A 461,373-nucleotide genomic window follows, 5' to 3' on the forward strand; every position below is an offset into this window, starting at 1 on the left:
CTCGCTGAGCACCATAACATGCCGGGAATTGCGAGTTCGGCTACTCCGCTCCTTATTGGGCATGTCGCAAACGGTACCGAGAAGATCCGAGTGGGGTCCGGCGGGGTAATGCTGCCCAATCACGCGCCGCTTGTCGTAGCGGAACAGTTCGGAACATTGGAATCTTTGTTCCCGGGACGCATTGACTTGGGCTTAGGTAGAGCCTCTGGCACGGATATGCGGACAACTCAAGCGCTACGTAGAACATTAGGAGCTAACGGAGCGGAATTTCCGGAGCTGCTGGACGAGTTGCGTACTTATCTGGATGCCGCATACCATCCGAATCATTCAGGTGTACGTGCAGTCCCTGGTGAAGGGTTGGACATTCCGATATGGCTGCTGGGTTCAAGCGATGTCAGCGCACAGTTGGCAGGACGCCTCGGCTTGCCGTTCGCATTCGCGAGCCATTTTGCCCCAGATGGATTGCATAAAGCGCTGAATGCGTATCGTAATTCCTTCATTCCATCAAAAACATTGGCAGATCCCTATGTCATGATAGGATTGACCGTCATGGCAGCTGACAACGTAGATGAAGCACGCTACCTTGCTACTTCAGAAGCGCAGCAGGTCTTAAGCCTACTGCACGGTCGACCGGATAAACTCCAGCCACCGGTAGAAAATATGGATGCATTATGGCAACCCCATGAGAAGGCGCTTATTTCCAAACAACTGGACTTTGGTATTATTGGTAATCAGACGACCATTCGAGAGAAGCTGCCTGCTATTTATGAAGCAACAGAAGCGGACGAATTCATTATTACGAGCCACATTTACGATCATCAGGCTCGTATGCGATCATTTGAGATAGTGGCTGAAACAGTGAAGGAAATCTGGTCATAAAAAAGAACGAAAATAATTATTGATCAATCGTTCCGGTAATGATATGATAATTCTAGATCAAATGGTCAACAATAAAAGGAGGTCGTAATCGAAGATGATTCGAGAAGCAAGTTTGACGCAGGAAGGTATTCGGGAAAGAGCGCAAGACACATTTCGCAACTATCTGAAGCATTTAGCTGGCGGCAATATAAAGGCTTGGGTAGAGTTGTGGCAGGAAGATGGCATTTTCGAATTTCCTTACGGTCTAGAAAGATCTCAGGAAAAGAAGATCGGCAAATCTGAGTTGTATGACTACATGAAGGATTTCCCGAAGCGATTTGACGTGAATTTTACAGAGCTGGTTTTTCATCCGATGACTGATCCGGAGCTTGTGATTGCGGAGTTCAAGGCAGTTGGATGGCATAGGGAGACAGGCAGTCCACATAACCAGACGTACATTAGCGTCGTGGAGACCAAAGACGGCTTCATTAAGCACTATCGGGATTTTTGGTTCAACTTTAGTTCACCGCTCCTAAAGCCTGCGATTCGCCTTAGAGAAGTTTAAGAAAATGAATAGGTAACCAATCGTTTTAAATGATTTTATCTAGAGTCGGATGTGCTGAAGCTTCAGAGTAGTAGAGACTATTTTTTTAAAGATTTTGGACTGAACGATCTATTTTTAAAACCAATTAACTGGAGGAATATAACCATGACAAACCAAATGATGACGCAAGAAGTAGAAATTGTACGTGAAAGAGCACAGCAAGCCTTCCGCAACCACCTGAAGCACCTGTCCGGCGGAGACATTAAGGCATGGGTCGATCTGTGGGAAGAGAATGGCGTGCTGGAGTTCCCGTATGGACCTGCCGGATTCCCGGATCTCAAGGAAGGCAAAGCGGAGCTGTACGACTACATGCAGAACTTCCCGAAACATTTTGAGGTCGAATTTACGGATCTTCAGTTTCATCTGACGATTGATCCGGAGCTGGTTGTGGCAGAATTTAAGTCGTCCGGCAAGCACCGGGAAACGGGCAACCCGTACAACCAGACCTATATCAGCGTCGTAGAGACCAAAGATGGGCTGATTACACGCTACCGGGATTTCTGGAATCCACTTGTGGCCATTGAGTCGGTCGGCAGCGTGAATGATGCCGTACGTTTTTCGGAGTAACCTAAGGCAGGGCGGCAGGAGGTCTTTCCGGGAAACCACCATTTGCCTCATCTTGACTGAACGATCTAATATCGTTAGCATAGAGGAGGAGAAAGGAGGCTTTCCATTTGGCTAGAAGCAAAGAATTTGATACGAATCTCGTGCTGCATAAGGCAATGGAGGTGTTTGGACATTATGGTTATGAAGGCACCTCCATGCACCTTCTGCTTGATGGGTTAGGTATTGCACGTCAAAGCTTGTACGATACGTATGGTACGAAGCGGGATCTGTTTTTGAAGGCAACGAAACATTACGTGGACGAGAAGTCCTCTGCAGTTGTCGCATATTTGGCAGAGACGACACCAGTGAAGCAAGCGATCACGGATATATTCAACGTCATTGGAGACACATTAAGAGATGAGCAGCGCCGCAAGGAATGCTTTATTCTCTATAGTGCGATTGACCAAGTGCCGCATGATCCAGAGATTGCTGAACTTTTCGAACAGGACAAAATTCGATTGGAAGAGGCTTTGTACGACGCGTTGATACGCGGCCAGCAGCAGGGAGAGTTCAGTCCGAATCAGGATATGCGTGCCATGGCGCGGTACTTGTACCATTCACGATATGGGCTAACGCAAGTCGCAAAATTAACGGACGATCCGCTCGTCATTGAGCAGATCACAACCATTACACTTTCGGTATTGGAACAAGGATGAAGCGTCGTACGGTGCTTCATTCCTTTTTCCTCAAAATAGATCAAATGGTCAAAAATTATTATAGGTTGCAGACCGTTGTCTGCAAGAAAGGAATTAAGAAGATGAATTCAACGCGATTTAAAGGTTTAGCCTTATTCATTCTAGCCATTTCACAGTTGGTTTTGGCACTGGATTACACGATTATATTTGTAGCCATGCCGTCCTTAGGTAATGAGCTTGGCTTCTCCGCCAATCACCTCCAGTGGGTGGTAAGTGCATATTCACTCGCATTCGGTGGTTTTTTACTCATCGGAGGAAGACTGTCGGACCTGATGGGCAGAAGACGCATGTTTATGATTGCTATCGGACTTTTCGGAGTAGGATCGCTGCTTGGCGGACTGGCAGAGTCCCAACTGATGTTGATCGTAGCCAGAGCCCTGCAAGGTTTGGGTGGAGCATTACTTTCGCCGGCAACGTTATCGCTAATCATGTCTAATTTCGAAGAAGGACCTGAACGAAACCGTGCCATGGGAATCTGGGCCGCGATGGGCGGAGTGGGGATGTCGCTCGGTTTGCTGCTAGGAGGGGTTCTGACAAGTTATATCGGATGGGAAGCGACCTTCCTGGTGAATGTGCCGATCGCACTTCTCGTCGTCATTCTTGCACCGTTTGTTTTGAAAGAAAGCAAGGTGTCCACTACCACTAAACACTATGATGCAGCCGGAACGATATCCGTTACTGCAGGTCTGCTACTTGTTGTCTATTATTTAATCCAAGCACCCGTTGAAGGCTGGGTAAGTGCTTCCACATTTCCAGTTGCCTTGATTGGGGTGCTGATGTTACTAGCTTTTGTCTTGATCGAGAAACGTACAAAAGAACCGCTGATCTCCTTCCGGATGTTTAGAAATCGTAATCTGACGGGAGCTGCACTTATCGCATTTCTCTTCTCGGCTTCATTTGGTTCATTATATTATTTCATGACTTTGTATACCCAAGGTGTGCTTGAATTTTCAGCCATTCAATCCGGATTTAGCTTCTTGCCTTTGACGCTTAGTGCATTTGTTGGGGCTAAGCTGATTAATGGGATGTTAAGCAAGGTCGGTGTAGCCGGTACCATTGCAACGGGGATGGGACTAGGTATGATCGGATTCCTAATGCTGACCGGGCTATCGGAAACCGGCTCGGCATGGGGAATCATCCCAGGTACAGTCGTCATTGGTATTGGTCAGGCTTTGGTGTTTACGACGATGTTTATCGCAGGCAGTGCAGGAATTGAGCCGAAAGAGCAGGGCGTTGCTTCGGCATTAATCTCAACGGGCCAGCAAATTGGTGGAGCGATCGGGCTTGCGGTGATTATGGCTATTATTTCAGCGAGTCTAGGAACAGGTGCGACATTGGAACACATGCTTCCGGCTGATTTAAATCATGCCATCCACACGGCGTTCTTTATCGCCGCTGCCACAACTTTACTAGGCATCGTAGTTGCCTTCCTGGCTTTGAAACAAGCTAAACCGTCGGCCGATAATCAAGTGAAAGTAGCACACTGATGAACAACACCTCAAGCTATATGGATTTGGAAAAAGTAAAAGACAGAGAATCGTTTCTCGGGGTCTTTTGCTTTTTTATTTGTAAGTAAGTACTGACATGATTTCCCATTCCTTAACCCCATGATATGGTAATAGAGATTTTTCCTATAAAAAGGATGTAAGGGAGTGCAGGCACATGGCTGAAGAACCGTTTATCTTTCTAGCGGGTATAATATGTTATTTTGCTCCAATCTACTTCAGAAGATCAATGATGTCTATTCAAATGATTGCAGGAGTTATTCTATTCTTCTGTATCCTAATTTTTCACGAAGATACCCAAGTTAAACTGATTTATCTACTAGCCTTTGTTTGGGTATTTGGTTCAATTAGTGCATTAAGTGTATCCACAGAGAAGATAACAAAGTAGTTATTCAGTTAGACTGCTGGTTCATCACCAACAGTCTTTTTTGTTGTCACCTATTCTTACTTATTAATTTGAGAAACTCCATAATTCCAGACCGATTCTTCTGAACAACTTTATTAATGAAAAAATATGGATTTTGAAGTCAACTTTATTGACACGTAATTTTGTTATTGTGCTACAATTGCTAAAAATAGTAACACGAATATGAACTGGAACGAATCTGGTTGGAAGAAATACTGCATCTACTAGAGGAGAGCAAGTTGTCAATTTCATAAGGGGGAAAAGGGAAACATGCACGGGATTTCATGGAAAAAACGTTCAAGTCAGGCAGGGCTTAGTCTTTTACTATTGTGTGCAGTTGGACTCGCAGGATGTACGCAAGGTGCTTCATCGGTTCAAGAGAGTCAGGCACTTGCTGCTTCTCACCCAAGGGATGAGCTGGTGCTTGCGGTAGGAACAGAGCCGGAAGGCGGGTTTGATCCGACAACAGGCTGGGGGCAGTATGGTTCGCCGCTTTTTCAGAGTACTCTGCTAAAAAGGGATGCCAAGCTGCAACTGGTCAATGACCTGGCAACAGATTATTCCGTTAGTGAAGACGGGCTCACATGGACCGTTTCGCTGCGGGATGACGTGAAGTTCTCGGATGGTGAACCGCTGACGGCGGAAGATGTGAAGTTCACATTTGAAACAGCGGCCAGCAGCGGATCGGTGATTGATTTGACAAATATGGCCGAAGTGCAGGCTCCCGATTCAACAACGGTTGTGTTTACATTGAAGTCTCCGCAATCCACGTTTATCAGTATCCTGACTACACTTGGAATTGTGCCTGAGCATGCCTATGGCTCCGATTATGCTGAGCATCCTGTCGGCTCCGGCCCGTACAAGCTGGTGCAGTGGGATAAGGGACAACAGGCCATTGTGGAAGCAAACGAGCAATACTACGGTCAAAAGTCTGCATTCCGCAAACTTACATTTCTCTATCTGGACGAGGATGCAGCCTTCGCAGCAGCCCAAGCGGGTTCAGTCGACATTGCAGCCATTCCCGCCGCATTCAGCAAGCAGGAGGTAAGCGGCATGACGCTGGAATCGGTCAAAACCGTGGATAACCGGGGAATCATGTTCCCCATGCAGCCTGCGGGCGGTACTTCTGCTGACGGTTTCCCTGCTGGGAACGATGTGACGTCCGACCTCGCCATCCGCCAAGCGGTGAACGTAGCCATTGACCGTAATGCGTTGGTTGAAGGCGTGCTGGAGGGTCATGGTCGTCCTGCATACTCAGTCAGTGATGATCTGCCATGGGGCAATCCGGACGCTGTATTCGCCGATGCGGATGTTCAAGAAGCGAAGCGGATACTGACGGCTGGCGGCTGGACAGATACAGACGGTGATGGCGTGGTGGAGAAAAACGGCATGGATGCCGAGTTCAACCTGCTCTATTTTGCAGGAGATCTGACCAGACAATCCATAGCCCTTGCTGCTGCGGATATGGCGGCCCAGGCTGGCATCAAAATCAATGTGGAAGGCAAGAGCCGTGAAGAGACGAAAAAGCAGGCTTACGCCAATGCCGTGTTATTCGGATGGGGAAGTCATGATCCGCTGGAAACCTACAATCTGTACAGCAGCACGCACAAGGGGGAGGGATATTACAATGTGGGGCTGTATTCCAACCCGGTGGTGGATGGCTGGATGCAGCAGGCTCTCCAAGCTACGAGTGAAGAGGAAGCCCTTCCGTTCTGGCAGAAGGCAGAGTGGGACGGGACGACAGGATTCAGTTATCAGGGCGACGCCCCTTGGGCATGGCTGGTCAATATTGATCACCTGTATCTGGTCAAGGATGGCCTGAACATTGGTGAACAACAGATTCATCCGCATGGACATGGCTGGCCGGTGACATCCAATCTGGAGGAATGGTCCTGGGATGAAAACTCGAAGTAGGCAATATAGTTCGAGTTCTGACCGACATTGAGGAGAGATGGTATGACAGGCATTCTTGAATGGGGAAGGTTTGTTGGGGTGAAGCTGCTGCGACTCCTATCGCTGCTGGCAGGAGTCAGCGTGGTGGCTTTTATATTGATGCAGTTCTCGCCTGTGGACCCGATCGAGGCCTACATCGGGGGAGACATGATCAGAGTGAGTGCCGAGCAGCGAAGTCTTATTGAAGAACGGTGGGGATTGAATGACCCGCCTGCCCAGCGTCTGTTCACCTGGGGACAGGCACTGCTCCAGGGTGATCTGGGAACGTCGATGATCTACAGACAGCCGGTTGCGGATATTATACAGGAACGCTTCCTGAATTCTGTTGCGCTTATGGCGGTGGCATGGATTTTATCCGGTCTGATTGGTTTCAGCTTGGGTGTAGTCGCAGCGATGAAACGGGAATCCATGCTGGATCGCTTGATCTGTTGGTATTGCTATACGCTGGCTTCCACTCCGGTATTCTGGATGGCCTTACTGCTGCTTATGGTGTTCGGCGTGTGGCTCGGCTGGCTTCCGGTTGGCTTGGGTGTTCCCGCAGGGATGGCAGCTGATCAGGTGACATGGACAGATCGAGCCATTCATATGGTTCTTCCTGCATTAACCCTGAGTCTGACTGGTGTAGCAGCCATTGCTCTACATACCCGCCAGAAGCTGCTGGATGTGCTGGACTCGGACTATATACTCTTCGCCAGAGCTAGGGGCGAACGAGGCGTGCAGCTGTTCCGCAGGCATGGGTTCAGACATGTCGTGCTGCCCGCGTTAACGCTGCAGTTTGCTTCATTCAGTGAACTGTTTGGAGGCGCTGTTCTTGCAGAACAGGTATTTTCTTATCCGGGCCTGGGACAGGCCACCGTTCAGGCTGGACTGCGAGGGGATGTGCCGCTGCTGCTAGGACTTGTACTGTGCAGTACGATCTTTGTTTTTACCGGTAATCTGCTGGCAGACATACTCTATCGATTCATTGATCCGCGGATGAAGGAGGAACTGTTAACATGAAGCAGGAAATGGAGCAGTCCTCCAGACCCATTCGTGCTGTGCCGCGGCTGCGGTCAGGTGGATCTGATGAAACGGAAAGACGGAATCACGGTAAACGGTGGAGGCATCAAGCTGGATTGTCTCCAGGGGTGTCTGGCTTCGAGAAGCATCCGCGCTATGCCAACCCGCGCAAACGAGCCTTGATCTGGGGGAGTTTGGCACTCAGCTGGATTGTTATCGTATGGCTGGCTGGGTTCGTGCTCCCCGCAGAATCCACGCTAACTTCGTTGAAAGACCGGAATTTGGCCCCGTTATGGGCACATCCCTTCGGCACGGACTGGTTGGGACGGGACATGTTCATGCGCACGCTGAAGGGATTGACGACCAGCATTCAGGTTGGTTTGCTTGCCGCGTGCGGAGGAGGAATCGTGGCACTCGTGCTGGGATTGATCGCTGCTTCAGGCAAGCTTGCCGACAGGGTGGTTTCATGGCTAATCGATCTGTTCCTGAGTGTGCCTCATCTGGTGTCGCTCGTGATGCTGGCCTTTGTCTTCGGTGGGGGTCTGCCTGGTGTGGCGGCTGCCATCGCACTGACTCACTGGCCGAATCTGGCCCGGATTGTTCGTGCGGAGATGATTCAGCTGAAATCTGCAGACTATATTCATATTTCCCGCAGGCTGGGCCAATCCCGGTTCAGGATTGCCTTACAGCACATGCTTCCTCACTTGGTTCCACAGTTGTTCGTGGGTACATTGCTGATCTTCCCTCATGCCATTCTGCATGAGGCCGCAATTACGTTTCTGGGGCTCGGGCTGTCGCCGCAGCAGCCGGCCATTGGGATTATTTTGTCAGAATCGATGAGATATCTGTCCGCAGGCATGTGGTGGCTTGCCTTTTTCCCCGGGCTGGCACTGTTATTGGTCGTTCGTGCCTTTGATGTGCTCGGAGGCAGCTTGAAGGTGTTAACAGGGACAGGTAGTTCAAGGGAGGGAGGATAACCATGGCTCTTCTTGAAGTAAAAGAGGTCTCCGTTTCATTCAGACGAGCTCGTGGCTGGTTTGCACATGAGGAGAGCGAGGTCATTCAGGATCTGGATCTGACCGTGAACGAAGGCGAGATTGTAGCTGTTGTAGGTGCAAGCGGATCGGGCAAAAGCGTACTGGCACAAGCGATCATGGGCATTCTTCCTGCCAGTGCCAGGCTTGAGGGGCAGATCTGTTATGCTGGGGAGCCGCTGACGAGAGAGCGGCAGCTTCGTCTGCGCGGAGATGAACTGGTGTACATCCCCCAATCCGTTACTCACCTGGATCCGCTGCTCAAGGTAGGTAAGCAGGTTCAGCCAGTTCACCAGAAGCCGGGTGAGCGCCGGGTATCCTCCAGATTGCAGATGCATAAGGCAGAGAGGGAACTTACGGATCGTTATCAATTGCCCAAGGGAACAAGCAAGAAGTATCCATACGAGCTCTCGGGAGGCATGGCTCGGCGGGTACTCATGGCAACGGCGACTTCCGGTGAGCCCAAGCTGATTATTGCTGATGAGCCAACACCGGGAATCCATCCCGAAGTGCTGGCAGACACGATGAAGCAATTTCGGGAAATGGCTGACCGGGGGTCAGGCATCCTGTGGATCACCCACGACATTTCCTCGGCGCTGACCGCAGCAGATCGTATTGCTGTATTCTATGCGGGTTCCTGTGTGGAGATCGCGCAGGTCATTGATTTTACGGGCACAGGAGATGGATTGAGACATCCTTATACACGTGCACTGTGGAATGCTTTGCCGCAAAATGGTTTCCAGCCCATCCCGGGCTCTCAGCCACTGGCGAATCAGCGGAAGGGAAGTGGTTGTTCGTTTGCCCCCCGCTGTACTGCTGCGACCCCTGCGTGTACAGATCAACATCCTGAATTGAGGAGGCTGCGAAACGGAGAAGTGAGGTGTATTCATGCCACTTGAAGCACGGAATGTCGGCTATGGATACGACAAAAACCATTGGATATTTCGGGAGTTGAACCTGAAGCTGGAGCAGGGAGAAGTTGTGGGATTGTGGGGACCCAGTGGATCTGGCAAAACGAGCTTGGGACGCATCCTGGCAGGATATGCAGAATCTATGGCAGGAGAAGTGCTGATGGACGGGCAGCCGCTTCCCCGAGCTGGAGTCTGTCCGGTTCAACTTGTATTTCAGCACCCGGAAAAAGCAGTCAACCCACGCTGGCGAATGCGACGTGTGTTACATGAAGCCGAGGTGGCGGAGCATCCCATTCTGAATGCTCTCGGCATTCAGCCTGAGTGGCTGGATCGCAGACCGGATGAATTGTCTGGTGGAGAGCTGCAGCGCTTCTGCGTAGCCCGCGCACTGGGCAAGGAAACGCGTTACCTGATTGCGGATGAGATGACAACGATGCTGGATGCCATCACGCAAGCCCAGATCTGGCATACCGTAATGACAACGGCGCGACAGCGTAATTTGGGGCTGCTTGTGATCAGTCATGACCTTGAGCTGCTGAACAGACTCTGTGACCGAATCATTCCCATGCCTGTATCCTAGCTGTAATGATAAGAAAAGCCATTTTCCTTCGACTTTATCGAGGAAGATGGCTTATTTTATAGGCATTAGTTTGGTTTGTTCAATTGATTCACCATCTGGGATAATCTGCGCATGGCTTCTTCAACCGTGGACCGCGGGCAGGCGACATTCATCCGCATGTATCCCGTGCCTTCCGATCCGAAGACGGTACCGTCGTTAAAGGCGAGACCTGCTTCGTTCAGGAGCAGCCGTACAAGTTCTTCCTGGGGAACACCCAGCTTGCTGAAGTCCATCCAGAGCAGATAAGTCGCTTCCGGCAAATCAATGCCTACATTAGGCATGTGCTTCGCCGCATACTCCTGAACGTATTCCATGTTTCCCCGAATATAGGCAAGGCAGTCGTCCAGCCATTGTTCAGCTCCGTTGTAAGCAGCCTCGGCTGCAATGGCGCCTAGTGTGCTGATGCTGGCGAGGCCCATCGTTCTGACGCCCTGGGCAAAGGATGCACGCAAGGAGGCGTTCGGAATGATGATATTGGAGGTGCATAGGCCGGGAATATTAAATGTTTTGCTTGGTGCCGTGCAGATGATGCTCAGGTCAGCGATGGCCTCCGAGATCTGGGGCAGTGGAGTATGCGTGCCGCGTTGGTGCACAAGATCGGCATGGATTTCATCCGACACCACAAGTACATTATATTGCACGCACAGGGCAGCAAGGCCTTCTAGCTCCTCGCGAGACCATACACGTCCAACAGGGTTATGAGGGCTGCAGAGGATCAGCATCTTCACCCGGCCTGTCTGCAGGCAGGATTCCAGATGTTCCAGATCCATGGAGTAATGGCCGTCTTCGAGGCGCAATGGATTAGTGATCAGCTCTCTGCCCTGACCACGTACCACCTCATAGAAGGGGGCGTAGACCGGAGTTTGAATCACAACAGCATCACCCGGTACCGTAAAACGTTGAACGGCAATGCTTAACGCAGGGACAATCCCTGGTGTAAATACAACCCAATCATCGTTGATTTTCCAGTTGTGGCGTCGTTCCATCCATCCTCTTAGTGCTTCGTGATATGCATCCGTACGCATGGTATAACCGAAAATGCCATGCTCCACCCGTGTCTGCAATGCCTCAATGACGGATGGTGGTGCGGCAAAGTCCATATCAGCCACCCACATTGGCAGCGCATCAGCCACGCCAAAGATTTCCTCAAGTGCGTCCCATTTTTCCGAACCGGTAGAGAGACGATTAATCGGCTCATCAAATGTGTTTTTTTTCATCATTAGGTTCCCCCTTCTAATCCGTTCATTCGACCACAATCGACAGATAATTATCTAATAAATTCGTTATTTTCGCAACTTTTTGACCTGCTTCTAAACTTCCTACGGTATGGTCCAAATTTCTCCGGTTTATTCACCCAAGCATTTATTCAATGCTGACCTATGTAGTCTTTTGATCTCTTTCAACTGTAACCGTTGTACAGAAGCTGCTGTCCGGCTAAAAGGTTTGGTTTACACAAATAAAAAAACCATCGCAGCGCCATCTTCCCGATGACTATCTTCCTGCGATGGTTGTATCTCTACTCGGCTTGTCCCATGGAAAAAATAATTATAAGTGCTCGTTGAACCATCCGGCAATGTGCTCCAGACGTCTCACTCTCAGATGCGGGTGACCGCCTCTGGAAAGTTCATGATTAGCTCCAGGGAAACGAACGAGGCGGGTCGTTTGTCTGCGGCGCTTCAGGGCGATATACAATTGCTCTGCTTGTTCAATCGGACAACGAAGGTCCTGTTCGCCATGCAGGATCAGCAGGGGCGTTTTTACATTCCCGACATAAGCCAGAGGGGAGTGTTTCCATAACAGTTCCGTATCCTCCCACGCATTGCCGCCAATCTGATCTTCGGTGAAAAAATATCCGATGTCGCTGACACCATAAAAAGAGAGCCAGTTGGAGATGGACCGCTGCGTGACGGCTGCCTTGAACCGGTCAGTATGTCCAACAATCCAGTTGGTCATGAAGCCTCCATAGCTGCCTCCGGTGACGCCCAAACGGGTTTCATCAATAAACTCATAGGTGGATAAGGCATAATCAACGGTCTCCATAAGGTCGCGGTAATCGCCACCGCCGTAGTCACCACGACAGGCATTCACAAATTGTTGTCCATAACCCAAACCACCACGCGGATTGGTATATACGACGGCGTAGCCCTGCGCAGCAAGCATTTGGAATTCATGCATAAAGGTAAAGCCATACATCATGTGAGGACCGCCATGAATCTCAAGAATGGTTGGGATTTTGACGCCTTCTACCATGCCGATGGGTTGCATGATCCATCCCTGCAGCTGAAGCCCATCCGTGGTATCAAACCAGAATGTTTCCGGTACGCTAAGCCGGATCTCTCCTTCCAGCTGGGGATTGCTGCGAGTCAGCTGAATGGACTCGGCTCCGTGATCATCCGGCTTGGGATACCAAAAGAGATCTCCTGGGCTTTGCGTGTCGGCAGCGGCGGCAACTATTTCACCATTCTCCAGTTCTGCAAACTGATAAAACTCTTTCTCCGCAGGCAATACATACTCTGCTTTACTGCCATCCAGAGCAACACGTGCGATTCGGACGCTGCCATGAACGGTAGCCAGACAGAGAATGGAAGTGCCATCACGAGCGAATAATGGCCCCGTTGTTGTCAGGTGGGCACGCATATCTCCAACGATACTATGATTCATCTGTACGTCCCAGTCACTGGTCAGGCACAGAGGTTGACCGCCCGAGATCGGGAGTGTATAGAGCTTCACCAGTGTGGCATTTCCGTAAGAGCGGTCACTGGCAAGAAGGGCGAGGGATTGTCCATCCGGTGCATAAGCCAATCGGCTGAAGGTGAACCCTTCGGGAGTCAGTTGCTGTATGTCAGACCCATCTGGTTTTGCACGATACACATGATTGGTCAGTGCATAATCATTATGCTCCTCGCCTGCTTCCGGCAGTTGGGCAATCCAGGCAATGGACGCTCCGTCAGGTGACCATGCATAATCACCGACGTCGAAATGACCCGAGGTAACTGGAGTGGCTTCACCGCCGTCAACCCAGATGCGGAAGAGGTGAGAGCGTCTGCCATTCCACATTCCTCCGCCGTCCGATTTCATGCGAATTCGGTCAACAACAAGTTCTTGTGGCAGTTTGTTGTCTGAATTGGATTCGTCTTCTGCTTCAATGTGCATATCCACAGGGGACTTCACAAGTAACGCCTGGCCATCCGGAGACCAGATGAGGGAACTTGCTCCGTGCTTCAACTGGCTGACTTGTCGTGCTTCTCCGCCATCTGCGGCAATAATCCAGACTTGTGTTTTTCCCTCATGCTCCCGTAAAAAGGCAAGCTGTGACCCGTCCGGCGACCAGGAGGGCGAGTGATCCTTGTCACCGGAGGTAAATATCCTGTCCTTCTGACTCTTTAGATGCAGGAGTCTCAGGTGAGAAGAGTAACCGTCCCGGTTGTCATTCGTCTTCCGACTTACATATACCAGCTGTTCGCCTCCAGGAGACGGGGTTGGATCATTCACCCATGTAATCTGATAAAGATCTTCCGATGTGATGCCACGCAGACTGTTCATTGATTATCCTCCCACCTTTTTTTACAAATGTAATTTCCTAACCTTTCCATTTATATTAAAGGAAAGCAGGGGGGAGGACAACATGCTTCTGCACGAATGGAGATTGCTGCTCTGCTGATATCGTACCCAGGAGGAATTGCAGAACGTATGGCGAATCCTAATGGTTGAATTGTCATGAATGCGATGGATCAGGGTCAAGATTGTCCTGTTTGAAGTTGGTTTGTTTTGGTTAATAACCTATGTATTTTTTGTCTGTTAACGTTTCTAATCTGATATAGAAGATATAATCATTGCCTATTTCGTTGAAATTAAAGGAGGAGCATGAGATTGTCGACATCCTATGAACAACAGCATGTGGAATATCCGAGCCGTAAACGGATGGGTTGGCTTGCGGCCGGAGCTGCACTTTTTGTGGCAGCTGGATTTTTTTTGATGTTCAGCGATTCTTCCGATACAGGGGATACTGTAATTTCCGCGGTTGTAGGCCTGGTTTCCGTCCTGTTTTTTGGACTCTGTCTTGGATACAGCTTGGTGAAGATCATCAAGAAGGAGCCTTCCTTTGTCGTCAATGAGCAAGGATTCGTGGACTCCTCCTCGTATACGTCGGGAGGCTTCATCCCCTGGGAAGATGTAGAGAACATTTTCATGTATGAGGTGATGGGGCAGTCCATGATCGGAGTTAAACTAAAGGATGAGCAAGCCTTCCTGGATCGTCAGACCGGAGTGAAGCGTAAGCTGATGACCGTGAATACACAGATGGTGGATGCTACGGTGAGCATAGCCCAGAGCAGTCTGTCGTTGCCGCTGGAACAGCTGTATATCATGATGGTGGGACGATGGAAGCGTGCGAGTGAAATATACAAGCCGGGCCAGCAAGACAAGCTATGATTTCGAAATATTCATAGGAATAGGAGGAATGCAAAATGGCAACTCATGGAGAGAAGAAGCGTACAGTTCTGCTTCCTGACGGTACATCCCTGCCTGCCATAGGACAAGGTACATGGTACATGGGAGAAGACCGTTCAGCCCGTGCACAGGAGGTAAGAGCATTGCGTAACGGGATTGAACTTGGCATGACAGTGATTGATACGGCAGAGATGTATGCTGAGGGCGGGGCGGAAGAAGTCACCGGAGAAGCGATAGCGGGTTGCCGGGATGATGTTTTTCTGGTCTCCAAGGTTTATCCGCATCATGCAGATCGCAAACAGATGGTTACAGCCTGTGAGAACAGTCTCCGGCGTCTGGGTACAGACCGATTGGATCTATATCTGCTGCATTGGCGGGGAAGCGTACCGCTGCAAGAGACGGTTCAAGCATTGGAAGAGCTGAAACAAGCGGGTAAAATCCTGCGCTGGGGCGTGTCCAATCTGGACACGGAGGATATGCAGGAGCTATGGGATATTCCGGCTGGCCAGCATTGTGCCGTGAATCAGGTATTGTATCATGCGGCATCGCGCGGTATTGAAAGGGATCTCCTGCCCTGGCTCCGGGAAAGGCACATTCCCGTAATGGCGTACTGCCCGCTCGCTCAGGGAGGTAGGCTGCGCACCGAGCTGCTGGATCATCCGGTCATGCGCAGCATTGCTGCTGAACGTGGAGTGACCACATCACAGATTGCATTGTCCTGGGTTATCCGGGATGGGGATGTGCTTGCGATTCCCAAAGCAGTACAGCTGTCTCATGTGGCAGAGAATGCCGCAGCCATGGATATTGTTTTAACAAACGAAGAAGTGGGACGGTTAAATGAAGCCTTCCCGGCACCAACAGGTAAAGTTCCTCTGGACATTGTATAAATGGGCGTAGTGGTGTACCAGGCTAATTCACTGATTAGCTTGGTTGAAGAGAGAGCAGATCGTATATGATCTGCTCTTTTTTTTATTTTGGCCCATAGTCATTGGACAGTCTTGTGGGATTTCTGCATAAGGTTAGAAATAAATAGGCTTTACAACAACATAGCACTAGTGTACTATTTAACTAACACACCAGTACAGAGAGGAGCGAGTGCTTTGTGGCTATGGAATTCGATAACAACTTACCTATATACCTGCAGATTATGCAGTACATCAAGAAGCAGATTGTGACAGGCACACTGAAGGCAGGCGATAAGATTCCTTCGGTCCGGGAATTGGCGGCTGAGCTGCAGATTAATCCCAACACGGTACAGCGGACATTTCAGGAATTGGAACGGGAAGAAGTGGTCGAAACGAGACGGGGGCTGGGCAGATATGTTACAAGTGAGGAGTCGAAAATAATGACGATCAAAAAAGAAATGGCGGGAGAACTGCTGGAGCGTTTTTTGACAGGCATGCAGGAACTCGGGATTGAAGAGCAGGATATTGTTACCATTGTTGCGGACGCGGTCGCTGGAGGTCAGTTATCACAGCACAGTCATGAACAGGCGAAGGGAGGGGCAGGGCATGAGTAACGTCCTTGAATTGAATCACATTAGTAAAATGTACGGCGGCAAGCGGGCACTAAGCGATGTCACCCTTACGGTTGCGCCAGGCAGGATTGTCGGACTGCTTGGCAGCAATGGTAGCGGCAAGAGTACCCTGATGAAGCTTGCTGCCGGATTGCTGCATCCTTCAAGCGGGACCATTCAGATCACGGGTAAACCGGTTGGGCTTGAGACCAAGTCGCTCGTTTCCTTCATGCCGGATCGCCCATTGACCGAGAAATGGATGAAGGTTCGTGATGCCATTGCATACTACCGGGATTTCTATGCGGATTTTGATGAGGAAAAGGCCAGGGAAATGCTTGATTTCATGAAGCTCGCCGAGGGTGACAAGGTAAGGCATTTATCCAAAGGCATGAATGAAAGACTTCAACTAACACTGGCACTTTCCCGCAAGGCTCGTCTGTATTTGCTGGATGAACCGATCGGCGGTGTTGACCCCGTTGCCCGCGGCAAAATTCTGGATGCCATCGTAAAATTCTATGACGAAGACAGCAGTCTGATGATCTCGACACATCTGGTGACCGATATTGAACGGATTTTTGATGAAGTCATTTTCATTCGTGAGGGCGAGAAAGTGATGCAGGAAGAGGTTGAGACGCTTCGTCTGAAGTACGGTAAGAGCGTGGATGAGATGTTCAAGGAGGTCTATGCGGAATGATGACATTGCTGAAATATGATTTTAGAAGAAACTGGAATACCTTGTTGGCAGGGCTGGTTGTATTGATCATCGTTCAGATCGGGCTGGCATTGTTCATGTCTGAGGTGACAGGGCTAATTATTGGTATTATTGCTTATACGGGGGCAGGTGTAGCCATCTATGTGAGAATGATTAAGACGTACTGGTCCAACATCCGTGCGTACAATCGTCGTCTCGTACCCGTAACAGGACTGTCTCACCTATTGTCCCCCCTAATATTTGGTACGCTATGTGGACTGGGGCTAACAGCAGTTGCCATCATTCATTACTTCCTCTATGTTGCCACGAATGCAAGAATGCACTTTCTCAGCTACATCCATCTTTCGGGTATCCATCTTTCGGATTGGCTTACTCTGCTGTTGTTTATTTGGTGGGTTGCCATCTTTATGACCATCATCATTTTTCTCTCCATATCCATTGGAGGCAGCTTCAGGTGGAAAGCAGGTCCGTGGATTAGTATCGTCTCATTCTTCGTGCTGACCAATTTAATCAGTTGGCTGGAGAATGTCATTCTTGCTGGTCGCTTCAACCCGAATGAGTTGTTCCAGTTTACTCAAGAGAGTACAGGGATCACACTCACAGCGAATGGAGTTTTGTGGTCAGATGGAAGGCTGGGGAGTATCATATTTGAGGTTATTGTGGCAGTAATTATGGTTGGATTGGCTGTATATCTGAATAATAAAAAAGTAGAGGTTTAGCAGCATACTATACTTCAGAGCGATATGAACCACACGGGCGATCACGATCGTCCGTTTTTTATGGTTTAAACACAAAGAATTCAACAAGCTATGAAGCCATTTCCAATTCGCATACGTAAATACATATATAGTATGGATTTTACCGGGCAGGTTTAATTTCAGCAAAAGGGGAGGATGTTATGGAACTATACTTCAGAGATAACTTTTTCAACGCAGGATACACCGAAATTATGGACGAGAATCAGGAGCAGGCAGGACATTTGGATCTGAAAAGTCTATTTGGTTCATCACTAGATGTGTTCGGCCCAACAGGGCTGATCTGCAGTGGTCGATTCGGGATGTTAAGCAATCGCTGGGATGTCACTTCAGCGGATGGAGGACACCTTGGGGTCCTCCGAGCCAGAATGAGCTTTTTTAGTAAACGATACGAATACGATGCTGGACCGCGAGGAATCTATGAAGTATCTGCACCGGCATTTTCTCAGGAATATGATGTCACGGGAATGGGCGGCAGAATTGTAGCTAGCTTCAGGCGCACGAGCGGCTGGTTCAGTTCAGGAGCTTTTGTATTGAATAACGAGTCCGAGCAGCTGGATACCTATGAGTTGATTGCTGTCGTTATGGGTGTGCATGCCATCAACAAAAGACGGAACTCCGCTGCCACATAGCGCCCAGATAGACAACCCGAACCACATGGTTCGGGTTGTTGTTTGTTATGTGGACACCTTGGCCTCAGAAGTCAGGTCTGGCTCACTTTGAGGTTCCGGATCTGCGTAGCGTGCAAGCACCTTGGCTGCTGTCTCGGACATGCGATTGCGCAGCATAACGTTGTCTACAATCCGCACCCGTTTGCCGAGAAAACGCATTTTGGACAACACATAATCCATCTCACTCCGGGGGATCGTCAGCTCAATCCGGTAGGTATGCTGAGCTTCCACATACGTTACCTGTTTCTCGAAGCAGGAGAAGGCATATAGAATGCGTGACAATTCCTGATTGAACTCCGGCAGTACTTCAATCGTGATGGTTGTCTTACGTTTCTCAGTCAAATAGCGGATTTGCTCCGTATAACGCGAGACGTTTTCCGGTTCAAGGTGCTCGGACTCTACAGTGATAATGCTGTGCAGCTTGGTCGACATCAGTTTCCCAAATCGGGGGGCGTACCAGAGCACGTACCACTCTTTTTTGACCATGGAATATTCGAGCTTGTACGGGAATCCAAATTGATCCTGAATGATTCGTCCATTGCGAACATGCCCCGTTAGTCGAAAAGCTTGATGGTTCATTATGATTTTGCGCAGTGGATGGAGCAGGGGATGGGAGACGCTGTGTTCTTCGCTTTTGGCTTTCTCGGTCAAGTACTCCTGCAGGTTCATGTCCGGCTCCGCATCCAGCATTTCTTGCAGTTTATGGTAAGTGGAAGGACTTAATGCTTCCTGGGCGGCAGCATGATTCAGCATCATCCGGAGCCAGGCCCGTTCCTGGGAAGTCCAGGTAAACAGTCCAGTCTCATTCAATCTCGTCATGATCTGATAGTTGAACATCTTCTCGAACAGATTCATAATATTGCGCAATCTCCTTCCATTCCTTAATCATCTCCTGGCGAAGCCTGTGAGGCGCAATGACCTCGCAGCTGGAGCCAAAGCTCCGAAGCCATGGTTTAATCTCCGTCGTACCGTTAACCCGGATCTCATACAGAAAGGTATGCTCGGTTTCGGGCGTAATCGTGCCCCACTGGCCCTGCAGACGTACCCGATCCAGAATGAAGTTGCGCTGACCGCTCTCGGGATGGAAAAAACGGGCTTGAACCGTAACCGTCTTCGCCGTATCCACCAGCCAGCTGAACCGGCTGACTTCTGCCCATTGCTGTTTGAGATCGTGCATATACTCTGGGCTTACCGCATCCAGTTCCTCCATCTGGGTGATACCCTCCATTCGAAACTTCACGAATCCCCGGCGTCCCTGATATCCAATGACATACCACCGGCCATACTGGTGATCGTAAACGACTTCGAGCGGCAGGATCTGGTTGGAGTGTCCGCTGGCTTCGCGTTCGAATCGCGGATTCGTATTCTGCGAGCTGTAGCTGGATGGCTTTTTGGGTGAAAAATAGACAAACTGGACTCGCTTGCACTGGCGAATGGCACTAAGCAGGGTGTACAGATGTGCCTCATCCAGAATGCGGGAATAATAATGGTACTTGTATATAAACGGTTCGGTTACTTCCTGCTCGGGATAGCTTGCGGCAATTGCCTTCTTCAGGCTGTCTCTTAGCAGATATCCCTGTACAGAGGGAACTTGGGTATTCGCCATGATGTCCACAAAATCATATAACTCCAGCTGTTCCTGGGCCGTTAGTTTGGTAAGGACGTCCTGCTGCAGCATATAGCGATAAGGCCTGCCACCCGGTTCTTTCCGGATTACACCGACTTCTTCCAAATACTTCAGATCGGTGCGGATCGTTTTTTCATCAGGCAGTGCGAGTTCCTCAGGCAGATCGGCACAGCAGGCATCCAGCAGTTCCATCGCGGTCAGCGCGCTACCTTGCAGCGTATGTAAAATGACGGAAAGCCGCTGAACCTCTGTTTCTTTCATCGACTTGGCCCGAAAAAGGAACAGAAGCAGGGGTTCCGCAGATTCCCCATATTGGAAACGGACGAGCTCCGTCATTTCTTTGCTCGGCTCTGAACCGTGGCGCTGATCTGCCACAGATTGCATGATTTCTTTTAACCTGCGCGTCGTTTTATCAAAGGTATGTACGGAGATGCCCAGTCGTTCGGCATACTGTTTGCGATTGTATGCACCGCTTGTCAGAGACAACATGCGAAGAAACTGAATTTCTTTGTCAAAGCTTTCTTTGGCCATGAATCATCACTCCTTGGTGGCCTGGAGTCAGGCAAATATGGATTAAGCAATATGCAGCTCCCCACTTCTCGTATCCCTTCATTGTAACAGGAAGCGTAGCTGGTTTCATTTTAAACTTACAAAGGTCGCCATACTTTCACCATGTTCTTCTGTGGATGGGTTAGACATAATGAGGGTATGAAAAGATACGGTGGCAAGCAGCAGAAGAATAAAGGAGGCAGGTAGACATGACTCACGTTCATGAAGAAATGAGAGAAACGATCCGGCAGCAGCTTGCACAGATTGAACAGGAGGAACAGATTCGCATTATCTATGCGTGCGAGTCGGGCAGCCGGGCTTGGGGATTTCCTTCACAGGATAGTGATTATGATGTGCGTTTTCTGTACGTGAGACCGCTGGATTGGTACTTGTCGATTGAAGATAAACGGGATGTGATTGAACGCCCGATCAGTGATCAGCTGGACATCAACGGCTGGGATCTGCAAAAGGCGCTGAAGTTATTTCGAAAATCAAATCCACCCCTGCTGGAGTGGCTGCAATCGCCCATTCGCTACGACGAGCGGTACAGTGTGGCAGAGCGCATTCGTGGATGGTCTCCGCTTACGTTCTCGCCCAAGTCCTGCATGTACCATTATCTGAATATGGCCAAAGGGAACTTCCGGGATTATCTGCAAGGCGAGCAGGTGAAGATCAAAAAGTATTTCTATGTGCTCCGTCCGCTGCTCGCCTGCGGTTGGATTGAACGATATGAGACCATGCCGCCCATGGAGTTTGATGAGTTAGTCAAGGACATTATCCCTGCGGGAACGCCGCTGTATGTGGAAATTCAAGACCTTTTGAGAAGGAAGAGAGCTGGAGAAGAACTGGATTTGGAGCCGAAGCTGCCAGCTATTCATTCCTATTTAGCAGAGAACATCAAGCATTTTGGACACATAGCTGTGGATATGACGAATGAGCAGGTTGTAGGGTACGAAGAATTGAATCGAATTTTCCGATCCGCGCTGGATGAAGTATGGGCGGATGAAGAGTAGGAGCATAGAAAGAAGGAGGAGTAATCCATGCATTTGATATTAAAAGCAACTGGAGAGGGAGCAGGCAATGTATCGCATCTGCTCTCGAAGAATCCCAATAATGTGTATGACCGGACGGACAAGGGTGTGCGCGTAAGAATGGTATACACGACGGCTACAGAACGTGAAACCGAAGTACTGATGCACGCCGAACCTGATCCCGTTGATCTGGTTAGAGGCACACCGGATGGTTATGATATTACGCAGTATATTAATGACCGTGAATTTGTGACCAGCAGCTTGTTCTGCTCTTACATACGATCGGCGCTGGGGACGGCGCTTAATGGCAAACCGAAGGAAGCCTATGTACAGTGGGTAGGGCATCCGTTCGATATGGAGCTCACGTTTGGACCGGTGGCATCGGATCTGCCCGATCGAGCCATTGAGGAGTTGTTCTCGCCGCTTGGTTACGCTGTGACGCTGGAGAGAGACGAGCTAGTCTATACGTTTGATCTGAAAAAGAAGAGTACTGTCCGCCGCATCATTCTTCGTGGTCAAGTCACCGTGCAAAATGCACTGCGCCAGTTATTCCTGCTCATTCCCGTGCTGGATAACTATAAACATTATTTCATCGGTGAGGATGAGATTGATAAAATCAAGCGTTACGGCGAAGGTTGGCTGGACAATCATCCGCTGAAGGAAATGATCATCAAGCGTACACTGCGGTTCGCCGAATTGATTAGGCAGCATGAGCGTCAGGAGGGGATACTATCTGCGCCTGTGGAGGCGGTGAATGCCGGGGACGATAACATGAGTGCCTATAAAAAAGGCGATGAGCCTGACGTTCCATCTCTGCAGAAGGAACCACCCGTCCGGTTAAATGAACTTCGCTATCGTGCGATTACAGATGTGGTCGCAGGTCTTCCGCTTAAGCGCCGCATTGTGGATATGGGTGCCGGTGAAGGCAAGTTATCTGCCAAACTGGCTTATATTTCAGGCGTGGAGTCCATTCTGGCTGTGGAACCTTCGGGACAGTCCCGCCTGCGGGCCATGGAACGATTCGCCAAGCTGGAAGGACGAAGCGGGATCGCGGCTGTGCCAGAGCCAGTCATCGGCTCACTGTTTTATTTTGATGAGCAGATGCAGCATCAGGATGTCATGATCCTGTGCGAGGTCATCGAGCACATCGAAGCTTACCGACTGAACGGTATCATGGATACGATCATGAACGAATACCAGCAGGAAGTACTGCTTGTGACCACTCCGAACAAGGAATACAACCAGGTATATGCAATGGAACAGGAGAGCCTCCGCCATCACGACCATCGCTTCGAATGGACCAGGGCGGAACTGGCAGCTCAGTGTGAGATGTGGACGAAGCAGGCAGAGTACACCTTTGAAATCAGGGGCATAGGGGAGTATGCAGAAGGTTTCGGGCAGCCGACTCAGCTCGTGATTTTCAGGAAGGAAAGGAGAGATTAACATGAGGGATAACCCGGGAGCTGGAGAAGAAAATGACACAGGCAGAACGCCTCATGATCCGATGGCAGGGAGGGATTATAAGAGACGCCGCAAAATACACCTGCCTCATGCAGGCATCGTCGTGCTTGTTGGTCCATCGGGTAGCGGCAAAAGCACATTGCTGGAACGACTCGTGGAAGAAGGAGTCATCAAACATACGGAAGCCGTCTCGTCGGATCAGTTCCGCATGCTGGTTGGAGATGACGAATATGTGGACTGGAAAAATCGTCCGCGAAGCGAAGCGGATGTGATCTATGCCGAATACCAGCAGGTATCGGCCAAGGCCTTTGAAGCCATGGAAGCCATGCTGGCGACTCGCTGTAGGTTGAACAAGCTGACTTGGGTCGATGCGACCCATCTGTATACGGAAGATCGCCAGCGTCTTATTCATCTCGCGAGAAAAGCCCATGTACCTGTCATTGCGATCGTACTTGATGTTCCGGAGAAGGAACTGCTGGAGAGGGATGCTCGTCGCGATTATCCACGCGGCCGTCAGCGGGTGAAGCAGCAGGTACAGCAGTTCAAACGCACGCTGCGCTCCATCCGTGAAGATGGCTTTGATGCCAATTATGTGCTGAAGCAGCCGGATGAACTTGAATTTGTCCACACGGCCAATCCACTGATGGTGGACATGGGCGTAGGGATTGATATCATTGGCGATATTCACGGCTGTTATGATGAAATGATCGAGTTAATTATTCGGTTGGGCTATGTGAAAGAGGGAGAAAACGGGTTGTACCGTCACCCTGAGGGAAGAAAGCTGGTCTCGGTTGGGGACGTATCCAGCCGTGGACCTGCATCGCTTCCATGTCTGCTGTTCTGGCAGCAGCATTGTGCCGCAGGGTTAGCCTACATGGTTGACAGCAACCATGGGTGGAAAATTGCCCGTTATCTGGACGGTCGCGATGTTACCCTTAGTCATGGAGATGAGTTTGTTGAGCAGGAGCTGAGCGAACTGGAACGGGAACATGGCACAGAGACAGCGCAGCAAATACGTACAGATCTAAGAGAGTTTCTGCTGAATGCCCCTTCCCATCTGGTATTCTCCCGGAACGGGGTACGTCAGGTAGTGGTGGCACACGCGGGTATTCGGGATCATTTTATCGGAAAACAATCCAAACGCATTCAGGATTACTGCCGCTATGGAGATGTGGATGGAACAGATGAGCATGGACGGCCAGTTCGGAAGGACTGGTACGTGGATCATACTTCAGGCGAATGTATCGTCTGGGGACATGACCCCCGTCCATATCCTACGATTATCAATGATACGGTCAATATTGATCAGGGTGTTGTATTTGGAGGTATGCTGACGGCCTGGCGTATGCCGGAACGGGAGTCCGTCAGCGTTGCGGCACTGCAGGATTATGCTGGAGACCCGGATAGCCCGCTCAAGCGCTGGGAACAGCGCCGGTTTGCACCGCCAAACCTTCGGAAATTCAAGGAAGGATTTACGGTGCAGACCGGATCCAGACTGGACGTATCCATCCAGGGCGAGGTAGCCCGGACGGCCATTGATACTTTTTCCCACTTTACGGTACCGCTCGAAGAATTGGTCTATATCCCGCCTACGATGAGCCCGCCGCCAGCAACTTCTTCGGTTGAAGGCTATCTGGAGCATCCGCGGGATGCATTCCACTATTACCGGTCGCAGGGGGTTACGCGCATGGTGGCTGAGAAGAAACATATGGGCAGTAGAGCCATTCTGCTCCTCTTCCGCGATCAAGAAGCTGCGAAGCAGCAAGTGGGAAGAGCGATGCTGGGGAACATCGTGACCCGGACAGGACGATCTTTTTTTGACCCCACAACAGAACAGAATGTACTGACCAGGTTGCATGCGGACCTGACTGCAGACGGTTATTTTGAACGCCATCAGACGGAGTTTGTATTGCTGGATGCTGAGATTGTCCCCTGGAACCTGAAGGCCCGGGAGCTGATTGCTTCACAATATGCACATGTGGCCGAGGCTTCCCTCATGGATCGCGGAACGGTGCTGGACAGATTGCGGGAAGCGGAAGCGGCCGGACGAGATGTGGGGGAGTGGCTGCAGGAGACCGAAGTCAAACTGGCGAATGCGACTACATTCCGTGACGTATTTCAGAACTACTGCTGGGATGTGAAGGAACTCGGGGATATCCGTATAGCACCGTTCCACACCCTGGCTCACAGCACGGGAACGTTCTGGGATCAGACACATGAATGGCATATGGAGCAGAACCGCGAGTTTGCCCGGATGTCCAGCTTCATGATGGAGACGGAATATCGGGTGATTATGAGTGAGGCGGATGAAGCGGAAGTTATTCGCTGGTGGGAGGAGATGACGGCAGCAGGACATGAGGGCATTGTTATCAAGCCAGAAACCTTCCGCACGTGGAATGGGAACAAAATGATCCAACCTGCGATTAAAGTACGAGGGCGTGCATATTTGCACATCATCTATGGGATGGATTACCTGGCACCCGAGAATTTGTCCCGGCTAAGCAAACGTAAAACATCCAAGAAGGAACGCCATGCCCTAATGGAAAGCGCTCTGGGTATGGAGGGAGTTGAGCGTTTTGTCCGCAGGGAGCCTGTGGAGCGGATTCATGAATGTGTGCTGGCAACGTTAGCCCTGGAGTCTGAGAAGGTCGATCCACGATTGTGATGGTCCATAAAATAGAGGAAAACACCTTGCATTAGACTGAGATGAAGGCAGGCTTGGACGAGATCCAGGCCTTTTTTTCATTTTATTGTAAAAACTTTACATTTAAGAACATTTGAATTAGGAGTCTTAACTTCAATATAAACGAACCAAAGCCCTATATCCTTCCATGGTTATCTGGGTAATAATGTTATATATAGCAAGTAGTCATTGGAATTTCATAACGTAACGATAGGGGGTAACCTGCATGGCATCCATGATTCTGCTGGTAAAACAGACGGAGGACGATGAAAAGGTTATTTATCGATTCGGACCCAATGAGCGGAAGATGGGACTGATTGAAATGAACAAGATCAAGGAAAGTGTGAAGGAACTGGAACCTGTTCAGGTCGAAGGGGTCAATCCCAGCTTTTATTTCAATCGGGCGGCGCAGCGGCTGGTCCGATGTTTATTCAGGGAAGGCGGCAAGTTTCCGGAACGGACGACGTTTGAATCCTAGTTTTTCTTTTTGGCTGTGCAAGTAGGGGTTACTCGCATAGATCGCATATGTCTTAACCAAAAAAAGTCCAAGCTCATCCGACTTGCGGAGCGCATGGACTTTTTTAGTTGCATCAAAACGTTTTGGCAAAAGAAATGAGTGCAGTAATCGTAATAATGTTCAAGAGTGTTGAGATGAGCACCGTTTGGGCGGCAAAGTCAGGTTCGTTATCATATTCTTCGGCTAGAATGGACGCATTCACTCCTGTAGGCATCCCAGAAGCGATGATCAGTGCCTGTGCGGCAATCCCTTCCAGACCCAGAAGCAGTACAATGGAGATCCCAATGGCCGGGCCAATCAGGAGACGCAGAAATGTGCTAATATACACATCAAGACGGTACAGCCGGATCGGATATTTGACAATTTGCGCGCCGAGGGTCAGCAGTGCCACAGCAACCATACTTTGCTGTGCATACGTCAGCGGCATGGACAGAAACGTTGGCAGCGGCACCTTCCACATATGGAACAGAATCCCCAGTAAGAGCGCATAAGGTACTGGCATTTTGAGAAATCCGATGATGACTGCACGGTAGTTCCCTTTCAGCTTCGCACCCTGGATGGATAATACGCCATACGTGAAGGTCAGCAACGACTGTAGGGACATCACGAGAGCCTGGATGGAAGATGCGAGTGGGTCTCCGCGAAACACAAGCGCATTGATCGGCAGGCCATAGTTGCCTGCGTTGTCCAGCATGACACTGTTGTTAAAGGCGGCCTTCATGCCTTTGTTCAATCGAAGTGTTCGTGCGAACACGGATCCTACGATATACAGAATAATGACATATATGGCGTAGAAGAGAGTGACAGTCCCGAGTAGTTCACCCGACATATCGGAATGGTACATGCTCATAAAGACGGCTGCGGGGGTAATGCAATAGAAATTGATTTTGGCGAGGGTGTACAAGTCCAGCTTGAACACCTTTTGCATCCAGGACCCGACTCCGATCAGGAGAAAGACGGGCAGGACGACTTCAAGCATGATGTCTGCTATCATTGGTTCAGCTTCCTTTTTCATGAAAATTTCAGTCCGATTTCGTAAACACTTCAACCATTATATCATTTTATACACTAGGGAGGTCATGTGAATATGATTCCAGATCATCTGGATGTTGGGTTATCGATTCTGTTTATCGGATTCAATCCCAGCATCACATCAGGCGAGACCGGCCATCATTATGCCTACAAAGGCAATCGGTTCTGGCGCATTCTTGAACGTTCCGGCTTAACTCCTCGTTTATATCATCCGGAAGAAGATCAGGATCTGCTCAAATTGGGGTATGGATTTACCAACATAGTAGCCCGGCCTACGAGAGGTGTGGAAGATATAACACGTGAAGAGTATGCGGAGGGACGTCAGATTCTGCGGCAAAAGCTGGAACAGTACCGACCGGACGTCGCCTGTTTTGTCGGGAAAGGGGTATACACCCAGTACAGCAAGCGTGCCAAAGTGGAATGGGGATTTCAGGATGATCCGGTTGTCCCGGAAATTCAGGAATTCGTTGCCCCTTCTTCAAGCGGACTGGTGCGTATGTCGATGGATGAGATTGTTGCTATTTACGCACAGCTTAGCGATTTTATTGCGCAGAAACGTTGAGCATTTTTATAAGTAAATGTGTAGATCGCATAAACAACAAGCATTAAAATAAGTTGCCTTTCTTTAAAAGCTTATAAACGGAAGAAAAGGACCTGCATATTATGCGGGCCCTTTTCGTTTGTGTTAGAACAGATGATGTGTCTTATCGATTAATACAAGCTAAGCCGATTCACGCGGAATAAGGGAAGTGGCGAGCATGACGGTCTCTTTCGGTGTCCCGGGACGTTCAATTCGTCTTTGCAAAGCTTCAATGGCCCGCTGCCCTAGTTCTTCCTTGCACAGGTTGACTGTTGTCAAAGGTGGGGAAGACGTTGCGGCAGAGTGGACGTTATCAATGCCAACCACAAGGCAATCTTGAGGTGTGGAGATTCCGATCTCCTGCAGTTTGTTCATCCATTGCAGGGCAATATCATCATTCACCCCAATCCAGGCATCGGGTCGTTCATGCTCCGGCATGTTTTTGATTTCGGCTGCGAGCTGGTCTACCCACTCCCCTTGCTCATAAGGAACATTCCATTCCCGGAATGTGGCAGCTTGACCGTGGCCGGTATGAAAATGATTCAATGCCAGTTCCATGCCGATCTTGCGCTGTGCGAAGCTGGCCGCACGGCCATCGTCCGTGATTAACCCGATTCTGCGGGATTGCAGGGACAGTAGATACTGCACAACGGTGATGCCTGCCTCCAGATTATCATGGCTGATCGTATCACAGTTCAGGAGCGGTTCCTGATGATCCACCAGCACGATGGGACGGCCGGTCTGAGCCAGCCGCTGCAGAACGGCATGAGGAAAGGCGCCCATAACAATGACACCCGCACATCGTTCCCAGTCCAGATGGGGAGCAATGGCCCGTTCCGGTGGCGTATGTTCGTCCCCCGTACCAAGTGAAGGAGATACAATTGCGTGATGCCATCCCCGTTCATTACAGCCTGAGATCATGCCGGACAGCACCCGCTGCCAGTAGTGAGGCTCCCCGCGGTTTAGCTGATTCATGCAGATGAGCGCGAATGGCGGTTCGGATTGGTCTGCAGCAGCGGAGACACCGGTGCTTCCGGGTGTATTTTGGCGATAACCCAGAGCTCTCGCGAGTTCAAGCACACGGGCGCGGGTAGACTCGCTGACTCCTGTCTTGCCACTGAGTGCACGGGAAACGGCATATTTTGATAATCCAAGCTGGTCAGCCAGCGTCTGAATGGATACTTTGCGGGACATGTTCATGACTCCTTCATATGTAAACAAAATATAAATTTAGAAATTGAATTCGTAACAATTATAGCAATTGCGAATTGACGACATTTACCAACTCACAGTACACTACATTTAATAACGTTATTATATATTATGATAACAAAAATAACAATAATCAAATATGCCTAAAAGGATATGCCGGATTTGGAGAGAAACAGATCAGCCATATCCAAACACCACAACCACACTTCATGTCGAAGGAGACTACATCCATGGAACAGTTCAGATTACCGAAGATTCCCATGCCGCATCTGGAATTGCCGCAGGCAGTGCAAGATATTCTGGCGGAGGCGGACAAGAAGCTGCAGCACAGACCGAGATTGCTCGCGCAGTTCCGTAACTGCTTCCCGAGTACGCTCGAGACGACGACCAAACTGCTTGATGACGGAACAACGTTTGTCATTACAGGTGATATCCCAGCCATGTGGCTGCGTGATTCTGTGGAGCAAGTCATGCATTATGTGCCACTTGCGAAGGACGATGCAGCATTACAACGAATTATCAGCGGTCTGATCAAGCGCCATATGTTCTATGCTGACATTGATGTGTATGCCAATGCATTCAACGAAACAGCCAACGGCTGGCACTGGGATGCCAATGATGAAACAGAGATGTCGCCATGGGTATGGGAACGTAAATTCGAACTGGATTCCCTCTGCTTCTCGATGAAGCTGGCCTATGCGTATTGGCGTGAGACGGAATTAACGGATATTTTTGATGAACGCTTCAAAAGGGTGATGGAGAGAGTAGTCCACCTCTGGCAAACGGAGCAGCACCATGCCGAGCAATCGCCATATCGGTTTATGCGCCGCAATTGTCCAGCCCATGATACGATGCGTAATGCGGGAATGGGAATGCCTGTGAACTACACAGGAATGATCTGGTCGGGTTTCCGTCCGAGCGATGATGCCTGTGATTTCCACTATAACATCCCAGCGAATATGTTCGCTGCGGTGACCTTACGCCAGATGGGGGAGATCGCCAAATGGGTATTCCGGGACGAACGATTGGTTAGCGAAATGGCGCGGCTTGAAGAAGAGATTCGCCATGGAATCTCTCTCTACGGCATATACAATCATCCGGTCTATGGACGAATCTATGCCTACGAAACAGACGGATACGGCAATCATTGCCTGATGGATGATGCGGGTACGCCTGGACTAATGTCTATTCCTTATTTGGAATATGCACCCGTGGAGGATACCGTGTACCAGAATACACGCAGGTTTATTCTGAGTAAGGAGAATCCGTTCTATTATGAAGGCCAAGCAGCCAAAGGTATCGGAAGCCCGCATACCCCGCCGGGATACATCTGGCATATGGCACTGTCCATGCAGGGACTGACCGCGGATAATGACGAGGAAATGCTGGAGATGATTGAACTTTTGGAAAAGACAGACGCAGGAACCGGGTTCATGCATGAAGGCTTTCATGCAGATGATCCCGATACATTTACAAGACCCTGGTTTGCCTGGTCCAACAGCCTGTTCTCGCAGCTCGTGTACAAAGCCATGCAAAAAGGAATTTTATAGAGGGGTATAAAAGGTTATACAGTTACACTCAAAAGCTCCGATTGCATTACCATTTTCCGATTGCTGCTATCCATGGATTTTCTTATCTCCTTTTTCATTCTGTAAAGATGCAGCAAAATACTAACCAAGCCAGCCTAACTCGCTCAGATTTACGGGTCAGGCTGGCTTGGCTGTTTATGAAGCGCTCTCTACGTAACTTTCATCAGATCAGCGATGAGCACTTTCTGTCCCGTGCGGGCACTCTCGAGGGAAGCGAGCACCATCGCCATGCTAAACTGGTTGTCGCTGCAATCCGTTTCGGGCAATCTCCCGGATTCCAGCGCAGCGAACATGTCTTCGAGGCAGCCGTGATGTCCGCTTTTCTCCATGACAGGCAGCTGTCCTTCGATTCGCTCTGAAGGCTGGAAGAAGGAAGGCTTGCCGCTCGAATCCAGGTGCTCTGCTGCAACGACATCTGCATAAATGTCATCATGACCATCCCAGATGGCCGTACCTTTTTCCCCGGTTACACGCCATGATGCTTCCCACGAGGTTGGGGCGCCTTCTGCGCACCAGGACCCGCGGTAATTGAATACGGAGCCGTCGGACATTTCGAAGATACATAGCGCCATCGCATTGCCTGTGTACCAGGAGCCTGGAGGGTTGAATTCGTGACAATAGACCGATACCGGATTGGCTCCAAGAATAAGTCTGGCCTGATCAAACGTATGAATCGCCATGTCCAGCAGCAGCGGACTGTCCATCATATCCCGGAATCCGCCAAAGTGGGGTCCGAGAAAGAAGTCTGCCCCAGCATAACCGACCTTACCAATGGTGCCTCCTTCAATGAGCTCCCGAAAGGCACGGATTCGAGGGTCGAAGCGGCGATTCTGCATCACGGCCTGGATGCGGCCTGTTTTGCGAGCAGTCTGGACGATATCCCCGCACTCCGCGAAGGTTTCTGCCAGCGGCTTTTCGCCGAATACATGGCAGCCCTGCTGCAAAGCTGTCATGGCAATGCCATAATGACTTGCGGGAATCGTGACATCGAATACGATGTTGGCTTCTGTAGCTTGGATGGCCTCAGCGATATCCGTATATGTAGGACAGGAGAGACCATGGCGTGCAGCCAGGGCCATAGCATTTTGTTCTTGCAGATCGACAAGCCCTACGATCTCCGTGTCCGGTCTTTGCATGGCGTAATCGACCCAGGTGTTGGCCATGGCACCGCAGCCGGCGACAAGCACTCGATGTTGCTGACTCACTTGATCATCTCCTTATTCCGGATTGGGCACAAAATCTCCGCCGCGGCATTGTTTCAGATAGCGCAGAGCATGTACCTGCCCTGTCATTTCCAGTTCATCTTTGTATACCGGATCATGCCAGCCTTCGATGTCGATCGTTCCCTGGTAACCGTTTTGCCGCAGAATGGTGATAATGTCGGACCAATTGGTATCTCCGAAGCCGGGCGTACGATGCCAGACATATTCATGCGGACCATGAACCCCATATTCCTTGACGATATCCCAGGCAATGGTTGCGTCTTTGCCATGCACGTGGAACACTTTATGCGCCCATTTGCGAAGCTGAGGAATCGGATCGATGAGGCTGGACATCTGATGGCAAGGCTCCCATTCCAGGCCGATGTTTTCTTCCGGAACAGCATTGAACATCATTTCCCAAGCTGTCGGATTATGTGCAATATTCCAGTCGCCCGTTTGCCAGGTTCCACCCATATCACAGTTTTCAAAAGCAATCCGTACTCCCCGGTCCGCCGCCCGGCGTGCCAGTTCCCCAAAGACCTCCTTGAACCGCGGGATGGACTCGTCAATGGGCTGATTCGTTAGTCGTCCCGTGAACCCCGAGACAATGTCTGCGCCGAACAGCTGGGCATGATCAATAACCCGTTCCCAGCTTGCCAGTGTGTCTGCGTTGTCTCCGGCCCCGGTGAGCGGGTTGCCGAAAACACTGAGTGCAGAAATTTTAATATCATGTTCGTCGACCAGCTCGCGTACGCGCTTGGCTGTTTCGGCAAGATCCAGTTCACCCGTGGTTTGCCAGAAGGTCAGATTGAATGACTCGAAACCGTGTTTCATGATCTGAGGGATCACGCGGACAGCATCCGCTCCACCCACGAGGGTCCCGATGCGTAATTGATTTTTCATGGTTGTATTTCACTCCAATATTGGCTTATAGTACTTCGTGACACACTCATTATAGCCGCGCATCTGCTGCATGGCTCTATACAATCTTGTGCAATATTAGTCCGATTTTGTGAGGAGGGGGAAGAGGTCGTGCTGGATCTGAAAGCGCTTCACGAAAATACCCGAATTGACCATAAATCACATCCATTTCAGCTGTTTCAGAATCGCTGCTCCGATATGAAAGCGGAGGAGTGTATCATGTATTTGCACTGGCATGAACACTTTGAACTGATTGCCATGCGCAAGGGTCACGCCGTATTTCATATCGACAGCAGACCATACACGGCCGGGCCTGGCGAGGTGCTTGTTATTCCGGGAGGGACGCTTCATGTGGGTTATGCCCTGGAAGAGGGGGATGTGGAGTATGATTCGGTTGTTGTCAATGCGGCGTTATTCCATGATTTCACACATGATCCGCTGCATCTGCAGTACGTGGCTCCTTATCTGGAGGGACGGATTCGCTTTCCGGTGAAGCCGGCGGAGCAGGACAAAATCTGCCTGGACTACTACTCCCTAATCTATGATGCGATTGAGGAGATGGTTAAGCAGCCACCTGCCTACCAGCTTGTGGCTAAGTCCAAGCTGCACGCCCTGTTTACCATGCTGGCTCGTACCTTTATGCCCCAGCAGCTGCCGGGAAAAACAACAGGTTCTTATTTCCCGAACCGTGAACGGTTCAAACAACTGATCGAGCAAATTGAAGCCAATGCGGCGGAGAAGATATCCGTGACCGAAGCGGCAAGTCAGGTGGGGCTGAATACATATCACTTTTGCAAAATGTTCAAGAAATTGACGGGCCGCACCTTCGTCGAATACGTGAACGGATGCCGGATGACCGAAGCCGAACACCTGCTGCGAAGCAGCAATCTGACCATTACCGAGATTGCTGCCAGAGTGGGGTGTGACAATGCCAATTATTTTACAAAACTGTATAAACAGTATAAGGGAATGACCCCTTCCGAAGGACGGTTGAACCGGAAAGGATGAAGGGAATGATTTTGGTCACAAAATAACGGCTCTAATCGTCATATGTGTATCCAATAGAAGGGATTGATATGACGTGAGACACAATGCTAATGATTTCATGTGGGACACTGTTATTATTGGAGCAGGTATCGCTGGATTAACTGCTTCTATATATCTGGCCCGGGCCGGACAAAAAGTGCTATTGCTGGAAAAAGGGGAAAATCCGGGAGGCCGTGCTGCTTCTACTGATCTGGCAGATGCCCAAGTTAACTTGGGTGCTCATGCGCTGAATAGAAGCGCACTCCCCATTTTGCGAGACATAGGTGTAATTCCTGATGGAATGGCACCCAAACCGCCGGGTAGCTTGGTTTTTGACGGAGAAAATAGTCTGGGTATGAACGTTTCATTGTTGCGTTTGTTGTTCGGTTCGCGCCTGAATAGTAGAGAAAAATATCAGCTGCTTGGCTTCTATTGGTCTCTGAATAGAGCGGATGTATCTTCTCTGAACAATGTCAGTTTGCAGGAGTATTTGGATAAAATAGTGCCTAGCCTGTGTGCGCAGCGTATTGTGCTTGCGCTTGTTCGGTTAAGCACGTATTGCGATGCCCCTGATCTGATAAGTGCTGGAGCTGTAATTAATCAGCTTAAACAGAGTCGGGTGTTGTATGTAAACGGAGGATGGCAGTCTCTTGTCAATCAATTGACTACGCGGGCTCAGCAAGCTGGCGTATCCGTCCGTAGCGGTGTCCCCGTACTAGAAGTCCATGGCACTAAGCCTCGGATTGAGATTAAACTTAAGGATGAATCCCGTCTAATTTCTCGCAATATTATCTCCACTACTGGGCCAAGGAGTACATTGGCTTTTTTGAATCCTACACTTACTACCACCGAAGAAGCAATTTACAGGCAGCTAGTTCCAGTTTACGCAGCGTGTCTGGATCTGGTTGTGACAGGGATGCCGAATCCCAAAACGACCTTTGTTCTGGGTGCCGACGCCCCTTGGTATTATTCTAATCATTCTGCTACGGCTTCATTATCCATTCACTCCGAACGTAACGTTGTACACGTCATGAAATATTTACCAGCAACAGGGCATTCCGATCCCAAAAGGGATGAATACGAGCTGACTAGATTTCTGGATTGCATTCAATCAGGCTGGCGAGAGCATGTTGTCCGGAAGCGGCTTCTGCCACGAATGCTGGTTACCCATGCCATTCCGGCCGCTGTAACGGGCGGTCTCCCGGGGAGGCCAGGCCCGAGGGTCAAGGGTCGCCCGGGAATTTATGTTGCTGGTGATTGGGTTGGGAGTGAGGGGATGCTGGTTCATGCTTCGCTGGCCAGTGCACGTGAAGCTGCTCGGATGATATTGGCAGATACAGACATCTAAACAGAGGAGGCACAGGATGGAACTTGATGAAGTATACAGTAGATACAGAGCTCTTCTGTTTTCTATCGCTTATCGTATGCTGGGATCGGTCACCCATGCCGAGGATTTGGTGCAGGACACTTTTGTGACCTTGCAGCAGAAGGCCATACATCAGGATGAAGGACACATTCGCGATCTGAAGGCTTACTTATGCAAAATCGTTACGAACCGCTGTCTTGATTATATGAAGTCAGCCGAGGCACAGAGAGAAGTGTACATCGGTCCCTGGTTGCCGGAGCCCTTGTTGCAAGAATATACGATCATCCCAGCATCAACCCGAGCAGAGGGAATGGATCCATTTCAGACGATTGAGCTGGAAGATACGATCTCTTACGCCTTTCTTGTTATGCTTGAACGGTTGACCCCTGTCGAGCGAGCGGTATTTATTTTGCGAGAGGCATTCGTATTTGAATACGATGTTATCGCAGACTTTCTTGGTAAAACCGAGACGGGATGTCGTAAAATTTTCAGTCGTCTCAAACAAAAAATGGAGAACGAATTCGAAATTGAATGGGTTCCCAATGCGAAAACCGAGCAGTTGACACGGCGTTTTCTTCAGGCTGCGTCGACTGGCGATATGGCTGAGCTTTTCCAGCTTCTCTCAGATGATGTTGCGCTGTATAGTGATGGTGGTGGCAAAATCACGGCAGCTGTGAAGCCGATTGTATCCAGTCAACGCGTCATTGCATTCATTGGAGGTCTTGTAGCCAAGGGAGACAGCCTGGGATCGGTACGGGTGGTTAGAATCAACGGACAACATGGTCTTCTGATACAGGTCCCCCATGAGGCTTCCCCAACGGTAGTCAGCCTAGCTATAAGAAATAACCTCGTTCAAGAAATTTATATGATCCGGAATCCGGATAAGCTGCGGCATATAAGACTCAGATGATAATTTCCTTTACAATGTTGTATATTACAAATAAAACCCGGTTCTCACCCTTCGTGAGGATGACCGGGTTTTATTATGGATACCGAAGAATATGTTCCGTGAAAGTACATTGTTGTGAGAGTAACCTTTTTTATTTCATAAACCTGGCGAATAGACGATTTGCTTTCTTGGATAGGTCGTCCATCTTGAGATTGGCCTGATCCAGCTGATTGTAGCCCCATTTGATCGTTTGCAGCATACGCGGGGAAATGGGCGTGCCTTTGATTCTTGGATAAATGTTGTGATACGCCCAGACGAGATGTTCCCATCGGTTGTCATTGCCTTCCTTAATGTACTCCGAGACATCCAGAACCTTCGCGCGTCCGTTCTGAAGAAGTACATTTTTGAGGTGAATATCTCGTGGGTTGAGGCCCCGGCTGCGTACAGCTGACCGCGCTTCGTCCACATCTGTCATCACCTGTTCGGGAACTGGAATTCCTTTTTCCAGACACTCCAGTAGTGTATCTCCCGGTTCATAACTGATGACCAGAATATTTCGACCACAGCCGTAATAGGTGGGGAAGTAGGGTAATCCACGCAGCTGTTCATAGACCCGCTTTTCGTTCTCCAGTTTCTCCAGGGCGTGATCCGAATACACTTTGAAGGCATATTGGGGCAAGCCATCGTACGTAAAAACAGCCGCATCCGTACCTGTTCCGATGCAATGGATTCCTTCTGCATGGCCGATGATATTCACCAGCTCATTCCGGTCGCTGCCAATGACCTGGATCTGTTGCAAAGCCATTTCCGCCTGGAACCAATCCGGTCGATTCATGGGTGGTGCCTCCTTTTAGGATATGCCTGTACATGATTTTCCATATAAGATGAATCGATTAGGTTACACAAGTCTACTCCGCGTTCAGAACAATCTTCCAATCGCTGTTATCCCCAGATTTATTCTGCCCTCTTCGTAATCGTGTGAATTTTTGATGCATCTTATATAACTGCAACATCCTGTCCTCTATTTAGTATATTATGCGTTTTGCTTCGCCATTTCATCTTTTGGTGATGATACTATATAAACGTTACGCTCCGAATCGGAAACGGTTGCGTTCAGTACAAAATACACAGGACAGCTTGCAGCATTTTCATCCCATCCTATATACTGTGAGCATCAAGGGATCTCATACAGATCCGGTATACAGAAAGGCAGAACAGCTTATGGCACAATACCCGCAGTGGTCGTATTCGCAGTCGCGGGCAAGCATGTTCGATGAGTGCCTGCGCAAATATTATTATCATTATTACGGAGCCCATAACGGCTGGAAGGCAGAATCGGCTGATGAGATGCAGGTCCGCCTGTACCGATTGAAACAGCTCAGCAATCTATACCTCGTTTTTGGTGACCTCGCACACCGGATGTGTGAGTCAGCAGTCCGCAGCAGGGAGGAAGGCAAAGACAAGCCGCGTGAATCTTTTCTGGAACAAACGATGCGCAAGCTGCTTAATCAGGCCTATGTGGAATCAATGGATCAGGATCAGTGGCGTCTGGACCCGAAGAATCGGGTGATGCTATCCGAGATCTACTACGGAGATGACACGCTGAATGATCGAATTGCAACGATTAAGGAGCGAGCTTCGGCGTGTGTAAACCATATGTATCAGACACTTACCTGGGAGGACCTGTCCCGGGCGAGTACGGATATTTTGGAGATTGAGAAATGGGACACCATGATTCTGCATGATACGCGAGTATACGTGAAGATGGACTTGTTGTATCGCCGCAGCAACGGCAACATTGTGATTGTGGACTGGAAGACAGGCAAGGAGGATGATTTCACGGACCAGCTCATGCTGTACGCAGCGTATGTCAGGGACCATTACCGAGTGCCGCTGGAGCAGATTGAGCTGCGAGTGGAATACCTGTTGACCGGGACACATCGCGAGTTTACGCCGACCGAAGAGGAACTGCAGAAGGTCGAAGACAATGTGGGAAGATACATTGAGGAGATGCGTTCCTGCGTGGCAGATGAGTATCATAATCGTCCGAAGGACATGTCGTACTTTACTCCGATGCCTTCACGTCGTGCGTGCAGGGATTGCAATTTTCGCGAGGTGTGCAGCGAGCGGGCCGTTTGAACGTTGGAATATCTCAGAAGCCGGAACTTATAACCCTAGTAGAACTTATTTCATGCAAAATAAACCGAGAAGCGCCAGTCCGGACTACCTATGCCCGGGCTGGCGCTTCTGTTCGTTCCACAGGCGAGAAAGGCAAGGCGCCCGGTGGAACGATCATCTACAGATTACTGGACAGCGGCGGGGTGCTCCAGCGCCTGTCCTGCAGGGACATAGGCATGCCCGAGATCCCGGGCCACCGCCTCATACGTGATATGTCCATTCAGCACGTTGACCGCGCTGCGAATGGATGCACTGCCGCGAATCGCGGAGGCTGCACCATGGTTGGCCAGCTGCAGCGCATAAGGCATGGTGGCGTTAGTCAGCGCCACCGTGGATGTGCGCGGCACCGCGCCAGGCATGTTCGCTACCGCGTAATGCACGACACCATGCTTCACGTAAGTCGGTTCATCGTGGGTCGTAATATGATCAATGGTCTCTACGATTCCACCCTGATCAATAGCGACATCCACAATGACCGAACCGGGTGCCATGGTCTTGACCATCTGTTCGCTGACGAGTTTCGGCGCCTTGGCGCCGGGAATCAGCACCGCGCAGATCAGCAGATCCGCTTCAGCGACCGCAGCCGCGATGTTGGATGCACTGGATACCAGCGTATGGATCTGGTTGCCGAATATGTCATCCAGCTGGCGCAGGCGATTCAGATTCAGGTCGAGGATGGTCACGTCCGCTCCGAGACCAATCGCAATCTTGGCCGCATTGGTACCGACCGTACCACCGCCGATGATGGCAACCTTGCCGCGGCTGACACCAGGCACGCCGGATAACAGAATGCCTTTGCCACCTTCGGTTTTCTCCAGCAGCTGTGCCCCGATCTGAGCCGACATTCGTCCTGCCACTTCACTCATTGGGGTTAGCAAAGGAAGGGTGCCGTTAACCTCCAGAGTCTCATATGCAATGGCAGTTACCCTGCTCTGAACAAGAGCCTTCGCCAGTTCCGGTTCTGCCGCCAGGTGCAGATAGGTGAAGAGAATCAGTCCGGGACGAAAATAGGCGTACTCACTGGCAAGCGGTTCTTTAACCTTGATAATCATGTCAGCTTCCGACCAAACGGATTGGGCCTGAGCCTGAATGACTGCCCCGGCGGCCTCATACTCGCTGTCTGTGAATCCGCTGCCTAATCCTGCGCCCTGCTCAATCATGACTTGATGCCCTGCTCTGACAAAATCAGCCGTTCCTGCAGGGGTTATGGCTACACGGTTTTCATTGTTTTTGATTTCTTTTGGGATACCGATTCTCATGCCCATGCACCTCGTCCATTTAATGGTTGTCAACTTATACTACAAGTTTATGACCTGAGTAACTGTTTTGCACCTTACTTAATGTCTATGTTTCAAGGAAATCAATCAACATTATGTCGAAAAGGGCTGTTCAGGACATTTGTCCATGAATTATAATGTAAGAAAAAATAACATTACGAGGGATCGATATTGAGAAATGATCGTGTGTTTACGATAAAGGATCTGTTGGCACGCCCTGTCTTTGCCAGAGCGCGTCTGGTTGCAGGAAGCGGGGGAACATCCCGTCAGGTTGGATGGGTTCATGTATTGGAGATTACCAATGTCTCTCCGTATGTCAGCCCCCATGATCTTATATTATCCACAGGGCTGTGGCTTCAATCGGAAGAGGGGCGTGAAGAATATTTGCTCCAGCTGATTCATAGTGACGCGGCAGGATTGTGTGTGGAGTTTGGCACCAGCATTCATGGCATTCCCGAACAATTAATTGAACTGGCGGATCAACATCAGTTTCCGCTGATTGTATTCGAACAGCCAGTAAGGTTCGTGGAGATTACGCAGGATATTCATGCTCTGCTCATTAATCATCAGCATCAGCTGCTGAAGAGTCTGGAGGCATACTCCCGTCAGCTTCAGCAGCGGACACTGCAGAGCACCGACATGTCTGCCGTACTCCATCTGCTTCATGAATACGCGGTCAAACCGGTTGTCTATATTTCGTCCATGGAGCCAGGCAGCTTTGTCCCAGGTCTTCCCCCGGAGATGGAGCAGGCCATCTATACCTGGTATGAACAGGAAGTAGAGCATTTGGATCTGAACGATTCGGATACCGAACTATGGTTTCGCATCGATGAGCAGCACATGCTGCTGTGTCATCCGGTGGTCTGCTTTGGTCAGGTGTTCTCAGCTGTAGGCATGGTGGTGCATCCCTCTGCACCAGTGGAATATCTCAAATTGCTGCTTGATTACACGGCGAAGGCGGCAGCCGCACTGACGCTTCGTTCCCAGTTTCTCGAAGAGAAGATGGTACGCAATCAGAATGAATTAATTCAGGATTTGATGAATGGGCATATCCATCAGGAAGAACAGGCACAGACCCGGATGGGACTCCGATTGCTGGTGAAGGGACAGTACTGGTTTGCAGGAGGAGTGATTGAGATTGAGCATCAGCTGAGGGGGACCGGACGTGAACGGATGGAGGCGAATCATCAGGATATTCTTGTTTTGCTAAGATCCTTGTTGAAGAAGAACAATCTGCAGAGCTTGATCATGCTGAAAAATAACCAGGTCTACCTGTGCTGTGCCAAGGAAGAGAGTGCTGCATCCACCTCCCATAAGCTGGTTAGGTCCCTCGAAAGCATTATTGGGGATGTAAAACGCTTTGCGAGCCGTAACCTGAAGCAGGTTGCGATATATGCCGGGTTTGGCAAAATTCGCAACCGCTTGACCGACATGCCGGACAGTCTTCAAGAAGCATATCAGGTTATCGAAGTTTCACGTTCATTGAGTCGGATGGAACATATCTACTTTTACGAACGTATGGGTATATATCAAATGTTGAAGGCGCTGCCCCAATCCTTCCTTCAGCCCTTCGTGCAAGACCATCTTGGTGTGTTGATTGAATACGACCGTGCACATCATCTTCAGCTTGTGGAGACGCTTGAAGCCTACTTGCGGAATTTTGGTTCCAAGCGTGACGCTGCTGCCCAATTATTTATACATCGACAGACGTTGTACAACAGATTGGAGAAGCTCGAAGAGCTTATGGGACCTGATTATATGGACCAGGGGAGAAGAATATGCCTGGAGATGGCCCTGCTTGCTTACGCGATGATGGAGGATAAACAGACGTATCAATCTTGATAGTGGGAAGCCTCGGAGTGTGGTTTAGCAGTTTTTGTCGATTCGGCGGGATGGACGTAGCTGCGGCAGTATCGAACGACCGGACATGGAACGCCTGCCGCGAAAGAGTTTGGGTTGACCTGTTGAGGGAGCGAGTGATAATGAGGTGGGGGGTGCCAATCGGTACGGAGATGACGTTTGATCATTGCGGCCCTGAGCCTCAGCCTCATGGGTTAGAAATCCGTGTTCCTTCAACCAATCAGCCAGCTTTTCATGTTGGATTCCGAGTTGTCCGCTCAGATTACAGATGTCGAGTTTTTTTCTCACACAAATCAGCCTTTCCTGGAATCATTATGGTTTTGGAAGGGAAGCAAGAAGTTTGAGATGGGTAGGTGCTTATGTACTTCAGCATCAGGTACAGACAAATGTGACTAGATGGTTTGCTTGATTGGCGGAACAGTTAAATAAGTTTGTGCAAAGGTAAGAGATTATAGAAAATGAAGCGTATGTATCCCGTGTTAAACGTTTGCATGATGCTGTTCGGAGCCATCAATAATGTGGCTTTTTTTAAAATTTTATCATTTCATAGGTTAGTGTGCGTCTCAATATAGTCTCAATTTTGCAAGGGAATGGCGTATATGGAGCATTTGGATAATGCTTAGCGTAAAAGTACCAGTATCTAGTACGGAGGGCTCAAATGGGAAACAGTAGTGAGGTGCAGAGCGATAGACACTATGACCGTGGCAAACGTTTTGTAGGACGAGTCAAGGAATTAATGATTCTGGATCGCTGGTTTAACCATCCGGAAGCACCTTTGACCATTTTTTCGGTAACGGGAATGGGAGGGATCGGGAAATCCTCCCTGCTCTCGGAGATGTTGTCGGTATCACGTAATCGGGGGGCTACGTCCATATGGATGGATGGCAGATCCTGTGGTTCAACCCCCTCGGTCTTTCTGGAGTATCTCTCCTCGACATTGGGACTGGAAACGCTGGGGAGTGAGGGCCATCTCCGCCCACTTAGCCGATTGAGTGAGACGTCGGTTCACAAGAGACTGGTCATTGCGGTGGATAACTATGAAGAACTTGCCTTGCTGGAAAGTTGGTTTATGGAGGTTTTCGTCAATAAACTCTCCTCCAGTGGAGTGCTGATCATACTGGCCTCACGATCCGAACCGGCTACGGCATGGCGCACGCATCCACGTTTGAGACAGCACTTGGTGCAGATGCCGCTTCAGCATTTCACAAATGAAGAAGTATCGGAGTACATTGCTGGTGCAGGACTCATAAATATTAGTATCGCAGGTACGATTGCACGAATGACGGACGGGCATCCGTTTGGACTTGCCCTAGCGGTGGAAGCTGCCGATCATCGGCGAAACGTACCTCTTGCGGAATGGGCCGAGCTATCCTATATGATCAGTGCACGCTTATTGCTCGAATTGACGCTTCCAAGTCTGCATCCCATGATTGAGGTGCTCACGCTGCTCGAAACCGCCAATCAGGAATTGTTATCCTCGGTTCTGCAAACGGAAGTGACGCTTGGCGAATATCTGGCGCTGAAGCGAATGTCATTCATCCGCTCCGTTCCGGATGGCCTGGCGCTGCATGATCTGGCCAGAGTACATCTGCTTCGGGACTTTCGTCAGCGTGAACCGCAGCGGCTGCAAGCGATGCGGGTACGGATCGCGAGCTTGTTGCTGCCCCTGCATGCACAGGCCGGACCACATGAGCAGCGGCAGATTGCCCGGAGAATGCTCCTGCTCTGTCAGGAATCCATGCTTCAGCATCGGAAATATGCGGATGTATCCACCGAGGTCCTCTTTTCACCGCTGGAGGTCATGCGCGAAGGGGACCTGCCCTTGCTGCACAGCTTAATGGAGGAATGGTGCGAATATAGTGTGGAGCCGTGGCAGGCTGAGCCATATCGCCCATTCCTGGATGAGCTGGCACAGCGTTACCCCGAGGGAATTGTGCTGATGCGTGATCATAACGGGGAGCCTATTGCTATGTTTATTACGGTGCTTGTCCACCGGGAGAGCAGTGAAATGCTGTTAAGATATTTTCCGGCGGAAATGGAGGAATGCTTTAGCCCGCAGGAACTTGCGTGTGATCCGGATCAGACGGATACTCATTATGCCGTACTGGTTGCTGCCCGTGATAACGTACCCGGATACAGACGTGAAGAGCTCGTGGGCTACATGTCGCTGGACAGGCTATCCCTTCTGGGTGATGGAGCAAGAGTTATGCTGGTGGCGACCAATCCGAATCTGAAGCTGTTTTTACAGAGCATCGGTTTTCGAATGAGAAGAACGCGTACACGTATCTGTGACCGATATCAGGATCAGGCTGATGTCATGGACCTGGATTTGCGCAATGGATTATTTGGAGAATGGGTTATGTCCTTGCTGGATCCCGAGAAACAAGGGAGCAGGTTGCCATATGAAGCAACGAGTGAGGGGGCGGATGGGGTCCCGTGGTCTGAGTCGGATTTGCGAAAAATGCTGGCGCATTTGCACTCCCCGGGTGAACTGCAAACGTATGCTGCGCGTGTGAGTGGTGTGAGAGACGGGATACAGCTGCAGATGCACGTGCTGGATCTTCTGGAGGGGCGCGCACACGGAATTTCCCAGCAGGATCAGATGCTCCTCTATGCAGCTTACTGGACTCATGCGGGTAACCCAACGGCCGCAGCTCAGGCCTGCTCCATGAGCCGGGCCACGTTTTACCGCCATTTGCGAACCGCACTGATTCGTCTTGCACGAGTGTTATAAACGATATGGATCATGAAATACAGAAGAGGCTGGTCATAGACCAAGCCTCTTCATTCGGTTATAGAGCGTGGCTCTGGAGATGCCTAGCTGCCTAGCGAGTGTACGCTTATTGCCACCTGCCGAGATCAGACACTGACGCAGGAGATTCGCTTCATATGAATCCAGCCTTTCCTGATAAGACAGGGGGCAGACTTCGAAGGACTCGCTCTCGTTTCCTTTGGCAATAGTATCCGGAGATTCGCTGGTTGATGAGAGCGTAGGTTGTACCGGTATGACATGCAGCAATGCAGTCTCATCCGCCGTGGAGGAGCGGGGCTGTACCAATGAGGTAAGGGATTCCGGCAAATATTCCGCCTTGACCTCACCATCCGTTGTAAGAATGGTAATGCGTTCTATCACATTGCGAAGCTCCCGCACATTACCTGGCCATTCGTAGCTGAACAGCAGCTTGAATACTTCGGGAGGAACGAGTTCAATGTGACGGTTATAGAGCAGGGAGAACTCCTGAAGGAACGTCTGGGTCAGTTCATATATATCTTCCTTGCGCATGCGCAGAGGAGGGATGATGAGATTGATGACATTCAGGCGATAGTATAGATCTTCCCGAAACTGGTTTTTGGCAATCATGCCCAGCAGATTCTGGTTGGTTGCCGCGATAATTCGGCAATTCGCCTGTTTCATACGTGTTCCGCCAACAGGGAAGTAGCTCTTTTCCTGAAGGACCCGCAGCAGCTTCACCTGCAATTCCAGCGGCATTTCGCCGATCTCATCCAGAAAGAGCGTACCGCCTTCGGCCAGTTCAATTTTCCCCTTTTTTCCTTTGGGATCAGCACCGGAAAAAGCCCCTTTTTCATAACCAAACAATTCACTTTCGAACAATGAAGCGGGAATCGCACCGCAGTTGATGGCGATAAAAGGCGCGGATGGCGACTCGCGCAGGTCATGAATGGCTTTGGCAAACAACTCCTTGCCTGTTCCGCTTTCACCCAGTATGAGCACGGTGGCTGAAGTAGTACTAATCTTGCGTATCGTCTCGAGACACTGTCTAATAACCGGACTACTCCCTTTGATTCCCGCGAACGGGTCGGAATCCGGACGCAGCCGCGCCACGGCCTTCTCCAGGTGCTGGACTTTCGATGTCATATGTAATAGTTCCTGATGCAGGCGGATTTCAGTTGTTATGTCCACTTCGGCAGCTACTGCACCCACGATACGTTCATCAAGAACCACTGGACGTGCATTGATGAGAGCGAACAGATCCGGACGGGGCTGGTGCTGTTTACGGTAGACCGTATCGCCGGTGTATAACGTTTTGAGCGATTGAAGCCGATCAGGCGGGAAGAAGTCTGCTGCCGGCTGTCCGATAATGTCTTCTTTGTTAATGGAGAAAACACGCTCTGCATCCGTAGTCCAGTAAGCCACCTTCGCTTCTTCATTAATTAGGGTAAGGGCTGTACCTGCCGTTTCAATGGTGGTTTCAAAATAAGCCTCCATGAGGCGATAGGCTTGCAGCATGTGCTGCAAAACATCAGTTACTTCAATATATCCAACAGGGGAGCCTTCATCCTGGATCAACAGGTGGGGGCTTTTGCTAAAATAGGGAATGGCTTCGGGCAGTGCAGTAGACGAAGAAATAACAGGCAAGTGCGTACTATCCTTTAACGTACTCAGGTCTGTCCGCAGCAGGGACATTACATCTGGGAGTAAATGCTTCATCCGTTTCACCTCGGGTTCGAGCATGATAATCAGAAACGACACTTGTGTGCCATTACCTGCAATGCGAATCGATGCGCAGCTATAAAGTGATCTTAACGATAAAGAATGGTTAGCCCTATTATAGCGGCACAAATAAGTTGTGTATATATTTTTTGACATGTGGTGTAGGTGTTATAAGGAGGATTAAATAATATATAAAGTAATTAGATTAGTATACGCTTACATACGGATATGTTGCTTCTCTACGCAACTGTTCCTAAATAGTCTGAGCATCTGAAGTCATAGGGAGGTAAAGTTATATGACACCAAGCTGGTGGTCACTATTTGTTGAACATTCATTAGTGTCTTAAATATTGGACATTTCAATTTGGGGTTTCTTATTTTTTAGACATTGTGGTGTAGAAGGGGGACATAAGAGAGAGAGGGATAAAAAAACCATGCGACCTGAGAAAACAGGGATCACATGGTTCCATATGAGTAGGGAAGTCGGTTATCTAAACATGTTTTTGACGACCATCCAGAGATTGGCCGGCTTCTCGGCAAGGCGGCGAGTGTAATACGGATACCACATCGTTCCATAGGGTACATAACAGCGAATGCGATAACCTTCCCGTGCAAGTCGTTCCTGTTCGCTCATGCGCAGCCCGTACAGCATCTGGAATTCAAACGCATCTGGGGATATGCCACGGTCCTTGGCATACTGTTTAGTCCACGAGATAATGTGGTCATCATGCGAAGCAACCGCTGTGTAAACACCCTGATCGAGATGCTGGCGGATCATGGATTTGAATTGATCAATGACTTCGGAAGCATTCTGATATGCTACGGCTGCGGGCTCTTTGTAAGCGCCTTTGACGAGGCGAAGTCGAATGCCTTCACGAATCATGTCCCGTGTATCCTGTTCGGTACGATGAAGATAGGCTTGCAGTACAGTTCCCGTGTTATCAAGTCCTTCTGCATGCAAGCGGCGGACAATATCCAGCGTAGCCTGGGTGAATGGGCTGTCCTCCATATCAATTCGGACAAACAGATCATGCAGCTTCGCCTGTGCCGCTACGGATCGGATATTCCGGTAACCCTCCTCCGGATCGAGCGCAAGGCCCATCTGGGTTGGCTTCAGGGATACGTTAGAATCTGCTCCTTGGCGAGCTATGCCTTCCACGAGTCTTATATATTCATCACGATAGAGGGCAGCTTCGTTCAACCTTGTGATGCCTTCCCCGAGATGATCCAGTGTGACCATAATGCCTTTGTTGTTAAGGACCCGAATCTCCTCCAGTGCCTCCTCCAGAGTGCTGCCAGCGATAAACTTGCCTGCCAGCTTTTTACCGTATTTGATGGACAGATTCTCCACAGCTTTATTGCCTGCAACAGTCAGCAGTGTTTTACGATACATTTCCGTTCCAATACTCACGCCAGTTTCCTCCTTAGGGATCAATGCTTCTTATAGCCGTTTAATAAAGCAAAAATCGTGCCAGATCATTTATTTTATTAAAATATTCATTCTTCATCGGAGTTGGCACGGATCTTGCTACATATATTGGCTGAGAGTGAAATAGCATGGTAAATCAGGCGAGCAGCCAGTGATTCCAACATCCTGAAGGAGGAATTATTCATGAATATCCCTTTTGTTAACGAACCATTTACGCCCTTTGCTGTACCAGCGAACAAGGAAGCCTTTGAGAGCGCACTTCGCAAGGTGGAATCTGAGCTCGGACAGGAATATTCCATTATTATCGGCGGGCAGAACATAACGAGCAGCCGCACGTTAACCTCCGTTAACCCGGCGGCTAAGAATCAGGTGATCGGAACGATTTTTCAGGCAGATCAGGAGCTGGCAGAGCAGGCGATTCAGACAGCAGCAGAAACATTCCGTACCTGGAAACATACAGATCCAAATGAACGCGCACGATATCTGTACAAAGCAGCTGCGCTTATGCGCCTGCGCAAGCATGAATTCTCTGCATGGATGGTGTATGAAGCAGGCAAAACTTGGCCGGAGGCAGATGCAGATACAGCGGAAGCTATTGATTTTATGGAGTTCTACGCAAGAGAAATGCAGCGTCTCAGTGAACCTCAGCCCCTGACCCGGATTGCAGGCGAGGATAATGAACTGACCTATATCCCGCTTGGCGTGGGGGTTGTCATTCCACCTTGGAACTTCCCGCTGGCCATTATGGCTGGCATGACTTCTGCCGCGCTCGTATCGGGTAATACAGTTGTCTTGAAGCCGGCCAGCACGACACCGGTGATCGCAGCCAAGTTCATGGAACTGCTCACTGAAGCAGGATTGCCGGATGGCGTAGTGAACTACTTGCCAGGCCCGGGCAGCGAAGTGGGCGATTATCTGGTGGATAATGCGCTGACTCGCTTTATCAGCTTCACCGGTTCGAGAGATGTGGGTCTGCGGATCAACGAACGGGCTGCTCGCACAGCTCCAGGGCAAAAGTGGATCAAACGGGTAATTGCAGAAATGGGCGGTAAAGATTCGATCGTTGTGGACAGCGAAAGTGATCTGGAACTGGCTGCGGACTCCATTACCGCTTCGGCATTCGGATTCTCTGGACAGAAATGTTCCGCGTGTTCCCGCGCCATTATTCATAAGGATGTTTATGATGAGGTATTACAAAAGGTCATTGAGCGCACGAAGAAGCTCACGATGGGCAGTCCGCTCGAGGTAAGCAGTCATGTAGGACCAGTTATTGATGACAAGGCTTATGCCAAGATTAATGAATATATCGAAGTGGGCAAGGGTGAAGGCAGGCTTGTGTTGGGCGGTGGTACAGGGGATGCCCAAGGCTATTTCATTGAACCGACGATTATCGCGGATGTTGACCCGCTGGCACGCATTGCACAGGAAGAGATTTTTGGACCTGTACTCGCGTTTATCAAGGCAGATACGTTTGAGGAAGCTCTTCATATTGCAAACAACACGGATTATGGCTTAACAGGTGCAGTCATTTCACGGAATCGTGCGCATCTGGAACTGGCGAGACGAGAGTTTTTTGCTGGCAATTTGTATTTTAACCGGAAATGCACAGGTGCTTTGGTTGGCACGCATCCGTTTGGCGGATTCAACATGTCAGGTACGGACTCCAAAGCGGGCGGAAGAGACTATCTGCTGCTCTTTACACAAGCGAAGCTGGTTTCCGAAAAGTATTGAGGCGTACAGCGGCTGATGCTTGTAGTAAAGCATTTACTTTTGTACTCTTTTTCCGGAAAATATAAATCAAATTCCAATCCGCGCAGAAGGAGGGAGAATCATGCTGGAGATGCAGCTGGTTCAGGAACAGCGTGTTCGGCTGTCCATGACGCCAGAGATGAAACAGTCCATTCATTTGCTGACGTTGTCCGGTCAGGACTTGAACCGTTATCTTCAGGAAGCAGCCGAAGAGAATCCGGTACTTGAAGTGGAGGAGCACGCTGCACCGCTGGTCCGCCTCCCGCGGAAAGGAAATCAGAGAACGTTCGCTTCCTACGACCCGTTGCTGCAGGTGAAAAGTGATGAGCCAACGCTTGAACAGCTGCTGTCTGCTCAGATTCGCTTGCTGGATCTCCCGCCTATGGTGAAGGGAACAGCTGAATATTTGGCGGGATGTGTCAATAGTGACGGTTATCTGACGATAGATTTCGCCGAATTGTCATCGATATCCGGCTTCTCTGTGGATGGGCTGCAAGCAGGATTGGATATTCTTCAGTCGCTGGATCCTGCAGGCGTTGGGGCACGCAGCTTGCATGAGTGCTTGCTGCTTCAGATCCGCCGGGATTCGTCAGCCGCTCTCCATGCTGAGCAAATGGTTCAGGCCGGACTGGGGGAACTCGTGCCCTTCCATCCGGGGAAAGCGGGAACCAGGCTAGGTATATCCTCACGTGAGGCACAGGCTGCGTATAATTACATTACGCAGCTCGACCCCAAACCCTGTCGTTCCATTGGGTGCCAAGAGCGTCCTCATTACATTATTCCGGATGGCATGGTGGAACTTCGGCATGGCGAGATTTATATCGGGCTCCATTCGGCAGGGAACCTTCGTGTATCCATGAATGAAGCATGTTCCCACTGGATCAGGCATGGAGCTCCAGACGAAGTCTGGTCGGCGCGGGCAGCGGAGGCGAGAGCCATTGTCCGCAGTGTGCAGCTGCGGCGCAGGACCTTGATGCGTGTTCTCACGGCAGTGATGAGTGAGCAGGTACATTTTTTGCATGAAGGACTCGCTGGTCTGAAACCGCTTAGTCTGGCTAACGTTGCCGAGAGGATTGACATGCATGAGTCCACGGTGAGCCGTGCCGTTAGCGGGAAATATATTCAGACACCCCATGGGGTATTCGAATTGAAGTCCTTTTTTACGACAGGCATTGAGACAGCAAGCGGAGATCCCGCTTCTGCATCAGTGGTTAAACTTCGATTGAAGGAACTCATTCGTTCGGAGCAGGTTAGCCGGCCGTATTCGGACAGTCAATTGGCAGCGCTGCTCGCCGGGGAGGGCATCAGGATCTCGCGCAGAACGGTGGCAAAGTACAGGGAGGAGCTGCAGATCCTGTCTTCGCTTGAGCGCAAGCGCTGGAGTTAAAATAAACCTTCATGCCTTAATGTCTTCATTTTTATAGCATCAGCGTTATAACACCATAAAGCCCCTGCTCACCCGAATTAACGGTGTGCAGGGGCCTTCTGTTTGGATTCATAATCATGATGAATTCGAGTCAGTCAAACCTCATTACATATTGTGCAGGAAACGCTCACCAGCAATACCTGGTGTAGTCATCTGTTCCGGATGCATGATTTCTTCGAGCTCCTCTATCGTGAGCAATCCACGTTCCAGAATGATCTCTTGGAGCGAAGCACCCGTTTTCAGAGCTTCCTTCACAATGGATGCTGCCACGTCATAACCCAGATGTGGGTTAAGGGCCGTAATAACGCTGAAGCTTTGCTTCATGATCAGTGCACAGCGTTCACGGTTGGCTTCCATTTCCTCCACAGCATAACGGGTGAACACGTCAATGCCGTTATTCATGATTTTCAGGGATTGCAGCAGGTTGAACGCGATGACAGGACCCATGACATTCAATTCAAATTGTCCGGCTTCACACGCCATGCAGATGGTATGATCGTTCCCCATGACCTGGAAGGAGACCTGGTTGATCACTTCGGCCATAACCGGATTGACCTTACCTGGCATGATGGAAGAACCGGGCTGACGGGCCGGAAGACGAAGCTCATTGAATCCTGCACGCGGTCCGGAAGCCATCATTCGAATATCGTTACAGATCTTGGACAGGTTGACCGCGCATACCTTGAGGGCAGCAGACAGCTCCATATAAGCATCCGTATTTTGAGTGGCATCAACTAGATCATCAGCTGTCTGCAGCTTCAGTCCGGTAACATCGGACAAATGTTCCGTGACCTTAACGATGTACTCCGGTTTGGCATTGAGCCCAGTTCCTACTGCCGTAGCTCCGAGGTTGATCGTCAGCAGGCGGCGATTCGCAAATTCAAGACGCTCCATGTCGCGTCCCAGCACCCGCGCATAGGCACCGAATTCTTGTCCCAAACGGATCGGCACGGCATCCTGGAGATGGGTGCGTCCTACTTTGACGACATCATTGAACTCCAGTTCTTTTTTTAGAAAAGCATCTTTCAGACGCTGCATGGTATCAAGGAGTGTTTCAGACAACCGATACGCCGCGATCCGCAGTGCCGTTGGAATGACATCATTGGTCGATTGGGACATATTCACATGGTTGTTGGGATTGCAATGGAAGTAGTCCCCTTTGTTTTGCAGCAGCAGTTCCAGTCCGCGATTGGCCAAAATTTCATTCATATTCATATTCATGGAGGTGCCTGCACCGCCCTGAATGGAGTCAACTATAAAATGATCCAGATGATGACCTTTCATCATTTCTTCAGCGGCCATCACGATGACATCGCCGATTTTCGGCGGCAGCATCTTCAGCTCCATATTCGTGATTGCGGCAGCCTTCTTCACGGCAGCGAGGGCTGTAATTAGCTCCCGGTGCACAGGTACGCCGGTAATCGGGAAGTTTTCCACGGCCCGCACCGTCTGTATACCGTAATAGGCATAAGCAGGAATTTCTTTTTCACCAATAAAATCTTTCTCCGTCCGTGTGGACATTGTAGACATTTCTTTCGCCTCCAGTGGCATCCAAAAATAGGTCAGCTCCGGCGATGCCGAAGCGCACTCAGTATATCATTTAAGCAAAATGGATGCCAGGCTAAATGATTTTTCCCAAGTTGCCGATAATAATTAAAATTAGGGGTATTAACCTAGCTTGGTACTGGGTGATTCGAAGTGTAACAAACTTATCTTATAAATTATGCACCACAAGGATGAAAAGGTATTCGTGCGGGACAAGATGGGTTCCTGATTCAGCGTTTTCAGTGATGTAGATCACATGTTTTTTGGTCGATGATTGGTAAAATAGGAAAAAAGGACTACGAGGTGTGAACATGAAATGGACTTTAGGCGCAAAGACAGTCGCAGGTCTGGTAATCATTTCGATTATTACATACGGGACTAGCGGCTTTTTTATATTCTTCCTCCAGGACTGGCTCTCTTTCTCCATGCCAAGCTGGTTGTATATCACCTTAGTACTCATACTAGGGGTGTGCTGGAACGGAATTCTGGGATGGTTTGCCTCACGCTGGCTGACACGCCCAATTGTTCACCTGTCCAAGGCAGCTCAGCAAGTTTCCTCAGGGGATTTAACAGCTGAAATTCCGGAGCGCCGTACACAGGACGAGCTTGCCGTTTTATATGACGCATTTCGCGCGATGGTCGTTAATCTAAGAAGTATTGTAAACGATATTTCGGATAGTACGCGTACCACCTCACAGAATGCGCAATCGCTGAGTGAAGCCATTACCCAGGCAGCCGAACAGATCGAAATGATGTCGGAAGCGGTGGATCACATTGCGGTAGGGGTAGAGGAACAAAAAGTGACCTCACAGCAATCACTGATTACCGCAGATGAGATGTTGAATGATTTTCAGCGCATGCATACCCAATCGATCGGAATGACAGAGATGTCAGGGCAGATGGAACGGTCGGTTGATCAAACGAAGCAGACTTTCTCGTATCTGATGAAAGGCATGGACGAGCTGACCGTATCGCATAATCGTTCCCGTGACATCATGGTGCTTCTGGAGAAGGAAGCTTCGGATATTGAAGCCATTACGCAATCGGTCAAAAACATCGCCGAGGAGACAGCGCTTCTTGCCCTTAATGCATCCATCGAGGCAGCGCGTGCAGGGGAAGAGGGAGCTGGTTTTGCTGTAGTTGCCCAGCAGATTCGCAAGCTTTCGGACGAGAGTACACAATCGGTTCACCGGATTAACGAATTGATCAGTCGTGTTCAGCAGCGTATCCGCGATACGGCACAGCTGATTCATGAGCAGCACGGGCTTGTCGTGAATGAGTCCCAGCGCACCACTAACGTCGATCAGACGCTGCAGGAGCTGACGGGAACGGTTGAGGTGTTCATGAAGGGCGCTCATGAGATTGGCTCCAAAATTGCAGAGCAGACCGTTCGGGTTGAACGGACGCATGGTCATGTGAAACAAATTCAAGGAAAAGCCGGCTCGTTCTCGGACGAGGCCAGACGGATTATGGATGCCGCTCATGAGGAGACGGCAATCATGGAGGAAATCTCCTCTTCCGCTGAAGAGTTGAGAGAATTAACGAATCGTTTAATGGATAAAACTAAAGCATTTCGGATGCAGCCATAAGCTGTGTCCGGAGTGTTTTTTTCTTTATATGGATAAACCCGAACATTCTTTCGCAAATTTTGAGGTTTGTAAAGTTTTTTTTATGAAACATTAACAAATTCGCAACGACTGGGCGATAAATGACGATATAATAGTTGTAGTATTCCATTTTTAAAAGAAGGAGCCCAGAATATTGAAAACTTGGACAGGTATCCTGCTGATGATCGTTTTGGCGGTTGTTACGATTAGTACAACTTCAGCTGCCAGAACATCCAATGAACAAAAACAGCTTAACATAGATGATCAATCCAGCCAGACTGATGGGGTCGTGGCATCCAATATAGAAACCGATGAAACATCCTTTGGTTCAATAGAGAGAGCTCCTGTAAAAAAAGAGAACGTTTCCGTTGCTCCGGAAAATGAAAAGGTCAGATTATACCCGATGCAAGTGGAGGGTTCGGGTTATATATATAACGGCATGTTTCTTGAAGTGAATGGACAGACACGTGAATTCAGCAAGTGGCAGGGAGAAGGCGGGTCTTACAAACCCGAAGTGCACGAACTGGATTTGAATGGAGATGGCAAAAAGGAAATTATCGTGCTTTTCACTGCCGGACACGGGACGGGTATTTATTTGGGTCAGGCACACATCATAGACCCGGATACGCTGGAAGAGATGAACATGCAGCCTTTGGATGAGATTGTGAAGCAGCACATGAAGTCCAAAGTAAACGTAACCCCTGGAAAAGTGACCATTGACGTAGCGGTGGATGGGGTGAAGTTAGAACCTTCTCAGATCGAGGAAGAAACGGATGGCATAGCTTATCATGATGAACTTCAATTCGGCGATGTCGTGTATTACAGTGTGGAGAACGGCAAGTTGGAAGTTACAGCGTCCGGTGCTTATGGACCGGCTGGGTACGACGGAGATCTGACTTTTGACTATGCATATCAGGATGGCGAATGGAAGGCCGAGAACGTGGAATACCGTACAGAAGCGTATGAAGATGAGTATTATGAATCGTTTGATTGAATTCTCGGAGTAGAAGAGTTATTAGGTCGATGCTTGTCATAAAAGAATAACTTATGTTTCTGCCTGATTAGGCAGAGGCAGGAATGGTGGGGCTGAAAAAAACGGGGATACTCAGCCTCACTTTGTGCTGCTCTTATACAGAATTATTCCCAAAATATTGAACTGGAATGTCTGGCATTGCCACATTAGTTGTTTAGGTATAAAGGAAAACTTGTTTGATATATATAACTGATGGGTTATAGAAAAAACGATTATTGACTTTGCGTTGGGCGGGTCAGTTGAACCACGGGCGCATGCAATAATCGTTTTTAGGTTTCTGAGAAATATCCTAAAGTTATGAGCTGCTTAACGAATTACGGTATCCAGTGGTTTGAGATTGGCTTCGATCTCTGCCCGGCGGCCTTCCAGGAATGGAGGCAAAGCGAGCGATTCACCCAGATGAGCAAGTTCCTCGTCCGTATCAAAACCAGGACCATCCGTTGCGAGTTCAAACAGGATACCATTCGCTTCACGGAAGTACAGGGACCGGAAGTAAAAGCGATCGACGAAGCCGGAATTAGGGAAGCTGAAGTTGCGAACACGTTCTACCCATTGTTTCAATTCTTCCTCATTATCCACCCGGAAGGCCACATGGTGTACGCTGCCACGTCCTGGTCTCTCAATTGGCAAGTCATTACGCTCCTCGACATGGACCTCGGAACCACTGCCTCCTTCACCGGATTCGAATACAAGTACATCCGGTTGTCCTGCAACAAAAGCAGGGTAGGTTCCTTTTTGACGGAATCCAAGCAGCTCCGTGAGAACAGCTGCCGTCAACGAGGCATCCTGAACGGTGAGGTGTACAGGACCAAGACCGACAATACCATATTCAGCCGGTACCGGGCTCTGATCCCATGGTTTGCCCCCAGGAACACCTGTGTTGTTCTCGTCAGACACCAAGATCAGACGCTGGTTCTCAAAATCAGTAAATGAGAGTGTTGCGCGGCCTCCACGATTCGTAATTTCACCATGAGGTACTTCGTATTCGTCAAAACGTTTGATCCAATACTGGAGAGCAGCATCACTCGGAACGCGCAGCGAAGTAGCAGAGATGCTGTTCACGCCTTCACGCGTCTGTCCGGCCATCGGAATTTCGAAGAAGGTTAGCTCGGTGCCAGGATTGCCTTTTTCATCTCCATAGAAAAGGTGGTACACGGAAACGTCATCCTGGTTTACTGTTTTTTTGATTAGGCGAAGGCCCATGACATCAGTATAAAAGCGATAGTTTTCAGCGGCATGTGCGGTCAGTGCGGATACGTGGTGAAGTCCTTTGATTTGCATTGTTAATTCCTCCTGAGTAATTGGGGTTGGTTATTCTTGATTATGTGTAAGTTGTTATTTAACTTTTATTAAGTGACTAACTTTTTGTTTGTTTTGTTCTGGATTTATCTTAACATAAAGATAATTATAAAGCAATACATATCTGCAAACAATCAATGGATAGACTTTCGCTTCGATTAATGCCAAAATGAAAAATAATACATTTCAAGGGATCACTGTTTGTGATGGGAAGGAGAAGAACATGGGATATCCCAAGTGGCTTGACCCTTATGATGAACGGCCTTTTATCATGTTTTCGAATCCACACATATGGGCGATAGCCTGCACGGCAATGGTGATTATCTTGCTGTACCTGTTTAGAAACCACTTGAGATCATGGCCGGAACGCACACGTAGGGTGCTGCGAATCACTTTAGCCATCTTTATGATAGGTTGTGAAGTGCTGCTTCAGTTATGGTATGTCTACGGCGGGGTGTGGAGTGTGAGGACATCGCTTCCGCTGGAGCTGTGCAGTTTGTCCCTGTTGTTGTCGGCCGTGCTGCTGATAACACGCAGTCGTATGCTGCATTCGGCATTATTATTTGCAGGGATTGCAGGTGCGCTGATGGCGATCGTAACTCCAAACCTGGGTTATACCGTTCCACATTTTCGTTTTATTCAATTTTTTACGGCTCATGCCTGTATTATACTTGCCTTGCTCTATATGACCTGGGTAGAACAGCTTCGTCCAAGCTGGAGATCAGTTGTGGGTTCGATGGTTTTTGTTAATGTGGCGGCGCTGATTGTATATGGGATGGATGTGCTTTTGGAAGCTAACTATATGTTTCTTCGTCATAAACCGGAGACGGCATCCGTGCTGGATCTTCTGGGACCGTACCCGTTATACATTTTGGGGGAAGAAGTACTGGCAGCCGTGTTGTTTTCGCTCATGTACGTGCTGTTCTTCGCCATTCCGGAGCGAGTGAAGAACCGGGTGAAGAAGGAGAGAAGTTCCGCAGTGTGATTGGCAAAACGAGAACAATGAAAATCCCGCAGTATCCTGAAGCTCAGGAGACATGCGGGATGATTGGTTTATTGAGCTCGATGCGATGGGGCGGATAACTTATCCTCGAAGGAGGGATTCTGCACCATCCACGTAGATTCGTGTACCCGTGACATGGGAAGATTCGTCGGAAGCCAGGAAAAGCACCAGGTTGGCTACCTGTTCTGATGTACCAGGTTCACCCTTGAGCGGATGCTCATGACCTTCCGGGAATTCCACGGGGATCTGTACATCCTTCAGATCATCTGATGGATAGGTGTTGTCATCGATATTGGTGTCGATGGCACCAGGACATACGGCGTTGACTCGAATCTTGTAACGGGCCAGTTCGAGTGCTGCCATCTTCGTAAAAGCGGTTTGCCCGGCTTTACTGGAAGCGTATGCAGAGAACCCGATACCTGAGAATACCCGGTTACCGTTAATCGAACTGGTGATGATGATGCTGCCTCCACGGTCTTTCAGATGGGGGATGGCGTATTTGACGGTTGCAAACGTGCCGCGCATATTAATCTCCATCGTTTGGTCCCAGTCTTCCGGTTCCATCGTTTCAATCGGAGCCATTGTGCCGTTGATCCCGGCATTGGCGAATACAATATCCAGTTTGCCGGCTTCAGCCGCAGCCTGATTAATCGCTTTTTGCACATGGTCCGGTTTGGAGATATCGCATTCAATCACATAAGCCTCGCCGCCAGCCTTCTCAATGGTCTGCTTTGTTTCTTCCGCTTTCTCTGGCGTACGGTCCAGCATATAGACTTTGGCTCCATGCTCTGCAAAACGAATCGCGGTAGCCTGCCCAATACCGGAGCCACCACCGGTCACAATTGCCACTTTTCCATTCAAACGCTGTTCACTCATCCTGATCCCTCCACGTCCATTAAATTTCACTGTTACTCTCTATCTCTACATACCCGGCACAAGGGAGGTGAATCAGAATCCTTCATACTTGCCCAACACAAAAAAACAGGACCGATAATCGGTCCTGCATCTACATCTGAAATGACGTCTAATATGCGAATCGCTTGCTGAAATGTTATTTATGCTTCTTCCAGTCGAGCGAGCTGTTATTCAATAAATACTCGAAGTCATTATCCCGACGCTTCTGTTCCGCTTTGCGAGCTTCTTCTGCCTGCTGGCGTTCCTCTTCCTTTCGCTGGGCTTCGGCAGCCTTGGCTTCATCAGCTTGAGCCTTCAGCTTCTCCAGCACGTCGCTGCTGAGCAGATCCTTCAGCGTCGTTGGTTTATCCTGAGCTGCTTTGGGGGCAGCAGGTTGTTTTTTGGATTTTGCCATGGAAAATTCTCCTCTCCAACGTAAATCAGGTTCCCTGTTTCGATCCGTAGTCATAGTATATCAGGTTCCCGGTATGCATTCCATGAAACGAGTCAAGAAAAGAAGGAAATCAGCTGTTCCGTGACGAATGAAAACGGGTATAAAATCATATAGTATTACCGATACTGCGACTATTCCCTGGAGAAAGGAGTCGTTGTTCGTGGAAGTTGACCGCAGCATGTTGAAAGGGCTTGCATGGGGGATTGCCTTCAGCTGCCCGCTATGGATTGCGATTATTGGCTGGTTCCGTTTGTTGGGGTGGATGTTGTGAGATCAGCGGGTTGCAGAGCTGCTGCATATATAATGCGTAGAGGGCTTTTTTTAAAGCCTCATATGTAAACGCTATCATTAAATAAAGCTCTGCCTTGCGTATTTATCGCAAGACAGAGCTTTTGTTTGTTTGGAATGTGCCTGAAGGCTTATTCCTCAGGCATTTTAACAGGTTCAGGATATTCCAGTCCATGCGTGTCCACAGTCACTTTTTTCATGACTTGATCGGTAACCGGTTTGTCATTCTGGCCCACTTCCTGAGCAGCAATCTCATCGACTACGTCCATTCCCTCTGTGACTTTGCCAAAGGAAGCGAACGCGTTGTCCAGATGGTCTGCATCTGCCAGCATAATGAAAAATTGTGACCCGGCAGAATCCAGGCTGTCTCCACGCGCCATGGAGATAACACCACGTGTGTGCTTCAGATTATTTTTGTGGCCGTTGGATGTGAATTCACCCTTAATTGCATATCCGGGGCCGCCTGTCCCATTACCATTTGGATCTCCACCTTGAATCATGAAGCCCGGAACAACGCGGTGAAAGATGAGGCCATCATAGAAACCCTGATTGGCCAGCGAGATGAAATTGTATACCGTGTTGGGCGCAATGTCCGGATAGAGCTCAATCACGATTTTTTGCCCGTCCTGCATTTCAATCGTGGCTACCGGATTTTGACCTTCAGGCGGTGCCGGAACGGGTTCCGTAGCGCTGCTCGAAGGGCGTCCGCAGCCGCTAATAACAATAAGCAGCAGCGCCATGATCAGCGATGCAGCAGTTGTTTTTTTCCATCGTAAAGACATGAGAATGTTCCCCCTTGCATCTCTGCTTAATGTATTTCAACGGAATTATTTTGGGATAATCCATCAACTATCATACCGTTTTTTGGGACAGGAAGGCAATCCAAGCTTTGCTTTTGCAGGTGCAGGGATGGTCTTCATGGCAGCATAGGTGTAAAATAAGGAAAATGCTTCCGCAGCAGGGACGTACGGGTCTGTTCCGTCCGCTCCAAACCACGGCAGTCCCGGGCGTCAGTAACGGAAAGGGCGTGTGGGTATATGGACTTCTCGTGGAAGCGTAATCTGGTGATTTTGTGGATTGGTGTATTTTTTTGCAGCACCGCGTATTCAATCTCCATCCCGTTTTTGCCCTTGTTTCTGAGCGGCGATCTTGGCGTTCGTGATCACCTGGAGTTTTGGTCAGGGCTAGCCTTTGGCATCACATTTCTGGCCAGTGCACTGGTGTCTCCGTTCTGGGGTTCCCTGGCAGACAAATACGGACGCAAGCCGATGCTGATCCGGTCGGGATACAGCCTTGCGGTTTTGTATTTGATCAACTACTTTGTACAGGACCCTTATTCACTCATCGTAGTCCGGCTGTTTCAGGGATTGCTGGCTGGTTTCGTTCCGGCTGCGATTGCCCTTGTAGGTACGAATACCCCGGAAGCGAAGACCGGATACGCACTCGGTATCATGTCCACCGCCGGAGCTACGGGCGGGATCATTGGTCCGCTGATTGGCGGTGTGGTAAGCCACTACTATGGCAATCGAAATGCTTTTTTATTCTCAGCCATTGTGGTGCTCGTCTCTGCGGTAATCGCGACCTTCTGGGTAAAAGAGGAGAATTTCAATCGCAATAAGCCGCGTTCCCATGTCATGGATGATATCCGTGAAGCCAGAGCGAATCGTCTGTTTATTACGGTGTTAGGCATGATGGGCATCTGTACCTTTTCCGTCATGATTCTTGAGCCGCTGCTTACGGTCTATGTCATGGAGATGGGGATTCAGCCGGACCGGGCTTCACTCAGCTCAGGTATTATTTTCTCAGCGGTAGGTATAGCTACCGTCATTATGGCACCGAGATGGGGGAAGATTGGTCAGCGCATCGGTTACGGCAAAGTGTTGATTATTGGACTCGTCGGTGGGGCAGTGGGGAATCTGCTGCAATTTTTTACGACAGGTTATATTGGTTTTGGTGTTTTGCGGTTTGTCTACGGGTTGTTCTTCGCGGCCGTGTTCCCGGCCATCAATGCCATGATTGTGCAGGCGACGGACCCGGGCTTCCGAGGAAGGGCCTTTAGCCTGAATCAGTCGGCGTCCCAGATCGGTACGATGGCAGGACCTATCATTGGTGGTATTCTCGGTGGATGGCTGCCTATTCGCTGGATTTTTATCATCAATGGACTGGCGCTGTTAATCACAGCGATTGTAGCCAAATGGTCTGGCTTGGAGCATAAGCTTCCGGGTTCAGGAAAATCAGCATCGAAGAAAGCGGTAACAGCAGATCGATAGATGGATATTACGGAGAGAGATGGCGCTGTAGCAATACAGCAGCCATCTTTTTGATGTGACTATATATGTGGGCAAGTAATATACATTAAAAAAGGGAAACCTCTTCATGAGAGATTTCCCTATTGTTCAGCCTGATTCATTTCATCGAAAAGGTGTATCATTCTTCAGAATCGGATTTCTCCTTCGGAATGGCATGCTCAACAGCATCACGCTGATCCTCTTTTTCCAGAGCGTCCGGAAATGAATCTTCCGTAAATAGTCCGAAATCAGGATCGATGTCCCGTTCGGTTACCAAATTATCCGGCGTCTCGACATGCTTATGGTGATCATCCTTCATTATGCTGCACCTCCTTATTCACGACGCAAGGGAGTTTGCCAATCTTAACCTCGTGGAAGAATGTCGTCCTGCGGTTTGGCACCTGCTCCTGCGCCATTGAGAAGATCAGTACCATGAAGGGCGTCCGGATCAGGTGCAGCCGGGTCAACCGGGCTATTTGGCTGGAGCAGATCAGCATCAGGTACAGATTCCAGTGCAGGCTCTGCCAAACGTGATTCGAGCTCCTCATCCTCTACTGTCGTTGCAGCTACAGGAGGCAGATCCGTCTCATCGGTTTCAATCCGTCTTCCGGACACTTCGTCAAATGTATCCATATCGCCCTCGGGTACTTCCGTTTCGGGCGGAATATCGCGGGACCTCTGATATCGGTCATAATAACGGTCGCTTTCGTCATTACTAATCGGTCTGTCTGTCATAAGTAGCAGCTCCTTTCAGGAATTAAATGTGATTGACAGCATGTATTATTGTGCTGATATTTTCTAAGGTTCTTACCCGGTAATTACCTGGTAGTTACCCAAACCCTAAACGTTGTAATCCTGCACGTGTTAGCATTCCCTGGGTTGACCCGAATATGAATGATTAAAATTTAGGGAATACATATTTGACGAGAAAGTACAGGAAGCCGAAAAAAATGAGTACATAAGCCGCATATTTAATAAAAGTGGAGGCGACCATGCTGGAATCCGATTTTTGCTGGATATCTTTCCGTTCTACTTCTACCGTTTTGTGTGGCTCGTTCATTTAAATCATCTCCTTAATAGGTGAATGGTTGCTTTGAGGAACCATTACACCCATAGAAGCGAATTGAATCGCAGAGCAGCTGGTACAGCTTTCGAGCAAGGCCTATGTTATGATGGAGCATGATGAAATAGGGAGGGATTCCAGTTGGAATGGTTTACACTTGGCAATATGATCACTCGAATCCGAATTGGACAAAAGGCATCTACGCCCGGCTTTTCGCGTACAGTCATTCGCAGACCAGACGGTTTGTTCTGGGTTGGTGGCATATGGGCCGGACAAGTTGTCCAGTTGCGTGATTTTCTTTTTTCGGATATATGGACGATTTATGAGGATGAGGAGACGGAGCAGTGGCTGAAGTTTCGGAATGCCTATGAACGAACGGAACGGGAAATGATTGAGAACCAGTTCGAAGATTTGCGCGGGTAAGACAAAGGATAACTGGATTCCCTCGTTATAAAATGGAAATAAATATATAGTTGGACTAAAATGTGATTTTTTTCGTTTGCCATTAGAAGGTGACACGTTAAATCATGGCGAATCATAAATGATAGAGTTAGGGGGATAGATGCAGCATTTTGCATCATTCGACTATTGCTAAATGCTCAAAATATGAACTTTGAGGTGCTGTGAATGAAAAATGTGCCCAAAGCTATCATCGTCCTATGGATCAGCCTGTTATTCATCATGTATTGGCCGCAGGGAGTAAGCGCGGCAGGTGTACAGGAAGATAACAGTCCTGTCCCCATTACGACATGGGAAGTAAAATGGGGAAATGAACACGATCAGGGGTTTATCAGCGAAGTGGGAAGACCTGATGAGGTCTGGGAGCGGCAAGGGCTGGAGAAGCCGGATTATTCTACGGTAAATCCTTCTACGGAGTCACTATGGACTCGCTTGACCATTCCGCAACTGAGTGAGGATAATTCTGCCATTCGTTTTGAAAATATTAAAGGTCAACATATTGTGATCTATCTTAAGGATCGCAAGGTGTATGAGAACTATCATTATAACTATGACAACAATGCGGCACTGCTGCCCCTATCTATCGAAAATTCAGGTGAGCAGCTGTATATATGGACTGAAAATACCAACGGCCGACTCGGGATCTTTGGGACGGTGGAGGTAGGCAGATACACCAATCTGCAGGAGAGATATATTCATAATGGCTTGTTGGATGTCATCTTAGGGGCAACCTTTCTGTTTACAGCCATGACCATGCTCAGCTGCACATTCTTCTTTGGCAAATTCCATAAGGGATTATGGATCTCGCTATGTGTTGTCATGGGATCCATCGGAACGATGATCATTACGTATTCACAATTTCTGTATACGTTCTACCAGATTTACGGGGATCTCTACTCCATATTGTTCGATATGGCGATGCTGGCGGGAATGCCTGCACTATGTTATTTTTTCGAACAGATTATTGGGGCGGGGCCTTATGGGATCTTCACGAAGTTAAGAAAATTCCAGCTCGTGTATTCCGGTATTGCAATCATCGCACTGCTCGTGTATTTCATCTCGAGCGGTCAATGGGACGTACTATATGTATTTCTGGTTCAAAAGGCAATCGGCGTCATTTTGGTAATCCTGCTGACATTACTGATGATAGGCACCATATCCCAGGCACTGAGGAGAAACAAGGAAGCAATACTGCTGGCTGCAGGATACAGTACGTTTGCGCTCATCAGTGTAGCGGAGTTGTTATGGTACTACCAGCGGAATGGCACGTATCATCTCATATGGTGGAAGTGGTCGATGGTTGCTTTTATCATCGCACTTATTGCCATTCTGGGCAGTCGTTTTGCGGAAAAGCATAGACAGGTCATTGAATACTCCAAGGAACTGGAGCTGTTCAACAATGAATTGCAGCGATCCGAGAAGATGGAGATTATTAGTGAGCTGGCCGCTTCAGTTGCGCATGAAGTTCGCAATCCTCTACAGGTGACCAGAGGTTTTCTACAGCTGATGACCGAACAGGAAGACAACAAAAACAAGGGGTATGTGCGAATTGCCCTTGAGGAGCTTGACCGAGCATCAGGGATCATTACGGACTTTCTGACGTTTGCCAAACCGGAGTTCGATCATATTGCTTCTCTGAATATTGCTGATGAGTTTACACATATAGAAGGGATTCTGGTGCCGATGGCCAATCTGGAGGGCGGCAAAATAACGACTGATATCCCGCCAGATCTCTGGATTCGAGGCAACTCTTCCAAGTTCAAACAAGCCTTTATTAATATTATTAAAAACAGTATCGAAGCTTTGCAGGGTCAAGGCCAGATTGATATATGGGCCTATGCCCAGGATGGAATGATTAAAGTTCATGTGAGGGATAATGGGGAAGGCATGGATGAGGAAGCTTTGGTCCGCCTGGGTGAACCCTACTTCTCCAACAAGATCAAGGGAACAGGGCTTGGCATGATGGTAACCTTCCGAATTGTGGAAGCGATGCATGGCGAAATCTCATTTACAAGCACAAAAGGGGTAGGAACGGAAGCTGTCGTATCTTTTGCCGAGTTCGTCGATTGACGGACTTGCAGAAGATAGACAGCTTTTCGGTTCTCTACCCCTTTACCTGTAATGTTGGCCCAGAGCCGTTAAGTTGGGTGTTTAGGTTCTCCAAGGTCCGCAATTTACGTCATAATTCACTTTGGAGGGATTGGGAGGAATGACAAGAACATAATCGTTCTGCTGTTCTTCTACTGTACGGATCTTGACGTTGTCCGGAATATCAATACCGAATGCATCGCGAAGTGCCTGTTTTGGATTGGAATGCAGCTGCTGTCTGAAATGTTCATCGGTCCAGGCCTTTTCAATAATATCCTCATGCATTGTTCTCTCAGATACCATCATCGTTCAACAATCCCTTCTTAATATAGAATGTGAACTGTCACAGTTTCATGACTTCCCTTGTGGGTTTAAGGCATGTTCACTGATCCAGTAATGAAACCCGCCTTGATGAAGCATTTTTTTGTGCTGCTTGATTGCCTCGACAGCTTGTACAAGTGTTTGGCATAAATGCGTATTAAAGGACAAAAGGTGCGGAATTCCTGAGTTAGACGATGCCAATATGTCGTGATATCGGTAAGCAATGTCTACATAAGAGTTCATGATTGATGTGCTGTACATATTATCCTGGATACGCTCGCTTAGCGGCTGTTCAGGATAAGTTAGTTGTAGAGCAGAAGAAATATGAGAAAGGAAACTATTATAATTTCCCTGCGCAGCATCTTGATCCATGTCATTGAAATCGTCTGTCATCTGGAGGGTCATGAGTGCGATGTTAACAGCAGAACATACAGCATTAATTCGGTCTTTTTGTTCAAGTAAAAGAAGAGCACCTGCAGCTCCAAGTTGAAGGGGGGCTGCCTTTTGGGCAATCAGAAGCGGGTTTTCTTTGAAATAATCCAGCGACTTCTCGCCGTTAACACTAACAGCCCAGTCCGTTACATATTGTCTGAAATACGTCCAAAACAGGGAAGACGGGCTAAATAAATCCGAGTAGTTACGTAAAGCATCCATGTAGTATAAATTACCCAAGGATAACTTCAATGTGCTGTCGTCAGGACGTTCATCCATCACTTCATCCTGATTGAAAAAATACAACATATGAATCAGACAGGCCGTGCTTAACTTGTGTGCAGTCTGTGGGGGGAGTCCGTCTGAAATCTGCATCCAGAGCGGAATAATGTAACCAATATAGCTGTGACCTGAATCGCGTAACAGGGGATTAATCAAATGAAGTTGTTTCAGTGCATGTTCTGACAGGGATTCAGGATAGTTCTGAACCAGCTGCTCGGCAGCAGCGAACACCACCTCCAAATCGGATCTAAACGGATCAAGCCATTCTCTCCGCATCGTTTGCTTACGCCCTTCCGCAATAAAATAATTAAGGACTATTCGACTAGATCATGGAGTTATACCCAGTATAGCGGATATGAATTGAAAAAAATAGGATCTTTTGTGATGAATTGTGAAATATTTGATGACTTTTTGTATTTTTATGGGATAAAAATGGGTGGATTAGGCTCAAACTAGGTGTAGACCACAGTATTTCGACATACGAAAGGCGGAAAACAAATATGAAGCACCTATGGAAAACATGGCTTGTAAGCAGTTTGGCAGCCATGCTCATATTAGCAGCAACGGGAAATGCTGCCTCAGCCAGTGCGGCAAAAAAGCCGGACAGCACCGGAATGACATCTCCGGCAGCTTCCCAGCGTGACAAACAACCATGTATGCAGGCAAGCCATGGATTATTTATGATTGGTGAAACAGCCGATCTGCTCGGCATTGGACTCCGAGATCTGAAGGAGCAGATGGAGCTAGGCAAGACATTGAGCCAGATTGCCAAGGAGCGCAAAGGTCTAAGTGAAGAGCAGCTGTTACAGAAGCTCAAACCATCCCTTGTGAAACGTCTGGATCAAGCTGCTGCAGAAGGTTGCCTAACCAAGGAGCAGGTCTCGGCAGCCAAGGCTGGCATGGATGAAAAGCTGAAAAAGGTGATCAATACTCCCCTCAGAGAGCTGCGTAGGGAGTTTGCAGGTCATGGTAGAAAACATGCTTCCTTGAACCACAATGCGATTGCTCAATTTATCGGCATTACGCCGGAACAGCTTCATGAGCAGTTGAAAAGTGGAAAGTCTCTTGCTGAAGTTGCTAAAGCACATGGAATTAGTGAAACACAGCTTATTGACAAGCTGAAGGAGCAATTAACGGGGGATTTGCAGCGGCTCGTGAACCATAAGGGCGGGGCACATTCTATTCCACGGGAGCATGCACCGGGGCACCCGGCTTCGACCGAGTCAGATTAATGTATGTATATGCAGGGCGCCTGGTCTTCTTCGGAAGACAGGCGCCCTGTTTCTCGTCAACATAGGTGTATAACGAGGTTGACTGAGTTTTACTTTTACTAGACTATGTTATGTGATCAGCTCTTCTATCTTGTTTCGGAAGAATGGCCTGCACTTGCACTCAGCGGTGTAACTGATCCGGCTTTAAGCCGAGGCTCTACAGGATCGGAGCTTTGAACAGACGAGTTCCGGCTCCGCTTACGCTGCAAACCAACCGTATACCGGGAACCTGGTAACCGGGATAGTCCATAGCTAATGGCCAGCGCTGTGGCAGTTGTCACCAGAAATGACAGCAAGGTTACGGGCAGATGCCAGCCGCCAAGCTGGAGTGGTCTGGTGAAGTAGGCGATCGCATAAATAATCAGAGCATGCACAAGATATCCCCCGAACGAATAGCGGCCGATCCAGGTGAGCGCGCCCAGAAACTTTGTTGTTTTACCTCGTAATAGGACAAGGAATCCATATAACATGAACATCTGCGCCATAATAATAATGAACGTTGTCGGTTTCAGATATGTCGATATATTAAGATTAACGATATCCCCAGACCCTCTGAGCACATCGTAACCCAGCCAGAAGTACATGCCAATGAAAAGACTAATCATCCATGGGAGTGCACGAATGGTCCAGTTTCTCCAAGTGTCTACAGCCCAAGCGCAAACTGCCCCAAGTAAAAAATAGAACCAGTACATTACCCAGGAATAGGAACGATACTCCAGCAATGTCGACCAGGGCTTCGTAAGTGCTGCTGTCCAGCTGGCCATGTCGTAATAGGACCACTTCATCAGCAAGCTATACATTCCCGCTGCAAGCAGAACAAGCAACAGAACGGAATGCATGCGCGTTATTCTGGTGATTTTGGTAAGCTGGCTGTTCACGAATTGAACCACGAGCCGGAACAAGGGAAATAACACATAAAACTGAAAAATCATAATGACAAACCAGAGATGATATCCTGTCTGAGGGATGAAAAGCTCGCGGATTAGGCTGCGTATATCAGGCGTGCCCGAGAGCCAAAATGCAGGTGTGAACATGCGAACAGACAGCCAGTAGATCAGTGTCCAGAGAACAAAAGGGACATAAATATCCCCAAATCGTTTTCGGATAAATGGACGGTATTCCGGCTTGACCTGACGATGATGATAAAAAAGCATCACACCGGACAAAAAGACAAAGGTCGGCGTTCCGAACCGGGTGAGATGATAGATCATGGTCAGCATGACGGAATCCGGCTGTTCAATATCTGAACGATAGATATATTCCGCAATATTATGCTGCATGACGATGGCGAGAAACGCGATCCCGCGCAGCTGCGTCCACTCTTCTATACGCGGTTTACCCAAGATGGCCCGCCTCCTTCCAATACACAACATCATTAAAGGGTACTATCTCAACATTAAGAGGAGATTAAATGGTGAAAAAAGGATAAAAAAACGGCGGCCCAAATGGCCGCCGCTTTTCTATTTATTGTTGCTTTGCCTGAGCATCTTCCTCAAACAGATTTTGAATGAATGCCTGGAGTTTATTTTTGTCCACGCCCAGAACCTGGGCAGAACCTGCAAGCTCGTTGGTTAACAATTTATTAGGTGGAATCTGCTGTTTGTCCACTTCATTGACATTAATATCAAACCCGAGCGAAGCCAGCTTCAGCATCTGCGTAGGGCTGAGGTCTGTTTCGATATAAGGGGCAACCGCCTCCAGGATCTCCGGAATTTTGAAGAGGGAGGTAGTGGTTTGCAGCTTCTTGGCAAGCTCGGTCATGAAAATTCGCTGCCGTTCGGTGCGCGTGAAGTCCGATGTGGCATCATGCCGAAAACGAACATATTGGAGGGCCGTTTTGCCGTCCATGTGCTGAAGTCCTTTTTTGAGATCAATGTCATACATATGTTTGTCAGCTTTGCTGGTGTAGTACATGTCTTTTTCCACATCAATATCAATGCCGCCTACGGCATCGACAAGAGCCATAAAGCCGATGAAGTCCGTGTATACGTAATGCTGAATCGGAATGCCCAGCAGATTGCTTACCGTTTGTTTGGTCAATTCAGCGCCTCCGTATGAAAAAGCTGCGTTAAGCCGGCTTTTGCCATGTCCGGGTATTTCCACATATGTATCTCGCAGGACAGAGAATAAATGCGCTCGTTTGGACACCGGATCAATGGAAGCCACCATGACCGAATCGGAGCGCCCTGCATCATCACCTCTGGAGTCACCCCCGAGAAGCAGGATGTTTACGCGTTCCTTGCCTTCCCACTTGGGAATTGGTGTTGTTGTAGTGTCCGTACCAAGGTCTGTCTGAGGATTGGATGTAGACGATGAGGAAGTACCTGAAGCGGTTGAGATACTATTGGCAAAATGTACAATGGAATATCCGTAATATACGAGGACACCTGTTACGGCAAGTGCCAGGGTTAGGGTTGTCCCCCATAACCATTTTTTAAGCATAATCTTCACCTTTCTATTGTTGAACTGATATGTAACCCAGACTATTTTAACAAAAAGTAAGGAAAATGTCCCCTTTGATTTCGAATATTCGGTCAGCTGGTGCATTGTTTGACAAATCGTTGGTGGGTATTATAGTGTAAAAACGAATCACGTTTTATGTCATGGAGGTATGAACGCAATTATGAATCAATCTGTTTTTAACTGGATCAACCAGTTTGCGGACCGGGCTCCGCTTCTGGACTGGTTTATGATCACTTCAGCAGAATATGCCGTGTGGATTATGATTGCCCTTCTGGTTATTGTCTGGTTCCTGGGTAATCCGCCCAAGCAGCGTATTGTCTTTTATGCATGTGTAGCATCTATTGTAGCTCTTGTTCTTGCCAAATGGGGCATTTCTCCAGCCGTTGGTCATCCAAGACCCTTTGTGGAAGGGAATGTACATCAGCTGGTGCCGCATGTACCGGATCCATCTTTTCCAAGCAAGCATGCTTCATTTGTCTTTGCCCTTGCTGCCGCTTCATTTTTCATCGGACGTCGTTTCGGATGGTGGATGCTGCTGCTTGCTGTGCTGACTGGGGTATCGCGTGTATATGTAGGTGTGCATTATCCGGGAGATATTCTTGGCGGATTTATTCTGGGCAGTCTGGTCAGTGTCATTCTGATCACAACGCGTAACTATACGAAGTCGGTTCCTGATTTCTTTATCCATATCCATCGGAGAGTTTTCCGTTAGAATAGCGTTTATGATGTGGGGACAAGGATTGGGGGATATATACATTGAAGTCTTGAGTTTTGGCTGTGCCAAAGACTTGAGGCTTTTTTGTTTTTAGGAAGTTACATGAAATTGATGAAAATTAAATTCGAATATCTACAATTCATGTCGATAGATGTCGATATACTATTCATACGTATTGGTTTATGGCCAAGTTGGGAGTGGGGAATATGAAAAGCACGCGGGAAAACGCGTTGGGGAAAATGGGATTGACCATTCGGATGAAGTTGTTGGCTGGGTTTCTGGTTGTAGTCGCACTGTTTGCCTTTGTAACTACATATGCCTTGACGCAGATTCAGGGGATGGCCGATACTTCTGAAGAGATCGATCAGACGTGGATGCCAAGCGTCAGGCTGCTTGGGATGATGAACGGCGATGTTTCAGACGTAGAGCGTCAGGCTCTTGCAGCCATTGTTGAGACGGATGAGAATTCAATCGCAGAGATAAGTGAATCTTTAGAGCAGCTCCAAGTCAAGATTGAGGATGAGCGAAAACAGCTGCTTGAGCTCATTAAGGGCAATGCCGAAGCGATGGCGCTATATGATACGTTCAGTACGAACTATGAGGCCTACTTGGCCAAAATGTCTGGATTTGTCGAACGAGGTATGGCTAACGACTTTGATGAAGCTAGCAGGCTACATTCAGAGGCATTTCCATTATGGGATACAGCCAATGATACTATTGCTCAGCTAATTACGATGAGTAATGAATTAGCGGGACAAGCTACAGCTGACTCGTTGGATGAAGCCAATAGTGCTTTTATTATCATTTTGGTAGTAACCATTATTGCCTTTCTGATTGCACTCTTTATCGCTTTCTTCATTGCAAGTATCATCTCGAGACCAATTCAGAAGATGAACGAATCGGCAATGCGTATTGCAAACGGTGATCTAACCGGTGAAGCGATTACGCTTAAAAATAAGGATGAGCTTGGCACGCTGGCTGCTTCCTTCAATACAATGACAGGCAACTTGCGTGCGATGATTCAGTCCGTTTCCATGACATCCGAGCAGGTAGCTGCTTCGTCGGAAGAACTGCTTGCGAGTGCAGAGCAAAATACGCAGGCATCCGAGCAAATTTCCGCAACTGTGGAGCAGCTTGCTGTGGGCACATCTGACCAGGTGAATATTGTGAAACGTTCTTCCCAGGCGATGAGCGAAATGGCCATCGGTTCAGAACAGATTGCAGAGCTTGCTCAGAGTGTATCTGTATCGGCTGTGGATGCTGCGAACCAATCGGCTGAAGGGAATATGATTATCCAGCAGGCTGTGGATCAAATGGGATCCGTGCGTACGTCCATTGCATCACTTACAGAGCTCGTAACCGGGCTTGGAGAACGTTCTGCAGAGATTGGCAGCATCACGGAGGTCATCAACAATATCGCCCGTCAAACCAACCTTCTTGCATTGAATGCTGCGATCGAGGCTGCACGTGCAGGGGAGCACGGAAGAGGTTTCGCTGTTGTTGCCGGAGAAGTTCGTAAATTGGCAGAAGAATCATCGGAATCCGCACAGAAAATTACGGACCTGGTGCAGCTCATTCAGAATGACACGAACCATGCGGTACAGGCCGTAAAAGTGAACAGCAGTGAAACAGAAGCCGGAATAGAGATGGTAACTGCGGCAGGACAAGCCTTCGAGCAAATCTCAGAAGCAGTGAACAAGGTCGCTGGTGAAATTCAGGAAGTATCTGCCGGATCCGAAGAAATGTCAGCAAGTACGGATGAAGTGGTTCGATATGTGGATCAAATCTCCAATATTGCTGAAGAAGCATCAGGCGGGGTACACAATGTATCTGCAGCAACTGAAGAACAGCTGGCTTCCATGGAAGAGATTGCGTCATCGGCTGGTTCTCTCTCCAAAATGGCAGAAGAATTGCAAGAACAGGTCAATAAATTCAAAGTATAGAAAATATCAGAGAAGGTTACTTCATGCGCGCAGACCTGCGTCATGAGTAACCGTCTTTTTTTGCTCTAAAGCAATATGGACCTATCTACTTTTCGAGAAGGGAAGGAATTCCTGAAGCAGCTTTTAGGAATTTGAATCAATAAAGCGGCAGTTTTTGCTGATTTTAGACGTAGTAATGTTTACCACTTATGGAATTTGCAAATGTGATGGTGGGTATATGGACCTATATACTGTTTTAGTTGAAATAACCTATCCGTAGCAGCTGGAAACGAAGTGGTATCAAATAGTTACAATATTTTAACCTTTAGAACATGCTTAATATTCATGTTGTTTTTCAAGTTGATGCCGGTTTAACTCCTGATCCTTAGTGCTCAATAAGCCTGAGTTGAATACAGGACTTTGGTCTGATGATCACGATGGACAGCCCGTTTACAATGGGGCAAGCCCGGAGAGAACGAAGCCAGGTTAAAATTCTGTAACATCAGGGGGAACACGACATCATGAACTGGAAAAGTAAAATCATTACCGCGAGTCTAACAGCAACGATGCTGATGGGAAGTCTGACGACAGGAGCACTAACGGCACCGGTATCCGCAGCAACGGCCGAAAACGCCAAACTGAAAGTGATCTGGGGAGTTAACATGCGTACTTCACCATCATCTTCTGCGAGTGTAGTTCGTATGGTGGGCAAAGGGGAAACCATTACCGTACTTCAACAATCCGGATCCGCATGGTATAAAGTAAAAGATTCCAGCAACCGGACAGGATACATATCCTCTTCTTCTAAATACACCAAAGCCGTTAGCGGCAGCACAACGACATCGGGTTCCAGCAGCACTTCTGTAACAGGCAGCGCAGCTGTGGAGAAAGTTATTGCTGCTGGGATGAAATATTGGGGAACGCCTTATGAGTTCGGAGCGAGCAGAAACAGTACGGCTACGTTCGACTGCTCCAGCTTTGTGCGCCAGGCATTTATTGATGCCCTTGGGATCAAGCTTCCTGCAGATTCACGTCAGCAGGGGACTTATGTAAAAGGCAAAGGTAACGTTCAGACGGATTGGAAAAAACTCAAGCGTGGGGATTTGATGTTCTTTATGTCGTATAAAGGCACGAAAGCTTCCTCTTATGCTGGGGTGAACAAGTCTACGGCAAGAATTACGCATGTCGGAATCTATCTTGGCGACGGAAAAATACTGCACACCTATTCCAATGCTGGTGGCGGAGTAACGACCAGTGACATCTCCGGCAAGCACTGGGAACATCGCTTCCTCTATGGCGGAAGTGCACTGTAAAGCTAGTTATTATTGATAGTTCCAGGCTCGCTTTGAATTCGAATGAACTGAGTGACGGAAAAAGGATACAGCAAAAAAGACCTTCCATCATCGCCGAACAGGCAGATGGAAGGTTTTTTGGTTTTTCTTTTCAAGCCTCTAATCCTGGTAGTAGAGACGGAACAGTATATCCTGATTATAGTTGCCGAATCCCTCACCGTATAAGGTAAGACCTCCTACATGCTGGGCATCTTCTTCTACCGACAATCGCAATGTCCATTGATTGCGCTCGACCGGAATATCCGAGAGTGTTACTTCAGAGACGCGCTGTCCATCAATAAACGTACCTTCCTGCGTGATCCGCAGCACTTTCAGCATGCCATACTGATTGACACTTTCACTCCACCAGTCAGGCGTGAATACGCCGCGGCCATTCCCTGAATCACCTGGGCTAGTCCATTCACCGACCTGTATTCCGTTGAGCATAAAGGTAATATCCGAGGGCCAATTGGGATTGACCGAAGGCGCTTCTGAACCGATCTCCAGCGATAATTCAATCGAGTTGATCTGCTGTCCCGGTAAGAGGTAGTTTGGAATTTTGTATTCCACAAATCCACGTCCGAACCAGAGAATATTGGCGTGCATCCGCTCGGGATCCAGGAAATATCGCGGGTCATCATATTGCCCGATCACATGATTGACTGTAGCCAGGCCGCAGGTGGGATAAACGTCAAAATGGGTATAATGCCCGACGGGTACAGCAACCTCATGCATCTTGTTCGACATACCGGTATCCTGCGGCATGGAGATGCCGATCCAGTCGATCGCAAGGCTGTTCATTTTGTGGGTACCGCCGTCCTTGCGGACCATCTTGGATTGAATGATTCCGACATCCTGCAGCTTGCGAACGTGCATCGTTACGATGGCGCTGCTTAGTCCAAGTGAGGCAGCAATATCTTTTACGTTCATTGGGTTCTCGGCAACAAGTCGTATAATCTGCAAGCGCACTTCACTGGCAAGTGCTTCGTATAAGGGCAGCCATTCGGCATCCGTATTTGCTCTAATCATGGGGTTCCTCCATTATTGGATATAGAATTAAGTTAAACATAAATCCATCAAAAAGAATAACATTTTTAAAAATTCAGGTTGAAATTAGGTTTATAATCGATTTTAATATAAATATGAACGTTGATCCATAGATTATCAATTAATTTTTTTATTAATCTTAAGGAGCTGAACTTCACGATGGTAAAAGCAAAAATGACGGTAGACAAGGATTTCACGATTGGTGCAGTCGATAAACGTTTATACGGTTCATTCATTGAGCATCTCGGACGCGCCGTATATGGCGGTATTTATGAGCCGGGGCATTCCTCTGCGAACGAAGCGGGATTCCGTACGGATGTGCTGGAGATGGTCAAGGAGCTGCAGGTGCCGATTGTACGCTATCCTGGGGGTAACTTTGTATCCGGTTACAATTGGGAAGACTCCGTAGGACCCGTTGCAGAACGCAAACGCAGACTTGAGCTGGCTTGGAGAACCATTGAGACCAATGAATTCGGTTTCAACGAGTTCGTGGATTGGTCCAAACTTGCGAATTCCGAAGTCATGATGGCCGTCAATTTGGGCACACGGGGCGTAGATGCAGCCCGGAACATCGTGGAGTACAGCAACCATCCGGAAGGTTCATATTATAGTGATCTGCGGATCAAGCATGGTTACAAGGAGCCGCATGCGGTCAAGACCTGGTGCTTGGGTAACGAGATGGACGGCCCATGGCAGATCGGTCACAAAACGGCAGAAGAATATGGACGGGTTGCGCTTGAAGCAGCGAAAGTCATGAAATGGACTGATCCAACGATTGAGCTGGTTGCCTGCGGAAGTTCTTCACTGGGCATGCCAACGTTCCCGGAATGGGAAGCAACTGTGCTGGATCATACCTATGATCATGTGGAATACTTGTCACTCCATCAGTATTATGGTAACGCGGATGATGATACGCCTACCTTCCTGGCGCGTTCGCTGGAAATGGATCGGTTTATTGAGACCGTCATGGCAACCTGTGATTACATCAAGGCGAAGAAGCGCAGCAAGAAAACGATGTATCTGTCTTTCGATGAGTGGAACGTGTGGTACCATTCCAATGAAAGTGACAGGAAGCTGGATCCGTGGCAGATTGCACCTCCGCAGCTGGAGGATGTATACAACCATGAAGATGCGCTGCTTGTGGGCTGTATGCTGATTAGCATGCTTAAGCATGCGGATCGCGTGAAGATGGCCTGCCTCGCACAATTGGTCAACGTTATCGCGCCGATCATGACGGACACAGGTGGTGCTGCCTGGAGACAGACCATTTTCTATCCGTTTATGCACGCTTCCGTCTTTGGACGTGGAACAGCACTTGTGCCATTGATTCAATCAGCGAAGTACGATACGAAACAAATTACGGATGTACCGTACCTGGAAGGGATTGCGGTGCATAATGAAGAGCAGGGTGAAGTAACTGTATTTGCCGTGAACCGTCACCTGGAAGATTCTCTTCAGCTTGAAGTCGATCTGCGCAGCTTCGGACAATGCAGCCTGCTGGAGCATATCGTACTGGAAAGTGACGACCTCAAAGCCGTGAATACGGCTGCACAGCCGAATCGGGTGGCTCCACATAACCGCGGCGGGGCAGAAGTGTCGGGCACGCTGGTTACTGCAAGTCTGGCGAAGGCTTCCTGGAACGTGATCCGTTTGAAGATTCAATAAAAATAAGTGTAATTGAAGAAAAGGATGTTTCCGTCATGACGTGACGGGAACATCCTTTTTACTATTCAATTTAACGGGTCTTTACCCAGCTCCGATTTTGAATCAAATACGAAACTTTCGCCATCCCGGGGAATGAGAACCTGCCCGTCCAGCTGTTCGGAAGCCAGATAACTGGCGAGATCCAACCGGGTCATCATGCAATGGTTAATGGCATCCATATGAACGGCGATAACATGTGCATCCGGTGCATGCCGCTTCACAGCAGCTACATCCGGTCCGTCCATGGTGATTGGATCACCCTGGGTAAAACGGGCACCTCCCGCGTTCACAACGATCACTTCCGGTTGGTATCGCTCTATGGCCTCGGCCGGTTCTTCGCACCAGATTGTGTCTCCGGCAATATACGATACGGGTTCGGCATCGGCCTCAAGCACAAAACCGGATACGTTGCCCATCCGCTCCGCGATTTCCCCTGTCCCATGCTGGCCTGATGTTCGTGCAAAACGCACGGAATGGAACTCATATTTCTCATCCACCGGTTGAACGCTCGTAAAACCGGCTTCGATAAATATGTTCTCATCACCAGGCTGACACAGTAAAGGCACATCCTTCCGAAGCCGTTCCGCTGCAACTGCATCCCAGTGATCGATGTGGGTATGGGTAACAATCACCAAGTCTGGATTGGTGTAATCGGTCTCTGTTTCTGGCAAGGCAGCTCTCGGATTACGTAGATCATTAGGTGTGTTGGGAAAGGCAGGCATCTCTTCAGGATCCATCAACATCGGATCAACCAGAATATTTAGACCGGCATATTCAAGCCACAGGGTGGCATGACGAATCAATTGAATTTTCATTGCAGCTGCACTCCTTCATGATAGGTATATATTCTCCTATATGGTATACAACCCGTTTTTGCGGTAAATAACACGCATAACCAAGATCTGAGTCGGAGAAGTAAGCTTCAAGTATCTCGTTGTTGCTTTTCGCGCAGGTTTAACTGAAGCAGAATCTCGGCACGGAGCAATTCTTTGGCGGTAAGTAAATGGCCGGTGCGGATGTAAAGCCGTTTACCGTCCTTCAGATGCAGGGCGAGTATGGGCGCGGCGGATAACATCCAACTGCTGGCCCCGGATGATGTAAGTTCTACATGACGTATTGTATGCCAAGGAACAGTCCTTCCCTGTGTAACAAGTGCTTCATCATTCCAAGAGAATAACACGGTGGATCGTCTGGTTAAGCCCGACAAAAACATGAAAAACAGTGGACCTACGATCCACATGCCAATAATGGCAGCAATCGTGTAGGGCAATTTCTCCCATTTTTCCGCGTATTCAACATCATTAATCCAGAGTAGAGCAGCACATAACAGTAAAAATATAAGACACAATGCGCTCCTCCAGAGCACAGTACTCCGGCGATAGCCTAAATGCTGATCACCAAACTCAGCTGTTTCATGTTGCAGAAGCCACTCCTCCTTATTATCTTTGCCCCATAAGCAAACTATGCCGCACTGCAGCGCAGGCGGCACAGATTGGCATTCATTACCCCGGAATTGCCGTGTCACCACCGGTCTCCCGTGCATGGGCGTATAGATCAGCGTAGATGCCTTCGGCTTCGATCAGATGCTGATGCGAGCCTTCCTCGACAATTTCGCCATGCTCCATGACCAGAATCCGGTCTGCGTGCATGACGGTAGACAGCCGATGTGCAATGACAATCGTCGTTCGACCCTGAGATACCGTTTCCAGTGCCTGCTGCACCAGCTGCTCGGTATGGGAATCCAGATTGGCGGTTGCCTCATCGAGAATGAGTATACGGGGCTGGAATACGACAATGCGGGCAAAAGAGATTAACTGACGTTCCCCGGCAGACAGACCGCTACCTCGTTCCGAGAGGCGGGTATCGTATCCTTGCGGCAGCCGTGAGATCATGGCGTGTGCCCCGACAAAACGGCAGGCTTCGATTGCCTGTTCTCTCGTAATATCCTCCCGAAACATGCGGACATTGTCAATAATGGAGCCTGAGAATAGAAAGGGTTCCTGCTGAATAAGCCCCACAATACGGTGCAGCTTGGCCTGAGGCAGCTGCCTGATATCCGTGCCGTCGATTTCAATGCTGCCCTGATCGACATCATAGAACCGATTGAGCAGGGAGATCAGTGTGCTCTTGCCAGCTCCCGTTGTACCCACAATGCCAACCATTTCTCCTGGATAGAGATGCAGATTCAGATGCTGAATGAGTGGGCGGTCTGCCCGGTAGCCGAATGACACATCGTTAAAATCAATTTGTCCCATCACGTCCCGGGGGTCCAGTGAGGAAGCGGTCTCTGCTTTTGGATCTGCGACCTCGGGTTTGGTATTCAGAATGTTCCAGATCCGATCCATGGATACGGTAGTGGACTGGAACGTATTCCATTGCATCGTAATCTGGTTGATCGGCTGGAAGAACTGGCGGATGTAGCTGATAAATGCATAAAGTACACCGACCTGCAGCGATTCGCCCAGCACGGCGCGTCCACCAAGCCATACCATCATCACCAGAGCGGCATTGCCCAGAATGTCAAACGTCCGGTTGAAGATGACATTGGAACGGGCCTGCGTAATGTTGGCCTTCAAGTGTAACTTGTTTTGCTCTGTGAAGCGTTTCTTCTGTTCCTCCTCCTGGTGAAAGGCCTGAATCAGAAACATGCCGGACAGGTTCTCCGCTGTAAAAGCAATCAGGCGGGAGAGACGGGTACGGGCATTTTGATAGGCCTGGCGCAGCTTGCTGCGAAACAGGATGGCCACAATGGCGATAACGGGCAGTACAATCAGCGAGTAACCTGCGAGCACCGGATCAAGCTGGAACATGAAGAAGATAATAAGCACCAGCATCATGCCATCCCGAATCAGGCTGAGCAGTACCTGGGTGAAGAAACTGCTGATTGTCTCCGTATCGCTGGACACATTCGTGACCAGACTTCCGATATGGAAGCGGTCGAAGAAGGACATGGACATTTTGGAAATGTGCCGAAAGAGATCTTTGCGAATGCGGGAGACGATGTTCTGACCGACATGCTGCAGCAGGTTGTTTTGTATATAGGTAAAAATAAAGCTGATTACAGCCAGTGCCAGATAGACGGCAGCCAGTTTTATAAGAAATCCCACGCTGGTCTGGCCAATTGCCAGATGATCATCAATGGCGATTTTGACCAGGTACGGTTGGAGCAGATCGGCGGAGATCCCGAGCAAGGAGCATAAAAAGATGCCCAAAAACGCAAATCGATGAGGTTTGGCGTAGCTCATCATCGCTTTAAACGATGAACGCTTGCTGAGTTCTTTCTCTGTGCCCGAACCCGTATGGTTCCCGGCTGAGGTATGAGGTACGGGGTTCGCTTCGGTATGGGCGCCAGTCTTATGATCCTTCATGATGCAATCCCTCCTCCTGCAAACGGTAGGTCGCAGCATAGAGGCCCTCTGCGGCCATCAATTGCGAGTGCGTGCCTTGTTCAGCGATGTGTCCCTCATCCAGCACAATAATTTCATCCGCATGACGGACGGCGCTGATGCGATGGGAGATAATCAGGGTAGTTTTTCCTTTGCCAATTTCCTTCAGGCTGCGCAGAATGCCACTTTCCGTTACTGCATCAACGGCACTCATACTGTCGTCGAGAATGAGGATCTGAGCCTTTTTGATCAACCCCCGTGCCAGGCTGGTTCGCTGGCGCTGACCGCCGGACAACGTTAGTCCACGTTCACCGAGCAGGGTGTCGAACTGATCCGGGAAGCGAATAATGTTGTCGTAGATCATGGCCTGCCTTGCACTGCGTTCCACGGTGTCCAGCGGTACCTCCCGGTCACTGAATGCGATATTGTCACGAATGGTGGTGCTGAACAGGAAACCATCCTGCGGGACATAGGCAATGCGGGAACGAAGACTTTCCAGCGACAGCTGCCGAATGTCTGTGCCATTCATACGAATCGTGCCTTCAGGCGGTTCATATGTACGAAGCAGCAGTTTGACCAGGGTGCTTTTGCCAGAGCCGGTCTTGCCCACAATGCCCACGGTCTGTCCTGCGGCAATCTTCAGACTGATGTGCTTAAGAGCAGAAGCTGAGCTCCCCGGGTAGGAGAAGGACAAGTCTTCAATGGTAATGTCATTCACGGCATTCAGGGTTTTGGCCCCGGAGACTTCCCGGACATCCGGTTTTTCTGTCAGCAGATCGTTCACCCGTTCAAGGGACGCTCCCGATCGCTGCATGGTATTGATCACATTGCCAATCTGCTGAAGTGGTCCCATAATGATCCGCAAATATAGTGTCAACGCAACAAAGCTTCCGAGTGTAATGGAATTTTGCATCGTCAGAATACCGCCGACAAGCAGGGAAACAACGAGTGAGATGGCCCCAAGCAGTGGCAGCAGCGCTTGAAACAGGGAAGAGAGGCGCACAAGTCGCAATTGCTTTTCCTTAATGGCATCTACAGTTGCGCCGAATCGTGCACGGGCACCATCTTCAATGGCGAACGTCTTCGTCACGCGAATTCCGCCGAGCTGCTCTTCCGCAGATTCGGTCATGTTCGCAAGGGCATCCTGCACATCGCGAGAACGCTTACGGATGCGGGGGCCAAAGAACACAACCAGAAAGGGTATGGCCAGCAAGGGAATGATACTGATCAGAATCAGGCTCATTGGAATGCCGCTAAGCAGCATCATGACGATACAGGAGATCAGCAGAAATGTAGCGTTTGTCATCATCGTCACCCCGTTGGAAATGGCTTCGCGCACGGAGGTAACGTCATTCATGACATAGCTGAGCAGTTTTCCGTTTCCCTGCTTGGAAAAGTAGTGCTCGCTCAATTCGGAAAACTTGCCGAAAATGCGTTCGCGTGTGATGAATTCGAAGCGGCGTCCAAGCCGCATAATCATGAACTGTCCTGTTCCGAAGAGAAGATTGTAGGCGATGGCTATGGCCAGAAGCCATAGGCTGTAACGGATGACCGTATTCATTTGAAGCGCATTCTGCATGAGCTGGTCTGTGAAACTGCCCAGAATACGGGGTAAAGAGGCCTGACCGACATTGGAGGCAATGATCAGCACAACGGCAGTCAGATACACGGGCCAGTTGGAGACGACATAGCTTCGAAGCAATCCTGTCTTGGACATATCTCGGGTTCTCCTTTGTTCAGGTGAAAGTTAGGTAAGGTACGGAGGCAAGAAAAGGGCCGACACCTATAATTAGCGCGTCGTGCCCTCTTACTTTATGCGATCCAGTTTGCTATTTATCCGTTAACGAATGATTTCTTCTTTTCTTATTTTTGCGCTAATTCGAATCATTGTCAACGAAGCCAGGAAGAAGAGCATGAAAGTGAAAATTCGCAGGCCATGCAGACATGTATATGTAGTTTTTTGCACAAGATTACCCTAATGTCGAATTCTCTGAAACATTTTCTGAGGGTGTCCCGTCTGTTTGATTGAAGAAGTCAAAAATAGGGTTTACTAAACTTAGGAGGTGCCAGGAAATGAAACATAAAAAAGGATTGGCTGCAACACTTGCGCTTTGCGTTTCTCTGACGGCTGGAGGTGCTTCTGTATTCGCTTTTTCGGACGTAACTGATGAAGGGCAAAAAAACATCGTGGATTCCCTGAAATCCAAAGGGGTTGTCAGTGGTGTAACGGCGGATCTGTTCCGTCCGGATCAGGCGTTGTCCGAGCCGCAGGGTGTTCAATTGATTGTAAAGGCATTTGGATTGAAGAATGAATATGCTGCGGCATCCGCGCAAAACAAAATTAGCCCGGATACCTGGTATGCAGATGCTGTACAGGCTGCAACCCAGAATGGTCTGTCGATTCCGGTAGAATTGAATCCACAAGGCAAAATGACACGCGAGCAATTTGTTATTTTGCTTCATGAAGGCATCAACACAACCGGGAATTATCCGGTTATTATGAAGTATAATTTTGTTAAGGACGAAAATAAAATTGGTAAGGACGCCATATCTGCAGTCCAGAACCTGCTGAACATGAACATCATTGAACTGGATAAGGACGGCAACTTCCGTCCAGATCAGTCGCTTACCCGTATGGAGGCTGCAAGCATGATCTTCAATGCACTTGAATTTGTGGATAAGCATGGCAATGGCGGCTCAGCTGAGCCAGCTCCAGAGACTCCGGGGGAAGGCCAGCAAGCCATCGTACCTGAAGTGACTACAACCAAGGTTGATGACAAAACAACCAAAGTGAAGCTCACTGCTGAAATGCCTCATCCTGGCTACGGCTTGAAGATTGATGACGTCAAACTGGAGAAGGATGGACGTGCGATCGTGCTGTATTCCATCGTTCAGCCGGATCCGGACATGATGTATCCGATGGTTATCACGGAAGTTACGGCAGAGACGGATATTCCAGCCGGGTATACTGCTGAAGTACAGCCTTCCGGCAAGTAAGACCCATTGTATTGGGAATGAACATTGTTAGATTGATGATGTAAGAAATAACTTCATCGCTAGAAGATACTTAAAACCCACCGCGGCCAGATCAACATGGACGGTGGGTTTTTTGGTGTGTTTGGATTAGCTTCTATCTATGATTAGTCCTGTGTTTCCTCTTGCGGTTCATAGTCGAACCAATCGAATTGAGCTGATGTACCAGTTGTAACCAGAATCCTTTTTCAACGTATACAATCCATAGCTGAAAGAATTAATCGAACATACAGGAGGATCACATATGGATTCACGTGAAACATTGGATCAGGAGCTTGAGCAGATCTTAAAGTGGGAAAAGGAACAGAAGGATTTGTTCATTTGGGATAAAATCGGGCGTTTGCCATTTGCGATGCTGGATAAAGTCATGCCAAAAGCAATCAAACAGAAAATTGGTGATGCACTGAACGAAGTTGGGCAGTATGTACAGAACGGCGGCAAATTTCTCGTTCAGAAAAAGAAGGTAGCCAAGCTGCTTCAGGAAGAAGCGGAGAGATCGGGTTACTCCATGAAGGACCATACCTATCGTCTGGAAGAGGATGCCCAAGCAGAAGGGACTGCAAAAATTCATAGTGTAGAAAATCTGCCGCTTGAAGTGTTGGACCGCGTTGCCGACAACATTACGGAGAGCAGAACCAAATTTGCCGCAGCACAAGGTGCCGCAACAGGAATTGGCGGTATCGTAACGATCGCAGCGGATATCCCGATGGTGATGGGGCTTTCCCTGAAGGTACTGCAAGAGATGGCGTTATGTTACGGATATGATCCCGACGATCCCCAGGAACGGATATTCATTGTGAAGTGCCTGCAGTTCTCCTCTGCCGACATCGTAGGCAAGAAGGCAATTATTGATGAACTGGCCGAGTATGACAATCCGGACAAGCAAGTACAGGTCGTTTCACAAATGCAGGGCTGGCGTGAGGTTTTCAATTCCTATAGTGAATCCTTTGGCTGGAAAAAGCTATTCCAGCTTATCCCGATTGCCGGCATGGTGTTTGGTTCGGTAAGCAACAAAAATACGATTAGCGATGTTGCCGAAGCAGGTAAAATGTTATACAAAAAAAGGCTGATTCTTCAGCGCTTGAAGTAATAAACGATGTAATAAATCAAAGGGCTCCCGTCAATCTGTATACCAGATCGACGGGAGCCCTTTTGGCGTTTATGAAGCTTATAGAAGTGTAGTAGTATCCTTGTTTATTCCTCACTGCCGTTTTCATCCGCCCAGCGTTTCAATACCTTATCCGAAGGCAGCAGGAAGGTGAATATGCCGATCAGCGGCAGGAAGCTGCACATCTGCATGACTGGAGATACACCGAACACATCGATCCAGTTTCCCAGGACAAGTGCACCGAGTCCTCCCATACCGAATGCGAGCCCAGTGATTAATCCGGAGACGGTTCCGATTTTGCCCGGAATGAGCATTTGGGCATAAACGACAGTCACCGAGAAGCTGGATAGCATGATGAATCCGATAATGGTCAGCAGTACCCCGGTCCAGAACAGATTGGCATAAGGCAGCAGCAGCGCAAGTGGAGCGGCTCCGGCCATCGACAGGAAAATCATGTTGCGTTTGCCGAAGCGATCTGCCAGTGGACCTCCGAAGAACGTGCCGAGTGCGCCAGCGGCCAGGAACAGGAAGATGTAGATCTGTGCATCCTCTGTGGAGAGGCTGAACAATTCCTTCAGATTAAACGCATAGAAGCTGCCGATGGAAGCGACATACCATGAACGAACAAAGACCAGCATAATCAGAATCGTGATGGCAGCCGCTATCTTTTTGCGAAGTGCGGGATTTGGAGCACGACGGGCAGCTGCCTGTTTGCGAAGATAACCTCCGGATTGCAGCATGCGGCCGTACCAGCGGGCAATATAGATCTGTACGGCAATCCCCATGGCTGCAATGCCGGTGAATCCGATGGCACCGAATAAACCGAACGGGATGAAGATCCATCTCGTCAAGAGTGGAGCAAGAGACTGTCCGGCGTTGCCACCCACCTGGAAGATGGATTGAGCGAGACCCCGACGAGGCCCTGCGGCCATATGGGATACCCGGGAACCTTCCGGGTGAAAAGCTGCCGAACCAAGCCCGACAAAGATAACGGAAATCAGGACAGCCATATAACTGTCAGCAAACGCCAGCAAAAGCATGCCGGTGAACGTGAAGCCCATGCCGATCGGCAATATCGAAGGCGTCGGCTTCTTATCTGCAAACCAGCCTACAACAGGCTGCATAATGGATGCGGTAAAGTTGATAGCGAAGGATATCCATCCGATCTGTGTATATGTAAGATGCATGGAGTCTTTCAGGATTGGAAAAATAGCCGGTATGACAGACTGGATCGAATCGTTAAACAAGTGAACCAGACTGATGGCAATCAAGATCCGGTAAACGGTGCTCTGGGCATCCAATCCGGGTTGGTTTTTCGAACGCATGGCAGCGTCCTTGGATAATGAAGTTTGCATGGACATGTACTTTTCTCCTTTGGTCGCGGTCACGAAGGATCAGCGCCTGATAATGTAGTGTGCCTAAGCATATTGTTACATAATAGGATAGATTGTTGGAAGCGACAAGGGGAACAGGTGAATTCTAGAAAATAAATAATATATTATATTAACCGTTCTTTATAAGTTCGATCTATGCATTGATCGATTCAGGTTTTACATAAATAAAAGCCGAACTTCTTCGGAATGAAGAGTTCGGCTTTTGAGTGTTCTATTATTTTTCATATAACTTCACAGGAAGACAGAAGTGCCTGGAAATTAACGGTTATCAATCGTTTCCGGATACATATCATGATTCATCATCCGATGCTCGGCCATCTGTTCATACTTGGTTCCTGGCTTGCCGTAGTTCGTATACGGATCAATGGAAATGCCGCCGCGCGGCGTAAATTTGCCCCAAACCTCAATAAAACGCGGATCCATCAGCTTGATCAGGTCGTTCATGATAATGTTCACACAATCCTCGTGGAAATCCCCATGGTTGCGGAAGCTGAACAGATACAGTTTAAGCGATTTGCTCTCTACCATTTTTACATCGGGAATATAACTGATATAAATGGTGGCAAAATCAGGCTGACCCGTGATTGGGCACAGACTCGTGAATTCCGGGCAGTTGAATTTTACAAAATAATCGCGGTAAGGATGCTTGTTATCAAAGCTTTCCAAAATGCCGGGATCATACTCGAACGTATACTTCACGCCCTGGTTACCCAGCAGCGTTACATCTTTCATTTCATCAGGTTGTCTTGTCAATGGGTTAACTCTCCTTGTTCCGTTCAAGCGCGAAGCGCTCCGGTATATATGATAGGGATTCCAAGTTATAAATATGAAGCCGCTGGTTGTTTACGAAAAATTACATCATGCCGCCCATTCCACGAAGCTGTCCATGGAGCCGATCAAACGCCGCGTTTGTTTCCCCACACCAAGGTGTGCAGCTGTGGTAGCACGCGAACATCGTTCAGGTCATCTGATGCACTTACCTGATCAATCAGCCACTCATAACGGGCGAGCAGCGACGAAGCCAGATCTGGCGTCTCGGTAGAAGTGACGTCGGGGTTTCCGGTCTGCAAAAACAAATCGGTAGCCGGATACCGTTCATGCACGCGACGGGCATAATCCAAGTCTGCTTCATCGAAGATGACAATTTTCAGGCTGTGGCTGCGTCCTGCAGGGCCTGTGGACAATCGCTTAATGAGGTCATCCAGCACGTCCCAGTTAGTGTCCATGCCCGAGCTAGGCGGCTTGGGAGAGACGGTGACTTCGTCAATGTCAGCCAGCCAAGACTGCCAGCGGGAGCCCTGCGTCTCCACCGCAGTGCGGATGCCATTCTGCCGGAGCAAAGAAACCAACCCGCCCAGCGAAGCCAGCAGGGCAGGGTTCCCACCAGAGATGGTGACATGGGAGAATCGCGAACCGCCAACACGGCGCAGTTCAGCCCATACTTCCTCTGGTGTATTCATCTGGATCTGGTCCTTGCCACTGCCGTCCCAGGTAAATGCAGAATCGCACCAGGAGCAGCGATAATCGCAGCCTGCGGTGCGAACAAACATGGTTTTCTGTCCGATGACCATGCCTTCGCCTTGAACGGTCGGACCGAAAATTTCCATAACCGGGATGCGAGCTTCTTTGCTTTGTACGGAGGAAGCAGCGCTCACGTTTTCTTGCACACTACTCATCGATCATCCACTCCCGTCTAGCCTCGGCGTAGCTGGTTGGTGTCTCGTAGAGACGCACAAATTCGGTTCGGCCGCCTTCCGTAAGTCCTGCATAGGGTTCAGTCTGAAGCGCGTGTTCCATTTGTTCGAACAACCAGACGACCATGTTTTCAGCCGTGGTATTCATGAGGGGGAGCGTCTCGTTCAGATACTGATGATCCAGATATCCTTCAATTTGTGTTTTCCATATATCCTTGATGTGTCCAAAATCAACTGTCAGTCCGGTCTCGCCCGGATAACCGCTGATGCCAAAAACGACTTTATACGTATGGCCGTGCAAGTTCTTGCACTTGCCTTCATAACAATGCAGGTGGTGCGCAGCATCGAAGGTGAACTCTTTGCTGACCAGCACACGTTTGCGGTGATAACGCAGCTGTGAAGGCAGAATATCCTCCCCAATCCGCTGCAAATGATCAACTATGCGGAATGTTCCTGGCTCTCTCATCGTCCATCTGCTCCTACAGATGCCCCAGCAGAGCGCTGCTCCACGTAGCGATCCAATCCTGCTTTGCGCAGTTTGCATGCAGGGCATTCACCGCATCCATCTCCAATAACCCCGTTATAGCAGGTCAGTGTCCGCTCGCGTACATAATCGAAGGCACCAAGGTCATCAGCCATCTTCCACGTTTGGGCCTTATCCAGCCACATTAGCGGAGTATGAATGACAAACGGGTAGTCCATCGACAGGTTTAGCGTCACATTCATGGATTTAACAAACGAATCCCGGCAATCCGGATATCCGCTGAAATCGGTCTCACATACGCCAGTGACCAGATGACGTGCTCCTTTTTGCTTGGCGAGAATGGCGGCAAAACTGAGGAAAAGCAGGTTGCGGCCATCTACAAATGTGCTGGGCAGCTCGCCTTCTTCATGCGTAATTTCCACATCTGTACGGGTCAATGCATTAGGTGCGAGCTGGTTAAGCAGACTCATGTCCAGCACGGTTTGCTGTACATTTAGATCGTGTGCAATCGCAGCGGCGCATTCGATCTCCAGCTTATGACGCTGTCCATAATCGAAGGTCACCACCTCAACTTCAGCAAATTGCTGTTTGGCCCAAAACAAACATGTGGTACTATCCTGACCGCCGCTAAATACGACGACCGCTTTTTCTTCGTTCAACATAAAAAAACCTCTCCATCTTCTTAAGATCAATCCATGCACCTAGGCACAGAGTGTCGGAAGAACAGAGAAGTTCATGAACTGGCATCCATCAAAAAACACACCTTTCCTTAGGCTGCTAAAAAAACAGCACGGTAAAAGTGTCCTTAGTTTTTTACGTACGTCATACACGGTGTACGCAAGACTTGTAATGACCTGCGAAAGGTCAAGTCTTATAGAGGGAGTTCGCGAACCTCTCCCATGCCAGGAGGCATGGATTTTCTTCTTCAATTGTCTGAACCATTATAACACGAAACCGCCCGGTGACTACCCCGCATGTGTAATAAATGCGGAGAGCACCGGGCGGCTCATTTAATGATTACATTACCGAAGGGAATGACTTCCTTAAGGATGCGTTTGAACAGTCCTTCATCATTCAGGTCCCGTTCGAGTCTGCTATTCTCCCGTCCTGCCTGGAAGAGCACCGAGCCCTGTCCCGTCATTTTCCAGTGGTAGTTCATATGCTGACTGGCGAGATTATTTCCATACACCGTGAGTTCCAGCTTGGCATTCTCGGGATAGGCTATGATACTGCCTGCATCTACGTAAAGCGGGGCAGTAGGATGTAATTCCTGCTGGCAGACCTGGCCTTGGGTTAACAGTCCAATCTTGCCTTTGCCTGAGAATTTCATTTTGACAGCATCCTGCGTGATCAGCATGTTCTTGATCTTCTGGATCTTGGTATGCATGCTGACTCCGTCTGAGTAAAAGAAGAGATGCCGAAAGTCGTACAGCAAATCACTCTCCTCGGTGAGCTCCACTTCCTTCATGGTAAAACCGGGAGGGAGTGCAGCCACAAATTGGCAGGGGCCAGTGATTTCGGATTTGATCAGCTTTTTTTTGCGGACCATGCCTGAGATGTTCATGAACTTGTCATTGCGACTGCCGCTCGATCCGCGAAAGGCTACGATTTGCTGCGGGTGCAAAATATGAAGCCGGTCATTCTGGACCAGCGAGAAGGTTACCACTTGTCCAGCTCCGCCGGCCTCGGCAGTGTTCAGGTGTATGTGCATGTGCTTGCTCCTGTTCTTTTAGGCTCGGCCCGAACGACGACGCATTCCCCAGCGCATCACGCGAATCAGAACAAAATAGCCTAATATGAGGACAATGACGGTAATAATCATCGTTTGAATTCGCTTGGTCGTGGCATTTTTGGCATCTTGATCTTCCTGCAGTTTCGTGACCATATCGGTCAGCTTCTGGTTCTGTTCTATTAACTGCTCATTCTGGGCCTTGAATGCTTCAACATTGGCCTGGGCTTGTCCCAGTTGAGCAGAGGTTTCATTCAGTTGGTTCAGCGTCTGCTGGTAGCTTTCCTGCAGGGCGTTCACTTCACCGGGGAGCTCGGAAACGCGTTCCCACCCGCTGTATATGTCAGAGAATATATTGGCACTAGCTGCACTTACTGTAGATGAAAGTGAAACGGTAAATAAAATGCATGTGGTGAATAACACCCGAATGAAATGACCCTTCATGGGTTGTGGCATCATTGGCACCTTCTTTCGGTGAGGTTTTTCGTCTGCCGAATTCGTCGTCATTTGTTGAAATACGGCTCTTACATTATACGCCAAAAGCGGCGTGTTGGGTTCAGTACATTGCAAATTTTCAGGAAGGATCATTTGTTTAATTCAATGTGCAACAGGGTAATATACGTTCAAGGCAGCGCGCGGACAGTTTAAACATAATATCATTACCCCGGTTCCGGGTGCTTCCATTCACAATGACGAAAATAATAAAAATAATAATATATCCGATTTTTAGAATAAGATCGTGAATAAAGGAGAAGAAATATATGTACACAACAGAGCAAACGACACCAACCAAAACGATTATGATTACCGTAAACGGAGAGCCAATCGGGCGTAAACTAATCATTGATAGTGTGACTTACGCGCCTGTGAGAGAACCGGAATGGGCAGCATCCATGACAGAGATGGGAATGAATCAGCCTACCGTGTAAGTTGGGACTTGTCATAAATATGAAGCGGGGAAGCTTGGCATAATGCCAAGCTTTTTCGTCGTTTTATGTCGGATTTAGGCGGATTTAGGGATGTGAAAACATTTTAATGTAAAAATATTACGGGAACATATGTTCCGTGACAATATAGTGTCCATTCACCCTGATAACTTATAAGATAATACACATAAATCGGGGGAGAGACTACCAGTGAACTCAGTCTTTGAAGTATGTTATTCGTGGAACAGAGAGGCCATACCGACAGGGGGGGCCGACCCCGTATATATGATGGTGGAATGGCGTTACGGGGCCCCTGCCAAAAGACTTAGGAAAGTAGCACCTAAAATTGTGTCAAGAGACATGGAACTTTTGCTCAAACCGGAATTTGGAATTGAACTCAAAGGGATTTATGGTTGCCGATCAAAGGAGACCGACATCGGCTGGATTCTGCGGCTCGGCGATGTATACAAAGGGGAGAGTAAACAAATTCTCCTCGAATTTGCCATGGGCCCTCGTGTGTCTGGAAAAGCAGCCATATGCTCTGCCTACTGGAGCACACGTAAAGTGAAGCAGAGTCAGAGAGTGCTGCTGCGCCGTGAGCAATTGTATATTCAATATACAAGCCACCTGGGGATGTTAAGGCAGCCGGAGGACCCGAAGGTGGAGAAGACGATTAAACTAAGCGAGACCGTGCCGTTGATTAAACAAGCCCTGCGGGCCTATGAAAGGGGTCGTGCACAAGAGGGAAGCAATCTGCTTCGCAGGCATGCAGATGCCTTGTTGATTGAGGCAGCACGAAAGCAGGATCTGGATTATTACCAAGAAGCCGAAATTGTGGAGAAGCTGCGTTACCACTACGGAATCACGTATGGTGGAGCGTATAATAGCCACGGAAAAACCATGTTATGTGAGTAGGGACAAAGGACTATTGAGAATGATATGAAAATGAATGTTTCTACATAGAATTTAAAGGTGAAAATAAAGAGTGAGTCGAATGTACTATATATCATGATTAACAATTGGATGGAGTTGTATCGATTTTTTTGACAACTTAGTGGAGGGTCCGGCAAAATGACAGACCGACTGATCCGATTAATGCGCATTATAACTCTCGTGCAGGCGAAACCGGGAATTCTGGCCCGGGAGCTGGCCGAGCGATGCGAGACAACGGAAAGGACGATATATCGCGACATGGAGGCCCTCAGCGCAATGCATATTCCGATCGCCAATATGGGACACGGGAGAGGTTACATGTTTATCAGCAACTTTGCCATGTATCCGCTCAACTGGTCTGATGAGGAGGCTCACGCTTTTGCTCATTTGGCGGAGGTTATGGATGATATTCGTCCTTATCTGAAGCCTGCCTTCGAGAGCGCCTATGAGAAAGTGGTTGCATCGAATCAGAAGAACAAAACGGAGCGGGTAGAGTGGTCAGAGCAGATTGGCGGTTTATTTAAAACAGGGCTGCCTGCTTGGCAGAATGACGGCGATGAATGGAAAAGCAGTTCACTGGTAACTTTACTTCAAGCTGGCATGTCACAAAACACAATTGAGGCAGAATATCTCACTCAAAACATGAAGAAAGTGGTGCGGCTCGATCCGTATTGCTTGATTCCACGTGAGTACCGTTTTGATTTGTTGGCATACTGTCATCTTACGGAGACGCTTAGGATTTTTGAAGTAGAGAATCTGCAAAAGGTAAGGATTCTGCCTCGTACATTCCGCAAAGACGACTTTCTTTTGCAATCCCATTTCCGCAAATCGGGAGCTTGTCAAGAACAAGAATGGATTGCGTTCAAGATCCGTTTCTCCCGCGATGCTGTTGAGCATGTGATGCAGCAAAAATTTTTGGTGCGTCCCATTCTCACGATGGAACCAGAAGGAACATTACTGCTGGAGACCATTTTGGCTGAAGATCAGGAATTTTTGAGATGGCTTAGTCAATACGGGCCGGAGGCAGAGATTCTTGAACCCGAGGGATACCGGAGCGTAATGAAAGAACGCCTGAGACGCTGGCAGCAGTTGTATAGCTAATGCCCAGCGTGGACAGGCGTTCTTTTGCATGATTAAGAGGAAAGATAACACAGCTTATTCATTGGTTTTGAACAGATGAGCCAGATTACCGAAGGGTGAATCCTTCACATCGTCTTCTGTGCTGCTGGAATAGACAACCTTGGAAGCAACGCCTTCATCATCCGCGGCACAGTTGGTTTCCAGATTGAAGCGGTCGAATTGATGCATGAATACTTTGGCAGTATTGATGGCGTCATCCAGTGCACGATGCTGGGTGCCATCGAACTCGATTCCGCATAGTTCGAGTGCTTGAGCTAGTCCAAGCTGACGGAATTTGCCTTCCTTGCGAACGGTTCGCGACCACTGCTGCTGCAGGTCATTATGATTCGTGATCCAGGCAACATCAAGCTGGTGTGTGCGACAATGGGAGATCAGCTTGCTGCGGTCATCAGGTCCCCAGGAACACATGTAATAAACTTCGCTTCCCATCCAGGCGATAAAGTTTTGGAGTGCTTCAGGAAAAAGAGGAGCAGCATCAATATCTTTTTGCGTAATTCCGGTAAATTGAATGGTGTCTGTGGACAGCACCGACTTATTCGAGGGACGAACATAAGTATGAAACGTGTCGGATACATATAATCCGTCAGGTCCTTCCGTAACTTTTACCGCACCGATATCGATAATTTCAGAAGAGTAACGAGCGTTACGGCTAACCGTAAATTCAAGATCATAGATAATATATGGCATAGGACAAGCTCCTTTATCAATAATACATGTTCTCTATCTCTCTATATTACAGGGAAGCCAGCGGGATGTCAGCATCACCCGCGGAATTCTTCCTGCCCGTTATCTGCATGTAACACAGTAGTTGACAATTGCTTGCAAATGCACTAATGTGATCAAAAATGATAACAGCGATTAGTGAGGACATAATTGCGCCAGCCAGCTTCAATCAGAGAGGGAACCGATTGGTGAGAGGTTTCTGCTGCTGCTTCGTCATTCCCACCTCACGAGCTGCGGAAGAGAATGCCAGCAGGCTGCAACCTCCGCCGGACTGGGCCCGTTACGCCTCAGAGGACTGTATGATTCCGTATTGCCTATTGGGGAAACGGGACGTTTGTTCAGCATGCCCGGGGGAACCCGAGACGTGTTAGTGAACGTAACCATGCAGTTAAATAAGGGTGGTACCACGACACATTCGTCCCTTGACGGATGTGTCTTTTTGCGGTTTATCCACTCATTTTGCAAAAATGATCAGGAAGATGAGGAGTGTGGAATGGATGCGTCAAAGTGAAATGCTTGTTCCAACATTACGTGAAGCGCCGGCAGAAGCGGATGCAGCTGGACATCGCTGGCTGCTTCGTTCAGGCATGATTCGCCAGCTGGCAGCAGGGATATACAGTTATTTGCCGCTGGGGCGGCGTATACTGCTTAATGTCGAGCGGATCGTTCGTGAAGAGATGGATCGTGCCGGTTGTCAGGAAGTACTGCTGCCTATTATGCAGCCGGCAGAGCTGTGGGAGGAATCGGGAAGATACAGCCAGTACGGCCCTGAGCTCATGCGTTTGCAGGATCGCCACGATCGAGAGTTCGCCCTTGGACCAACCCATGAGGAAGTGGTGACTGCTCTTGCGCGTGATGAGGTCAATTCCTACAGGAAATTGCCCTTCACGTTATATCAGATTGGAACCAAGTTCCGGGATGAACGGCGTCCAAGATTCGGCTTGCTGCGTGGCCGCGAGTTTATTATGAAGGATGCGTATTCTTTTGCTTCCGACTGGGAAGAGCTGGATCACACGTATCAGGCGATGAATAAGGCATATTCACGCATTTTGGAGCGCTGCGGTCTGGAATATATTCGTGTAGAAGCAGATGCAGGTACAATCGGTGGTCAGGGAGAAACACACGAATTCATGGCACTGGCTGATGTGGGAGAGGATACAATTGTATCCTGTAGGCAGTGTGGGTATGCTGCGAATATCGAGAAGGCAGGATACCAGACAAATGGAGCTGTAACCCAGCATACAGCTGAATTCCGGTCCAATGCCGCGGACCAATCGCTAATCCGAATCCATACACCCGCCATTCGTACCATTTCCGAGCTCAGTTCCTACGTCGGTGAGGGACCCGAGCACATCATCAAAACACTGCTCTATCAAGCGGATGGTCAACTGATTGCTGCACTTGTTCGCGGGGACCATGAAGTGAATGATATTGCGCTCAAGCATGTATTGGGTGCCGAGGAACTCATTTTGGCTGACGAAGAAGCGCTGGCAAAACGTTCGGATTTGAAGGTTGGTTTCCTGGGACCTGTTGGTCTGGATCTGCCACTTATCGTGGACACGGATGTGGCTGCAATGGGGAGTGCTATTACTGGCGGCAACGAAGTCGATATGCATTTGTCGGGTGTTCGCCCGGGGGTGGATTTTGCTTTTGACAAAGCACGGCAAATTCGCTTCGCGGCTGACGGGGATAACTGCCCTACATGTGGGGCCAAGCTTGTATTCACCAAAGGCATTGAAGTAGGCCACATTTTCAAACTGGGCACCAAATATAGTGATGCCATGAACGCTTCATTCTTGGACCGGAATGGTCGCCAGTGTGCCCCTGTGATGGGATGTTACGGTATTGGAGTGTCCCGTCTGATGGCTGCCATTGCCGAGCAATATGCTGGAGAGGACGGAATAAGGTGGCCGGCAGCTGTTGCGCCATATCAGATTCACCTGATCCCCGTAAACTGGAAAGATGAGCAGCAGCGTCAGCTTGTCCTGGAACTTGAACAGCTGCTAGGGGATGCGGGATACACGGTACTGACGGACGATCGGGATGAACGTCCCGGGGTGAAATTCAAGGATGCGGAACTCATTGGTTTGCCGGTGCAGATCGTGGTTGGCCGGGGCGCTGCAGAACGGAATGTCGAATTAGGGTCCCACACTCTTGCCCGCAAAGGGGAAACCAAGCGGATTAGCATGAGTGTGGAAGAGGCACTGACTCATGCCAAGGAAGTGCTCTAGTCCGTAGATAATCTAAGTTGTCCGAATGTCAGTGAACTGTAAATTCGTGTCATAAAGAGACATATTTATAGGTCCGCATATTATGAAACATTCCATTTTTGTGGGATATTTTGAAATAAAGCATCAAAACAAGGCCTATAGACATATGAATTAACAGAATCATATGCATGATGCCGTACAAAATGACTACTCTTTACTAATGTGTACGATGCATTTTAACTTTTTTGAAAAGTACACGTTCCGCTGATTGGATTGAAGTGTGGAAAGACGTGCAAATATGCAAAGTGTTTTTGTATATTTTATTCGTCTGGAACACGAACAAATCGCGCAACAGTGGCGATTATGCGCATATTTTCTATAGTTCACGATTAGGGACTCAGAGAGTGTGTGTACGATAGAGCAGGTTTGAGGATTTATTTTTGCCGCAAAGGTATTTCAATCGTTTTTGCCTGTAAAACTCATAAAGGAAAGACAAAGTGTTGCTTTCACATGAGAAGCAGAAAGGGTGCTCCTTCAGCCAGGTTGGCTTGAGGAACACCCTTTTTCTGTTACTGCTATCATCACGTCTGATTCAATCGATCTGTGGAGCAGGTCACACTATTCGAATATTGGTTTGCTGCTTAAGAAGCAGCAGGCAGCTTCAGTTGTTGACCAGGATAAATCCAGTGAGGATTTTTGATGCTGTTCAACTTTTGCAGCGCTTGCCAGGTTGTGTTGTATTTTTTGGAGATGGAGTACAGGGAGTCTCCGGATTTTACAACATATACTTTGGCAGGAGCTGGTTTGTTTGGTGTCGGTTTTGAAGGTTTTTCTGGTTTTGGTGTTACCGGTTTTGGTGTTTCTGGCTTCGGTGTAGCTGGAGCCGGTGTCTCTGTCTCTGGAGCTTCCGGTTCAACTACAGGTGTTTTTGCTTCCTTGATTCGGCCATCTGTTTTGATGTCCACAGCGCCAAGCTTCTGCATGTATTCAATCAGTGCTTCGTCCATTGCACCGTACATGCCGGAGATGGTGTATTTGTTGAACATGGTGTACTCGTCACCGCCAACGGCTGTGAAATCGTTTGTAGCCAGTGTATACGTGGCTTCCGGATCAAGAGCTTTGCCGCCAATCATCACGGAATGTACACGGCTGCCTTCAGCAGCTGAAGTATCGATACTGAACGTCATGCCAGATACTTGCGGGAAACCACCGCTTGGTTCCGGATAGGAGGCTACCCCGTTTTCAAGGGCTGCCAGAACATCAGAGCCTTTTACATCCAGCGTTACAACCTGATTACCAAAAGGAAGTACAGTGATAATGTCGCCTTTGGTTACGATACCTTTTTCAATGGAAGCACGGATACCGCCGCCGTTCGTAAGTGCAATATCTGCATTGCTGACATCACGAAGGGCATCTGCGAGCAGGTCACCCAGGTTTGTCTCGCCAGCACGGACTTGTTCGCGTTTACCATCAAGCAGGATCGCTGTATTGGCCACTTCTTCTTTAAGAATAGGTTCTTGTTCTTTTTGAATGGAGTTCACGAGTGCTGCTACTTTCTCATTCGGTTTAATATCTTTGGCTTCTGTTTCATCAATCAATGTAGCTTGTTTCTTCGTTACCTTGCCGCCGTCTACCCACAGATCGATGACACCTACGAAGTTGGTGTACTCTCCGGCACTCGCGATCAATGTTCCGTTGTCGGATACGAGACCATCCTGCAGAATGGTGTGGCTGTGTCCGTCGATGAATACGTCAATACCCGGAACTTCTTTTACCACTTTGAAGCTAGTGTCTGTACTGGAAGCATCTTGTCCAAGGTGTCCCAGAACAACAACGATATCCACTTTGCTGCGGATTTCGCTCACTAGAATTTTGGCTTCCGCAGCTGGGTCAGTAATTTCAAGACCTTCAACATTTTTTGGATTGGTTTTGTACATGGTTTCAGGTGTAGTCAAGGCGATGATTCCGATTTTGACACCGTCAACTTCTTTGATGAGGTAGGGATCAAAAAGACGAGTTCCGTCTTTTTTCTTCACGTTCGCACTAATCATTGGGAAATTCATCATGTCCGCAAGCTCAACAAGGTGCTTGGAACCGTAGTTAAATTCGTGGTTACCCGGAACCATGGCCTGGTAGCCCATTTCATTCATGACTTTGACGATACTCTCGCCATTCACGAGTGTTGCAAAGGTAGTACCATGCACAGCATCCCCTGCATCAAGCAAAAGGGTATTTGGATTCTCGCTGCGGTATTGGTCAGCAATCCCTGCCACTTTCGCATAGCCCATTTCAGGCGAAGCTTCAACTGCACGTGCATGTGTGTCATTCGTATGTAGAATCGTAATGTGTGTACCCGTGCCCGGAGTTGTATCCGTTGCAGCGGCCGCAATTCCTACACTGCCAAACAGTAAGCAAGCCGTTAGCAGAAGTGAAACGTAAGTCTTCCAGATTTTCATATGAATCTGTACCCTCCCAAAAATATGATCTGCCTGAGCTCTCGCACAGCTCAAATTGTATTTTAGCAGACTATGATTAGGAAATCTCGTGGTTTACGTAAAAATAGGTAACCTGAAAGTGACATCTGATCGACTGATTGGGAAATAAAGTTTAACACTCAGATTAATGAAACGTATGTTCTTATATCGAGTAAAAAAAATGCTGCGCTTCGCGCGGCAGTCCTGTACGTAAACAGAATTTCTCCAGGGATTCATCAGGTTCCGGCATGACTCCTGAGGTCAATAATTGAATGGCAAAACGATTGGCCTGTCTTTCGAGCTTGCCGGGAGCAAAATAGGAGTGTTCCTCCAAAAAGAAACGATTGATGCCTTTGTGCAATCGGTCGTGTCCAAGTTCATGAGCGCATACAAACCGCTGCCATTCCGGCGGAAGTTCACTGTGAATGACAATAAATCTGCGGCGGAGCTTGCGGAAATACAGCCCTTTGGTAGACTTGCCCAAATTGGTGAAACGGATCTGTATTCCAATGGCTCTGGCAATGCTGAAGGGGCAGTTGGTCCGGTGTTTTCGAATCAGCTTTGTTACCATCTCGTCCATATCATCTCACCTGCTGCTTCATTGTAATCAGCTTTCCATGCCTCATTGGCGGCTGTCCGGTTCATCGTTTTTCTTGCGTTTGTTCATCTGCTTGGCTTCCCAGAACAGTCCGGTGAGCACATCCTTGATACGTTTTTTGTCTTCGTCATCCAGGGGAATTCCGTCAAACATCAGATCGTCTTCGTCCTCGAGCATTTTCTTGAAATCACGCCGGTCTTTGTACGTTGCCCATTCGGGAATGTCCTGAGCTTCGCTTGCTGCATTTGCTGCTTCAATATACCCTGCCTGTTTCATCATGTCGGCATAGGGGACGGAGAGGGCATCTGCCAATTTGCGGATCGTGGCTGGTTTCGGAACACCGCGGACTCCATTTTCAATGCGTGAAATTTGTGAGTTGCTGATTCCTGCTGCTTCGGCGAGCTGATTGATGCTATAGCTCTGCTGTTCCCGCAGTTGTTTCAGATAAGGACCAAAAGCGTGCTCCACAATTCATGCCAACTCCTTCAATTCGTATAAGTAACTGAATGATAGATTAAGAAATCTATTTACACCGGGGCACTCCGCAGGCAGAACAACCTTCCGATCACTGTTATCCCCAGATTTCCTTATTCCCTTTTCTAAAGTGAGAAATCCGGTGATAAACGTGACCGCTAACGCTTCTTCAGGTTATTTCTGCCCTCTCCGTTAACGGTGAAATGGTAACCATCTTAAGCTATAAAAATTTACTCTCATACGAGGGATCTGTAATTATCTGTACTATAACGTATATATACCATTAGGTAAAGGGAATTGAAACAATTATGCCAAAAGGTATAGAAAATAGGAGCGAAGGTTTTATTTTATCGTCAAAATGACCCAAAATGAAGGTTTACTCTAATCTCCAATAAGTGGTATCCTCAAATAGAAATACGAACAAAATACGAACATAACCTTAAATTTGAACGATTTGTATGCACTGGAAACCGGAAGTCTTGAGGTATGAAGCTCATCGGAAGTGATTCCAGAAGGCAACGCAAGAGACCTGGACAATGGCCGTTATTTCTCTGAAAAGACTGTATAACACTCATAAAAGAAGTGAAGCTTAACGTGTTTCATTTTAGACCAAACCCTTAAGGAGGAGAATGAATATGGAATTATTGCTGCCTGAACTGGATCGACGCAAAACGCAAACGGCCGTGGAGGCTGCGCTGGAGAAATACCGAATTTATAAAACGATTGCCTTTGAAGAACGTGAGGTCATGGTCACGGCGAGTTACACGGAGCGTTTCCATGGGCCTACCAATGTCACAGGGGATTCAACTGCCAGAACGGCGATCTACAATGTGGATGTGCAGCGTGCACGTCAGGCGTACTGCGATACAATTGATTATATCGTGTCTCGTCTGAGTGAGAAGGAACGGATACTGGTTTGTGAACGGTACCTGAAAGATGATGACGTGTTTGATTACAAGGTGTACAACCATGTATTTGATCCGCCTGTGAGCAAGGATACGTATACCAAAATCAGAACCCGTGCCTTCTATAAAATGGCCCTCGCCTTATCCGATCGGGGACTGATCAATGTGGAGCCGCTGTCCATATCCCGCAAGAGCCGCCAAAAGCTCGGTTAAAACGATTGGAAGTTCGTCCTTTAAACTCCTGAAATGATTGTATACAATAATGAAACAACAACACTTCGATGGAACAAAGGAGAGAAATCCGCATGCCGCAAGATTCCGGAATGCAGGAAATGTACACGCTGAAAACCATTGCGGAGACGCTGAACACATCCAACGATCTGAGCCCGATGCTGGATACGGTAGTAGGCAAGCTGCTGGAGCTGACGGGGCTTACGACAGGCTGGGTGTTTCTCATTCGTGAGGGCGGAGAATATTCATGCGTATCGGACTACAACCTGCCGCCGGCTCTGCTTCATCAAGACAAGGAGCCCATGCGCTGTGGAACATGCTGGTGTGTAAACCGTTTCCGGGATGGTAGACTCGATAATGCCGTCAACATTATTAACTGCAAACGGCTTGAGGATGCCACGGAGCATCAGTGGGGAGATACGCGTGACATCACCCATCATGCAACGGTTCCGCTGCGATCGGGTGAGAAAATGATAGGATTGCTCAACGTTGCCGCACCAGGCAAAGAGCATTTTAGTGAAGGGGAGCTGGCGCTTCTGCAGGCCGTAGCCTATCAAATTGGAAGTGCCATGGAGCGCATGCGATTATATCGCGGCGAGCAGAGAAGAGCGGATCAGTATGCCAGGCTGGGGGAGTTCAGCAGAGCGCTGGGGCTGGAACTGAACGAGTGCAGCAATGCTGACGATATGGCCAGGACGGTGGTCAAGCTGCTTGGACAGCATTACGAATGGCCTTTTGTTGCTCTGATAGCTCAAAAAAATGGAGCTCTCAGCATACAAACGGCGTATGCCAGTGCCTTGGAAGACTCATTGCTAGTTAGCGAGATACCGCCGGAGACGGATCGCCTACTACAACGTGTGATTGAATCACATCGCGCCGAAATATTGTCAGCAGCCGAGATGGTAGAATTGTCTCAGGTTTGCGGCACAAGGCCTCTCGATTCTGTTATGTCTTCAGGTCTGGCTGCTTCCATACCACTCAGCCCTCCCGGGGAAACAGCCGTGCTGGTCGCCCAGCTTGGTTCGGAAGTGGATTCTCTTCTGTCAGACCGCGAGGTTATGGATGCGCTGGCAGAACATATTACAGCTTCTTGGGAAAGTCTGAGACTTGTCGAGAATCGCCGTGAATTAACCCGTCTGGAGGAGCGAAACCGATTGGCTCGGGATCTGCATGATTCGGTAAACCAAATATTGTTCTCGCTCTCGTTGACCGCCAAGGGAGCAGAGAGCATGTTGTCCGGTACAGCAGAGCTGCATCCGGCGGCTGAAGCGATGAGAGATATCCGTTCGTTATCCCAAGAAGCTCTGAAGGAAATGCGAGCACTGATCATGCAGCTTCGTCCCGCCGGACTCGAATCCGGTCTGCTAAGTGCACTGCAGGAGTATGGTACGAATCAGGGGCTGCAGGTTGTCGTCAACCGAACCGGCATGCGCAGCCTGCCTCGCAATATAGAAGAGGGTTTATGGCGAATTGGACAGGAAGCCCTGAATAATGTACGCAAACATGCGGAAGTTACAGCGGCAGATATTACTCTCCAGCTAGGGGATACCGAAGCCGTGTTTATTGTTAAGGATCGGGGAAAAGGTGGAGCCAAAAGAAAGCAACCCCTGCCTGCCCGTTCGCTCGGTCTGTCCATTATGAAAGAGCGGGCGCAGTCGCTGGGAGGCAAGCTTGATCTTATAAGTTCATCCCGTACGGGAACATCGGTAACGGTAGTTATTCCACTCCCGTCCGAATTGGGTTAATGTCAGGGGGAGACAGCATGCCGATTACGATTTTGCTCGCAGATGATCATGCCATGGTAAGACGTGGACTTCACGTGTTTTTGTCCACACAGACGGATATGAAAGTGGTGGGGGAAGCCTCCAATGGGCAGGAGGCGATTGAACAGGCAGAGAAGCTGCAGCCCGATGTGGTGCTCATGGATCTGCATATGCCTGTGCTGGACGGGATCGAAACCGCCAGACGCCTGCGTACGATTTTGCCTGGAATTCGAGTTATTGTGCTCACGTCGTTTTCGGATCAGGATCACGTTATTCCTGCCGTGCGGGCTGGGGTCAAAGGGTATCTGATGAAGGATATTGAACCCGAGGATCTTGCCGTTGCGATAAGGAATGTGCATGCAGGACAGGCCCAGCTTCATCCTGCCGCGGCCAGCCAGTTAATGCATGTGATGGCTTCATCTGACATACCATTAGAAGCGCAGGATACTGTACGCACAGATTCAGCAGCATACGGGCAAGTTCAGAATTATGAGAAGCTTAAGCAGCCTTTACCTTTACAAAGCGATGAAACTTCGCCGAGTCTGGATGCGCTGACCCGCCGCGAGCAAGAGGTATTGGCCCTTATTGCACGGGGACTCAGCAACAAGGAGATTGCGGTTCAGCTCGTAATAACAGAGAAAACGGTAAAAACACATGTCAGTCATCTGCTGGATAAATTGGGATTGGCCGATCGTACGCAAGCAGCCATCCATGCCGTGAAGAACGGCTGGGTCTGATTGATTCGAGCCCCTTCTCAGCCTAAAGTCGTAGAAACTCAACCGAAAGGTTGAGTTTTTTTGTGCTGCAAGTTAAGTCTATCTGCTGACGATTTGGAAGAAGAAGCAAGGTAAGATAGAGACAGAAGAGATGAAGTTTGATCATGGAATACCAACTAAAAACAGGCAGGAGCGTGACATAGATGAAGATCATCGTATTGGCAGGAAGCAACCGAAAGAATGCAACCAGTACACGTTTGGGGGAATATGCGGTCGAAGTCATGCGCAACCAGGGTCATGAGGCGAGCCTGTTTGATCTGTTTCAGACACCCGTTCCATTCTACGCACCGGATGAGAAGCAGGCAGAGGATCACAACTTGGCAGAACTCAACTCGCGCATGCTCGCGGCGGACGCCATTATTTTATCAACGCCAGAGTATCACGGTAGCATCAGCGGGGTGCTCAAAAATGCGCTGGATCATCTGAGCCAGGCTCACTTTAGCGGCAAACCGGTCTTGTCGATCAGCTCAGCGGGAGGAGCGGTGGGCGTTAGTTCTCTTTTGCAGCTGCAGGCCATCGTTCGCAATCTGCATGGGATTAATGCACAGGAATGGATCTCCATTGGGGGTGCGCAGCGCCGGCGGTTTGAAGCAACCTTTGACGGATATGAGGAATATGAAGGCAGCCAGGACATTGAGGACCGGATTCAGCGAGTGATTGGTTCGTTCCTGAGCCTGGCCCAGACATTAACATCTGCACGGAAATCATCCGAAAGCTGAGAAAGAGGGAATGAACATGATTAAAGGCATATTTGAAACACATTTGAATGTAACGAATCTGGAGAGATCACATCACTTTTATGAGCAGATTCTCGGTTTGCCGCATGCTTATGGGCAGAAGGATCGCGGTAACTCATTTTACTGGATTGGTGGAGCGGGGAATGCCATGCTGGGGCTGTGGGAAAAAGAACCGGAGCTGGTGCAGCGGCAGCATTTTGCCTTTCACGTATCGCTTGAGGACATGAAGCATGCTGTCACATATCTTGAGGGTAAAGGGATTACGACGCACAACTTCCTTGATGATGATATCGGTGAGCTGTATGTATTCGGCTGGATGCCGGCTGTATCGGTATATTTCATGGACCCGGATGGTCATTCTCTTGAATTCATATCCATGCTTCCGGATGAAGCGAAGCCGGAGCTGGGTATGGTGCCATGGAGTACATGGGAGAAGATGCACGGACGGGCGTGATCGAGAGGAGGCAGTCAGATGCTATTTGAAGAAGTGAAGCTGCACACATCTCGTTTGGCTGAGATTAAACATTTCTATAGGGATACGCTCGGACTGAAGGTGGCCGATGACTCCGATTCTTCATTCACATTGCAGATCGGATGCACAAAAATGATATTTTTACACAGCGAAATGGAGCACGAGCCCTTCTATCACTTTGCCTGGATGATTCCTAAGAATCGTTTTCAGGAGGCCAAAGCCTGGGCAGCGGCACGGGTAGAGCTCAATACGCAGGATGGAGAGGATGAAACCTTTTCAGAGAACTGGAATTCCCATTCGCTCTATTTCGAGGATCCCGCTGGTAACATTCTGGAGCTGATTGCTCATCACAATACCCATCATAAGAGTGAACGTCCTTTCTCGGCGGAGGATCTGCTGCAAGTGTGCGAGGTGGGGCTTGTATCAGAGGACGTATTGTCCACGGTGGGAGAATTGGGGAAAAGGGGCTTAAACCAATGGGGAGCGATAAGTGAAACCTTTGCCCCGGTAGGAGACGTGAATGGTCTGTTTATTGTGGTGAAAAAGGAACGGATCTGGTTCTTCTCGGAGCAAAAAGCACAACGATTCCCGCTCGAAGTTGTCGTACAAGGTGTCGGCAGACTACAGTTTGGGTAAATGATTGAATCTGGGGAAGCGAAACGGGCATATATGCACGATTTGATTCATTTTATAGAAGTAAGCACAATGTAAACATGGTGTAATAAATTTAAATTCGGTGAAGGAGTGATGACGTTATGGATCGACGTTTGTTGGAAGAGGGTCTGAGGGTCATCGTTTCGAGTCGGGAGCGTACAGGTGACCTCTGGCATGCCCACTATGGAGCAGGAGCAATAGCCGCTTATTTCTGGGTTCGGGAAAATCGTCTGTCTTCCCTTGCGGCGGGCAGCGTTACCGCAGAGGCGAAAGCCATGCTTCGCAAACACGGAGTAGATCAGGAGCCACAATCTGCCCGTGGTGAAATACTCGAACGGGAAGAAGCCGAGGCGCGGATCACAGAAGCGCTGGATCGTACGATTGGAGAACTTCACTGGGTTGGACACCAAGCAATCTATGGCGCCCTTACGCTGAAAGCCATTCGCGAGCTGGATGGTTGGGGCACAGAGCAGGATATTGAACGGATGGTGGAGCTGATCGATTCATTTGAGAAGACCATACCGGGCAGATCGTGGCTGAACACAACGGTTAAGGAAATCCGCAGTCTGAAGATAGATGATACGGATGAATTTCCTCGTATTGAAGGACCGGAGCAGCTGTCCCGGTTGATTCTGGATGAGCTGGGGGCTTTCCCGGCGATCTATCAGGCTGAGTCCCATCATGATCTGATCGGTCATATGCTGACCTACGGCCATGCACTCAATATCTTGCATGAGCTGGGTTATCCGGCATTGTTCCACAAAGGAATTCCACCGTTCCTGACGATGATAAAGGCCCTTCGATTGAGCCGGGAAGCGGTAAGTGAAGATGGACAGTGGACATTGCAATCTCCGGTTGACGTGCTGCCGCTCGTTCCTGCCGAACGTTCGACGGCTCTGCCGCACGAGCTGGAATACTGGCTCACCGACCGAAGATCCCGCGATTGGAACGCAGGCCATGTGTTCAAATTTCCGTTCAGCTTCTATCATCATACAAGAAACGGCAATTCGTTCCCGGAGAGCTGGGAGAATTTCCGGTATATTATTGCTTAAGTATAAAATGTTAAGACGCTCGCTCATGGCATTAAAGGATGCATAGTGAACGATAGCAAACATATAAATGATGAAGAGCACTGCCTGAAATGGCTGGTGCTCTTTTTTGGTTTTAACGAGGTTAGAACTCAAGGATAAACAGGATAAGAATGACACCGGAGAAGAGTAAGAAGAGACGTTTAATGGAAGGATTGTGAGCAGCCCAGACACCCCAGGAACTCATAACTGCGATACTCTCCCAAAACACTAATAATGGGATGCCTTCAGGTGTAAACGGAAAAGAAAGTCCTGGCAGCCGGGAAGTACCTGAACCCATAAGAACAACGGTCATATACACGGGGATGAGGGATAGGAGCATATAGAGCAGTGTTTGCAGCCAAAAGAAATAGATCTTTAGCACACGTAAGAGGATAACTGCAAGCAGAAAGAAGAGTATAACAACGGACGAAAATGTTGCAGCAGTCCATCCAAGAAGGGGGACAGTCAATACATTCGTTTCCTGGTAGAGAATATACATTGTTATGGCGTACATAACGGGCCCTGCCATATAACAGGGTATGGCTATCCACAAATAGAACCAATCCGAAGTTTTCATGATATCCACCCTTTACACGGTCTTGTTTATATGTACTAAACGTACAATATAAGCGTAATGTTTGATGATCGTAACAGAGATTACTTGGAACCGACTTTTTACCTCCCGGAGGGCGACGACAATCAGACGGAAACCGTACCTTTCACCGTCAGCAGAGGCGGAAAAAGGGTGTAAGATTGTATTATCGGATTAGCAGCAAGGGACACAGCCGATAGCACATACGCTAATGTACAGCCGGCCAGGAGGCCGGTTTTTTGATGCGGTGATGGTGAGCCTGCTCTAATCGGGTACTTATGTAAGACTGAATTTAATAAACAGGAGGTTACGTGATATGAAAACCGTATTGTATGTTCCACTGGATGACCGCCCGGCTAACTTGGATGACGTCATTGTTCAAGGGAAGGCAGCAGGCATCCATATCGTTACGCCGAACCTGGGTGATATTCAAAACCGTCTCGATTCGGAAAAAACGACAGAAGGCACTACGCTGCTTGGCACATCTGCACCTACGTATGGTATTCCGACCAACATTTATACGTTTATTCTGCAGCATGCTGCTCAAGTCGATGGATTCATTATCTCATCCGATATGCTGGCCTATGGCGGTCTCATTGGCAGTCGTCAGCTTCGGGATGACGGAGGAGACGCCTATCCGGACTACGATGAAGAAACGACGCGCCTGCTCAATGTGATTCAAGTGATCAAGGAGAAATATCCACGTAAACCGGTGTATGTCATGGATACGGTAATGCGACTGGCGACCACTTCATTTGCAGACGGTCTTGCGCTCGACGCCTATAACGAGTCCCGTGCGCTCATGCAGCAGCCGCGTCAGGCCTATACCGAGTTTGAGGACATTATTAACGGCTACAACCTGTCGCCAGATGGTGTGGAGTATGGTGAAACGACTTTCTTCAATAAAGAGCAATACTACAACACCAGACAGCACAAGTTCAAAACAAACCTGTACATTCTGGATCAGCTGGCCCGCAAAGGGTACATTGATTTCCTCGCTGTGGGTGTCGACGATGCAAATACACAGGGGGTTCAGATTAACGAGATTAACTATGTAGAAGCGCGAATTAATGAATGGCTGGGGGGAACTGACGGACAAAATCCGGAACGGGCCATCATCCTTCCGGATGCGGACGGCCTGGGTCATGCCCTTGTCGCACGTATGGCGAATCAGCTGCTGCGAGGCGGCAAGAAAACACGTTACGCTGTGAATTATTACGGTCCTCACGGCTCCACCATTATTAATACCTATGAATATATGGACGTTCACGAGAATGTAGCTCGCCATATTGATATTGTAGGCGGTGTACTGGTGGCGGATGCGGCTTACCCAGGAGATGCTGAGGGAACTACTTCGCTTGACATGTCCTCGGAACTGGATCGCATGACAAACCGGCCATCAGGAAAGCCAGGACCAAAGCCGGGTGTGGATATCGAGATTATTGCGATTACGGCACTGGATCAAGTCCAAGCCGCGGTTGAACGGCTGACGAGCATTAGTGAGCAAGGATTGCCGGCGGTGCTGATTGATTTTGTCGGAAAAGGACCAGCGAATGTGGATGTAGCGGAAGCGCTGCTGAACAGTCCCTATACCGGCCGGGTTCTGGGTTATAGCGCCTGGAATACACCGGGCAACAAGATTGGCCTTGCCGTAGGCATGGGACAATCCCGATATGCTTTTGTCACCACAGAAAAGCGCGCTTCTGCTCTTCACGAAGCTGTAGATGCGCATGGATCATTACTGTTCAAACGGTTCCTGAAAGACTACTACTATAAAGCTGTAGCGATTGCGGATATCCGCACGTACTCCAGAGCTCATGCGCTCTATACCAATGTGGCTACCCTTGCGGACCAGAATATGGTGCTGTTCAATTCCGAGGAAGATTATGCTCACCTGCAAACACTGCTTCGGGATCTAATGCAGACGTTCACCGCGGGTCTCGCAAGCAAAACAGCCTTTGCCCAAGGTAATGTGGCGATCAAGCAAATCCGCGACTGTGATGTGTTGTATGCGAAATATTGCAGTGCTGCACTCGACTATGCCAATCCGGATTTCATCTGGGGACGTGCATTTGAAATTACATTGAGTCCGCAAGTTACGTTGAAATAATGTGAACCTATAAACTTTACACTAGACCACTACGATTGCAGAACCATCTTACGATCACTGTTATCCCCGGCTTTTTGTGATTCCCTTCTCTAAAGGGAAAAATCCGGTGATAAACGCGAACGCTCTGCTTCTCTAGACTGATTCTGCATTCTCCGTTCTCGTGTAAATGTTTCAGTTCATCTGATATTGTGAGAAACGTGGACTCGTCTTTTTTTCGCCCAAGATACGCCTTAAACCACACGGAAGTCAACCGATTCACCGTCCGCGCTAGGGAGAAAAGGGTGTAAGATTGTATTATCGGATCAATCGCAAACGGACACACACCGAAAGCTCATACGCTTATGTACAGACCGGCCAGAGGCCGGTCTTTTTGATGCGGTGATTCGTGTCCGGCATTGATTTCGGTATTGATCATTTACTCAGTCACTGAGATCAAGGGGGAGTCATGGGCTGCCGCATGGCCTCTGCATCATGCGAGCAGATGACAAACGTGCAGCTGAAGGGGGCGAGATGAATGTGTCTATCCAAAGTGAAACAAACATTACTGCTACAGGGACAAATCAAATGAGTGTGGCTGTTAGACAGACGCTGAAGCAAAAGGTTGCAGCACTCGTTCCGGCATGGGAAGGCCGGGTGCTGGATGTGCCTGCACAGGGTGAGGTTCTGACAGGGCCTTGTGCGGTCGTCGCCTTTGCTGAAGAAGTACCAAAGTCTGCTTGGGCAGGGTACCGACGAATTATTAAAATCTCTCCGTACGTTCGCCCGGAAGATGGTGAAGCAGAACAGCTGGAAATATGGTCCGCGGAGCTGGTAAAAGGACTTCATCAGGTACGGCTGGTGGACGAGAAGGGTGCAGCGTTTACCTGTATCTATTTCGGTTCATCCGACTGCGACCGGGTGGACACCGGATCAGGCATGATGACGCGAAGTCTGCGGTTCGGGATGTATATTCCTGAATCCACTGTTGACCATACTGCTCCAGGTACACCGGATTCCTGGATGGCTGCGCTTCAGGACTGGACACAGTCAGCGCTTGGTTCCGAATGGTCCGTGTATGCTGACGTCTGGCCCGGAGGTTATGAGATACCTTCCGTGCTGTGGAGACTGACGGGTTACAGCTCAGCTGCAGCGGGCACTTCGGTGCTGGAGATACGAAAGCAGTGGACGGGACATGTTGTTGCTGCAGGTGAAGGCGTCACCCGTCATACCGTTACACGTCTGGTCGAACAACTGGCTGTACAGCCCCGTATTGCTCTGGCGAAAACAGAGAATACCCGGTACCTGACGGTGGAGGAAGCTTCAGCTGATTTGCAGGCAGATGCCTACCTGAATGGGCAGATTCGTCTGACGCTGCAGCAGCGAATTCGTCGTCCGGGGACGGATGTGCCATTGATCCGCGAAATTCATCACAGTAAGGGAATCGAATAGTCAGGAATGGCAAGGAATTGTCCCTAGGTTGGAAAAGTATCCGTAATTTAAAGATGAGGTGAAGTGGCAATGGCAAGCACCGTGAAAAAAAGCAAACAGGCTGACCCGCAATATACGCGGGCGGAACTGATGAATCATGCGGAAGCCCTCTTTGCCGTTAAGGCAGAGGTGCTGCATGGTGCGCTGTACGAAGCAGCGCAGCAGACGTTTTCCATTGAGGAAACGCAAGTACGAATCAACCAATTTATGAAAGCGAAGGTGAAGGGATAATGGCAGGCGGAACATGGGAGCAAACGAATCGTCCGGTCCTTCCGGGCTTATATATGAATTTTCAGGCGGCAGCATCTTCAGCCATTCAGGCTGGCAATCGGGGAACGGTTGTCGTTCCGGTCAAGGCGAACTGGGGTCCAGTGGGAACCTTTGTGGAAGTCGGCAGCGAAGCGGCGATTGAACGCATTTTCTCCGCACATGCGCTGGATAATGGGACAGCCTATACGTCTTTGAAGCTTGCTCTGCTGGGTGGCCCGAAGAAACTGCTCGCCTATCGGGTAGCAGGTGCCACGGCAAAAGCAGCCAGTCTAACGTTGAAGGACAGCAGCGATGCAGATGTACTGCAGCTGGATGCCAAGTATCCGGGAGATCGTGCGAACGGATTCTATGTCACCATTCAGCCGGGTGTAATTGATAACACGAAGCATGAAGTGCGCCTGTTTGAAGGGAATCGGATGCTGTATGCACTCCTGACCGCGGATATCTCGGCAGCATCTCTAGCCAAACAGATGAATGAGGATGAGCGCAATGAGTGGGTAACGGCTCAAGCGATTGGCGATGGTACGGGTGTGGTTGCCACCGTGTCTGGTGCGGCTTTCAAAGGTGGTGCCAGCGGTAATGATGACCTGACCAACGCGGAATATATTGCGGTTCAGGGTGCACTGGAAGGTGAGCAATTTGACGTATTGGCATTGGATCATGCGGCGGATGTACCTATGCTGGCAAGCTTCGCGGCCTGGGTGAAACGTGTACGCAGCGAAGGAAAACCGGTGATGGCTGTATTTGGCGGTTCGATCGCAGATGATACGTCTGCAACGGCTGCACAGAAGGCAGCCGCCCGTTCACTGACGTTGAATCACGAAGGTGTGATCAATGTAGGTACCGGTGTTCTTCTAGGGGATGCGTATTACAGTTCAGCGGAAACATCCGCTTATGTCGCGGGTCTCATCGCTGGACAACGTCTGAATGAATCCACAACGTATGCACCGACTCCGTTCGATGACGTCACTCGCCGCTGGACTCGTGCGGAACAGGAGCAGGCAGTACAGAATGGCGTATTTATTTTCTTCCATGATGGCCGCCAGGTGAAGGCTCTTCGCGGTGTAAACACACTCGTGACCCCTGCTGCCGGACAAAATAACGCATGGAAAAAAATCCGTTCCATTCGCGTGATGGATGCGATTAACACAGACTTGCAGCGTTCTGCGGAAGATACGTATATCGGGAAAGTCAACAATACCGAAGAGGGGCGCCAGGCACTGATCGGTGCAATGAAGGCTTATCTTGCGCTGCTCGCACAGAGCAATGTGATTGAGGCTGAGGGATATGATGTCATTCTCGACCCAGCCTATTATGGCGCAGCCCCGATCCTGAAACCGGAGGCAGATCAGGTATTCCTGCAGTGGAATGTGAAGCTGACCGATGTGATGGAGCAGTTGTTTGGTACATTTTACGTGCAATAAGTAGTGTAGAAGAGCAGGGCGAGAGCTTTGCTTAGTTTAGTTATGAGTTGAATTTGTTTTTCATTTGAAAAGATCCCAAGGAGGAATTGTACATGTTGGATGCATCAAGAGTTATTCTCGGTACCCATGGTCAGCTGCATATGGATGGGGTGTGGCAGACGAATATTAACAAGCTGGAAGCCAGTGTGGAAATTGAAAAACGTGAGCTGAATCTGGTCGGCAATGACTGGAAAGTTCACAAAAATGGCGCAAAAAAAGGAACAGGCACGATGACAGGTTACAAGGTTACTTCGGACATGATCCAGCGCGGGTTCACCAAGTTCCAAATCATCTCTAAGCTCGACGATCCCGAGTCGTATGGACATGAGAGTGTTCTGCTGAAGGGCTGCATGGTGGACAAAATCCAGCTTGCAAACTGGACAGCGGGTGAGGAAGTACCGGAGGAAACGGGCTTTACGTTTGAAGGGTTTGAACTGTTGAATCCGATTGTTGCGAATTAAGATCAAGCATGGTCTTATAAGGATGACCTTGTAATGAATTTGTCTAATCAAGCATATGAGCACGTTGACTAAACAAGATAGGGACACACATGAAGACTGAGAGCATCTCGGTCTATTTGTTGTCCCTAATTGTTGAGATGAGTTATCCAATTGTGAAATGAGAAGGAGACTGCACCCTATGATTATGAATGAAAACATGTCCGAAGAACAGATTCTGGATCAGCTGTTTGAAGCAGCAGAACGTTTGCCTGAAGAGAATGTGCGTATTCAGCGCCTGGAGCTGCTGTTGACCCTGCGTGGACTGACATCCTCCAAAGTGGATCAGATTCGCGAACGCTGTACTATCCGTAAAACGACCAAGGGCCGTACCGAGGAGAAGGTAGATACCGAAACCTTTAACGCGCTGCTGATCTCCGAAGCCACGGTGAAAATGAATGTCCGCGGTCTGGAACTGTCCGGATGGGGAGATAACCGTATCACTGGCCGCATGAAGCTGTCTGGTGGAGAACAGGCAGTTCGCCGCATGCTGCTTGCGGGTGAATTGGATGCCGTAGGCGACAAGGTGCTGGAGCTATCCGGCTTCGGTGTGGAGATTGAAGACCTAAAAAACTGATTCACTCCGGCGGGATGACCACGTTCCTGTATCACATGTGGGTTCGTCACCATCTTCGTCCCGGAGAGTTTTGGGCTTTACCACGAGGCGAACGCTCGCTGTTGATCGCGTTCTCGGAAGAGGAGATGGCGGCGCTGACTTCGCAAATGAATCGATAGTTAGCTTGAACAGGGGGTGAAAGAAATGGCAGAAATGATTGTAGGCTTATCCAAATCCAACGCGGAAATGCGTACAACCATCCGTTATCTGGATCAGATTCAGCGTTCGACCGAGCGTCTGGGCAGGGTCCGATATCAGAGTCTGATCAAGGTGAACCATGAACTGAGAACAACCGGGCGCAGGCTGGAAAGCATCTATAGTACGGCTGTTCGACTGAGCAGGCTGCGAATCACGCCGAAGATCGGACTGGATGATCAATTAAGTCCGGCATTAGACCGTGCACTGGCGAAACTGAACAGTTTCCGTAACCAGATGGTGAAGGCTTCGGGAACGGTGTCGGTAGAGGTGAAGCAGAAGGTTGAAGTTGCGATGGGGAAGCTGAGTCCGGCATCGAGCGGGCCTTCGCTGTCTCTGAACATTGGGAGCAATAATAATACGATAAAGAACGCGCCTAAGGAAGAAGAGAAGAGCTGGGTAGAGAAGGCTAACACTTGGATGGACTTTGCTAATAATATTACTGATCTTGCTGAAGCTCCGAATAAGGTAAAAGAAGCTTATGAAAAACTGAAAGGTGTATTTTCTGGGAAAAAATCTAAGAAGGATGCATCCACAACCCCAACTTCCCAATGTTGCTGCTGTTCTGGAGGAAGTCTGGTAGGAAGACTTTCAAAAGGCGGAGCTAAAGGTGGCAAAACCAAAAGTGCAAGTGGTGGCAGTGCTAAAACTGTAGCCGCAACAGAGGGAGGAAAAAAAGGTCCTTACAAGAGCGGTTCCAAGTCCTACCAAGAACGTGCGACTGGAACTGTAAAAACGCCTGCTTCTGATCCTGCGAAAAAAATCATAACCAACATCTCTGATGCTGAACAGAAGAAGCTGAAAGTGGACTTTGATCAAAAACTGAATCCGAATCGATTCGGATTTAGCGCAAATGCTCCCTCAGGTTCGCCAATGTCCAATATGTCTTCGGGCAATGGTTTGTTCAGCAAACTGAGCGGGGGACTCGCGAAGGGAGCGGGTAAACTTCTTGGACCAATTAGCATGCTTGCCGATGTAGCGAATGTTGCCACTGCTCCTCCTGAGGAACGGGGCAGAGCAGTCGGATCCATGATCGGTGGTACTGCAGGTACCGCGATTGGAAGCGCCATAGGCAGTTTTATTTTGCCTGGGATCGGCACATATATTGGCGGTGCATTAGGTGGATGGGCTGGCAGTTCCGCGGGAGGCTGGATCGGGGACAAGGCTAAAGATATTGGAAACTTTATGTCCAACGCTACGGAAGGTGCAGGTAAAGCGTTGTCGACTGCAGCGGATTTTGTTTCTGAAAAAACGAAGAGCATGGTAAGTGGCATATCCGATTTCTTCGGTTTTGGTTCTAAAAAAGAAGAAAAGACCGTCTCAGCAACAACCGTTGCTAACCCAACTCCAGTACCTACTAGTCCATCGATGCCCCCGGCTTATATTCCATCTGCGCTCACCATAACCGGGCCTATGGCTTATACGAACAGCATGGGCAGTCAATCGACCACTGCCGCTCTTATGGGAACAAGTATGATGCAGTCCCAAGCAATGGCGCTCGGTAACGGCGCTCAGACGAATGGCAAATCGTCTACGATGTCGGTACAAATATCAGAAGACCAGATGAGCAGTCTGGCCGGTTACCTTAAGGATTTTAAAACCGAAACGACGAACCAGATCGCCGTCAACGTGTCTCAAGGGGCTGTGCAGGTGACTGTCCGTGAAAATGCCATCGACTACGATGCGATCACACATCAAGTTGGCCAGCGAATTTCGGGAGAGTTCCGCCGTGCGATGGAAAATCGTAAAACCATTATGGCCTAAGCAGAAAGGAGGCCTGTTATGAGTGTAATTAAAGACAACGTAGAAGGAATCCGAATGGAATTCACCCTGAAGGATGGAACAACATCGTTCAGATTCCCGGTGAAGCCGGAGGAGCTGACAATATCAAGGTCCAAAGGGTACGAAACGATCAATATGCTGGAGTATGGTGAGTTTGATTTTGCACAGGGAGAGAAGGTGAAGGAGATCACTTTCTCTTCTTTTTTTCCAAAAGAATATGACGCGTCCTACTGCATGTACGAGCCTGTACCTGATCCGCGGGTGGCGATGAATATCCTGAATACGTTTCTCGTATCCAAAAAACCACTTCGTTTCATCATTTCCAACACAGGAGTGAACGTGCCGGTGTATCTGATCTCGCACAATACGACCTTTCGGGGCGGCGAGAGTGGGGACATCTATTTTGACATTACGCTGCGCACCTGGCGGGATTCCAAAGTGGAGAAGGTCGGCGCGGCAACATCTGCGAGCAAATCGGGTTCTCGTACCGATCTGAAAAAGAGCAGCAAAACCTACACCGTCAAATCTGGCGATTCTCTGTCCAAAATTGCAAAGCTTGAGCTGGGCAGCAGTTCCAAATGGAACGAGATCTACAAGCTTAATGTAAAAACCATTGGCCGTGATCCGAACCGGATCAAGCCCGGACAAAAGCTGGTGATGCCATGACCTACAAGGTCATTGTGGACGACAAATATGACATCACCAAGCTGGTGGAGACGATTACGCTGAAGGACTCGCTGGACCAGATTGCGTATCAGGCCAACATTCGGCTGGCGGTGTCGGCTTCTTCCGGGTTGCCTGCGATATCACCGGGGATGGCGGTGCGAATCAGCGGGGTTCCTTTTGGCGAAAAATCCATGGTTCATCTGCTGCATCCTGCGGTCATCTGGGAGGTGGAAAGCTCGAACAGCGGCACCAAGCGGCTGTCTCTCACGGTGTACGACCGGATGATCTATCTGGAAAAATCGGAAGATGAGTTCCTTCTGCCCAAAGACCAAACCGCCACGCAGCGGCTCAAAACGTACGCCAAAGAGTGGAAGATTCCATATGGAACACTGCCAGACACCAAAACAAAACTGGGCAAAGCGGTGTATCGGTCGCAGACGATCTTTTCGATGATGTTTGCGGATCTGAAGGAAACGGCCAAGTCTGGGGGAGATATGTATCATCCCCGGATGACGCCTGGTGGGCTGCAGCTGTTCAAGGTAGGCAGCAATGCGAAGGTGTGCGAGCTGGATCGGCTGATCGATCTGTCCCAGATGCGTACGCTTGAGGGTGCAGTCACCAAAGTTAAAGTTATGGCTGCATCGGAATCTAGTAGCGGCAAGGAAGTTCCATCGAAAGTGCTGGCGATTGAGCAGGATGGTGTGGAGGAACTGGGCACCTTGCAAAAGCTGATCGAGGACGATCAGGTCAAAACGGCAGCCGCCGCCAAGAAGCTTGCGAAGAGCCGTCTGACAGGCATCCAGGAGACGTTTACCGTTTCCGCACCGGATGTGAACACGATTCGTGCCGGCGATGCGGTGCTGCTTAAAGGCCTGAAGCTGATCGTCATGTCAGTCAGCCGAGACCTATCGGCCGGGCCTGGGACGATGACGCTGGAGCTGGGCACGGCGGAGCTGGTGAAAAGGAGGTATTACCTTGAATAAGGAAGATCCGTATGGGCATTTTGCCGAGGTCATGCGGGGCGCGATGAGTACGCATACCCGTCAGGCCGTGAGCGGCATGGGCGCGGTGCTGGGGACAATGACATCGTCCGGCGTGAAGCTGGATGATTTCAAGCACGAAGTGCAGGACTATCTCGTGGCCGAGCTGCCGGGCACGCTTGGGTTGCCGGAGCGCGAGGCTGTTGGCGCGATCTCCGGGATACTTGACGTGGCGAATGGCGGAACGACGGGCACGGGAAGGTTTCTTTTGCAAGAAGAGGAAGTGGAAGAAGCGGTCTGGTCTCTGGGGAAAGGGTTGAAGGCTGGGGACCGTGTGCTGGCGATGCGGGTGAATGGCGGTAACGACATTGTGGTGCTGTGTAAGGTGGTGAGTGCGAATGCCTAGTTTGTTCCCGGAAACGGGTTTGGTCTGGGGAGATGAAGAGGACCTGTCGGGTGCGGCTTCGGAAGAGGTTCGCTTTGGGCGGAGCTGGCGATTCGATTATGATGCGGGGGATTTTGTGCTGACCCCAAGTGGCAAAGTGGCTGCGGCAGGTCCGCAGGAAGCCTGGGTGCAGTGGTGCATCAAGGCGGTGAAGACGCCGCGGTACAGACATGTGATTTACTCCCGGAACTATGGCTCGGAGCTGGAAGAGTTGGTGGGTCAGGGTGACAGCCGGGGTGTGATGGAAAGTGAGATTACCCGGATGGTAACGGAGACGCTGCTGGCTGATCCACGCACGGATTCGGTAGACCAGTTCACGTTCGATTGGAACTTAGAGCAGTGCATGTTCTCGTGCCGGGTGGCGAGTGTACAGGAAGAGATGTTTATTTTGGAAAGTGAGGTGATCTGACGGGATGGCTGAGATTCCGCGTTATTTGGAGGACCAGACGGAGGAACAGATTATGCAGCGCATGCTGGATCGTCTGCCCGCGGATCTGGATAAGTCGGAGGGATCGTTTCTGTGGGACGCGGAGGCTCCGGTTGCGTTTATGCTGTCTGAGGCGGCGCTGTGGGCGCAGGAGCTGCTTCGGCGTGGTTTTGCCAGTACGGCTGCGAGCAGTGACCCGAATTTTCGTTCGGAAGAGCTGGATCTGCGGGCAGGAGAGCATGGTATTGCGCGGCGGGCCGCTGTGGCGGCACAAGGCACGGTGAGGTTCACGGGTACACCGGGGAAAGTGGTGCCGGCGGGTACAGTTGTGGCTACCCTCGCGGATGAAGTATCTGGCGAAGCTTCGCTGGAATACGAGACCGTTGGGAGCGTAGAGCTTGGAGAAGATGGATTCGGAGTAGTTGGTGTGCGAGCGCTCGTTGCCGGAAAAGAAAGCAATGTGCCGACTGGCACTGTGACCGTGCTATCTACACCGGTAAGTGGCGTGACGTCTGTGGTGAACACGGAAGTTATCAAAGGCGGTGCTGACATCGAGGCGGATACGGCGCTGCTGGAACGCTTTTATGCCAAAGTCCGCAACCAGGGGACAAGCGGCAACAAGGCACAGTATGTGCAGTGGGCCAGTGAGGTGCCGGGCGTTGGTGCAACACGTGTGATTCCGTTATGGCAGGGGCCGGGCACGGTGGGGTTATATCTGCTGGATACGGACAAACGTGCTGCAGGCGACGATCTGGTAGCGGCTGTGCAGAAGTACGTGGACCCGACGCAGGATGGTCAAGGTGAAGGCGTTGCCCCTGCAGGTCCGGTGGTGTCGGTCATGCCAGCCGAGGAAGTGCCCATGAACATTGAGGTGAAGCTGACGCTGGCAAGTGATGCAACCTTGGCGGATGTCCGAGCATTGATCGAACGCGGGGTGACCGCGTATTTGAAGCAGCTTGCTTTTGCCGATCCTCTCGTACGCTACACCCGCATTGCTGCGATTTTGCTGGATATTCCGCCCATTATCGACTATTCGGAGCTGACCGTAAATGGTGTAAGCGACCAGAATATCGAGATGACCGCGAGTCAGGTGGCGGTACTGGGGACGGTGGATGTCCATGAGTAGTCTGCCGGGGGTTGTGGCTTCTACAGTCTCAAGCCCGAAGGGGAAAGAACTGTTCTCGTATTTGCCGAGCTATTATGAGACTTCGCGCGTTATGCAGGCCGATATGCAGTCCAAAGGAACTGAGATGGATCTGCTGTATCAGGCACTGCATGAAACATTGGATCAGTTTTTTGTCCGTACTGCGACGTGGGGATTGGATTTCTGGGAGCAGGAACTTGGCCTTGAGACGGATCGCCTCAAACCCGTAGAGCAACGACGTGCCGTGGTGGAATCCAAGCTGCGCGGTGCCGGGACATTTTCTGGCAGGCTGGTTGCGAATGTGGCTGAGGCATATGCCGGAGGCAAGGTGGATGTGACGTTTCAACCGGAGGCGTGGAGTTTTACGGTGAGCTTTGTAGACACGATGGGCATCCCGCCCAATATTGATGATCTCAAACGTGCAATTGATGAACTGAAACCGGCCCACATGGCCGTGGAATATGAGTATCGCTATTTGGTGTGGGACGACTTGGATGAAAAACAGGTAACTTGGGATGAACTGGATGCCGCGTCCCTGACGTGGAATGAACTGGAGGTGTGGGCGTAATGCCACAAGAGACGGATCGACTGAAGTTACCTCTTCCCTTGGGGAACGAGAACGTAACCCGGGAGAGTATTAACGGGATTTTTGAGAAGATTGATGCAGGTGTCGCGACACAGGCCGATTTGGATACGCTTCGTGAAGCGGTGAGCAAAATGGATATTCCCGATGCGTCTTTGACGCAGAAGGGGAAGGTACAGTTGTCGAACAAAACGGATGGGACATCTGAGGTGGTGGCGGCGACGGAGAAGGCGGTTAGGGATGCGAGGGTGGCGGCTATTAATGTAGCTACTACAGATGCGACAGCAAATGCTAAATCTTATATTGATACAAAGACATGGCAGAAACATAAACTTACGGCTGATGATGGTAAAAGTCAGTTGATTTCCGGTACAGACCTTAACTCATTGGTTGCCAATGGTCAGTACAATGGAAATAGTTTATCTAATGCTCCAAGCCAAGCGAATGTAGATGAATGGTGGTACATTGACGTACAATGCCATTCGAATGGTTCGGGTTATGTAATTCAAAGGGCAAGTCGACTTAACGGTGGAACGCAGACTCTTTACCATAGGACTCGAGAAAATAATATATGGCAACCTTGGAGCCTTGATGTTTTTCAATCTGTCAGTGATGGAAAAAAAGCAATCGCAGCCGCTATCACTGGCAAGGGAGTAGCGGCATCAGGCAGCGATACTTTCAATCAATTATCATCAAAAATTAATAGCATTAGTTCTAATATACAAATACTCACTGGTAGCGGTTCGGTAGAAGTGAATGATACTGTTGGATACAGCAGGGAGGTAACAAACCTTAATATAACAGGATTCATACCCAGAGTTGTTTATATTAGTGTAAGTGCTAGCTATACAAATAGTGGGAGTTATGACTCAGGTAGCATTAGTGGTGGCGCATGCTTAATTTACGATTCAACTCGAGGGACATTTAGTTCTGGAAACATATCTGCTACTGGTTTGTGGGGAGGGTCGGGAGCAAGATTTAATTACTCTGTCTCTGCCTCATGGGATATCTCTAGTAAAAACCTAAAGATTCGGGTAAGCGACTTACAACACTACAATGCAAAATATATTTCCGTCAGTTGGAATGTAATAGGCGTGTAATATGAAAGTGAAAAGGAGGTGAACCATGACGACAAACCAACTAACCACAGCCATCGCAACCATGCTCACAGAGCACTTCCCTTACATTTCAATCCACCCAGCAACTGGCACAGAAAGCCCCAACCCAGATTTCAAAGGTATCACCTTCCGCTTGCTATTTGCCCAACTCATAAGGGAACGTAGCGATCGCTTCGTGCAATCTCATGCGTTTGAGATCCGCTGGCTAGGTATAGAGAATATCCCGGCAACCCTGTTAGACGAGCTTTTTGAAGCACTGGAAACGATCGACGTAGAGGGCACACCTTATCGCGCAACGGAACTGCGTTGGGAGACGGAGAACGACAATCCGCGATTGCTGGTGTACTATACCATGCGAACGACCAAAGTGTCAGAGTCAGCTACGACCATGCAGCATCTGGAACAGCGACCCACCGCACTTAAAGCGGCTAACGAATAACAACCAAATGAGGGGATAACCATGAATGGAATGGGAGGAGTATTAGCGATGTTTACGAAAAAGGAACCGGACTCTAAAAAACCGGAATCCCAACAGAAAAACGACCAGAAATACAGCAAAGCACAGTTCGCTGAATCCCGACAATTGAGCCGGATAGAGAAAGACATTCTGGCAGCCGTACTACTGGAAAATGAGACGTACACTATAGAAGAAGCGCAGCAACACATCCAACAATTTATGAATGGGGAGGCACAATAATGGCTGGAGGAACATGGACAACTCAAAATAAGGTACGCCCCGGCGTATATATGAATTTTGCATCAGAGGGCTCGTTGCCGGGGACAGTAGGAGAGCGAGGAACAGTGGCTTTGGCACTTCCATTGTCATGGGGGCAAGAAGGTAAAATCCTGACCATCCAGGCCGGTGAAGATGTACAAGCCAAATTGGGCTATGATTGGACAGCACCTCAACTGCTGCTGATTCGAGAGGCATTGAAGCGGGCACAAACACTGCTCCTATATCGTTTAAATGCAGGGACACAGGCCAAGGCCACGCTGGGAGAACTAACGGTCACAGCCCAACACGGCGGTTTGCGAGGTAATGATCTGGCGGTTGTGATCTCAGCCAATATTAATCAGCCGGACCAGTTCGATGTCACGACTCTGCTTTCAACGAAAGAAGTGGATAAACAAACCGTCTCGACCATCGAAGAGTTGGAATCCAACGCATACGTTAATTTTACTGGCGAAGGTGCTCTCACAACAACAGCTTCACTTCCACTAACAGGTGGATTGGATGGCTCTGCAACGAACCAGGAGCATACCGATTTCCTATCCAAACTGGAAGTACTTGATTTTAACACCGTGGGACTGATCTCCGACGATGCTACCCTCAAATCTGTATACTCTGCATACATCAAGCGTTTGCGCGATACGGAGGGCAAGAAGGTCCAATTAGTGCTGGCAGATTATCCGGCTGCGGATCACGAAGGTGTAATTAGCGTTAAAAATGGCGTTGTGCTCGCAGACGGTACCGTCCTGTCCCCCAAACAAACGGTACCTTGGACAGCCGGAGCAACAGCCGGGGCCAATCTGAATGAATCCCTGACCTTCCGTGCCTATGACGACGCTGTAGATGTGAATGGTCGATTGACACACAGCGAGACAGAAGCAGCCTTGCGTAATGGTGAGTTTGTCTTTACAGCAAGCAGTAACCGGGCAGTTGTAGAGCAGGATGTGAACACGTTCCGTTCGGTAACACCGGATAAAGCACGTCATTTTGCCAAAAACCGTGTTGTCCGTGTACTCGATGGCATTGCCAATGACATGAAACGAATCTTTGAGTCCTATTACATCGGCAAAGTGAACAACAACGAAGATGGGCGCAGCCTGTTCCGCTCCCAATGTGTTACCTACCTGAAGCAGCTGCAGGACATCGGGGCCATTCAAAACTTTGACTCCAACACAGATATCACTGTGACTGCGGGAAATGAAACGGACAGTATCGTGATTGAGGTTCAGGTCCAACCTGTGGATTCCGTTGAAAAAGTATACATGAAAGTGAAGGTGGTTTAAGATGGCATTTTTGAAAGCAAGCGATACGATTTCCGGCCAGGAAGGCCGCGCATATGCAACGATTAACGGACAGACGGAAGAAATGTTCTACGTGAAGACGCTGGAAGCAACGGTGGAGAAACAAAAAGCAGAGGTCAAAACACTGGGCCGTCGCGGTGTCCAGCACAAAGCAACCGGTTGGTCCGGCTCGGGTTCTATGACAATCTTTTATACGACATCCCGTTTCCGTGAGCTGATGCTCCAGTACATGCAAAATGGTGTGGACACCTATTTCGACATTGAAGTGACCAACGAAGATCCTTCGTCTACCATTGGCAAACAGACCGTGACTCTTAAAGGCGTCAACCTCGACAGTGTGATCATGGCATCCCTGGATACCGAGGCCGAGGCTTTGGAGGAAGAAGTGAGCTTTACCTTTGAAGATGTCGATATGCCTGTATCGTTTAATCTGCCGAAGTGATTTTTGAAGTGACAAATATATTAGCCATAGATATATAACGAGTCCAACTTTAGCATCAGGTTTATAAAAGAAACCTGTTCAACTTGCCTGTGTTACGGGCTATTTGGCGTGTCCAAATTCTTATGCAATCTCTCTTCGTTTGAAGAGGGGCATTACATTAACAGTACATTACACATGCTCTTCGCCGCTTCTTGCGGCGGGGAGCCTAACTTTAGAGGAGGAACGAACAATGAGTGGATTGAGCATGTTTTTTGCACAAAATGCAGCGGCGGATACAACAGAGGAGTTTATCGTATCTCCCCGTTTCAAGGATGAGAAGGGTGAACCGGTTGCCTGGAAACTGCGCAGCATGACCGAAGACGAGAACCAGGAATGCCGCAAGGCAGCAACTCGCAAAATCAAGGGCAAGAACGGTGTCTACACACCTGACATTGATGCCAATGATTATATGGCTCGCCTAATGAGCGCCAGCGTAGTCTACCCTGATTTGAAGAATGCTGAGCTCCAGCGTTCATATGGCGTGATGGGGGCGGAATCGCTTTTGCGGAAAATGCTGCTGCCTGGGGAATTTGCTGCACTCGGCGAACAGGTCCAGAAGCTGAACGGCTTCAATCAGGATATGAACGAAATGGTGGATGACGTAAAAAACTAATTAAAGAGGGCGATTCGGAAGCCAATCTGGCTTATTACGCTCTCCATGAATTGAACATCCTCCCACATGAGCTGATGGCACTCTCCCCTCGCGAGCGGGCGGCGATATATGCCATGATCTCCATCCGGGTGGAGGAAGAGAAGAAAGAGCGGTCTAAGAACCGCGTGAGGAAGAAATAAAGGGGAAAGGAGGGAGAAATGAATGTATGCCATGTTTGCAAGATTATATCTGATGTCAAACAAAATGGTTCAGCAATTTCAGAATCTGCCTGTAGTGATCAATTCGGTTTTTAATCCTGGAAATCTGAGCAGAATTCAGCTTGCAGGTAGCCTACTGCGAGGTGTCTCAGAAGAACAGGCTAAAGTAAATGCCTCATTTGCGGAAGGTGCTCAGAGGGTGAAAGCTTGGATCGGTATGATCAAGTCAGCAGGGCAAACCGTACTTGTTCCAGCAGCGCAGGAAGAGGATTTGAAACAGCGTTACATGGCCGCGACTGGAAACGATGCGCAGGGTGAGACGATATTTAATCGTTATCGAGCGGAAGCTTTTAGGAGTGGACAAAATGTCACTGACGCTCTGAAGGGAGCATTATCATTCATCCCGTACGCCCAGAATACGGATCAAGTTGATCAACTAAGAGATATGACCAAACGATTAAGCATGCTTTCTCCAAATGGGAAAAGTAACTCGGATGCATCCAGTGCATTAGTAGCTGCGATGAATGGAAATAATGTTGAGCTTGCCAAATCCTTCAACATTCCTGCTGAAGTGCTGAATGGGGCTGGCTTACAGAAAAATATTGAAGCATCGGATTTGGATGGGTTTATCCAAAAACTTGATGTTATTCTGCAAAAACAAGGCTACACCCAGCAGGCTTTTGATACCATGTTGGACTCACCACTACAGAAGTGGAATGCACTTTTGAATCAGTTTAATGGGGTATTGGGTCAGATTGGGCAGGCAGCACTTGTTGCTTTAACACCATTGCTGGATCGTTTGAACGAGGCCTTCGCGAACGGAGAATTTACCGTTATTATTGGTTGGATTAGCAACGCTTTTACGATTGCAGCAAACGCACTAACCATGTTGGTGAACGGGATTTTGTATTTGGCAGGTGTGATACAACAAAACTGGGATATTATACAGCCTATACTAATGGCGCTCGCTATCGTTGTTCTGGCTCTCGTTATTGCTCAAGTCTACAGTCTAGTTGCTGCATGGTTGCTGCTAAATTGGCCGATCCTGCTCGCCATTGCTGCCATTGCGGCGATTATTGGCATTCTGAATCTGATGGGGATATCAGGCACGCAGATTTTGGGAGCGATTATTGGTACTTTTATGATGTTGGCTGAAAGAGTCAGGGTGGTCGTCGCGACAATATGGAATCTCTTTGCTATATTAGTAGATTTTATAGCTAATTTATTCAATGATCCTGTCTATGCAATCCAAAAGCTATTCTATGATTTGGGCATGTTTGTTTTGCAGATCTTCTATAATGTGATGTTAGGCATAGAGGATTTTCTTAATAAAGCTGTAGGTGCAATAGGGAGTGTTGTCTCCTTTATCAATAAAACTTTTGGTATGAACTTGACTGTGATGTCCGAATCGGATATCAAAATTGGCAGTAATACGGCCAAGGAATGGATGGATACGCTAGAGTCATGGGAGCCGCAAAGTGATCAAAATGTATTCCATTCAATGAGAATGGATGGACAGTACAATCCTGATGCGTATGGAAAAGGACCGGAGATGGCGGAGAAGTTATTTTCGGGTTTTTCAACGGGTTCAAAAGCAGATTCCAAAGAAACAAGTTTACCTGGTAATTTTGGCGGTTTTACACCCAAAACATCTTCCATGCCAACCATTCCAACTGCACCTGCTCCCGCAATGGTCCCCAATAACAATATGAGCAACATTAACAAAATCAACAATATCGGACAGGTCGATAAAATCGGTGACGTGGATGGCACGGTGGATGTAACAAGTGAAGATCTGAAACTGATGCGCGAACTTGCAGAGATGCAGGCTATTCAGCGATTTGTCAGTTTGACACCAACCGTTCAGGTCACCACCGGAGATATCAACAGCGGACATGACGTGGACAGCATCATCAGCAAAATCACCGATGGACTGAACAGTCAGATCGTCTCCAGTGCCCAGGGGGTGTATGGATAAGTGGAATATTATATTCAACTAAGCTTTAATAACCGCTCTGAATACATGTTTTTCCCGGTGACACCAGAGAGCATTGAGTTTTCTGATTCGGGAGACGGTAGTACGTTTAACGTGAGCGCTTTGGGTGAAATTAACGTGATTAAGTCGCCGAAGCTGCGCGAGGTCAGTTTCAGCGGCATATTTCCGGCGGACTACAGTCCGTATCATCTGAATTACGATGCAAGTCATCCGGCAGTACAGAAGGAATATTACCGTGATCCGTATGAATATGTGAAAAAGATCATCCGTTGGATGCAGACGGGCAGACCCGTCAGACTTTTCTTTTCCAGTGCAAGGTACACGATTAACATGGCCGTTTCCATTGAGAGCTTCGACTGGAAGGAGACAGCGGGTACGGTGGGGGATATCCAGTATGATATCAAGCTGAAGCAGTTCATTTTCTATGCCGCCAAAAAAGTAGTGCCACTCAAGGACAGCAAAGATACGGCTGCTTCGAAAACAAAAACTAAAGCCTCCCGTCCCAATGAAAAAATCCAGCCCAAGACGGTCACTCTCAAAGCCGGAGACTCCTTGTGGTCTGTTGCCAAAGCCCATCTGGGAGACGGATCTCGCTGGAAAGAACTGCAGAAGCTGAACGGCATCAAGGATGCACAACTGAAGAAGCTCCCCATTGGACTGGTGATCAAGCTACCGTGAAAGGAGAGGGAACATGCAGCAGCAGATCAGTTTGGATAACAAGCAGGGCAAGGTGAAGGAGCAATTATGGCTGGATGATAAGCTGGGCAACATCTGGGATATTAGTGAGATTGCCGGCGAAATTACCTACAAAACCTCCCGCATTGGTAAGCCATCCTCTCTGGAATTCACGTTGATCAAGGGGAGCTTATTCCAGAATTCGAAGTTCACATATGAGAATGGATACGTCGTAAAGTATGTCAGTAACGAAGTGGGGATATTTTTCGGGTATATCTTCTCGGTGGACAGCGGCAAGGACGAAAGTGTCAAAATCAAAGCCTACGACCAGACTCGCTATCTGACCGCGAACCAGACGTACCAGTTCGTTAACGCAACCGCTGCGGATGTGATCAAACGAATTGCAACTGACTTTCAGTTGAAGATCGGGGATCTGATTCAGCCTAAATATGTCATTCCGCGTATGTTATTTGATAACAAGAAGCTGATCGACATGATCTGTGAGGCACTGGACAGAACGCTGATTTATGGCGGCAAAAACTATATCTTTTACGACGACTTCGGCAAGCTTGTGCTTCGGGATGTGGAAGAGATGCCTTATGGCTTTGTTATTGGGGATAACAGTCTGCTGACGGATTATAGCTATACACGGTCTATTGACGAACAGACATATAACAAGATCAAGCTGTATCGGGACAACAAGGATACGGGAAAAAGAGAAACGTTCGTCCATCAGGACTCAGGCAGCATTCGTCAATGGGGGCTGCTTTTTTTGTACCAAAAAGCGTACGATGGCCTGAATGAAGGCCAGATCGATGCCATGCTGAAAACCCTGATGACGCTGCGTAACCGAGAGACACAGTCATTGAAAGTGGATGCGCTGGGCGATTTCAAGGTCAGGGCAGGCAGTTATGTCAATATTCAGATTGAGGAATTGAAGATTAATCAATATTTTCTGGTAGACGAATGTACACATAAGGTACAGGGAGGCGTGCACACGATGTCGCTGGATTTGAAGGTGGTGTAACAATTCATGATGCTGGATGTAATTAAAAAGGCGGCAGTAGCCGCCGTAGATGCCAAAGCCCCAGTTCAGGTCATGTACGGAACAGTGACGAGGATAGAACCCTTGGAGATTACCGTTGAACAACGGCTGACATTGGCGGAACCTTTTCTCGTGATGCCGGAATCCGTAGCGAGGAAGAATTGGACTGTGGGTGACCACGTCCTGCTGCTCCGGGTGCAAGGTGGAGACAGCTTCGTTGTGCTGGATCGGTTGGTGAAGACATGATTCCACAAGGTGCACAAATGAGTGCAGAAGAACAGGAAGAACCAGCTGTTGTTCCAAGCCTGACCTATCTGCTTCAACCATCTGGGCAGCGAATTGGGAGGCTGCAGTTGGACGGAAAAGAGGCGGTGAAACAGGCCGTGTACAAGGTATTGTCCACACGCCGTTATGAGCATCTGATCTACTCATCGGATTACGGCATGGAATGGTCCTGGGAGGGAATGGCCGGACGATCCATGGTGGAATCCGAACTGGAGCGCTGGATTGTGGAGGCTTTGCTTCCTGATGATCGCATTTCAGATGTAACGGAGTTTGATTTTGTTCACGAGGCGGATGGGGTACGGGTGTCTTTTACCGTGGAAACCAATTTTGGCTCTTTTAGGGGAGAAACGGAGGTGAACATGAATGGTTGAAGAGCAGACGTTTGAGGTCATTTTAGAGCGAATGCTGGACAAAGTACCGGATGGAGTGGATAAACGTGAAGGCAGCATTATCTATGATGCGCTCGCGCCAGCCGCTGTGGAAATGGCCCAGATGTACATTGAGCTCGATATTAACGCCAATCTGAAATTTGCGGACACAGCTTCCGGGGAGTATTTGGACCGAGCAGTGGCCTGGTCTGGCATTACCCGGAAAGCGGCAACCCAGGCACGCTGGATCGGCAGCTTCAAGGACAACGGGGGCAAACCGGTAGAAGTTCCATTGGGGAGTCGTTTTTCCACAGGGGATCGGGTGTATCTGGCTGTCGAACGAATGGCAGCGGGGAAATATGCGCTGCAATGTGAGGTTGCCGGAGCGGAAGGCAATGAATACACAGGGGCGCTGCTGCCCATCGATTATATCGCCGGACTGACAACAGCGGAACTGACCCAGCTGCTTGTTCCAGGTGAAGATGAGGAAACAGATCAGGCTCTGTATGACCGATATCAGGACAAAGTCTCCCGTCCGGTAACGAGTGCCAACAAATATCAATATGAACTATGGGCACGGGAAAATTCGGGGGTTGGTAAAGCGAAAGCTTTTCCGCTGTGGGATGGTCCCGGGACGGTTAAAGTGGCGCTGTTAAACAATGAGATGCATGCACCCGCTGAGGCGGTGATTCACGCGGTACAGGATTATATCGATCCAACCCAAGATGGGATGGGCGAAGGCGCTGCGCCTATTGGACCTGTGGTCACCGTCGTGGGAGCAGAGGAAGTACCGATTGATGTGGAGGTGCAGGTCACACTTGCTTCAGGCTCAACGTATGAGGGGGTAAAAACGCTGATTGAAGAGGGCGTTACTGCCTATCTGAAAGAGTTGGCATTTGCCGATCCGCTAGTCCGTTGGACACGAATTGCCAATGTCATTCTGGATATTCCGCCTGTGATCGATTATAGCGATCTGTTGGTGAATGGCGGCATGTCCAATCTGGAGATTGCACCCGGTGCAGTAGCCGTTCTCGGGAAGGTGAAGGTGACATGAGTAAAGCTGAGGTGTTGATGTCTCTTTTACCCCCGTTGTATGAAAATGTGCTGGAGATTCAGTTGCTCACGGAGACCGAAGGTGAAGAACTGGACAAGCTTGCGGCGGGTTTGGAAGGTGTATTGGACCAATTTTATCCGGAGTCTGCAACCTGGGCATTGGAGCGATATGAGCGGGATCTGCAAATTCCAACGAATCCAGCCAAGCCGGAAGAACAGCGGAGATCCGTCATCATCTCCAAAATGCGAGGCAGCGGCAAAGTCTCAGGGTGGATGCTTAAAAATGTGGCAAAGGCTTATGAAAGTGGCGGGATCGAGGTTTCCGTCTCACCCGAGGAGTACCTAATTCGAATTCGCTTCATAGATACATGGGGATTGCCGCCTAACCTTGATGATCTGAAGGCAGCGATTGAGGATATCAAACCGGCACATATGACCGTGGAATATCGCCTGCGGTATTTGACGATTGCTGAGGTCGAGAACATGACGTTGGATGAAATCGAACAGACCCGGCAGGATAAATTTTCAGGAGGTGGAGCTTAACATGAATGAACCAAAAACACCGAATCTCGGGCTAAATAAGATTGACCGCAGCTCGCCATCGACGACCTATTTTGATTTGGACAAGTATTTGGATCAGAACTGGGAGAAGGTTGATGGTTTTGCGGAGCAGGTAGAGGAGAAGGTTGAAGAGACCGCTGCACAGGTTAGTGGTATCCAAGAGCGGCTGGATACGGAAAAGCGTAGACCCGTGACGTTGGAGCCAGGGTTGCAGATTATTAATGCTGAACGTGCTTCGCCGTTTAAGTTGGAAGGATTGAAGGGCCGGACGCTGGTGAACTTGTTGGGTCGTGCGGGAGGTTGTGAATCTATTACGGGATGGACTAAGAGCACATCAGCAACTATTGAGTTGTCTACGACTAACGTCAACAACGGAAGCAGAAACTTTAAAGTAACGCAAAGCGGAGTTGCTGGCCAGTCATATGTGAGGACGCCTGCATCAGCAACGGCAAATGTAAATCCAACTAATTATTATATCGCATTAGCTTGGATTAAAAACGAAACATCTCAAGCATTCTCTGCTCGTCTTGTAACCGCTGATGGCAGTGCTGCAATTACCGGGGCAAAATCCGAAACAATTTTAGCGGGTGCGACTGGACTTGTATGGCGTGCGTATACGCCAACTCAAATGGGCAGCAACACGAAAGCAGATATGGACGTTTATACAGCCGGATCAGTAGCTGTGGGCAGTTTTTATTACGTTGACTCATTCCGTATTTATGAAATCAGTGCAGCTGAATATGCAGCACTCGACAGCATGACGTCGGAACAAATCGCCGCTAAGTATCCTTACGTTGATAGCGTTCAACCCGTGCGAAATCCGTATGCGATTCGTTACGGGGAGAATTTGATACCGCCGTTTTACGAGTGGATCAATTCTGTGATTGGCGTCGCCAAGAACAATATCGTCGGGGCTTATGAACTTTACCAAGAATCCAAAGACGAACAGAACTATGCCACCAGCTTGGTGCAAATACCAGTGATTCCGGGGAAAACTTATACTCTCAGTGGTGAGGTTATCAAGAATCCCAACACAGCAGTAGACGCTTTGTTCTTCTATTGGTTAGATATAAATGGGAATCGGCTTCCCGGCGAAGATGCAACAACTCGAAAGTATAGAGGGACTTACATTGTACCTACTAACGCCATGCAGATCCAATTGTATTGTGTTATGGACGTGCGTAACGATTCCGAGGCTTACAAAAATCAAACGATCAAAAATATAATGCTTACGCTTGGCAACACAGCCAAGCCGTTCAAACCACGTGAAGACGCTATGCTCGCATTACAAACGGATCTATTCGCTGATCCATTAAACGGGACGAATGCTGACGAAGTGTTCGAGAAGGACGGGCAGTACTTCAAACTGGCTAAGTGGAGAAAGTACGACATAACACATGAAAACCTTCCTATAGTCGGAGTTAGTAGATATGTTGGACACGTCTTAGTATCAGGTTACGTGAATAATCGCTCCGAGACGACTACTGAACGGAGTTTTATGGTCAAGTATGACGGCAAGCTATTAACGTTAGATGCAACAAATAACGGCAGAAGCGCTCCAGATCAATTCAATGTGGGAAATAAAGATTATTATCCTGGAGCGGTATGGATATCAATTTCCAACGCAGAAAGTGGATGGGGAGACGCATACACCCCGACAACCGACGAGATTAAGGCGTATTTCATGGGATGGAAAATGTTTACTCAAAACGCATCTGCTTCAGGGGTTTTTAACGGAACTGGTACCAAGGCATGGGCTTATAGACTGGCGGCAGGATTTGAAGGCTATGCGGGCGGGGTTACTTCTTTGCCAACAACGCAGGCTCCTATAACCGAATCGTGGATGTCATACCAACTCGTATATCAACTTGCAACGCCAACTATCGAACCGATCACGTCAGAAGGACAATTGACGTTAATCGAAGGAAGTAACCAAGTTGAAGTGGGAACGGGCTTGGTTGTACGTGAAAGCGTGGAGTCAATCTTTGCAAATGAATACTATCGCTTCAACGACACGACTTTAGTAGGAACAACCTTGAAATATAAGCTGGCAAAGCCACTGTATATGTACCGAAACGGTCAACGTGACCAAGGATGGGAATTTATCTCGGATCAATACGCTTACGGACTGTACAAAGCGCGGAAGACGCCGAGTCAATACGATCCGTCAGCCACGTACACGATAACGTACCTTATGTTAAACACTTCTCCGGTTGCTCCATTCGTCGGATCGGTATCCGAGAATGAAAAGGCGTTACTTACGGATATGAACGATATCATGCGCCAAAACGCGGCGGCGGTATCCGTGATCGAAGCAGCGATTAACGAAGCTGTTCGTAATATGTCGCAACAAAATAAAAGAGATGTTTGGGGGGAGATTCTTTAATGGCTGACGTTATTAAATACATGTTCGAAGGCGCACTTCCTGCATCTTCAACCGATGTTTATACAGTACCGTCTGGTAAATGCACGGTCGCAAAATCGTTCGCTATAACTAATGCATCAGGAATTCCTCTTACGTTTAGGCTAATCGTAGGAGGAATTACCGTAGCTTATGATCACACCATAAAAGCTTTTGGTACATTGTTTATAAATGACTTAGACATTCCATTGCTGTCTGGGGAAAATATCACCGTTATGGGGTCATCTGGGTCCGTTAAGATGTATATAACAGGACTTGAACGAGATTACGTTGCGAGCGAATATCCATACCAAACGATTGCATATTCCTTGTTTGGAACTGCCATTACGCCTGCTAATAATTTTGATGCTATGATAAAGGCTATCGTCCTTTGTAACCCAAATTCTGGCGGTGATGCTCAAGTGGGCATTACCCTTCAAAATTATTTGATTCCTCCTCAACAAGTAGTTAAGACCAAGGATTCATTAATTATCCCATTACCTAAACTATTTTTACCGAAAGGAAGGCAAATAACCCTTAACGTAGCAGGGACTAATACCAGTTGCCGCATAGGCATCATTTTAGAAAAGGTGGGTAATTAAATGCCGTTAATTGATAATTACTTGCTGGACAATTACGCGATTGACGGGCCGAGTTCTGAAAAATACGCAAGTGGCGTAGTAAGCGCACATACAGGAACAGGTATGGTAGGAACTCACTTCAAGACAGGTACAACCTCAACGGGGTTGTACTATATTAGCGTTAATATCGCTTTCGGGTTTTCTCCTAAGATTATAACTTTTAGATATCGCTCCGAAACCGACAATAGCTTTTCCGTTATTGTCAATTACTCCAGAGACTTCAAGAAAGACGGGTACAGTTATGTAGGGGTTAGACCATCCGGAGGGGGTCAATATGAGTTGCTTGTAAGTGATAAAGTCGAAACAGGTATTATGTTCTATGTTAACGAAACGGGATTCAGATTGCCAATTGGGGTTGGCGCGTTAGCAATTCCATCACTTTTATGGGAAGCATTCGGTTAAACATTTGAATAAGCGAAAGGTAGTGGAAAAATGAACGAACAAGAACCGAAAAATAAAATCGGCATGAAGGTTTATTATGACTTGAACTCTGGTAACGTAATCGTCATTACTCCGGAGAGCGCCGGAATCGTCGTTGAAACGACACGCGAGCAAGATTTCAAATTGTATAAGGCATTGGATGACAAGGTACCCGAAAGCGTAGGAATGATTCAACTTGAACACGGTGAATACTCCTTGGATCGTGCCGAAGGCGGAGTGATTGAAAGAGTTGATCTTGAAACATTGAAGCCATTGTTCTCTTATCCCGATCCAATTACACAAGAACCACAAGTACCTGGCATTTCATTAAGTGACCAAATTTCCGACTTGACACAAAAGCTAATTGAATCGAATGAGCGGAATGAACAATTGGCCGAAGAAAATACACTCAATCAAATCGCGCTCATGGAGCTACATGCTATGATGCTGAGTTTGATGCCACCTGAAGAAGCAGCACCTACGGAAGAAGTTCCTGCAGAAAATGTCCCAGAGGAACAAGCACCAGAAGAAACGGCAAATGAAGAATAAGATTGCCAGCTGTTAATCAGGTGGGGAATTGCACTCATGAGAGGGGGTGAGACTATGTTAGCTGTATACGTCTCATTGATTCAAAAAGGCGTGATTACAATAGATGTTGTTCCTGAATCGAGTCGAAAGAAGGTAGCAGAGGCTCTTGAAACTGCAAGAGTAGAACAACGAAGAAATATCGTTTAACAAGTGTTCCGATAATTGGAGCACTATTTTTATGTCTTCTGACACGTGATTAATAAAATTAAAGGAGGTGAAACCATGGAAAAATGGGACACTATATGGAAATCGTTTGTAGCTTTGCTAACCAGCTCAGCAACCTACTTCTTCGGTGGCTGGTCAGGCGTGCTTGGGGTACTGCTCGTATTCGTTATCCTCGACTACCTAACGGGTATCGCGGCAGCGGGTGCGAGTGGCAAGCTCGAAAGCAATATCGGGATGTTTGGCATCGCGCGAAAGGTATTTATATTTGCAATGGTATCGGTGGCTCATCTGGTGGACGGTGTTCTGGGAGACGGACATTTGTTCAGGGATGCGGTCGCCTTTTTTTATATCGCGAATGAGCTGTTATCTATTATTGAAAATGGGGGCAAACTGGGAGCACCGATTCCGCCTGCGATCCGGCAGGCCATTGAAGTGCTCAAGGGCAAGGGAGGGGACGGTGGGATTCCCGGCAACTACACTCCACATTCCGGAGAATCTATTGCCCCGTCAGAGCCTAAGGATGTGGATCAACAGATCAGGGATGACACGAAGTAAGGACTCAACATTCATTTCAATGTGCCCTGTGACAACAGACAGAGCACTACCAATTTAAAAAGTCTGTGCCAAGAGCAAAAGTAGTGAAAGATACGGAATCGATTCTGAAGAAGCGGTAGCGGTCGCCTTTGTCTCTGAATTTTACCCTTTTAAATAATGAATCATAAAAATTTGGAGACAACAGCGATCGGAAGAACGATCCGGATCTGGAACGGTCACGTGCCGACTAGGTATGTTTCCCTTGGTGGGTTAATAGATAATCAACCTACTGTACCTTTTACCATCAACAAGGGACACGCACACAAGCAATCCCAAGACTCTTGGCATTAACTATATACAAACGGCAATTGCCGCATAAAGGGTGTGAGAAACATGCAAACCAGAAGCTCAGGCAACACGCAGGGCATTGACGTCTCCCGCTACCAGGGCAATATCGACTGGCCCAAAGTGAAGGCAAGCGGCATGACGTTTGTGTTCATCAAGTCAACCGAGGGGCAGACGTATACCGATCCGAATTTTCAGAAAAATGTAAGCGGCGCACTGGCGGCAGGCATGCTGGTTGGAACGTACCACTTCTTCCGGGCAACGTCCACGGATGGGGCCAAGGCGGAAGCGGCGCACTATGCGAGTACGCTAAATAAGGTCGGAGGCGCGAAGGCGCTGCAGCTGCCACCGGTCATGGACTATGAGAACAACCCGGGCAATCTGAGCAAAGCCCAGATCAACACGGTAGCCAAAGCCTTTTTAACTGAACTGCAGCGTCTTACGGGCGTAAAACCAATCATATATACGGGCAATTCATTTGCCAGTAATTTTGAACCTTCACTTGGCACGTATGATCTGTGGGTTGCGAGGTACAGCAGCACACGTGTGCCGGATGATCAGCCTGCCTGGAAAAGTTGGACATTCTGGCAGTATACGGATTCGGGCAAAGTGAATGGAATTAGCGGCAACGTGGACATGAATGAGTTCGAAGGATCGGCAGCGGAGCTGCGGGCCAGATATGCAGCAGCCACGCCGAAGCCGCCTGAACCATCCGAGCCTGTGAAGCCGACCGAACCACCGAAAGGGGGCGAACCGATGACAGCCGAAGAGAAAGCAGCGTTTGATGCGCTGAAGGCGCAGGTAGATAAACTGCAGGCGCGTCAGCAGATGGAAGTTCCAGTGTGGGCGAAAGCAGCCGTGGATGCGGCACTGGCGTATGACACCAAAAATCCGCTGTTCAGCATCGACAATGGGGCGAGTTATGATTTTTACCGTTTTATTACGGTCATGTATCGCAGAGGTTTGTTTAAGAAGTGAGTTAACACCGACATAATAAAGCTATAATGGACGTTACCAGAGCGGGATTAAGAGGGGACACATCGGCATTATCATGTCGAATGGTGTTCCTTTTTTGTGTTTTATGTAATTAAAATTAACGTACGAATAAAGTTGAAGACTTATGTCCGCAAAACTCTTGTCTAATTGATGAATGTGATGTAAAGTAAGTTACACGAAATTGTTTTTAACCACTGTTTATTTACATAAATCTCCTCACCATGACAGAGCCTTAACATGACAAGTTATTGTAATGTCTCCCTGTTGTCCAATCCCTGCATTTTCGAACATACACACTCATACACGCAGCCTCATACAACTACCTTCATAAGAAAATAAGACGTACTACATCCATTTTAGCTTTTAACGGAGCGTTAGATGCTGCCCAACCTACTCAATGGCAAATGCCAAACTTCATGAGCATACGAACAAAATATATCCCAAACAAACAATGTTCTTGTACCATCTTCTAACAACATTCTCTTTGTGTTCTTTGTCTTCTAACTCAATTTTCACTTCCACTCAAATAGTAGAGTGTTGTTGCTAATTGACCTAAGTTCAATTGTTGCTCAACATAGCCGAACGAACGCTTCTTCAAAAGGTAACCTTGTGGATTCGCATAATACGTGCTCGGTACGCAAATCCGTAAAAAAAAACGAATAGTAATCCATCCTATTCTAATACGACCATATTTACAGGTATCACAGGCACCTAAAGCCTTTCATTGATACAAGCAAGCACCGAACCAATGGCTATCATTGAAGTTTTTTCACGCCAGCATTACACACATTATGAGACAGGGAAGGGTGTTGTACGTATGCGAATGAGAAAGAAATGGATGTCCGGTTTTGTGACTCTGGCTTTGAGCACCGTCTTGGTGTTGTCAGGCTGCTCCAGCAATGAAGAAACAGGCAATTCACCTGCTCCGGCAGAAGGTACCGATCCCCCAACAGAAACGGCAGCTCAGGATACGATGATCATGGGCCGCGGCGGGGATTCGGTGGCATTGGACCCTGCGATTGTAACAGACGGGGAGTCGCTGAAGATTGGGCACCAGGTCTTCGACTCATTGCTGGATTATAAGGAAGGCGAGACTGAGGTTGTTCCTGGTCTGGCAGAGAGCTGGGAGATTTCGGCGGATGGCCTGAAGTACACGTTTAAGCTGAAGTCCGGTGTGAAGTTCCATGATGGAACAGATTTCAATGCAGATGCTGTTGTGTTTAACTTCAACCGTTGGAGCGATCCGGCGAGTGAATATAAATTCGAAGGGGATTCCTTCGACTATTACGATTCCATGTTTGGGCCAGAGGATGGCCGTGTCATCAAGGAAGTGAAGGCGATTGACGAGACGACTGTTGAGTTCACGCTGAACCAGCCGCAGGCGCCTTTCCTGCAAAATATCGCGATGACCCCATTCGGTATTGCCAGCCCAACAGCGATTCAGGAGAAAAAAGAGAATTTCAAAAGCGAGCCCGTGGGCACAGGCCCATTTGTATTCGTAGAGTGGAAGCGGAACGACTCCATCACCCTGGAGAAAAATCCGAATTACTGGAAAGAGGGCTTACCGAAGCTGAACAAAGTCATTGTTCGTTCGATACCGGACAACACGGCACGCTTCAATGCCCTGCAGAATGGCGAGATTGATATCATGGAGGACCTGAACCCGGATGATCTGTCCATCCTCGAAGGCAACAGTGAGCTGCAGAAGATCGAGCGTCCACCGTTCAACGTGGCGTATATTGGCTTTAACTTCAAGAAGAAACCCTTTGATGATGTAAAAGTAAGACAAGCTCTCAACCACGCGGTGAACAAGCAGGGTATTATCGATGCTTTCTTTGCCGGACAGGCTCAACCTGCCGTGAACCCGATGCCGCCAACCCTGTGGGGTTACAATGACGCGATTGAGGATTACCCGTATGATCTGGAAAAAGCAAAAGCATTACTGGCCGAAGCCGGCTTCCCTGACGGGTTGCCAGACCCGGTGACGTTCTATGCAATGCCGGTATCCCGCCCTTACATGCCTGACGGCAAGAAGGTGGCCGAAGCCATTCAGGCTGATTTTGAGAAAATCGGAGTGACCGTCAACATCGAATCGCCGGAGTGGGCGACTTATCTCGATGATGCAAAAGCCGGAGAGAAGGACGACATCTACATGCTCGGCTGGACCGGAGATAACGGCGACCCGGATAACTTCCTGTACACGCTGCTGGATAAAGACGCAATTCCGGGCAACAACCGCAGCTTTTATGTAAACGAAGAGCTGCATGTGCTGCTGACCGATGCGCAGAAAGAGACGGATCAGGACAAACGCGCCGAGCTGTACAAACAGGCTCAAGTGATTATCAAGGAAGATGCACCGTGGATTCCACTTGTGCACACGACACCTATTCTGGCAGGTAAAGCAAACCTGAAAGGTTTTGTGCCGTCTCCACTGGGCAGCGAATCCTATGCAAATGCTTATTTTGAATAACGGATTTATGTGATCTAAAATCATCATCATTTTTCGTTTCATCTTTCGAGGCGCTGGTGAACACGCAATGCTTGGCAGAATCCACATCTGGTCATAACAATCTAAAGCATTCTTGTCTGCCAGCGCTTTTATAATTGCATGTTTTATGATACGTCAAAGGCAGGTGAATAGGGATTGAACAGTTATATTGTCAAACGCATACTTGTGCTGCTGCCTGTGCTGCTCGGCATGACTCTTATCGTCTTCTCCATCATTCATGCCATACCGGGTGACCCGGCGGAGACGATACTGGGGCAAAAGGCAACCGAACAGTCCAAGCAAGCCCTTCGGGACCAGCTCGGACTTGATAAACCATGGTTCCAGCAGTACTTCGCTTATCTTGGCGATCTGCTCCAAGGAGACTTGGGCACATCCATTCGCACCAAGGTGCCTATTGCCCAGGAAATCGTACCTTACCTGACAGCGACGCTTGAACTAACGATGGCGAGTATGCTATTTGCCGTCATTATTGGCGTTAATGCGGGGATCGTCAGCGCATGGAAGCATAACTCCTGGTTCGATTACTGCTGTATGGTTATTGCCTTGGTTGGTGTGTCGATGCCAATCTTCTGGCTGGGTCTGATGGAACAATGGCTGTTTGCCAACAAGTTGCACTGGCTGCCGTCCATTGGACGAATGAACGCACGTGATCCCGTTGATGCTATCACCGGTCTCTATGTACTGGATACGATGATTGCCGGGCGGTGGGATCAGCTGTGGACCGTAACCAAACATCTCATCCTGCCAAGTGTTGCGCTCGGAACCATTCCGATGGCCGTTATTGCTCGGATGACTCGCTCCAGCATGCTTGAGGTCATGAGTTCGGATTATATCCGCACCGCAAAGGCGAAGGGGCTTGGACCGTTTTTTGTCGTATATGGACATGCACTCAAAAATGCCTTTATCCCCGTCCTGACCGTTATCGGCATCCAAACCGGCTCTTTGCTCGGCGGCGCAGTCCTGACCGAAACGATCTTCGCTTGGCCTGGGGTGGGGCGCTATATATATGAAGCAATTAGTTCGAGGGATTATCCGGTGATCCAGAGTGGTATTCTGATCGTGGCCTTCTTTTTCGTATTAATCAACCTGATTGTCGACTTGCTCTACGCTGTGTTTGATCCGCGGATTAGCTATAAGTAGGACTCATTCTTCTTATCTTTCATTCATAGCTAAAGAAGGGAGACGCCGCATGGCCAAATTATCAACCAACACCGGACAATCCATAGAAGCAGCATCGGCACGTGCATCCGGTCCATGGCTGGAAGCCTGGAGAACATTTCGCCGCAATCGGCTGGCGCTCGCCGGACTGATCATTATTGTGTTTTTCATCCTGCTGGCTTTCCTTGCCCCATACATTTCTCCTTACGATTACAAGGAACAAGTGCTGACGGACCGGCTTCAGGCCCCTTCGGCAGAGCATTGGTTTGGTACCGACGATCTGGGGCGTGACGTATTTTCCCGAGTGCTTCATGGTGCGCGTATCTCCTTGTGGGTGGGCTTCTTCTCGGTGATCGGTTCCATTATTGCGGGAGCATTGCTTGGACTGGTTGCCGGGTTTTATGGAAAATGGGCAGATATGCTTATCTCACGTCTATTCGATATTCTGCTGGCCTTTCCGGGTATCCTGCTCGCGATTGCCATTGTGGCAATCCTCGGTCCCTCCCTGCAAAACGCCTTGCTCGCCATTGCCATCGTCAATATTCCGACCTACGGACGATTGGTGCGTTCGCGTGTACTTAGCTTGAGACAGGAGGAATTCATTACATCTGCCCGCACACTGGGCGCGAATAATATGCGTATTCTGTTTCGCCATATCCTGCCGAACAGCCTTACCCCGCTAATTGTGCAGGGAACGCTGGGCATCGGGACAGCCATTATTGAGGCGGCCGCACTTGGATTTCTGGGAATGGGGGCGCAACCGCCGGACCCGGAATGGGGTAAAATGCTCTCGGATTCGCGTCAGTTTTTGCAAAAAGCGCCGTGGACGCTTATCTTTCCCGGCCTTTCCATCATGCTGACAGTACTCGGCTTCAACCTGCTCGGGGATGGCTTGCGTGACACCCTTGATCCAAAGATGGTGAAGTAGATGAAGGAATGCGTTCCATTCCTTCATTGACCTACTTTTTTATCAGCTTATTAGCCAGGCTGACCATTTCAGCTACACCAATCAGAGAAAAGCCGGTTCGAACATGGATTCGAGCTGGCTTTTGTGTTGTCTGATGGATTACGTTAAAATCAAATATGCGCGTATAAACGAAGTGTTAATCCACCATTTTGTTAAAATAACGCCCGGCGTATTGACACCCAATTTTGCCATATGTTATATAAAAGAAAGGGTTTAGCACTCCGATCATCTGAGTGCTAACAAATGATGCTTTATACTACAGCGACTACATATGGAATGATTGTGTTTTTGAATATTCTTAAGGTGAACTCGGATAGGGCATGAGAGTGAAGGGCTAGACTAGATCTCGAAAAGTTCTTTGTTGACCTGCAGATCTTGCTGAACTACAAGCTTCAACTTTAATCTGGCTCTTGATACGATGCGAAGGTAGTGGAGGGGACGAAATCGATTCTGAAGAAGCGAAGCGCTCGCCTTTATCACCGGATTTTCCATTTAAGATAATGGATCAAAAAATCTGGGGATAACAGCGATCGGAAGAACGATTCGTAACCGGAACAGCTGTACGCACAATGTCATGCTTTTATTTCAAGATGAGCCATTAAGGTGGATCAGTATAATCCGGGGATAAGGGTAGTCGAGTTGTTTCTAGTTAAGTCACGTATTAGATGTAAATTCGACTTTGCTTCTATATTCAAATCAATCATTCTATATCCCAAATTGAAAGGAGAACACCCATTCATGGCCAAGAAACAGTTCCAGGCAGAATCCAAACGTTTGCTGGATATGATGATCAACTCCATCTATACCCAAAGAGAAATCTTTTTGAGAGAATTGATCTCCAACTCCAGTGACGCCATTGACAAAATATATTACAAAGCCCTTACCGACGATACGCTCGTCTTCAACAAAGAGGATTACTACATCAAGCTGACCATCGACAAAGAGAACCGTACGCTCACGTTGACCGATACCGGAATCGGGATGAGCCAGGAAGAGCTGGAGAACAATCTCGGGGTTATCGCGAAGAGCGGCTCGCTGGCGTTCAAAAAGGAAAACGAAGCCAAAGACGGCCATAACATCATCGGACAGTTCGGGGTTGGTTTCTACTCCGCGTTCATGGTGGCGGACAAGCTGACCGTGACGAGTAAAACGCTGGGCAGCAACGAAGCCTGGAGATGGGAGTCTGAAGGTGCGGATGGATACACGATCACTCCAGCTGAGAAAGATTCTGTGGGTACGGAAATCGTCCTGACGATTAAACCCAATACGGAAGAAGATTCGTATGATGAGTTTCTGGAAGAGTATCGCCTGAGATCCATCATCAAGAAATATTCAGATTTCATTCGTTACCCGATCAAGATGGATGTGACAAGTCAGCGTCCGAAGGAAGGTACGGAGAACGAGTTTGAGGAGTATAAAGAAGAGCAAACCGTGAACAGCATGGTGCCAATCTGGCGCAAAAACAAAAGCGAGCTGACCGAAGAAGATTACAACAACTTCTATATGGAAAAACGGTACGGTTTTGACAAACCGCTTAAACACCTGCACATCAGCGCGGACGGTGCCGTAGTATACAATGCAATTCTGTTTATTCCGGAGAGCACGCCATTTGATTACTATACCAAAGAGTACGAAAAAGGCCTGGAGTTGTACTCCAACGGTGTCCTGATCATGGATAAATGCGGCGATCTGTTGCCGGACTACTTCGGTTTTGTCAAAGGTATGGTTGATTCGGAAGACCTGTCCCTGAACATCTCCCGTGAAATGCTGCAGCATGACCGTCAGCTGAGCCTGATCGCGAAAAATATCAAAAACAAAATCAAGAGCCAACTGCAAAGCCTGCTGAAGGACGATCGCGAGAGCTATGAGAAGTTCTATCAAGCGTTTGGGCGTCAGTTGAAATATGGCGTATACAGCGATTATGGCGTGAACAAGGATACACTGCAGGATCTGCTGCTGTTCTCTTCTTCCAAAGAGAAAAAGCTGGTCAGCCTGGACGAGTACGTTTCCAGAATGCCGGAAGACCAGAAGTATATCTACTACGCATCGGGTGAGTCCATTGAGCGGATTGAGAAGCTGCCTCAGATCGAGGGTGTACTGGATAAAGGATATGAAGTGCTGTACTTCACCGAGGACATCGATGAATTCGCGATCAAAATGATCATGAACTACAAGGAGAAAGAGTTCAAATCCATCTCCAGCGGTGACCTGGGTATCGAAGACAGCGAGGATAAAGAGAAAAACGAAGCAGAAGACAACGACAACAAAGAGTTGTTCGAAGCGATGCAAGCACAGCTGGCAGGCAAAGTAAAAGCCGTCAAAGCTTCCAAACGCCTCAGAAGCCATCCGGTATGTTTGTCCACCGAAGGTGAACTGACCATCGAGATGGAGAAAATCCTGAAAGCCATGCCGAACAGCGAGAATGTACAGGCGGATAAGGTGCTGGAGATCAACGTCAACCATGATGTCTTCAAATCCCTGAAAGATGCTTACGCACAGGATAAGGAAAAATTGAGCCTGTACACTAGCCTGCTGTACCACCAGGCATTGCTGATCGAGGGCTTGCCAATCCAAGATCCGGTAGAGTTCACCAACGACATCTGCAAAGTGATGGTGTAATCGCATTACCGAGTTGAGTTTTTAAGTAGCGTGTAGTTTCACGCTATCAGCACTCTCTATAAGTAATAGGCCAGCAAGCGCAGCGCCTGACCATCTCCACCCGACAGGGCGATTCCGTCCCTGTCGATTTTTTATTTTCTCCCCTCCAAAGAAACAAATAGGAGACAGAGGATCATAGGAGTGCTGACTGCATGTGTGATGTCTAATCATGTGAGATCGGTTTTAATCCTTTTAGCCATTTAATGAAATCCATAAAGGTAAGCGGCGAAGTAGTGGAGGGGACGGAATCGATTCTGAAGAAGCGGAGCGGTCGCGTTTGTCTCCGGGTTTTCCCCTTGCCAAGGGAAATTCAGAAAACCTGGAGACGACAGCGATCGGAAGAACGATCCGTAACCGGAACGGCCACCGATGCTCATCAGTACTTTTCATCCTATCTTTTTTTGAATTATCGGAATGATCTCTGCAATACTCTGAATGGTTTCATATATTGATGTATTTCGATGTATTTTGATGTATATCATTATTCATTTAGGTGCACGGATGATAGTCTGTCGGGGTATAATAAAAGAAGAAGACTGTACATCACAAGTTGATGTGAGAAGAGATGACAATCACAGACAGGTTTTGCTTTTCGAAACGACGGATGTTGTGTATAATCACTCAAAATAGAGACAGTCGGCTAGGAGTGATCACATGCAATGGAACGATTTGAGAGAACATAGACAATATCCTGAACTTACCAAACTGGATGGAGCTCGTGCAGCGTATGAGCGGGACTATTCCAGACTGATTCATTCACCGACCTTCCGCCGGTTGCAGGGTAAATCCCAGGTGTTTGGGGCTGGAACAGGCGACTATTATCGCACACGGTTAACCCACTCCCTTGAGGTTGCGCAGATTGCGCGAGAGGCGGCAAGAAGCCTGCTTCGTCGTTACCCTCAAGTGGACTGGAGTCAGGCGGACAGCCCGGGGCTTATTATTGATTCGGAAGTGGTGGAATGTGCCGCAATCGCACATGATTTCGGACATCCGCCGTTTGGACATAAAGGGGAAGAAGTACTGGATGGTATATTGGATGACCTGATCAACACCGAGGTCAAGAAAATCATGAAGAAGAGCCGCGGGGCGAAATCGCCCCAGCAGGAGCCGGAGATTCGTGCAGAGCTGAAGCGGAAATATGAGCATTTTGAAGGCAATGCACATAACTTCCGTCTCATCATGTTCCTGGAGAAACGAGAGGACATCGATGGATTGAATCTGTCCGATGCGGTGCTGCTTGGAATCAACAAATATCCATACCCAGGTACGGAGAGCAAGAAGGGCATGTATCATCATGAGTGGCAATATATCCATGAGATTCGTAATCGTTGGAACATGCCGGCAGGCAAGAAGACGCTGGAAGCACAGCTCATGGACCTCTGTGACGATATTGCGTACTCTGCACACGATCTGGAGGATGGCATTAAGGCGGGCAAGATCGAAGTGCATGAGCATTTCCTGCAGGATCCGCACATTCATCGCCTGATTGTGGATAAGATTACTACACTCGAGGATCTGTTCTGGAATGGTTGGACGAGAGAGGCGATAGGGCAAAAGGTAGAAGAAGTGCTCGCTTCGTTCCTGCGTGTCTGGAATGAGAAGATGCCGTTCTGCGAGCATGATTACTCCCGTACCCGCCGCGAGGTCAAGGCATACTGGGTAAGCCTCTTTGTGGGCAGCCTGGGCGTAATTGACGACGGGGATTGGAAGAAGGTGACGTTTGTCCGTGAAGGTGCAGAGGATCTTGACATGCTGCGCACGGTGAGTGTGCTCAAGAGCTTTGCCTGGGTGACCATGATTCGTGATCTGCGCGTGCAGCGTCTGCAAAAACGCAGTGAATGGATGATTAAGCGCCTGTGGGATGCGTTCCTTGACCCGGAAACGTCCAAGTCCATCATTCCATCCGACTGGCTGCAGCGATATGAGAAGGATCAGGCGAAGGCTCATCCGATCTGGACATGGGAGCACATGGTGATTGATTATATTGCAGGCATGACGGATGCGTTTGCCGAGAAAATATACAATGAATTGTATGGCCTGAAGGTAGGTTCCATCTACGATCTGGACTAGAATAAGGAGTGAGAAGCTTGGATACAAACATCGGCACAGGCTCAAGTGAGCCGTTCAGTCTGGGCGTGCTCGACCTTGTGCCAAGGTTGAATGGAGCTGCAGCGGAAGAGGCTTTGCAGCAGGCCGTATCCTTGGCTCAACATGCCGAAGCCTGGGGATATACCCGGTACTGGACATCCGAGCATCATGATATGGAGGAACTTGCATCCGCATCGCCTGAAGTTCTTCTCTCGCATATTGGTGCGAGGACAGCAACCATTCAGCTGGGATCGGGTGCGGTGCTACTGCCGCATTACAGTCCGCTGAAGGTGGCCGAGTCGTTTCGGCTGCTGGCTACACTGTACCCAGGCAGAATTGAGTTGGGACTGGGACGCGCGCCTGGAGGTGGGCCGCATGCCACCATGGCGCTAAGCGGCAATTATTTGCAGCATGTGTCCAAATTGCCTGAATCACTCGCGGCACTTACTGAATTGCTCGAGGATCGGTACAGTTATGAGGAGCATCGGGTAACGGCACGTCCGATCCCTGAACTTCCCGTATCCCTGTGGATGCTGGGTACCAACGTCAAGAGTGCCGAGTTTGCCGCACGGTATGGCATGGGGTATGTATTTGGTCAGTTTATGAGTGATGCCGATGGTATGGAAGCAGTGAAGCGGTATCGGGATGGGTTTACCCCAAGTAAAACGATGAACGAACCGCAAGTGATGGTTGCGGTCAGTGCAATGTGTGCAGAGACAGAGGAGGAAGCTCGGGACTGGAGCCGTGAAATGGCAGATCGGCGCAGGCAGAGTGGACAAGATGCGCCAGCCCTGCACGCTGCCGAGAAGGAATCTAACTCTAGTACGGGTGGTCAGATCAACATTGAGAAGGGCGAGGGTGCGGACGAAGCACGTAAACATTTTGCAGGGACAGCGCCGCAGATCTGGGAACAATTCGGGCAGGTAAGCAAACGACTGGGGACGAATCAGTTTCTAGTGGTTACAGCCGGCCCTGATTACGAGCGAAGACTTGCGTCTTATCGGTTACTTGCCGAGTTTGGTAAAAACATGGTGAAGTGAATTAAGCAGCGCTTTTCCGGTTTTCATAGGATGTTCCTCACAATTTAACATGTTGAAGGGTTGCAGATCGGTATTCTCCGTATGCTGCAGCTCTTTTCCATTTTATCTCGCTGCATGCTTTCGGAAGTATGCCTATGACCTCATCGTGTATACGAGGCACAAGATTTTACAAAACGAAGCCTGTCTTAAACAAAATAATGTTATAATACTTTACGTCAGTTTACCCATAGATATATGATGAAAGAATATTTTGCAAGATGCCAAAAGAAGGGTAAAACCAAGACCAAAGAACTGAAAGTTCGGAGAATGTCCGAATCAGGCATAAGGGGGAAATCACATGTTCAGCAGATTCAAGATCAGGAGTATCGGTCTGCGTATCAGCATCGCGTTCTATTTGTTAATCCTCTGTTTAATTCTCCTAAGTGTCACCATTATTACCCGGTTGAACTCTATGGAAGCCAATACCAATGAGATTACGGGCAACTGGATGCCCTCGATTCAGCAAATCAATAGGTTGAACTATACCACCGAACATATTTTGTCATTGAGTTACCGGCACTTTGATGCTCCGGATGGAGACAAGGCTGAACTCGCTGAAGAGCGTACCAATTACATTCGCGAAACGGCACAGACGATCAAAATATACGATCAGCAGGAAAAGGCGACAGACGAACAGGAGCACTGGGATGCATTCAAGACGAAGTGGGCAGCTTACCTTAAGCTGAATACCCAAGCAATCAATTTGAGTGATCAAGGACAATCCCAACTGGCGAAGGAAGTTTCGGAAAAAGGGGCTGATTCCTTCGATGCCATGCAGGTCGATCTGGATTTTCTGGTCGAGTACAATCAGAATCAGTCGGATCTCTCGGCAGCACAAACCATCAGGTCAGTGCAGAATGGCCGAATGATTATTATTGTAGGGGTGCTGATCATGATTGCGATCACGGCGATTGCGATTCCGATTATCCGTTCGCAGGTTGTGAAACCGCTGCTCCGGGTTATTAGTGCAGTGAAGCTGATTGCAGAAGGCCAATTGAATGTGCAGGATATACATACCAAGCACGAAGATGAAGTGGGGCTCTTGGCTAAAGCGGTAAACACGATGAAAGGGAATCTGACTTCCATGGTGCTGAATGTCAGACGTGTTGCCGAAGCGGTGAATCGCCAGAGCAACGAGCTGGCCATTTCCTCGGAAGAAGTCAAAATTGGAAGTCAGCAGATTGCCATCACGATGGAAGAGTCAGCCAAGGCTGCAGAGAGCCAGGCCGTAACGGCCGTTGAATCAGCACGTGCGGTTGAGGGATTGAACGATCATATTCAGCAGCATGCCAATCAAGGGAGCAAGCTTAGTGCGATGTCAGAACGTGTGCTGGAGCAGGGATTGAATGGACGTAAGGCGATGGAGCAATCGGTGCAGCAAATGCAGCAAATCTCCGGGGCTGTCTCGGCTTCGATGGAGCGGATGGAGCAGCTCAACCGTAAAAACGAGGATATTTCCAAGCTCGTCCAAGTGATTCGTGACATCGCAAGGCAGACCAACCTGCTGGCATTGAATGCTTCCATTGAGGCAGCCCGCGCTGGAGAGAGTGGTCGCGGGTTCGCCGTGGTCGCAGCCGAGGTTCGGAAGTTATCGGAAGCGGTGCAGACTTCAGTGGAGGAAATTACAGTGATTACGGAAGATATCCAGCAGGATTCCCAGGGAGTTGTTGCTGAATTGCGTACAGGTGTCCGGGAGACTGAACTGGGGCAAGAGCATGTGCGAACTTCGGGTAATTTGTTCCGGAATATTAATGAATCCGTAGAGGAAATGGTTCACGTGATCGGCACGATGACAGCTGGGTTGGAAGGCATGCAGGATGCAAGTGGACGCATGAATGATTTCAGCCAACAGATCTCGGCAGTATCGGAACAATCTGCGGCAAGCGTAGAGGAAGTTTCGGCTTCAGCTGAAGAACAGGTAAGCTCCATGGAAACGATTAGCGGCAGCATTCAATCATTGAAGGAATTGTCGGATGACCTGCTTACTTCCATCGAGAAATTAAAAATATAAACCTTCTTCTTATAATAGAAGAAACATGAAGGACGGCTGCAATTTTGACTGAAATCTATTCGACCGACATCACAAGGAGTTCAATCAACCAAGATTACATCTATACGTTTGCCTGTCATGAGAATGAGCGTGAATTATGCTCGCTCGAGCTCCATACACTGGTTGGTTCCAGACTGGAAATGAATTCGGATTTACGCTCATATGTCCGGTCTAATATATGCATTCCACCAGTCAGAAGCCCATTTATTCATGGAAGGCTGGACGTGATATCGGAAGCAGAGACCGTGAAGGATCTGCTTCCGACTGCAGCAAAGATTGAATTGCTTCCGGAAGAGACGTTTAAGGTGGTATGTTTGAAAGAAGGAGACCATATGCCTGATTATGAACATTCCCGTCAGCTGGAAAGAGAAGTAGGAATGTGCATTAAGGGCAAGGCGCAGATGAAGCGCCCAAAAGTGACCTTTGGACTAATTCGAACAGGTAGAAAATGGATCTTGGGTCGGTGGACAGAAGCGGATCGATCGTGGCAACGCCATCAGCAGAAGCCGCAAAATTACTCCACTGGTTTCGGAGTTGCGCTGGCCAGATCTCTCGTTAACATTGCCGTACCGAACATTCTGAACCAGCGGCTGCTCGATCCATGCTGCGGCATGGGTACCGTAGTCATTGAAGCACTCTCCATGGGAATTGAGGCGAGAGGGAACGACCTGAATCCGCTGGCCATTCAGGGAGCGCGCATCAATCTGCCGCACTTTGGTTATGATCCGGCTTGCCTTACACTGGGTGACATGAATGAATTAGACGGATCTTACGACGCAGCGATTTTGGATATGCCCTACAATCTCTGTTCCGTCCTCCCGGATGAAGACCAGCGCATCATGCTGACAAGTCTGCGCAGGCTGGCGAAACGGGCTGTAGTTGTATCCACGGAATGGGTGGAAGAGCATTTGCTTGCAGCAGGGTGGGAAGTGGATCAGTATTGCGCTGTGCGTAAAGGCACGTTTATACGTCACGTTTGGTTATGCACATAGTTATATAGTAGAAGAAAACCTCCAACTCGGAAGAAATGATTTCCGGGTGTGGAGGTTTTTTTATATCCATTTTTAGAAATAATGATAAGGCATTTGTACAATTGTGCATGGAAAATGGAGGGCGAATTAGTATTTATGACTATAGTCGACCAGGTTGAGCGGCAGTGTCTTGCCCGCCAGGTAAGCTTCCAGATTTTCCACAAAAATATCAAGTGCCCGATCCGTATATTGCTCCGTACTTCCCGCGATATGGGGGGTAATTAACACATTGTCCTTTTGCCATAATGGATGCTCAGCAGGAAGGGGTTCTTCTTCAAAAACGTCCAGCGCAGCATAGGCGACCTGGCCGCTATCCAGTGCACGCATCAGCGCTTCAGTGTCTGCACTTGGACCTCGTCCTACATTGACGAAGCAGGAGCCTGTCTTGAAATGTTCAAATGCGGTTTGATCATACAAATGATGGGTTTCGTCTGTGAGGGGCAAAATGTTAATGACATAATCACCTTTGCCCAAAGCTTCATGCAGTCCGGACATATCGTACATGTGATCGACATTAGGAACGTCTTTGCCGGACCGGCGAACCCCGATGACATTCATGCCAAACGCCTTGAGAATACGGGCAGCTTCGGTGCCGATCTCTCCTACTCCAACAATGACAGCCGTTTTGCCGTGCAGCTCTGGCAGTGGTTTTCCAGGATTTTTCCATTCGGCTTGCTGTTGATGAAGCATGGCTTGTCTCAGCCAGCGGCTGTGCGATAACATCATGCCTACAATAATTTCAGTGATCGGGATGGCATGTACGCCATTGGCACTGGTCACCTGAATATTTTTTTGTTCCAAATCCGAGAAGGGGAGGTTATCCACACCTGCGGACCAGACCTGTACCCACTTCAGAAGGCTGTCCTTCTTCAGGGCATGTTCTGTGACGAGTGGAGACCAGCCAACAATAATTTCGGCTTCTGTTAACGCAGCAGGGTCAATCTCCTTGGCTTTGCTGACGGTCAGCGTATAGCCGGGTGCGGCGTCTAAAATGCGCTGCTGCTGTTCCGTAGATAAAGATGGAAAACATACAATTTTACCCATAGTGTGTAACCTCCTGAATTCAATTGAGTTGTGAGATAAGTGTAGCAGATTTGAGAAGATGCTGCAGAAAGGCAGGAGTGCAGCCTCATGTGCGAGTGCTGACATTTGTGTCAATCTATAATTACCCAACTTGAAACAGGACATATGATTATGAAATAATAGAACGAACTTTAGAGAGGTGTATACGATGATGAATAACTATTCATATACGGATCTACCATCACGGCGGGAAAGATTATTTACGGCGATACGTCTCCCGGCAGCTATTCAGGAATCCCTTCAACTCGATGCAGGAATGGTGAAGAACGGACTCGATTTTCGCAAATGGACAGACCATCGGGATTACCATATCACGCTGCAATTTCTGGGAGATACACTGGTGAGTGATATCGGTCATCTGCGGAAAGCGCTGCGCATGGCGAGTACTGGAATTCAGCCGTTTGAACTGCAAACTTCCGGGTGGGGTACTTTTGGTCTGAAAGATGCTCCGAAGGTGTTGTGGAGGGGTGTGGACGGCGAGCTGGAGTCTTTGAATCTTCTTCACAAACGGATCGTGGAGGCCACATCCACACTTGGATATGAAGCAGAGCTGAGACCTTACTCGCCGCACATTACCATAGCACGCAAATTTCTGGGTTTAGCCCCAGGAAATGAAGATAAAGGTATTTATGGGGTGCTTCCGGAACATTCCTTGGGTGCTAAATCATGGATTGTGGAGGACTTTGTACTTTATGTGACCAGGCTGGGACAATCGCCGATGTATGAGGTTGTGGATACGTTTTCATTTTCCTGAAACATGTTTTTATGACATAAAATCACATTGACATTACGTTTATCCCTATGTAATATTAGCCATCGTTATTCAAATTCTTTTTTTTGGGTTACTTAGTTAAGGGAATTGTTGCGACAGGAGGAATCTTACGAATGGATATTATAAGCAAGAATCGTTGGGTAGCACCGATGTTATCTGTGCTGCTTGTATGTATAGTGGGGGTTAATGTAGTTCAGGCAACTGGGAAATGGAACGAGGCAAGTGATAGTAAACAGATGACCGATCTGGCAGCTTCTGTGCAAAATAGCGCATCATCTTCTTCTGCTGGGGACAGGCGAATGATGTCAGACGGGACAAGTCTGTCTGCTGATTCATCGATTCATACGGCAAACTGGACGGCTTCACTGCCAGCCAAGGACTGGCTTACGGCTGCTCAGGAAGAACAGGAATTGAAGGAAGCCAAGGCCAAGCATAAGGCTAGAGCTGCTGCTGCGGCCAAAGCCAAAAAAGAAGCTGCCCTTAAATTGGCCAAAATAGAGAAGGCCAAAGCGGCTGCTGCTGTAACAACTCCCCCCCAAAAACTTTACTTTACGCGGACTGAGCTTTTGAACCAGGAGGACTCAAAACTTGCAACCTGGTCATACAGTGTGTCCGATAAAGAGCTGCTTCTGCTGCAAAAAATCGTCATGGCAGAGGCGGAAGGTGAACCGTACGAAGGCAAAGTGGCAGTTGCCAATGTTGTCTTAAACCGGCTGCGGTCAGCCAATTTTCCCGATACTATTTATAAGGTAATCTATCAGAAGTCTCAATTCAGCCCGGTAGCCAACGGACGTCTGAAGCGTGTAGTTCCCAATGAGGACAGCGTGAAGGCAGTGAACGCTGCACTGAATGGACAGAAGGAAGTCGCTGATGATACGTATTATTTCTTGTCATTGACGCTTGCCGATGATCTGACGGTTGCCCATTCGAAGAAAAAAGTGAAAACGATCGGTCATCATACTTTTTACAAGTAATTGATCTGAAAATTCTGCAAACAGGCAGGGTAGTTAATGTATTTACATTAAACGAACCTTTGAAAACACCTGAAACAGAGTTTTATTTCGGTATTTACATGGATCTCTTTCCTTTAAATTACCCTTTTTTCTGGTAAAACATACGCTTATTTTAAATGAAATTGAAGAAGGTTCCCTTCCAAAATGAGAAGGGAACCTTTTCTGCATGCATTTCGTTTCAAATGAGTGAATGTTAATCAAAGGACATGTCTATCCACATTCAACACCCTCCCAGAAGAGCTCCAAGGGCCCTTAGAGGCCTTAAAATGGGATTCTGGTACCTGACAGCGTCGTGGCAGGAATTCCGGCTTTGAAGCGTTCCTTGAGCGTGGAGGGGAACTCAGCTGCACCCGGGCATAATAATTCGTGAACAGCCTGTGCACAGGACGTTGGGTCATAGGACGGTCTGCTCCACGGTTTGCGTACAACTTTCAGCTGGCTTTCAGCTTCACTCGGTGCTTTTGTGCCGTCACACAGCTCTCTGAACCTTGTGGTAATAACGTCTGCTGAATGTATGACCTGGCCGTATCCGGCTTGTACAAAATACTCACAATTCTCTTCTTCCTGGCCTGGAAGTGGTGGAATAAACAACATCGGCAGCCCTTTAGCCAGAGCCTCTGTGCAAGTCATGCCGCCCGGTTTCGTAATAAGCACGTCCGATACGTCCATCAGCTTGCTGACTTCCCTGGTGTAACCGAGAATGCGGATGTTCGGATGCTGGAAGCAAGCCATCTCTTTCATCTTGGAGATCATCTTCTCGTTGCTTCCAAGGCAAAAAACGAGCTGCACCCGATCGGCCCAGGAGGTTAATAGTTTCATATGTTCTTCATCAAAGGAAAGCCCCCATCCACCGCCCATAAGCAGTGCCGTAGGCATATCCTTCAGCCCCATTTCCTCACGTAACCGTACTTTGTCACCTGCTTCCCAAAAATCAGGATGCACGGGAATTCCCGTAACCTGAATTCGAGAGGGGTCGACTCCCCGAATTTCAAGTAATGCCTTAACCTGCGGGGTAGAGACCAAATACTGATTTACTTCAGGATTGATCCATGTACCGTGCACATCGTAATCTGTAATGACTGTATACAGCGGTATGTTTAGTCCCTGCCGTTTCAGCCTTGAAATGACCGCATTCGGAAAGGGATGGGTACAGATTACCGCATCCGGCTTCAACTGGGATACGACCTGCGCCGTCTGAGTATAGAAAATCCGATGCAAAGCGAGTTTGGTAAATCCGTTCAACGATTTATTATATTGTGTCCGATACAGCATGCTGACGAGTTTGGGCTGGACGGATAGTGTTTTTCGATAGGCGGAAAAAATAAGCGGAGCTACCGTCGGATTCAGGAATTTGCCAAGCTCGATAACGCGGCTATGGACGTGTGGACTGACCTTTTTGATGCCGCTTGCCAGCGCATGTGCGGCCTGGGTGTGACCGGTGCCGAAACCTTCGGATAATAAGAGCACTCTTGGTTTTCGCATGAGTTCACCTTTATTCATAAGTTTAAATTTGATAAGTTCACCGTTCTGCCGTACCCTTCAATACATGAATATACAGCGAAACGGAAAATCATGTTCATTCCATAAATATTTACACGAAAGTTGATGTTCTGAGACAGCCCATCTTCGTTTAATCCGTATTATTGGAACCATCATACACTATAGACGACGAATGAATCACTTTCCACTGCATTTCGGTTAAAATAAATTAACACAAATTTGAAATGTTAGGGTTGCAATCTGTTGACGAAGGTGATAATGTAAGTTTTGACCAAGTGACCAAATTGTATTTTTGGTCATTTTATAAGTGAAAATCAGTGAAGGAGGGGATATGATGGCTCCGATTGACCGGAGGCAGCAGGTCATTCATGCAGCAGCTCAGTCGTTCGCCATGTTTGGATACAAAGCTACCACGATGGATCAGGTAGCCAAGATAGCGAATGTAGGCAAAGGGACAATTTACACTTTTTTTACGAACAAGGAGCAGCTGTTTGATCAGATTCTGGTGGAAGTGATCCAGGAAATGAAAAATATTGCCCATCGTGAAGTGCGTCAGGAAAGTGCCTTTTTTGATAACCTGTTTCGTGTGCTGGATTCATTGCTGGAATTCCGACGTGATCATGAACTATTGGTGAAGCTATCCCAGGAACTTAAGGATTTTGGAACACTTCAGGCCAAGGAGGGTCTGGACAAGGTGGAGAAGGTCATTTCCGATTTCTTGTCCAAGGAGCTGGAGAAAGCCAGAGACAGCGGTGAGATTCGGGATTGTGATCCGCAAGTCGTGGCCTTTATGATGATCCGTCTGTATATAGCGCTCACCTCGGATTGGAATAAACAGCACGAACCGCTCAGCAAAGAGGAAATCAAAAATTACTTTCGTCTTTTCTTAATGGAAGGAATTGCTGCCGTCATGTAGTTTCCAAATTTCTCTACTATAATATAGGGAGAATGTGGAGTGTCTTTTTTGCTTGAAGGCAGTGAGGCTTGCCGAGAGGCAGGTTTGTTTTTTGTCCTGAATTGACCGTTTGAGGAAAGTGGTCAGTTCGTATTTCAGCAAATTTCTGATTTTATTCACATGTTTACATCAAGTTAGTTCCTGCTCGTGAAGCAGAGAGTTAGGGGAGAAAATGACATGAAATCTTTATCCGTGTTTTTCAAGGATGTGGGATCGGCCGTGAGAAACCCGAAGGTGTTGATCCCCGTCATTGCAGTAATGTTTATTCCGATCCTGTATAGCGGCATTTATCTGGCTGCCTATTGGGACCCGTATGGTCATGTTGACCAGATGCCGGTTGCTGTCGTCAACCTCGACAAGGGAGCAGAGCTTGAAGGCAAATCCTTGCAGGTGGGCGACGATCTGGTGGATGAGCTGAAGAAAAATAAAGATTTTGAATGGGAATTCGTTAATGCATCTCAGGCCAAAGAGGGTATGCAGAACGACAAGTATTATATGCAAATTACGATTCCTGAAAATTTCTCTTCCCAGGCCACCACGCTGCTGGATGATCAACCGCAGCCAGCTGAACTGATCTACGAACCGAACGGCAATTACAGCTTCGTAGGTGCACAGATCGGCAAGACGGCAATCAAGGATCTTAAGGCGAAGGTATCTGCCAAGGTGACAGAGGCCTATGCCGAAACGCTGCTCGACAAGTTCTCCGAAGTATCTGACGGACTGGCGGAAGCCGGCGATGGTGCGGGCGAACTGAATACGGGGGCAGGCAAACTGGATGATGGTGCGGTCAAGCTGAAAGACAATTTGGCCAAACTGGCATCCGGAACACTTGAGCTTCAGGATGGACTATCTCCATTGAGCGATGGCGTTGATGCACTGCATACCGGGGCCACCCAGCTGGAAAGCGGCACAACCAGTCTGGTATCCGGTCTTCAACAGCTGCAGGCTGCAGCCTCGGATCAGCTTCAAAGCGGAGCAGACCAGTTGAAGGATGGCAGTGACAAGCTGCAGGCTGGTCTTCAATCATCACTTGATGGCACAGGCAAGCTGCAGGCAGGTCTTCAATCATCCGAACAAGGCAGTGCGAAGCTGTCTGAAGGTTTGCAAAGTGCAGTGCAGGGTAGTGGAGCTCTGGCGTCAGGCTTACAGTCTGCCGTGGATGGAAGCAGTAAAGTTGCGGACGGTGCCCAAGGTGTGGCGGACGGTTTGAAACAGCTGGCTGCATCTAATCCGGAGCTGGCTGCAAGTGAGGATGTTCAGAAGCTGCTGGCAGCCAGTGAGGCTGTGGCAGAAGGCAGCGCACAGCTGCACGAGAGTGAACAAAAGCTGGCGCAAGGTGCGAATCAGCTTCACGAGGGCAACCAGCAGCTTGCAGCAGGTGCGACAGAGCTTCACGGTGGACAACAGCAGCTGCTGGCTGGAGCCAACCAGCTGGTTGATGGACAGCAGCAGCTGCTCGCTGGAGCCAATCAGCTTAGCGAAGGCGGAGCGAAGCTCTCTGACGGCCTGAAGCAGTTTAGCGGCAAGTTGGGTGAAGCTGCAAGCGGCGGCACTCAGCTGGTGAATGGGGCCAAACAACTTGGCACAGGCACAAGTGCCTTGCAAACCGGCGTTGGCAAGCTGAGCGGTGGTGTGAGTTCGCTGACAGACGGTTCCAAACAGCTTGGTGATGGTGCAGGCGAATTGGCTAATGGTTTGACTGAGCTTAAAGACGGATCAAGTGAACTGGCAACCAAGCTGAATGATGCCGCTCAGAAAACGTCTGAAGTGAAGAAAACCGATGACGTGGTCAACATGTTTGCTGAACCGATTAACTCAGCTGAGAATGAAGCAGAATCCGTGTCCAATTACGGTACAGGATTGACGCCATTCTTCCTGTCCATTGGATTGTTTGTCGGATCCCTTATCTCGACCATTATTTTGAAAATGCGTGATACATCCGTACCGGGTGCTTCTGGCTGGAGCCGTTTTGTAAGCCGTACACTCGTATTTGGTTCCATGAGCATTTTCCAATCGGTTATCGTTGCCAGCTTTATGCTGTATGGTCTTGGTCTGGAAACGCACAGTGTAGGACTGTTCTATCTGTTCACGATTATTACGGGGCTAACGTTCATGTTGATTGTTCAGGCGCTTGTTACCTGGCTTGATCTGCCTGGACGCTATGTGGTCATTCTGCTGCTGGTATTCCAGCTTGCGGCAAGTGCAGGAACCTTCCCGGTAGAACTGATTCCGTCCTGGCTCCAGGCATTTAGCCCATGGTTACCGATGACGCATAGCATTATGGGCTTCAAAGCAGTCGTGTCCAGTGGCAACTTCGATGTGATGTGGCATCAGGCTGGAATTCTGGCTATCTATGCAGGGGTATCCATTCTGTTGACGCTGGCGTACTTCCTCTGGAGTGGCCGTCGTCCGAAAAAAGAGGCTGAAATGACTGATTCGGCCGAATCGGGTCAAGTTGTGACAGCATAAGTCTGAAGTCATGCAGAGTAATGGCTTGGATGGAAAAATAAAGTTTGGTATCCAGTATCAAAATTATGCAACATAGTAGTCAAAAAGTGCAAAGAGCTTGTGACCCCAAAATGGGTCGCAGGCTCTTTTTGTATACAAATGCATGTTCGGGCTGCAATTTGCTCGAAAACGGAATGGGAATTTGGTGATATTAAGCAGAAACACAGGCTGCATATGGAATGTTTTTCTTTTGTCAGCAGATAAAATCAGTTGTACTCTGTCTTAAAATGTGTATAATTATTCGAAAAAGAGATGAATTTAAACGTCATTACACTAAAGCTGTACTGCAAAACATTTCTTATCAGAGGTATTAAAAAGTTTAAATTGCGCTGATGTTAGGTCGGTGTTAAAATAATAGAACTATATCAAAAAACGTCGCTCCATATCAGCGGTCGTGCCAGCGACTGCGAGTAATTATAATGTGCTCTTTACCGGCTCATCCGGAAGCACTACGAAAGAATGACTTCTTCTCCAGCAGCAGAAGTACTCTAAATCCAATGACCCGATTGCGGTCACCTCGATTATTCAGCAGGGTTCTCAACCTATAGGCCCGCTCCTCCCGTTTCATTGTTGCTTGTTGCCTATGTTCTTGATCTTTCCGAAATACTTCATTATAGAAAGGTTGCGTTCCATGAGACACATCGGATTACCTCCTAAACAGGGTTTGTATGACCCACAGTTCGAAAAAGATGCATGCGGAATGGGTTTTGTTGCCAACATCAAAGGAGTACCTTCACACGATATCGTTAGTCAGGCACTGACCATGCTCAGTAATATGGAGCACCGCGGGGGACAGGGCAGTGAGCCGAATTCCGGTGACGGAGCCGGTATTTTGATTCAGATTCCACATCGTTATTTTGCACAGGAAGCAGAGCGCCTTGGTTTTGCGCTGCCAGAGCAGGGAGCGTATGGCGTGGGGATGCTGTTCCTTTCTCAGGATGCTGAGATTCGTGATGCTCACCAAGAAAGCCTGAAGAAAATCATTGAAGAAGAAGGACAGACATTCCTCGGTTTCCGGGATGTGCCGACCTTTGATGAGATGCTTGGTCGTTCCGCTCTTGCTGCGAAGCCTTATGTGCGTCAGGTGTTCATTGGCAGATCTGCGGATATCAACGATGAGCTCGCGTTCGAGCGTAAGCTGTATGTGATTCGCAGACGTGCTGAGCTGGCGATCCGGTATTCGGCTGATGAAAAAGAAGGCGGTTCATTCTACTTGCCAAGCTTGTCCTGTCGTAAAATTGTCTACAAAGGCATGCTGACTACCGAGCAGGTTGGACAGTTCTATCTCGATTTGCAGGAAGACCTGGTTGAATCGGCGATTGCATTAGTACACTCCCGTTTCAGTACCAATACATTCCCAAGCTGGGAGCGTGCCCACCCGTATCGCTTCATGATCCACAACGGTGAGATCAATACGATGCGTGGTAACGTGAACTGGATGCACGCACGTCAATCGCTGTTTGAGAGCGAAGTGTTTGGCAACGATATCTCCAAAGTGAAGCCGATCATTAACCCGGACGGTTCGGATACGGCGATGTTTGATAACACACTGGAGTTCTTGTATTTGAGCGGACGTTCCTTGCCACACGTGGCAATGATGATGGTTCCTGAGCCGTGGAGCACGGATGAGGGAATGGATCCGGCCAAAAAAGCATTTTATGAATATCACAGCACGATGATGGAGCCTTGGGACGGGCCGGCAGCAATGGCCTTTACGGATGGTCTGCAGATTGGTGCAACACTGGACCGTAACGGTCTGCGTCCGGCACGTTATTATGTAACGAAAGACGATCGCATCATTTTGTCCTCTGAAGTCGGGGTCTTGGATATTGCTCCAGAAGATATTCTGTACAAGGATCGTCTGCGTCCAGGTCGCATGCTGCTCGTGGATACAAAAGAAGGACGCATCATCTCGGATGAGGAAGTAAAGGCTCTAATTGCAGCCGAGAATCCGTATCAGGAGTGGCTCGATGAGCACTTGATGGATCTGAATGAACTGCCGGAAGCGCCGGAACTTCCAGATCCAAAACACGATAACGTAACCCAGCTTCAGCTGGCCTATGGGTATACATTTGAGGAACTGCGCAAAGTGCTGGAGCCAATGGCGTCCACAGGGATGGAAGCTACGGGTTCCATGGGTTATGATGCACCACTGGCAGTGCTGTCGGATCGTCCGCAGCGTTTGTATAACTACTTTAAACAAATGTTTGCACAGGTAACCAATCCACCAATTGATGCCATCCGTGAAGAGATCGTCACGTCTACGGCTACAACGATTGGTCCAGAGCGCAACTTGCTCAATCCAGAACCGGAGAGCTGTCGCCAGATCCGTCTGGATACACCGGTATTGTCCAATGAAGATTTCGCGAAAATTCGTCACGTGCGCCGTCCAGGCTTCCGTTCGATGACTATCCCGATTTTCTTCACGGCCAAAGAAGGCGCGGAAGGACTGCGCAAAGCGATGGATCTGCTCTTCGAAGCAGCGGACCGTGTCATCGACAAAGGTCATAACATCTTGATCTTGTCTGACCGCGGCGTGGATGCGGAGAATGCGGCCATTCCTGCACTGCTTGCAGTGGCAGGTTTGCACCACCACCTGATCCGTCAGGGTACAAGAACCAAAGTCAGCATCTTGCTGGAATCGGCAGAGCCTCGTGATATTCATCACTATGCATTGCTGCTGGGCTACGGCGTAAGTGCCGTGAACCCTTATCTGGCATTCGAAACACTGGATGACATGATTCAGCAAGGGCTGCTGCGCGGCATCTCGCATGAGAAAGCTGTCAAAAACTACATTAAAGCCGCAACCAAAGGTGTTATTAAAATATTGTCCAAAATGGGAATCTCGACAATTCAGTCCTATCGGGGCGCTCAAATTTTTGAAGCGGTTGGCCTGAAGTCTGATTTCGTTGATCGTTACTTTACTTGGACGCCATCCCGGATCGGTGGTATTGGTCTGGAAGAAGTGGCAGCAGAGGTGCTGACTCATCATAATCGTGCCTTTACGGACAAAGACGGCAATGACAAAGTGCTGGATTCTGGCGGTGAATATCAATGGCGTAATGACGGGGAAGAACATCTGTTCAACCCGCAAACGATTCATACGTTACAGCACGCTGTTCGCACTGGCGATTACAACCTGTACAAAAAGTATGCCAAACTGGTGCAGGGTGAGAATGATCAGTTGCTGACGATTCGTTCCATGCTGAAACTGAAACCGGCAGGGCCGGCAGTTCCGCTGGAGGAAGTAGAGTCCATTGAGAGTATTATGTGCCGTTTCAAAACAGGTGCGATGTCCTTCGGTTCCATCAGTAAGGAAGCACATGAAGATTTGGCGATTGCCATGAACCGTGTCGGTGGTAAATCGAACACCGGTGAAGGCGGGGAGGATCCGGCTCGCTTCATTAAAGATAGCAACGGTGATTCACGGCGCAGTGCCATTAAACAAGTCGCGTCCGGACGTTTCGGTGTTACGTCTAACTATCTCGTGAATGCTGACGAGATCCAGATCAAAATGGCACAAGGTGCAAAACCGGGTGAAGGTGGACAGCTGCCAGGACGTAAAGTATATCCGTGGGTTGCTGAAGTTCGTGGTTCAACGCCTGGCGTGGGTCTGATCTCACCTCCGCCGCATCACGACATTTACTCTATCGAGGATTTGGCTGAGTTGATCTATGACCTGAAAAACGCAAATCCACGTGCGGAAATCAACGTGAAGCTGGTTTCCGAAGTCGGCGTAGGTACCATTGCTGCAGGTGTAGCCAAAGGTCGTGCCGATATTATCCTCGTAAGTGGATACGACGGCGGTACGGGTGCATCTCCACAAGGCTCGATCCGTCACGCGGGTATGCCTTGGGAGCTTGGTCTTGCCGAAACACATCAAACGCTGATGCTGAACAATCTTCGAGATCGTGTTGTTCTGGAAACGGATGGTAAAATGCTGAATGGTCGCGACCTTGCGATTGCTGCCTTGCTTGGAGCGGAGGAGTATGGCTTCTCCACAGCACCACTCGTGGCTCTGGGATGTATCATGATGCGTGTTTGTCAGATGGATACATGTCCGGTAGGTGTGGCAACGCAAAATCCGGAGCTGCGCAAAAATTATATGGGTGATCCGGCTCACGTTGTGAACTTCATGCGTTTTGTCGCTGAAGATGTACGCGAAATTATGGCTGACCTTGGTTTCCGTACCATTCAGGAAATGGTTGGACGTACAGACTGTCTTGAAACAGTTCAGGCTGTAGATCATTGGAAGAAAAAAGGTGTGGACCTGTCTGTGCTGCTGCATGTACCTGAGATGCCGGAAGGTTCTGCACGTTATCGTACACAGCACCAGAATCATCAATTGGAAGAGACGCTCGACATGCAGCAGCTGCTGACGCTGGCTCAGCCTGCGATCGAATCTGGGCAACCTGTTGAGGCTGTTCTTCCGATTACTAACGTTAACCGGGCAGTAGGTACGATTCTGGGTAGTGAGATTACACGGAAATATGGTCTTGCTGGACTACCGGAAGACACCGTTCAATTCAAGTTTGTCGGCTCTGCCGGACAAAGCTTCGGGGCCTTTGTACCTAAAGGGATGACCCTGACCGTTGAAGGGGATTCCAATGACTACGTTGGTAAAGGGTTATCCGGAGGTAAACTGATTGTTATGCCTTCTCCAAAAGCAACGTTCAATGCCGAGGATAATATCATTATTGGTAACACGGCTCTGTATGGAGCAACCAGTGGTGAAGCTTATATTCGCGGGATTGCAGGTGAACGTTTTGCCGTACGGAATTCGGGTGCAAAAGTCGTTGTCGAGGGTGTGGGTGACCACGGTTGTGAATATATGACCGGCGGACGTGTCGTCGTTCTTGGCGATACAGGTCGTAACTTTGCAGCCGGGATGTCCGGAGGTATTGCTTACGTATATGATCCGGAAGGCACATTCCTGCAGCGTTGTAACCTGGAAATGGTTCTTTTGGAGCGGATTGAAGATGTATCGGAAAGTGCAGACCTGCGCGGCATGATTCAACGTCATGTGGCTTATACAGGCAGTGCTGCAGGTGAGCGTATTCTGGATAACTGGCAGGATTCTGTGAACCAGTTCGTTCGGGTTATTCCGAAAGACTTCAAACGGATGACAGAGCAGATCGAACGTGTTCAGGCGACAGGTTTGACGGGAGAGGAAGCTTTGCTGGCTGCATTTGAAGCCAATATGCGTGAGCTTGCACGTGCGGGAGGTTAAGTCCCACTTTTAACAGAATTGCGTGAATGAGTTGTATGAAGAATTAATGGAGCTTTATGGCTGCCGATGAGGCGCTGTAAAGCTCCTATTTGTGTTTCGACAAAATTAGAACCCGTACCAAAAACGCTATCGCCATGAGACGACAACATTGAGGAACTTTCTCAAGTATAATAAGGCTAGTTTTGGAGTGCAGAGAAAGTATATATAGATAAGAGAGGTTAGCGGAATGAATATGAAGAATCCAAACAGGGGCGAACTTAAGCCGACAGGTAAACAAGTGGAAGCAACCGAGATGGACATCATGAAGGTTTTACTGCAATGCGGAATCGACCCGGAGCGTTGGAACGAGTTCATATCCTCCGTCAACAATGAGCACTAATAACCAGGATCATACACAACTATGTATTGAAGGGAGTTCAGACGCAAAAAAACCCAGGAACCGAAGAGATGACTACTCGGGACTGGGTCTTCCTTTGTTGAGTTAATCCATACTGCGTTCCATTCGGACAAAAGCAATAAAACGACGTGCCTCTTCTTCTGTTAAGGGTTTGCCATCGATCATCAGGTCGAAGCGATCCAACACTTCCTTATCTGATAATTCAAGCGAGTCCACAAATTCCCGAACATCCTCATCCATAACCACATCGCTCTGCTTCGTACGCCCTATGAGATAATCAATGGATACATTAAAAATGTCAGCAAGCCTGGTTAATACTTCAAAGTCCGGTTTGCGTCGATTCTTCTCATAATGGGAGAGAGCGGCCCTGGTAATATGAATGGAGCTCGCAAGTTCTTCTTGAGTAAGTCCCCGCTGTTCCCTTAATTCAGCAATGCGATTTCCGTAGTTCATACGCTTTTCCCCCTGAACGCCATGTCAAATATATTAAACCAATCCTGAGCTATTTTTTGATCAGGGCAGCTTTCCTGCAAAATGATGACGCTTGGACAGACCTATATCTCAAATAGGTCTGTCTAAGGACATCTCATATTGTCGTAAATCAAAAGAACCATGTCCAAATACTGCTTGACATGATACAATTTGTATCGTAAATTGGACGTATGGAAGTTACAAAATGTATCATTTGGAATAATTTAAGTGTCTCCAAATTGTCTATGCAAAATACCTGTGAGAAGGAATAATGGCAACACTTGGAGGTTAATCCATTCTAAAAGGAATGAAACGATGAATTCAGTGATTCAGGAATGGGCCGATCTAGAATTAAATGTCCATATGTACATTCAGGAGTTTCAGGGTAAGACAGTAGACCGCAAACGACGTCCCGTTCTCTTGCTTGGGATGGATACAAAAGCGATTACTTTCCTGAGTGACCTGGTTTTACCGGTATCGTCAATGATGTTGATCGGTTTGGATGTAGAAGATCGCCAAGTATGTTTAAGGCTTCAGGCCAGCTTGCAATGGAAACAGCCCTTCGGCGAACTTACATTGTATCATTCAAGCCTGCATATTCAGCAAGAGCAGACACTATATATAACTGGACAGTTAAATCAGATGCTTCGTGACGTGCAGTTTCCTACGGTATCCCGATTTGCCTATGAAAAGGCAGTGGAACAACCGGACCTGCAGAAAACCTATCATTACATCGATTTTACCATATGAAGCATCACAAATTCTAAACATTTTCTGAACAAGCATGTACTTAACGCCATTTTACTATATTTCATAGCGTTATGCATTAGTTCTTTAACACCAAAAGCATTTTGCGCGATGAATAAAAGGGCGAGGGGGATCATACATTGAGGAAGTTTGGATATGGTTGAAATACACTGCCACATTTTATCAGGTCTTGATGATGGTCCGGTTCACATGGAACAGTCCATCGACATGGCCCAGAAGGCGGCAGCCTCGGGAGTTACCTCGATCATTGCAACTCCGCATCACCTGAACGGGCATTACAATAATGAACCGATTGTGGTCAATCAGGCCGTGGAACTGCTTCGTGCAGAGCTTCGCAAACGCAACATTCGCTTGGAGATCCGCCCCGGACAGGAGATCAGGGTTCACGAAGCTCTGATTCGAGACTTACACGCAGGCAAATGCTGCACACTTGCCGGGAGTCGTTACATGTTGCTGGAATTGCCCTTTGGCTATATTCCCTCGCAGTTCACCGGAATACTTCATGAACTTAAAGTAGCCGGTATCGTACCTATCATTGCTCATCCCGAAAGGAATCACTTAATCCATAAAAATCCTGGGTTATTGGTTGAATACATTCATCAGGGCGCACTGATTCAGCTCACAGCCCAGTCCATCATAGGACTTTTCGGACGAAAAGTTCAGAAATGGTGTTTTCATTTTTGCAAAGAAAACCCGTTTCATTTCATTTCATCAGACGCTCATGACATTCATATTCGTTCATTTGCTATGAATGCTGCATATGAGCAGCTAGGCCGCAGGTTTGGCAAAGAACTGGTTGCACGCTTAAAAAATAATGCTTGGTCGTTATGGAACAACCAAAGTATAGACATAGAGCAAGAAAAACCAATGGTTCTCAAACGCAGGTTGTTGTTCTGGTAAGCAGTCAGATCGATAGAATGTCTTCATAATCGCCGAATTGAATGGGAGGAATACAAGGTGGAACTGAAAGAGTACATGCAAATTTTACGCAAGCGAATTTGGATCATCGTAGCCTTTGTTGCTGTTGCTTGCATTGGAGCGGGTGTCAAAAATTATTTTTTTACCGTCCCCATTTATGAGGCGAACGCAAAATTGATCGTCAATCAGGCATATAACGCAGAGGGTGTTCCCAGTCTGGATATTGGGTCCATTCAAACCAACATTAAAGTGATTAACTCGTATATGGAAATCATCAAATCTTCAGCAATCCTCGACAAAGTAGCTGCTACATACCCCGATCTAGGCATGAACGGCAATCAACTGGCACAAAACATCTCGGTAACCACAGCGAATGAATCCCAGGTTATGAGTTTAACCGCTACCGGCTTGTCCTCGGAAAAAGCGGCCAAAACAGTTAATGCCGTTGCCAAAGTGTTTGAATCCCAAATCCCCGTAATTATGAAAGTGGATAATGTAACCATTCTAAGTGAAGCCAAACCCACGGAATCGTCCAGACCCATCAATGTAAATCCAACCGTTAATATCCTGATCAGCTTTCTCGTAGGACTTCTGCTGGCAGTAGGTTTTGTATTCCTCTTGGAATACTTGGATGATACGTTGAAAACCGAAGATGAATTGGAGAAAGAGCTGGGAATTCCAGCACTCGCTGTCATATCCAAAATTAAAAAGGAAGAAGTTCGCAGCTCCAAACAGACAACATCTCAAAAACAGGTAGGTGACGGCCAGTATGCCACGGTTAACCAATGATAAAGGAAGCCTAGTAACAATGGCTAATCCCAAGTCCAGTTCATCTGAGGCTTATCGTAAGCTGAGAACCAACATCCAATTTTCATCCATTGATAGTCAGATTCAAACGATCATGATTGCTTCGGCTTTGTCGGGTGAAGGTAAAACCACAACGATTGGGAATTTGGCCGTGACCTATGCACAGGAAGGGAAAAAGGTTCTGCTTATGGATACGGACCTGCGCAAACCTGCCGTGCACCGCATGTTTAATGTGCCCAACCATGTAGGGCTGACCAGTGTATTGTCGAGTCAATATAAAGTGACGGAAGTATTGAGAGAAACGGATGTGGAAGGACTGCATGTTCTCTCTTCCGGTCCGATTCCGCCCAACCCTTCCGAGATGCTGGGTTCCCGTAAAATGACAGCCCTGCTGGAGGGTCTAAAGGAAGAATACGATGTCATTCTATTTGATACTCCGCCTGTTCTGGCAGTGACGGATGCATTGATTATCAGTTCCTTGTGCGATGGCGTCCTTCTTGTCGTAAGTGCAGGCAAGGTGAAGAAAGACTTGGTCAAAAAGGCAAAGGCGCATCTCGAACATGTAAATGCTCGGATTCTCGGAGCAGTTCTGAACAATGTACAGGTACCGAAGAATCGGAATGCTGACTATGTCGAGAATGTTTAAGAGACTTTCGTTATAAATCCCAAATAGCACTGACAGGTCATGTCTACTACACCTTTATCAAGGTAGGCACTCGGTCACACTGTGGGTAGTGTACCTTAGACGTTAATCGTCAAGGGTGTGACGTGAGGTTGGGTTGAATGCCCCTTTATGAAATTGAAAGTAAGAATTGCATCAATTTATTTCAAGGTTTCATGGATTTAAGTGGTTCAACTCATACTTTTAAACCATAAAAATAAGAAGGATAGGGTGGTATTTATGACTAAAGTGAGGAAAGCAATCATTCCCGCAGCAGGTTTGGGGACCCGATTTTTACCCGCTACAAAGGCAATGCCTAAAGAGATGCTCCCTATCGTAGACAAACCGACGATTCAATACATTGTGGAGGAAGCGGTAGCTTCCGGTATTGAGGATATTATTATCGTAACTGGCAAAGGGAAGCGTGCAATTGAGGATCATTTCGATAGTGCGTTTGAATTGGAGCACAATCTGCTGGAGAAAGGCAAGCTGGGTTTGCTGGAAGAAGTCCGGAAATCCTCCAACGTTGATATTCACTACATAAGGCAGAAGGAAGCCCTGGGACTGGGGCATGCAGTTTGGTGTGCCCGGAATTTTATCGGCAATGAGCCCTTTGCCGTGTTGCTTGGCGATGACATTGTCGTATCCGAAGTACCGTGCACGAAGCAGTTGATTCAACAATACGAGAAGGTTAACCAGTCGGTGCTTGGTGTGAAAACGGTAAGTCCAAGTGAAACCTATCGCTATGGAATTATTGATCCACTGCATACCGATGGAAGACTTTCATCCGTAAATAGTATGGTAGAGAAACCGCCACTCGGTTCTGCTCCTTCCAATCTCGCAATCATGGGCCGATACATTTTGACGCCTAAGGTATTCGAGTATCTGGAAGAGCAAAATGTGGGAGCTGGTGGTGAAATTCAGCTTACCGATGCTCTGCAAATGCTTAATCACGATGAAGGCATCAGCGCGTATGATTTCGAAGGTTCCCGTTTCGACGTGGGCGAGAAACTAGGATATATCCTGACTACGCTAGATTTTGCGTTGAAAAATAATGAGCTGCGTGCACCTGTCTTAATGGCGATTGAAGAGATCTTAATGAAGGAAAAATTGAACCAAGTGCTTGTTGCAGGAGGGGATGGTCTGTGAATCTCTCGGGACCAGAATATTATGGAAGCGGCGGAGAGGCCATTGCCAAGGAAGCCCATGGGAAACTGCTTGAACAGCCGTACTCCCAACGTGTAGGCGGGTACGCCGACGTTATGAAGCCGCTCATCGATTTCTTTGTAGCTGCTTTCCTATTACTGCTCACATCTCCGATCATGCTTGTCATTGCGGTAATGATCAAACTCGATTCCAAAGGACCTGTAATCTTTAAACAGGAGCGTTACGGAAAAAACGGAATCAAGTTTAATATTTATAAATTTAGAACGATGCGTACGGACGCACCGAAATATGGCTTATCTCCAACAACAAGTCATGATCCCAGAATCACCCGTCTGGGTCGCTTGCTTCGCAAGACGAGTCTGGATGAGCTGCCACAATTGCTTAACATTATCAAGGGTGATATGAGCTTTGTGGGTCCTAGACCTGAAATGAAGCGAATCGTAGAAGAAAGCTACACCGATTTGGAGCGCAGACGTTTTCTGGTGAAACCAGGTATTACCGGGTTATGGCAGGTGAGTGAAGCTCGCAAAGAGCCCATCCATCACAATCTGCAATATGATTTCCATTATATCTCCAACGTCTCGCTGCAGTTAGACATTAAAATTATCTTCAGAACGGCCATGGTAATGATTAAAAGCAATACATTTTGACGGACGGAGCGTGAACGTATTGAAACATATTGTAGTGACAGGGGCAGCCGGCTTTTTGGGATCCCACCTGGTCAAATCTTTAATTCATCAAGGTCATCAGGTTACAGGAATTGATAATCTGTCGACAGGCGTGTCCAGTAACCTGGAAGAGGTGGCGAACAGCCACCTTTTCCACTTTCAAGAAGCGGATGTCACTTTGGCAGCTTCACTCGATTTTCTGATTGATCAACCTGTGGATGAGGTGTACCATCTTGCGTCGCCAGCTTCACCCAAATTCTATCAAGCTGATTCAATCGGTACCATATGGGTGAACACGCAGGGCACCTATCACATGCTTGAGCTGGCCCGAACCAAGGGAGCAAAGTTTCTATTTTCAAGTACAAGTGAAGCTTATGGGGATCCTGAAGTGCATCCACAGCCTGAGAGTTATCGAGGGAATGTAAACACATGGGGACCGAGAGCCTGTTACGATGAGGCCAAACGTTTGGGCGAAGTTTTTTGTTATGAATACTACACGAAACACAGAGTTCCCGTTAAAGTAGCGCGAATATTTAATACGTATTCATCCGGTTTGCGGAATGATGATGGCCGTGTCATCTCCAATTTTGTGACCCAGGCACTGACCGGACAGGACATCACCGTTTATGGGGATGGCTCTCAAACCCGTTCGTTCTGCTATGTGGATGACAATATTCGTGGTCTGCAAAAAATGATGGAAACCGAAGAGGCGAATGGAGAGATTATTAATATCGGCAACCCGACGGAGTACACTGTCCTTGAAGTGGCGTATTTGGTAAAAAAGTTGGCCCAATCCGACAGTAAGCTGGTGTTCCAGCCTTTGCCTCAGGATGATCCCAAAGTTCGTCGTCCTGTGATTGATAAGGCACGTACCGTGCTCGGCTGGGAACCGGAAATATCACTGGAAACAGGACTGAAGTTAACGATTGAGAATGTTCGTGCCACATTGCAGGAAACTCCATGAAGCTAATCAAAGTGAGATGAGATGAGTGCATAAAATATTGATTGCCCACAGTTTGTATCCTCCGCATGTCATTGGCGGGGCAGAGATATCAACACAGATCCTCGCACAGACGCTGAGTCCCAGTTATCACGTGAAAGTCATGACTGTTGGCAGTCATAAGGATGGCGAAGTGATTACAGATACGATTAACGGGATTGAGATATTACGATTACCGTTTAACAATCGGTATTGGATCGGAGATTCAACCAAACAAGTATCCGCTCCGGATAAAGTGCTATGGCGAGTTCAGGATATTTTTAATAGGAAGCAGTATCAGCATATAAAACAATATCTTTTGCAGACTAAGCCCTCGGTAATTCATACTCAGAACATTCCGGGCCTAAGTCTGGCGATCTGGAAGGCAGCTTATGAACTTCATATTCCTGTGGTGCATACGTTGCGGGATTTCTCACTGATTGAACCCATTAAGATCGAGGCATACTCCAAAATATATAGACAAATTTCCAAAAGATATAGCCGGATGATCTCGGCAGTCATAGGCATATCAGGACATATCCTTAGAACTCATACAGGTCTGGGGTTATTTGAGCGTTCTTCCAAACATGTGATTCATAATATTGTCGAGAACAATGAAGAGGTACAGAATCTGTATGCCAGTAAACAGGTACATCATGATCAGCCTCTGCAAATTGGATATTTTGGGCAACTGACGGAAGTGAAGGGTGTTCAATATTTAATTGAAGCGGTAAAAAAACTAAATGAGCAAATTGTAGGTAAACTATTCATTTTTGGGGATGGTCCAATGGTGGGGGAGTTAAAGGAAAAATCCGAATCAGACCCAAGAATTAAATTTATGGGAAAGTTGGATAAATCACAAATTCCCCTGAAGATGAGGGATATGGACCTGACTATTGTCCCTTCCACTTGGAATGAGCCCTTTGGCAGAGTAGTCATTGAATCTTATCAAGTGGGCACACCTATTTATGCTTCGAGGGTGGGAGGGATGCCAGAAATTCTACTGAATGCCGAACAATTCTCGTTTGCCCCCCACAGTGTAGAAGAAATTACGAAGTCCATTCTGCATTATTACAATCTGTCTGAGTCAGCGAAACAACGGTTGAAGAATCAATGCTTCGAGCACTGCCAGTCCTTTAATGAAGATTACCTTCTTAAAGAACATAGTGATATTTATGAAAAGCTAATCAGGCGTGGAGGTTAACATGCAAATGATATCCCTGAATGCCAGATCTCATCCACTCGTTCAGGTGAGATCGGATGCCCCATCCTCGCTATTTTTGGTTTCCATGCATATTTTGATCGTGTATTTATCCATTTATGGTTTGGTATCCATTTACGTGGATAATATCGTGATTAGAACGTTGAAAGATGTAGGTATGATCTTGGTTTCTCTTTTTGCACTGAGCAAAATGTATCGAGAACAAACCTCCTTTCTAAATCCGTTCTTGTTTGTGATGGGCTCAGTCATAGCGCTTGGCTCTTTGAATCTGTTCATGGGTTCGAGTGTGGTTACGCTCATCTATGGTCTGAAGATAACATTCTTACCTTTGATGATGATGTTCGCAGGTATGTTATTCGCTAAATACGGCGGATTCTACGCATTTGCCAGAACGAACTTTATTGTTTTCATTTTGTTGATTGTAGGATGGTTAATTCAGTATTCATTAGGCATAGAGAAGTTAATAACGATGGGGTTTGTTTATGGTGTAAATATCAAGAACTATCTGGAAGGTGTACCTCGGCTATCTTCCATTACCTATTCACCTGATGGTTATGCCTATACCTTACTAATTACGGGTCTAATTGCAGAGCGCATGAAAGCAGCTGTTAAATACAACCTGTTTCGAATAAGTATCCAAATCTTGACGATTAGCTTCCTGTTACTGTCGACCATTCGGTCGGCTTTGGTGCTGTGGATCGTATATCAAATTTTTATGTTTATTCTGAAAATCCGAAAGTACAACAAAAAGAACACATTGATACTTGGTATCACGTTTATGTTGTTGCCCATTGGTGTATTTGTTGGTACCCGCTTGTTGGATTCTTATAATCTGCTGTCCGTCGCTTCCTTGCTTGATCGATTCAATAGCTGGGGAAGCAGATTAACATCTCCGTTGTCCATGCAAGGGGTGGTAGGTAACGGTATTGGATCTGTTGGTGCTGCTAGTCGGCGAACGCACATGATCGGGTTGAACTCCAATAACTTTGCCGTGGATAATCAATACTTTTCCTTTTATGAACAGACAGGATGGATAGGATTAATATACTTTGTCGTCTTGTTTACCATGCTTGCTGTGGCGCTTATTCGTAAAATGGATATCCTACCATCTTCTGATAAAATTCGTTTGCCACAGATGGCTACCGCACTACTCGCCGGGATTGCGGCTTCAAGCTTAACTACAAATGTACTTGAAATGTTTCCAGCCAATATTTTTTTCTGGATTGTCATCGGTATGGCTCTTATAGGTTCTCATCATGAATATGATAAGCCACAGAAAGTGGGGTGAGCGCACTGAAGGTTTTGCATATTGGAGAGTACGTTGTTGGGGGGATGGCGACCTATCTTAACGAAGTTGTTGCATATCAGAGGCAACATTTTGACGTGTATCTGCTAATGAGTGCTTATAATAGCGCAACAAGTTTTGATTTGGAGTCAGATCATATTTTGCAATACAAATACAAGCGTCATCCCAAGCATTTTCTATCGGCGATGTGGCAAATTCATCAGACCATTCGCAAATTACAACCAGATATTATTCACATACACAGCTCATTTGCAGGATTGCTTGCAAGGAGCTTATTTTTTATTCAACCCAAAAAAGCCAGCATCTTTTATTGTTCTCATGGATGGGCTTTTCTTATGGATACGAAGCCGTTGTACAAGAAGGGATATGCGTTCATCGAGAGGATTATGGCCTATAGAACAGATGTAATAATTAATATCTCTAAGCACGAGCTGGAAAGTTCCATAAAATTGGGTTTACCCGCCTCCAAATCCAAGTTGGTGTATAACGGTGTACGTGAACGTGAAGACAATGGTGTGAATTCAATAAGCGAATTAGATCGTGATTCAGAAATGGTTCAGTTATTGTTTGTAGGCAGATATGATCGGCAGAAAGGGTTGGACCTGCTGTTACAAATATTAAATGAAAATCCTGAATTACAGCGTTATCTCCGTTTATATGTTATTGGGGATAGTGTGCTGGAACAGAATGAATGGAGCTTTCCGGACAATGTTATCCGTTTGGGTTGGGTAAACAATGCAGATATTGATCGCTATTATCAACAGTGTGATGCAGTAATCATGCCCTCTCGCTGGGAAGGGTTTGGACTGGTCGCTGTAGAGGCCATGAAGAACCGAAAACCCGTTATTGCAAGCCGGCGCGGAGCTCTGCCAGAACTGGTTGAGCACGGAGATAGTGGATATTTATTTGACATCGAACATTCTCATGAACTGCTGCACATTCTCAAAAACCTTAACAAGGATGAGTTGAAGAAGATGGGTGAAGCGGGATATGTCTTGTATAAGAATAAGTTTCATGCGGAACGAATGAACGAGGAGATTGTGAATCTCTATCACCATGCCCATGCAGGCCATGTGGCCCAAGAAGCCTCTGTATCGGATCATTTTGAACTTTCTAAGAGAGCTGGAGATGTACATGACTAAAATATATATTAATGCCCGGTTTCTTACCCAAACGATTACTGGAGTACAGCGATATGCACTGGAACTTGTAAAAGAAATAGATGCAATGATTGAAAAGGGAGAAATCGATTCTTCCCAGTACGAGTTTTGTTTATTGTCACCCTCCAACATAGTTACCCAGCCAGATTTCAAGCACGTTCGTCACAAAGTGGTCGGTAAACTAAAGGGACACCTGTGGGAACAGCTGGAGCTGCCTTTTCACGCGAAGAATGGTCTCTTGATTAATCTATGTAACACGGGGCCGGCTTTTAACAAGAATCAGATCGTAACCATTCATGATGCTGCCGTTTTCAATTATCCTAACGCATTCTCATTTGCATTCCGCTCCTGGTACAAATTCCTGATGGTTCGTCTGGGCAAAACCTCAAAAAAAATCATCACGGTATCTCACTTTTCCAAGGGAGAGCTCATGCAGCACTGTAAAATAGCAGAGCACAAGCTGGCTGTCACTCATCTGGGCATCGATCATATTCATCGGAAAAAGGCTGCAGCAGGTACAAAAGAAAAATATGGGATTAAATCACCGTATATTCTGGCAGTTAGCACGATGAATCCTTATAAAAATTTCAATTTGATTTTTGATGTATTGCCCGAGATTGAGGCTCATCATCTGAACGTAGTTATTGTCGGGTCCAAAAACAGCAAGGTTTTTGGCGAACAAGCATGGACTGAATCGGATGCAGTGAATTGGGTGGGCTATGTTACGGATGAAGAACTAAAGGCACTATATGAAGAAGCTGCCGGTTTTATTTTTCCATCTTTATACGAAGGTTTCGGTTTGCCGCCGCTGGAAGCAATGGCAACAGGCTGTCCAGTCATTGTATCTTCTCGTGCTTCCATTCCTGAAGTATGCGGGGATGCAGTTCTGTACTTTGATCCTAACCATCCCAAAGAAGCCGCTTCACGGTTAATTGAAATTACATCAGATCCAGATTTAAGCCAGCAATTGTCGTATAAAGGCAAACATCATTCAGGTCTATTTTCCTGGAACAAATGTGCAAAAGACACGGTGAATATCATTATGAGCACAGTGTAAATATTGAACCGATATGGTCTTTCAAGGGAGATAAATCGTATGACTAAAGTTTTTGTCGCAATTGATTTTCCGCCAGAAAAAGGAGGAATTCATGATTATGCCTATGGGCTTATCTCTCAGATTCCTTCAGAAGAGGTTACGGTTGTAACCAATAAAATCAAAGATACGGTGGAATCGAATCAGTTTGACCGGAAAGCTGACTTTGAGATCATTCGGAAGCGAATCTACTGGAACTCCAACAAGGTTCTGCTAATCCTATCGCAATTTATTTTAATATTACAGCTTATTATTCTGAAATGGCGTAGAAAGACGAGTGAGATTCACTTTGTTAATGTGTTTCCGGTAGGGATTGCCGGGCCATTCATGAAAGCATTCTTTGGAGTGAAATATTTCCCCTACGTACACGGTCTCGATGTTATGGGGATGGTAAATAGCAGGCTATTTCCACTCTTAATGATGATTCTTAAACGGTCTGACAAGGTGATAGCGAATAGTCAGTATACCAAATCCAGGTTGATAGAACTGGGAATACATGAACATCAGATCGTGATCATCCCTCCGGGTCTGAATGTGAGTAAGTTAAGTGGTGCAGTCGAATCCGTGGAGGATGTTCGAGACAAGTATGATCTGCATGGGAAGAAAGTGATGATTACTGTCTCTCGTTTAGTGGAGCGCAAAGGGCATGATGTCACACTCAAAGCAATCCGCCAAGTCATGAAACATATCCCGAATCTTAAATATCTGATATGTGGTGATGGTCCTTATCGAGGTGAATTAGAACGCCTTGTCAACATGTATGGTCTAGATTCGATAGTTGTCTTCACTGGTGGCATAACTGATCAGGAGCTTCATCAGTTATATGAATGCTCGGATATATTCATTATGCCCAGCCGTGATATTAAGGAAAAGGGCGACGTTGAAGGCTTTGGCATCGTGTTCCTTGAAGCCAATTATTACAGATTGCCCGTCATTGCCGGTAATAGCGGCGGAATTCCTGATGCAGTAAAGGATCGGATAACAGGCTATCTTGTTGATCCTTTGAACGAGAAGGAGATCGCAGATCGGATTCAAGAGTTATTAATGGACGAAGGATTGGCAAAGACCATGGGAGATAACGGTTATGAGTGGGTTGTTAATCATTGTCTGTGGTCACACCGAGGACAGTTGCTGAAACAACTAGCCTAATTAAATCCACAATCTTCATCTCGTAACTTAGGAGGATTAAGGATGAGAATATGTATCGTTACCCACAGGGTGGTTAAAGGAGAAGGCCAAGGCAGAGTCAACTACGAGGTTATTGTAGAATCTCTGAAACAGGGTCATGAAGTCATAATGATTTCCAACGAAGTTGACCCCGAGTTGCTTGAGAATAAAAACGCCACATGGATCAAAGTATTCCCATCCCTGAAGCTGCCGCAGCTGTTGCGCTATCAGATATTTGCATTTGAGAGTGCAGCTCATATTCGAAAGCTGAGAAAGGAAAAACGGGTCGATCTTGTGATGGTTAATGGTTTTATCACCTGGGCTAGAGGGGATATAAATGCGGTCCATTTTGTTCATAGTACATGGATCAAATCCCCCGTACATAGTTTCCGTGTTCATCGTTCACTTAAACGTTGGTACTTCGGTTTGTATACGTTAATAAATGCCTATCTTGAACGGCATGCTTTTCGCACAAGTGGAAGAATCATTGCTGTCTCTGAGAAAGTGAAAAAGGAATTGGTTAAGCTTGGTATTCATCAAGAAAAAGTGCAGGTTATTAATAATGGAGTAGATGTGCGTGAATTCTATCCCAGTGAACCGGCTAACAAGACGAAAATGGATCTTGGATCAAACCAGATTGTAGGTCTGTTTGCAGGTGACATAGGCAATCCGCGTAAGAACCTCGATACGGTATTGAAGTCAATGGTATCGGTCCCACAATTATCACTTGTTGTCGCTGGCTCCACTCAAGGGAGTATCTACCCTCAAATGGCAAAAGATTTGGAAATTGAGGATCGGGTTCATTTTTTGGGATATCGAAGGGACATGGGACATATCATGCGCAATGTGGATCTCTTCATTTTTCCTTCCCGTTATGAGGCCTGTAGCTTGGTTGTATTGGAAGCTCTTGCTTCGGGGATAGCGGTTGTTATCACGGAAGAATCGGGTGTAACTGAAATCATAGAAGGGTCCAAAGGAAATGTGCCTCCTGGAGTTGTATTGGATGATCCAAACGATATAACAAAATTGGCCAATGTTCTGAATGATCTCATTCAAGATCCAAGTCATTTGGCGGAAATGGGAAAGTCCTCCAGGAAAGTTGCCCTTTTAAATGACTGGAGGAAGATGTCCCTTAAATATATAGAAAGCTATGAGGATTATCTGAACAAAACCGGAAGTATCACTACGGGACTTAAAAGAAAACAAAGCATAGAGGTGGAATTATGAAAGCTTCAGTAGCCATATGTACGCATAATAGAGCTAAGGATACGGTTGAAGCGGTCCAGAGCGTATTGGCGCAAGAGAGCTGCAATTTTGAATTTGAAGTTTTGGTTATTGATAATAATTCCAAAGATAACACCAAAGAATTATTTCATGAATCGCTGTGGCCGGCGCAAGTGCGATATATAATGGAAAGCCAATTGGGATTATCTTATGCCCGAAATCGTGCGATAAGAGAGGCAAAAGGGGAGTTTATTCTATTTCTTGATGACGACGCCTTAGCCTCCTCTTGCTGGATTCAAGAAGTCATCAATGTATTTGAGCGCGATGCAGCGATAGGTTGTGTTGGGGGGAAAATTGACCCGATATGGGAAGGCGGGAAGCCGGACTGGATTCCGGAAGAAATTATCGGGCTGTATACGCTGATGGACTTCTCTGATCATATTGTGGAGATGAAGCCTCCATACTTCCCTTTTGGTGCGAATGTTTCTTTCCGGAAGAGCGTATTCGACAACATTGAACCTTTTCGAGAAGACCTGGGCCGAGTTGGAAACAACTTACTCTCAAGTGAAGAGAGTGAACTGATCAGCCGAATTCGGGAAAAATACAAGATTTATTACACACCATACGGTTCTGTTGAACATAAAATCTCCAAAAGCCGGCTTAACAAGCGCTGGTTGTTAAGGCGGATGTATTGGCAGGGAATTAGTGATGCCACAAGGTATAACAAGAGCAGTTGGGGGTTATTCAAACATGTTGCACGAATCGCACAGGCTGGTTTACTTATTCTCCTGTGCATGAATAATGTTCAGAAAGTCATGAGCCAACTTGTAAAAATATCATACCGGAACGGAACAATTGTCGGTTCCTTCCGTAATGGCAGAGGATTGAACGCCTAATGAATATGGCCGTTGCCAAAAACAGACGTGACTACAGCATGATTCAAAACATTCTTATGACCAGTTTTGCCAATATTCTTATTATGGGTGTTACAACACTCACGTCCATTGTGACAGCCCGCATGTTTGGGGCTACGGGCAAAGGCGAGCTTGCCGCTGTGCTGTTCTGGCCTGCATTTATATCAGGACTTGCAGCTCTCGGGTTGCCGACTTCACTCATCTACAATGTTAAAAAACACAGTGATCAATTGCCGACATACATCAGCATGAGTTTTGCCGTTCAGCTTCCCATTAGTTTAATTGCTGGCATAATTAGTTGGTTTGGTATTCCCTTATGGCTCTCAGGATACTCTGAATCCGTAGTTACCATTGCACGCTGGTATACGGTCTCCATGGTCCCGGTTCTATTACTTATGGGAGTGCTTGCGGCATCAGCTCAAGGTACGGAAAAGTTCCATATTTATAATCTGTCCCGACTGCTTGCACCTCTTTTTAATTTGTTTGGACTTGTTGCATTATGGGCTGCAGGGTTATTAACTGTGGAGAAAGCCATCATGATCAGTTTTGCAGCCAATATTCTGGTTCTGCTTGGTTACATGTTCATGATGCGGCAACAGATTTTCGGTTCGATCAATCAATTAGTCTCTCAATTCAAAACCTGCATTCACCTGTTTAGTTACGGCATTCGAGTGTATGGAGTAGAGTTGTTAGGCACGTTGTATAACCAATTCGACAAAATTATTATTTTGGCGCTTTTAACACCGATGGATTTTGGATTATATTCTGTGGTTTATGCGCTGTCCCGCATGTTCAATGTAGTACAGATGGCAATCACGAATGTGATCTTTCCCAAAGTTGCAGGAATGGAACAGGAGAAAGTACTGACACTCGTAGGAAGAGCTTTTCGAATCAGTATGGTTCTTATGACGATCATCATCATACCCAGTATGCTGATTGGTCGTTTTTTTATTGGCTTACTATTTGGACCTGAATTTCTCCAGGCAAGCAGCACCTTTTATCTGCTTTCTCTTGAATGCATTGTAGGCGGGGGATCATGGATTCTGGCTTCGGCTTTTAATGCACTGGGTCGACCAGGCGTAATTGTTTTACGTCAGGTTATTGCACTTGGTGTGACGATTACCTTGTTTTTTGTGTTAACTCCGTTGTTCGGACTGTTTGGGATTGGCCTCGCCCTGTTACTGGGCTCATTTGTACGCATTCTGATGTCTCTCATATCCATATCTGTCATTTTTAAAATGCCGATTCGCAAAATGCTCTATGACCGAGCAGATATTTCATTTCTGAAGGATCGCTTAAGAGAGAAAAATATACTCAAAGGAGCCGGAAAAGATGCCAAACTTGCAAAGGACTCATCGCATGGATGAGTTGAAGAAGAAGCTTGAGCAGATCTTGGAGATCATGCCTCCCGAGTCCAAAATCTACTATATTGATTATCCTGTGCATAGCAATTGCGGCGATCTGTTGATCATGAAAGGAACGGAAGCCTTTTTCAAAGACTATCGAATAAAAGTTGCTGAACGTTACAGTGTTCACGATTTCAATGAACAAACGGTAATCCCGAAAGACCATATTATTGTCCTTCATGGTGGTGGGAATTTTGGTGATTTATACGAAGCCCACCAACGTCTCAGAGAAAACATCATACGAAAATATCCCGAGCATCGGATCATTATTCTTCCTCAAACGATCTTCTTCAAGGAAGAAACAGCTCTGCGAAAAACGGCTGAAGTATTCAGCCAACATTCCGATCTTCATCTGTTTGTACGAGATGAACCCTCTTATCAGATCGCAACGGAGAACTTTAAAGGGTGCCACGTTTCATTGATACCAGATATGGCACATCAATTGTGGCCGATCGAGAGAAATAGCTCTCCGCGCAAAGAACGATTGAATTTTTATAGAACAGATATCGAAAAAGCAGCAGAACCTTCTCATATGGCTGCAGATCAGCAAGGGGATTTTCTGGATTGGCCTACTCTGTATAATCGCTACGAGCGCAAACTGGTGTATTGGCTAGGGCTTGGACTTCGGAAAGGAAGAGGCAGACGGCTGCTTCAGAAGATCTGGATGAATTACAGTGATTATCTGGTCAACAAAGCAATTCGTTGTTTCAGTGAATATGAGATGATTCATTCTTCGAGATTGCATGGACATATCTTGTCCTGTTTGATGGCGAAGCCCAATCTTCTAATCGATAATTCATACGGGAAAAACTCCGGATATTATCGAATATGGACCCACCAGGTCAACACAGCAACATTGGATTTATCTTCTGCTAAGAAAAGTCCAACGATCGATCATAATTACATGGAGTCAACCGTGTCTGTTTAGCCTGCACATCCATTTCAAGGAGCATCCGTTTTTTGAAAAATATAGAGTGGAGTGATCATATTGCGAATCGTGCTACTTTCTGGAGGATCAGGCAAAAGGTTATGGCCCTTATCCAATGATACACGTTCGAAGCAGTTCCTCAAGGTGCTTGAAGGACCTCAAGGGCAATCGGAATCAATGGTACAGCGTGTATGGCGGCAGCTGCAGCAAACGGGGTTGAGTGAACAGGTGACGATTGCTACGAGTAAGCCTCAAGTGGAAATTTTACGCAGTCAACTGGGAGAAGAAGTGGATCTGGTTGTTGAGCCAGAACGCAGGGATACCTTCCCGGCTATTGCTCTGACGGCTGTATATCTCTATTCGGTGCAAGGGGTAGGGCTGAATGAAACGGTAGCTATACTTCCGGTAGACCCATATGTGGAGGAATCTTTCTTTTACAAGGTTACCGAGCTAGAACAGGTGTTAGAAATTTCGGGTGCTGAATTGGCTTTGATTGGCGTACAGCCTACGTACCCTTCTGAAAAGTACGGTTATATTGTACCAGAACAACGATTAGCAACGAGGGATGAACCTATAGATTACGCCAAGGTATCCCGTTTTCAAGAAAAACCTCGCGAGGCTGAAGCGGCAGAGATGATCGAGCAATCTGCCCTTTGGAATTGCGGGGTTTTTGCGTTCAAGCTGAATTATCTGATTAATCTGCTGATCAAGCTTGAGCTGCCCATCCAGTATGAAGAGATGCTTAAGCAATATAGCAGACTGGAGAAAATCAGTTTCGACTATCAAGTCGTGGAAAAAGCATCTCAGATTGTCGTTACACCTTACGATGGATACTGGAAAGACTTGGGGACGTGGAATACGCTGACGGATGAGATGAGCACTAACATTGTGGGCAAGGGAGTCGTTACAGATAGTTCAGTAAACACACATCTGGTCAATGAGTTGAATATCCCGGTATGCGTACTGGGCGTTTCAAACGTGATTGTTGCTACGAGCCCGGATGGTATCTTGGTCAGCGAGAAAGAGTCAAGCCCACAAATTAAAGAACTTCTTAAAGATAGTACGGAACGTCCCATGTATGAAGAACGCCGCTGGGGCTGTTATAAAGTTCTTGATTATACACGGAATGCTCAGGGGGAAGAGGTACTCACCAAACGCATTATTATTGGGGCCGGTAAAAATTTATCTTACCAGTACCATCTGAAACGAAACGAAGTGTGGACAGTCGTTTCCGGGCAAGGTGAATTGATTCTCAACGGTGATATAAAACGGATTAATCAGGGCGATACCATTTCAATTCCGTCTGGCGGAAAACATAGTGTAAGAGCTATCACGGAACTTGAAATTATTGAAGTTCAGATGGGTAGCGAGTTGATCGAAGAGGATATTGTAAGAATTGAAATGGAATGGGCGGACATCATCCAAAATTGTGTGAACTGGGGGAAAACAAGATGAATATTGCGGTAATTGGAACAGGGTATGTAGGTCTTGTATCGGGAGTTTGCTTTTCTGAACTCGGCAATCGGGTCATCTGTGTAGATAACAATCAGGACAAGGTTGAAATGCTGAACGCAGGGGAAGTACCCATTTACGAGCCTGGACTCCAGGAACTCATGGTTGCCAACAAACGGGCAGGCAAATTATCCTTCACGTCCGATATCGCAGAGGCTATTCGTGAATCCGATATTATTTTTATCGCAGTCGGAACCCCCTCTTTACCAAACGGCGAGGCCAATCTGGGATTTGTTGAGCAAGTGGCAATCGAGATTGGTACCCATCTGGAGAGCTATAAAATTGTTGTGACCAAGAGCACAGTGCCTGTGGGCACTAATGATCGCGTAAGAGAGCTCATCCAGAGTATCTCCACTCAACCATTTGATGTGGCTTCGGTACCTGAATTTTTACGGGAAGGTTCGGCTGTTAAGGATACACTGAACCCGGATCGTATCGTGATTGGTACGGACAGTGAACGAGCGATTCAAGCGCTCAAGAAACTTCACCGCCCATTAACCGAAAACTTGATCATTACGGACATTCGGTCGGCAGAGATGATTAAGTACGCGTCCAATGCATTCCTCGCAACGAAAATATCATTTATTAACGAAATCTCGAATATATGTGAGAAGGTTGGCGCAGATGTTACACGTGTAGCGGAAGGCATGGGGTATGATAAACGGATTGGTTCCTCATTCCTGAAAGCTGGCATTGGCTATGGTGGTTCCTGTTTCCCGAAAGATACACAGGCACTGATTCAGATTGCAGGCCAAGTGGATTATGATTTCAGATTATTGAAATCCGTAGTTCAGGTGAATCAGGATCAACGTTTCAATGTGATTCGCAAGCTTGAGGAAATTTTTGGAACCCTTAGTGGTAGAACCATTGCTATCTGGGGTCTTGCTTTTAAGCCTGATACAGATGATGTCAGGGACGCACCAGCTATTGATATTATTAGGTATTTGATGGAGGCCGGGGCTATTGTTAAGGCGTATGATCCGATTGCCACAACTAACTTCCGCAGAGAAGTTGATGCCGCCTCGATTGTTTGGGAAGAAAACCCCCTTCATGCAGCTAAGGGAGCCGATGCCCTTTGCGTGCTGACCGAGTGGAAGGAGTTCTCCCAAATGAATCTGAAGGAGCTTGCAAGCATGATGAATGAAGCGATCATGATTGACGGACGTAACGTGTACAACAAGGAACAGATTAAAGCCTCCGGATTCCAGTATTATTCTATAGGTCGTCCTGGGCTTAACCACGCTGAAGGCAAAGCGGCAGCAATCATCTAAACGGAAGATCATCATAACGTGAGTGAGGAAATACCATGAAAAAGTGGATGAAAATTTCGATCTGGGTGGTTTCCATTTTCGTCATTGCAGTGTTTGGGTATGCGACGTATCTATATCAATCCGTCAAATCTACGGCTGATCAGATCTATGAGCCGCGTGATCCTGCTCAGCCCGTGTCCATCTCGGACAGTAGAGGCGGGCTGCCTGTTGATATTAATAGTAAAGAGCCCTTCAATGCTCTTATTCTCGGGGTGGATGAACGCCCGAACGATCCAGGGCGCTCGGATACTATGATCGTATTAAGTGTGAATCCTAGCAAAAAACAAGTGCTTATGTTTAATATTCCGAGGGATACACGAACCGAGATTGTAGGCCACAACACAGAAGACAAAATCAATCATGCTTATGCCTTCGGCGGTGTAGACATGTCGGTGAAAACCGTGGAACAGTTTCTGGATGCCCCTATTCACTATTACATGAAGGTGGACATGGAAGGCTTTGCGAAAATCATTGATTTGGTCGGCGGTGTGGACGTAAATAATCCGTTTGCATTCGATTACGACGGCCGACGTTATGAACAGGGAAATATTCATCTGGATGGTGTGGCTGCGCTTGGTTTTTCAAGAATGCGGTATGATGATCCCCAAGGAGACTTAGGTCGTAATGGAAGACAACGTGAAGTATTGAAGCAAATGATGAAAAATACAATGCAGTTCTCCAGTGTACTCAATCTTCAAAATATGCTGGATGAGCTCGGGACACACGTCAGGACGGATCTGACGTTTGATGAAATGAAGGAACTTATTCTGGATTACCGCAGTGATCTTGAACATATTGATACAGTGGAAATCAAGGGCAAGGGCGAAAAAATCAATGGTATTTACTATTACATTGTGGAACAACAGGAACGGGATCGCATTCATGGAATAATTCAGGAGAATTTGCAGAAATAAAAGGTTTTGGATTGGGCAACGAAAGTGGTGATGACAATACGGATGGAGGAGGGCTCCAGAAAAAGGAGACACGGACGCAAACGGAGATTATACGGTTTTATCTTGTCCTTGTTGCTGGTTGCAGTTTGGATTTTGGTGATTTGGTCCATGTCCAAGCAATCTTATCAACAGCAGACCATTCAGCCTTGGCTGCATCAATTGTCCGAAAACGTCAAAATCGGATTTGCCTTGCCTGATGTACACTTCACTTACGGAGAGAATGACTATTCATTGAGACAGAGACCGTATGATTTTGCCGAGTTTATCTTTCGCAAGAGTGCACACTTGTTTGTCTATGCTGTGCTCGCAGTACTTGTCTACGGTGGACTGCGATACAGGAAAATGCGAATGGTGACCTCCATCGCTGCTTCGCTGGTTGTGGTGGCTATAATAGCCTCGATCGATGAATATATACAGCAGTTCAGCCCCAATCGAACAAGTTCGATACGTGATATCGGCGTGGATCTGATCGGCGGCAGCTGCGGGATTGCATTATATGTAATGATGAAGGCAGTGATCCGTAAATTAAGGCCTCGCCGATATTCGAGTTCTTGAGGATGATCTTAAACAAAGGGATTTCCCAGGAAATGCTCTTGTTCCTCCAGCTTCTACTTTCCTGCTATTCATCATAAGAATGGAGTAGGACAGGAGGGACGAACATGCTGCGCAGACGCAATCGAAATGCCTTGTTCAAAAAGATCGGATTCATCGCACTTGTGCTGTTGCTGCTATGGTTAATAGGCAGAACGATCCCATATCTCTTTCGTGCAGATGCGCCGGACGACGCTGCTTCGGTGGTTGAAGAGTTTTACAAGTACGAGCAGGCGGGCGATTTCGGCAGCTCATGGGAACTGTTTCACCCATTGATGAAAGAGCGTTTCTCCAAAAGTGCTTATTTACAGTCCAGGGCTCATATCTTCATGCAGCATTTTGGCGTGGAAACCTTTGAGTTTGAGATGGAAAAGCCCGAGCGGGAATTTGATGTAACGGTTATGGATGGCGTAAAGCCATTTCCCGAGGCATACAAGGTCGGAATAACCATGAAGTACAGAAGTACTTTTGGGCAATTAGACATTGTACAGACCTGTTACGTCGTGCAGGATGGACAGGAGTGGACACTGCTCTGGTATTACCCTGGCAAGGGCGAGGAACAGCATTCAAGTAAGAGCAGCGAGTGATTCCCATGATGTGGGATGGTAGTTTAATATACACCCATACTTTGCATCATATTGTATCATTGTTCCTATTTTAAGCTCTATAAATGCGAGACTTTTGTCGCATTTATAGAGCTTTTTTTGTGTTTCACTCTATTTTAAAGCCGTAAAGGGCTTGACAACCGTCCCGGGGTCAAGTAAATTACGAGATAGATACAAAATGTATCAAAATTCAGCTTCTAACGACAAATAACAGGGACTACATTGCTCCTTGTTGAGGGGAAGGAATTTCTGTGATCGAAACGAGCCGCTTTTACTGTGTCAGTTGTGGGATGATTGTGTCGGTTGGTAGAGGCTCTGTCGAATTAAAGGAAGAGGGCTATGGAGGCAATCACGTATTTCGCACCGGATTTTACCGGAGTGAGATGCCGCTTGGATGCTGTGGAGCGTGTCAGATCCATATGAAGCGTAAGGAGAACACCCAGTTTACGGGACATTATACCAAAGATTATGATACACTATGTTCATATGAGAGGCGGGCATGAGTCATTAGCCTGTCGATGAGGGAGGGAATTGCATGCAGCAGGAGCCGGTCGTCCGACTTCAGGGCGTCAGTAAAATCATATCTTCCCGATCGTTGGTCAGCGACCTGACTCTGGATATTTCTCCGGGGCAGGTTTTTGGTTTTTTAGGGCCTAATGGTGCCGGGAAAACAACAACGATCCGGATGATGGTTGGACTTATGTCCATCAGTAAGGGAGATATTTTCATCTCGGGACATAGTATCAAAAATGAATTCGAGCAGGCGGTGGCCCAGGTAGGTGCCATTGTAGAGAATCCGGAAATGTACAAATTTCTCACCGGATATCAGAACCTCGTCCATTTTGCCCGTATGTCGCCAGGGATTACCAAGGAACGCATTGCGGAAACCATTGAGCGTGTGGGGCTTACCGCCCGTATTCATGATAAGGTGAAAACCTATTCTCTGGGCATGCGTCAGCGTCTTGGTGTCGCTCAGGCCATATTACATAAGCCGAAGCTGCTTGTGCTGGATGAGCCAACCAACGGCCTTGATCCGCAAGGGATTCGGGAACTACGGGATTATCTTCGTCAGCTCACCCGAGAAGAAGGCATTACGGTCTTTGTGTCCAGTCACCTGTTGTCAGAGATGGAACTCATGTGTGATACGGTCGCCATTATCCAGAATGGTAAGTTGATTGACGTGAGAAACCTCAAAGCTGAAGCTGGAGCGGATGCACTCGCGGAAGTGGCCTTTGAGGTGAATGATACACAGCGTGCTTCAGAACTTATTCAGGATGCGACTGTTCAAGGTAACATGCTTGTGGTGCGTCTATCGCGTGACCAGATTCCGGATTTCAATGCCAGACTGGTAAGCGAAGGTATACAGGTATACGGTATCCGCAACGTAACACATACACTCGAAGATCAATTTTTACAAGTGACTGGGGGCGGAGGTATTGCCTAACTTTGGAAATCTGTTGTTGAATGAAAATATGAAAATCTTCCGGCGTCCCCGTACCTGGATTATGCTTTCGTTCCTAGCATTAATTTCACTGCTGCTTCCGGTGCTGCTGAGAGAAGGCATGGGAGGTGGTGACGTTTACTTCTGGGAAGCGGCAATAACGACGGTTCAGATTGTATTCTTCCTGAATACCATCTTCTGTGTGGTCATTGCGGCTGAAGCGGTAGCTGGTGAATTCACATGGGGCACAATTAAACTGCTGCTTATTCGTCCGTGGTCACGTAGCAAAATCCTGGCTTCAAAATACATTACGGTTCTGGGATTCAGTCTGCTCAGTACAGTGCTCATTCTCTTGCTCGCAACGGGAATGTCCTATGTTCTATTCTCCCATGATGGAAGTGCAGCTGGAGGCGTAACCTCGGCATCGTATGCCTTTACGTTATGGGCATACCTGTATGTTGATCTGTTTATTACGCTGGCCATTGCCTTTATGGTCTCCTCCGTGTTTCGTTCGGGAGCACTGGCCATTGGCCTGTCACTATTTATTATGTTTACCCAGAGTATCTTTGCCTTGATCTTCAATCCGGCTCGCTATGACTGGGCCAAATATGTACTATTTAATAACATGGATCTCAGCCGGTATATGAATTCGGGAATGGACCTCGGATTGTTCGGCGGGGGGAACGAGGGAATGACCCTTGGCTTCTCGGTTGCCGTACTCGCCGTGTACTATGTGATTTTTATGGTTGTTTCGTGGGTTGTATTCAGCAAAAGAGATGTGGCAGGCTAACCGCCTGCTTCTTTTTTTTGCTCATTTTTCATCGGCAAGAGAAAGGCCCTTCACGTTAACTGACATGCAATGTGGCAATACTTGCATTAAAGGGTACATATAATCAGGTGACTAAAGAAGGTGCACCAGATTATAGCCAGTGCTGGCAGAGCAGTGTATGGAGGGATCAATTTCTTGATAAACAACAAGTTCTACCGAATTTGCACAGCCATTATTTTGCTGCTGCTCATTGTGTATTTGGGAGATAAGGTGAATTTTATTTTCAGCCCGTTAACATCACTAATACATATCATTATTATTCCGCTGTTAATCGCGGGCTTTTTCTATTATTTGCTTCGGCCGCTCGTTGATTTCATGGAACGACATCGGTTGAAAAGGGCTCTATCCGTTCTGATTATTTATGTTGTGATTGCCCTGCTGATAGCCGGGTTTAGCGTGCTTATATGGCCGTCACTTCGTGAGCAGCTGTGGAACTTTATTGAAAATACGCCAGCTCTGATAGCCTCACTTAGTGCACAACTAAACGAAATGGAAAAAAGCGGATTCCTGTCCAAATACTTGCCGGAGGACTCGGATCTTGTTTCAAGATTTTCCGAATTCCTGACACAGGGAATTACACAGGTTAGTGATTATCTCTCAGGCCTGTTCTCGGTTGTATCCAATCTGGTCATTATTTTGGCCACCTTTCCAATTATGCTGTATTACATGCTTAAGGAAGGCAGCAAGTTTGGCACCAATCTCACCTTGCTTTTGCCGAGACGTTATCGGAAGGATGGAGAAGAGACCGTTCACGAAATAGATGAAGCGCTGAGCAATTTTATTGTTGGGCGAGTTATTGTCAATGTTGCACTCGGGATCCTGATGTACATTGGTTTTCTTATCCTTGGTTTACCATATGCGTTATTACTGACGGCTGCTTCCATCATATTGAACTTTATTCCTTATGTGGGTGCAATATTGGCAGCGATACCTGTCGTGATTGTGGCCTTTATTGAATCTCCGTCAATGGCGATCTGGTCTCTGATCATTATTGTCGTTGCCCAGCAGATTCAAGATAACCTGATATCTCCCTATGTATATGGCAAGCAGCTGGATATACATCCGCTGACAACGGTTATTCTGTTGCTCGTGGGTGCCGACCTGTGGAACATTTTGGGTATGATTATCATTATTCCGCTATATATGATCCTGAAAATTATAGTTCGCAAAATCCATTATCGGATTGTCGAAGATAAGACTGAACTTTGAATGGAATGTAAAATACAACACGGTCATGTGCCTCCACTCATATTTGCTCATCAATGACATAAGACTAAGCTCATGAAGATAAGCCGCATATCAATGGTGAAGGGTTAGGTAAGCCTGCCCCTGCAATTGATATGCGGCTTTATTTCCATGCGCATTGCCCCTTTATGTTATATCTGTTATACTTGATATATAACAGATGACAAAGAAGAAGGTGAACCCTTGATTATTCAACTTGACATGCAGTCCGAGCTTCCCATTTATTCTCAACTGGTTTATCAAATTATCGAAGGCATTGCTAGTGGTGAGCTGCAGCTAGGTGAGGCGCTACCTTCAGTTCGGAATTTGGCAGCAGATATTGGTGTTAACCTTCATACGGTCAATAAGGCATATACACTACTCAAGCAAGATGGGTACATACTAATTCACAGACAAAAGGGAGTTGTCGTAAACCCTGATGGAATGCCTGGTCTAACGGATGATTTTTTGAAAAAGCAGCAAGGTGAATTAAGACCGATTATTGCCGAAGCGATATGTCGAGGCATGACCAAAGAGGAATTGTCTGCGGTATTAGATCAAATCTATGATGATGTGAAGATGGGGCACAACAAGGACTAAACGAATAAGGGAGTGTGTTATGTATGCAATTATTTAGTATCTTATCTGTCATCTTAATCTTTGCTCCATTAGCCGTACTTCTATCCTTTACACCTTATCTAACAAGGGAAACCATTAGCTTTGGCGTTACGGTAAGTGAATATAATTATTATACACCCATTCTACGTACGTAAGTTACGTAAAACGTTTGCTGCAGTAAGTCTGATCGGAAACGGGTTGGTTATAGTTGTCTGCCTATTTTTACTCCGATCTGCCAATGAAGAGTCTACTGCAATAATTACCGGTGTTTGCACCATGATGTTCGTTGTGTACTGGGTGGCACTACATTTATTTTTTCATTTCAAGATGAAAAGGTTAAAGGGAACACTTCCACCTGCAGAAGCACCTCAACGGGTTAAAATTGATACCACCTTCCGCCAAAATAAGCTCACGTATTCCAACTATTGGTTTCTAATTCATCTGGCTATTATTGCAGCCGTTGCGATCATTTCGATCCTGAATTATGATGCACTACCTAACGTTATTCCCATGAAATACGATCTTCAGGGCAATGTCACATCAAGTGTGCCTAAAACCTACCTTTCAGTATTGGCTATTAATCTGGTACAGCTAGGAGTAATTGCACTCCTGATGCTGGTTAACTGGAGTATTAAAACAAGCAAACAACAGCTTGCCACGAGAGATCCTGCCCAATTTGCTGCTAAAAATATTCAATTCCGCCGTAAGTGGTCCCTATTTACGATCATTACAGGGTTGCTTCTTACCATCTTATTTGCCTTCATTCAGATAAATATGTTCGTTCCTAATCAGGTCTTGTTAACAGCGATTAGTCTGATCACCTCAGTGGGAATCTTATTAGGCGCTATATTGCTGTCTCTCACAGGCAGACAAGGCGGCGGGAAAATTCGTAATCATCAAGAGGATAGCGAACGCTCTAAGGAGCAGCCTGTGAACGATGATGAATATTGGAAGCTTGGTTTTATTTACTTCAATGCGAGTGATCCTTCTTTTACTGTAGAGAAACGTTATGGAATAGGCTGGACGATTAATTTCGCTCGTCCACTATCTTGGGTCCTGTTGTTACTTATCATTGCTATTGTTGTTATAAGCAGAGTTCTGAGCCAATAAATGCTCATAGATCTATGCATATCCTAAAATGATTAGGAGGAGTTATTACGATGAACAATTGGAAAAAGCTATTATGTTCTCTTACTTTCGTATGCCTTATCCTGCCGGTAACATCCATCTCAGCAGCTGCTGAGAAACCTGTTGATCATGAAAATCTAGTTCCTGTTCGTGAGATTGCAGTAAAGAATGGGGCAGAGGTATCCTGGCAGCAAAACACAGGACAAATTACAATACGAAAAAATGAACTTACGATTGTAGTTAAGGTAGGGGAGAAACAGGCGATGGTGAATGGGCAATTCATTCCCTTAGATCATCCTGTTCAGTTAACGAAAGGGGTTACCTTTATGGATGGGGGATTTCTTACCGAGGCACTGAAGGCAGCACCTGAGGATATATTCATTTCACTTATAAGTGAAGGGGATGGCAAGGAGGCAGCCAAGTATGTTCATACCTCTGTGAGTGGAGTGTTGTCACCCGCGTTATTGAGTCAGCTATGGTCAGCATTAGAAGGTCAAAATGGGAAAATGACAAATAAAGCCATAGCGAAGCAAGTAGAGAACAACTCAGTGCATCGCAATGTCACATATACTTTTGAAACAGAGCTTACTAGTGTAAATATTACGGTCAGAATGAATCATGACGGACTGGTGGATGACTTGTATGTTGGCGTGGCCACTCCAAATGTTTATCAAAAGCCAAGCTACGACGATCCATCTGCGTATACAGAACAAAAGATTAAGGTCGGTCAGGGTGATCTGGCTTTACCAGGGACATTAACCTTGCCCAAGGGAGAGGGACCTTTCCCGGTTGTCATTCTGGTACACGGTTCAGGGGCTAGCAATCAAGATGCTGCCATTGGTGGGGCAAAGCCATTTCGCGATCTTGCGGTAGGTTTAGCTTCACAGGGAGTTGCTGTATTAAGATACGATAAAGTCACATATGAGCACACTTATAAGGTCGCTTCACAGCCAAAATTCACATTAAAACAAGAAAGCGTAGATAGGGTAACCGATGCAGTAGAATTACTTCAAAAGAATGCACATATTGATTCTACAGCGATTTTTGTAGCTGGACATAGCCAAGGCGGGTTTGCAATGCCGTTAATCATTGCTGAGGATAAACAACATGATATTGCAGGAAGCATCCTACTTGCAGCACCAAGTAGCAGCTTTGTGGATGTGCTTACCGAGCAGCAGGACGAATTGGTAGACCGGATGAAGCAGCTTGGTTTAGACACGAAGATCATTAAGGAACAAGCTGATTTTTATAAAAATGTTGCTGCGATCGTTAAAGATCCTCAATATTCTGTAGATCATCTTCCTGAGGCGTTCCCACTTCAACCTGCTTATTGGTGGTTTGAGCAGAGAGATTATGTGCCTGCGGAACTGGCTAAAACACAAAATATCCCCATGCTTATTCTACAAGGTGAAAATGATGTGCAGGTGTCTATGGATCAATTCCAGTATTGGAAAACGGCTCTTCAGGGTCATTCCAATGTAACGTACAATAGCTATCCAAAGGTAAATCATCTGTTATCCACCTATGATGGACTTTCGGTTGGTCAAGAGTACGCTGAGCCATCTAATGTCTCCAGCGCCATTATCGATGATATTGCGAAGTGGGTATTAAACGTTGAGTGATAACATGGGGAAGTGACATATTGAACGGGAAATAATAAGAAGAGCACTTACCAATGTTGGCAAGTGCTCTTCTTATTATTTCTATTATAACCACAGGTGTTTAACTGTGACGATTAATAACTCTTTTCGGTTTCATCATCTGAATATTCAGACATGACGAGCGGCTCTTTAGGTACAACAGCCACCTTATAGAATCGGTTTTTATCCTTTTCCAGAAGAACAAACGTCAGGTTTTCAAACTCATACTCATCCTGCTCGTTCATTTCCGGGCGATGGCTGTAGAGCCATCCGCCAATGGTATCCCACTCATCGGCATCGAGGTTCGACATAAACATGTCATTCACCTTCGACAGGGATACCTTCCCATCCATAATGACATAGTTCTCATTGATGATCTGGATATCTTCCACTTCGTCCGCATCGAATTCGTCCCGAATTTCGCCGACAATCTGTTCAAGCACATCTTCAATCGTTACGATCCCTGATGTGCCGCCATATTCGTCGACCAGCACAGCAATATGAACGCCATCCTTCTGCATTTTCTTGAGCAGATCCTTCACCGGAGTCGTTTCGTGAACAGCAGATACGGGCTGGATCAGGGAAGACAGATCGACAGGTTCGTCGTTTCCATAGAGCTCAAGGAAGAACTGTTTGGTATTGATGATGCCAATGATATCGTCCTTGCTCTCATTCACAACCGGGAACCGGGTGTACTGCTCTTCCCGGATAATTTCCAGGTTTTCTTCATTTGTTTTATTGACATAAAGGCAGACCATATCGGTCCGGGGTACCATGATTTCTTTGGCGAGCATCTCATCAAAAGCAAAGATCCGGCTGACATAACCGAACTCCGCCTGATTAATTTTACCGCTTTCGAAGCTTTCATTAATGATAATTTGCAGTTCTTCTTCTGAGTGCGCCTCTTCATGCTCGGACGCAGGCTTGATTCCAAACAATTTGACCAGTTGATTCGCCGAGCCGTTCAACAGCCAGATAAAAGGATACATAATTCGGTTAAACCAGATGATAGGTGTAGACGTTAGCAGAGCAACCGTTTCAGCTTTGCGGATTGCAATCGTTTTGGGAGCTAGTTCACCAACCACAACATGCAAGTATGTAATGGCAACAAAGGCAATAACAAACGATAAGAATGATGAGAGCGCCTCAGGCATACTTAAACTTTCAAACACAGGGTGGAGAATCTTCTCTACCGTCGGTTCACCAAGCCATCCAAGACCGAGGGATGTAATGGTAATCCCGAGCTGACATGCGGACAGATATCCATCCAGGTTGGCGACAGCCTGTTTGACAGCCAGAGCACGCTTGTTTCCTTCTGCAATCATTTGATCAATCCGGCTTGGACGAATTCGTACCAGGGCGAATTCCACCGCAACGAAAAATGCTGAAAATCCTATCAAAATCGCAACCAATACTAAATTTAACGCATACCTCTCACTGTCCATTCACTACTCTTCTCCTTTAGGTAATAAGTTTTTAACGAATATTATATCGAATTTATAGCCAGAAGACCACCTTCAGGGGAGCTGAAGAGGAAGACTATGGAAGGGCAATTGCCCAAAACGGCGCTGTGACGCGGTTTCTCAGACGCAATGAAGAATATGTAGATGCAAACACAGTCAGAATAGACAACCATTTCTGAGGAAACGGAGGACAAAAAAGCCTAAGGGTAGTTTGTGTATGTAAAGTTTTATCTATGCGAACGTTACGAATGGACCTAACATTGGGTATCTATGATTAGCCGTATGCTTTATCGTCAAAGCTGTTGAAGTGAGAGAGAAAGCAGGAGATTGTCATCAAGGGGGAAGCCGGATGTTTTGGCTGGTCATTATTTTAGTTATTTTTATTTTCCAGGCAGCCACCATTATCATATTGGAGTTCAGAAATCCGTCTAAAGCGGTGGCCTGGCTGTTTATTTTGTTTTGCGTGCCTCCGATTGGGTTTATCGTGTATTACTTCGTGGCACAGGATTTCAATAAGCGAAAAAAAGTGCGCAAAGCCGGATCCAGAATTTTCAGGGAGATTAAGGATACGATTTGGGAGCAGGCTCATATTGTGAAGGAAGCAGCCGAAATGCCGGACAATCGCTTTATGCATCAGCAAAGGCTGTTTAATTTGCTGTCCCACCTGTCGGAGAGCCCCATCACGGGCTGTAACCGAAGCAGAGTATTAACGAACGGGAAAGAGGCCTTCCCGGCCATGTTAAGGGAAATGGAGAAGGCGAAGCATCATCTGCATGTGGAGTTTTACATTTTTCGCGATGATGCAATCAGTACCAAATTCCAGGAAGTCATGATTCGCAAGGCACGTGAGGGCGTGAGAGTCCGGTTTATCTGTGATGGTCTGGGCAGCCATAAAATGAGCTTGGGTTTCATCCGTAAGCTTCAGGACGCCGGGGTGGAATTCCATTACTTCCTTCCACCGCTGATTGCCACCATTGATCGCAGGGTCAATTACCGGAATCATCGGAAGATTATCGTCGTAGATGGAAAGGTTGGATTCGTAGGCGGCATTAATGTGGGGGACGATTATCTCGGGAAATACCCGAAAATGGGGTTCTGGCGGGATACGCATATGCAGCTGGAAGGAGATGCCGTTTATTTTCTGCAAAACACATTTCTTAACGACTGGAAGCTTGCTTCCGGCGAGCAGATAACCGAAGCACAGCTGAAGGAACTGTTCCCACCTCATATATGCAGCGGAAATGAGAAAATTCAAATTTTGGCCAGTGGTCCCGATCAGGAATGGGATGCGATTCAGGAAATGTGTTTTGGGGCCATCTCGGTTGCCTGTGACCGGATTTATATTACAAGCCCTTATTTCATTCCGGATCCAGCCCTGTATGAAGCGCTTAAAACTGCAGCTGTCAGCGGGGTGGACGTTAAAATCATCATTCCGTACGAATCCGATTCCCGTCTCGTTCACTTGGCTTCCCTCTCATATGTGGAGGAACTGCTCCGGGCCGGGGTGGAATTTTATCAATATCGGAAAGGGTTCATACATGCCAAGGTAATGATTGTCGATGAATTGCTTGCTACTGTGGGAACAGCGAACATGGATATGCGCAGTTTTTTCTGCAACTTCGAACTGACAGCCGTGCTGTTTGAGTCATCCTCCATGGATCGTTTGGTCGGGGATTTTGAGCGGGATTTGAAGGTGTCCAGCAAGATCGACCTGAAGGCATTTCAGGAGCGTTCACGAGTGCAAAAAGGGGCGGAAATACTTTCTCGCATGCTTTCTCCGCTGCTTTAGCCGTTTTAGGTTCAATTTCTGAAGATAAATTCACTTTTTTTGAATTTATCTTCTTTTTGCTAACTATTTTGCTCAAATTTGATCTTTTATGATATAATAAATATATAAATCATGTCTTGGCGAAGGAGGGGAGTCTGCGGGAAACAGGCTCCCTTTTGCTCTCTTTTCGAAGTGTACACCTGAATTAAGACATATTTGAATCCATTTCATATAGCCTTTAGATGCTTATACAGAAGGGTGCGTATAGAGGTAAGCGAGATCGTTTTCTACTATATGTAGTTTCCCCGTTGGTATTTAAATGATTTATGAAATTGATTCACATATTGATCAAACGGGGGGGATACCATGTCCAATGTAACGGTTAAAGAAATAACATCGAAGCCGGATCGGAGTGTAAAAAGCTCGGTATTTACGCTGAAGCTCCTGCAACGTATTGTAATGATTTTGATTGGTGCCGCACTGATGGCCGTATCACTTGAAATATTTCTCGTGCCCAATGGTGTAATTGATGGTGGGATTACGGGGATCTCGATTATGGTGTCAGAGCTTACGCAGCTGCCGCTGGGGATTTTCCTGACCTTACTCAACTTGCCGTTTTTGATTTTGGGTTACAAACAAATTGGTAAAACGTTTGCGCTGTCCACATTGCTCGGTATCGTTGTCATGTCCATTGGAACGTCATTATTGCACCATGTTCCTGCATTGACGCCTGGTGAACCGCTGCTCGGGGCTGTCTTTGGCGGATTGATCCTGGGGGTCGGTGTGGGTCTCGTTATCCGGTCCGGGGGATCGCTTGATGGTACGGAGATTGTGGCCATCCTGCTTAGTGAGAAATCACCACTGTCGGTTGGGCAGATCGTTTTGTTCATTAACGTGTTTATTTTCGCAGGCGCGGGATTTGTATTCGGTTGGCCGAATGCCCTGTATTCCATGATCGCCTATTATATTGCAATGAAGATGATTGATATCGTCAACGAAGGTCTGGATCAGTCCAAATCGGTATGGATTATCAGTGAGAAATACCGGGATATCGGTTCAGCACTGACAGACCGCCTTGGTCGTGGCGTTACTTTCCTGGATGGAGAGGGCGGATTCAGCGGGGATGAGAAGAAAATTATCTTTGTGGTTATTACCCGTTTGGAAGAAGCGAAGCTGAAGTCGATCGTTGAAGATTGGGACCCGCAGGCCTTTGTGGCGATCGGTAACATTCATGACGTGAAGGGCGGACGTTTCAAGAAAAAAGGTATCCATTAGCGAGTCTTAATCTAAGAAGCTTATAATAACAAATGAAAAAATAGCCGGCGCCCTTGGTTTGAGGGATGCCGGCTATTTCTTTTTGAGATGCTGTGTAATTAATTCCACGGGCTGCGGCTCAACACTGGCAATGAGATCACCTACCTGCTGCAGCCGTTCCACAATATTCATCAAGTGATAATCCTTAACCGACACATTGTTCCGAACTTCATCCCACGTAAGCGGGGTGGATACGGTACCCTCGGGTTTAGCTCGAGGTGTATATGGTGCGGCCAGGGTTTTGCCGCCATAATGCTGCAGGTAATCAAAATAAATGCGGTCTCCGCGGTCCTTTTTGAGCCGCTCCAGTGTAAACAGATCCGGATGCTTCTGGGTGACGTACTTGCCGACAAAATGACCAATATCCCGCAGCTCATCAAAGGTGATGCCCTGACGGATGGGAACGATGATCTGTATGCCCGTGGCACCTGAAGTTTTGGGTACAGAACGGAGGCCAAGGGAAGTCAGCGTTTCGCCTACGATTAAAGCAGCCTGCATAATACGCGGCTCTTCTTCAAGAGAGGGGTCGAGATCAATCATCCATTCACATGGGAGATGGCTACCTACAGCATGTAAGGAGGGATGGAACTCCAGGGCGGCCAGATTGCCGAGCCACAGCAGTTCCGGAAGACCGTCCATGACGATATAGCGGATGCCTTCATGGATCTCGGTACGTACGAAATCAGGAATGGGTTCAGGAGCATTTTTTTGATAAAAAAATTCACCGCCTGCACCATGCGGATATCGGATGGTTGTCAGGAGGCGGTTCCTGGTGTACGTCAGCAGAAAGGGAGCAATAGCGGCAAGCTTCTGCAAATAGATGGCTTTCGTTACTCCTGCTTCAGGCCACAGCAGTTTATCCGGATTGGTTACAGTAAGCTCTATTCCTTCGATCGTAATGGTACCTTTGATCGTACGGGGCATATGGACGCCTCCTTTCATGATATAGATCTAAGCCAATATCACGCGCGTTTACTAAACTCCATTCGTGAGTTGGCTGGCAAGACAGTCTTCCCGAGATACTTCTGCGAATGCTTGTATACTCGGATGGCGTAGGGTGCGATGCTGGGTCAGTTCCATGTATTGCACTTTGACTCCGATCTGGGGCTTGATCCATGTCGTTTCGGAGCTTCGTTCGGGCACGTTATGGAACGGCCGCTCCTCTTGAATCAACGGTTCGACTTCCTCGGTCAGTTTACGCCAGCTGGCAGAGTTCAGTTTACCTGTGCCGACATGACCAATATAGACAAAATGAGGCCCATCATATACACCAACCGCAATGGCGTTAACAATGCCGCTCCGATAGGTAACCCCGCCAATCATGGCATATAGATCATGCATGATTTTAACCTTTTGCCAGCGCTGATCCTTGCCATTGATACCGTAGGTGCTTGTCAGGTCTTTACAGACAATCCCCTCCATCTGATGCTGTCTCATAACGGTGAGCAGAGAAGCCGCATCGGAGGTATTAGTCACCTCCTGAACGTGTGAGCCCGGGTTGAGGACACGATGCAGCAGACGCTGGCGTTCTGCAAGCGGTTGATCGGTGACCCATTTTCCATCACAGTACAAAATATCGAAAACCATATAAGTCACTGGAATCCGGTACATGGCTTGGGCGATCCCGTCTGGTTTGCTCATACGGTCCCGGCGCAGCACATGGTAAAAAGAAGGTTTTCCCGTTTCGGGGTCAAGCGCAATCACTTCGCCATCCAGAATGTAGGAGGGGACGCTGCACAGATTGCGGTCAGAGACCAGCTCTGGATACTGAACTGTCCGGTCGTGCAGTCTGCGGTTAATCAATCGGAGTTCATTGCCATCCTCGTACGCAAGCATGCGCACGCCATCCCATTTTACCTGGGCAATCCAGTTAGGTCCGTTTGGAATCCTGTCCCGAGATATAGGTTCAAAGGGGATCAGAGGCTTAAACATGTGCAGGCTCCTTTCGGGTGGCATTATTGAGCAAACGTAATCAGAAGTGCTTACCTGTTATAGCGTTCGCGTTTTGAAGCACGAGACTTTAATTTATGTACCAAAATAAGCAGCACAGGAAGTGCGATGCCGCATGTAAGATCCCAGTCAATCCAATAAGGGATAATGACTTTGAGATAAAAGACCTCATCCGGAGCGATCAGAATGGACATGGCCAAAATCAAAAGAGCTGCAGGCATGATCAGTGAACGGAAGCTTGTCAGTCGGAACAGGTTCGTAACCCCCAGGATAAAGCTGTAGAAGAACAGAATGCTTTTGAAATAAACGGCGATAATCCAGACGGATGCCATAAAGGCTTCAATCCGCTGCAGAAAATTGCCTATATTTATCTTTTGCGACAGCTGAAACGAGGCGAACCAGTGATGCTGCGTCATGAATGGCCCCATGACGAGCAGACAAATGGTCAGCGTCAGTGTAAGCATCAGGCCACCAATAAGTCCTGTCAGAAGAATATCCTTCTCCCAATGCGGCTCCTTCTTGGCATAGGGAAATAGCATCAGGAAGATGCACAACTCGCAATAAGGATAAGTTAGCACAGCGATAAAGCCTCGAAATGGATCGACCAAGCCATGGGCAAGAACAGGCTGGATGTTGTCCAGCTTCAAGTGAGGCAGCAGACAAACCGTCAGAATAACCAGAAAAAATACGACCAAGGGAAGAAAGAGCTCTGAACTCCTGGCTATACACTCCAGTCCGCATATGAGTCCCCATACGAGGGAGCAGACAAAGAGCAGATGCACAACCAAGAGCGGTGATTCGCTCAAAATCTGGGTAGACATGAAATCCCCGATTTCTCTGACAAATGTCGATGTGCTTATCAAAAAGTAAAACAAATAAAAACAGCTGAACAAGGCCCCGATCCAAGGTCCGAATGTTCGAAGTGCATTTTCGATCAGATTGAGTTTGGGGTGAAGCTTATAGGTGACCAAAAAAATGGACAGAATCCCCATACCCCCGGCGACACCGAGTAAAGCGGATATCCAAGCATCTTCGTGGGCGAATGAGGTGATCATGGCCGGAAATACAAGTATTTGTTCACCAATTGTGCAGAGGAACATTAAGGCAGCAAGCTGCCTTACAGTCAGACGTCCCTTTTCAACCATGTGGGTTCTCCTTCATCGATCGAGCTGGATATTAGGTTAGGATGCGCCAAAATCACCATATTTATAATAAATAAAGCCCGGACGAGGGCATCTCTAATCAAAGGATCAAGAGATGTGCACTGTCCGAGCTTCCTTGGTATGAAATGGAAAATCAAAAAATGATGGAGTAACGCGTTTATTCTGCTGTAACCAGCCGTATACGGATATTCTGCGGATCAATGGTAAACCATTGACCGCCCAGTTCTTCAAGTGCAGCACCTTGCGTGCGCAGTTGTTCCAGCGCTTGCTGCAGTTGTTCCTGTCCGGCGTATACGATGGTAAAGTAATCGATTCCTGTAGCCTGTTTCGGATTCGCAGGAGCACCTGTGCCTGCCCAGATATTCAGGCCGATATGGTGATGATATCCACCTGCGGAAACAAACAAGGCTGACATGCCTGCAAAATTGCCAACGATGTCAAAGCCGAGCAAACCTGTATAGAAGCGGCGGGATTCTTCCAAGCTGCGTACATGAAAGTGTACATGACCAATAACCGTTCCAGCCGGCAGGCCATGCCATGGCTCATTCTCCGAGATGTCGAACAAGCTCTGTACATCCACCGGATCGCTTGCCATGACGTAGTTGTTGTCTGTATCACGTCTCCAGGTATCACGCGGACGGTCAGCGTAGATTTCAATGCCGTTTTGATCCGGATCGGAAATATAAAAGGCCTCACTCACCAGATGATCCCCTTGGCCGATTTCAATGCCAGAGGCGGCGAGATTGCGGAGTGCAAGCCCGAGGGACTTGCGGTCAGGCAGCAGAATGGCAAAATGATACAAGCCCGCATGAGAACGAACAGGCAATGTCACTGCATCAGTCAGTTCTTCCAGGCGCAGCAGCGACGTTTTGCCATCAGCGGTCATCGTTGCGACCTTATCCTGGCGTTCCAATAAACGAAGTCCAACCACCTCGGTGTAAAATTGAATGGATCGCTCCAGGCTGCTTATTCGCAGGCTTACTTCACCCAAGTGAGTAGTTGCAGGGATCTGGTATGGGGTAGTCATTATCATTTCCTCCTAATATGAAATAAGTTTGAGATCATCTCATCTAAATTGCATTAACAAGGATAGGTACGTTAGATCATTCTCGCTTCGGATCCTATAGGATAAACTTTATAATTATAAATAAGTTACTTTTCATAAGTTAATATAAAATATAAATCTTCTTTCGTCAATTGTATTTTCACGTTTCGAGCAAACCTGAACTAGCGGATATGAGGGCCTATAAAAATAAAAAATCCGGCTAACGGAGCCGGACGGGTCATATCGTAAAGATTTTGTTCGTTATGATTTGGTCTTGGAAGTTGCTCTTTTCTTTTTGGCTGGAGCTGCTTCGGTATCGCCTCCGACCACGGCTTGCACAGTTGTCTTTTTGGGTGCGCGTTTTTTGGGTTTGGCAGTTGTTGCTCCCGGGTCTGCAGGAATGGGCTTGACTGCCTCAATGCTGGCTTGAAGGGCTGCCATCAGATCCATGACATTCGCTTCCGGTTTAGCCGGCGCAATCTTGATCTCTTCACCCGCAACTTTGTGATTGATGAGATCCAGCAGTTTATTGCGGTAATCGTCTGTATATTTGCCGGGTTCAAAAGGTGTCGACAATTGATCGATCAGCAGCTTTGCCATCGTCAATTCCTTATCATTGACATTTTGAGCTTCTGGCAAGTTTGGTACTTGTGAGACTGGACGAATCTCATCCGGATAGAAAATGGTTTCCATGGAGAGACAATCCTCCAGAACCCGAATGGCAGCGAGGCTGCTTTTGGAACGAATGGAGACCTTGGCGATGCCGATTTTGCCTGTATCCCGCATGGCTGTCATCAGCAGCTGATAAGCGTTACCGCCGGCCTGATCGGGAGAGAGGTAATAGGTTTTTTGAAAATAGATGGGATCAATCTCCGTCAAATCCACAAAATCCAGAATGGTAATGGTTTTGCTGGCCGAATCATTCAGTGCCTCCAGCTCATCTTTTTCGAACAATACAAATTTTCCTTTTTCGTATTCATAACCCTTGGTGATTTCTTCCCACTTTACGTCCACCTCACAGGAAGGACATTGGCGTACATAAGCGAGCGGACTGCCGCAGACCTTATGGATATATCGCATGGAGATGTCTTTGTCTTCGGTAGCCGAGAACATTTTGACAGGGACATGCACGAGACCGAAGCTGATTGCACCTTTCCAGACCGTATGCATGAGTCGGCTCCTTTCCGAGGTACCTTTTTTATTATGTAGTATGGGCATTTCCGTGTCTGGATAATCGCTTACAGGATGAATTCGTATGGTTCGGGCTGACTGGGGGATGATAACAGAAACATGCTTGAACACGGTATTGAGTCTTAAGCATGTGAGTCAGGAAGTGTAAGACATCGAACAAGCTGGGAGGTGCCGAAATGAAGAACACTAGGGATGAAGAAGAAGCGCACAAGCATGCCTTTTCTCCATATCCCATTGCCGGGGCAGAGGAAGCTGAAGAATTTTACACGCCAGCTGCTGCGGTGAACTGGGAAGCGGTGACTTCCGAAAAGCTGCCACTTGATCGGGAGTCCTTCATGCTCGACATTGACCGGATGGTGAATGAAGGGTTAGGTGGAGGTCAGGTTACGGAGGATAACGGGTATATTGGTGAGAGTACGACGGACACGATGATTCGTGAACCACATGATGATCCGGAAGGAGAGTATGAATAAGATGATGGATGTGAAACGCGCCAAGGCAATTTACGATTCGAAAGATACCATTGCCGTGACACTTGAGGGGGATCCGGTCTGGATCGAACATGTGGATGAGGCTAATGGAATGGCAACCGTTCAAGTAGGCAGCAATCCGGGTAATACACAGACGGTTCGTGTGGATCGCCTGGAGGAGTAGAGGGGTAACGTCAGATTGCAGGATGACTTAGGAAGGCCGGTGCCGAAAGGTGCCGGTTTATTTGAGTTTGTGAAGGGTAAGTTCCTCTTTTGCCTCGCAACCCCGATGCTTGCGGGGGAAGAAAGGGACCGATATAATAAGGTTCAAAGTGAACTCAGGCGGTTGACCGCCAAAGGTGGGGCGTATAGTGAATAAGACGCATGAGCAGTGGGTGTATCAATCCCATGGCATTGCAGATACAGAAGCGCTTGCATCCGCACTTGCTGAACAGGCAACGGCCGGAATGGTCATTGCACTCGACGGTGATTTGGGTGCGGGCAAAACAGCATTTTCACAAAAGTTTGCTTGGCATCTGGGTATACGTGAAGTGGTGAACAGCCCCACGTTTACGCTGATTAAGGAATATGAAGGGCGTCTGCCTTTATATCACATGGATGTGTATCGTATTTCACTGGAAGAAGCGGACGAGCTTGGACTGGACGAATACTTCTATGGAGCCGGAGTCAGTCTGGTGGAGTGGTCCAGCATCATTCCCGAACTGCTGCCGGAAGACCATTTGCATGTACAGATTGAAACAACCGGTCCGGAGGATCGCACGATTACGCTGGATGGGTACGGTGAAACTTATGCCGCCATGTGCCGGCAGTTCAGACAGAATGGAGTCAAATGATGATGGAAGATTTACAAAAAAAGCCGCGTCAGCGGTTTTTGGCGTTGGATACGTCCACTGCGGTGATGGCTGCCTCGGTGATGGAAGATCACGCCTTGCTGGAGGAGCGAAATGAACGTGCCGAACGGAATCACTCCGTGCACGTCGTGCCTGTAATGGAGCAGCTGCTGGCAGCAAGCGGCACTGCACCTGGTCAGCTGAACGGCATTGCCGTAGGCATCGGCCCAGGCTCATACACAGGTATCCGCATTGCGGTAACAGCGGCGAAGACACTCGCCTGGGCATGGGACATCCCCGTTGCCGGGGTGTCCAGCCTGCAGGCGATGGCCTGGGGCGGCTGGCATCGCGGCCTCGCGGCCAAGGCTGAAGCTGCGGCAGATGAACCTGCCGCAGCAGGGGCTGGCGGAACGCCATCCGTGGACCAGGGCGGCACAGGTGCCGCCCCAGTCCACTGGATCGTTCCGCTTGTGGATGCGCGGCGCGGTCAGGCGTACACCGCGCTGTTTGCCTCCGCCGGGAGCGATGCGCCCCGGCGGCTCGCGCCAGATGCCATCCGCCTGATGGACGGATGGCTGGAAGCCCTCGCCGCCCGCATGGCGGAGGCGGCGCCGGAAGAGCGGCCCGCAGCCGTCTGGATTGTCGGCGAGACGGGCCCGCATGAGGCAGCAGCGGCTGAGCTTCGCTGCCCTGCAGGTACGGCGCTCCAGCTCGTTCCCTATGAGCTGGAAGGCCGCTGGATCGGGCGCCTTGGCGCCGAAGCGCTGCTTGCAGGGCAGCGCGATGATGTGCACGCACTGGTGCCCAACTACACCCAGCTGGCCGAAGCCGAAGCCAATCTACTGCGCAAAGGCTGAAAGAAGGGTGGCGAGCGGATGGACGATAAGGAAAGCAGCATACAGGATGCAGCACTTCAGTTCAGACTCATGACATTGAATGATATTCCGGATGTCATGGTGATTGAACATGAGGCATTTACGATGCCCTGGACGGAAGAAGCGTTTCGAAACGAATTAACAAATAATCATTTTGCCAAATATATGGTCATGGAACTGGACGGCAGGGCTATTGGATATGCCGGGATGTGGACCATTATGGACGAGGCCCATATTACCAACATTGCGGTAAGACAGGCTTACCGGGGTCGCAAGCTGGGGGACAAGCTGCTGGATGAGCTTATGAAGACAGCAGCATATCTCGGCATGGAGCGAATGACACTGGAAGTCAGGGTATCGAACCTGGTTGCCCAGCGTTTGTATGAGAAAAAAGGGTTTGAATCGGCAGGTCTTCGCAAAGGCTATTACTCCGACAATCAGGAGGATGCGATGATTATGTGGGCGAATTTGCCGCCTGCAGGCCGGAGCGGCGAAGAGGAAGGAAGCGTAACGGATTCATGAACGAACTGAGTGATAAACAACAATCAGCTCCATCCTATATATTGGCGGTGGAGACCAGCTGTGATGAAACATCGGTTGCCGTGGTCAAGGATGGACAGGAAGTGCTGTCCAACCTGATCTCGAGTCAGATTGAGACACATAAGGCGTTTGGCGGAGTGGTGCCTGAGGTCGCTTCACGTAAGCATGTGGAAGTGATTACCTTGATGATGGAACAGGCGATTGAACAATCCGGTATCCGTCCAAGAGACCTGAGCGCAATCGCCGTCACACAGGGACCCGGACTGGTGGGTGCATTGTTGGTGGGAATCGTGGCAGCCAAAACACTCGCCATGGCTTTGGGCAAACCACTGATTGGCACGCATCATATTGCCGGCCATATCTATGCCAACCGGCTTACGCATGAGCTGCAGTACCCTGCAATGGCTCTTGTTGTGTCTGGCGGACATACGGAGCTTGTGCATATGGAATCCGAAGGCAATTTCAAATTGATTGGACGTACACGCGATGATGCCGTAGGCGAAGCGTACGACAAGGTAGCACGTGCGTTGGGGTGCCCATATCCGGGTGGCCCTCACGTGGACCGGATGGCGTCTGAAGCAGAGAAGGTTGTACCCTTACCTCGGGTATGGCTGGAAGCCGGTTCATACGATTTTAGTCTCAGTGGGTTGAAATCTGCTGTGCTGAACGCCCTCAATCAGGCCAAAATGCGTGGAGAAACGCTGGAACCGTCTGCTGTTGCACGCGGATTCCAGGAAGCAGTGGTTGAAGTATTGGTGGAGAAAGCTGTGCGGGCCGTTCGTGAATACGGATCACGCCAGCTGCTGCTGTGCGGAGGCGTTGCGGCTAATCGCGGTTTGCGTTCTGCATTACAGGAGCGTTGTGCCAAGGAAGGGCTTGAATTGCTGATTCCGCCGATGGAGTACTGCACGGATAATGCAGCCATGATCGGAGCGGCCGCGTATTTGAAATGGCAGCGGGGTGAAATCTCGGAATTTGATGCCAAGGCAGATCCGGGAATATCCTTGGAAGCATGGTCTGTTCAGACTGTGTAGCCGGACATTTGAATTATAGAGTTGACAGCAGCATGTGAAGAATGTATATTAGTTACAAATTTAAACAGGATATTGAAGTCCTGAACCGAAAACGCAATGAACAGGAATAGTAAGGTAAATCCGGGTCATAGAGAGCTGCGGGGAGGTGCAACGCAGTCGAAGGAAACCTGAAACTCGCCTGGAAGCGGAACGATGGAACACGGAAACTCCTTGGGAGGATCCGAAGGCCGAACAGGTCATGAGAAAGTACATCGTTACGGATTGCCTCCGTGATTGGGCCGTTGCTGTGCAGATGACCTGAATGTCAGGTAAGAACTCGGCAATAACAAAGGGGATTTTTCATCCTAGAGGAAATAGATCCGTATGGACGCATACGGTAGCTGCCTTGGGAGCATGGAAAGTCAACAAGAGTGGTACCGCGATGGTTACAGCCTGTCGTCTCTTGCATTATTGCGAGAGATGGCAGGCTTTTTTGATTGAACAAAAGGGTTACTACATACGATAAATGTAATGAACGGGAGCAGTAAAACGATGAAGCGCTCAGAGAGCTGCGGGGTGGTGCAACGCAGTGGCTGGAATCGTTTGAATCTCGCCCGGGAACGGAGCTGTGGAAACAGGAAGTCCTGTGTACACAGCAACGGCTGACCACCGTTATAAGGTGTTTCTCCAGATTGATCTATCAAGCAGCGCTATGGACAGCGCAGTGATGTTGAGCCTGGAGACGACGAGGTGGATGATGTCTGGCGCAAGTTGGAATCGTCAAGCAAGAGTGGTACCGCGGAGGGGATATAACCCGCCGTCTCTTAGATGAGATGGCGGGTTATTTGTTTTGCTGCCGGCAGCAAATGGGTGGGTGTGGAAGAGCATCGTTTTGAATGTTGAATAGGTATTGAATTCAGGAGTGCAAGTCGACGTGCACTCAGGAGAGAAAAAAACAGCATAGATAATGTTCATCATGGAATACACATACATTGAAATTAATGGAGGCGGAGTATAATGACAATGGAAATGAACAAGCGGAAAATTGAGATTTTTGATACCACACTGCGTGATGGAGAACAGGCACCTGGAGCCAGTCTGCAGCCTGAACAAAAAATTGAGCTGGCTCACCAGCTGGCTGCGCTTGGGATTGACGTCATTGAGCCTGGATTCCCGATCTCCAGCCCAGGTGAGTTCGCGGCGGTTCAGGCGATATCCAGACAACTGCAACATGTGGAAATTTGCGGATTTGCCCGTGCGGTCAAAGGAGACATAGATGCTGCAGTGAAAGCAACAGCTGATGCTGCACGACGCCGGATTCACCTGTTCATCTCTTCGTCGGATATCCATATTGAGCACCAATTGCGTCGTCCGCGCAGTGAGGTTGTCGCTACTGCACGGGAGATGGTGTCCTATGCACGCCAGTTTACCGACATTGTGGAATTCACGGCGATGGATGCAGCCCGGACCAAGATGGATGACCTGATCGAAATGATTGAGGTGGCTATTGAAGCTGGGGCCAGCATCATTAATCTGCCGGATACCGTCGGTTACGCGCTGCCGCATGAATACGGAGAGATGTTCCGCCGTGTCCGCGAGGGGGCCAGAGGTGGCGATCAAGTACGGTATAGCGCCCACTGTCATAATGATCTGGGACTTGCAGTGGCCAACAGTTTGGCTGCGATCGCGAACGGGGCTTCCCAGATCGAAGTAACGATCAACGGAATTGGTGAGCGTACAGGTAACTGTGCATTGGAGGAGCTGATCATGGCACTGGAGACAAGAGGAGATGCCATTGGTGCCACAACGAATATCCAATTGAATCAGCTATACGAGACGTCCCGCCAGATCAGCCGGGCCATGCACTTCCCGATTGCTTATAACAAGCCGGTGGTCGGACGCAATGCGTTCCAGCATGAATCGGGAATTCACCAGGATGGACTGCTGAAGAATCGGAACACCTATGAAATCATGGATCCTGAAGCATTGGGTATTCCGCGCAGCATGATCATTCTGGGGAAACATTCGGGTCGTCACGCTCTGAAAGACCGTGTTCGCAAGTACGGTTTCGAACCGGATGAACAGCAAATGGAACAGCTGTACGAAGTATTCAAGGAAACGGCTGACAAACAAAAAGTGGTCAGTGACGATCAGCTGCTGCAAATGGTCAGCCAAACGATGAACATTCCTGCGCAGGATTATGAGCTGGTTGAACTGCAGGTAACTGCAGGCAGCATGACAGACCGGATGGCAGCCGTTCGGATCCGGACAGGTGCGGGCGAACAGACGTATTCTGCCGTTGGCAGCGGACCGGTAGAAGCAGCCATTCGTGCGATCGGTCAGAGCATTTCCGATGATATCAGCTTCGTGGATATGGAAATCCATGCGCTGAGCGGAGGAGAAGAGGCGACAGCAGAGGCGGCTGTTGCTGTGGAGCGAGCAGGACGGGAATTCAGAGGAACGGCTACGCACAATGATATTGTTATGGCAGCAGGTCTTGCCTATGTGGCAGCATGTAACGCTGCGGGACTTAAGGCAGAGTCAACGGAAAGCGACAAGTCTGTACACGTATAGAAAAGGTTGAATAAGCAAGTAAAGAGTGAAGTGACGTATCAGAAATTGAAAAGCAGACCTTAGTTCTGAAGGTCTGCTTTTGTCTGATTATGTGAGATAATCTATATAAGTAAAAAGCGATCTGTCAAGGTGTGATTATAGTTATCCACATATTCAGGATAATTTGTGGGTAACTGAACCAAAGTCAATCCAGCAATGTTTTCGAAACTAAAAGGGTTTAGGGGATAGTATACACCCATTGTATCCACAAACTTGTGGATAACGTGGATAACTTGGTGGATAAATATGGTTTTTGTTCAAAAATGCGATTCTACCGCTGTATAATTAACTTCATTAAACTGCTTGCTATCTTGCTTTTCTGTGGATAAACATGAAATGGAGTAGAGTAAAAATATTTTTCACAATTCGAGTAAATTTGACAAATGAAAAATCTCTAAATTAATCTCTGAAGTGATTCATATTAAAGCAAAAACAACAAAAAAGCCGATCCGGTTAAGGAGTCGGCTTTTACTATTTCTGTTTTTACTAACTGAACTTACACATGAGCCCAATACGGATGCTGACGAGGTGTGAAATCAAGACTCAAGCGCGAGGATTTCCCAATCTTCATACGCTTTGGCCAGCTGGTGCTTCCGTGCTTCCGCGTCTCCCTGAAGTTCCTGCAGCTTCATGTAATCCTGATATACCTCTGGAAGGGCCATCTGGGATTCAAGCTCCGTAATTTCCGTTTCCAGCTGGGCAATCTGCTGTTCGATTGCTTCCTGTTTCCGCTGCCGGTTACGCTCCTCACGCTTGGCCTGCTTGTCAGCTTCGAATGAAGCGGCTCCAGATTTCTCGGTTGGTTCCTGATCTGGTTTCACAGACCGCTTAGAGGAAGAGAGAGCTGCTTCTTCTGCTTCGCGTGCGATGTCCTCAAGCTCCTGCTTCTTCTCAATATAGTCATCATAGTTTCCGAGGTAATGCTCGGTTCCTCCAGGATGCAGCTCCACGATACGTTCAGCCATTTTGTTGAGGAAATATCGGTCATGAGAGATGAACAGCAGTGTCCCCTCATATTCCATGAGCGCTGCTTCCAGCACTTCTTTGGCGAAAAGGTCGAGATGGTTGGTAGGCTCATCGAGAATCAGCATGTTGGCTTCCTTGAGCATGAGCTTGGAGAGGGAGACACGAGCCTTCTCACCGCCACTCAGCGAGGAGATCTTTTTGAGTACATCATCTCCGCTGAACAAGAAGTTGCCAAGCACGGTGCGAATTCTTGCTTCCTCCATGCCGGGATATGCGCTCCACAGCTCCTCCAGAACCGTATTGTTGGGGTTTAGCCCCGTTTGCTCCTGATCATAATAGCCGATCTGCACCTTGGTTCCCCACTGGATCTGGCCGCTTACCGGGCGCAGGCTTCCGGTGAGGCATTTCAGCATCGTGGATTTCCCGATCCCGTTCGGTCCGATCAGCGCTACCGTTTCCCCGCGTCTAAGATCGAATGAGACATTGCGAAATAATGGCGAAGCTTCATCGTAAGCGACGGAAAGATCGTCCACACGAAGCACTTCCTTACCTGACATGACGGCTGTCTCAAAAGAAAAATGAGCTTTCTTCAAGTCACCCATCGGCTTGTCCAATCGTTCCATCTTGTCCAGCGCTTTACGGCGGCTCTGAGCACGCTTTGTCGTGGATGCACGTACAATATTTTTCTGTACAAAGTCCTCCATCTTGGCGATCTCATCCTGCTGTTTCTCGTACTGTTTCATCTGACTCTCATACTCGGCTGCCTTAAGCTCCATATAACGGCTGTAATTCCCTGTGTACTTTTTGGAGCGGTGCCGTTCGATCTCCACAATGGTGGTCACCAGCCGATCAAGGAAATACCGGTCATGGGATACAACGAGCAGTGCCCCTGAATAACCTCTTAGATAATCTTCCAGCCACGTCAGGGTCGGAATGTCCAGATAGTTGGTAGGCTCGTCCAGCATGAGCAGGTCGGGTGCCTGAAGCAGGATGCGGGCAAGTGCAAGACGTGTCTTTTGTCCACCGCTTAAGGTAGCAATCGGAGTATCTGGTGAAAACTCGCCAAAGCCCATTCCGTGCAGGACGCTGCGAATACGCGTTTCCATCGCATAACCGCCGTGATCCTTGAACCAGTCCGAACGCTGGGCGTAGCGTTCAAGCAGGTCCGCATACTTTTTCTCGTCCTCCATCTGGGCTGGATCGGCAATATCCTGTTCCATCTTCCGCAGTTCAGCCTCAGCCTGGGTCAGGTGAGAGAAGACATGCATCATCTCCTCCCAGATGGAGCGATCGGATTGCAGCCCACTGTTCTGGGCGAGATAACCCAGGGTTGTCTCTTTGGATTTGAAAATCTGTCCGCCATCATAGGACATTTCGCCCGCAATGATTTTGAGCAGGGTGGATTTCCCCGCACCGTTCACGCCCACGAGTCCGATGCGTTCACGTTCTAATATTTGTAAGTTCACGCCGTCCAGAATCGGATCGACACCATAACGTTTAATAATTCCGGATACTTGCAGCAGCATATAATTAAGTTCCTCCATAGGTCCAGTTCTTGATTATTCAACTACATTCCAGTTTACATGAAATACAGATCAAATGCACCGATAACGAGCGCCCCGGCGTGTAGTCTTTTTGCTCAACTAATGATAAACTGAAAGAAGACATGTGAATATATGAGGATTTTGCAGAAAATCACTCATTTTAATTTTTTCAACGAGACGACAACTGGTCTTAACATATAATTGTTTTGAATTGACGCTTTTTTACTACCTTCCACATCAACAGGAGGTTATTCAGGAACATGCAGGACCGGACGGAATCCAAAAGCCAGCTTCGTTCCAGACTGATGAAGAGTCGTGATCTGATGGATGAGGCAATTCGGCAGCACGCCATGAGTGAAGTTAGTTTTGTGGCTAAACAGGAGTTGCAGCGACTTCGGCAGGACAAGCAGAGGTTGACGATTTTCAGCTACTTGTCTTATAGAAGCGAAGCATCCACGGCCTTTCTGTTTGAGGATGGTTGGAAGCACGGCGACAGGATGTTCGCACCGAAAGTATTGGCGGATCCAGCCCGTATGGAATTAAGGCGGGTGGCCGGAGAGCACGATATTGAGCCTGGCGTATGGGGGATCCCGGAGCCCAAAGACACCTGCGGGGTGCTTCAGCGTGAGGAATGGCCCAATATTGATCTCGTCATTGTTCCCGGCCTTGGATATGATCTTCATGGCGGACGAATTGGTTATGGTGGCGGTTATTATGACCGATTTGCCGAGCAGCTTGAAGAAGAATGCTTCAAAGCAGGAAAAAGGCCGCTTCTCGCTGCACTCGTCTTGCCGGGACAACTGCAGGATGACATTCCGATGGACCCGTTTGATCTGCGTATGGATCTGTTGATGACAACCGAAGGTATACTACATATCGAATAAAGGGTTGTGATGGTATTGAACTCCAATGCAAGGAATGGATCGGATTCGAGCGAAGGCAAGCTGACACATTTTAACGAGCAGGGACGTGCCCGTATGGTGGATATTTCGGGCAAGGAAGTAACTGTGCGTACGGCAGTGGCCATATCCAAAGTAACGATGAACCCCTCCACACTGGAAGCCATTCGGGAGGGACGGATCGGGAAGGGCGATGTGCTCGCCGTGGCTCAAATCGCAGGAATCCAAGGCGCCAAGAAAACGTCAGACTGGATTCCGATGTGCCATCCACTGGCACTGAATGGTGTGGATATTCGTTTTGAGGACAACGGCCTGGACGAATTATCGATTCAGGTCACGGTCAAAACAGAAGGCAAAACCGGTGTCGAGATGGAGGCGCTCACGGCGGCTTCAGCAGCGGCACTGACGATCTATGACATGTGCAAAGCATTGCAAAAAGACATGATTATCGGACCAACGATGCTGCAATCCAAAAGTGGTGGCAAAAACGGTGATTTCAACCGATAAGGGACATTTATTTTCATAGAGGAGAAGGGTGATCTTTATGGTGTGGAGAACAGCAATCCTGACAGCCAGCGACAAAGGGGCCCGCGGGGAACGTGAGGATACGAGTGCACAAGTAATCCGGGAGCTAGTGGAAGAGGAACTGGGTGGGGAGATCGTGGAATACCGCATCGTTCCGGATGAACCCGATGAGATTATTGCGGCCTTGATTGAGATGACAGACTATTTTCATGCTGACCTTGTACTAACAACCGGAGGTACGGAGCTGGCGATTCGTGATATTACACCGGAAGCCACGCGTAGGGTTATTGAACGTGAAGTTCCGGGAATGGCAGAAGCGATGCGATACAGCGTTATGAGCAAAAATCGTTCCGCCATGCTGTTCCGGGGCGTGTGCGGGATTCGTGGACGTACGTTGATTGTCAATTTGCCGGGTACACCGAAGGGTGTGCATGAGCATCTGGCTGCGATTATGGATCAGCTTCCCGAAGCGCTCCTGATGGTTACAGGGCAATTTAAGCAATAACGGCAATCAACCCGGAAAGATGTAGAGTTAAAAATCGTTTCTTTTATACTCCTTAGTTGATTTTGCGGGTTATGTAAGTGGTTACATCTGTGGTATGATGGGCTTAATTGTAAATTACAGCAGATCCATCTATGAGTGTAGGGCCAAGTGTACGCATCTTCGAAGCTTGAGATGAGGAGGAATATCAATGTTTAGTTCCATTGGACCAACAGGGTTTATTTTGCTGGCCGTGATCGCTTTATTGTTGTTTGGACCTAACAAGCTCCCGGAACTGGGACGTGCTGTCGGACGTACTTTCCGTGAATTCAAAGAGGGCGCACGTGAAATCATCTCTGAGGATGATTCGTCCAATCGCAAAGAGCAGGAGAAATCCAAGCCGCTGGCAGTGGATAGTGAGCCTGAGACCGCTCCCAAGCCTGTAGACAAGCGTCTGCCGGAGTAACCTGACGGCAATGAATGAGAAATCCCTTCCTGCCGGAAGGGTTTTGTATTTTAAGCTGGCAATAATGGAGGGCAGGAATGACGCAGCAGAATGAAGAAATGACCATTACGGAACATTTGAGCGAGCTGCGCAAGCGGCTGATCTATGTATTAAGCGTTTTTGTGCTGGGCCTGGTGGCAGGATTCTTCGTAGCAGATCCGGTGTACCGCTATTTGACGAAGGCGGAATCGGCTCAGGGGTTTGTGCTGCATGCCTTCTCCTTCTGGGATGGAATAGGGATCTATATGAAGATTGCCGGCCTGTTTTCGTTGATTATTACGCTTCCCTTTACTGTGTTTCAGATCTGGAAGTTTGTAAGTCCAGGCTTGCGACCTCGTGAACGGAAAGCGACACTGAAGTATGTGCCTTATGTATTTCTGTTATTTCTCGTTGGACTGGCCTTTGCGTACTATGTTGTATTTCCGATGGCACTCGCTTTCACTTCCACGATTACGGAGAAGATGGGGCTTGTGGAGACTTATGGAATGAAACAGTATTTCAGTTTCCTGTTTGGAATTGTGCTGCCGGTATCGCTATTATTCGAGCTTCCGCTGCTCATCATGTTTCTGACAGGGCTTCGGATATTGAATCCCATCCGTCTGCGAAAGATGCGGCGGGTGGCTTATTTTGTCCTGATCTTCATCGCAGTTGTTGTGACGCCGCCGGATTTCATATCTGATCTGCTTGTTATGATTCCGTTACTCCTGTTATATGAGATCAGTGTGTTTCTGTCGGCCATCGTATACCGCAAACAGCTTGCGGCCGATGAAGCGGCAGAGGCCAGATATGTACGTGCCAACAATGAGCAGAGCGCAGGTTAAGTGAACCTTCCTGTGCTCTTGTTCTTGCAGCTTTCAATTAGACTATGCCCGGTATAATGAATTGCGGAGAGATCTGCGTTCTGGGACAGGCAGGCATATTTTGTCCAGCAATGGATACAATGGTGAAGGGCTGTTTAGTGATTCCGTTACAGCTAATTGGTGACTCGGTAACAGGGTTACGCAACAAGAGGTGCGGTGCTGAACACGCTGTTTTGATGTCCTGATGTTAATGCAGCGTAAATTCTCGCATGAATTCTTCAAAAGGACTTGAAATCATGCTTCAAGTTGAGTATCATAAAGTTGGTTGTTAGCACTAAACACTGTCGAGTGCTAATACATATGGCTACAACCTACAATGCAACGTTATATAATTTCAAAAGGAGGCTATTTTTCATGATCAGACCTTTAGGTGAACGCGTATTGGTAGAACCACTGGAGCAAGAGCAAACAACTTCTTTCGGGATCGTACTTCCGGACTCTGCTAAAGAAAAACCGCAAGAGGGCAAAATTATTGCCGTTGGAGCGGGTGCACTGAAAGACGGCGTACGTGTAGCTCTGGAAGTGAAAGAAGGAGATCGCGTAATCTTCTCCAAATATGCCGGAACAGAAATCAAATTCGAAGGTAAAGAATATTTGATTATGAAAGAGAGCGATATCCACGCGATTCTCGACTAATTCAAATTTAATCGGTTAACCGAACCATATAGCAAGATCATTTTACAATATACTAGGGAGGTTTTCTTACCATGGCTAAAGACATTAAATTTAGTGAAGACGCTCGTCGCTCCATGCTTCGCGGTGTGGATGCATTGGCTAACGCAGTAAAAGTAACGCTCGGTCCTAAAGGCCGCAACGTGGTTTTGGAGAAAAAATTCGGAAGCCCGCTCATCACGAATGACGGTGTAACCATCGCTAAAGAAATCGAACTGGAAGATGCATTTGAGAACATGGGTGCACAACTGGTTAAAGAAGTAGCAACCAAAACAAACGATGTTGCTGGTGACGGTACTACAACAGCGACTGTACTTGCTCAAGCATTGATCACAGAAGGTCTGAAAAACGTAACTGCAGGCGCTAGCCCAATCGGTATCCGTAAAGGGATCGACAAAGCGGTTAAAGCTGCGGTTGCTGAGCTTCAATCCATCTCCAAACCGGTAGAAGGCAAACAATCCATCGCACAAGTTGCTGCAATCTCTGCAGCTGACGAAGAAGTAGGCGAACTGATCGCTGAAGCTATGGAAAAAGTGGGCAAAGACGGCGTAATCACAGTTGAAGAATCCCGTGGATTCGCAACGGAGCTGGAAGTGGTTGAAGGTATGCAATTCGACCGCGGTTACATCTCTCCATACATGATCACGGATACGGACAAAATGGAAGCTGTTCTGGACAACCCGTACATCCTGATCACAGACAAAAAAATCTCCAGCACACAGGACATCCTGCCATTGCTTGAGAAAATCGTACAACAAGGTAAACCACTCGTATTGATCGCTGAAGATATCGAAGGCGAAGCACTCGCGATGCTGGTTGTGAACAAACTGCGTGGTACATTTAACGCTGTAGCGGTTAAAGCTCCTGGCTTTGGTGACCGTCGTAAAGCAATGCTGCAAGATATCGCTGCCCTTACTGGTGGCCAAGTGATCACGGAAGAACTGGGTCTGGACCTGAAATCCGCTGTTGTGGAACAACTGGGTACAGCTCGCCAAATCCGTGTAACTAAAGAAAACACAATCATCGTTGACGGTGCTGGTAACAAATCCGATATCGATGCACGTGTTAGTCAAATCCGTACACAACTGGAAGAAACAACTTCTGAGTTCGATAAAGAGAAACTGCAAGAGCGTCTGGCTAAATTGTCCGGCGGCGTAGCAGTAATCAAAGTCGGTGCGGCTACTGAAACAGAATTGAAAGAACGCAAACTGCGCATCGAAGATGCCCTGAACGCAACTCGCGCTGCGGTTGAAGAAGGTATCGTATCCGGTGGTGGTACTGCGCTCCTGAACGTATATCAAGCGGTTGCTGGTGTAGCTCTGTCCGGTGACGAGCAAACAGGTGTGAACATCGTGCTGAAAGCACTGGAATCACCAATCCGCACAATCGCAGCTAACGCTGGCGAAGAAGGTTCCGTCATCGTGGAACGTTTGAAAAAAGAGCAAGTAGGCGTAGGTTACAACGCAGCTACTGGCGAGTGGGTTAACATGATCGAAGCGGGTATCGTTGACCCTGCGAAAGTAACTCGTTCTGCTCTGCAAAATGCTGCTTCCGTAGCAGCAATGTTCTTGACTACTGAAGCGGTTATCGCTGACAAGCCAGAACCTGCAGGCCCTGCTGGCGCTCCTGATATGGGCGGCATGGGTGGAATGGGCGGCATGATGTAAGTAAAGGTTTAACAACCTTTATGAACCGTCCAGCAACTCATATCCATGAGTAGAAGAAGGCCCCGAGAGATGTACACTTGAACAAGTGACCTCTTTTGGGGTCTTTTTGTTTCGTTCGAGGACAGAAGGATGGGAGACTGCTTTCAGGCAATCTAAAATTTGATGTAACTTTCATCTCAATTTCAGATTCACTTAAGGTAGTGAAGGTAATATCAATCTTGTAAGCCCCTTCTCGTGTTAAATAGATGTGTGAATGGCCCTATCGGATTGTCCTCCGGTAGGGCACCTTTTTTCCTAAATTATTCTTGAGATGGTATGATAGAGAAAATAGTTGTGTGATTGAAAAAGTTAGTTATCCTTGCGTTTGGGAGGGGAGTTTTCGGTGGACGCCAGGCTGCACCCGTTGTTCAGGCCAATCCAGATGAATGGGACCGATGTACACACCTATTACATAGAACAACCACCGTCTCACCCGATGACAGCCTATATCGCTTGCTTCTGGGAATCGGGGACTACTTGTTATGCTGGTTACAATCCTTTAGAGAGTGTGCCCGGCAGAGTATTACCTGATGGTTGTACGGATATTCTGATAACATATGATGCTGTTCTTCAGCAGCATTCTTTTGCCTACTGTGGCAATTATACCGAGCCGTTTGCCATTCCAGTAAGTGTAGAGGTCAACCCGCCTGCGGACTACACCTTTGGTGTTCGGTTTTTTCCCGGTGGGGCACGTCACTTTCACGGTTTGCCGCTGGAGTCCTTCACGGACAGGCGCATCCCCTTGGAGGAATGCTGGCCAGCTAACATCGACGAGCTTCGCGAGCGAATGGCTGGGACCAAGCATTTTGAAGAGAGGGTGCAGGTCATGGAGACGTATTTGTGCCTATTATCTGGGGATGGAAGTACATATGAGAAAGATTTGATGAAAAATGCCATGCACCGAATCTTTGTGAACGGTGGACGGATGAGTGTGAAAGAGCTGGCCAGCCGAGAGGTTGTGAGTGAGCGGCAGCTGCATCGCAAGTTCGGTGAATGGGTGGGGATCAGCCCTAAACGGTTTAGCGAGGTGGTTCGATTTCACTGTGTTCTGAGAGAAATCCATCAGGGGCAGCGTACGGACTGGGCAGCACTGGCTCAAAATCATGGATTTTTTGACCAGGCACATCTGATTCGGCAATTTCGCAAGTTGTATGGAGAAACGCCGCTTACCGCTGCCAAAGAGCATCGCCGGATGCTGTCCGAAAAGTACAATAGATCAGACGAGACTTCGTTTATACTGGAAATGCGAGAATTATAATAAAGGAGACATGAACGATGAATGGAACAATGCAAATTCGGGATCATTTGTTGGATGAGTTGGAGACAGGTGTACGGACCGGAGCTTCCCTGATTCGCCTGATTCGTCCGGAAGACTGGGCTTATCGCCCTCAGGAAAACATGCGTTCACTGGTGGAGCTGGTTCACCACTGGATCCAGATTACGGCATCTGACCTTGCCATCATGCAGGAGAAAAGTGAAGCGGAAGTTGGAACAATAGAAAATAGTTTATCTGGTATTGAGGATATTGAACAGCTGGAAGCGGTCCTGTGGCGCAATTTTGAAACGTACAAAGCGTACATCGTATCACTGAGTGAAGAAGATCTGTTGAATCGGTCTACGACTGCCTTTTATATGGAACATGGGCATGTACAGGTGAAATGGCAAATTGAGACGGTAACCCATGTGTTCCATCATCGTTCCCAGTTGTACAACTATCTTAAGCAACAAGGACATGAGTTAAACTTTTTCATGTTATATGCATAATCATGAGGCCCTGAAGGCAGACACATCTTGTGTCGATTCCTTTGGGGCTTTTTTGTGTTAGTGGCCTATATAAACTATGAATTCTATCAAAATGGACATAGTTCCACGGTCAATTTACCGTTACAATGCTAGATTCCAAACATAGAATACCGTATCAAAGCAAAAGGAGGTGATTTCAATGGCCATCCTTTTACCACAACAGTTTTACAACTTGGCTGCTGGCGTAGGGAAATCGTATTACGAAAATCTGTTTGGAGGTACTAATGCCAGCATCACGGTCAACAACTTTGGACCTGCTCCGGTAGACCTGGTTGTAACTCGTGTCAATGCACCCGTGATCACGTATACGATTCCTGCAGGTAACAGCCTCACGTTGTCGGTTCATTTGCTGCTCGTTGCTGCCTTGTTAACTACGGTTGCAGGTGCTTCGACCGGTACGATCCAAATCGCAACATCTGATTTCTAATGAACGCAGCATGCTTTGATAAGCCCTTGTCGGACAATATGTCGACAGGGGCTTTTCTTATTTATGATGAGATAATTTAGATGAATGTATGAATAGAGTCACAGCCTGTTATTTCTAATATTACATCCTTCTGTTTATGAGAGAAGCTATACGAGTAATTTATAATAGAGTCATTCGTAGAAGCATGCTTAGAAGCAGGAGGGGTAGGATTATGGATCAAACCAATAAAACAGGCGTGAAGAGCAGAGAAACATTTCTGGAAACGGAACGTCTTCAATTCTCCACCTGGAGCGAGGAGGACCGACCCTTGGCTTCTGCACTTTGGGGGGATCCCGAGGTGTCAAAGTGGATTAGCAGCAAAGGTTTTATGAGCGAGGATGAGATCGAAGCCAGACTCGCGCAGGAAATGGAACGGCAGCGGGAGATGGAGGTGCAGTACTGGCCACTTTTTAATAAGGAAACAGGTGTGTTCGTAGGGTGCTGCGGATTACGTCCTTATGCACCAGAGGAGAAAATTTATGAATTCGGTGTCCACCTGACCAGAGATCACTGGGGGAAAGGGTATGCACTCGAAGCGGGGAAGGCTGTTATCCGCTATGCATTTGAACGATTGGGTGTTCATGCACTCTTCGCAGGACATCATCCAGAGAATGGTGTATCCAAACGGCTGCTGCAGAAGCTGGGATTTACCTATAAGAAAGATGAATTCTACGAGCCGACAGGCAAGATGCATCCGTCTTACTTATTGTCGGAATCAGACATGGAGTAGTTGTACCTATACCGCGTTGTTCGTTTTTCATTGTTTTTTTATGCGATTTTCAGCTTCTATTAAGGTAGAGGGGGTAAGATATTTCTTGTAAACCCCTTCTCGTGTTAGATAGATGTGTGACTAGCCCTGCCGGAATCCGGCAGGGTATTTTTTTGTTGTGGTTTTATAATAGGCTAAATCAAATATAAACAAAAATAAATAAAGATTAAATATGGTTTTTTTATTGACTGGTAAAGACAAACAAAGGTATAATGAATGTGAAAAAAGGAACTTACTATGTACGTGAATCGTATCGATCGACATTTTCCAAATAAGGAGAGAATGATCATGAACGTGACCCTTAGAAACGAAGCGACACAAGCACCGGGATGGAATATTCCCTTTATCCGTGAGATGGCAGAGATTACGCAGCATATGTGGAAAAATGGTTGGGATGAGCGCAACGGAGGGAATGTCAGTTATCTGCTGGAAGAAGAAGAAGTGGCCAGATACATTGATGTCCAACAGGTTATAAGGCGGATTAAACCTGCATTTTCAGTACATGAACTGGCAGGCAAATATGTGATCGTAACCGCATCGGGCAAATATTTCAAAAATGTACTTGCGGATCCGGAGAGCAATCTGGGCTTGCTGCGTGTCTCGAATGATGGAGAAGAACTGGAGGTCCTCTGGGGATTGAAGAACGGGGCGAATCCAACGAGTGAGCTGCCTACGCATTTTATGAGCCATATTGAGCGTCTGAAGGTGGACCCGAACCACCGGGTGGTCATGCATAACCATGCCACTAACGTGCTGGCGATGACGTTTATCCATGAACTGGATGAAGTGAAATTTACGAAAACCCTATGGCAGATGTGTACGGAATGTGTGGTCGTTTTCCCGGATGGTGTTGGCATCATCCCGTGGATGGTACCTGGATCTAATGAAATCGGCCGTGAGACGGCGGAGAAAATGAAGGAAGTTCATGCGGTCATCTGGCCACAGCACGGGATCTTCGGGACAGGAACAACCATCGATGAGGCCTTCGGTCTCATTGAGACGATTGAGAAAGCAGCTCAGGTTTACATGTTGGTTGCGGGCCATGAGATTCAGCAGCGAATTACGGACGAACAGCTGACCACGTTGGCTCAGGCGTTCGGGGTTACCCCGCGTGCAGGTATTCTCGATAATTAAGAAGCTGGTAAAATGAATGGTCTTTGGTTCTATGAACCAAGGGCCATTTCTTATTTTTCGGCTAACAAACGTCATTTTGGTTCAAAAAAGTTCAAAACACTGATAAAGAACCGCTTTGTTATCCATTATTGAATCGTAGGGTGCATTATCACACGCTGGCGATTTTCGGGTGAAATGACGTATTGTCAGGGAGCTTTGGATTTTGCATAATAACAATGCTTCACAGATGAGAGATGGAAGGAAGTCATGATCATGCTTGGCAAAATGAAGAGAATCTTAATCGGCAGACCGATGAAATCGGCTGAACTGGATGCAGAAAAGTTGGGGAAATGGAAGGCCCTCGCCATCCTGTCCTCCGATGCGCTATCCTCTGTAGCCTATGGAACGGAACAGATTTTGCTGGTGCTCGTAGCGGCCGGATTTGCCGCCTTGTGGTATTCTGTGCCCATTTCCATCGCCGTACTCGGATTACTCGTCATTTTAATTTTTTCCTACCGTCAGACGATATTTGCTTATCCTACAGGTGGCGGTGCGTATATCGTAGCCAAGGATAATCTGGGGACAACATCCAGCCTGATTGCTGGAGGATCACTGCTGGTCGATTATATTTTAACGGTTGCTGTAAGTTCATCTGCAGGGACAGATGCCATTACATCGGCTTTTCCGGTACTTCATGATTACAGCGTAGTGATTGCATTAATAATGATTGTTTTTCTGACGATTATGAATTTGCGGGGGGTTACGGAATCGGCTTCCGTACTGGCCATTCCGATCTACCTGTTTATCTTTTCAATTGCGGTTTTGATTATATCGGGCGGCATTAAGTTTCTGACAGGCGGCATGGAAGCAGCCGCTCCTGAATTCGGAACAAGTCTGTCTCATGTGAGTATATTTCTGCTGCTGAAGGCATTCAGCTCCGGCTGTTCCGCTCTGACCGGTGTGGAGGCTGTCAGTAACGCCATTCCGAACTTCAAGCAGCCTGCTGAGAAAAATGCAGCTGGCACGCTGATGCTCATGGGATGTATTCTTGGGGTTATGTTTATCGGGATCACCTTGCTCGCCTTCGGTTACGGAGTGAAACCGGATCCTCATGCTACGGTGATTTCACAGATTGCCGAAGCAACCTTCGGCAGAGGCTGGATGTATTTTATCATTCAAGGTGTGACGGCACTCATCTTGTTCCTGGCAGCGAATACGGCGTATTCCGCATTCCCGCTGCTGTCCTTCATGATGGCCAAGGACAAATATATGCCTCATATGTTTATGGTTAGGGGAGACCGGCTGGGCTTCTCGAACGGCATTATTTTCCTGAGTGTCATGTCTGCCTTGCTTGTTGTTGGATTCAAAGGAAATACGGAAAGCCTGATCCCGCTCTACGCGGTGGGCGTGTTTATCCCATTCACCCTGTCACAGCTCGGCATGATGATACGCTGGATCAAGGTTAAACCGTCAGGCTGGCAGATGAAACTGCTGGTGAATACAGTCGGTATGCTGACCACTCTGTCGATCACCTTGATCTTTATTTTCACCAAGTTCACGCAAACCTGGGTCATCTTTATCTTTTTGCCGCTCGTTGTATATGTCTTCATGCGTATTCACCGCCATTACTGCAATATCGCAGATGAGCTGCGCATTGATATCAAACTCGATAAGCCGGCCAAAAAAGGCAATACCATTGTCATTCCGGTAGCAGGGGTCACACGGGTGGTGATGAACACAATCAGTTATGCACAGACGATGTCGGATCATGTGGTGGCCTTGTATATCGGATTCGATGATGAGTCCATCCGCAAGATGGAGCAGAAGTGGGAGGAATGGAATCCAGGTGTGCGGCTGGTTGTTATCAAATCGAGATATCGCAGCATTATGGGCCCGCTGAAGAAATTTATCGATACCGTGGAGTGGAAAACGGCCGAGACCGACCATATCACGATTTTGATTCCGCAATTCATCACCAAGCATTGGTGGCAAAATGTACTGCATAACCAGACCAGCTTCATGATTCGGGCCTATCTGATTAATTATAAAGACGTGATTGTGACGACGGTACCGTATCATCTTAATCGGTAGATTGCTGTGCCACTCCCTATTTGGCAGTGGCGACTATCTGATTTCTACCGATTACTTTGCCTTTTCCATTCTATCGCTGATAGCCAATGATCTTAACTAATCAACAAGTTCATTTGGACGTATTGTAGATTATTGTAAAAAAAGGATGGGGATATTATGACATCCTCGTTTATATTTCGTTTACAGAATGAACTGCAGCAATATCCCGGAATGGGTCTTGCTGCGGTTTTTTCGTTCGTTTATAAGCCTCCAACCTGTCGATCTGAATGCTCGCTCATCGGGTAAAGTCCCTTGTCCACGATTAACGTTAAGTTGATTCTGAGTGAATCCTGCTGTGACATTCGACTTTTACACTAGATAACGTGGTGTTGATGAAGCTTAAGTACCATTCACACACCGAATGCATAGACCAAGGGGGAAGAAAATCCGATGAGTGAGCTTGACAACCGGATCAGCTTGCCCGCCGCCAGACGGCGCGTATCCGATACTAAAGAGCGCCGGACAGCTTCGCTGCGAGTACAGCGAATGCGGGAGAATCTGCTGGCCTATGGTTTCCTGGCACCATCGCTGCTTTTGTTTGCAGTGTTTCTGTTTTACCCAATGTTTAAGTCTGTTTATCTGAGTCTGCACTCCACAGATCCTACCGGGCAAATCGCGGCTTACGTGGGAATGGACAACTTCAAGGCTGTGTTTCAGTCGGGGCTGTTTTTGCAGGGAATGAAAGTAACGCTGCTGTTTGTCCTGTTCACTGTGCCAACAGGCATACTGGCTGCCTTGATTCTGGCTGCATTGACTCACAACCGTTTCAAGGGCATGCGCTTGTTCCAGTTTGTATTCTCTCTGCCGGTTGTATTATCAGTGGGTTCGTCGGCCGTCATCTGGAAGTTCCTGTTCCACCCGACTCTAGGCATGTTGAATTATCTGCTTAGCAAGGTGGGCATCGATCCAATTCCTTGGCTGACCAGTCCGGATTGGGCGCTAGTCTCCATTTCCATCATGACAATCTGGATGAATCTCGGATTCAATTACATCATCTTGTCCAGCGGATTGCAGGGCATCCCGGATGAAATTTATGAAAGTGCGAAGATAGATGGTGCAGGTCCGATGCTCACGTTTCGCAAAATCTCCATGCCACTGCTTTCACCGACCCTGTTTTTTGTAACAGTTGTATCGATCATCGGAGCCTTTCAGTCTTTTGGACAGATTAACATATTAACCCGTGGGGGCCCGATGGACAGTACCAATGTATTCGTTTATTCCATCTATCAGGAAGCCTTCGTGAATTTCCGCTTCGGGACGGGAAGTGCACAGGCACTCATCCTCTTCGCGGTCATTATGCTGCTAACCCTGATTCAGTTCAAGTGGGTGGAAAGGAAAGTGCATTACCAATGAGGACACCGTGGACGAAAACGCTATTGTATGTATTGCTTACCATCTGTGCGGCGCTAGTGCTGTATCCGGTGTTGTACACCTTTTTCATGGCCGTCATGACGCCTGAGGATGCCAGCGCCTATCCGCCGCATATCATTCCGAAGTCGATCGATTTATCCAACTTTACCGAAGTGTTTGATATCGTTCCCATCGGTTCCTTTATCGGAAATACGTTCCTGGTTGCAGGTCTGACGATGCTTGGACAGCTGATAACAGCGAGTATGGCAGCGTATGCTTTTGCCAAAATGCAGTTTAAAGGCAAAAACGTCATCTTCAGCATGTTTGTTGCAACGATGATGATCCCGTGGGAAGTCACCATGATTCCCAATTATCTGACCATCCGCAGCTGGGGGTGGCTGGATAGCTATCAAGGGCTTACCGTACCATTTCTGGCCACGGCATTTGGTACATTCCTGTTAAGGCAGTTCTTCATGCAGCTGCCGAAGGAGCTGTTCGAGGCGGCAAAGATCGATGGATGTGGACATATCCGCTACTTTGTATCACATGTTCTTCCGCTATCCCGTCCTGCATTAGGAACGCTGGCGATCTATTCATTCCTGAATATGTACAACTCGTATCTCTGGCCACTGCTTGTAACCAACACACCTGAGATGAGAACGGTGCAGATCGGAATTTCGATGCTGGAGTTTCAGGAATCCACGGCGTGGAACCTGGTGTTTGCCGGAACGGCGCTAGTTATCCTGCCGTCATTGCTGCTGCTTGTTTTTGGATTGAAACAGCTTGTCCGGGGGATGGCTGCAGGCGCACTGAAGGGCTAGTTAAGTAAATATGTTGTGCATTCAGGTTGGCGGGTTTTGTTACCCAGGAGCGAATAAATAAGGCGCACTCTTAAGATCATTTATTGAGAAACTGCGAAGTAGTGGAGGGGACGAAGTTGATTCTGAAGAAGCGAAGCGTTTGCGTTTAGCACCGGATGAACCCTATAAAGAGTGGAATAAAAGAATCCGGGGATAACAGCAATCTGAAGAACGATTCGTGACTGCAACGCCCACCTTGCAGAATTTCCAAGATTGATTTTTGAAATGAGCCACAAATAAAAGGAGAGAGATTATGCGTTTGAAAAAAAGAGGCACATTTGCATTGATGTTGGCAGCACTCATGTTGGTCATATCCGCCTGCGGCGGCAAAACAGAGACAAGCAGTCCGGTAAGTGGAGCTCAAGCGGATGCGACAGCTGCTGAGCCGACTCAACTGACGTGGTGGCATTCCATGTCCGGAGCAGGGGAGAAAGCCATTAACCAACTCGCTTCCGATTTCAATGCAAGTCATCCGGATATTCAGGTAAAAGCAATCTATCAAGGGAAATACGATGAGAGTCTAAACAAGCTGAAAGCATCCATGGGATCGGACAGCGGTCCAGACATCATCCAGGTATACGAAATCGGCAGCAAGTTTATGATTGATTCGGGCATGATCACACCAGTACAGAATTTTATCGACAAAGACAAGTTCGACCTGTCCCAACTGGAGCCGAATATCATCCGTTATTACACGATTGATGGCAAACTGAACGCCATGCCTTTCAACACTTCGAACCCGATTCTGTACTACAACAAGGATATGTTTAAGGCAGCAGGTCTTGATCCAGAGAATCCACCGAAGACGTATGAAGAGTTTGAACAAGCGGCAAAAGCACTCGCAAAAGACGGCAAGCCGGGTGCATCCATGGCAATTTACGGCTGGTTCATGGAGCAGTTCTTCGCAAACCAGAATGCAGATTATGTAAACAATGGTAACGGAAGAGACGGTGCTGCGACGGAATCTCTCTTGAATTCCGAAGCGGGTGTGAAGACGCTGACATGGTGGAAAAAGATGATTGATGAGAATACTCTCTCCAATCTGGGGCGCAGCACAGATGATACAACGGCGGCATTTACCGCAGAGCAAATCGGTATGACACTGGATTCTACTGCTGGATTACGCAAAATTGTAGAAGGTGCTGGTGGCAAGTTTGAACTGGGGACAGGCTTCCTGCCTCGTCCGGCAGATGCCAGAGAAGGCGGCGTGGTTGTAGGTGGCGCAAGCTTGTATATCATGAACAACAAATCGGAAGCGCAGCAGCAGGCTGCTTGGGAATTCATCAAGTACTTGGCGACACCTGAAGTACAAGCGAGCTGGAGTGTTGCGACAGGATACTTCCCAATTACGACAGCAGCCTACGATCAGCAAATATTAAAGGATAATATGGCGAAGTACCCGCAATTCCAGACAGCAGTCGACCAATTGCACGCTTCCGCTGATTCGACAGCAACATCCGGGGCTGTAATGGGCGTATTCCCGGAGGCTCGACAACTTGTCGAAGGAGCGATTGAGACGGTACTGAACGGACAAGGTACACCGCAAGAAGCACTCGATGCAGCTGCGAAACAAATTACAGACAAGATTGCCCAGTATAACAGTACCGTGAAGAAATAAGAAAAAGTGTAGTAATCGAACGGGATCATCCGTTAGGTACAGTTTCGAAGTTTTATATAACAACACAGCGTATGTGGCGCTCTTGATGGAACGTCGCATCGTTTTGCTGTGTCTAAAAGCATGATCAAGATTCGGGTAAACACTTCTTTTTAAATTTAAATGTTATCAGTTTATGTCGAGAAAAATATTTGATTGAAACATTATGTAATAATACCTAACTTAAAATAGTCAAATGTGCATGGTTTGTTGAATATTTAGAGTCATAAAGTCACGTTTTTTATTAAAATGTGGTCCTGTAATTGATTTTAAAATACGATTTATTAAAACTGTGTAAAGTATATGTACTAATTTATATCAAACAACAAGAATTTGGTTTACATCATAAAGGAGTTCAGTTATCTTATATTTGAACCAATGTACAGGCTCTTTGAACAAATGATTGCAAATTCGAGACATGGGGGTAGGAAAAGGATGCATAGTAAGCGAATAAGGAGTTGGCTCAGACTATTCTTAGCCATGGTGCTGCTGATCACAGGAGCTATTCCGGTTGGGTTATTTAACAGCAAGGCAGCTGCTGCGGACGAGCCGTTGACGGTTGCTCAGGCACTGGCTATGGAATCAAATGACTCATCCGCCACGGTGGAAGGTTATGTCGTAGGAACATTTAGTAATGGTCCAAACGTAAATCTGAATTCACCATTTGCACTGGACACTAATTTTGCAATCGCAGATAGCCCTGAAGAGACAAATATCAGCAAGATGATGCCTGTTCAGGTGCCGACATCTGCTCCCCGAAGCATTTTCGGACTACAAAGTAATCCTTCCTTGTATAAATCCAAAGTTCGTATTAACAATGGCACGTTGTCTCAATACTTTAGTTCCAAAGGGATACGCTCTATTACCTCAACCACCTTCCAACTGATTGATGAGACGCCTGAAAACAAAGTGGCAAACGTTACCGCTAATCCCTCCTCAGGTATGGTTCCAGCTGGAACAAAGGTTACTCTTGCAACAACCACAGTTGGTGCCGCAGTCTACTACAAGCAAAATGACGACACCGACTATCTCCCATACACCGTTCCCATTACAGTAAATGATGCAACTTATATTGAAACCTTTGCAGCAAAAGACGGTCTAGAAAATAGTGTTGTTACCAATTTCGATTATACAATCGTGGATAATACGCCAATCTCCATCTCCAGTGCCAGGAACCAATCGGAGAACACCCCGGTTACCGTTCGAGGAATTGTGACCTACCGGGAAGAGTCTGGAGGCATGGCCAATCTGTACATCCAGGATGAGAATGCAGGGATCGTCGTTCGTGGAACGGATTCCACAGTAGAGCCGGGAGACCGTATTAAAGCGTATGGCCCACTCACTATTTATAACGGTTTGCTTCAGATAGAGAAAGACAAGGCCGGGTTCCCAGGCGGTTACATCAAAATTCTGGATAAGAATCAAGAAATTCCAGCACCGATCACTCTGACATCCAAAGACTTCATGCCGGCTGAGGGCGGAGGCAAGGGTGCAGGCGGTATTTTTGAGGGGATGCTTGTCGAAGTGAATGAAGTCACAGTGACAAGAAGCAGCAGTTCTACCTTCTATGCGACCGATGCCGATGGTGCAGAGATCACGATCTATGCGAAGAATAGTCCAACCGCACTGGCAGCAGGCAAAATATACGAAAAAGTGACAGGCGTCATGACGTATCACACAAGCTATGGCCTTGAGCTGATTCCACGTACAGCAGCAGATGTTGTCGAAAATTTGCTCTCCGTAACAGCCAGTGCCCCGTCCGGTGGTATTGTCAAAGGATCAACCGTGACCTTATCCTCACCAACAGCAGGAGCGGAAATTTATTACACGGTTGATGGAACAGAACCAACCCAAACATCTACAATTTATAGTGGACCGATCACAGTAGATGAAGATACGGTTGTTAAAGCGATTGCCGTATCAGGCGGAAACACAAGTGATGTATATAGCTTTACGTACACCGTTCTTCAGGAGCTGGACAACCTGAGAATTCACGATATACAAGGAGCATCTCATAAGTCTCTGTATGATGGTCTGGCTGTCCAAAATGTTGAAGGTATCGTGACTCATGTTGTCAATGCAAGTTCCTTCTATATGCAGGAGATTCCTGGCATGGAAGATGAAGACGTAAAAACATCTGAGGGTATCCTTATTTATAAATCCACTCATGGTATGGCGGTAGGCAACAAAGTCAGCGTATCCGGTCAAGTGAAGGAATATGCGACAGCAACGACCGAACTGGCAACAACCGAAATAGTGGCTACAGCGATTACGGTTGAAGCTGAAAATCAGACGCTGCCCGAACCTGTTATCCTTGGGAAAAATGGCCGTATGATTCCTACCGTAATTGATTCGGATCAGTTCGGTGAGTTTAATCCGGATGTGGATGCAATCGACTTTTACGAGAGTTTGGAAGGCATGAGAGTACAGCTTGATCAAGCCACGATTATCGGTCCGTATTCCAGTGAACCAGGACTGGCAGTCGTAGTAGATAATGGTGAAAACAATCCGTTACGAACGCCTGCAGGGGGAGTCATTCTGACTGGAGATGGAGCGGAACCATTCGAGAGCTCCCTGAATCCACAGCGGCTGTTTATCAATAAAAAGCCTTCTCAGGCCGTTAAAACGGGGGACAAGCTTGCGAATTCTGTCCAAGGTGTGATGACTTACGCTAACGGCAATTATAAGGTAGCTGCGGAAGGGGATTTGCCGGCAGTTATTTCGAGTGACCTTAAACAGGCAACAACAGTAATTGAGCAAGCTGATGATAAACTGACGATTGCAACCTTCAACGTGGAGAATTTCAGTCAGAAGGATGCTGCAAGAGCAGTAAAAATTGGTGGTATTGTGGTCAACAACCTCAAGAATCCTGACGTTATCGGTATCATGGAAGTACAGGATAACGATGGAGCAACCGACAGCGGAACAACTGCTGCGGATGCGAGCTTCCAGACTTTAATTGATGCAATTGCTAGTAATGGTGGTCCTATTTATAAGTACACGGATATTACTCCGGTAAACAATCTGGATGGCGGGGCTCCGGGTGCCAACATTCGTGTAGGCTTCCTGTACAACGAGGCGCGTGTCTCCTTGAAACAAGGAACTAAGGGAGATGCTACAACAGCAATTGGGGTGGAATCGGATGGAACGCTGTCCCTGAATCCAGGGCGTATTGATCCAACAAACGATGCATTTGCCAGCTCACGTAAACCTCTTGCAGCTGAGTTCGAATTTAATGGAGAACGAGTAGTCGTGATCGCAAATCACCTGAATTCCAAAGGTGGCGATCTGAAACCTTACGGTAGTATTCAGCCTGCGACACGAAGCAGTGAAATTCAGCGTGCCAGACAGGCAGCGGCAGTGAATGGTTTTGTGAAGGAACTCTTAGACAAAGATCCTAACGTAAATGTAGCTGTACTTGGGGATTTCAATGACTTCCAGTTCTCCAAGACTTTGAATATCATCGAAGGTAATGAACTGGACAATCTGGTGAACAAGCTGCCAGAAAATAAACGCTATTCCTACATCTATGATGGCAATTCACAAACACTGGACCACATCTTGGTGAGCAAAAATCTGTCTGAGACGGCAGCCATTGAAGTGGTGCATGTGAATGCGGATTTTGAAACAGCTAATGGACGCGTCAGTGACCATGATCCACTGCTTGCACAATTGAGCATTGGAAGTAACGCAGAGGAAGGTGACTTCAACCTTCGTGTATTGCACACCAACGACACGCACGCGCACTTGGATAACATTCCGCGCCGCGTAACGGCAATCAAAGAAACACGCAACGATAACACCTTGGTGCTGGATGCCGGGGATGTATTCTCTGGAACCTTGTATTTCAATCTCTTCAACGGTCAAGCGGATCTGGAATTCATGAACATGATCGGATACGACGCAATGACCTTTGGTAACCATGAGTTCGATAAAGGCACAAGCGTGCTCAAACCATTCATTGAAAAAGCGGAATTCCCATTTGTAAGTGCCAATATTGACTTTACGAAGGATGCCAACCTGGGCAGCTTATACAAAGATACCATCGGACAACCAGCCGAGAATGCTGAGATCTATCCGGCTATCATTACGGAAGTAGACGGCGAGAAGGTCGGAATCTTCGGCTTAACGACTACAGATACCGTATCCCTGTCCTCACCAGGAGATGATCTAAAATTCGAGAATTACATTGCAAGTGCACAAGCGACAGTTGCCATGCTGGAGCAAGAGGGCATTAACAAAATTATCGCATTGACTCATCTGGGGTACTCGGAAGACCTGAAGCTGGCAGAAGCCGTGGAAGGCATCGACATTGTAGTCGGAGGTCACTCTCATACGATTCTAAATGAGCCGGTAGTGGTCGAAACTCATGCTGAACCGATTCTGGTTGTCCAAACGGGAGAATATGATGTGTCCCTGGGTCAATTGGATGTCACGTTCGATGCACAGGGTGTGTTGAAAACGTGGAACGGTAAATTACTGAGCCTGGATGCAAAAGATTCCGCGGGGAAATATGTATATGCAGATGATCCGGCAGCAAAAGCCAAGCTGGCAGAATATGCACCGCTGCTGGAAGAGTTCAAGAAAGAAGTCATCGGCAAAACGAACGTACTGCTCGATGGAGAACGTGGTAACGTGCGCAAGCAGGAAACCAACCTGGGTAACCTGATGACAGATGGTATGCTGGAAAAAGTGAAATCCATCGTCAAGGAAAACGACGTGAAAGGATATGTGGCCATTCAAAATGGCGGCGGTATCCGGGCATCGTTCCAGAAAGGTGACATTACGTTGGGCGATCTGCTCACCGTTATGCCATTCGGTAACAATCTGTCTGCACTTAAAATGACAGGTAAGGAAATTACAGCTGCTCTCGAAAATGGTGTGAGTGGTGTGGAAACGGGAGAGGGACGCTTTCCGCAAGTGTCGGGCATGCGCTTCTACTATGATTCCACTAAACCGGGCGAGAAAATTGATTCAACGACCAATACCGTGACGCAAGAAGGTCAACGCGTAGTGAAAGTGCAAATCAAAAATGCGGATGGTACGTACACGGATATTGATCCAAACGGATATTATATCGTGGCAACGAACTCCTTTATGGCAAATGGCGGAGATTTCTACCGCGCCATGAGAGCAGCGAAGGATGCCAACCGATTCTACGAACTGAATCTGGTAGACTATGAGGTCTTCCATGAGCATCTGGATCGAGTGGGTGTAGTTAATCAGACAACAGAAGGACGCAGTACGGATCTGAAAGGATCACCGCTTCCGGGTGACGGAAACGGCGGTGGCAACAACGGCAGCAATCCGGGCAGTGGCAACAGTGGCGGAGGCACAACAACACCAACAACACCAACAACACCGGTAACGCCAACCAATCCGACACCACCAACAACGCCAACGGTTCCGGGCAATGAAAATGGCGGAGGTACGCCAACACCGAATCCGGGTGTTATTCTCAAGGATATTGGCAATCACTGGGCAGCTGCTGCAATCGAGCAGGCCATTTCCCGGGGAATTGTAAACGGATATGCAGATGGTAACTTCCGTCCAAATGCTCCGGCAACACGTGCTGAGTTTGCAGTCATGCTCGCAAGAGGATTCGAATTATCAGCAAGCAACAAGGCTTTAACATTCAAGGATGCTGAACAAATTCCGGCTTGGGCACAATCGTTTATCGCTCAGGCGGTTGAACAAGGCATTATCAGCGGATATACGGATGAGACGTTCCGTGCGTCAGGCAAGGTATCCCGCGTGGAAATGACAGTCATGCTGGTAAGAGCGCTGGGACTTCCGATCGAATCCAATGCAACGTTAAGCTTCACAGATGCAAATCAAGTTCCGGCATGGGCAGTTCCATACATTGCAGCAGCTTATGAAGCCGGATTGATTAAGGGCACAGGCAATAACAGGTTTAATCCGCTTGCGAATGCAACCCGTGCAGAAGTGGTGACGCTGCTGATGTCGGCAAGTGAGCTATAACTAGAATCTGTATTAAAGAAATGATGCATCACAGGCAGAAACAAGTCAGGCCAGGTTTGTTCAAATCCCTACAAATCACAAAAGAGTTTAACTTTTAGCAATTGCTTAAAACGGCTTGCAGATCATAATCTGTAAGCCGTTTTTTACTATTTAATTACTGTTCATTTTCATCATCAGCGAGTATAGTAAACAGGATTATATTGGAAGGGGTGATGATATGGAGGATCAACCGATCTTGCTCGCATTGGTTGCCATAATCGCAGGGATTTTCAGCATGTTGGGCGGTATGAAAAATTGGGATTGGTTCATGAGTACCTTTCAGGCAGGACTTTTCGTGAAAACGATTGGACGACAGGCAGCAAGGGTAGTCTATGGCATTTTGGGTATAGTACTCATTACAATTGGTGTGTTATTGTTACTTATCGGATAAGGTAGTAGTTCAGTTCAAAGTAAAACCTACATAGCTCCATTAGAAGTACATCTCAAATGAGATCTAGCCTTAACGAAAACAGTTTGCTCGAATTCCAGAAAAAAGCAGCATATAAAAAAGACCACCGAATTTTTCGGTGGTCTTTTTTCCAAATTGAGGTTGATTCAACTCGATCTGGTTTAATTATCTTTTAAATCGGTAATGGATTGAACATCCATATACGCAGGGACAACAAGTCCGGTTTTGACCCCTGTCATGTTGGCACCCAGATCATCGATCTGATCTTTATATTTATCCCAGTAGTCTGCATGGGTGAGCGGAAGCCAAGCAGCGGGTGAAGCATCAACATCACCTGTGGCTACCCCGGTCCACATCGGACCAGCTTCGACTTGCAGGGCATTTACGGTATAACCCAGTTCCGTCTCAAGCACGTATTTTAGCAGGTTGGTGCTTGCAATTTCCGAGTCCCATGCAACATAACCGAGACGTAGGGTTTTACCATTAACAGGCGTCAAACCTTTAGTCCATTCGCTAATTTGATCTGCATGTTTTTCAGCATAATCCTTAGCTGCCTGTTCTGGTGAAGTGCCACCTTGGATGGCAATCATCATCTCGCCCATATCTTCCGAGGTCCATTGGAAACGGGACAGGAATTCATAGGCAACAGGTTGATCCTCTTTCAGTCCCTTGCGTGCAATGGTGTGAATCTCTTCAGCATCGCCGAACACTTTGTCGGGATCATCCAGATACTTCAGGTCATATTGATTGAACATCCAGTGTGGTGTCCAGCCTGTAATGATAATGGGCTCTTCATTTTTGAAGGCTTTATCGAGTGTAGCTGTCATGGCCGCACCGGAACCTTCAACGAGGTTCCAGTTGGACAGACCGTAATGTTCAATTGCACTTGCTGTGGATTTCATAATGCCGGCACCTGGATCGATACCGATGATCTGATGGTTCACTTCATTGCCTACATTGGCATTAGCCGTTGGCGCGGAGGAAGCAGCACCGGTTTCCAGATCTTCAATCGAATTCACGTCCGTCATGTATGAAGGAACAACGAGACCGGTACGTACACCTGTCATGTTGGCTCCCAGATCGTCAACCTGGTCTTTGTAACGCTCCCAGTAGTCTGCGTGAGTAAGTGGCAGCCAAGCCGCAGGAGAAGCATCTACGTCGCCTGAAGCAACCCCGGTCCACATCGGTCCGGCTTCAACTTGCAGAGCATTAACTTTATAACCCAGTTTGTTTTCCATCACATATTTCAGCAGGTTGGTACTTGCGATTTCGGAATCCCAAGCCACATAGCTAAGTTTGAATGCATCACCGTTCACTGGAGTCAGACCTTTGGTCCACTCAGCAATCTGATCTGCATGTTTCTCAGCATATGCTTTAGCTGCTTCTTCCGGAGATGTGCCATCCTGGATAGCAGTCATCATTTCACCCATTTGGTCCGACGTCCATTGGAAACGGGACAGGAATTCGTAAGCAACAGGGTGATCTTCTTTCAGACCTTTACGAGCGATGGTATGAATTTCTTCCGCATCACCGAAAGATTTCTCAGGGTCTTCCAGATATTTCAGATCATATTTGTTGAACATCCAGTGCGGAGTCCAACCTGTAATAATGATTGGTTCCTCATTTTTGATCGCTTTGTCCAGCGTAGCCGTCATGGCTGCACCAGAGCCTTCAATCAGAGTCCAGTCAGTCAGTTTATAGTCTTCGATCGCTTTGGCAGCGGACTTCATGATACCAGCCCCTGGATCGATACCAATGATCTGGTAATTGACTTCTTCACCGACAGCATTGGCTGCTGTGTTGTTACCGCCGGCAGAAGTAGTCCCGCCCGTGAAGTACTGGGAGAAACCGGCAACCAGCACGACGAGTGTAGCTGCTGCGGCAATCCACGCCTTCTGTTTAGAAGATACACGAGAGGTCTTCTTCCGACCAGGCATAAACAGATTTTGCGTGAAACGGTCGAGTACAATCGCAAGTACCACGACAGCAAGACCTGCTTCGAAACCTTTACCAATTTGAAGCTGTGTTACCGCACGATATACTTCCGCACCAATACCCTGTGCACCGATCATGGATGCAATGACAACCATGGACAGCGACAGCATAATTGTTTGGTTGATCCCCGACATGACAGTAGGCAAGGCGAGTGGAAGCTGTACTTTGAACAGTTTTTGCATGGAAGTCGAACCAAATGCATCCGCGGCTTCAACCAGTTCGCCAGAAACCTGTTTGATCCCCAGATGAGTCAAACGAATGGTTGGCGGAATCGCGAAGATAACGGAGGCGATAACACCTGGAACAACACCAAGGCTAAAGAATGTAACCGCAGGCAGCAAGTAGACAAATGCAGGCATTGTCTGCATGAAGTCAAGCAGCGGTGTAATAATGCGTGCTGCAGTTTTACTGTATGCCAGCCAGATACCGACCGGAACACCAATCAGAATGGAGATCAGTCCTGAAGTGATAACCAGACCGAGTGTGTCCATAGATTGGGACCAGTATCCCAAGTTATCCACGAGCAAGAATCCGATAACCGTAAATAGTGTCAATGGGAGGCGACCCACGAGGAACGCTAGAACACCCAGTATCGCAATGAACAGGAGCGGATGGGGCAGCAAGAACAGCCCGGAGAAGAATCCGACTACTTCCTGAATGACAACAGAGATTACATTAAACAATCCGGAGAGCGATGAGCTCATCCAGTCAACGATGGATTCAATCCACGATGCTAGTGGTATTTTGGGAATCATTCACAAGTTCCTCCTTTACTGCAACTTCACCGCTAAGCGCACCCAGAAGGGCACCGCGGACGATAACACCTTGCAGACGGCCATTCTCACCTACTACAGCGAGAGGCACATGGGCTGAACTTACCATTTCAAACAATTCATGAATCAGGGTCTCAGGCGCCACTGTCGGCCCGTCCGTGATTAGAATGTCGTTTAATACTTTATTTTCACGCATCGCACGGGATGCATCATCTGCTGTAATGACACCAAGCAATTTTTTCGAACGGTCAATGACAAACAGGTTGGAAATACCACGTTCGCGCATTAATTCGAGGGCAACACGAGGACCACGGTCAAGCGTAATTGTTTCAGGGCGCCGCATTACATGTGATGCAGTGAGGACTTTGGACAAATCCACGTCTTCGACGAAGCGGGCCACATAAGAGTTGGCCGGTTGAATCATAATTTCTTCCGGAGTACCGATCTGCACGACAGCGCCGTCCTTCATGAGGGCAATACGATCACCGATGCGCAGCGCTTCGTCCAAGTCATGGGTAATGAAAATAATCGTCTTTTTCATTTTATCCTGAAGCTCAATCAGTTCATCCTGCATATCCCGGCGGATCAGTGGATCTAGTGCACTGAACGCTTCATCCATTAAAAGTACTTCCGGGTCATTGGCAAGCGCACGAGCCAAGCCGACACGCTGCTGCATACCACCACTCAGTTCATCTGGCATCTTATCTTCCCAGCCTTTGAGGCCAACCAGTTCAAGTGAGGTTTTCGCTTTTTCCCGGCGAACAGCTTTGTCCACCTTTTGGACTTCAAGTCCATACTCCACATTATCAAGAACGGTACGGTGCGGGAACAACGCAAATTTTTGGAATACCATGCTGATTGTTTTCCGGCGTACTTCGCGCAATTGCTCTTTGTTCATTTTACGTAGATCCTTGCCGTGAACGAGAATTTCACCGGATGTTGGTTCAATGAGTCGGTTGAACATTCGAACCAGTGTGGATTTACCACTTCCTGAAAGTCCCATGATGACAAAAATCTCACCTTGCTTAATTTCCATGTTGACCCGGTTGACACCAACCGTTATCTGTTTTTCTTTGGCCAACTTTTCTTTTCCCCAACCTTGCTCCAGTAATTGCAGACCTTGCTCGGTTTGGGGGCCAAACAGTTTACTTACATTTTTCACTTCAAGTATGGTCATGTTTTCACCCCTTCTGATGTGTTGTGCACTTCGAACGGCTTTCAGCATCCACAAGCCCATACACTTGTGCGCCCAGCCACGAAATCCGGTAATTGTTGCTTCGCTTCCCGTCTTTCTGGGTAACGTTTTGTATTGTATCAATACTTAACCAGTATATCAACTGAATAAACAGTACATAATGTTTGTACAGTAAAAACTGTACAAAGTTTTACGTCCGAATGCTCTGTTTTACTCTTTATTCTGCCTAATGAGGCGGCTTTACATTTGATATTGCTTTTCCTACAATAGACAATGAGCTAATTTAAGCTGTTTTTTGGTTAAAGATAGTCGTAGGCAGATGCAACCGGGTAAGGTTCCATTTTTCATACATTGGGTGAATGAAAGCCCTCTGGCGTATAGGATGTCCGGCCGGATGCTTTCCCATGTAAGCAGGATCTTGTATGGTTGCAATTATTTGTGCCAAGACTGGGAATGTTCAGAATGGAGGTTGCAAGCATGGGCTTGGACCATTTACAAGAAGAACAGCAGGCAACCGTTCTTAGAATCCGTAAACGCGTCATTGAAGCTATCGGACGTAATATGGATCTATACGGCGTTACGCTGTCCACGGGACACTTATATGGATTGCTTTTTTTTGCAGACAAACCTATGACCCTTGACGATATGGGCCGGGAAATGGAAATGAGCAAAACGAGCATGAGTACCGGCGTACGTACACTGCTGGATCTGAAAATGGTAAATAAGGTATGGAGCAAGGGCTCTCGGAAAGACCTATATGAAGTGGAGTATGACTGGCATCAGACGTTTACGGATTATTTTGCAATTAAATGGAGAAAAGCGGTGGAGAGTAACCTTCAGGTGCTGCGCAAGTCCGTTGAGGAGCTGAATCGTTTGATTAAGGACCTGGACGAGCAAGCAGATGCTGAACTTCTTCACATTCTAAAGGTAGACAAAAATAAAGTGTTGCAAGCGGAAGCATATTACAAATGGCTGGACCGACTGATCGACACCATGGAAGATGAAGAAATCTATAAGCTGGTTCCGCGGGAAGAGATTCAAGATAACTCTTAAGCAGAACCCAAAAGGCGCTCTCCTATTTGGAGGCGCCTTTTTGCTGTGTATTTATAATGAAGAAAAAAATCAGGTTTCGTTTCTAATGCATTAGAATTGCCCTATCAGTCCGGCATGAGAGAGGGCCGCATGCTGCTCTGCGATGTGTATAAGTTCATCCATAATCCGGTGACGTCCCGAAGGTGTCCAGCTCATCATCAGCCAACTTGAAATATCATGTACATTGCCACCAAGTACAGCAGGCGAACGATTCCATGAAGACGTCTGTTTTAACCGCCGCAGCAATTTTTCGCTGGCAGGATGCATGGAGAGACGATGGATGAACAAGTGATCCGTATCCAGCAAAGGGATGCGCTCAGCAGGGTAATCGACCCATTGGTGTTCTGGCGGAGCAATCTGTGCAGGCTGCAGCCCCAATTCGGTATACAGCAAATGACTCAGGGGATGATTGAGCGTACCCTGCAGCCGAATCATTGGAGGCTTAACCTCTACAAGTGTAACCCGTTCATGGTCAAAAAACTGTTGCAGACGTTTGCCCACATCCAGCGTTCTAAATTCAAGCTGTTTGAAATGATTCAAGGCTTGTTTTTCCCGTCCAACCAGCTCGGCAATACGGGAATGAATTTGTTTCCAGTCCTGAACAGGTTCAAGGAGGACGGTTGGCGCAATATTTTTCAGTTTATCGTAATAGGGTTTATGATGTGTGTCGGCAATAATCAGATCAGGCTTGGATTGGCGAAGCTTGTTGAGTTGCAATGTGAGCTTATGCTGGTGTTCGTTCTCGCTCAGTTCCTGATCTGTGAACCCGTTTAGCGTCGCAATCGCTTCTAGCCCTAGGGAAGACAAGTTATGTTCCAGGCCCAGAACGGAAGCTGTTGCTACTCGCAATTGTTCTCTCTTCATATATATACTGGGTGAGATACCGACAGCTTGTTTAAATTTGCGATTAAAATAATACTCATTGCCATAACCTACAGATTCAGCGACATCTTTGATGGAACACGGCTCCTGCTGCAATTGTTGTTTGGCTTCTTCAATCCGCAGTCGATTTAGGTAATCTGTTGGTGACATGTCCTTGGCCTTCTTGAAGCTGCGGGAGTATGAGCTCGGAGTCAGGCCAGCGATCTTGGCCAGCTGGTCCATACTTATGCCTTCACCCATGAATCGGTGCATATACATAATGCTTCGCTCCAGGGCAGGGTCAACCTTCTCCTGATTGGCTTCTAGACGATTCTCGGAAATGTACTGCAACAATTCGTGGAGCTGAGTGTGTATATTAATAAAATGTTCCTGCTGAACGCCCTGATAGGCTGTATATAATTGTTCCATGCGCGAGACCATCTGCTGCTCATGACGAACAGGCATAGGACCGGTTGACCATTGGAAGGGTAGGCAGGGATCAGAAATCATTTTCCATTCACCACGTACTTGCTTCAACTGGAACGTGTTCATCGATAGGAGAATGCATTCCGTAATACCGGAGCGGGAGGCAGCCTCAATCGTGGTCCCCTCCTCCAGAACAAATAGTTGATGGGCGCACGCTTTATGTATTTGATCATTAAGGATCAGAACACCTTCTCCTTGCAAAACAAGACACAGCATAGGCCGGGAAACCGTCTTGCCATGCACACGGAAATTCTCCCCACGGCGTACACGGCACATGGAAGAGAGGAGTGGTAGAGTTGACGTTTCAGAAATGAAGGGAAGCTGTTCATTCATACGGACCATCCTTTTGTCTCATTTTCTTAATGATAACAATTATCATTCTCATATGGAAGTCGTTTTTCAAAAATAGTTGTGAACATATAAAAAGAGGATACCGGGAGCCGCAGGGCTGCAAGGTAATCCTCTTTATTTAATAAGAAATTTAGTTTGGTGTTACCAACAGAATGTCGTCCAGGAATACTTCACTTAACACTTTATTACCTGATCCATTCGCCTGGATATGATACAAACGATAGAGGTCTTTCGCGTTAATGTAGAAGATGCCTGGTACATCATCTCTGAAATGGAAGGTGTCCCATTCATCCCCGACCAGTTTGGTTACTTTGAGTGTCGAACTTACAGCGTAGAGGCCATTGTCGCCAGAAATGTAGGCAAGTGTTGCTGTGCCATTGGTCAGCTGATCCCCAACGTAATTGACGTTAGTCAAATTTAGATTGGTCGTTTTGGTGACCTTGCTGCCAGATACGGATTTTGCGTACGCTTTTTTGTCTGCATCAATGATAACTGCCTTTTCTGTGCCAAGTGCACTTACTTCTCGGATACTTTTGCTATGAAGCTGGAATGTCTTGCCTGAAGTGGTAAGGGCAAAAGCTTTGCCTGTTGCGTAGTTGTAATCCTTGCTGCTGTCCAGGCTGATTCCTTTGTTATACACGTAAAACGAGCTGCTCCAGCCCCCGGAATATACTGCATTTACGTCCAGCTTGGCTTTTGGATTCACAGCACTTGCCTTGCCTGTACTGTAGTTCACGGTGTACATGACCACAGCATTGGTGGAGTAGTAGGTTTCATAAGGATTGGTGTTAACCATCAGTTGCAGTTTGTTTTTTGCCGAATTCATAAAATAAGTGCTTTCCACTGCGCCTTCAGCAATCCGTTGTACAGTTCCGCTGCCATTTGTAGCTTTGGAGACGATCCAGGTATTGCCGTTAACGAGGGCGTTGTAATAAACGCGGCCCTTAATGACGGCGAGCAGCGGGAAATCCGTATCTGCTTTGTCTGCGATCTTTTTAACGGAAGTTGGCTCACCATCACCACTCGCACGATAGATCGAACCTTTCGCATCCATGTAATATATGAATCCGTTATCCGTATCGTAACGCAGAACGTCGGTTGCAAACGTCTCGGCGGTATCGCGCGATCCGTCATTGGGAACCCGAAGCAGTGTTGTGGAAGTTTCAGTTGAAGTGTAGAAGAGGTGAGAACCTGCCGCTACAAGGTCCACACCCTGAAAATCAAGTAAAACTTCTGTCGTATTGCTGCCATCTCCGGATACTTTGTACAATACACCGTCCGAATCGTAATACACAGTAGATTGATTGAGGGAAGCTGCCTGTGCTGCATTACCTCCGCCCAATATTGCTGCAGTGATCAGTGTAAACAACAGAAAAGTACTGATCTTGCGCTGCATGCCTGTAAACCATTTGCTCATGTCTCCATCGACACCCTTCATCCATATGTATGTAGTTCGTTTCTTAAATTATATCGGTAAACTAGGGAAAAATTGTTATATCCAAGCTGCCTGATGCCCGCAGTTTGAAATTGAATTTCACGCTATCCCAAGCCTTGAATCCATTTTCGAATGTTGCTGCCATTCCTTCTCCAAAGCATTCACCACGAGTCTGCTGCATGATAACATTGCGCTTAACCAAAGTAGAGGAGTGATTCCATATGTTGAAGATCGCTATCATTGGATTTGGAAATGCCGTAGTGAATTATCATCTGCCTTATCTGGAGAGAAGAGAGCAGATTCGGGTGAAGACGATCTACCGACGTGAGGAAGACCGGGTGGGCGACACGGAGCGAGAGGGCTACTACCCTGAAATTACGTTTACTACAGTCCTTAACGATATACTGCATGATCCAGATATCGAACTTATTGTTGTTGCGACTCATGTGGACAGTCATGTTGAATACGCCAAATTGGCATTGGAACATGGCAAACATGTTTTGGTCGAGAAGCCGTTTGCCTCAACTTCGGCTGAAGCCAAGGAGATTTTTGAACTGGCGGAACGTAAACATCTTATCGCGATGGCGAACCAGAACCGCAGGTATGATGGGGACTTTCTTACTTTGAAAAAAGTGATCGAGAGCGGCAAGCTGGGCAATATTGTGGAGATCCAGTCCCACTATGATTATTTTCATCCGCAGTACAGTCGCAAAGGGTTTGGGTTGCTGCATGGTTTGGCGGTGCATACCATTGATCAGCTAATATCGTTATACGGTGAAGCAGACCGGATTGATTATGATGTCCGAAGTCTGGTGGCGCCTGGGGAATCGGATGACTATATCGATATCGATTTCCGGTACGGACGGATGAAAGCGACCATTAAGTGCAGCCTGCTTGTCAAGATCGAACATCCGAAATTTATCATCCACGGAGACCGGGGCAGTTTTGTGAAGTACAGCAGTGGTCATCAATCGAAGAATGGAGCCGGACCAACATCCGTATCCTTTGATATTGAACCTGAAACGAATTGGGGGACACTGAGTTATGTGGACGAGAAAGGGGAGTCCCATACGGAGAACGTACCGTCTGAAGTGACGGACTATGGCATTTTATATGAGAAATTGCTTGAGGCTATCCGTCATCACGATGAGAAGCCCGTCAAGGATCATGAGGTTTTATATGTACTGGATATTTTGCATGATGGAGTCGAAGCCGCGAAAAAGACCAGATGATTGGATATAAAGAAGAGGAGCGAAACAACGATGAATATAGCTACGATTGGGACAGGATCTATTGTGGATGCCATTTTATCGGCAATTGACGAAGTGGATGGAGTGCAATGTACAGCTATTTACTCCCGGAAAAGGGAAACAGCAGAGCCGCTTGCAGACAAATATGGAGTGCAGACCATCTACACGAATCTGAACGAACTCTATACTGACCCGAATGTGGACTTTATTTACATCGCATCACCCAACAGCATGCATTATGAGCAGGCCTATCAGGCGCTTCAGCATGGTAAACATGTCGTCTGTGAGAAACCATTCACATCAACGGCATGGGAAGCCCAAGCGCTGATTAAACTGGCCCGGGAAAAAAATCTGTTTCTGTTTGAGGCGATCTCAAACATCCATCTTCCTAACTACAACAAGGTGAAGGAGCAGCTGTCCAAACTGGGGAATATTCGGTTCATTCAGTGCAATTACAGTCAGTATTCGAGTAAATACAATCAGCTGCTTGCCGGGGAAACACCGAATGTATTTAACCCCAAATTCTCCGGTGGTGCGCTGATGGATATCAACATATACAACCTTCATTTTGTCATGAAAATGTTTGGCAGCCCGGAAACCGTATCCTATACGGCTAACCGACACGTCAATGGGATTGATACATCAGGGGTGGTGGTTCTGAAGTATCCCGAGTTTATTGCGGAGTGTGTAGGATGTAAGGACACAACCAGCATGAATTTTGTCTTGATTCAGGGGGAGAAGGGATATATTCAAGTTGTGGGAGGAGCCAACGGGTGCCAGGAAATCAAGATCCAGATTGGGCAGGAGCCCCTGGAGACGATCAATGTGCAGGCACAGTCCAACTGGCTTTATTACGAATGGGAAGCCTTTAGAAATATCTATATCAATAAGGATTACGCGAAATGTTATGAGCTCCTCAGCCACAGTCAATCTGTGATGAACATATTGGCCGAAGCGCGCAAGGATGTGGGGATTGTCTTTGCTGCCGATTGAGGTTAATAGCTGTCACGAATGCTGCTCATGTACAGGATATCGAAGAGATAAAGTACAGAAACCATAGAGGACATTTTGGAAAGCCTCATTTGTTCATTGTAGCCATAGCTGAGCAGGGTTTCGTTGGATTGTCTGGACAAGCTGGAATGGTTATTGCCCGTGATCGCAATGACGTTCATGTTTTTCCCGTTCAGAATTTTGGCGACATCAACCATCGACTGATTCTCCCCGGTATGTGAAATGACGAAGGAAAGTGTGGATACATTAGGGTTCATCGTGTTCAGATAATGCATATTCGGACTGTTGTGCGCGATAGCAGAGATGCCCAATTCATTCCACTTGGTGCAGGCCTGCTGTGCAAGATAGTAGTTCATATCACTGCCGTAGATATCAATCCGGCCGGATTCCTTCACCCAATTGGCGATTCGCTGCAACACAGAAACGTTCAGCAGACGGCGTGTTTCCTCCAATGCCTGATGATAAAGGTAAGGTACGGAATCCATTGCGGAACGTACATCCTCCAGTTCGTTAAAGGGATGATCCGCAGGTGGAAGCGTGGCAGGAGCCCGCTGATAATCGAGGGCAAGCTTTAATTGAAAGTCTGGGTACCCTTGGGTACCCAGCTTTTTGCATAAACGGACAATGGTTGATGAGCTTGTATAGGTGGCTTGAGCCAGTTCATGAGCCGTAGATTCAAAAACAACTTCGGGATTGTTCAGAATGTGGTCCACAATATGCTTCTCCTGTGCCGTTAATTGCTGTGCATATTTCATTTTCTGAAGCAGACTGTATTCCATCAGTGGTTCCATTCCTTTCTTCGGTCATCCCCAAGTACATGTTTCCCTATCATAACCTGTCGTTTTTATTTTCTCAATCGAGCCGCCATATGAATAGAACCACTTCTGCTGTCACCATGATCAGATCTGACTCTCAGCCAGCTGCTGGCGACTATTCCAGAGTGAAACCAGACGAAGCAGGACCAGGCTGATGAGCAGAAGCGCAGCTCCAATCAGCAGCAGCAATACAGGGCTGATAAGCAGCATTCCGCTTGCCTGACCAGCAATTAGTGCTAGCAGAGGAAGAACGATAAGTCCTCCCAGCTGATAAGCTTCCTGAAATCCACGAACTTTGGCCGAGATCAATACATTGAGCAGGATGACCATAAGACTGCATGACGGAACCACCCACAGCACAAGAATGATCCAATTCCAGTTCGGGAACATTAGGGCTCCGAACATGGGGTACATCAGAATATTGGCAATGATCCCATAGATGAGAAAGGTAATCCAGGACAGCAGTATGGAAGGGATAAGAGCAGCCAGTACTTTGCCTTTAAACAGGGTTTCCATGCTGATGGGCGTGAAGAGAAGACCTTCGAGCGTCTTGCGTTCCTTCTCCCCCGCGAAGCTGTTCGCTGTCAGGATGCTTGAGGCCATCACCGGAATGATCAGAAACAGCGGTGCAAACATATATAAGGCCAGATAATAGACAATGCGATGGTTGTCTGTAGCCATGGAGGCCAGTTCCGGGATCTGTCCTGAGCTGCTCAAGATATCGAGGCTGTCGAGCAGGAATCCGATATTTCCGATGGAACGAAGCTCAACGCGGGAAGCGAGCCATATGAGTATGGCAGGCATGGTAACCCCGATAATGAGCGGAACGATCAGCATGGGGAGCCATAACTGAATGCTGGCTGTGATGGCCCGAATATCTTTGCGTACCAGTGCTTTTATGGCTTGACGATTATTCATGATGGTGTGCCTCCCTGATGGCAAAATAGATGCTTTCCAGATCACTGCCGATTAGGCGAGCCTGATAGACTTGTCCGTTCGTGGTTAAATGTCTGAGCAGCATGGGGATTTCCTCACGGGACTGGAGCTGGAAAATGGCTTTGTTCGCCGAAATGATCTCCGGATTAAACTCAGCTGCCGCACTCCATCCATCAGCCAGGACGGCCTCTACCTCAAGCCGTGGCGCAGTGAGATAACGATGTATAATCTCCTGCTCCGAGCCTTCTTCAACCTTGCGTCCCTTTTCCATGAAAATATATCGATCACATACGGCTGAGAGTTGGGCCAGGACGTGAGAGGAGACCAGAATGGTCATGTTCTCCTCACGGTTCATCCGGCGAATGATCCGGAGTACCATCTGAATCCCATCGGGGTCTAGGCCATTGGTCGGCTCATCCAGAAATAGAATGGACGGGCGATGAAGCAGAACTCGGGCAAGGCCGAGCCGTTTCTTCATGCCTGTACTGTAGGTGCCCACTTTGCGGTGCTGATACTCCTGTAATTCGAACAGCTCTACCAGCTCGTCAATTCGTTTGGAATGCTGCTGTATACCAAAAGCGTCTGCGAAGAAAATGAGATTGTCGCGTCCGCTCATATTCTCATACAGTCCACTCTGTTCCGTGAGTGTGCCGCACATGGCCAGCACCTTCTCCGCTTGGGTGGAGGGATCCAATCCGTTAATTGTTACGGATCCGCTTGTTGCCCCAAGGACACCGTTCATAATGCGGATCAGTGTCGTTTTGCCTGAGCCGTTGGGGCCGATTAATCCGGTCACGCTGCCTTGTTCAATCGTGAAGCTGACATCACGCAGGGCCTGATGCTCTTTGAATTGTTTGGATATGCTGCGAACTTCAATCATATGCCTTCACCATCCGTTCTCATTTTGAAGATGATACGTTTAACAGGACAATATCGTTCAAATGGATTGTAAAAAATATTATTCGGTCCAAAGTCCCACGGAGAAAAGGGCATTTCCGCCCTAAAGTCCGGAAAAATCGGGTCTCAGGTTTGTTTTCTCATTCTCTTGTTCATTGTATTGTGGTAAAAAGGATGCAATATCCCGTTTCATTGCCATCCATAATGAGGTAATAAAAGGGAAGGCCTTATACATATGATGTATGCCTGAATATTCATCTAACGCCGGTCTTGGTTACCACCAGGGCCGGCTTGGCGTGGTCGTTTGGCATTATGAGTTGTGGAATGCCAATGTCTTAGATTTACATATTTGAAAATTTACAATTCGTCTAACACATTGTATGTACACATATGAAGTTAAAATTCTGTTGTGTTGGACTAGAGGAAGGTGAGCAAACAATGGCAGCATCCAACGAATATCGTTTTCAGGTCAATCTGAGTGGCATGATTCAGATTTTATCGAATCATCTCTATAGCAGTCCCAAAGTTTTCTTGCGTGAACTGATGCAGAACGCGACCGATGCCATTACAGCACGAAGTGAGGCAGAGCATGGGTTTCAAGGTGAAGTACGCGTAGAGCTGACAGGCACAGGTGAGCAGTTAACGATGATGGTGGAGGATAACGGCGTCGGCTTAACCGAAGCGGATATTCACGAATTTCTGGCGATGATCGGACAATCCTCGAAGCGTGGGCAGCAAGCCTTACTGGATGGAGAGACTTCTTTTATCGGACGATTCGGGATTGGGCTGTTGTCCTGCTTCATGGTGAGCAATGAGATCGTCATGCTGACCCAATCTGCGAAGGGAGGACCTTCGATGGAATGGCGCGGCAAGCCGGATGGAACCTATACCATTCGCCAGCTTGAGACCCAGTTATCCCCGGGAACCAAAGTGTATTTGCGCTGTACGCCGGATGCCGCCCATTATTTTGAACCGGAATATGTGAAGGAAGCTTTGTTCTATTATGGGGCCTTGTTACCTTACCCCGTGACGCTTCAGAGCGAAGGTGTACAGGACATCGTCAATGCCGATTCGCCTGTGTGGCTTACGCAGCCGGAACTTGCCAAAGGGCGCAAAGCGGAGGTGCTTGCATTTGGTGGGCGCCTGCTTGGAGAGACATTTGAAGATTTCATCCCACTGACGACAGCTTCCGGACGTACCGGAGGGATTGCATTTGTGCTCCCACATGCCGTCAATCTGAATGCCAAGCGTTCTCACCGGGTGTATCTGAAGCGGATGCTGATCTCGGAGAAGGCAGAGAATATTTTGCCGGATTGGGCCTTCTTTGTGAAATGTCTGATCTGGACCGATGAGCTTCAACCAACGGCTTCGCGTGAACATTTTTATGAAAATGAAAAGCTGGAGGAAGTACGCTCCGAACTTGGCGATGCCCTTCGTCAAGGACTGTCCGATATGGCGGAGAACCAGACAGAGCGCCTGAAGAAGCTTATCCGTCTGCATGCACTCTCCATGAAGGCACTGGCTGTGCAGGATCAGGATTTTTACGCAATGATCTATCGCTGGCTGCCATTTGAGAGCACACGGGGCCACCGGGAGCTGGGGGAGTTAATGGCTGAAGGAGAGACGTTATACTTCACAGCGACGGTGGATGAGTATCGCCAGATTCACCATGTCGCGTCTGCCCAATCCCTTCTGGTTATTAATGGCGGATACATCTATGACAACGAATTGATGGCGACACTGCCACTAGCGGTACCAAATGTGCATACAGAGCGACTGCAGCCGGATCAGGTTTCGCTTAGCTTTACGGATGTTCCTCCAGCCCAGCGCAATGATTATTATGATGCGCTGCGTCTGGCGGATTCGGCACTTCAACGTTTTCGCTGCCGTGCCGAGGTGAAGGGGTTCAAACCGGAAGACCTGCCTGTACTGTTCACGCTATCGCAGGAGTCTTCTACGCTTCGTGCATTGGAAAAGGCGAGTGAGGAGAGTACACAACTGTTCTCTTCCGTACTGGGCTCATTATCGGCTGGCATCAGCTCTGCTGGCTACTCCACCTTGTATCTGAATGTAAATAATCCAATCATTCAGCGCGTGTTAACGACACCAGATCCCCAAATGACGCCGATCGCCATTGAGATGCTCTATGTGAATGCGCTAATGATGGGCCACTATGCAATGAACCGGCAGGAGCTTGAGGTGCTGAATCAAGGCATCGTTCGTTTTATTGATTGGGGTTTACGTGCAAATACGGATCGTAAGGGGGATGTCTGATGAATACAGAGATGGATTTCGAGGAATTGATGGACGAGGCCTATGGCTTGCCTAACGGTACAGCGAAACTGGGTATGCTTGAAGAAGCAGCCCGAGTGGCCGACGTAAATGGCATGGAGGAAGAGGCATACGAAGCTCGATCCGAGATTGTGGAAACAGCCACGTTCTGTGGATATCCCATGAAAGCACTTATCGCTTTTTCCTGGCAGCTCGGCAAGTTTGATCAGCAGCCTGAGCGCTATGACGAAGAGACATTAATGTGGTCGTACAAATGGATCCTGGGAGAACTCTCCAGTTTCCCCGAGGTCTCTCGCGATAAGATGATGGAGCTGCTGGAGGACTTTGGCCGACGTTTCAAATCCTTTGGCTACAGTGATCGTTCATACTGGTATTACCGTTTCCGTATATTCATGGATCTTGGCGACTTGGAGGAAGCAGGAAGCAGTTATGCCAAGTTCAGAACAATGGACCGTGACTTTATGAGTGATTGTGAAGCTTGTGAACAGGATGAAATCATGCGTTACTGGATTCTAATGGGAGATGATGAGCAGGTCCTGGAGGCCGCCAAGCCGATCCTGAAGGGGCGTATGAGCTGCGCTGAAATTCCGCACCTGACGTTATCCGAAGTCCTGATGCCGCTATATCGTCTTGGACGGATTGAGGAAGCGAACAAGCATCAGCAGAAGGGTTACCGGATGATCAAGGGTCAAAATGATTTTGTACAGAGCTTCGCAGAACAGATGGATTATCTGGCACGAACCAACCCGTCAAAGGGAATTGATGTGTTGGAAGAAAGTCTGGTACTAGCCGCCGATCATGAAGATCCTTTTGCCAAAATGATGTTCTACGACAGAGCAGCTCAGCTGCTGCGTCGCTGGGCAGAGGAATCGCCAGGGTACCGATTGCGCCTTCCTGCTTCTTTCCCGTATGAAGGAGACCCTGGAGACTTGCGCGCATTGGCTGATTATTTTGAGGGTTATGCTAAGGCGGCTGCTGAGAAATACGATCAACGGAATGGCAATCATCATGTCTCTTCGTTGCTCGCCAACGTGTAACATAACATGGTAAAAAAACAGGCTTGTTCGAAGAAGGTTATCCTCCTTCCGAACAAGCCTGTTGGACGTGTCTGGAATTAAGTTACTACACTTTGGTTATTTAAGGTGTTTCCTCCGGATTGGCAGGTGAGGGCTGATCGTCATCAGCCTCATCCACATTGGCGGCTTCTGGTTGAGGCTGCTGGGCCATAAGTTCTGCCACAATCTTATCCGTTGGTTGAGTAAACAATTGATACATAATGGCAGCCTCTTCTTGACGAATAAGCGGTTTGCGGGCAAGAACATCCACAGAACCATCCTTCAGTACCTTCACTTCCGGACCATGAATGCCGAGCTTAACCATCATCTGGATTGCGGGTACAGCCCACTCATCCGCATGTCCGGCAAGCTTCACATCCTGAAACAGCTCACTCGGATACTGCAGCTGCAGCGATCTCCAGATCATAACCATGGCTTCCTGGCGGGTAATGACTTGGTCCGGCTTGAATTGTTTGGAATCCGCACCCGTGATCATGCCGGCTTCATAACCGAGCTGGATGTAGCCTGCTGCAGGGTGACTGGCCCAATCGCTATCCGCAGGCGGTGTTGTTTGGCTTGGTTTGAGACCGCTCATTTTCAGTACATCTTCAATGAATTCCGCACGTGTAACGGCTGACTTGGGCTGGAATGCTTCGGTTGCATCATTGTCATAATGACCGAGCGACTGTAATCCATAAATGGCCTCGGCATAAGGACTTTCCGGACGAACGTCCCTGAATCCCTGAGGCTGCTGCCCTTTTTTCTCATATCCCAGCGGATTGAGGTAGGGCTCTTTCATATAGATTGTTCCATCTGCTTGTTCCTTAAAGGCTGTGAATTGACCCGTTAACTCATCCTTGAACAGATTCTCATCAACCTGAATCAGGGTACGTGGGCCCAGGAAGGCATCTGAAATGCTCAATTTACCGGGTTCTGTGCCACCGTTTTTGAGAGAACTGACAATCGTGCTAAGTCTTAGGTCAGCATAGAGTCCGGCGAAGCGCTGCAGTTCATTGGTGGATTGAGGCGTAAAGTCCTTGATTGCGACCGGCTCCGCATATTGCGGGAAGAAGGTCTGAATGAAAGCCGGGTAGAACAGATTACGAAGAGCTCCCGACTGATTGTACGTAAGGAAGACGCCTGTATTTTGCTCCGGAATAAGGAAGAGATAAGAGCTGAAACCGATCAGGTCGCCTGCCTTGGTAATAATTGCGGGACTGCTTCCCGCACCAGGCAGCTGAAATGCTGCTTCAAATCCATACGTTGTGTCCGGGAGTACCGGATGAATGGAAGAGCGATACTGCTCCATGCTTTTGACGGTGGATTCCTTCAGTATACGCTCGTTATCTTTCACACCATCATTCAGAAAGGCAATCATGAAGTTCCCGATATCCTCGGCCGTTGACAACATGCCTCCTTGAGGCATCGGTGTTGGAGAGAGGGTGTACAGATCGAGCGGATTATGTACCGCGTCATACGCTGTCGCGAGCTGATCCTTGAACTTGTCTTTCAACACGAAACTGCTGTTATCCATACCGAGTGGTTTGAAAATGTGCTGCTGCATGTACGTCTCAAATGGTTCACCGCTGACATTCTCCACAATCATGCCGAGCAGCAGGAATGAGAAGTTGTCGTACATATAGGCACTGCCAGGTTCTCTGACGACAGGAGGCATGTGCTGCTGTGCATAGTCCTCCATGGAGACTGTTTTGGCGAAGTCGGCGTGAATATCTTCCTGCTGCGGATCGCGAATCTCGAATCCGGTAGTGTGCGTAAGCAGGTTTTCCACAGTGACAGGTTTGTCAAAAGGGTTATCAAACTCAAGTCCCTTCACATACGTTTGAAAATCGGCTTGCAGATCTACCTTCCCCTGCTCCACCAATTGCATGACGGCTGCTGCCGTAAATGTTTTGGAGACGGAGGCTACGCGAAAAGCGGTACTCTTCGGATCGACAGGCGTTTTGCTCTCCTGATCGGCATAGCCGTAGCCTTTCTCTGCCAGGACTTTGCCATCCTTGACAACAACAACGGAAGCACCGATATATTGTGCCTTGGCTTCAGCCGAATCAAAAAACGTGTCCAGAAATGCCTCCGCTGATTCAGAGGTTAGAGCCTTGGTTTGTCCTTTCTCATTGACCTGAGGTGATGAGGTTTCCGCATGAACCGCTGGTGCCCAGAGACTTAATGACAGGACGAAAGCCATGAATGCACCCGTTAGCGAGGTGACTCTGAAGCGGCTCCTTCGATTGGATAAATGCATGTAAACACTCCCTTGCGCAAATTTTGGCAATAAAGCCTGTTCACTGTGTATTACTTCCAATTGGCTCGATAGGTTTCATGATTAGTTAGATTACGAAACTTAAATGGTTTCCTAACGTTAAGGAGCTTATGAGGCATCCGCACATCGCTGGGACTCGCTCAGTTCAGCTGACGGCCTGAGTGATTGGCGGAAAAATACAAGAGCAAAGGCCCCAATGATGACATACAGGCTGGCCATGGCATATGAAGGCAGCATTGCACCGATCATTAGTCCCAAGCTGCCCAGCAGGGCAGCGACATTATAACTCATGCCATCTGCAGCCATATATGCTGCTCGGTCCGAATCGGGGATCATCCCGGCAAGAAGTACTTGGCGTACCGGTGAGTACATCAATTCGCCAATTGTCAGCAGGACGGCAGAGCCGATTAGCAGTATGGCCCAGTTGCTAAATGCAAGTACGGCGAACCCGGCGGTGTAGAGGCACATACCTACCGTCATGATGGATCTGGATTGAAACCGTGCCATCCATTTGGAGAATGGGATAGCAATCAAGGCAACCAGTATCGTGTTGATCGCCAAGATTAGACTGAACATCTGCAGACCCGAAATGTTCCAGTGGAACAGCTGGGCACTGAACTCGCTTTTCAGACGGACAGCAATGTATTTATCCAGTTGGAATTCGAGAGAGACGGCCAGAACCGAAGCGGTGAAGAAGACCATGAACTTTCTGTCCCTGAGTACACTTCCATAGGTCTTTAGCATATTTCTTCTGACTGGCGCGGTGGTTTGAACCGAGCCCGTTTTTGCTGTTTGTTCCATGGTTTCCTGAATGAAAAACAACAAAATGAACAAGGTTACCAAGCTCTCCATGCACACCAGACTGAACAGAATGAATCGGAAGGAGTCGAATAACAATCCGCCCATCAGTGCGCCAAATGTAATGGCTACATTGGTCGTCCAATACTGCAATCCATATACATAATGTCGTTCATGTTCACTGCTTACGTCCACGATCATCGCACCTGCGATTGGAACGGTGATGCCGGAGCTTAGACTGCTAAGAAAGAACATGATGCAAGTCAGTTCTACCGAATTCAGCCAGGGCGAATTCGCCGCAGCCAGCCAGAACAAGGCGAATACTTGTACACATTGAGCGATGACCATCATTTTTTTGCGTCCAATCCGATCCGACCAGTATCCTGCGCCCAGACCAGCAATCATGGAGGATACAATGTTGACCGTAAGCAGCACACCAGCCCAGCCAGCTCCCATCTGGACGCTCAGATAAATGGCCATGAACGGAATGATTGATTTCTGGGTCAAGTCTGTAAAAAAGTCAGTGATGATACGAATTTTAATGTTGCGGTGCAAATCACCATATTTCATCGGTTGCATGTCTTCCTTCCCGCTTTGTCATGTAGATGTTACTGAGTATAATGGAGGAAAACCTGAAGAAAAACTGTAGAAGCGGATCAATGGATTTCGTATTTTAGTAGAGCGGGAAGGCAGGGGGAGTTGTGGAAGTAGCTGACCATTATATTCAATTGCGTATGGCGTTTCCAAACGTTCATGATGATGAAGAATGGCCAACGACGATTGGAGAGCTGGCACACCATTTGTGCTGCACCATGCGTAACATGAATTTGATCATGAACAAGTTTATGGATAACAACTGGATTAGGTGGAGTCCGAGGCGTGGCAGAGGGAAAAAGTCCTTGCTTGTCTTTCAGGCACCGCTGCTTGATGTAGCCCGTGAACGTTTTGATCGCCTGCTGCAGGGCAACAGGCTGGAAGAAGCCTATCAGCTGGCCGCGAGTCTGCCTTTTTCGTTACGGGAAATGTTAATGCAGGGTTTACAGGACCAGTTTGGTCTTCGTTCAGACCAGGGTGCCATGGGAAGGACAGATATCTTGCGGATCCCACAGAACTTCCCATTTGAGACCTTGGATCCGACCCGGGCGGCCATGTGGGGAGAAGTGGGCATTGTCGCAGAGGTATTCGATCGCCTGGTACGCTATAATGCTGAACGTCGCATCTGTGAGCCGAGTCTTGCCGTGGCTTGGGAGAGCAACCTTGAAGGAACAGAATGGACATTTTATCTGCACAAAGGTGTTCTATTTCATCATGGCCGAGTACTGGATGCAGAGGATGTGAAGTTCACATTTGAACGAATCCTTGAGGATACCGGCAATCCCTGCCGGCCGCTGTTTGGCACCATTGCGAAGATCGAGACATTTGATGAGCTGACGTTACGTTTTACGTTATCTAGCTCAAACTTCATGTTCCCGGATCTGATGAGCAGCATGTGTGCGTCGATTTTGCCGCGGGATGTGGCGTTCGACCGGATGCATCCTGTTGGAACAGGACCTTATCGTTTAACGCGCAATCACCCCAGACTGCTGGTTTTGGATGTATTCCCTTCCTATTTCAGAGGGCGTGCCTACATTGATCGGGTTGAGGTGTGGCAGCTCCCGCAGTCCGGACTCGTAGAATCGGTGATCAAGCAGGATTTGTTTCCGGATGGAGCGCCTCATGCTGTACAGCATGAAGTTCAGGGCGGAGTATATATGACGTTTAATATGCGCAGAGAAGGTCCGCAGCAGGATCTTTATTTTCGCCAGGCAGTGCAGCAGCTGCTGAATCAACAGGAGATGATGGATGCGTTCCGGGATACACGTAATCAGCCTGCATACAGCCTGGTTCGGGATAATGATGGGGATACGATGGAAGTAGAGCTGGGCAGCTTACCTGTACGAGAGAAACGAACGAGGCCACTGGATTTCATCACAGATTCCTCATTGGCCCAAGCGGAAGAACTGCTTAACCGAAGCAGCTACGCGGGCCAGACGCTGAGGTTATGGGTAGAGGATGGGCAGAAAATGGAGACGGACATGCTCTGGTTTGTACAACGCTGTCAACGGATCGGACTGCATATCGATATCGTTCCAGGTGATCCCGTAAGTGCGGTGTACCATGATGAATTCAGGTCATGTGATCTCGTGTATACGGGGGAAGTGTTCGATGATCATGTCATGCTGAGCCTGTTCATCATGTTTACCTTTCAGAATACATTGTTCCTGGTTGCCATGGATGATGATCGGAAAAAGGAGTTAGACATGGAATGCAGGCGCATCGTAGGAATTCGGGAAGGTGGCGAACGAATGGCAGCACTGCTGGGGGTAGAGACCAAGCTGATCGAGGAGGCGCTGCTGCTGCCCACATATCGTTTCAAGGAGGAACATGCTCATCATGCCTCACTTCGTGATTACAATGTGGTGGGATATGGGATGCCAGATCTACGCCGTCTGTGGGTGAAACGCAAACCGGACGCTGATCCTAAGGAAGCAAGTTATCCGGCCTACATCCCGCTGTGGTAAGTGATACACAGCGGGATGAGCCTTGTAGTGAACAGCTACTCTTCGTTTTTCTTAATAAACTCAATAGGTTTCGCACCCGGTTCCATCAAGAAAGGAATGGAAATGGAACGGGCGTTATTCTCTTGATCGACCTGGAAAGTAAACGTGATTTTGAGTCCAAATAAAACAAGCAGGACGGAAAAGGTATCATTCCCTGTGTATTCCATGGGCATTTCAATCTCGTTGAATATCGCTTGTAATCCGTCCTCTTTCAATTGGATGGACAATTCTCCGTAACCGGCATGAACATAGGTACCTGCGTAGGTAATTAGAGGTCGCTCAAGGGGCATAATTTTTGTATCATCTTGTGCATCATCCGTTTTTTCCTCAGCATCGTTCACTGGTGTTGCCGCGGGATCCAACGTTTCAGGCGCATCCGTAACTGCAGATTCCGCTGATTCCTCGCCACTCATCAATTTGGCCATCTTTTGGCTCCAATCCACAGGTTCCTTTTCTAGTAAACGGTCCATGATGTGAAATGTAATGGTATAGGGGATTATGCTTCCATGTGTATTACATAGTACTACAATCCCGATCTCTTCTTCCGGCAAAAAGGCGACCTGTGAACTAAAGCCATCAATAGCGCCCCCATGATGAATCAACGAATGTCCACGATAAGGTTCGATGAACCAACCCAGTCCGTAAGTGCTGACAGGCATCTCTGGACCATGAAACGGAGAATCACATGGCATTTGCGGACTGTGCAATGCTTCCATTTGTTCCTTGGAGATGAGCTGCTGTCCATCATGCTGCCCCTGATTCAATTGCAAGCGTAACCAGGCTATCATGTCTTCCAGATTGCTATTCATGGAGCCTGCCGGACCGATTGCATCGATGTTTCGATAAGGAATTCGTACATTTTCGCCGTCTTTCTCCATATAAGGAACAGCAAAATCAGGCTGGAGCTGCATTTGATCCACGGAGAACAAACTGGATGTCATCCCCAGCGGGTCAAACAGGCGATCCTGAACGAAGTTCTCCCAGGTTGTTTCCTTCAGCTTTCCGACGAGAAAGCCCGCAGTCATGTACATCAGGTTTTGATATTGCCACTTATTTCTGAAATCCTCATTCGGCTCAAGATACTGTATAGCATCTACGAGCTCTTCCCTGGTTCGTGAAGAGTTGTACCATACCATTTCATGCCTGGGGAGTCCAGAGCGATGACATAGCATATCACGAATGGTCAGGCGTTCCGTAGCGACAGGGTCGAACATTTTAAAATCATCCATATACGTTTTAACAGGCGTATCCCAGTTCAGCAGTTCTTGATCGACTAACAGGGCAGCGGTTGCTGCCGTAAAAGCTTTTGTACTGGACCCGATGGCAAAGAGAGTGCTTGGTGTTACTTCGAGTTTGGATTCCAGGTCGCGATACCCATAGCCTTTTTGCCAAATGACCTCATTCTTGTGAATTACAGCGACCGCGGCGCCAACACCCTTCCAGGTTTGCAGCTGTTCAGCTACAAATTCATCCAGTCCGTCCAGTAATGAGCGATGTTTTGTGGTAGTCATTAGTATCCCTCCAATAAAAATATGAAGTGAGTTCAAACAAATCAAAACTCGTATGTAGTTGACATCCAAGAAGTTGTTCAGTATCAACTATGCCTTTTCTGGATAAAGTTAACATCGGACCCGAGACTGATTTGCCTGTGATCACTTGTCCTAACAAGGGAATAGAAAGCTTGTCAAACCAGTCCGCATAAATCGAACAAGTCCCTCATAGACATGTACTAATCAAGTAGGGGTTCTGCTGTACGCACAATCCTGAAGTGAAAACATTGTGCTAAAGGGGATGATGTCATGCGCCGAATATCATGGATGCTTGCCATGGTATTGGTCTTATCGGCCTTACTTGCCGCCTGCGGGAAGAAGGATGCGGCAGCCGTGGTCAAAGATCTGAACGAAGTCGTAGGAGAGATGGAGAGTTACCAGGGAGCAGGTGTTATGACACTGCATACCGGAGATACGCCGCAGCAGTATAAGGTCGAGGTGTGGCATCAGAAGCCTTCATATTACCGAATTGCACTTACCAATGCCAAAAAGGATGTCACCCAGATTGTACTCCGCAACGACGAGGGCGTATTCGTCCTCACGCCAAGCCAGAACAAAAGCTTCCGTTTCCAAAGCAACTGGCCGGATAACCAGGGACAGGTTTATCTCTATGAGACACTGATTCGCAGCATCACAGGTGATACAACACGTCAGTTCGCAGATGAGAAGGAGAGCTACGTATTTGATGTAGCTGCCAATTATAATACGCACGCACTGGTGAGACAGAAGATCTGGCTGAACAAAAGTGATTATGCACCCAAACAGGTGGAGGTCTCAGACTCCAACGCAAACGTCGTCGTAGATGTTAAATTTGACAGCTTCAAGTTCGGTGCCGAATTCGGCAAAGATGCTTTTGATATGCAGCGCAACATGACAGCAGGCACAGAAGGGAATAGTGGAACAGACACAACGAATCCGGCCGAGCAGGCAGGAGAAAATGGCACCAAGGAGCCAGCAAGCTCCGAGACTGCTCCAGGTCAAGAACCGACTACAGGTTCTGCTGAAGGGGTCACTGATGGACAAACCGGTGTGAGCGAAAACCCGGAACAACAGGGAGATCAGGACCCGGCGAGTGGTGAACCAGGCACAGAGGAGCCTACCATGACTGAACCGGAAGGAGCCGGCAGTTTTGGCGTGATTGAACCGACATACGCTCCGGAAGGCGTCAAGCTGAAGGATGATCAAATTGTGGAGGAATCCGGCGATTACTCGGTTATGCTCCGCTACGAAGGAACGTATAACTATACGATCTTTGAAGCCAGACCGCAGGATAGAGCTGTATCACTAGCACCATCTCGCGTAGTGGATCTTGGATTCACTTTGGGAATGATTAGTGGAGACGCTTTACAAACGTTAACATGGATGACCGATGGAATTGAATACAGAATCACGAGCGCGGATCTGCCGGAGAGTGAAATGGTTCAGATTGCGACATCGATGCAGGAGCAGTCAGGTAAATGATGTAATAGGTATAGTCGTTAGGGCATTAGGAATGCTAAGGAGCATCGGGGACTTGTTCTCCGGTGCTTTTTGATGTACACAGTTAGGTTGCCGCAGCATATGATGGAGAGGAAAAGCAGGACATTTCGTAATGGGTATTGCTTGAGAAATGAACAGTGAAATGGGCAGGTTGACCCAATAAATGCAAAACACGCTTATATGCGGGATGAACCGGGTAAGTAATCGGTATAGGCAGAGAGAGAGGGCGTGAGGCTGCATTTTGGACTCATGTTCGTATCGCTTATCCGCCTGTTTCTTCATCCGCTTCCGGCTTCGCCATTATGCTGGGCATACTTTTTGAGTCGCCGTTCTTCTGCTCATTTGACAGTCACATGCTTGAGCATTACGATGGAGTCTGATATGTGAGCCGGATTAAGATGACTAGAGAAGGTGACAGAACGTGCAAGGACAATATCGGCCGACCCAAGCGGAGATCAACTTGGATCATTTGAGTAGCAACGTAGACGCTTTCCGCGCGGTTCTGCCGCAAGGCATGAAGTTTCTAGCTTGTGTCAAGGCGAACGCTTATGGACATGGAGCTGTGGAGACGGCCAGAGAACTGGAACGAATCGGAGTGGATTATCTGAGTGTCGCTTTTCTGGACGAAGCGCTTGAACTGCGACAAAATGGAATCAAGGCTCCGATCTTGGTATTGGGTTATACACCGCCTGAGGGTATTGCTGTAGCCAGGGAACAAGATGTGACCATAACGCTGTTCAGCAGGGAAGTGCTTGAAGCGATTCGTGATCTGGATACAGGATCGTCTCAGAACCAATTGAAGGTTCACATCAAAATTGATAGTGGTATGGGACGCCTGGGTCTGCTGCCCGGCGATGAAGCTATTGCTTTCATCCAGGAAGCAGCAGCAATGGATCAGGTCCTGCTCGAAGGCATGTTCACTCATTATGCCAAGGCGGATGAAGAAGACAAGACCTATACACTGGAGCAGTATCGACGGTTTCAAAGCGTGGTTGAAGCGCTGCGGGATCAGGGATGTGTCATCCCGATTATACATACGGCGAACAGTGCAGCTGCTATTGATACACCGGAATTATCCTACAATATGGTGCGAGTGGGTATCAGTCTGTATGGGCTGTACCCTTCCGCCGAGGTGAATCATCAGGTAGTGAAACTGGTCCCGGTATTGACACTGAAGACAAAAGCGGTTCTGGTCAAAACACTGCCGCCTCATTGGGGGGTCAGCTACGGAACCCGTTATGTGACACAAGGGAACGAACGAATTGCGACCCTGCCTATCGGCTATGCAGACGGATTTTCAAGAATGCTGACAGGTAAAGCTCAAGTGCTTGTACGTGGCCGCCGCGTTCCCGTCGTCGGTACGATCTGCATGGATCAGTGTATGGTGTCGCTGCAATCTTTCGCTGAAGAGGCGGAAGAAATTCAAGCCGGCGAAGAGGTTGTCCTCATCGGTCACCAATCTGATAGTGTGATTACCGCAGATGAAGTGGCCTCCCAGCTTGGTACGATTGCCTATGAGGTGATCTGCATGATGGCTCATCGGATTCCGCGAATCTATTTCCGGAACGGTGTCGAAGTCGCCAAGGTTAATCCTCTTTTGACATCCTGACAGGACAACTGGACGCTATTACCAATAAACTTTTTTTCGGAACGGAAGGAAAAGTGTCGGAGCATCTCGAATGTTGTTATATTGACGAGGATGAAAAATCCTGAAAAGAGATGTTTGGTCTGTACGAATATTGCCCCCCATGTTTATAATGGAGTACAGCATACTTGATATACTCGGGGCATATATATTCCTTTGTATAAAAGTTCTGGAAAAACGTAATACTGGTTCACAATGGCGAAAGGTTTGTGGGGGTGGAAGATAGGTGGCCAACTTGCAGAACACCAAGCGGATTATGATCAGTTTGCCTGATCATCTCCTGCAGGAAGTGGATGGCATCGTAGCGCTGGAGAATTCCAACCGCAGCGAATTGATTAGGCAGGCCATGAAGCTGTATTTGACCGAACGGAAGAAACGTTACATCCGTGAGTCCATGCAGCGCGGGTACATGGAGATGGCAAAAATTAATCTGACCATGGCATCCGAGGCCTTTCACGCGGAGGAAGATGCGGACAGCACTCTGGACCGCTTAGTTAGCGGGGTGTAGACATTGATCGTAAAACGCGGTGACGTTTTTTTTGCGGATCTTTCTCCCGTTGTCGGTTCGGAGCAAGGTGGAGTCAGGCCGGTGCTGGTCATCCAGAATGACATCGGTAACCGGTTCAGTCCAACGTGTATCGTGGCGGCTATTACCGCCCAGATTCAGAAGGCAAAGCTGCCGACGCATGTCGAGATTGATGCTGCGGCTCATGGCTTTGACCGGGACTCTGTGATTTTGCTCGAACAAATACGGACGATTGACAAACAAAGACTGACTGACAAGATTACCCATCTGGACGAGGAGACCATGAAATTGGTTAATGAGGCGTTGCAGATCAGTCTGGGTTTGATCGATTTTTAGGTTGCTTGGCACCGGGTTTGGGCTGCCAGCAATCCGCCCGTAGCGGGATGTTCCTTGCGGGAACACACAATTACAGACAACATTTCAGAGGAGCGTATCGCGGCCCAAGGGCTGCGGTGCGCTCTTTTGTCTGAACAAAAATGAAAGCGTAGAACATTGGCGTGCTTTTCGCTATAATGGAACCTGAGAAACCGTTTACGCCAAAGATGTATATAGAGGTGGAGGAGACATATGAGCATTTATATCAATGAAGAGAAACTACAATTTCATTTACAAACCCGCAAGGCAAGTTACGTATTCCAGGTGCTTCCTTCGGGATATTTGGTACATCTGTATTATGGCAAAAAATTACGCGACTCAGATCTGAGCTGGCTCCATGTTCGGACGGAACGCGCTTCCTTCAGCCCGAATCCGGTACCTGAGGACCGGACGATCTCATTCGATACCCTGCCGCTGGAGCTGCCTGTTTACGGAACAAGTGATTTCCGTAACCCGGCCGTACAGCTTCAACTGGAGAATGGTTCAAGTGTCTCGGAATTCACGTATGTTGGCCATCGGTTGGAGAAAGGCAAACCTGCTCTTCAGGGGTTGCCGGCGACTTATGTGGAGGCTGCAGACGAAGCAGACACACTTGTTATTGAAATGGAGGATCGCGTGGCAGGAGTCCGCATCGAGCTCTCCTACACAGCTTATTCGTCCTTTAATGCAATTACGCGGTCGATGCGTATCATTAATGAGAGCGCTACCTCGGTGAATGTGGCTCGTGCACTAAGCACATCCGTAGATTTCCCGCATGCTGATTATGAACTGCTGCAGCTGTCAGGCGCATGGACGCGGGAACGCGATATTGTTCGTCGCCCACTGGCTTCTGGCTTGCAGGGCGTGGAAAGCCGCCGTGGTTCAAGCAGCCATCAACAAAACCCGTTTATCGCGCTCATGACGCCAGGTACGGATGAGGATCAGGGGGAAGTGTACGGTTTCAGTCTCGTATACAGCGGAAGTTTCACAGCGCAAGCGGAAGTGGATCAGTTCCACACCACACGTGTATCACTCGGCATTAACCCGTTTGAGTTCAGCTGGAAGCTGGAATCGGGAGTAGCTTTCCAAACACCTGAAACGGTCATGGTATATTCGGATGCAGGACTTGACGGCATGTCCCAGTCTTATCACGAACTTTATCGCGAACGGCTTGCTCGCGGCAAATTCCGCAATACAGAGCGTCCGGTATTGGTGAACAACTGGGAAGCGACGTATTTTGGTTTTAATGCAGACAAGATTGAACAGATTGCCCGTGCAGGGAAGAAGCTTGGCATCGAGCTGTTTGTATTGGATGACGGCTGGTTCGGACATCGCGACAGTGACAATTCCTCGCTGGGTGACTGGATTGTGGACAAGAACAAGCTGCCTCAAGGTCTGGATGACCTGGCGAACCGGGTAACCGCACTCGACATGCAGTTTGGATTGTGGTTCGAGCCAGAGATGATCTCGCCGGATAGTGAATTGTATCGCAAGCATCCGGACTGGTGCCTGCATGTACCTGACCGTCGCCGGACAGAGGGCAGACAGCAGTTGGTGCTGGATTTTTCCCGCCAAGACGTTCGGGATGAAATCGTCCGTATGCTGAGCGACGTATTGGGATCTGCGCCGATTTCGTATGTGAAATGGGACATGAACCGGAATATGACGGAGATCGGCTCTGCGCTGCTGCCTGCGGACAGACAGCGTGAGACAGCTCATCGCTATATGCTTGGATTGTATGAGGTGATGGAACGGATTACGTCTTCTTTCCCTAATATTTTGTTTGAAAGCTGTTCAGGTGGTGGCGGTCGTTTCGATCCGGGTATGCTGTATTACATGCCGCAAACGTGGACAAGCGACAACACGGATGCTGTATCCCGTCTGCGCATCCAATACGGGACAAGTCTCGTGTATCCGGTAAGTTCCATGGGATCGCATATCTCGGCCGTACCGAATCATCAGGTTAACCGCATTACATCGCTGGAGATCCGCGGACATGTTGCCATGTCGGGTAACTTTGGCTACGAGCTTGACCTGACACGTTTCACAGAAGAAGAGAATGCCATTGTGAAGGCTCAAGTGGAGCTGTACAAGGAGATTCGAGGCACCATTCAGTATGGCACGTTCCGTCGTCTGCTCAGTCCGTTTGAGGGTAACGAAACGGCATGGATGTTTATCGCACCAGATGGAAGCGAAGCGGTTGTATTTTATTTCCGCGTCTTGTCCGAGCCCAATGCTCCTCTCCAACGTCTGAAGCTGAAAGGATTGGATCCTGACGCCGATTACCGCCTGAAGGGCAGCACCGAGACGTATACGGGCGATGCATTGATGTATGGCGGAATTTCCGTAGGCCGTGCCACAGGAGATTATTTGAGCGAGATGTTCCGTTTCGAACGGGTATAGGTAATCCTGCGTTTAATGCAGTGCTTTTCGGGGAAGACCGGAATACGTCGGGGTGACGTTTTTCGGTCTTTTCTTATGGGTTACGCGAAGCAATGAACCATAAACTTCACTGTAAGAACTTGTAACTGGTAGGAATGCTGGAAAACGGAACGGGATTTTGTGATAATATAGGGAAGAGCAATCTGCATGAGTGCAGGTTCGATACTGTGATTACAGCAGCATAGCTGCCCTGAACATGCTTAATCTGAAACGATTCAGGAAGGAAAGAGGGATTTATTTGTCTGAACAGGGAACGGTTCTGGAACCCAATGAAGAAACAATAAAGGCGGAACGCCAGGAAAGAATCATCAAACAGGTAGCCAAGGAACTGTCACTGGCCTTGAAGCAGGTGCGCACGACGTCAGAGCTTCTGGAAGAAGGCAATACGATTCCGTTTATCGCCCGCTACCGTAAAGAAATGACTGGAGAGCTGGATGAGAACCAGCTGCGACTGATTGAGGAACGTCTCGTATATCTGCGTAACCTTGAGGATCGCAAAGTGGAAGTCATCCGTATTATAGAAGAACAAGGTAAATTGACGGGAGAACTGAAAAAGTCCATTACCCAGGCTGTGAAGCTGCAGGAAGTAGAGGATCTGTATCGTCCTTATCGCCAGAAGCGCAAAACGCGTGCCAGCGTAGCGAAGGAAAAAGGTCTTGAGCCCTTGGCCGTATGGATCTGGAGTCAACCGAAACAGGGGAATGTGCTCGAAGAAGCTGCGCGTTACATCAATGCAGAGCTTGGAGTGGACGATGCAGAAGCAGCCCTTCAGGGAGCCAAAGACATTCTTGCCGAGAACATCGCTGATGATGCTGCCATTCGTGCGTGGATTCGTCGCTATACGCTGGATCATGGCATGTTGACTTCGGAAGCGAAGGATGCGGAGCAGGAATCGGTCTATGAGAACTACTATGATTATCGTGAATTGGCCAAAAAAATGCCTCCGCACCGGATTCTCGCCATTAACCGCGGAGAGCGCGAGAGCATTCTGAAAGTAGGTCTGGAGGTTCCGCCTGAACCGGCCCATCGTCATATGGAAGGTCAGATCATCAAGGGTGCATCTGCAGTACAGGATGTATTGCGGGCTGTCATTGAAGATGCCTACAAACGTCTGATTGCACCTTCCATTGAGCGCGAAGTCCGGGCAGAACTGACGGAAAAGGGAGAGAGCCAGGCAATCTCCGTGTTTTCCGCCAATCTGCGTAACCTGCTGCTTCAGCCGCCGATTCATGGCAAACGTGTGCTCGGTGTCGACCCTGCTTATCGTACGGGCTGCAAACTGGCTGTAGTGGATGATACGGGCAAACTGCTGGAAGTCGCTGTTACGTACCCGACGCCTCCTCACAACAAAAAGCGCGAAGCAGCTGAGGTATTCCACCGGATGATCAAGCAGTATGACATCGGACTGATCGTTATCGGTAATGGTACAGCTTCCCGTGAAACGGAACAGTTTGTAGCCGAGATCATTCAGGAAAATGGCGATGAAAGCCTCGTGTACCTCATCGTTAATGAAGCAGGAGCAAGTGTGTATTCCGCTTCCAAGCTGGCGCAGGAGGAATTCCCTGATCTGGACGTAGCCGAACGCAGTGCGGCTTCCATTGCCCGTCGTGTACAGGATCCACTGGCTGAACTGGTGAAAATTGATCCAAAGGCCATTGGTGTAGGGCAATACCAGCATGACGTTTCTCAAAAGATTCTGGAGGAAAGTCTGAAAGCGGTCGTGGAATCTGCGGTTAACCATGTAGGCGTGGATGTGAATACGGCTTCGCCATCGTTGCTGTCCTATGTGGCCGGCGTGAATGCGACGATTGCCAAAAACATTGTGAAGTACCGCGAGGAAAACGGACGCTTTACGAACCGTCGTCAGCTGCAGAAGGTACCGCGTCTGGGTGCTAAAACCTATGAACAATGCGTAGGTTTCATGCGCATTGGTGAAGGTGAGAATCCGCTGGATCGTACACCGATTCACCCGGAATCCTACAAGGTCGTCGATCAGTTGTTCAAAGAACTTCAGGTGGAACTGGACAAGTTGGGCAGCAAGGAGCTATCCGTGCTTCTATCCGAACAGCAGCCTGAACAGCTAGCTGTGAAACTGGACGTGGGTGTGCCTACACTGCGCGACATTCTCGACAGCTTACAGCGCCCGGGACGTGACCCTCGGGAAGAAATGCCGCTGCCTATTTTCCGTACGGATGTCCTTAAAATTGAGGATCTGGTTGAAGGCATGGAACTTCAAGGTACCGTTCGCAACGTAATTGATTTTGGTGCCTTTGTTGATATCGGGATCAAAAGTGATGGACTTGTCCATATTTCACAGCTGAGCAACGGTTACGTCAAGCATCCAATGGATGTTGTTTCTGTTGGTGATAATGTAACGGTATGGGTGATGAATGTGGATACCAAAAAAGGCCGGGTCGGCCTGACCATGAAAAAGCCTGCTTCGAAGTAGACTTCCTAGTCCCATGACCCGAGAACAGCCTTCCCAGTTGCGGGAAGGCTGTTTGTTGTCGGCTCGAATGGCGTTGTCGACCGTTCCATATTCTTCGAATGAGTTAATGTAGGAAGAGAGAATGGGCTGTATACATGAAGAGTGGGGTTAAATTCTAGAGTTCACGATCCGCGCTGCGCGGTGTGCCATTAGCAGGTTTATTCCGGTAAAAGAACCAGCATTCGTTCAGCAGCTTGATCTGTCTGCTGTCTTTCTTGTGAAATGCACGCATCAGTTGATTGCAAAGCCATTGAGGCAAAGGGATCTCCTCCTCTTGCATAATTCATCTGTACGTTAGCATATGTGGCAACAGCCTGGACTGTGCGGATTAAGCCGCGCGAAACGTGTAAAAAACAGTGTCCGGCTTGTCAACCGACCTGTCGATTCAGATAAATTAAAAAGCGCAAATCCGGTTAAGGAAATGCGCTTACAGGTTAGGATGTGCACTTTTAGAAAAAGATAAATGAATCAGAGTGTTTCCATTTCTTCTTCGTACCATTGTTCCAGCTGGGCTTGAAGGGCCCGAATTTCGGTGAGTAAGGAAATCAAGGGATAATGCGTCTCGCGCAGTTTGGCGAAACTATGCTCAAGCGCATTGATGTAATCCAGCCCTCCGGTGATACTGAGCTGCTCGTTCAGAAGATCAAGGTCGTCACATTCAGCGATGGCCCAGGGCAGTACAGGTACATCCGCTGCCGTAAGTTTATCAATCTCTTTGTGCAGACGCAGGTTGAGTGCACTGAGTTGATAGGCGTAATCAGCGGGCATTTCAACAAACTCTAATTGCTGTTCCTGCTGCAGGATGACATAACGCATTGTAGGCATAACGTGTAATAATCTCCCCTCATACATTCTACTTGACAGTGTAGCCTACGAAACGGTTAAAATTCAAGTATTATACCGGAAAATGGAACCGTCCAAAGGGTGAGAAAGGAGGAGGAACCGGGTGGATAATGCTGAGCTGCAGCAGTGGATTGAGCAGGTATCGCTGGATCATTTCGGGGTTCCGTTTACCCACGAGGCCTTGTTTAATCGACGTCTGACGACAACCGGCGGCCGATATATGCTGAAGAGTCACCGAATTGAGATTAATCCACATCAGCTTGAAGCATACGGGCGGGATGAGGTTGAGAAAATTATAAAGCACGAATTGTGCCACTACCATCTGCATATTCGCGGACGCGGCTATCGCCACAGGGACCCGGAATTCAAGGCTCTTCTGCAAAAGGTAGGCGGTTCGAGGTTCTGTCAGTCCCTTCCGGATGGCAAGGGCAGGAAGCCGCAGCCTTATCGGTACAAGCTGGTATGCAAGAGCTGTGGAACGGAATATCTGCGTAAACGAAAAATGGATCCCAAACGTTACAGATGCGGCCGGTGCGCCGGTAAGTTGGCTCTTCAAACCATCTCTAACGAGTAGTGTTCATCCTAGTGGATATAACCGGCTTGAAGAGGGGATGCAATATACCTGTATGAGCTGTATTTCCTCCCTTTTTTACAGTTAGCAAGAAAGTATAGTTAAGATGTTGACTTGGCTTATTAATCATGATAAATTATGTTTATTCGAGATTATTCCCTGATAGCTCAGTTGGTAGAGCACTCGACTGTTAATCGAGTTGTCACAGGTTCGAGTCCTGTTCGGGGAGCCATTTCTTGGAGAGATACCCAAGTGGCTATAAGGGGACCCTCTGCTAAGGGGTTAGACTGCGTAAGCGGTGCGAGGGTTCGAATCCCTCTCTCTCCGTTTTGATTATACTTCTCTGCAAAGGGATGAGAACCCTAAAGGTTCGTCGGAGCATAGTCTTCGATAGCGATACATCGCAGTCTCGAACGAAGTGAGAGTATCCCTCTCTCTCCGTTCTGAATATACGAATAGAATCCCCTTCACATGAACCGTTGATCGGTTTGTTGTGAAGGGGATTTTTTGGTGTAGATCTTTCTTGGATGAGATCTGCAACGTAACCTGCCTACAGCGAGATTCCCAAAACCTCGTATAAACCCTTCTTGCCAGCATCGGTAACTTCAACAGAGCGGCTGCCAGGCTTCTTCCGGGTCCACTCGAGCTGCGAAAGTCTGCGTTCCAATTGTTCGCCCAGCAGTCCGGATATGTGGTGACGCCGCTCGCTCCAGTCCAGACATTTGCGGGCAATGGCACGTCTTGATCCCGGTTTAACCTGAAGATCAATTCCGAATGATGTAAACCATTGTCTTCCTTTCTCCGTAATGTGATAATCCTTGGCCTGATCTGCTTCCGGCTCCAGTAGATATTCCTCCCGCAACAATGCATCGCACAGTGCAATCCCAAGCTTACCAGCAAGGTGTCCGTAACAGGTACGAGCAAAGCTAAGATGCTGGAGCTGAATAGACTGTTTGAGCGATCTCACCTGAACAGGAGGGGCGATACTGCCCATCGTTTCAATCAGAAAGGCAATCTCCTGGCCAGCCAATCGGAAGTAGCGATGCCGTCCTTGCCGTTCTACAACTAGCAGCCCGCCGTCCACAAGTTTAGCAAGGTGGTTACTCGCAGTCTGGGGTGTTACACCAGCCATATAGGCAAGCTCGCCTGCAGGCAGGGCCTGTCCACCCAGTAGTGCTTCGAGAAAGACAGCGCGACTCGGATCGGCAATCAATGACGCGATAACAGATATATTTGGATATGCATTCATACTTCGATGATACTTGAACTGTTGGCGTATTACAATTGGGACAGGCCACCGCAGAGTTCAAACTTGTATTGAGGGGCCAAGTATGTGAGACAGGAGATGGAGCAAACCAATGAATTTCGAAAACGCGAGTAAACGATCTGCTGAGGAGGTAGTAACGGACCAGCATGAGACGATTAACCCAAGCATTTTATACTATGGCACACCCGTACTTCTCTTGAGCACCTTGAACGAGGATGGGTCAACGAACCTGTCGCCATTGTCCTCTTCCTGGGCGTTGGGGGATTGTCTTGTTCTTGGTTTGGGTATCCAGGGAAAAGCCTATGAGAACTTAAAAAGACATCCTGAATGTGTCGTGAATTTGCCGGATGCGTCCATGTGGAGAGCTGTCGAATCTCTGGGGCGTTATACGGGTACATATCCAGTTCCTGAGGAGAAAAGACAGATGGGTTATCAATTTTGTTCGGAGAAATTTGAAGCAGCCGGTTTAACCACTCAGGATTCGCTTCGTGTTAAACCTCAGAGAATAGCCGAGTGTCCGCTTCAGATTGAGGCATCTGTACAGCATATCCGCACGCCGGAGCATACGCCTTTTATGGCCGTAGTCGAAGTGAAATCGCTGGAGGTACATGCACATAAGAAGCTTATATCTGGACTGAATAAAATTAATCCGGCAAAGTGGAACCCTTTAATCTATAATTTCCGCCATTATTACGGATTAGGAGAGCGACAAGGGGAGAACTTCCGCGCTGAATAGGGATCGGTATAAACAGAAAGGATAGAAACAGACTATCTTTATAAGAGGGTTATACAGGAAAGTAAAGTGGAGGCCTTATAGGTCTCTTTTTTTGTGCCAACTGAAATAGAAGGAAGTTGCTGTATGGATTATTTATTGAACAGGGAATGGGTAAATAGTAAAGAAGGATACATGTAAGCATATACATAAGCGTATTGCATCAATCCAGTAAGTGGTGATCTATCTGCAAAATGCTGACATAAGAGAGGTGGCTTGAGAATGGAAATGGAATATTTGATGCGAGTTCTCATAGCAGGGATCTGCGGGGTCCTTATCGGGTATGAACGCAAAAACCGGATGAAAGAAGCGGGAATACGCACTCATTTTGTGGTCGCTGTTGGTGCAGCGTTAATGATGATTGTCTCAAAGTATGGATTTCAGGATCAGGCAGGCTGGGCTAATCTGTCGCTTGATCCTTCCCGGATTGCAGCACAGGTGGTTAGCGGTGTAGGGTTTATTGGGGCCGGAATGATCTTTACGCAGCGCCATACCGTCCGGGGATTGACGACAGCCGCTGGCATCTGGGCAACGGCAGGTATGGGACTGGCAGTGGGTGCTGGACTCTACTGGACGGGAGCAGGTGTAACCCTGCTGATCGTGCTCGCACAGATGCTGCTGCATCGGCCGACACGCTGGCTAATTTCCGCAAGAACAGAAACGTTAACCATTCGCCTGGAGCAGGAAGCAGACAGCCTGAAAGCCATATTGGCACTGCTGGGGCAGGAGAAGATTTCGGTCATCGGATTCAGGACGGAACAACAAACAAGCACAGGCTCGGCTCAGGAGACTGTGCTTGAATTCACCGTTCAGATGCCCGGGTCCTTCCGGGGAGAACAGTTGATTGTACTGCTGCAGGACGTGCCGCATGTGAGATCCGTCGAGTTGAAGTGAGAGATCGTGTGATTTCCTGACAGGACCGAATTTATTGACCGCCTTCAGCAACGATTTCGGGCCGGGAGATCGGTTTGCCGTCCAGTACAGAGTGAATGGCATGGGCGACACCATGTTCTACATTGGTTAATGTTATAGCCTTGGCAAGGGCTTGAATCTCCGGTTCACCATTGCCCATGGCGATGCCCAGTCCTGCCATTTTCAACATGGAAACATCATTGAAATTGTCGCCGATAGCTGCCGTATCTTCCATGGAGACATTGAGATGGGCAGCCAGTTTAGTAAGAGCATTACCTTTGGACACATCGGGATGCTGCATCTCGAAGTTGTGCTCGGAGGATACCACCATCGCGACATCCGATCTGGAGGCAAAGTAGGCTCTTCCTTTCTGCAATTGATCCGGGTCGAGTGAGAAGGCCATAATGTTGTAAATGTAAGCTTCTGCAGGAATCTCCTGATGGGATTGAACACGATGGTAGTCTTTCTTGTCATAATGCTTCTTAACAGCGCGAATCAGGCGCTCAACGTCCTCACCAGGACTTGTACCCAGGATTCGGTCCATCTCGGCAAGCATCGTATCATGGCTGCTGATTGGGGCGTATATTCCCTGCTGAGTGGACGCTTCATAATAGCACTCATGATCTTCGAGCCACTGCATGACAGATGCTGCTGTCTCACGTTCAAGCGGAAGATGATACAGACGGTTCCCGTCAGCATCATGAATCGTGGCTCCATTGGACCCAATGACTGGAGTGTTAATCCCGCCTTCTTGGCAAATGCCGACAACGTCCGAATAGACGCGACCCGTTGCAATCGTAACTTTCAACCCTTCTTGCTGGGCCCGGTGAATGGCTGCTGCATTTTCCGGGCTAATCTGGCTGTCTCTGTTTAGAAGCGTTCCATCCAAATCCGTAGCAAATAATTTCATCACCTTACAACTCCTTATCTTCTGTTGGTTCAGGAATGAGAATCTCAACCTGTTGTTCATTCAAAAAGTTACGCCATTCGTCTGATGGCCATTGGTCGGTAATCAGTACATCAATCAGTGACCAGTCGGCAAAACGGTACCCGTAACGTTTATCAAATTTGGAATGATCTGCGAGCACCAAGACCTCTTTGGCCGCCTGCATCATTTTTTGCTTAATCTTGCCTTCTTCTTCGGAAGCGCTGAATCCATCCATCGTAATCCCGCCAATACCGATAAAGGCTTTATCCACGTAATAATGGGAGAGTGTTTCGATCACAGATGCGCCGTAAACATAACGTTGTTCCTTGTCGACTTTGCCGCCAAGTAAACGAATATGGACAGCCGAGTGATTGGAGAGAAGATCTGCGGAATGAATGGAATTGGTGATGACTGTACATGATTTTCCATTCAGATGCTCAGCACAAGCCTGCACCGTCGTGGAAGAATCCAGAATGATGTTTTCGCCTTGGCGGACCATGGCGGCAGCGAGTTTGCCTATAGCTCTTTTTTCTTCTGAAACATGGAGCAGGCGATCCTTGTATGAGATATATTCACGGGGAGGAGAGGGGAGGATGGCGCCGCCCCGTGTTCGGATAATGGCGTCCTGTTCTTCCAGCTTAATCAGATCTCTTCGAGCCGTGTCCCGCGAGACGTCAAAAAGGGTAACGATCTCGTCTGCCGAGATCCGGTTATGTTTGCGAAGGTGTTCGATAATGAGCTGCATTCGTTCTTCCTGAAACAAGCATGCCGCCTCCTTGCTAATGAGTGACCATGATACTGATAACCTAATTATAAGTATTTGCAATTTAGTTTGCAATATTTTAAGTGAACATAAGTTTTTATAAGTGTTTTGATATTATTTTAACAGGATGTAAGGATTCTGATGACATTGATATGAAATTCCGATCTCTCAGATGGTATACACCAGTTAAACGAGCTTATTATCTTGAAAAATGATCTTTAAAAAAAGCGTTAGATAAAAAGCAAAAAAAGTGTTGCACTATTTTTATGTAGTGTGGTATACTCATTCTTGTCGCCAAGAAAGACAGCTTGTTAATAAGGCCCGTTGGTCAAGGGGTTAAGACACCTCCCTTTCACGGAGGTAACAGGGGTTCGAATCCCCTACGGGTCATATCTTCACCACCTTTTTAATAAGGAAACCTCGCAAGTCATTGTTCTTAAAACAAGAGATGATATGGCACATCGGTGAAGTTACAGCAAGAGCCATTAGCTCAGTTGGTAGAGCACCTGACTTTTAATCAGGGTGTCGAAGGTTCGAGCCCTTCATGGCTCACCATTTATACAATTGAATATGCGGTCGTGGTGGAATGGCAGACACGCTATCTTGAGGGGGTAGTGGGTGTATACCCGTGGAGGTTCGAGTCCTCTCGACCGCATTACATGTAAACGTTAGGAAATAGACTCTCGTGGATATCCATGAGAGTCTATTTTTATTTTTTTCATATATCTATGTGAAAACTGCTCATGGATGAAGAAGGGCTGAGGATTAATATCTGTTGTGGTATAATTGTCTATATAATGTTGCCGGAGAATTACGTTATGGTGCAAGATATGGATTTTAGATATTATGGTTGGAAGGCGGTCCTGTATGCAGTCGATATATGAGCGAATTGAACACCTGATTGCCGAGCGAGGGATGACAAAGAAAGCATTCTGTCAACAACTGAAGATCAGCACCGGGAATCTGGGTGATTGGAAACGTGGAAAGTCAATTCCAAGCACGAATAAACTGATTGAGATCGCTGCGTTTTTTGATGTGAGTCTGGACTGGCTCATGATTGGACGTCCATCCAAGGAAGCGATGGTACGGGAAAAACGGGAGGATTATTTTTTTGGCGTGTTGCGGCAATTGGATTGCCAGCAGAGTGAATTATCGACCGAAGAGCAGTCTTTTATCAGCGAATATATTGAATTTACCCGTTATCGCAAGTCCAAGGAAAGCAGAAATGCTGCTGACTTTCGTTATAAGGAAGATGATAAATCCGAAACGGATGAATCGATCTAATGCAAAACCTCTGAACCAACCCGGATGCTTTCCGGAAATGGTCAGAGGTTTTTTTGTAATCATGTTAGATGATTGTAGTCGTCTTCATCTTTGGCTTCATGAAATTATGATGTGCAGTTTATTTGCGGAACGCAAGATTTTCGTTGCCTAACAGCTGCGGTCGAATGGTGTTCCAAATGTGCAGGCATTGTTCCTGTAGTTCCCAGGCAGCCATGCCGAGCAAACGGACGCCGATCCCTCCGCTCGCGAGCAGGCTTGCACCAGCGAGCATTCGGCCATCCGGAGGCAGTGCAGACCTGATGCTTTCCAGTTCCGCTGTCCCCAGCCCAGGAGCGATCATCCACAGGGCCGCAGTATGGGTGAAATCCAGCAATGCAGCTGATTTTTGCGGATCATCGCGTGAGGGTTCCATTCCGAATCGGTCCCACACAGCAAGCTGGTCCCCTTGCCATATTTCGGTTGAATTTCGATACTTGCTAAACTCAAAAGCCTCACCCCGGTGAATTCGTCCGGCTGACCAGACATCTGCATAAGCGAGAATAGCCTGTTCCTCCAGCTGGAAGGTGGCGGTAAGCGAAGAAGAACTGCCTTTGAATGGGATCACGCATTCCGGGAAGTATTCAAGCACAGCGCCTTTCCTGATCTGGAAGTGATGGTTGACCGACGAGGGAAGTGAAGGCGTAGGATGAAGTCGTGTCGCTGATGTACTGCTCAACATCACATGGGTGCCTTCGCCCAAATGCCACTCGGAATGATAATGATCCCCGTTAAGAACACCGGGAGAGACGTCAGAGGTGTAGAGGCATAACCCATTGCTGTTTCCCGGTGGGCGAAAGGAGCGACTGAACCGGAGAGGTGCGCTGTAATAACGATCCGTCATGATCGTACGTCCCTCTTGAAGGGCAAATGTAGCTCGAAGCTCGCTGCGTCGTATCACCGCTCCTTCAGCACGAATGCCCAACTTCGTTTCGGCTCCTTCCGATACGGGAGATGAATTAATGGCTGTGGGCTGAGCCGTGGTCATGGCTGTGTGAATGGAGATGCGCAGCGGCAGCATCGTCATCCATGTATTGGTGCTCAAGCCAGTGAATGATCTCGGATACACCTTCACCGCTCATGAGATTCGACATCACATATGGGCGACCTTCGCGTACCCGCTCGGTATCATTCTTCATCACTTGCAAACTTGCGCCAACATAAGGTGCAAGGTCTGTTTTGTTGATCAGCAGCAGGTCTGAGCGGGTAATACCTGGACCGCCTTTGCGAGGCAGTTTTTCCCCTTGGGCAACGTCAATGATGTAGATGAACACATCGGCAAGTTCCGGACTGAATGCCGCAGAGAGGTTATCGCCGCCGCTTTCAATGAAGATTAATTGCAGATCAGGAAAACGCTCAACCAATTCGTCTACGGCTTCAAAATTCATTGAGGCATCTTCACGAATGGCTGTGTGCGGGCATCCGCCTGTCTCCACACCAATAATGCGTTCAGGTGCAAGAGCGTTCTGGCGCAGCAGGATTTCGGCATCTTCCTTGGTATAAATATCGTTCGTGATGACGGCCAGACTATAGCGAGTACGCAGCGCCTTCGACAGCTTCTCCACAAGGGCAGTTTTGCCGGAGCCTACCGGGCCTCCGATACCAATTCGCATTGGTCTGCTGCGATCAAATGCCTTACGTTCCCACTCCGGATGATGCGTATGATTAGCTCCTCCACACATAACAAATTCCTCCTTGGATTAACGGCTTATTTTAAAAGTACGTCTTAGCTTATAATAGGGTTATTATGACATGAACAGCCGGGCAGGCAAGCTTTCGTGCCGCATGGCGTAGATTTCCTGGGCAATACCGAAGCTGTGCATGTCTTCCGGGTCATCATTCCGAATTCGAATCCATTCGGAGTCGATATCATCGAGCAGTTTCTGAATGAGCATCTGTGCCTCGGTTTGCCCGATCGGCAGGAGGCGCAGCGCACTGTTTACGTAAGCATTAACTGAGGTATACAAATGACCGGTGACCGCTTCGTCCAGTCCGATTTCCAACTGATAATTGATATATCCGTGAATGGTCGTGATCCCGCAATAGGCACCATGCGCCTGCACAGCTTCATCAATAAGCGAGAAGTCCATCCAAGGATAGAGAGAACGGGCAAGTTTCAGCAGTCGCTTCCCCATCTTATGGCCGCTTTCCCTGATCTCCCGGGGGGTTCGCTGGGCGTGTACCCGCTTATCATAGAGAGCGAGTAGAGCGGAGTCTTGTTCCTCCATTGCTTGGTAAACGCCTTTGATAGCAAGTCCATCGAGCCGAATCAGGCTGGAATGAAGCTGGCTGCGAATGAATTGTTCGAGTTCGGTGATTGTTCGAATGGTGCCGTCATGCGTATATGCTTCCAGACCGAAAGAGTGGGAGAACCCGCCGATGGGCAGGGCCGAGTCGAGCAGCTGAACATATCGAAGCAGCTTCGTGCCACTTTGCATCATGCCAAGCGTCCTTTCTTTGCTTCTGTCTTATTTCCCATCCCACCAAAATCCGATATAAAAATAATGTAAGGATACAGGTTGGACGTGATTTTACACGATAACGAAGAGGATAGTACGAACCTGAAGAAGTGAAACGCTCGCCTTTATCACAAGATGTCAAAACATGAAGTAGCGCTGCGCCATTGGCAGCTCATCCGCAGGTTCGCAGGTAAGCAGTACCCCATCGGCTCGAACCTCGTACGTCTCAGGGTCCACTTCAATGTGAGGTGTCACATCGTTGTGGATCATATCCTTTTTGCTCACCGAGCGGCAGCCTTTGACGGCTTCCACGCGTTTGTTTAATCCAAGTGTCTCCTTGATGCCTGCATCAGCAGCAGCTTGGGATACGAAAGTAATGGACCCTTTCGCGATAGCTCCACCGTATGACCCGAACATCGGTCTGCCAAACACGGGCTGAGGTGTCGGGATGGAGGCGTTCGGATCACCCATCTGAGCGAAGGTGATCATACCGCCTTTAATCACCATTTCGGGCTTGACCCCAAAATAGGCTGGATTCCAGACGATCAGATCCGCTAGCTTGCCCACTTCCACAGAACCGACGATATGGCTGATGCCATGAGCGATGGCAGGATTGATCGTATATTTGGCGACATATCTTTTGATGCGGTCATTGTCGGAAGGGGAATCAGATTTCAATTCCAGCTTGCCGCGCTGTTTTTTCATTTTGTCTGCAGTCTGCCAGGTACGGATAATGACTTCGCCTACCCGGCCCATGGCCTGGGAGTCGGAACTGATAATGCTGAACACACCGAGATCATGCAGAATGTCTTCTGCTGCAATGGTCTCTGGGCGAATCCGGGAATCGGCAAAAGCAACATCCTCCGGAATTGCCGGGTCCAAATGATGGCATACCATCAGCATGTCGAGATGTTCTTCAACTGTATTCCGCGTATACGGACGCGTGGGGTTGGTTGAAGAAGGAATCACGTACGATTCACCGGCAGCGCGGATAATGTCTGGTGCGTGTCCGCCGCCTGCGCCTTCCGTATGATACGTGTGAATCGTGCGGCCGTTAATGGCGGCAAGGGTATTCTCCAGAAAACCAGTCTCATTCAGGGTATCGGTATGAATGGCCACCTGAATATCATGCTCTCCGGCAGCAGTCAGGCACGCGTCAATGGCACTTGGGGTTGTCCCCCAATCCTCGTGCAATTTCAAGCCGATGACACCAGCTTCGATCTGTTCAATGAGTGGAGCAGTGGTTGAACTATTGCCCTTACCCAGATAACCAATATTCATAGGAAAGGCTTCAGCCGACTCCAGCATGCGATGAATATGCCAGGCTCCAGGTGTGCAGGTGGTTGCTTTGGTACCTGTCGCTGGTCCTGTACCTCCACCGATCATGGTAGTTACTCCGGAAGACAGGGCAGTTTGAATCTGCTGCGGACAAATGAAATGAATGTGTGTATCGATTCCGCCTGCAGTGACAATCATGCCTTCGCCGGCGATGATTTCGGTGGAAGCGCCAATCACAAGGAGTGGATCGACCCCGTCCATCGTATCCGGATTACCGGATTTGCCAATCGCACAGATGATTCCGTCGCGGATGCCAATATCTGCTTTTACAATACCCCAATGATCGATAATGATGGCGTTCGTAATGACAGTATCCGGCGTACCGTGGCTGCGAAGAGCGGTTGCGGACTGGCCCATGCCGTCCCGGATGACTTTTCCGCCTCCGAATTTGCTCTCATCCCCGTATACAGCGTAATCATGCTCAATCTCTGCCCAGAGCTCCGTATCTGCCAGTCTTACGGCATCCCCGGTTGTTGGACCGAACATGGAAGCATATTGTTCACGAGACATACGTTTCATGCTGAATCTCCTCCATCCTGTGATGGCGTGGGGGAGAAAGCCTTCAGGAAGGCTTCGAGCTTCTGTGGGTCTGGAGGCTGGTCTGCCGATCCTTCCGTTAATCCGTTAAATCCATAAATCTGCCGTTTGCCGCCAAAAGTGGTGAGTTCAACCGGCTTTTCTTCCCCGGGTTCGAAACGAACGGCGGTGCCCGCAGGGATGTGCAAACGATGTCCGAACGCTGCGGTGCGGTCGAAGTCCAGAGCGGCATTTACTTCATAGAAGTGAACGTGAGAACCGACCTGCACGGGGCGATCACCGCGGTTCAAGACAATTAATCGTATCGTTTGGCGATCGGGATGACAGACAATCTCATCCGGTTTCAATCGATATTCGCCTGGAATCATGGCATTCTCCTGCCTTTCTCAGCGTATGGGTTCATGCACGGTAACCAACTTGGTCCCGTCAGGGAATGTAGCTTCCACCTGTACCTCTGGAATCATGTTGGGGACTCCCTCCATACAATCATCCCGTGTAAGGATTGTACCGCCATATCTCATCAAATCCGCTACGCTCATTCCATCCCGCGCTCGTTCCATGAGCTCGGAGGTTAACAAAGCGATGGCTTCGGGAACATTTAGCTTCAATCCGCGTCCTCTGCGTTCGCGGGCGAGATTGGCGGCTACGGTAATCAGCAGTTTTTCTTTTTCCTGCTCCGTCCAGTGCAAGGGCCATCCGACCTTTCCCATAAAAGTATATATCTTCATGAATCATATTATATGTTAAATATACTCACACAGGGTGACCCTTTGTCAATAAGGTTTGAAACATATTAGCAGCATGCATGAAACAAGTAGGCGTAAAATAAAATTATGTAAGCATTATTGACATGAAGAGTTGGAGCCTCCATAATTTGGATCAACGAACATTTCGGAGTTAAATGACCTTAATGTTCGTCAATAGACTAAAAAAAGGGAGTGTAGGCTATTGAAGAAGAGGTCGGTCAGATTATGGGGAATTTTGCTTGGGGCGGTCATTGCTTTAACGGGATGTGTGGAAGGTGGAACGCCACCTGAAGCTTCAAATTCCGGTGGAACAGGGGAAGTCGCTGTGTCCGATGAGACGATCAAGGTAGGCATTCTTCATTCCTTGAGTGGAACGATGGCAATAAGCGAGGTATCTGTCAAGGATGCCGAGATGCTTGCGATTGAAGAGATCAATGCAGCGGGTGGTGTCCTTGGCAAACAGATTGAGCCTGTCATTGAAGATGGAGCCTCGGATTGGCCGACTTTTGCAGAAAAGGCTGGAAAGCTGCTTCAACAGGATAAGGTGGCCGCTGTTTTTGGCGGATGGACTTCAGCGAGTCGCAAGGCGATGCTCCCCGTGTTCGAGCAGAATAAAGGGCTTTTATTTTATCCGGTGCAGTATGAAGGACTGGAGTCATCTCCCAACATTTTTTATACAGGTGCAACAACGAACCAACAAATTGTTCCTTCCGTAACCTGGTTGCTGGAGAATAGGGGCAAAACATTTTATCTCCTTGGTTCGGACTATGTTTTCCCGAAAACGGCCAATCAGGTGATCAAGGCTCAATTGGCAGCTGAAGGTGGAGAAGTGGTTGGCGAGGAATACACACCGCTGGGCCATACCGATTACAGTACCATCATAAGCAAAATCAAAGCTGCGAAGCCGGATGTGGTGTATAACACGCTTAACGGGGACAGTAATGTAGCCTTTTTCAAGCAGCTGAAGGATGCTGGTATCACCTCGGAACAGATGACGACGCTGTCGGTCAGTGTGGCGGAAGAGGAAATTCGGGGCATTGGAGCAGATGTGCTAAAAGGGCACTTGGCTTCTTGGAACTATTATCAGACAACAGATACTCCGGAGAACAAGACATTTGTTGAGAAATATAAAGAAAAATATGGTGCTGACCGGGTGACGGCTGACCCGATTGAGGCGGGTTACGTAGCAGTGTACCTCTGGAAGGCAGCTGTTGAAAAAGCGGGATCAACCGATGTAGAGAAGGTCAGAGAAGCAGCAAAAGGATTGGAATTTGATGCTCCGGAGGGGAAAGTAACCGTGGACGGAGAGAATCAGCATATTTACAAAACCGTCCGAATCGGAGAAGTGCAGGAAGATGGTCAATTCAAGGAATTGTGGAACTCCGGTTCTCCTGTCAAGCCAGATCCTTATTTGAAAACCTACGAATGGGGAGCTTCCCTAAGCAATCAATAAGCAAGTCCTTCATGTCCAAACTTCTGAGATTACGGATGAGGGTGGGACAGCGCACCCTCGTACAATATTACGATAAAGCGTTGATGCGTAGTCTTGGTGACGTGTTTGAATCGGGAAGAGGCTTTTAGCATGTGAAAGGGTGATCGGGATGGATATGTTTGTTCTGCAAATGTTCAATGGCCTTAGCATCAGCTCGATCCTGTTATTGATTGCGCTGGGGCTTGCAGTAACGTTTGGTCTTATGAATGTCATCAACATGGCTCACGGTGAGCTGATTATGATTGGTGCATATGCAACGTATGTGACTCAAAATCTGTTCATTTCATATGCTCCGGCAGCGTGGTTCGAAGTTTATTTTATCGTGGCATTGCCGATCGCGTTTGGTGTAGCGGCACTTATCGGCTGGCTGCTTGAAGTGATTTTGATCCGGCATTTATACGGTAGACCCCTGGACAGTTTGCTGGCTACATGGGGAGTTGGAATGATGCTGCAGCAGCTGGCGCGAACCATTTTCGGGGCGCCGAATGTAGGTGTATCCAGTCCTTCATGGCTTAATGGCGGTCTTGCGATCTCTGACGGTATCGTATTTCCTTATAAACGGATTTTTATCATCGCACTTGTCGCGGTTGTTCTACTGTGTATGTATCTGTACATATACCGCACTTCTTCCGGACGACGGATGCGCGCTGTTATGCAGAATCGGAGCATGGCGGGCTGTCTCGGGATTTCCACCAGACGGGTAGATGGCATGACCTTTGCCATTGGTTCAGGAATCGCGGGTATCGCGGGTTGTGCTCTGACGCTCATTGGGCCGATTGGCCCTTCGCTGGGAACCTATTATATTGTAGATGCATTTATGGTTGTCGTTCTTGGCGGGGTTGGCAAACTGGTAGGGACGGTATGCGGAGCGCTCGGGATTGGCATGTTCAATACGTTGTTTGAAACCTACACGTCTGCCTCCATCGGCAAAGTGCTGGTGTTCGTATGTATCGTTGCTTTTCTGCAATGGAAGCCGCGGGGGCTGGTTGCCATGCGAACCCGCAGTCTCGACTAACAGGAAGAAGGGGGTTATATGATGTCAGCACTTCTGAAGTCAGGCAGTTTAAAAACGAGAATCATCTGGGCGGTCGTACTGATTCTAATGTGTCTTGCCCCGCTAATCTCTACCGAGTTTCGGCTTAGCTTGCTCGCTAAATTCCTGGCACTGGCTATTCTGGCCATCGGACTGGATCTGATCTGGGGCTACGGCGGGGTTCTGAGTCTGGGGCATGGGGTGTTCTTTGGTCTTGGTGGTTACGCCATGGCCATGTATCTGAAACTGCAGGCGAGCGGCACATCCCTGCCTGATTTCATGGGGTGGAGCGGCTTGTCAGGTCTTCCGTGGTTTTGGGAACCATTTCGTTCATTTCCAGTGGCGTTAATTCTGGGTATTGCCCTTCCAGCTATGCTGGCATTTGTACTGGGGTGGTTTACGTTTCGTAACCGGATTACCGGTGTGTATTTTACGATTTTAACGCAAGCTCTTGTGTTAATCACGGTTACCTTGTTTATCGGCAAACAGGAGTGGACCGGAGGGACTAATGGTATAACCGGTTATAACTCCATTTTTGGTTTCACGCTGCATTCTGCAGGAACAACAATTGTGCTCTACTATATTACACTTGCCATTTTGGTGCTCACGTACCTGCTCTGCAGAAGAATGGTAAATAGTCGGTTTGGTCAGGTGCTTGAAGCTTCGCGGGACGGAGAAAACCGGGTGCGTTTCCTAGGTTATGATCCGGCAGGTTATAAAACGTTGACGTTTGCCCTTTCCGGGGCTCTTGCAGGGATAGCGGGTATGCTGTTTGTTCTTCAGGTCGGGATTATCTCGCCGTCCATGATGGGAATTGTTCCATCCATCGAAATGGTGTTATGGGTTGCCTTGGGTGGTCGCGGCACGCTCATTGGGGCTGTGATCGGGGCAGTGGTTCTGAATGCAGCCAAAACCGGGATAAGTGAGGCCTACCCTGAAGGCTGGTTGTTTGTTCTCGGCGGGCTGTTTGTAACGGTGGTGTTGTTCATGCCTCACGGGCTCGTTGGAGTCTATCGAAATGTCGTTCGATTGCTGAAGCGGAGAGGAGAGGTTGTGCATGTCCCTGTCAGTAAGGAAAAACCTGAAGTCTACTGAAGCTTCACCTGTATTGATGGCTGAGAGTATTACCGTAGCTTTTGGTGGTTTCGTTGCAGTTAATGGCATGAACCTGAAACTGCATGAGCATGATTTGCATTTTCTGATTGGCCCCAATGGTGCGGGGAAAACGACAATGCTGGATGTCATTTGCGGAAAAACCAAACCCCTCTCCGGCACGGTGCGGCTGGAAGATGGCACAGAGCTGACACGTCTGAAGGAGCATCAGATCGTCCGGAAGGGTGTAGGACGCAAATTCCAGGCTCCATCCATCTTCGGAGGTCTTACCGTACAGGAGAATTTGGCCTTGGCGGCGGAAAATCAGCGTTCACCGCTTCGGACTCTTGGTATTCCGCGCTTTGGGAAACTCAACACGGCAATGGAACAGGTCATAGCGCAAATTGGACTGCAAGACCGCGTGTATACACGGGCTGGGGCGCTATCTCACGGCGAGAAGCAGTGGCTGGAAATTGGCATGCTGCTGCTTCAGGAACCGCGCGTGTTGCTGCTGGACGAACCGGTTGCCGGGATGACGGACGAGGAAACGAATAAAACAGGCAGGTTGTTACAGGGGATAGCGCGTGAACGTTCGGTCGTGGTTGTGGAGCATGACATGGAGTTTGTCCGCGAGTACGCGGCGAAAGTGACCGTGATGCATGAAGGGAAGCTGTTGAAGGAAGGTACCATGGCTGAGGTGCAGGAAGATCCTAGGGTGGCCGAAGTCTACTTGGGAAAAAGGAGAGATGACCATGCTGTCGCTGCAACGAATTGAATCCGGCTACGGGGAAAGTAATGTGCTGCGTGGTGTTAATCTGGATGTTTTGCCTGGACAGGTGGTCTGCCTAATGGGCCGGAATGGTGTCGGCAAAACGACGCTGATGAAAACGTTGATGGGCCTGCTCAAAACGAGGAAGGGGGCCATCCACTGGAAAGGGCAGGATATATCCGCTATGGAACCTGCCAAACGTGCCAAGGCAGGCATTGGATATGTTCCTCAGGGTCGTGAGATTTTCCCCCAGCTTACGGTAAAGGAAAATCTGCTGCTCGGTCTGGAGACATCTGCGCCTGGGGTGAAGACGTTTCCTGAAGATGTGCTCGCGATGTTTCCGGTCCTTGCGACCATGTATGGACGACAGGGCGGTGATCTGAGTGGTGGCCAGCAGCAGCAGCTTGCCTTCGCACGAGCGCTTGCTTCAAGGCCTGGACTATTGTTGCTGGATGAACCAACGGAAGGTATACAGCCTTCCATTGTCGAGGATATTCGGCAGGTCATTCTACAAATCAAGGCGAAGGGAGACATTTCGGTGCTGCTCGTCGAGCAGAGCATTGATTTTGTACGCGGGGCTGCGGATTTTATCTATGTCATGGACAAGGGAGCAATTGCGCTGCAGGGATCACCGGAGGAATTGGATATGTCTCAATTTGAACACCACCTGTCCGTATAGGAGAGGTGGTTATTTTTCGCTTTTTTTTGCTTTGCTCAGGAGCGTTTATCCAAAATGTTGGAGTACTTCGGGTATAGCCTGCGGATGCAGTCCGGACAGATGTCGTGTGTAAATTCTGCGTGGGTATGTCTCTCCAAATAACCTTCGACTGAATTCCAGACGTCCTGCTCGTCCTTAATCTGTTTGCAGACGGCGCAAATGGGAAGCAGGCCGCGTAGTGTCCGAACTTCGGATAGAGCAAGCTTCAATTGCTGTTCAATTCGCTTCTGTTCCGTGATGTCTGTATGCGAGATCAGAGCGAGTCCCATCGGAGAAGGAGGATCCGTCTGATTCAAGGGGGTAAGCTCCAGCCTGAACCATCGAAGCTCCAGGTTCGCAGACTGTACGGTGATGTCATATGTATGGCAGTGAACAAAGGGATGTTGAATCTTCTCTAACTTCTGAATAATCGATGAATTCTCCGTTTCATCCTCCTGGGCTGCCCATATCTGCAGCAGCTGAAGATAATGAAACGTTTCGCAAGAAGATCGGTGGGCGTCGGATTTTTTGTATTTCGAGAGATGCAATCGCCCGAGTCCGTTCAGCCATGCAGTATTGCAGCTGCGAATTCTCCAGTCGCGGTCGACGATGATGAGTTGATGACGTAAGGATTGAAAGGATAACCTTTCAAGGTCGGTTGTAAAGAAGCTCATGAATAGGCCCTCCTTGGCAATCAGTTAAAGGATCGGGACGGCAGGGTAATGGTGGTGTCATCGAAGTTCATCCGAAATTTGCAAAATGTCTGCGACCTGGTTTCGGAAACGGGTGGCTTTTCGTGTGCCATGGATAAGATTGGATAAACGATACGGCGGGATGTCGTGCTTCTCGCAGAAGGTTTTCTGGTCCATCTGTAGCTCCGTTAAGCGGCGTTTGATGGCCCATCCGAACGGAGTCACGGGTTTCTTTTTGTTCAAAAGGGTTCACCCCTCATAGAAGTATTTCAACCCGCCTTCGGCTGTGTATAATAGAGGGAGATGCGAGCTGTTCATTACATTATATACGTATTTACGTCATGTAACAATTATAAACGATGAAAAATAGTGTATTTATATTAAATAATGACGTAATAACGTGATTTTCTATAGGCATACGTGAAAAAGCACGTCAGCAAGGAGGTTGCTGCGTGCTTTTTCGTTTGGGGAAATATGAGGGGAGCTTGGAGTCGGTAAGATTAGGCGCGATAAGCATGCAGCCCTGCGCCAAGCATGTGGAAGCTGGGGAACAACGATTTCATGGACATTGAGGTTGGCTGTGCCGGTCCATCCGCAGCGGAGGCGCTAACGGTATTCCATTCATGCTCCAGGTCTGCGGCCAGGCGAACCAGCAGTTCCTGGGTTGCTTCGTTATGCATGGGGAGGACTTTGGAGGCTTCGGTTATGCATGCATTCATGGCTGAGTGCAAGTAACCCATTACCGCTTCCTCGACGGGGATATCGAGGTAGTGGTTAATCCAGGCGTGAACAGTAGAGAGGCAGCCTACAGACTCGTATTTGGCAAGGGTGTGTTCGAGCTGGCTGAATTCAATCCAGGGGTGGAGAGCCCGGGCCAGCTTGATCAGTCTTTTGCCCATGGCAGCAGCTTGCTCCCTTTGATCAGAAGGAGTCCGCTGAACGTGAACCAACTTGTCAATCAGTGCTGTTCGCCATGTGTCATTATGATCTGTTGCGCTGTAGATACCTTTAATCGCCATTCCCTCAAGTCGAACGATACTGGGATGCAGCTGGCAGCGCATGAAGGATTCCAGATCATCGGCATTTCGGATGCTGCCTTCAGCAATGTGTACATCCATACCAAATGAATGGGTGAAACCTCCGACATGAATGGAGGAATCAAGCAGTTTGACATAATCGAGCAGCTTATTCCCACGGTTCACGGTCTTTCGCCTCCTATGTTCGTAAAATGTTATATTATATAACATTGATATTGGTTTCCGAATGCTTTTATGTTTAAAATCCGAATTATATGATATATATAATCACATAAATATCCGTATTTTGTCAATGGTTTCTTGTTTTTAAGTTTTAATTATATTTAAATGTTATATTTTATTACTTATATTAGTTGTAATCTTAAAATACAATGTTATGTATATGATATGTTTTCTTGTGAAGAGCTACAATTAAAAATGAAGATGTATAAAAGATTTGAAATTTAATGTATGCAGCAGTCAAAAGATCATGACGATAAAAACCGATATTTGGAGGAAAAACACAGGTGCAAAGTAGTTTTAATAAAAGTGCTTTACTTTTATATTGAGATCCTGTATAATCAATTTTGTTGCCGATTATTTACGACATGCGGTCGTGGTGGAATGGCAGACACGCTATCTTGAGGGGGTAGTGGGCGTATGCCCGTGGAGGTTCGAGTCCTCTCGACCGCATCATATTGTACGACAAGAAGAGGTTTTCCGAATATGGAAAACCTCTTTTTTTGCGTTTGGAGAAACATAAAAAAGGCCATTCACACAGAACCGGACTTTCTCTGGCTCCATGTTAATTATGGCCTCTCCATGTTGATCTATTTCAGCAGTTTCTCAATATCAGCTTCAATCTGGTCAGGAGTGGTTTTTGGAGCATAACGCTTCACGACCCGTCCGTTCTGATCAACGAGGAATTTGGTGAAGTTCCACTTGATGGCTTTGGATCCGAGCAATCCCGGTGCCTCTTTTGTCAGGTGCTGGAATAGAGGGTGGGCGCTTGAACCATTAACATCAATTTTCTCAAACATAGGAAAGCTTACACCGTAATTCATCTGGCAAAACTCAGCAATATCGTCGGAAGATCCCGATTCCTGAGCGAATTGGTTGCTTGGGAAACCCAATACTTCAAACTGCCGGTCTTTGAATTTGTTATAGAGTTCCTGTAAGCCTTCAAATTGCGGGGTCAGACCACATTTGCTTGCCGTATTTACAATCAGCAGCACCTTGTTGCGATAATCGGACATCTCGACTTCCTGGCCCCGAAGGGTATTGACTTTGTAGTCATAAACGGACATGATCAGTCGCCTCCATATCGTATAATGGGTTAATAATTCCTATAGTTATATTATATTGCTTACAATTAGATAATGCAAAACTAATTAAATAAATTCCTATGTTTACTTACAGATATCTAAAATTACAACCGTTTTTCATAAGGACGAGAATTAGTGAGATTCACAGAGATGGATGGAGAATGGATTGGTTGTAAGCGATATCATTGATATGTAATGCCTTAAATTCGTCCATTCGGTGATCTGACCGGACTTTACACTAACATGTCGCGGGTGTATGATTCATATCGTAATTTCTAATTCAATTAAACTTAACATGAACAACGAAACAAACGATAATATCGCTCTGGTCAATACATGAAACAGGAACGATGTTTTAATCGCTGAGTTTCCATTCATTCATGGGTGGGAAACGGGGGAACCAATCGGAAAGGCTGTCATTGCAGCTAATCCATGGGGTGAATTTTTCGGTGCAAGCCGGAAATAGGGCGACTCTCGCGCCCGAATCCGTCAGCTAACCTCGTAAGCGTTAAAGGGAGAGGCAACAAGCCGTACGCATATTCATGGCGTTTTCGTCATGGGTTATTCAAGAAGCGTTCGGGAGGCCTTGGTCCCCCACGCTTCTTTTTTGTTGTCTTTTCACGCCAAGGGAGGAACGAATGATGGATAATGAGATGATTCTAGTAACAGCACCGAATGAAGCAGGCCGCAAGTTTATCAAGCTGTTGATGTACAAAAAAATGCCGTTTGCCGTTCTGACCAACAGTGTAGGGGAAGAACGGAAGCTCCGCAGAATCGGAGTGGAGAACGTCATTCGCATGAATACAGCTGAAGCTCAGAAGTGGTTTCTACCGCAGTCGAGCGTAGGCAACGTTTTTATTTTCGAGAACAGTTTGAACCTGACCTGCCGCTATCTGCAGATCTGCCGTTCCTGGACTTCCAAATCACTATGTGTAATTACGGAACAGAGTCACCCCAAAGGCATTTACCGCGGGATGGGAGCTGACCGCATTGTGTATTCTCTTAATGGAGAAGTTGGCTTCTTGCTTAATGGTTAATGTGATAGCTGCCGATTGATCCGGTGTAAGGTGCCTGTTATAATTGAACTTGTGGAAAAACGGAATTCTGAGGAGACTCATGCATGATGGTGGGTCTTCTTTTTTATTTGAGCATTATTGTACATTGCTGATTTAGAGATTGCGTTCATGGCTAACAAGGAGGAATAGGCGTGCCGGATGTACGGGTGTTAAAATGGTTGTTCTTTGATGTAGGAGATACGCTGGTCGACGAATGGGAGCCGGTAGATGATATTATAGGGCAGTTTGTAAAAGAAGCCTGCTTGCTTGGATATCCGGTGAAAATAGAGGAAGTGCGAGAGATATTTGCCTCCTGTTACCGAAATTATGAGCAGTGGCCCATGAGGGTAGCCATTCGAACGCTAATCAGCGATGAACGTCATAGGGAGCAGATCCAGGAGAAGTTGAAGTTCCGGAAGGAGCTGGAGAAGCCCTTCGCTTCTGCTGACGCGGTGTTGAAGGAATTGTCACACCATTATCGAATCGGGATCATCGCCAATCAGAGTCCAGGGACAGCTGAGCGCCTGGAGAGCTACGGTCTGCGGAGGTACGTGGATGTACTGGCTTGCTCGGCAGAAGAAGGCGTATCGAAGCCGGATCCGGAACTCTACGCTGTGGCTTTGAAGCAGGCGGGATGTGAACCCGAGGAAGCAGTGATGATTGGAGATCGGATTGATAACGATATCATTCCTGCCAAGAAGCTGGGGATGCGAACGATTCGGATTTTGCAGGGCTATGGACGATTTCAGCCTGAGCTTGAGGGCCAAGAGCGTGCAGACTGGACCATCGAAGCCTTGGAGCAGCTTGTTCCACTGCTTGTGCCTTCTGAGGGTTAGTGGAAAAAATTTAAAAGTGATGACTTTCGTGTCATTAAATAAAGGACAAGGCAAGTGCACGGCAAGCTAAAAGGCTGATTCCCTTAAGTATAATACTTAAGGGAATCAGCCTTTTTTAATGAATCTCTGGTAAGAGGAAAACTGTTTTACAGCATATTCAGATTAAAACAGCATGATGGTCTGGAAGATCAGATAAACGTTCAGAACCACAATTACGGCAGCGATGATCCAAGAGATGACTTTGAGCCACAGTTTGTTGGCGAATGCGCCCATGCTTTTTTTGTCACTCGTAAACATCACAAGTGGAATAACAGCAAAAGGCAGCTGCAAGGATAGAATCACCTGGCTCAAAATCAGCAATTCTTCCGTTCCGTGTTCGCCGGCGATAGCCGTCACAATAACGGCAGGGATGATCGCAATTAATCGGGTCACGAGCCGGCGGAGCCAAGCCGGAATCCGAATGTTTAGGAAGCCTTCCATGACAATCTGCCCGGACAGTGTACCTGTAAGCGTAGAGTTCTGACCGGAGGCCAGTAGAGCGACACCAAACAGGATACTTGCAATGGTTGTGCCCAGCAGAGGTGTGAGCAAGTGATAAGCATCTGCAATCTCAGCGACCTGTGTCATGCCTGCGCTGTGAAATACAGCGGCTGACACAATGAGTATGGCGGCGTTTATAAACAGGGCAAGGGTCAAAGCGATTGTTGAATCCATAGTGGAGTAACGAATGGCTTCTCTTTTCCCCTGAGTTGTCTGTTCAATCTGCCGGGTCTGCACGATGGACGAATGCAAGTACAGATTGTGCGGCATAACCGTTGCTCCAATGATTCCGATGGCAATATACAGCATCGCAGGATTCTGTAGTATCTCGGCACTTGGTACAAAGCCGGTGAGTACCCCGCCCATGTCCGGTTTGGCCAGAAACAGGTCAATCCCGAAGCAGAGGGCGATGGTTGCCATCAACACGATGACCAGTGTTTCCAGAGCGCGGAAGCCTTTATTTTGCAGCAAAAGGATAATCAGAACATCCACAGCCGTAATAATGACGCCGTATAACATCGGGATGTTGAACAGAAGCTTCAGTGCGATGGCTGAACCGATGACCTCAGCTAGATCTGTGGCGGCAATAGCTAATTCACACAACACCCAGAGCATAATGACAACCGGCATACTGAACCGTTCGCGGCAAGCTTGGGCCAGATCCCGTCCAGTTACAATACCAAGCTTGCCTGCAAGTGACTGTAATACGACAGCCATCAGGTTTGAGATTAAAATTACGGATAATAGCGTGTAACCGAACTGGGAACCTCCGGCAATATCTGTTGCCCAGTTACCCGGGTCCATATAGCCGACAGCGACCAGATAACCTGGCCCGACAAAGGCGAGGAATTTTTTCCACCAAGCGGCGTTCTTCGGAACCTTCATGGAGCTGTGTGCTTCCCCAAGGGAGGGAGCCATACCTGCTGCGGCTAATTGCTCAGCTGAAGGAGAATTGAATGGATTTTTTTTACTCATACATGTTCACCTGACTTTTTAATAATAATCGTATTGATCATCCTTATGATGAGAACTGAGCCATTCACTTTTATATGTCTGAAAATATATGTCGTTACTTACATTGTACTCATTCAATAATTTTTGTCTAGTGCAACTTTTATGTAGATGGACAAAATGAGTGGAGGGGATCAGGCCCTTAGTGTATTACCCAAATTCAGAAAATTTACCTTAATATCATAAATAGTGTTATGTGGATGGAGGGCTGATGCATGAAAATGACAAAGATGCAAAAGCTGATTTAGTAACCCAAATCCGTTTCAAAATAAGTCAGAAGTTTAAATTGAATTGTAGGCAGCAAAAATATTGATGTAAAAGGAGAGATTCTAATGGAAGCTTTATATACAGCAACTGCGACAGTCAAAGGTGGACGTACAGGTTCGGTAACTTCATCGGATGGAGTCCTTAAACATGATCTGAAAATGCCAAAAGAGCTGGGTGGATCCGGCGGTGAAGGTACGAACCCTGAGCAGCTCTTTGCAGCAGGATACGGTGCATGTTACGAAAGTGCTCTTGCCAACGTGGCACGTAAAGCCGGCGTTAAACTGGAAGATGTGACTGTAACGAGTAATGTATCCATTGGAAAAGACCCTGCGGATGACGGATTCCAGTTGTCGGTCCGGCTGGATGTGAGCATGCCGGGTGTGGATCATAGTCAGGCCGAGGATCTGGCTCGCAAAGCTCATGATTTTTGCCCTTATTCCAAAGCGACTCGCGGTAATATTGATGTCGTACTGAACGTGGTATAAACCGAATCTCGCTGGAGTAAAGGGAGAGATAAATGAAGCAGGCTATCCTGGATACCTGTTGTTTGGTACAAGCCCTGCTGGCTAACGGCAGGGTTTTGTATTTAAAATCATAAGACATGCAGGAGATTGCAGGTTTAATCGCGTACTCTTTTACATAATTATACTCTTGCTTCATGCCAGGCATCTGAAAAAGGGGGAATGCAAATGAGTATTGAAGAGATGATTGAGCGAAGGTTTGTATGTACGAAATGCCGGGGAACGGATTGCAACATCAAGGAAGTATCCATGTCCGGGGCTGGTCTTAGCAAAATGTTCGACATTCAGCATAATCACTATTTGTTCGTAGCCTGTTCCTCATGTGGTTATGTGGAAGTATTCGACCCCGATGTACTAAAAGGCAAAAAGCAGGGTCAGGTAGGCACGATATTGGATATTCTGTTCGGTGGATAGTGTGGCATAACTTGGTGGGTATGGAATCAATTCAAAATAAGCTGGGAGGTTCGTGCTCCCTGAGTTGACATCGAACTAAAATTTCTTTAATATGACTTAGTACTGAGAAGTGTCATGCAGGGAATATGCAGGAAACAAATTTGAATTGACAGGTGATATCCATGTCTTATAGACCAAGTATTGCAGAATTGCAAGTAGCTAGTAAAAACGAAAAAGACGGATTGTATGAATTTACAATGAAGCTGGTAGATGGCACGCAATGCCGTGTATTCTACTCCAAATCTCCTGAATGGAAGATGACAGCGATCAGCCGTCTGCAGAAGACGCCTTGTCCCGTATGCCGCAAAGATTTCATTTGCAAATGCATGGACCAGTGGGCAGGAGATCTGCATCAACAAATGATTGAAGATCAGTGGATGGAAAAGGCAATTGCTGAGTAATTGCCCAAACAGATACGAGCGTAGGCTTTAGAGCCTGCGCTCTTTTTCTATTCTATTCCTTTGAGTCGTATAAATTTTGGGGATAGCCGAACGTGAAGGTGAAAAGTGGGTAAGTTAATCTAACAGCATAAATGAGGAGGCTTCAATTATGACATCAATTCGAGCGGATGAGCATGAGGGACACCCAATTGTACTCGTGGACGGGGTTTGTCACTTTTGCCAAGGATTAACCAAATGGATTATCAAACGTGATCCGGAAGGGAAATATCATTTTGCATCGCTCCAATCCGATGTAGCCAAGGACTTGCTGAAGAAAGGAAATCTGTCAACAGACAGCATGGATACGTTTGTACTTATTGAAAAGGGCCGTTATTATACACGCTCGACAGCTGCACTGCGGCTGGCCAAAGGTCTGAAATTTCCCTATCCATTATTATACGTCTTTATTATTGTGCCCAAATTTATTCGAAATGCCGTATATAACTGGGTAGCCCGTAATCGTTACCGGTGGTTTGGCAAGGACGAAGCGTGTATGCTGCCGACACCTGAGATCAAGAATCGGTTTTTGTAAATCGTACTAGAGCACGCATGCACCACAAACATGATTAATAAAGGAAACATTTGGGTAATGAATACGGATCACATCTATTTTGGGAGGACAAACAGTTGAAGAAGTGGACGACATTCATTATCGGGGCATTATTAGCAGTAAGCCTGACAGCATGCGGTGACGATGCGGATAACAGTACTGCAACGCCGCCGGCTGGCAACGAAGCGACAAACGAGGGCAATACACCTGCAGAGCAGGGAACACAGATCCCTACACTGGAAGAATTGATTACCAAAACGAATGAAGCAGCCAAGGAATTGAAAAGCTTCTCGAGCGATGCAACCATTGATCAAAATTTGAAGCTGGAGGCTGGCGAACAGTCACAGGATCAGCAGGTAAAAACAACAATGAAGATGGATATCATCAAGGATCCAATGATGATCTATCAAGAGATGAACATGGAAATGTCCGGGCAGGAAGCACAAAACGTGAAGCAGTACATTACTTCCGATGCCATCTATTCGCAGGTGGGAGATCAATGGGTTAAAATTCCTGATGATCAAACGAAGCAGCTGATTGAGCAAATGCAATCAAGCCTGAACCCCGAAGAAGAATTGGACCAATTCAATAAAATTGCGGAAGATACCAAGATCACCGAAGAGGGCGACAATTATGTCATTACTGCAGACGTATCGGGTGATAACGTGAAGGAATTGGCTCAATCCGTCATGGAGCAGAATGGAACGGACGCCCAGACACAAGCGATGCTTGAACAGATGAATATTACAAGTATGCAAATGAAATATATGGTGAACAAGGAGACGTATCTTCCGGTTGGTACCGACGTGAATATGGTGATGGAGATGGAGCAGGAAGGCCAGAAAATGACCATGGACATGAAGATGACCAGCACCTTCTCCAACCATAACCAGGTAGAAGAGATTGAGATTCCACAGGAAGCATTGGACAGCGCGAAGTAGGGAGAGATCAAGCTTGCTACAAGCAAAAACATCCCTTTTTGAATCCATGCAACGTGGTTCTAATTGAAAACATCTTTGATTCAAGTTTGTGTGAACCCAGAGAGGTTCCTGCTTGAATCGAAGGTGTTTTTCTCTTTTCTACAACTGGTCAGGAAGCACAAAGGTATAGTATAGTCGTGTAAGCGATTAACTTTTTCTATTAATATCATATGACTTGGAAGGAGAATTACGCGATGATTGAATATGCTCATATACATCATGTTAGCCTGGCAGTGCGTGATCTGGATGTTGCCAAACAATTTTATACCGGACTGCTAGGTATGCAGGAAATTGAACGTCCGCCTTTCCGCTCTACAGGCACATGGTATGCGATTGGCAGTCAGCAGCTGCATCTGCTCCAGCATCCGGAAGGACATACACTGCGTGAGGCGGGAATTGATACGACGGATGGTCACTTTGCCATCTGGGTGAAAAGTCACAACGAAACGATAGCCTGGCTGGAAAAGCAGGGGATTGAGTATGAAGCAAGACCGGATAGTGTTGCAGGATTCGCACAGATCTTCATTCTTGACCCGGATCGTAACATTATTGAATTTGATGCACCTTATCAATCATAAGAATGGAAGCATCAGATTGTTAATTGTATAAATCTCTTGATCGTCCAGAAATTGTATGCTATATTATCCATACATTCATAGCACGTGACGGAAGCACCGTCCATAATCTTGCATAATACATGCGGATCGTGGTCGGTGTTTTTTTGTGCTTTTCTACAGGGAGGGAGGAGAAATTGATCGTGCTGAAGGCGGTACTTGCTTCAAAAGACAAGGAGTATGTCAGTGCCTGGCTTGATTTTGTTCAGGGGAGTTCATTTGATGCAGCAATGCGATTTACCGCCTTTTCACAGTGGGAATCGTTTCAGGAGTACATGCATGAACATGAAGGAAAGGAACAGCCGGATCTGGTTATTGCAGAACCTGAGTTTCTGAATCCCTGGCTGGAAAGTATGGGTGAAAGTCCGGGTGTGCCTTGGCTGCTTCTCAGTGAAGGTCATGAGGAGGTGGCGGAAGATAAGCGCTTAATGAAATATCAACCTCTGCCTGCATTGTTGGATACCGTTCTGAATGCAAGTCGGCAGCCTCGTCGCAAAAAGGTGCACCGTCCAGGACAGCAAACCCTTTCCATTGGAGTGGTGTCAGCTTCGGGAGGAAGCGGCAAGACAGCGGTGGCACTGCATATGACAAAGCAGCTCGGACTGGCAGGCTACGCCGTGCTCTATCTTAATCTGGAGACGCTGGACAGTGTGCTGCCGTTCCTCGAGAAGGGATTATCCCGAAGTGTACAGCGTGTTCCGGATGCTGAAACGGGGCTGTCCCGGCTGTTGTATGATCTCAAGGTTGGGAGGAAGGAATCGGGCAAGCACGGGCAGGTGACTACGCAGGCTCCCTCCAAGGGCATAGATGGTTACGTGCTTCGTCATGATGGACTGAAGGCTGATGTGTTCTGGCCATTATCCAACCGGAAGGAACTGCTGCAGATGTCGTGTGAAGATACGACGGGGCTCGTTCATTATTTGTCTGCTTCCGGGCAATATGACGTGCTGATTCTGGATGGAGACTCCGGTTGGGACGAACGCAGTCGAGGCATTTTGAAAGCGGCAGATGACTTGGTATGGCTGGTTGAAGATGACCTGTCTGCCATGCACCGCTGGGGCCAATGGCTTGCGCATGCTGAGCGGACTGAGCCTGACTTGGTTGAACGTGTACTGGATCGTGCCCGCTTTGTGCTAAACAAATACCGAGACAGCATAGTCAATGCCGTTCCACGACCTGAGCTGCAGCTGGATGCAGTGCTGCCGTATATCCCTTCCTGGAAGCAGCTTCACCAGGAGGAAGTACTGCTAAGCTCTCCCATATTTCAGCGTGAGGTAAAAAGGCTGTGTGCCATGCTTGTACAGGACGGAGAGGATGATCTGAAGCAGACGGGGCGCCTCCATAAGGGAGAGGGGGGGGCATGATGAGTGATGCATCCCATAGAGTTCTGGACCGGGAAGAACAATTTCAGAACATGCGCCGCGAGGTCAGGGCAGGCCTTGACTTAACGTCTTCAGCCGGGGACAAGGAACTGTGGCAGGGGATTGAGCGCAAGGTGTTATCTGATCCGGAACTGGATGACCTGACATCTGGAGAAAGACATGCGCTGGTGCAGAGGCTGTTTGATTCGTTTCGCGGGTTAGATATTCTTCAACCCCTGGTGGATCATCCTGACATTACGGAGATTATGATTAATAGTCACCGGGAGATCTTTGTCGAGCAGGAAGGGGAAGTTAGCCAAATTCAGCTCGAATTCGAATCCAGAGAACGGCTGGAGGATATTATCCAGATGATCGTCTCCGGGGTGAACCGGATCGTGAATGAGTCTTCTCCCATTGTGGATGCGCGGCTCAAGGACGGTTCGCGGGTCAATATTGTGCTGCCGCCGATTGCGCTAAAAGGTCCCACCATGACGATTCGGAAGTTCCCAAGTGAACCGATGACCATGCCGGACCTGATTGGAAAAGGTGCCTTGCATGAGGAAGCGGCAGAGCTGCTGCAGCAGTTGGTGCGCAGCAAATTCAATATCTTCATCGGGGGCGGGACCGGGTCAGGGAAAACGACCTTTCTGAATGCATTATCACAGTTTATTCCTCCGGATGAACGGATTATTACGATTGAAGATTCCGCCGAGCTGCAGATTGTCACGGTGCCGAATCTGGTGTCGCTGGAGACGCGGAACGCCAATACCGAGGGCAAGGGTGAAATCTCCATCCGGGATCTGATCAAGTCTTCACTGCGGATGAGACCCAACCGCATTGTGATCGGAGAGGTGCGTGGGGCAGAGGCGCTTGATATGCTGCAGGCCATGAATACCGGTCATGACGGTTCTTTGTCTACAGGGCATGCCAATAACATCTCGGACATGATCAGCAGATTGGAGACAATGGTACTCAGCGGGGCCGAGCTTCCTATTTCGGTTGTGCGGCAGCAGATCAGCTCAGCAATTGATATCTTCGTTCATCTATCACGGCTGAGAGACCGTTCAAGGCGAGTGACGGAAATCAGTGAAGTCATTGGCATGAAGGACGGGGAAGTACTGCTGAATCCGCTCTTTCGTTTCCAGGAGCGGGATGAAAGGGAAGGCAAGATCATTGGAGGGTTGGTACAGGTCGGAAAGTTGAAGCAGATTGAGAAAATCCAAATGGCCGGGCTTGGAGAGTGGCTGAGTGAATACATAGGTCGGTACCACAAGGAATTAGAAGATTCGGATAACAAGGTAAATTAAAGCGGTTAGAAGGTGAATAGGTTGGGTGATTCCAGGCAGGTGTTAACGGATTATACCGTATACACGTTATCCGGTAGACAGCGAACCGTCTGCATGCTGATTAGTGGACTGCTATTTTTCGGTGTCGGTATGTTGTTCTATCACCACTGGCTGGCAGGGGTGATCTTGGCTGCGGGATGCATCTGGGTGCCAAAGCACTGGACAAAGGTACTGCTGGAACGAAGAAGAATGACACTGAGTTTACATTTTAAACAAGCGTTATATGCGTTATCCTCCGCACTGGCTGCGGGGAAATCCGTGGAGAATGGATTTAAGGAATCGGTAGAAGATCTGCGAATGCTCAATCCTGAAGCGGATACCGATCTCATTCGGGAGTTCACTATTTTGCGGACAAGAATGGAATATGGTCAACCGATTGAGGAGGCGCTGCAGGACTTTTCTGACCGGGCTGGCATCGAGGATATAACGAATTTTGCAGATGTATTCATCACGTGCAAGCGGACGGGTGGAGACCTGGTCGAGGTGGTTCGCCGAACCTCTGCTGTGATTGGCGAGAAGCTGGACATCCAGCAGGATATCATGGTCGCTGTGGCACAGAAAAGGTTTGAGTCCAAGGCAATGTTTGCCGCGCCTTTTATTTTTCTTATTTTTTTGAATTTGACGGCCAAGGATTTCATGGAACCACTGTATAGCGGTATGGGATATCTGATCTCCAGCATGGCTTTGGTAGTGCTCGCCTGCTGTTATCTGTGGATTACACGCATTATGGATATCAAAGTATAAGGAGCTGATTCGATGCTGCTTCCCGTTATATTCGGAGGGGTGCTCGGAGCAGGGTGGCTGGTCCTGGATCGTACGCGAGGACATACCTACCGCCATCTGCGCAAACTTCATATGGAAGGTTTACGTCTGAAAAAACTGCATGGACCCTTTCTGTTTTTACTGGACAGATACGAGGTAGGCCGAAGATTGCCTGTGCTGATGTACCGCATGCAGCATGCTATCCAGAAAATGCACGGCATACAGCACAGCGGAGAGAAAACGATGCTCTATAGTGCTGAAATGCTGACGTATGCCTGGCTGATGCTGCTTGTGGGCTGTCTGTTATCACTCGTTGGCGATATCGGAAATGGAGGTCTGTTAGGCGGGCTTGCCCTAGCGGTTGCACTGCCTTTTGCACTCTATAAAGATCTTCATACCAAGGTACAGCGAAGAGACCAGGATATTCTTATGGAGCTGCCCGAGCTGTTAAACCGGATTGTCCTGCTTGTTGGGGCAGGGGAAACCGTACAAAGGGCTATCGTTCACTGTGTTGCAAGTCAGGGAGAGCGAGACCATCCGCTCTACAACGAGCTGCGGAAGACGGTCGGTGATTGGAATAACGGGTACTCTTTTCAACAGTCGTTTGAACAGTTCAGCCGCCGCTGTGGTGTGCAGGAAGTTACGATTTTTACGACGACAGTCCTGCTGAATTTCCGCCGTGGGGGAGGTGACTTTGTACTCGCACTGCGGGATCTGTCCCATGTGTTGTGGGAGAAACGCAAGGCTGTCAGTCGGGCAAAGGGAGAACAGGCATCTTCCAAACTGGTGTTTCCGATGGTTCTGATCTTTTTTACGATTGTGGTTATGATCGGAGCACCTGCTTTTATGATGATGAATATGTAGGAGGAATGGAAATGCAGGAGATATTGAAAAGCAAAGCAAGTACATTTTGGAACGAAGAGGACGGTCTGGGTACGCTGGAGCTGATTCTGATTATTGGCGTCATCATTATTATTGCCTTGATTTTCAAAGATCAAATTAAAACCTTGGTAACTCGTTTACTTGGTCAAGTTAGCAAGAAGAGTGATGAATTCTTTGAGTAAACGATTCAAAAGGGAAGATGGAAGCTTCACGATTGAGGCTTCCCTGGTCTTCCCGGTAATGCTGTTTATTCTCGTGTTAATTCTGTTTTTCACGATGTACATGTATCAAAAAACCTTTTTGAACCAGCATGCCTATGCAGCATCGGAACGAGCCGCCTACAGTTGGGATAACAGTCACAAGCAGGCCATGACAGGTGAAGTAGCGGCAGATGAACATGACAATCTCTACTGGAGATTGACGGATGACCGATTGCTCGGAGCTCTGTTTGGCTGGGCTGGTGCGGATAATCAGATTAGTGTTCCCGTGCCTGCTAGTAAAGGCGGGAGTCTGACTGAACAGAAGCTATCCCAAGCCGTTCAGAACATGCCAGGTGGGATGCGTGGAACGATTGAGTATCAGAACTCCTTGATACAGCGAAAAGTTACGACCAAGCTGGAGCAGGTTATTTCTTTGCCTCTTCCTTCTTTTTTGTTTGATTCGGGTGACCGTGTTCTGACGCAAGGTTCATCAGCGGTTGTCGAGCCGGCGGAATTTATCCGAACGGTGGATCTGGTCCGTTATTATGCTGCCAAATTCAAAGGGAAAGGCGGCGAGGCAACCGGTACAGCAGCTGAAGCAGGACAGGTCCTGCAGCATTTTGGAAAAACCAAAAAGTAGAGAGAGGAGGAGAGCAGCGCTGTTCAGAAACAAAGACGGTGAATCAGGTGCTGTGACCCTGTTCATGATCTTAATCCTGGCGGGAATCTATATGTTTGTCGCCGTATTCATTGATTACGCCCGGATAGCAGCCTTCAAAGTTCAATCAGAACGCATGGCTCATGCAGCGTTAAGATCGGTAATGTCTGCATACGACACGTCACTCCGGGAATATGGGTTGTTTGGTTATGGAGACAGTAGTGGTGAAGCCATTATGGCCAAGGTACTGAATGATAGTGTGAAGCCATCGGCTGTGAAGGATGGATTCCCCATTCTGGATATACAGTGGGATACAAGCACTCTGAGCATGGAGCGGGAATTGGGCAGGTATGATATCTTCAATCGCCAGATTCAGGAGGACATGAAATATCGGGCTCCGGTTGATTTTACGTTAGAGGTGGTCAATCGCTTCAAGCCAATGTCAGAGGAGATGAAAGAAGCCGCGCATACCGTAGACTTGCTCAAGAAATTGCAGAAACTATATGACAAGCGTGAGGATTTGCTGGATGAGGCGATAGCCAATCAGACCAATTCAGCCAATACATTGAAAGATCTCCCTGCTCTGATCATGAGCCCTCCCTCACCTGCCATTTACGATGAAATGATGGAAGAAACGCCGGAGACTGCTGCCGAGATCGCAGCACGTTATACGGATTATCTAAGCAAGAAACAAGCAGACGAAGGACTACCATTCAACCAGCAGCAGTATATCCTGGAGCTGGCTCGTTACCGGACAGGTGTTGGTAATGTGGTTACCGGTATAAGTATGGTTCTGCAGCCGGCACAACAGGCGCATCAGATGAAGCTCGAGGCAGCCCAGACTCTGATTGATGAAGCGCGTAATCTTAACGAGGAAATGAAGCGTGTTATCGCTGAAGGGGAGAACCGTTCCCAGAATGCGAGTTATGAAAAAGTCGGGAATTCAAACCTCCCTGGGCAGAGTCCACCATCTACGGGATCAGGCAGCGAAGCCAAAGATACACGTTCACTTGCCTCTGAGTTGGTGAGAGCCGATTCATTGTTTGATAAGTTAAAAGAACATATCCGCTCCCAAACCTCAGACTTTAATCAGGTTAGAAAAGACAGCCTTGAGCTGAATACACAGCTTCGCAATGTGACGGGTCAGAGCGGTGTGCCTGTGAAGCCTGCTGTGAGACAGGCAAGTCAGGTCACAGAACGATACATGGACTCTTATGTACGAAGTGGTGCCTCCAATGTCATTCTTCAGAGCAAACAGCTGCTTGAGGAAGGTCGGGGATCTGATGCGCAGCGCAAGGACAACGACAAGGAGTCCAAGGCAAAATTAAAGGACATAAAGCGCATATTGTCACAGATCGAAAATGGACATTCCGGATCAACGGAAGCATTCAAGCAGTTGGAGCAATATTATAATGCCAACATTGCATTTAACCAGGCTAGCCGGGAGGAGGCCAAAAAGGCGGAAATTGCAGGCGATCCTTACGATTCAGGCGGTGACGCCATGAATGGAATGGACAGTTTATTTGGCGGGATGTCTGGCCTGCTGGATAGTCTAGGGGATGAATTATTCCAGAATGAATACGCAATCGCTTATTTCAATTCGATGGATTTTGGACAGCTGCTCGATTGGACTGAGGGGAGCGGGGATTCGAGTGAGGTCTTCAAACTGGAGAATCAGGAGCTGGAATATATCATTTACGGGTTTCACAATCCTTCAGGCAACATTGCGGCTGCATATGCAGAAATATTTGGTATGCGTTTGGCGATTCGAACCGCAGAAGGATTAATTGAGAACAGTAAACTCGGTAATCCCCTTCTGGTGTTGTCGGCTGCAATTTTATACGGGATTACTCACGCCATAGCGGATATGGTGAAGCTATCCAAAGAGGGCAGTGTGGAGTTGTCCAAATATATCAAGGTTAAGTTTACATACAGGGACCATCTAAGACTATTCCTTTTAATGCACAGTAACAATGAACGTAAAATGTCCAGAATGCTGGCATTAATTCGGCTGAATACGGGCGTTAATCCCGATGAAAAACAAACGTATGCATCAGGGAACATACGCAGCAGTGTAAAGTTATGGTTTTTGCCAGGGGTGATCAAAAGTATAGGTGCAGTTATGGGGAATGAAGACCAGGTTGAAGATGGGCGATTATTCATAGACCGGAGGACGGATTATTCCTATTGAATCAAGCCGTACCTTTTCAGGTGGAGGGATTATGGAGAAGCAGGAGCTAGACCAAAAAGAATATGCGCGATGGCTGCTTCGATTAACACGGTTGCGCAAAATGGAACAATTGAAATCTCTGCCGGAGCAGGCAAGCTCCTCAAAAAAGGAACAGGGAAGCATCGTATTGGAAGCTTCGCTCGTTCTGCCTGTGTTTCTGTTCTTTGTCATGTTCCTTGTCTACATCGTACAAATGACACTGATCTCGACAGCCCTACAAAGTACAGCGGGTGAAGCCGTAAAGCAGCTCTCCACCAAGATCTATCCAGTTTCGCTTGTCTTCACTCCATCGGATTCCGCTGGTGGTGGAGAGAAGGGAAGCGGCTGGAGCATACCGGAGTTGTCTTTAACGGAATGGGCTGAAGAGTATGCCTCGGCTCTGCCGGATCCGTTAAGCAATTGGGTGCGTGCGGCTGCAGCCAGTGGGGAGCAGCCTTTGCAGGAGATTAAGACTTCGGTTATCGAGACTGTACTTGATCCAGCTGTAAAACCCATGCTTCAACCTTTTATAGATCCGGAATTGCTGGACATGGAGCGTATACATGTTAACGGGATATCTGTGCCTGATCTCAAGAACAAAACAAATCCGTATTTCAGGCTGGAGCTCAGTTACGAACTGCCGATTAAAGTGCCTTTCCTCGGCAAACCATTACGGATTCAGGCTGCTGCCGCTGAGCGCGTATGGATCGGAGATACGGGAGAAGGTTCTAATAGTAATAATGGCGATGGAGACGCTGCAGGTTCAATAACCGTGTTATCTAAGCCAGAGCCTGCTTACATAGGGAATAATGCAACAATCAAGGTTCAGGTGGAACCAGGGGCCACTGCAAACCTAACGATATTTTATAAGTCGGGAGAAAGTACAGCGAAACATATTGGCTGGGCTACAGCGGATGAGAATGGCGTAATTGAGTGGAACTGGTTTGTAGGTACTCGTACGACGGAAGGGACCTGGACATTTGTAGTGGAAACCGCGGATGGCAGTGATATAACAACTGAGTTTAATGTAGCATCGAGAAAATAGTGATATGGATAGAGGAGTGATGGGGGTGGAATGGTTCATTGCAGCCTGTGGCCTATACGTGGTGACTGCCTTTGTAACCGATGTGCGGTCCATGAAAATTCCGAATCTGCTGACCTTGCCTGTAACCGTTTTAGGTGTGCTGGCCCACGGGGTATGGGATGGATGGGAAGGCTTGATCTTCTCTGCCGCGGGGTTTGCAGCCTGTTTTGGCATTTTGTTGGTGATGTACGCGATCGGAGCAGTAGGAGCTGGAGATGTAAAATTGTTTGGCGGGATTGGAGCATGGACGGGCATTTCTTTTGGAATTCACGTTGTTGTGTATTCCGTTCTATATGCCGGGGCAATCGGCTTAATTATTCTGTTGTTCCGAAGGGATTCAGCCAAACGGATTCGTAACATGGCCGGTGGGCTTGCAGGCTTTTTCATGCTCGGTTCACTCAAACTGGTCAGCAAGGAGAAAACGCTCAAGTTCCCGTTCATGCTGGCTGTATTGCCAGGCTTTATCAGTGCCTATGTTTATATGATTTCATAGATTGATTCAAGAAAAGAAAGTAGAAGTTGAATTTACACCGGAAAGAGAGGATTGGCATGCATGGATTAACGAAAGATTTTATACGGAACGGCGGAGCATTTATGGTTCTGGAAAAAGCCGAAGGATTACGGATGGACGAATTAAGCCGTGTACAGACGGGGATGATGTCCTCCAATGATATTCCTCGCCTGCTTCCGCTCCACATTCGTGAGATGGATCGCAACGTTACTCTTCAATATGATATTTCCGGGTATAAAATGTTATCCCAGTTCCTAAAGGCAGGCAAAATTAAACTGCGTGTGCTGTACGGTCTATTGTTTCAGCTCGCAGACACCTTCACGGAATGCCGTCAATACATGCTCGAACCCCGTAAGCTGATGCTGCAGGAAGAGAGCATATTTGTAAAAGGTTCACTGGAACAAGGTGAGCTGGGCATGGTTTATGTACCGATTCAGGATTCTGTGGTAGTGGATCCGACTCCGGCGCAATTCCGTGAACTGGTCATCCGGCTGATGGCTCATGTGCAGGAGTTGCAGGGTGAAGGCATTCAGCGGGTTCTGCAGCTATGTGATAACGAACGGTGGGATGTTGGACAGCTGCGGGAATTGTTACTGGAACTCTACGCGGATGAACAGGTGGGGCCAGGCAGCTCTACATTTTTGTCTTCTCGTGTGAACGAATCAAGAGAGAATGGGAATATGAACGAACGTTCTGCTTATGTTCAATCTGAACCTGAGTTTGCACAATTGCCACGATTGCATAGACAACATGACCGATCGAAGCCTGACCAAGACAAAATGCGGGCTGAAACGTACTCCAATTCTCGTCAACAGCCGGATCAAGTATTGGAGCAGGAAGGATCAAACAGTAACAGGTTTAGTCCAAACTTCCTGAGCACACGTCCTTCTAGAGAAGGCTCGTCTCCTTTTACAGACAGAACCGATCCAGCGGTGAACAATTCTAACGAAGCTTCATTTGATGAGAACCTGGAAATGGAACAAAAGACGGGAACGTCGAAAGTGACGAATATTATTCTTATTTGCATGGTCGGTATAGCCCTGGTATGGAGATTCGCTTATATGGAGCAGCCCGGTCAGACACCTATGATAATATCCATCGTTCTAAGTGTCGCCTTACTTGCGGTTGCAGGCTGGGCCTGGATTAGCAAAGGGAAATTCGGTATATCCAAAGCGGCAGGGCTCAGAAGGATTAACCAAGCTTCATTTCTTAATTTAGGTCATAACCGAACTAAAAATGAAGAGGAATCAGAAGAACTATATCAGGAGAGCTGGCGCTGGAACCAATCAGAGCTGAAGACTGACAATAACCCACCTGCACAGGGATATGCGAGTATTGCCAGTACAACTCTGAATTCGCGCTTTCAACAATTACATACCGAACCAGAATCAGAATCATCAATCATGATCCAACAACAGTTCGATCATATTACTGCTCCAACGTCTGAGCTGATACGGACTGAATCTGGAACGGAGGCAACAGTAAATCTGCAAAGTATGACTGGGGAACCAGCAAAGGGCGTCGGTCCAGTAACGCCATCCTTTTATCTGGAACGCCGATTAGGGGCAAGTAACCGGAATGAGCGGATGGATGTGCAGGGAGCTTCTTTTGTTATCGGCCGATCGGCAGAGATGGTTCAATGGGTGGATTCAACAACCGGTGTGTCCCGTGCTCATGTGGAATTGAGCAGGAACAAATCGGGCTATGTCATTAAGGATCTGGGTTCTGTGAATGGCACCTTACTGCAGGGTAAGCCTCTTGCACCCTATAAAGAATATCCACTGGAAGACGGAGATACCTTCATGCTGGCAGAATCCGTCTATACCTACCGTTCAGTCGGATAATCCGCGATGCTTCAAATCTTCCAGGGCATCGGTTAAGGTTGGGAATGTAAATTGGAACCCGTAATCCAGAGCCTTCTGCGGAATGACACGCTGCCCCTGGAGCAATACAACAGAGAGTTCTCCAACCACTGCTTTAATCAGGAAACCGGGGACCGGGAACCAGTGAGGACGATGATAGACCTTGCCAACTGTGCGTCCAAACTCGTCATTGGTCACGGGGTTCGGAGCGGATGCGTTCACCGGACCCGAGATTTCCTTATTGTGAATCGTAAAATCAATAAGCCTTACAATATCCAAGATGTGTATCCAAGTCGTCCACTGTTTACCACTTCCAATTTTGCCGCCTACGCCAAGCATATATGGCAGCTTCATTAACGGAAAGGCTCCTCTTTTATGACCAAGTACGAGGCTGACACGAATTTTGACAAGTCTCACATCCTGGATTGCATCTGCAGCAATCTCCCATTGTTCGGCAACCCGGGACGGAAAGTTCATTGATTTTTGCGGGGAACTTTCATCAAATGTCTCCGACGGAGAGGTTCCGTATATAGCCATGGCGGATGCCTGCACGACAACCTCCGGTTTATGTTCAAGTTTAGCCAGCAGCCGGGCTACCTTGGATACTGTCGTTACCCTCGATTCCACAATTTCCAGCTTGGCCTTGGTCGTCCAGCGCTGATTCAGCGTTTCCCCGGCAAGGTTCACCAGAGCATCCAAACCTTCCAGTAGATGAGGTCTTTCTTCAAGCTGTTCCCAAGATATATATGTAAGGCGTTCACCGGGATCATGAAGATCAGGCAGTTTGCGCGTGATAATCTGAACCTGATGACCTGCTTGCAGCCAGTAATCTACGAGTGCACTTCCCACAAATCCTGTTCCTCCACATATGGCAATTTTCATGCTTCAGCCCTCCTGTATTGTGAATTTCATATATGGCGGATCAACAAACAGCCCCGGCGGTAAGCAATGCCTGTCTGCGAATGACTTACCTGATGGAGCTTGTGTGTTGGAGATGAGTATGCGATTCCGTCCACAATGGAAACTTCTTTTATTTATTCATCAGATGTTTATAAGGCGAGTAATCAATTTGGTTTTTCTCCAAAAATTTGACCAAAAACTTATTATCACGCTTCGGTGTGGCTATAATGTATCCTTTGATGCAGTGATCTCGGGACACCTCGGTTGCCTTGTTTTCAACAGCAATTTTACCAATCTCTGCTGCAATTGAATGTTTGGCGATATCGCGAAACGGACCGGGTACAGGCTCTAGGAGTTGATCCAGAAAAGCCTTGGCTTCGTCCGTCCACAGGTGGCGGCTTGTTTCGACCCAATAATTTTGCCAATCCAGTTTGGATTTTCCATCCGCTTTTGGGAGCACTTTCAAAAACTTGCGCATCATAAAAAATCCACCGATACACATGCTGCCAAGCAAAAGAAATGTCCAGAATGCGATCGTATTCATAAACCAATTGCTGGGGGAACTGCTGACTAACGTCATAGCGTAGGAGCCGAAAATCATTGCGGAGTCACCTCGGTTCATTGATTTTCACGGAAAGACGGATTCCGCCCACCATGTTCCAAATTAGCTGTAAAAAATAGCCTGTAACCCGAATTATAGCGCATTTCTAGATTTATTTCGATAATCGCGTTAGAATAAGGGATAATTCAGAAAAAGGGGGATCAATGATGCTGAAAATCGGCTCCCATGTGTCCTTTTCGGACAAGGGATTATTGAGTGCAACGAAGGAAGCGTCCTCGTACGGTTCCAGTTCGTTTATGATATATACGGGTGCACCGCAGAATACGCGCCGCAAGCCTATTGAGTCCATGTATATCGAGGAAGGCAAGCTTGCCATGCAAGAGGGCGGAATGGAAGATATTGTTGTCCATGCGCCATACATTATTAACCTTGGTTCCTACAAAGAAAACACGTATGAACTGGCTGTAAGCTTCCTTCAGGAAGAAATTCGCCGCACGCATGCCATTGGTGTCAAAAATATTGTGCTGCATCCCGGCGCCTTTACGGATAAGGATGCTCATTATGGTATTGGACGAATTGCCGAAGGGCTCAATGAAGTGCTCGACGGTGTCAAAGAGACCGATGTAAAGATTGCTCTTGAAACAATGGCTGGAAAAGGGACCGAAATGGGTCGCAGCTTCGAAGAGATCGCACAGATCATGGAGAAGGTTACGCACAACGAACGTCTCGCCGTATGTATGGATACATGCCATATTCATGATGCAGGCTATGATATTGTGAATGATCTGGATGGTGTACTTGAGCAGTTTGATCGCACGGTAGGGCTTGACCGCATTACCGTAATGCATATTAATGATAGTAAGAATGCAGTAGGTGCACGTAAGGACCGTCATACACCGATTGGTTCCGGCTGGATTGGTTTTGAAGCGATTAACCGCATCGTTCATCACGAGGCGCTTCAAGGACGTCCATTTATTCTGGAGACACCTTGGATCGGGAAGGAAGCCAAGACACAACGCCCAATGTACGAGGTGGAAATTGCATTGCTTCGTGGAGATGTGAGTGGCCGGTTTGGTCCGGAATTCCTGACAGAGGTGGAGCAGCTGCAGCACTTCTTCCAAGGGAAAGAGATTGACTCGCGTTCCTATATTCTCGACGTTTGGACGCTGCTCAAGAATGATGCAAAAGCCAAAAAGGCTGATCCGCGTGAACCGCTGGAGCGGTTGTATGATCTGGTAGCGGAAGCAGCGTTGTTCCCGCATTTGAACGAAGAGCAAGTGAATCAACGTTTGATCGCCTGGCTTGCAGGAAAAGAACTGCTGGTCACGGCATAATTGAAGGAGGAAGAATAGCCCGATGGAGATTCATGCAAAACAAGCACGTCCTGATTCCAAAAACCGCGCCGATCGGGCGCGGATGCTTATTTCCTGTCCGGATGGTCCGGGAATTGTAGCTGCCGTATCGCATTTCCTGCACCAGCATGGTGCAAACATCGTTCAGTCTGACCAGTACACCATGGACCCGGCTGGCGGCATGTTTTTTATGCGTATTGAATTCGATCTTCTGGAACTGACAGCGAGTCTCGCCAAGCTGGAAGCTGATTTTGCGGAAGTGGCCGAACGCTTCAAGATGGAGTGGTCTCTCTCTGCGGTAAGCCGCAAGAAGAAACTCGCTATCTTTGTATCCAAGGAAGATCACTGTCTGGTTGAATTGCTGTGGCAATGGCAAGCCGGTGACCTAGATGCTGATATCGCTCTCGTGGTAAGCAATCATCTGGATATGAAGGATTACGTGGAATCATTCGGCATTCCTTATCATCATATTCCGGTGACGGCTGATACGAAAAAGGAAGCGGAGCAGCGTCAGCTGGACGTCATCGGTAACGATATTGATGTCATTATTCTTGCGCGTTATATGCAGATTATCTCTCCAATGTTCATCGAACATTACCGCAACCGGATTATTAATATCCACCATTCCTTCCTTCCGGCTTTTGTAGGTGGTAAACCGTATGCTCAGGCGTACAATCGTGGTGTTAAAATTATCGGAGCAACAGCGCATTATGTGACCGAAGAACTGGATGGCGGGCCGATTATCGAGCAGGACGTTCAGCGTGTAAGCCATGGAGATGATGTGACCGAATTGAAACGGATCGGACGTACCATTGAGCGCGTTGTACTTGCACGTGCGGTTAAGTGGCATGTTGAGGACCGGATTCTGGTTCACGAAAACAAAACGGTTGTATTTTAGCTCGATGCTTTAATACTGTGCAAGGTTGATTCGGGACCATGTGAATCGGCCAAGATAAGAAAGGCGACTTCCTATTTGCGAGCTGAATGGGAATCGCCTTTTTGTCGTTTCCATATCCGTCCGCAGACGCCAAGGAGAATACCAAATAGAAGGTGTCCGATAATCCAAAGCGATATGGCCTTGAAATCCAATAAGCCTGGAACTCGTACAGATAACAGAGAGAGCGGAATGTACAGCAGGGAAGAGAATGCACCGAGCAAAACGCCTTTAACCAAGGGGAAATCGGAACGTTGAATCCACCAGAAGTAGAAGAGGCCGATGATTACAGAAACAAGAAGATGGAGTGTAAATTCGAACCATTCAGGCAAAATGGGCGGAAGCCAGGGCACAAAATCAACATTCAGCAGCAGGGTATACACCTTTTCACCCGTGTAAGCCTGAACCACTTTAAGAAAAAAGCCAAGAAATAAACCGGTGATGATGCCTGTTAACGTCCCTGCAATCCAGGGTAATGGATGATTTGACGACTTTGGCTGTATAGCTTGTGGTCCTGTCATGCGGCAAGCCTCCTTTCTTTCTGAGAGTAACACAGCCGTAGGGATTTCGAATCAGAAACTTGAACGATACCATATGAAAAAAACTTCGAGCTGCAAAAAGTGTATGGTTTTCCGGTTAAAGGTTATACTTCATCCGATGGATTAGCGAGGCTTGCCAAGCCGGACATGGGCTTAGATGCTCTACCGAACACCTTTTATTCTGCGCTGGAATAAACCCGCCTCACCCACAAACAACCGAATTTTCCGGAACTTCTAAAAGAAGGTTATGGAAAAGCTTCACGCCAAGTGATACAATACAAAAGTGAATAAGTCAAAATGAAACATTCAAGCGGATTCACTTATTGTTATATACGGTTTGCTTGTATGATGAGAGGGATTCGCTTGCGCACCCGACTTATCTAAAGACATGAGGAGGACAAACCATGACTGACAAGAACGAAGCGATTCAAAAGGACGAGAACAACACAATCGACAACCTGTCGATTACAACTGTACGTACTCTGGCAATTGATGCAATCGAGAAAGCAAAATCGGGACACCCGGGAATGCCTATGGGCTCTGCTCCAATGGGGTACCAACTTTTTGCAAAAACGATGACACATAACCCGGACCACCCAACTTGGGTTAACCGGGACCGTTTTGTGCTGTCTGCAGGACATGGTTCCATGTTGCTGTACAGCTTGCTGCACCTGAGCGGCTACGATCTTCCTATGGAAGAATTGAAACAATTCCGCCAATGGGGAAGCAAAACTCCGGGTCACCCGGAATTCGGACATACTGCAGGTGTTGATGCTACGACTGGCCCACTGGGTCAAGGTATTGCAATGGCTGTAGGTATGGCTATGGCTGAAGCACAACTGGGCGCGACATACAACAAGGATAAATTCAACGTAATCGACCACTACACTTACGCAATCTGTGGTGACGGTGACCTCATGGAAGGCGTATCCCACGAAGCAGCTTCCCTTGCCGGACGTCTGCACCTGGGTAAACTGATCATGCTGTTCGACTCCAACGACATCACGCTTGATGGTGAGTTGAACCTGTCTTCTTCCGAAAGCATCGCAAAACGCTTCGAAGCTTATGGCTGGCAAGTGCTGCGCGTAGAAGATGGTAACGATCTGCCTGCAATCGAAAAAGCAATCCAGGAAGGACAAGCAGATACACTGCGTCCTACACTGATCGAAGTGAAAACTGTTATCGGTTATGGTAGCCCGAACAAACAAGGTAAAGGCGGCCACGGCGGTACTCACGGTTCCCCACTGGGTGCTGACGAAGCGAAACTGACCAAAGAATTTTACAAATGGGTTTACGAGGAAGATTTCCACGTACCAGCTGAAGTTCGCGATCACTTTGCACAAGTCAAAGATCGTGGTATCTCCGCAAACAAGGCTTGGGACGAGAAATTCGCCGAGTACAAAAAAGCATTCCCTGAGCTGGCAGCTCAGTTCGAAACAGCAATCAACGGTGACCTTCCAGAAGGTTGGGATCGCGATCTGCCTAAATATGCTGCAACAGACAAGGCTCTTTCCACTCGTGTTGCTTCCGGTAATGCACTGAACGGTTTGGCGCACAACGTGCCACATCTGACTGGTGGATCTGCTGACTTGGAAAGCTCCACAATGACACACCTGAACAACATTGCAAACTTTGCACCAGAAGATTACTCTGGCCGCAACATCTACTTCGGTATCCGTGAATTCGGTATGGCTGGAGCAATGAACGGTATGGCACTGCACAGCGGTGTGAAAGTATTCGGTGGTACATTCTTCGTGTTCACTGACTACCTGCGTCCGGCTGTTCGTCTGGCTGCCCTGATGGGTCTGCCTGTGACATACGTTCTGACTCACGACAGTATCGCTGTTGGTGAAGATGGTCCTACTCACGAGCCAATTGAGCAACTTGCGTCCCTGCGTATCATTCCTAACCTGACAGTAATTCGTCCGGCTGACGGTAATGAGACATCTGCTGCATGGGCTTATGCGCTTGAGAACAAGAACAACCCGGTAGCACTCGTACTCACTCGTCAAAACTTGCCGATCCTGGAAGGAACAGTAGAAGGCTCCCGTGAGAACGTTAAACGCGGTGCATATGTTGTTTCGGATGCAAAAGACGGCAAACCAGTAGCACAAATTATCGCTACAGGTTCCGAAGTGCAATTGGCTGTCAAAGCTCAAGCTGCACTGGCTGAACAAGGTATCCAAGTTCGCGTAATCAGCATGCCGAGCTGGGATCTGTTCGAGAAACAGGACAAAGCTTACAAAGAGTCCGTTCTGCTTCCGGATGTTAAAGCTCGTCTGGCGATTGAAATGGCTTATCCAATGGGCTGGGAGAAATATGTTGGCGATCAAGGCGACATTCTCGGAATCAGCACATTCGGTGCTTCCGCGCCTGGCGACCGTGTTATCGAAGAGTATGGCTTCACAGTCGATAACGTGGTTAGCCGCGTAAAAGCATTGCTGTAATAGCTTGATAAACGCTGCTACGAATCGAACAGACTCATTTGTTCGGTTCGTGGCAGCAAAGTTATTTCCGGCAGAGTAAGGATGAGAATTCATCCTGATCTGTTTTGCCTTTTGTTTTCATTAACTTCAGGGGGAGCGGGTACGCATGTCACAGTTTGATCAAGTCAGTGTAGTAAAAGAGGCCAACATTTATTATGATGGCCAGGTAACCAGCAGAACGGTTATTTTGGGGGATGGCAGCAAAGTGACTCTGGGCATCATGCTCCCAGGCAGCTATGAGTTCGGTACAGATTCCCGTGAAATCATGGAGATTCTGTCCGGCGATCTGAGAGTATTGCTTCCCGGAGAAGATGATTGGCAAGAGATTCAAGGTCAAGCTACGTTCCACGTGCCTGCCGAATCCAAATTCAAACTGGAGATACGCAGCGTTACCGACTACTGCTGCTCGTACCCGGCGGAATAATACAAGAAGGGTAGCCAAAACCCGCAATCAGCGGGTTTGGTTTACCCTTTTTGCTTCTTGAATTTGAAGTGACAAAGTTCAAGCTGCAAGCTTGTCAGCCCCGTGGATTTGAAGTATCCTTATGCTAAGTTGTTTGAATGGAAAACGGAAAAATAAGCTACCGATATCAGGAGGTTTTTAGATCATGGCAAAAAAAGTGAAGTTTGATTACAGCACTGCCTTGCAATTTGTAAACCAGCATGAAGTGGACTATTTCGCTGAACCGATTCGTCTGGCTCACGAGCAGCTCCACAACGGAACAGGAACCGGATCCGATTACCTGGGCTGGATTGACCTGCCAACCGCTTATGACAAGGAAGAATTCTCCCGCATTCAAAAGGCGGCTGCCAAAATCCAAAGTGATTCCGAAGTACTGATCGTTATCGGTATCGGTGGTTCATACCTGGGTGCACGTGCAGCGATTGAGATGCTGACACACTCCTTCTATAACAACCTGCCAAAAGATAAACGTAAAACGCCTGAAATCTATTTCGCAGGAAACAATATTAGCTCCACATATGTAACTCACTTGCTGGATCTGGTTGAAGGCAAAGACTTCTCCGTGAACGTTATCTCCAAATCCGGTACGACAACCGAGCCAGCCATTGCTTTCCGTATCTTCCGTGCTGCCCTGGAGAAAAAATACGGTAAAGAAGAAGCTCGCAAACGTATCTATGCTACAACAGACAAAGAGCGCGGCGCACTGAAAAAACTGGCGAACGAAGAAGGTTACGAGTCTTTCGTTATTCCGGATGATGTAGGTGGACGTTACTCGGTACTGACAGCAGTAGGCTTGCTGCCGATTGCTACAGCTGGCATTAACATTGAAGAAATGATGCAAGGTGCAGCTGACGCATCCAAAGAATACAGCAACCCGAATGTAGCTGAGAATGAAGCATATCAATATGCAGCTGTTCGTAACGCATTGTACCGCAAAGGTAAAGGAACAGAAATCCTCGTTAACTACGAGCCATCCCTGCACTTTGTATCCGAGTGGTGGAAACAGCTTTACGGAGAGAGTGAAGGTAAAGATTATAAAGGAATCTACCCTGCATCTGTTGATTTCTCCACAGACTTGCACTCCATGGGTCAATTCATCCAGGAAGGAAGCCGGAACATTTTCGAAACCGTCATTCAGGTAGCAGAAGTATCCGAGCATATTTCGATCGAAGCTGATCCGGATGACCTCGATGGTCTGAACTTCCTTGAAGGCAAAACAATGGACTTCGTCAACAAAAAAGCGTTCCAAGGCACGCTGCTTGCACATACAGATGGCCAAGTTCCAAACCTGATTGTGAATATTCCGGATATGTCTCCATATTCTTTCGGATATCTGGTATACTTCTTTGAAAAAGCATGCGGCATCAGCGGATATCTGCTGGGCGTCAACCCGTTTGACCAACCAGGAGTAGAAGCTTACAAGAAAAATATGTTCGCATTGCTGGGCAAACCAGGCTTTGAAGAAGAGAAAGCAGCGCTTGAAGCGAGACTTTCTGAATAATTCATGGTTTGACTCATATAGTTAAATAAAGCATGTGTAATGACACCCGGGTTTCATTGTGAGGTAAATGCAGTGATCCCCGGATGTTTAAACCAAGGCAGTTCATCCGCGTCCGCGCGGGGAACTGCTTTCTTGTAAAATGGATTAAATCGGAAAGTTGGATTGAAATGCTTGAACGTTATCGCACGGTTCGAGGACCGGGCAATCTGGAAATTGTCATCAAGAAGTCGCGTTTCATCGGTCATATTATGCCAGTTACAACGGAAGAAGAAGCAGTTGCTTTTATTGATGAAATCAAGAAGAAACACTGGAATGCCACTCATAACTGTTCCGCTTACATGATAGGGGAAAGAGATGAGATCCAGAAGCAATCCGATGACGGGGAACCAAGCGGAACTGCTGGGAAACCCATTCTTGAAGTCATCAAAAATCAGCAACTGAAAAATGTGGCTATTGTGGTTACACGGTATTTTGGGGGAATCATGCTTGGGGCTGGCGGTTTAATCCGTGCATATACGGATGGCGCTGTAGCAGCTATTGAAGCTGGAGAGGCCATAACCAAAGTGCTTCATCGTGAAGTGTTTGTGGAACTGGATTATACGTGGCTGGGAAAAGTGGAAAATGAATTAAGAAGCCGGGAAGTCCGTATGGGTGAAACTGGATTCACCGATAAGGTTACGTTGACTTGTCTTCCGCCGGATAGTGAAACCGAGGCATTTATCGCCTGGATCACGGATTTGACGCAAGGGCAATCCCGGATCACGGAGGGACAGCGGCTTTATTTTATTGAAGGGGAATAAAATATATGGCTAGAAGAGCAGTCGAACAAGAGTTGTCGAGGGAGCGGATCCTGGAGGCGGCGAGACATCTTTTTATTACCAAAGGATACCGCGCCATTTCGATGCGAAGCATCGGCCAGCATCTGGGCTATAGTCATGGGTCGCTGTATTATCATTTTAAGGAAAAGGCAGAATTGTTCTATGCCATTGTGGTAGAAGATTTCAATCATCTGGGACATTTGCTGCTGCAAGCCATGGTCAGGCCAGTCGTGGGCGGTATGAGCAAGGTAGAGCATATCATGCTCGAATTCATTCGTTTTGGTCTGGAGAATCCGTATCAATACGAGATTATGTTCATGATTCGGGATGAGGAGCTGTTATCCTATTGTCGTACGGAGCAGGGAAGATGCTTCGAATTGTTTGCTTCCATTGTCAGGCAGTACATGAACGAGGAAGGCTGTACGGATGAGGATATCCAATGTGTGCCGCGCACACTGTTTTTGTCCATGCACGGATTTATATCGTATTATATTCAGGATCGTGTAACGTTTGCTGAGATTGAATCGTCGGCATTATCTCATGTCAAAGTACTATGCCGCAATCTATAACACCAGCCTGGCGTCCTATAAAAGGCGCTATTGTCGCACTCCTATACTTCAGGGCGGTGAATTGTCATAACATTAATTCTTTATAACGTTGTCTCGCGAAAGTTTATTAGCGCGAAAGACCAAGACAGGCGGATCGTCAGCCCTAAATCAGGGTTGTCCGCCTGTTTGCGTTTGGCTGAATCAGCCTTCCATGATCTTGATAAAATATTCCCGCTCACGAGGGCCGTCGAATTCGCTGAAATAAATACCCTGCCATCTGCCGAGTAATAATCGGCCTTCATGAATAATCACCGTTTGAGATGGACCGGTTGTGATTGATTTCAGGTGGGAAGCAGTATTCCCCTCAGCATGTCGATATTGGGGATGTTCCCAAGGATACACCTCGTCCAGACGAAGCAGCACGTCATGTTTAACATCCGGGTCGGCATTTTCATTAATGGCAATACCTGCTGTGGTATGGGGACAATAGACAAGTACAGTTCCGTTTTGTACACCGCTATTACGGACAACCTGCTCTACTTCTCTGGTAATATCCTTGATTTCATCCCGTCTGGAGGTCGATATTTTTTTCGTATATAACATCTGGCACCACTCCTTATCCTCGTAAATTCTCTTCTAGATTGTACCTTAACCACTCCAATTCAAACAAACCACAATTCACGGGCAAAATGGTTAACAAATCATCTGCTAATCGCCCAAATTATATACAATAAAAACATTGACGGTTAGCACTGCAAACTGGTAAAGTATCAGATAAGCAAAAAACCAAGTAGACTAATGGGAATAATGTTAAAGTGATATAATCCAACTTAGGAAAATGAATGTAACAAAGCAGGGAGACTGCCGACCGGATATGGAGCCGGAGGCTGGGAGGGAATGCAGCAATGAACACCGTTCTTCGTCACAAGGGATGGACTTGGGGATTCCGCAGTACTGTATTGCTATATTTTATTGTACTCATCGTGCTTCCGATTATCGGTGTGTACGTCAATTCCTTCTCTGAAGGATGGAGCAATTTCGCCGAGAGCATCATGGATCCAATCGCGTGGAAAGCCGTATTGCTGACCGTTCGACTGGCTGTTGTCGCCACACTGATTAACGTGGTACTGGGCACCATGATTGCCTGGGTACTCACGCGTTATCGTTTCTTTGGGAGATCGTTTCTCAACAGTCTCGTAGATCTGCCCTTTGCACTTCCTACTGCAGTTGGCGGATTAATGATTATGCTGCTGCTAGGACCGGTCAGTGCTGTAGGCAAGCTGGCTGAAACCATGGGAATTGAAATCGTGTTTCATCAGCCTGCGATCGTCATTGCGATGACCTTTGTTACGTTTCCATTCGTGATTCGTGCGGTGCAGCCGCTGCTGGAGGAGCTCGACCCTTCTGAGGAAGAGGCCTCCTATACCATGGGTGCATCGAAGGCACGTACGTTCAGGCAGGTTATTCTGCCTTCTATGGCTCCAGGCATGATTAGCGGTGGTATGCTTGCTTTCTCCAGAGCACTTGCAGAGTTTGGAGCAGTTGTGCTGGTGGCGGGTAACATCCCGGGCAGAACACTGACGGCTTCCGTATTTATTTACGGCGAGATTGAAAGTGACAATCCTACGGGTGCAGCTGCTGTATCCGTGCTGCTCCTCACGCTCTCTTTCCTGATCCTCTGGCTGATTAATCTGGTGCAGATGCGGGGGAGAAGACGATGAGACGGCTATTAATCGGACTGACATTTGCGGTATTTATTGTGCTTCTGATAATTCCTTTGGGACGCATTTTGCTCGGAGCATTTGAAGACGGTGCAGGAGGCTTCCTGGATGGGCTGATGCGCCCTGAGGCGCTGCATGCCTTGATGATGACCGGACTTGTTGTTCTGGTCGTCACGCTGTTAAATACATTGTTTGGCATTATGATGGCCATTTATCTCGTTCGTGCCGGATGGCTTAGTGATCGCATCAAAGGATTGCTGAACAGCATTGTAGACCTGCCTTATGCGGTGTCCCCCGTCATTGGCGGATTGATGATTGTATTGCTGCTCGGGCCGAACAGCATTATGGGTGGCTTTTTTGAAGGAATCGGCTTCAATGTAGTCTACGCCTTCCCGGGTATGGTCATTGCAACGCTGTTTGTCACATTCCCGCTGATGGTCAGGGAGGTTATGCCGGTCCTGCAGGAACTCGGTTCGCAGCAGGAAGAGGCGGCTTCAACGCTTGGCGCGTATGGGTGGAGAACGTTCTGGAGTGTCACCTGGCCTTCCATCCGCTGGGCTGTCGTATACGGGCTTGTACTTACCGTGGCACGATCGCTTGGAGAGTTCGGTGCAGTGCTGGTGGTGTCGGGCAATATTATGAACAAAACGCAGACAGCAACAACGCTTGTTTATCAGGATGTTGAGAATTTTAATGTCTCTGCCGCAAATGGTGTGGCATTGGTACTGGTTACCTTTTCCGTTGGACTACTGCTCATGATGGAATGGGCCAAGAAGCGAAAGGAAGTGCATTGATATGCATGTGGAAGTCCGTGATCTGAACAAACATTTCGGTCAATTTCATGCGGTAAAAGATGTCTCGTTCGATATTGCCAAAGGCCATCTGATCGGTCTGCTAGGGCCCAGTGGAGGAGGCAAAACGTCTATTCTGCGCATGCTCGCCGGTCTGGAAAACCCGGACTCCGGAGAGATTCGCTTTCACGGCAAGGTTGTGAATCATCTGCCTCCGCAGGAGCGGGGAATCGGGTTCGTTTTTCAGAACTATGCCTTGTTCAAACACATGACGGTTTTTGATAATATCGCTTTTGGACTTAAGGTCAAAAAGACACCGAAAGCCCAGATTCGCGATCGGGTCATGGAACTTGTTGAGCTGACCGGGCTAAAAGGTTTTGAACAGCGCTATCCGCATCAACTGTCCGGTGGACAGCGCCAGCGTGTCGCATTTGCCAGAGCTTTGGCTCCTGAGCCGCAGCTGCTGCTGCTGGATGAGCCTTTTGCCGCCATCGATGCCAAGATTCGCCAAGAGCTGCGTTCATGGTTGAGAGAGCTGATCGAGCGTGTAGGCATTACCTCGATATTTGTAACACATGACCAGGATGAAGCGATCGAGGTTGCAGATGAGATCATGATTATCAGCCAAGGCCGTTTAGAGCAAAAAGGAACACCGTGGGATATCTACAAAAATCCGCAGACTCCATTTGTGGCAACCTTTATTGGTGAATCCACCGTTGTGGAGGATGCCTCGCAGCTTAAAGGCTTCGAACATGCGGTAGAAGGAGATCATACGCGTGCCTTAATCAGGCCTGAGTATATCGAGATTGGTCTGAAAAACGAGTTTTCCATGCTGTCAGCTACCGAAAAGGGCACAGTGAAGCATCTTCACTTCCGTGGTAGTGAATGGATGGTGGAAGTCGAGGTACAGGGCCACAAGCTGATCACCTATCGTTCACTTGAGAAAACGACACTGGAGATTGGTCAACAGATTCGTGTGCTTGTACACCGGGCTTATCTGTTTAATGATACGGATAGCTGGGTTGTCGAGAATCGTTTGAAGGAAGATCCAATGCCGGTCATGATCTAAAATGCACTCGAAAGAGAGGCTGCCCCATGCAGACGATGAAGAAGAAAAGAATCCCCTTATACGCTGTCCTTATGCTTCTGCTCGTCTGCATGACCGTAGGCTGCAGCAATCAGGAAGCGGAAGGCGAACAGAACGAACCCTCTGCAGCTGAACAATCCAATACGCTTGTCATTGGTGCATACAGTGTAGCCAAGGATGCTATCGGAGAGCTGCTGCCCAAGTTCAAGGAGGAATGGAAGGCAAAAACCGGACAGACGGTCAATTTCCAGGAGTCCTACGAAGCCTCAGGTACCCAGGCAAGGGCCATTGTTGGCGGTTTCGAGGCCGATGTGGCACTGCTCGCCATGGAAAGTGACATCGATAAACTGGTCAAAGCCGACCTCGTGACCTCCGATTGGAAACAAACGCCGAATGATGGCATGATTACACGTTCGATTGTTGTTCTTGGAACAAGGGATGGCAATCCACTTGGAATTCGTGATTTTGAAGATCTGACCAAACCGGGAGTCAAGGTGCTGTACCCCAACCCCAAAACGTCAGGCGGAGCCCAATGGGATATCAATGCGATCTACGGAGCTGGGCTGAAGATGTCGGAAGAAAAGGGCCAGAAGGACCCTGCCGCTGCCAAAGCATTTCTGGAGAAGGTGCATGAAAATGTCGAGTCGCTGGATAAGAGCGGCCGATCTTCCATGGCAGCCTTTGAATATGGCGTCGGCGATGTCATCGTGACTTATGAGAATGAATTGCTTGCCCGAATAGCCCAGGGTGTTAAATACGATATCGTTGTACCGAAGAATACCATTCTGATTGAAAATCCGGCGGTAGTGGTGGATAAATATGCGGATAAACATGGGAATAGGGAGTTGGCAGAGGCCTTTGTGGACTACCTGAGAACTCCGGAGGCTCAGCGGATATTTGCCAAGCATGGTTTTCGTTCGGTAGACCCGAATGTATTTGCCGAGACTGAATCCTCGTTTCCAACTCCTGAAGGTCTGTTTGATATCCATTACCTTGGTGGCTGGGACGAAGTCCGCAGTACGCTATATTCCAAACGCGGAGTATGGTATCAGGTGCTGGCAGGCTTGTGATTGGTGACGTGTTATCCAAGCATTGACATGAGGCCTTCATTTCGCTGAATATAGTAGAGATGAAGGCTTTTTGCTGTAAATGGAAATCATATAGTAGTGTGCAGACCAAGCTGTCTGGAGGGTCCTGCAGAAAGGTGTGAATATAATGAGTTCAGAGATCAAATTATCCCAGAGTACGGCAATTCGGCTGGAACAAGCCCGTGGTAAGGGGATGTCTGACGCTGAGATACTGAGAGCTATACAGGCCAAGGATGTGGCTGCTTTTGACGCGGTATCCGAAGAGGATTACAAATATGATGAATTTTTCACGTATGCGGATGAGCACGGCGAGAACCTGGAAGCCGCAGTTCGAGGCGGCTACCGGATGACATTTAATACCCGGGGCGGGCTGGGTATCTGGATCGAGAAGGCATTTGGTCTTCAGCCGGAGCGTGATTTCACGGTTGGTGAGGGCGTAGTAACCGGTCTGAAGTTGAAGCCGGAGCAGGCAGAAGTGCTGGCGAAGCGCCTTGCATCGAATTGGGTCATTACGGATTCGAGAGATGTGCCCGAGGGTCAGGAATTGACCTTGAAATTGCGTGCCTTGGTCTAGGCGACAAGCGGGCCAAGTAGAAGTTACATACGCTGACTACATGTAGTCAGCGATCAGGCTTTCCCTGTTGCAGGATATGAACTGCATAGGGAGAGCTTTTTTTTTGCAAAAGCAGGGGGCAAGGATATACAATTTAGGAAACAGAACTTCTTAGAAAGTACAGCAATGGAGAGAGAGGGGATCACGGTATTGAATCAGCTAACATTTCTGGGAACCGGGGATGCCATGGGCGTACCGCGTGTATACTGTGATTGCGCAGTCTGCACGGAGGCCCGTCAGACCGGGATCAACCAGCGTAAACGTTCTTCTGTTCTAATCCATTCAGATGGCGCAGCCGAACCGTTTATGATTGACTGCGGACCAGACTGGAGATCACAGATGGAGGATCAGGGATTGCGTATGGTTCATACATTATTGGTGACACATGCGCATTTTGACCATATTGGAGGTTTGCCGGAATGGGCAGATGCCTGCCGCTGGCAGGGGGTTAAGGGCAGCTTGTACGCACCGCGCGAAGTAATCACCACCATTCAGGGGCAATTTCCTTGGCTAAGCGCGCACATGAACTTTCTGGAAACGGATGATGATATCCAGCTTGGCGGATGGAACGTGCACTCCTGGAAGGTCTGCCATGGTAAAAACGGTTATTCCTATGCATATCGGCTTGAGCGGGAAGGGTACACCTGGGCGTATTGTTCGGATGCCATCGATCTGAAGGAAGCAGAGAAGAAGCCGCTGCACGGGCTGGATCTGCTGGTGCTCGGAACGAGCTTTGTCCATGAGCTTGCGGAATTCTCCACACGATCCGTATACGACATGCGTGAGGCGCAGGAACTGCTGCGGGAACTGAAACCGGGGTGCACCTATTTTACCCATATGTCTCATGACGTGGATGTACAGCAAAACTACGATCTGGATCCAGGTATTAGGCTGGCAGCTACAGGCATGAAGGTACCTTTGGGCGGCGTTTAAGTTGAACCTATTTGGAATATAAAAAAATAAATACAGAAGAGCGTATCCTTTACCGGAGGTTCTTCGTTTACATAGTGTAAGACCAGAAGAGCAAGTCATCGAAAAGCATGACATGAAGCAAGATCAATCAGGAACCAACAAAGGGGGGCCCCAAACATGGCCTTTGTGAAGTCCGTGGATTGCAGAATCAACAGACCACATGATCATCGTAACCCATTTAAACCATATACCCAGACTGGTCATCAAGCTGAATACAGCGTGGAACAGATGATGGAAAGTATGCTGCCAGATCTGATGAGCAGTCTCTACGCTTATTGTCTGTCTCTGACTGGTTCAACCTGGGAGGCCGAGGATCTGGTTCAGGATACCTGCGTGAAAATGCTGGCTTCTTCGGCTATGCAGTCCTGTGGTACAAAGCAAGAGATGAACTGGGAAGCCTATCTGATCCGGATTGCGCGAAACACATGGATTGACGTCATACGGAAGCGGGAGAAGCTCGCTTGTAAATTGGATAGCCTGAAACCATTTATGCAAGAATGTGCGGATGAGGAGCGATTCGAGGAGATCGAGTCTGCTGTTCAGATCCTTGTCCATGAGCTGCCGCCGTGGCAGCGAGCGATATATGTATTACGTGACTTAATGGGTTACACGACGGCAGAGACTGCGGAGATGCTGGATACATCGGAAGGAGCGGTCAAAGCCGCGCTGAATCGCGCCAGATCTGCTCTGGAACGCGTCAGACGAAGCCGCCTGGAAACGGAAGGCGAAGCAGCGAGTGGCGCAGATGAAGATTCAGTGAGCGCAGAGCAGCTGCGAAGTTATTCGATGGCTTTTCGCAGTGGAGATGCGGCGCGTCTGATTGATCTGTGCCTCAATCGTACGGATGATCCGGTGGCCGTGGCAGGAACGATTTTGCAGCAGTCTTTGCCGTCTTCATCATCGCAGCCAATGATGTACGGGTATTCCAATTCCGGCATGACTTCAATGATGTATGGAGGAGGATATGCCGCGCTCATGGTTGCGTAAACCGGGAGGCGACAGGCATGAACCATGTACCTTATGTAGTTGAACAGACAGCCCGCGGTGAGCGGAGCTATGATATTTATTCACGTTTGCTAAAAGATCGAATCATTATGGTGTCCGGGGAGATTGAGGATCAGATGGCAAATGCCATTGTGGCCCAGCTTCTGTTTCTGACCGCAGAGGACCCCGAAAAGGATATCCAGATGTACATCAACAGTCCGGGTGGATCTGTTACAGCCGGATTCTCAATCTATGACACGATGCAATTTGTGAAGCCGGATATCTCAACGATCTGCACTGGCATGGCCGCGAGTTTCGGTACGATTCTGCTGGTCGGGGGAACCAAAGGAAAACGGTTCGCTCTGCCAAATAGTGAGATTATGATCCATCAACCCCATGGGGGTACGCGCGGGCAGGCATCGGATATGCTGATTCATGCCAACCGAATCATTCAGCACCGCCAGCGGCTCAATGAGCTGTTAGCGAACCATACAGGCCAACCGCTGGAGCGCATCGAGAGAGATTCGGATCGCGATTATTTCCTGACCGCAGCGGAAGCGGTGGAATATGGACTGGTGGACAAAGTCATATCCAGAACAGATTAAGGAAGCAGCCGTATAATTTACACCTTAAAGCATCTAAAGAGCCTGGAAGGTCATATGATCTTCCGGGCTCTTCTCTTTGATTCATTTACTGTAATTTCACTGTAATGCCATTGTGGTTGTCCGTTCATTAGTGGAAACATACGGGAGCTAATTCATCCTTGTAACAAGTTCCATGAGTCGGTTCATCCCTTCGCGAATCTGCTGTTCGTGTGTATAGGAGAAGGACAAACGCAGCTTGCGACTGGCGGAAGCGTCCGAAGGATCGAATACCGTTCCGGGGACAAACGCCACAGAATGTTCCATGCACTGGTGAAGCAGTCGTCCTGTATCGATGCCTTCCGGAAGCTCCGCCCAGATGTTGAGTCCGCCCTCAGGCCGGGTCCAATTCCAGTCTGTTTCTTGCAGACATTTTTCCATGACTTCCATCCGTAATTGTATGGCGGTACGCAGCTTCGACAGATGCTGATGCATGCGCGGAGATTGAAAGTAACGGAGAAACAGCTTCTGGTTCAGAAGGGGAGTTCCGTTATCAGCCAATGCTTTCACCGCCTGCAGTCCTGGCATAAACCGGGGACGGCACATAATGGCCGCAATACGCAGACCCGGCGCAACATATTTGCTGTAGCTGCGAATGTAGAGCGTGTGTCCTGTCGTATCGTACGTAAAGATTGGCGCCGGAGGCTTCTCTTTAAAATAAATATCGTACGTGCTGTCATCTTCAACGAGAAAGCATCCATATTGTTCGGCAAGTTCGGGAAGCTGTTTCCGCTGTTCGGTTGGAATATTAATACCGGTCGGATTCTGGAAGGTTGGCGTCATGTAAAATACGCGGGGCTTCTCCGTCTTCATCAGATGCTCAATCTGTTCCAGATCATAACCCGCCGGGTGTATATCCGTGAAGATCAGGCGTGCACCCTGTTTGCGGAAAATTTCCATGGCAGGGCCGTAGGTCGGCCTTTCCATCAAGACACGGTCCCCCGGTCTGACCAGGCTTCGGGAGATCAGATCAATGGCCTGCTGTGCTCCTGTGGTAATAAGTACTTCTTCTGCTGAGATATAAAATCGCTCTTTCAGTGTCAGATGGCTTGCCAGCGCACTACGCAGTTCCATATCACCCTGAATGGTTGAATACGTACCGAGCAGCCGGGGGTACTGATCCAGCAAATCCCGCATGAGTTCTCCCCAGTAACGGTTAGGGAGCAGGGCGGAATCAATCAGTGACTTCGAAAATTGATATTCCGCTTCAAGAGATTGCACCCGCGCGAGTGAGTCCCAGTGCAGCCAGGCGGATACAGCAGGGTCATCTGCCTGGTCCGCTACAGGCGAAGGATCAGCAGGACTGACATAATAACCGGACTTGTCCTTAACGTACACATTCCCGCGTTCCTTCAGTTCCTGATAGGCTTTGAATACCGTAAGCCGATGTACACCGAGCTGCTCGGACAGGCTTCGCACGGAAGGGAGCTTTTCATGTTCGGCCCACTCTCCCGCCTCAATACGCACCACGAGATAATGAACCACCTGTTCATATAGTTTAAGGCTGTTATCTGTCATCGACATGGTTTTGCCCACCCGACTCACGCTCCTTTTGGACTCTATTGTAACAGGAAATGAGCGGATTCTGTTCTGTTTTCGTCATTCTGTTCTGTAGACAGTGCTATATGATGGAGAACAGATAAAGGAGGGGCTAGCATGGTTGCAGCAGCATTTACAGTAATGTGTCTTATTTTTGGAACAACGTTCCTGGCGATTAAAATTGGGGTCGAGGCAGGCATGCCGCCTTTTCTATCGGCCGGATTACGTTTTATCATTGCAGGTGCATTGATGTTTGCATGGATGTGGATGAAAGGGAAGGTAAGTCTGTCCCTGCTGTGGAGAAAAGAAATGCTACTGACCGGAGCTGGGCTGACCTTTGGTACGTTTGCCACTTTATATTGGGCAGAGCAATATGTCAGCTCAGGGGTTGGGGCTATTTTATCAGCTACCGGGCCGTTGATGATTATGGTAATGCAGACTGCTTTGCTGCGGCAGAAAACCTCTGCCCGCATGATTGCAGGCTGCCTGATCGGTTTCGGGGGCGTTGTGCTTGTCGTTTTACCCGGTGTATCCATTGGCGGGAGTTCACTGTGGTTATGGGGGTGTATCGCCGTACTTGTGGGAGAAGTATGCTATTCGGCAGGCGCCCTGTACTCCAAGAAGGTGATCAACCAGTTCAAGGAAGCAAGTCCCGTAGCGATTAACGCCGTGCAGATGATGTATGGAGGCTTGCTGTTATCCGGGCTCTCGGCGGTGACAGAATCGTGGAGCAGGTCTGGACTTGACTGGGCTCCGGCGATCTTGTCCCTGATCTACTTGACGGTAATTGGTTCAATGGTAGGGCATAGCCTGTTCTACTGGATTATGTCGCGTACCAACCCGCTGTTCCCGGCAACCTGGCTGTACATTTCTCCTCCGATTGCGGTCGGTCTTGGAGCGGTTGTCTATGGTGAACATGTAAGCTGGATCACCTGGATCGGTGTGGTGCTTGTTGTATCCGGCTTGCTGGCAATGAATGAGAACGTGATGAGCTGGCTGAAGAGAGGTAAACGAACCAATTCATTGGTGCAAACTTCCAAACCTGTGGTAAAATAGGAATTGCCTTTTTTACAAGGAATGAGGTGGGGAATCATGTTGAACAAACAAAGACTCGGTGCAATATTTCTGTTCGCGGGCATTGTACTTTATGGCATTATTCATATTGCTGCTGTTATACACATTCCGTTAGTAACTGTCTGGTCCACCAAATGGGGACGTTATTTGGAAGCTGTGTCGGAGACAGGTGGCCTCATCGGATTGGTTGTGGCGATCTTATTGTTTGCTATGGGTGTGGTGTTTCTGTTGACTGTTCTGATTGCTGGTATGAACAAGGGAAAGACGATACAAGAGATCCGGGAACGGAACCGCGAGTTTGATGAGCAGTACGGAAGCAACATACGAGGTTCATATGACGGCCAAGATCGATAAAAGCAGGTCAAAGGGGAGAGTAGCATGATCAAATTTTACGCAACGATCTGTTCGGCATTTACTCTCTCGCTCCTTGCTGCCTGGGTGGATCGCTATCCGAATGATATTGAAACGGCAGCAGTAATGGTGCCTTTCAGCAATCAGTTCCTGACCGTTTTTTTGATTTTATGGGCATTCTATCTGTTTGCAGGTTTGCCACTCATGGCAGTGTTGGACCGTTGTCTCAAGCGAAAAAGCGGGATATGGAAAACAGTCGTTTATTATCTTGTTGGCACTGTCGTAGGCATCTTGGCAATGATTCTGCAGGTTAAAGGTCCCCATAGCGAATCGATTATGATTGCACTGCTGTTTGGTGTCGGAGCTCTGGTATTTCTAATGTTTAATTCATTGTTGGGTTATTTTCGCAGAAGATGGTTGAATTCCCGATATCAATAAAAATGATTCCGAAGATACAACCAAAACAAAAACAGCCTCTGGTTCAGCGAGTTTATTCGCTTCCCGGGGCTGTTTTATTTTACCGTATGATTAGCGTTATCGCATTACTCAGCGTTCAAAACAAATTTCTCAATGACCTGTTTCACGCCGTCTTCGTTGTTGCTTGCCGTAATGTAATCTGCCAGCTCTTTAAGAGCAGGGATCGCATTGCCCATAGCCACGCCAAGGCCGGCAACCTCCAGCATTTCATGGTCATTCCAGGAATCACCGATCGCAATGCATTCGCTCAATTGGTGACCAAAGTGATCTGCCAGGAATGTAAGGGCATGGCCTTTGGTACCTTCGCGATGCATGATCTCGAGGAAGTATGGTTTGGACTTGGTGATATGGACTTCTGGTCCAAGCAATTCACGCAGGTCAACGGCCACTTTATCCAGATAGTCTGGCTCATCGATGATAAGCAATTTTGGTGTTTGTTGTTCAATAACTTTGATGAAGTCCGGCTCGATATGGTACTGGGTACCATTCAGCTTCGCATAATCACGCAGTTTGTCGTTCTCTTCGCGAGCATACAGCTTGTCATCAATGTACGTTTGAAGATGGAGATTGTTCTCCAGGCAGTAGTCGTACAATTTGCGGGAAGCGTCTTGCGGTACATAGCGCTCATAGAGTACTTTCTCGTCCAGCAGGTTTTTGACCAAAGCGCCCTGATACGTAATGATCGGCACGTTTAATCCCGTTTGGCGGGCAAGTGCTTGTGCCGAAGCATAGGCACGTCCTGTTGCCAGGGTAACGACTACACCATGAGCAACCGCTTGCTCCAATGCCGTTTGTGTTGCAGGGGTTACTTCCTTGTTGTCGTTGATGAGGGTATCATCGATGTCAATTGCCATCAGTTTGTAAGCCATTTGAGTTTCTCTCCTTTTATCTGTATCTTAATCACGAACGAATGGATCCATCATTACACCAGATCACTCCAAACGCAGAATCATCTTTCGATCACTGCTATCCCTAGATTTCTTTGAGTCCCTTATGTAAAGGGGAAAATTCAGGGATAGCTTATGCTTCCGATGCAGCTTTCTTTCAGAAAGCTTTTAGGCGAACGCTTTGCTTCTCCAGATTGATTCAGCTTTTTCCGTTAAAGTGTAATAAAGGAATTTGTTCTAAAACTATACTTACATCTAAATCTATTCTTCCAGGAAAACGAGGCCGATAAAGTCCTCCAGCTCCAGGTTACCGAAGTAGTGTTTCACATCAAGGTCTTCAAGTGCCGTACGTACCTCGGATTCCTCATAACGCTTGCCGCGCAGCATATTTTCGATATCCGCTACATCGCCTACACCGAAGAAGTCACCGAAGATTTTGATATCCTCGATTCGTCCATCCTTGATGTTCATGCGCAGATCGATAATGCCGACAGGGAATTTGCGGGTATGCTTCACATTGCTCTCGGGAGACAATCCATAGTTCCAGTCCCAGTTGCTGTAACGTTCAGCGGAGATTTCCTTGATCTTGTCCCAATCCTTCTCCGTGAGTTCATATTGGGGAACATCCTGCGGCTCCATACGGAAGATGTGGCGTAACAGCTCGTCCCGGAATTGTTCGATGGTCAGGTTGCTGTCAATCAGATCCCGAATGTTGGCGACCCGGCTGCGTACGGATTTGGTGCTCTTGGATTTGAATTTCTCGGGATTAACATTCAGGGATGCCTGAACATGATCCAGATTAAGGTCAAACATGAGCGTTCCGTGACTGAACATGCGTCCGCGGGTGGAGAACTGGGCATTACCCGAGATTTTCTTTTCCCCGACTTGCAGATCGTTGCGTCCGGTCAGCTCGGCATTCACACCAAGCTCCTGCAGAGCTTCCACGACAGGCTGGGTGAACTTGCGGAAGTTGTGGAAGGATTGTCCGTCATCCTTGGTAATAAAACTGAAATTGAGGTTGCCCAAATCATGGTAGACTGCTCCGCCTCCGGAGAGACGACGTACAACCTGCACACCGTTATCCTGAACATATTCGATGTTAATCTCTTCGATAGTATTTTGGTGTTTTCCAATAATGATGGAAGGGCGGTTAATGTAAAACAGCAGATAGCTGTCATCCATCGGCAGATGCTTCAAAATGTATTCCTCAATTGCGAGGTTTACAGAAGGATCTGTAATGCCCTGGTTATCAACAAACAGCATGGTCATTCCTCCATTAATGTATGTGAGGGACGATGATCCCTTATGTAGTGTTGCGCCTGCGAATCAAAATTCCTCTTCTATTGTAATCGAATTGTCGTTTGGACACAAAGGAATTGAAGCAGGGAATGCATGGTTTAGGCAAATCAGGATTGACCCGTAACAGTTACGCCATCCATAATAAAAATGACATGCAGAAAGGATGACGGACAAAAATGAGCGGTATCATTGAAGTTTTTGGACATGGTGGTGACGTGGAGACTGCTGCGTCAAGATTTGGCGGGAGTCCTGAGGATTTCCTTGATTTTAGTGCAAACATTAACCCTCTGGGTCCACCCAAGGATGTTCTGAAGGCGTTGGAGCAAGGGATGCGGGCGATACTTCGTTATCCTGATCCTGCACATCGGACATTCAAATCCTTGCTTGGGGAACGCCTCGGCCTGTCAGAGGAATATATATCTATAGGGAATGGAGCTGCGGAAAGCATGGCTCTGATCCTGCTCGGACTCTCTCCCCGGAAGGTGGGCACAGTGGAACCGGGGTTCTCGGAGTATCGTTCATTGTCCAAGCAATTTGGGGCAGAAATGCATCATGTTCTGGGGCAGGAGGAGCTCGAATGGCGAGCAGCTCCCGAAGATATCGAGAGGCTGATGGAGCAGGTGGACCTGCTGTTTCTTGGACAGCCGAACAACCCCAATGGAGTACAGTATCCGGTTGAAGTATTGCAGCGGCTGGCCCGTCATGCAGAGAAGACAGATACTGTCCTGGTGATCGATGAGGCATTTATGGATTTCATTCCTGAAACGCAGCGACAATCCCTGGCTTCCCGATTACAGGATTACCCACAGGTGATCATCATTCGCTCGATGACCAAATTTTATGCCATTCCGGGTCTTCGGCTTGGCTATGCGATTGCACGCCCGGATCTGATTCGTGCCATGACGGAGAAACAGGTAACCTGGAGTGTCAACGGACTGGCACTGATTGCGGGAGAAGCCTGTCTAAGCAGCGGGGAAGCTTTTGAACGGGAGACGTTGAAACTGGTGGCGCTTGAACGAGAGAAACTGGCATCCGGCCTGGAAGCCTGTGGATGCGAAGTGACACGCGGGGAAGCGAACTTCTTGCTGGCACGTGTGCCGCGGCCATGGACAGCGGCAACCATACAAGCGGCTCTGGGGGAGCGGGGAATTCTGATCCGAAGCTGTGCCATGTACCCTGGACTTGGGGAAAGACATATCCGACTGGCAGTGAAGGACGCGAAGTCGAATCTTCGTCTGGTGAACGAAATGAGAAGTGTGAGCGGACAGACGAATCCGGTGCCAACGGGCGGGGGGGCGGAGTAATGGCATTGCCATTCTTGCAGTACTTTACCCATGCAAATGCAGAGCAAAATGAATATACTTCTTCTGCATGGCCCGGGTTAACCATCAGCGCACATGAACGCCATATTCGAGCATCGATCCCTTACCGGGTAAACGCCATTTCGAGTGCCGTGTACGGCGGGGGTATGATCGAGCTGGATCGCATATTCAATATTTATGTAGACAGGCATTATCGTTGTGAGTACCCGCCGCGTGATATTGCAGACCTCCTGAGAGGGTGGGAGGAACGCACAACAGCGTGTGCCGGATTGCTAACAGCCGTTAAGCTTGAGCACACATCGGTTCAGGAAGTTGTGGGCGATGAAGCAGGGATCTTGTGCTGTACGACAGCAGGTGTATCCAATGCTGCGCGTGCAGGCTCCGCAAGAACCGTATTTAATGCTGCAGGGAACATAACTAGCCCAGAGGGCATAGCAGCAGAGTCACCCTACACTCCCGGTACAATTAATATCATGTTATGGATCAACGGCCGCATGACGCCCGGAGCCATGGTCAATGCCATTCAGACAGCAGTGGAAGCCAAAACGGCAGCGCTCTCGGATTGCGGTGTAATGGATGCGGAAAATGGACTGACTGCAACAGGAACGACGACGGATGCCATTGTGCTTGCCACGAGTCAGGGGGAGGGGAAACCACTGATCTCTTACGCAGGTACAGCCACAGTAATTGGGGCAGGTATTGGGCGTGTTGTCTATGATGCCGTTACCGAAAGTTTGCAAGCTGGACAGGCGTGGAAAGAGAGGAATAGCAAGCGATGATATCTCTGAGTCAATGGGCGGACTGGCCCATCTGGGCAGGAATGACAGGGGCATGGATTATTTTGGCAGCATACATACTGGATCGCCTCATTGGAGATCCTCGCTGGATTCCCCACCCGGTAATCGGCATCGGGAAAGGAATTTCTGCACTGGAGCGGACCATACGAAAACGAGTGAGCAGCGATCAGGGGCTGAAACGGGCAGGGCTGCTATTTCCGATCGTCATTGCGGGTGGTTCATTGGTGCTTACTTGGGGAGTGTTATACATCCTTGGACTTGTTCACCCGGTGGTTGCCGTTATCGCTGAAGTGGTACTGATTGCCACCACCATTGCTTCCAAAGGACTGAAGGATGCAGGCATGGAAGTGTATCGTCATCTGAGAGAAAGGGATTGGCCAGCGGCAAGACGTTCCCTTGGTATGATCGTGGGGCGGGATACAGCGCATCTGGATGAACCGGAAGTGGTGAGGGGAACCGTGGAGACTGTGGCGGAGAACATCGTGGATGCCATCGTTTCACCGCTGTTCTATGCCCTGATTGGCGGTGCCCCGCTTGCGATGGCCTATCGGGCCGTCAATACGCTGGATTCCATGATTGGTTATAAAAATGAAAAGTATTTGCATCTTGGCTGGGCCTCTGCTCGTCTGGATGATTGGGCGAACTGGATTCCGGCGCGGCTTACTGCCTGGCTGCTCATTACAGGTGCATGGTTCATGAGATTAAATGCAAAAGGCGCTGCACGCATGGTTCGTCGGGATGCCAGATTGCACCCAAGCCCGAACAGCGGATTCCCGGAGTCTGCCGTTGCGGGAGCGCTGGGTATCAGGCTTGGCGGGCATAACGTCTACCACGGCGTGGCTTCTTTTCGAGCTTATATGGGTGATCAGACACGACTGATGGAAGCAGAGGATATCGTGCGGACCACGCGTTTGATGTTCTGGTCGGCGGGAGCTTTTGTGCTGTTATGCTGGTTGGTAACGTTCGGCATCTGGACAGCAGGAGGTGCACTGTTATGGAAGTAGAATCCGGGAAGCGTGGAACTGAAATGCGGGAGATCATGTTTATCCGTCATGGGACAACTTCTTGGAATGTGGAAAAGAGATACCTCGGACATACGGATATCGGTCTCCTGCCGGATGCAGAGCGGGAACTGGCGCCGCTTCGCCAGTCCATTCGCGGGATCACATGGGATGCACTGTATTGCAGTGATCTGCTGCGCTGCCAGCAGACCGTGGAACAAATCGCTCCGGTACAAGCAGGAGAAGCACAGCTTGATCGGCGTCTGCGTGAGATTGATTTTGGGCAATGGGAAGGGATGACTTACGATGAGCTCAAGGACAATCCGCTCTACCGGGATTGGATTGATGCACCGCAGGATGTGACGCCACCGGGCGGTGAGCCTTGGCAGGCATTTGCTGCGAGGATCGACTCCTTCGTGGAGGAGTGCCTTGTGTCCGTTTCGCCAGGGGAACATTCCGAAGAAAATCATGTTCCTGCGGTTGCCGTAATTACCCATGGCGGTGTCATTCGGTATGCCATGTCACGCCTCATACCAGAACTGGGATTCTGGGATACGCAGGTCATTCCGGGGCAAGCAATTAAGGTTCGGCTTGAAAAAAGGGGAAATAGCTGGGTTTCAAGCAGGGTATCTTTTCCGTGAATCGGGTTGTAAGGATGTGCAATATAACCTATAATCACAACAGAAGTGTGACTTCAGCATGAATACATATCTCGTTATGCGCTTAAGCGCTGATGGATGGTACATGCTCACTTGAATGGTTACAATATCAGCGACCACGGGTCCCTTGTGCGAGCAAGAAGAGCTCATCGAGTTAATGCAAACGATGAACGGCACAATGGGTGAAATAGGGAAGCCGGTGTGAATCCGGCACGGTCCCGCCACTGTAAATCAGGACGAACAGTCCTGTAAGTCAGGTTACCTGCCCTGGACGTACAAACCGGTGTTCCTTCGAGGAAAGGACAGCGTTTCGGGCAATTCTATGTGCATGAACAGCGGGTACGCTGTAGATGTGCAGATCGCCATATGCGAGACGTCATCCCTGATCCTGACGTAAGGATCGGGGATTTTTTTGTTCATATAGGATGAACCTGTAAGCTTTACACTAGACCACTACGATTGCAGTACCATCTTCCGATCGCTGTTATCCCCAGATTTCTTTGATCCCCTTATCAAAAGGGGAAATCCGGTGATAAATGCGAACACTTCGTTTCTTCAGATCGGTTCTGCACTCTCCGTTAACGTGTAAACGCTGCAGTTCAAACCTTATATAGGAACACCAAAGTATGGGGAGTAGGAGTTTGAGCATGTTGCAAGAAATAGTACAAATAGAGAAGGGGAGAATGAACAGAATGAACATCAAGAATTGGAAAGGCATGGCGTCCCTGCTGACAGCAGCGATGCTCACACTGGCTTTGGCTGGATGTGGAAATGCAACAACGAACGAGGGAACAGGTACAGCTACGCAGCAGCCGGCACAGGAGCAATCCCAAGGCCAGGAGCAGACGGATCTCAAAACACAATATCCACTTACGGTAACGGATGCAACGGGTGAAACCTTCACGTTTGAGAAAGCGCCAGCCAAAATCGTATCCGTGTCTCCGGCAGAAACCGAGTCATTGTTCGCGCTTGGACTGGACGAGCAGATCGTAGGTGTATCCGACTATGACGATTATCCGGAAGCTGCAACGAGCAAACCGAAAATGGGCGGTGTGTCGAAGCCAAATGAAGAGTCAATTATCGCAGCTGAAGCAGACATCGTATTTACAGGCATCTCCATGAGCGAAGAGGCTGTGACCAAGCTGCGCGAGCTGGGTATCACCATTTTCAAAACAGATCCGAAATCGATAGACGATGTCATGAACAACATCGAAACGTTCGGCAAAATCACGGATCATCAGGAGCAGGCACAGGAGCTCATCACGAAGATGAAACAGGACGTGGCTGACGTAACCGAAGCGGTCAAGGCTGTGAAGTCGGAAGATCAGAAAAAGGTATATGTTGAATTCTCCCCGGGCTGGACTGTGGGTAAAGGCGAATTCATGGATGAACTGATCACGGTAGCCGGTGGGATCAATGTTGCTTCCGACCTCGTGGGCTGGAATGAAATTAACGAAGAGAACATTATCGCTTCCAATCCGGATGTCATTCTGTACGCCAATGATGTTATTGATGAGAACTCCAAAACATTGGATCAGATCATCAAAGAGCGCAGCGGCTGGGATCAAATCACGGCGGTGAAAGACGATGCAGTCATTGGCCTGGATGCCAATCTGCTGAGCCGTCCGGGCCCACGTGTAACGGAAGGTTTGAAAGCTGTTGCCAAAGCGATCTATCCTGACCTGTTCCAATGAGTAAAAAGCTGGCAGTGTACGGAACAGCTGGAATTCTGCTGCTTGTGCTGACTGTGCTGATCTGTACGGGCATCGGTTCAGTGGCTCTGCCTGTCCGTGACATTGCAGGCATTCTGCTTCATCACATGCCATGGATCGGAGACTGGATCACGCCCGACTGGAGTACGGCAGCCGAGCAAATTATATGGAAGGTCAGGTTCCCGCGGGTACTGCTTGCTGTACTCGTGGGTGCATCGCTGGCTATCGCCGGAGCGGGCTTCCAGGGGGTTCTTCGTAACCCGCTGGCAGATCCGTTTACGCTTGGCGTATCGTCTGGCGCATCGGTGGGCGCTGCTTTTCTGATTTTCTTCGGATTGCAGTATGCACTGATCGGAATCTGGACCTTGCCGCTCGTTGCGTTTCTGACGGGCGTGCTTACATTATGGTTTGTACTCGCCCTGGCTCGTGAAGGGCGAAAAATACCTACGCACAGCCTGATTCTGGCTGGTGTGGTGATGCAAAGTTTTCTGGGAGCGGTGGTCTCCTTCCTGTCGACCATGTCGAAACAGACGATTAACGAAATTATATACTGGACGATGGGAAGTCTGGCTCTGCGTGGGTGGTCGTATACGGCCATCCTTTTCCCGTATTTTATACTGGGTCTGATTTTCCTCTGGAGCCGTGCCCGTTCCTTGAATGTTCTTGCACTTGGGGAACGGCAGGCTGCACATATCGGTGTCCAGGTGGATGGGTTGAAGCTATCCGTCCTTGCCGTAGGAACACTGCTTACCGCCGGGGCTGTTTCGGTTTCGGGTGTCATTGGATTCGTAGGTCTTGTTATCCCGCATATTCTTCGGCTGATTGTTGGGCCTGACTATCGTTTGCTGGTTCCCTTGTCCGCGATTGGCGGAGCCATCTTCATGGTATGGGCCGATACGATTGCACGCTCCCTGCTGGCACCGACCGAAATTCCGCTTGGTGTGGTGACGGCCTTTGTCGGAGCTCCTTTCTTCGCGTATCTGCTGCATCGGAATAAAAAGCTGCGAAAAGGGGTGATGCCATGAGTACAAGCATGAGTACAAACATGGGTACAAGCGTTACCCCAAAGGATCCACTGATTGAAGTTGCTGGAGCAGGCAAAATGTATGGAGAGCACCGGGCACTGCATAACGTGGACTGGCGTGTCACAGAAGGCGAATGGTGGGGTGTCGTTGGTCCAAACGGAAGCGGGAAATCAACGCTGCTCCAGCTCATTGCAGGAACCGAACAGCCTGGCGCAGGCAGCATTCGGATTGCAGGGCGGGAGATTACCTCATACACTCGCAAAGATCTGTCCCGCATGATTGCGGTGCTGCAGCAAGATGGCCTGCCTGCCATCTCTTATCCCGTCCGAGATGTGGTGGAGATGGGACGTTATCCTTATCAGAATTGGTTAGGCAGGGAATCGGCGGATGGAGCAGCCGTGGTGGACCGGGTACTGGAAGAATTGGGTCTAACCGAAATGGCCGACAGGCCGCTCGATGCACTCAGTGGAGGGCAGAGGCAGCGGGTTGCGCTCGCCAAAGTCATGGCCCAGGAGCCCAAATTATTATTGCTGGATGAGCCAACCACATTTCTTGATATCCGATATCAATTGCAATTCATGGAGCTATTATCTTCCTGGCGGCAAAAAAACAAGATTACCATTGTCGCTGTGCTGCACGATCTGAACCTCGCTGCGCAATTCTGCGATCAGATTCTCGCTCTGCGTGAGGGCATGTGCGTAAGCAGTGGAACACCACATTCGCTGATGACGGAAGAGAACATTCGGGATATATTCCGGGTGAGCCCGGCAATGGTCAATCATCCCGATACTGGATTGCCGCAATTGTTGCTGCGGCGAGAACACGAGTGAATGAAAAGCGGGGCAACCCTATATTTTGATGAAGGAAGTGCTGGCGGTATGAATAATGAACAGACGTTGGAACAGTTAATCGATCGGATCGTGGGTCCTAATGAAGAAGTGGCGGCAGAAGCCTCGGCACATGTGGATTCATTAACGAAACCGCCCGGCAGTCTGGGCAAACTGGAACAGCTGGTTATTCGACTTGCGGGGATAACCGGCGAGGCTCGGCCTTGTCTGGATCGCAGGGCCGTCATTGTTATGGCTGCCGATCACGGCGTCGTTGCCGAAGGCATCAGTGCGTTCCCGGCAGAGGTAACGCCGCAGATGGTTCATAATTTTCTGGCAGGAGGAGCGGCCGTCAACGTTCTAGCGCGCCATGCAGGGGCAGATGTCATCTGTGTGGACATTGGCGTGAATGCCGATCTGGAACACCCGGACCTGGTCTCCCGCAAAGTACGCAAAGGTACAGCCAACATGGCGCAGGGTCCAGCCATGAGCCGTGATGAAGCGATCCAGGCGATTCTTGCCGGAGCCGAGGTTGTGGCTGCTGAAGTCGCCAAGGGAACTCAATTATTTGTCACCGGTGAAATGGGTATCGGAAATACTACAGCGAGTGCCGCAGTCATGTGTGCTTTAACCGGAACGGCACCCGCATCTGCGGTTGGTCGGGGAACAGGGATGGATGACGCAGGTTTACAGCGTAAAGCTGCTGTAGTCAGCCGGGCGCTTAGTGTGAATGCACCGGATGCAGACGATGCCCTGGATGTGCTTGGCAAAGTGGGCGGATTGGAAATTGCCGGACTGACAGGTGTCATCCTTGCAGCGGCAGCTCATGGCTGCCCTGTGGTGGTGGATGGGTTTATCTCCACTGCAGCAGCACTGATTGCGAGACAGCTTGCTCCGGTCAGTGTGGAATATATGATTGCTTCCCATACCTCGCATGAAAGTGGACATGCTGCGCTTCTGCGCGAACTTGGCCTCAAACCGATGCTGGATCTGGACATGCGGCTGGGTGAGGGAACAGGTGGTGTGCTCAGCCTTCATTTGATCGATGCGGCTTGCCGTATTCTGAATGAGATGGCCACATTTGCAAGTGCTGGTGTATCGGGAGGCTCGAATGAGAATGGGCGCGCGGATGACTCATCGACAGCTGCTTCGACAGTTCGGGGAGAGGTATCTCCATGAGCGTACTTGTAACGGGCGGGGCAAGGAGCGGCAAAAGCTCCTTCGCCGAGCGTCTCTGCATGCAGCGCTCCTCCGAGGCCTGGTATGTCGCAACCGCACAGGCGTATGATGATGAGATGCGTGAACGGATACGTCTGCATCAGAATCAGCGGGATGAAGTTGGGTACCTGTGGCATACCGTGGAGGAACCCTTGGCACTGCCAGAACTCATTACAAGAATGGGAGAATCGTATACAGGATCGTCAGCTCCGACCATTTTGGTGGATTGCCTGACGCTCTGGTTGACCAACGTCCTGCTTACCCATGAGCAAGAGCCTGAGCAGGTTGTTCTGGATCATATGAATGCGCTGGTAACCGCCATCAAGTCCTATCCCGGGCTGCTTGTCCTGGTTACGAATGAAGTGGGGGACGGCATTGTACCGGAGTATGCGCTTGGCAGAAGATATCGGGATCTGGCGGGCATATTGAATCAGCGAGTTGCTGCCATTAGCCGCGAGGTTTTCCTGGTAACGGTAGGGATTGCAATGGAGCTGAAGAGCAAGGAGTATCGCTTATGAGCCATGACGGTAACGGCAGCCAGCAAAATCATGAGAATAATAGCGGTGGCGTCAATACGAATCAGGTTAACCATGGCCCTGCTCTGGATGCGGAGAATGTAAACAGACTGGATCAAAAACATGCGGCTGCGGCCGCTTTTCAATTTTTGTCCCGTTTTCCGGTGAAAATGCAGATTGACTTCGTTCCGCCACTGCTGCGGGAAAGCGTAGTGTATTATCCGCTGGTCGGTGCGGCCATTGGCTTAAGTGTCTGGATTGGTGGCGCGCTTACAGGTGCACTGCTGCCATCGTTCCCTGCGGCTGTATTGACCCTGACCCTATGGGTATGGCTTACGGGGGGACTCCATCTCGATGGCTGGATGGACACAGCAGATGGCCTGCTCAGCTATCGTACCCGTGAGCGAATGCTGGAGATTATGAAAGACAGCCGCGTTGGAGCCATGGGCGTGATTGCCTGTGTGCTGCTGCTCATGATGAAAGCAGCCTTAATTGCTGATTTTATCGCACGTGGGAACTGGCTGTATGGAGCACTGCTGATTCTGCCCATGATCTGGAGCCGCTGGTTCATGGTATATGCCATTTCGGCTTGGCCGAATGCCAGGGGGGACGATGGACTTGCAGTTCTGTTCAAGGGCCTTGGTGAACGAAAAGAAGTCCCGCGGGCACGGAGCGCTGCGGTTGGACTGACCATCCTGGCGGCTGTCATTACACTTGCCGCGGTGTGGATCTTTCAGCCAGGCAGCAGTATGGTAGAAATGCTGGCGATGGACAGGGGCCTTGGGACATTACCTTGGTGGCTATATCCTATTGCAGCTGCCATTTTGGTACCGCCGGCGGCGTATCTCATCGGCAAGTTCGTTGCCGGACGCATCAGCGAGAGGCTGGGCGGACTTACTGGAGATACATATGGTGCGATGAATGAGCTGCTGGAAGCCGCTCTGCTGACGGTGTTAAGTTTGCTGCAGGGATTATTTTTGTTATAGGGAACGAACGGAAATGAGCAATGTGGAGCATAACGCGAAAGAGCTGAGGTGATTGGAACGTGCAGGATACGCCTGTAGGACAAGCAGCGGTATTGATGCTGCAAGGTACGGCATCGGATGTGGGGAAGAGTGTTATTACTACGGCATTATGCCGGATATTCAAGCAGGATGGCTTCAGACCGGCCCCGTTTAAATCACAGAATATGGCGCTCAACTCCTATGTAACCGAAGATGGCAAGGAGATTGGCAGAGCCCAGGGAGCACAGGCAGAAGCATGCGGTATTGAAGCAACAACGGATATGAACCCGATATTGATCAAGCCCGTGCGGGATATGCACTCGCAGATCGTGGTGCACGGTGTACCTTTTGCCCAGATGAGTGCTTCGGACTATCGTCAGCATTTCCTGCCGGAAGCGAAGCAGACAGTCATGGATGCGCTGAATCGGCTGCGCGAAACCTATGATATTGTATTGATGGAAGGCGCAGGCAGTCCGGCCGAGATTAATTTGAAGGACCGGGACATTGTCAATATGAATCTGGCAGGCTGGGCGGATTCGCCAGTCATTTTGATCTCGGACATTGATCGCGGAGGCGTGTTTGCTTCCATTGTAGGCACACTTGAGCTGTTGGAGCCGCATGAGGTCCAGCGTGTAAAAGGATTTATCATTAACAAATTCCGGGGGGATCTGTCCCTGCTGCAGCCCGGACTCGACTGGCTCGAAGAGCGGACAGGCATTCCGGTATTGGGCGTACTGCCTTACATAAGAGATATTCAGATTGAAGCCGAGGATTCCGTGGTGCTGGACTCCATGCGTCATGGCAAATCAGGGAAACAGGAGCTGGATCTTGCCGTGATTCGTTATCCGCGGATTTCCAACTTTACGGACTTTGACTCGCTGTCCCGCGAACCGGATGTCAATGTGCGGTATGTGACTTCCCCGGAAGAACTGGGACAGCCGGACGCCATTTTGCTCCCCGGTACGAAGGATACGATTGGTGATCTGGCATTCCTGAGGGAGTCGGGTCTCGAGCAAGCTATCGCGAGTCAGACCGAACGTGATCATGTCCAGCTTGTGGGCATATGCGGTGGTTATCAGATGCTGGGCCAGCATTTGAAAGATCCGTTTGCAGTGGAAGCGAACCAGATTCAGGAGGCACGGGGTCTGGGATGGCTGCCGCTGTCGACCACTTTTCTGGAACATAAACAGACGGTGAGAGCTTCGGGGCATGTGCAGCAGCGGCATCCGATTCGTCTATACGGGGATCAAGATTCAGTGGATTCCATGCCGGTGAATGGGTACGAGATTCATATGGGCGTGACCGAGTGCCATGATGCGAAGCAAGTGAGTGCGCTGTTTGAGATTGCTCATCCAGGTGGTCAGCCTTTTCAGGAAGGCTGGGGGAGCCCGGATGGAAAAGTATGGGGAACGTACTTGCATGGTTTGTTTGAAAGTGACCAGTTCCGCCGCTCCTGGCTTAATGGCCTTCGCCAAGGGAAAGGACTCGCTCCGCTTCAGGAAACCTATAGTGCTCATGAACGCAAGGAGATGGAGTTCGACCGGGTAGCGGAATCTCTGCGCTCAGCCCTGGACATGAAACGTGTATACGAAATTATGGGAATCCAGTACCGAGATCCCGCTTCAACTGTTAAGGATTGAATAGCAAGCTGATGGATGATCAGCAATTTATAACCTATTCATAAAAAACCACCCCCATGTGTATTGGCAGTACCCGGAAACGGGCTGCTGTTACATATGGGGGTATTTGCTTGTCTGTGGTTTAATTGTGGTTCACGTAAGGGAATGATGGTTTAATGTTATACCTGGATTGTTATTTTAGTTAATTTTGAATTTTTTCATCGCAGACTGCAGTTCCATGGCCTGTTCATGCAGATGACGAACCGTACCCGAGTGGGAATCCATCTCACTGAGCTGATGCTCGGCGGTTGAAGCAATCTGCTGCATGCTCTCGCGTGATCTGGATGTAATCTGTGCCGTCTCTTCAACGGATGCACTAACTTCCTCTGCGCCTGCTGAGACTTCCTCTGTGGAAGCAGAGACGGTCTGGATGGTCAGGTTGACGTTCTGGATCAGTTCGTTCAGCTGCTGGAAGGCCGTTCCCGCTTGTTGAACGACATGGGTTCCAGACCCGATTTCCTGAGTAACCCGGTTCATGGCACTCACCGAACGTTCCGCATCCTCGCGAATGGTTCCGAGATAATCGGCGATTTCTTCCGTGGCTGTTTTGGACTGTTCCGCCAGCTTGCGGACTTCACCTGCTACGACAGCGAATCCCCGGCCATGCTCTCCGGCACGTGCTGCTTCAATGGAAGCATTAAGGGATAACATGTTGATCTGCTTCGTAATTTCAAAAATGGAGGTAACAATCGTGCCAATCGCTATGGAACGCTCATTCATCGTCTCCACGTAACGCAGTGACTCGTTTGCCGTCTGGCCGACACGTTCCATTTGCTGCACGGCATCCTGTGCGAGACGGTTACCGTTGACGGCTTCATTTGCAGCTTCACCAATCTGCTCGGATACTTCAGCAGCAGAAGAGGCGATATGCATGATGCCCTGCGTAATTTCTTCCATGGCTCTCGCATTCTCGGCCGCGCTTGAAGCAATGGTCACACTGCCTTTCTCCGCGTCTTCCGCAGAGCGGCTGGAGTTTTTGACCATACCGGACATGGACTCCACCCGTCTTAACAGATCATCGGAGCCTTGAACCACTTCATTGGAGGTAGACAGTGCACGGCTGATCATTTCCTTCAAATTGTGGGTCATCGTTTGGAAGCTTGCCGCGAGCTGAGCAATTTCATCTTTGCCCTTGATTTGCAGCTGGGCGGTCAGGTCACCTTGGGAAATCTGTTTGCTGTGTTGTACGAGCTGGATGATCGGTTTGGTTACTCTTTTAATCATGCTGGCTGAGATCAGCCAACCGAGCACGAAGACGAGTGCTGTGATACCCAGGCATAACCAGAAGATCTGAACGTTTTTATCCTGAATGAACTGGGCATCCATACTTACTGCCATGATCATATTGCTGCCCGCAATCGGAATAAAGGCTGCTTTATGTACGCCGAAGGAATCGGAATAAACGTCACTGATAACCATTTCTTTGCTTTCTACTGCCGTATTCATCGCGGATTGCACGCTGATTTCATCTCCGGCTTTCATTTCTGAGGCTGCGTTAGCAATGACAACCGTCGCTTTGCCTTCCTGGATGGATACAACGTAGGATGCATCCAAGTTATGTTCCTTTGCTTTTTCAGCTAAATAGGATTCAACCGTCAGAGCAGCACCTTCAGAACCCGCACCGCCACTCTGCACCTGCAAAATCTTGGAGGAGGAGACGTTCTTATATATATCCTGGATGGACGTGTTCAGGACCTTGTCGAACTGTGGAAGCACATAGCTCTGCATAATATTCATGGATACAGCATAGAAACTGATACTAAACAACAGGGAAGCGACCAGTAGAACGAGGAACAGCGTGCCTCTAATTTTGCCGGCAACCGTACGATTACGAAACATAGGATCATCCTTTCACGTCATGTTCATTAACATTTGTCGCTTTTCCGTATCGTAAGACTATATACCAACGAAAAAAGGCCTAATTTTCACGTTGAGAAAACTTGGGAATAAGCGGATATACCTATATTACAAAATTAACCGGGGGTTGAATAGAAGAATTTTCATTAAACGGTGAATTTTTTTCAGAAATTCTTGAATGTATTACATGCATATTACATAATATCAATTAATACCTACCAGAATAGTTTGATATATGATATATTGTTCAATGTCGCATAAAGCGAATAGAAAAAAACCGTTCAATCGGTATGCACATTCTGAGGAGGATTTACAAGATGGATACTTTTCTAGTCATTCTGAACGTAGTGATTATGCTCGTTCTTCTAGGCGTCCTGTATTGGATGCAAAAGAAACATATTTCCTTTACCAAGCGTGTATTCGCGGGTCTGGGAATCGGGGTTGTGTATGGCGTCATTCTTCAACTGATATACTCGTCTAATTCTGACATTGTTGCCAAGTCTGTTGATTGGTTTAATCTCGTCGGTTCAGGATATGTTAAATTGCTGCAGATGGTCGTGATTCCTCTTATCATGGTTTCCATTATTTCGGCCATCATGAATTTGAAAGGCAAGCAAAACCTCGGCAAAATGAGCTTCTCGATCATTGCGATCCTGCTCATTACGACGGCTATTGCGGCAAGTGTAAGTATCGTAACAAGTCTGAGCTTCAACCTGACTTCCATTGAGATCGAAGGCGGGGACAGAGAGCTCGCGCAGGGGCAGAAGATGGAGGAACGTCTTGTTGATGTACAGGATCAGACGATTCCGCAGCAGGTGCTGGAATTCATTCCTTCCAATCCATTTGCAGATATGACCGGTGAACGCCGCACGTCTACCCTTGCTGTTGTTATCTTCTCGGCATTTATTGGTGTGGCAGTACTTGGACTGGATCGCAAAAAACCACAGCAGGCGGAAACGTTCCGAGGCATGGTGAATGCGGTATATGCTGTAGTCATGCGGATCGTAACCCTGGTGCTCAGGCTGACTCCATACGGGATTCTGGCGCTCATTACGAAAGTAACGGCCACCACGAATCCGGATGAAATCCTGAAACTCATCAAATTCGTCATTGCTTCCTACGTTGCCTTGATTGTGATGTTTATCATCCACCTGATTATTATCGCGCTGTTCGGCTTCAATCCGTTGACGTATGTGAAAAAGGTTCTGCCAACCCTGGTATTTGCCTTCACATCCCGTTCAAGTGCAGCGGCAATCCCGCTTAACGTGGAGACACAGACGAAGAAATTGGGCGTATCCGAAGGTATTGCGAATCTCTCGGCAAGCTTCGGGGCGACCATTGGTCAAAACGGCTGCGCCGGGATCTATCCGGCCATGCTGGCGGTGATGATTGCTCCTACGGTCGGTATCGACCCGATGAGCTGGGACTTCATCATTACGCTGATCCTGGTTGTCGTGATCAGTTCATTCGGCGTAGCCGGTGTAGGCGGCGGGGCAACCTTCGCTTCCCTGATCGTATTGTCCACGATGAACCTGCCAGTCGCACTCGCAGGTTTGCTGATCTCGGTTGAGCCGCTGATCGACATGGGGCGTACGGCACTGAACGTGAACGATTCGATGACCGCTGGTCTCGTATCCAGTAAAATCCTGAAAGAGAATGACCAGGATACATTCAATGATCAAAGCCGTGATCTGGATTCCGCTGTTCAAGTATAATCCGGACTTTGGATGGCTTATGCACAGCAATAAGCCAAAATTAGCCGTTCTACGGGTTACCCGTAGGGCGGCTTTTTAACTTGATCGGAGATTGTCTTTATTTAGTGCTGTTCAATGGATGGGAAATGTGATAGAGTATTCATGTTTTGGCCCAGGCCAGACCGCGGTTCGTAACCATCCCGCGTAATCAAAACTAGGAAGGCAGTGTATGTATTTATGTTTAATTTGGGTTGGGGAGCACTTTTTGTTCTCGTAACGTATGGTTTTTTCCTATTGTGTTACCGTCTGTTCGGTAAAAAGGGTCTGTATGCCTGGATTGGTGTCGCTACGGTTATAGCCAACATTCAGGTGACCAAAACGATAGATATTATGGGGATTGTACTGACGCTTGGTAATACGATGTATGTCAGCATGTACCTGACCAGTGATCTTCTCAATGAGAAGTATGGATCGGGTGAAGCGCGGAAGGCCGTATGGTTCGGATTCTTCACGCTAATCATGACGACAGTACTGATGCAGATGGTCATCTTCTTCGAACCGGCACCGACGGACTTTGCCCAGGATTCAATGGAAACCTTGTTCGGACTGCTGCCGCGTCTGGCACTCGGAAGTCTGACAGCGTACTTCATTAGCCAGTTCCTGGATGTGCGATTGTTCAGTATGCTGCGCAAGATGGCACCTGGACGCAATCAGTTGTGGATTCGTACAAACGGCAGCTCGATCGTCAGTTCCTTTGTGGATACACTCGTATTCTGCACGATTGCATTTGCATTTATCTACCCATGGGATGTCTGGCTCGAAATCTTCTTGACAACGTACATTATCAAATTCGTGTTGACTGCGGTGGGTACGCCGTTTATATACGCAGCGCGTAATTTTAAAATCAAGGATGAAGTCTAATCCGATCTCGTCTACATCCGTATTCATTCGAGTATGCTTGTTAGCAGCGTAACAAGTCTTATAACGAGAATAACCCGCAAACCATATGGATATGGTTTCGCGGGTTATTTTTAATTGCATACCTTAAAGGTTAGTCTGTCAGGATCTGCAGTTCTTTTGGATAGGAAGTCAGCACTTCAACTCCGGCATCTGTGACAAGAACATCGTCCTCAATTCGTACTCCACCTGCAGGGGTATAGATGCCTGGTTCAATCGTGAATACGGTGCCTTCCTGCAGAAGATCCATATTCTGTCCATGCAGGGAAGGATACTCGTGCACATCAATTCCCAGACCGTGTCCAACACGGTGCATAAATCGTTCGCCGTATCCGGCATCTTCCGTCACTTGACGTGCTGCACGGTCAATATCGGCACAGGCCACGCCTGGCTTAACTGCACGAATGGCAGCTTCGTTTGCGGCAAGCACGGTATTGTAGATGGTTTTCAGTTCAGGAGAAATGTCACCAAAAGCAAAGGTACGCGTAATATCAGATGCATACCCTGCAGCGTATACGCCCATATCAAACATCAGCAAGTCGCCATGCTGCAGCTTGCGTTCACCCGGTGTACCATGCGGCAGACCTGTCTTGGGTCCGGTAAGCACCATGGTATCGAAGGAGGGACCATCTGCACCCAGTTTCTTCATCTGATATTCCATTTCAGCGACCAGTTCAATCTCGGTTACGCCTGAGCGTACATGGGACAGTCCCAGGCGCAGGGTTTCTTCAATAAGATGAATGGCATGGCGGATGCGGGCAACTTCGTCCGGTGTCTTCTTGACGCGCAGTGTACGGAGCAGAGGACCGACATCCTCGAACTTGACTGCACCAAGGGCAGCGGTCAGCTGCTCGTAACGCGCAACGGTGACATATTCTTTTTCAAGGCCCATCCGGCCGAGGCGTCCCTGATAACGTTCGAATAATGCATAGGGATTGTCGGTATCGGTATGAGTTGCGATACGGGTTACCGAGGAGGCGGCTGCTGCAGCTTCAGCGTCCAGGGCAGGCACAATCAGTAAAGGTTCCTCGCCACGGGCGAGAACAAGACCGAGAAAACGTTCATGCGGGTTGCTTGCAAAACCAGTTAAATAGTAGATATGTTTCGGATCTGTAATCAGCATGGCGTCCAATCCTTGTGCAGACAGATCAGCTTCCAGACGGGATAACGGGCTTTGATTCATATGTGTATAGCTCCACCTTTCAGTTCTTTCTATCCTTCTATTATAGAAGAATATTGAAAAATGCCAAAGGGAGTGACGGAGAAGCTCCATTTATTGTGGTCAATTTCCCGTTTAGGCGAATATGGAGAGGGGTAAATACAGGGCGAAAAGCCGTTGAGAATGGTTGAAAGATAACGGTACAAATAACGACCCAGAATCTGATACAAATAGAGATACCGATAGAGATTCCGATAGAAGGACAGATACGGAGAATAAATATCCTTGAACATATCGCAGCAGCATTTGATAGATTCGAACTACACTAATTTAATAGAAGGAGATGAGATGATGAATAACCGAGTAAGTGTTCCACTATACGCTTCGCTGTTAAGTATGGCACTGCTGACGGCCTGTGCTTCAGGCGATCCTTCCACAGAATCGCAGCAGGTGTCTCAAGGTCAAGGCACAGGTCAGGGAGAGACAGCAAATGGAGGCAATGACAAGGCGAGTACTGGGGAAGAAGGAACACAGGAGAATGCGGTTATCCCTTATCAGGCTTCGGTCCTGGCCACTGGACTAAACGCACCATGGGAACTGGTAAGCGTGCCAGACGGACGAATGTTGGTTACGGAGCGTCCTGGAACGATACGGGTCATTAAGGATGGAGAATTGCAAACCGAACCACTTATTGCGTTTGAGGCTCCGTTCAATGAAGAGGGAGAAGGGGGCTTGCTCGGTCTGGCTGCAGATCCGGACTTTGAGAATAACGGTTATCTCTACGCCTACCATTCCTACCTTGAAGGGAACGAGATCGCAAATCGGGTATTGCGCTTGAAGGTGAATGGAGATCAAGCCGTGATCGACAAGGAATTGCTGGGTAACATCCCTGGCGGGACCAATCATAATGGAGGACGCATTAAGATTGGTCCGGACAACATGCTCTACATTACAACCGGTGAACGTTATGAACCGGAACTCGCACAGGACCAGAACAGCTTGGGTGGCAAAATATTGCGGATTGGTCTCGACGGATCGATCCCTGCAGATAACCCGTGGCCGAATTCCCCTGTATACAGCATGGGACACCGCAATGCCCAGGGTCTTGCATGGAATCCGGATAATAAGTACCTCTATGCTACCGAGCACGGTCAGCGTAACTACGATGAGATTAACCGGATTGAAGCAGGGGAGAACTATGGCTGGCCTGAAGTTGAAGGCGATGAGGATGACAATGGTACCTACCGGGCTCCGATCACTCATAGTGGTGACGATACATGGGCACCATCGGGTATTGCTTTTATAGAGGAAGGACCGTGGGCGGGTTCATTGCTTGCGGCTAACCTGAGAGGCGAGCAATTGCTGCATATTACCCTGTCCGAGGATGGTACACAAGTGGAGAAGGTGGAGCCCATTTTTGAAGATGAGTGGGGACGCATTCGAAACGTGACTTCAGGAGAGGACGGGAAGTTATATATCCTGACGAACAATCGGGACGGAAGAGGAACTCCGAGGGATGGGGACGACCACATCATTGTGCTTACACCGGAGAGTTGAGCTGATGCATCCGCGTTCCATTACTAATATTGGAGCTCAAGCATGCATCTATTAGAACCCGAATTCTGTTCGTTAAAAGAGAAAAAGGGGCGTCCCGCCAAGTTCATGACTTTGGGACAGCCCCTTGATTGCTTTATATATGGAAGCACATAGAAGATGAATACTGCCAGTTAATCTGCGCTTTCTGCAAGTTTGGCGATATGTGTGCTTGGTTCATTAGTGTATTCGCCGCCGTGGTAACAGAGCACTTTGTTCAGTTTCAGGCCGGTCAGTCTTTTCAAACTTCTCAGCGCTTCGGGCATGTCCGGTGTTGCAGGCGGTGCAGGTCCGACCAGTTCATCATCCACGACACGCAGTTCGTCGGCAGCCAGCAGGAATTCCGATTCACGGAAGTACAGGCAGATATGCCCCGGGGTATGTCCAGGGGTATGGATGACCTGAATTCCGCCTTGAAGCGGCAGCATGTCCCCATCTTCCAAAACTCTGCTGATCTCGATCTCAGGCAGCTGGGAGAGGAGCTGATCAGCCTGGGCAAGCACAGGTGCGGGAAGCATGGCTCTGCGTTCAGGCGTGAACTTGATCAATGGCTTTTCACCTTTAATATAAGGAATCTCATCTGCATGTGCCCAGACCTCAAGTCCAGGTATCGCATCCAGAAGGGCACCCAGATTACCGATATGGTCAATGTCCTGATGTGTCAAAATGATGCGTTTGATATCAGCCAGCTGTACGCCTTCCTGCTCCAGTGCAGACTCCAAACCCTCGAATTGGCCGATCATGCCTGTGTCCACGAGGGTGATGCCGTCCTCATCGCGCAGCATGACAGGGTAGATTGGGCTGTTTCCTGAAGGTGTAGGGATATTGAGATGCAGCACAGTAAAATCTGTTGTCGGATTAGTCATAGGTTTCCGGATCGAGTCCGGTCCACCTCCTTTTTTGGATGATATGGCTTGTGCTTATTCTGGACGAAGATATTTTAAGTGTTTTCTGTACTTCTGGATCGTATCCAGCATCGCTTCAAAGGTTTCCTCAGCCTGCATGCCTTCCTTGACGATGGAGTCAAAGGAGAAATTCTCAAGAATGAGCTTGTTCCTCGCCTGGAAGACCTGACTGAGAGCATGTTCCATGTTTTCTTTCCCAGGTTTCAGGGCGATCTGTAGTTTATTTAATTCGGCCTGTAGGATCTCCATATTGGACCGTGCACGGTTAGCAGGAGTTTTCATCAGCTCGGTCGAATTAAACTTTTTTTGATAGATGCTCTGATACAGCTGTTTTAACATGTGTTCAAGAATGGAGCAGCATTCAATGACAAGGGATGCATATCTTCGATGTTTACGTTGGTCCCATTGCGGTGAATCGAGTTCCTGTCCCATATGATGATACTCTTGTTCCAGAACTGCGATTTCAAGCTTTGCTTCTTTTTTAATTTTTTTAAAATCGTCTTTGGTCAGCATACCTGTCCTCCCATGGAAACCAAGATGTGATAACTTCATTATCTCACATTGTTACTCGGAGTGCCTCTTTTCCAATGGGGGTAGGATTCTGTCCATTCATCCAATCATTGAACCTAGGTTCAGAAGGGAAGTATCCGATGTCCATGAAAACAGCCATTGTAACCGGAGCAAATTCCGGCATGGGGCTAGCAACCACCATTCAACTTGCAAGGCAAGGCTATAGGGTGATTATGGCCTGCCGCAGCGAGAAGCGCGGACAGCAGGCTCTGCAAGAGGCCCTGCGTGAGTCAGGCTCTACTGCTATTGAGCTAATGCTGTGTGATCTGGGTTCCATCCAGAGCATCCGCCATTTTGCCCGCTCCTTCCGCGAACGCTACAGTACGCTTGACGTTTTGGTGAATAACGCCGGCGTGGTCATGCTGAAAAGACAGGAGACCTCGGATGGTTTTGAGCAGAGCATTGGCATTAACCATCTGGGACATTTTCTGCTCACATTGCTCTTGATCCAGCCTTTGCAGGCTGCGGAGCAGGGAAGAGTCGTGAATGTTTCATCCGGTGCGTACAAAGCAGGCAGGATTCACTTCGACGACCCGCATCTCAAGAAGGGCTATAACCCGATTAAAAGCTATGCCCAGTCCAAGCTGGCCAACGTACTGTTCACCCGTGCGCTGTCCCGCAAAGTGGCGAGTAGCCGAGTTACGGTGAATTGTCTGCATCCTGGCGCAGTTGGAACAAGCATCGGCGTGGATCGTAATACCGGTTTTGGTACACGTATCATGGCATTGATCGGCAAGCTTCCTTTTTTCCTGTCACCCGAGGAAGGGGCCCAAACGGCGATTTATTTGGCCACCAGCCCGGAAGTAGCAGAAATTACAGGACGCTACTTTTATCAAAAGAAAGAGCAGAAGCTTAAAGCACATGCCGTCGATGATGCGGTGACTGAACGTTTCTGGACATGGAGCGAACAGCAGGTTGGGCTAAAGCCTGATGAAAAATTGTGATGAGTCCAAGCTGAGGTGCAGAACCGGTTCTTCATCTCAGTAAATGATCAAAGGTGATCATAGTACACTCATCTGCTTATATCATCTGCTTTAACTCGCTAGGATAGACATTTTAGGCTTTTGCTTGCACGGCTTGCTGTACTTCCTGGATGAATGCTTCAATGCCCTGAACGCCTTGATCTCCCTGACCGTATGCGCGGACAGAGGCAGACAGGGCGTTTTTCTCATTTTCCCCGAGCACGAGCGAGTAAGGCACTTTTTCCATCTGAGCTTCACGAATTTTGTACCCCAGCTTCTCGCTGCGCAGATCCGTTTCAACCCGAATGCCTGCTGCTCGCAATTGACTCTGTACCTGCAGCGCATAATCCGCATAGTGATCGGATACCGGGAGCAGCTTCACCTGAACCGGAGCGAGCCAGAGTGGAAAAGCACCCGCATAATGCTCAGTCAGAATGCCAATGAAGCGATCAATGGAGCCGTAGATGGCACGATGGATCACGACCGGACGGTGTTTCAGGCTGTCCTCGCCAACATAAGTGAGGTCGAATTTCTCCGGCATTTGAAAATCAAGCTGGATTGTTCCACACTGCCAGCTGCGTTTCAGCGCATCGAGAATATGGAAGTCAATCTTCGGTCCATAAAAGGCTCCGTCTCCTTCATTGATGCGGTATTTCACACCGCGCCGATCCAGTACATTTTGCAGCGCACGTTCCGCCTGATCCCATAGCTCTTCCGACCCCATCGAGTCTTCGGGACGAGTAGATAGCTCAATTGTGTATTCAAAACCAAAAATATCGTACATGCGTCCGATCAGGGAAATCGCCTGGTTGATCTCTTCCTCGATCTGTTCCGGCATGACGTAGAGATGAGCATCATCCTGACAAAATGTCCGTACCCGCATCATGCCGTTTAGCGCACCCGAGAATTCATGACGGTGAACCTGGCCGAATTCCATCATGCGAATGGGAAGCTCACGATAGGAATGAAGTGAATTTTTAAAAATCAGCATATGCCCCGGGCAGTTCATCGGCTTCAGTGCAAACGTAGCGTCATCCACTTCTGAGAAATACATATTGTCCTTATAGTGCTCCCAATGACCGGATTGCTCCCACAGACGATTGTTCATCATCAGCGGAGTTCGAACCTCCTGATACCCTTCCTGCAGCTGCAGCTCGCGTGAGAATTGCTCCAGCTCTGTACGGACAGTCATGCCTTTCGGGAGATAGAAGGGCATACCCGGCGCTTCTTCCGAGAACATGAACAGCCCCAGCTCTTTGCCGAGCTTGCGATGATCCCGCTTCTTGGCTTCCTCCAGCATGTGCAGGTGATCGTCCAGCTGTGCTTTGCTCGGAAAGGCAGTGCCGTAGATTCGCTGCAGCATTTTGTTGTTCGAATCGCCCCGCCAGTAAGCCCCTGCCACATTCAGCAGCTTGAAGGCTTTGATCCGGCCAGTGGACGGAAGATGTGGGCCACGGCACAGATCAAAAAACTCCCCTTGATCATAGATCGAAAGCTCCGCATCCTGCGGCAAATCATGGATCAGTTCAAGTTTATACGGATCCTGAATCTCTTCGAACAAGCGAAGGGCTTCCTCACGGCTAACCACCCGGCGGCTGATCTTCACATTCTCTTGTACAATCTTGTTCATTTCCCGCTCAATGGCAGCCAGATCACTGATGGACAAGGCATGCTCCAGATCCACATCGTAATAAAAGCCATCTTCAATGACGGGGCCAATCCCCAATTTGACTTGTTCCGCACCGTAGATCCGCTTGAGGGCCTGGGCGAGCACATGCGCAGAACTATGACGATAACGATACAGTCCTTCCTCGCTGTCCAGTGTAACAATGACGAGTTCGCAGTCCTGTTCAAGCTTCATATCCAGATCGACGTTTACACCGTCCACAATGCCTCCGATGGCCTGTTTACCCAAGCTAGTACTAATGGACGAAGCGACTTCTCCGACACTTATGCCTGCCTCGTACGAACGAACTGCTCCACCTTGAAGGCGAATCTCAATAGGGTTACCTTGTTGATTACTCATGCAAACCACTCTCCAATGTTTGAAATGGAAGCGCAAAAAAACACCCGTCCCGGAAAAGGGACGAGTGCGCTCAGCTCGTGGTTCCACCCTAATTTGGTTATGATATTCCCTGCATCGGCCAGCCGCCGCAAAACAGGAAACATCATAACCCTCATTGGGATCCGTTATCGGGGATCAGGCGGTGAACTCTACTGACAACCGGACGAAACTTTCATCGAAAGTCCGCCAAGCTGAGGTTCGAGGCCACGGCTGCAGAGGGGTAATTCCGCTCCGTTCGCTGAAGAAGGTTTCACCAATCCCCTCTCTCTCTGGGCAGCACGCAAACGAAATCATGTCTCTGGTCATCGCCAATATGCAACGTTATTGTCAGTTCATTTGAAGTGAAAAGAACTTGAGATCCATATCAATATATTGGAACAGGTGTTATTGAGTGTCAATTATATAGACTGAAAATCAAAAGGTCAAGCGGAGTTTTATTTAGCTTTATTCGAATGATGATCAAAAATCAAACGTATAGTGGTTCCCTGGTCCGGATGGGATTGAACTTCGATTCGGCCTTTCATCGCCTCAATCAGCCCTTTGGTTACCGCCATGCCAAGGCCTGATCCGACATCGGATGTCGCCGTATCCGTGCCGCGATAGTATCGTTCGAACAGCCTCCATACCGTCTCCTGATCCATTCCGCGGCCATCATCGGCAAATTGAATGAGGAAGTCACCGGTCTGCTCACCTGGCTCAACACGAATGGTCAGCTTCGTCTCTGGTGGATTGTGCAGCAGGGCGTTGGCGGTGAGATTATCGACAATTCGTTCGAAGGACGGGATATGTACATAACCATGCACTGCGACTGTGGCAGGTTGGAATGTAATACGGCCTTCTCCATAAGCCGGGTTACGCTCGGCACGATGTATAAGATCCTGAAGTAGCGCATTTACGTCTGTTTGTTCAATAGGGAGTTGGTATCCACCGCTGCGCAGCCGGTATGTCATGGACAGGTCGTTCACCAGCCGGTCCATGTACATGGATTTATCCAGCATGATGCCTGCAAATTCCCGTATTTCTTCGGAGCTCCAGTTGTATTTCTCGGCTTCCAGCATGTGCGCATATCCCTGGATGGAGGACAGGGGTGTCTTCAGATCATGAGTTATCCCAGCAATCCACTCCTCGCGCAGAGAGTCGGTCTGTTTGCGGAGTTCTTCATCACGTTTAAGTGTGCTCGACAACGACTGGATAGAGTGCAGCACTTCCGCATATACCCGATATTTTTGACGCCATTTTCCGTTATGCTTCTGGCTGCGTGGCTTGCCCCGGGTGCCAGCCGGCTCTTCGTAGTGTCCACGTTCAAGCCGCTGGAGCCATTGAAGCATATGCAGCATGGGATAACCGAAGCGATTGGCATACCAGAATGCAAGCAGCACAAGCAGGATGATGATGGATACCAGAAGTGCAGCCAGGGCAGGACCAAAAATAAAACCGAAGGGATTCTCGTTCATGCCTGCCGGACTGCTCGCAAGAGGAACACTCAGCATCCAGGTCAATTGATCCTGTTCATCATAGATGGTTACTGTGGTTATTCCGTACCTGGTGGGGTATCGTGTGCGCAAAATCAGGTCCTGAATGCTGTAGCTGTCCGGTGTGCCCATTGCAGGCTTGTTGAAAGAAGTAAGGACATGTCCCTGCTCATCCAAAATCTCAAGATAGGCGTCCGCCGAGCGAAGGATGTCCTGCTGCTCGGAGGGCAGTACAAGCTTGCCGTTGGCATAGCTTCCATCGGTGTAGATATGATCCAAAATCGTTACCGCCTGATTGCTCTCCCCGTACAGCAGGGTGAAGTTGATCCCCTTTCTTTCCCGAATGAGCAGATAGAGCTGGTAGGGAAAGGGCTTTTTCCCCTCCCAATAGGATAGAAGTTGTCCGGGTTTATAGTGATTCGGGACATCGGAAGGGGTGTGAAAGGCATCCACCACACGGCCTTGCTCATCGAGAACCTGAAGCCAGCCGTTGTTCTCCTCCACACGCTTTAGCAGTGCGGGATCATATTGTACGGTACCGTCCGGCAAAATCTCTGCGGTGCTGACTAGCTGTTCGAGCCCGACAGAGGCAAAATCGTCAACAAGGCTGGCTTCATTCAACTGTTGGATGACCCAATATGCGATACTTCCACCGAGAACCAGGATCAGAATTACAGCACCCGCAAGCAGGCCAATGAATCGTGTCATCAATCTGCGGCGTATGCTCATCTTCGGAGCTCCGCCTCGGGCAGAACGAGCTTATATCCCAAACCACGGACATTCACCAGCAGTTCAGGCCTGGAGGGATCGGCTTCAATACGCTCACGGATTCGGTGAATATGAACCATGACCGTATTGTCGTCACGGATGGCCTCCGATTCCCATACCCGCTCGTACAATTCGGATTTGGTGAAGATGCGATTGGGGTGTTTGCAGAAAAAGAGCAGCAGCTGATACACCAGAGCCGGACAGCCTACCAGCTGACCATCGACCCTGAGTTCACCCGCGTGTTCGTTCAACTGAAAGCGTCCGTAATCATAGATCCCTTCCTGCGGGGAAGATGGTGACGTATTTACGTCATGATTCGGAAGTTGTCTACCTGATTCTGTCTGTCTGGGCAAATACCGCTTCAGCAGTGATTTCATTCGTGCGACCACTTCAAGTGGATTAAACGGTTTAACAACATAATCGTCTCCCCCAACCGCGAAGCCGGTCAACTTGTCATAATCGGTTGTTTTGGCGGTTAAAAAGAGAATCGGTGCATCGGTCAATTGGCGCAGAAATGGACAAATTTCGAGCCCGCTTCTGCCTGGCAGCATGACGTCCAGCACGATGCAGTGATAGGTTTTCTTTTCACAAGCGGCAATCGCTTCTTCACCTGTGGTGACCGTGTCAATATCTACGAATTGTTCTTTGAGCAGAACCGTTCTTAACATATGTAAAATCGCCTGTTCATCATCAACAAGCAGGATTGAAACGTTATCCATGACGTAAGAGATCCTCCTGATTTTTATGATTACATTAGTGGTTCCTTATGTTCATCTGCTTTGGTCTATTTGGTCTATCATACCATTCAGAAGGGCGGAGCAGTGTGCCGGTAACCTTAACAGAATCTTAATTATGAAGAAGCAGCATGCCTCAAAGTTATGATAGACGTAAGAGGAGGTTAGACGGAGGATAAGATTGGTTTTGTACACTGGACTGGAAAGATAGCGTTCTACAGAAGGGGTGCAGGGAAGTGAATAGAATTCATACGGGAAACAGGAAGCGGGCCAAAATGTCCATTCAAAAAAATCGGATGAAAGCAGATTATGCTCTGCAAAAAGACTTTTGGAGAAATCATAGGAGCTGGAAGCTGGTTGCCGCAGTACTTGGTGCGTGTGTGCTCTTGTCTGCCTGCGGCACTACAGAATCATCTGACCAGAGGGAACGGCCGTCAGCAGAACAGACATCCAGTGAGGCGCCGGCAGCAGAAAACACCAATAAAGAAGAGACGAACTCAGTAGAGGAGGACGTGATGATTACACCTGAACATTTCATAGATACATTGATGAATGGTTCGAAGGAGGACATTTATAATCAAATGAGCCCGGAACTGAAGGAAACGATATCGTTGGAAGAGTTTAAGACGTCTGTGGACAGCTTCACCGAGGGGGTCACTTCCTGGGAACAGGTTACGAAAGTCAAAATGAACAACCTGATGGAGCATTCCTGGAAGGATCAGACGGGGACCAGAGGAATACAGGCCTATTTTGCCGAGGATCATCAGATTGACGGGCTGTTAATCCAGCCACTTGAAACGCATGAGGAGACGGACAAGGCATTTACCAAGACCGAATTTCAGTTTCCTATGAAGGGGGAATGGTTCGTGTTCTGGGGAGGAAATGATGTGATGTCCAATTATCATTATGCGCATGAAACGCAGCGTTACGCAGTGGACATTATTCGCACGAAGGAAGATTCAAGTTATCAAGGGGAGGCCGCTGTGAATGAAAACTATTATGCTTTTGGTGAGCCGCTCTATGCAGCTGCAGATGGGACGGTTATTGAAGTCAAAAATGACATTCCGGATAACACGCCAGGCGTGATGAATGCTGAAGAGCCGGCAGGGAATGTTGTCGTCATCGATCATGGAAATGGGGAATACAGCATCACGGCACATCTCAAGGAAGGGAGTGCAGCCGTAAAAACGGGGGATAAAGTCAAGCAGGGAGATCTCATCGGGCAGCTTGGTAATTCCGGTAACTCCAGTGAGGCGCATCTGCATTTTCAAGTCTCAGACGGACCTGATCTGTTCACTTCCCGTTCGATTCAGATCCGCTGGGCAGATCAGAGCCAGGTACTGACACGTGGGAACACGTTCCAGGGCCTTCCTGAATAAATGGGTGTATTTGTTCGTAGGAGAAGTGGATGGGGGTCATCCCCGATTTAATAAAATAGAGCTTATGGAATCGTGATCTTAGCTTGAAACATATAATTCATGCAGGCGGTCGGCTAATGGGTCGGCTGTCTTTATGTTGAGCAGATGTGCAGGTTAGTGTGACTTTCAACTTTTAGATTACATATAATGTAAACAGAGCTCTAGACATGAATGCATGAAACGGAGGGGTTAAGATTGAACAAGTATGTGTTACATATCGCTGCAAGTGTAGTTTGCATATTAGCACCTGTTGTTGGTTTCTTATATGAATGGTGGGATAGCTACCAACCCAAAGCAGGACCTGTAGGAGACGGAAAACCGAATGATTATCTTACAATACCTCAATGGATATCCATTGCATCTTCTTTCACTCTTGGAATAATTAATCTGCCTCTCGCCATAATTCGATATAAACAAAAGATTAATGAAGATAGCAGGGTTGGGAAGTAGAGATGACAGCGGTATTTTCACACAAGCCCGAAGGATACGAATGTCCATTTTGCTGTATTTGGGGTATCGAGAGACCTGACCAGGGAACAAAACAAAGGGATATCATCTATCAGAATGAAAAGGTAACCGCATTTATAGCGGGCAAATGGTGGCCAAACAATAAAGGACATGTTCTTATCGTGCCCAATCAACATTTCGAGAACATCTATGAACTGCCTGCAGATTACGCTGCCGAGATTCACCGCGCGGCCCAGCTTACAGCAATTGCGATGAAGAGTACATATGGATGTGAGGGGATTTCTACAAGGCAACATAATGAACCAGCCGGCAATCAAGACGTGTGGCATTACCATCTCCATGTTTACCCTAGATATAGGAATGATCAACTTTATCTGTCGAAGGGTTCACAGTCTGATCCAGAAGAGCGCTCATTCTATGCTGATAAGTTGCGTTATTGGATCAAGGAAAACATCTAAGGTCATGAGTCTTCATGCGGTTATACAGCACCATGTTCTTCTTAAACGGAGGATACGGTGCTGTTTCTGTATCTTCGATCCGGTCTTTACATTCGTAGCATGTTGAGTGTCTTTTTATTTACCTGTTTCACGTTGGGGTGGTTATTCGTTAGCTTGTTTTCGATAATGTTGTGGAACTACCCCCATCTGTTTGCGGAAAATCGATGAAAAATAACTGGCACTCTGAAAACCGCAGGCAAGTGCAATTTCACTTATGGATCGTTGTGTCTCTTTTAACATTTCGCAACTTTTTTGAAGGCGATATTGAGTGACATAATTATTGGGTGTCTGGCCTACATACTTGTTAAACAATGTACAGCACCGACTTCTGCAGACGGCTCCTGCAGATGCGATCTCCTCAAGCGTTATTTTTTGATCATAGTTTTGATGAATGAAACGCGTCATTTCTTGAACATGCATCAATACTCCAGGTTGCCCAGTGCTTGGTTGTAAATGATCTCCTATTGTTGCACACAATGATAAAGCTTGCGATGCCAGACGAAGCGGATTGAGAGGAGTATGTTCTTTATGCATTTCCTGATAGATTTCTTGAATGGACAGTAATGTGTCTCGTTGCCAATCCACCTCAGCTGTGAGAACTAGAAAATCAGCCATCGTTAAACCAAACTTTTCTCCCCAGTAGGATTGAATATATGAAGTCTTCTCGCCAAGGATAGAGGGATGAATGACGACGACAAGAAATACACAATCGTTTTGGTCTGCAAGAGAATAACCGTAATGCAAACGCTGGCTATTCACAAAAAGTCCATCACCTTGATGCAATCGAGTAATAGTTCCATTAACAGAGAAATCCATCGATCCTTGCAATACATAGATAAACTCGATGTCCACATGCCAGTGCGCTACTGCTGCATAATTGTTAAATTGATGTAGGCTTCCTTTCCGGACATAGAGCGGTAGATCAGGAAGGTTATAATCCAAACGTTCGGATAAATCAGAAAACACCTCTAAATTTGTCATCAAAGAGACCGTCCTTTGAAATATACGATTTTTATAAAATTATAGCCAATATTAATGGAAACAACAACGATACTATCCTATCCTTATATTGTGAAATCAGCCGAGAGGACAGGATATAGGTGAGAAACCGCATTCAACATCTGGGATCTGGCAATCGTGATTTTAATCGGGAGTTAATGACGCTCGTCATTCCCATTGCGTTACAAAATTTAATATCAGCAACCGTAATATCTGTTGATGTACTTATGCTGGGGATGATTAGTCAATCTGCAATGTCAGCTGTATCACTCGCAGGGCAAATTACTTTTGCATTATCCTTGTTTTACATGGGAATGTCTGCGGGAGCAAGTATCCTCACTGCGCAATACTGGGGGAAGAAGGATACTTCGATCATACAGCGCATTTTGAGCATCGCGTGTATGTTTTCCTTTGGTGTCTCCATTTTGTTTTTCTTATCTTCCTTCTTTCTGACGGATACACTTATGCGTTTGTTCACCAATGATGCCGAACTGATTCAATACGGCTCAAGGTTTTTACAAATGAATTCCTTTTCTTATCTTGTGATGGGAATATCACAGATGTATCTCAGTGTGATTCGAAGTATGGAGAATGCAAAACTTAGTGCGTGGATTAGTTCCGTAGGATTGATTTTAAACATTTTGCTCAATGCCATTTGCATTTTTGTATTATTCCCATCCAGACCCGAAGTGGCCATATCAGCGGTTGCGCTTGCCACGGTATTAGCGAGGGTTGTTGAACTAACCTGCTGCATACTTCACTCCATAATCAAAGGCCACATACGTTTTCGGTTGCCTGTACGTGACAGCATCCAACGTAATCTATTAAGAGATTTCTTGAAGTATATGCTGCCTGTGCAGGGGAATTATATGGTTTGGGGAGGGGCACTTACCGCTACTGCTGCAATAATAGGCCATGTGAACTCCGATCTGGTAGCCGCAAATTCAATAGCGTCTGTCGTTAAAAATCTGGCAGTGGTTCTCTGTGGAGGCATCGCTACTGGGGGCTCTGTACTTGTTGGAAAGTATTTGGGACAAGGTGAATTGGAGAAAGCAAAATATGCGGGCAACAAAATGTGTTTTTATGCTTTATGGTTTGGAGTGATTGCCGGCTGCATGATTCTGCTCATTAAACCGTTCGTATATTCCGTTGCAAATTTGAATCCCACGGCTCAAAGTTACCTCGATGGCATGCTGTACATTAGTGCGTATTATTGTATAGCCAAATCGATAAACTCTACAACGATAGCGGGTATATTCACGGCTGGTGGGGACTCCAAATTCGGATTTTGGTGTGACACCGTTGTCATGTGGTTCATCATTCTGCCGCTTAGTTACCTAAGTGCATTTGTGTGGCATGTACCGCCGATTCTACTGTATACCTTCATCAGCTTAGACGAGATCATTAAACTACCCATTGCTTTAATGCGATACCGACAGTATAAGTGGCTGAATAATCTAACCAGAAACTTTGCCTAAACCTGATCAAAACGGAGAGGTTCGCAAGGTTACTTTAATAAATCTAACGCAAGTATAAAGGAGAATATAGTATGAATATTCAAGAACGAATGGCCAGCAAGCAATTATTCACCGATGATGATGCTAATTATCCGAAAGAGGCTGAGGAGTTGGCAAAAGCACGCCAGCGTGGTAAGGCGATATGCTATGAAATTAATCAATTGCATCCGGATGATGTTGAAAAACGAAAAATGTTAATGAAACAACTTTTTGGAAGTATCGGAGAACATGTATGGTTGGAGCCTCCCATTCGCATGTCATACGGTTCCAATACGACTGTAGGAAATAATGTGTATATTAACTTCAATCTAACGGTGGTTGATGACTACAAAGTTACCATTGGTAACGATGTCATGTTTGGCCCGAATGTTACGATTGCTGTAACGAATCATCCTGTACACCCGGAAAAGCGCAAAGAAGGCGGGATGTTTGCATTACCCGTGGTCATTGAGGATGGGGTGTGGGTCGGGAGCGGAGCGATTATTGTACCAGGAGTCACGATTGGTAAAGGGAGTGTCATCGGTGCTGGGAGTGTAGTAACCAAGGATATTCCTGCGAATGTAATTGCTGTTGGAAATCCATGCAAAGTTCTTCGTGAGATTACGGATCATGATAAAGAGTTCTACTATAAAGATATGCGTTTTGATCAAGTTGAATGGTAAAAGAGTGGACAATCGTTTAGATTACGGCTTATCTAAAAGCCATATAGAACCAGAGGATTTTCGAACATCCATCTGTTAGAGAGGAGTTTTCCGTTGGTTATCATTTATTTTATTATTACAATAGTCTCTCTGTATTTTGTCATATCAGCCATTGTGTATTCGCGTTCCACCCACGTGGTAGCAAATCGAATGAAAAAACAATTTGAACATTACTTTCATGAAGATGCTCACCAAAATGACAGGAGCAGTTAATGCAAAAGAGCCTGAGAGAAACGAAGAAATCTCGTACTCTCAGGCTCTTCATATTATGGACATCATTCAATCGTTATTAATTGAGAACATCCGCATATTCAGGGATGCGGTCAAAACGTCCCTTAGCAAACGGGCACAAAGGTAAAATCTTAATACCGTTTTCGCGCGCGTATTCCACCATAGCTTTGAGCAACTTGTCGCCAAGCCCTTGTCCCCGGTAAGCATTTTCAACCAAAGTGTGATCAATAATGTACAGCTCCGGACTTGAGATTACATACGTCATGACCGCAGCAATGTCGCCATTATCTTGAATAAGAAATCTTTTGTTAGCAGGTTCATGTTCTACATGATGCATGTTCATCCCTCTTTCCTTGTTAGATATTCATCGTCCAGACGTTTATACGTCAGTGCTCCGCTTGGACATGTGTCAATATGCCGGGCAATGGCCTCTGAAGTATCGCCATCGGGATTAACCCAAGGACGTTTGCTCAAATCAAATACACCAGGGAGGCCCTTAACGCAAATACCGGAATGAATGCATACCTCAGAATCAAACATGACTTCGATATCTTTACCATAGTACAACTTCTGTTTACTCATCGTTCATTCACATCTTTCACTTTTGATTTTGTTTATAGACAAGATTCATACTTCGAAAGCGAATCTTCTGAACCGACATGGCATTGGCAACCGTGGCCAGCAATTTTTGGCTTGGCTCTCGATGTCCGAATTATAATGAGGAAATAGGGATTAGTCAACGTGACGGTTCTTCTAATGTTTGGGTGCATTCGTGGTTATGGGTTGCTTTAATTCATCTAACGGGCAGATAAAATGAACCCTTTCAGGAATATCCGTTTATACTTATGTAATATCCAGAATCATCGCAAAAAACGATATAGAAAGTGGGAAACAACATTTATGATTCCATTAGTATATGACCAGATTAACCTTTGGGGAAAAGATGATGAATTTTTCCTTGCATTGCTTAAGAGATTGAAGGTGGAGTCTATAGCTGACTTAGGCTGTGGAACAGGAAGGTGGACTACACATCTTGCTCAAAATGGATATACAATCACAGCTATTGATCCCCATGAAGAAGCGATTAAACTGGCGAGAAGTAAGGATGATTCAGGCCATGTGGACTGGATTGTAGGAGACAGCTCCAATTTACAAACCAATACGTATGACGCGGTTATTATGACAGCCAATGTTGCACAGGTATTTCTTACAGATGATAGTTGGAAACAAGTGATCTCAGACGTATTCCGATCCCTTAAAGCTGGCGGTCACTTTATTTTTGATACAAGAAATCCTCTGGTAAAAGTGTGGGAAGAGTGGGAGAAGGATATGAGTCCGGATGTAGCCAAAGACAGGCTAAGTGGAGACCCACTTGAAATCTATACAGAATATGAGGGGTTTGAGCAAGATGTCTATACGTTCTATGAAACTGTGAAAAATACAAAAACAAACGAAGTCCTCGTTCATGAAAAAATGCAGATACGATTTCGAAAGCAAGAAGAATTGGATGAGTCATTGAAACAAGCCGGTTTTTCGAAAATTGAAACATTTGGGGATTGGGAATTTAAATACGCAAATTCTGAAAGTCGATCTTTTATTTTTCATTGCGTAAAATAGAGTTATGAAAAGCGCAATTATAGTGATCGCTAAAAAGGATAGCGCCTTTTATACGACAAAAGCAGCAGATCAACAAGATCGGCTGCTTTTGTCATTTTTACCATGTATGCTTTAATTATAATTTAATGGTGATAGGAATATTTGTTTCCTAATATTATACAATAAATGGTTCTAATTCTGATATAATGGATGCTTCATGATTTAGATGCTGAAAGCAATGAAAGAAGAGCATGAGTAGGTGAAAAAAGGAGGGCAACGCAAAAATGGATTTGACATTTGGAAACGTTACGATACTTATTCCCCCTTTACACATCACGATTATCTTAATAGTTATTATTTTCTTATTAGTAAGGTGGAGCAAACAATTAGAAACAAGACGTTTTACAGTATTTTTTTACTTTTTATTCAGTACTACCATTATTCCAATTTACACATCAAAAGGTTTCTTTCAGCTATGGATTCCTATAGGATTTATAATGATGTTTCTTTATTTATTTGGCAGTAAAAGAAATCATCCTGCTAAAGTGAAAGCAAGTATTTTGGGGTTTTCGATAGCCATATACCAGCTTATTCTTAAATATGTTGGCTAGATTCTGAACTCAATAACAACAAGAAAGCAGCCGATCGTTGTGATTGGCTGTTTTAATCATAAAAGGGTCTGGTTTAATCCACATTCTACTTGAATAATATGGTAATATTTTTGTTGTGGATTCTTTTCTTGTCAAGGTTAGGAGGCCTATGTCTTAGTGAAAACGATTTTTGATCTATCGGCTGCAAAAGAAATCTTGGGACGCATCGATCAATTAGAGCAAGATGTTCAACCTGAGTGGGGGCGCATGAATGCTGCTCAGATGCTTGCTCATTGCTCTTCGTTCCAAGACATAGCAACGGGAAAAGCCCGTTCCGCAAGAAGCTTGCTAGGCATAGTGGTTGGAAAGTTTGCAAAACCCATTTTTTATAATGACAAGCCACTTCCTCGCAATATGTCTACGATTCCAAGCATGATGATCGTGGATACAAGAGAGTTTGAAGCAGAAAAAGAAAAGCTCAAACAAAATATCTTGACGATACAACGTGAAGGTCTCAAAAACGGTGCATTTCCTCATCCTTTTTTTGGAAGACTCACTTCCGAGGAATGGGGTAAGGGAATCTACAAGCACTTGGACCATCATCTGAAGCAATTTGGTGTTTAAGAAGTAAGGAAAAGGGCTGAACACATAGAGATAATACACAGGAAGAACTGAGGCAAGCTAGAAGAGGTTAGTTAGAACATATAAAGAAGTGGATCACCCATCTGTAGGGTATCCACTTCTTTTTTGTATTCAACGACTTGCTCAGAGAATGCCATCAGGCGCATTTCAACTCAAATAGGGTGTATTTCTCCATTTTATTTTTTTACAAGAGTCGGCTCGGCAGGCATGATTCCAGGTGTCGACTCCCTGATAATGGGTAGAGTCACAATATGCGAGACCTGATAAGGCTGTTCGGGGTTGTCGATTCGGGATAACAGCATTTCGGCAGCCTTAATTCCCATCTCGCTGCTGTAAATATGGACCGTCGTTAACGGAGGTTCAATAATTCTTGATTCAGGTGCGTTGTCGAATCCACATACCACAATATCCTGCGGAACCGTTACCTCTCTTAATTTAAAAGCTCTGATTAGATCCACCGCAATGAAGTCATTGGCACACACATATGCGGAAGGAAATGACTCCAGTGCAGCTACTCGCTCCCTTATCCAACCAGGTTTGGAGAAGAACAGCTTATCATTGTCTGTAATGCAGTGGGATAGATCGACCTGCAATCCCGATTCCAACATCGCCCGGTGATACCCAGTCCATCGTTCGTTGAAGCTTTTACAGTGATTGTAATCTCCTGCGAATCCGATACTTTTGTAGCCGCTATCAATTAATTTTTTGGTTAACTGATAAGTGCTATGTTCATTCTCCATAAGAAGCAGATCAGCATGAAAATCCGGATAACAGATGTTGGCTGCACAATCGATAAAGACCGTAGGAATTCCGAGCTCTGTGATGAGGCGGGTATATTCCAGGTTGAATAACTCGATGCAGATGATGCCGTCCACTTTGGAAATATCAAAATTGTTAGGTAGGGTAAGGGCTTCTTCATCAACTTCACGAACGATATGAATGGACAGATTATAACCCTCGGCACTAATTCTTTTCTCCAAACCGCTAATTAGCAGCGATCCAAAATGAGACGTATTAGGCAGGTTCTCTGTTAACAGAGCAATATTGCCCGGCGTTTTGCTAAGAACATGCTCACTTTCCATATAAGCAAATTGTTTATATCTTAACTCAATGGCTTTCTTAATCACCCGACTCCGTGTTTCTTCTGGAATGTTTCCGCTATCATTCAGGGCTTTGGAAGCCGTATTTCGGGAGATACCCAAAGCATCTGCGATATCCTGTATCGTAACTTTCTCTTTTGCCATGTCGTGCCTCACCTCTATTGGTCAATTGATCGTCCCAAGTGTTTTCTAAGTCAAATGTATAATATATCGGAGTAAATAGCAATTGTAAATTTACAAATGCACAATTTATAAATGATTTTGTCAATTTATAATTTTGCATTCTTAATTTATTCATCATTTAAGTTTGCATCGTACATAGCAACTGCGAAATCTTTCATTATAGGATGAAATACGTTATATAACGGGCTTTTTTGGATGGTTATTCCGTTAAACGTACAACTAGAACAGAGTTATGCATAAAAAAATGAAGCAAATGCACAACTATTTTTCACATTTTGTATTGACTAAATGATACTCATCCTGATAAATTGTAAAATATCAAATAAGCAATTGTAAATATTGAAAGCCCTTACTATGAGCAATTGTAAACTTCAATAATGAACGGGGGTCGTGTGTTGGATAACACAGTAAACACCAATAAGAGGATGGGGAAAGGCCTCAAAGAGAGGAGTTCCATTTTTCATCCGTTACAGCAGCTCAAAAAGAATTATTTCCTGTATGTATTGCTTGCGCCAGCTCTAATCCTGACACTGATCTTCAAATACATTCCAATGTATGGAGCCATCATCGCATTCAAGGATTTCAGTCCGATCAAGGGGATTATGGGCAGTGAGTGGGTGGGCTTAAAACATTTCGAGAAGTTTTTGGCTTCACCCAATTTCGACATCATATTCATGAATACGCTTAAGCTCAGCTTTTTTGGATTGATCTTCAGTTTCCCGGTGCCGATTTTGCTGGCACTCATGCTGAATCAGGTACGCCAAGCTGGAGTGAAGAAGAACATTCAATTATTTCTGTATGCCCCAAATTTTATATCCGTTGTAGTCGTTGTGGGCATGCTGTTCATTTTCTTATCGCCGACGGGTCCTATTAATCAATTGACTACATGGATTACGGGTCAGCCGATCATGTTTATGTCCGAACCTGAATATTTCCGCTGGATCTACATCTTGTCCGATATCTGGACGGGGGCAGGCTGGGCCTCGATCATTTACGTTGCAGCACTAGCCAATGTTGATCCTGAGCTTCACAATGCAGCCAATCTGGACGGAGCAAACCTCCTTCAGCGTATTCGCCACATCGACCTTCCGACCATTCGTCCGATTATGGCCATTGTGTTTATCCTTGCAGCTGGGGGAATTATGTCCATCGGATTCGAAAAGGCATACCTGATGCAAACATCCATGAACCTGCCTTCATCCGAGATTATTGCCACCTATGTGTACAAGGTCGGATTGCAGTCCGGCGATTACGCCTATTCTGCGGCCGTAGGATTGTTTAACTCTGTCATTAACGTCATCCTGCTCGTTACCGTGAATCTGATTGTGAAGAAATTAAACGAAGGCGAAGGCCTTTATTAGAAAGGAGTATCACTCATGACTATCAAACCGACGGGGCTGGATCGTCTGATCCTCGCACTGAACGCCATCTTTCTCACCTGTGCTGTACTGGTTGTGGTCGTTCCTCTCATTTATATTGTTATCGCTTCCTTTATGGATCCAACCGTACTGCTTAATCAGGGACTGTCCTTCAATGTATCCGACTGGAGTCTGGATGGTTATCAGATGATTCTGTCCAATCCGGCCATGATTCGAGGCTTCGCGAATGCGGTGCTGTACTCGGTTTCGTTTGCTTTCGTGACCGTGGCGGTTTCCATCTGTGCAGGTTATGCCTTGTCTGAGGAAAGGCTGGCGGGAAGAGGATTTTTCATGGTCCTGTTTATCATTACGATGTTCTTCGGTGGTGGTCTCATTCCGACTTATCTGCTTGTGCGTAATCTCGGCATGCTGGATACCATATGGGCGATCATCATTCCCGGAGCGGTTAACGTGTGGAACATCATTCTCTCCAGAACTTTTTTCAAAGGTGTACCCAGGGAACTGAAAGAAGCAGCGAACGTGGACGGTGCTTCCGATATGAAGATTTTCTTTCAGATTGTCATTCCGCTATCCAAACCGATCATTTTTGTCCTTGCATTGTACGCGTTCGTCGGGCAGTGGAATTCTTATTTTGATGCCATGATTTATTTGGATAATCCCAATCTTCATCCCTTACAGCTCGTTCTGCGTTCCATTCTGATCCAGAACCAGGCTGCACCGGGCATGATCAGTGATCAGCTTGCCATGGCGGAGCTCAAACGGTTATCCGAGATGATTAAGTATTCTGCGATTGTCATTTCGAGTCTGCCGCTGATTATCATGTATCCGTTCTTTCAAAAGTACTTCGAAAAGGGTGTCATGGTAGGTTCACTCAAATAGTGAACAGCCTGAGATATCTTAAGTCAGATCCAACAATATAAAGTGGAGGTCACGTCATGAAAAAAGTGAAAAAGTCCAAAAGAGGCATTACATCGGTATCCCTTTCCATGTTGTCTGCTGTACTTCTGCTCACAGCCTGTGGTGGAGGAGGGGGCGGCGGCGCAGCCAGTGAAGCCCAGTCTCCCGACGGGAAAGTGACACTGAATTTTATCACGCAGAGCTCGCCGCTGGCTCCGGCCGATCCGAACGAGAAACTGATTCACAAGCGACTTGAAGAAAAGACCAATGTGCATATCAACTGGAAGAACTATACGAGTGATGTGTTTGCCGAAAAGAGAAATCTGGCGGTGGCCAGCGGGGATTTACCCGATGCCATTTTTGACGCAGGTTACGGAGATTATGATCTTCTGAAACTGGCCAAGGACGGGGCTATCATCCCGCTCGAAGACTTGATCGAACAATACATGCCCAATCTACAAAAGGTGCTGGAGGAAGCTCCGGAATACAAGAGCATGATCACGGCACCGGATGGACATATTTACTCTTTCCCATGGATCGAGGAGCTGGGAAGCGGCAAGCAGCGGATACAAGCGGTGGATAATTTGCCTTGGATCAATGTGGAATGGCTCAATAAACTCGGACTGAAGATGCCGACGACGACCGAGGAATTGAAGGAAGTGCTAATCGCCTTCAAAACGCAAGATCCCAATGGAAATGGAAAAGCGGATGAAATTCCGTTGTCGTTCATTAACAAGCCGGGCGGAGAAGATTTGACTTTTCTCTTTGCCGCATTCGGACTTGGGGAGAACTGGGACCATACCGTGGTAACGAACGAGGGTAAGGTCGTCTTTACGGCAGCGGATGAAGGTTATAAGGAAGCTGTGAAATATATCCATGAGCTTGTCCAGGAAGGTCTTGTGGATGTGGAAGCCTATCAGCAGGATTGGAATACGTATCTGGCCAAAGGCAAGGACCATAAGTACGGCATGTATTTCACATGGGATAAGGCCAACATTACGGGAATGAATGACACGTATGATGTTTTGCCTCCGCTTGCCGGTCCGGATGGAGAGAGAAATGTCACGAGAACCAATGGGATCGGACTCGACAGAGGACGTATGGTTATCACGAGCAGCAATAAAAATCTGGAATCCACAGCGAAGTGGGTAGACCAGCTGTACGATCCGCTCCAATCGATCCAAAACAACTGGGGAACGTACGGGGATGAAACGCAGCAAAATATTTTTGAATTCGATGAAGCCAAGGGCATGCTGAAGCATCTGCCGCTAGAAGGGGCTGCGCCTGTCGAACTTAGACAAAAAACGAGCATTGCCGGACCACTGGCGATTCTCGACAGTTACTATGACAAATACACGACTAAACCAGAAGATGCTGCATGGCGCATGGAGCTTCTGGATCGGGTGATGGTTCCACATATGAAAGCAGAGAACGTCTATCCAAGCGTATTTTTCTCCATTGATGAGCTCGACCGACTGTCTACCATTGAAACCGACCTGTTCGCTTATGTACTGCGCATGCGCACGGAATGGTATCAAAACGGAAAAATCGAGCAGGAATGGGATGCGTATTTGAAAGAGCTGGATCGTCTTGGACTGCAGGAATGGCTTCAAATTAAACAAGCGGGATATGACCGCAATACTAAATAAAAAAACAGTGTAATTTAAAGGAGAGAACCTACATGTCTACCATTTCAACAACCGATTACCGAGGTGCTTATCATTTCTCGCCGAACGAGAAGTGGATGAATGATCCCAATGGCATGGTGTTTTTCAAAGGCGAGTATCACCTGTTCTATCAACATCATCCATTTGGTAACACATGGGGACCGATGCATTGGGGGCATGCCGTGACGAAAGATCTGTTCACCTGGGAAGAGCTTCCTGTGGCTATGGCGCCGGATGAACACGGCATGATCTTTTCAGGAAGTGCTGTAGTGGATTGGAATAATACTTCCGGCTTCTTTGATGAGGAACCAGGACTGGTGGCGATATTCACGCATCACCTGGAAGTGCCGAACGATAACCCGATTCAGCGACAGAGCATTGCGTACAGCAAGGACAATGGCCGCACGTGGAACAAATATGAGGGCAATCCGGTACTGGAGCATGAGTCTTATGTCGATTTCCGTGATCCCAAGGTGTTCTGGCATGAGCAGAGCAAGGAATGGGTGATGATCATTGCCTGTGGTCAGACGGTATGCTTGTACCGTTCTCCTAATCTGAAAGATTGGACACTCGGCAGTGAATTCGGCACAGGCATCGGTTCACATGACGGCGTGTGGGAATGTCCTGATCTCTTCCCGCTGGCGGTGGATGGGGACCATGGGCATGAAAAATGGGTCATGCTTGTCAGTATCGGTGCAGATCCTGCGTTCAAGGAAGGCTCGCGAACGCAGTACTTTATCGGAGATTTTGATGGGTCGACGTTTGTTCCGGATGAAGCTTCCCGCACGGTTCGCTGGATTGACCATGGCCGGGACAACTACGCAGGAGTCAGTTGGTCCGACATTCCGGCAGAAGACGGTAGACGCCTGTTTATGGGCTGGATGAGCAACTGGATGTATGCCAACCAAACGCCAACCGAAGGTTATCGCGGCGCGATGACGATTGCTCGGGAGCTTACTTTGGAAACGATAGACGGTACAGTCACATTGGTTCAGCGCCCGGCCCGTGAGATGGAGCAAGCCCGGAAACCGATATTGACCCTGCACAACGTTTCTGTCCAAGAGGCGAGGAAACATCTTAGCACGCTGCAGCTGGTGAGCTATGAAGTCGATGCGCAATGGGAATCGGAGCAATCCGTTCAATTTACCTTGAGAAGCAGCGCCAGTCATCAAACGCTCGTTGGTACAGACGCGAATCAGCGTGAGGTGTACGTTGATCGCAGTCGATCAGGCATCGTTGATTTCCATGAACATTTCCTGGGACGTCACACCGCAAGTGTTCAGGGCGGGGTTCAACATTTGCGTATCTATGTGGATTCTTCTTCGGTTGAGGTATTTGCGAGTAACGGCCAGGCCGTTATTACTGACCTGATCTATCCGGATGTAGATGCTGCGCGAATTACGGTTGATGCTGATCAGGAAGACATGGTCTTCTCTGCTCTTCATATCTACGAATTGTCTCCCATTAAGGTGGAGGTCCATGAGAAATAAAGAGAAGGAGGGCAGGTAGATGCGTATAGGTGCCATTGAAGCGGGCGGAACGAAGTTTGTATGCGGAATAGGCAACGAACAAGGACATCTGGAGGAATGGTGCAGTTTTCCGACGGAACATCCCGAGACTACACTCGCCAAGGTGAGTGACTATTTCAGAGATAAAGGGGTAGAGGCTATCGGCATTGGTTCCTTTGGTCCGATTGATCTGAAGCCGGATAGCCCTACTTACGGATACATTACCACAACTCCGAAGTACGAATGGGAAAACTGCAATGTGGTGGGAATCTTGAAGCGTGAATTCCCTGTTCCCTTCGGGTGGGATACGGACGTGAATGCTGCTGCTCTGGGGGAAGTCACATGGGGAGCTGCGCAGGGCTTGGATAACTGTGTATATTATACGATTGGCACAGGTGTTGGCGTTGGACTTATTGCTGGAGGAAAAAGAATACACGGATTGCTGCATCCAGAGGGTGGACACATCCGAACGAGGCGGCATCCGCAGGATCACTTTGCCGGCTTATGCAAGTATCATGGGGATTGCCTGGAGGGACTGGCCGCAGGGCCAGCCATCGAAGCCCGCTGGCAGAGACCCGGCAGCGAGCTGCCGACGGACCACCTGGCATGGGAGATCGAGTCCTTTTATATTGCCGAATCCATTACGACGTCCTTCCTGCTGCATTCACCACAGAAGATCATTTTGGGCGGTGGAGTCATGCAGCAAATGCATCTGTTTCCCATGATTCGGGAAAGAGTTGTACAAAATCTCCATGGTTATGTGAATGTGCCTGAATTGCTGCAGCACATCGACCAATATATTGTTCCCCCAGGATTGGGACAGCACGCGGGTTTATACGGTGCACTTGCCTTGGGCATTGAAGCGCTTAATCAAGTCAAAACTGATTCAGCGGTATCATCGTAAGCCACAGATTCGGGAAAGGACGGAGCAAATCGCTTAAAAGACTGATTCAGTTGTTTAAGGGAATGCACCGTCCTTTCTTTGTTTTTCTATATCACGCAGAGAAATGAGGGATATTCGTGAGATTCATTTTAAGGTCCATTAGCTGCGTCCTATTATCCTGTGTCCTGGGTTCCACTTCTGTGGAAGCGCATTCGATGACTTCCCATCTGGATAAGGTGACGATGCAGAAGAGTACGGCATCATCCAAGAGTCCACAATCTCAAACTCAACATACGGAGGCGGTTCCGATGAAAATGGACGTGTCCAAGGCAGTAACCAATTTGTCCGGTTGGACATTGCATGGTAAAGGCAATTTGGAAGATACAAATGAAGGACTTCATTTGATTTCCGAAGAGAAGGAGAATGTGACCGTATTATCGGACACGCGGGCCGATGATTTTATATATGAAACGGATCTGTTAATCCAGGATATGAAGGCAGATGCCAGTCTTGTTTTCCGTTCCAATGATACGGGATGGTCTTCCTATATGCTGCAAGTGGTTCCTCAGGCTGGTCTGATTCGTTTAAAAGATGCCAGTGGCAGGTCAGGTACATTGTTGGAAGAGTACTCGGTAACCGTGGAGTCTGGCGGAATTTATCATTTGAAAGTAAAAGCGGTTGGCGAGAGGCTGCAGGTGTATTGGGATGGTGGGTACGACCCGGTGATTGATGTGAAAGACAGTGCGTATATATCAGGGAAGCTGGGGCTCCATGTGTGGGACGGATCAGGCTTGTTCCAAAATGTGAAGATCAGTACCATGAATGGAAATCTAGGTAACCCCGTTCACCGTGAAGGAGAATGGCAGCCGGATCTACAGGGATATCGGGGCAAAGGAAATGCGCAAGAGGAAACGCGGATCATATACGAGAAAACAGCAGGGGATTTTGTATTTGAGGGAGATATATCTTTGGCCGATACGAGCTTCGCAGCTCTACTATTCAGGTCGAATGCAGACGGGACAAAGGGATACAAAGCAGCTCTTAGTAGAGAAGGGGAAGAGGTTCGGGTACAGCTGCAAAAGGCGGATGGAACGATTCTTGCGAATTCGGATCGTACATACCCAAGTCAACCGGCAGCAAAGCACCATATCGAAGTGGTTGCCTCCGGTCGCCTGATTCAGGTGTATGTGGATGGATATGCAGCACCGGCTGTGGAGGTCACGGATTCAAGTTATGCCGAGGGATATGCCGGACTTGAAGTCGAACAGGGTGTCGCCTATTTTCAAGACACGTACATCACGGAAAATTCGATGTATTATACGGAAAAATACCGTCCCCAATATCATTACTCTCCGATTCGAGGGTCCGCAAGTGATCCGAACGGATTGGTTTATTACGAGGGGGAGTATCATTTATTTCACCAGGACGGAGGGACATGGGCCCATGCAGTCAGTACGGATCTTGTAAAATGGAAGCGTTTACCCATTGCACTGCCGTGGAATGATCTGGGTCATGTATGGTCGGGATCAGCGATTGCGGATCTGAACAACGCATCCGGCCTGTTCTCGGATTCCGGTGGTAAAGGTCTGATCGCATACTATACGTCGTACCATCCAGGTAAGCCTGGTGGCAATCAGCGTATTGGTCTCGCATACAGTACGGATCAAGGCCGGAACTGGCAGTACGCTGAAGACCGTCCGATTGTGATTGAGAACCCTGGACAAAATGGCGAAGACCCGGGGAGTTGGGACTTTCGCGATCCGAAGGTCGTTCGGGATGAAGAGCACAACCGCTGGATCATGGTGGTATCTGGCGGGGACCATATCCGGTTTTTTACCTCAACGAATCTGCTTGATTGGACATTAACCGATAACTTCGGATATGGGGAATACATTCGCGGAGGGGTATGGGAGTGTCCCGACCTGATTCAGCTGCCTGTAGAGGGGACAAATGAGCGTAAGTGGGTGCTTATGATCAGTACCGGAGCCAATACGAAGACACAAGGATCGGATGCGGAATACTTTGTAGGCGAGCTGACAGCGGAGGGGAAATTCGTGAACGACCATCCTGCCGGGAAAGTGCTGAAGACGGACTTCGGCAAGGAATTCTATGCGTCGATGTCATTTGCGAATATGCCGGATCAGCGGAAAGTGATGCTTGCGTGGATGACGAACTGGGATTATCCATTTGATTTCCCGACGAACCCTTGGAAAGGTCAATTGACTATTCCGAGAGAAATTTCTCTCCGAGCAACAGATGAGGGTGTACGTCTGGTACAAAAGCCTGTTATCGAACTGGAGACACTTCGGCAAAACATGTACAGTGCGGAGCAGCTGGTGGTCGGGCCACGATCGCAGAATGTGCTCAAAGGTCTGAGTGCGGGTGCATACGAGATTGAAGCGGAAGTGGAAATTCCGGCAGGCAGTCCCGTTACGGAGTTTGGTTTTCACCTGCGTCAAAGGGAAGGGCAACAAACAACCGTGGGCTACAAGACGGAGAAAGAGACGATGTTCGTGGATCGCACTGCTTCGGGAGACGTGGGTTTCTCGGGTTTATTTACCAAAGTACACGAAGCAGCGCTAAAACCTGAAAATGGGAGGATCAAGCTGCGAATATTTGTTGATGAAGCTTCTGTTGAAGTGTTTGGCAATGAGGGCAGAATGGTTTTCTCGGATGTCATTTTTCCGGATCCGGCTGGAAGGTCGATGGCGTTCTACAGCCTGGGCGGAAATGTGAAAGTGGTCTCCATGAATGTATATGCGTTGGATAATATCTGGAGAGAAGGCATGTCCCCCACTCCTCTGGTTATTGCAGATACCCAGAGAAGAGTAACGAATGTGGGTCATACCGAAACCCTCTACGCCTCGACTGAGGGCGGACCAGGAAAAGGTGTCCAACCGCTGAAATGGACCGTGAGTAATCCTAAAGTGGTGAAAATCGTTGATTCTGGCAAAACACATGCTGCGATTCGTGCTGTAGGCAAGGGGGAAGCTTGGGTGACGGCTTCCATGGCTAATGGCAAAGCTGCTGCCAAAATACTGATTACGGTAACGGATGGCATATTCCACACGAATTTATCCGGCTGGCAAAAGGATCGACCGTCTGCCCAGTGGGTTGTTTCGGACCATGGCATACAGGGCAGTGACCGCAGTGATTCACAGTATATCGCGCAAGAGACTGCGGGAGACTTCCGATATGAGGCTGACTTGCAGCTGGATGCTGATGGAGGAGCAGGTTCCATTCTGTTTCGGGCAAGCGAGGATGGACGAAGTGGTTATTATCTGAATGTTGATCCCAACCTGAAGGCGATTCGCCTGTTTTATAAAGTGGACGGAAAGTTCGAGAATCGGCAGGTACTTGCCCGCATTCCAAAATTCATTCGGGGTGATCAGACTTACCATATCCAGATTCAGGCGAATGGAACTCGTATTCAGGTGGATCTGGACGGTGAACGGATCATGGATGTTCAGGATGGCACGTTTGCCGAGGGACATTTCGGTGTTCATACGTTTGGAGGCAGTGCGTCTTTTCAGCATGTGAATGCATTTGACATGAAAAAAGCAGCTCTGGAGACCGTTAAGATTCGGAGTGCAGAACTTCCTATTGCCCTACAAGCGATGCAATCCCAAGCAGGCGAGGTTGTGAATGTTGGTACCGAAAAGGATGGTGAAGCATCAAGTTATACTTGGATACTTATTCCTACCGGTGATGATTCCGGTTCTTACTCCATCCGTACCGTCAGCGGGTTATCATTGGATTGGGATGTCGGTCAGAATCGGATTCAACTCTATCCGTATCTCGGGTATCCCAATCAACGCTGGAACATTTCCGAAAACGATGATGGGACGGTAAACATCACAAGTGTGCACAACGGTAATGCACTCCGTGTATCGGAAGATGGAACCAAGCTGGTGATGGAAGACTTCCATGCTGAAGATGAATATCAAAAATGGACTTTGGAAAACAAAGTGCAATAACCGTGGGGTGGTGTTCTGGAGAATTAAAGGTCACAGGATTAATGACTTGTAATGTTGATCTGCGCCTTCATCATTTGAATAAGTCATGTGGAAGAGGACTGCACGTTAAGTGTAGTCCTCTAACTGTAAAGTCTGGCGTTTGTAGTGTAGGTATAATGGTATGGGAGCTCTACGGTTATTTCTTAAATATCTAGTGATTGAATCAATTGATGCAAGTAGTAGAGACCCGTCATCTGATGTTTAATTGTATTGTTCAGGTGATTTCGTATCCTTTCTGAAACATTAATTCCCTGCTCGAGGTTTTGGATTTCTAAACATGCAATTGATTGTTTTAATTTTACGGTCTCCTCAGAATAAACGGAACTTTGCAATATCTGGATCATCTTAATCTTAAGCAGGTGCGATTCATTATACAGACGGTATTTGTTATCAGTGTCACGTTCAGTAGTGAACAGACCGCTTTTCTCCCAGTAACGGATCGCTGATTTAGGGACCCCTGTCCGTCTAGAGACCTCGTGGATGCGGAAACGCTGACTGAAGTCGTAAGCTTGGCTTCCGTCGGCATATGAATTCAACTCCTCTACCAGTTGATCTAAACTTGCTTTTTCCTCATACAGTTTGACCTCCCTTTCCCTAACGACCCACAATACTTCCTCCAACTCATTTCTTTGGAGAGCATGCATCACCACGGTTGTTACTTCCATTCCGAAAGCAGGCGCCATGGCCTGAATACAGGCCAGATAGACCTCATGCCGTTCCGTATACATGCGATATCCATTGGCAGAACGCTCAGCAGGAGGGATTAGCTCCTTCGCTTCGTAGTTTCTCAAAGTGTTAGCGCTTATCATAAATTTATTCGCCAGTTTTTTGGGTCCCATTTTTGTGTTATCCCGCCTTTCAGGAAGAAACATTAAACCTATTGTAACGTTTATCTGTATTTTTGTTGATTTTATTTGTCCATTTCGAAGAAAACATTCCAATTGGCTTATATATTGTATGATGAAGTCAAACTCAACTCAAGGAGGACTAAGAATGACACTTCATCCAGTATTCCGTTACGACATGACAATCGAAGAGCTTGCCCAGGTGGGCAATCAGTATATTGAATCGGCATGGAAGCCTTTGTACGACTCGTTACACGACCAACTCATGGTCGCTTTTCGTGAGATCGAGGATGCTGCCTATGGCCTGTATTTAGATCAGCTGATGCCTGTGATTTTTGATAGCCTTGAGGAGGCTGGCTTTGAAGTAATGGAACCCCTTGAGGACCATGATTTTGTTATCGGAAAATGTCTACTATTTCGAAATTCGCTTGAAAGGTGGGGATCAGAGGACAACAGGTCCAGGTTATTTTGGAATGTTGTACGCAGCAAAGAAAGTCAACAACCTATTGGGACTTTATTAACGGAAATTCCTCATTCTCATCTGAAGTTTGAGATTCCTACAGCGCCTGTACTCTTTTCGTTGAGAGAAGTTGAGAGGGAACAGATCGTGCAAGGAATCCGACTTATCAAGGGATAGATAGAGGGGGTAAGGAAAGAAGCCAATATCGGCATATAATGATCCTTTGGAAGGTGGGTAAATGGGAACGATGTACGGAAAAATCGAACTGGTGAGCGGTAGGTGGAAGTTAAGTGGAGTCCATCCACATGTCTCCATTCGCTTGAAGCAGCTATTTCCACGCATAGCAATGAAACAAGTGGGCACTTTTTGGTTTTCAAACAGATCGAATATTTGTGTGGATCTTGCCTGGTTTATTCAGCGATATCCGATGGAGATAAGTCCGGAAGACAGAGCTAAACTTTTGCGTGGCCACGATAAGTTCTTTGAGACAAAAGCGTATCTGGAACAGATACTCACTCCTGATTATGATCCCATTCTGCGCCCGGGACTGAAACCTGGACAGAAGATTCGCCATTATCAATCGCAGGCAATCGATCTGTGTTTAGAACGTCGATCTCTACTCCTCGGTGATGATCTGGGTCTTGGAAAAACGTACACAGCGGCTGGCATGTTGCTGGAACCGGACACCCATCCTGCTGCTGTTGTCGTTCAGGCCCATCTTCAAAACCAATGGAAAGAGAAGATTGAATCATTCACCGAACTTATTGTTCATAAAATCGAAAGAACGCGACCGTATTCGATCCCTGATGCAGATGTGTATTTGTTCAAATATAGTCAGCTTGCCGGTTGGAAGAACTTCTTTGCAGATGGCCACTTCCAATGTGTCATTTATGACGAAATTCAAGAACTTCGAACCGGTCTCACAAGTAATAAAGGCGAGGCCGCGAAAATTTTGTCCGATGGAGCAGAATTTCGGTTGGGTCTTTCGGCAACACCGATTTACAACTACGGTACCGAGATCTGGAATGTCTTACAATTTCTCGACCCCAACCTATTGGGAACCTATTCAGAGTTTATTCGGGAATGGTGCCACAGTGACCGGAAAGTTCATGACCCGGTTGTGCTAGGCAGTTTCCTACGTGAGCAGAATGTTATGCTCCGGCGGACGAAAAGCGAGGTTGGCCAACAATTGCCTCCGATCAACCAGATCGTTAAAGTGGTAGAGCCCGATCTACTTAAGTTAAAAACGATAAAAGCTCAAGCAAAACAACTTGCCTTAAGGGCTTCCCAAGGGACATATCTGGAACGTGGTTCAGCAGCACGTGAACTGGAGCTTTTGATGAGACAGACAACGGGTGTGGCTAAGGCAGCGGGTATTGCCCAATATGCCAAGCGCTTGTTAGATACAGGAGTTCCCCTGCTTCTTGTCGGATGGCATCGGGATGTTTATGAAATATGGCTTAAGGAATTGACAAACTATTGTCCAGCTATGTATACAGGCAGTGAGTCGGATATACAGAAGACTGAATCCGTCAGGCGGTTTGTTCAAGGGGAAACGAATGTATTCATATTATCGTTGCGTAGTGGTGCAGGGTTGGACGGTTTGCAGTACCGCTGTTCAACTATATTGTTCGGAGAGTTGGATTGGTCGCCTAAGGTACACGAGCAAATCATTGGTCGATTAAACAGGGAAGGACAAAAGGAGAGAATCACAGTAGTCTACTTAAATTCAGAGGAAGGTTCTGATCCCGTCATGCTAGACGTTTTAGGCGTCAAGCAATCTCAATCGGACAAGATAATCGACCCTCACGACTTATCGATTACAAAGCCAATTCAGAATCTTAACAAGACCCAATCGCTTATCAATCAAGTCCTATAAAGGAATTGTGACTTTCGTAAGGGGCAGGTTAGTGCAGCAGTTTATAGGTTATACACGGGAAACGATAGCGTAATAGAACTAAGAAAGCAGCCGGTCAAAATGATCAGCTGCTTTTGTTCAACTAACGGGCAGGTTAACGTAAAAAGAAATTCACTTCTTCGATTGCAAACTTTTCCCTGTAATAAACGTTTCTGTTAAGATGATTCTTACTAGGGGTTCTTCCAAAATAAGATCCCCGATTTTTACAAAGCACCGATCTTAAGGAGAATACAACAAGGCATTTATAAATCCCCAGGGAGAGGATTGGGAACCAACGAAATGAAAGATAACAAACATCCTGTTCAAGATTTTCGATTTATTTTAACCTTGCTAGTGGTTACGTTATGTTGTTTAGGTGTTGCGATGTATTTACGTATCAAATCTGATACGAATATGTATCAATTCTTAACCTGGGATATGTTCCTAGCATGGGTACCATATATCATCTCATCATGCATTAGATACATATTCAATAAGAAATTAACGAAAATGAGTCTGATCTGGATGGTGCCGATGAGTGCGGGTTGGCTATTTTTTTTGCCTAATTCGGCATACCTTTTTACTGAAATCCTGCATTCATTCAGATATTTCAATGCTCAGGAAGGAACACAATTTTGGATCAATATTGATTTTTGGTATAACCTCACCCTAACATTTGCCGTAGCCATACTAGGCTTACTTCTCTCGACGTGCTCGATCCTTCAAATACATGGTGTGTTAAACAAGTTATTCAGTAAGTACATTAACATGATGGTTATTGGCGTTATTTTAATGTTGAGTAGTTTGGGTGTATACATTGGGAGATTTAATCGATGGAATTCATGGGATATATTGTCCAGGCCTTGGCAAATTGTTATGGATATCGTGCATGATCTTGTTGCAAGGAACAACATGGTTATTGAATTTGTGGCCATTGTATTTATAATACAAATATTTGCATACGTTATGGTATCCTTGTTGACTGCAAGGTCTAGTAAAGGATGAATATTGCCCGTTAACTCATTAAGCTAAGGGGAAGGTTAGCGTGAAAGTTTGATAAGATAAATTTTAATATTTACAATAATAGGGGGATGAATGATGCTAGTTCGTTTGGCAACATCGGAGGATATACCTCAGCTTGTACAAATGCGTTGGGATTTTTCAGAAGAGGAGCATGCTAATAATGTCGTTACATTTGAGGAATTTAACCAGATATGTAGTGAGTTTTTGCTAAAAGCAATCCAAAGCGGAGACTGGTATATTTGGATTGCAGAAAGTGGTGGAAGTCTTGTATCACATATGTACCTGCAGCTAATACATAAAGTTCCGCGTCCAGGAAAATCTTCAGACCCTTATTACGGTTACGTTACCAATGTTTATACTCGTCCGGCTTTCAGAAACTTAGGTATCGGGTCAAAAATCCATAATGCTATGGAAAATTGGTCAAAAGAGAATGAGGTCGAGTTTCTCATTCTTTGGCCAAGCAGCGAGAGCGTTGAATTCTATTCAAGAAATGGTTTTTCTCAGAGTGAAGAAGCGCTAGAAAAGCACTGGGACTGAGCAGCAAGTATTTGATCTTCGTAGAGACAGAATGCATTAACGAAATCATGAGGCAGATGGACTCAAAATTAAGAAAGCTGCTGACCAGTGTGATCGGCTACTTTTGTTCATGTAATGGGATAACTTAGTTCAAAACGTATTCAACTCCTCATTTTGGATAAAATAAAGTATTCCAACTATGAGGTGCTTGCTTTTGATAAAGATCATTTTAAGAATGGTTTTAGCGCTCGGTTTGACTTTGCTTAGCCAAACTCCAGCTTTAGCTGTAGAAACTCAGTCAGTAACAGACATAAGTCAATGCTCGTTAATCCAGCAGACGTTGATCATTGAATTAAATCCTCAAATAATGAGTGCTCTTCGTCAAAAGTACCGTGACAATTTTTTGTACGCGAACGTTCACTTGTTACCAATCCAAGGTTCGGATAATGTAGAGGCTGATTTTATTTTAGAAATGACAGTGATGAAAGGAGAGTGGCCAGAGACAGTTCAAATGACGTTTAGACGAGATGGTCTTAATGGCTATAAGGTAGATGATATTAATGTGATGAATTCTTAGAACCCAGGCTACGCTAACGGTAAACACTGGTTTAATACAATTAAGAAAGCAGCTGATCATATGAGCAGCTGTTTTTTTAATCACCTAACGGGCAGGTTAGTTGAATTTAACAAGGGCATAGTATTAAAATCACCTCAGGATCATTGGGTATAATTCGGAAGCTTTTCAGGCAGGGTATGCATGTGGATCAACTTGCGAATTCCTACTGTCTATCCCATGGCAGCATGAAGAAGATTGTTTATAAAACGCAGGCATAACAAAAGGCTCATGTTGGATAAAACCAACACGGGCCTTTTGTTATGTAAAAAATGAATATATAAATACTCTGCCTATAAAGGATGCGATATTCACCTTATACTGTTGCTAGGAAAGAATTATGGTATCAGTAATATGGTTGATTGAGAGTATCGGAATCGGAGGAGTTGCAAAATGGATTGCGTTAATCATGAAGTAAATAAGTTGAATGTTACCGCTAGACTATGCGGTATGGAGGAGAAGTTCATTATCAATAATATTTATCCTCTTTATCTGCATGATTTGTCTGAAGTATGGGAACACAAAATCAATCGTTATGGGGTGTTTGAGAATGATGATACCCGAACTTTGATGGAACAGAATCGCGTGTTTGATATTTGGTGGGAACACCCGAACATATTATTCCCTTATCTGATCACAGTGGATGATATACCTGCAGGGCTTGCTTTTGTGGCTACTTCCCCTTTCATACCCTGTCCTCACTATATCGATTATTACATGAATGAGTTCTTCCTATTACGTAATTATCGAGGAAAGGGTGTTGGAGAAGAAGCGGTGCGACAGATTATTGGAAAGATGCCAGGGCAATGGGAATTGCAAACAAATCCCACCGAACGAAACGAACGTGCGAAACGTTTCTGGAGAAAAACACTTAACACATGTACCAACGGGAAATACTCCGAAGAACTTGGTCATCATCCTGAAGATGGAGAAAAGCTAGTCTTTCGCTTCAGCACGAGTTCTGAAAAAGTGAGTAATTAGAGAGGTTGTTCCTTATTCATAGGTTTAGTAATAGACAAGGTTATTCGATATTCGTTGAACTAAAGGGTAGATTACACATATTTTTGAGTAGGCAACCACAGCCTGCTCTTTCTATTGAACTAACGGAAAAACGTTAAAGTAATAGAACTAAGAAAGCAGCCGGTCAAAGTGATCAGCTGTTTTTTTCGACTAACGGGCAGGATAACACAATAAACTTATCGAATGAACTTGAATATATTTCAGTTCAAACGGAGGTAATTGGTTTGAAACATGACTTTAATAGAGAATGGTTAATAAAAAAGTTTGAAGAAATTCGGAAAAGAATTCTTAATGCAATTCGTCAATTAGATGATGAACAACTCAACTGGAGACCCCATGAATCAAGCCACAGTATATCAACACTTATTAGGCATATAGAAGGGAATATTAAAGAAAGAATCTTGAAGGGAATATTACACCAAGAAATCCCTAGAAACCGAGAAGAAGAACTAACACATTTTTTTGTTGAGAAGTCTGAATTAGAAAAGATCTGTGCAGAAAGACTCCAATTCGTTATCGATACGATAAGAAACATTTCCGATGAGACACTAGAGCAAAAGCAAATGGTGAGGAGTCGAGAAAGAACCAATCTAGATATGTTGCATCAATGCGCTGCTCACTTTTCGGAACACATGGGACAGATTTTTTACATCGCAAAACAATGTTTGAAGGAAGATTACAAATCCACATCCTTGTAGCTCCTAAGCAAGAACTACACTTACGAGGAAAGATAGCTCAAGAAACAAAAGCAGCTTGATCAACTCGATCTGCTGCTTTTGTTCAGCTAACGGGAAGGTTAGTTCAATAAGATGTATAATATTGGATATGTATTATTTATGGGGGGATTCAATGTTTATCAGAGAGATAGAACCTGAGGATGCTGAAAGTTTTGATTTGCTAATGAAGGAAGTTGAAACCGAGGCTAATTTTATGCTTATGGAACCAGGAGAAAGAAAAGGTTCTTCTGAACAACAACGTAAATGGTTGGAACGAGTGAACAAGGAGAGTAATTCAACCGTACTTGTTGCAGAACAAGCTGGAAAGTTAGTAGGTTATCTAGCAGTCATTGGTGGAGACACAAGAAGAACAAAGCATTCAGCCTACCTAGTTATAGGTATTTTAGAAGAGTACACAGGGCGTGGTATAGGAACAAATCTATTTCAAAGGTTAGAAGAATGGGCAAGAGCTCATAATATCTTACGATTAGAACTTACAGTGGTCATTCAAAATGAAGCAGGAGTATCTCTATATAAAAAAATGGGATTTGAGATAGAAGGAATAAAAAGAAACTCACTGTTGATAAATGGAAAACTTTTCGACCAGTATTTTATGTCTAAATTATTTTAGGGGTATATTAAGCTAACGGGAATCGTTAGCTTAATATAAAAGAATTAAGTGATCAACTGCGGTTTACATCTAGGGGATGATGATAGGGATCGTTGCAGAAATGCTAACGATCCTTTTTTGTATACCTTTATGGAGTGAAATTCTTTTATTAGATCCTCATAACTTAACAGCAACTTATAGCGTTCTCTATTTTAGAATTAGCAGAGGTAAAAATAGGTTAACAGCAAGAATTGAGCCGCAGGTAGATACGTTATAATGGTCTCAATAGCACTACTCGGTAGAAGAAAACGAACAATCCGCTCCTGTAAATCCCAAAAAATCAAAAGTAGAGGTGGGCGTTCCGATACAATTTTGGAGGTGTTTAGATGAATAAAGCAATCAAACGTATTTTTGCTACTTCAATTTCTGCTGCAAGTATATTTAGTGTGGCATCTTCCGCATTTGCTAAAGAAGTATTCGTACCCATACCACCACCGGTGCTGATCAAGCAAACTGGAAACGAAACAGGGGTTCCTTTCGCATCTGATAAGCCATGGTCCATAAATTTTGATGGGAGTAGAACAAGTGATTCAAAAATGCTTGTAATTTCAGATGATATACCTTGGCTTAAATTGCAAATGAAAAATTCAGGAACAACAAAAATGATAGTTACTATAACACAGCACTCTCCTCTGGGAAAAGTATGGGGAAGTCTTACTATTGCCCCTGGAGAATCTGACAACCTATGGGGTAAGATGCCTTTGGCAGGTACGTTTTATGTTAACTTCACATCGACGGGCACTTTAAAAGGTGCATCATCTACCCGAATTGCTTCTACGTATGAGGAATTAGGTCTTTAATGTTCCATTCTAAAAGGCACTTTAAAAAATTTATCAAAGATAGTAGTTTGTCTGCATTTTATAGGCTTTATAAATATGGTTGGAGTCTGTCTCTAAAGAGCTGTACTCAAGCAGACAGGCAAAAAAGATATAAAGTTATACCTTATTCTTTATAACTAAGGAGAACTAATGGACCCAAAAATAAAATTATTGTTCTTGGACGAACATGCCGCTGAAGGCGCCGCGCGTTATGGGGTCAGCCAAGAGGAACTTACTTACATTGGAGGTTTTCAAAACTTTATTTATTCCTATAATCGCGATGAATTAAAGTATATTCTTCGTTTCACTCCGAGTACTCTTCGTACATCGGAAGGACTTCTAGCAGAAATAGATTGGATTCGTTATCTTTCAGAGGGTGGTATAGCAGTATCAGAACCGATTTCTTCAATGAATGGAGAGTATTGCGAACTAATTCAAGGAAATAAAATAGATTTTTACGTAACCTCCTTTAAACATGCACCAGGCCGCAAAATCGGATATCCAGAATGTCTGGGCAATTCTAACCTTTATGAAGAGTGTGGCCGTATAACGGGCCGACTTCATGAATTAGCGAAACTTTACAAGCCTACGATTGCCAAAAGGCACACTTGGAAGTCAAATGAATACCTCTTACGAGCCAAGGATTATTTACCGTTAGAACTTCAACCGATCCTTATTGCCCTTGATGAACTTAAAGTACAATTGGCGAGTCTGCCTGTTAATGCAGATAATTTTGGTTTGATTCACGGAGATATTAATGTGGGAAACTTCACAATGGATGAAGCTGGGGGATTAACTCTCTTTGACTTCGACGAGTGCCAGTACAGTTGGTATGTCGAGGATATTGCTATACAGCTGTATTACTTGCTATATGTATTCGGTGAAGATTCGAAATTCGAACGAAAGGTCCAATATGATCTGTTTATAAAGAACTTCGAGCTAGGCTATACAGTGGATGGCCGACGAATGCCAGACAACTGGAAGGATATGATGAAACTCTTCCTTAGACTTCGCGAAATCATTGTGGTTGTTGGCATGTATCGAAGCTGGGATCTAAGCAAACCAGATGACTGGACTCGCGATTTCTTGAAAGATAGTAAAATGAGGATTACTAAAGGTATATCGTTGATCGATGAGCTTTGAACCACTAAACGGAAGATACTCATTAAGCTAACGGGGAACGATAACTCAATAATAGAAGAAAGCAGCCGACCACATTGATCGGCTGTTTTTTTTAAGTTAACGGGCAGACTAGCATACAACATTATCTACGTTCAGAATTAACTTTAATAAGAACTTCTTTGTGCTATATAATTAATTTTTAGAATCGACTTGAATTCTCCAAGGAAACTTAATCGTGCACAAATTGTTGCGATATGAAAATGTAGTAAAACTATACTTCTGTTAAGAGGAGGGATCAGATGGATTGGCTGATGAGGATGAACCGAGCATTGGATTACATTGAATTGAATCTAACTGGAAAGATCGAATTGAAAGAAGTTGCTAAATGTGCTTGTTGTTCTTCACATCAGTTCCAGAGAATGTTCTCATTCATTACAGATGTGTCTCTTGCGGAATATATAAGGAGAAGAAGGCTTACTCTCGCTGCAATTGAATTGCAGAATAGTGATCTGAGAGTAGTTGATATTGCGATAAAGTATGGTTATGAATCTCCAGTTTCATTCGCAAGGGCTTTTCAATTATTACATGGTGTTAATCCAGCAATGGCCCGAGAAGAAGGGACCTCCCTCAAAGCCTTTCCTCGGCTTTCCTTCCTTATTTCAATTAAAGGGGAAAAGGCTATGAACTATCGTATTGAGACAAAAGAATCCTTTCCAGTATTCGGTATTGAAAAAGTATTTCAATTAAATGGAGCAGATACTCCAGCAGAATTATGGAAGCAATGCCATGCTAACGGCGAGGTTGAAAGGCTGGCAGACAATGCTGGAAACCTACCAACCTTTTTAAATCAGAACTATCATAAAGTACATGCTGTTTGTAGCTACAAAAAAACAGATGAGGATCATTTTCCTTATATGCTGTCCGCATTCAAAGGGGATTCAAGTAAAACTGAGGGGTACACAAGTGTAACCATACCAGCTCAAACCTGGGCAATTTTTTCTTCTGATCTGTTCACTTGGGACAAATTTGATGAAACCATTGAGACATTATATAGACGGTTCTTCTCCGAATGGCTTCCTACTGCTGGATACGAACAGGTCGATGGGTTGGAATTTGAAATTACAGGAGCTAAAGACGGGCTTAATTTCGTTGAACTATGGTTTGCGGTAAGAAAAATAAATGAGTTGTGATTGTTTCAGAGAGCTTCTTCTTTGAATATACTTAAAACAGATAGAGCAGTTTGCACTTCGCAACTGCTCTATTTTGCTAGCGGGAAACGTTAGTTCACTCATATAAAGAAAGCAGCAGATTAATGGGAAGTGTGTCTATGAATTCTCAAACATACTTTAAAACTCGAATTATGAAATGAAAATATGTCGGATTTGTTGTATATAAATATGAAAGCGCTTCCTTTACAATGAAATTAAGCATATATATCGGGTCTAGATTGCAACGATAACAACCGGCATTGACCGGACGGAAAAGGAATGTGGTTGTTTAAATAATTTGTGAGGAGAATGTACAATGGCTATGATTCGATGCAATTACTTCTCGGAAACGTTAGGACTCAGCACGTCAATGACCGTTATTGTACCTCAGGCAACCAAGGGGCAAATAGGGATGAAAGGCGTCGCTATCCGGGAACGGCATCCTGTTCTCTGGCTGCTGCATGGTGGCTCTGATGACGATACGATTTGGATGAGACGTACATCGATTGAACGCTATGTTTCCGAGCTGGGCCTTGCTGTCGTGATGCCTCAAGTCCAATTAAGCTTTTACACGGATATGGCGTACGGAGGAAAGTACGGCACCTTCCTGATGGAAGAACTGCCCCAGATTGCCCGGTCCTTGTTTCCACTATCAGACGCTCGCGAGGAAAATTTCGTCGCTGGGTTATCGATGGGTGGTTACGGCGCATTCAAATGGGCGCTAAGCAAACCTGATATGTTCGCTGCGGCGGCTGGACTTTCGACGGGTAATTTCCCGTTTTGGAGCCCGGGGCCGGACGGCGAGTTTCCTCCGTTTCTGCGTCTCGCATTCGGAGACGGGCCACATGCAGGAACGGATAACGATCTTTATCATCTGATTCAATCCAATGATCGCACAGCTGGACCCAAACCCGCGTTTTACCAAGCTTGCGGTACGAATGATTTCCTGTACGATCTAAATATTGATCTGAAGGAAGCGTTTGAGCGATCTTCCCTGGATTTCACTTACGCTGAAGAGCCAGGTGTACACGATTGGGCCTTCTGGGATAAAACGATTCAAGACGTGTTGAAATGGCTTCCTTTAGATCGTGCATGACATGTACTGTGACCTATCCAAAGTAGAAATGATGATCATTGAACTAACGGGAAACGTTAACGCTATACAATTAAGAAAGCAGCTGATTCATTGGGATCAGCTGCTTTTTGTTTACCTTACGGGCAGGATGCTGTATACTCCTGTCATCTCAATAACAGCTGAGAAATAAAAATAGTTGCAAATAAAGGTAACTACTTTTCCTTTAAAGATAACTATGTTATAATCCAAACAAACCTAAAACCAATTCACTTTTGAAAGGGGATGGGAACGCCCGAACGATTAATCATGAAAGCGATTTTTTTTAATGGTAATTGGTAGCGCATTCATTGTATGAACAGAAAGGGAGAATTTCCATGAAAACAGATCTTGCTACTTCAGGTCAGACGGTAACAAGTGCGCCGATCGAGACAAAGCCGAAGAAATTAACGCTCAAGGAAAAGATCGCATACGGTATGGGGGATGTCGGTAACAACTTCATGTTCGATTTAGGACAGATTTATCTTCTTAAATTCTACACGGATGCCCTGGGTCTACCGTCTGCAACAGCTGGACTTATCTTCTTAATTACCAAGATCTGGGACGCCTTCGCGGATATCACGGTCGGAACATGGGTGGATAATCGGAGAAAAATCGGACCTAGAGGCAAATTCAGACCATTTATTCTGTACACTGCGATTCCGCTTGCTCTAGTCACTGTCGTAAGCTTCATGAATCCGGATTTCACCTTGACAGGGAAAATGATCTGGGCCTACGCGACCTATATGTTATTCGGTACGGTATATAGTATTTCTAACATACCATACGGTTCCATGGTACCCGCAATGACCAAAGATCCGGTAGAGAGAGCGCAGCTGGCTTCCTTCCGCCAAGCAGGTTCGAATCTGGGTCTCTTAATTACTACGGTTGGTTTTATGCCGATTGTCCTGATGTTTGATAGCCAGTCCACAGGATATTTGGTTGGAGTTGTTGTTTTTTCCATTATCGGAGTGCTGTTCCAACTATACTGTTATGCCAACGTTAAAGAACGTTTTGTTTATGAGAAGCCTAACCAAGAGAAGAAAATTAATTTGATCGATAGCTACAAAGGATTATTTAAAAACGCACCACTTTTGATTCTTTGCCTGGTGAATCTATTTACGTTTTCTGCTTTTAACGTGAAGCTCGCTGTTCAAATCTATTATGCACAGTACGTTCTTCAAGATGTTTCTATTATTCCGTATATGGGCTTTTTCAGTATCGGATGTGTATTTATCGGAGTTGCCCTTGTACCAAGTCTCGTTAAAAAAATCGGTAAAAAAAATACTTATATTCTAGGTTGTGCAATATGGGCAGCTGGAGATGGACTCGCCTTTTTCTTTGCGAATAATGCGACGATCTTTATCATTATGGCTTGCTTTGCTTTCTTTGGAAGCTCTTTCGTGAACAGCCTCAACTGGGCGCTCGTATCCGATGCTGTTGAGTACGGAGAGTGGAAGACAGGTACACGTTCGGAGGGTGTAGTGTATTCGTTCTTTACATTTTGCCGTAAACTCTCGCAAGCGCTTGCAGGATTTATTCCTGGGGTAGTCCTTGGACTTGTAGGTTATGTGCCTAACGTGGTACAGAGCAGCGAAGCCATTGCGGGTATTCGTGGACTGATGTTTATTTATCCAGGTGTGCTGGCTCTTGCTACGATTATCGTTATGGCCTGGTTCTATAAACTGTCTGAAGATAAGTATAAACAGATTGTGTTGGATCTGAATGAACGGAGAAACAAGGCGTCGGCCTAAAGGTCAGAACGAATGTTAATGACGAAAACATCTATTTTTAACACACCCCTTGAAAAATGAGTGGCATTTCCTTATGATGATATAAAGGTTACTATCTATTAAGAAAGATAACTATGTATATGACATTATTCTTAGGAGGAATTGGATATGAAATATTTTTTGGACAGTGCTATTCTGGATGAGATCCGTTATGCATATGAGAATTGGGCTATTGATGGGGTGACAACCAACCCTCGTCACGTTATGAATAGCGGCAAACCTTTAACTACATTGCTGGGTGAATTCGCTTCGGAATTTAGAGGCGTCAAAAACTTCCCGATTTCGGTTGAAATCAATCCTCACCTAGATGATGCAAAAATCATGGTAGAGGAAGGCAGAAAACTTGCCAAGATGTCTGACAACTTTGTTGTTAAAATCCCATGTATTGAATCCGGTCTCATTGCAGCAAAAGAACTTGAAAAAGAGGGGATTAACACGAATGTAACCCTTGTATTCTCTGCCTCGCAAGCGCTTCAACCTGCAAGAGTCGGCGCAAGTTTCGTATCACCATTTGTTGGATGGAAGGAAAATAGCGGTGATGACACTACACAATACATCCAAGATATCGCGGACATCTACAAGACGTATAAGTTTGATACCGAAATCATTGTGGCAGCTCTTCGTAACGGTAAACAAATTGTCGATGCAGCCAAAGCCGGTGCAGATATCGTAACGTGTGGCTTCGACGTATTCAGAGAAAGCTTCCATCATGCGTTCACAACCTATGGATTGGATAAATTCCGTAATGCTTGGGATCAAACCAAGACTGAAGAATAAGTGCTCTAAAAAAGGTATAGATGTTCCATTCTGAGTGCCTCCAAGTCCAAGTCATGCATCTGCGGTGCTGGAGGCAGCTTTTACCACCATCGTAAAGGGGAGAGAGTGATCTTGACTGTATATGAACGGCTTCGGCAAAAGAACAAACATCTTTCTTTTTATCATGTTCAGGATACTGCTTTCCTGGAATACGGCAATATCATTGAAGGTTATTCGTTTGATGAATTACTGCCATATATGAACAGCCTGCAGATTCCTCAAGATCAGAATGAGTACGTGGCGTCAGTTCCCGAGATGGAGCTTTCAACAATCAAAACACAGCTTGAAGCCTCCTTCTACGGAGAAATATCTATCCAAATCGGTTATTGTAATGGCGCGAATTCGACGCTGAATGGGCTGGAATATCACAAAAGCAGCGAGATCAATGTTGCTGTAACCGATATGGTCCTTTTACTCGGGAAGGTTCAAGATATCAAAAACAACACCTATGATTCAGCTCAAGCTGTTGCATTTTATGTCCCTCAAGGTACGGCTATTGAATTATATGGTACTACGCTGCACTTTGGTCCGTGTAAGGTCGAAGAGGAAGGGTTCAAAACCGTTGTCATTTTACCGGTGGGCACAAATGAGCCCTTAAAGCATACGTGCGAAAAGCATCGAGATGAAGATCAACTCCTGTTTATGAAAAATAAATGGCTGCTAGTCCATCCTGAGCGGGAAGTGCTCGTTCGCCGTGGGGCTCATGTGGGCATTGAAGGCGAGAACATTCGTATATATACCTAGATTCGTAAACGGTTTCAAATGGAAGGAGAGAGTGTGATGTCAAGTATCAGCATGTCAAAAGGGTTGGAAGTTTCCGTATTGAATCAAGGCTTTAAAGTTCGTTTTAACGGAGTCCTGCTCATGCAGCATACGATCGAGCAGCCTGCATTTTACGTAGGGTACGGAGAAGAAAGCATCGATATGTATCGGGGGAATTTTAACATCAAGGACTATGTCTCCGAGCGTGTGGCTCTGCGTTATACCCAAGTTCAGGAAGAGAATGGGGAATATCGTATCGATTTTCGTGGACATGAACAGGGCGAGCGTGTTCTTTCCCTTCAGGTGAAGGTCGAGAGTGAACGTTTAAAGCTTGAGTATACGAAGCATGACACCAAAACCAATCGTTTCTGGGTTCGAATAGCTGCTGATCCGACGGAGAAAGTGTATGGTTGCGGAGAACAATTATCTCACTTCAATATGAGAGGCAAAAATTTCCCGCTGTGGACGTCCGAGCCTGGAGTAGGCCGGAATAAAAATAGTTATATCACCTGGCAAGCGGATGTTAAAGACAAGGCAGGCGGGGACTATTACAATACGAATTTCCCTCAGCCTACGTATGTTTCTACTCAGAAGTACTACTGTCACACGGAAACCACAGCTTACGCTGATTTTGACTTCCGTAATGAATCTTTTCATGAGCTCCAGGTATGGGAAGTGCCGAAATACATGCTGTTTGAAACTGCCGAGACTTATCTTGGTTTGGTCGAGAAGATCACAGCGCTATTTGGCAGACAACCTGAACTGCCAGACTGGGTGTATAACGGCGTTATTCTTGGCATCCAAGGCGGTACCCAGGTTGTAGAAGAGAAACTGGCTAAAGCCGAAGAAAAAGGGATTAAAGTAGCAGGCGTATGGTGCCAGGACTGGCAGGGCAAGCGAATTACTTCTTTCGGTAAACGATTAATGTGGAATTGGGCATGGAATCCACAGGAATATCCAGAGCTCGATACGAAAATTCCGGAGTGGAAAAGCAAGGGAGTCCGTTTCCTTGGGTATATCAATCCTTATGTTGCTGTTGAGGGTGAATTATACAAAGAAGCGGAACAAAAGGGGTATCTTGCACGGAATCAAGAAGGCGGAACGTACCTCGTTGATTTTGGAGAGTTTTATTGTGGGGTTGTAGACTTCACAAACGAACAGGCAACCGAATGGTACAAGCAAGTGATCAAAGACAATATGATTGATTTTGGACTTGACGGATGGATGGCTGACTTCGGAGAGTATTTGCCGACAGATGTGGTGCTCAGTGACGGTAGTGATCCGAAACTCATGCATAATGCCTGGCCAACGATGTGGGCGAAAACCAATTATGATGCCGTCTCTGAAGCGGGTAAACTCGGTGAAATTGTTTATTTCATGCGGGCAGGCTATACCGGCGTTCAGAAATATTCCACGATGCTGTGGGGTGGAGATCAGAGTGTGGATTGGTCGCTTGACGATGGTCTTGCTTCGGTTATTCCGGCTGCATTGTCCTCAGGCATGATTGGATGTGGACTGCATCACAGTGATATTGGGGGATACACCAGTCTGCATGGCAATAAACGTTCCAAAGAGTTACTGATGAGATGGGCGGATATGGGTGCTTTTACACCGATGATGCGTACGCATGAAGCCAATCGCCCCGATGATTGTTTCCAATATGACGGAGATGAAGAAACGCTTGAGCACTTTGCAAGAATGTCGAATATTTTTGTAACCCTTGCTCCGTATACGAAGTCTCTTGTCAAAGAAAATGCAGAACGCGGGATACCTGTGCAACGCCCGTTATTCATGCATTATGAGAACGATCCGAAGACGTATGATATCCAATATCAATATTTATTCGGTAAGGATATGCTTGTCGCTCCAGTTCATCAAGAAGCACAGACCGAATGGGAACTTTATCTTCCAGAAGATGAGTGGATTCATCTATGGACTGGGAAAGAATACAGAGGTGGGTCGGTAACTGTTGCTGCTCCTATAGGACAACCTCCTGTTTTCTATCGCAAGGATTCCATGTGGAAGGATCTCTTTAAAACAGTAGGACAATTATAATCTAACTTTTTTTCACTTCGACAAGTAATGACCTCGTGCAAAGGTAATGATGTATGATATTATGATAGTTACCAATGATCGAGGTGGTTATATTAGGGAGGCATAGGTAATTCCATGAAACAAACCACTATTTTATATGTACCTATTGGACGATTAACATTCGATATGGAAATAGCGGAAACTTACTATAGAGAAAGTTTGGATTGGCTGACGAAGGCATATGGTGATGGGGTAATCGCCCCGAAGCAGATCCTGACCTCGCCAGAATATTTGAAGGACTTTTTAGAATCGGTGAAAGATCAGGAGATCGATACCATCCTTTATCAGAGTGTCACGTTTGCCGATGGAGAATTCATGGTCCAAATCTTGGATTATTTCCGTGAACCTGTGATTGTATGGTCGGTCCGTGAACCGAGTGTAGGAGGCCGCTTGCGCTTAAACTCACTCACTGGAGGAAATAGCACAAGTAACGTGCTGCGTAATCATAACCATCCTTTTGCGTTTGTGCTTGGAAATCCGGATGAGGAAGCTCTTCAGACCCGTTTGGTCAAAGAAATAAACGTCATGAAGGTCATAAAAGCCTTGAGCAAAATGAAAATAGGCGTTGTTGGTGACTATCCCCCAGGTTTCTTTTTCTCGGATGCGAGTGAACCTGAACTTAAAAAGACGCTTGGCGTATCTTTGCAGAAGTTTGATCTGCAGCAGGCATTTGATGAATGCGTGCATCTTCCTGAAGAAGAATGGACTCCTGAAATTGATCGAGCAGAACAGCAAGTGATTGGACTCAACCGCAAGGATGAGACGGTCAAGAAGTTTGCACAGTTCTCCACGTATATCAAAAAGCAAATTGAACATGAGGAAATTAGTGCCCTTGCGATGCGCTGTTGGCCTGATTTCTTTAATGAACTAGGAGCAGCACCTTGCTCCACACTCTCTCAATTTACGGAGGATGGGTTGGTAACCTCATGTGAGTCGGATATTCACGGTTCCATATCCATGTTTATTTTAAGAGAGCTTTCTGGAGGGAAAGCGCCGTATTTGGGTGATCTTGTTCATGTGAATGAAGATTCCAATTCGGTTGTGTTCTGGCACTGTGGTGCTGGTGCCTATTCTCTCGCTAACCCGGCTACAGGGGCTACAGCTGGTGTACATCCGAATCGAAAAATAGGTTTTGCCATGGATTTTGGATTAAAAGCAGGAGAAGTGACTATCTTTAGAGTAAGTCATACTCCAGAAGGATATCGCCTTTTAGTTCTTAGAGGAGAGGCACTAGATGTGGAGCAGCCCTTTTCAGGTACTTCAGTTGAAGTCGCTCTACAAACAGATGTAACGGACACGCTCTATGAGATGATGCATGCGGGTTATGAACCTCACTTCGCTCTCGTATATGGAGATGTTGCAGATGAACTGGTTGAATTAGGTCGCATGCTGCGTATTGAGACCAAACTATACGCTGCACCGCGAACTAGAGAGAAAAGGGCCTCTTATTTGCTAACTGGTGTTGGATCCGGGAATTAAAAGATCCCAAGAAAGCAAAAGGAGTTTGATATTGTTGAAGAACGTTCCTAATAAGCAGGCTGCTCTGTACTTACAAGTAAAAGAAGTTCTTATCCAAAGAATTCAGGATAAGATCTGGACCCCAGGTAATCTGATACCGACAGAGCAGGAGTTAATGCAAGAGTTTGATGTGAGCCGTACAACACTTCGCCAGGCCATCAATATGCTTGTACAAGATGGTTTGCTGGAGAAAACGCAAGGCAGAGGAACGGTTGTCAAAGCACAGCCTCTTTTCGGAGGAAGTTTGGGCAGATTAAAAGGTCTGGCTGAAGAAGCGACCGAACGAGGATTGACATCCAATTCCAGATTGTTACGTGTTGGTTTTATGAGTCATCTATATTATGAAACTTCGATGCTTGAGCTGGAGGAAGGGGAAGAGATCCTCGTTATTGAACGGATTCGTTTTACGGATGAGACTCCGATCGCCCTTGAGCGTTCGTGCTGGCCAGCGTCCATAGGAAAGATCTTGGAGAAATATGATTTAAATGATGCCAAATTTTATGAGATTCTTGAAAATAACGGAGTTAATCTAAAACGAGCTAAGGATAAGGTATCCGCCATTAATGCGACCTTATATGAAGCCGACTTACTGGGTATTCGTGGTGGTGAAGCTTTGCTGGAAATGCAAAGACTAAGTTTTGGTTACGACGATAAACCACTTGAGTTTACAACGACGAAATTCCGGAGCGACAAATATCATTACGATATTGAGCTTACACGATAATGCTCGGAGGAGTGATCTGAATGGTGAACGAAGTAGAAGTGAAAACATACGGACTATACATGAACAGCGAGTGGGTAACCACTGCAGAAACGATGACGGTGCAAAATAAATACACCCAAGAACCTGCTGCTGAAGTCGCTGTAGCGACACAGGCTCATGTTGATCAGGCCGTGAAATTTGCCAAAGAAGCATTGAAAGAGCCGTTTGCTCCTTATGAGCGCTATAAGGTATTGATGAAAGCAGCTGAATTGCTGCTCGCAAGAAAAGAGCAATTTGCTCAGGTTTTAGCCGCAGAAGTTGGCAAGCCCATTCGAGAATCCCGTGGTGAAGTTGAGCGTGCAGCACAAACGCTGCAGGTATCTGCTGAAGAAGCGAAGCGAATTCAGGGCGAAGGTGTTCCGGTAGAAGCAGCCCCTGGTTCTGAGAATCGAATGGCTTTTACCGTCAAAGTCCCTGTGGGTGTGATCGCAGCCATTACTCCATTTAATGTACCGATGAATCTCGTATGCCATAAAATTGGCCCTGCGCTTGCAGCGGGTAACAGCGTGGTATTAAAACCAGCAGAAGTAACCCCGATATGTGCCCTGATGCTGGCAGAATTATTGCAAGAAGCGGGTCTACCCGATGGACGTTTGCATGTACTGACAGGCGATGGAGCACAAATAGGCGATTGGTTGCTGCAAAATGAAGATGTCAACATGTTTACTTTTACAGGAAGCCCACGTGTTGGAGAGTTGATACGATCCAAGGCAGGACTCCGCAAAGTGGCACTTGAACTAGGGAATAACTCCGCCACTGTCGTTCATCAGGATGCTGATCTGGACAAAGCTGCAGCGCTGATCTCACAGAAGAGTTTTAATAATGCAGGTCAGGTCTGTATCTCAGTACAGCGGATCTACGTGCATGAACATATCTATGAATCTTTTATTGCCAAATTGATTGAGAAAACGAAGAACATCGTGGTAGGTAACCCGGTGGATGAAAAGACGGATGTTGGCCCCATGATTCGCCTCAGTGAAGCGGAACGGGTAGAAGCTTGGGTGAAGGAAGCCGTAGAACAAGGAGCACATATTGAGATTGGTGGCAAACGTGAAGGTGCCGTTTATTATCCTACCATTCTGAGCAACGTTGTCGATGATATGAAAGTGTGCAGACAGGAAGTCTTTGGACCTGTTGTTGCTGTGGCTGCTTACTCTAGTGAAGACGAAGTCATTGCACGTGTGAATGATTCCGATTATGGTCTGCAGGCAGGTTTGTTCACCAATGACCTGAACTTCGCCATGAAGGCAGCACGTGAAATTGAAGTAGGCGGTCTTATTGTGAATGATGCTTCAGCATATCGTGTAGATCATATGCCATATGGCGGAGTCAAAAAAAGTGGTACGGGTAAAGAAGGCCCTAAATATGCAATCGAAGAAATGACAGAGGAACGGATCATCGTCTTCAATCTGTAAATGATAGATACCCAGCCTAGAGGCAACTTTTGTTTCTAGGTTTTTTTACATGCAATTAACTTAAATGTAGGTGAATGAAATGCAATTTCTATCGATACTCCTCCCTATATTCGGAATCTTTGCGATCGGTTATGTAGGACAGAAGAAAATAGGATTTGAAACGAAAAATATATCAAAAATGGCGTTATATCTAATGTCTCCGGTACTGGTATTCCGAACGTTCTATACGACAGATTTTAATATGGATTACTTGTATCTTACGATTTATACGTTTGCCTTGTGCTTTTTCTTAATCCTGGTTGTGTATCTGCTCGCATATGTTCAAAAGTATTCGATGAAAGAAACGTGCGGCCTTATTCTGGCTTCTTCCTTCATGAACAACGGGAACTATGGGACTCCTGTCGTGCTGTTGTTATTCGGAGCGGCCGGGCTGGATGCAGCTATCGTTTTAATGGTCATTCAGCAGATAGTGATGTGCACAGTAGGTGTATATTATGCTGCTAAAGGCAGTCCGGAAGGAGATGGGATCGGCTCTGCATTACGAGCAGTTAAGCGGATGCCCATTGTATACGGAGGGATTATGGGGGCCTTGTTTCAATTGTTACACATTCCGCTGAGCAGTGCTGTGTTAGAGGCGGTGAGCTTGGTCGCGGATGCCGCTATTCCTACGATTATGATTGTGCTGGGCATGCAGCTTGCGAATATTTCGCTTAAGAACATAAAGGAAGCAAGACTGGGTTATTCTTTGCTGGTTAAGCTTATGATCTCCCCGTTTATTGCATATCTCTTCACCTTAGTACTCCCAGTGGATCCAATGGTCAAACAGATCATGATTATTATGGCGGCCATGCCGACTGCAGCGAATACGACCATGTATGCCCTTCAATATGGCACGGAACCTGAATTTGTCTCAGGTGCCACGTTGATAAGTACACTTGCAAGCCTTGTTACTCTTCCAATTATTTTCACACTTGTTTTGTGATATTTCAGAAGAAGGGAAAGGGGAAGGGGAAGGGGATTAGGCAACGCAATAAAACCAACAAAGCAGCTGACCAAAGTGATCGGCTGTTTTTTCAACTACCGGGCAGGATAGGATAATCATTTTATCGAACATATTGATGAGGAATTGATGAAAGTCAAGTGACTAGGAGTGAGGGTATGAAATTATTACTAACTTCTGCAGGTGTTAATAACCAAAGCTTACACGACGCGTTAGTTGGCATGTTGGACAAGCCGATCGCCGACTCCAACGCCCTGTGCATTCCCACCGCGATGTACGGACACCCCTGGGTTGGCCCAGGCGTCAAAACCTGGCAGTTCATCAGCGGGAAATCCGAGAACCCCATGGTCGACCTCGGCTGGAAGTCTGTAGGTGTGCTGGAGCTCACCGCACTGCCAAGCATCAGTAGAGACCACTGGGAGCCCCTGGTCCGGGAAACAGACGTCTTGCTGGTATCGGGTGGCGACGCTCTCTTCCTATACCATTGGATGCGGCAATCCGGACTGGCAGACCTCTTGCCTTCACTGAAGGCCGTTTATGTGGGAATGAGCGCCGGCAGTATGGTGATGGCACCTAAGATCGGGGAATTTTTTGTTGGGTGGACTTCACCTACCGGTGGCGATGAAACGCTGGGACTGGTTGATTTTGCAATTTTTCCGCATCTTGATCATGTCATGCTGCCAGATAACACTATGGCTGCAGCTGAGAGCTGGGCCGCAGAGATTCAAGGGCCGGCATATGCAATCGATGATCAAACCGCCATTAAGGTGATCGATGGAGCAGTAGAAGTGGTTTCCGAAGGGAATTGGAGGTATTTTACGCTCTAAGATTCCTCACTGCTGTGGTAACGGGGTACGATAAGTCATTATTACCAAGAAAGGCAGCCGATCACGTAGATCGGCTGCTTTTGTTCTGCTAACGGGCATTTTAGTTGAGGTCGATCCTTTTTGAAAGCTTGACAAGGTCAAAACATTTATATATAACTGAATTAGTTATAACCATTATGGTTATATGTAAAAAATAAAAACTGGAGGTTAACATGAAGATCATAAATCATTTTATACCCGTTTTTACCGAGCAACTGGAGTTAACTGTTACATATTATGAATCTCTTGCTAACCGATCTATGGATCGCACGTGGAATATTCCCGAGGCTGGCTTATCTTTAGCCACAGTATATCCTTACGTTATTGTATCTGGAAGTGCAGAGGCCTTGGAGCCTGCTAGATCACTCCGTGCAGTGGTGTATGTTGATTCCATGAACGAATTGAAGGCAGAATTAAAAAAACAAAATACCCTTATCGTCAGAGATCAGCATGGTCCCATTGGTCCAAGCGTTTTTGTTCAGCATCCTGATGGTAGTTTTATTGAATATGTTGAGCCTGTGCAAGCTTCTGTTTGACTCGGTGCAAAATCATTAAATGTAAAATAAAGCTACTCCTCTGATGGAGTAGCTTTATTTTACATTTGCCTTTATCCGTAGCTGCTCTACAATCTGAGCTAGGGTAACAGAAGCTAGCTCTTGCTCCATAGCCTTCTGTGCATTAGAGAATTGGGGTAATAGAATGGATTCAATGTTCATTCCTACAGAACAATTGGGGTCCGTATCCTTGTGAATTTTGAAAAGCTGATTTCCATCCACAGATTCGACGGCTTGGAAGATATTCAGTAGGGTACATTTTTCAGGAGAGATCAGAAGAGAGGCCCCCGCAACTCCTGGTTTTGTATCAATATAACCTGCTTTTTTGAGCTGGGCCATAATCCTTCGAATTACGACAGGGTTACTATTGATGCTACGGGCAATTCGATCGCCTGTACTATATAGGGGGTCCAGCGAGATCATGGAAAGAATATGGACGGCCATCGAAAAGCGACTACTTATTTGTTTCAATCTACTCACCTTCTTTGCTAAATAGTATAGTTTCATTTAAAGAACAGGTCAATCGACGGCATCATCAGCAGGTAAACAGGTGGGTCAAAGATCACCTCCAAAAACATTACCATTCTCATCATTGCAATTTACCGTCACGTAATGTAAAATCACTTGATGGAAAAAACATGAAGGGGTGGGAGTATGAGGTGGAAACAGAAGACTTACATTCAGTCGACTTGCGTAATTTCATATTTCCATTCCATTAGAACACTAAAGCATTTATTGCTTTAGTGTTTTTATTTTATGGGGGTGTAATCATTGTCAAGGTACAAAAGGGTTCTCGTTAAACTCAGTGGTGGTGCAGTAGCAGGAAACTCTGAATTTGGTTTTGAGCCAGAAAGGTTAGAGTATATTGCGGATGAAATTATGTCAGTAGTGAATTTAGGCGTTGAAGTATCGTTAGTTATAGGTGGGGGTAACATTTTCAGAGGGAATATGGCGGAAAGCTGGGGGATCGAAAGGGCAGAAGCTGATAACATTGGGACGCTTGCGACTGTAGTAAATAGTTTAATGCTTCGTGGAGTTCTTAAAGCCAAGACCCAAAAGGAAGTACGTGTAATGACGGCAATACCTATTACTTCAGTTGCAGAACCATACATCCGTCTGAGAGCAATCCACCATCTAGAAAAAGGCTATCTTGTAATTTTTGCAGGGGGGAATGGTCAACCATACGTTACAACAGACTATCCTTCGGTACAAAGAGCCATTGAGGTTCATTGTGACGCTTTGTTAGTTGCGAAGCAAGGTGTTGACGGTATTCTTAATGCAGACCCTAAATTGGATAAGGATGCAAGGAAATTTCGTTCGCTTCATTACAACGACGTTTTAAAACACAACTTAAAGGTAATGGACCAATCCGCTTTCATTTTAGCAAGAGACTACAATCTGCCAATGCATGTGTTTAACTTCGATAAACCAGGTTCGATGAAAGAAATCTGTGAAGGTAAGAATAACGGTACGATAATTAGTGGCGAATCCGTTTTAGAGTTGGAATGAAATATGTTAGAAATAATACTCTTCCTTGATTTTAGCGGAACGATAGTTCCATAAAAGAAAGTTATAAACACAGACCCACTCCGCCATAGGAGTGGATTTGTGTTTATACTGATATGTAATCTTGTTCCATGGGGAGTCGCTAATTTGGTATTATCCCCTTCTAGTAGACATGAGAAAAAAGACATCTGTTAAGATGAACTTAATCATGTAAACGAAGGGGATTTTTTCATGGCTAAAAAAGGGCAAACATTCCGGCGGTACTCTTTGGATTTGAAATTGGAGGCAGTCCGGCTGGTCAACGAAGAACATATGAGTATACGTGAAGTAGCGACACGTTTAGATATTCAAAATAAATCTCAGGTACAAGTGTGGGCAGCCAAAGCGAGACAAGGAATGAGTCTAGAACCTGCCACACCCAAACGGGGACGCTTTAGAACCAAGTTTTCCAGTATGGAAGAAGAGATGGCGTACTTGCGGGCGGAGATTGAATACTTAAAAAAGCAGTATCCAAATCTACACAAGGAGTGACGAGTAAAGCGGCCAGATTTCAAATCATTGAGGACCTACGGGCACGCCACGGTCTGGTTCGGCTCTTGAAGTTAGCTGCGGTTTCCCGCTCGGGTTATTACAAGTGGAGAAAAAGCATAGCAGCGGCAAAAGAGCGTAGACACAAAGAACATGAACTAGAATCCCATTTGCTTGCCATCCATCGCGTGCATCCTTACTTTGGTTATCTTCGAATGACCGTAGCTTTACGGCGGGAGGGCCTTCGGGTCAACCACAAAAAAGTGCACCGATTAATGAAACAATTAGGTATCTGTTCTGTCATTCGAAAAAAGCGTCGATTCTTTGGAAAACAAGCCTCTGTGGTGAACCCGAATCGGCTGGAGCGTCAGTTTCAGGCGGATACACCACGAACGAAGCTGGTTACGGACATTACCTATATTCGTGCTGGAGAACACTTTGTGTATCTCTCTGTTATTCAGGATTTATACAATAACGAAATTGTAGCGTGGCATCTTTCTGAACGAAATGACCTCGCTTTAGTTCATGACACGCTGGATAGACTCCGTCAGCACGTGGATCTGAATGGCGTAATCCTACACTCAGATCAAGGATTTCAATATACGTCGAAGCCATTTAACCGTAAACTAAACCAGCTCGGCATGCTAGGCAGTCACTCCAGGCGTGGAAATTGCTTAGATAATGCTTGTATTGAGTCTTTTTTCTCTCATTTAAAGACCGAGAAAATATACTTGAATAAGGCAGCAAACAAAGCAGAGGTTGAACAGCAAGTGAGTGAATACATATTGTTTTACAACCAAAACCGATTTCAGAAAAAACTAAACGACCGCTCCCCGGTAGAATACCGGGAAACGGCCGCAGCTTAAATCTTGTCTTTTTTTGTACTGTCTACTTGACAGGGTTATGACCAATTTGGCGGCTTTTTTGAGTGGGTTGAATTTTAGGGCTTAATGGATTAAATGTACAAAAGTTATCTAGCAGACAATTCATACGACAAAAAAGAAAGACTGAATGTTCAAGCCAACATTCGGTCTTTCTTTTTTTGTCAGTGCACTTCATCAGCGTCCATAATTCAAAGTAAGCTCTTTACGTGCTGAAATCAGATCATCACGATGTTTATTTTTTTATTGCTGATGCCAATTTTCATTCACTTGTAGATAACTTTCCTTTCCTGGAGCGGAATACATTCATGGTAAGCGGCAGAGAAGCCAGAAGCATGACTGCCCCAAAAATATAAGGAAGGTTAATGTTTGAATCAAATAAAGAACCTGCAATAAGCGGGCCAAATATGGTTCCAAGACTGGAATATGTGGTATTCAGACCTGATGCATACCCTTGTCGATCTCCTGCGTTTTTGGATATTAGCGTGCTGACGGAAGGCCGCAAAAAAGAATTAAATGCAAAGAATAATGCAGAAGCGAATAAAAGAAAAGCAAGGTTAACTTTAATCAGCATTAACATTAAAGCGATAGGCGCGATAATCAAAGATAGTCTAATTAACTTGATCTCACCCATCCGTTTCACAAACCAATCAAGCAACCAAACTTGAATAATAATACCGATTATGGCCCCTAGCGTAATAATGATAGAGATTGTAGCAGCATCAAACCCGTATTTTTTCTCTACGAAAAGGGCAAATACCGTCTCATAACTCATGAGACCGAAGGTCATAACGAGAAGCAGAAGTAAGTACTTGAAATAGGGAACTTTAAAGGAACTCAAAACTTTTTTTCCAAAGTGATTTCCATCCGGATTGCGTAAAGAGCGCGTTCTTTTCTCAGGCGCAAGTGTCTCGGGCAATAGGAGTGTTAGCAGCGTAGCGACCAATCCAAGACCAGCTGCACAGAAATAAGGCATACGAATGCCCATTTCGGCAATGAGACCACCAAGACCGGGTCCAAGTACCATTCCCAAATTCATGGCTGCTCCAAAATACCCCATACCCTTAGCTCGCGTTTCGTGAGTTGTAATATCGGCCACATAGGCCAAGTTCGATGGAATCATTAAACCTAAGCTGATTCCACCAATAAAGCGAGCGACATAAAGCAGAGGCAATGAAGTCGAAAGCGCAAATATGACATCCGCAACGACAGAAAGAAACATGCCGGCCATGATTAACTTTTTGCGTCCAAATCGATCAGATAATTGCCCTCCCAGAGGTGAAAATAAGAATTGAGCTGCCCCAAATGCAGCGACCAGAAAACCAGCGACAGTTCCGCCCGCATGGAATAGCTTCAAATAATCAGGCAATATTGGAATAAGCATTCCTTGACCCAATAAAGCTATAAATAGATTTAACATTAAAATGAAGAGTGGGAAGCGAACCGACTTTGATAACATAAAATGAGCTCCTTTGTTTACATTGTGTCAACCTTTACACGATGTAAACATCTTAATACGCAGGTGGAGGATTTGTAAATCGCATTTTATAAAAATATCTCAACGATTCAACGACTAGTTGAGCGTCTAACCATATTACCAAGTGATCAGCTGATCAGAGTACAGCTGAATTGGAGAAGCATGTTGTAATAACGCTGAATAGAAAATAGCCAATCATTTATATGGTTGGCTAGTTCTTCGTATATCACATCAAGAACCTCGTGAGGATCACCGAGGCGATAATGAATGATGCTTTGCTCCTTGTGGCCCATAGTATTTCTTTCGTGCAAATCTCTCTAAACTTTTCATAGAATTAAGTTAGTAACATTCCAGCTTTCAATCTTCAATTTTAGAAAACGGAGATTTGATTTTAAAGAATTCCTTATATGTCATTGGTTTTCGGCCAATCAGACGTTCAAGATCCCCAGACGTCTCCGAGAATTCTCCAGTGTTGACTCCACGCACCCAACCTAATAAGAAATCAGTCATAAGAACAGGCATGCCATTCGCTACCATAGTGTCTATATATTCCTTTTCGCTAATTACCTCATAAGGGATAGTTACCTGACTAATCTCCGAGAGGGCTTCAGCGATGTCTGCAAAAGAGCTTCCCTCGCTACCACTTAAAGTATATGACTTATTTTCGTGTCCGTTTTGAGTGAGGACGGCTACGTTGGCTGCCGCCAAATCGTCCAGAGATGCAGCGGCTACTTTACCGGAACCCGCTGGTACTCGTACGCCGACTTTAAGCGCATCTCCGAAATACGAATGCATGACTTCAAGATACGGTGGATTGTGCAGTATGGTATAGGCTAATCCAGATGCTTTAAGTGTTTGTTCGGCAAATAAGTCTGACATCGATACTTCGGGCAAAATAAGATTTGAATTTTCTCTTCGCATGATCGACGTGAAAATCACGTGTTTGACACCAGCCTGTTTTGCAGCTGCGATGACGTTGAAATGTTGCGTATTGCGGTCGGTAAATGCTTGCGCGGAAATCAGCATAACTTTTTCAACACCATTAAAAGCTCGCAGAAGTGAGTCATAATCAAAATAGTCTCCCTGGTGAGCTTCTATACCTTCTTGAACAAACTTTTTGATTTTCTCGGATTCCGGATCACGTACCAATACAGCGATCTGATTGGACGGAACCTTTTTAAGAAGAAGCTCTAGAGTCCTGCTGCCGAGATTACCTGTTGCTCCAGTAATCAGTATTTTACCCATATTAATAACCCCTTTGTACTTTTATTTATGCTTTAATCTATAACAAGAAACCAATCACAACTTTCCGAATCGTTCACCAGTTTTATGACCATATGCTTGACTGAAAGTCCTTGTTTCACATTTTTGTTCTCCAATGAAGGTGAACTGGGTATGATATTATTTTAATGTAACTATTTTTGTTACATTAAAATCAAAAAAAAATTATTAACTTACTGTACAAGGGATGATCCTAATCTTTAAAAAACTTATCGTCTTACATTCGTCAATGCACTTCCCCATTCACCGATTGGTTCAAGCCAGCTAACGATTCTATCATCAATAAGGTTGGTAAGTGCACCTTCATACTCAGCACGATAAGGTTTAGTAAGTTCGTGTTGAACCCAACTTTCTCTTGTTCCCTGCCAGATCTCATAGATGACAAGATCATCAGAATGATCCAGATCATCGGAGACGATCGCATTGACAAAGGCAGGTTCACTCTTGAAGTTACTAATCATTGCAAATAGACTTTCACGGAAAGCTTCTTTCTTACCAGGCTTAATTTTAAAACGTATATTGAGTATGATTTGCTTGTTATTTGTTGACATCACTACACACTCCTTTTATTAACTCTTTAATTTTCTTCATGGTCACAAGTCTCATTATGTACGATGTATCACTTTTAAAATAGTACGTACTTTTTGGTGATATAGTAACCAAATAGTGATAATTGTGATGAAGTAAAGAATAAATTGATTATAAAATTACTCTACTCCACATTTAATCTGCGATATTCATCCTTGTTCAATGTCTTCTCTGCATAATCCTGACCCCAATCACAAAGCGCGCGCAAAGTGGGTTCAAGTGACATACCCATTTCGGATATTGCATATTCCACTTTTGGTGGTACCTGATTGAACATTGTTCTTATAATCAAATGATTACTCTCCAACTCCCGCAACGACTGTACTAACATTTTCTGAGAGATTGATGGGATGAGCCTTTTCAATTCACCAGTCCGTTTAGGACCTTTTATTAAGTAATACAGAATAAGAGGTCTCCACTTTCCGCCAATGACATCTAAGGTTATTTCCAGATCACAATAAAAAGTTTTCAATTGAGAAACACCATCCTCATTTAATTTTTAATTATTATATTACATATGTTGATTCAATCCACCTATCTTGCCGTATATTCTGTCTGTCTAACGGAAAACGATAACTCAATCATGCAAAGAAAGCAGCTGATCCATGTGATCCGCTGCTTTTCTTAATTTGAGGGGAGGATACCTTACCCACAATCATAAGTCTAACTTATTCCCAAACTGATTCCCGAATTCTTGCTTAATGATTGGTAGTTATGGCGCGATTTCTTTAGATCTGAATAATCACGTTTCCCTTTTTGCGTTCGGTCTCTACGTACTTGTGAGCATCAGGCAGACACTCCAAAGGAAATCGACGATCGATTACAGCCTTCAGAGTGCCATTGTTAGTGAGCTCCATAAGAAACTTCAAATTCGCTTTGTTTTGCATGAGACCTGCAGTGGCGAAGATAGCCCGTTTGCCTTTGAACAAAGATGTCCACATCATCTGAATCAGGGTAGACAACCGAGGTTCGGTAGTCAGATACATTCCCGCGGCTGTAAGCACACGCTTGCATTCCATGAAAGAGCGTTTGCCTACAGCATCAAAAACAATATCATAAGCCTTATCCGACTTCGTAAAATCCTCCCGGGTATAATCTATAACGAAGTCTGCCCCTGCATTCCTTACCAGACTTTCGTTCAATTTGGAACAAACACCGGTTACCTCAGCACCAAAAAATTTGGCTAATTGCACGGCATAAATACCGACGGCGCCTGAGGCGCCATTAATCAGCACTTTCTGTCGTTTTCGCAATTTTGCCTGATCTCTTAAAAATGTTAACGCAGTAGTACCCCCGTCACAAATGCCGACGGCTTCTTCAAAGGTAATATTGGCGGGAATAAGTGCAAGAGGGCTATCTTCTGAGATACACATATATTCAGCGTAAGTACCGAAATCCTTGACACTCATTCCCAAAATGCGGTCTCCTGGCTTAAAATGCTGTACTTCCTTGCCGACCGCTTCGATCACTCCAGCAAATTCAGTTCCTCCTATTTCAAATTTTGGCTTGGACAACCCGTATAACAGTTTAATCATAAACGGATCACCTTTGCGGAACGCGCAGTTCGATGGCCCTACTGTGGTAGCTTGAATACGTATGAGCAGTTCCTTGCTTTTAGGCGATGGTTTCGCAATTTCTTGCAATACAATCACGTCCGGTGGACCGTACGAAATTTGAACCATAGCTCTCATGGTAACCCTCCTAACGGTAATTTACGGTAATAGACATTTACATGATGCTCTTGACGTAAGAAAATGGATAGGGAAAGTAAAGACAGAGAAAGAGGTGAAGACCAGAGACAATGAAAGACATCCTGTACAAATACCTGTCAAAATGGACTTCTCTTGATCAGAAAGATCAGCAAGCCATAGTGAACGAAATCCATGTGGAAGAGTACCCCAAAGGTACCGTGCTCTTTAATCAAGGAGATAACCCGACAGCGTGCTATTTCATCTTAAAAGGCTGTGTAAGAAAGTATTCAATTGATGAGGGGGGCAGAGAGGTCACCTCAAATTTCTTTACCGAAGAGCAAGCCATCGCGATGTTTAATCATCATAAACCAGACAAGTCTTCCGATTACACGTTCGTATGCGTAGAAGATTCGGTTATGGTGGTAGGCGATCTGGATAAGGAAATGGACATGTACAAGAAACACCCCCAATTAGAATTCATGACACGCAGAATGGTGGAGGAGAATTTGGGCCAGGTCCAGGATGAATTCGCTTCTTTCATTGCTTCTTCGCCGGAAGAACGGGTCAAGACACTTCTAAATAAACGCCCCTTTCTAATCGACCGGGTACCACAGCATCAACTGGCTAGTTATCTCGGCATTACTCCTGAGTCGCTAAGTCGAATCAAGAAGAGAATCTTATAAAATTTTTACGGGTTTGAACATCATTATTGTATCCAAGGGGCTTTTTCCTTGCATTGACTTAAGTCAATAGAAGCCATAAATGCAGGAATGAGCTCCCTCTATTCGTTAATCCACTCATTAATTCATTAAGAAGAGAAAGTTTGATAAGTGCTATTCCTTTGCTGCATATCACAGAGCTGGGAAATGTGTTGAAGATTCTTACAAGTGTGTAAGGCTATTGTCATTTAAATCAATGGTAGTCACATAGCTGCTCCTTTAGACTAATCCACATATAGGATTATTTTTAAGGGGGAGTTGGCGTGAGGCCTTTAGAAATGCTGCTTTTCTTTTTAAGTGTTTGCTTGTTGGTGCTCCTGTTCCTCAATAATCAACGTATTCGAAAATCAACCTTGCTCGGGACAAGCGGAGCAAGCTTTACTTTTTTAGTGGTACACTTGCTTGTCGAAGGATACAGGATTCAACTTTTTTTTCTATACGGATTCATAATCCTGATGTTTATCATTTCGCTTATTGGCATGTTCATCAAGCCGAAAGTCATTCGGAATGTCTCTCGAATCCGAAAGGTACTCGGCAAATTTTTTATCGGGATAGGGCTAATTACAACAGGGTGCCTCCTCTACGTGTTTCCCGTCTTCAACCTTCCGGTGCCAACCGGTGAGTGGAAAGTTGGCACGCATGCTTTCCATTTTATTGATTCAAGCCGCGAGGAGACGTTTGGGAAAACCGCGAAAGGTAAAAGGGAATTGATGGTTCAGGTATGGTATCCGGCTCAGGCTGGCACTGAGCATTACGCTCCCTTTATTCCTGATACGGAGATTTTGCGTTATATGGCAGGGAATTATGGCCTTCCCGGATTTACGTTTCAGCACCTTCAGTATGTATCCAATCATTCTTTTTTGGAGGCCAAAGTCTCTTCGAAACAGAACGCATACCCATTGATCCTTGCAAGTCCCGGTTTTGGCTCTTCGAGGTTTCTCCACACGACGCAAGCTGAACATCTCGCGAGTCACGGATATATCGTGGCAGTGATTGACCACACCTACAATACATTTGCAACCAAGTTTCCAGACGGTCGAATCACAACCGACTCAACCAACGACTTATTTTCGCCGGATCAGGATTATAGGGAGAGTAGAAGTATTCGCGACAAGTTGGGGGAAGTGTTAACTAACGATGTAATCTTTACGCTGGACCAGTTCGAGCTTATCCAATCGGGACAGATTCCAAGTAATCTAAAGGGAAGGTTGGATCTCGATCACATTGGGGTGTTCGGTCATTCCATCGGCGGAGCGACCGCTTATGACGCTTCATACGATCCGCGAATCACGGTCGGAATAGACCTTGATGGAGGGCTTTATCGTATGAGTGACAGAGAGGGTCTGCAAAAGCCGTTTGTGTTTATCAACTCGGAAAGCTATTTCGAAAAATTAAAAATGGTGATGGAAAACCGGGTATACACGGATGAAGAACTTAAACGCATGGGCTCAACAAGAGAGTGGGAGGATCAAGTAATGGCAGACAAAAAGTTAGAGCTAGAACGGATGCGACTAGCGGCCGACGAAGGGGGGCAAATCCTTTATATCGAAAATACGGAACACTTGAATTTTACCGATGTACAGTTCATTTCACCGATTTTCAACCTGCTGGGCATTACAGGAAAGATTGCACCCCAAAGAGCTAACTTCGCTATCAATGCCTACATGCTGGATTTCTTCAATTTATATCTAAAACATCAAAATGGAACCTTAATGAAAGGACCGAACAGCTTCCTTCCAGAGGTGAAATTCGTAAACTCTCTGTTATAAATTACGGTAGATGGCAGAGTGAAAATGCAAGAGAACCTGTCTTAATTAAGCGTGAAATCAGTTGTTAAAAGGAGCGAGGTTAGATGGAAAATAATCAATCAATCTGTTTAGCTATCGATGAATCGATCAGATTCTTGGATTCTTCCCCGAACCTAAAGTTCAGCAGCGAATACAGCCGACATAAATGGAATGGGGCCTGGTGGCATATGGCAGCAATTCACGAAATGGGAGAAGTGGGCAAAATCCCCGAATCTGCTATTGTCCAGGCGAAAGGTTGGCTGGAAACGCAAGTCTGGCAGAAGTTCATTGTATCCCCCAATGATCATCCAACAAGCGAAAGTGACAAAATGAAGATGGATTGCTGTCATTGTGAACTTGCGGTGTACTATATGATTCTCCAAGCTTATGGCTGTGATTTGGATCATGAACTTCCCTGGATTCGCGAATGGCTATTGAAATATCAGTTACCTGATGGTGGATTGAACTGTGATCCTGATGCTTATGTTCATTCCCATAAAAGTTCTATTGTTTCTACCCTTCCGCCTCTGGAGGCTATCTTATGGCATACAAACCGCGATTTTACGGAACAGGAAGCCGTGTTTCTCGATGAAGGTGCACGCTATTTAATAGAGCATCGTCTTGTATGTTCTAAACATGATGGGAACATCATTAATACAGACTGGCTGAAACCCTGCTTCCCGAGATTTTTTGAATATGATATATTGCGGGGAATGTCTTACTTGGTAGAATGGTCAAGGCGCAGGAACAAAGCCCTTCCGGATGAGTTGATTGTTGAGGGATTGGAACGATTGAAACCCTATATAAGAGCAGGCAATATGCGAATTGGCAGACAAGTTTTTGATCCACAGGGGCCATGGAATGGAGACACCTTTCCCTTGCTAGAAGAATTGTCCAGAATAGGCGATGTTTCACCTTATCTGACCAGCCAGTTGGATCGAGTTATTAAACAAATGTCGAACACAGCTGATAGGCAGGACGTTTCTGATATGAAGTGATATTTATACAGATTTACACAACTGTTACTTGAATAACTTATACCAGTATAAAGTGGTTTCAATATTAGGGTTATATGACTGCTTCAGTGTGTCAGCTCCACCTAGTATGAATCCTTGTTTCACATAAAATCGGCATGCACCAAGATTATCATCTTGTGCTTCCAAGGACATTCCGATCAGTTTTCTTTGTTTGGCCCACGCTTCTGCTTTATGTAAGAGCAGCTTTCCGACGCCACTGCCTCTATAATCCTTTTTAGTAGCAATATTTTCAATATAACAGAGGCAATTCCAATCCTTAATGATTCTAATTTGTCCTATACAAGTATTATTCATATAAGCTAAAAACAAAGCTTGTTCCTCTCGGTTTATATATTGGCTCCAATCCAGGTTGTCATCTGGAAAACGAGTTTCTCTCGCTTCATCATAAAGTTCTTCAGTATAAGACCATCTTCCTGATTGTAGACTGGGGACAACTCTACCATATATGTTAAACGAATCATTTGTCTTATTGATATCCTCTATTAGTTCATAATTTAATGGGGAAATAATGATTGTACTCTCACGATCCAATATTACACACTCCTTTTAGGACGTTTTGATTTATATAATACCACAAAAAGTAAATTACTCATTGTTATCATTATAAGCAACAATTTTTACGAAAAGAGCCATTCAAAAAGAGAAGCCAACCTGTCATTATGACGAGTTGGCTTCTTTTAACAGGTGGAATTGTTTGAACACATTCCAGTTTTGGTTTTGGACGAGAATGTAGGAAGTCCAAGCTAAACGGTTAAATGCTAGTCTTTTTCCCAAATTCCGAAGGATTTATTCCAGTCCATCTCTTAAATTGCCGGCTAAAGTGGGAAAGGTTTTTGTATCCTAACCGATTTGCTATTTCATTCAGCGACAACTGGGGCTGCTGTAGTAATATCTTTGCTTCTTGAAGTTTTAGATCGGACAAGTATTTTCGCGGCGACATTTGATATATTTTTTGGAAGACTTCCAAACCGTAGTTGGGGCTGATGCCGAGAGAGGCAATAATCGGTTGGATATGAATCGTAAAATCTACACTACCGTTTGTTTCAATGCACCTTTTTTTGAAGGTCCACTTTATTGCTTCGGCAATTTCCTTCGCATATTTTGCTGTCGTGATGGATTGATTTGTTCTTACGTCTGTGGTTGTTGGTTGGATATCCATCAGAATTTCTAATAGTTCAAAGAGGACCACTTGTGCCCTTAACTTTGCTGTAGCGAACAATATTTCTCTATCATTTAGAATGTCTATCCATTTTTGCAGACAAGTCCTTAACCTATTGTGATATGGACTGGAAGGGGTATAGACCCAATCACAGTTTTTCATGATCTTCATACGCAGAGCAGGTTCATCAATATCAAAATGAGCGCAAAAATAGGTCATGGATTCGGGAGAGATACAATGGTTGGTATGTTCAAAACCAGGAGGAATAAGGAGAATCTCATCCTGTTGAATGATATATTGTTCATTTTCAAGAACGGTCTCTTGCGCACCATCCAATACAATTAAAATCTCAAAAGCATGATGGAACTCTTTGGTCATGGACCATGGAGAAGGAACCGTTTGCTTGTGGGCACCAAAAAAGCGAATGTTCCAATCAATGCGTGGAAGAAGTTCTGTTGTGCTGCCTATAAATGCTTGCATGTTATGATCCATCCATGTGACCACCTTTGATTTGGGTAAATTAAACGTTAATGATGCAATCGAAATTCGACATGAATCGTTATTATAATATAAGTAAGCAACAGGGAAACGCTTTCGTAACTGACCTTGATATATCTTCTATTATCGATATTCAGCAAGAGTGTACGTTTATTATAGTCAAAAAAGAAAACGGTATCAATTTGTTGCTGGCGATCTCAGTAAAAAGGGTAAGACTCGCCATAAAATAGAAAGCGCTTAAAATAGTGCTGAACCAAACAGATGACTATGAAAGGGATTAGAGAAATGACAATGATTAATAATCCTGTAATACCTGGAATGGCTCCAGACCCGTCGATTATTCGGGTTGATGATGAATACTATATTGCAACGTCCACTTTTCACTGGAATCCAGGGATACAAATTTTCAAATCAACAGATCTGGCAAACTGGGAGCTCATTGACTTTGTATTGAAAGAGGGCGAAGTCAATTTACGGGGGACGTATACACCTGCTGGGATCTGGGCACCCCATTTATCTTATGATGCATCCACGAAGAAGTATTGGCTCGCGTATTCCCACATGACGAATATGGCAGGTCGTGAATTTAATGCCGATTCATACGCAATATGGGCAGATCATATCAATGGGCCATGGTCGGAACCGCTTTATCTTACATCCATTGGTTTTGATCCAGCTATATTTCATGACGAGGATGGAAGACACTACATTTCCATACTTGAATGGGAAACGCGTCAAGGCTATCAAGCACCCGGGCATATTGTAATAGCTGAGTTTGATTTAGATGAAGGAAAGATTATCGGGACTTGGCAACGGGTAACCCAGGGGTTTACCAGCCGGGGTTGTGCAGAAGCACCTCAGATTTATAAACATAACGGGTATTACTACCTTATCATTGCAGCAGGTGGAACAGGCTATGCACACGGTGTAGAGATGGGACGATCAACAAATATTTTTGGACCATATGAACCGCATCCTTCCAAAGAGCCAATCATCACCTCTTCACCAAGGCATTTGTTTTCACTTGGTGATCCGGATGCAGGACATTTTGAAATGTACAATCCAACTTCAAAAATGCAAAAAGCAGGTCATGGCTCATTAGTACAAACCCATACGGGTGAATGGTATATTGCTCATCTCATGTCTCGACCTCTTGAAGGTACCCTGCTAAATCCGTTGGGACGGGAAACGTCAATTCAAAAAATGAAGTGGTCACAGGACGGTTGGCTTGAAATGGAAGATGGGTCCAACTTGGCCAAAATGGAAGTGAAGGGCATGGAGGGAGTTCAATTATCGTCTCCAGCATCTCATGACGTTCATGATCATTTTGATGATGCAACCTATGGTGTGCAGTTTATGACGCCATATCGAAATCAAGAAGCTGGTTGGGTAAACACGATGGAACGTCCCGGATACTTGCGTATATACGGAGAGAACTCTTTCTTTTCGCAAGTGAATCCGGCATTGATGGCAACTCGGGCGACATCATTTCATTATGAATTTCAAACAAGGGTTCAATTTACCCCTGATCACTACTCGGAAACGGCTGGTATGGGACTCTACTATGATTCAAATAACTGGCTCTACGCTCACTTAACCTATTCCGAATTATCTCATGGAACGGTATTAAATGTATTGCAAGCAAAGTTAGGGAATCGTAATGAATTGCTTCAAGAAACGATCCCGGTTCCTGAGAATGTGATTGATCTGAAATTGAACTATAATTCAGGCATTGCAGATATTTTTTACCGCTTGGAACCGGATGGAGAATGGGAAGTATTAGCAAATACGATTGATGCTGCGTATTTATCTGATGAAGGTGTTAACGGTCAGCCAGGTGAAATAGGTGGGTTTACCGGGCTGTTTAACTTCATAGGTTCGGTTGATGCACATCAGCATGACTCATATGCAGATTTTGACTTCTATTCAGTTAAGAATGATTAAGCCTTCAGAGGGGAAATTACACATGACAACGATACCGCTTAAACGTTTAGTACCAGGTTTAATCATTGGGCCTGCTTCCTGGCTGGGGCCATATATTGCTACAGCAAGCTTGTTTTTGCCAGCAATGATACAGCAGTTGGATGCGGAAAACAAAATCAACATTTTAGCACTGTTTTCAGCATTAGGGATGATCGTGGCAGCTATTTCAAATATGGTAGCCGGATACTTCTCCGACCGCACCAAATCACGTTTCGGAAAGCGGACGCCTTGGCTCGTCTCTGGGGCATTTGTATTTATGTTAGCCATGATCCTCGCTTCCACGGCCACTTCCATTCCTTTTTTATTGCTAAGTTGGATGCTTGGTCAAATTGCATTAAACTTCATTGTCGCACCAATGGTTGCCTGGTTGGATCTGGCGCCGGATAGCGGCAAAGGGACAGCTTCGTCAGCTTATGGTGGACTGGGTATGGCGCTTGGTAACAATGGTTTTACGATTTTAGCAGCCGTTTTCTTGAGTCAATATCGTTTAGGGTTTATTATCTTCGGCATCATTACATTCATCGGTACACTGATTGCAGCGTTTATTGTACGTGAACCATCGAACCTGGAAGAAAAGATGGATAAATCCTCATTGCCAAAGAAGAACAAGCTTTCAGTCAAAGAGGTACTGGCTGTTTTTCCAAAATGGTCTGTTGGCCGTGACTATTACTTAGCGCTAATCGGTAAGATATCTCAAGGGATTGGGAATTTTGCGATAACAGGATACTTATTATTCATCATGACAGATTTCTTGCACAAAGATACTTCAGCGACACAGCAGTCAGTGCAATTAATCAATATCATTATGTTGATCTTTGGCATAGTCATGGGTTTTATTGCCGGGCCTATTTCCGATAAGTTTAATATTTTGAAACTACCGGTCGGTTTGTCGACCATTGCACTGGGAATCGGGGCACTGAGCCTATTCTTCCTGCAAAATGATGTGGGTATCATTATCTATGGGTTTATGGCTGGCCTGGGAATGGGGATATGGAATTCCCTGGATAATCTATTGAATTTAAGAGTTATTCCTGATAAGGAACAAGTTGGATTGTTTTTGGGAATCTATAACCTGGGGAATACCGTGACACAAGCGATTGCGCCGGTGATTGCAGCTTTTATGATTGCTCAGATCGGGTTCTCGTCCATTTTTATCATGTCATTTGTTCTAGCAATTATCGGAGGAATTTCAATCCTCTCCATTAAATCGGTAACTAGATAGATTATAACTCGTCTTTAAACGAAGTAAATCTAACGGAATAAAGGAGACCATGCCAGCAGGTATGGTCTTCTTTATTTTTTTTCTATCAAGAAAGATGAAAAAAACCAAAATTTAAACTTAACTTAAACTGGGTCCGTACTTCACCTTTAACCTGGAGGGTTATGATCGTTCCCAAGGTAAAGCATCAATAACAAATGGAGGAATGAAAAAGGCATTTTGACGACGAAAAAAATATGGAGGGGAGCCGAGTATCAAGTGAGTGTCAAAAAGAAAAGTAAGATTCTAACCCTCTTTAAAAGAATGTTTGTATTCATGTTGTCGGTTGTACTCATCTGGATTTGCTTTCATCACATCATGAAGCTGGTAGAAAGAGATCGATACCCGGCAATAGGAAAATATATCCAAGTGGAGAATGGACGGATGCATGTCTACACAAAAGGGAACGGACCAAACACCATTGTGTTATTAAGCGGCCTGGGAACTGCCTCGCCTGTACTGGATTTTGAGCCTTTAATGAATGAGATGTCCACACATAACAAAGTTGTCGTGGTAGAGCCGTTCGGATATGGCTGGAGTGATATGACCGATGAGAAAAGAACGGTGGAACACATTGTTGGGGAACTGAGAAGTGCACTGCAGCAATTGAATATCCCAGGGCCATATGTATTAATGCCGCATTCTGTTTCCGGAATTTATAGCATGTACTATGCTCATAAATATCCTGAAGAGGTTAAGGCGGTTGTAGGCATAGACGCAACGTGGCCAGCAGCTCTCGATTACTTCAATGAAACTCCTCCATCCATGCCAGGTTATATGAGATATATGGCACCCTCTGGATTGGCTAGACTCGCCATCTCCCTGGATGCTCGTAATTATCTTCCCCTTGCGAGTGAGGGTACTTATTCGGACAAGAATCTAGCAATGACCAAAGCCATTACAGCATGGAATGCTTACAACGAAAATGTCGTTCAAGAGACCAATGAATTGGGTGATAATGTGAAAAAAACAGCTCATATGTCCTTTCCATCAGATATGCCTGTGTTGTTTTTTAGCAGAGAAGATGACAGGGTGAGGGAGGATGGTAAATCGCTATTTACTTTTTTACAAACCCAACTTACGGATCATCCTGCGAGTACAATCATCCCTTTGCAAGGTCATCATTACCTTCATTGGACCCAATCCAAGGAGATGAATGAAGCTGTCTTGAAATTCATGAAGGATATTGAGGATAGGGAATAAGGAAGCTCAACGAGAAATTTTAAAAAAAGGCAGCCGATCCATGATCGACTGCTTTTGTTCATTTAACAGGTGAAAGGGGACAACTCATTGAAGATTTACTTCTTGGCCTTTGTACAAGTTCTCCTTTACAATTAGGGCACACATACTTCATTTTCACAGTACACTCATGGCAAAAAGTACATTCATGCGTACAAATATACGCTAAAGAATCCGTATGGAGCCTGCTTTCGCAGGTTTGGCATGTATTTCTCATTTCTAAAGACAAGGTAAAGACCTCCTGTATTTTTATTTTTTGAAACGTTCTATTAATCTAATTTTAATAAAACCATTGCTCCCCTTACATAATGATCTGATGGTAATTTTATAGAATGACTTTCTTTTTAGTTGAAAAAATAGTGTTTCACTTAAAATTCTTAATGAGGAGTTATAAGCATGGATGAGATTGATCGAGACATACTATTACACTTGCAGGAAAATGCCCGGTGTTCCTTTACGGAACTAGGGAAAAAAGTAGGGTTATCTACCCCTGCAGTGAACGAGAGAGTTAAGAAGCTTGAAGAGAAAGGGATTATCGCTGGCTATAAAGCAATCATCAATCCGGACAAAATAGACAAACCTATCACAGCGTTTATCCTCTATAACTATACAAAGTGTGAACAGTTCACAGTGTTCTGCAAAGATCATACGAGTGTGATCGAGTGTCATCGGCTGGCTGGATCGTACAATTATTTAATCAAGGTTTTGACGGATTCTGTTCAATCTTTAGAGAACTTTATAGATGCTTCCATGGCATTTGGACAGCCATCGACCTTGATTAGACTTTCTTCACCTGTGGAGAGTAAAGCAATCAACTAAATGCAATGGAGTGAACCGTTCATGATATTATTCCCTTGCTTTTTCATAGGAATGTTTGGGGGATGACGTCTGCTTGCCTTCTCCGTTATAATATTCGTCATACTAGAGTTCGATCTGGAATGATGGAGGAGTAAACATGAAGCTGGAACGTGTGCAGATTGAATATGCGCGTCTTGAGGATTTGCCGAGAATTGTGGAGATTTATAATTCCACAATCGAGAGCCGGATGGTGACAGCAGACCTGGAGCCTGTTACGGTTGAGCAGCGCGTGCCTTGGTTTGAGGAGCATTCACCGGACCGTCGTCCGCTCTGGGTGATGAGACTTGAGGGACAGGTTGTGGCCTGGGCCAGTCTGAGTTCATTTTACGGGCGGCCAGCCTACAACGGTACAGTGGAAGTGAGTGTGTACGTTGATGAGCAATGCCGGGGAATCGGGGCCGGTGGACGTTTGTTAAATACAATTTTTGCTGCTTGTCCTGCGCTGGGAATTACAACGATTCTGGGCTTTGTCTTTGGACATAATGAACCAAGTCTTGGTTTGCTGCGCAAGCATGGCTTTGAGCAATGGGGCTACTATCCGGAAGTGGCTGTACTGGACGGTGTGAAACGGGATCTGGCGATTTTGGGCAAAAAAATAATGTAAATGATCTGCTGTCAGGCTATGAGCCATGATCAGTATTTTAATTATTAATGACTACTTCGAACTAAAAAAACCTCCAATTCACGCTGACGTGCATTGGAGGTTTTTTACGTGTTTATTTTGGATGAGGAGAGCTCTTAAAATCCGAGCGCCTGCTTGATATCCTTGATCTGCCCGAGATGGCGTTCTTCATGATAGCTTGCAAAATCAACCCACTGGGCAAGGTCCATCTCTCCAAATACAGGATGAGGGAAAGACTTGCTGCGCAGCAGGGAGGAATCATTGGTTTGGGCGAAATCAGTCAATGCCTGATGGGATTGTTCCAGATCCTGGCGAACGTCAGCAAGAGATTCCGGCTCTGCTGGAGGCTGCAGATGGGGCGGAGCATCAAGGGAACGGCTGCGGTCCAGTGAAAGTTCGTAAGGTTTTTTATCGACGGTCACATTTTGTTCCTTCTGCAGAGCAAACTCAGCTTGCTTCACAATGATGCGCTCCATTAGGTTCAAGTGACGGAGTACCTGCATAACACTCCATTGCTCCGGTGCAGGTTTCCGGTTCAATTGTTCTTCGTCCAGCTCCGAGACAGTCTGCCAGATCTGATGCCGAATATCGTCATTGCGAGTTAACATGTTGCATTCCTCTCCTTATACATGGGTTCATGCCGAATTAATGTTGTTATGTGTAACTATACAAACAAAAATAAAGCCGTCTGCGAAGAACGACTTCTCATCCAAATAATTGGACTCCAAAAAAAGATTGACGAGCAGACCACGGCAAACTATAATCGGTAACAAGTAACTTGATATGTAAGGAGTCCTGACATGATATGTTAGTAATCGACGAGGTGTACCACCATACAGCATTGCAAATATCATCGTCCGATTTATTGTACCTTATCGAGCAGCTGAAGGTCAAAAAAGAAAATGAGATTGGAACCCTCAAACATAAAATTGAACTATTTGAACAAAAGAAGCGTGCGGAGGAAGTCGCCTATCAATCCATGTCGCCCGTAAGGAAGTGGTTCGCAGGCCGTCCTGCCTCCCATCATCAGGCCGTGGAATATATGGTGCAGGTGAAGGAGCGCTTTCGCAAGATGGAACAGATCCGCCGTCATATTCGTGAACTGGATCGGATTATGGAGCAAATCGAGCACCCTCACATCAAGGAGAAAGGCGAGATTGAGCTTCCGCCCGATATGATCCGCGAGATCAGACAGCTTAGTGAAACGGAGGATGTACAAGCATGACTTTGGAGACGTTAAGCTCCGGGATCGATACGGTCTGGGTGGTACTGAGTGCGGCCATGATTTTATTGATGGAGGGTGGGTTTGCCCTTCTGGAGGCCGGGTTTGTCCGTTATAAAAATAGTGTGAACATTATCATGAAGGTTTTTGCCGACATTACGATAGGCACATTACTGTTTTATGCTGTTGGATTCGGATTGATGTACGGCTCTGATGCTGGCGGTTTTGTTGGAGTTACGGGATTCTTCCTGAATGGCGATCTGTCTCATATCGACGTGCCTGTATCGCTTGAAACGTTCTGGCTGTTCCAAGCCGCGTTCACCATCGCCGTTATTTCCATCGTATCAGGTGCGGTAGCAGAACGGATCAACTTCCGTGCCTACCTCCTGTATATCATTTTAATGACGGCTATAATATACCCGGTTGGCGGTCACTGGGCATGGGGCGGCGGTTGGCTCAGCGAGCTGGGCATGCAGGATTTTGCCGGATCGGCTGTCATTCATGCCCTGGGAGGATTCTCGGCCTTGGCCGCAGCGATCATTATTGGTCCGCGCAAAGGCAAATACACGCCTCATGGCGTGAGTGCAATTGCTCTTCCCAGCAATCTTCCGCTTGCTTCCGTAGGTGCATTTCTGTTGTGGTTTGGCTGGTTCGGTTTCAACGCCGGGAGCACACTGAGCGCCACGGATGTAAGAATCGGCCATATTGCGATTGTCACCATGCTATCCGCTGCCTCGGGTGGAGCGGTTACGATGTTATACACGCTGTTCCGCTTCAAACGTTCAGATGCTCCGTCCGTCATTAATGGATCCCTTGCCGGTCTGGTGGGGATTACGGCAGGCTGTGCATTTGTTGGCGATGCAGCAGCGATCTTTATCGGTGCGGTATCCGGCCTGCTCATGATGGCAGCAACCAATTGGCTTGAACGTCGCCGGATCGATGATCCGGTTGGTGCTTTCCCTGTTCATGCGGCATCCGGGATGTGGGGGACGATTGCTGTAGGGCTGTTCGCCACAGACGGCGGGTTATTCATGGGCGGTGGCTGGAAGCTGCTCGGTGTTCAGGCACTGGGACTCGCGGCGCTTGTCATTTGGGGCTTTGTCATGACCTGGTTCGGTCTGAAGCTCATTGGCAAAATGGTACCTGTTCGCTCCACGGAAGAAGAGGAAGATCTGGGACTGGATATTAGCTACCATGGCGTGATGGCTGCGCATCAGGCTCATGAGTTTCTCGATGGAGAAGAGCACATTCGGGCTTTACAGCGTGATTCGTCCGAGCAGATTCGGTAACAAGGTTATATATGTAAGGAGACCTGCGGATGGTTTTGCGGGTCTCTTTTTTTAACCACAAGCAGGGAAAGAACTCGTGCCGGAAGAATATACAGGTGTGAACGTGAATATGTCTCACCATAGATGTATTGGCTGAAGGAGAGGATCTGAATGATTAAACCCGAACAATGTGAACGTCTGACTAGAAAAGCTCGCAAAACGCTGGAGGAGTACGGATTGGGCACTGCCGCTGATCTATTGGTATCCTCAAGTCGCTGGGGAATCCGGCTGGATGTATCGACACTCGATGAATATCGCCGAACGGGCAATTCACGTGTGGGCGGCAATCCGGATCTCCCTGAGCATATCCAGTGGCCGCTGACACAGGATGGTGTGCCGATGACTTTTCTTGCCCAGCTGAATCTTGTGGACTTGCTTCCATATACCCCGAATGATGGACGCGTGAGCTTGCCTGAACGGGGAATGCTCTACTTTTTTATTGGGGTCGATGAGCCCGCCTACAATATTGAACATCATGTGATCTATGAGCCGGATTCGCATAACCTGACTAGGCGTGAGCCTGAAGGCGTTACCGCGCTGGAGACCGAATTTGCTGCACATGCCGTTACGGTACTGCCTAATTTGGAGTTTCCTACATATGCTTATGTTGATGCCCAGGCGCTGAATGCACTATCCGTACAGCAGTCGGGCGAGAATGAAGTGGCAGACCCGGAAGGGGGGCTGTATGAGCGGTATCTTGAATTCGAATCGGACTGGAATCATCCGAGTACCCAGAATTGGGGCGGAATGTTCGGTTACCCTGACGGCCAGCACCCGGATGCAGAGCATCAAGCGCTGTTACAGATCGTACTTGGTGAAGAATACGAGTATGATGAAGAGAAATGCGAGAACAAGCTGACTGCCCATTATGGCGGAGATCCGGAACGCACACGGCAGGAACTGGAGGATACGTTACTGCTTCTTAAGATAGATACCCATGACGCCATTGGTTTCCAGTGGTGGGACTGCGGAGAATTGCAGTTTTTCATTCGTAAGTCTGATCTGTTTGTCGGAAGATTTGATCGAACCTATTGTTCGTTATACTCAAGTTAAAATCCAGATTGAATGTATAGAAGCAACAAAACGTCCCTGTTTCCGTCTATATGATGGAGGAGGGACTTTTTTTGTTCGTGAATGTTGGTTTTGCTAGGTAGCTTGTTTATATATATAGGGGGTGTAATACTGATTGAAATACGATCATACGTTCTGTATAATGGGATGAAAAGGAAGTGATATCGGTGATTCAATCTGCATTCAAACATATTGATGTGGCAGTCGCATCATTGATTGATATCTGTGATGAGCTGTCCGAACAGGATTTGACTTTGACTCCGATTGAGGGGAAACCGCCAGTAGGTGAGCTGCTCTCGCATTTGTCGATGATCTGTCGTGCAGGCGTGTACATATCAGAAGGTGCCTCGGAAGAGGAGATGGCTGCGTTTTATGAAGAGAATCAACCCCGTACGTTAAGCGAGATCAAGCAGGCTCTTATTGAGAATCAGATGTATTTGTATCAACGGTACAGGCAATTTAACACGGAGGAACTGCTGAAGGTAACCGATTCCTATTGGGGGGCGTCCTATAGTCGTCTGGAATGGCTGCTCGAGATTATGGGGCACGTTTATCATCATAGAGGGCAGCTATATACAATGCTGACCCTGACGGGGAGAGAGTCCAAGGCGTATTGTTTGACTAATTGAATACATAGGGTTTTTGGTACTGCCTAAATCAGATCGTTCTAATACAATACATAGAAGCTTGCGAGTCCGGTACTGCAATAGGTTAAAGGACCAATAGACGGACGATACTATTTATACATTAAGAGCGGAGGACCATGAGTTGAAACGGAATCTCACATATCAGGCGTTACATGGCTTGCTTCAGAACATTCCTCAACTGCATCAGGTAACAGAGGTGGAGCCCTTGTTGAGGGGTTATTCATCGGATCTGAAATGTAAGGTCTTTGTCCCGGATCAGGGGCATTTTTTGCTGCGTACATATCACCTGTCTCAGGAATCTTTGAAAAGGACTGAATATCAATGCATGACTGCCATGCGGGAATTGGGTGTCCGCTGTCCATTACCGATAAGCATGGGACGGCTGGATGAACAGAATGGTTATATGCTGCTTGGCTATATCGAGGGTGAAGAAGCATCGGAGGCTCTTCCCCACATGAGCCAACAAAGTCAATGGGATGTAGGCATGGAAGCAGGTACAGAACTGCGAAAGATCCATCGCTTCAAGGTAGAGGACCAAGCAGAATCGTGGTACGTCCGCAAGAGCAAGAAGCATAAGCTTTATGTGGAGAAGTATAGACAGTGTTCTGTCAAAATGGAACATGATCAGCATGTTCTGGCATTTATCGAAGAGAATCTGGACTGGATGAAACATCGGCCCGATGGATTCCAGCATGATGATTTTCATCCGGGCAATCTTGTCATCAAGGATGATAAGCTTGCAGGAGTCATTGATTTCAACCGCTTTGACCAGGGTGATCCGGTTCATGAATTTCTGAAGCTGGGCCTGTTTGCATCCGAGACGAGCATTCCCTATTCCATTGGACAGATCCAGGGTTACTTTGGCGGTAACGAGCCTGACGAGCAGTTCTGGAGGTTGTATTCCTTATACACAGCAATGGCGCTTGTATCTTCTGTGGTGTGGATCCAGCAGGTGAAACCGGAAGAGACAAATGACATGATGGACAAGATTGAGCGTGTTCGGGTAGATCATGATGATTTTCGCAGATTCGTTCCCCGGTGGTATAATTTGAAGAATCAATGATTCATGGAATCGAAAGGAATAATGCCGTGGCACAGCCAGCTACCATTCTGCTTGTGGATGACGAGCAGGAAATTATTAAACTGATGGAGATTTATTTTGGCAATGAAGGTTACAGGGTTTTGACGGCAAGTGACGGAATCGAAGCACTGGAACAACTGAAGAAAGAACAGATCGATCTGATTATTCTGGATGTCATGATGCCGAATATGGACGGAATCGAAGCGTGCATGAAGATCAGAGAAGAGCAGAAGATGCCTATCATCATGCTGTCCGCCAAGAGCATGGATATCGACAAGATAACGGGACTAAGCATTGGTGCGGACGATTATGTGACCAAGCCGTTTAATCCCCTTGAACTTGTTGCCCGGGCCAAATCCCAGCTTCGCAGGTACTATACGTTCAATGAAGGACGGGAACACAAGGAGCATGAATGGGTCATCGATGATCTGGTCATCAATACGGATACACATGAGGTCTGGGTAGACGAGCAGCCTGTTCGGCTAACTCCGCGAGAATTTGCCGTGCTGGAACTGCTCGCACGTCATCAAGGCTCTGTATTAAGCATGGAGCAGATTTACAGACAGGTATGGAAAGAAGAATTTATGGAATCCAATAATACGGTGATGGTACATATCCGGAAGATTCGCGAGAAAATTGAAGTCGACAGCAAACATCCGAAGTTTATTCAAACTGTGTGGGGCGTTGGCTACAAAATGATTAAGCCGTAACACAAATGCTCAATTATATCGCCACGTTGCATGGAAGTTGAAGCACATGAGCAGGGAGTCTTGTGAATGAATTCAAAATTGATTAATACGGTCCGGTGGAAGTTTATCTATGCCTTTCTGCTGAGCGGGATTTTGACGGCAGCTATTCTGTATGGCGGCAGCAAGGTTGTGCAATCGATTCTGGCAGCTCAGGTATATCCCGATTACTCCATTCCAGCCAGAGGAATCCGGTGGCTGATTAACCATGTTGGTTCTGTTCCGCTGATGATTATAATCGGCGTGTTAGCTTTTGTACTGTTCTTTTTCCTGTTCACGCGCAGGGTGATGCTGGTTCTGGATGAAATTACTGACGGCATCCAGGAGGTGGCCAAAGGGGAGCTGTCACACCGGATCGAGGTGAAGACATCGGACGAATTCGGCGTGGTTGCTGCCAGCATCAATCAGATGGCCGAGCAATTGCAGCAATCGCTGCAGGAAGAGCGAAGTGCGGTAGCTGCCAAAAATGACCTGATCACGGGTATCTCTCATGATCTTAGAACCCCGCTGACCTCCATTCTTGGTTTCCTGGAGTACATCGAGAAGGATCGGTACCAGGACGAGATTGAAATGCGTTATTATGTCAGCATTGCATATGAGAAATCCTTAACCTTAAGGAAATTGATTGATGATTTATTCGAGTATACACGTGTTAGCGGTGGAAGCCTTCCCTTGTCTCTGACACCGCTTAATCTGAATCCGTTTCTGATGCAGTTGGCTGAGGAGTTTGCTCCCATGCTGGAAGAGGCAGGCATGACGTACAAGATCACTGGCGGTCAGGAGCCGCTCTGGATTATGGCAGCTCCGGGAGAACTTGTCCGGGCCTACGAGAATTTGTTCAGCAATGCAATCCGGTATGGAGCACAAGGGAAAGTTGTTGAAATTGCATTATCCCTTGATGAGGGAGAAGCAGTGACCCGTATCAGTAATTATGGAGAATCTATCCCGGCTCAGGATCTGCCTCATTTATTCGAAAGGTTCTACCGGGTCGACAAATCCCGCTCGCGCGAAACGGGAGGCACGGGGCTTGGCCTCGCTATTGCCAAATCCATGATTGAGCTGCATCATGGCCATATCGCCGCATTCAGTGAGAATGGCAGAACCGATTTTGTGACCCGCTTCCCGCTGGCTCCTGCCTCTGTTCATCATGTTTCAGAGGAACAGGGAAGGTAACAAAAGCAGCTATTTTAAGAAAATGATAAGAAGTTAACCACTTCCTTATTAAGAAGTATTCGGTAAGCTTAACCTCAATCCACAAGGATCTACTTAAATGGAGGAGGAGACCGAATATGAGAGGTTCATTACGTACAGTCAGATTAAGATACATATACATCTGTGGAGCAAGTGCGCTGCTTAGCGCCATGCTCCTGTTTGTCGTTTATCGCATGTCACGTTTCGCTTATCATCACATCTTGTCTGAGGCGACAGGGTTCACTCGTATCGTCCACTGGGGAATCAACCATGTCGGAACAAGGCCCTTCTTGATATTCATCGGAGGAGCCTTATTTGCTCTGTTCTTTTGGATTCGATCCCAGAAAATTTCAGACGATATGAACCGGATTACCATGGGAACACAGGAGATGGCTGCAGGGCAGATCCCCGCCCCGATTGAGGTGTTGAATCGAGGCGAGCTCCGGCAGATCGCAGCCAATCTGAATGACGTTGCGCTCCGCATGCACAAGGGGAAGTTGAGTGGACGTGAAGGTTCCGCTTCAATGACTGAATATACTCCAGGTCTCGATAATCATGCTGATGAAAGGATGAAAAGAGATGAAGTGCAGCGAGGTTCGGCGCAATCCGATTTGCCGATCAAACTGACGCTGTATGGTGTTCGTTCTGCACTGGAGGAAATCATGAAAGGACACTGCCGAGACGAAGCTGAGATAGAGCATTGGGTTAGGCTTGCCTATGAACAGACATTACTGTTACAGCATGCGCTTGAGTCCGTTTACCTGGATGCGCGTGAACATGCCTTCCCGGAAGAACAGGAAGGCAAGGAGCAGGGATATTGAGAAAGAAGATAAAGAAGGGAATTTATTATATTTTTGACGCAGCAGTAGTCGTTGTTGTTTTGTTACTAATGGGTTTTCTCTATATGGCTCTATACGGTGAGGCTATGGTGCGTAATCATCCGGAGGCCATAGCCCAAGCCTCTTCGGCCGTTATTACTGACTCGACTGGAGCTGAAATTGCCAGATTCCGTACGCAGTCGAGCGGGTTTGCAGAATATACGGATCTCGAAGACATGCCCGAGCTGTTAATACAGGCATTTCTGGTTACGGAAGACCGCCGTTTTTATCAGCATAAAGGGATCGATTATATCGGTATAAGCCGGGCTGTTGTGCAGGATATCGCACATATGGATTGGAGTCAGGGAGGCAGCTCCATTACGCAGCAGTTGGCCAGAAATCTGTACTTGAACGGAGAGAAAACGCTGGTGCGGAAAGTGAACGAAATGTCGATAGCCATTTCGCTGGAGAAGAGATTTAGCAAGGATGAACTGCTGGAAATGTATCTGAATCATATTTATATGGGGCGCCAGCAGTATGGAGTGAAAGCCGCCGCGCGGCGTTACTTCGGCCATGAAGACCTGCATCAGCTTGAGCTATGGCAGATCGCTACGCTGGCGGGTATTCCCAAGGGGCCTTCCATCTATAATCCGGTGGATGATGATGAGCGATCCAAGCACAGACGCTCCGTCATCCTTGCTCTAATGTACAAACATGGGCTGATTACCCGAGAACAAATGCAGGAAGCACGCCGCGTAGACTATACGCCGCCTGAAGCAGCATCTGTGTCAGGTGGTGCAGAACAACCTAAGCCGGATTATATATCTGTGGTGGATACAGTGATGCAGGAAGCTGCTCGTCTTACTGGCAGGCGAGAAACAGATATTCAATTTGCAGGATGGACCATTCACACCGGACTCGACAGCCAGGCACAGCTAGCCATGGAGGAAGCATTCCGTGACCCCTCACATTTTAGTGATGATCGGAAAGATGAACAGGTACAGGCCAGTATGGTTATTGTTGATCAGCATAATGGTGAAGTGAAAGCGATGATGGGTGGACGAAATCCGGTGACAGGTGGCATGAACCGGGCAATCACCGACGCGAGGCAGCCTGGTTCGGCATTTAAGCCGATTATTGCGTACGGTCCAGCTCTGGAATCCGGTCATTTTAAACCGGAGAGCATGCTGCCTGACAAACGCACGTCGTATGGCAGTTATCGACCAAGCAATCTGGGAGGGCGGTATAGAGGTTCTGTCACGATGTCATCTGCACTCCAGAGGTCCATTAATGCACCAGCGGTATGGCTTCTGAATCAGACGGGGCTGAAACAGGCACATGAGTTTGCAAGCCGGCTGGGGATTGAACTGGATCAGGAAGATTACAACCTCTCCATTGCGCTGGGAGGTGTATATAAAGGCGTATCACCGCTGAAAATGGCCCAGGCCTATTCCGTGTTTGCGAATGATGGCAGATTCAATACAGCACATCTAATTCGGGAGATTAGGGACACGAATGGACGAATCATTTACGCGTATCGACCCGAGAACAAGCAGGTGATCACGTCCACTACGGCTAATACAATGACCATGATGCTGCAAAATGTGGTTAGCCAGGGAACCGGCAGCCGGGCCCAGCTAAGTGGGTACAAGGTGGCGGGGAAGACGGGAACGACACAGGCGGCAGTACCTGGGATCGGCAGGGATGGTAATCGGGATCTGTGGTTCGTCGGTTACACGAGCAAGTGGACTGCAGCTGTCTGGATGGGGTTTGACCACACCGATACAGAACATTACATGCGTTCGGGAAGTGGGGCAGCGGCAGATTTGTTTGCATCAGTAATGAACCGTGCAGGACGGTAAAGCTGGATGGATCCAACCTGTTGGATTTTATTTCCTGATTTACAACACAAAATATGGATCATGAGGTATAATGTACGTTTTAACAGTTTGGAGGGAGGATGAGATGGGAGATCAAGAACGTAACATCGATGTTGACACAAGACAATTGTTTGCTGAACCCGGGACAAGGGTGGAGCTGCCTGGAATATCCGGCTTGGGCGGCTGGCTTATTCTAATTCAGATTAGCTTAATTGCTTCACTGCTGCTACTGGTTGTGGATCTGTCCCAGGTTTCTGTTATCATGAATCCGGCCGATCGGGGAATGTTCAGTGAAGCGGATCTGGACCTGTACCATCGTGTCATGAACCCGTTATTATGGTACGGAGCCATAAGTAACGTCGTTCTTCTGATCATTGTTATTGTGAATTTGATCCTGTTGTATACGAAAAAAAGGCAGTTTCCTCGCATGATGATCATGCTGTACTTGGCTAACGTGCTGGCTGCCATTGGGACATGGATCATGATTGGTCAGACTGAGATTCCAGGAGCGCTGAACGCGTTCGATACAACTCCCGCACGGAATTTAACCATCAGATCGATACTGACATGCTGCATCTTCATCCCATATTTTCTGAAGTCGGTCCGGGTGAAAAACACATTCGTAAAGTAATCCATTCCTGCCAAGCAATCACCCAAAAGCATTAAATTTTAAAAGGCCCGTTATGATCAGGTTAAATCCTGATGAAACGGGCCTTTTCTATGACCATCAGATGTATGAGTCGATATGTAATTCTAGAACCGATTAGGACTTGGCCCTTAGCGCGCCAGGCAGTCGGCGTATCATCTGGTTGAGAACTTCAGAGAGGACAAGTCCTACAGCGATGGCTCCAGATAACATTAGTGCTTTGGCAGCCATCTCGATGGCCGCACTGTAGTCATTCTGTACAAAACTGCGCATGGCGTTATACGCGAGACCACCAGGGACGAGTGGAATGATACCCGCAACGCTGAAGATAATGACCGGCGCCCGGAACAGACGGGAGAACATTTGGCTGATCACACCAACTGCGATGGTAGCTGCAAGTGTAGCAGGAACGGCATCTGCCGCATATTCCAGCACGACATAAATAATCCAGCCGATCATGCCGACGAAGCCGCCATGAAGCAGCATGCGGCGTGGAGCATTGAATATGATGCCAAACGCAGCCGAAGCGACAAAGCTGGTCAGGGCTTGTTCTATAAAATGAAGCATAACCTGCATACCTCCGTCTTACGTAAAAAGTGAAAATACAACCGCAATGCCTGTACCAATGGCAAACGCCGTCAGGAACGCCTCAGCTCCCTTGGATAACCCGGACACCAGATGTCCAGCCATCAGATCACGCACCGCATTGGTAATCAGGAGTCCGGGTACGAGCGGCATGACCGATCCGATAATGATTTTGTCGCGTTCATGTCCAGCTCCGATAGCAACAAGTAAGAAGGCGAGTAAGCCGATAACAAAAGAAGCGCTGAGCTCTGCGAAAAACTTGACCAGCACCAGCCGGTGAAAAACAATAACTGCGGCATAACCGATTCCTCCGCAGATCACAGCAGGCAGGAAGTCATCCCAGCCTCCGCCGAACATGATGGTAAAACAACCACTCGATAGTGCCGCGGCAAGCAGTTTGACCCGTGCAGAATAGGAGGAGGGTTTACCTTCAATCTGCAGCAGCAGATCATGGGCTTCCTGAACGGAGAGTTCCCCTTGGCCTATGCGGCGGGAGACGGCGTTCACTTCGGACACCTTATCCAGATCTGTGGTGCGCTCGGAGATCCGAATCAGCTTGGCTGGTTCGGTAGCATCCACCGAGAAAAAGATACCTGTCGGTACAACATAGCTATGTGAATGAGGGAGTCCCAGGGCGGCAGCCATCCGTTTCATCGTATCTTCCACACGGTAGGTTTCGCCCCCGCTTTGCAGCATGATCTTGCCTGCCAGCAAGCAGATGGCAATCACGCGGGACTGTTCAGTCGTATTCTTTTCCGGAATCTCCTTCTCGGTCTGGACCGTGGGAAGGGGATCAAGAGAGTTGTATTCCAAGCGGGATCATGCTCCGTTTCTTATGAGATAAGCCCTGGGGCCGACACCATTGTATCATATTTCACACGTTAACACGGAAACATACCGCACGAGTGATAAAGTCATACACACATTTTTAATACATCCGCTCAATAGTCTGCAGCAGCACCAAAAAGGCTGCGTCCCTGATCCCCGGAGGTTACAGGAGCGAAGCCTTTTGAATATTGCGTTATTGCAAATTGTTCGGACTACATTAACAGGGTAATAACCAGCAGCTCATACAGCACGAGTGGCAGGATGGTTGGTCCAAACAGTGCGCGCGGCTCCGGGTATCCATGCATTGGTGTAACCTGGAGATACAGAATTCCCCGATCAGCACTGATGATGACGCCTTCCCATACCTGACCATCGATATTTTGGACCTGTACTTTCTGGCCCACATACTGCCGGGCTGTATGATGAAGCATATTCCGCACACTTTGCACGGATTGGAGCATCGGTTGATTAGCCTGGTAGACGACGCGTGCGGATGGCGTGGATGTGGATTCAGACATGGTGCACAACCCTTCCTCGAAATAAGTTCTTACTTCAAGGTATGCATCCGCCTACAAAAGGTGATTACACAAATGACATCTGAAGTCCCGCGCGTCCAGCCCGATAATCGACATGGCCCAGTGCTCCGTTCACAAAAGTAATCTGCGGAGGAATGTGACCGAGGTCCACATCGTAAAGTACAGGCACATTCAGATCCCCGAGTGCAGAGGACAAGGCATCGGTAAAATTGAAATCTCCGGTATCCGAATATCCCGCTGGTCTGCCGAACAAAAAGCCCTTTACGCCAGCAAACCAGCCGGCCTGTCTCATCTGCCACAGATGGCGATAAATATCCCCTGCGTTCATCTCGCAGCTCTCCAAATACCAGATGGTGCCTTCATCTGCGCAATACTGGTCCAGATACGATGCAACCGGCGCGTAAGGAGTGCCAATTAGGCAGGTGATGGTATCCATACAGCCGCCCAGGAGTCGTCCCGAGAACGTAACAGCGGCGTTCGCGTCATCAGGTTGACCGAGAAGTTTCCAGCGAGAAGGGGTGTCCAGATTGAAACCGGGTGACTCCCGTATCCAGGCTGATTGATAATGAGTGGAGGAAGATTGCGTAATCTGTCCTCCCTGACCCGTCTGTAATACATCAATCCAGCGGGCGGTCACCGGATCGAGCTTGTTCGATCTGAGGTCCACATAGTTGGTGCCATGTGCTGTAGCCGTTCCCGTGAGCAGGGTATAGGCGAATAAAAAGGTACTGATATCCGAGTAGCCCAGAACCCATTTTGGCGGTAGTGACCGCAGAGCTTCCCAATTCAGCAATGGCAGGATATCCATCAGAAACTCTCCGCCCCACGGTGGAATGATGGCCTTGATCGCTGGATCATGGAAAAAGGTGTTTATCTCTTCTGCACGGTTCTCTTTGGATGAGCTTACACATTTGATATTTTGCCGCAGCCAGCGACTCTCCTGAACGTGAAAACCAAGTCGCTCCATATTTCGTTTGCTCTCATTCAGATAATGATGCAGGGATTCATCCACACCACTGGAAGGTGCGGCCACACCAATGGTGTCTCCTGTAGCAAGCGGCTGGGGGTAACGGATGGAAGGGGGATTCATAGTGTAAGCCTCCGTTTCTGTTCATCATTGTTTGTTTGATAGATGATTTCCATTATATAGAATATCCCTATTGATTCCAGCCGTTATTTTAGAATTAGTTATCCAAAGGAATTTCGAGAGAGAATGGTGCTGTGATTTTCATTGGATAAGTGCTCAGCTTCATTTGTAGATGGCCTTTTATTTTTGCTCCGTTTTCTACAGTAGAGTGGACAGTTGTAATCCCAGAAGAATCTCCATCTTTAGTACGCCAACTGGAGGTTGGCACATTGTAACTCTTGCCAGCTTCGTCTTTAATCTCGGTAAAGCCCAAAGCAAATCCGCCCTCCATGTCTGGTACAGAGAACATTAGAATCCGGTCTTTTCCAGCAATCCGGCTTCCCATAAACTTCATAGTTGGAGGACCTCCTGTAATAGTCCCAGACTCCAAATCAAGGGAGAGATCCAGTTCATCCTTATCCAGACCAGAAAGACCAGATCCTTGCAAAGTAAGCTTTTTCGGTATGGAGAAATACATACTCTCAAAGTAAATGGAACGTTCGTCATCGCCACCCATTGTTGTGTCCGTTCTCCATGCACGCCCTTGCTCATCAACCAGTTGAAGATCGCTGAGCCCGAATACCTTCTTCGTATTTTTCGGATCAAATGCCACATCAAGTACGAGACGAGTCGGATACAGGGTAGCTTGTTTGACATCAATACGCTGCCCATCTACCGTTAATGTTTGATTCACCGGCAGAACTCTCTTCATGCCTTGGGTTAAATTTTTGTCTACAGGTAAAGTGACCTTCCATTCTCCAGGATTCGCTTTACCTCTGGTTTTGAACACCACACTCAGCTCGTCCGGTGGTGAGACCTCGTCGGGAAAGATAACATCAATCATATTCTCATGAACATTTTCATTAGAAGTCGGTCTCGGTGAACCATAGCTAAACCCAACAGGAAGATTCTTGCCATTCCCATCAAGCAAGTCGATATCATACTCACCCTTCTCCAGATCTTTCATGCCTTTCATCGTATAAAAAATTACCATGCGTGACTCGTCAGTAATAATACCGTCAATGGTCACGGAAGCGCCGTCATGCTCGTCGGTAATCCCGACCTTCTGCAGCAGGGATTGATCAATCGCCATCTGCAGCCCTTTGTCCTGGCGAATCATGCTGACGATGCCCTCCATGCCAGGCCATTGCTCCACGAAGGAGGCAAAGGCAGGGGAGACTCGGATACACCCGGTAAACAGCAGGATGATGGCCGCTGCCGAGATCGAGCTCATGTACCAGCGTACCCGCGATTTGCGCTTGCGTGCAGCCTGACGTATTCCGGTCTGTACGGACTGCTGCACCGCAGCATCCGGGACGGCGATCGTATCGTATTCCGTTTTACGTCCATGCAGACGTTGTTCCAACTCCTCAAGCTGCTTCTGTTCATCGGTCATGATCATGCATCTCCTTTCATTTCTAGCTGAGCACGAAGCTGTCCAAGTGTCCGGTGAAGTCGGGATTTGACCGTACCAACCGGAATGTCGAGGATCTCTGCGGTTTCGGTCAGGGAGAATCCTTCGAAATAACTCAGGATAATAATCTGCTTGCAATCCGGGTCCAAAGCAGATACTGCTGCGGCGAGATCCGGGTCTTCGGGACGATCCCAGCTGCTCGGTTCGTGCATCTCCGTGACGGGGCTGTAACGGTTCTTCCGTTTGCGCTCGTCTGCACAGTAATTGAGCAGGATACGAATGAGCCAGGTGCCGAAGTATGAAGGCTCTTTTAGTTTTTTTAGTTTGCGGTATGCTCGGTATGTAGACTCCTGTATCGCTTCCAGGGCATCACCCTCGTTGTGCAGGTAAGCATAAGCGATCCGATACAGGCGGCTCTGATGCATTGCCATCAAGGCAGCAAAAGCCTCAGCATCCCCTTTTTGTGCGGCAGCGGTAAGCTCTGTAGGGGTCACATGGCGCCTCCTTTCATGGCTTTGTTTCGTATTAGACCGTGTGCAGGGCCAATCGGTTCTTGCTTTAAGAAAAATATGTAGATCATTGCTCAAATTCTCGTTCATTACCTTGAATCAGATCGCAAACAACCGCCAGGCCGTCTCTTTGTAGTGCAACAAGAGTCCTGACGGTTATTCATGTTGTGTTTCATTTTGCATGCGGTTGATTACTATTCGGTTGCAGCTGCTTCTCGCAGATAGGAGGCGGTAGAAGTGTTGCCGCGTTCGGTTGCGATGTCCAGTGCAGTTTGACCTGCTGCATTCAGAGCATTCGGGTCCGCACCATGCTGAAGCAGCAGTTGAATCAGTTCAGTCTGATTCGTATGAAATGCCGCAGAATGGAGGGCATTCTGTCCATCACTGTCAAGGATGCTGCAAGATGCTCCATGTTCCAGCAACAGACGGATGACCTCTGAAGAACGCTCCCCTGCAAGCGCCGCATGCAGTGCCGTATTGGAAGGAATGAATGAGATCCTGGAATGAGAAATGGCATTTACTTCTGCTCCATGATCCAGGAGAGTACGAACTGCATCTGCTTGTCCATAATGCGAGGCATATCCCAGTGGGGTAAGCCCATCTCCATTCTCGGTGTTGGCCAGCTCAGGGAAGGCAGCAAGAACCGATTGCAGCTTCGCTATATCACCATGTTGCGCTGCCTGAAATAATGCGTGAATTGCTTCGGATTGATTCAACCGAATGACCTCCATTCTAATCCATATAAAGTCGCTTAGCTGCCTCTAGGGCAGGTACGGCAAAACAGGCGAGTGGGGAAGGCAGGTCATGGAGCGGGAACCAGCCGATCTCGCCAATTGCGCCGCCTTCTTCCAGGTTCCGGGCGATGCCGCAAATATTCCGGGCTGAGTAGAGGACCGATATCCAATGTTCTTCTCGTTCCGGACGAATCGTCTCAGCGGTGCAGAGCAATTGATCGATGGTAATATCCAGATCCACTTCTTCCTTAATCTCCCGAACGACCGCCGTTTCGAGTGATTCGTAAGGGTCGACTTTGCCCCCGGGAATGCTCCAAGTGTACTGCTCCGGCTGACGATTCCGCCATACGAGAAGCACCTCATTACGTTCGTTCAGAATAACAGCCCCGACACCGATACGAGGTTGATCGGAGGCAGCTGCAGCAGGCATAGTGGATGCTGCGTATTCGGATTTCAGCTTCGGCGATGTGGATTGGAACGACAGCGGAAGTCCGGTCCGGGCTGCCCACTCCTCAGCCAGAATGCTCATGGAGATCAGATCATAATGGGTTCCATCCCGCAAGACAGCGGAGCGCTGCCGACCTTCCTCCCGGAATCCGGCTTTTAGATAGGCCCGTCTGGCAGCTTCATTGTATTCAATCACTTCCAGCGCAATCCGGTTCAGATTCAGTTCATGAAAGCCATACCGAATAATCAGGGCAAGTGCATCACTCCCGTATCCCTGACCACGATCCTTATCCTCACCAATGCCAATGGCAAGACGAGCTGAGCGATTGTTCCATTCAATTCGGTAAAGAGCGGTAAATCCGATAAATCGATTGTCCTCCAGTGTTCGCAGGGCAAATTCAAAACCGTTGTCTCTTCGAACAGCAGATGAACCCGTCTCGTCCGGGGTTAGCGGAACCGCAATGTCTGTATCCAGGTTGCGCAAATATTCGTAATTGTCCGTGTAACGTGCCAGACGCATGCAATCTTCCGGGCATGGGGCAGCGAGCCGGACTTTGGAGCCGTGAAAAGCATTCAAGTTACGTGGAGCCATGCTGCGTACACCTCTTTTGATTTATAATCTGCTTTAGGTTTTAGGTCGTGTAAGCTAAAAAATATCTCGTATGTTTATTATACTATGGATGCCAGACAATTACCGAAGGACAGCAAAAAGGCTCTGCCGACCCGTTTGTCAGCAAAGCCCTGTTAGTGGGGCGCATAGCCCGATGATGGATTATAACGAATCGGAATTCTGTACAGAAGGACGGTTTATATTTTTGCCATAATAAATCTCATCCATCTCAAGCTTCAGCCACTCCGTAATTTCATGCTGTTCCGCCTGGCTCAGCTTGTCCTTGGTATAACCAAAGAGGTAGTTATCGAGGTCAAACGCCTTCAGCTTGCATTTCGTGTGGAAAATATTTTCCTGATACACGTTAACGTCAATCATGTCGAAGCCTTTTTTGATCTCGTCCGGAATATAATTCTGAATCGAACCGATCTCGTGGTCGATAAACAGCTTGCGGCCGCTCGTATCCCGCGTGAATCCACGTACCCGATAATCCATGATCATGATGTCCGTGTCAAAGGAATGGATCAGATAATTTAGCGCCTTCAGCGGCGAGATTTCCCCACAGGTGGAGACGTCGATGTCGGCACGGAAGGTACTGATTCCTTCACTGGGGTGAAATTCAGGATACGTATGAACGGTGATATGGCTCTTGTCGAGCTGCATGACCACATTATCCGGGAGCGGACCTGGGGATTCTTCAAATGATTCCTCCGGAACCTCCACGATCGGTCCTTCCGAGACAAGCATCGTCACACTGGCCCCTTGGGGGACATAATCCTGCTGCGCGATATTGAGTACATGCGCACCAATGATGTCTGCGACATTTTTCAGAATTTTGCTCAGCCGATCCGCGTTGTACTGTTCATCGATATATTCAATATAAGCTTCGCGTTCTTCTTTGGTTTTTGTGTAGCAGATGTCGTACATGTTGAAGCTCAGCGACTTGGTCAGGTTGTTGAACCCATGCAGTTGAATGCGCTGCTCAGGCGTTAATGTCATGGCTGCAGTTCCCCTTTATCCATACGACATGGTAATCGCAGTTTTAATACTACTTATACCCAACCTTCCGCCAAAAAAAACATAAGTGCGAATTCCGGCTTTTCAAGGCGCTTTAAAATGAGGAGTCCTCATATTCGCTTACACTGTTCATCCGCTCGTCTTCGGCGATGGACTGAATATCCTCGGAAGTGACACTGATGATCGTGTAATCCTCATTCTGCTGCTTCTTCACGGCTTTTTCCTTTACAAAACGGGGGCTGCCCTCTGCGGCATCCTCATCATAAACCAGCAGGATGCCATCGCTTTTGCGCAGCAGCAAGTCATCGCGTGCTGTGAATTGCCATGGGCCGATGTAAGGCTGCTTGCTCACCGCTCCGTAGTAATCCACGCCCTGAAGGATGGTGCGGTAGTACTCCTGCTTGTCTTCCTTCCATTGTTCCTCCGGGTTCTGAAACGCAGTGATGATGGACAGCTTCAAGTGGGGATAGGTCTTTTTTAGCTCAAGTACCACCTCGCAGGCCCACAGGTCCACACCATATTGTCCAGGCGTTAGCACCCACTCCAGACCATCCTCCACAAGTGGCGTGAGACGAGAGGAGATAGCCTTTTTGATGAAGGGAATTCCTTCATGCTTCTGTCCGAAAATTTGCAGTTCATGTGCCCGGTATCCGGTAATTAACAGGTTTTTCAGCTTAAATTCCTCCTTCCCAGCACAACTTGTCCTCTAAACGCCCAACCATCAAGGTTACTTCGAAGCTGGCGCATCTGTACGGAAAGGATAGAGGAATTGCTTCGGAATATCCGTCTCGAAGGTCATGAGTTCGTCCGTCGTAGGATGAATGAAGGATAACACGCGCGCATGGAGTCCAAGACGTCCGAGTGTTTTGGTGCGAGAACCATATTTCTTGTCACCTGCAATGGGATGGCCGAGATCTTCCATATGCACGCGGATCTGGTTTTTGCGGCCGGTCTCCAGCCGAACTTCGAGCAGGGAGAATTCACGGTTCGATTGCAGTCTTTTATAGTGTGTAACGGCATGCTGTCCATCATTGGGACGTGGGCTGGAGTACATCTTCAGCGTTTTGCTCTCCTTCAGCCACGAGGAGATGGTGCCCACCGGTTTGGCTACCTGACCTTCGACAAGCGCCACGTATACGCGTTCCTGCACCTTGTCCTTCCAGTTGTCCTGCAGATTCTGCTTCACTTCCTCACTCTTCGCAAACATCATGACACCTGATGTATCCCGGTCGAGCCGGTGCACGACAAATATGCGGTTCCGCGAATCGGTGCGGCGTACGTGCTCCGTCAGTTGACGATACGCGGTAATCTCATCGCTCCGATCTGCTGCAATGGACAACAGTCCGGCATCCTTGCGAATGACGATAATGTCATCGTCTTCATGCAAAATCGTGAGTCCTGACATGGTTGGTGCGGCTACGGCGCCTTCCTTGCTGATGGATACCATCTGTCCAGGCGTCAGCGGATGGTTAAACTTGGTGACTACGGTCTGATCTACGGATACTTGTCCCCGTCCCAGGATGGACTTGACTGCATTCCGGCCTGATTTTAGATGTTGGAGCAGGAAGTTCAGCAGCTCATCCGGTTCAGTTACTTTATATTGGCGAGGTGGTTCCTGCTTACGATAATGGGCATTGCCCGCGCGTTTAGGAGCACCTGAATGTTTGGGCTTGGAAGCTGCCGGGGACTTCGAGATTAAGGGCTGCTTCGATGCTCCGCTATTACGGGATGTGGAAGCCCCAGAAGACGAAGTCGAAGCGTTTGCTTTCGGGGAACGTGCTGCCGAGGCACTCGCTGGTCCTTTACCTTTGGCTGATGGACGGCCTGTTGATCGATTGCGTTTATTCATGAATACTAATCTCCTTCTGAACAGCCTGTACCGCTTGTGTGCATACGATCCGTTCATTTCGTTTATGCAGTTCAATATACCATTAACCGGGTGCAAATAAAAATAGGTGGAACGAATCTGGTATCCATCCAAGCGAGCGAGAATCGAGATTCATAGAATAACGTATCCCACAGCATTGGAGGTGTTACTCATGGGTGTGTTCCTCGATATGAGAACTTCGATGAACTCGGGAACCGTAGGACAGCCCGGTTTATCTCTGGGTCCATCCCCGGAAGCGTTCGGATCGATTGGCCTTCAGACCCTTGGTGTTGCGAATCCCATTATCACCTTGAATGGCACGGTTGGTGTAACCGGGGAGATCGGAGATACGTTCGTTGTCGAAATCGTCCGCGGCAGCTTTTATGATCCGTTCTTTTTAATCTATCGGGCTGAAGGCACGATAGGACAGAACGGCGGGGCTGAATTCCATTCGTTTACGGCACAGGACCTGTCAGCACCACCTGCTCTGGAGAGTGTGTATACTTCGTTTATTTCCGGTGTGTCCACGGCAGTGCGTACCGGACCGGAAATGTTTTATGGCATTGCAGCAACGACCTAGCCGATATGTAATCTTTGATCCGAAGGTAGAGCGTCAAAAATTCTGATTCGCAAGACCAGCAGAGTTTGCATACACCCGGAACAAACTAGTGATGCTGGTGTAACATGGTCTGGCGCTCAAGGAAGTATCCTTGGATTGAGATCTACCAGAGAAGCAAAAAAATCCCGGCTCCAGGAGTCCGGGATTTTTTGCTGTACAGCGTACGAGGGTGACGCTTTACTCCATCAGGTTTCATAAATGCATAAATGCAGATCAGTTGGCACGGCCTTTGAGAATGATGTTATTGGCTTTTCCAAAGTCGATTGCCACTTTACCCGCCAGTGCAGCTGTGCGTTCGGCCAGGACGACCGCATTAACTCCGCAGCAGAAGAGGGCAACGTCAAATGCATCCGGGTTAGTTTGAATCCACTGCAGTGTTTCTCCCATCTGTTCCCAACGATCAAAGGGCAATGCAGCTGCAATATTCAGATGATAGGGTTCCCGCTCCAGCATGTTATGCAGTGCCTCAAGCTCGCGGGTAACCAGCAGAATACGTTTGCCTGCGAGCATCTCCCAGAAGCGAGGCGTCTGGGCTAATTCCCTGTTCACGCAGGCATGGCAAGTGAGCGCAGGGGAGATGCCGAAATGGGCGAACAGCATGTCGGTCAGCGGCCGTTTGAGATGGTCTGGGGCTTTGATTGAGCTGTCTCCGTAGGGAAGCACACCGACGAGATCGGCCCGCTGCAGAGAAGCAGCCACTTCATCCCGGAGCTGCAGATTGGGAAGGGTAAGCCCTTTTTGCCCCAGATTGGCCTTAATGGCCCAGCGCTCCTGAAGAACCTGCTCCGTCGTCCATACGGTCTCCTGGGACATGACAATATTCTCGCCATCTCCTACGCGAACAAGAGAGAATGGACGTTGTTCTCTGATCGCCGCTTCCAGCTGATCCAGCACACCATCGATTTCAAGATATTTCGAGTTCATAGCAGCATACAAACCTCCTTTAAAAATGGAATTGCTCTATTCTATGTTCGCGTTCCCTTAACGTTTTGTACGTTCAACCCGCAGGGCTAATCTTGGGGGAGTATATCAATCTATTTATATAGGAACTAGTGCAAGTGTCCGTACCGGTTCGATCTTCCTTTCATACGCTATAGAGTCGACTGCCAAAAACTATGAAATGGATCTGATCTCGGCACAGGAAGATTGGCAGATTCGAAGGAGGAGGAATGTTATGTCTAGGAAAGTTGTGATTGAGATTAATTTCAATAACTACGGGATGGACCCGCAGCGGCTTACTAGAGAATGGTTGGAGCGGAGAATGAGCATTTTTCGCACCTTTACCTTGCACTCCCTTAAGGCGCAGACGAATCAGGATTTTCTGACGGTTGTGAAGCTATCCAAGGAGTCGGGTGATTTGATGCAGGAGATTCTTGCCCAGCAGGAGCCACTTCCCAGCAACATTCGTTTTGGGACCCATATCGAGAGTGTGCGGGCAATTCTGGCCTTTGCAGAAGGAGTCGAGCACATCTATATTGCCCGTCTGGATTCAGATGACCTGTATCACCGAACCTTCGTTCAGCAGCTCTATGACGTGCAGCCACAGCCGCAGACGATGGCACTGATCAATCAGAACGGTTACCTGTGGGACAGCGTGAATAACGAGATGGCCCCGGCATTTCACCGTTCACCACAATTCTATGTCTACTTATACAAAACGGCCGAGTATGCAGCAGGATACCGGGTGAAGCTCCCGGGCAGAGGTACGCATGGCAATGTCATCGATCTGCCGCACGAGCTGCTCGCTCCGCGGAATTATGTCAATATCGTTCATTCAAACAACACGTCGGTTAAAAAGGTACCGCCAAAAGACCGGTTAAGCCGGGACGAGATGGCTCAGGTATTACGTGAATTCATGATCTGACCAGGGAGGGATTCATCCATGATTAAAGGACAAACGATTCTGATCACTGGAGGAACAGGCTCCTGGGGTCAAAAGCTGACTGAGGTTCTGCTGGAACAGGACCCTGCAGAGATTCGCATTCTGTCGCGTAATGAATATGCCCAGATTGCCATGCAGCGGGAGTTCAACCATGATGCCCGTCTGCGTTTCCTCATCGGGGATATCCGGGATTACCGCGCAGTGGAGGATGCCTGCAAGGGTGTGGACGTCCTTTTTCATCTGGCTGCATTAAAACATGTTCCGGTATGCGAGGACCAGCCGGACGAAGCGTTTAAAACGAATGTCATCGGTACGCAGAATATTATCCGCGCCGCGATCCGTATGCAGATTCCCAAAGTCATCGATGTCTCAACCGACAAAGCGGTAGATCCGATTAACGTATACGGCATGACGAAGGCTCTTGGCGAAAAAATGATGATCCGTGCCAATTGGCTGAGTGAACACACCCGGTTTGTCTGCATCCGCGGTGGTAACGTGCTGGGTACAAGCGGCAGTGTAGTGCCGCTATTCCGTCGCCAGATCGATGAAGGCAAAAGTCTGACCATAACGGATAAGGGCATGACCCGCTTTTTCCTGACACGTACGGAAGCCATCTATCTGCTGCTCAAGGCGGCTGAGGCTGCGGTAGGCGGAGAGACATTTGTGATGAAAATGAAAGCCTGTAAGATGACGGATCTGGCGTCGGTCATGCTGGAACAGGCCGGACGTCCGGCAAGCGACTACAAGGTTACCGGCATACGCCCAGGCGAGAAATTGCATGAAGTGCTGATTTCGCCTTATGAGGCGCCGCGTACCTATCAATACGATGAGCAATATTACGTGATCCTGCCGCAGGAACCGGACAAGCGCCTGACCGATGCATATCGTACACTGCCCCGAGTGACCTTCTCCGAGTACGGTTCGGACAGTGACTTGATGAAGCGGCAGGCCATTGCCGAATTTTTGCGTGCAGGCGGCTATATCGACTAACAAGGGAGGCGGAGCGTTTGGAAGTGGATCATATGCAAGACAGAATAAACAGCCGCTCCCTGAAAGCCGTCGTGATTGGTCTTGGTTATGTTGGACTTCCCATGGCGGTGGAGATGGCACATGCCGGTTATCGCGTTCACGGGATCGATATAGATGCTTTCAAGGTGGCAAGACTTCGTGCGGGTGATTCTTATGTCATTGGAATTGAAGACGAGATCATACAATCACTAACCCAAGCCGGGTTGTTTACAGCCGGTACGGATTATGCCGCAGTAACGCAGGCAGATGTCATTGTTATCTGTGTGCCTACGCCGCTGACGGCTGATCATCAGCCGGATATTTCATATATTGCTGCAGCGGTGGATGGCATGACTCCTTATTTGAAGGAGGGGAGCCTGGTTATTTTGGAAAGCACGACGTACCCCGGCACAACGGAGGAGCATGTGAAGCAGCCGCTTGAAGCAGCCACAGGCTGGAGAACAGGCGAACAATTGTATGTCTGTTATTCTCCCGAACGGGTGGACCCGGGCAGTGTAAACTATGGTGTAAAAAACACCCCGAAGATTATCGGTGGATCAACACCTGCCTGCCTGTCTTATGGTAAAGAATTCTATGGCTCATTTCTCAATGAGATTGTTCCAGTAAGTTCAACGACCGTGGCCGAAACGGCGAAGCTGTTTGAAAATACATTTCGCAGCGTCAATATTGCGCTGGTGAACGAGCTCACGCCTGCCTGTGAACAAATGGGCGTGAACATCTGGGAAGTGCTGAATGCGGCAGCAACCAAGCCGTTTGGCTATATGCCGTTCTATCCGGGTCCAGGCATCGGTGGACATTGTATCCCCATTGACCCCATCTATCTGTCCTGGGCGGCTAACCGGCAGGGATCAGATCTGCAATTCATCACACTCGCAGACGCGACCAATCGGCAGATGCCGGAGCGTGTGGTTCAGCGTGCAGCAGCACTGCTGGAACAGGCGGGTACGCGGGTTCAGGGAGCACGCGTTGTACTGGCAGGCATGGCTTACAAGAAGGATGTCGACGACTTGCGTGAATCGCCGGCGCTGGACGTCTTCCGCCTGCTGAGCGCAGCGGGAGCAGAGGTTGTTTTCACAGATCCGATGGTACCGGTCTTCCGCAAGGATGATGGCTCTGTGCTTCAGTCTCAGCCTGCTGTGCCGGGCTTGTGGGCTTGGGCCGACCTGGTGATCATCACGACCGACCATTCGGGCTTCAATTATCAGGAAATGGCGGATCATGCGAAGCTCATTTTCGATACTCGGAATGCAACAGCCGGGTGCCATGGAGGCCATATTGTGGTGCTGGGACAGCCCCATCGGCCTGAGGGAACATCGGTGCAAAGTGTCCGGGTAGTGAATGAAGTGCCAGAGACAGAAGATGAACAAAAGGAACATGTGCTGCCGAACACAGCGGAAGTTCAGGGTGGAGTCAAGGAAGAACCTGCACATCTTCAAGAGAAATCGGGGGATACTCATGGCGAATCATGATCGGGTAAGTGAACGATATTATGGCGAGATCAACTCGGAAGATTCCCATGAAGCCACCCGGACCCGTATCCACTGGATGTGCCGGGAAGCAACCGGTAAACGAATTCTGGACGTTGGATGCAGTCAGGGGATTACCTCTATTTTACTGGCGCGTGAGGGGTTTCGTGTAACAGGGGTCGATCTGGAAGAAGAGAGTATCCGGTATGCGCAGGCAGAACTCGCCAAAGAGTCCAAACCTGTTCGGAACAATGTGGATTTTCGCATGCTGGACATTACGCAGTGGAAAGTAAAAACCACCTTCGATACCGTGCTGCTCGGAGAAGTGCTGGAGCATTTTGCCCATCCGGAGACATTGTTGCTTCAGGTTCACCGGCTGCTGCAGGAGGAAGGGACGCTGATCGTAACTGTGCCGTATGGTTATCATCCGTTCTATGACCACAAGCAGACGTTCTATGCAGGTAACCTGGCGATGTGCCTGATGCCGTATTTTGAAGTCTTGAAACTGGAGGTTCATCATAAATATTTATGTTGCGTGGCCCGCAAGCGGCGGAAAACGCAGCTGCATATGTCGCCAACCCTGAAACAAGTGACGGAGTGGATGCAGCTGGATCATGTGCACTTTGCCGAGGTCGAGCAGAACCATCTTCGCCTGATGAAACTGCGCAAGAAGGCGCTGGATCAAGCGGTGGAGCAGGTGAAGCGGCTTCGTCGTCAGGAGAATGCGGAAGGGTAACGGGTGAAGGAAGAACCAACGAAATACGCGTACGACAGGAAGGAGCACGGGAACGTGATCACCATCAGTCTGTGCATGATTGTGAAGAACGAGGAACGCACGCTTGCGCGCTGTCTGGATTCGGTAGCCGGAATCACGGACGAGATCGTCATTGTGGATACCGGTTCATCCGACTGTACGATGGATATCGCTGCGCAGTATACCGACCGGATCTTCACGTATGAGTGGGCGGATGATTTTGCCGCGGCTCGAAACTACTCCTTCGACCAGGCCACGCAGGAATATATCCTGTGGCTGGACGCGGATGATGTGCTGCTGCCAGCGGAACGGGCGAAGCTGGAGAAGCTGAAGCAGCAGCTGCCGTCCGAGGGGGAGACGGCAGCTGTGATCTTGAACTATACGCTGGCCGAGGGGCCGGAGGGAAGTCCGCTTGTGACGGACCGCAGGCTTCGCCTGGTCAAGCGGGATGCCGGGTGCCGCTGGCATGGCCGGCTGCACGAGCAGCTCAGCTTCCCGGCGAGTGGGGTCATTACGGCAGACATTGCCGTCACGCACCGCCGCGAAGCGGGCCATCATTCGGCGCGTAACGTGCGCATTCTGCGCAAATGGATCGCCGAAGAGGGCGCAGCCCAGGGTCGCTTGCTGTTCTACTATGCAGGCGAATGTTATGACCGCCAGCGTTATGCGGCGGCGGCTCGCGGGTACGCGAAGCTGCTGGAGCAGCCCAGCGGCTATCGCGAGGATCGGCTCATTGCCTGTGCGCGGCTCGCAGAGTGCTATGAGCGGCTGGGTCAGCCAGGACGCAAGCTGGGTGCACTGCTGCAGTCGTTCCAGTACGATCTGCCGCATGCGGATTTCTGCTGTGCCATCGCGTCCTGCTTTCATGAACGGCAGGAGCTGGTCTCAGCCATCTACTGGTATATGCAGGCTGTAGATGTGAGCAGCCGCGACACGGGTCTGCGCCCAGTACCCACAGCCTGCCACACCTGGCTGCCGCATGCGCGTTTATCCCTCTGTTATGCCCATTTGGGCAATTGGGAACAGGCACTTATGCATAACACGAAAGCCCGGGAGTATCTGCCGAGCGATCCTGGCTTGCTGGATAATCGTCAGAAGCTGGAAGCCATTTTACGCAAAGAGATTCGTAATCGGGAAGAGCCGGACGAAGCGCAGTCTCGGAAGTAGAAGGAACAGACATTTCAGTAGTTTGGGTAGAGTTCTATAGTAGAAGAATAACGAGTTAGTGTAGAGTCAGCAGTGGAATGCGTTTTGTGCTTAACGATGAACAGTCTTGTGGTTAAAAAACTGTATGGATAGTGGAGCTAGAACAGTCGTGAAGGCAAGGATAGGTTAATAGAAGTGAAATAAGCAGCTCTCTTGCCTAGAACTTTGGCGAGCAGAGCTGCTTTTGTGTTGGATTTTATTTTTCGGGGGATAAACACCGAACATACTGGTCCCTCATGCGCAGGCTTTTGCAGGCCCAGCCTCGGCCATCATAGATTTCGTCGTCGATGTTGAGGGTCATGGTCTCATCCGAGTATTCACTCCAGTTTTCGATCCGAAGTGTATATTCGCTCTCCCATTCCAGATGGTTATTCCCGTGATGCGCGGCGCGATAGATGGTTTTCACACGGGAGGCATCCAAATCATTCGTTTTCCTCACATCCACCCAGATGGTTACTCCACCGGCTGCACCGCCGTAAGGTACACCGTAAATCTCAGCCGTATATTCTCCATTCTGAGAGGGCATGGAATAGCTTAGTTCTCCCTGTTCGGAACGGTCAAATGTCGAGACGTAAGGACGGAGGTTGAAATAGGCGACGAGCATGAATAACGGTATGAAGATCAGTAAGGTGAATGTCGTGAGGATGGGATGTCTGCGTATCCAGAGCTTGCGGGACTTGGTTGTGGATGGCCTCGAATTAGCCTGATGATGTCGTTCCATTGATGTTTTGCCTCCTTTGGAGTCAAATGACATGGATATGTAGGTGTTTAATTCATGAATCAGTTAAAGCTGCATTAAATAATGATAGCACAGGGATTGTTTTAATGATTACAATGAAGTTAAAAATATCCTATATGCAGTGCATAAGTGCAAATCCTGCTTTCTTATATTTACGAGCACCAACAGTAAACATGTAGGTAAGCAATTTATAGTGTACATCCTGCAAATAGTCTTATAGGGCATGGTATAATAAAAAGAAACGGAGTTGATAGTCAGATGTCTGATTTGCTCGATCCTCGGAACGATTTTGTTTTCAAGCGTATTTTTGGCAGTGAAGAAAATAAAGATGTCCTGCTGGTGTTCTTGAACCGTACGTTTGCAGAGTCGGTGAACAGCCGCTGACGGAGATAGTACTTCTCAATCCGTATACCGATAAAGATGCTCCACTAGACAAACAGTCTATATTTGATATCTGGGCGAAAACAGCGGAAGGCAAGTTAATTAATATTGAAATGCAGTTATTTAATAAATACGATATTGAAAAGCGTACACTATATTACTGGAGCAAGCGTTACTCAAGCCAGCTGCAGGAGGGTCAAACCTATAAGGTACTTAAGAAGTGCGTCACCATCAATATTCTAAATTACTCGTTTATTGCGAACGAGCGCTATCATAATGTGTTTCACCTTAGAGAAGACCATACCGGACTTGAGCTGAGTGATGATCTTGAAGTGCATTTTATGGAACTGTCCAAACTGGACGATCAATCCGTCCCGATGGAAGGTGGGCTGATCAACTGGCTCTTGTTCCTGAAAGGTGCCGACAAATCCAATTGGGAGGTGCTGCAAATGAATGAACCTACGTTGAAGAAAGCAATGGATACGCTGGAGTTTTTAAGTCAGGATCGAGAGGCGCGTCGTTTGTATGAAGAGCGGCAAAAGTATTTGCATGACGAAGCCTCGATGATTGAGTGGGCTACGGAAAAAGGAGAACGTAAAAAGGCTCTTGAAATTGCAAAAAATATGCTTTCGTTAGGAATTGAAGTTTCGGTTATCGCGAAAGCCAGTGGCCTGTCGGAGTCCAAAATTGAGTCGCTGAAAGATTAGCATTGGATTACAATGAGCACACGAGCTGATTGGTGCAATTGATTATACCGACGGGATATGAGTGTGGTTCGTTCATAACGAAAAAGCAATCGTTTGTCCAAACAGGATAAACGGTTGTTTTTGTTTTGGCGAAGTACTTCAAACGTTTTACAGTAAAACGCGGTTGCTCATTCGGGGCTGGCCCGTTAAACTAAAGAGAGCGGCGTTTTGCTTGACGGACAAGTCATGAGAACGCCATTTTGTTGTCAAGGATGCGGCAATGGTGCCGTGTTCGGATGTCAGAATCGGATGGGACCAAGCTGGTGGATGAACACCAGTGACAAGTAAGGAGTCTTTACATGAGTGTGCAAGCACCAACTTTAGAAGAAGCGCAGGGTCTCCTGCAAAAATATTATGGCTATCCCGACTTTCGCGAGGGTCAAAAAAAGATCGTGTCCAGCCTGCTTGAATACGAAGATACGCTGGGTATTATGCCTACCGGGGGCGGGAAGTCGATCTGTTATCAGATTCCTGCTCTGTTATATCCGGGGCTGACGCTGGTCGTTTCCCCACTCATCTCTTTGATGAAGGACCAGGTCGATGCGCTCACGACCGCCGGTATTGCCGCCGCTTATATTAATAGTACGTTAAGCGGCAAAGAAGTGAATGATCGCATCCGCGCGGCGCAGCACGGTGAGCTCAAGCTGCTCTATGTCGCGCCGGAGCGACTGGAGCTGGACTGGTTCCGCGATGAGATGGGGCAGCTGCCCATCTCCTGCGTGGCTGTGGATGAGGCTCACTGTGTATCACAGTGGGGCCATGATTTTCGGACAAGCTACCTGGCGGTAGCGCCGTTTGTGGACAGTTTGCCGGAGCGGCCGGTGGTTGCGGCCTTTACGGCAACGGCAACGCCCGAGGTCATGGGCGATATTCTGCGGCTGCTGCGTTTGCAGGACCCGCAGACCTATGTGACCGGACTTGGGCGGGATAATCTGGCGTTTAGCGTGCTGCGCGGCGAGAGCAAGAAGGATTTTGTTTTGAACTACGCGCGTGAGCATGCCAGCGAGCCGGGGATTGTGTACGCCGCGACCCGTAAGGACGTGGACGATCTGCATCAGCGTTTGCTGCAGGCAGGTCTGCCTGCAGGGCGCTACCATGCGGGGATGACGGATGATGAACGGGCCCAGAGCCAGGAGCAGTTTTTGTACGATGATATCCGGGTAATGGTCGCGACAAATGCATTCGGGATGGGAATTGATAAATCCAACGTGCGTTACGTGCTGCATTACAGCATGCCGAAGAACATGGAGGCATATGTACAGGAAGCCGGACGTGCGGGACGGGACGGAGAGCCGAGTCAATGCATTCTGCTGTTCGGAGCGCAGGACATTATCACCCAGAAGTTTCTGATCGAGCAGAACCCAATGGAGGGCGACCGCAAACAAAACGATTACCGGAAGCTGCAGCAGATGGTGGACTACTGTTACACGACACGTTGTTTGCGCAGTGCGCAGCTGGATTATTTCGGTGAGATACATGAGGACAAGCCATGCGGCATTTGCAGTTCCTGTACGGACGACCGCGAGCTGGTGGATATGACAATTGATGCGCAGAAAATCTTCAGTTGCATTCACCGCATGCGTGAGCGGTACGGCGTGTCTCTGGTGGCATCAGTGCTCAAGGGCTCGCGTGCCAAGAAAGTACTGGAGTACGGCTTCGATTCCTTGCCGACCTATGGCGTGATGGGTAACCGCACGGAACGTGAAATTGCCGAAATCATCAACGTCATGGTATCCGAAGGGTATCTGATGCTGTCCGAGGGCCAGTATCCGGTCGTGCGTTTACAGCCGCTGGCGGTGGAAGTGCTGAAAGGCCAGCGTGAAGTGATGCAGCGTGTGGTGCGCAAGACAGCGGCTACGGCTTCGGGTACGAACTATGGCGGACGTCGGGGTCGCGATGCGATGCCATCGGCGGTCAATGAGACGGTATTCGAGCAGCTGCGCCTAATCCGGCGCGATTTGGCGGCGAAGGAGCATGTGCCATCGTATATTATTTTCAATGATGCAACGCTTCGCGAGATGAGTGTGGTATGTCCGCAGACGGAACGTGACATGCTGATGATTAAAGGGGTCGGTGAGGTCAAGTACCGCAAGTACGGTCTGCCATTCCTTGAATTCTTCCAGAAGCAGACGGGCGAAGAAGTGGATACGGATGATGATGCCTTTTACGAGTATGAGTAAGTAAAAGGGCAAGGTTTCAATTCCAGAACGGTGCTTATGAAATGATGGATGTTGATTTTTGATTGCGAATCGTGGATTGTGGATCGTGAACAGAACTTGAATCCAGTTATTGGCGAGGCTATATGGGGTTGAAGTTTTTCGAGTGTCTTTATATGGTGGACGAAATGAGATAGATTGTCCCTCATAAGGTGGACATTGCCTTTGAAGAAAGCGATTGTTGGCTTACACAGGATATGGTTCCGATGAGTGTCCATGGGTCAATATGTAGTAGATTGGAGGGACCCGGGGAGTAGACATCTTTTTGAAAAGGGTGTCCACCCTTTAAAAGACAAAATGTGAATATGTCCATGATACATGGAATGGCTATTTATAGAGATTTAACACGAACAGCATCCAATTCTGGGTGTCGATATAGGTTTACATGAACAGCATCCGGGGCTGGATGGCTGTGGCGTTTTACTTTTACCAAAAAATATGGTCTGGGTGTCCAGGCAAAGGTTGTGAACCATGAAGGTTATTCTCTCTACATTAAATGCAAAGTACATCCATACCTCGCTGGCTTTGCGGTGTCTGAAGGCGTACAGTGAGAAGGATTTTGATATTGAGCTGGCGGAGTATACGATCAAGGATCCAGTCATGAATATTGTGTCTGACCTGTACCAGCGCGGCGCAGACGTGATTGGATTCTCGTGTTACATCTGGAACATTGAAGAGACGATCAAGGTCATTGATAACCTGAAAAAGGTTATGCCTGACGTGAAAATTTTGCTGGGCGGGCCGGAAGTGTCCTACGACACGGAATATTGGATGAACCGGATTCCCAATGTTGACTTCATCGTCATGGGTGAAGGGGAAGAGACGCTGCATCAGCTCCTGACGGAGCTGGAGGGAAGCAAGAAGTTCCACTTTGTGTATGGACTCGCGTATCGCAAAGGGGAAGAGGTCATTCTCATGCCAGGACGGCCGAAGGCGGATCTGAACGATCTGCCGTCACCGCACCGTTTTGAAGAGGATATCCCGGATCTCGGGAAACGGGTTGTTTATTTTGAGACCAGCCGGGGCTGTCCGTTCAGCTGTCAATTCTGTCTGTCGAGTATTGAGGTCGGCGTGCGGTATTACGATATTGAGCGGACGAAGTCGGACATTCTGTATCTGATTGAGAAGGGTGCGAAGCTGATCAAGTTCGTGGACCGAACATTCAACATTAAGCGCGATTACGCGATGGAGATGTTCAAATTCCTGATCGAGAATCATCAGGGGACAGTGTTCCAGTTTGAAATTACGGCTGATATCATGCGTCCGGAGGTACTCGATTATCTGGCTGAGAATGCACCGCCGGGTACGTTCCGCTTCGAAATTGGGGTGCAGTCCACGAATGATCCGACGAATGAACTGGTGAAACGCCGCCAGAACTTTGCCAAGCTGAGCCGTACGGTGAACAAGGTAAAAGCCAGCGGGAAAATCGACCAGCACTTGGATCTCATCGCCGGACTGCCGGAGGAAGATTACAACACGTTCCGTAAGACGTTTAATGATGTCTTTGCTCTGGGGCCGGAAGAGCTTCAGCTTGGATTCCTCAAAATGCTTCGTGGTACGGGTCTTCGTCTGGATGCGGAAAAGTACAATTACACGTATATGGATCATGCGCCGTATGAGATTTTGGGCAGTGACGTGCTGCCATTCAGCGACATCGTGCGTTTGAAGCGGCTGGAGGATGTACTGGAGAAATACTGGAACGCACACCGGATGGACCATACGCTGAAGTATCTGATGGAGCAGGAATTTGACTCGCCATTTGATTTCTTCCAGGCGTTCGGGGATTACTGGGAGGGTCAAGGCTGGCAGAAGATCGGTCACCAGCTCGAAGATCTGTTCACCCGTCTGCACAGCTTCCTGGAATCGCGGAACACGCCACATATGGATATCGTGCTCGGCCTGATGAAGCTGGATTATTTCCTTGGCCACAAATACAAACCACGCAAAATCTGGTGGGACGATGCGCTGGAGAAGGATCAGTGGGCGCTCTATATGAAAACGCTGGCTGAACGTCCCGAAGACGTTCGTCTGCCGCGCGTTGCCGGCGCCGCAGGCACGGCATGGCTGGAAAGCAGCGGCACGGGTGCAGGTGCCGCTGCGGCAAGTTCGGCTGCTGCCGGGGAAAACTCTGCCGCAGATGCGGCGGGTGTGATCGGCAGCGAAGCTGCGGGTTCCGCCGCGGATGGAGCGGCGGACGGTGGGGACGGCAGCGCTTCGCGTGCGCTGCCGATGACCTCGGCCATGACCGCACAGACGGTCATGGGTGCCCGTGCTTTCGCCGACCTTCGTCTCGGCGAAAAGGAACTGCAGAAGCACGCCGTACTGGACGTGCTTCCGTTCCGGCTTGAGCGTGTGCTAGCTGGCGCCAGCCCGCTTGCCGCGAAAGGCCGGACGCTGCTGGTTGTTGTATACCAGCAGCATGAAGACCAGCAGGCGCAGTATTACACGCTGCCGCTGGGAGAAGAAGCCGCTGCTATGTAGGTGCAGCGGCCAAGAAAAAGCTGCATAGGCCGCCGGATTGGCGTCATGCAGCAGAAGAAGCGCCACGGCTTTGCGGTCGTGGCGCTTCCCCATAAGGTGCTGCCCGAATGAGAGCAGCACCTCACCCTTACGCGGCTTGCCATTACACAAGCCGCGCTAATCTTTACCTTTTACAACAACTATATGTTCTGTAAGCATCGGAAGGCCGTCTGATTCCCTAGGGGATGAAGAAGAGCCTTCCTTTTTTGTAATTTAGGATTTGGGTGGATATAACGTATTTTACTCCATTGGATACCTAGACACAGAAAGAGATGAAAACCTAAATATTCTGGCATTCTACTACCTCCCAATATTTCGATTCTCATCCTTTCGGTTATATGTAGTTTCCTTCCAAGAATATTGCTTCATTTTCTACTATACACATATCGGAAAATTATTGTAATTTTAATTATATAAGTCAGAAGGTTTCAAGGAGGGGCATATGAAAACCACCATTTATATGGTTAGGCATGCGGAATCACCGTATACGGAAGGGACGGAAAGAACGAGAGGACTTACCTTGAAGGGCAAAGGGGATGCAGCCCAAATCACAGAAATATTAAAGGACGAAGGAATACATACCATCTTTTCAAGTCCGTATGCCCGGGCTGTCTTAACCTTGGAGGGGCTGGCAACAGCATTGGAATTAGACATTCATATTATGGAGGACCTTCGGGAAAGGCATTTTTCAGATGATCATATTAGGGATGAAGAATTTATGCCTGCTTCGAAGCGAATGTTTGAAGACCCTGATTATGCATTACCAGGAGGCGAGTCTAATACGGTTTGCCAGAATAGAGCTGTATATGTGTTCAAGCAAATTCTAGAAGAATACCAGGGGAAAAAGGTAGCTATTGGTACGCACGGACATGTCATGACGTTGATAATGAATTACTTTGATGCAAGCTACGGCTTTGATTTTTCTAATCAAACCAGCAAACCTGATATCTATAAGCTTGAATTTGAAGGGATGGAATTAAAGCAAGTGACAAGGTTATGGGAAGCATAGGGTAAAGGTAATTGGTAGGTAGAGAGAGTAGTCATTGGGTTGAACTGAGAGAGGGATGGTATGGATGGAACAACAGGAATATGGCCGCTATTTACTAGCGATGGGCGGAGACGAATTTGAGCCAGAAGATAATGATGAGGTTGAAGCAGACCATTTCTATGGATTATTTCAGTGGTTTATGCCAACGGGAGCAGGGGTTGAACGAGTATTTGAGCCGATTCCAGACGGTCAGCGTTTTCTGGACAGAATACGTCCGCTCTATGAGATGTTGAACCCAGAGGATTTCGCCGGCGAATATGTGCCAGGTTATTTCAATGGTGGGAATGAGGATGCTTCTGAGGACACATTGCGTAGTCTGGGGGAGGAGTTAATCCAAAGATTGAAGCTCCTGTTCTCCAAGGTACCGGAGGATGACGAACCGGCGGACGCAGCTAAGGAAGCATTCAGAGCTTTATCATGTATGAGGGAAGTTGTTGTATTACAGCCAGGCGAAATTGGCAAGTTAGAGCAAAGATTGATTCAAGGTGCGGACGAAGAGGATAGTGAGGTCGTTTACGAAGCACTTGGAGACCTTCTTCGCTCGCGCAGCGATTATAACGAAAATATCGAGCTGTTGAGTGAAGCATACTATTCCATCGCATGCGATTACTGGGTAGCCTATTACTTGCAGTGGCCCCGCTATCAAGGTCTGCAGGAGGCAGAAGACTGCCTGTATCCATACTTTGAGTTATATCGTTATGGCTATAATCTACATTGGACTCAGAGTAAGCTATTTATTGGTAGACGCTCATGAATACAGAAGAATATATCCAACGCATGTTACAGGTGATCATTGGAAAAATACAAATCATAGTCAACGATCGAAGTAAGCAATCCTTCGGCTCTCTGGAGTATCTCTTGAACCATATGATAGAGTATCGGAATCGTAAACAATATAGGTCAAACGAGTGGCATATCAACACACCCCGTTGGCTTGGGGAATATGGGAATACACCTGAGGAAGAAGAGGTTTGTTCGGAAATCCACAGTTTGCAGTTATACATTGCTGAAAAGTTAAAGGGTGGATGGGGAAAATAAGGTTTACACATTATGTTTTACACACTTAAATGTTCATGAACCCTTTGATATGAAGACATTAACTAAAGGAGAATCATTCATGTTCTATGTTAATGCCAGAGCTTTTATTGAACGCCAAGATAAGGATAGAACAGAAATCATAATTCAAACTCGAAATAAAAAGAATGAGGAGTCATTGGAATTGCCGGGCGGCAGATTGGAACTTTACGAATCCATCATAGATGCATTGAGAAGAGAAGTATATGAAGAGACAGGTTTGACCGTTGTAGCCGTAAAAGGTAGTCACAAGCGAATAGATACATGTGGGATCAACCCGAATTTTGAAGTTGAATGTTTGGAGCCGTATTGCGTATATCAAACTATTAAAGGGCCTGTGGATTCAATCGGCATGTATTTTATATGTCAGGTGGAGGGAGAGCTCTTGCAAGAGGGTGACGAAACGACAAATATCGGCTGGAGAACGATTGATGAGGTCTATGATCGCATGATCGATGATCCAAGACAGTTCTCAGATGTGGATCGCGCAGGGATAATATATTATTTGAAGCACAGGTTTGGAAAAGAACTCAAAGGAGACTGAAGATGTAAGGAGTAATCAATGTGTATATAAAAGAAAGAAAGTATATTATTGCTATCATTGTTCTTGTTGCAATTGTATTGGTGACGATATGGTATTTTAGAGTGGGATATTTATTAAGAAAACCAGAGATGCCCAACGCAAATATTGAGATTCAGACCCAAATGGTTGATGGTGGTACGATTAATTTAAGAAATGCAAATTACACCGAAAATGAAATCAAGGTTGGATATGAAGTGAAAGGGTTCAGTCTGAAGGAATATAATATTTCTTGTAAGCTTTATAATGACGGGAATTTAATTTCAACTTCTGGCTCAACAGGTGGAGGTCTGATAGAACTGGACGAAAAGCACTATTACTTTGTTGGTTTTGAGAATATAGATGAAAACAATCTGCCTGATTCTCTAAATCTAAAGGTTGAAATTATTCTGATACCCAATGATTCTGGACAAAAACCCATACCAGCTTCGTTTAATGTAAGCCTCGATAAAGAAAGTGGAGCTTAATGTCCGCTGCATTCTAACCATTGAGCAAGAATATGTAAATCTGTTGAAAAGGTAGCTAACTACACATAACATCATATTCAAGCTGCAGGCATAGGGCCTTGATTCAACTTGTGCTGGCTACCCCAGCACAAGGATACGGGAACATGTTTCTGAAAGATACGCCAATCTTATACGTGAGGGTGATTCATGTGGAACGAGGACTCATTATATTTTTGAACGGAACGTCAAGTTCGGGGAAGACAAGTATCGCGGTGGAAATGAAAAAGCATGGAGACATTCCGTTACATCATTTGTCTGTAGATCAATTTTTCCAGAATTATGACCAGTTTATCGACAATACATACCCGGATATGAAACCTACAAGAGAATTGGAACCTCATGTGATGACAGATATCCTTTTTGACCCGATTGTTTCATTGTTCTATTCAACCATTAAACTGTTTTCGGAGATGGGTTTGAATGTCATTGTGGATACGGTTATTACCAATGACAAGTGGTTTAACGGTTTTTATGATTTGCTTTCAGATTATCCGATATTGTTTGTGGGCGTGCACTGCTCCAAGGAAGAACTCACAAGAAGAGAGCAAAGCAGGGGAGATCGCGCGATTGGACTTGCCCATTCCCAATTTGACTACATATATGCCTATGATGAATATGATCTTGAAGTGAATACGGAAGAACTCAGTTCAGCGGACTGTGCGGCAAAGATATTAGATTATATCAATTCCGAGCAGGAATTCTCGGCATTTAAGAAGTTGAGTAGAAGAGACTGAAGGAGATAAAACGTTCGTCTTGGCGGAGAAACCTCAATTTATATTATTTAGCATAGAGCTTCTAACGCACTACAACAAGGTTCCTAGAAATAGGGGCCTTAGTCTATATGTGGAGGTGAGGTAATATGAAAAGAAAAATTCTATTCATGCCTTTCATTTCTTTGATTTTACTTTTATTCGGGTGTTCATCGTCGTCTGGAAGTTTTGCTTCAGATAAAATGATAAAAATAAAGAATGAAGTCTACATTACAAGTAATGAGACCGTTACAGAAGATGAACTAGCTGAACAAATAGGCGAGATAGAAGTATCTTCAACCAATGAGAGAGATCTTAATGAGGCGAATACTATAAGTTCGAATACATATAAAGTAGGTACAAGGCTATTTAAAATGAATAACAAAAATATTAAGGATATGATTGCCGTGGAAGATTCTACATCCCAATATTTCATTGCCTATAACAACAAGTATACAGAGAAATAGTATAAGGGTGTACGACTAAAAATGTGAGATGAATAGAACACCTCCGAGAGCGTGCACTTCTATCGTACGATATGAAGCTCGATCTGGAGGTGCTTTTGTATTTAGAGAGTGAAAATGTGTTACGAGGAAAAAGAGAATGTAGGGTTACTCTTTTTAGAATGTAAACCTCCTTCTCTCTGCATGTCGCATTAGTCCGGTTGAAATGTCGTAAAAGTACATGGTAACGCGATGCGGAGATCGTTTATACTCTCCTTATGCTTCGATAATGAAAATCATTATCAGTATTATACATAAGGGGGATTCATCATGAATCAAGTAACGAAGGGGCAAGCGGCTGGAAGCAATGTCTACGCTTCCCGTCAATCACGATTGTTAATAGGCCTGATGCTGGCCCTGATTCTTGTCCTGACGGCTTGCGGTGCTGCAACAGGTACAGATAGCGGTAAGCAGTCTGCTGCAACGCCAGAGGAGACACCCGCGAATGAAGAAACCCAAACCGCCGGAGCTTTTCCTGTAACGATCAAGCACATGAAGGGTGAGCTGACACTCAACGAAAAACCAAATAAAATTGCTGTGCTTGATGTTAAGTTTCTGGATCAAATGTTAGCCGTTGGCGAGAAGCCGGCAGGCAGTGTTATCGCTGGAGGCAACACCGATTTTCCAGAATACCTAGGTGATCAGCCGAGTGACGTACAGGTTCTGGGTACACGGGACGAGCCGAATCTGGAAGCGATTGTAGCCTTGGACCCCGATCTGATTATCATGACCGACTTCCAGGAGAAACAGTATGAGAATGTTAGCAAAATTGCACCCACCCTTGTACTCGACTTCTACGAAGATTGGCGCGATACGTTAGCTACTGTCGCTAAGATTACAGACAAGCAGGACGAGGCAGAGAAGGTGCGTCAAGCGTATGAGGACAAAGTCGCTGGTCTGAAGGCGAAGCTGTCAGAGAAAATGGGAGATGAAACGGTAGCCCTGATCCGTCCGAGAAAAGAAGGCATTCGTGTTCATGGTATTGAGCATCGCACAGGCGTCATTCTGTATCAGGATCTGGGCTTGAACATGCCTGCACTCGTTGAAGGAATCACGGATGATACCTCTGTTGAAATCTCAATGGAGAAGGTTCCGGAGATTGGCGCGGATCGTTATTTCGTACTGTCGGATGAGCTGTTTGCTGCAGAAGCAGAGGCTATGATTAACAATCCAGTGTGGAAGTCCCTTGATGCCGTGAAGAATAACCGTGCGTATGATGTGAATTCGACCCTTTGGATCGCATACTATGGACCGCTTGCCATTAATCTGATTGTTGATCAGGCATCCGAAGCCCTGCTCGGATCGAATTAATATGAACCCGTATCTCTCGACAGACTTATGGAAAGAGACCGTGGAGGATCATTCGATATGGCTCGGTGAGCCGCCTGAACATAGTGTCCGTACCATTGCTTTGAGCGAGCTGCATGAAGCATCTGCCTGCCGAGAATATATCAGCTGGTTTCAGGGGTATATTGATGCGCCAGACATGAAGGTTGCCGCTTCGATGCTAGCCAAGCGAATTGGCTATCTGTGGACCGCTCCGCTGGTGACGGCGATGACTTTTCATCATCAGCATGTTTCCTTTGAGCTGGAGAACAGCTTCCTCTATCATCCGACGCTCTCCGCTCATGAGGGGGGGACACGTTTCCCTTATCTGGCGGTGAATCGGCTTCAGGCAGATGCAGTGACAGGAGATAGGGAAGTGTGGCGGGAAAAGGTGGTAGAAGAGATGTTTGCGGTACAGCTTACACCACTGTTAAAGTCCCTTGCTGCAATTGCACCTCTATCCATGAGTATTCTCTGGGAGAATATCATGGTACGTATTGGCCGGCTGTATACACCTGATGCAGATGATGATGGGCTGGAAAACCAGCAGGTGCAGAATGATTTTACTTATCTGACACAAGGCGCGCCAGGGCAGGTGTTCGGTTTAAAACGTAATCCGTTTACCCGATTTACAGAAACCAAAAACAACGTTCCTGTTGCGAAGAGCAAGCGCATTACCTGCTGCTTGTACTATCAGATGTCAGAGGAGTATTGCAACAAATGTCCGAAAATTGACAATGAGAATGAATCTCAATTAAAATGACAGCAGCAACAACCTTACCTTTGCTATTGTCAGGAGATGAGAGAAATGCCGCTGCAAGAACAGACAAGTCTATGGAGTGAAACGACGATCAAGATGCTTGACGTACATAGCGGTACGTTGCAGCCAGGCAGTAGTCTTAGCGAAGCCGAATTAACATCAAATCTGTTGCTGCTGGCCGGCGGGGGAGAAGGGAAGCTTGCAATGAATGGTGAGGTTTGCCACATTGGAGCTTCTTTTGCTGCTCATGTGATAGAGGGATCCGCCTTTACACTGACTGCCACCTCAGACAACATGGATTATATCTTGATCATGTATAAGGCAGTCTCCATGGAAGGAGTCTCCCTTGTTTTGCCCTCGCACCGCAATCACCCGCTGCGTACTTCGTTTGTTGAGCACCCGGGAACTCAGGCGGAATGGGTTGAGATGGCGGAGAAAATTGCAGCGAAATGGAATAGGGGCGAAGGGCTGGAACGTTTTCACGCCAATGCACTGCTGCAGGGGATGCTCTACGAACTCATTATGGAGTATGAACGTGGTCAGGGCGGAACAGCGTCAGACATGGTGGATGTTGTCGCTGCGTATATAGCGGGGCATTATCGCCAGAATCTGGAGCTGAAAGAGCTGGCTGCACTTGCGGGATGCAGCGTAAGACAGCTGCAGCGACGGTTCAAGCAGGAGAAGCAGCTTGGGCCGATGGAGTACGTCATCCAGCTGCGGATGGAGAGTGCATCACGGATGCTCCGTCATACCGATGCCCCTATTGGGGAAATTGCAGAGAGAATGGGCTATCGCGATATGTATTATTTCAGCAGGGCGTTTAAGAAATATCACGGAGTTCCTCCGCAGTTCTATAGGCAAAATGCTGCTTCGAGAGCAAGTGCTCTCTCGATGTATCCCTTGCCGCAGAACCGCATGGCTTCCTGGTACGAGTCGTCAAAAGGTACCGTGATTTGCCATCTGCGAGGTCAATATGATGTCACCATATCTCCACAGCGTATTGCTGTACTCGATGTACAATATGCGGATCATCTGCTTGCACTTGGGGTGTCCCCGGCAGGCAGTGTAGGATCGGGAAGCGCGGCATTCCATTTCCCTCAATATATCAGGGCAAGGCTTCAGGGTACCGAATTACTCGGAACGTATGAGTATCCCGATCTGCCAGCGGTGGAACGAATGTGTCCGGATCTGATTATATGTACGGAGGTGCATGAAGCGCACTATGAACGGTTAAGCCGGATCGCTCCGGTTCTCATGTTTAAACGCAATGAGAGCTGGCAGACCATTCTGAGTCTGTTCGGTGAACTGACAGGCAAGCGAGCAGAGGCCATGCGAATCGTTGCAGATTATCATCGACGAACTGCATTGCTGTCAGAAGAACTTGCTCCTGTACTGGCAGGTAAGAGCGTGGCATTAATTCGTCCGTTTGACTCTATGGTTCGGGTACATACAGCTTCTCATCGTACAGGTGCTGTGCTCTATCGAGACCTGGGTCTACCTGCCCCGTTATTTGTAGCCGATCCCTCCGACACGGCTTATCATATTTCGGTTGACAGACTGCCGGCCGTACATGCCAGCCACTACTTTTTGCTTAGCAGCGAAACCATGCAGGAGGGGATGTCTGCTACAGAGCAAAGTGTCTGGGGGATGCTGGATACCAGTGAGCGGCAGCGCGTATACTCGGTCGATGCTGCAACATGGATCGGCTGTTATGGACCAACCGGCATCAATGGCATGATCGATCAGATTGCTCAGGCTTTGTTGGCTTGAGTGCCCCATCCTGAAAATGATAAAACCCAAAGAAACCGTTCCTTGTAAAATGGAAGTGTGCGCAATCACATACCAAAGGGACGGTTTCTTTTTACATTTAACATACCTAAGCGAGTCATCTTAGTGATATATCGCTCTTTACGGAATGCCAAGAACAACGGAACGTCTGGTCGGGCCTGGTCGACTCTTCTTTCGGAAATTGGCCCATTTAGGATGTCTTCGGCCCCTTTCCCTGAGTTAACCGTTGGTCTGCCGCGTGTTGGTGCCGAAATTGTCCGGGGGTAAGTCCTGTTCTGGCTTTGAATATTTTGTTGAAATAGCTGACGTTTGCATACCCAATCTCCCGGCAAACCTCCTCAACGGAAGCATCTGTCTGCTTCAACAGCTCCATGGCGCGCTTGATGCGCAGCTGGATGAGATAGTCATTAACCGTCATGCCCGTTGACTCTTTGAAGATGCGACCCAAGTAGGACGAGCTGCGTTTTACATGTTCCGCCACGTTATCCACAGATATATTCTTATTGTAATGGTTGTCCATGAATTCCGTTGCCAGCTGAAGAGTTACATCCGTCATTTTGGAGCGCTTTACCCGGTGGTAGTCGATAATCTTATTGCATATCGTTAAGACACATTCCTCCATATCTTGAATAGTTTCGGCGCGCGCTAGAGCATCGGTATAGGACGATCCTTCACCGATAACAGCGGTCACCTCGCCGCCAGTCTGAACGAGTGTTTTAACCAGCTCCCCGCTTAACTGAACATATAGCTGATGAATATTGGCTTTACCCAGCCTTTGCTTCAGCACCTCCCGGGTGATGGCCCGGATCACGGCAGTACATTCCTCTTTATCCGTCTTCAGCAGGGATTGCTGCAGCTTCGTTTCGAGGTCGTACGGATAATAGTAGGTACCTTCTTCCGATTTCCATTCATCAAGGATCGAATAGGGCAGAATTTCGCCCTTCCCAATGTAGATTTTCATATTTAGTGCCTCTTGGGTCTCGTTGTAAGCTGCACGTACGGCTTGTTCTCCGGAGTGAATGCGGCTGACAGCGATGGTCACAGAGATCCCATAACGACTGAGAAAATATGATTTGAGGCTTCTGGCTTGTTCCACAGGAAAGGTATCATCGGCATCCGGATGTAAGGAGAGAAGGATGACCGTGTGCCTGCTGTCTTTGACAAAAATTTCTCCGTCGATATCCTTTCCCAACTCTTCCATCAGACCGTATTGGAGCAGATGGGAATGGAATATATCCTCCGATCCGCTCATCGGCTGATGCTCCTCGAGTTCAAGGGTCAGGACGGCAAAACGATTGAAATTAACCTGTAATCTAAGCAGCTCTGCCGCATGGTCCGGTCTGTTTGGTGCTTCCTCCTGTACGTTTCCCTGGATTAAATCGTTCAAATACTTTTCCTTAATAGCCGTGCGATTTCCGGTGAGGAGTTCATCCACTTTTAGCTTTTCTTTGATTAACATATCGCGGTTACGTGTCATCTGCTCAAATGAATGACGGATAAAGCCTGCTTCATCCGTGCTGCTAGGGGCGCCGGATCTGTCGCGCCGTTCGGATCCTTCAGAGCTCACAATATAGGAAATCACACTTTGCAGCGGGCGATATAGTCTTCTCGATAAAAAATAGGAAATAGCAACAGCAGCCGTTATATATAGGATGGCGACTGTCCAAATGAGGACTTTAATTCGGTTCATGCCTTGCAGAAGGACGGATCGTTCGGTGATATCGACGAATCGCCAGCCTGTCATATTTGATGAAGTGTAGGATACGATCTGATCAGAATCGCCAATATAGTAGCCGCTGTCTGATGTGATCTGTTCGGCATCCCATTCCTGAAGGAGTGCTTCTCTGTCATGAGCATCGGAATAGAGAAGTTCACCCTGTGGGCCAATGACCATGATGGTGCCTTTCTTGCTATTGTAATGACTTAAGTAGTCAGCGAAGAGTCGATCCAGATTCAAATTAATGACGATCGCGCCCTCCACTTGGCCAATCAGTGGCATCTTCTGAATGAGGGAGGTCGCAGAACGATCCGGAGAAAATCCATTCGTTCTTCCCGTTAACCAGACGGTACGAGATGCTGAGTCTTGATTTAAGGTATCCATCCAGGATTGGTCAGCAAAGTCGGCTATAGGAGATGTCTTTACCTCCGGGCGTGATGTCAGGACAAGTTCGAGCGGGGCATAGTACAGATAAATGGAATCGATGTAGGGACTGAGCTTTTTTTGCTCTTCTACAAGAGTGGATAGATCAATTAATGAACTAACAGAGAGCTTGCCTCCGATGGTATGGTACACATAGGATTGAGCCATCAGCAGACTATTGGCCGCATTTCCGATGGTTGTCAGCTCCTTATGAATCAGCTCCTTCTGCTGAGTCAAGACAGATTCATTATAACCGATGGCGTTACGGACACTGTTATCAGCCGAAATCATGTAAGTGACCGAAGAAATGAGAATAACAGTGATCAAAGCTATGGCAGTCATCGATAGGAGCAGTTTCACGAACATGGAGTTATTTTTCATGGCAAAAAGTCCCCTCATGGCAATCCCCTCCTTACCTCAGTGGTGGTAGCGCTTACAATAAAATTTGATGATCTCAACAGTTGTGCAGTCCATTATATATCACACCAGCGGACTTAGAACAGATCGAAATTGAAAAACATTCAAAAAACGGAATAACGTCAGTGACTCTACGCGGCTTCTGAAGCCAAAAACATAAAAAAAATGGAATGAGAGGATTGTGCGCCGGAAGGGTTAAAGCTTAAATTTTAAGTATGTAAAAACCGTTTCCAATACCCGGCCGGGTCGTTATGCAGGATGCGGGAATCTTCGAATCCAAAACCAATCCAACAACAGGGGGTAGGTTCTTTTGAGTAAAAGAATCAAATTTGTAAGCGTTATCTTACTGGCTGTAAGTTTAACGGCAAGCTTGCTTACCGGATGCACTTCCGAGACGAATACCTCAAGCCCGAGTTCAAATGCAGGAGAAACGCCGGGAGCAAACTCCGATCCGATCGAAATCTCCTGGGGCATTCATTTTGCCGCGGATGGAGTTGTCAATGACTCGGAGGTCCAGAAGTGGCTGGAGCAAAAGTTTAATGTAAAGATCAAACCCGTGAAGGTAACGGACGCCAGTATCGCTTCCGGGGATATACCAGACATATTCATGCTCGGTGATCCTTCTAATGTAATCGCTTACCAAAATCAGGGCGTGTTAATGAGCATTGATCAGAACATGTTGAAGGAGAAAATGCCGGAGTATTACGCGGATATTGAGAAAAAGAAAGAGCTTTTTCAGACTGTTACCGTTAATAACGAGCTGTGGGCTATCCCGATGTTTATCGATTTGAAGCCCTACGATCTGGGGATGTTGTGGCGTAAGGACTGGCTGGATCAGGTTGGCATTCAGAAAGTCCCGGAGACGTTGGATGAGTTCGAGGAAGCCGTTTATGCCTTTGCACAAAAGGATCCGGACGGTAACGGTATGAAGGATACGTACGGGTTGACAGGAACAGC

The 461,373-nt window shown here is 47.6% G+C and carries 424 protein-coding genes, 6 tRNA genes, 3 pseudogenes, 2 riboswitches and 2 other annotated features (2 of these 437 running past the window's edge); of the genes and pseudogenes, 310 read left to right on the top strand and 123 right to left on the bottom strand.

The window, feature by feature from the left end:
* From AC3RCI_RS05275 to AC3RCI_RS05325, 11 genes are all read left to right on the top strand, one after another.
* Window positions 1-879: the 3' portion of an LLM class flavin-dependent oxidoreductase gene (locus AC3RCI_RS05275; protein ID WP_492527840.1), read on the top strand. It extends 135 nt beyond the left edge of the window; the window shows 879 of its 1,014 coding nt (coding positions 136-1,014); its start codon lies beyond the left edge, outside the window; its stop codon occupies window positions 877-879.
* 94 nt (window positions 880-973) lie between these two features.
* Entirely contained in the window at window positions 974-1,423 is a 450-nt protein-coding gene (locus tag AC3RCI_RS05280) for a nuclear transport factor 2 family protein (protein ID WP_492527842.1), read from the top strand.
* 144 nt (window positions 1,424-1,567) lie between these two features.
* Window positions 1,568-2,029: a nuclear transport factor 2 family protein gene (locus AC3RCI_RS05285; protein WP_492527845.1), complete on the top strand. Its 462-nt coding sequence runs from the start codon at window positions 1,568-1,570 to the stop codon at window positions 2,027-2,029.
* 107 nt (window positions 2,030-2,136) lie between these two features.
* Window positions 2,137-2,724, top strand: a complete 588-nt coding sequence (locus AC3RCI_RS05290) for a TetR/AcrR family transcriptional regulator (RefSeq protein ID WP_127538004.1) — start codon at window positions 2,137-2,139, stop codon at window positions 2,722-2,724.
* 101 nt (window positions 2,725-2,825) lie between these two features.
* Complete coding sequence (locus AC3RCI_RS05295; protein WP_430198293.1) at window positions 2,826-4,250, top strand: MFS transporter; 1,425 nt, start codon at window positions 2,826-2,828, stop codon at window positions 4,248-4,250.
* Window positions 4,251-4,425: 175 nt separating this feature from the next.
* A complete protein-coding gene (locus AC3RCI_RS05300) occupies window positions 4,426-4,656 on the top strand; it encodes a hypothetical protein (RefSeq protein WP_492527847.1) in 231 nt (76 codons plus the stop codon).
* A 288-nt stretch (window positions 4,657-4,944) separates the two neighbouring features.
* A complete protein-coding gene (locus tag AC3RCI_RS05305) occupies window positions 4,945-6,588 on the top strand; it encodes an ABC transporter substrate-binding protein (protein ID WP_492527849.1) in 1,644 nt (547 codons plus the stop codon).
* A gap of 42 nt (window positions 6,589-6,630) precedes the next feature.
* Entirely contained in the window at window positions 6,631-7,626 is a 996-nt protein-coding gene (locus AC3RCI_RS05310) for an ABC transporter permease (RefSeq protein ID WP_492527851.1), read from the top strand.
* Window positions 7,623-8,603 (top strand): ABC transporter permease, encoded by a 981-nt coding sequence (locus AC3RCI_RS05315; protein WP_492527853.1) that lies wholly within the window; start codon window positions 7,623-7,625, stop codon window positions 8,601-8,603. Before AC3RCI_RS05310 ends, AC3RCI_RS05315 begins: the two co-directional genes overlap by 4 nt.
* Window positions 8,604-8,605: 2 nt before the next feature.
* Window positions 8,606-9,559, top strand: a complete 954-nt coding sequence (locus AC3RCI_RS05320) for an ABC transporter ATP-binding protein (protein ID WP_492527855.1) — start codon at window positions 8,606-8,608, stop codon at window positions 9,557-9,559.
* Entirely contained in the window at window positions 9,549-10,151 is a 603-nt protein-coding gene (locus tag AC3RCI_RS05325; protein WP_492527857.1) for an ABC transporter ATP-binding protein, read from the top strand. The genes AC3RCI_RS05320 and AC3RCI_RS05325 overlap by 11 nt, the downstream gene beginning before the upstream one ends.
* Window positions 10,152-10,216: 65 nt before the next feature.
* Here the strand turns inward: AC3RCI_RS05325 and AC3RCI_RS05330 are convergent, their stop codons facing one another.
* Both AC3RCI_RS05330 and AC3RCI_RS05335 read right to left on the bottom strand, forming a co-directional pair.
* Window positions 10,217-11,410 (bottom strand): MalY/PatB family protein, encoded by a 1,194-nt coding sequence (locus tag AC3RCI_RS05330; protein WP_492527859.1) that lies wholly within the window; start codon window positions 11,408-11,410, stop codon window positions 10,217-10,219.
* 325 nt (window positions 11,411-11,735) lie between these two features.
* Window positions 11,736-13,733: a prolyl oligopeptidase family serine peptidase gene (locus tag AC3RCI_RS05335; protein WP_492527861.1), complete on the bottom strand. Its 1,998-nt coding sequence runs from the start codon at window positions 13,731-13,733 to the stop codon at window positions 11,736-11,738.
* 327 nt (window positions 13,734-14,060) lie between these two features.
* Here AC3RCI_RS05335 and AC3RCI_RS05340 point away from each other — a divergent pair, with 327 nt between their 5' ends.
* From AC3RCI_RS05340 to AC3RCI_RS05365, 6 genes are all read left to right on the top strand, one after another.
* The gene (locus AC3RCI_RS05340; RefSeq protein WP_492527863.1) at window positions 14,061-14,621 is read left to right on the top strand and encodes an STM3941 family protein; all 561 of its coding nucleotides are present in this window, start codon (window positions 14,061-14,063) and stop codon (window positions 14,619-14,621) included.
* 35 nt (window positions 14,622-14,656) lie between these two features.
* Window positions 14,657-15,526, top strand: coding sequence for an aldo/keto reductase (locus AC3RCI_RS05345; protein ID WP_492527865.1), 870 nt, complete (start codon window positions 14,657-14,659; stop codon window positions 15,524-15,526).
* A 215-nt stretch (window positions 15,527-15,741) separates the two neighbouring features.
* A complete protein-coding gene (locus AC3RCI_RS05350; protein WP_492527867.1) occupies window positions 15,742-16,158 on the top strand; it encodes a GntR family transcriptional regulator in 417 nt (138 codons plus the stop codon).
* Window positions 16,151-16,849, top strand: a complete 699-nt coding sequence (locus AC3RCI_RS05355) for an ABC transporter ATP-binding protein (protein WP_127538016.1) — start codon at window positions 16,151-16,153, stop codon at window positions 16,847-16,849. The genes AC3RCI_RS05350 and AC3RCI_RS05355 overlap by 8 nt, the downstream gene beginning before the upstream one ends.
* Window positions 16,846-17,586: a hypothetical protein gene (locus AC3RCI_RS05360; protein WP_492527869.1), complete on the top strand. Its 741-nt coding sequence runs from the start codon at window positions 16,846-16,848 to the stop codon at window positions 17,584-17,586. Before AC3RCI_RS05355 ends, AC3RCI_RS05360 begins: the two co-directional genes overlap by 4 nt.
* A gap of 179 nt (window positions 17,587-17,765) precedes the next feature.
* Window positions 17,766-18,254 carry an LURP-one-related/scramblase family protein gene (locus AC3RCI_RS05365; protein WP_492527871.1) on the top strand — a complete coding sequence of 163 codons (489 nt, stop codon included), beginning with the start codon at window positions 17,766-17,768 and terminating at the stop codon, window positions 18,252-18,254.
* Window positions 18,255-18,299: 45 nt separating this feature from the next.
* Here AC3RCI_RS05365 and AC3RCI_RS05370 read toward each other — a convergent pair whose 3' ends face one another.
* Together AC3RCI_RS05370 and AC3RCI_RS05375 are read right to left on the bottom strand one after the other, a co-directional pair.
* Window positions 18,300-19,148 carry a WYL domain-containing protein gene (locus tag AC3RCI_RS05370; protein WP_492527873.1) on the bottom strand — a complete coding sequence of 283 codons (849 nt, stop codon included), beginning with the start codon at window positions 19,146-19,148 and terminating at the stop codon, window positions 18,300-18,302.
* Window positions 19,096-20,451 carry a helix-turn-helix transcriptional regulator gene (locus AC3RCI_RS05375; RefSeq protein ID WP_492472123.1) on the bottom strand — a complete coding sequence of 452 codons (1,356 nt, stop codon included), beginning with the start codon at window positions 20,449-20,451 and terminating at the stop codon, window positions 19,096-19,098. Before AC3RCI_RS05375 ends, AC3RCI_RS05370 begins: the two co-directional genes overlap by 53 nt.
* Before the next feature lie 227 nt (window positions 20,452-20,678).
* Here AC3RCI_RS05375 and AC3RCI_RS05380 point away from each other — a divergent pair, with 227 nt between their 5' ends.
* The 4 genes from AC3RCI_RS05380 to AC3RCI_RS05395 all read left to right on the top strand — a co-directional run bounded on the left by AC3RCI_RS05380 (window position 20,679) and on the right by AC3RCI_RS05395 (window position 26,122).
* Window positions 20,679-21,482 (top strand): nucleotidyltransferase domain-containing protein, encoded by an 804-nt coding sequence (locus AC3RCI_RS05380; RefSeq protein WP_492527875.1) that lies wholly within the window; start codon window positions 20,679-20,681, stop codon window positions 21,480-21,482.
* A gap of 27 nt (window positions 21,483-21,509) precedes the next feature.
* Complete coding sequence (locus AC3RCI_RS05385) at window positions 21,510-22,943, top strand: 3' terminal RNA ribose 2'-O-methyltransferase Hen1 (protein WP_492527877.1); 1,434 nt, start codon at window positions 21,510-21,512, stop codon at window positions 22,941-22,943.
* A 61-nt stretch (window positions 22,944-23,004) separates the two neighbouring features.
* Window positions 23,005-25,626, top strand: coding sequence for a polynucleotide kinase-phosphatase (locus AC3RCI_RS05390; RefSeq protein ID WP_492529804.1), 2,622 nt, complete (start codon window positions 23,005-23,007; stop codon window positions 25,624-25,626).
* A gap of 244 nt (window positions 25,627-25,870) precedes the next feature.
* Window positions 25,871-26,122 (top strand): RNA-binding protein, encoded by a 252-nt coding sequence (locus tag AC3RCI_RS05395; RefSeq protein WP_095360818.1) that lies wholly within the window; start codon window positions 25,871-25,873, stop codon window positions 26,120-26,122.
* 112 nt (window positions 26,123-26,234) lie between these two features.
* Here the strand turns inward: AC3RCI_RS05395 and AC3RCI_RS05400 are convergent, their stop codons facing one another.
* Entirely contained in the window at window positions 26,235-27,155 is a 921-nt protein-coding gene (locus AC3RCI_RS05400; RefSeq protein WP_095288865.1) for an AEC family transporter, read from the bottom strand.
* 93 nt (window positions 27,156-27,248) lie between these two features.
* Here AC3RCI_RS05400 and AC3RCI_RS05405 point away from each other — a divergent pair, with 93 nt between their 5' ends.
* On the top strand, window positions 27,249-27,755 hold the full coding sequence (locus tag AC3RCI_RS05405; protein ID WP_492527879.1) for a mismatch-specific DNA-glycosylase: 507 nt from the start codon (window positions 27,249-27,251) through the stop codon (window positions 27,753-27,755).
* A 159-nt stretch (window positions 27,756-27,914) separates the two neighbouring features.
* On the opposite strand, the gene AC3RCI_RS05410 is transcribed toward AC3RCI_RS05405, so the two are convergent.
* Window positions 27,915-28,967 (bottom strand): LacI family DNA-binding transcriptional regulator, encoded by a 1,053-nt coding sequence (locus AC3RCI_RS05410; protein WP_492527881.1) that lies wholly within the window; start codon window positions 28,965-28,967, stop codon window positions 27,915-27,917.
* A 248-nt stretch (window positions 28,968-29,215) separates the two neighbouring features.
* Between AC3RCI_RS05410 and AC3RCI_RS05415 the strand changes: the two genes are divergently transcribed.
* On the top strand, window positions 29,216-30,535 hold the full coding sequence (locus AC3RCI_RS05415; protein ID WP_492527883.1) for a glycoside hydrolase family 125 protein: 1,320 nt from the start codon (window positions 29,216-29,218) through the stop codon (window positions 30,533-30,535).
* 188 nt (window positions 30,536-30,723) lie between these two features.
* Here AC3RCI_RS05415 and AC3RCI_RS05420 read toward each other — a convergent pair whose 3' ends face one another.
* Window positions 30,724-31,779 (bottom strand): Gfo/Idh/MocA family protein, encoded by a 1,056-nt coding sequence (locus tag AC3RCI_RS05420; RefSeq protein WP_492527885.1) that lies wholly within the window; start codon window positions 31,777-31,779, stop codon window positions 30,724-30,726.
* A 12-nt stretch (window positions 31,780-31,791) separates the two neighbouring features.
* Window positions 31,792-32,679, bottom strand: coding sequence for a TIM barrel protein (locus AC3RCI_RS05425; RefSeq protein WP_154892723.1), 888 nt, complete (start codon window positions 32,677-32,679; stop codon window positions 31,792-31,794).
* 129 nt (window positions 32,680-32,808) lie between these two features.
* Between AC3RCI_RS05425 and AC3RCI_RS05430 the strand changes: the two genes are divergently transcribed.
* The 3 genes from AC3RCI_RS05430 (at window position 32,809) to AC3RCI_RS05440 (ending at window position 35,999) form a co-directional block, all read left to right on the top strand.
* Entirely contained in the window at window positions 32,809-33,705 is an 897-nt protein-coding gene (locus AC3RCI_RS05430) for an AraC family transcriptional regulator (protein ID WP_154892722.1), read from the top strand.
* A 73-nt stretch (window positions 33,706-33,778) separates the two neighbouring features.
* Window positions 33,779-35,071 (top strand): phytoene desaturase family protein, encoded by a 1,293-nt coding sequence (locus AC3RCI_RS05435; protein ID WP_492527887.1) that lies wholly within the window; start codon window positions 33,779-33,781, stop codon window positions 35,069-35,071.
* A 16-nt stretch (window positions 35,072-35,087) separates the two neighbouring features.
* Entirely contained in the window at window positions 35,088-35,999 is a 912-nt protein-coding gene (locus AC3RCI_RS05440; RefSeq protein WP_492527889.1) for an RNA polymerase sigma-70 factor, read from the top strand.
* A 130-nt stretch (window positions 36,000-36,129) separates the two neighbouring features.
* On the opposite strand, the gene AC3RCI_RS05445 is transcribed toward AC3RCI_RS05440, so the two are convergent.
* Window positions 36,130-36,813 (bottom strand): serine/threonine-protein kinase, encoded by a 684-nt coding sequence (locus AC3RCI_RS05445; protein WP_153977197.1) that lies wholly within the window; start codon window positions 36,811-36,813, stop codon window positions 36,130-36,132.
* Window positions 36,814-37,199: 386 nt separating this feature from the next.
* Here AC3RCI_RS05445 and AC3RCI_RS05450 point away from each other — a divergent pair, with 386 nt between their 5' ends.
* On the top strand, window positions 37,200-38,117 hold the full coding sequence (locus tag AC3RCI_RS05450) for a PD-(D/E)XK nuclease family protein (protein WP_492527891.1): 918 nt from the start codon (window positions 37,200-37,202) through the stop codon (window positions 38,115-38,117).
* Between the two features lie 164 nt (window positions 38,118-38,281).
* On the opposite strand, the gene ald is transcribed toward AC3RCI_RS05450, so the two are convergent.
* Window positions 38,282-39,415: an alanine dehydrogenase gene (ald, locus tag AC3RCI_RS05455; RefSeq protein WP_336781199.1), complete on the bottom strand. Its 1,134-nt coding sequence runs from the start codon at window positions 39,413-39,415 to the stop codon at window positions 38,282-38,284.
* A gap of 189 nt (window positions 39,416-39,604) precedes the next feature.
* Between ald and AC3RCI_RS05460 the strand changes: the two genes are divergently transcribed.
* Window positions 39,605-41,275, top strand: a complete 1,671-nt coding sequence (locus AC3RCI_RS05460) for a PucR family transcriptional regulator (protein WP_492527893.1) — start codon at window positions 39,605-39,607, stop codon at window positions 41,273-41,275.
* A gap of 24 nt (window positions 41,276-41,299) precedes the next feature.
* On the opposite strand, the gene AC3RCI_RS05465 is transcribed toward AC3RCI_RS05460, so the two are convergent.
* A complete protein-coding gene (locus tag AC3RCI_RS05465) occupies window positions 41,300-41,581 on the bottom strand; it encodes a hypothetical protein (protein WP_492472111.1) in 282 nt (93 codons plus the stop codon).
* Between the two features lie 370 nt (window positions 41,582-41,951).
* Here AC3RCI_RS05465 and AC3RCI_RS05470 point away from each other — a divergent pair, with 370 nt between their 5' ends.
* The gene (locus AC3RCI_RS05470; protein ID WP_492527895.1) at window positions 41,952-44,027 is read left to right on the top strand and encodes an nSTAND1 domain-containing NTPase; all 2,076 of its coding nucleotides are present in this window, start codon (window positions 41,952-41,954) and stop codon (window positions 44,025-44,027) included.
* Between the two features lie 33 nt (window positions 44,028-44,060).
* Here AC3RCI_RS05470 and AC3RCI_RS05475 read toward each other — a convergent pair whose 3' ends face one another.
* The gene (locus AC3RCI_RS05475) at window positions 44,061-45,743 is read right to left on the bottom strand and encodes a sigma-54 interaction domain-containing protein (protein WP_492527897.1); all 1,683 of its coding nucleotides are present in this window, start codon (window positions 45,741-45,743) and stop codon (window positions 44,061-44,063) included.
* Window positions 45,744-46,233: 490 nt separating this feature from the next.
* Window positions 46,234-47,157, bottom strand: a complete 924-nt coding sequence (locus AC3RCI_RS05480) for a proline dehydrogenase family protein (protein ID WP_492527899.1) — start codon at window positions 47,155-47,157, stop codon at window positions 46,234-46,236.
* Between the two features lie 201 nt (window positions 47,158-47,358).
* Between AC3RCI_RS05480 and pruA the strand changes: the two genes are divergently transcribed.
* Both pruA and rpoN read left to right on the top strand, forming a co-directional pair.
* Window positions 47,359-48,906 (top strand): L-glutamate gamma-semialdehyde dehydrogenase, encoded by a 1,548-nt coding sequence (gene pruA / locus AC3RCI_RS05485; protein WP_492527901.1) that lies wholly within the window; start codon window positions 47,359-47,361, stop codon window positions 48,904-48,906.
* Window positions 48,907-49,006: 100 nt separating this feature from the next.
* On the top strand, window positions 49,007-50,311 hold the full coding sequence (rpoN, locus tag AC3RCI_RS05490) for an RNA polymerase factor sigma-54 (protein WP_492472106.1): 1,305 nt from the start codon (window positions 49,007-49,009) through the stop codon (window positions 50,309-50,311).
* A 144-nt stretch (window positions 50,312-50,455) separates the two neighbouring features.
* On the opposite strand, the gene AC3RCI_RS05495 is transcribed toward rpoN, so the two are convergent.
* Complete coding sequence (locus AC3RCI_RS05495) at window positions 50,456-51,880, bottom strand: aspartate ammonia-lyase (RefSeq protein ID WP_095288886.1); 1,425 nt, start codon at window positions 51,878-51,880, stop codon at window positions 50,456-50,458.
* 326 nt (window positions 51,881-52,206) lie between these two features.
* Here AC3RCI_RS05495 and AC3RCI_RS05500 point away from each other — a divergent pair, with 326 nt between their 5' ends.
* Together AC3RCI_RS05500 and AC3RCI_RS05505 are read left to right on the top strand one after the other, a co-directional pair.
* On the top strand, window positions 52,207-53,484 hold the full coding sequence (locus tag AC3RCI_RS05500; protein ID WP_492527903.1) for a methyl-accepting chemotaxis protein: 1,278 nt from the start codon (window positions 52,207-52,209) through the stop codon (window positions 53,482-53,484).
* A 172-nt stretch (window positions 53,485-53,656) separates the two neighbouring features.
* Window positions 53,657-54,496: a hypothetical protein gene (locus AC3RCI_RS05505; protein ID WP_492527905.1), complete on the top strand. Its 840-nt coding sequence runs from the start codon at window positions 53,657-53,659 to the stop codon at window positions 54,494-54,496.
* Window positions 54,497-54,841: 345 nt separating this feature from the next.
* Here the strand turns inward: AC3RCI_RS05505 and AC3RCI_RS05510 are convergent, their stop codons facing one another.
* Window positions 54,842-55,816 carry a ring-cleaving dioxygenase gene (locus AC3RCI_RS05510; RefSeq protein WP_127538045.1) on the bottom strand — a complete coding sequence of 325 codons (975 nt, stop codon included), beginning with the start codon at window positions 55,814-55,816 and terminating at the stop codon, window positions 54,842-54,844.
* Window positions 55,817-56,057: 241 nt separating this feature from the next.
* Between AC3RCI_RS05510 and AC3RCI_RS05515 the strand changes: the two genes are divergently transcribed.
* Window positions 56,058-56,819: a YwaF family protein gene (locus AC3RCI_RS05515; RefSeq protein ID WP_492527907.1), complete on the top strand. Its 762-nt coding sequence runs from the start codon at window positions 56,058-56,060 to the stop codon at window positions 56,817-56,819.
* A 99-nt stretch (window positions 56,820-56,918) separates the two neighbouring features.
* Here the strand turns inward: AC3RCI_RS05515 and AC3RCI_RS05520 are convergent, their stop codons facing one another.
* From AC3RCI_RS05520 to AC3RCI_RS05530, 3 genes are all read right to left on the bottom strand, one after another.
* The gene (locus AC3RCI_RS05520) at window positions 56,919-57,713 is read right to left on the bottom strand and encodes a 3-oxoacyl-ACP reductase FabG (RefSeq protein WP_154892707.1); all 795 of its coding nucleotides are present in this window, start codon (window positions 57,711-57,713) and stop codon (window positions 56,919-56,921) included.
* Between the two features lie 175 nt (window positions 57,714-57,888).
* Window positions 57,889-58,146, bottom strand: coding sequence for a YqkE family protein (locus AC3RCI_RS05525; RefSeq protein WP_110821486.1), 258 nt, complete (start codon window positions 58,144-58,146; stop codon window positions 57,889-57,891).
* A 458-nt stretch (window positions 58,147-58,604) separates the two neighbouring features.
* Window positions 58,605-59,255, bottom strand: a complete 651-nt coding sequence (locus AC3RCI_RS05530; protein ID WP_492472102.1) for a peptidylprolyl isomerase — start codon at window positions 59,253-59,255, stop codon at window positions 58,605-58,607.
* 255 nt (window positions 59,256-59,510) lie between these two features.
* Here AC3RCI_RS05530 and AC3RCI_RS05535 point away from each other — a divergent pair, with 255 nt between their 5' ends.
* On the top strand, window positions 59,511-60,743 hold the full coding sequence (locus AC3RCI_RS05535) for an MFS transporter (RefSeq protein WP_193723119.1): 1,233 nt from the start codon (window positions 59,511-59,513) through the stop codon (window positions 60,741-60,743).
* A gap of 157 nt (window positions 60,744-60,900) precedes the next feature.
* On the opposite strand, the gene AC3RCI_RS05540 is transcribed toward AC3RCI_RS05535, so the two are convergent.
* The 3 genes from AC3RCI_RS05540 to AC3RCI_RS05550 form a co-directional block, all read right to left on the bottom strand.
* Entirely contained in the window at window positions 60,901-61,080 is a 180-nt protein-coding gene (locus AC3RCI_RS05540) for a hypothetical protein (RefSeq protein WP_183522581.1), read from the bottom strand.
* Window positions 61,081-61,124: 44 nt separating this feature from the next.
* Window positions 61,125-61,496 carry a hypothetical protein gene (locus AC3RCI_RS05545; RefSeq protein ID WP_336781186.1) on the bottom strand — a complete coding sequence of 124 codons (372 nt, stop codon included), beginning with the start codon at window positions 61,494-61,496 and terminating at the stop codon, window positions 61,125-61,127.
* 163 nt (window positions 61,497-61,659) lie between these two features.
* Window positions 61,660-61,821, bottom strand: coding sequence for a hypothetical protein (locus AC3RCI_RS05550; protein ID WP_164764231.1), 162 nt, complete (start codon window positions 61,819-61,821; stop codon window positions 61,660-61,662).
* Between the two features lie 144 nt (window positions 61,822-61,965).
* On the opposite strand from AC3RCI_RS05550, the gene AC3RCI_RS05555 reads away from it, so the two are divergent.
* Entirely contained in the window at window positions 61,966-62,247 is a 282-nt protein-coding gene (locus AC3RCI_RS05555; protein WP_095288897.1) for a hypothetical protein, read from the top strand.
* 204 nt (window positions 62,248-62,451) lie between these two features.
* Window positions 62,452-64,353: an ATP-binding protein gene (locus AC3RCI_RS05560; protein ID WP_492527909.1), complete on the top strand. Its 1,902-nt coding sequence runs from the start codon at window positions 62,452-62,454 to the stop codon at window positions 64,351-64,353.
* Between the two features lie 81 nt (window positions 64,354-64,434).
* On the opposite strand, the gene AC3RCI_RS05565 is transcribed toward AC3RCI_RS05560, so the two are convergent.
* Together AC3RCI_RS05565 and AC3RCI_RS05570 are read right to left on the bottom strand one after the other, a co-directional pair.
* On the bottom strand, window positions 64,435-64,677 hold the full coding sequence (locus AC3RCI_RS05565; RefSeq protein ID WP_095288899.1) for an NHLP leader peptide family RiPP precursor: 243 nt from the start codon (window positions 64,675-64,677) through the stop codon (window positions 64,435-64,437).
* A gap of 45 nt (window positions 64,678-64,722) precedes the next feature.
* Window positions 64,723-65,682 carry a hypothetical protein gene (locus AC3RCI_RS05570; RefSeq protein ID WP_492527911.1) on the bottom strand — a complete coding sequence of 320 codons (960 nt, stop codon included), beginning with the start codon at window positions 65,680-65,682 and terminating at the stop codon, window positions 64,723-64,725.
* A 224-nt stretch (window positions 65,683-65,906) separates the two neighbouring features.
* Here AC3RCI_RS05570 and AC3RCI_RS05575 point away from each other — a divergent pair, with 224 nt between their 5' ends.
* Window positions 65,907-66,638, top strand: a complete 732-nt coding sequence (locus tag AC3RCI_RS05575) for a hypothetical protein (protein ID WP_336781183.1) — start codon at window positions 65,907-65,909, stop codon at window positions 66,636-66,638.
* Between the two features lie 125 nt (window positions 66,639-66,763).
* Here the strand turns inward: AC3RCI_RS05575 and AC3RCI_RS05580 are convergent, their stop codons facing one another.
* Complete coding sequence (locus tag AC3RCI_RS05580) at window positions 66,764-68,020, bottom strand: acyltransferase (RefSeq protein ID WP_492527913.1); 1,257 nt, start codon at window positions 68,018-68,020, stop codon at window positions 66,764-66,766.
* 121 nt (window positions 68,021-68,141) lie between these two features.
* A complete protein-coding gene (locus tag AC3RCI_RS05585; RefSeq protein ID WP_492527915.1) occupies window positions 68,142-69,119 on the bottom strand; it encodes an LCP family protein in 978 nt (325 codons plus the stop codon).
* Window positions 69,120-69,300: 181 nt separating this feature from the next.
* Here AC3RCI_RS05585 and AC3RCI_RS05590 point away from each other — a divergent pair, with 181 nt between their 5' ends.
* The 3 genes from AC3RCI_RS05590 to AC3RCI_RS05600 all read left to right on the top strand — a co-directional run bounded on the left by AC3RCI_RS05590 (window position 69,301) and on the right by AC3RCI_RS05600 (window position 73,090).
* Window positions 69,301-69,852 carry an undecaprenyl-diphosphatase gene (locus AC3RCI_RS05590; RefSeq protein ID WP_492527917.1) on the top strand — a complete coding sequence of 184 codons (552 nt, stop codon included), beginning with the start codon at window positions 69,301-69,303 and terminating at the stop codon, window positions 69,850-69,852.
* A gap of 242 nt (window positions 69,853-70,094) precedes the next feature.
* Entirely contained in the window at window positions 70,095-71,798 is a 1,704-nt protein-coding gene (locus AC3RCI_RS05595) for a methyl-accepting chemotaxis protein (RefSeq protein WP_492529806.1), read from the top strand.
* A 500-nt stretch (window positions 71,799-72,298) separates the two neighbouring features.
* A complete protein-coding gene (locus tag AC3RCI_RS05600; protein ID WP_127538058.1) occupies window positions 72,299-73,090 on the top strand; it encodes a C40 family peptidase in 792 nt (263 codons plus the stop codon).
* A gap of 138 nt (window positions 73,091-73,228) precedes the next feature.
* Here AC3RCI_RS05600 and AC3RCI_RS05605 read toward each other — a convergent pair whose 3' ends face one another.
* Complete coding sequence (locus AC3RCI_RS05605) at window positions 73,229-74,137, bottom strand: ArsR/SmtB family transcription factor (protein WP_492527919.1); 909 nt, start codon at window positions 74,135-74,137, stop codon at window positions 73,229-73,231.
* A 177-nt stretch (window positions 74,138-74,314) separates the two neighbouring features.
* On the opposite strand from AC3RCI_RS05605, the gene arfA reads away from it, so the two are divergent.
* The gene (gene arfA / locus AC3RCI_RS05610; RefSeq protein WP_095288907.1) at window positions 74,315-75,820 is read left to right on the top strand and encodes an arabinosylfuranosidase ArfA; all 1,506 of its coding nucleotides are present in this window, start codon (window positions 74,315-74,317) and stop codon (window positions 75,818-75,820) included.
* A gap of 65 nt (window positions 75,821-75,885) precedes the next feature.
* On the opposite strand, the gene AC3RCI_RS05615 is transcribed toward arfA, so the two are convergent.
* The 4 genes from AC3RCI_RS05615 to AC3RCI_RS05630 all read right to left on the bottom strand — a co-directional run bounded on the left by AC3RCI_RS05615 (window position 75,886) and on the right by AC3RCI_RS05630 (window position 80,962).
* The gene (locus AC3RCI_RS05615; RefSeq protein ID WP_492527921.1) at window positions 75,886-76,674 is read right to left on the bottom strand and encodes an MBL fold metallo-hydrolase; all 789 of its coding nucleotides are present in this window, start codon (window positions 76,672-76,674) and stop codon (window positions 75,886-75,888) included.
* Window positions 76,675-76,781: 107 nt separating this feature from the next.
* Complete coding sequence (locus tag AC3RCI_RS05620) at window positions 76,782-77,402, bottom strand: DUF5381 family protein (protein WP_492527923.1); 621 nt, start codon at window positions 77,400-77,402, stop codon at window positions 76,782-76,784.
* Window positions 77,362-79,107 (bottom strand): ABC transporter ATP-binding protein, encoded by a 1,746-nt coding sequence (locus AC3RCI_RS05625; protein ID WP_336781523.1) that lies wholly within the window; start codon window positions 79,105-79,107, stop codon window positions 77,362-77,364. Before AC3RCI_RS05625 ends, AC3RCI_RS05620 begins: the two co-directional genes overlap by 41 nt.
* A 106-nt stretch (window positions 79,108-79,213) precedes the next feature.
* Entirely contained in the window at window positions 79,214-80,962 is a 1,749-nt protein-coding gene (locus tag AC3RCI_RS05630; RefSeq protein WP_336781176.1) for an ABC transporter ATP-binding protein, read from the bottom strand.
* A gap of 356 nt (window positions 80,963-81,318) precedes the next feature.
* Here AC3RCI_RS05630 and AC3RCI_RS05635 point away from each other — a divergent pair, with 356 nt between their 5' ends.
* Both AC3RCI_RS05635 and AC3RCI_RS05640 read left to right on the top strand, forming a co-directional pair.
* Window positions 81,319-82,242, top strand: a complete 924-nt coding sequence (locus AC3RCI_RS05635) for an S-layer homology domain-containing protein (protein ID WP_471772407.1) — start codon at window positions 81,319-81,321, stop codon at window positions 82,240-82,242.
* A gap of 280 nt (window positions 82,243-82,522) precedes the next feature.
* Window positions 82,523-83,368: an EcsC family protein gene (locus AC3RCI_RS05640; protein ID WP_430198388.1), complete on the top strand. Its 846-nt coding sequence runs from the start codon at window positions 82,523-82,525 to the stop codon at window positions 83,366-83,368.
* Window positions 83,369-83,472: 104 nt separating this feature from the next.
* Here the strand turns inward: AC3RCI_RS05640 and AC3RCI_RS05645 are convergent, their stop codons facing one another.
* The 7 genes from AC3RCI_RS05645 to AC3RCI_RS05675 all read right to left on the bottom strand — a co-directional run bounded on the left by AC3RCI_RS05645 (window position 83,473) and on the right by AC3RCI_RS05675 (window position 89,146).
* Window positions 83,473-84,747 carry an MFS transporter gene (locus AC3RCI_RS05645; protein WP_095288916.1) on the bottom strand — a complete coding sequence of 425 codons (1,275 nt, stop codon included), beginning with the start codon at window positions 84,745-84,747 and terminating at the stop codon, window positions 83,473-83,475.
* Window positions 84,748-85,038: 291 nt separating this feature from the next.
* Window positions 85,039-85,512: a preQ(1) synthase gene (gene queF, locus AC3RCI_RS05650; protein ID WP_183523012.1), complete on the bottom strand. Its 474-nt coding sequence runs from the start codon at window positions 85,510-85,512 to the stop codon at window positions 85,039-85,041.
* Between the two features lie 164 nt (window positions 85,513-85,676).
* Window positions 85,677-86,456 (bottom strand): 7-carboxy-7-deazaguanine synthase QueE, encoded by a 780-nt coding sequence (gene queE / locus AC3RCI_RS05655; RefSeq protein WP_336781172.1) that lies wholly within the window; start codon window positions 86,454-86,456, stop codon window positions 85,677-85,679.
* On the bottom strand, window positions 86,449-86,940 hold the full coding sequence (gene queD / locus AC3RCI_RS05660; protein ID WP_492472090.1) for a 6-carboxytetrahydropterin synthase QueD: 492 nt from the start codon (window positions 86,938-86,940) through the stop codon (window positions 86,449-86,451). The genes queE and queD overlap by 8 nt, the downstream gene beginning before the upstream one ends.
* Entirely contained in the window at window positions 86,937-87,617 is a 681-nt protein-coding gene (queC, locus tag AC3RCI_RS05665) for a 7-cyano-7-deazaguanine synthase QueC (protein WP_492529808.1), read from the bottom strand. Before queC ends, queD begins: the two co-directional genes overlap by 4 nt.
* Window positions 87,618-87,964: 347 nt before the next feature.
* Entirely contained in the window at window positions 87,965-88,669 is a 705-nt protein-coding gene (locus tag AC3RCI_RS05670; protein ID WP_127538070.1) for an AIM24 family protein, read from the bottom strand.
* Window positions 88,670-88,687: 18 nt separating this feature from the next.
* Window positions 88,688-89,146 carry a hypothetical protein gene (locus AC3RCI_RS05675; protein WP_492527925.1) on the bottom strand — a complete coding sequence of 153 codons (459 nt, stop codon included), beginning with the start codon at window positions 89,144-89,146 and terminating at the stop codon, window positions 88,688-88,690.
* A 302-nt stretch (window positions 89,147-89,448) separates the two neighbouring features.
* Between AC3RCI_RS05675 and AC3RCI_RS05680 the strand changes: the two genes are divergently transcribed.
* The 3 genes from AC3RCI_RS05680 to AC3RCI_RS05690 all read left to right on the top strand — a co-directional run bounded on the left by AC3RCI_RS05680 (window position 89,449) and on the right by AC3RCI_RS05690 (window position 91,647).
* Entirely contained in the window at window positions 89,449-89,616 is a 168-nt protein-coding gene (locus AC3RCI_RS05680) for a hypothetical protein (RefSeq protein WP_170948122.1), read from the top strand.
* 207 nt (window positions 89,617-89,823) lie between these two features.
* Window positions 89,824-90,528 (top strand): hypothetical protein, encoded by a 705-nt coding sequence (locus AC3RCI_RS05685; protein WP_127538072.1) that lies wholly within the window; start codon window positions 89,824-89,826, stop codon window positions 90,526-90,528.
* 156 nt (window positions 90,529-90,684) lie between these two features.
* Window positions 90,685-91,647 carry a helix-turn-helix transcriptional regulator gene (locus tag AC3RCI_RS05690; protein WP_336781169.1) on the top strand — a complete coding sequence of 321 codons (963 nt, stop codon included), beginning with the start codon at window positions 90,685-90,687 and terminating at the stop codon, window positions 91,645-91,647.
* Window positions 91,648-91,701: 54 nt separating this feature from the next.
* On the opposite strand, the gene AC3RCI_RS05695 is transcribed toward AC3RCI_RS05690, so the two are convergent.
* Window positions 91,702-92,373: a 3'-5' exonuclease gene (locus AC3RCI_RS05695; protein WP_127538074.1), complete on the bottom strand. Its 672-nt coding sequence runs from the start codon at window positions 92,371-92,373 to the stop codon at window positions 91,702-91,704.
* A 533-nt stretch (window positions 92,374-92,906) separates the two neighbouring features.
* Here AC3RCI_RS05695 and AC3RCI_RS05700 point away from each other — a divergent pair.
* Window positions 92,907-94,640: a proline--tRNA ligase gene (locus AC3RCI_RS05700; protein WP_492527927.1), complete on the top strand. Its 1,734-nt coding sequence runs from the start codon at window positions 92,907-92,909 to the stop codon at window positions 94,638-94,640.
* A gap of 620 nt (window positions 94,641-95,260) precedes the next feature.
* On the opposite strand, the gene AC3RCI_RS05705 is transcribed toward AC3RCI_RS05700, so the two are convergent.
* The 3 genes from AC3RCI_RS05705 to AC3RCI_RS05715 form a co-directional block, all read right to left on the bottom strand.
* Window positions 95,261-97,075 (bottom strand): 5'-nucleotidase C-terminal domain-containing protein, encoded by a 1,815-nt coding sequence (locus AC3RCI_RS05705; protein ID WP_492527929.1) that lies wholly within the window; start codon window positions 97,073-97,075, stop codon window positions 95,261-95,263.
* Between the two features lie 181 nt (window positions 97,076-97,256).
* Window positions 97,257-97,673, bottom strand: a complete 417-nt coding sequence (locus AC3RCI_RS05710) for an ImmA/IrrE family metallo-endopeptidase (RefSeq protein WP_095360761.1) — start codon at window positions 97,671-97,673, stop codon at window positions 97,257-97,259.
* A 42-nt stretch (window positions 97,674-97,715) separates the two neighbouring features.
* Window positions 97,716-98,162: a helix-turn-helix domain-containing protein gene (locus AC3RCI_RS05715; protein WP_127538077.1), complete on the bottom strand. Its 447-nt coding sequence runs from the start codon at window positions 98,160-98,162 to the stop codon at window positions 97,716-97,718.
* A gap of 638 nt (window positions 98,163-98,800) precedes the next feature.
* On the opposite strand from AC3RCI_RS05715, the gene AC3RCI_RS05720 reads away from it, so the two are divergent.
* The 7 genes from AC3RCI_RS05720 to AC3RCI_RS05750 all read left to right on the top strand — a co-directional run bounded on the left by AC3RCI_RS05720 (window position 98,801) and on the right by AC3RCI_RS05750 (window position 104,755).
* Window positions 98,801-99,283 (top strand): ArpU family phage packaging/lysis transcriptional regulator, encoded by a 483-nt coding sequence (locus AC3RCI_RS05720; protein ID WP_154892681.1) that lies wholly within the window; start codon window positions 98,801-98,803, stop codon window positions 99,281-99,283.
* A gap of 92 nt (window positions 99,284-99,375) precedes the next feature.
* Complete coding sequence (locus AC3RCI_RS05725; RefSeq protein WP_492527931.1) at window positions 99,376-101,046, top strand: GAF domain-containing sensor histidine kinase; 1,671 nt, start codon at window positions 99,376-99,378, stop codon at window positions 101,044-101,046.
* Window positions 101,047-101,063: 17 nt separating this feature from the next.
* Complete coding sequence (locus AC3RCI_RS05730) at window positions 101,064-101,801, top strand: response regulator (protein WP_492527933.1); 738 nt, start codon at window positions 101,064-101,066, stop codon at window positions 101,799-101,801.
* A gap of 182 nt (window positions 101,802-101,983) precedes the next feature.
* The gene (locus AC3RCI_RS05735; protein WP_492527935.1) at window positions 101,984-102,559 is read left to right on the top strand and encodes an NADPH-dependent FMN reductase; all 576 of its coding nucleotides are present in this window, start codon (window positions 101,984-101,986) and stop codon (window positions 102,557-102,559) included.
* Between the two features lie 16 nt (window positions 102,560-102,575).
* Entirely contained in the window at window positions 102,576-103,031 is a 456-nt protein-coding gene (locus AC3RCI_RS05740; RefSeq protein WP_492527937.1) for a VOC family protein, read from the top strand.
* An 18-nt stretch (window positions 103,032-103,049) separates the two neighbouring features.
* Complete coding sequence (locus tag AC3RCI_RS05745; RefSeq protein WP_492527939.1) at window positions 103,050-103,685, top strand: VOC family protein; 636 nt, start codon at window positions 103,050-103,052, stop codon at window positions 103,683-103,685.
* 119 nt (window positions 103,686-103,804) lie between these two features.
* Window positions 103,805-104,755 carry a hypothetical protein gene (locus AC3RCI_RS05750; protein WP_354478438.1) on the top strand — a complete coding sequence of 317 codons (951 nt, stop codon included), beginning with the start codon at window positions 103,805-103,807 and terminating at the stop codon, window positions 104,753-104,755.
* Window positions 104,756-104,876: 121 nt separating this feature from the next.
* Here AC3RCI_RS05750 and AC3RCI_RS05755 read toward each other — a convergent pair whose 3' ends face one another.
* Window positions 104,877-105,350, bottom strand: a complete 474-nt coding sequence (locus tag AC3RCI_RS05755; RefSeq protein WP_127538085.1) for a hypothetical protein — start codon at window positions 105,348-105,350, stop codon at window positions 104,877-104,879.
* Window positions 105,351-105,681: 331 nt separating this feature from the next.
* Between AC3RCI_RS05755 and AC3RCI_RS05760 the strand changes: the two genes are divergently transcribed.
* The 41 genes from AC3RCI_RS05760 to AC3RCI_RS05960 all read left to right on the top strand — a co-directional run bounded on the left by AC3RCI_RS05760 (window position 105,682) and on the right by AC3RCI_RS05960 (window position 148,024).
* Window positions 105,682-107,475 carry a DUF4127 family protein gene (locus AC3RCI_RS05760; RefSeq protein WP_492527941.1) on the top strand — a complete coding sequence of 598 codons (1,794 nt, stop codon included), beginning with the start codon at window positions 105,682-105,684 and terminating at the stop codon, window positions 107,473-107,475.
* Window positions 107,476-107,991: 516 nt separating this feature from the next.
* Window positions 107,992-108,903, top strand: coding sequence for a hypothetical protein (locus tag AC3RCI_RS05765; RefSeq protein ID WP_492527943.1), 912 nt, complete (start codon window positions 107,992-107,994; stop codon window positions 108,901-108,903).
* Window positions 108,904-108,972: 69 nt separating this feature from the next.
* A complete protein-coding gene (locus AC3RCI_RS05770; protein WP_095360750.1) occupies window positions 108,973-109,173 on the top strand; it encodes a YqzN/YkzM domain-containing protein in 201 nt (66 codons plus the stop codon).
* Window positions 109,173-110,636: a phage tail sheath family protein gene (locus tag AC3RCI_RS05775; protein ID WP_492527945.1), complete on the top strand. Its 1,464-nt coding sequence runs from the start codon at window positions 109,173-109,175 to the stop codon at window positions 110,634-110,636. The genes AC3RCI_RS05770 and AC3RCI_RS05775 overlap by 1 nt, the downstream gene beginning before the upstream one ends.
* 92 nt (window positions 110,637-110,728) lie before the next feature.
* The gene (locus AC3RCI_RS05780; protein WP_095288940.1) at window positions 110,729-111,136 is read left to right on the top strand and encodes a phage tail tube protein; all 408 of its coding nucleotides are present in this window, start codon (window positions 110,729-110,731) and stop codon (window positions 111,134-111,136) included.
* A 178-nt stretch (window positions 111,137-111,314) separates the two neighbouring features.
* On the top strand, window positions 111,315-111,749 hold the full coding sequence (locus AC3RCI_RS05785) for a phage tail assembly chaperone (protein WP_492527947.1): 435 nt from the start codon (window positions 111,315-111,317) through the stop codon (window positions 111,747-111,749).
* A gap of 183 nt (window positions 111,750-111,932) precedes the next feature.
* Entirely contained in the window at window positions 111,933-113,747 is a 1,815-nt protein-coding gene (locus AC3RCI_RS05790; RefSeq protein WP_492527949.1) for a hypothetical protein, read from the top strand.
* A gap of 54 nt (window positions 113,748-113,801) precedes the next feature.
* Window positions 113,802-114,431, top strand: a complete 630-nt coding sequence (locus AC3RCI_RS05795; RefSeq protein WP_492529810.1) for a LysM peptidoglycan-binding domain-containing protein — start codon at window positions 113,802-113,804, stop codon at window positions 114,429-114,431.
* A complete protein-coding gene (locus AC3RCI_RS05800; RefSeq protein ID WP_492527951.1) occupies window positions 114,428-115,414 on the top strand; it encodes an XkdQ/YqbQ family protein in 987 nt (328 codons plus the stop codon). The genes AC3RCI_RS05795 and AC3RCI_RS05800 overlap by 4 nt, the downstream gene beginning before the upstream one ends.
* The gene (locus AC3RCI_RS05805; RefSeq protein ID WP_492527953.1) at window positions 115,407-115,817 is read left to right on the top strand and encodes a hypothetical protein; all 411 of its coding nucleotides are present in this window, start codon (window positions 115,407-115,409) and stop codon (window positions 115,815-115,817) included. The genes AC3RCI_RS05800 and AC3RCI_RS05805 overlap by 8 nt, the downstream gene beginning before the upstream one ends.
* Window positions 115,810-116,265, top strand: coding sequence for a DUF2634 domain-containing protein (locus AC3RCI_RS05810; RefSeq protein WP_492527955.1), 456 nt, complete (start codon window positions 115,810-115,812; stop codon window positions 116,263-116,265). Before AC3RCI_RS05805 ends, AC3RCI_RS05810 begins: the two co-directional genes overlap by 8 nt.
* Before the next feature lie 4 nt (window positions 116,266-116,269).
* Complete coding sequence (locus tag AC3RCI_RS05815) at window positions 116,270-117,409, top strand: baseplate J/gp47 family protein (RefSeq protein ID WP_492527956.1); 1,140 nt, start codon at window positions 116,270-116,272, stop codon at window positions 117,407-117,409.
* Complete coding sequence (locus AC3RCI_RS05820) at window positions 117,396-117,995, top strand: YmfQ family protein (RefSeq protein ID WP_492527958.1); 600 nt, start codon at window positions 117,396-117,398, stop codon at window positions 117,993-117,995. Before AC3RCI_RS05815 ends, AC3RCI_RS05820 begins: the two co-directional genes overlap by 14 nt.
* Window positions 117,995-119,110, top strand: coding sequence for a pyocin knob domain-containing protein (locus AC3RCI_RS05825; RefSeq protein WP_492527960.1), 1,116 nt, complete (start codon window positions 117,995-117,997; stop codon window positions 119,108-119,110). Before AC3RCI_RS05820 ends, AC3RCI_RS05825 begins: the two co-directional genes overlap by 1 nt.
* 25 nt (window positions 119,111-119,135) lie before the next feature.
* The gene (locus tag AC3RCI_RS05830) at window positions 119,136-119,567 is read left to right on the top strand and encodes a phage tail terminator family protein (RefSeq protein ID WP_492527961.1); all 432 of its coding nucleotides are present in this window, start codon (window positions 119,136-119,138) and stop codon (window positions 119,565-119,567) included.
* Between the two features lie 48 nt (window positions 119,568-119,615).
* A complete protein-coding gene (locus AC3RCI_RS05835) occupies window positions 119,616-119,825 on the top strand; it encodes a YqzN/YkzM domain-containing protein (RefSeq protein ID WP_492527963.1) in 210 nt (69 codons plus the stop codon).
* Window positions 119,825-121,141, top strand: coding sequence for a phage tail sheath family protein (locus tag AC3RCI_RS05840; RefSeq protein ID WP_492527965.1), 1,317 nt, complete (start codon window positions 119,825-119,827; stop codon window positions 121,139-121,141). Before AC3RCI_RS05835 ends, AC3RCI_RS05840 begins: the two co-directional genes overlap by 1 nt.
* A gap of 1 nt (window position 121,142) precedes the next feature.
* Window positions 121,143-121,601, top strand: a complete 459-nt coding sequence (locus AC3RCI_RS05845; protein WP_017690162.1) for a phage tail tube protein — start codon at window positions 121,143-121,145, stop codon at window positions 121,599-121,601.
* A gap of 229 nt (window positions 121,602-121,830) precedes the next feature.
* Window positions 121,831-122,253: a phage tail assembly chaperone gene (locus AC3RCI_RS05850; protein ID WP_492527967.1), complete on the top strand. Its 423-nt coding sequence runs from the start codon at window positions 121,831-121,833 to the stop codon at window positions 122,251-122,253.
* A 201-nt stretch (window positions 122,254-122,454) separates the two neighbouring features.
* Entirely contained in the window at window positions 122,455-124,428 is a 1,974-nt protein-coding gene (locus AC3RCI_RS05855; RefSeq protein ID WP_492527969.1) for a phage tail family protein, read from the top strand.
* On the top strand, window positions 124,429-125,124 hold the full coding sequence (locus tag AC3RCI_RS05860) for a LysM peptidoglycan-binding domain-containing protein (protein ID WP_492527971.1): 696 nt from the start codon (window positions 124,429-124,431) through the stop codon (window positions 125,122-125,124). It begins immediately after the preceding gene.
* A gap of 13 nt (window positions 125,125-125,137) precedes the next feature.
* Window positions 125,138-126,148, top strand: coding sequence for an XkdQ/YqbQ family protein (locus AC3RCI_RS05865; protein ID WP_492527972.1), 1,011 nt, complete (start codon window positions 125,138-125,140; stop codon window positions 126,146-126,148).
* 6 nt (window positions 126,149-126,154) lie between these two features.
* Window positions 126,155-126,412, top strand: a complete 258-nt coding sequence (locus AC3RCI_RS05870; RefSeq protein WP_492527974.1) for a DUF2577 family protein — start codon at window positions 126,155-126,157, stop codon at window positions 126,410-126,412.
* Window positions 126,409-126,822 (top strand): DUF2634 domain-containing protein, encoded by a 414-nt coding sequence (locus AC3RCI_RS05875; protein ID WP_492527976.1) that lies wholly within the window; start codon window positions 126,409-126,411, stop codon window positions 126,820-126,822. The genes AC3RCI_RS05870 and AC3RCI_RS05875 overlap by 4 nt, the downstream gene beginning before the upstream one ends.
* A complete protein-coding gene (locus AC3RCI_RS05880) occupies window positions 126,815-127,873 on the top strand; it encodes a baseplate J/gp47 family protein (RefSeq protein ID WP_492527978.1) in 1,059 nt (352 codons plus the stop codon). The genes AC3RCI_RS05875 and AC3RCI_RS05880 overlap by 8 nt, the downstream gene beginning before the upstream one ends.
* Window positions 127,870-128,415: a putative phage tail protein gene (locus AC3RCI_RS05885; RefSeq protein WP_492527980.1), complete on the top strand. Its 546-nt coding sequence runs from the start codon at window positions 127,870-127,872 to the stop codon at window positions 128,413-128,415. Before AC3RCI_RS05880 ends, AC3RCI_RS05885 begins: the two co-directional genes overlap by 4 nt.
* Before the next feature lies 1 nt (window position 128,416).
* On the top strand, window positions 128,417-130,819 hold the full coding sequence (locus AC3RCI_RS05890) for a hypothetical protein (RefSeq protein WP_492527982.1): 2,403 nt from the start codon (window positions 128,417-128,419) through the stop codon (window positions 130,817-130,819).
* Window positions 130,819-131,436 (top strand): hypothetical protein, encoded by a 618-nt coding sequence (locus tag AC3RCI_RS05895; RefSeq protein ID WP_492527984.1) that lies wholly within the window; start codon window positions 130,819-130,821, stop codon window positions 131,434-131,436. Before AC3RCI_RS05890 ends, AC3RCI_RS05895 begins: the two co-directional genes overlap by 1 nt.
* Window positions 131,437-131,877: a hypothetical protein gene (locus tag AC3RCI_RS05900; protein ID WP_492527986.1), complete on the top strand. Its 441-nt coding sequence runs from the start codon at window positions 131,437-131,439 to the stop codon at window positions 131,875-131,877.
* Between the two features lie 30 nt (window positions 131,878-131,907).
* Complete coding sequence (locus tag AC3RCI_RS05905) at window positions 131,908-132,444, top strand: hypothetical protein (protein WP_492527988.1); 537 nt, start codon at window positions 131,908-131,910, stop codon at window positions 132,442-132,444.
* A gap of 54 nt (window positions 132,445-132,498) precedes the next feature.
* Window positions 132,499-132,630 carry a CD1375 family protein gene (locus AC3RCI_RS05910; protein WP_492527990.1) on the top strand — a complete coding sequence of 44 codons (132 nt, stop codon included), beginning with the start codon at window positions 132,499-132,501 and terminating at the stop codon, window positions 132,628-132,630.
* Window positions 132,631-132,705: 75 nt separating this feature from the next.
* Window positions 132,706-133,203 carry a phage holin family protein gene (locus tag AC3RCI_RS05915; protein WP_492527992.1) on the top strand — a complete coding sequence of 166 codons (498 nt, stop codon included), beginning with the start codon at window positions 132,706-132,708 and terminating at the stop codon, window positions 133,201-133,203.
* A 372-nt stretch (window positions 133,204-133,575) separates the two neighbouring features.
* Window positions 133,576-134,505, top strand: a complete 930-nt coding sequence (locus tag AC3RCI_RS05920) for a glycoside hydrolase family 25 protein (RefSeq protein WP_492527994.1) — start codon at window positions 133,576-133,578, stop codon at window positions 134,503-134,505.
* Between the two features lie 841 nt (window positions 134,506-135,346).
* The gene (locus tag AC3RCI_RS05925; RefSeq protein WP_492529812.1) at window positions 135,347-136,993 is read left to right on the top strand and encodes an ABC transporter substrate-binding protein; all 1,647 of its coding nucleotides are present in this window, start codon (window positions 135,347-135,349) and stop codon (window positions 136,991-136,993) included.
* Between the two features lie 174 nt (window positions 136,994-137,167).
* A complete protein-coding gene (locus AC3RCI_RS05930; RefSeq protein ID WP_095360724.1) occupies window positions 137,168-138,172 on the top strand; it encodes an ABC transporter permease in 1,005 nt (334 codons plus the stop codon).
* 49 nt (window positions 138,173-138,221) lie between these two features.
* A complete protein-coding gene (gene nikC, locus AC3RCI_RS05935; RefSeq protein WP_492527996.1) occupies window positions 138,222-139,118 on the top strand; it encodes a nickel transporter permease in 897 nt (298 codons plus the stop codon).
* 777 nt (window positions 139,119-139,895) lie between these two features.
* Window positions 139,896-141,776: a molecular chaperone HtpG gene (htpG, locus tag AC3RCI_RS05940; protein WP_336781143.1), complete on the top strand. Its 1,881-nt coding sequence runs from the start codon at window positions 139,896-139,898 to the stop codon at window positions 141,774-141,776.
* Between the two features lie 693 nt (window positions 141,777-142,469).
* The gene (locus tag AC3RCI_RS05945; RefSeq protein ID WP_347382372.1) at window positions 142,470-143,885 is read left to right on the top strand and encodes a deoxyguanosinetriphosphate triphosphohydrolase family protein; all 1,416 of its coding nucleotides are present in this window, start codon (window positions 142,470-142,472) and stop codon (window positions 143,883-143,885) included.
* Between the two features lie 17 nt (window positions 143,886-143,902).
* A complete protein-coding gene (locus AC3RCI_RS05950) occupies window positions 143,903-144,943 on the top strand; it encodes an MsnO8 family LLM class oxidoreductase (RefSeq protein ID WP_492527998.1) in 1,041 nt (346 codons plus the stop codon).
* Window positions 144,944-145,280: 337 nt separating this feature from the next.
* Window positions 145,281-146,993: a methyl-accepting chemotaxis protein gene (locus AC3RCI_RS05955; protein ID WP_492528000.1), complete on the top strand. Its 1,713-nt coding sequence runs from the start codon at window positions 145,281-145,283 to the stop codon at window positions 146,991-146,993.
* A gap of 68 nt (window positions 146,994-147,061) precedes the next feature.
* Entirely contained in the window at window positions 147,062-148,024 is a 963-nt protein-coding gene (locus AC3RCI_RS05960; RefSeq protein WP_492529814.1) for a TRM11 family SAM-dependent methyltransferase, read from the top strand.
* A 126-nt stretch (window positions 148,025-148,150) separates the two neighbouring features.
* Here the strand turns inward: AC3RCI_RS05960 and AC3RCI_RS05965 are convergent, their stop codons facing one another.
* Entirely contained in the window at window positions 148,151-149,107 is a 957-nt protein-coding gene (locus AC3RCI_RS05965) for a D-2-hydroxyacid dehydrogenase (protein ID WP_492528002.1), read from the bottom strand.
* A 187-nt stretch (window positions 149,108-149,294) separates the two neighbouring features.
* Between AC3RCI_RS05965 and thpR the strand changes: the two genes are divergently transcribed.
* On the top strand, window positions 149,295-149,900 hold the full coding sequence (gene thpR, locus AC3RCI_RS05970; RefSeq protein WP_336781136.1) for an RNA 2',3'-cyclic phosphodiesterase: 606 nt from the start codon (window positions 149,295-149,297) through the stop codon (window positions 149,898-149,900).
* A gap of 131 nt (window positions 149,901-150,031) precedes the next feature.
* Window positions 150,032-150,892: a cell wall hydrolase gene (locus AC3RCI_RS05975; protein WP_095288975.1), complete on the top strand. Its 861-nt coding sequence runs from the start codon at window positions 150,032-150,034 to the stop codon at window positions 150,890-150,892.
* Window positions 150,893-151,192: 300 nt separating this feature from the next.
* Here AC3RCI_RS05975 and AC3RCI_RS05980 read toward each other — a convergent pair whose 3' ends face one another.
* Complete coding sequence (locus tag AC3RCI_RS05980; RefSeq protein WP_492528004.1) at window positions 151,193-152,413, bottom strand: MGDG synthase family glycosyltransferase; 1,221 nt, start codon at window positions 152,411-152,413, stop codon at window positions 151,193-151,195.
* Window positions 152,414-152,765: 352 nt separating this feature from the next.
* Between AC3RCI_RS05980 and AC3RCI_RS05985 the strand changes: the two genes are divergently transcribed.
* Together AC3RCI_RS05985 and AC3RCI_RS05990 are read left to right on the top strand one after the other, a co-directional pair.
* Window positions 152,766-153,347 carry a TetR family transcriptional regulator gene (locus AC3RCI_RS05985; protein ID WP_154892652.1) on the top strand — a complete coding sequence of 194 codons (582 nt, stop codon included), beginning with the start codon at window positions 152,766-152,768 and terminating at the stop codon, window positions 153,345-153,347.
* 216 nt (window positions 153,348-153,563) lie between these two features.
* Window positions 153,564-155,855: a YhgE/Pip family protein gene (locus AC3RCI_RS05990; protein ID WP_492528006.1), complete on the top strand. Its 2,292-nt coding sequence runs from the start codon at window positions 153,564-153,566 to the stop codon at window positions 155,853-155,855.
* A 475-nt stretch (window positions 155,856-156,330) separates the two neighbouring features.
* Here AC3RCI_RS05990 and AC3RCI_RS05995 read toward each other — a convergent pair whose 3' ends face one another.
* Window positions 156,331-156,534 (bottom strand): hypothetical protein, encoded by a 204-nt coding sequence (locus AC3RCI_RS05995; protein WP_127538119.1) that lies wholly within the window; start codon window positions 156,532-156,534, stop codon window positions 156,331-156,333.
* Here AC3RCI_RS05995 and gltB point away from each other — a divergent pair.
* Together gltB and AC3RCI_RS06005 are read left to right on the top strand one after the other, a co-directional pair.
* Window positions 156,526-161,124, top strand: coding sequence for a glutamate synthase large subunit (gene gltB, locus AC3RCI_RS06000; RefSeq protein WP_492528008.1), 4,599 nt, complete (start codon window positions 156,526-156,528; stop codon window positions 161,122-161,124). The genes AC3RCI_RS05995 and gltB overlap by 9 nt on opposite strands.
* A gap of 226 nt (window positions 161,125-161,350) precedes the next feature.
* Window positions 161,351-161,503, top strand: coding sequence for a hypothetical protein (locus tag AC3RCI_RS06005; protein ID WP_153977277.1), 153 nt, complete (start codon window positions 161,351-161,353; stop codon window positions 161,501-161,503).
* A 102-nt stretch (window positions 161,504-161,605) separates the two neighbouring features.
* On the opposite strand, the gene AC3RCI_RS06010 is transcribed toward AC3RCI_RS06005, so the two are convergent.
* Window positions 161,606-161,974, bottom strand: a complete 369-nt coding sequence (locus tag AC3RCI_RS06010) for a helix-turn-helix domain-containing protein (RefSeq protein ID WP_095360712.1) — start codon at window positions 161,972-161,974, stop codon at window positions 161,606-161,608.
* 333 nt (window positions 161,975-162,307) lie between these two features.
* Here AC3RCI_RS06010 and AC3RCI_RS06015 point away from each other — a divergent pair, with 333 nt between their 5' ends.
* The 27 genes from AC3RCI_RS06015 to AC3RCI_RS06145 all read left to right on the top strand — a co-directional run bounded on the left by AC3RCI_RS06015 (window position 162,308) and on the right by AC3RCI_RS06145 (window position 190,213).
* Complete coding sequence (locus AC3RCI_RS06015; RefSeq protein WP_336781130.1) at window positions 162,308-162,742, top strand: hypothetical protein; 435 nt, start codon at window positions 162,308-162,310, stop codon at window positions 162,740-162,742.
* 153 nt (window positions 162,743-162,895) lie between these two features.
* Window positions 162,896-163,660, top strand: a complete 765-nt coding sequence (locus AC3RCI_RS06020) for a tyrosine-protein phosphatase (protein WP_336781129.1) — start codon at window positions 162,896-162,898, stop codon at window positions 163,658-163,660.
* 57 nt (window positions 163,661-163,717) lie between these two features.
* On the top strand, window positions 163,718-164,467 hold the full coding sequence (locus tag AC3RCI_RS06025; RefSeq protein WP_095360709.1) for a YveK family protein: 750 nt from the start codon (window positions 163,718-163,720) through the stop codon (window positions 164,465-164,467).
* Window positions 164,448-165,131: a polysaccharide biosynthesis tyrosine autokinase gene (locus tag AC3RCI_RS06030; protein ID WP_154892647.1), complete on the top strand. Its 684-nt coding sequence runs from the start codon at window positions 164,448-164,450 to the stop codon at window positions 165,129-165,131. The genes AC3RCI_RS06025 and AC3RCI_RS06030 overlap by 20 nt, the downstream gene beginning before the upstream one ends.
* Before the next feature lie 255 nt (window positions 165,132-165,386).
* Window positions 165,387-166,295, top strand: coding sequence for a UTP--glucose-1-phosphate uridylyltransferase GalU (galU, locus tag AC3RCI_RS06035; protein WP_127538123.1), 909 nt, complete (start codon window positions 165,387-165,389; stop codon window positions 166,293-166,295).
* Complete coding sequence (locus AC3RCI_RS06040) at window positions 166,292-166,963, top strand: sugar transferase (protein WP_246058283.1); 672 nt, start codon at window positions 166,292-166,294, stop codon at window positions 166,961-166,963. Before galU ends, AC3RCI_RS06040 begins: the two co-directional genes overlap by 4 nt.
* Before the next feature lie 19 nt (window positions 166,964-166,982).
* A complete protein-coding gene (locus AC3RCI_RS06045; protein ID WP_095360706.1) occupies window positions 166,983-167,945 on the top strand; it encodes a UDP-glucuronic acid decarboxylase family protein in 963 nt (320 codons plus the stop codon).
* A 25-nt stretch (window positions 167,946-167,970) separates the two neighbouring features.
* Window positions 167,971-169,164: a glycosyltransferase family 4 protein gene (locus AC3RCI_RS06050; RefSeq protein WP_492528010.1), complete on the top strand. Its 1,194-nt coding sequence runs from the start codon at window positions 167,971-167,973 to the stop codon at window positions 169,162-169,164.
* Window position 169,165: 1 nt separating this feature from the next.
* Entirely contained in the window at window positions 169,166-170,470 is a 1,305-nt protein-coding gene (locus AC3RCI_RS06055) for an O-antigen ligase family protein (RefSeq protein WP_492528012.1), read from the top strand.
* The gene (locus AC3RCI_RS06060) at window positions 170,467-171,630 is read left to right on the top strand and encodes a glycosyltransferase (RefSeq protein ID WP_492528014.1); all 1,164 of its coding nucleotides are present in this window, start codon (window positions 170,467-170,469) and stop codon (window positions 171,628-171,630) included. The genes AC3RCI_RS06055 and AC3RCI_RS06060 overlap by 4 nt, the downstream gene beginning before the upstream one ends.
* Complete coding sequence (locus AC3RCI_RS06065; RefSeq protein WP_164764236.1) at window positions 171,623-172,705, top strand: glycosyltransferase family 4 protein; 1,083 nt, start codon at window positions 171,623-171,625, stop codon at window positions 172,703-172,705. The genes AC3RCI_RS06060 and AC3RCI_RS06065 overlap by 8 nt, the downstream gene beginning before the upstream one ends.
* 39 nt (window positions 172,706-172,744) lie before the next feature.
* Window positions 172,745-173,890: a glycosyltransferase family 4 protein gene (locus AC3RCI_RS06070; protein ID WP_492528016.1), complete on the top strand. Its 1,146-nt coding sequence runs from the start codon at window positions 172,745-172,747 to the stop codon at window positions 173,888-173,890.
* A gap of 42 nt (window positions 173,891-173,932) precedes the next feature.
* Window positions 173,933-175,135, top strand: coding sequence for a glycosyltransferase family 4 protein (locus AC3RCI_RS06075; protein ID WP_492528018.1), 1,203 nt, complete (start codon window positions 173,933-173,935; stop codon window positions 175,133-175,135).
* On the top strand, window positions 175,132-176,028 hold the full coding sequence (locus tag AC3RCI_RS06080; protein ID WP_492528020.1) for a glycosyltransferase: 897 nt from the start codon (window positions 175,132-175,134) through the stop codon (window positions 176,026-176,028). Before AC3RCI_RS06075 ends, AC3RCI_RS06080 begins: the two co-directional genes overlap by 4 nt.
* Complete coding sequence (locus tag AC3RCI_RS06085) at window positions 176,028-177,413, top strand: oligosaccharide flippase family protein (protein ID WP_154892642.1); 1,386 nt, start codon at window positions 176,028-176,030, stop codon at window positions 177,411-177,413. Before AC3RCI_RS06080 ends, AC3RCI_RS06085 begins: the two co-directional genes overlap by 1 nt.
* Window positions 177,379-178,380, top strand: a complete 1,002-nt coding sequence (locus tag AC3RCI_RS06090) for a polysaccharide pyruvyl transferase family protein (protein WP_336781122.1) — start codon at window positions 177,379-177,381, stop codon at window positions 178,378-178,380. The genes AC3RCI_RS06085 and AC3RCI_RS06090 overlap by 35 nt, the downstream gene beginning before the upstream one ends.
* A 60-nt stretch (window positions 178,381-178,440) precedes the next feature.
* On the top strand, window positions 178,441-179,835 hold the full coding sequence (locus AC3RCI_RS06095; RefSeq protein ID WP_492528022.1) for a sugar phosphate nucleotidyltransferase: 1,395 nt from the start codon (window positions 178,441-178,443) through the stop codon (window positions 179,833-179,835).
* Complete coding sequence (locus AC3RCI_RS06100) at window positions 179,832-181,163, top strand: UDP-glucose dehydrogenase family protein (protein ID WP_336781120.1); 1,332 nt, start codon at window positions 179,832-179,834, stop codon at window positions 181,161-181,163. Before AC3RCI_RS06095 ends, AC3RCI_RS06100 begins: the two co-directional genes overlap by 4 nt.
* A 35-nt stretch (window positions 181,164-181,198) precedes the next feature.
* A complete protein-coding gene (locus tag AC3RCI_RS06105) occupies window positions 181,199-182,116 on the top strand; it encodes an LCP family glycopolymer transferase (RefSeq protein WP_336781119.1) in 918 nt (305 codons plus the stop codon).
* Window positions 182,117-182,158: 42 nt separating this feature from the next.
* On the top strand, window positions 182,159-182,710 hold the full coding sequence (locus AC3RCI_RS06110; protein WP_492471745.1) for a VanZ family protein: 552 nt from the start codon (window positions 182,159-182,161) through the stop codon (window positions 182,708-182,710).
* Between the two features lie 104 nt (window positions 182,711-182,814).
* Window positions 182,815-183,333 (top strand): hypothetical protein, encoded by a 519-nt coding sequence (locus AC3RCI_RS06115; RefSeq protein ID WP_492471604.1) that lies wholly within the window; start codon window positions 182,815-182,817, stop codon window positions 183,331-183,333.
* 553 nt (window positions 183,334-183,886) lie between these two features.
* The gene (locus tag AC3RCI_RS06120; protein ID WP_154892635.1) at window positions 183,887-184,795 is read left to right on the top strand and encodes an ABC transporter ATP-binding protein; all 909 of its coding nucleotides are present in this window, start codon (window positions 183,887-183,889) and stop codon (window positions 184,793-184,795) included.
* Window positions 184,788-185,582, top strand: coding sequence for an ABC transporter permease (locus AC3RCI_RS06125; protein ID WP_492528024.1), 795 nt, complete (start codon window positions 184,788-184,790; stop codon window positions 185,580-185,582). The genes AC3RCI_RS06120 and AC3RCI_RS06125 overlap by 8 nt, the downstream gene beginning before the upstream one ends.
* A 174-nt stretch (window positions 185,583-185,756) precedes the next feature.
* Window positions 185,757-186,830: an AI-2E family transporter gene (locus tag AC3RCI_RS06130; protein ID WP_336781116.1), complete on the top strand. Its 1,074-nt coding sequence runs from the start codon at window positions 185,757-185,759 to the stop codon at window positions 186,828-186,830.
* Between the two features lie 219 nt (window positions 186,831-187,049).
* Complete coding sequence (locus AC3RCI_RS06135; protein WP_336781115.1) at window positions 187,050-187,445, top strand: GntR family transcriptional regulator; 396 nt, start codon at window positions 187,050-187,052, stop codon at window positions 187,443-187,445.
* Window positions 187,446-187,739: 294 nt separating this feature from the next.
* Complete coding sequence (locus AC3RCI_RS06140; protein WP_492528027.1) at window positions 187,740-188,573, top strand: DUF1648 domain-containing protein; 834 nt, start codon at window positions 187,740-187,742, stop codon at window positions 188,571-188,573.
* Between the two features lie 50 nt (window positions 188,574-188,623).
* The gene (locus tag AC3RCI_RS06145) at window positions 188,624-190,213 is read left to right on the top strand and encodes an alpha/beta hydrolase family protein (RefSeq protein ID WP_492528029.1); all 1,590 of its coding nucleotides are present in this window, start codon (window positions 188,624-188,626) and stop codon (window positions 190,211-190,213) included.
* Window positions 190,214-190,326: 113 nt separating this feature from the next.
* Here AC3RCI_RS06145 and AC3RCI_RS06150 read toward each other — a convergent pair whose 3' ends face one another.
* Window positions 190,327-191,676 (bottom strand): hemolysin family protein, encoded by a 1,350-nt coding sequence (locus AC3RCI_RS06150; RefSeq protein WP_336781112.1) that lies wholly within the window; start codon window positions 191,674-191,676, stop codon window positions 190,327-190,329.
* A 367-nt stretch (window positions 191,677-192,043) separates the two neighbouring features.
* Here AC3RCI_RS06150 and cls point away from each other — a divergent pair, with 367 nt between their 5' ends.
* Together cls and AC3RCI_RS06160 are read left to right on the top strand one after the other, a co-directional pair.
* Entirely contained in the window at window positions 192,044-193,483 is a 1,440-nt protein-coding gene (gene cls, locus AC3RCI_RS06155; protein WP_154892631.1) for a cardiolipin synthase, read from the top strand.
* A 345-nt stretch (window positions 193,484-193,828) separates the two neighbouring features.
* Complete coding sequence (locus AC3RCI_RS06160; RefSeq protein ID WP_492528031.1) at window positions 193,829-194,737, top strand: YitT family protein; 909 nt, start codon at window positions 193,829-193,831, stop codon at window positions 194,735-194,737.
* Window positions 194,738-194,809: 72 nt separating this feature from the next.
* Here AC3RCI_RS06160 and ligD read toward each other — a convergent pair whose 3' ends face one another.
* From ligD to ku, 5 genes are all read right to left on the bottom strand, one after another.
* Window positions 194,810-195,700 carry a non-homologous end-joining DNA ligase gene (gene ligD, locus AC3RCI_RS06165; RefSeq protein WP_492528033.1) on the bottom strand — a complete coding sequence of 297 codons (891 nt, stop codon included), beginning with the start codon at window positions 195,698-195,700 and terminating at the stop codon, window positions 194,810-194,812.
* Window positions 195,701-195,751: 51 nt separating this feature from the next.
* Complete coding sequence (locus tag AC3RCI_RS06170) at window positions 195,752-196,708, bottom strand: ATP-dependent DNA ligase (RefSeq protein WP_336781110.1); 957 nt, start codon at window positions 196,706-196,708, stop codon at window positions 195,752-195,754.
* A gap of 50 nt (window positions 196,709-196,758) precedes the next feature.
* On the bottom strand, window positions 196,759-197,871 hold the full coding sequence (locus AC3RCI_RS06175) for a GerAB/ArcD/ProY family transporter (RefSeq protein WP_492528035.1): 1,113 nt from the start codon (window positions 197,869-197,871) through the stop codon (window positions 196,759-196,761).
* Between the two features lie 175 nt (window positions 197,872-198,046).
* Window positions 198,047-198,916, bottom strand: a complete 870-nt coding sequence (locus AC3RCI_RS06180; RefSeq protein ID WP_492528037.1) for a VOC family protein — start codon at window positions 198,914-198,916, stop codon at window positions 198,047-198,049.
* A 279-nt stretch (window positions 198,917-199,195) separates the two neighbouring features.
* Window positions 199,196-200,104, bottom strand: coding sequence for a non-homologous end joining protein Ku (gene ku, locus AC3RCI_RS06185; protein WP_492528039.1), 909 nt, complete (start codon window positions 200,102-200,104; stop codon window positions 199,196-199,198).
* Between the two features lie 197 nt (window positions 200,105-200,301).
* On the opposite strand from ku, the gene AC3RCI_RS06190 reads away from it, so the two are divergent.
* The 7 genes from AC3RCI_RS06190 (at window position 200,302) to AC3RCI_RS06220 (ending at window position 206,448) form a co-directional block, all read left to right on the top strand.
* Window positions 200,302-200,598 carry a hypothetical protein gene (locus AC3RCI_RS06190; protein ID WP_492528041.1) on the top strand — a complete coding sequence of 99 codons (297 nt, stop codon included), beginning with the start codon at window positions 200,302-200,304 and terminating at the stop codon, window positions 200,596-200,598.
* Window positions 200,599-200,602: 4 nt separating this feature from the next.
* A complete protein-coding gene (locus tag AC3RCI_RS06195) occupies window positions 200,603-200,779 on the top strand; it encodes an H-type small acid-soluble spore protein (RefSeq protein WP_127538296.1) in 177 nt (58 codons plus the stop codon).
* 187 nt (window positions 200,780-200,966) lie between these two features.
* Entirely contained in the window at window positions 200,967-201,449 is a 483-nt protein-coding gene (tsaE, locus tag AC3RCI_RS06200; protein ID WP_154892624.1) for a tRNA (adenosine(37)-N6)-threonylcarbamoyltransferase complex ATPase subunit type 1 TsaE, read from the top strand.
* A gap of 2 nt (window positions 201,450-201,451) precedes the next feature.
* Window positions 201,452-202,303, top strand: coding sequence for a tRNA (adenosine(37)-N6)-threonylcarbamoyltransferase complex dimerization subunit type 1 TsaB (gene tsaB / locus AC3RCI_RS06205; protein WP_492529816.1), 852 nt, complete (start codon window positions 201,452-201,454; stop codon window positions 202,301-202,303).
* Between the two features lie 18 nt (window positions 202,304-202,321).
* Window positions 202,322-202,843, top strand: a complete 522-nt coding sequence (rimI, locus tag AC3RCI_RS06210) for a ribosomal protein S18-alanine N-acetyltransferase (RefSeq protein ID WP_492471611.1) — start codon at window positions 202,322-202,324, stop codon at window positions 202,841-202,843.
* Window positions 202,840-203,895, top strand: a complete 1,056-nt coding sequence (tsaD, locus tag AC3RCI_RS06215; protein ID WP_492528043.1) for a tRNA (adenosine(37)-N6)-threonylcarbamoyltransferase complex transferase subunit TsaD — start codon at window positions 202,840-202,842, stop codon at window positions 203,893-203,895. The genes rimI and tsaD overlap by 4 nt, the downstream gene beginning before the upstream one ends.
* 87 nt (window positions 203,896-203,982) lie before the next feature.
* Window positions 203,983-204,341, top strand: a binding site (T-box leader).
* 55 nt (window positions 204,342-204,396) lie between these two features.
* Window positions 204,397-204,702: a binding site (T-box leader), on the top strand.
* Between the two features lie 189 nt (window positions 204,703-204,891).
* Window positions 204,892-206,448 carry a 2-isopropylmalate synthase gene (locus AC3RCI_RS06220; protein WP_492471613.1) on the top strand — a complete coding sequence of 519 codons (1,557 nt, stop codon included), beginning with the start codon at window positions 204,892-204,894 and terminating at the stop codon, window positions 206,446-206,448.
* A gap of 575 nt (window positions 206,449-207,023) precedes the next feature.
* On the opposite strand, the gene AC3RCI_RS06225 is transcribed toward AC3RCI_RS06220, so the two are convergent.
* A complete protein-coding gene (locus tag AC3RCI_RS06225; RefSeq protein ID WP_492528045.1) occupies window positions 207,024-208,979 on the bottom strand; it encodes an ABC-F family ATP-binding cassette domain-containing protein in 1,956 nt (651 codons plus the stop codon).
* 278 nt (window positions 208,980-209,257) lie between these two features.
* Here AC3RCI_RS06225 and AC3RCI_RS06230 point away from each other — a divergent pair, with 278 nt between their 5' ends.
* From AC3RCI_RS06230 to AC3RCI_RS06315, 18 genes are all read left to right on the top strand, one after another.
* Window positions 209,258-209,881 carry a 5-formyltetrahydrofolate cyclo-ligase gene (locus AC3RCI_RS06230; protein WP_492528047.1) on the top strand — a complete coding sequence of 208 codons (624 nt, stop codon included), beginning with the start codon at window positions 209,258-209,260 and terminating at the stop codon, window positions 209,879-209,881.
* A 15-nt stretch (window positions 209,882-209,896) separates the two neighbouring features.
* Window positions 209,897-210,403, top strand: coding sequence for a cyclic pyranopterin monophosphate synthase MoaC (moaC, locus tag AC3RCI_RS06235; protein ID WP_492528049.1), 507 nt, complete (start codon window positions 209,897-209,899; stop codon window positions 210,401-210,403).
* A 37-nt stretch (window positions 210,404-210,440) separates the two neighbouring features.
* Window positions 210,441-210,926 carry a MogA/MoaB family molybdenum cofactor biosynthesis protein gene (locus tag AC3RCI_RS06240; protein WP_095289023.1) on the top strand — a complete coding sequence of 162 codons (486 nt, stop codon included), beginning with the start codon at window positions 210,441-210,443 and terminating at the stop codon, window positions 210,924-210,926.
* Between the two features lie 187 nt (window positions 210,927-211,113).
* Window positions 211,114-211,368 (top strand): twin-arginine translocase TatA/TatE family subunit, encoded by a 255-nt coding sequence (tatA, locus tag AC3RCI_RS06245; protein ID WP_127538158.1) that lies wholly within the window; start codon window positions 211,114-211,116, stop codon window positions 211,366-211,368.
* Window positions 211,369-211,445: 77 nt separating this feature from the next.
* On the top strand, window positions 211,446-212,228 hold the full coding sequence (gene tatC / locus AC3RCI_RS06250) for a twin-arginine translocase subunit TatC (RefSeq protein ID WP_110821396.1): 783 nt from the start codon (window positions 211,446-211,448) through the stop codon (window positions 212,226-212,228).
* A 393-nt stretch (window positions 212,229-212,621) separates the two neighbouring features.
* On the top strand, window positions 212,622-212,903 hold the full coding sequence (gene groES, locus AC3RCI_RS06255) for a co-chaperone GroES (protein ID WP_090918205.1): 282 nt from the start codon (window positions 212,622-212,624) through the stop codon (window positions 212,901-212,903).
* Between the two features lie 71 nt (window positions 212,904-212,974).
* Complete coding sequence (gene groL, locus AC3RCI_RS06260) at window positions 212,975-214,606, top strand: chaperonin GroEL (protein ID WP_336781101.1); 1,632 nt, start codon at window positions 212,975-212,977, stop codon at window positions 214,604-214,606.
* A 382-nt stretch (window positions 214,607-214,988) separates the two neighbouring features.
* A complete protein-coding gene (locus AC3RCI_RS06265; RefSeq protein ID WP_492528051.1) occupies window positions 214,989-215,903 on the top strand; it encodes a DUF6597 domain-containing transcriptional factor in 915 nt (304 codons plus the stop codon).
* A gap of 17 nt (window positions 215,904-215,920) precedes the next feature.
* Window positions 215,921-216,409: a DinB family protein gene (locus AC3RCI_RS06270; protein ID WP_154892608.1), complete on the top strand. Its 489-nt coding sequence runs from the start codon at window positions 215,921-215,923 to the stop codon at window positions 216,407-216,409.
* Between the two features lie 178 nt (window positions 216,410-216,587).
* Complete coding sequence (locus tag AC3RCI_RS06275) at window positions 216,588-216,875, top strand: hypothetical protein (protein ID WP_095360666.1); 288 nt, start codon at window positions 216,588-216,590, stop codon at window positions 216,873-216,875.
* Between the two features lie 211 nt (window positions 216,876-217,086).
* Entirely contained in the window at window positions 217,087-217,644 is a 558-nt protein-coding gene (locus AC3RCI_RS06280) for a GNAT family N-acetyltransferase (RefSeq protein WP_492528053.1), read from the top strand.
* A 327-nt stretch (window positions 217,645-217,971) separates the two neighbouring features.
* The gene (gene rhaD, locus AC3RCI_RS06285; protein WP_336781096.1) at window positions 217,972-218,817 is read left to right on the top strand and encodes a rhamnulose-1-phosphate aldolase; all 846 of its coding nucleotides are present in this window, start codon (window positions 217,972-217,974) and stop codon (window positions 218,815-218,817) included.
* A 252-nt stretch (window positions 218,818-219,069) separates the two neighbouring features.
* Window positions 219,070-220,887 (top strand): APC family permease, encoded by a 1,818-nt coding sequence (locus AC3RCI_RS06290; RefSeq protein ID WP_492528055.1) that lies wholly within the window; start codon window positions 219,070-219,072, stop codon window positions 220,885-220,887.
* 429 nt (window positions 220,888-221,316) lie between these two features.
* Entirely contained in the window at window positions 221,317-222,279 is a 963-nt protein-coding gene (locus AC3RCI_RS06295; protein WP_492528057.1) for a carbohydrate ABC transporter permease, read from the top strand.
* Window positions 222,276-223,097: a carbohydrate ABC transporter permease gene (locus AC3RCI_RS06300; RefSeq protein WP_336781093.1), complete on the top strand. Its 822-nt coding sequence runs from the start codon at window positions 222,276-222,278 to the stop codon at window positions 223,095-223,097. The genes AC3RCI_RS06295 and AC3RCI_RS06300 overlap by 4 nt, the downstream gene beginning before the upstream one ends.
* Window positions 223,098-223,389: 292 nt before the next feature.
* Entirely contained in the window at window positions 223,390-224,754 is a 1,365-nt protein-coding gene (locus AC3RCI_RS06305) for an ABC transporter substrate-binding protein (RefSeq protein ID WP_492528059.1), read from the top strand.
* 471 nt (window positions 224,755-225,225) lie between these two features.
* The gene (locus AC3RCI_RS06310; protein WP_492528061.1) at window positions 225,226-230,772 is read left to right on the top strand and encodes an S-layer homology domain-containing protein; all 5,547 of its coding nucleotides are present in this window, start codon (window positions 225,226-225,228) and stop codon (window positions 230,770-230,772) included.
* A 217-nt stretch (window positions 230,773-230,989) separates the two neighbouring features.
* Window positions 230,990-231,202 carry an immunity 17 family protein gene (locus tag AC3RCI_RS06315; protein ID WP_127538176.1) on the top strand — a complete coding sequence of 71 codons (213 nt, stop codon included), beginning with the start codon at window positions 230,990-230,992 and terminating at the stop codon, window positions 231,200-231,202.
* Between the two features lie 179 nt (window positions 231,203-231,381).
* On the opposite strand, the gene AC3RCI_RS06320 is transcribed toward AC3RCI_RS06315, so the two are convergent.
* Window positions 231,382-233,970 carry a glycine betaine ABC transporter substrate-binding protein gene (locus AC3RCI_RS06320; RefSeq protein ID WP_154892597.1) on the bottom strand — a complete coding sequence of 863 codons (2,589 nt, stop codon included), beginning with the start codon at window positions 233,968-233,970 and terminating at the stop codon, window positions 231,382-231,384.
* Window positions 233,936-235,165: a quaternary amine ABC transporter ATP-binding protein gene (locus tag AC3RCI_RS06325; protein WP_095289046.1), complete on the bottom strand. Its 1,230-nt coding sequence runs from the start codon at window positions 235,163-235,165 to the stop codon at window positions 233,936-233,938. The genes AC3RCI_RS06320 and AC3RCI_RS06325 overlap by 35 nt, the downstream gene beginning before the upstream one ends.
* 495 nt (window positions 235,166-235,660) lie before the next feature.
* Between AC3RCI_RS06325 and AC3RCI_RS06330 the strand changes: the two genes are divergently transcribed.
* Window positions 235,661-236,236, top strand: a complete 576-nt coding sequence (locus AC3RCI_RS06330) for a GbsR/MarR family transcriptional regulator (RefSeq protein WP_095289047.1) — start codon at window positions 235,661-235,663, stop codon at window positions 236,234-236,236.
* Window positions 236,237-236,326: 90 nt separating this feature from the next.
* Here the strand turns inward: AC3RCI_RS06330 and AC3RCI_RS06335 are convergent, their stop codons facing one another.
* Together AC3RCI_RS06335 and AC3RCI_RS06340 are read right to left on the bottom strand one after the other, a co-directional pair.
* Window positions 236,327-237,955, bottom strand: a complete 1,629-nt coding sequence (locus tag AC3RCI_RS06335; RefSeq protein WP_492528063.1) for a helix-turn-helix domain-containing protein — start codon at window positions 237,953-237,955, stop codon at window positions 236,327-236,329.
* Between the two features lie 148 nt (window positions 237,956-238,103).
* On the bottom strand, window positions 238,104-239,390 hold the full coding sequence (locus tag AC3RCI_RS06340) for a DUF5050 domain-containing protein (RefSeq protein ID WP_492528065.1): 1,287 nt from the start codon (window positions 239,388-239,390) through the stop codon (window positions 238,104-238,106).
* 239 nt (window positions 239,391-239,629) lie between these two features.
* Here AC3RCI_RS06340 and AC3RCI_RS06345 point away from each other — a divergent pair, with 239 nt between their 5' ends.
* The gene (locus AC3RCI_RS06345) at window positions 239,630-240,640 is read left to right on the top strand and encodes a Gfo/Idh/MocA family oxidoreductase (RefSeq protein ID WP_492528066.1); all 1,011 of its coding nucleotides are present in this window, start codon (window positions 239,630-239,632) and stop codon (window positions 240,638-240,640) included.
* A gap of 30 nt (window positions 240,641-240,670) precedes the next feature.
* Window positions 240,671-241,651 carry a Gfo/Idh/MocA family protein gene (locus AC3RCI_RS06350; protein WP_336781087.1) on the top strand — a complete coding sequence of 327 codons (981 nt, stop codon included), beginning with the start codon at window positions 240,671-240,673 and terminating at the stop codon, window positions 241,649-241,651.
* Window positions 241,652-241,653: 2 nt separating this feature from the next.
* Here AC3RCI_RS06350 and AC3RCI_RS06355 read toward each other — a convergent pair whose 3' ends face one another.
* The 3 genes from AC3RCI_RS06355 to AC3RCI_RS06365 all read right to left on the bottom strand — a co-directional run bounded on the left by AC3RCI_RS06355 (window position 241,654) and on the right by AC3RCI_RS06365 (window position 244,300).
* Window positions 241,654-242,460: a MurR/RpiR family transcriptional regulator gene (locus tag AC3RCI_RS06355; protein WP_492528067.1), complete on the bottom strand. Its 807-nt coding sequence runs from the start codon at window positions 242,458-242,460 to the stop codon at window positions 241,654-241,656.
* A 108-nt stretch (window positions 242,461-242,568) separates the two neighbouring features.
* Window positions 242,569-243,402, bottom strand: a complete 834-nt coding sequence (locus AC3RCI_RS06360; RefSeq protein WP_418040814.1) for an ABC transporter permease subunit — start codon at window positions 243,400-243,402, stop codon at window positions 242,569-242,571.
* On the bottom strand, window positions 243,395-244,300 hold the full coding sequence (locus tag AC3RCI_RS06365; protein ID WP_492528069.1) for an ABC transporter ATP-binding protein: 906 nt from the start codon (window positions 244,298-244,300) through the stop codon (window positions 243,395-243,397). The genes AC3RCI_RS06360 and AC3RCI_RS06365 overlap by 8 nt, the downstream gene beginning before the upstream one ends.
* Window positions 244,301-244,755: 455 nt before the next feature.
* Here AC3RCI_RS06365 and AC3RCI_RS06370 point away from each other — a divergent pair, with 455 nt between their 5' ends.
* Together AC3RCI_RS06370 and AC3RCI_RS06375 are read left to right on the top strand one after the other, a co-directional pair.
* Window positions 244,756-246,591 (top strand): HSP90 family protein, encoded by a 1,836-nt coding sequence (locus tag AC3RCI_RS06370; RefSeq protein ID WP_492528071.1) that lies wholly within the window; start codon window positions 244,756-244,758, stop codon window positions 246,589-246,591.
* Window positions 246,591-247,646: a hypothetical protein gene (locus AC3RCI_RS06375; RefSeq protein ID WP_492528073.1), complete on the top strand. Its 1,056-nt coding sequence runs from the start codon at window positions 246,591-246,593 to the stop codon at window positions 247,644-247,646. Before AC3RCI_RS06370 ends, AC3RCI_RS06375 begins: the two co-directional genes overlap by 1 nt.
* 100 nt (window positions 247,647-247,746) lie before the next feature.
* Here the strand turns inward: AC3RCI_RS06375 and AC3RCI_RS06380 are convergent, their stop codons facing one another.
* Both AC3RCI_RS06380 and AC3RCI_RS06385 read right to left on the bottom strand, forming a co-directional pair.
* Window positions 247,747-249,924 carry a serine hydrolase domain-containing protein gene (locus tag AC3RCI_RS06380; protein ID WP_492528074.1) on the bottom strand — a complete coding sequence of 726 codons (2,178 nt, stop codon included), beginning with the start codon at window positions 249,922-249,924 and terminating at the stop codon, window positions 247,747-247,749.
* Between the two features lie 126 nt (window positions 249,925-250,050).
* Window positions 250,051-251,319, bottom strand: a complete 1,269-nt coding sequence (locus AC3RCI_RS06385; protein ID WP_492528076.1) for an MDR family MFS transporter — start codon at window positions 251,317-251,319, stop codon at window positions 250,051-250,053.
* Window positions 251,320-251,441: 122 nt separating this feature from the next.
* On the opposite strand from AC3RCI_RS06385, the gene AC3RCI_RS06390 reads away from it, so the two are divergent.
* On the top strand, window positions 251,442-253,301 hold the full coding sequence (locus AC3RCI_RS06390; RefSeq protein WP_492528078.1) for an ABC transporter substrate-binding protein: 1,860 nt from the start codon (window positions 251,442-251,444) through the stop codon (window positions 253,299-253,301).
* 35 nt (window positions 253,302-253,336) lie between these two features.
* Here the strand turns inward: AC3RCI_RS06390 and AC3RCI_RS06395 are convergent, their stop codons facing one another.
* Window positions 253,337-254,851, bottom strand: a complete 1,515-nt coding sequence (locus AC3RCI_RS06395) for a serine hydrolase (protein WP_492528080.1) — start codon at window positions 254,849-254,851, stop codon at window positions 253,337-253,339.
* Between the two features lie 288 nt (window positions 254,852-255,139).
* On the opposite strand from AC3RCI_RS06395, the gene AC3RCI_RS06400 reads away from it, so the two are divergent.
* From AC3RCI_RS06400 to AC3RCI_RS06425, 6 genes are all read left to right on the top strand, one after another.
* Window positions 255,140-256,351 carry an outer membrane lipoprotein-sorting protein gene (locus AC3RCI_RS06400; protein WP_492528082.1) on the top strand — a complete coding sequence of 404 codons (1,212 nt, stop codon included), beginning with the start codon at window positions 255,140-255,142 and terminating at the stop codon, window positions 256,349-256,351.
* Window positions 256,352-256,790: 439 nt separating this feature from the next.
* Window positions 256,791-257,978, top strand: a complete 1,188-nt coding sequence (alr, locus tag AC3RCI_RS06405; RefSeq protein WP_336781076.1) for an alanine racemase — start codon at window positions 256,791-256,793, stop codon at window positions 257,976-257,978.
* A gap of 262 nt (window positions 257,979-258,240) precedes the next feature.
* Window positions 258,241-258,522 carry a CopG family ribbon-helix-helix protein gene (locus tag AC3RCI_RS06410; RefSeq protein ID WP_056699650.1) on the top strand — a complete coding sequence of 94 codons (282 nt, stop codon included), beginning with the start codon at window positions 258,241-258,243 and terminating at the stop codon, window positions 258,520-258,522.
* Window positions 258,523-258,525: 3 nt separating this feature from the next.
* Window positions 258,526-258,876 carry a type II toxin-antitoxin system PemK/MazF family toxin gene (locus AC3RCI_RS06415; RefSeq protein WP_024630714.1) on the top strand — a complete coding sequence of 117 codons (351 nt, stop codon included), beginning with the start codon at window positions 258,526-258,528 and terminating at the stop codon, window positions 258,874-258,876.
* Between the two features lie 231 nt (window positions 258,877-259,107).
* Entirely contained in the window at window positions 259,108-261,297 is a 2,190-nt protein-coding gene (locus tag AC3RCI_RS06420) for an alpha-galactosidase (protein WP_154892584.1), read from the top strand.
* A 277-nt stretch (window positions 261,298-261,574) separates the two neighbouring features.
* Window positions 261,575-263,785, top strand: a complete 2,211-nt coding sequence (locus AC3RCI_RS06425) for a Tex family protein (RefSeq protein WP_154892583.1) — start codon at window positions 261,575-261,577, stop codon at window positions 263,783-263,785.
* 154 nt (window positions 263,786-263,939) lie between these two features.
* Here the strand turns inward: AC3RCI_RS06425 and cmpA are convergent, their stop codons facing one another.
* Together cmpA and AC3RCI_RS06435 are read right to left on the bottom strand one after the other, a co-directional pair.
* On the bottom strand, window positions 263,940-264,083 hold the full coding sequence (cmpA, locus tag AC3RCI_RS06430; RefSeq protein WP_095289070.1) for a cortex morphogenetic protein CmpA: 144 nt from the start codon (window positions 264,081-264,083) through the stop codon (window positions 263,940-263,942).
* Window positions 264,084-264,292: 209 nt separating this feature from the next.
* Entirely contained in the window at window positions 264,293-264,649 is a 357-nt protein-coding gene (locus AC3RCI_RS06435; RefSeq protein ID WP_110821371.1) for a hydrolase/acyltransferase, read from the bottom strand.
* A gap of 121 nt (window positions 264,650-264,770) precedes the next feature.
* Here AC3RCI_RS06435 and AC3RCI_RS06440 point away from each other — a divergent pair, with 121 nt between their 5' ends.
* The 3 genes from AC3RCI_RS06440 (at window position 264,771) to AC3RCI_RS06450 (ending at window position 265,565) form a co-directional block, all read left to right on the top strand.
* Window positions 264,771-265,241, top strand: a complete 471-nt coding sequence (locus AC3RCI_RS06440; protein WP_095289073.1) for a SprT family protein — start codon at window positions 264,771-264,773, stop codon at window positions 265,239-265,241.
* Window positions 265,242-265,394: 153 nt separating this feature from the next.
* A tRNA-Asn gene (locus tag AC3RCI_RS06445) sits at window positions 265,395-265,470 on the top strand.
* A 6-nt stretch (window positions 265,471-265,476) separates the two neighbouring features.
* A tRNA-Ser gene (locus tag AC3RCI_RS06450) sits at window positions 265,477-265,565 on the top strand.
* A 223-nt stretch (window positions 265,566-265,788) separates the two neighbouring features.
* On the opposite strand, the gene AC3RCI_RS06455 is transcribed toward AC3RCI_RS06450, so the two are convergent.
* A complete protein-coding gene (locus AC3RCI_RS06455; protein ID WP_492528084.1) occupies window positions 265,789-266,487 on the bottom strand; it encodes an ArsR/SmtB family transcription factor in 699 nt (232 codons plus the stop codon).
* 109 nt (window positions 266,488-266,596) lie between these two features.
* Between AC3RCI_RS06455 and AC3RCI_RS06460 the strand changes: the two genes are divergently transcribed.
* Together AC3RCI_RS06460 and AC3RCI_RS06465 are read left to right on the top strand one after the other, a co-directional pair.
* Complete coding sequence (locus tag AC3RCI_RS06460; RefSeq protein WP_492528086.1) at window positions 266,597-267,241, top strand: flavin reductase family protein; 645 nt, start codon at window positions 266,597-266,599, stop codon at window positions 267,239-267,241.
* A gap of 258 nt (window positions 267,242-267,499) precedes the next feature.
* The gene (locus AC3RCI_RS06465; RefSeq protein WP_154892580.1) at window positions 267,500-268,171 is read left to right on the top strand and encodes an MgtC/SapB family protein; all 672 of its coding nucleotides are present in this window, start codon (window positions 267,500-267,502) and stop codon (window positions 268,169-268,171) included.
* A 31-nt stretch (window positions 268,172-268,202) separates the two neighbouring features.
* Here AC3RCI_RS06465 and AC3RCI_RS06470 read toward each other — a convergent pair whose 3' ends face one another.
* Window positions 268,203-269,099: a Cof-type HAD-IIB family hydrolase gene (locus AC3RCI_RS06470; RefSeq protein WP_154892579.1), complete on the bottom strand. Its 897-nt coding sequence runs from the start codon at window positions 269,097-269,099 to the stop codon at window positions 268,203-268,205.
* 4 nt (window positions 269,100-269,103) lie between these two features.
* Window positions 269,104-269,880: a DeoR/GlpR family DNA-binding transcription regulator gene (locus tag AC3RCI_RS06475; RefSeq protein WP_127538199.1), complete on the bottom strand. Its 777-nt coding sequence runs from the start codon at window positions 269,878-269,880 to the stop codon at window positions 269,104-269,106.
* Window positions 269,881-270,198: 318 nt separating this feature from the next.
* Here AC3RCI_RS06475 and AC3RCI_RS06480 point away from each other — a divergent pair.
* The 4 genes from AC3RCI_RS06480 to AC3RCI_RS06495 all read left to right on the top strand — a co-directional run bounded on the left by AC3RCI_RS06480 (window position 270,199) and on the right by AC3RCI_RS06495 (window position 271,164).
* A tRNA-Glu gene (locus AC3RCI_RS06480) sits at window positions 270,199-270,270 on the top strand.
* An 89-nt stretch (window positions 270,271-270,359) separates the two neighbouring features.
* Window positions 270,360-270,435: transfer RNA gene (locus AC3RCI_RS06485), tRNA-Lys, on the top strand.
* Window positions 270,436-270,452: 17 nt separating this feature from the next.
* Window positions 270,453-270,535, top strand: a tRNA-Leu gene (locus tag AC3RCI_RS06490).
* Window positions 270,536-270,747: 212 nt separating this feature from the next.
* Window positions 270,748-271,164, top strand: coding sequence for a helix-turn-helix domain-containing protein (locus AC3RCI_RS06495; RefSeq protein WP_492528088.1), 417 nt, complete (start codon window positions 270,748-270,750; stop codon window positions 271,162-271,164).
* 118 nt (window positions 271,165-271,282) lie between these two features.
* Here AC3RCI_RS06495 and AC3RCI_RS06500 read toward each other — a convergent pair whose 3' ends face one another.
* From AC3RCI_RS06500 to AC3RCI_RS06525, 6 genes are all read right to left on the bottom strand, one after another.
* Window positions 271,283-272,245 carry an urease accessory protein UreD gene (locus AC3RCI_RS06500; RefSeq protein WP_492528090.1) on the bottom strand — a complete coding sequence of 321 codons (963 nt, stop codon included), beginning with the start codon at window positions 272,243-272,245 and terminating at the stop codon, window positions 271,283-271,285.
* Window positions 272,160-272,882 carry an urease accessory protein UreG gene (ureG, locus tag AC3RCI_RS06505; RefSeq protein WP_127538201.1) on the bottom strand — a complete coding sequence of 241 codons (723 nt, stop codon included), beginning with the start codon at window positions 272,880-272,882 and terminating at the stop codon, window positions 272,160-272,162. Before ureG ends, AC3RCI_RS06500 begins: the two co-directional genes overlap by 86 nt.
* 63 nt (window positions 272,883-272,945) lie before the next feature.
* The gene (locus tag AC3RCI_RS06510; RefSeq protein ID WP_154892576.1) at window positions 272,946-273,641 is read right to left on the bottom strand and encodes an urease accessory UreF family protein; all 696 of its coding nucleotides are present in this window, start codon (window positions 273,639-273,641) and stop codon (window positions 272,946-272,948) included.
* A 156-nt stretch (window positions 273,642-273,797) separates the two neighbouring features.
* Entirely contained in the window at window positions 273,798-275,516 is a 1,719-nt protein-coding gene (ureC, locus tag AC3RCI_RS06515) for an urease subunit alpha (protein ID WP_154892575.1), read from the bottom strand.
* Entirely contained in the window at window positions 275,513-275,902 is a 390-nt protein-coding gene (locus AC3RCI_RS06520) for an urease subunit beta (protein WP_354478150.1), read from the bottom strand. Before AC3RCI_RS06520 ends, ureC begins: the two co-directional genes overlap by 4 nt.
* Before the next feature lie 18 nt (window positions 275,903-275,920).
* Window positions 275,921-276,244 carry an urease subunit gamma gene (locus tag AC3RCI_RS06525; RefSeq protein WP_419720004.1) on the bottom strand — a complete coding sequence of 108 codons (324 nt, stop codon included), beginning with the start codon at window positions 276,242-276,244 and terminating at the stop codon, window positions 275,921-275,923.
* Window positions 276,245-276,482: 238 nt separating this feature from the next.
* Here AC3RCI_RS06525 and urtA point away from each other — a divergent pair, with 238 nt between their 5' ends.
* The 5 genes from urtA (at window position 276,483) to urtE (ending at window position 281,345) form a co-directional block, all read left to right on the top strand.
* On the top strand, window positions 276,483-277,733 hold the full coding sequence (gene urtA / locus AC3RCI_RS06530; RefSeq protein ID WP_336781067.1) for an urea ABC transporter substrate-binding protein: 1,251 nt from the start codon (window positions 276,483-276,485) through the stop codon (window positions 277,731-277,733).
* Window positions 277,734-277,881: 148 nt separating this feature from the next.
* Window positions 277,882-278,787 carry an urea ABC transporter permease subunit UrtB gene (gene urtB, locus AC3RCI_RS06535; protein ID WP_095289165.1) on the top strand — a complete coding sequence of 302 codons (906 nt, stop codon included), beginning with the start codon at window positions 277,882-277,884 and terminating at the stop codon, window positions 278,785-278,787.
* A gap of 18 nt (window positions 278,788-278,805) precedes the next feature.
* Window positions 278,806-279,900, top strand: coding sequence for an urea ABC transporter permease subunit UrtC (urtC, locus tag AC3RCI_RS06540; protein ID WP_154892572.1), 1,095 nt, complete (start codon window positions 278,806-278,808; stop codon window positions 279,898-279,900).
* The gene (gene urtD / locus AC3RCI_RS06545) at window positions 279,863-280,672 is read left to right on the top strand and encodes an urea ABC transporter ATP-binding protein UrtD (RefSeq protein WP_492528092.1); all 810 of its coding nucleotides are present in this window, start codon (window positions 279,863-279,865) and stop codon (window positions 280,670-280,672) included. Before urtC ends, urtD begins: the two co-directional genes overlap by 38 nt.
* Window positions 280,650-281,345, top strand: coding sequence for an urea ABC transporter ATP-binding subunit UrtE (urtE, locus tag AC3RCI_RS06550; RefSeq protein ID WP_127538207.1), 696 nt, complete (start codon window positions 280,650-280,652; stop codon window positions 281,343-281,345). The genes urtD and urtE overlap by 23 nt, the downstream gene beginning before the upstream one ends.
* A 35-nt stretch (window positions 281,346-281,380) precedes the next feature.
* Here the strand turns inward: urtE and AC3RCI_RS06555 are convergent, their stop codons facing one another.
* From AC3RCI_RS06555 to AC3RCI_RS06565, 3 genes are all read right to left on the bottom strand, one after another.
* Window positions 281,381-282,037, bottom strand: coding sequence for a PAS domain-containing protein (locus tag AC3RCI_RS06555; RefSeq protein ID WP_492528094.1), 657 nt, complete (start codon window positions 282,035-282,037; stop codon window positions 281,381-281,383).
* A gap of 57 nt (window positions 282,038-282,094) precedes the next feature.
* Window positions 282,095-282,298 (bottom strand): Rha family transcriptional regulator, encoded by a 204-nt coding sequence (locus AC3RCI_RS06560; protein ID WP_095289174.1) that lies wholly within the window; start codon window positions 282,296-282,298, stop codon window positions 282,095-282,097.
* 257 nt (window positions 282,299-282,555) lie between these two features.
* The gene (locus AC3RCI_RS06565; RefSeq protein WP_336781064.1) at window positions 282,556-283,257 is read right to left on the bottom strand and encodes an urease accessory protein UreF; all 702 of its coding nucleotides are present in this window, start codon (window positions 283,255-283,257) and stop codon (window positions 282,556-282,558) included.
* Window positions 283,258-283,681: 424 nt separating this feature from the next.
* Between AC3RCI_RS06565 and AC3RCI_RS06570 the strand changes: the two genes are divergently transcribed.
* Window positions 283,682-283,764, top strand: a tRNA-Leu gene (locus AC3RCI_RS06570).
* 137 nt (window positions 283,765-283,901) lie between these two features.
* Here the strand turns inward: AC3RCI_RS06570 and AC3RCI_RS06575 are convergent.
* Window positions 283,902-284,378, bottom strand: a complete 477-nt coding sequence (locus tag AC3RCI_RS06575) for a glutathione peroxidase (RefSeq protein ID WP_336781063.1) — start codon at window positions 284,376-284,378, stop codon at window positions 283,902-283,904.
* A gap of 368 nt (window positions 284,379-284,746) precedes the next feature.
* Window positions 284,747-284,919, top strand: a riboswitch (cyclic di-AMP (ydaO/yuaA leader).
* Between the two features lie 115 nt (window positions 284,920-285,034).
* Between AC3RCI_RS06575 and AC3RCI_RS06580 the strand changes: the two genes are divergently transcribed.
* Together AC3RCI_RS06580 and AC3RCI_RS06585 are read left to right on the top strand one after the other, a co-directional pair.
* Window positions 285,035-285,433, top strand: coding sequence for a hypothetical protein (locus AC3RCI_RS06580; protein ID WP_492528096.1), 399 nt, complete (start codon window positions 285,035-285,037; stop codon window positions 285,431-285,433).
* A gap of 170 nt (window positions 285,434-285,603) precedes the next feature.
* Window positions 285,604-286,287 (top strand): HAD family hydrolase, encoded by a 684-nt coding sequence (locus tag AC3RCI_RS06585; protein ID WP_492528098.1) that lies wholly within the window; start codon window positions 285,604-285,606, stop codon window positions 286,285-286,287.
* Between the two features lie 162 nt (window positions 286,288-286,449).
* On the opposite strand, the gene AC3RCI_RS06590 is transcribed toward AC3RCI_RS06585, so the two are convergent.
* Window positions 286,450-287,745 carry an Nramp family divalent metal transporter gene (locus AC3RCI_RS06590; RefSeq protein ID WP_336781514.1) on the bottom strand — a complete coding sequence of 432 codons (1,296 nt, stop codon included), beginning with the start codon at window positions 287,743-287,745 and terminating at the stop codon, window positions 286,450-286,452.
* A 425-nt stretch (window positions 287,746-288,170) separates the two neighbouring features.
* Here AC3RCI_RS06590 and AC3RCI_RS06595 point away from each other — a divergent pair, with 425 nt between their 5' ends.
* From AC3RCI_RS06595 to AC3RCI_RS06670, 16 genes are all read left to right on the top strand, one after another.
* Window positions 288,171-288,590, top strand: coding sequence for an organic hydroperoxide resistance protein (locus tag AC3RCI_RS06595; protein WP_095289181.1), 420 nt, complete (start codon window positions 288,171-288,173; stop codon window positions 288,588-288,590).
* A gap of 204 nt (window positions 288,591-288,794) precedes the next feature.
* Window positions 288,795-289,040: a zinc ribbon domain-containing protein gene (locus AC3RCI_RS06600; RefSeq protein WP_024629326.1), complete on the top strand. Its 246-nt coding sequence runs from the start codon at window positions 288,795-288,797 to the stop codon at window positions 289,038-289,040.
* 161 nt (window positions 289,041-289,201) lie between these two features.
* Window positions 289,202-289,480: a hypothetical protein gene (locus AC3RCI_RS06605; protein WP_154892567.1), complete on the top strand. Its 279-nt coding sequence runs from the start codon at window positions 289,202-289,204 to the stop codon at window positions 289,478-289,480.
* Window positions 289,481-289,628: 148 nt separating this feature from the next.
* A complete protein-coding gene (locus tag AC3RCI_RS06610; RefSeq protein WP_154892566.1) occupies window positions 289,629-290,051 on the top strand; it encodes a thiol-disulfide oxidoreductase DCC family protein in 423 nt (140 codons plus the stop codon).
* A 95-nt stretch (window positions 290,052-290,146) separates the two neighbouring features.
* Window positions 290,147-291,010, top strand: a complete 864-nt coding sequence (locus tag AC3RCI_RS06615; protein ID WP_492528100.1) for a DUF6612 family protein — start codon at window positions 290,147-290,149, stop codon at window positions 291,008-291,010.
* Window positions 291,011-291,243: 233 nt separating this feature from the next.
* Window positions 291,244-291,627 carry a VOC family protein gene (locus AC3RCI_RS06620; protein WP_127538214.1) on the top strand — a complete coding sequence of 128 codons (384 nt, stop codon included), beginning with the start codon at window positions 291,244-291,246 and terminating at the stop codon, window positions 291,625-291,627.
* A gap of 179 nt (window positions 291,628-291,806) precedes the next feature.
* Complete coding sequence (locus AC3RCI_RS06625; protein WP_492528102.1) at window positions 291,807-293,027, top strand: nucleotide-binding protein; 1,221 nt, start codon at window positions 291,807-291,809, stop codon at window positions 293,025-293,027.
* Window positions 293,027-294,331, top strand: coding sequence for a TadA family conjugal transfer-associated ATPase (locus tag AC3RCI_RS06630; RefSeq protein WP_492529818.1), 1,305 nt, complete (start codon window positions 293,027-293,029; stop codon window positions 294,329-294,331). The genes AC3RCI_RS06625 and AC3RCI_RS06630 overlap by 1 nt, the downstream gene beginning before the upstream one ends.
* A 21-nt stretch (window positions 294,332-294,352) precedes the next feature.
* On the top strand, window positions 294,353-295,114 hold the full coding sequence (locus tag AC3RCI_RS06635; protein ID WP_492471644.1) for a type II secretion system F family protein: 762 nt from the start codon (window positions 294,353-294,355) through the stop codon (window positions 295,112-295,114).
* A 12-nt stretch (window positions 295,115-295,126) separates the two neighbouring features.
* The gene (locus AC3RCI_RS06640; protein ID WP_127538217.1) at window positions 295,127-295,996 is read left to right on the top strand and encodes a type II secretion system F family protein; all 870 of its coding nucleotides are present in this window, start codon (window positions 295,127-295,129) and stop codon (window positions 295,994-295,996) included.
* Between the two features lie 11 nt (window positions 295,997-296,007).
* The gene (locus tag AC3RCI_RS06645) at window positions 296,008-296,196 is read left to right on the top strand and encodes a Flp1 family type IVb pilin (RefSeq protein WP_095289191.1); all 189 of its coding nucleotides are present in this window, start codon (window positions 296,008-296,010) and stop codon (window positions 296,194-296,196) included.
* Complete coding sequence (locus AC3RCI_RS06650) at window positions 296,180-296,854, top strand: TadE/TadG family type IV pilus assembly protein (RefSeq protein ID WP_492528104.1); 675 nt, start codon at window positions 296,180-296,182, stop codon at window positions 296,852-296,854. The genes AC3RCI_RS06645 and AC3RCI_RS06650 overlap by 17 nt, the downstream gene beginning before the upstream one ends.
* Window positions 296,835-299,063, top strand: coding sequence for a hypothetical protein (locus AC3RCI_RS06655; protein ID WP_492528106.1), 2,229 nt, complete (start codon window positions 296,835-296,837; stop codon window positions 299,061-299,063). Before AC3RCI_RS06650 ends, AC3RCI_RS06655 begins: the two co-directional genes overlap by 20 nt.
* A gap of 31 nt (window positions 299,064-299,094) precedes the next feature.
* Complete coding sequence (locus tag AC3RCI_RS06660; protein WP_336781058.1) at window positions 299,095-300,126, top strand: TadE/TadG family type IV pilus assembly protein; 1,032 nt, start codon at window positions 299,095-299,097, stop codon at window positions 300,124-300,126.
* A gap of 19 nt (window positions 300,127-300,145) precedes the next feature.
* On the top strand, window positions 300,146-300,658 hold the full coding sequence (locus AC3RCI_RS06665; RefSeq protein ID WP_336781511.1) for an A24 family peptidase: 513 nt from the start codon (window positions 300,146-300,148) through the stop codon (window positions 300,656-300,658).
* A 56-nt stretch (window positions 300,659-300,714) separates the two neighbouring features.
* Entirely contained in the window at window positions 300,715-302,520 is a 1,806-nt protein-coding gene (locus AC3RCI_RS06670; protein ID WP_492528108.1) for a DUF6382 and FHA domain-containing protein, read from the top strand.
* Here the strand turns inward: AC3RCI_RS06670 and AC3RCI_RS06675 are convergent.
* Entirely contained in the window at window positions 302,509-303,420 is a 912-nt protein-coding gene (locus AC3RCI_RS06675; protein ID WP_154892559.1) for a TIGR01777 family oxidoreductase, read from the bottom strand. The two genes, AC3RCI_RS06670 and AC3RCI_RS06675, sit on opposite strands and share 12 nt — an antisense overlap.
* 148 nt (window positions 303,421-303,568) lie before the next feature.
* A complete protein-coding gene (locus tag AC3RCI_RS06680; RefSeq protein ID WP_492528110.1) occupies window positions 303,569-304,039 on the bottom strand; it encodes a DUF2621 domain-containing protein in 471 nt (156 codons plus the stop codon).
* Window positions 304,040-304,206: 167 nt separating this feature from the next.
* On the opposite strand from AC3RCI_RS06680, the gene AC3RCI_RS06685 reads away from it, so the two are divergent.
* Window positions 304,207-305,334 carry a deoxyribonuclease IV gene (locus AC3RCI_RS06685; RefSeq protein WP_492529820.1) on the top strand — a complete coding sequence of 376 codons (1,128 nt, stop codon included), beginning with the start codon at window positions 304,207-304,209 and terminating at the stop codon, window positions 305,332-305,334.
* A gap of 22 nt (window positions 305,335-305,356) precedes the next feature.
* Window positions 305,357-306,250: a formyltetrahydrofolate deformylase gene (gene purU, locus AC3RCI_RS06690; RefSeq protein ID WP_492528111.1), complete on the top strand. Its 894-nt coding sequence runs from the start codon at window positions 305,357-305,359 to the stop codon at window positions 306,248-306,250.
* Between the two features lie 71 nt (window positions 306,251-306,321).
* Here purU and AC3RCI_RS06695 read toward each other — a convergent pair whose 3' ends face one another.
* A complete protein-coding gene (locus AC3RCI_RS06695) occupies window positions 306,322-306,807 on the bottom strand; it encodes a hypothetical protein (RefSeq protein ID WP_492528113.1) in 486 nt (161 codons plus the stop codon).
* Window positions 306,808-307,229: 422 nt separating this feature from the next.
* Between AC3RCI_RS06695 and tkt the strand changes: the two genes are divergently transcribed.
* The 5 genes from tkt (at window position 307,230) to AC3RCI_RS06720 (ending at window position 312,662) form a co-directional block, all read left to right on the top strand.
* Window positions 307,230-309,272 (top strand): transketolase, encoded by a 2,043-nt coding sequence (tkt, locus tag AC3RCI_RS06700; protein WP_153977374.1) that lies wholly within the window; start codon window positions 307,230-307,232, stop codon window positions 309,270-309,272.
* A gap of 145 nt (window positions 309,273-309,417) precedes the next feature.
* A complete protein-coding gene (gene ppnP / locus AC3RCI_RS06705) occupies window positions 309,418-309,735 on the top strand; it encodes a pyrimidine/purine nucleoside phosphorylase (protein ID WP_492528115.1) in 318 nt (105 codons plus the stop codon).
* A gap of 184 nt (window positions 309,736-309,919) precedes the next feature.
* Window positions 309,920-311,275, top strand: coding sequence for a glucose-6-phosphate isomerase (locus tag AC3RCI_RS06710; protein ID WP_095289204.1), 1,356 nt, complete (start codon window positions 309,920-309,922; stop codon window positions 311,273-311,275).
* A 167-nt stretch (window positions 311,276-311,442) separates the two neighbouring features.
* Window positions 311,443-312,075: a YigZ family protein gene (locus AC3RCI_RS06715; RefSeq protein ID WP_430201828.1), complete on the top strand. Its 633-nt coding sequence runs from the start codon at window positions 311,443-311,445 to the stop codon at window positions 312,073-312,075.
* A 5-nt stretch (window positions 312,076-312,080) separates the two neighbouring features.
* Window positions 312,081-312,662, top strand: coding sequence for a TetR/AcrR family transcriptional regulator (locus AC3RCI_RS06720; RefSeq protein ID WP_095289205.1), 582 nt, complete (start codon window positions 312,081-312,083; stop codon window positions 312,660-312,662).
* A 180-nt stretch (window positions 312,663-312,842) separates the two neighbouring features.
* Here AC3RCI_RS06720 and AC3RCI_RS06725 read toward each other — a convergent pair whose 3' ends face one another.
* The gene (locus tag AC3RCI_RS06725) at window positions 312,843-313,244 is read right to left on the bottom strand and encodes a secondary thiamine-phosphate synthase enzyme YjbQ (RefSeq protein WP_153977375.1); all 402 of its coding nucleotides are present in this window, start codon (window positions 313,242-313,244) and stop codon (window positions 312,843-312,845) included.
* A gap of 302 nt (window positions 313,245-313,546) precedes the next feature.
* On the opposite strand from AC3RCI_RS06725, the gene cysT reads away from it, so the two are divergent.
* The 8 genes from cysT to clpP all read left to right on the top strand — a co-directional run bounded on the left by cysT (window position 313,547) and on the right by clpP (window position 320,502).
* Window positions 313,547-314,362: a sulfate ABC transporter permease subunit CysT gene (gene cysT, locus AC3RCI_RS06730; RefSeq protein ID WP_492528117.1), complete on the top strand. Its 816-nt coding sequence runs from the start codon at window positions 313,547-313,549 to the stop codon at window positions 314,360-314,362.
* Window positions 314,359-315,156 carry a sulfate ABC transporter permease subunit gene (locus tag AC3RCI_RS06735; RefSeq protein ID WP_127538228.1) on the top strand — a complete coding sequence of 266 codons (798 nt, stop codon included), beginning with the start codon at window positions 314,359-314,361 and terminating at the stop codon, window positions 315,154-315,156. Before cysT ends, AC3RCI_RS06735 begins: the two co-directional genes overlap by 4 nt.
* Before the next feature lies 1 nt (window position 315,157).
* The gene (locus tag AC3RCI_RS06740; RefSeq protein ID WP_095289209.1) at window positions 315,158-316,222 is read left to right on the top strand and encodes a sulfate/molybdate ABC transporter ATP-binding protein; all 1,065 of its coding nucleotides are present in this window, start codon (window positions 315,158-315,160) and stop codon (window positions 316,220-316,222) included.
* 26 nt (window positions 316,223-316,248) lie between these two features.
* Window positions 316,249-317,310 carry a sulfate ABC transporter substrate-binding protein gene (locus AC3RCI_RS06745; RefSeq protein ID WP_492528119.1) on the top strand — a complete coding sequence of 354 codons (1,062 nt, stop codon included), beginning with the start codon at window positions 316,249-316,251 and terminating at the stop codon, window positions 317,308-317,310.
* Window positions 317,311-317,455: 145 nt separating this feature from the next.
* Window positions 317,456-317,902, top strand: a complete 447-nt coding sequence (locus AC3RCI_RS06750) for a hypothetical protein (protein ID WP_492528121.1) — start codon at window positions 317,456-317,458, stop codon at window positions 317,900-317,902.
* Between the two features lie 189 nt (window positions 317,903-318,091).
* A complete protein-coding gene (locus tag AC3RCI_RS06755; RefSeq protein WP_492528123.1) occupies window positions 318,092-318,874 on the top strand; it encodes an MBL fold metallo-hydrolase in 783 nt (260 codons plus the stop codon).
* 156 nt (window positions 318,875-319,030) lie between these two features.
* A complete protein-coding gene (locus tag AC3RCI_RS06760) occupies window positions 319,031-319,900 on the top strand; it encodes an RNA polymerase sigma factor (RefSeq protein WP_492528125.1) in 870 nt (289 codons plus the stop codon).
* A gap of 17 nt (window positions 319,901-319,917) precedes the next feature.
* On the top strand, window positions 319,918-320,502 hold the full coding sequence (clpP, locus tag AC3RCI_RS06765) for an ATP-dependent Clp endopeptidase proteolytic subunit ClpP (protein WP_153977386.1): 585 nt from the start codon (window positions 319,918-319,920) through the stop codon (window positions 320,500-320,502).
* Between the two features lie 147 nt (window positions 320,503-320,649).
* On the opposite strand, the gene AC3RCI_RS06770 is transcribed toward clpP, so the two are convergent.
* Window positions 320,650-322,074: an aminotransferase-like domain-containing protein gene (locus AC3RCI_RS06770; protein ID WP_492528127.1), complete on the bottom strand. Its 1,425-nt coding sequence runs from the start codon at window positions 322,072-322,074 to the stop codon at window positions 320,650-320,652.
* 120 nt (window positions 322,075-322,194) lie between these two features.
* On the opposite strand from AC3RCI_RS06770, the gene AC3RCI_RS06775 reads away from it, so the two are divergent.
* Genes AC3RCI_RS06775 through AC3RCI_RS06785 form a run of 3 tightly spaced genes read left to right on the top strand, consistent with a single transcriptional unit; the run spans window position 322,195 to window position 323,940 of the window.
* Window positions 322,195-323,133, top strand: coding sequence for a DMT family transporter (locus tag AC3RCI_RS06775; protein ID WP_492528129.1), 939 nt, complete (start codon window positions 322,195-322,197; stop codon window positions 323,131-323,133).
* Window positions 323,134-323,169: 36 nt separating this feature from the next.
* On the top strand, window positions 323,170-323,505 hold the full coding sequence (locus tag AC3RCI_RS06780) for a hypothetical protein (RefSeq protein WP_154892550.1): 336 nt from the start codon (window positions 323,170-323,172) through the stop codon (window positions 323,503-323,505).
* Window positions 323,506-323,529: 24 nt separating this feature from the next.
* A complete protein-coding gene (locus AC3RCI_RS06785; protein ID WP_154892549.1) occupies window positions 323,530-323,940 on the top strand; it encodes a hypothetical protein in 411 nt (136 codons plus the stop codon).
* Between the two features lie 104 nt (window positions 323,941-324,044).
* Here the strand turns inward: AC3RCI_RS06785 and AC3RCI_RS06790 are convergent, their stop codons facing one another.
* Both AC3RCI_RS06790 and lplA read right to left on the bottom strand, forming a co-directional pair.
* The gene (locus AC3RCI_RS06790) at window positions 324,045-324,848 is read right to left on the bottom strand and encodes a Cof-type HAD-IIB family hydrolase (RefSeq protein ID WP_095289219.1); all 804 of its coding nucleotides are present in this window, start codon (window positions 324,846-324,848) and stop codon (window positions 324,045-324,047) included.
* 279 nt (window positions 324,849-325,127) lie between these two features.
* The gene (lplA, locus tag AC3RCI_RS06795; protein WP_154892548.1) at window positions 325,128-326,129 is read right to left on the bottom strand and encodes a lipoate--protein ligase; all 1,002 of its coding nucleotides are present in this window, start codon (window positions 326,127-326,129) and stop codon (window positions 325,128-325,130) included.
* Window positions 326,130-326,350: 221 nt separating this feature from the next.
* On the opposite strand from lplA, the gene cobD reads away from it, so the two are divergent.
* The 11 genes from cobD (at window position 326,351) to AC3RCI_RS06850 (ending at window position 337,885) form a co-directional block, all read left to right on the top strand.
* On the top strand, window positions 326,351-327,469 hold the full coding sequence (cobD, locus tag AC3RCI_RS06800) for a threonine-phosphate decarboxylase CobD (RefSeq protein WP_492529822.1): 1,119 nt from the start codon (window positions 326,351-326,353) through the stop codon (window positions 327,467-327,469).
* Window positions 327,469-328,266 (top strand): adenosylcobinamide amidohydrolase, encoded by a 798-nt coding sequence (locus tag AC3RCI_RS06805; RefSeq protein WP_492528131.1) that lies wholly within the window; start codon window positions 327,469-327,471, stop codon window positions 328,264-328,266. The genes cobD and AC3RCI_RS06805 overlap by 1 nt, the downstream gene beginning before the upstream one ends.
* A gap of 41 nt (window positions 328,267-328,307) precedes the next feature.
* Entirely contained in the window at window positions 328,308-329,288 is a 981-nt protein-coding gene (gene cbiB, locus AC3RCI_RS06810) for an adenosylcobinamide-phosphate synthase CbiB (RefSeq protein ID WP_492529824.1), read from the top strand.
* Entirely contained in the window at window positions 329,279-329,926 is a 648-nt protein-coding gene (locus tag AC3RCI_RS06815; RefSeq protein WP_492528133.1) for a histidine phosphatase family protein, read from the top strand. Before cbiB ends, AC3RCI_RS06815 begins: the two co-directional genes overlap by 10 nt.
* Before the next feature lie 172 nt (window positions 329,927-330,098).
* Window positions 330,099-330,227, top strand: a riboswitch (cobalamin riboswitch).
* Window positions 330,228-330,636: 409 nt separating this feature from the next.
* A complete protein-coding gene (locus AC3RCI_RS06820; RefSeq protein ID WP_492528135.1) occupies window positions 330,637-331,638 on the top strand; it encodes an ABC transporter substrate-binding protein in 1,002 nt (333 codons plus the stop codon).
* Window positions 331,635-332,681, top strand: a complete 1,047-nt coding sequence (locus AC3RCI_RS06825; protein ID WP_095360590.1) for a FecCD family ABC transporter permease — start codon at window positions 331,635-331,637, stop codon at window positions 332,679-332,681. The genes AC3RCI_RS06820 and AC3RCI_RS06825 overlap by 4 nt, the downstream gene beginning before the upstream one ends.
* Window positions 332,678-333,511 carry an ABC transporter ATP-binding protein gene (locus AC3RCI_RS06830; RefSeq protein ID WP_492528137.1) on the top strand — a complete coding sequence of 278 codons (834 nt, stop codon included), beginning with the start codon at window positions 332,678-332,680 and terminating at the stop codon, window positions 333,509-333,511. Before AC3RCI_RS06825 ends, AC3RCI_RS06830 begins: the two co-directional genes overlap by 4 nt.
* 48 nt (window positions 333,512-333,559) lie before the next feature.
* The gene (gene cobT / locus AC3RCI_RS06835) at window positions 333,560-334,687 is read left to right on the top strand and encodes a nicotinate-nucleotide--dimethylbenzimidazole phosphoribosyltransferase (protein WP_492471663.1); all 1,128 of its coding nucleotides are present in this window, start codon (window positions 333,560-333,562) and stop codon (window positions 334,685-334,687) included.
* Window positions 334,684-335,244 carry a bifunctional adenosylcobinamide kinase/adenosylcobinamide-phosphate guanylyltransferase gene (gene cobU, locus AC3RCI_RS06840; RefSeq protein WP_492471664.1) on the top strand — a complete coding sequence of 187 codons (561 nt, stop codon included), beginning with the start codon at window positions 334,684-334,686 and terminating at the stop codon, window positions 335,242-335,244. Before cobT ends, cobU begins: the two co-directional genes overlap by 4 nt.
* Window positions 335,241-336,227 (top strand): adenosylcobinamide-GDP ribazoletransferase, encoded by a 987-nt coding sequence (gene cobS / locus AC3RCI_RS06845; RefSeq protein ID WP_492528139.1) that lies wholly within the window; start codon window positions 335,241-335,243, stop codon window positions 336,225-336,227. The genes cobU and cobS overlap by 4 nt, the downstream gene beginning before the upstream one ends.
* A 95-nt stretch (window positions 336,228-336,322) precedes the next feature.
* Window positions 336,323-337,885, top strand: a complete 1,563-nt coding sequence (locus tag AC3RCI_RS06850; protein ID WP_492529826.1) for a cobyric acid synthase — start codon at window positions 336,323-336,325, stop codon at window positions 337,883-337,885.
* Between the two features lie 177 nt (window positions 337,886-338,062).
* Here the strand turns inward: AC3RCI_RS06850 and AC3RCI_RS06855 are convergent, their stop codons facing one another.
* Complete coding sequence (locus AC3RCI_RS06855; RefSeq protein ID WP_154892542.1) at window positions 338,063-339,763, bottom strand: methyl-accepting chemotaxis protein; 1,701 nt, start codon at window positions 339,761-339,763, stop codon at window positions 338,063-338,065.
* A gap of 335 nt (window positions 339,764-340,098) precedes the next feature.
* On the opposite strand from AC3RCI_RS06855, the gene AC3RCI_RS06860 reads away from it, so the two are divergent.
* Both AC3RCI_RS06860 and AC3RCI_RS06865 read left to right on the top strand, forming a co-directional pair.
* Window positions 340,099-341,496, top strand: coding sequence for an L-cystine transporter (locus AC3RCI_RS06860; protein ID WP_153977398.1), 1,398 nt, complete (start codon window positions 340,099-340,101; stop codon window positions 341,494-341,496).
* A 216-nt stretch (window positions 341,497-341,712) separates the two neighbouring features.
* The gene (locus AC3RCI_RS06865) at window positions 341,713-342,396 is read left to right on the top strand and encodes a queuosine precursor transporter (protein WP_492528141.1); all 684 of its coding nucleotides are present in this window, start codon (window positions 341,713-341,715) and stop codon (window positions 342,394-342,396) included.
* A 130-nt stretch (window positions 342,397-342,526) separates the two neighbouring features.
* Here the strand turns inward: AC3RCI_RS06865 and AC3RCI_RS06870 are convergent, their stop codons facing one another.
* Complete coding sequence (locus AC3RCI_RS06870; protein ID WP_336781037.1) at window positions 342,527-343,615, bottom strand: M24 family metallopeptidase; 1,089 nt, start codon at window positions 343,613-343,615, stop codon at window positions 342,527-342,529.
* A gap of 324 nt (window positions 343,616-343,939) precedes the next feature.
* Here AC3RCI_RS06870 and AC3RCI_RS06875 point away from each other — a divergent pair, with 324 nt between their 5' ends.
* A complete protein-coding gene (locus tag AC3RCI_RS06875; protein ID WP_492528143.1) occupies window positions 343,940-345,148 on the top strand; it encodes a PQQ-dependent sugar dehydrogenase in 1,209 nt (402 codons plus the stop codon).
* Between the two features lie 170 nt (window positions 345,149-345,318).
* Here AC3RCI_RS06875 and AC3RCI_RS06880 read toward each other — a convergent pair whose 3' ends face one another.
* Together AC3RCI_RS06880 and AC3RCI_RS06885 are read right to left on the bottom strand one after the other, a co-directional pair.
* Entirely contained in the window at window positions 345,319-346,050 is a 732-nt protein-coding gene (locus AC3RCI_RS06880; RefSeq protein ID WP_492528145.1) for an MBL fold metallo-hydrolase, read from the bottom strand.
* 54 nt (window positions 346,051-346,104) lie between these two features.
* Window positions 346,105-346,602: a hypothetical protein gene (locus tag AC3RCI_RS06885; RefSeq protein ID WP_492528146.1), complete on the bottom strand. Its 498-nt coding sequence runs from the start codon at window positions 346,600-346,602 to the stop codon at window positions 346,105-346,107.
* A gap of 137 nt (window positions 346,603-346,739) precedes the next feature.
* On the opposite strand from AC3RCI_RS06885, the gene AC3RCI_RS06890 reads away from it, so the two are divergent.
* Entirely contained in the window at window positions 346,740-347,603 is an 864-nt protein-coding gene (locus AC3RCI_RS06890; RefSeq protein ID WP_492528148.1) for an SDR family oxidoreductase, read from the top strand.
* Window positions 347,604-347,715: 112 nt separating this feature from the next.
* On the opposite strand, the gene thrS is transcribed toward AC3RCI_RS06890, so the two are convergent.
* The 3 genes from thrS to AC3RCI_RS06905 form a co-directional block, all read right to left on the bottom strand.
* The gene (gene thrS, locus AC3RCI_RS06895) at window positions 347,716-349,647 is read right to left on the bottom strand and encodes a threonine--tRNA ligase (protein ID WP_492528150.1); all 1,932 of its coding nucleotides are present in this window, start codon (window positions 349,645-349,647) and stop codon (window positions 347,716-347,718) included.
* A 473-nt stretch (window positions 349,648-350,120) separates the two neighbouring features.
* Complete coding sequence (locus tag AC3RCI_RS06900; protein ID WP_492528152.1) at window positions 350,121-351,887, bottom strand: sensor histidine kinase; 1,767 nt, start codon at window positions 351,885-351,887, stop codon at window positions 350,121-350,123.
* Window positions 351,884-352,645 (bottom strand): response regulator transcription factor, encoded by a 762-nt coding sequence (locus AC3RCI_RS06905; protein ID WP_492528153.1) that lies wholly within the window; start codon window positions 352,643-352,645, stop codon window positions 351,884-351,886. Before AC3RCI_RS06905 ends, AC3RCI_RS06900 begins: the two co-directional genes overlap by 4 nt.
* 290 nt (window positions 352,646-352,935) lie before the next feature.
* Between AC3RCI_RS06905 and AC3RCI_RS06910 the strand changes: the two genes are divergently transcribed.
* The 3 genes from AC3RCI_RS06910 to AC3RCI_RS06920 all read left to right on the top strand — a co-directional run bounded on the left by AC3RCI_RS06910 (window position 352,936) and on the right by AC3RCI_RS06920 (window position 355,004).
* Window positions 352,936-354,039, top strand: coding sequence for a M23 family metallopeptidase (locus AC3RCI_RS06910; protein ID WP_492528155.1), 1,104 nt, complete (start codon window positions 352,936-352,938; stop codon window positions 354,037-354,039).
* A 234-nt stretch (window positions 354,040-354,273) separates the two neighbouring features.
* Window positions 354,274-354,528 (top strand): hypothetical protein, encoded by a 255-nt coding sequence (locus AC3RCI_RS06915; protein WP_492528157.1) that lies wholly within the window; start codon window positions 354,274-354,276, stop codon window positions 354,526-354,528.
* A gap of 2 nt (window positions 354,529-354,530) precedes the next feature.
* Window positions 354,531-355,004 carry an HIT family protein gene (locus AC3RCI_RS06920; RefSeq protein WP_492528159.1) on the top strand — a complete coding sequence of 158 codons (474 nt, stop codon included), beginning with the start codon at window positions 354,531-354,533 and terminating at the stop codon, window positions 355,002-355,004.
* 141 nt (window positions 355,005-355,145) lie between these two features.
* Here the strand turns inward: AC3RCI_RS06920 and AC3RCI_RS06925 are convergent, their stop codons facing one another.
* Entirely contained in the window at window positions 355,146-356,024 is an 879-nt protein-coding gene (locus AC3RCI_RS06925; RefSeq protein ID WP_336781027.1) for a helix-turn-helix transcriptional regulator, read from the bottom strand.
* 119 nt (window positions 356,025-356,143) lie between these two features.
* Between AC3RCI_RS06925 and AC3RCI_RS06930 the strand changes: the two genes are divergently transcribed.
* The 3 genes and pseudogenes from AC3RCI_RS06930 to AC3RCI_RS06940 all read left to right on the top strand — a co-directional run bounded on the left by AC3RCI_RS06930 (window position 356,144) and on the right by AC3RCI_RS06940 (window position 358,221).
* A complete protein-coding gene (locus tag AC3RCI_RS06930; protein WP_492528161.1) occupies window positions 356,144-357,520 on the top strand; it encodes an MATE family efflux transporter in 1,377 nt (458 codons plus the stop codon).
* An 89-nt stretch (window positions 357,521-357,609) separates the two neighbouring features.
* Window positions 357,610-357,771 (top strand): annotated as a pseudogene (locus tag AC3RCI_RS06935) (maltose acetyltransferase domain-containing protein); the annotation flags it as partial.
* A gap of 246 nt (window positions 357,772-358,017) precedes the next feature.
* Window positions 358,018-358,221: a hypothetical protein gene (locus AC3RCI_RS06940; RefSeq protein ID WP_492471752.1), complete on the top strand. Its 204-nt coding sequence runs from the start codon at window positions 358,018-358,020 to the stop codon at window positions 358,219-358,221.
* Window positions 358,222-358,549: 328 nt separating this feature from the next.
* Here the strand turns inward: AC3RCI_RS06940 and AC3RCI_RS06945 are convergent, their stop codons facing one another.
* Both AC3RCI_RS06945 and AC3RCI_RS06950 read right to left on the bottom strand, forming a co-directional pair.
* Complete coding sequence (locus AC3RCI_RS06945) at window positions 358,550-358,828, bottom strand: GNAT family N-acetyltransferase (protein WP_095360571.1); 279 nt, start codon at window positions 358,826-358,828, stop codon at window positions 358,550-358,552.
* 2 nt (window positions 358,829-358,830) lie between these two features.
* Window positions 358,831-359,073: a (4Fe-4S)-binding protein gene (locus tag AC3RCI_RS06950; protein WP_095360570.1), complete on the bottom strand. Its 243-nt coding sequence runs from the start codon at window positions 359,071-359,073 to the stop codon at window positions 358,831-358,833.
* A gap of 318 nt (window positions 359,074-359,391) precedes the next feature.
* On the opposite strand from AC3RCI_RS06950, the gene AC3RCI_RS06955 reads away from it, so the two are divergent.
* From AC3RCI_RS06955 to AC3RCI_RS06965, 3 genes are all read left to right on the top strand, one after another.
* Complete coding sequence (locus AC3RCI_RS06955) at window positions 359,392-360,108, top strand: class I SAM-dependent methyltransferase (protein ID WP_336781023.1); 717 nt, start codon at window positions 359,392-359,394, stop codon at window positions 360,106-360,108.
* A gap of 263 nt (window positions 360,109-360,371) precedes the next feature.
* On the top strand, window positions 360,372-360,698 hold the full coding sequence (locus tag AC3RCI_RS06960) for a hypothetical protein (protein WP_492528162.1): 327 nt from the start codon (window positions 360,372-360,374) through the stop codon (window positions 360,696-360,698).
* A gap of 156 nt (window positions 360,699-360,854) precedes the next feature.
* Window positions 360,855-361,301 carry a DUF1569 domain-containing protein gene (locus AC3RCI_RS06965; protein WP_492528164.1) on the top strand — a complete coding sequence of 149 codons (447 nt, stop codon included), beginning with the start codon at window positions 360,855-360,857 and terminating at the stop codon, window positions 361,299-361,301.
* A 194-nt stretch (window positions 361,302-361,495) separates the two neighbouring features.
* Here the strand turns inward: AC3RCI_RS06965 and AC3RCI_RS06970 are convergent, their stop codons facing one another.
* The gene (locus AC3RCI_RS06970; protein ID WP_492528166.1) at window positions 361,496-362,563 is read right to left on the bottom strand and encodes a LacI family DNA-binding transcriptional regulator; all 1,068 of its coding nucleotides are present in this window, start codon (window positions 362,561-362,563) and stop codon (window positions 361,496-361,498) included.
* Between the two features lie 464 nt (window positions 362,564-363,027).
* Between AC3RCI_RS06970 and AC3RCI_RS06975 the strand changes: the two genes are divergently transcribed.
* From AC3RCI_RS06975 to AC3RCI_RS07000, 6 genes are all read left to right on the top strand, one after another.
* Complete coding sequence (locus AC3RCI_RS06975) at window positions 363,028-363,963, top strand: ABC transporter permease (protein WP_492529828.1); 936 nt, start codon at window positions 363,028-363,030, stop codon at window positions 363,961-363,963.
* Window positions 363,964-363,978: 15 nt separating this feature from the next.
* Window positions 363,979-364,860, top strand: coding sequence for a carbohydrate ABC transporter permease (locus AC3RCI_RS06980; RefSeq protein WP_095289251.1), 882 nt, complete (start codon window positions 363,979-363,981; stop codon window positions 364,858-364,860).
* 56 nt (window positions 364,861-364,916) lie between these two features.
* Window positions 364,917-366,527, top strand: coding sequence for an ABC transporter substrate-binding protein (locus tag AC3RCI_RS06985; RefSeq protein WP_336781016.1), 1,611 nt, complete (start codon window positions 364,917-364,919; stop codon window positions 366,525-366,527).
* Window positions 366,528-366,559: 32 nt separating this feature from the next.
* Window positions 366,560-368,035, top strand: a complete 1,476-nt coding sequence (locus AC3RCI_RS06990) for a glycoside hydrolase family 32 protein (protein ID WP_492528168.1) — start codon at window positions 366,560-366,562, stop codon at window positions 368,033-368,035.
* 19 nt (window positions 368,036-368,054) lie between these two features.
* Entirely contained in the window at window positions 368,055-368,957 is a 903-nt protein-coding gene (locus AC3RCI_RS06995) for an ROK family protein (protein WP_492528170.1), read from the top strand.
* Window positions 368,958-369,244: 287 nt separating this feature from the next.
* Entirely contained in the window at window positions 369,245-372,913 is a 3,669-nt protein-coding gene (locus AC3RCI_RS07000) for a GH32 C-terminal domain-containing protein (RefSeq protein WP_492528172.1), read from the top strand.
* Between the two features lie 182 nt (window positions 372,914-373,095).
* Here the strand turns inward: AC3RCI_RS07000 and AC3RCI_RS07005 are convergent, their stop codons facing one another.
* Window positions 373,096-373,791 (bottom strand): MerR family transcriptional regulator, encoded by a 696-nt coding sequence (locus tag AC3RCI_RS07005; protein ID WP_492528174.1) that lies wholly within the window; start codon window positions 373,789-373,791, stop codon window positions 373,096-373,098.
* A gap of 154 nt (window positions 373,792-373,945) precedes the next feature.
* Between AC3RCI_RS07005 and AC3RCI_RS07010 the strand changes: the two genes are divergently transcribed.
* From AC3RCI_RS07010 to AC3RCI_RS07115, 22 genes are all read left to right on the top strand, one after another.
* A complete protein-coding gene (locus AC3RCI_RS07010; protein ID WP_492528176.1) occupies window positions 373,946-374,434 on the top strand; it encodes a DUF6022 family protein in 489 nt (162 codons plus the stop codon).
* A 61-nt stretch (window positions 374,435-374,495) separates the two neighbouring features.
* Complete coding sequence (locus AC3RCI_RS07015) at window positions 374,496-376,136, top strand: SNF2-related protein (protein ID WP_492528178.1); 1,641 nt, start codon at window positions 374,496-374,498, stop codon at window positions 376,134-376,136.
* A 456-nt stretch (window positions 376,137-376,592) separates the two neighbouring features.
* Entirely contained in the window at window positions 376,593-377,159 is a 567-nt protein-coding gene (locus AC3RCI_RS07020) for a DUF1361 domain-containing protein (protein ID WP_492529830.1), read from the top strand.
* 90 nt (window positions 377,160-377,249) lie between these two features.
* Entirely contained in the window at window positions 377,250-377,714 is a 465-nt protein-coding gene (locus tag AC3RCI_RS07025) for a GNAT family N-acetyltransferase (protein WP_492528180.1), read from the top strand.
* A gap of 193 nt (window positions 377,715-377,907) precedes the next feature.
* Window positions 377,908-378,270 carry a hypothetical protein gene (locus AC3RCI_RS07030; RefSeq protein WP_492528182.1) on the top strand — a complete coding sequence of 121 codons (363 nt, stop codon included), beginning with the start codon at window positions 377,908-377,910 and terminating at the stop codon, window positions 378,268-378,270.
* A gap of 459 nt (window positions 378,271-378,729) precedes the next feature.
* Window positions 378,730-379,287: a GNAT family N-acetyltransferase gene (locus tag AC3RCI_RS07035; protein ID WP_492529832.1), complete on the top strand. Its 558-nt coding sequence runs from the start codon at window positions 378,730-378,732 to the stop codon at window positions 379,285-379,287.
* A gap of 263 nt (window positions 379,288-379,550) precedes the next feature.
* Window positions 379,551-380,024 carry a DinB family protein gene (locus AC3RCI_RS07040; protein WP_492528184.1) on the top strand — a complete coding sequence of 158 codons (474 nt, stop codon included), beginning with the start codon at window positions 379,551-379,553 and terminating at the stop codon, window positions 380,022-380,024.
* A 151-nt stretch (window positions 380,025-380,175) separates the two neighbouring features.
* Complete coding sequence (locus tag AC3RCI_RS07045; protein WP_492528186.1) at window positions 380,176-380,673, top strand: GNAT family N-acetyltransferase; 498 nt, start codon at window positions 380,176-380,178, stop codon at window positions 380,671-380,673.
* Between the two features lie 365 nt (window positions 380,674-381,038).
* Window positions 381,039-381,512, top strand: coding sequence for a hypothetical protein (locus tag AC3RCI_RS07050; protein ID WP_492528188.1), 474 nt, complete (start codon window positions 381,039-381,041; stop codon window positions 381,510-381,512).
* A gap of 168 nt (window positions 381,513-381,680) precedes the next feature.
* On the top strand, window positions 381,681-382,673 hold the full coding sequence (locus tag AC3RCI_RS07055; RefSeq protein ID WP_492528190.1) for a phosphotransferase enzyme family protein: 993 nt from the start codon (window positions 381,681-381,683) through the stop codon (window positions 382,671-382,673).
* A gap of 278 nt (window positions 382,674-382,951) precedes the next feature.
* Complete coding sequence (locus AC3RCI_RS07060; protein ID WP_492528192.1) at window positions 382,952-383,842, top strand: AraC family transcriptional regulator; 891 nt, start codon at window positions 382,952-382,954, stop codon at window positions 383,840-383,842.
* A 334-nt stretch (window positions 383,843-384,176) separates the two neighbouring features.
* The gene (locus tag AC3RCI_RS07065) at window positions 384,177-384,956 is read left to right on the top strand and encodes an alpha/beta hydrolase (protein WP_492528194.1); all 780 of its coding nucleotides are present in this window, start codon (window positions 384,177-384,179) and stop codon (window positions 384,954-384,956) included.
* A 353-nt stretch (window positions 384,957-385,309) separates the two neighbouring features.
* Window positions 385,310-386,725 carry an MFS transporter gene (locus AC3RCI_RS07070; RefSeq protein ID WP_492528197.1) on the top strand — a complete coding sequence of 472 codons (1,416 nt, stop codon included), beginning with the start codon at window positions 385,310-385,312 and terminating at the stop codon, window positions 386,723-386,725.
* A gap of 147 nt (window positions 386,726-386,872) precedes the next feature.
* Window positions 386,873-387,541: a transaldolase family protein gene (locus tag AC3RCI_RS07075; protein ID WP_492528199.1), complete on the top strand. Its 669-nt coding sequence runs from the start codon at window positions 386,873-386,875 to the stop codon at window positions 387,539-387,541.
* Window positions 387,542-387,652: 111 nt separating this feature from the next.
* The gene (locus AC3RCI_RS07080) at window positions 387,653-388,324 is read left to right on the top strand and encodes a DUF4867 family protein (RefSeq protein WP_492528201.1); all 672 of its coding nucleotides are present in this window, start codon (window positions 387,653-387,655) and stop codon (window positions 388,322-388,324) included.
* 36 nt (window positions 388,325-388,360) lie between these two features.
* Window positions 388,361-390,397, top strand: coding sequence for an alpha-glucosidase (locus tag AC3RCI_RS07085; RefSeq protein ID WP_492528203.1), 2,037 nt, complete (start codon window positions 388,361-388,363; stop codon window positions 390,395-390,397).
* Window positions 390,398-390,511: 114 nt separating this feature from the next.
* Window positions 390,512-391,915, top strand: a complete 1,404-nt coding sequence (gene sftI, locus AC3RCI_RS07090; protein ID WP_492528205.1) for a sulfoquinovose isomerase — start codon at window positions 390,512-390,514, stop codon at window positions 391,913-391,915.
* Between the two features lie 34 nt (window positions 391,916-391,949).
* Window positions 391,950-392,678 carry a GntR family transcriptional regulator gene (locus tag AC3RCI_RS07095; RefSeq protein ID WP_492528207.1) on the top strand — a complete coding sequence of 243 codons (729 nt, stop codon included), beginning with the start codon at window positions 391,950-391,952 and terminating at the stop codon, window positions 392,676-392,678.
* Window positions 392,679-392,698: 20 nt separating this feature from the next.
* The gene (locus tag AC3RCI_RS07100) at window positions 392,699-394,132 is read left to right on the top strand and encodes an aldehyde dehydrogenase family protein (protein ID WP_492528209.1); all 1,434 of its coding nucleotides are present in this window, start codon (window positions 392,699-392,701) and stop codon (window positions 394,130-394,132) included.
* 79 nt (window positions 394,133-394,211) lie between these two features.
* On the top strand, window positions 394,212-395,114 hold the full coding sequence (locus AC3RCI_RS07105; protein ID WP_221807035.1) for an AEC family transporter: 903 nt from the start codon (window positions 394,212-394,214) through the stop codon (window positions 395,112-395,114).
* A gap of 176 nt (window positions 395,115-395,290) precedes the next feature.
* Window positions 395,291-395,959, top strand: coding sequence for a Type 1 glutamine amidotransferase-like domain-containing protein (locus AC3RCI_RS07110; protein ID WP_492529834.1), 669 nt, complete (start codon window positions 395,291-395,293; stop codon window positions 395,957-395,959).
* A gap of 212 nt (window positions 395,960-396,171) precedes the next feature.
* Window positions 396,172-396,534, top strand: coding sequence for a VOC family protein (locus AC3RCI_RS07115; RefSeq protein WP_154892499.1), 363 nt, complete (start codon window positions 396,172-396,174; stop codon window positions 396,532-396,534).
* 54 nt (window positions 396,535-396,588) lie between these two features.
* On the opposite strand, the gene AC3RCI_RS07120 is transcribed toward AC3RCI_RS07115, so the two are convergent.
* Window positions 396,589-397,023: an Rrf2 family transcriptional regulator gene (locus AC3RCI_RS07120; RefSeq protein ID WP_492528211.1), complete on the bottom strand. Its 435-nt coding sequence runs from the start codon at window positions 397,021-397,023 to the stop codon at window positions 396,589-396,591.
* 300 nt (window positions 397,024-397,323) lie between these two features.
* Between AC3RCI_RS07120 and pyrH the strand changes: the two genes are divergently transcribed.
* Together pyrH and AC3RCI_RS07130 are read left to right on the top strand one after the other, a co-directional pair.
* Window positions 397,324-398,061 (top strand): UMP kinase, encoded by a 738-nt coding sequence (gene pyrH / locus AC3RCI_RS07125; RefSeq protein ID WP_492528213.1) that lies wholly within the window; start codon window positions 397,324-397,326, stop codon window positions 398,059-398,061.
* A gap of 228 nt (window positions 398,062-398,289) precedes the next feature.
* Window positions 398,290-399,452, top strand: a protein-coding gene (locus tag AC3RCI_RS07130; protein WP_492528215.1) for an IS3 family transposase whose coding sequence is annotated in 2 segments (ribosomal slippage) — window positions 398,290-398,554 and window positions 398,554-399,452 — 1,164 coding nt in all. Because the reading frame shifts where the segments join, the coding sequence is not laid out codon by codon here.
* A gap of 277 nt (window positions 399,453-399,729) precedes the next feature.
* On the opposite strand, the gene AC3RCI_RS07135 is transcribed toward AC3RCI_RS07130, so the two are convergent.
* The 5 genes from AC3RCI_RS07135 to AC3RCI_RS07155 all read right to left on the bottom strand — a co-directional run bounded on the left by AC3RCI_RS07135 (window position 399,730) and on the right by AC3RCI_RS07155 (window position 404,504).
* Window positions 399,730-400,926 carry an MFS transporter gene (locus tag AC3RCI_RS07135; RefSeq protein WP_492528217.1) on the bottom strand — a complete coding sequence of 399 codons (1,197 nt, stop codon included), beginning with the start codon at window positions 400,924-400,926 and terminating at the stop codon, window positions 399,730-399,732.
* 375 nt (window positions 400,927-401,301) lie between these two features.
* Window positions 401,302-402,189 carry an SDR family oxidoreductase gene (locus tag AC3RCI_RS07140; RefSeq protein ID WP_336780997.1) on the bottom strand — a complete coding sequence of 296 codons (888 nt, stop codon included), beginning with the start codon at window positions 402,187-402,189 and terminating at the stop codon, window positions 401,302-401,304.
* A 245-nt stretch (window positions 402,190-402,434) separates the two neighbouring features.
* Complete coding sequence (locus AC3RCI_RS07145; RefSeq protein WP_154892494.1) at window positions 402,435-402,776, bottom strand: antibiotic biosynthesis monooxygenase; 342 nt, start codon at window positions 402,774-402,776, stop codon at window positions 402,435-402,437.
* A gap of 161 nt (window positions 402,777-402,937) precedes the next feature.
* The gene (locus AC3RCI_RS07150; RefSeq protein ID WP_154892493.1) at window positions 402,938-403,285 is read right to left on the bottom strand and encodes a winged helix-turn-helix transcriptional regulator; all 348 of its coding nucleotides are present in this window, start codon (window positions 403,283-403,285) and stop codon (window positions 402,938-402,940) included.
* A gap of 256 nt (window positions 403,286-403,541) precedes the next feature.
* Window positions 403,542-404,504: an NAD(P)-dependent alcohol dehydrogenase gene (locus AC3RCI_RS07155; RefSeq protein ID WP_492528219.1), complete on the bottom strand. Its 963-nt coding sequence runs from the start codon at window positions 404,502-404,504 to the stop codon at window positions 403,542-403,544.
* Window positions 404,505-404,614: 110 nt separating this feature from the next.
* Here AC3RCI_RS07155 and AC3RCI_RS07160 point away from each other — a divergent pair, with 110 nt between their 5' ends.
* From AC3RCI_RS07160 to AC3RCI_RS07170, 3 genes are all read left to right on the top strand, one after another.
* The gene (locus AC3RCI_RS07160) at window positions 404,615-405,187 is read left to right on the top strand and encodes a Crp/Fnr family transcriptional regulator (RefSeq protein ID WP_154892491.1); all 573 of its coding nucleotides are present in this window, start codon (window positions 404,615-404,617) and stop codon (window positions 405,185-405,187) included.
* A gap of 299 nt (window positions 405,188-405,486) precedes the next feature.
* A complete protein-coding gene (locus AC3RCI_RS07165; RefSeq protein WP_492528221.1) occupies window positions 405,487-406,992 on the top strand; it encodes an alpha/beta hydrolase family protein in 1,506 nt (501 codons plus the stop codon).
* 83 nt (window positions 406,993-407,075) lie between these two features.
* On the top strand, window positions 407,076-408,008 hold the full coding sequence (locus AC3RCI_RS07170) for a prenyltransferase/squalene oxidase repeat-containing protein (protein WP_492528223.1): 933 nt from the start codon (window positions 407,076-407,078) through the stop codon (window positions 408,006-408,008).
* A 24-nt stretch (window positions 408,009-408,032) separates the two neighbouring features.
* On the opposite strand, the gene AC3RCI_RS07175 is transcribed toward AC3RCI_RS07170, so the two are convergent.
* Complete coding sequence (locus AC3RCI_RS07175) at window positions 408,033-408,578, bottom strand: GNAT family N-acetyltransferase (RefSeq protein ID WP_492471693.1); 546 nt, start codon at window positions 408,576-408,578, stop codon at window positions 408,033-408,035.
* Between the two features lie 220 nt (window positions 408,579-408,798).
* On the bottom strand, window positions 408,799-409,698 hold the full coding sequence (locus AC3RCI_RS07180) for an AraC family transcriptional regulator (RefSeq protein WP_492528225.1): 900 nt from the start codon (window positions 409,696-409,698) through the stop codon (window positions 408,799-408,801).
* Window positions 409,699-409,965: 267 nt separating this feature from the next.
* Between AC3RCI_RS07180 and AC3RCI_RS07185 the strand changes: the two genes are divergently transcribed.
* The 3 genes from AC3RCI_RS07185 (at window position 409,966) to AC3RCI_RS07195 (ending at window position 414,148) form a co-directional block, all read left to right on the top strand.
* Entirely contained in the window at window positions 409,966-411,648 is a 1,683-nt protein-coding gene (locus tag AC3RCI_RS07185; protein ID WP_492528227.1) for a glycoside hydrolase family 43 protein, read from the top strand.
* Between the two features lie 22 nt (window positions 411,649-411,670).
* On the top strand, window positions 411,671-412,909 hold the full coding sequence (locus tag AC3RCI_RS07190; RefSeq protein WP_222592008.1) for an MFS transporter: 1,239 nt from the start codon (window positions 411,671-411,673) through the stop codon (window positions 412,907-412,909).
* Window positions 412,910-413,221: 312 nt separating this feature from the next.
* Window positions 413,222-414,148, top strand: a complete 927-nt coding sequence (locus AC3RCI_RS07195) for an alpha/beta fold hydrolase (protein WP_492528229.1) — start codon at window positions 413,222-413,224, stop codon at window positions 414,146-414,148.
* Between the two features lie 58 nt (window positions 414,149-414,206).
* On the opposite strand, the gene AC3RCI_RS07200 is transcribed toward AC3RCI_RS07195, so the two are convergent.
* Entirely contained in the window at window positions 414,207-414,413 is a 207-nt protein-coding gene (locus AC3RCI_RS07200; RefSeq protein ID WP_492471697.1) for a DUF1272 domain-containing protein, read from the bottom strand.
* A 167-nt stretch (window positions 414,414-414,580) separates the two neighbouring features.
* Here AC3RCI_RS07200 and AC3RCI_RS07205 point away from each other — a divergent pair, with 167 nt between their 5' ends.
* On the top strand, window positions 414,581-415,003 hold the full coding sequence (locus AC3RCI_RS07205; RefSeq protein ID WP_492528231.1) for an Lrp/AsnC family transcriptional regulator: 423 nt from the start codon (window positions 414,581-414,583) through the stop codon (window positions 415,001-415,003).
* 136 nt (window positions 415,004-415,139) lie between these two features.
* Window positions 415,140-415,646, top strand: coding sequence for a GNAT family N-acetyltransferase (locus tag AC3RCI_RS07210; protein WP_492528233.1), 507 nt, complete (start codon window positions 415,140-415,142; stop codon window positions 415,644-415,646).
* A gap of 134 nt (window positions 415,647-415,780) precedes the next feature.
* Here the strand turns inward: AC3RCI_RS07210 and AC3RCI_RS07215 are convergent, their stop codons facing one another.
* Window positions 415,781-416,272, bottom strand: coding sequence for a DinB family protein (locus tag AC3RCI_RS07215; RefSeq protein ID WP_492528235.1), 492 nt, complete (start codon window positions 416,270-416,272; stop codon window positions 415,781-415,783).
* Between the two features lie 197 nt (window positions 416,273-416,469).
* Between AC3RCI_RS07215 and AC3RCI_RS07220 the strand changes: the two genes are divergently transcribed.
* The 10 genes from AC3RCI_RS07220 (at window position 416,470) to AC3RCI_RS07265 (ending at window position 426,279) form a co-directional block, all read left to right on the top strand.
* Entirely contained in the window at window positions 416,470-416,889 is a 420-nt protein-coding gene (locus tag AC3RCI_RS07220) for a hypothetical protein (protein ID WP_492528237.1), read from the top strand.
* Window positions 416,886-418,175: an ammonium transporter gene (locus AC3RCI_RS07225; protein WP_492528239.1), complete on the top strand. Its 1,290-nt coding sequence runs from the start codon at window positions 416,886-416,888 to the stop codon at window positions 418,173-418,175. The genes AC3RCI_RS07220 and AC3RCI_RS07225 overlap by 4 nt, the downstream gene beginning before the upstream one ends.
* A 150-nt stretch (window positions 418,176-418,325) precedes the next feature.
* The gene (locus tag AC3RCI_RS07230; protein ID WP_492528241.1) at window positions 418,326-419,267 is read left to right on the top strand and encodes a YwqG family protein; all 942 of its coding nucleotides are present in this window, start codon (window positions 418,326-418,328) and stop codon (window positions 419,265-419,267) included.
* 185 nt (window positions 419,268-419,452) lie between these two features.
* Entirely contained in the window at window positions 419,453-419,914 is a 462-nt protein-coding gene (locus tag AC3RCI_RS07235; RefSeq protein ID WP_127539631.1) for a DinB family protein, read from the top strand.
* A gap of 139 nt (window positions 419,915-420,053) precedes the next feature.
* On the top strand, window positions 420,054-420,995 hold the full coding sequence (locus tag AC3RCI_RS07240; RefSeq protein ID WP_492528243.1) for an aminoglycoside phosphotransferase family protein: 942 nt from the start codon (window positions 420,054-420,056) through the stop codon (window positions 420,993-420,995).
* Window positions 420,992-421,723 carry a response regulator transcription factor gene (locus tag AC3RCI_RS07245; protein WP_492471703.1) on the top strand — a complete coding sequence of 244 codons (732 nt, stop codon included), beginning with the start codon at window positions 420,992-420,994 and terminating at the stop codon, window positions 421,721-421,723. Before AC3RCI_RS07240 ends, AC3RCI_RS07245 begins: the two co-directional genes overlap by 4 nt.
* 66 nt (window positions 421,724-421,789) lie before the next feature.
* Window positions 421,790-422,932 carry a sensor histidine kinase gene (locus AC3RCI_RS07250; protein WP_492528245.1) on the top strand — a complete coding sequence of 381 codons (1,143 nt, stop codon included), beginning with the start codon at window positions 421,790-421,792 and terminating at the stop codon, window positions 422,930-422,932.
* 116 nt (window positions 422,933-423,048) lie between these two features.
* Window positions 423,049-423,771 carry a HAMP domain-containing protein gene (locus tag AC3RCI_RS07255; protein WP_492528247.1) on the top strand — a complete coding sequence of 241 codons (723 nt, stop codon included), beginning with the start codon at window positions 423,049-423,051 and terminating at the stop codon, window positions 423,769-423,771.
* A complete protein-coding gene (locus tag AC3RCI_RS07260; RefSeq protein ID WP_492528249.1) occupies window positions 423,768-425,630 on the top strand; it encodes a transglycosylase domain-containing protein in 1,863 nt (620 codons plus the stop codon). Before AC3RCI_RS07255 ends, AC3RCI_RS07260 begins: the two co-directional genes overlap by 4 nt.
* 103 nt (window positions 425,631-425,733) lie before the next feature.
* A complete protein-coding gene (locus tag AC3RCI_RS07265) occupies window positions 425,734-426,279 on the top strand; it encodes a DUF2569 domain-containing protein (protein WP_492528251.1) in 546 nt (181 codons plus the stop codon).
* Window positions 426,280-426,411: 132 nt separating this feature from the next.
* Here the strand turns inward: AC3RCI_RS07265 and AC3RCI_RS07270 are convergent, their stop codons facing one another.
* The 12 genes and pseudogenes from AC3RCI_RS07270 to AC3RCI_RS07325 all read right to left on the bottom strand — a co-directional run bounded on the left by AC3RCI_RS07270 (window position 426,412) and on the right by AC3RCI_RS07325 (window position 435,949).
* On the bottom strand, window positions 426,412-426,861 hold the full coding sequence (locus AC3RCI_RS07270) for a threonine/serine exporter family protein (RefSeq protein WP_402873608.1): 450 nt from the start codon (window positions 426,859-426,861) through the stop codon (window positions 426,412-426,414).
* 18 nt (window positions 426,862-426,879) lie between these two features.
* Window positions 426,880-427,641, bottom strand: coding sequence for a threonine/serine exporter family protein (locus tag AC3RCI_RS07275; protein WP_153980604.1), 762 nt, complete (start codon window positions 427,639-427,641; stop codon window positions 426,880-426,882).
* Window positions 427,642-427,919: 278 nt separating this feature from the next.
* A complete protein-coding gene (locus tag AC3RCI_RS07280; protein WP_095289295.1) occupies window positions 427,920-428,225 on the bottom strand; it encodes a hypothetical protein in 306 nt (101 codons plus the stop codon).
* 64 nt (window positions 428,226-428,289) lie between these two features.
* Window positions 428,290-429,333, bottom strand: a complete 1,044-nt coding sequence (locus AC3RCI_RS07285; RefSeq protein ID WP_492528253.1) for a S66 family peptidase — start codon at window positions 429,331-429,333, stop codon at window positions 428,290-428,292.
* 94 nt (window positions 429,334-429,427) lie between these two features.
* A complete protein-coding gene (locus tag AC3RCI_RS07290; RefSeq protein WP_492528255.1) occupies window positions 429,428-430,765 on the bottom strand; it encodes a DUF4179 domain-containing protein in 1,338 nt (445 codons plus the stop codon).
* A 2-nt stretch (window positions 430,766-430,767) separates the two neighbouring features.
* Window positions 430,768-431,277 (bottom strand): RNA polymerase sigma factor, encoded by a 510-nt coding sequence (locus AC3RCI_RS07295; protein ID WP_249281121.1) that lies wholly within the window; start codon window positions 431,275-431,277, stop codon window positions 430,768-430,770.
* Window positions 431,278-431,486: 209 nt separating this feature from the next.
* Window positions 431,487-432,008, bottom strand: coding sequence for an ankyrin repeat domain-containing protein (locus tag AC3RCI_RS07300; RefSeq protein WP_492528257.1), 522 nt, complete (start codon window positions 432,006-432,008; stop codon window positions 431,487-431,489).
* 16 nt (window positions 432,009-432,024) lie between these two features.
* Window positions 432,025-432,456, bottom strand: coding sequence for an NUDIX domain-containing protein (locus AC3RCI_RS07305; protein WP_492529836.1), 432 nt, complete (start codon window positions 432,454-432,456; stop codon window positions 432,025-432,027).
* A 117-nt stretch (window positions 432,457-432,573) separates the two neighbouring features.
* Window positions 432,574-433,065: pseudogene (locus AC3RCI_RS07310) on the bottom strand (GNAT family N-acetyltransferase); the annotation flags it as partial.
* A 180-nt stretch (window positions 433,066-433,245) separates the two neighbouring features.
* Window positions 433,246-434,082, bottom strand: a complete 837-nt coding sequence (gene speD / locus AC3RCI_RS07315) for an adenosylmethionine decarboxylase (protein ID WP_095289300.1) — start codon at window positions 434,080-434,082, stop codon at window positions 433,246-433,248.
* A 112-nt stretch (window positions 434,083-434,194) separates the two neighbouring features.
* Window positions 434,195-434,773 carry an SLOG family protein gene (locus tag AC3RCI_RS07320; RefSeq protein WP_095360495.1) on the bottom strand — a complete coding sequence of 193 codons (579 nt, stop codon included), beginning with the start codon at window positions 434,771-434,773 and terminating at the stop codon, window positions 434,195-434,197.
* Between the two features lie 54 nt (window positions 434,774-434,827).
* Window positions 434,828-435,949, bottom strand: a complete 1,122-nt coding sequence (locus AC3RCI_RS07325) for an RluA family pseudouridine synthase (protein WP_154892473.1) — start codon at window positions 435,947-435,949, stop codon at window positions 434,828-434,830.
* A 190-nt stretch (window positions 435,950-436,139) separates the two neighbouring features.
* Here AC3RCI_RS07325 and AC3RCI_RS07330 point away from each other — a divergent pair, with 190 nt between their 5' ends.
* Complete coding sequence (locus AC3RCI_RS07330; RefSeq protein ID WP_153977464.1) at window positions 436,140-436,547, top strand: hypothetical protein; 408 nt, start codon at window positions 436,140-436,142, stop codon at window positions 436,545-436,547.
* Window positions 436,548-436,799: 252 nt separating this feature from the next.
* On the opposite strand, the gene AC3RCI_RS07335 is transcribed toward AC3RCI_RS07330, so the two are convergent.
* The gene (locus AC3RCI_RS07335) at window positions 436,800-437,510 is read right to left on the bottom strand and encodes a GT-D fold domain-containing glycosyltransferase (protein ID WP_492528259.1); all 711 of its coding nucleotides are present in this window, start codon (window positions 437,508-437,510) and stop codon (window positions 436,800-436,802) included.
* A 250-nt stretch (window positions 437,511-437,760) separates the two neighbouring features.
* Here AC3RCI_RS07335 and AC3RCI_RS07340 point away from each other — a divergent pair, with 250 nt between their 5' ends.
* Genes AC3RCI_RS07340 through AC3RCI_RS07360 form a run of 5 tightly spaced genes read left to right on the top strand, consistent with a single transcriptional unit; the run spans window position 437,761 to window position 442,884 of the window.
* Complete coding sequence (locus tag AC3RCI_RS07340; RefSeq protein ID WP_492528261.1) at window positions 437,761-438,450, top strand: glycosyltransferase; 690 nt, start codon at window positions 437,761-437,763, stop codon at window positions 438,448-438,450.
* Window positions 438,451-438,468: 18 nt separating this feature from the next.
* Complete coding sequence (locus AC3RCI_RS07345) at window positions 438,469-439,458, top strand: polysaccharide biosynthesis protein (RefSeq protein ID WP_336780975.1); 990 nt, start codon at window positions 438,469-438,471, stop codon at window positions 439,456-439,458.
* Window positions 439,459-439,481: 23 nt separating this feature from the next.
* Window positions 439,482-440,966 carry a nucleotide sugar dehydrogenase gene (locus AC3RCI_RS07350; protein ID WP_492529838.1) on the top strand — a complete coding sequence of 495 codons (1,485 nt, stop codon included), beginning with the start codon at window positions 439,482-439,484 and terminating at the stop codon, window positions 440,964-440,966.
* On the top strand, window positions 440,953-441,699 hold the full coding sequence (locus tag AC3RCI_RS07355) for a class I SAM-dependent methyltransferase (RefSeq protein ID WP_095360488.1): 747 nt from the start codon (window positions 440,953-440,955) through the stop codon (window positions 441,697-441,699). Before AC3RCI_RS07350 ends, AC3RCI_RS07355 begins: the two co-directional genes overlap by 14 nt.
* Before the next feature lie 54 nt (window positions 441,700-441,753).
* Window positions 441,754-442,884, top strand: a complete 1,131-nt coding sequence (locus AC3RCI_RS07360; RefSeq protein WP_492528263.1) for a glycosyltransferase — start codon at window positions 441,754-441,756, stop codon at window positions 442,882-442,884.
* A 235-nt stretch (window positions 442,885-443,119) separates the two neighbouring features.
* Here the strand turns inward: AC3RCI_RS07360 and AC3RCI_RS07365 are convergent, their stop codons facing one another.
* Window positions 443,120-443,644: a DUF5412 family protein gene (locus AC3RCI_RS07365; RefSeq protein WP_492528265.1), complete on the bottom strand. Its 525-nt coding sequence runs from the start codon at window positions 443,642-443,644 to the stop codon at window positions 443,120-443,122.
* Between the two features lie 276 nt (window positions 443,645-443,920).
* On the opposite strand from AC3RCI_RS07365, the pseudogene AC3RCI_RS07370 reads away from it, so the two are divergent.
* The 12 genes and pseudogenes from AC3RCI_RS07370 (at window position 443,921) to AC3RCI_RS07425 (ending at window position 457,841) form a co-directional block, all read left to right on the top strand.
* Window positions 443,921-444,750 (top strand): annotated as a pseudogene (locus AC3RCI_RS07370) (Rpn family recombination-promoting nuclease/putative transposase).
* 338 nt (window positions 444,751-445,088) lie between these two features.
* On the top strand, window positions 445,089-446,969 hold the full coding sequence (gene recQ / locus AC3RCI_RS07375) for a DNA helicase RecQ (RefSeq protein WP_492528267.1): 1,881 nt from the start codon (window positions 445,089-445,091) through the stop codon (window positions 446,967-446,969).
* Between the two features lie 507 nt (window positions 446,970-447,476).
* Window positions 447,477-449,486 carry a B12-binding domain-containing radical SAM protein gene (locus AC3RCI_RS07380; protein ID WP_336780972.1) on the top strand — a complete coding sequence of 670 codons (2,010 nt, stop codon included), beginning with the start codon at window positions 447,477-447,479 and terminating at the stop codon, window positions 449,484-449,486.
* Window positions 449,487-449,967: 481 nt separating this feature from the next.
* The gene (locus AC3RCI_RS07385) at window positions 449,968-450,534 is read left to right on the top strand and encodes a histidine phosphatase family protein (RefSeq protein WP_492528269.1); all 567 of its coding nucleotides are present in this window, start codon (window positions 449,968-449,970) and stop codon (window positions 450,532-450,534) included.
* A 64-nt stretch (window positions 450,535-450,598) separates the two neighbouring features.
* Window positions 450,599-451,327: a hypothetical protein gene (locus AC3RCI_RS07390; protein ID WP_492528271.1), complete on the top strand. Its 729-nt coding sequence runs from the start codon at window positions 450,599-450,601 to the stop codon at window positions 451,325-451,327.
* Window positions 451,328-451,690: 363 nt separating this feature from the next.
* Complete coding sequence (locus AC3RCI_RS07395; protein ID WP_492528273.1) at window positions 451,691-452,191, top strand: NUDIX hydrolase; 501 nt, start codon at window positions 451,691-451,693, stop codon at window positions 452,189-452,191.
* A 20-nt stretch (window positions 452,192-452,211) separates the two neighbouring features.
* On the top strand, window positions 452,212-452,694 hold the full coding sequence (locus AC3RCI_RS07400) for a hypothetical protein (RefSeq protein WP_492528275.1): 483 nt from the start codon (window positions 452,212-452,214) through the stop codon (window positions 452,692-452,694).
* A 188-nt stretch (window positions 452,695-452,882) separates the two neighbouring features.
* Complete coding sequence (locus tag AC3RCI_RS07405) at window positions 452,883-453,467, top strand: chloramphenicol phosphotransferase CPT family protein (protein ID WP_492529840.1); 585 nt, start codon at window positions 452,883-452,885, stop codon at window positions 453,465-453,467.
* A 125-nt stretch (window positions 453,468-453,592) separates the two neighbouring features.
* On the top strand, window positions 453,593-453,949 hold the full coding sequence (locus tag AC3RCI_RS07410) for a hypothetical protein (protein WP_492528277.1): 357 nt from the start codon (window positions 453,593-453,595) through the stop codon (window positions 453,947-453,949).
* A 306-nt stretch (window positions 453,950-454,255) separates the two neighbouring features.
* Complete coding sequence (locus AC3RCI_RS07415; protein ID WP_492528279.1) at window positions 454,256-455,296, top strand: ABC transporter substrate-binding protein; 1,041 nt, start codon at window positions 454,256-454,258, stop codon at window positions 455,294-455,296.
* A 1-nt stretch (window position 455,297) separates the two neighbouring features.
* The gene (locus AC3RCI_RS07420; protein ID WP_492528281.1) at window positions 455,298-456,074 is read left to right on the top strand and encodes a ferric iron reductase; all 777 of its coding nucleotides are present in this window, start codon (window positions 455,298-455,300) and stop codon (window positions 456,072-456,074) included.
* Between the two features lie 45 nt (window positions 456,075-456,119).
* The gene (locus AC3RCI_RS07425) at window positions 456,120-457,841 is read left to right on the top strand and encodes a helix-turn-helix domain-containing protein (protein WP_492528283.1); all 1,722 of its coding nucleotides are present in this window, start codon (window positions 456,120-456,122) and stop codon (window positions 457,839-457,841) included.
* 208 nt (window positions 457,842-458,049) lie between these two features.
* On the opposite strand, the gene AC3RCI_RS07430 is transcribed toward AC3RCI_RS07425, so the two are convergent.
* A complete protein-coding gene (locus tag AC3RCI_RS07430; protein ID WP_492528285.1) occupies window positions 458,050-460,398 on the bottom strand; it encodes a helix-turn-helix domain-containing protein in 2,349 nt (782 codons plus the stop codon).
* A 328-nt stretch (window positions 460,399-460,726) separates the two neighbouring features.
* Between AC3RCI_RS07430 and AC3RCI_RS07435 the strand changes: the two genes are divergently transcribed.
* Window positions 460,727-461,373: the 5' end (the start) of an extracellular solute-binding protein gene (locus tag AC3RCI_RS07435; protein WP_492528287.1), read on the top strand. Its footprint extends 916 nt past the window's final position; 647 of the gene's 1,563 nt are visible here — the first part of the coding sequence; the start codon lies at window positions 460,727-460,729; its stop codon lies off the right edge, out of view.

Source organism: Paenibacillus sp. MT124 (assembly GCF_058792755.1).

What these genes read in the sequence shown, in the direction of transcription:
- AC3RCI_RS07005 (WP_492528174.1), bottom strand. Translation starts at nt 373,791, where the DNA reads ATGGGACCCAAAAAACTGGCGAATAAATTTATGATAAGCGCTAACACT.
- AC3RCI_RS05320 (WP_492527855.1), top strand. Translation starts at nt 8,606, where the DNA reads ATGGCTCTTCTTGAAGTAAAAGAGGTCTCCGTTTCATTCAGACGAGCT.
- AC3RCI_RS05905 (WP_492527988.1), top strand. Translation starts at nt 131,908, where the DNA reads ATGAACGAACAAGAACCGAAAAATAAAATCGGCATGAAGGTTTATTAT.
- AC3RCI_RS06910 (WP_492528155.1), top strand. Translation starts at nt 352,936, where the DNA reads ATGTCCATTCAAAAAAATCGGATGAAAGCAGATTATGCTCTGCAAAAA.
- AC3RCI_RS05375 (WP_492472123.1), bottom strand. Translation starts at nt 20,451, where the DNA reads ATGGCCAAAGAAAGCTTTGACAAAGAAATTCAGTTTCTTCGCATGTTG.
- AC3RCI_RS05450 (WP_492527891.1), top strand. Translation starts at nt 37,200, where the DNA reads ATGGCACAATACCCGCAGTGGTCGTATTCGCAGTCGCGGGCAAGCATG.
- AC3RCI_RS06650 (WP_492528104.1), top strand. Translation starts at nt 296,180, where the DNA reads ATGAATTCTTTGAGTAAACGATTCAAAAGGGAAGATGGAAGCTTCACG.
- AC3RCI_RS05345 (WP_492527865.1), top strand. Translation starts at nt 14,657, where the DNA reads ATGGCAACTCATGGAGAGAAGAAGCGTACAGTTCTGCTTCCTGACGGT.
- AC3RCI_RS07380 (WP_336780972.1), top strand. Translation starts at nt 447,477, where the DNA reads ATGAAGGTTATTCTCTCTACATTAAATGCAAAGTACATCCATACCTCG.
- AC3RCI_RS06120 (WP_154892635.1), top strand. Translation starts at nt 183,887, where the DNA reads ATGCAGCAGGAGCCGGTCGTCCGACTTCAGGGCGTCAGTAAAATCATA.
- ald (WP_336781199.1), bottom strand. Translation starts at nt 39,415, where the DNA reads ATGAGAATCGGTATCCCAAAAGAAATCAAAAACAATGAAAACCGTGTA.
- AC3RCI_RS07395 (WP_492528273.1), top strand. Translation starts at nt 451,691, where the DNA reads ATGTTCTATGTTAATGCCAGAGCTTTTATTGAACGCCAAGATAAGGAT.
- AC3RCI_RS05725 (WP_492527931.1), top strand. Translation starts at nt 99,376, where the DNA reads ATGCCGCAAGATTCCGGAATGCAGGAAATGTACACGCTGAAAACCATT.
- AC3RCI_RS07340 (WP_492528261.1), top strand. Translation starts at nt 437,761, where the DNA reads ATGTCTAGGAAAGTTGTGATTGAGATTAATTTCAATAACTACGGGATG.
- rpoN (WP_492472106.1), top strand. Translation starts at nt 49,007, where the DNA reads ATGCTGGAGATGCAGCTGGTTCAGGAACAGCGTGTTCGGCTGTCCATG.
- AC3RCI_RS05720 (WP_154892681.1), top strand. Translation starts at nt 98,801, where the DNA reads ATGGAATTATTGCTGCCTGAACTGGATCGACGCAAAACGCAAACGGCC.
- AC3RCI_RS05830 (WP_492527961.1), top strand. Translation starts at nt 119,136, where the DNA reads ATGACGACAAACCAACTAACCACAGCCATCGCAACCATGCTCACAGAG.
- AC3RCI_RS07215 (WP_492528235.1), bottom strand. Translation starts at nt 416,272, where the DNA reads ATGTTAACTCGCAATGACGATATTCGGCATCAGATCTGGCAGACTGTC.
- AC3RCI_RS07105 (WP_221807035.1), top strand. Translation starts at nt 394,212, where the DNA reads ATGCAATTTCTATCGATACTCCTCCCTATATTCGGAATCTTTGCGATC.
- AC3RCI_RS06525 (WP_419720004.1), bottom strand. Translation starts at nt 276,244, where the DNA reads ATGGGAAAGGTCGGATGGCCCTTGCACTGGACGGAGCAGGAAAAAGAA.
- purU (WP_492528111.1), top strand. Translation starts at nt 305,357, where the DNA reads ATGGAGATTCATGCAAAACAAGCACGTCCTGATTCCAAAAACCGCGCC.
- AC3RCI_RS06395 (WP_492528080.1), bottom strand. Translation starts at nt 254,851, where the DNA reads ATGACTACCACAAAACATCGCTCATTACTGGACGGACTGGATGAATTT.
- AC3RCI_RS06075 (WP_492528018.1), top strand. Translation starts at nt 173,933, where the DNA reads ATGAGAATATGTATCGTTACCCACAGGGTGGTTAAAGGAGAAGGCCAA.
- AC3RCI_RS06070 (WP_492528016.1), top strand. Translation starts at nt 172,745, where the DNA reads ATGACTAAAGTTTTTGTCGCAATTGATTTTCCGCCAGAAAAAGGAGGA.
- AC3RCI_RS05785 (WP_492527947.1), top strand. Translation starts at nt 111,315, where the DNA reads ATGATTATGAATGAAAACATGTCCGAAGAACAGATTCTGGATCAGCTG.
- AC3RCI_RS06085 (WP_154892642.1), top strand. Translation starts at nt 176,028, where the DNA reads ATGAATATGGCCGTTGCCAAAAACAGACGTGACTACAGCATGATTCAA.
- AC3RCI_RS06955 (WP_336781023.1), top strand. Translation starts at nt 359,392, where the DNA reads ATGATTCCATTAGTATATGACCAGATTAACCTTTGGGGAAAAGATGAT.
- urtE (WP_127538207.1), top strand. Translation starts at nt 280,650, where the DNA reads ATGCTGTCGCTGCAACGAATTGAATCCGGCTACGGGGAAAGTAATGTG.
- AC3RCI_RS06380 (WP_492528074.1), bottom strand. Translation starts at nt 249,924, where the DNA reads ATGCATTTATCCAATCGAAGGAGCCGCTTCAGAGTCACCTCGCTAACG.
- AC3RCI_RS07255 (WP_492528247.1), top strand. Translation starts at nt 423,049, where the DNA reads ATGAGAGGTTCATTACGTACAGTCAGATTAAGATACATATACATCTGT.
- AC3RCI_RS05605 (WP_492527919.1), bottom strand. Translation starts at nt 74,137, where the DNA reads ATGATTAGAGCAAATACGGATGCCGAATGGCTGCCCTTATACGAAGCA.
- AC3RCI_RS06350 (WP_336781087.1), top strand. Translation starts at nt 240,671, where the DNA reads ATGAATATAGCTACGATTGGGACAGGATCTATTGTGGATGCCATTTTA.
- AC3RCI_RS06345 (WP_492528066.1), top strand. Translation starts at nt 239,630, where the DNA reads ATGTTGAAGATCGCTATCATTGGATTTGGAAATGCCGTAGTGAATTAT.
- AC3RCI_RS06985 (WP_336781016.1), top strand. Translation starts at nt 364,917, where the DNA reads ATGAAAAAAGTGAAAAAGTCCAAAAGAGGCATTACATCGGTATCCCTT.
- thpR (WP_336781136.1), top strand. Translation starts at nt 149,295, where the DNA reads ATGATGAATAACTATTCATATACGGATCTACCATCACGGCGGGAAAGA.
- AC3RCI_RS05870 (WP_492527974.1), top strand. Translation starts at nt 126,155, where the DNA reads ATGATGCTGGATGTAATTAAAAAGGCGGCAGTAGCCGCCGTAGATGCC.
- ureC (WP_154892575.1), bottom strand. Translation starts at nt 275,516, where the DNA reads ATGAAACGTATGTCTCGTGAACAATATGCTTCCATGTTCGGTCCAACA.
- AC3RCI_RS07425 (WP_492528283.1), top strand. Translation starts at nt 456,120, where the DNA reads ATGCCGCTGCAAGAACAGACAAGTCTATGGAGTGAAACGACGATCAAG.
- AC3RCI_RS06695 (WP_492528113.1), bottom strand. Translation starts at nt 306,807, where the DNA reads ATGACAGGACCACAAGCTATACAGCCAAAGTCGTCAAATCATCCATTA.
- AC3RCI_RS05910 (WP_492527990.1), top strand. Translation starts at nt 132,499, where the DNA reads ATGTTAGCTGTATACGTCTCATTGATTCAAAAAGGCGTGATTACAATA.
- AC3RCI_RS06975 (WP_492529828.1), top strand. Translation starts at nt 363,028, where the DNA reads ATGGGGAAAGGCCTCAAAGAGAGGAGTTCCATTTTTCATCCGTTACAG.
- AC3RCI_RS06330 (WP_095289047.1), top strand. Translation starts at nt 235,661, where the DNA reads ATGGGCTTGGACCATTTACAAGAAGAACAGCAGGCAACCGTTCTTAGA.
- AC3RCI_RS05285 (WP_492527845.1), top strand. Translation starts at nt 1,568, where the DNA reads ATGACAAACCAAATGATGACGCAAGAAGTAGAAATTGTACGTGAAAGA.
- AC3RCI_RS06280 (WP_492528053.1), top strand. Translation starts at nt 217,087, where the DNA reads ATGGATCAAACCAATAAAACAGGCGTGAAGAGCAGAGAAACATTTCTG.
- cobT (WP_492471663.1), top strand. Translation starts at nt 333,560, where the DNA reads ATGAATAATGAACAGACGTTGGAACAGTTAATCGATCGGATCGTGGGT.
- AC3RCI_RS07355 (WP_095360488.1), top strand. Translation starts at nt 440,953, where the DNA reads ATGGCGAATCATGATCGGGTAAGTGAACGATATTATGGCGAGATCAAC.
- AC3RCI_RS06090 (WP_336781122.1), top strand. Translation starts at nt 177,379, where the DNA reads ATGCCAAACTTGCAAAGGACTCATCGCATGGATGAGTTGAAGAAGAAG.
- AC3RCI_RS05745 (WP_492527939.1), top strand. Translation starts at nt 103,050, where the DNA reads ATGCTATTTGAAGAAGTGAAGCTGCACACATCTCGTTTGGCTGAGATT.
- AC3RCI_RS06240 (WP_095289023.1), top strand. Translation starts at nt 210,441, where the DNA reads ATGGTGTGGAGAACAGCAATCCTGACAGCCAGCGACAAAGGGGCCCGC.
- AC3RCI_RS05565 (WP_095288899.1), bottom strand. Translation starts at nt 64,677, where the DNA reads ATGATGGTATCTGAGAGAACAATGCATGAGGATATTATTGAAAAGGCC.
- cobS (WP_492528139.1), top strand. Translation starts at nt 335,241, where the DNA reads ATGAGCCATGACGGTAACGGCAGCCAGCAAAATCATGAGAATAATAGC.
- rhaD (WP_336781096.1), top strand. Translation starts at nt 217,972, where the DNA reads ATGAACGTGACCCTTAGAAACGAAGCGACACAAGCACCGGGATGGAAT.
- AC3RCI_RS06300 (WP_336781093.1), top strand. Translation starts at nt 222,276, where the DNA reads ATGAGGACACCGTGGACGAAAACGCTATTGTATGTATTGCTTACCATC.
- AC3RCI_RS05440 (WP_492527889.1), top strand. Translation starts at nt 35,088, where the DNA reads ATGGAACTTGATGAAGTATACAGTAGATACAGAGCTCTTCTGTTTTCT.
- AC3RCI_RS06335 (WP_492528063.1), bottom strand. Translation starts at nt 237,955, where the DNA reads ATGAATGAACAGCTTCCCTTCATTTCTGAAACGTCAACTCTACCACTC.
- AC3RCI_RS06760 (WP_492528125.1), top strand. Translation starts at nt 319,031, where the DNA reads ATGGCCTTTGTGAAGTCCGTGGATTGCAGAATCAACAGACCACATGAT.
- AC3RCI_RS06225 (WP_492528045.1), bottom strand. Translation starts at nt 208,979, where the DNA reads ATGCTGCTGCAAGTATCCGGAATTATTAAACGTTATGGTGTCGATCCG.
- AC3RCI_RS05750 (WP_354478438.1), top strand. Translation starts at nt 103,805, where the DNA reads ATGGATCGACGTTTGTTGGAAGAGGGTCTGAGGGTCATCGTTTCGAGT.
- AC3RCI_RS05380 (WP_492527875.1), top strand. Translation starts at nt 20,679, where the DNA reads ATGACTCACGTTCATGAAGAAATGAGAGAAACGATCCGGCAGCAGCTT.
- AC3RCI_RS07110 (WP_492529834.1), top strand. Translation starts at nt 395,291, where the DNA reads ATGAAATTATTACTAACTTCTGCAGGTGTTAATAACCAAAGCTTACAC.
- AC3RCI_RS06340 (WP_492528065.1), bottom strand. Translation starts at nt 239,390, where the DNA reads ATGAGCAAATGGTTTACAGGCATGCAGCGCAAGATCAGTACTTTTCTG.
- AC3RCI_RS06825 (WP_095360590.1), top strand. Translation starts at nt 331,635, where the DNA reads ATGAGTAAAAAGCTGGCAGTGTACGGAACAGCTGGAATTCTGCTGCTT.
- AC3RCI_RS06750 (WP_492528121.1), top strand. Translation starts at nt 317,456, where the DNA reads ATGAGTTCAGAGATCAAATTATCCCAGAGTACGGCAATTCGGCTGGAA.
- AC3RCI_RS06830 (WP_492528137.1), top strand. Translation starts at nt 332,678, where the DNA reads ATGAGTACAAGCATGAGTACAAACATGGGTACAAGCGTTACCCCAAAG.
- AC3RCI_RS05295 (WP_430198293.1), top strand. Translation starts at nt 2,826, where the DNA reads ATGAATTCAACGCGATTTAAAGGTTTAGCCTTATTCATTCTAGCCATT.
- AC3RCI_RS05740 (WP_492527937.1), top strand. Translation starts at nt 102,576, where the DNA reads ATGATTAAAGGCATATTTGAAACACATTTGAATGTAACGAATCTGGAG.
- AC3RCI_RS06725 (WP_153977375.1), bottom strand. Translation starts at nt 313,244, where the DNA reads ATGTTATATACGAAAAAAATATCGACCTCCAGACGGGATGAAATCAAG.
- AC3RCI_RS06325 (WP_095289046.1), bottom strand. Translation starts at nt 235,165, where the DNA reads ATGACCATACTTGAAGTGAAAAATGTAAGTAAACTGTTTGGCCCCCAA.
- AC3RCI_RS05945 (WP_347382372.1), top strand. Translation starts at nt 142,470, where the DNA reads ATGCAATGGAACGATTTGAGAGAACATAGACAATATCCTGAACTTACC.
- AC3RCI_RS06080 (WP_492528020.1), top strand. Translation starts at nt 175,132, where the DNA reads ATGAAAGCTTCAGTAGCCATATGTACGCATAATAGAGCTAAGGATACG.
- AC3RCI_RS06065 (WP_164764236.1), top strand. Translation starts at nt 171,623, where the DNA reads ATGACTAAAATATATATTAATGCCCGGTTTCTTACCCAAACGATTACT.
- AC3RCI_RS06375 (WP_492528073.1), top strand. Translation starts at nt 246,591, where the DNA reads ATGAATACAGAGATGGATTTCGAGGAATTGATGGACGAGGCCTATGGC.
- AC3RCI_RS05410 (WP_492527881.1), bottom strand. Translation starts at nt 28,967, where the DNA reads ATGTCCCGCAAAGTATCCATTCAGACGCTGGCTGACCAGCTTGGATTA.
- AC3RCI_RS06805 (WP_492528131.1), top strand. Translation starts at nt 327,469, where the DNA reads ATGGCATTGCCATTCTTGCAGTACTTTACCCATGCAAATGCAGAGCAA.
- AC3RCI_RS06620 (WP_127538214.1), top strand. Translation starts at nt 291,244, where the DNA reads ATGATTGAATATGCTCATATACATCATGTTAGCCTGGCAGTGCGTGAT.
- AC3RCI_RS06715 (WP_430201828.1), top strand. Translation starts at nt 311,443, where the DNA reads ATGCTTGAACGTTATCGCACGGTTCGAGGACCGGGCAATCTGGAAATT.
- AC3RCI_RS07220 (WP_492528237.1), top strand. Translation starts at nt 416,470, where the DNA reads ATGTTAGTAATCGACGAGGTGTACCACCATACAGCATTGCAAATATCA.
- AC3RCI_RS05540 (WP_183522581.1), bottom strand. Translation starts at nt 61,080, where the DNA reads ATGAAGGATGATCACCATAAGCATGTCGAGACGCCGGATAATTTGGTA.
- AC3RCI_RS05810 (WP_492527955.1), top strand. Translation starts at nt 115,810, where the DNA reads ATGCCTAGTTTGTTCCCGGAAACGGGTTTGGTCTGGGGAGATGAAGAG.
- AC3RCI_RS05475 (WP_492527897.1), bottom strand. Translation starts at nt 45,743, where the DNA reads ATGAAGCATTTACTCCCAGATGTAATGTCCCTGCTGCGGACAGACCTG.
- AC3RCI_RS05600 (WP_127538058.1), top strand. Translation starts at nt 72,299, where the DNA reads ATGAACTGGAAAAGTAAAATCATTACCGCGAGTCTAACAGCAACGATG.
- AC3RCI_RS07410 (WP_492528277.1), top strand. Translation starts at nt 453,593, where the DNA reads ATGAAAAGAAAAATTCTATTCATGCCTTTCATTTCTTTGATTTTACTT.
- AC3RCI_RS07020 (WP_492529830.1), top strand. Translation starts at nt 376,593, where the DNA reads ATGTTCCTAGCATGGGTACCATATATCATCTCATCATGCATTAGATAC.
- AC3RCI_RS06180 (WP_492528037.1), bottom strand. Translation starts at nt 198,916, where the DNA reads ATGACTACCCCATACCAGATCCCTGCAACTACTCACTTGGGTGAAGTA.
- AC3RCI_RS05300 (WP_492527847.1), top strand. Translation starts at nt 4,426, where the DNA reads ATGGCTGAAGAACCGTTTATCTTTCTAGCGGGTATAATATGTTATTTT.
- AC3RCI_RS06680 (WP_492528110.1), bottom strand. Translation starts at nt 304,039, where the DNA reads ATGATTTTCGGCTCCTACGCTATGACGTTAGTCAGCAGTTCCCCCAGC.
- AC3RCI_RS06865 (WP_492528141.1), top strand. Translation starts at nt 341,713, where the DNA reads ATGTTTAATTTGGGTTGGGGAGCACTTTTTGTTCTCGTAACGTATGGT.
- AC3RCI_RS05760 (WP_492527941.1), top strand. Translation starts at nt 105,682, where the DNA reads ATGAAAACCGTATTGTATGTTCCACTGGATGACCGCCCGGCTAACTTG.
- ku (WP_492528039.1), bottom strand. Translation starts at nt 200,104, where the DNA reads ATGCATACGGTCTGGAAAGGTGCAATCAGCTTCGGTCTCGTGCATGTC.
- AC3RCI_RS05700 (WP_492527927.1), top strand. Translation starts at nt 92,907, where the DNA reads ATGCGTCAAAGTGAAATGCTTGTTCCAACATTACGTGAAGCGCCGGCA.
- AC3RCI_RS05990 (WP_492528006.1), top strand. Translation starts at nt 153,564, where the DNA reads ATGAAATCTTTATCCGTGTTTTTCAAGGATGTGGGATCGGCCGTGAGA.
- AC3RCI_RS06385 (WP_492528076.1), bottom strand. Translation starts at nt 251,319, where the DNA reads ATGCAACCGATGAAATATGGTGATTTGCACCGCAACATTAAAATTCGT.
- AC3RCI_RS06990 (WP_492528168.1), top strand. Translation starts at nt 366,560, where the DNA reads ATGTCTACCATTTCAACAACCGATTACCGAGGTGCTTATCATTTCTCG.
- AC3RCI_RS05530 (WP_492472102.1), bottom strand. Translation starts at nt 59,255, where the DNA reads ATGTCTTTACGATGGAAAAAAACAACTGCTGCATCGCTGATCATGGCG.
- AC3RCI_RS06465 (WP_154892580.1), top strand. Translation starts at nt 267,500, where the DNA reads ATGGAAATGGAATATTTGATGCGAGTTCTCATAGCAGGGATCTGCGGG.
- AC3RCI_RS07390 (WP_492528271.1), top strand. Translation starts at nt 450,599, where the DNA reads ATGGAACAACAGGAATATGGCCGCTATTTACTAGCGATGGGCGGAGAC.
- AC3RCI_RS07290 (WP_492528255.1), bottom strand. Translation starts at nt 430,765, where the DNA reads ATGACCGATGAACAGAAGCAGCTTGAGGAGTTGGAACAACGTCTGCAT.
- AC3RCI_RS06850 (WP_492529826.1), top strand. Translation starts at nt 336,323, where the DNA reads ATGCTGCAAGGTACGGCATCGGATGTGGGGAAGAGTGTTATTACTACG.
- urtC (WP_154892572.1), top strand. Translation starts at nt 278,806, where the DNA reads ATGATGTCAGCACTTCTGAAGTCAGGCAGTTTAAAAACGAGAATCATC.
- AC3RCI_RS07055 (WP_492528190.1), top strand. Translation starts at nt 381,681, where the DNA reads ATGGACCCAAAAATAAAATTATTGTTCTTGGACGAACATGCCGCTGAA.
- AC3RCI_RS07115 (WP_154892499.1), top strand. Translation starts at nt 396,172, where the DNA reads ATGAAGATCATAAATCATTTTATACCCGTTTTTACCGAGCAACTGGAG.
- AC3RCI_RS05520 (WP_154892707.1), bottom strand. Translation starts at nt 57,713, where the DNA reads ATGAGTGAACAGCGTTTGAATGGAAAAGTGGCAATTGTGACCGGTGGT.
- AC3RCI_RS05985 (WP_154892652.1), top strand. Translation starts at nt 152,766, where the DNA reads ATGGCTCCGATTGACCGGAGGCAGCAGGTCATTCATGCAGCAGCTCAG.
- AC3RCI_RS05865 (WP_492527972.1), top strand. Translation starts at nt 125,138, where the DNA reads ATGCAGCAGCAGATCAGTTTGGATAACAAGCAGGGCAAGGTGAAGGAG.
- thrS (WP_492528150.1), bottom strand. Translation starts at nt 349,647, where the DNA reads ATGAGTAATCAACAAGGTAACCCTATTGAGATTCGCCTTCAAGGTGGA.
- AC3RCI_RS05445 (WP_153977197.1), bottom strand. Translation starts at nt 36,813, where the DNA reads ATGAATCGACCGGATTGGTTCCAGGCGGAAATGGCTTTGCAACAGATC.
- AC3RCI_RS06885 (WP_492528146.1), bottom strand. Translation starts at nt 346,602, where the DNA reads ATGCTGACCAAAGACGATTTTAAAAAAATTAAAAAAGAAGCAAAGCTT.
- AC3RCI_RS07160 (WP_154892491.1), top strand. Translation starts at nt 404,615, where the DNA reads ATGAAAGACATCCTGTACAAATACCTGTCAAAATGGACTTCTCTTGAT.
- AC3RCI_RS05470 (WP_492527895.1), top strand. Translation starts at nt 41,952, where the DNA reads ATGGGAAACAGTAGTGAGGTGCAGAGCGATAGACACTATGACCGTGGC.
- AC3RCI_RS05590 (WP_492527917.1), top strand. Translation starts at nt 69,301, where the DNA reads ATGAATCAATCTGTTTTTAACTGGATCAACCAGTTTGCGGACCGGGCT.
- AC3RCI_RS05370 (WP_492527873.1), bottom strand. Translation starts at nt 19,148, where the DNA reads ATGAATCTGTTCGAGAAGATGTTCAACTATCAGATCATGACGAGATTG.
- AC3RCI_RS06790 (WP_095289219.1), bottom strand. Translation starts at nt 324,848, where the DNA reads ATGGCTTACAAACTGATGGCAATTGACATCGATGATACCCTCATCAAC.
- AC3RCI_RS06735 (WP_127538228.1), top strand. Translation starts at nt 314,359, where the DNA reads ATGAGACGGCTATTAATCGGACTGACATTTGCGGTATTTATTGTGCTT.
- tatC (WP_110821396.1), top strand. Translation starts at nt 211,446, where the DNA reads ATGACGCAGCAGAATGAAGAAATGACCATTACGGAACATTTGAGCGAG.
- AC3RCI_RS06195 (WP_127538296.1), top strand. Translation starts at nt 200,603, where the DNA reads ATGGATGTGAAACGCGCCAAGGCAATTTACGATTCGAAAGATACCATT.
- ligD (WP_492528033.1), bottom strand. Translation starts at nt 195,700, where the DNA reads ATGCCCCGTACGATCAAAGGTACCATTACGATCGAAGGAATAGAGCTT.
- gltB (WP_492528008.1), top strand. Translation starts at nt 156,526, where the DNA reads ATGAGACACATCGGATTACCTCCTAAACAGGGTTTGTATGACCCACAG.
- queE (WP_336781172.1), bottom strand. Translation starts at nt 86,456, where the DNA reads ATGAGTAGTGTGCAAGAAAACGTGAGCGCTGCTTCCTCCGTACAAAGC.
- AC3RCI_RS07015 (WP_492528178.1), top strand. Translation starts at nt 374,496, where the DNA reads ATGGGAACGATGTACGGAAAAATCGAACTGGTGAGCGGTAGGTGGAAG.
- AC3RCI_RS05390 (WP_492529804.1), top strand. Translation starts at nt 23,005, where the DNA reads ATGGCAGGGAGGGATTATAAGAGACGCCGCAAAATACACCTGCCTCAT.
- ureG (WP_127538201.1), bottom strand. Translation starts at nt 272,882, where the DNA reads ATGTGTGGAGGAGCTAATCATACGCATCATCCGGAGTGGGAACGTAAG.
- cls (WP_154892631.1), top strand. Translation starts at nt 192,044, where the DNA reads ATGTTTTGGCTGGTCATTATTTTAGTTATTTTTATTTTCCAGGCAGCC.
- AC3RCI_RS05615 (WP_492527921.1), bottom strand. Translation starts at nt 76,674, where the DNA reads ATGAAAATTCAATTGATTCGTCATGCCACCCTGTGGCTTGAATATGCC.
- AC3RCI_RS07140 (WP_336780997.1), bottom strand. Translation starts at nt 402,189, where the DNA reads ATGGGTAAAATACTGATTACTGGAGCAACAGGTAATCTCGGCAGCAGG.
- AC3RCI_RS05355 (WP_127538016.1), top strand. Translation starts at nt 16,151, where the DNA reads ATGAGTAACGTCCTTGAATTGAATCACATTAGTAAAATGTACGGCGGC.
- AC3RCI_RS06220 (WP_492471613.1), top strand. Translation starts at nt 204,892, where the DNA reads ATGACAATGGAAATGAACAAGCGGAAAATTGAGATTTTTGATACCACA.
- AC3RCI_RS05920 (WP_492527994.1), top strand. Translation starts at nt 133,576, where the DNA reads ATGCAAACCAGAAGCTCAGGCAACACGCAGGGCATTGACGTCTCCCGC.
- AC3RCI_RS07205 (WP_492528231.1), top strand. Translation starts at nt 414,581, where the DNA reads ATGGATGAGATTGATCGAGACATACTATTACACTTGCAGGAAAATGCC.
- AC3RCI_RS07075 (WP_492528199.1), top strand. Translation starts at nt 386,873, where the DNA reads ATGAAATATTTTTTGGACAGTGCTATTCTGGATGAGATCCGTTATGCA.
- AC3RCI_RS05885 (WP_492527980.1), top strand. Translation starts at nt 127,870, where the DNA reads ATGAGTAAAGCTGAGGTGTTGATGTCTCTTTTACCCCCGTTGTATGAA.
- AC3RCI_RS07195 (WP_492528229.1), top strand. Translation starts at nt 413,222, where the DNA reads ATGTTGTCGGTTGTACTCATCTGGATTTGCTTTCATCACATCATGAAG.
- AC3RCI_RS05790 (WP_492527949.1), top strand. Translation starts at nt 111,933, where the DNA reads ATGGCAGAAATGATTGTAGGCTTATCCAAATCCAACGCGGAAATGCGT.
- AC3RCI_RS06815 (WP_492528133.1), top strand. Translation starts at nt 329,279, where the DNA reads ATGGAAGTAGAATCCGGGAAGCGTGGAACTGAAATGCGGGAGATCATG.
- AC3RCI_RS06030 (WP_154892647.1), top strand. Translation starts at nt 164,448, where the DNA reads ATGCCACGGTTAACCAATGATAAAGGAAGCCTAGTAACAATGGCTAAT.
- AC3RCI_RS05515 (WP_492527907.1), top strand. Translation starts at nt 56,058, where the DNA reads ATGGGATATCCCAAGTGGCTTGACCCTTATGATGAACGGCCTTTTATC.
- AC3RCI_RS05730 (WP_492527933.1), top strand. Translation starts at nt 101,064, where the DNA reads ATGCCGATTACGATTTTGCTCGCAGATGATCATGCCATGGTAAGACGT.
- AC3RCI_RS06020 (WP_336781129.1), top strand. Translation starts at nt 162,896, where the DNA reads ATGGTTGAAATACACTGCCACATTTTATCAGGTCTTGATGATGGTCCG.
- AC3RCI_RS05425 (WP_154892723.1), bottom strand. Translation starts at nt 32,679, where the DNA reads ATGAAAAATCAATTACGCATCGGGACCCTCGTGGGTGGAGCGGATGCT.
- AC3RCI_RS06980 (WP_095289251.1), top strand. Translation starts at nt 363,979, where the DNA reads ATGACTATCAAACCGACGGGGCTGGATCGTCTGATCCTCGCACTGAAC.
- AC3RCI_RS06590 (WP_336781514.1), bottom strand. Translation starts at nt 287,745, where the DNA reads ATGGCTCCCTCCCTTGGGGAAGCACACAGCTCCATGAAGGTTCCGAAG.
- AC3RCI_RS06675 (WP_154892559.1), bottom strand. Translation starts at nt 303,420, where the DNA reads ATGAAAATTGCCATATGTGGAGGAACAGGATTTGTGGGAAGTGCACTC.
- AC3RCI_RS06605 (WP_154892567.1), top strand. Translation starts at nt 289,202, where the DNA reads ATGTCTTATAGACCAAGTATTGCAGAATTGCAAGTAGCTAGTAAAAAC.
- AC3RCI_RS05825 (WP_492527960.1), top strand. Translation starts at nt 117,995, where the DNA reads ATGCCACAAGAGACGGATCGACTGAAGTTACCTCTTCCCTTGGGGAAC.
- AC3RCI_RS07285 (WP_492528253.1), bottom strand. Translation starts at nt 429,333, where the DNA reads ATGAATCCCCCTTCCATCCGTTACCCCCAGCCGCTTGCTACAGGAGAC.
- urtB (WP_095289165.1), top strand. Translation starts at nt 277,882, where the DNA reads ATGGATATGTTTGTTCTGCAAATGTTCAATGGCCTTAGCATCAGCTCG.
- groL (WP_336781101.1), top strand. Translation starts at nt 212,975, where the DNA reads ATGGCTAAAGACATTAAATTTAGTGAAGACGCTCGTCGCTCCATGCTT.
- galU (WP_127538123.1), top strand. Translation starts at nt 165,387, where the DNA reads ATGACTAAAGTGAGGAAAGCAATCATTCCCGCAGCAGGTTTGGGGACC.
- AC3RCI_RS07330 (WP_153977464.1), top strand. Translation starts at nt 436,140, where the DNA reads ATGGGTGTGTTCCTCGATATGAGAACTTCGATGAACTCGGGAACCGTA.
- AC3RCI_RS06115 (WP_492471604.1), top strand. Translation starts at nt 182,815, where the DNA reads ATGCTGCGCAGACGCAATCGAAATGCCTTGTTCAAAAAGATCGGATTC.
- AC3RCI_RS06665 (WP_336781511.1), top strand. Translation starts at nt 300,146, where the DNA reads ATGGGGGTGGAATGGTTCATTGCAGCCTGTGGCCTATACGTGGTGACT.
- AC3RCI_RS07420 (WP_492528281.1), top strand. Translation starts at nt 455,298, where the DNA reads ATGAACCCGTATCTCTCGACAGACTTATGGAAAGAGACCGTGGAGGAT.
- AC3RCI_RS05545 (WP_336781186.1), bottom strand. Translation starts at nt 61,496, where the DNA reads ATGACAGACAGACCGATTAGTAATGACGAAAGCGACCGTTATTATGAC.
- AC3RCI_RS07335 (WP_492528259.1), bottom strand. Translation starts at nt 437,510, where the DNA reads ATGAACTCGAAATATCTTGAAATCGATGGTGTGCTGGATCAGCTGGAA.
- AC3RCI_RS05965 (WP_492528002.1), bottom strand. Translation starts at nt 149,107, where the DNA reads ATGGGTAAAATTGTATGTTTTCCATCTTTATCTACGGAACAGCAGCAG.
- AC3RCI_RS06420 (WP_154892584.1), top strand. Translation starts at nt 259,108, where the DNA reads ATGAGCATTTATATCAATGAAGAGAAACTACAATTTCATTTACAAACC.
- AC3RCI_RS05630 (WP_336781176.1), bottom strand. Translation starts at nt 80,962, where the DNA reads ATGTCCAAGACAGGATTGCTTCGAAGCTATGTCGTCTCCAACTGGCCC.
- AC3RCI_RS06870 (WP_336781037.1), bottom strand. Translation starts at nt 343,615, where the DNA reads ATGAATCAAAGCCCGTTATCCCGTCTGGAAGCTGATCTGTCTGCACAA.
- AC3RCI_RS07100 (WP_492528209.1), top strand. Translation starts at nt 392,699, where the DNA reads ATGGTGAACGAAGTAGAAGTGAAAACATACGGACTATACATGAACAGC.
- AC3RCI_RS06290 (WP_492528055.1), top strand. Translation starts at nt 219,070, where the DNA reads ATGCTTGGCAAAATGAAGAGAATCTTAATCGGCAGACCGATGAAATCG.
- AC3RCI_RS05360 (WP_492527869.1), top strand. Translation starts at nt 16,846, where the DNA reads ATGATGACATTGCTGAAATATGATTTTAGAAGAAACTGGAATACCTTG.
- AC3RCI_RS07210 (WP_492528233.1), top strand. Translation starts at nt 415,140, where the DNA reads ATGAAGCTGGAACGTGTGCAGATTGAATATGCGCGTCTTGAGGATTTG.
- AC3RCI_RS06610 (WP_154892566.1), top strand. Translation starts at nt 289,629, where the DNA reads ATGACATCAATTCGAGCGGATGAGCATGAGGGACACCCAATTGTACTC.
- AC3RCI_RS07270 (WP_402873608.1), bottom strand. Translation starts at nt 426,861, where the DNA reads ATGCTTCATTTTATAGAACAAGCCCTGACCAGCTTTGTCGCTTCGGCT.
- AC3RCI_RS05640 (WP_430198388.1), top strand. Translation starts at nt 82,523, where the DNA reads ATGGATTCACGTGAAACATTGGATCAGGAGCTTGAGCAGATCTTAAAG.
- AC3RCI_RS05330 (WP_492527859.1), bottom strand. Translation starts at nt 11,410, where the DNA reads ATGATGAAAAAAAACACATTTGATGAGCCGATTAATCGTCTCTCTACC.
- AC3RCI_RS06305 (WP_492528059.1), top strand. Translation starts at nt 223,390, where the DNA reads ATGCGTTTGAAAAAAAGAGGCACATTTGCATTGATGTTGGCAGCACTC.
- AC3RCI_RS05890 (WP_492527982.1), top strand. Translation starts at nt 128,417, where the DNA reads ATGAATGAACCAAAAACACCGAATCTCGGGCTAAATAAGATTGACCGC.
- AC3RCI_RS07325 (WP_154892473.1), bottom strand. Translation starts at nt 435,949, where the DNA reads ATGAATAAACGCAATCGATCAACAGGCCGTCCATCAGCCAAAGGTAAA.
- AC3RCI_RS07170 (WP_492528223.1), top strand. Translation starts at nt 407,076, where the DNA reads ATGGAAAATAATCAATCAATCTGTTTAGCTATCGATGAATCGATCAGA.
- AC3RCI_RS07190 (WP_222592008.1), top strand. Translation starts at nt 411,671, where the DNA reads ATGACAACGATACCGCTTAAACGTTTAGTACCAGGTTTAATCATTGGG.
- AC3RCI_RS05705 (WP_492527929.1), bottom strand. Translation starts at nt 97,075, where the DNA reads ATGAAAATCTGGAAGACTTACGTTTCACTTCTGCTAACGGCTTGCTTA.
- AC3RCI_RS05395 (WP_095360818.1), top strand. Translation starts at nt 25,871, where the DNA reads ATGGCATCCATGATTCTGCTGGTAAAACAGACGGAGGACGATGAAAAG.
- nikC (WP_492527996.1), top strand. Translation starts at nt 138,222, where the DNA reads ATGGCCAAATTATCAACCAACACCGGACAATCCATAGAAGCAGCATCG.
- AC3RCI_RS06310 (WP_492528061.1), top strand. Translation starts at nt 225,226, where the DNA reads ATGCATAGTAAGCGAATAAGGAGTTGGCTCAGACTATTCTTAGCCATG.
- AC3RCI_RS05575 (WP_336781183.1), top strand. Translation starts at nt 65,907, where the DNA reads ATGAAGCACCTATGGAAAACATGGCTTGTAAGCAGTTTGGCAGCCATG.
- AC3RCI_RS06055 (WP_492528012.1), top strand. Translation starts at nt 169,166, where the DNA reads ATGCAAATGATATCCCTGAATGCCAGATCTCATCCACTCGTTCAGGTG.
- AC3RCI_RS06270 (WP_154892608.1), top strand. Translation starts at nt 215,921, where the DNA reads ATGAATGGAACAATGCAAATTCGGGATCATTTGTTGGATGAGTTGGAG.
- AC3RCI_RS05365 (WP_492527871.1), top strand. Translation starts at nt 17,766, where the DNA reads ATGGAACTATACTTCAGAGATAACTTTTTCAACGCAGGATACACCGAA.
- AC3RCI_RS05895 (WP_492527984.1), top strand. Translation starts at nt 130,819, where the DNA reads ATGGCTGACGTTATTAAATACATGTTCGAAGGCGCACTTCCTGCATCT.
- AC3RCI_RS05955 (WP_492528000.1), top strand. Translation starts at nt 145,281, where the DNA reads ATGTTCAGCAGATTCAAGATCAGGAGTATCGGTCTGCGTATCAGCATC.
- AC3RCI_RS06925 (WP_336781027.1), bottom strand. Translation starts at nt 356,024, where the DNA reads ATGACAAATTTAGAGGTGTTTTCTGATTTATCCGAACGTTTGGATTAT.
- clpP (WP_153977386.1), top strand. Translation starts at nt 319,918, where the DNA reads ATGAACCATGTACCTTATGTAGTTGAACAGACAGCCCGCGGTGAGCGG.
- AC3RCI_RS06160 (WP_492528031.1), top strand. Translation starts at nt 193,829, where the DNA reads ATGTCCAATGTAACGGTTAAAGAAATAACATCGAAGCCGGATCGGAGT.
- AC3RCI_RS05305 (WP_492527849.1), top strand. Translation starts at nt 4,945, where the DNA reads ATGCACGGGATTTCATGGAAAAAACGTTCAAGTCAGGCAGGGCTTAGT.
- AC3RCI_RS05880 (WP_492527978.1), top strand. Translation starts at nt 126,815, where the DNA reads ATGGTTGAAGAGCAGACGTTTGAGGTCATTTTAGAGCGAATGCTGGAC.
- ppnP (WP_492528115.1), top strand. Translation starts at nt 309,418, where the DNA reads ATGTCACAGTTTGATCAAGTCAGTGTAGTAAAAGAGGCCAACATTTAT.
- AC3RCI_RS07265 (WP_492528251.1), top strand. Translation starts at nt 425,734, where the DNA reads ATGGGAGATCAAGAACGTAACATCGATGTTGACACAAGACAATTGTTT.
- AC3RCI_RS05535 (WP_193723119.1), top strand. Translation starts at nt 59,511, where the DNA reads ATGGACTTCTCGTGGAAGCGTAATCTGGTGATTTTGTGGATTGGTGTA.
- tsaD (WP_492528043.1), top strand. Translation starts at nt 202,840, where the DNA reads ATGAACGAACTGAGTGATAAACAACAATCAGCTCCATCCTATATATTG.
- AC3RCI_RS05325 (WP_492527857.1), top strand. Translation starts at nt 9,549, where the DNA reads ATGCCACTTGAAGCACGGAATGTCGGCTATGGATACGACAAAAACCAT.
- AC3RCI_RS05770 (WP_095360750.1), top strand. Translation starts at nt 108,973, where the DNA reads ATGGCAAGCACCGTGAAAAAAAGCAAACAGGCTGACCCGCAATATACG.
- cbiB (WP_492529824.1), top strand. Translation starts at nt 328,308, where the DNA reads ATGACAGGGGCATGGATTATTTTGGCAGCATACATACTGGATCGCCTC.
- queF (WP_183523012.1), bottom strand. Translation starts at nt 85,512, where the DNA reads ATGAAAGATGTAACGCTGCTGGGTAACCAGGGCGTGAAGTATACGTTC.
- AC3RCI_RS05280 (WP_492527842.1), top strand. Translation starts at nt 974, where the DNA reads ATGATTCGAGAAGCAAGTTTGACGCAGGAAGGTATTCGGGAAAGAGCG.
- AC3RCI_RS06950 (WP_095360570.1), bottom strand. Translation starts at nt 359,073, where the DNA reads ATGAGTAAACAGAAGTTGTACTATGGTAAAGATATCGAAGTCATGTTT.
- cysT (WP_492528117.1), top strand. Translation starts at nt 313,547, where the DNA reads ATGAACACCGTTCTTCGTCACAAGGGATGGACTTGGGGATTCCGCAGT.
- AC3RCI_RS05335 (WP_492527861.1), bottom strand. Translation starts at nt 13,733, where the DNA reads ATGAACAGTCTGCGTGGCATCACATCGGAAGATCTTTATCAGATTACA.
- tatA (WP_127538158.1), top strand. Translation starts at nt 211,114, where the DNA reads ATGTTTAGTTCCATTGGACCAACAGGGTTTATTTTGCTGGCCGTGATC.
- tkt (WP_153977374.1), top strand. Translation starts at nt 307,230, where the DNA reads ATGACTGACAAGAACGAAGCGATTCAAAAGGACGAGAACAACACAATC.
- AC3RCI_RS06140 (WP_492528027.1), top strand. Translation starts at nt 187,740, where the DNA reads ATGATGTTCGTTGTGTACTGGGTGGCACTACATTTATTTTTTCATTTC.
- AC3RCI_RS07365 (WP_492528265.1), bottom strand. Translation starts at nt 443,644, where the DNA reads ATGGAACGACATCATCAGGCTAATTCGAGGCCATCCACAACCAAGTCC.
- AC3RCI_RS06720 (WP_095289205.1), top strand. Translation starts at nt 312,081, where the DNA reads ATGGCTAGAAGAGCAGTCGAACAAGAGTTGTCGAGGGAGCGGATCCTG.
- AC3RCI_RS06460 (WP_492528086.1), top strand. Translation starts at nt 266,597, where the DNA reads ATGAATTTCGAAAACGCGAGTAAACGATCTGCTGAGGAGGTAGTAACG.
- AC3RCI_RS06010 (WP_095360712.1), bottom strand. Translation starts at nt 161,974, where the DNA reads ATGAACTACGGAAATCGCATTGCTGAATTAAGGGAACAGCGGGGACTT.
- AC3RCI_RS05645 (WP_095288916.1), bottom strand. Translation starts at nt 84,747, where the DNA reads ATGTCCATGCAAACTTCATTATCCAAGGACGCTGCCATGCGTTCGAAA.
- AC3RCI_RS05690 (WP_336781169.1), top strand. Translation starts at nt 90,685, where the DNA reads ATGACAGACCGACTGATCCGATTAATGCGCATTATAACTCTCGTGCAG.
- AC3RCI_RS06105 (WP_336781119.1), top strand. Translation starts at nt 181,199, where the DNA reads ATGAAAAAGTGGATGAAAATTTCGATCTGGGTGGTTTCCATTTTCGTC.
- AC3RCI_RS05670 (WP_127538070.1), bottom strand. Translation starts at nt 88,669, where the DNA reads ATGCACATACACCTGAACACTGCCGAGGCCGGCGGAGCTGGACAAGTG.
- AC3RCI_RS06555 (WP_492528094.1), bottom strand. Translation starts at nt 282,037, where the DNA reads ATGAGCTTCTTTACAACCGACCTTGAAAGGTTATCCTTTCAATCCTTA.
- AC3RCI_RS05735 (WP_492527935.1), top strand. Translation starts at nt 101,984, where the DNA reads ATGAAGATCATCGTATTGGCAGGAAGCAACCGAAAGAATGCAACCAGT.
- AC3RCI_RS05925 (WP_492529812.1), top strand. Translation starts at nt 135,347, where the DNA reads ATGAGAAAGAAATGGATGTCCGGTTTTGTGACTCTGGCTTTGAGCACC.
- AC3RCI_RS06860 (WP_153977398.1), top strand. Translation starts at nt 340,099, where the DNA reads ATGGATACTTTTCTAGTCATTCTGAACGTAGTGATTATGCTCGTTCTT.
- AC3RCI_RS06005 (WP_153977277.1), top strand. Translation starts at nt 161,351, where the DNA reads ATGAATATGAAGAATCCAAACAGGGGCGAACTTAAGCCGACAGGTAAA.
- AC3RCI_RS05800 (WP_492527951.1), top strand. Translation starts at nt 114,428, where the DNA reads ATGACCTACAAGGTCATTGTGGACGACAAATATGACATCACCAAGCTG.
- AC3RCI_RS07305 (WP_492529836.1), bottom strand. Translation starts at nt 432,456, where the DNA reads ATGCCTGCTGCAGCTGCCTCCGATCAACCTCGTATCGGTGTCGGGGCT.
- AC3RCI_RS05835 (WP_492527963.1), top strand. Translation starts at nt 119,616, where the DNA reads ATGTTTACGAAAAAGGAACCGGACTCTAAAAAACCGGAATCCCAACAG.
- AC3RCI_RS05385 (WP_492527877.1), top strand. Translation starts at nt 21,510, where the DNA reads ATGCATTTGATATTAAAAGCAACTGGAGAGGGAGCAGGCAATGTATCG.
- AC3RCI_RS05595 (WP_492529806.1), top strand. Translation starts at nt 70,095, where the DNA reads ATGGGATTGACCATTCGGATGAAGTTGTTGGCTGGGTTTCTGGTTGTA.
- AC3RCI_RS05400 (WP_095288865.1), bottom strand. Translation starts at nt 27,155, where the DNA reads ATGATAGCAGACATCATGCTTGAAGTCGTCCTGCCCGTCTTTCTCCTG.
- AC3RCI_RS05710 (WP_095360761.1), bottom strand. Translation starts at nt 97,673, where the DNA reads ATGGACGAGATGGTAACAAAGCTGATTCGAAAACACCGGACCAACTGC.
- AC3RCI_RS05980 (WP_492528004.1), bottom strand. Translation starts at nt 152,413, where the DNA reads ATGCGAAAACCAAGAGTGCTCTTATTATCCGAAGGTTTCGGCACCGGT.
- AC3RCI_RS05560 (WP_492527909.1), top strand. Translation starts at nt 62,452, where the DNA reads ATGAAAAATGTGCCCAAAGCTATCATCGTCCTATGGATCAGCCTGTTA.
- AC3RCI_RS06520 (WP_354478150.1), bottom strand. Translation starts at nt 275,902, where the DNA reads ATGATTCCAGGCGAATATCGATTGAAACCGGATGAGATTGTCTGTCAT.
- htpG (WP_336781143.1), top strand. Translation starts at nt 139,896, where the DNA reads ATGGCCAAGAAACAGTTCCAGGCAGAATCCAAACGTTTGCTGGATATG.
- AC3RCI_RS05405 (WP_492527879.1), top strand. Translation starts at nt 27,249, where the DNA reads ATGATTCCAGATCATCTGGATGTTGGGTTATCGATTCTGTTTATCGGA.
- AC3RCI_RS06600 (WP_024629326.1), top strand. Translation starts at nt 288,795, where the DNA reads ATGAGTATTGAAGAGATGATTGAGCGAAGGTTTGTATGTACGAAATGC.
- AC3RCI_RS07070 (WP_492528197.1), top strand. Translation starts at nt 385,310, where the DNA reads ATGAAAACAGATCTTGCTACTTCAGGTCAGACGGTAACAAGTGCGCCG.
- AC3RCI_RS05915 (WP_492527992.1), top strand. Translation starts at nt 132,706, where the DNA reads ATGGAAAAATGGGACACTATATGGAAATCGTTTGTAGCTTTGCTAACC.
- rimI (WP_492471611.1), top strand. Translation starts at nt 202,322, where the DNA reads ATGGACGATAAGGAAAGCAGCATACAGGATGCAGCACTTCAGTTCAGA.
- AC3RCI_RS06855 (WP_154892542.1), bottom strand. Translation starts at nt 339,763, where the DNA reads ATGTTTCGTAATCGTACGGTTGCCGGCAAAATTAGAGGCACGCTGTTC.
- AC3RCI_RS06900 (WP_492528152.1), bottom strand. Translation starts at nt 351,887, where the DNA reads ATGAGCATACGCCGCAGATTGATGACACGATTCATTGGCCTGCTTGCG.
- AC3RCI_RS06170 (WP_336781110.1), bottom strand. Translation starts at nt 196,708, where the DNA reads ATGTTTAAGCCTCTGATCCCCTTTGAACCTATATCTCGGGACAGGATT.
- AC3RCI_RS05680 (WP_170948122.1), top strand. Translation starts at nt 89,449, where the DNA reads ATGTACACAACAGAGCAAACGACACCAACCAAAACGATTATGATTACC.
- AC3RCI_RS06995 (WP_492528170.1), top strand. Translation starts at nt 368,055, where the DNA reads ATGCGTATAGGTGCCATTGAAGCGGGCGGAACGAAGTTTGTATGCGGA.
- AC3RCI_RS06360 (WP_418040814.1), bottom strand. Translation starts at nt 243,402, where the DNA reads ATGAATAATCGTCAAGCCATAAAAGCACTGGTACGCAAAGATATTCGG.
- AC3RCI_RS05625 (WP_336781523.1), bottom strand. Translation starts at nt 79,107, where the DNA reads ATGATGAGCTACGCCAAACCTCATCGATTTGCGTTTTTGGGCATCTTT.
- AC3RCI_RS07385 (WP_492528269.1), top strand. Translation starts at nt 449,968, where the DNA reads ATGAAAACCACCATTTATATGGTTAGGCATGCGGAATCACCGTATACG.
- AC3RCI_RS05815 (WP_492527956.1), top strand. Translation starts at nt 116,270, where the DNA reads ATGGCTGAGATTCCGCGTTATTTGGAGGACCAGACGGAGGAACAGATT.
- AC3RCI_RS06780 (WP_154892550.1), top strand. Translation starts at nt 323,170, where the DNA reads ATGTTGAACAAACAAAGACTCGGTGCAATATTTCTGTTCGCGGGCATT.
- AC3RCI_RS06230 (WP_492528047.1), top strand. Translation starts at nt 209,258, where the DNA reads ATGCAGGACCGGACGGAATCCAAAAGCCAGCTTCGTTCCAGACTGATG.
- AC3RCI_RS05550 (WP_164764231.1), bottom strand. Translation starts at nt 61,821, where the DNA reads ATGAACGAGCCACACAAAACGGTAGAAGTAGAACGGAAAGATATCCAG.
- AC3RCI_RS07280 (WP_095289295.1), bottom strand. Translation starts at nt 428,225, where the DNA reads ATGTCTGAATCCACATCCACGCCATCCGCACGCGTCGTCTACCAGGCT.
- AC3RCI_RS06510 (WP_154892576.1), bottom strand. Translation starts at nt 273,641, where the DNA reads ATGATGCAAAGTGGCACGAAGCTGCTTCGATATGTTCAGCTGCTCGAC.
- AC3RCI_RS06575 (WP_336781063.1), bottom strand. Translation starts at nt 284,378, where the DNA reads ATGTCCGTTTATGACTACAAAGTCAATACCCTTCGGGGCCAGGAAGTC.
- AC3RCI_RS06355 (WP_492528067.1), bottom strand. Translation starts at nt 242,460, where the DNA reads ATGGAACCACTGATGGAATACAGTCTGCTTCAGAAAATGAAATATGCA.
- AC3RCI_RS05525 (WP_110821486.1), bottom strand. Translation starts at nt 58,146, where the DNA reads ATGGCAAAATCCAAAAAACAACCTGCTGCCCCCAAAGCAGCTCAGGAT.
- AC3RCI_RS07155 (WP_492528219.1), bottom strand. Translation starts at nt 404,504, where the DNA reads ATGAGAGCTATGGTTCAAATTTCGTACGGTCCACCGGACGTGATTGTA.
- AC3RCI_RS07065 (WP_492528194.1), top strand. Translation starts at nt 384,177, where the DNA reads ATGGCTATGATTCGATGCAATTACTTCTCGGAAACGTTAGGACTCAGC.
- AC3RCI_RS06880 (WP_492528145.1), bottom strand. Translation starts at nt 346,050, where the DNA reads ATGACTAATCCGACAACAGATTTTACTGTGCTGCATCTCAATATCCCT.
- urtD (WP_492528092.1), top strand. Translation starts at nt 279,863, where the DNA reads ATGTCCCTGTCAGTAAGGAAAAACCTGAAGTCTACTGAAGCTTCACCT.
- AC3RCI_RS05635 (WP_471772407.1), top strand. Translation starts at nt 81,319, where the DNA reads ATGAAACATAAAAAAGGATTGGCTGCAACACTTGCGCTTTGCGTTTCT.
- AC3RCI_RS07345 (WP_336780975.1), top strand. Translation starts at nt 438,469, where the DNA reads ATGATTAAAGGACAAACGATTCTGATCACTGGAGGAACAGGCTCCTGG.
- recQ (WP_492528267.1), top strand. Translation starts at nt 445,089, where the DNA reads ATGAGTGTGCAAGCACCAACTTTAGAAGAAGCGCAGGGTCTCCTGCAA.
- AC3RCI_RS06920 (WP_492528159.1), top strand. Translation starts at nt 354,531, where the DNA reads ATGACAGCGGTATTTTCACACAAGCCCGAAGGATACGAATGTCCATTT.
- AC3RCI_RS06820 (WP_492528135.1), top strand. Translation starts at nt 330,637, where the DNA reads ATGAACATCAAGAATTGGAAAGGCATGGCGTCCCTGCTGACAGCAGCG.
- pruA (WP_492527901.1), top strand. Translation starts at nt 47,359, where the DNA reads ATGAATATCCCTTTTGTTAACGAACCATTTACGCCCTTTGCTGTACCA.
- AC3RCI_RS05500 (WP_492527903.1), top strand. Translation starts at nt 52,207, where the DNA reads ATGAAATGGACTTTAGGCGCAAAGACAGTCGCAGGTCTGGTAATCATT.
- AC3RCI_RS06905 (WP_492528153.1), bottom strand. Translation starts at nt 352,645, where the DNA reads ATGGATAACGTTTCAATCCTGCTTGTTGATGATGAACAGGCGATTTTA.
- AC3RCI_RS06670 (WP_492528108.1), top strand. Translation starts at nt 300,715, where the DNA reads ATGCATGGATTAACGAAAGATTTTATACGGAACGGCGGAGCATTTATG.
- AC3RCI_RS07185 (WP_492528227.1), top strand. Translation starts at nt 409,966, where the DNA reads ATGACTATGAAAGGGATTAGAGAAATGACAATGATTAATAATCCTGTA.
- AC3RCI_RS07050 (WP_492528188.1), top strand. Translation starts at nt 381,039, where the DNA reads ATGAATAAAGCAATCAAACGTATTTTTGCTACTTCAATTTCTGCTGCA.
- AC3RCI_RS06150 (WP_336781112.1), bottom strand. Translation starts at nt 191,676, where the DNA reads ATGGACAGTGAGAGGTATGCGTTAAATTTAGTATTGGTTGCGATTTTG.
- tsaB (WP_492529816.1), top strand. Translation starts at nt 201,452, where the DNA reads ATGGAAGATTTACAAAAAAAGCCGCGTCAGCGGTTTTTGGCGTTGGAT.
- cobU (WP_492471664.1), top strand. Translation starts at nt 334,684, where the DNA reads ATGAGCGTACTTGTAACGGGCGGGGCAAGGAGCGGCAAAAGCTCCTTC.
- AC3RCI_RS07010 (WP_492528176.1), top strand. Translation starts at nt 373,946, where the DNA reads ATGACACTTCATCCAGTATTCCGTTACGACATGACAATCGAAGAGCTT.
- AC3RCI_RS06315 (WP_127538176.1), top strand. Translation starts at nt 230,990, where the DNA reads ATGGAGGATCAACCGATCTTGCTCGCATTGGTTGCCATAATCGCAGGG.
- AC3RCI_RS06275 (WP_095360666.1), top strand. Translation starts at nt 216,588, where the DNA reads ATGGCCATCCTTTTACCACAACAGTTTTACAACTTGGCTGCTGGCGTA.
- AC3RCI_RS07245 (WP_492471703.1), top strand. Translation starts at nt 420,992, where the DNA reads ATGATTCATGGAATCGAAAGGAATAATGCCGTGGCACAGCCAGCTACC.
- AC3RCI_RS06190 (WP_492528041.1), top strand. Translation starts at nt 200,302, where the DNA reads ATGAAGAACACTAGGGATGAAGAAGAAGCGCACAAGCATGCCTTTTCT.
- AC3RCI_RS07045 (WP_492528186.1), top strand. Translation starts at nt 380,176, where the DNA reads ATGTTTATCAGAGAGATAGAACCTGAGGATGCTGAAAGTTTTGATTTG.
- AC3RCI_RS05310 (WP_492527851.1), top strand. Translation starts at nt 6,631, where the DNA reads ATGACAGGCATTCTTGAATGGGGAAGGTTTGTTGGGGTGAAGCTGCTG.
- AC3RCI_RS06145 (WP_492528029.1), top strand. Translation starts at nt 188,624, where the DNA reads ATGAACAATTGGAAAAAGCTATTATGTTCTCTTACTTTCGTATGCCTT.
- AC3RCI_RS07025 (WP_492528180.1), top strand. Translation starts at nt 377,250, where the DNA reads ATGATGCTAGTTCGTTTGGCAACATCGGAGGATATACCTCAGCTTGTA.
- AC3RCI_RS05695 (WP_127538074.1), bottom strand. Translation starts at nt 92,373, where the DNA reads ATGCCATATATTATCTATGATCTTGAATTTACGGTTAGCCGTAACGCT.
- AC3RCI_RS06595 (WP_095289181.1), top strand. Translation starts at nt 288,171, where the DNA reads ATGGAAGCTTTATATACAGCAACTGCGACAGTCAAAGGTGGACGTACA.
- speD (WP_095289300.1), bottom strand. Translation starts at nt 434,082, where the DNA reads ATGACATTAACGCCTGAGCAGCGCATTCAACTGCATGGGTTCAACAAC.
- AC3RCI_RS06890 (WP_492528148.1), top strand. Translation starts at nt 346,740, where the DNA reads ATGTCCATGAAAACAGCCATTGTAACCGGAGCAAATTCCGGCATGGGG.
- AC3RCI_RS07250 (WP_492528245.1), top strand. Translation starts at nt 421,790, where the DNA reads ATGAATTCAAAATTGATTAATACGGTCCGGTGGAAGTTTATCTATGCC.
- AC3RCI_RS06320 (WP_154892597.1), bottom strand. Translation starts at nt 233,970, where the DNA reads ATGATTCCCAAAATACCACTAGCATCGTGGATTGAATCCATCGTTGAC.
- AC3RCI_RS07135 (WP_492528217.1), bottom strand. Translation starts at nt 400,926, where the DNA reads ATGTTATCAAAGTCGGTTCGCTTCCCACTCTTCATTTTAATGTTAAAT.
- AC3RCI_RS06470 (WP_154892579.1), bottom strand. Translation starts at nt 269,099, where the DNA reads ATGAAATTATTTGCTACGGATTTGGATGGAACGCTTCTAAACAGAGAC.
- AC3RCI_RS06370 (WP_492528071.1), top strand. Translation starts at nt 244,756, where the DNA reads ATGGCAGCATCCAACGAATATCGTTTTCAGGTCAATCTGAGTGGCATG.
- AC3RCI_RS06785 (WP_154892549.1), top strand. Translation starts at nt 323,530, where the DNA reads ATGATCAAATTTTACGCAACGATCTGTTCGGCATTTACTCTCTCGCTC.
- AC3RCI_RS05820 (WP_492527958.1), top strand. Translation starts at nt 117,396, where the DNA reads ATGTCCATGAGTAGTCTGCCGGGGGTTGTGGCTTCTACAGTCTCAAGC.
- AC3RCI_RS07145 (WP_154892494.1), bottom strand. Translation starts at nt 402,776, where the DNA reads ATGTCAACAAATAACAAGCAAATCATACTCAATATACGTTTTAAAATT.
- AC3RCI_RS05315 (WP_492527853.1), top strand. Translation starts at nt 7,623, where the DNA reads ATGAAGCAGGAAATGGAGCAGTCCTCCAGACCCATTCGTGCTGTGCCG.
- AC3RCI_RS05855 (WP_492527969.1), top strand. Translation starts at nt 122,455, where the DNA reads ATGTATGCCATGTTTGCAAGATTATATCTGATGTCAAACAAAATGGTT.
- AC3RCI_RS05840 (WP_492527965.1), top strand. Translation starts at nt 119,825, where the DNA reads ATGGCTGGAGGAACATGGACAACTCAAAATAAGGTACGCCCCGGCGTA.
- AC3RCI_RS06630 (WP_492529818.1), top strand. Translation starts at nt 293,027, where the DNA reads ATGAGTGATGCATCCCATAGAGTTCTGGACCGGGAAGAACAATTTCAG.
- AC3RCI_RS07415 (WP_492528279.1), top strand. Translation starts at nt 454,256, where the DNA reads ATGAATCAAGTAACGAAGGGGCAAGCGGCTGGAAGCAATGTCTACGCT.
- AC3RCI_RS07180 (WP_492528225.1), bottom strand. Translation starts at nt 409,698, where the DNA reads ATGGATCATAACATGCAAGCATTTATAGGCAGCACAACAGAACTTCTT.
- AC3RCI_RS06455 (WP_492528084.1), bottom strand. Translation starts at nt 266,487, where the DNA reads ATGAATGCATATCCAAATATATCTGTTATCGCGTCATTGATTGCCGAT.
- lplA (WP_154892548.1), bottom strand. Translation starts at nt 326,129, where the DNA reads ATGCTGTTTGTTGATAACCAGGGCATTACAGATCCTTCTGTAAACCTC.
- AC3RCI_RS06495 (WP_492528088.1), top strand. Translation starts at nt 270,748, where the DNA reads ATGCAGTCGATATATGAGCGAATTGAACACCTGATTGCCGAGCGAGGG.
- AC3RCI_RS06645 (WP_095289191.1), top strand. Translation starts at nt 296,008, where the DNA reads ATGCAGGAGATATTGAAAAGCAAAGCAAGTACATTTTGGAACGAAGAG.
- AC3RCI_RS05495 (WP_095288886.1), bottom strand. Translation starts at nt 51,880, where the DNA reads ATGTCTACAATGTCCACACGGACGGAGAAAGATTTTATTGGTGAAAAA.
- sftI (WP_492528205.1), top strand. Translation starts at nt 390,512, where the DNA reads ATGAAACAAACCACTATTTTATATGTACCTATTGGACGATTAACATTC.
- AC3RCI_RS05795 (WP_492529810.1), top strand. Translation starts at nt 113,802, where the DNA reads ATGGAATTCACCCTGAAGGATGGAACAACATCGTTCAGATTCCCGGTG.
- AC3RCI_RS06015 (WP_336781130.1), top strand. Translation starts at nt 162,308, where the DNA reads ATGAATTCAGTGATTCAGGAATGGGCCGATCTAGAATTAAATGTCCAT.
- AC3RCI_RS07225 (WP_492528239.1), top strand. Translation starts at nt 416,886, where the DNA reads ATGACTTTGGAGACGTTAAGCTCCGGGATCGATACGGTCTGGGTGGTA.
- AC3RCI_RS05780 (WP_095288940.1), top strand. Translation starts at nt 110,729, where the DNA reads ATGTTGGATGCATCAAGAGTTATTCTCGGTACCCATGGTCAGCTGCAT.
- AC3RCI_RS06685 (WP_492529820.1), top strand. Translation starts at nt 304,207, where the DNA reads ATGCTGAAAATCGGCTCCCATGTGTCCTTTTCGGACAAGGGATTATTG.
- AC3RCI_RS05585 (WP_492527915.1), bottom strand. Translation starts at nt 69,119, where the DNA reads ATGCTTAAAAAATGGTTATGGGGGACAACCCTAACCCTGGCACTTGCC.
- arfA (WP_095288907.1), top strand. Translation starts at nt 74,315, where the DNA reads ATGGTAAAAGCAAAAATGACGGTAGACAAGGATTTCACGATTGGTGCA.
- AC3RCI_RS06945 (WP_095360571.1), bottom strand. Translation starts at nt 358,828, where the DNA reads ATGCATCATGTAGAACATGAACCTGCTAACAAAAGATTTCTTATTCAA.
- AC3RCI_RS06740 (WP_095289209.1), top strand. Translation starts at nt 315,158, where the DNA reads ATGCATGTGGAAGTCCGTGATCTGAACAAACATTTCGGTCAATTTCAT.
- AC3RCI_RS05755 (WP_127538085.1), bottom strand. Translation starts at nt 105,350, where the DNA reads ATGAAAACTTCGGATTGGTTCTATTTGTGGATAGCCATACCCTGTTAT.
- AC3RCI_RS06175 (WP_492528035.1), bottom strand. Translation starts at nt 197,871, where the DNA reads ATGGTTGAAAAGGGACGTCTGACTGTAAGGCAGCTTGCTGCCTTAATG.
- AC3RCI_RS06110 (WP_492471745.1), top strand. Translation starts at nt 182,159, where the DNA reads ATGGAGGAGGGCTCCAGAAAAAGGAGACACGGACGCAAACGGAGATTA.
- AC3RCI_RS05620 (WP_492527923.1), bottom strand. Translation starts at nt 77,402, where the DNA reads ATGCACGGGAGACCGGTGGTGACACGGCAATTCCGGGGTAATGAATGC.
- queD (WP_492472090.1), bottom strand. Translation starts at nt 86,940, where the DNA reads ATGAGAGAGCCAGGAACATTCCGCATAGTTGATCATTTGCAGCGGATT.
- AC3RCI_RS05775 (WP_492527945.1), top strand. Translation starts at nt 109,173, where the DNA reads ATGGCAGGCGGAACATGGGAGCAAACGAATCGTCCGGTCCTTCCGGGC.
- AC3RCI_RS05415 (WP_492527883.1), top strand. Translation starts at nt 29,216, where the DNA reads ATGGAACAGTTCAGATTACCGAAGATTCCCATGCCGCATCTGGAATTG.
- AC3RCI_RS06580 (WP_492528096.1), top strand. Translation starts at nt 285,035, where the DNA reads ATGATGGATAATGAGATGATTCTAGTAACAGCACCGAATGAAGCAGGC.
- AC3RCI_RS06295 (WP_492528057.1), top strand. Translation starts at nt 221,317, where the DNA reads ATGAGTGAGCTTGACAACCGGATCAGCTTGCCCGCCGCCAGACGGCGC.
- AC3RCI_RS06435 (WP_110821371.1), bottom strand. Translation starts at nt 264,649, where the DNA reads ATGCCTACAATGCGTTATGTCATCCTGCAGCAGGAACAGCAATTAGAG.
- AC3RCI_RS05900 (WP_492527986.1), top strand. Translation starts at nt 131,437, where the DNA reads ATGCCGTTAATTGATAATTACTTGCTGGACAATTACGCGATTGACGGG.
- AC3RCI_RS06775 (WP_492528129.1), top strand. Translation starts at nt 322,195, where the DNA reads ATGGTTGCAGCAGCATTTACAGTAATGTGTCTTATTTTTGGAACAACG.
- AC3RCI_RS06640 (WP_127538217.1), top strand. Translation starts at nt 295,127, where the DNA reads ATGCTGCTTCCCGTTATATTCGGAGGGGTGCTCGGAGCAGGGTGGCTG.
- AC3RCI_RS07430 (WP_492528285.1), bottom strand. Translation starts at nt 460,398, where the DNA reads ATGAGGGGACTTTTTGCCATGAAAAATAACTCCATGTTCGTGAAACTG.
- AC3RCI_RS06100 (WP_336781120.1), top strand. Translation starts at nt 179,832, where the DNA reads ATGAATATTGCGGTAATTGGAACAGGGTATGTAGGTCTTGTATCGGGA.
- AC3RCI_RS06400 (WP_492528082.1), top strand. Translation starts at nt 255,140, where the DNA reads ATGCGCCGAATATCATGGATGCTTGCCATGGTATTGGTCTTATCGGCC.
- AC3RCI_RS05510 (WP_127538045.1), bottom strand. Translation starts at nt 55,816, where the DNA reads ATGCAAATCAAAGGACTTCACCACGTATCCGCACTGACCGCACATGCC.
- AC3RCI_RS07230 (WP_492528241.1), top strand. Translation starts at nt 418,326, where the DNA reads ATGATTAAACCCGAACAATGTGAACGTCTGACTAGAAAAGCTCGCAAA.
- AC3RCI_RS06745 (WP_492528119.1), top strand. Translation starts at nt 316,249, where the DNA reads ATGCAGACGATGAAGAAGAAAAGAATCCCCTTATACGCTGTCCTTATG.
- AC3RCI_RS07060 (WP_492528192.1), top strand. Translation starts at nt 382,952, where the DNA reads ATGGATTGGCTGATGAGGATGAACCGAGCATTGGATTACATTGAATTG.
- AC3RCI_RS06365 (WP_492528069.1), bottom strand. Translation starts at nt 244,300, where the DNA reads ATGATTGAAGTTCGCAGCATATCCAAACAATTCAAAGAGCATCAGGCC.
- AC3RCI_RS05875 (WP_492527976.1), top strand. Translation starts at nt 126,409, where the DNA reads ATGATTCCACAAGGTGCACAAATGAGTGCAGAAGAACAGGAAGAACCA.
- AC3RCI_RS06960 (WP_492528162.1), top strand. Translation starts at nt 360,372, where the DNA reads ATGGATTTGACATTTGGAAACGTTACGATACTTATTCCCCCTTTACAC.
- AC3RCI_RS05850 (WP_492527967.1), top strand. Translation starts at nt 121,831, where the DNA reads ATGAGTGGATTGAGCATGTTTTTTGCACAAAATGCAGCGGCGGATACA.
- AC3RCI_RS06875 (WP_492528143.1), top strand. Translation starts at nt 343,940, where the DNA reads ATGATGAATAACCGAGTAAGTGTTCCACTATACGCTTCGCTGTTAAGT.
- groES (WP_090918205.1), top strand. Translation starts at nt 212,622, where the DNA reads ATGATCAGACCTTTAGGTGAACGCGTATTGGTAGAACCACTGGAGCAA.
- AC3RCI_RS06970 (WP_492528166.1), bottom strand. Translation starts at nt 362,563, where the DNA reads ATGGCAAAAGAGAAAGTTACGATACAGGATATCGCAGATGCTTTGGGT.
- AC3RCI_RS06710 (WP_095289204.1), top strand. Translation starts at nt 309,920, where the DNA reads ATGGCAAAAAAAGTGAAGTTTGATTACAGCACTGCCTTGCAATTTGTA.
- AC3RCI_RS07000 (WP_492528172.1), top strand. Translation starts at nt 369,245, where the DNA reads ATGAAAATGGACGTGTCCAAGGCAGTAACCAATTTGTCCGGTTGGACA.
- AC3RCI_RS05675 (WP_492527925.1), bottom strand. Translation starts at nt 89,146, where the DNA reads ATGATGCCACAACCCATGAAGGGTCATTTCATTCGGGTGTTATTCACC.
- AC3RCI_RS05570 (WP_492527911.1), bottom strand. Translation starts at nt 65,682, where the DNA reads ATGCGGAGAGAATGGCTTGATCCGTTTAGATCCGATTTGGAGGTGGTG.
- AC3RCI_RS06660 (WP_336781058.1), top strand. Translation starts at nt 299,095, where the DNA reads ATGGAGAAGCAGGAGCTAGACCAAAAAGAATATGCGCGATGGCTGCTT.
- AC3RCI_RS07085 (WP_492528203.1), top strand. Translation starts at nt 388,361, where the DNA reads ATGTCAAGTATCAGCATGTCAAAAGGGTTGGAAGTTTCCGTATTGAAT.
- AC3RCI_RS05975 (WP_095288975.1), top strand. Translation starts at nt 150,032, where the DNA reads ATGGATATTATAAGCAAGAATCGTTGGGTAGCACCGATGTTATCTGTG.
- AC3RCI_RS05845 (WP_017690162.1), top strand. Translation starts at nt 121,143, where the DNA reads ATGGCATTTTTGAAAGCAAGCGATACGATTTCCGGCCAGGAAGGCCGC.